This is a genomic window from Lactobacillus isalae (assembly GCF_947539375.1).
Classification (GTDB): domain Bacteria; phylum Bacillota; class Bacilli; order Lactobacillales; family Lactobacillaceae; genus Lactobacillus; species Lactobacillus isalae.
The window spans coordinates 1556739-2018111 of sequence record NZ_OX443569.1 but is presented as its reverse complement, the minus strand read 5'-3'; the positions used below and the strand labels follow the sequence as shown (position 1 = coordinate 2018111).

Genomic DNA, 461373 nt, shown 5'->3' with positions numbered 1-461373 from the left:
CAACTCCTATTAACATGACCTTCTTTCGACCCCAAATATCTGCTAACTTAGAAGCAGTAATAATAAATGCTGCCATTGCCAAAACATAAATTGTTGCTACCCAACTAGTATCCGTTAAACCTGTTTTTAGGTCTTTCATGATATCAGGCAGAGCGATATTAACAATGGTTGCATCTAGTGCTCCCATGAACATTGCAAGTATTAAACCAACAAAGCCAATAATTTTTCTTGTCTTTGACATTGTTTTTCCCTCCAGTTTTAACCATGTCATTTACAGTTAAAAATTATTGACACACGTGTGACATTAACTGTACTATCACCATACGAGGAAATTTTTCATTTGACAATAGATTCAGTGAAAACTTAAATTGTGTCTCACTTTAAATAGAAGTGTGTCAAAATTAGGAGTAATAGGCGATGAGAAATAGAATGTCCAAGCAAAATAAAGAAAAAATTTTAAAAAGCTTTTTTAAACTATTAGAGGAAAAACCATATTCTGAAATTACGATTGTGGATATTTCTATTGGTGCAAGTGTGTCACGAAAGACCTTTTATCGTTTATTTAAAAATAAAGAAAATTTATTAAATACATATATTGATCAGTTACTTAATGATTGGGTTACTTATGCTAATAAAGAGAATCCCCAAAATTATGAAGATCTGATCACTTTACTTTTTGAATTTTGGAAACGATACATTCCCCAATTAACTATTTTAGTTAATGCAAATCTATCGTCGGTAATTTTAAACAAATTCAATTCTATTTTTCCACAGTACTTCATGGATTTTCACAACCAGCATCCCTCTATTTCTTACCAAGGTAACGAATATAATTCAATCCAAATGAAATATATTGCTCTTTTAAGTGTCGGTAGTTTATGGAATGCATTTTCTACTTGGTTAATCAATCCTACTGAAATTTCACTATCTAATTTAGCTGCTTTGGCCAAGAATAATTTTTTGTACACAAAAAGCCCGCGAAATTAATCGCGAGCTTTTTCACTAGTCTATATTCTGTTGCAAACAAATTTTCGTTATAAGTATATCCGCAGAAAGTTTTATGAGCGGTGGCTGTTTTTCCTCCCGGAGGTGAGGCCTATGGTCCGACATCAAATGGAAAGGGTTCAGCCAGATGAGCGTATACGAGGCTATCTCGTTAATGCTGTTGTTTGGTACTTTTGTGTTAGCATTGCTAACATATATCGATAACCACAACAAAAAATAAAAAACGCCGCTCAATTCATAACTTTTGACCGAGTTATTGAGTAGGCGTTTGCCAAAACTATAATTTTGTCACCGCTCTTAAAGCGGGCTGCATGGGAGATCTTATGATCTCCTTTTTCTTTATCTAAATTATAGCATATTAATCAACAAAAGCTCGCAAATTAATTGCGAGCTTTTGTTGATTAATGACCTCGATGTTTTTTTCGACGTTTAATTTGTTTTTGTAAAAAGCGCTCTTTTTGCATTTCACGTTTTTTATCTTTATTCATCTTTTTTCTAGTTATTTTCGATTTCTCAAATTGCTTTTTTAAAGCTTGTTGAGCTTTAGTACCAATTCCACGTTCCCGAACTTCTTTATGCGCTAATCTTTGAGCTCTTTTGGGGTTAATATGATGCATTACTTCCTGATCTAGAGTTGATTTGCTAAATCGTAAGTCAGAATAATGCTCATTCACCAAGTTAATTATTTTTGGCATCGTTGGCAATGAAGTTCCCATATTAACTTGAGCCACTTTATACTGAGTACCATCGAATCGCTCAAAAATTGCTTTGTAGAATGGTTCATCAAAAATAATAGTTAATACACCTTTAATCACTATGTACCCTCCTAAAAATAAGAGGAAAGAGGGACATCCTAGGAGGGAAGGTTACTGATATGAATAAATCATACATTCGGACTACCAACCGAATTGTGTTTTTACTTTCCTTAGCGTGTATTATAACAAATTATTTATCTTTTGTTGTCATGATAACAGTGTTATTATAGACCTAAAAAGATAACTCTGTTATCAAGAAAGAAGATAAAATGACAACCGAAGAAAAAATTATAAATCAAACCATTCATCTAATCGACACTAATGGGTATCAAAACTTAAGTTTACGCAAACTTACAAAGGAACTGGGACTTACAACAGGTGCTTTTTATAGACATTTCAAAGATAAAAATGAACTATTTCAAAAAACAGTAATCCAATTATCTAAACGATTTATTGAGCAGATCCCATTAAATGAAGATTATTCATCTAAGCAACAGTTACTCATTATCGCTAAATATATTTGTCAGTCTATAACTATGCATCCCAACCAAATGGACTTCTTATTCTACCAATTGTCAGCACTAGATTTATATTCAAATGCTAATCAATATCCCTTTTTGCAGAAAGTAAAAGTTTTAATTACTAATCTTAATTCATCAACTACTCTTTCTGATCAAGATTTATTTATTCAAATCTGGTCCTTTATTCAAGGATATGCATTACTAATTAAAAATAAAATTACTCGCTATGACGCACAATTAGTGGAATACACTTTAGATCAACTTTTGAAAGGAAAAGATTAAAATGGATTTCTTAATCATCTATTGTCATCCTTATGAAAACAGTTTTAACCATGCAATTTTAGAATCAGTAAAATCAAATTTAGCACATAAGCATAAAAGCTTTAAAGTAATTGACTTGTATCAAGAACAATTTAATCCTATTTATGACAAAGAAGAATTACGTTTATTTCATACTGGTAAAACTCATGATCCTCTAGTAACAAAATACTTAAATTACTTAAGAGAAGCTTCCGCAATAATTTTTATTACTCCACTTTGGTGGAATAGTATCCCGGCAATGCTTAAAGGCTTTATTGATAAAGTTATGAAAGAAGGAAAAGGATTATCCCATACTGTAAGCAAAACTGGTATTCACGGCGAATTAACTAACATTAAACATACTTATGTCCTCACCACTTCAACTTCACCAACTTTTTATGTCAAACTCTTTTTGGGAAATGGTATTAAACGAATTTTTGTTAACAAAACTCTAAAGCAATTAGGGATGCAAGATCGACATTGGATTCATTTTGGTGGTGTCACAAATTCTACACAACACCAGAGAATAGCTTACTTAACTAAGATTAATCACTATAAGTTTTCCTCTCGCAACTATTAGTTGCCTACAATGCAATCAAAAAGTGGTTGTCTGCAACCGCGATTTTTAATAAATTGAAATCAATCAACAAGGAAAGGACAATCCATATGAGATTAGGTCAAAAAATCACGGAATTACGAAAAAAGAATAATCTTTCTCAAGAAGGCTTAGCTGAAAAAATGAATGTTAGTCGCCAAGCCGTTTCAAAATGGGAAAGCGATCAATCAATTCCCGATATCGAAAAAATCGTTAGCTTATCAGAATTATTTGGCGTCACCACAGATTATTTACTAAAAAGTGGTGCTCCATCTTTTGAAATTAAAACAGTAGATATTCCCGCAGAAGATAAATTACCTATTTTACCTGATGAATTAGTTCAAAAATATTTGTCTACTGCCAAAAAGAGTTCACAATTACGTGCTTTGGCAATAGCTCTTGCTATCTTCAGTCCAGCATGTATTAGTTTTTGCAGTGCTCTTTCAGGGTTCCTAATAGGTGCCAGTGATAAAATGCAATTAATCATTTCCCTTATTGGATTTGCTGCAACCATTGTAGTTCTTGCAATTGCATGTGGTCTTCTAGTTTATAGTTTTCTTATTATGCGTGAATTTAAGCAGTTAAATAAACAAAATTTTGACATTATGAAAGAGAAAGAGAGATTAAAGTCTACTATTCAATCATTTCACCATACTAATGATAAATATTTTGTTTTATCCTGCATCCTAGCAGTCTTAGGTATTATTGGACCAGTAATGAGTGGTCTCAGCAACTCTAATGGGACAGTGTCTCTTATTGCCTGGGGAATAACTTTCTCAATTTTCAGTGGCGCCACATATTTCTTTATATCTTATATAGCGCAACTTCGGTATCTTTCTCTTTTAATTAAATACAGAAAGCATCTGCCGTCTAACTTACACAAATTATTTGTTTACGGAAGCTGGATCTATATTTTTTGTATTTTAGGTATAGATTACATTGTTAGTAGATTTATTGAACCTAATTTTAGCGCTACGAATGTTTTTTATTTAGGAATTGTAATCTATTGTCTATTTACATATTTTTTCATTAAGGAAAAAGCAGAATAAGTTTAATAGTAAAAGCCCGCGAAATTAATCGCGAGCTTTTTCACTAGTCTATATTCTGTTGCAAACAAATTTTCGCTATAATTATATCTGCAGAAAGTTTTATGATCGGTGGCTGTTTTTCCTCCTGGAGGCGAGGCCTATGGTCCGACATCAATTGGAAAGGGTTCAGTCTAATGAGCGTATACGAAGCTATCTCGTTGATGCTGTTGTTTGGTACCTTTATGTTAGCTTTGCTGACGTATATCGATCATCACAACAAAAAACAAACAAAAACGCCGCTCAATTCATAACTTTGGCGAGTTTATTGAGTAGGCGCCTGTCAACTTTATAACTTTAGCCACCGCTCTTAAAGCGGGCTGCATGGGAGATCTTATGATCTCCTTTTTCTTTATCTAAATTATAGCATATTTATTAGTAATTTTGATTTTGACTTTTACTTTGCTCTACTTGGAACTGAAATAGTCGCACTGTCAATTATATGACCTTCCATTTCACGCAAAAAGTCGTTTAACCAATAACCTTCTTTTAGATCAAGTTTTGTATCTAATGCATACACGGTTAAGGTGTAATAGTGCGTCTTATCAGGAGGCATCGGACCTGTATAGCCCTCAACTGGGCCAGAATTTTCACTCAAAAACTTGCTAATATTACTATTATTTCCTTGGACAAAATCAAGGCTGCTATTCTTAGAATGACTAATATTAGCTGGAACATCTTGAACCGGAAGATTGGCAGCTAACCAGTGAATCCAAGTAAATCCACAGACTGGAACTGAATCAAAATCTCTAAAATACACAGCTAAAGTTTTTGCCTTATCAGACGCATCAGTAATAAAAATTGGGAAAGATCTACTAGGCTTCCCTTCAATTTTTTGATCTTCATTAGCAAATTTACTGTAGCAATCCGGAATGAATCCATTCATAGTTGGAATTTCTATTTTCATTGACGTATCCCCTAAAACTGAGTTTTTTAATTACTATTATTCTCATGCTACTCATATTTAAGTACAATTATTTCTCAATTGCCAGTAAAAAAGCCAACTATCGTGTAGGTCAGCCTAATATACTATAAATTATTTATACTATCTATTTTTTATTCATATTCATGGAAGCTATCGGTGATTCACGTAAGAATGTAAGTATACTTTGACGAACATCATATGGAGCCAGCCTATCGCTGTATTCAAGTAAAACCCTTACCATTCCAATGATACTATGAACAAATACCTGGATACTAATCATCATTCTCATTTCTTCTTTTTCGTTCATCTTTAACTCATCAATATGCTTCATCTGGCTCATACGCTTCATAATTTCCTCACAACCAGTGTGGAAAATCATATTATAAAAGTGCATATCACCATTATCAGATAGTAAAATCTGAATTTCTTTTTTATTTGCATAACAAAATTCAATAGTATTTTTTGTTGCATTTAAAATATTTTCTAACTGATCCTCGAAAGGAATGTCTAGATCAAGATCACCTAATGAATCACGGTCTTTTTCAACATTTTTTAGATATTCTGCAACAAAGCTATCTTCTGTATCTCTTAGTAAGTCATGTACGTCAGAATAATATTGATAAAACGTTCTAGTACTTACGCCAGCCTTATCAATAATATCTTTTATTTTTAACTCATAAACACTTTTATTTTCTAAACAGCTTAAAAGAGCAGCACTTAAATTATTCTTTGTATTCTGTACCCTAATATCGCTCAAACTAATTCCTCACTTCTCTTTCTTGAATATTTACTGTCTGTAACTTTTTATTTCTTAATTATTAAAAATATTATGTCAAAAGTAAAATAACTTTTTACTTTTAGTATAAAAAGTTTTTCTTTTTCAACTTAGTTAACATTCATTGTTTTTACTTTTTTCAATTTATATACTTTAGTTGCAAAACTAAGAAGAGGACTTGATATGCAATGATTAATCTACATAACAATAGTTATGAAATTAGTAAAAAAGACCAAAAACTACTTAAACAATTTGAAAAACAAGTACTAAGTTCTCAAATCTTATATCCTTTTCATCCGATTAGACATATCAATTGCGAATTTTTTCACTTTATTAAGGGTTCTGGAAAAGATCTATTACTGGATTTCGTTATGCAGCCACAAAAACGTAATTTGATTTTTTCTGAACTACTATTTATTAGCTACAAATACTTAACTAAAGTTAGATACGACATTGACGACTATTTCCTTAGAAAAAATTGGGCTAATCTGATTAATGTTTCATACACCAATGATATTATTACTGATATTTCATCTTTCCTAACTAAGATCGATGAAGCAAATAAGCTTGAATTTAATTAAACACTATAAAAAGCCTATTAAATCTGAAGTGCCATAGAAAAGTTAGCAGAACACAGAGTTAGGGAAGGAAATCGTCTTCTTCAAAGATTCAATCGACACAGTGAATGATATTCTGATAATCAAAGAATCAATACTTTTATATCAATACTAACTAAACTAATCGATTCTCTTTCATAAAAAGTCTAATATGAGTCATGAGGAAATAACGGTTAGCCCGTTAGCTAATTAAGACAGTAGTTAAGATTGGTTATAGAAAAAAGCTCCAACGTAAGTTGGGGCTTTTTTTGCTTGGTGTATTTTACACTAGGTTTGTAAACATATAGTGATTAACACAACTAAAAATAATTAAAATGCTATTCATTGTTTTTATTAATTTCTACCAGTCTAGCATTAGTCTTAAAAAAGCAAAAAAAGGCCCCTAGCTTGTAAACTAATGGTCACTGGCAAACAATTAATGCTTGTAAGAACTATCTTAATTATTCTCCCAGTCAGAAATCACAACTTTTCCAGTCATGTGACCACTTTCCACTAATTTATGAGCCTTGCGTAAATTTGTTGCATTCAAAGGTGTTAATGACTTAGTCATAGTGCATCTAAGTTTACCACTATCTAACATTTGCGCGATTTTGTCTAAAATATCATGCTGAGTAATCATATCATCTGTTTGATAATAGGATTTTGTATACATCCATTCCCATGAAAAGTGTGCTTTCTTTTTAGTTAACAATCTCAAATTAATTGGACGATAGTTTTCAGTAATTGAAACAATGTGTCCTTCAGGCTTAATTAATTCACACATTTCTTTCCAGTGACCATCTAAATCTTTTAATTCCAAAATATAATCAACATACTTGAAACCTAATTTTCTCACTTGTTTTACCAAATCTTCACGGTGATTTACTACATAATCAGCACCATGATCTTGTGTCCATTTGATACTGTCTGGGCGAGATGCAGTAGCAATAACTGTTAGCCCTGCTAAATGTGCTAGTTGAGTTGCAACAGACCCTACTCCTCCAGCACCATTAATAATTAAAATTGTTTTATGTTGATTATTCTCTTGATTCCAGGTTAAATCCATTTGTTCAAATAAGGCTTCGTACGCGGTAAGAGAGGTTAAAGGCATTGCGGCTGCTTCATTATCTTTTAAAGTTTCTGGAGCATGACCAACTATTCTTTCATCAACCAGTTGATACTCACTATCACTACCTGAGCGAATAAATGAACCTGCATAAAATACACGATCACCAGGTTTAAAAAGGCTAACATTAGATCCTACTTCTTCAACTACACCACATGCATCCCAGCCAATTACTTTTGGAGTCTTTAAAACTGAATGTCCTCCTTTTCTTACTCCAATATCTACTGGATTGACTGATACTGCATTTACTTTTACCAGCAAATCATGTCCCTTAGCAGTAGGCTTTTTCATTTCAAAGTCAATCAGGCTTTCAGGATCATCAATTTTCAAATGTTTTTTAAATCCAATTGCTTTCATTTTTATCTCCTTTTCTATTTGCTAATTAATTGTAAGTGGAATATAAATAAAAACAAGAAGTGAATTTTTTCTTACTAAGTAACAAATTCTTCCCTAGCTCGATCCAATATAAAGATTTAAAATGAATTATTATATCGAGGTGAGAGAATGCCACATCATATTTATAATTGTGCCGAAGGTTGTCCTGTTGAAAGCACACTTCAAATTATCTCAGGCAAATGGAAAAGCGTAATTATCTATCATTTAATCAAAGAAAAGAACTGTCGCTTCAATGAATTGCAGAAGTTGATGCCTAATTGTTCAAGACGAATGTTATCACTGCAATTAAAAGAATTAGAAAACGATCAAATTATTGCTAAAACGATCTTTCCAACCGTGCCGCCTAAAACCAGTTATCAATTAACATCATTAGGTAAAACTCTTACTCCATTAATTCTAGAAATGGAAAAATGGGGAAATAAGTATAATCAATTACATGAATAAAAGCCCTTAGTTTTTATACTAAAGGCTTCTTATTTTGGCATACTTTGGCAAACATGATACTTCTTCGAATCAAATATCATCTTCTCCAATTACTGCTATTACAAAGGTTTTACCATGCATCCCTATTTATATTTTTGGCATACAACCTTATCTTTTTTTATTATTTTTGAGCTGGTTTCATTCCTTTAAATGCTTTTAAATCAAGGTTTACCATTCAAATTACATTGTCCGCTTATTCCCATTCAATAGTGGAAGGTGGCTTACTGGTGATATCGTAAACTACGCGATTAATGTGATCACATTCATCAACAATTCTAGTAGAGATCTTGCTCAAAACATCCCATGGAATTTGAGCAAAGTCAGCAGTCATCCCATCAATTGAAGTTACAGCACGGATACCAATAGTGTAATCGTAAGTACGTCCATCCCCCATAACACCAACTGAACGGATACCAGGCAGTACTGTGAAGTATTGCCAAATATATTCTTGCAATCCAGCCTTTTTAACTTCATCACGTAAAACTGCGTCACTTTCACGCACAATCTTAAGTTTATCTTCAGTAACTTCACCCAATACACGAATGCCAAGACCTGGACCTGGAAATGGTTGACGCCATACTAAGTCATGTGGAATACCCAATTTTTCACCAAGAACGCGCACTTCATCCTTGAACAACTTACGTAAAGGCTCAATTAATTCAAAATGCATGTCTTCCGGAAGTCCACCAACGTTATGGTGTGACTTAATTGTTTGAGCAGTATTAGTCCCTGACTCAATAACATCAGTATATAAAGTACCTTGAGCTAAAAAATCAACATCTTTTAACTTCTTTGCCTCTTCATTGAAGACTTCAATAAATTCTTTACCGATAATCTTACGCTTTTGTTCAGGATCAGTTACTCCCTTGAGCTTATTCAAGAAACGTTCTTGGGCATTAACACGAATGATATTAACGCCAAGATCCTTATTCAAAGCCTTCATTACTTGATCGCCTTCGTCTTTACGAAGCATACCATGATCAACAAAAATAGCAGTTAATTGATCTCCAATTGCTTTGTGCAAAAGTGTTGCTGTAACACTTGAATCAACACCACCTGAAAGACCCAAGATAACTTTCTTATCGCCGACTTTTTCACGAATTTCGTCAACTTGCATGTCAATGAAATCATCCATAGTCCAGTTAGCTTTTGCGCCACAAACATTAAATGCAAAATTCTTCAAAATATCTAAACCATATTCTGAATTACGAACTTCGGCATGGAACTGAATTCCATAGAATTTCTTTTCATCGTTAGCAATTGCAGAAATTGGACAGTTCTTACTTTTAGCAGTTACAGTAAAGCCTTCTGGAGCCTTAGTTACTAAGTCACCGTGACTCATCCAAACGTATTGCTCTCTTGGTAAGCCGCTGAATAATACTGCATTAGGATCAGTTACTTCAATATCAGCACGGCCGTATTCTGAATTATCAGCCTTTTCAACCTTACCACCCAAGTCGTAACTCATTAGCTGCATTCCGTAACAAATACCTAAAATTGGAATACCAAGCTTAAAGATTTCAGGATCAACCTTTAACGCACCTTCGTCGTAAACACTGTTTGGACCACCTGAAAAGATGATTCCCTTAGGTGCCATTTTCTTAATCTTGTCAATGCTCAAGTCATGAGGCAAAAGTTCTGAATAAATACCAAAATCACGGATTCGACGAGTAATCAATTGGTTATATTGACTACCAAAATCAAGCACGATAATCTTGTCAAAATCATTTAGATTAGTCTTAGCCACAATTTTCTCCTTCTAAAAACAATTCATCCCTATTTACTAGAAACTTTACTAAGAAAAATTCAATTGGTCAATCATTAATTTTTCTTAGTAACTTCACAAGCAGCAAAATAGCACTTTGATAATTTGTTATATAAAATTAAAATAAAACTATACTATTCAGCTTTTATATACAAAAGAGGGTGATACTTATGTCTCAAAAAAACTACTTATCTCAATCTTCGGTTCAAGATTTCTTATCCGCTAGAAAACGCAGTTCTACGTTAATTGCTATTGGCGTCATGTTATGTATTTTCTCGCCAATTACTTTATTAATCTTAATCAGTCTAACAAGATTAGATATCTTAACTTCATCGATTAATTTTGCGACAGGAATTGGCGTAATTGTTTTAATACTTCTAGTTGCAGCAGCTGTGGCTCTCTTTATTGCGGGAAATCATTGGCTAAAAGTTCACGAAAATTTCGAGTATGAAGAATGTAATCTTTCTAAAGAAACAAAAGAGCAAGTTCTTAAGTCAAGTAAAGAATATGAAAATCAGCACCTAGTTCTAAAAATTATTGGCATTACTTTCTGTATTTTATCTGCCATTCCACTTATGACGGGATCTTTATTTATTGGGTCTCTTTCAAATAGCCGAATCGATGACCTAATGACTGGTCTTTCAACTGCTACGATTTTTCTTGTAGGAATTGGTGTCTTTTTCTTAGTCAAAACTAATATTGTTCGTGATAGTTTTAATATTATTTTGCAAATAGAAGACTATACTACTGAGAAAAAAGCCAATAAAAAAATAATTGAAAAATATGCCACTATTTTTTGGATGACTATTTCTTTTATCTATCTTACTTATAGTTTCATTAGCAAAAATTGGAGTCAAAGCTGGATTATTTGGCCACTTGCTGGAATTACATATGGAATTCTTGAAGCAATTCTTTCTTTAAAAAAGAAAAAAGCAGTTTCAGAATGATTTATCCATAAAAAGGCACTTGTGTTCGGAAAATGATTCTGCTACACTCTAAATATCAAAATATCTATATATCGTCGTAATAAGGTCGACAGTTTCTACCCGGAACCAATTAATTCTGGACTATAGGTAATCGATGTCATAAGTAGCACTGCAATAGACTTCTTTTACCCTAATTCACGGGTAGAAGAAGTCTTTTTTATGCAGGAGGAAAAAATTGAAATTACTTGAGGAACGGATTCGCAAAGATGGTGAAGTACTAGACGGTGACGTCTTAAAAATTAATTCTTTTCTTAATCATCAAGTCGATCCGGAACTTATGATGCAAGTAGGAGCAGAATTCAAACGTTTATTTGAAAGCGAAAAAATCACTAAAGTTCTTACCTGCGAAGCTTCAGGAATTGCACCTGGTATTATGGCAGCTTATCAATTAGGCGTTCCAATGGTTTTTGCAAGAAAGAAAAAGCCATCTACTCTCAATGATGCAGTTTACTGGGCTGACGTATTTTCTTATACCAAAAAGGTTAACAATAAAATTTGTGTTGAAAAGAAATTTTTAAGTAGTGATGACCATTTATTAATTATCGACGATTTCTTAGCACATGGTGAGGCTGTTAAGGGAATGCTTAATATTGCCAAACAAGCAGATGCATCTGTAGCAGGCGTCGGCGTGGTGGTAGCCAAAGAGTTCCAAGGTGGTAGCGACTGGGTTAAAGAACATGGTTATCGCCTTGAAGCTTTAGCTAGAATTGCTAACTTTGAAAATAATCAAGTACATTTTGTAGGAGAAAAATAAATGAAGCATATGCAAGTTAACCACAAAAAAGCAGCTTTATTAGGATTGCAGCATTTATTGGCGATGTATTCCGGAGCTATCGCTGTTCCTCTTTTAATTGGTACAGCATTAAAATTTAACTCCACACAAATGACTTACCTAGTTTCAATTGATATTTTTATGTGTGGTTTAGCCACTGCACTTCAACTCTTGCGTAATCGTTACTTTGGAATTGGCTTGCCAGTTGTCTTAGGATGTGCAATTCAAGCAGTCGCTCCACTTCAAATGATTGGTAAAAAATTTACTATCGGTACAATGTACGGTGCTATTATTGTAGCAGGTATTTTCGTATTTTTAGTTGCTGGTTATTTTTCAAAAATAAAGAAACTCTTTCCACCCGTTGTAACAGGAAGTTTAATCACAGTTATTGGTCTTTCCTTAATTCCAGTTTCTATTCAAAATCTCGGTGGAGGAAATTCTGCTGCTAAGAGCTTTGGTGATCCTAAAAATCTTTTAACTGGTTTTATAACTGTAGCAATTATTTTGGCATTACAGGTTTGGGGTAAGGGATTCATCAAATCAATTGCCGTTTTAGTTGGATTAATTGCAGGAACCTTAATTGCAAGTACGCTTGGGATGGTATCGCTAACCCCAGTTGCACAAGCTTCTTGGTTTCACTTACCACAACCATTTTATTTCGGTATGCCACAATTTGAGTGGTCATCTAGCCTAACCATGATTATCATTGCACTAGTTTCAATGGTTGAATCAACCGGTGTCTTCTTTGCTATCGGTGACTTGCTACACAAAGATATTTCAAGTGATGATCTTAAGAAAGGATACCGTGCTGAGGGTTTAGCTCAAATTCTCGGTGGTATCTTCAACACTTTCCCATATACTACTTTTTCTCAAAATGTTGGTTTGCTTGAATTATCAGGCATCACTACTAAACGACCTATTTACTGGGCATCTGGATTCTTAATGTTAATGGGTTTATTACCAAAATTTGGTGCTTTAGTAACTATTATTCCTGATTCTGTCTTGGGCGGTGCAATGCTAGTAATGTTCACTATGATCGCCGTCCAAGGAATGCGGATGCTCAAGCGAGTTGATTTCGATGATACTCGCAACATCTTAATCGTAGCTATTTCTATTGGTTTAGGATTAGGTGTTACCGTTTATCCGCAAGTTTTCCAATCTTTACCTGAAACTATTCAGTTATTCCTTGGAAATGGTATTGTTGTAGCTAGCTTAAGTGCTACTATCCTCAACCTCCTATTTAAAGGAAAATCTGGCTTAGAAGAGCAGCCTATCCCTGCTGCACCAGAAAAAATTGAGGTACAACACTAATTAAAATTTTTTCTTAAAACCACATAAAAAGGACTTGGAATTTTCCAAGTCCTTTTTACTTTATTCAAAAACTTTAAACATCAATTACAGATACTTCTGCACCTAATTGACGCAACTTTTGTTCAATTCTATCATAGCCACGCAAAATATTACCTGCATTTGAAATGATAGTCTCGCCATCAGCCATTAAACCAGCAAGCATTAAACATGCTCCTGCTCTGATTTCACCAGCACTGACGTGTGCTCCATGTAAATGATGAGTTGGATGAACTAAGATGATGTTATCTTCAACATGAATATTGGCACCCATCTTTTGAAGTTCAGGAATATGTCCTACTCGCTTAGGATAGATCTGATCAATTACTACACCTTCACCAGTCTTAGCTGTTAAAAGAAGCGGAGTAAGTGGTTGCTGCAAGTCAGTTGCAAAACCTGGATAGACGTCAGTTCTAACCTGAACCATCTTTAAGTCACCTGCTGGATACACATACAGTGAATCTTCATCAGAGTCAATTACTACACCCATTTCCTCTACTTTTGCCAAGTACGAATCAAGGTGTTCTTCAATGATATTGTGAATTCTAATTCCATCACCAATACATGCAGCTAAAGCCACGTAGGTTCCAGCTTCAATTCGATCAGGGATAATAGTGTGCGGAGTTTGAGCATTTAACTCCTCAACCCCCTCGATTCGAATTACATCAGTACCAGCACCACGAATAACGGCTCCCATATTATTTAAAAATGTCGCTAAATCAATAATTTCAGGCTCTTTAGCTGCATTTTCAATAATAGTTTGTCCCTTAGCCATCACGCTAGCCATAATTATGTTCATTGTTGCGCCGACAGACGGCATCTTTAAATGAATTTTTGCACCACGAAGCCCAGTCTTAGGAGCTGTGATAATAATTTGATCGTTCTCATTTTCAACAGTTGCGCCTAACGCTTCAAAACCCTTAATGTGTTGATCAATAGGACGAGGGCCAATATCATCGCCACCTGGAAAGCCCACTACAGCTTTACCAAAACGACCTAATAATGCACCCATAAAGTAATAAGAAGCTCTCAAGCTCTTAATCTTTCCTGCTGGAAGGGGACTACGCTTAATGTCATCTGGATTTATTTGTAAAGTAGTCTCATGAAAATCACACTTTACATCCATTTCACTAAGTAGATCCATCAAATTATCTACATCAGCAATCCGCGGAACCCCTTCTAGGGTAACAGGAGTCCGCGAAAGTATTGACGCTGGAATCAGTGCTACAGTGGAATTCTTCGCACCGCCAATCCATACGTCGCCCTTCAGGGGCTTTCCACCATGAATAATCATCTGTTTCATTGGGGAAACAATCCTTTTCTCTATTTGTAATACCCAAATGTATCACAAAATATATTAAATGAAAAACGTAAAAAAAACAAGAGAACCCGTATATTATGGCCCTCTTGTTACCGAAATTTAATTTTTGAAAAGCCTAATTAAAATGTTGTGCTGGAAGACCACTAGCTGCACCAATAAATGCCTTGAATAAACCTTCTGGTCTTTGTGGACGACTCAAAAATTCTGGGTGGTATTGAGCAGCAATAAAGAATTTCTTATCTGGGATTTCTATGATTTCTACTAGGTGGTTATCAGGTGAAACTCCACTAAATACCATACCAGCCTTTTCAAATGCATCACGATAGTCATTGTTGAATTCGTAACGGTGACGGTGTCTTTCTTGAATAACATCTTGATCATCGTAAGCAGCACGAGTCTTAGTACCCTTCTTTAATGTAGCTGGATACAAACCTAAACGAAGAGTTCCACCAATATTTTCTTCATCACGCTTATCAGCCATGATATCAATAATATTATCCCTAGTTTCTGGATCAGCTTCTGCACTATTTGCATCTTTTAATCCAAGTACATTTCTAGCAAATTCAACACTTGCCATTTGCATTCCCAAACAAATACCTAAGAATGGAATATCATGTTCACGAGCGTATTTAATTGAAGTAATCATTCCTTCAAGTCCACGTGTACCAAAACCACCAGGTACAATTAAACCATCTGAATCCTTCATAATGTCTGCAATGTTATCTTCAGTAATGTCTTCTGCTTGGACCTTATTAACTTTAATCTTGGTATCGTATAAGTAACCTGCGTGTTGCAAAGCATCAGTAACTGAAATATATGCATCTTCAAGTTCTACATACTTACCTACTAAAGTAATTGTAGTCTCATGCTTTAAGTTCTTTGCACGTTCATCAAGTTTCTTCCAAGCTTCCATATCTGCTTCTGGTTTTGGACTTTCTAAATGTAAGAAATCACAAACCTTTTGATCCATCCCTTGATCTTGGAAAGCAAGTGGTAAGTCAAAGAGTGAAGGAGCATCAATAGATTCAATAATTCTATCTACTGGGACATCAGTAAAAGTAGAAATTTTATTTTTTAGTTCTTGAGGTACTGGCTTTTCAGCTCTTAAAACAAGCATGTTAGGCTGAATACCAATACTCCTTAATTCAGCAACAGAGTGTTGAGTTGGTTTGGTCTTCATTTCGTGAGCTGCGTGAAGGTATGGTACTAAAGTACAGTGAATATACATTACATTTTCTTCACCAACTTCACGACGCATTTGACGAATGGCTTCCATAAATGGAGTTGATTCAATATCACCTACTGTACCACCAATTTCAGAAATAATTACATCTGAATCAGTAGTTAAGGCAGCACGCATAATCTTTTTCTTAATCATGTCAGTGATATGTGGAATCACTTGAACAGTTGCACCATGATAGTCACCACGACGTTCTTTATCAAGTACTTCTTGGTAAATTTTACCTGTAGTCACGTTAGAATACTTACTTGTTCTAACGTCAACAATTCTTTCGTAGTGTCCCAAATCAAGATCGGCTTCAGTACCATCATCAGTAACGTAAACTTCACCGTGTTGATATGGGTTCATTGTACCTGGATCAATGTTAATGTAAGGATCAAATTTTTGCATCGTAACCTTTAGACCACGATTCTTAAGTAAACGTCCTAAGCTTGAAGCTGAGATACCCTTACCTAATGATGAAACAACTCCACCAGTTACAAAAATATACTTTGTCATGCCGTGCTTCCTCTCTTTTCTTTTATTCTTCGTTAAAATCAAAAAAAGCTCCCAAATTCATGGGAGCTTAAATGCACATAGAGTGCCCATACAAAATACTAAAGGGAAATTCTCTTTCCGTCAAGTACTTTAATCATCATCGTCATCGAGATCATCTTGATGAAGTTCAGATAGTTGTCCTTCGATACCATCATCTAGTTCATTGTCATCAGCATCATCAAGATCATCATCTGAATAATCATCTTCATTATTATCGTCATCATCAACGTCCAAATCTTCATCTTCTGGATCATCTGAATCGTAGTCAATAATGTCATCATCGTCAGAATCACCAATAAATGCGTTAACTTTCTTGTGGTGCTTCTTACGTGGAACATCATCTTCATCTTCTGGATGGTTTACTTCTTCATCAACAGATTCATATGGGAACCAAGAACGCAATGCCCAAACATTATCACCCATTGAAATGAATTCACCATCAGTGTTCATATCAGTGTAAAATTGTGGCAAACGCTCACGAATTTCTTCGTCACTCTTACCCAGAAAATTCTGGACGGCGTTAACGATATCAGCAAAGGCCATTCGCTTGCCGCTATCTTGTAAAATTGCACGAGCAACTTCGATCATTGACAATTCGTCTTTATTTTGGCCTTTAAAATCATCTAACCCCACAGTGGCACGTCCTTTCACGTAATCAATTTATCTAAATTTGCTAAAGATCTATTATTTCAATCTTTATTGCATAGTTACCTACTAAGTATAGACCAGAAAAGAGATCATATTCAACTTTTAGTTGCATCTTTCCTGGAGAAATTTTTGAAAAATCTAATTTATTGGTCAAAGATACTAAATTCATCTGTTTACCAGCAGCCATAATTTTACATTTTTTCTTCTCTCCTGGCTCAAATTTCATTAGTGTATGATCGCCCTTGATGTCTCCGCGCTGCATTACTAACTCATTTTGTTTAACTAATAATTTTACTTCGACATCGCCTTCTTTATTTTTTTCATTATATTTTATACGCCAGCCACCAGCAATTTTTTCAATTGTTCCTAAGCCGTCACGTTCAAAAATTGCTGAATCATCTTCTTGATGAATTTCACTAGTAATTTTTATCTCAACTTCTTTATTCATCTTTTTCACCTTCATCCTTACTAAGATGGCCTTACAGTAGCATTATTGTTATAATCAAGTTAATTAAAAGTTAACAGATTATTTTATTATCCGAGAAAATAGTATAAGAAAAATGGAAAAATTTCAAAGCAAAAAGCTGGATCATGAAAAAGTATTGCGTGATCCTGTCCACAACTATATTCATGTAAAAGATAAAGTCATTTTAGATATCATTAATTCAAAAGAATTTCAGCGTTTACGCCGAATTAAACAGTTAGGGCCCGCTTCCTATGTTTTTCAAGGTGCAACTCATACTCGCTTTGAGCATAATCTAGGGGTATATGAATTAACACGCCGAATTTGCGATATTTTTGAAGAAAAATATGCAAGTAAAGAACCTGGAGACGGCTTGTGGGATCCTAATGAACGACTTTTAGCCGAATGTGCAGCCTTACTACATGATATTGGCCATGGTCCATACTCTCATACTTTTGAACACCTCTTCGGTACTAACCATGAAAAGATGGGGCAACAAATCATTACCGATAAGAATACTGAAGTTAATCAAGCTTTAAGACAGATCAGCCCTAACTTTCCAGAATTAGTAGCTAGTGTAATTGCAAAAACCTACTCTAATCCACAAGTGGTGAAATTAATTTCTAGTCAGGCAGATGCCGATAGAATGGATTACTTACTTCGTGACGCCTACTTTACTGGTGTAACCTATGGTAGTTTTGATTTGACTAGAATTTTAGAAGTAATACGCCCTTACCGCGATGGAATTTGCTTTACAGATAAGGGAATTCATGCCGTCGAAGACTATATTATTAGTCGCTACCAAATGTACCAACAAGTTTACTTTCACCGCGTTAATCGTTCAATGGAAGTTATCTTGCACCACTTACTTGAAAGAGCTCAGATCATATATGAAGAAGGTAAACTCCAAGTCACTCCTCAACTTGAAGCCTTTCTTAAAGGAAACTGGACACTTGACGATTATCTAAATTTGGACGATGGAGTTATGGAAACTAACTTTTTATTATGGACTAATTCTGGTGATCAAATTCTATCAGATCTTTCAAGGCGCTATTTATACCGTCATCCGCTTGAAAGCGTCAAAATTAACGAAGATACTAAGAGCTTACTACCAAAATTAAAGAATTTAATTAAACAAGCAGGTTTTGATCCTAACTACTACACTGCTACTAATTCTGCATTTGATGAGCCATATGATGCTTACAAGCCCACTGGTAAAAATGCTCATAGCCCTATCGAAATTATGCAGGCTGATGGTAGTTTAGTCGAACTATCCGAGTTAAGTCCTTTAGTTAAATCCTTAAATGGTACTCTTCAAGGAGATGAACGTTTCTTCTTTCCTAAAGTAATGGTTAAAGAAACTGATGAGCCACAAATCTTTGATCCTATTTATCAAGAATTTCAGAAGTATATTAGAAACAATACATTGCGCTACTTAAGACGTCCAAATAAAAAGAAATAACTATAAAAAAGTACATTGACTGTAAAAATCAATGTACTTTTTTATTTATGCCTTGACCGCAAAAGCCTCGTATGGTTTCAGAATAATATTCTTTAGACTACGTTGCTTTTCATAATTGCTAATCAAAACTTCTTTAAAATTATTATCTAAGTTAAATTTTTGTTTTTCACCAGATAGATTAGCAACAATAAGCCACTTTTCACTTCCTAATTTACGCCAAAATGCTAAAACACTATCACTAGTATTTTCAACCAGCTCAAAATCTCCATCAACCACAACAGAATTTTCATGTCTAAGCTTAATTAATTTTTGATAAGTATAGAAAATTGAATCAGGATCTGCTAACGCTGCTTCCACGTTAATCTTTTGATAGTTTGGATTAACTTTTAGCCAAGGTTTCCCGCTAGTAAATCCAGCATTAGCCTTATCTGACCACTGCATTGGCCGTCTTGCATTATCACGGCCTTTAACATTAATTGACTTAATTAGGTCATCTTTCTTATAACCTCGAGCCAGTCTTTCATGATACATATTAATACTTTCAATATCTTCGACCTCATCAATAGATTTAACAGGATAATTAGTCATCCCAATTTCTTCGCCATTATAGATATAAGGCGTTCCATGCATTAGGTGTAAAATTATTGCAAACATCTTGGCGCTTTGAACACGATACTCTCGGTCATTTCCCCAACGAGAAATTACACGAGGAATGTCGTGATTTTCCCAGAAAAGACTATTCCAAGCATGATTAAAATCAATTTCTGTCTGCCACTTAATTAAAACCTTTTTCAATTCTCCTAAATCAAGAGGTCTTAAATCCCACTTTTCTTTTCCTGGCTCTTGATCTAAACCCTGATTTTCAAACTGAAAGACCATCGATAACTCATGGCGTGCAGGATCAGAATATTCTTCGGCAATTTTTGGCGTTGCATTCCATGTCTCTCCTACTGTCATTAAATTCTTCCCAGCAAAAGTGTTTTCATTCATTTCTTTCAAATATGGATGAAGCATTGGTCCGTTTTCACGAATTTTTTGATCTGGATCTTTGCCGATTAGTTCAATGACATCCATTCTAAATCCGCCAATACCTTTAGCAATCCAGTAATTCATCATGTCATAGATCTTATTTCTTAATTCTGGATTCTTCCAGTTTAAGTCTGGTTGTTGATCCGCAAAAAAGTGCAAATAATACTGCCCAGTCTTTTCGTCAAATTTCCAAGCTGAACCTGAAAAAGCAGACTTTAAATCATTCGGTTCATGACCATCTACAGGATCGCGCCAAATATAAAAGTCACGGTAGGGATTATCTTTACTCTTTTTTGCTTCTACAAACCAGGGATGTTGATCCGATGTATGATTTACGACAAGGTCCATAATTATACGTATATGGTGTTTTTTAGCTTCTTTAATCAGATTATCCATATCCTCCATCGTTCCGTATTGTGGGTTTATTTTTTGATAATCTGAAATATCATAGCCATTGTCTACTCCAGGAGATAAGTAAACTGGAGATAGCCAAATTGCATCAATTCCTAATTTTTCTAAATATCCAAGTCTGGAAATAATTCCAGGAATATCTCCGATTCCATCCCCATTACTATCTTGAAATGACTTAGGATAAACCTGATAAACAACTGCTTTTTTCCACCATGGTGTCATAATTTTTCTCCTTCAAATAAAAAGTGTCCTGCACTTTGCAGAACACCTTTTTCACATAAACTTTAATTTGATTAACCCTTATCAGCACCTGCTGTAATTCCGTTAACATAGAACTTCTGCATTACAATGAACAAGATTGTAATTGGGATAGCGATTACCACACACCCGGCAATGAATTGAGTAAAGAATTGAGCCATCATACCTTTTGATGAGTGGACCATATTGTACAAACCATAGGCAACTGTGTAGGTCTTCGGATTTCCTGAGGTAGAGAGGATAATACCTGAGAAAATGAAGTCTACCCATGGAGCCATAAATGAGGTAAGTGCAGTATAAACAATCATTGGCTTGGAAAGTGGCAATCCAATATGAATGAAGACTTGCCATTTAGTTGCACCATCAATTTCAGCAGCTTCATCAATCGCACGTGGCATTGTGTCAAAGAATCCTTTAGCAATGTAGAAACCAAGTCCTGCACCACCAACATAAACTAAGATCAAACCACCGAGGTTTAACATGTTCAAGGCTTTCAAGATGTAGTACAAAGCAATCATCGACATGAAGCCTGGGAACATTCCTAATACTAAAGCAATTTGCAAGAATGGCTTACGGAAGCGGAAACGTAATCTTGATAATACGTAAGCAACCGCAATCGTAACAAAAGTTGATAATGTTGCTGAAATAACAGCTACAAATAATGTGTTTAATACCCAGTTAACAAATGGATATTGTGAGTTAGTAAAGATACCAATATAATTTTGCCAAGTAAACTTATCTGGCCAAATTGTAGATACGAATCCTGTATTGTTGTATGAAAAACTAGCTAGAATAATCCAGATAATTGGGAAGATCCATAAAACGGCCAAGATGGCTAATAGAACATATCTAAAGATTAATGCAATCTTTCTTTGATTATGATAAGACTTCATTTTTAGCCCTCCTTGTACGCATTAGTATGACGATATGCAATTAGTGAGAATGTTGCACTAATGATAAAGATCAAGATACCCAAGACAGCTGATGCATTGTAGCGTTGCTCTTGACCAAATGTTAAGTTATAGAGCCAAGTTACTAACAAGTCAGTAGAACCAGCGCCGTTGTAGTTATTGTTCATTGGCGCACCACCAGTTAACAAGTAGATAACATTGAAGTTGTTGATGTTACCAATAAATTGTTGAATCAAAGCTGGAGACATTACAAAGAGAATTTGTGGAAATGTAATGTGGTTAAAAATTTGTACTGGACTTGCACCGTCAATACGTGCAGCTTCAATTTGGTCTTGTGGTAAGTTTTGAATAATAGCGGTTGAAGTTAACATTGAAACTGGGATACCGATCCACATGTTAACCACAATAACTGTAATTCTTGCGACAAGTGGACTAGCCTGATTATCAATGAAGTGAATTGGGTGGCTAATCCATCCCCAGTTCATAAGTAATGTGTTCAATGGACCTTGGTAGTCAAGGAATTGTGCCATCATTAATAGAGAAACGAACTGTGGTACAGCATAAACAATTACAAAGATTGTTCTCCACAAGTTTTTGTGCTTGATTCCTTTCGATTCAATCAAAAGTGCAAGCAAAACTCCAAAGAAGAAAGTAGTAGCTGTAGCTGCCACTGCCCAAATCAAAGTCCAACCTAAAACTGGGAAGAAAGTACCAGCTAAGTCTCCACTTAACACGTTTCCAAAAGCTTGAAATCCTGTCCATGAGAAACCAATCGAGTGTTGACGATCATAGTTAGTGAAAGCCATCGAAATCATAAAGACAGTTGGCAAAACAGTAAATAAAATAATTAAAACAATTGGAATTGTCATCAAGGTTGCATGTAATCTTTGGTCAAACAAAGATGCAATCTCTTCACGGTTAGTTGGAATATGTTCATGTCTCTTTTCTAATAAGAAAGTATGCTTATTAGATTTTAGATTAATGATGTATAGGTAAATAAATCCAGCAACGATAAACAAAGCTAAAATACCAAATAATAAGATTAAAACTGAATTATCTGGTTGCTGAGTAACATATACTCCTTGAGCTTTATCGAATACAACTCGTTTTGTCTTTATTGCACCTAAATTACTTAAACCAGCAATTGAATGAATTCCACTTAAGAAGAACCAAATCAAAAATACGATTTCAGTAAATAAAAGTGAAAATCCTTTTAGCCATTGTCGATGCTTAATAGCATTTAAGCCCATGATGAAGAATGTTAATTTTGTTGCGGTATCTCCATCTTTCCATGTTTCCTTTAAGGTAACCGCAGGCGTAGCATGTTTTTTCTTAAACATAATTAATCAAACCTTTGCTTATGTGATTTATCAAGATTATTCTTTCTTAGAAATACTCTTTTGTAATTTAGCAAGCTTAGTCTTGTATTGTGATGGCTTAATCTTGCCGTCATATGCACCACTGATTAATGGAGCTGAGTCATTCCAGAAAATTGACATTTGTGGCAATTTTGGTTGAAGAACTGAGTAGCCTGGTTGTGCCATTTGAATTACGGCCTTAGCAACTGGGTCGTTCTTAACTTCTGCAGTATTTTGAGCTGCCTTGTTTACAGGAATTTCACCAGCATTCTTGTGAACAATTAATTGGTTTTCCTTGTTTGATAAGTATTTAGCCAAAATTGCGGCATTCTTAGCGTTAGAAGTATGTGAGTTAACTGCAAAACATTCAATACCTAAGAAAGCTTCCATTTGAGCAGTCTTACCACCAACTTCAATAGTTGGATATGGAGCAACACCTAAGTTCTTGCCTAAAATCTTCTTAATGTTTGCGGCATTCCATGGACCATCTAAGATAGCATTAGCGTTACCCTTCTTTAATTGGTTAAGCGCATTAGAAGTTTGCATAACACCTTTGTTGTTCTTTTGTTCTGCGTACCACTTCATTGCGTTTACACCATTTTGTGAGTCCATGGTTGAACCCTTAACGTCTTCTCCGCTGTCACCAAATAACTTAGTGCCTGCTGAGAACATTACTGGCCACATTACATAAGCATTAGTAAAGTCAGTTGCAACTACACCTTTAGAAGTCATGGTCTTCCAGGATTTAACATCTTCTGGTGAAAGCTTAGATTTGTCGTAGTAAACAGTTTGAGCTTGTTCTGCGTATGGATATGCATAAAGCTTGCCTTTCCATTCAACACCTTTGTAAGCTTCTGGAACTGAGTTCTTCTTAATTTCTTTAGTGTCAGATGGTGAAAGTGGGTTGATGTAACCTGAATCTGCCATTTGACCTAATTGGTCATTTGGGACACCAAATACATCGGCAGCCTTTGAAGGGTCCTTACCAACGTCAGTCTTAGCATTAGCAGAACCATTAGGGTTTTGAGTAACCTTAACTTTAATGTTAGGGTGTTCCTTTTCAAAATCCTTTACAACACCCTTGTACCAACTAACACGAGCTGTATCAACCCAAAGAGTTAATTGTTTATCTGAGTTCTTTGATTCGTTTGAGTTAGAGCTCTTTCCACAAGCAGTTAATGAGATAGCTGATAGAGCTACGACACTACCTAAAGCTAATTTTTTCCATAACTTCATGATATTTCCTCCTAGCCATGACTGGCTAAATACATTATTACAACCGTGAACCAAATTTCACACTCGTTGTAAGCTTAATTAAATATTTGCAGAAGCGTCCTCTCCTGCAAGTTAACGAATTGCATTCGTTGTATCCTTATCAAAGAAGTGAGCCTTGTTTACATCAAATCCCATTTCTACCTTGTCGCCTGGAGTATGGTAGTCACGAGCATTTACAATGGCTACAAATTCAGTACCATCAACTTTTTGATAAAGTTGAATAGTTGAACCAAGCAATTCTGAAACAACAACTGTTGATTTAACTGTTTGGTTAGGCCAAGTTTCAAGGAAGGCTTCCTCTGAGTGGATATCTTCAGGACGAATACCAAATACTAAGTCCTTATCTTCATATCCCTTTTCCTTAAGCATCTTTGCCTTACCTTCAGGAATTTCGATGTCTAAACCTTTGCCGTCGCTAATTCGATTTCCCTTAAAGTGAACATTAAAGAAGTTCATTTGAGGAGAACCAATAAAACCAGCAACAAACATATTTACAGGCTTGTTATAAACTTCTAGTGGCGTACCAATTTGTTGAACTTGACCAACAGACATAACAACTACTCGATCAGCTAAAGTCATGGCTTCAGTTTGATCGTGAGTAACATAAATTGTAGTAGTACCTAAATTTTGGTGTAATTTAGCAATTTCGGCACGCATTGTGACACGTAACTTTGCATCCAGGTTTGATAATGGTTCGTCCATCAAGAAGATTGGTGCATCACGCACAATTGCACGTCCTAAGGCAACACGCTGTCTTTGACCACCAGATAATTCAGATGGCTTTTTATCAAGGTATTCAGACAAACCTAAGATATCAGCGGCATGTTTAACCCGTTTATCGATTTCATCCTTCTTATAGTGACGAAGTTTCAAACCAAAGGCCATGTTGTCATAAATAGACATATGAGGGTATAAAGCATAGTTCTGGAATACCATGGCGATGTTTCTATCTTTAGGTGCCACATCGTTCATTACTTTATGGTCAATTTCTAAAGTACCCTTAGAAATATCTTCCAGACCAGCAACCATTCTTAAAGTAGTTGACTTACCACAACCAGATGGCCCAACAAAAACGATAAATTCCTTGTCTTTGATATGTAAATCAAAGTCATTTACTGAATATTTATCATTTCCTTCGTACTTTTTATAGATATGGTTTAAATCTACTTCAACCATTCTCTTTCCCTACTTCCCTCTTATTTTTTATTAAAAACTGATTCAATTTCTGAAAGTTTTAATTCTTTAGTAGTTGGAACAATATAATCAGCCTCTTTTAAGACTTCTTTATCTCCGATCCCTACTGCAAATTGCCCAGCACTCTTGATTGATTGGACTCCTGCTTGAGCATCTTCAAAGCTAATTACTTCATCCGCATTTAATCCAATCAACTTTTGTGCCTTTTCATAAATTTCTGGATCTGGCTTTCCACGATGAAGAGTCGCTGGATCAACAATGCCATCAAATTCATCCATAATTCCTAATTTAGTTAAAATCTTAGGTGCATTTTTTGAGGCAGAAGCAATAACCATTTTTAAGTTTTGTTTCTTTGCATCACTAAGCAACTGAGGAATACCTGGCAAAATATCTGCTGGCGTCATTTTTTCTACTTGTTCAACAAATTTAGTATTTTTTTCTGCTGCAAATTTTTCTTTTTCAGCTTCAGAATATTTATCCTCTTGACCGCCATATTTCAAAATTAGATTTAATGAATCCATTCTTGAAATACCCCTTAAGCTGTCAAGTTGTTCATCCGTTAAGCTAATTCCTAATTCATTGGCCAAATTATTCCAAGCAGTTAAGTGATAAACAGCTGAGTTAGTTAAAACACCATCTAAGTCAAAAATTAAGCCTTTAAGCATTCAGTTTCACCTTCTTTAAGCATGACTTTCTGATCGTTAACTAGAATTTCAAGATCTTTACCCTTGAGTAATGAAATCTTGGTTTCTTGATGATCTACATAAACTTCAATCAACCGACCACGGTAGTTAATTTTGAAACTATAGTGATTCCAATTATCTGGAATAAAAGTCTTAAATTTCAATTGATCGTGATCATAACGCATTCCTGCAAATCCTTGAACAATTGCAAGCCATGAACCACTCATTGATGTGATATGCAAACCATCAACTGTATCGTTGTTGTAATTATCTAAATCAAGTCGTGCAGTTCTTTCATAAAGCTCAACAGCCTTATCTTTCTTTCCCAATTCAGCAGCTAAAACTGAGTGAATTGAAGGAGATAATGAACTTTCGTGAACAGTTAAAGGTTCGTAGAAATCAAAATTCTTTTCTTTTTGTTCCTTAGTGTAATTTTCTGGGAAGAAATAAATTCCTTGCAATACATCAGCTTGCTTAATAAATGGTGATCTTAAAATCTTATCCCATGACCAGTGTTGATTAATTGGTCTTTGATCTTCGATTTCACTTACTGGACGAATCTCTTTATCAAGGAAATCATCTTGTTGTAAGAAAATACCTAAATCTTTATCTTCTGGAAGGTAAATCTTATCAACAATGTCTTGCCACTTCTCTTTTTCTTCTTCAGTGACATGAACTCTTTCTTGCGCTTGCTTAGTTGCAAGAGGCAAACGCTCTAAAGTATATTTCAAAAGCCATCTTGCCATGGTACTAGTGAACCAGTTATTGTTAACATTATTTTCATATTCATTCGGTCCGGTCACACCATGCATTACATATTTATTACGCCATTTAGACCAATGAACTCTAGCTGCCCAGAATCTTGCAGTTCCAACTAAGACATCCATGCCTTCGTTTTTAACATAGCTATCATCGCCTGTATATTCGGTATACATTGCAATTGCATGTGGAATATCAGCATTTCTGTGAATTTCTTCAAAAGTGATTTCCCATTCGTTGTGACATTCAATACCATTGAAAGTAACCATTGGGAACAATGCGCCTGGAAGGCCTTGCTCCTTAGCATTGTGATAAGCTCCTGGCAATTGATTATGACGATATTGAAGCAATGCCTTAGTTACGCTTGGCTTAGTAATCGCTAAATACATCGGAACGATAAATGCTTCTGTGTCCCAGTAAGTAGCACCTCCGTATTTTTCACCGGTAAAGCCTTTTGGACCGACATTTAATCTTTCATCTTCGCCGTAATAGGTCATAAACAATTGAATGATATTAAAGCGAATACCTTGCTGAGCAGCTGCGTCACCGTCAATTTCAACATCACTTGTTTCCCAGCGCGTTTTCCAAGTAGCCGTGTGATCAGCTAAATTCTCTTCAAAGCTCTTAGCTTGAAGCTTTTTCATTAAGTCTTCGGCAACACTGGCTTGATCTTTTTCTTCAACATCGCGACTTGTTATAACAATAACGTCTTTTTCAAGGTCATAGCTTTGACCCTCGTCTAATTCAACTGAAAGCTTTTCACTTAACTTAGCTTCGTCAGTTGTTACTTCGCCTTGAAGTGCTTCACCGTTATGGCGTAATGCTTGTTTAAGCAAAACAGTAAATTGAGGAACTTCGTATGGATTTGGCTTAGTTTTAACTTGAATAGTTCTTGCATCCTTGTCTTCACCAAGTGGAATCCAAAAACGTTCATCATAATTACTATCTTCATTCACAACTGTTCCATCTAAAGTTGAATCAAAGTCAATCTTTGCATGTCCTTCAAGTACGGTAGCTTTAACTTTAATTAAAGCTGCTTCTTTTTGAACAATATGAAGAAAACGTTCAAACTCAAACTTAACTTTGACATCTTTACCTTCATAAACAAAACTTCTTGACAGAAGACCTTGGTGCATATCAAGTGATAATTCAAAATCACTAAATTTTACTTTAGCTAGATCAATTTTTTCACCATTAACAGTAATTCCAATTCCGATAAAGCTTGGTGCATTTGGTGTTTTACCAAAATACTTTGGATATCCATTCTTCCACCAACCAACAACTGTCTTATCTGGGAACCAAACACCTGCTAAATAGGTTCCTTGAAGAGCGTCGCCAGAGTAGCCTTCCTCAAAGTTTCCTCTCATTCCCATATAATCATTACCAATTGCGGTAATACTTTCTTGTAATCTTTTATCTTCCTTAGAAAATTCATGCGTTGTTACTTTCCAAGGATCAACTTCAAAAATTCTCTTCATCATCATTCTCCATCACTTCTGTGAGGTTTTTTGTTTACAAGTCTATTATCTATTTACTGAAAGCGCTTCACAATGTTTGATTTCATGTTACCGGTATCAAAAAATTATAAGAAAAAAAGCAGCCTCTTATTGCTGCTCTTTCTTATCATAAATTTAAGGTTTTACTTCCATTAAAAAGCCATCTGGCGCCAAAACCCCGTTTTGATAATTTTGGCTAAGTGCTGCTTTTTTATCAATTTTTACATTATGGTCACTAGTATTATAGTAAGCGTTTACTGTTTCTTTTCCTGTTCGTTCAACTTTTAAGAGACCATTTTCTGTTACCGTTAACTTAATATTTCCTTTATTTAAGGTATCACGGTGATCCAGACGAAATTTTACTAGATCATGAACTCTCTTCCAAACAGGTCCACCAAGTTTACTCCAATCCATTGGCTTACGACAATCTGGATCATTATCTCCGTTCATCCCCATTTCTGTTCCATAGTAAATACATGGAATACCAGGTTGAACAAATTCATAGGCTACAGCCTGGAGCGCTAAGTCTTGATTGTCTTTTGCTAAAGTCAAAATTCTAGCTGTATCATGTGAGTCAAGCATATTCATCATGGCTTGATCTACTACATCTGGATACATCATTAATTGATCAGTTAAATGTTCACTTAACTCCTTTGCATTCAACTTATGCTTAAAGAAATGGTCTTCAATTTGAAGCGTATATGGATAATTCATCACGCCTGTAAATTGATCGCCTTGAAGCCATGGACGAGCTGAATGCCATATTTCTCCAACAATATAGAAATCTGGTTTTATTTTTACCAGTTCATCATGAAATCTCTTCCAGAAATGGTGGTCAACTTCATTTGCGACATCTAAGCGCCAAGCATCAATATCAAAATACTTTACCCAATAAGTTGCAATTTCTAATAAAAAGTCTTGAACCTCAGGGTTAGCAGTATTTAATTTTGGCATATGCTTTTCAAATGCAAATGTCTCATAAGGTGGGTTACCTTCTCCCTTGCTTGGATTTCGATACGGCTCAACTGGATATGAATTAATATGGAACCAATCTTTAAAGCGTGATTTTTCACCGTTTTTAACTACATCTTGCCACTGCATTGACTGATCGCCCAGATGGTTGAAAACAGCATCAAGCATTACCTTCATTCCGCGCTTATGTGCTTCATTAACCACCTTGGCAAACAAGTCTTTATCACCAAAGGCTGGATCAACTTGTAGATAATCAATTGTGTCATATTTATGATTAGAACTTGCCTTAAAAATTGGGCAGAAATATAGGCCAGTAACACCTAACTTTTGTAAATCATCTAAGTGGTCCAAGACCCCCTGTAAGTCCCCACCATAAAAATCTTCTCTACCTGGATGGTCGTCTGGATTCCAAGCTTTGGCGTTAGCTGGATCATTACTTTTATCGCCGTTAGCAAAGCGTTCTGGGAAGATTTGGTACCAAACTATATCTTTTAACCAAGCAGGTGTTTTAATTTTATCAATATCATGGAAATACGGAACTTTAAAGTACAAACCGTCTTCTTTAAGCTTTTCATCGCTAAAGTTCTCAATACTACGGTCACCAAAAATAACATGGCTTCCGTCTTCACCAATAACTTCAAAAGTATACTTAATTCGGTGATATGGAGCTGTTAAAGTTGCAGTCCAATAATCACTTACCTGGCCACTACCAGCCTTTTTCATTTCAAGAGCTGTCGCATCAACTGGTGGTAAATAGTTATCAATATAATGAACAATAACCTTTTTTACGTCTCCCTTAGCCGTATGAAGTCTAATCTTCACATGAGAATGATCAATAACAGAACAATCTTCACTTTCAGTTCTATGTTTTAAAGCTGCAAGTTGCATATTTTACTCTCCAATTTTTTCTAATACTACTCCAGCATATGGAGCTAATGTTAATTTTCCGTCCTTTAATTGATAATCGCCTGCTGCTAGTCTCTCTTGCTTAAAGTCAGCACTTACTTCAAGCTCAATCGGATTTTTACTTAAAGAAACAGCAACTAAGGCTTTTTTCCCTTCTAAATTACGCTCATAAACGTAGCTATCGTTTGAAGTTGGCAGTAAGTAATATCCTCCATCTTCAAACAAGGTTTCTTTCTTCAAACTGATCAATTTCTTATAAAAATTAAACATACTACTGCTGTCCGCTATTTCATCGGCAGCATTCGTCTTATCAATTTTCTTCCCTTTTAGCCAAGGCTCTCCATCCGTAAAACCGTTATTTTTCTCATTATCCCATGGCATTGGCCCTCTAGCGGGAAGTTTATGAGTTTTACTTGCCATCTCTAAAGCTTCTTGCTTAGTCTTTCCAGCTTTTTTCGCACTTTCAATAAATTTCTTGACTGTCTCATCTTCAAACTGAGCTACATCTTCAAATTCTAGATTTTTCATCCCCAGCTCTTCGCCATAATAAATAATTGGAATACCATTTTGTAAATACATTAGCATGGCTAAGCTTTTGGCTTGTGTATCATTTGTGGCAATTCTAGTAGCTATTCTAGCCATATCATGATTATTCCAATATAGGGTTGGCTTAGAAATTTGACTCAAAGTTTGTTGCCAGACCGTCTGATTTTGCTTAAATTTGACTAAGTCTAGAGGTTTTGGCTGGTATTGAGCTGAAAAACTAGGATCAACTTTACTTTGATCTTCTGTGAAGTATCTAAACGTGATCACACTGTCCATCAAGTGATTATCTTTATTTGTATAGTCAACTGCTAAATTAACATTTGCACTTGCGGCTTCTCCTAGCAGCAATGCATCAGGATAATCTTGTTTTATTTCTTCGCAGAATGGTCGCATCCATTTTTGAACCTGCGGTAAGTTAGCAAAAAATGGTTCTGCAATTACAGGCTCTTCATCTTTACTATTAACCGGGTAATTTTGTCTTAAATCAGCCTTAGCAATATGAATAAACGCATCTAACCTTAAACCATCAATTCCTTTTTCAAGCCAGAATTTTGCAATTTCACTCATTGCATGTCTAACTTCAGGGTTCTTCCAGTTCAAATCTGGCATTCTTTTATCAAAAAGATGGAAATAGAATTGGCCTGTCCCAGCAGGATCTTTTTCCCAGACACTTCCACCAAAAAAACTTCCCCAATTATTTGGTCTCTGATTATTTTTACCAGCAAAAATATAATAGTCACGATAAATACTATCGGGATTTTTAATTGCGTCTTGAAACCATGGATGCTGATCAGATGTATGATTTAAAACAAAATCCATGATTACATGAATTCCAGCTGCATGCATTTCTTTAATTAAATTATCCATATCTTCCATTGTTCCCATTTTTGGATCAATGGCAAAATAATTTGAAACATCATAGCCATTATCGACTTGTGGGGAGACAAAGATTGGATTTAGCCATACGGCATTGACACCTAATTCTTTTAAATACGGTATTCTTTTTCTAATACCATTTAGGTCACCAATACCATCACCGTTAGAATCCTGAAAAGACTTAGGATAAATTTGATAAATAATTGCTTGGTCATACCAATGTCTCATAATAAACTTCCTCCATAAGTCTTATTTTAAGCAATCTTTTTAAGCGCTTACACATTGTTTTGGATGTTACCGGTATCAAAAAAGGAAGCTAACATTAGCTTCCTAATTTCTGGTAGATTCACTTTTTATTAACTCTGGTTCAATAAGAACCTCTCCCTGTTGAGCGCCCCCCTGATTAATTTTCTGCAAGATCATGTCTGCTAGGAGTTCTCCTAATTTAAACAAATTTTGCTTGATTGTAGTTATCTTGGGATTAGACACTTGGTCTAAGAAAACGCCATCAAAGCCAATAATGCCAAAATCTCGTGAAATATTTCCATTTTTTCTTTGAATGGCTCGTACTACTCCAACTGCTATCCGGTCACTAGCGCAAATAAAACAAGTATTGGGTGCAAATTTTTTCCAATGGCTAATGATTAATTCCTCAGCCAAGCTACTATGATTTTGAATCCTAAATATTTTAGGAATCATATTGTGTTTCTGCAAAGTATTAATATATCCTGCTTCTCTTGAATATTCAAAAGGCTCCTTTTCATCAATACCAATAAAAACAATCGACTGATAATTTTTATCAAGAGCATACTGTGTCGCTATTTGCTCACCTAACTTATTATCGGTATCAATAAAATCATAGCCATAACGATTTTCACCAAATAAAACAAACGGCTTTTTCAACTGATCTAGCCATTTTGCATCATTGGCTCTTCCTCCAGTTATGATATACCCATCCCCGCCACTAACATCACTGTCTGTTGCAAGCTGCAATGTATAGTGTTTCTTACCTAGGCCTTTAGCAATTCCAAAAAGCAAATTCATATAGTAAGGTTCAGTAGTGTCAATATCTTCTAAAATTACTAGCTTAACTACATTTGTACGGTGGTGAGCTAGTGCACTAGCAATTGAATTAGGATGATAATTCAGCTGCTCCATCGCTTTTTCAACAATTTTTCTTAATTCAGGTGTAACCTGTTGTGGATGATTAATGACACGAGAGACTGTCATTTTAGATACGCTAGCTTTTTTTGCTACATCAGATAAAGTAGTCATCGTATTTTAGTTCCTTCTCTAAAAACTATATAGTTTAATACTAACCTAATCATTCTAAAAATGTAAACGCTTAGCAAGATTTTTAAATTAAAGATATAGCTTTTAATGGACAAAAAAGCGACACCTGTTGGTATCGCTTAGTAATTATTCAATTAATTATGTGATTGAAAACGAGTATTAAACAGTGGACTAACTGGCTTGTGCTCTTGAATCAATCTAATTGCTTCTCCCATTAAAGGCCCAACAGAAACAATCTCAGCTTTAGATAAGTCCTTTTCTTCAGGTTGATTAATTGAGTCCGTTAAAATTAACTTCTTAATTGGAGAATTGTTCAAACGCTCAATTGCAGGACCAGATAAAACAGCATGAGTTGCAGAAGCATAAACTTCAGTTGCACCAGCATCCATTAAGGCTTGAGAAGCTAAGGTAATGGTACCAGCGGTATCAATCATATCGTCGATAATAATTGCACGCTTGCCCTTTACGTCTCCAATAATGTTCATAACTTCGGCAACATTAGCCTTTGGACGACGCTTGTCAACAATAGCAATTGGAGTCTTAAGAAATTCTGCTAATTTTCTTGCTCTAGTTACACCACCATGGTCAGGTGAAACTACAACAGCATCCTTTTCTAAATCATGACTCAAGAAGTAGTCAGCAAGAAGTGGCGCACCCATCAAGTTATCAACTGGAATATCAAAAAAACCTTGAATTTGTGGGGCGTGTAAATCAAGCGAAAGAACTCGATCAGCACCAGCTTTTTGTAGCATATCAGCAACTAACTTAGCTGTAATTGGTTCACGAGCACGAGTCTTTCTATCTTGACGTGCATATCCGTAGTAAGGCATTACTAAGTTTACGCTTCGAGCTGAAGCACGCTTAACAGCATCAATCATGATCAACAATTCCATTAAATTATCATTTACTGGAGCTGAAGTTGATTGTACTAAGTAAACATCTTTACCACGAACTGATTCATCGATGTTAATTTGAATTTCGCCATCACTGAAACGTTTAACATCAGACTTACCAAGCTTAACTCCTACCTTGTCAGCAATTTTTTCTGCTAAAGGCTTATTAGAGTTGAGCGCAAAAATTTTAATTTCTTTGTCTAATTGAGACATAATTTCCTCCACCGAAAAATTACAATTCCATATTTAATAATAGCAAAAAAACGTCTCTTACGCTTGCAAATAGCAAAAAAAGAAGTTGTATTTAACAACTTCTTTTAATTTATTCCCACTCTTTATCTTTTGATAGCGGTAACTTATGCCAGTAATCTGCCTTATTTGTTTGTCTTCCTCTGGCAATTGCCATGTCATAGCGATCGACATCTTTAGTAATTGTTGAATCAGCTGCAACAAATGCATGATCGGCAATATTAACTGGAGCAATGATAGTAGCACCGGCACCAATAAATGAATGATCACCAACGTTAGTATGGAATTTCTTTACACCATCGTAGTTAGAGAAAATAGTACCGCAGCCAATATTAATATCTTTACCTAAAGTAGCATCCCCAACGTAAGTTAAGTGACCTACCTTAGTATCTTCACCAATTTCAGCCTTCTTAATTTCAACAAAGTTACCAATATGAGCGCCTTTTCTAATAATAGCCTTTGGACGAAGGTGAGAGTTAGGTCCAATATCAGTATTATCATCCATTTGGGCTTCTTGAAGAGTTGAAGAAGTAATAGTTACGTGATTTCCAATCTTAGAATCGATAATTCTTGAGCTATTTGTAATGTAGCAGTCACTGCCAATCTCAGTTTTGCCCTTAATAACAACGTTTCCTTCAATAACTGTATCGTTACCGATTTTAACATCACTATCAATATATGCTGTGTCTGGATCAATGAATGACACACCATTTCTCATGTGTTCTTCATTAATTCTTCTTTGCATAATTTTAGTAGCTTGGGCAAGTGCAATACGATCATTAACTCCTAAACTTTCACTGAAGTCAGGCATTTCATAAGCACCAACTTTTTGACCAGCCTTACGCATAATTTCTAAAACGTCAGTTAAGTAATATTCGCCTTGAGCGTTGTCATTGCCAACTTGCTTCAAAGCCTTGAATAATTCCTTATTATCGAAACAAAAGACACCAGTATTAATCTCATCTACTGCTAACTCTTCTGGTGTACCATCTTTTTGTTCAACGATTCTTAAAACATTACCATCTTCATCACGAATAATACGACCATAGCCAAATGGATTTGGAGCTTTCGCAGTTAAAACAGTTGCGCTGTTTCCACTTTCTTCATGCTTTTTAAATAAGTTGTTAAAAGTTTCAGCAGTAAATAAAGGAGTATCACCAGTAGCAACTAAAGTTGAACCATCTAAGTTTTCTAACAAAGCGCTAGCTGCCATAACGGCGTCTCCAGTACCTAATTGCTTTTCTTGAAAAGCAAATTCTGATTGACCCGCCAAAACATCTTTAACGCTAGCTGCACCATTTCCAACTACAGTAATAATTTTATCTGGATTAGTTCCTTTAGCCGCATCTACCACATGTTCTACCATAGTTTTACCGCAAACCTTGTGTAACACCTTGTAAAGTTGGGACTTCATGCGGGTACCTTTTCCAGCTGCTAAGATAACAACATACTTATTCATTAGTTTTATATCCCTTCAATTTTTATATTTAAACACCTATCAGTATATCATTTTGGAAAGCGATTGAAGTCTGTCTGCTCTAAGAAATTCCCTGGTCTTACTTTGATTAGCTTTTTAGTTCTATCAACTTCTGTAATCTTAATCAAAGATTGATAATCATCTACTACTTTTTGAGAAGCATACTTTGTTTCACAAAGAACGCACATTCCAGCAACTGTTCCTTTAAATTCTTTAACTAGCTCTTCCATCCCAGTTAAAGTTCCGCCGCCCTTCATGAAGTCATCCACAATTAATACATTGCTTCCTTCTGGGAGTAAGCGTTTAGCTAATTCCATTTTTTCAACTCGTTCACTTGAAGAAGCGACATAATTAACAGAGATCGTTGATCCTTCAGTAATCTTTGGTCTTCTTCTCACCATTACGAATGGGACGTTTAAAAAGCGACTAACTGCTTGGGCAATAGCTATTCCTTTAGTCTCAATTGTCATAACATAGTCAACATTGCTATAAGCATATTTAGTTGCAATCAATTGACCAATTTTTTGCAAGTCTTGTGGTGAACCCAAAATATCTGATAAGTAAACAAAGTTACCGGGTAAAATACGATCAGGATCTTCGATACGGTCTGCTAAATCATGAAGATAGTCAGTTGCTTCTTTTTTGCCTACAAATGGGATATATCTAACTCCTCCGGCAGCCCCTGCTACAGTTTCCAAAATTCCGTTTTGATCGTTAGCTAAAGTTTGACGTAAAATTGCTAAGTCTTCTGAAATTGAAGATTTAGCTGCACCATAGCGATCTGCAAAAAATGGTAATGCAATCAAAGTATGAGGGCGAGCTAAAAGATACTTAACCATATCAACTAATCTTTCTGAACGTTTCATGCTTTTACCTTCCTAAACACTAAATTAAATTTCTAAATTTAAATATACTCTACCTAAAGAAAAATCACTAGCATTTTACGTAAAATACTAGTGATTGTTCGTAATCTTATTCTATTGTTATTTACATTTCATCAAACTCAAGCTCAATGTTCTTGGTTAATAAATCCGTGTAACTGTAAGATACTCGTTCAAAGTTATTTTGATCTTGATCAAGATCAACAACAAATACTGCACGATAAGTCTTAGTTAACCTACCTTTACGGCGTGTTACTTTCTTTCTTCCTGCTTGAGCTACTACTACCAAGCTTTCACCCAAATGAGAATCCAAATTATGTTTAATTGCCATTAGTGTTGTTGGCACTGGACGTCACTCCTTTGCTTGGCCTTATTTTATCAAAAAATTAATATTTTTTCAAGTCTGCAATTTGTAAACGTTTTATGCCTGCTGATCTTTTAAAAGATGCGCTAACTCCACAAATTGATTTAGCGTTAATTCTTCCGGACGAACTCGTACATCAAGCCCTAAATCATTAATTACTTTTTCGCGTTCATCTTTATCTTTAATTAAAGACTTTAAGTTGTTAGCAAGTGTTTTACGTCGCTGAGCAAAACACATTTTTACGACATGATCAAAGAAAGAGTAGTCTTTAATATCTGGTTTTTCAGTAAGTGGCGTTAAAACAACAACTGCAGAATCTACCTTAGGACGTGGCATAAAAGAAGTACTTTTAACTTCTTCTGCCAGTTTTACATTCATTCTGCTTTGAACAGCAATAGTTAAAGGACCATATTCTTTAGTCTTAGGACTAGCTACTAAGCGCTCAGCAACTTCTTTTTGCATCATTAAAGTTAAGCTACTGAAATCTAAATCACTTTTAATTAAATTGAAAATGATCGGCGTTGTGATGTAGTAAGGCAAGTTAGCAACAATCTTAACTGACTTATTCAGATCAAGAAATCCATCATTATCTGCTGTAAAATCTGCTTTTAACACGTCTTTCATGACTAATTTGAATCGATCTTTTAATTCTTCGCCATCAATTTTTTGTGGTAATTCGTTTTTCAAAATTTCAGGCAAATCTTGATCAACTTCATAAGCTAAAACCTTGGCGCCCGCTAAAAGAAGCTGCTCAGTTAATGAACCAATTCCTGGTCCAATTTCAATAACTTGATCGCCTGGCTGAATTTCAGCGGCTTCAACAATTCCCTTAATTGCTGCTAAATCTACTAAAAAATTTTGTCCTAAATTCTTTTTCGCATGCATAAAGTAGCGATTAACAATCGCTTGAGTCCGCACTGGACTAGCAATCGGCATACTATTTGACATCTTTAACTGCCCTCTTTAATTCTTCATAAGTGATTCCAAACATTTTTAAACGTTTAAAGAATTGTTTACTATTTCCATAACCAATTCCAAGCTTAATTCCTACCTTTTCACGCAAGAGGCGAGCTTCTGGGCTAACAGCTAATCCTAAGTCATTATATTTTTCTTTGGTAATATCGCTTTTTATTGGTTGAATTTCATGCAAATCGCTTAAAGCGCGTACTAATGCTTCTTTTGAAGCATGTTCAACTCCGAGACTATTACCTCTTCTAGTTGGCTCTCCTTCTTTACGAGTGATAAATGCTTGTTTTGCACTTGGAGCTGCTTGGCTCACTAATCTTCTAATTCTTTCGCCATTGTAATCTGGATCAGTAAAAATAATTATCTCTCGTGTTTTTGAAAGTTTCTGTATTTCAGATAGAGTTTGTTCCGACACTTCTGAACCATTAGTTTCAATAGTTTCGATTCCTGGAAAAAACTGCTTTAGTCGCTTAGTATCGTCTCGGCCTTCAACAACTACTACAGCATTAAATTGCTTCTTATTGTTTGATTCCATATGCCCTCATCGTATTTTCAAACGTATGCTTTGCTACTTCTTCAACGGATGTGTCCCGTAATTTAGCGATTGCTTCTGCAACATAGCGTACATATCCAGTTTCATTTTGCTTTCCGCGATATGGTTTTGGAGTTAAATATGGCGCATCCGTTTCAATTAAAAATTTATCCCAAGGAACAACTTTGGCTGAAGCATGAACATCAACTGCTTTAGTAAAAGAAACAACGCCAGAAAATGACACCATCATCCCCAAGTCAAGAAACTTTTTAAGCCAATCCGGATCGCCATTAAAGTTATGAATTATTCCACCATATTCTCCAACTTTACTATCCTTTAAAACCTGATAAGTATCTTCAAAAGCATCTCGAGTATGAATGTTTACTGGCATTTTTAAACTATTAGCCAAATCAAGTTGCTTTGCAAAAACTTTTCTTTGAACGTCTCTTGGAGATTCATCCCAATAATAATCTAGTCCAATCTCTCCTAAAGCAACAGTTTTAGCTTTTTTTAACTGCTCGACAAGCTTATCTTCTGCTTTTTGATCATAGTCCTTAGCTACATCTGGACAATAGCCAACAATAGCATATAAGTTATCAAAGCGTTGACTTAGATCAACTGCGCGTTCATTAAATTCTGGATCTTGTCCAGCAACCGCACTTTTTACCACACCTAATTCTCTTGCCCGATCAAGGTAAATTTCTTCTTTTCCTCTAAACGGAACATCATTTAAGTGTGTATGCGAATCAAAAATTTCCATTAGCCTAGTTCAGCTCCAACTTCATGTTCATCGCCTACGATAGCTAATTTAACTTGACCATCTTTCTCACTTGATAGAAGCATTCCTTGGCTTTCATGGCCTAACATTTTACGTGGCTTCAAGTTAGTTACCGCTAACACCTTTTTATCTAAAAGTTCACTTGCATCTGGATAGAACTTACGAATGCCACTCAAAATTTGACGCTCATTTCCATCGCCAAAGTCTAGCTTAAACATCAAAAGCTTGCTTGAACCCTTTACTGGTTCTACTGATAAAATTTGACCAACTTGAATCTTAACCTTGTCAAAGTCATCAATGGTGATATGCTTTTCTTCTTTTTGCTGGCTTCTAGTCTTCTTCTTTGGCTTTGCCTTCTTCATTTCTTCCTTAATGTATTTAACTTCAACATCATTCTTAAGTCTTGGGAAGATTGGAGTTGGTTTTTCAGTTACCTTAACATTCCAGTCAAAACCACCAAATTCAAGTTTCTTTTGTTCCTCATTATTCCAGTCAAGACCAAGTTGTTCAAACATCTTAACTGGACTTTGAGTCATTACTGGCGCAATTAAAATAGCAACTAAACGAAGACTTTCAGCTAAATTAGACATTACTTTAGATAATTCTTCACTCTTGCTTTCTTTATTCAAAGTCCAAGGAGTTGTCTCATCAATATATTTATTTGCACGAGAAATAAGCTTCCAAACACTGTCTAAAGCTTGAGAGAAGTGGAGAGCATCCATTTGCTTTTGATATTCAGCAATTGTTTCTTGAGCTGTCTTAATTAAGTCTTGAGCAAATTCATCTTGTTCTGCTGCAACTGGTGCAACTTGACCATCTTGGTATTGGTTAATCATTGAAACAGTTCTATTTAGCAAGTTACCCAAGTCATTAGCTAAATCAAAGTTAACTCTTTCAACAAAGTCTTCAGGAGTAAAGATCCCATCTGAACCAAATGGAATTGCACGCATCAAGTAGTAACGAAGAGCGTCTAATCCATAACGTTTAACAATCATTTCTGGATAAACGGCATTACCTTTAGACTTAGACATTTTGCCGTCTTTCATTAAGACCCAGCCATGGCCAAAAATTTGCTTAGGAAGTGGCAAGTCAAGAGCCATCAACATAATCGGCCAGTAAATAGTGTGGAAACGAACAATTTCTTTACCTACTAAATGAACATCAGCTGGCCAATATTTCTTAAATAATGAATCATCGTCTGAATCATAACCTAAAGCTGTAATATAGTTAGAAAGTGCATCAATCCAAACATATACAACATGCTTAGGATCACTAGGTACAGGAATGCCCCAGTCAACTGTTGTACGCGTTACGGACAAGTCTTCTAAACCTGGCTTGATAAAGTTATTTACCATTTCTTTTTCACGAGAATGCGGCAAGATAAAGTCTGGATGATCTTTATAATATTGAAGCAAGCGATCAGCATACTTACTCATTCTAAAGAAGTATGATGGTTCCTTAACTAAACGTACCTCATGGCCTGAAGGAGCTTTTCCGCCAATAACATTACCATCATCATCTTTATATACTTCGGCAAGTTGTGATTCAGTAAAGTATTCTTCATCTTCAACTGAATACCAGCCAGTATATTCACCTAAGTAAATATCTCCTTGTTTTAACAATTTTTCAAAAATCTTTTGCACAGCCTTAACATGATCTTCGTCAGTTGTTCTAATGAAGCGATCATAAGAAACATCTAGCATCTTCCACAAATCTTTGTAAGAAGCTGCCATTTTATCTACAAATTCTTGTGGCTTAATACCTTGTGCTTCAGCTTTTTGTTCAATCTTCAAACCGTGTTCATCAGTACCTGTTAAAAAGAAGGTATCAAAACCGCGAGATTTTTTGTAGCGAGTCATTGTATCAGCAGCAATCGTAGTATAAGCATTACCGATAGTTAATTTTCCAGATGGATAGTAAATAGGTGTAGTAATATAGAAAGTTTTCTTTTCAGCCATCTTTATTCTTCCTCTCATAAGTCTTTTAACTGCTAGTATAACATAGCATGTCGCCATAATTTTGTGTACTAAAAAAGGAATTTCTTTTTCTAGAAATTCCTAGTTAGATTGATTTTGTTTCTTCATCATCAGATTGCTACTCGGATTGTGCAATGATCTTTTCAGTAAGTTACTTGTGATAGAAACTGGTACAGCATCAGAAGTTATTCCAACAACCACTGCTAAAGCAAAAGTTAAGGCATTAGCCCAATTACCGTGAACTGCTCCATTAATCACCAAAAACAAAGGAACAATAATTGCAGCTAAAGCAATAAAGACTCTAGTTAAATTTTTAGTATCAAAATTAAAGACATGCTTCTTTAATTCCATTTTAGAAATATTTTGAGCTAGTTTTCCAAAAACGGTTCTTTGTCCAGTTGCAAAAACAACGCCAACGCCAGAACCAGAAATAATTGTTGTACCAGCATACAAAATGTTTGAATAGTTTAAATAATTATTTGTCTCTCTTTGACTTAGAGAATTAATCTCACTCTTTTGAATAGGGCTACCCTCATTTGTAAAGAAAGTAGCTGAACAAGTAATGTTGTTACTCTTCAAAAGTCTCACATCAGCTGGAACTACTTCACCAGCTTGAAGCAAAATAATGTCTCCGTTAACTAAATCCTTAGTTGCTAATTCTTGTGGCATACAATCGCGCATAACTTTTGTAGTAGGAGATATACTATGAAGAAGATTTTGAATTGCTGTTCTAATCTTAATGTTTTGAACAAAACTTAAAATTCCTGAAATAACTAAAACTAAGATGATCAAAAGTGCAGTATTTAAACTATGTTGCTTGCTTATATTTAAGCCATAATTAATTAAAATAGATAAAACAGCCAAACACAAAAGCACAATTGTAAATGGAGTCATAAAGGCTTCGCATAAAAATTGTAACCTTGTGTTTTTTTGTTTACTTGCAATTTCATTAGGGCCATTTTTTTCTAAGCGTTGCCTCGCATCTTTACTTGGTAGGCCACTAATTGAGGTTTTTAATCGTTGCAGCGTTGCAAACTTATCTTCGCGTGCAATCCGGCGCACCAGCTTGGTGTCTGTAGTATGTCTTGTGCCGGAAGTGTTGATTTTTAACATTTTCAACATCCTTTCTTAAGAACCTAGCAAACAAACAAAAAAGGCCGATGCAAAAACTGCATCGGCTCAAATCCAAGCGATTTTTATACTCGTCGTTCAGTTTTAACACTACGTGACGTAAGGTTATTAAATATAACTAGCTGGCTGGGGAGGGCCTTATATCGACGATCCCTGTTTGACCCGTTGGCATCTCTGGATGTTGCTGGGCGACAGCATGTGTTCACGTAGGAGTCTCACCTAACAGTTTATTTGCTCTAAATATTTAATTTCTATTGATACTTTAACGGCTAACTAACAATTAGTCAAGTCCTATCTCGTTTTGCGAACGCTTTTAAAGAGGACTAACCCAAAACTAATTAAAGCAGCAATTACTAAGCCCCAAACCAAATTTATGCTTTGCGGATGGTCTATTTTTTGTAGCTCATCTTGCGTTAGCGAATTTTTATCATATGACAGCTTGTCTTTTTGCGCAACTAAAGTAGCACACGCATTAAAGACTAAGCGAATACCAGAATTAAAGGTTTCTGGCTTACTACTTCTCAATTTATTGCCTGCATAGCGAATAATATTGCTACATTTACTTTGGGACAAAACATTTTGATAGTTTTGACCAACAATAATTTGGACATTTTTCTTTTTGTCTTGCAATGCAGCTGCAATGATTATTTGATTTTTCAGAGGCCTAATTCGATTTAAATCGCTACTCTTTTTTAAACTTAGAAGACGAATTTCTGGTTTAGTTTTAGTTTCTTGATAACTCTTATTTTTTTGATTAACCAATTCTTTAGTTTGATTATCAAATAGGCCTTGTGGATCGCTAACAAATGAACTTGTACTAGCTGTTAACATTAATAAACTAGCCAACAATGAAAATACTGCAATAAACTTATTTTTCATTATCAGCCTTCTCTAATCTATCTGCTAAGCTCTGAACATATTTATGATCAAGCGTTACTTGTTCAATTGCTACGCCCTTTTCACGCAATAGTTTCAAGGCTAAAGGATTGTCATGATAATCGTAATAATAGTTTATCTTTTTAATACCAGCCTGTACTAAACACTTGCTGCAATTAAAGCAAGGAAAATAAGTAACGTAAATTTCAGTACCTTCAGTCGAAATACCATTTTTAGCACATTGAATTAGAGCATTCATTTCAGAATGAATTGTTCTAACGCAGTGTCCATCAACCATCAAGTGACCAACGTCATCGCAGTGAGGCTGGCCCGAAACGCTACCATTATAGCCAGTCGCAATCATGCGATCATCCTTAACTAAGACACTACCCACTAGGGCACGATCACAGGTAGAACGTTGTGCAATAACCAAGGCCTGCATCATAAAATATTGCTTCCACGGAATCCTGTCTCTTGTCATTATCCTTACCTTCTTTAAATTATTTATTCAATCTATCAAAATAATTTAAACCAATTGCTTCTCTAACTTCTTGTAAAGTTTGGTTGGCAACTTCATTAGCCTTCTTTGATCCTTCTAAGAGCATTTCGTAGACTGCATCTGGATCTTGGGCAAATTTTTCACGTCGTTCTCTAATTGGTCCAAGTTCTTCTTCAAGTACCTTGTTTAAGTAGCGTTTGATCTTAACGTCACCTAAGCCGCCCTTTTGGTATTGTGCCTTAAGTTCAGCAACCTTATCCTTGTCTGGTGCAAAGACATCAAGATAGGTAAATACAGTATTGCCTTCAACTTGACCCGGATCTTCTACGTGAATGTGATTTGGATCAGTATACATTGACATAACTTTCTTTTGAACTGTTTTTGCATCATCAGACAAATAGATCGCATTTCCTAATGACTTGGACATCTTCGCATTTCCATCTAAGCCGGGGAGTCTTCCTTGACCTTTTGGTGGGAAGTAGCCCTTTGGCTCAACTAAGATATCAGTGTCATAAACTCTATTAAAAGTACGGACGATTTCACGAGTTTGTTCAAGCATTGGTTCTTGGTCGTCCCCAACTGGAACTACAGTTGCCTTGAAAGCAGTGATATCTGCTGCTTGAGAAACTGGATAATTTAAAAATCCAACTGGAATTGAATCCTTAAAATTCTTCTGCTTAATTTCAGTCTTAACAGTTGGGTTTCTCTCTAGACGGGCAACTGTTACTAAATCCATGTAGTATGCAGTTAACTCAAAAAGAGCAGGAATTTGCGATTGAACATAAATAGTAGATTTTTCAGGATCTAGTCCAACAGCTAAGTAATCTAAAGCAACTTGAATCAAACTATTTTTAATTTTTTCAGGATCTCTTGCGTTATCAGTTAGCGCTTGAGTATCAGCAATCATAATATATGGTTCGTATTTACCTTCATTTTGCAACTTAACCCGGTTTTTTAAAGAACCGATATAGTGACCAATGTGAAGCTTACCAGTTGGTCTGTCCCCAGTTAATAAAATTTCTTTTGTCATAATTTTCTCCAATATTTGTTAATCTTTAACTTTACTTCCAATTCTAGCAAAAATCCTTATTTGTTTAAACTTACTTAAAAGTTGCTAAAATTAACTTACAAGAACAATCAATAATCATAACAGAAAGGAGAAATCAATTATGTGCAGTCACTATGAAATGCCTTCTCTTAAGGAGATAAAAACTTACTTAATTAGTGACTTGAAACTGCCATTAGTAGTTCCTAAAAATATTGAAGATAAATTTTCTAATGTTAGTCAAATTTATCCTAAATCTTCATCTCTAGTCATGCTGTATAGCGAAGATGAATTAAAACTGGTCGAAAAGAAATGGGGCTATCCAAGTCCTTTTCAAAAAAATCGCGTCATCTATAATGCACGCGTAGAAAGATTTTATGAAGAAAAACCATCAATGTGGGACGCATCCTTTGCTCGGCAGCGCTGCATTATTCTAGCCAATGAATTCTGGGAAAGCAGCAAGCAAACCTATCTAGCATCAAACAATAAAACTTATCATGAACATTCATCTTTTACAGCTAAAGATGAACCAATGGCCTTAATTGCCGGTATCTATCAAGGCGATGACTTTTCAATGGTAACAACTACTTCTAATAGCACTGTACTTCCTGTTCATGAACGGATGCCACTTGTTCTAAAGCCATCTGAATTGCGCCGCTGGCTATTTCAAAATTTCACTTCTCTGCTTGATCGCTCAGAATATAATTTAGATCGACACCAGTTGCCACATCGTTAGCAAAAATGATATAATCATTTTGCTTATGCGGGTATAGTTTAATGGTAAAATGTCAGCTTCCCAAGCTGAAGATGCGGGTTCGATTCACGCTATCCGCTTATAACTAAAAAAGGAGGAACTTTTTTGTTCCTCCTTTTTGTTATGCCAAGATAACCATAAAAATTCCATTTAAAATTGCTAGGTAAATCGGCATCATTATTCGCTGTGAATATAGATACGACCAAGCAAGAAGCATCCCGTAAAGACTGTTAATAATAAACAAGGTAAATGATGTTTGAAAATTGAGAATTCCGAAGAAAAAGCCTGAGCAAATTATCCCAACTATTCCGCTAGTCATATTTTGGGCTCTAAAACCATAATTAAAGAAAAAACCGGTAGTTAAATACACTTGCATTGCCGGTATCAATATTCCGATTGAAAAAATATAAAACCAAAATAAGAGATTGCACTCACCCTTTTGATAAATTACTTGAAAATTCATCAACGGAACTGTTCCCTTAGCCTGCAAATATGAAATGAAAATTCTTCCTAGAATCACTAAGATCGAAACTCCCACAATAAATCCGTAATCTGCTAAAAGTGGCATACTTGGCTTTTTTTCAAAAAAACGCTGTTCGCGATTAAATTGTCTGATATAGAAATATAAGGTAAAAAGCGCAAAGATCAGAAAGAAAAAGTATCCAATCTTATTTACTCGGTCACTCAATAATGTTAATTTCTTTACTCCAATTACTATTAAATAAAGAACCAAATAAACAGCATATCTAGTTAAATTTCCCTGCCTTGATGATGGCGTATTCATGGCTTCTTCCCCTTTATATCAATTGCATTTATTATAACAAAGCACTTAACGTTATTTATAGTTCATTAAAAATATATACTTATTGACAACGCTTTCATTTATAATTAGCATGAAAGTGAAGAAAAACAAGAGAGGAAACATTTATTATGAACTTAATTGCAATTGATATTGGCGGTACAACAATCAAGATCGCTACTTGGATAAACCAAAAACTAAAAATGGTCTTTACGATTGATACACCTGATAATTTAGATAATTTCTATGAAGAATTAACTGATGCTGTAAACGAAATCAAAGCAAAAAATAAGATTGATGGAGTTGCCATCTCATCTCCTGGGGCTGTTAATAAAAAGACTGGAGTAATCGAAGGCGCCAGTGCCCTTCCTTATATCCATAACTTTAAAATTGTACCTGAGTTAGAAAAGAAATTTGGCTTGCCAGTAAGTATTGAAAATGATGCAAATTGTGCCGCTCTAGCTGAACTTGTTGACGGATCTGCTAAAGGGTGCAGCAGCATGGCCTTCTTAGTTATTGGAACCGGAGTTGGCGGTAGTATCATCATTAATAACCAGATTTGGCACGGTGCTCATCTTTATGGCGGGGAATTTGGCTTTATGATTATTGATGGTCAACAACTTAGCGCCTTAGCCTCCCCAGTTTCAATGGCTAAACGTTACAATGAAAAAACTGGTAAAGATTTTGATGGTAAGACAGTATTTGAACTTGCTGACACTGACGACTTAGTTGCACAAGAAGAACGTGGCAAATTAATTCATGCTCTTGCTACCGCAATTTATAATATTCAACACAGCTTTGATCCAGAAAAAATTATCATTGGCGGCGGAATTTCTCAAAATCCAGAATTAGTTCCACTTCTTAGCGATGCCGTAGATAAGATACGAAATAATTTAGGAATTGCGACAATTAAACCTAATTTAGATATCTGCACATTAAAAAATGAAGCAAATTTGCGTGGAGCTGTTGCAGATTTTGAAAAAGAGCATTAAATTTTATATAGACACTTTTTTATTATTAAATAAATGTGTTTGAAAGCATCACAAAAAGGACTGAGAATACGCTCTCAGTCCTTTTTTGTTATCTAATTTAAGAAAAGTATATATTTTTAAATGAAAGTGCTTTACTTTTGCTGAAAATAAGTTTATATTTATATATGTAAAACATGAAAGCGATTGCAAAGAGGGAATATTATGAATAAGAAAAAAATGCCTAAAGACTTCTTCTGGGGCAATTCAGTTTCAAGTATGCAAACTGAAGGTGCCTGGAATGAAGATGGTAAAGGCTTATCAGTTTATGATGTACGACCTGCTACTGAAAACACAACAGATTGGCACACCGCAATTGATGAGTATCATCGCTACGAAGAAGATTTAGACCTAATGAAAGAAATGAATATGAATATGTATCGTATTCAAATTTCTTGGTCTCGAGTTTGTCCTGAAGGAGACGGGGAATTTAATCCCAAAGGAATTGAGTTTTATGACAAACTAGTTGACGCCATGCTTAAACGTGGTATTGAACCAATGATTTGTCTTTATCACTTCGACATGCCACTACATTTAGCTAAAGAATATAACGGCTTTATGTCAAGACATGTTGTCGATGCCTTTGTCAGATTTGGTAAAAAGATGATTGATCATTTTTCAGATCGTGTTAAATACTGGATTGTTTTTAATGAGCATAATCTCTACTTCCAAGATGAAGTATTTAATATTTCTGGCTATGAAAAAGGCGATAAATCTTTAGACGATATGTACACAATCTTTCACCATACAATGATTAGCCACATTCGTTTAGCTAATTATATTCATGAAAAATATGATGATGTAAAAATTGGCGGCATGCTAGCTTACCAACAAATTTATCCAGAAACTTCAAAGGCTACTGACGTTTGGGCTGCTAAGCAAGTTCAAGAATTTTTGAACTTTAATATTTATGATGCAGATACTGGACGTGGTTACTCGCCAGAAGTTATGCAGTATGCAAAAGATCATCATATTAACTGGGATATTACTGATGAAGACAAAGAAGAAATGAAAAAAGCAAAAGCTGACTTCCTAGCTTTCAGTTATTACTCTTCTTGGACTCTCTCCGCCGATAAAATTCCAAAAGATGCAGCACCTAACCGTTACATGAATTATGGCGGTGTTGAAAACAAATATCTCAAGACTAATGATTGGGGCTGGACGATTGATCCACTTGGTTTTAGAAACGCCATTACGACAATGTACAACCATTACAAGATCCCAGTTTTCCCAATTGAAAACGGAATCGGCTTAAAAGAAACTTGGGACGGTGAGCATATGATCGAAGATGATGAGAGAATTGCTTACCATGAAGAACATATCAAAGCAATGAAAGATGCAATGTTCTTAGATGGTGCCAAAGTTCTTGGCTACCTTGGCTGGGGATTAATTGACATTCCAAGTTCACACGCCGATATGGAAAAGCGTTATGGTGCTGTTTACGTTAACCGTTCAAATCACGATTTAAAAGATCTAAAGCGTATCCCAAAGAAATCATTTTATTGGTTCCAAAAAGTTTTAAAGAATAATGGAGACGAATTATAATGAATGATCAAAAACAATCGGGCTTTAGTGTGTTTGTTAACAAACATATCTTGCCCCCAGTAATGAAATTTGTTAACACAAAAGCAATTCAAGCCTTACAAAATGGTATGATTTATACTTTACCATTTATCCTTATCGGATCTATCTTCCTAATTTTAGGAAATATTCCTATTCCAGCTGTAGCTAATGCAATTAATGCTTCCGGTTGGGGGGCTTTCTTTAACCAAGCCTATACAACAACTTTTAACGTCATGGCTCTATGGGCATCAGTTGGTATTGCTTATATTTATGTCAAAAATGAAGGATACGAACCATTAGCACCAGGTTTAACTTCATGCGCTGCGTTCTTAATGCTTCAAACTTTAACTATTGATAGTCCATTGAAGAACGCTATGGCTAATGGTATTGATGGCGGAATGAGCGCTAAAGCTGTAACTGAAAATATTGATAAGTTACCACATGCTTTACAGACATTCCTAGAATCTCCAGTTGCAGGTGTATTTAACATTACTTGGCTAGGTGGAGACGGAATGATCGCCGCAATTATCATTGGGTTATTAGTTGGCTGGATTTATTCAGCAATTATGAGAAAAGGTTGGACTATTAAGTTACCTGAACAAGTCCCGGCAGCTGTTTCTAACCAATTTACTGCTATGATTCCCTCAGGAATTATTTTAATGGGCTCAATGCTTATTTACGCAGGCTTCAAATTAACTACTGGCTCAGACTTCTTGCAATGGACTTATAAAACTCTTCAAATTCCACTTCAAGGCATTTCTGACTCACTTGGTGGTGCCATTGCAATTGGATTCTTAGTACCATTCTTCTGGTTCTTTGGTGTTCACGGTGGTTTAATCGTTGGTTCTCTTGCTGGTCCTATGCTTCAAGCAAACTCATTTGATAACGCACAATTATTTAAGGCTGGTAAATTAACTATTGCTAATGGTGCACACGTTGTTACTAACGAATTCTACAACAACTTTATTAACTTAACTGGTTCAGGTATTACCATTGGTTTAATTATCTTTATCTTAATTGCTGCTAAATCAGCACAATTACGTTCAATTGGTAAAGTTGAATTAGTTCCTGGTATCTTTAACATTAACGAACCATTCCTATTTGGTTTACCTATTGTTATGAACCCATTCTTAGCAATTCCATTCTTCTTAACTCCAGTTGTAGTCGCAATTTCAACTTACTTTGTAATTAAAACCGGTATTGTTCCCCCTCTTAACGGTTTTGCTTGTCCATGGACAATGCCTGCTGTTATCTCAGGTTTCCTAATTGGTGGCTGGAAGATGGCAATTTGGCAAGCATGTACTTTGGTGATTTCAACTTTAATCTACTGGCCATTTGCTAAGAAGTATGACAACATCCTTGTTAAACGTGAAAATGCAGCTCTTAAGAAAGACGAAGCTGAAGGTAAATAATTTTTTCAGTTATTAATTAACACTTATCATTAAAATAGTGCTATAATGTAAATGCTTTCAATGATGAAAGTGCATACATTTAATTTATAGATCAACACTCAAACACTGAAAAACACTTAATTGTATTTACAAAGGAGATAATTATTATGGCAGACAAAACTATTATGCTTGCTTGTTCAGCAGGTATGTCAACTTCATTATTAGTATCAAAGATGCAAAACGCAGCTAAAGAAAAAGGTAAGGATTACAAAATCTTTGCTACTGCAGCATCAGGTATTCAAGATGAAATTGATAAGGAACACCCAGATGTATTGATGCTTGGACCTCAAGTTCAATACATGGAAGACAGTGTTAAGAAGATTACTGATGCAGCAGGCATCCCATTAGCAGTTATCAACATGCAAGACTACGGTATGATGAATGGTGAACATGTTCTTGAAACTGCTCAAGAATTAATGGGCGACAAATAGTCAAAATGAATGACGAAGTAAAAATTGTTAATGAATTCGATCGCGATGGACATCACTTTAAAATTGGAGTTAGTGCAGATGGGCAAGTTTCTATCTATGTAGATAATGAAACTAAAGCCCATCATGGCTATCATTTCCCAGGTGTGATTCAGGTTCCTAAGGGTCTTGAACTAGATGGAAAAATGATGTTGCAACTACCAATTGATTGCGATGCCGCAATTGATCAAGGAATTCAAGAATTAAAACAAAAATAATTTATGGGAGATGCTTGCTGACATAGTAAAATAAAATATTGTCAGGAGCATCTTTTATTTTAAAAATACTATCTAGGAGAATTAAATTATGGCACAAGAAAATAGCGATAACATGCAAGTTGTAATGGGAATTATTATGCAAGCAGGTAATGCAAAAGCTGCTGCTATGCAAGCAATTCAAGCTGCTAAAAAAGGCGATTTTGACAAGGCTGACGAATTTATTAAACAAGCAAATGAAGGCTTAGTAAATGCTCACAATGTTCAAACTGATATGCTAACTCAAGAAGCACAAGGTAACCACGTAAAAGTTGACCTTTACATGGTTCACGCTCAAGACCACTTAATGACAGCTATTACTTTTATTGATTTAGCTAAAGAAGTAGTAGCTGTTTACAAAAAAATGGCTGAAAAATAATGGCTGCGGAAGCAAAATACTTAAAAGTTGCTCGAATTCTACAAAAAAGAATTGAAGATGGAGTCTACAAAACTCAGGCTCCCCTTCCTGACCAAAAAACACTTGCAGACGAATTACACGTAAGCCGTTTGACTGTAAAAAAAGCCTTAGATGGACTACAAAGAAAAGGCCTTGTTTATAAAGAATCAGGGTTAGGTACTTTTGTATTAGGGCCAGTCCCAATTCAAGATAAATTTGATTCACCAGCTAATGCCTTTAGTGGCTTAGCTAACTTACTTGGATCAGATGAAGTTACCAGCGACATTATTGAGTTCAATGTTGAATTTCCTAATGAAGATGTTCAACATTACTTAAAATTAAAGTCTAGTGATCCTGTTTATAATATTCGTCGCTTAAGACGACTTGAAGGAAAGCCACTGATTCTAGAACATACCTTTATGCCTGTCAACTTAGTTCCTAACTTAAACGAAGTTATCTTACACAATTCAATCTATAATTATCTTCACCAAAACTTAAAACTTAAATTTGGCGTTGCATATCGTAAGATTAAGGCTACTAAGGCAGATGATTGGGATCAAAAATACCTTGATGCTAAAAAAGATGACCCAATTTTAGAGCTTGAACAAATCGTATGGTTAAACAATGGTCAACCAGTTGAATATTCAACCAGTCGCAATCGCTACGATGAACGAAATTACGTCGTTTTAGAAACAAACAGCTTTTAAGTAAAAGTTCTAGAGCAATTCTAGAACTTTTTTTATAAATTTAAACAGATAAAGAAAGGAAAAATAATGACTAAAACCTACTCAATGCCAAAGGATTTTTACTGGGGTGGCGCTAGTGCCGCTAACCAATATGAAGGCGGTTATGATGAAGGTGGCAAGGGATTAAACGCCATTGATGTCTTAACTAATGGCTCTGCTACTGAGCCAAGAAAAGTTACCTGGAAAATGCCAGATGGTAAAACTGGTACTACTGCTATGGCTTGGGGTAACGAGTTCAAATTACCTGAGGGCGCAAAGCCAGCTCTTTTAGATGATTACTACTACCCTAGTCATGAAGGAACAGATTTCTATCATCATTACAAAGAAGATATTAAATATATGGCCGACATGGGCTTTAATATGTTCCGTTTATCTCTAAATTGGTCACGCATTTTACCAAATGGAGACGATGAAGAACCGAATGAAGAAGGATTAGACTTCTACGATAAGGTTTTTGATGAATGTGCTAAGTATGGCATCGAACCACTTGTTACCCTTTCACACTATGAGACTCCTCTATCTTTAGTCAATCGTTTTGGTGGCTGGAAAGATAGGAAAATGATCGATATTTTCGTTCACTACGCAGATATCGTCATGAACCACTATAAAGGTAAGGTTAAGTACTGGCTTACTTTTAATGAAATTAATGCCATGGATATGGCTCCTTATATGGGTGGGGGCTTAATTGATGGAAGTGAGCAAAACCGTGCTCAAGGAGCTCACAATCAATTTGTAGCTAGCAGCAAGGTTGTTAAACTCGCTCATGAGATTGATAAAAACAACCAAGTTGGTCAAATGCTTGCCTACTCTGCTTACTATCCATATACATCAGACCCTGCAGATCAGCTTTTAGTCATGAAAGCTAAACAAGAAATGCTTTTCTATTCTGACGTTCAAACTGGTGGACGTTATCCTGAATATCGCTTAAAACAATATGAACGAGATGGCATTAAACTAGAAGATACTCCAGAAGACTACGAATTAATTAAAAAATATCCAGCAGATTTCTTAAGTTTTTCTTGCTACACATCTAATGTCTTAACAACTCATGAAGCTGATGCTAAAGCAAACGGTAATATGTCAGCAGGTGGCGTTAAAAATCCTTACCTTGACTATAACGCCTGGGGCTGGGCAACAGACCCTGATGTCTTAAGAATTGCCTTAAATGACCTTTGGGACAGATACCACAAGCCATTGTTTATTGTTGAAAACGGTCTTGGTTGGGGCGATGAATTGACTGAAGATTACAAGATTCACGATGATTATCGCATTAACTACCTTCGTGCTCAAATTAAATCAATGGAAGAAGCAGTTAACGAAGATGGGATTCCATTAATGGGCTACACAATGTGGTCAGCAATCGATCTAGTTTCAAACGGAACTGGTGAAATGAAGAAGCGCTACGGATTTGTTTATGTAGACCGCGATGATAAAGGTAATGGCTCACTTAAGAGATATCCTAAGGACTCATTTGACTGGTACAAGAAAGTCATTGCCTCCCATGGTAAAGATTTAGACTAAAAAGAAAATAGAACCTAGCACTTTCTAGGCTCTATTTTTTTACAAAACAACTATAGAAAGATGAATAAAATGATTACAATAACAGATCAAGCTAGTTTTAAAGCAAAGGACTTCTTTAATTATCTCGATATGCAACTTACTCAGGCCATTAAAAAGGCTCGTGGAAATGACTTACCTATTAAAATTGCTGCAGGAACCAGCTATCAGCAACGTAATGTAAAAGCAGACATTACTGAATATGAATTTGGTAAGAAATACGTCTCAGTTTTTAAATCTCCTAAACTAGACGTTAAGATTGCTTACTATTTAGAAGATAATGATCAAGGCTGCAAAATAACCTTTAACGAAGATGTTTTAAGCTATGACGAAAAGAGACATTCTAATATCGGCACTTGGTTTTACAATTGGCAATTAAAACAAGGTGCTAAAAAGCAACTAAAGCAAATGAAAAGAAATGTATTAGCTTACGCAAAATAAAAAATAGTCCTAGTCTCAACAATTGTAGTGACCCCCGAAATTCGGACACGGATTTCGGGGGTTTTACTATGTCTAAATTAACTAAAAAAGATAAATTGAATATTTATAAAGAATGGACGATTGAAAATAAAAGATCGACATATTTAAGTAAAAAGTATGGAATAGGATCAGTTAGTATTAAGTACTTAGTTTCACTCATTCATAGGCATGGAATAGATATATTAGATAAGCCCTATACTTATTATTCAGCCCAATTTAAGCTAGAAGCTATCAATCGGGTTTTAGTCAATCATGAGACTGCTTACTCTGTATCTTTAGAATTGGGCTTGAAAAGTCAAGGCATGCTTATTAATTGGATTCGCTCTTATAAAGAAAACGGGTATAATGTCGTTATTAAGAGGAAGGGACGACGAACCTGTGAACAAAGAACTAGAGAAATTGAAGAAAGAAAACGAAGAATTGCGTCGCCAGAATTTAAAGCTTACTGTCGAGAACGCATTTATAAAAAAATTGGATGCCTTGGTTCAAAAGAGAAAAAACCAACCAAAACAGAAATAGCACAAGCTGTTAGAGAATTAAGGCTAGAACTTGGGTTGGGTGTTAAAACTATCTTGTCGATTTTAAATGATCCGAATAATGCTTTACCTAGCTTATCCAGAAGCAATTATTACGATATTTTAAAGCGCGAAGATCAAGATGAGATAAAGCACCACGGTCTAATTAAACGAATTAAAGAAATATTCTTTGAACTTAAAGCTAGATACACTGCTCCAGGTTATCGAACAATAACTGATCACTTACATAGTGAAGGCTTTATAATCAATCGAAAAACAGTCTATCGTTTAATGCGTAAACTTAATTTGATTGGATATCGTATGAAACGTAGAAGACGCTACAACAGCTTTGAGGGTGAAATTGAAGGAAGAATTAAACCTAACTTAATTAAACGCAACTTCTTTGCCGTTAGGCCAAATATGAAATGGTACACAGATATTACTGAATTCAACTTAAGAGGACAAAAGCTTTATCTATCGCCTATTATCGATGGCTGTGGGAGAGATATTGTCGCTTATAATATCTCTCGTAGTCCCAACTTACAGCAGGTAATGACTATGCTTGATGATGCATTTAAAGCTAATGGTTCATTGAATGGATTAGTATTTCATTCAGATCGTGGCTGGCAATATCAACATAAGACTTATCAATATGAACTTGCAAGACGTGGCATTGAACAAAGCATGTCTAGGAAAGGCTGTTCTCCAGACGATGGGCTTATGGAAGGCTTCTTTGGCATACTTAAAAGAGAGATGTTTTATGGCAAAGAATCAAACTATGCCAATCTGAATGAATTGGAACAATCGATTAAAGATTATATTCATTTCTATAATTACGAAAGGACAAAGAGTAAACTAAAAGGACTGACTCCGATTCAATATCGAAATCAATCCTTAGTTGCATAATATTAATAAAGTGTCCAATTTTTGTGGGTCACTACAAATTGAGATTAGGGCTATTTTATTAAATAATATCGTCAGAACTTTGATCATAGAACCTAGAATTTTGATAATTATATACCAGCTTAGAACTATCAAACGCAGTTCCATTTGCTAGATAAAAAGTATCATAAACTTCTAAGCAGGGATCTCCCTCTTTTAATTCAAGATATTTTGCTTCATCAGCAGTCAATTTTCTAACACGCATATACTTGTCAGAAAATCGAATCTCTTTCTTTAATCCCTCTCTTATATAGTCAAAAATTGATCCTTCTGCAATTTCTTTACTCATGAAGGGAATTAGACTCTTACGATAATAAGACTCTTCTAAGACAAAAGGCTTCCCCTCTTGCCTGCGCAATCTTTTAATAAAGTAGCATACTTCATCAGAATGAAGATAGTCACTTAAAGGCTTGGGAGCTCTCTTTTCAGAAAACTCAATTACTTCTGTAGTGGGGTCTTTTAATACATGGGCAAAACCAGCATTATCAGTTAGTGACATATAGCCATCTCGTCCAGTAGGACGGACGAAAACTCCTGAACCTTGGACTTTATAAACAAGTCCGCGCTGAGTAAGTAATGTAATTGCCTGCAAAATAGTTGATTTTCCAACTTGATATTCTTTCATCAAATCAGTAATTGTTGGCAATTTATCACCATGATGAAGTTGCTTCTCAGTAATATAATTTTTTATTTTATCTGCAACTAATTCATATTTCTTCATTATTGTGTCCTTAAATAAAAAATCCTCATAGTTATATTTTAAACTACGAGGATTTTAAAAATCTATACTTTTAATTAAGCTTTTGTAGCACCTGCTTGTTCTTTCTTAAGCAATTCATTGTCGTAATGCTTAATGAATGGATACCAAATTAAGAATGCAATGACAACATTGACTAAGGCTAAAACAGCACCTTGCCAACTAGCAGTGGCCATCATACCACCAAGTCCTACAGGAATAGGCCATGGTTGTTGAACGATAATCTTAGGTACTAAATTAGTCGCAATTGCAGCGTAAGCAGTCATTGAACATACCATTGGAGCAGCTAAGAATGGAATAAATAATTTAATATTATAAACAATTGGCAAACCAAATAGTAAAGGTTCATTAATATTAAATATAGCAGGAACAGCTTCAAGTTTACCAAGTTCTCGTAATTGCTTAGATCTAGAAGCAAAGGCCATCCAAAGTGCCATACCCAAAGTAGCTCCAGAACCTCCCATAACTACGAATGCATTTGAGAATTCACCAGCAAATACGTAGTGAGCACCAGAAGCATTAGCAGCCATATTTGATAAAACGATTGCTTGGTAAAAACTTGAAATAATAGTAGCTCCGTGGATACCAAACCACCATAAGAAGTGAATTAGGAAGAAAATAATCAAAACTCCCCACCAAGTATTAGCAATGTTTGAAACAAATGAGAATGGAATAAATAATAATTGAAAAATATCTGTCCCAAGAATGATTAAAATGACATCAATTACAGCAATAACAATAGCAATAACAAAACCAGGAATTAAAGCAGTAAATGAGTTAGCAACACCTGATGGAACAGATGCTGGCATCTTAATACGCCAATTATGCTTAATACAGAAACGATAAATTTGAACAGTTAACCAAGCAATGATTAAGCCTGTAAAGATACCAGTCGCACCAACTCTAGTTAGTCCTGAGCCTGAAACTCCATAACCACTAGCAACAATATTATCCTTCTTTAAAATATTAACGAAGACAGTGTTGCCACCCTTCCATACTAATTGTGGAACGGTAATGAATAAACCCATTAAAGTTAAGAAAACAGCGTTTAATGGATCAAGCAATAAGTTTTCTTCTTTGCGATAAATATCTGCATAATTATAAGCAAATGATCCAGCAAAGTAAATTGCAATAATACCCATTGTGGCGTTGTAAATAACAGTATAAATATTGTTAAAACGTCCAAATGTATTATTGTAAAAATCTACAAATCCTTTAGCAGTAATAACCTGAGTCAAAACTGTTAGGACCAAAAACATTGATCCAATGATAGAAAAGGCAATAATGGAATAACCAGCACCCATAATTGCACGTACAAAACGTGAACCCGAGAACTTGCCTAGTATCTTCATCATTTTATCTTTAAATGATGGTTGCGCAGTGTCAGACATAGTACATCCCCCTCAATTTGTCCTACTGTCTATTACTTTCAAATGTCTTAATTGCTCGTGCATATTTGTCGCGGCCATTTTGAATGTTGCTAATTCTTCTTAAAATCAAAATAGAACCTAAAATTCCAACAACTAGAATCGTAAAAATTACATTTGCGACATCATTTGTAGCCATAAAAGGAAATAGAATCTTTCCAAATGGTAAATAGCAACCTATAGCAAAGATTACATTTGCACCTAGCTGCAGCTGATAATACAGTTTCGTAAACTTCAAGTCAGTATTTCTAACATTCCATTTGCTTACCTGCTCTACTGAAGCTACTAATAATAAAACAAACAATAATCCCGAAATTATCGAAGCAACAATATCTTTGTAGCAAACTGCAAAAACTAACCAAAATAGATTAGTGAATAAGAACGCCGCAGAAAAATAACGAATCATTAAATAGCGGCTAAAATTTATAGATCTCACACTCATATCATGTTTCTTTTGTTCTAAACTCTGATCTTTTTTAGTCATTATTGTATCTGCCCTTTCAATATTGTTCCTGAACAATTCAGACAACACCTGTATAATACTCTTTAATGAAACCGTTTGCAAGATTAATAACCATTTTCTTACTAAAAAATAAAATTCTATACTTTTAATCTTTACAATTGAGTTTTTAATTTGTAGAATGAACTTCGAAAACGCTTACTTTAGAAAGGACGTATTGAATATGACTGGATATACTATGCCTAAAGGCTTTTTATGGGGTGGAGCAGTTGCTGCTCACCAACTTGAAGGTGCTTGGAATGAAGACGGAAAAGGAATGTCAGTTGCCGACGTGATGACAGTAGGATCAGCTACTAAACCACGTGAAATTACTGATGGCGTACTTCCTGGTAAAAATTATCCTAACCATGATGCAATTGACTTTTACCACCACTATAAAGGCGATATCAAATTAATGGCTGAAATGGGCTTTAAGGCTTTCCGTACATCAATTGCTTGGACTAGAATTTTTCCTAAAGGTGATGAAAAAGAACCTAATGAAGCAGGACTCAAATTCTATGATGACTTATTTGACGAATGCCACAAGTATGGAATCGAACCTGTAATCACTCTTTCTCACTTCGAAATTCCATATCACTTAGTTAAAGAATATGGCGGCTTTACTAACCGTAAATTAATTGACTACTTCGTACGTTTTGCTCGCGTATGTTTCAAGCGCTACAAGAACAAGGTTAAGTACTGGATGACATTTAATGAAATCGATAATCAATCCAGCTTCAATAACGACTTTTTAATGGCTACTAACTCTGGTATTTTGTTCAAAAATGGCATGGGCGATAAGGAGAAAGAAGCAGCAATGTATCAAGCTGCTCACTATGAATTAGTTGCTTCTGCTTTAGCAGTTAAAGAAGGACACAAGATTAATCCAGACTTCCAAATTGGTTGTATGATTAACTACTCACCTGTTCGTCCTTTAACTCCATCTTCAGACGATGTCTTACTTGCTGACAAATTTGAACAAAGACGCGACTTTTTCTCTGACGTTCACGTTAATGGTGAATATCCAAACGCAGTTGAAGACTACATTGAAAGAAATGGCTACCGTCCAGACATTACCGAAGAAGATAAGATTGCCTTAAAAGAAGGTACTGTTGACTACGTAGGCTTTTCATACTATCAATCAACTACTGTTTCAAGTAAGAAAGTTAAGCCTGACGAATTAACCGACTTGCAAGAAGCCATTGTTGAAAATCCAACTCTAGAACGTAGTGATTGGGGCTGGGAAATTGATCCAGAAGGTTTAAGAATTTCTCTTAACCACTTAACTGACCGCTACCACAAGCCATTATTTATCGTTGAAAATGGTCTTGGTGCTTACGATAAGCGCGAAGCTGACGGTTCAGTTCATGATCCATACAGAATTGACTACCTAAGAAAACACATTGAACAAATGGAAAAGGCTGTTGTTTTAGACGGTGTTGACTTGATGGGTTATCTTCCTTGGGGTTGTATTGATTTAGTTTCAGCTGGAACTGGTCAAATGGACAAACGCTACGGCTTCATCTATGTTGACAAGAATGATAAGGGTGAAGGAACACTAGAACGTTCAAAGAAGGATTCATTTAACTGGTATAAGAAAGTTATCGAATCTAACGGTAAAGACTTAGATTAGTAATTTAAAATAGGATTTAGCAAGTATACTAAATCCTATTTTTTTCTTTCAAATTAGCAGTTAATATGTCAGAGTGCTAAATGTTTTACATTCTATCCTAACCTACTACAATAAACAGTGTAGAGAGCGTAATGGAAGGAAGTTTTATTATGGCAAACGAAATGATGAAAAATCATAATAACGATAATATGATGGATCAATTAAGCGATTGGTTTAGTTTTCCAAAAGACTTTTTTGACGACAGTTCAATTAAGAACATTATGCAATCTGACGTAGCAGAAACTGATAAAGACTACATCGTTAAAGTGGATATGCCCGGAATGGACAAAAAGGATATCAAGGTTTCATATAAAGATGGCATCTTGAATGTTTCAGGAAGTCGTGATTCATTTGACAACTTAGATGATAAGAACGGCAATCTTCTTCACCGCGAAAGAAGCGTCGGTCACATTCAAAGAAGCTATCGTATTCCTGACGTTGATTCAAAAGAAATTTCTGCTAAAGACGTCGATGGCGTTTTAACCATTACCTTGCCAAAACTAACTGAAGAAGATAAAGAAAATACAATTACAATTGAATAATATTTATTAATTACTAAAAAACATCCCGCACAAAAACGGGATGTTTTTTAGTCTACATCAATAATTTTCACATTATAACTTCCGGCAGGTGCTTCTACTTCTACTGTTGCACCGGCCTTTTGCTTCATTAGAGCTTGGCCCAAAGGTGAATCAAAAGAAATTTTTCCTTTAGCTAGATCTGCTTCCATTCTACCGACAATTCGATATTCTTCAGCTTCATCATCACCTTCAAAAAGTAATTTCACATTTGAACCCAAGTCTATTGTGCCAGTTTCATCTTTTTGAATAATCTCAGAATAACGTAATTGTTTATCTAAGTAACGCAAGCGACTCTGTAAATGTCCTAACTCCATTTTTGCAGTAGTATATTCAGAATTTTCCGATAAATCCCCCATACTGCGAGCTTCTTGCAAGATCTTAATTCTACGTGGTCGATCTTTCTTTAAGCGAGCTATCTCATCTTTAATTTCTTGATAGCCTTCTGGTGTCATCTTTTGATAATAAACCATTACTTAACCTTTTCATCATTTCCAGTAATAACATCTTGCTTGTATAAATCACCATTTTTTACTGAATAGTGGCCAACAATTGTTCCAGTTGATTTTTCAGCTAAAGAATATTGACCATTGCCGCCATCAATTAGAGTGAAGTTATCTGGACCATAACTGCTTGAGTAGCCATGTTCTTTAATAGTGTTAGAAACCATCTTGTTAAACATTGCATCTGAAGCATTATTAGCTGACGATGCATTTTGATTATTACTATTAGTTTGACTGTTAGATGATGCAGCTGAATTTGACGCATTATTTGAATTAGTTGATCCAGTTGAATCAGAAGAATTGTTAGAGTTAGTTGAATCGCTCTTATCAGTCTTTTCACTATTGCTGCTACTTGAACTGTCGCTGCTGCTCTTACTACTCTTCTTATCTGAACTAGTAGTATCTGTATCATCAGTATCTACATCATTCTTATCTTTTTTGCTTGTATGCTTTTTAGTTTTATGACTCTTCTTGTGACTTGTCTTACTGCTTTTTGCCTCGTTATTAGTATTAGATTGGTTGGCACTATTGCTGCAACCTACAGCAAGGAGCATTGTCATTAAAGTTATTCCTGATACAAAAATATTCTTTTTCATATTTAATTCCTCCGATATTGTTATAAACATTATACTTCATAACGTCTATTGAAATACTTATGAAAGTTACTTTCATTCACAAAATTAGTGTATTAAATCATTATTTGCTGTATAGTAAATATAATGAAAAATATTATAAAAAAATTAAAGGAGTGTAATCTATGTCTCACGAATTAACCCTACAAGAAATTGATCAATTCCGCAGCGACTTTGATAATTCACGTAACGAAGTTGTCTCCCGCGCTGCCATGCGTTCTGGTGTATTAGAGGCATCTTTTAACCCAGCAGTTACTAACCGCTTAAACGATGTCTTTTCTGTTGAAGTAGAAACTGATAATGTTACTAACCAAATGCAATCAGGCCGTTGCTGGTTATTTGCAACCTTAAACACTTTACGCCATGATTTTGGTAAAAAGTACAAAGCTAAGAACTTCACTTTATCCCAAGCATATAACTTCTTCTGGGATAAAATTGAGCGTGCAAATATCTTCTATGATGCCATTATCGATTCAGCCGACAAGCCTTTAGATGACCGTACTGTTAAGGCATATATGAACTTTGCAGGCTCAGATGGTGGTCAATGGGCAATGGCTGCTTCATTAGTTAAGAAATACGGCGTTGTCCCAACTAATGCTATGCCAGAAAGCTTTAACACTAACCACACTGCTGGCTTAGCTGATGCTTTAGCTCGTAAGGAAAGAAAAGATGCCTTGGTTTTACGTAAATTAGTTCAAGAAGGTAAAACTGAAGAAGTTGAAAAGAAGCGTAAAGAATTCTTAAGCGAAATTTACCGGATGACTGCAATTGCTGTTGGCGAACCACCTAAGACTTTTGACTTAGAATACCGCGACGACGATAAAAAATTGCACTTAGATAAGAACTTAACACCAGTTGAATTCTTCAATAAGTATTGGAATATTAACTTCGATGACTATGTTTGCTTGACTAATGCACCTGACCACGAATATGGCAAGCTTTACTCGCTTCCATTTGAAGATAACGTTAATGGTGGTCTTCCTATTACTTTCTTAAATGTTCCAATCGAATACTTAAAAGAAGCTGCAATCAAGCAATTGAAGGACAGCGAAAGTGTTTGGTTCGGTAACGATGTCTTAAAGGAAATGGACCGCAAGACTGGTTACTTAGATACTGAATTGTACAAGACTGACGAATTATTTGATGTTGATACTTACATGACTAAGGCTGAAAGATTGGCTACTGGCGAAGGTGAAGTTAGTCATGCAATGACCTTAGTTGGTGTCGACTTAGACAAGGGAGAAATCCGTAAGTGGAAAGTCGAAAACTCATGGAGTGAAAAGTCAGGCCGTAAGGGTTACTTCACAATGAGCGATAAATGGTTTGATGAGTTTGTTTATGAAGTAGTTGTTAGAAAAGAATTCTTAACCGACGATCAAAAGAAACTCGCAGAAAGCAAGCCTACTCCACTTCCAGCTTGGGACTCACTTGCTTAATAAAACATACTTATGCAAAAAGCATTGTGTCAAAAATTGATACAATGCTTTTTTACTACACGTTCCATTCATCCATAAATTCTTGAACGAATTCACGCATATATTCAGTTCTTCGATGTGCTTCTTTCTTAGCAGCGGGTGTATTCATCAATCCCTCTAAATCAAATAATTTTTCATAGAAGTGATTAATCGTTGTTTCAACATGATTACGATATTGGTCATGGCTTACTAACTTTTCAGGCTTAATCTCTGGATCATAGATCTTATTTCCATGCTTTCCACCATAAGTAAATGCTCGTGCAATTCCAATTGCACCTAAGCTTTCAATTCGGTCTGCGTCTTGCACATATTGTCCACTCAAGGGCAACTTATAGTGGTGTTCAATATTGGCGGAAAAAGACATGTGCTGAATCGTAAATAATATATCTTGTGCTTCTACCTCGGTAAATCCAACTTTAGGTAGTAACTCTTTAATTTCTGCAATTACCTTGCTTGGGTCCTCGCAAATTTTCTCATCAATTGTATCGTGTAAGTAACTACCGGTCTGAATAATAGCAACAATTCGACTATCCTCATGTGCATCAGGATAATCGCTTAAATACATTTTTGTAGCTAAATTAGCTACTCTTTGCCCATGATAGTAATCATGACCTGTTTTTTCACCTTTTAAATGATCTTTTGTAAATTGCTTAACTAATTCAATATCCATCTTTTTATCACCGCAATTAAGCCATTGAGTCCCAACAAGGAACTGGAGTAGCTTCACCTTCAGCAATCTTTACCAATTTTTCTGGTAAGTATTGCTTCTTGACTACAACCTTAAATAAGTATTCGTCAAACCACTTGTCATCCATAACAAAGTAGCCCTTTTCACCAACTTTAGTTCCCCAAGAATTTTCAACTTTCCATTGACGAGGCTTACCATCAACTACATCTACTCCAACAAAGGTCATCGCATGAGTAGAGCCACTAGCACCAGTTTCAAGACGCTCTTTCTTATTTAATTTAGTTTCAATATTAAAAATAGTATCTGTTTCATATAAGTCAGCAGCTAAAATACCCTTTTGACGGTCGCTTTGCTTGCCTACATCACAACCAAACCAGATCGTTTCACCATCTTTTAATTGCTTAATAGCAGCTTCCTTAAGATTTTCGATATTTGTATTTAAAAATCTAATTGGACTTCCGCCCTCAACATTATCCTCAAATGGAAATGCATAAAGCTTGTCATATTCATGGTCTGGCGCGTTAAAGAGAACAACATAATCATCCAAATCATCTTCAAAGTAATTGTGGAAAAAGTCTACGGGAGTAAGATTTTGATCTAACTTGTACTTTCCATCATCATCTTTAAATTCTAAATCAAACTTGTGCACAGGTTGTCCAAAAGCAATTACAGCCATACGGTAAACTTCACTTAAAAATTCTTGGCGTTTTTGCTCAATATCATCTTCTTTGCCTTCTTGAGCAAGTTTGCGTAAAACTAGTCCGTCTTCACGTAATTTCATGTTCAAGGCTTGATTAAATGCTGCTGTATTGTTGGCAGTAAAGCTCTCATCTTGTGCATAAGTTGGCACTAAACCATATTTTCTAATTAATGAAACAGCCATATGCCATTGCCCACCATCAGTATCTGGTGCTTGTAAGTAAAAGTGCACAGTTCGATCATCCACAGGTTTATCCGCAGTTTCTAAGATATGATTGAAGAAAATATTTGCTCTTTCAATTCGATCCCAGAAGAAGAGATAGCTTTGTGAAAAAGTAAAGTTCTTTGCGTGATATTGCTTAGCGAACTTGTGACGTAAAACATTCAATGCCGCAAATAACCAGCAACGTCCTGATTGCTTTTGATCAGTCACGTTATCAGTTGGAATTTCAATTGAGAAAGTCCGGTTTAAATCACGAATTCCTTCACTATTGAAACTTGCCTTTTGCACACCGTTATTCACAACAGCTAATTCGGCAATTTTATTTTGCTTGTTTTGTTGATAATCTTGTTGAAATTTTGCAATTTCATCTAGTGTAAGTTCATGTGCCATATTTGTTCTTCTTTCATAAATTACAGTGTTTTATTCCATTATAAAAAGGGACAGTCGTTTTGACCATCCCTTAATACATTGCTTATCAAAAAAGCTTCTGCTAGCCTAAGCTTATTCAATAACTAAGCCGTTTCCCAGATTTGAACTGGGGACCTCCTCCTTACCACGGCGGTGCTCTACCTCCTGAGCTAAAACGGCAAACACATTTAATCTACACCTAATTATAACAAAAAAGACGAGGAATGCTTTCTAGCCATCCCTCGTCTTCTTTTTTCACTAACTATTTAATTTTAACTAAGGTGTACTTTCTCTTACCTTTACGGATAATTACGTACTTACCATCAAAATCATTGTCAGGTTCAATAATGAAGTCAATATCATTTTGACGTTCACCATTTACGTAAATAGCACCGTTCTTAACATCTTCACGTGCTTGACGCTTAGATGGTTCAATCTTAGTTTCAACCAAAAATTCAACGATATTCTTAGCTTCGTGGGTTGCTTCAGCACTTGGAGCGTTCTTCAAAGCTTGTTCAATTTGAGGCACAGACAAGCTCTTAACGTTACCTGAGAATAGCGCTTCAGTAATCATTTGAGCTTCTTTTAAGCCTTCTTCGCCATGAACAAACTTGGTTACTTCTTCTGCTAATCTCTTTTGAGCTGCTCGCTTCCAAGGTTCTTTTTCAGTCTTTTCAGCCAAGTCCTCGATTTCTTCACGAGATAAGAAAGTAAAGTACTTAAGGTATTTCACAACATCACGATCGTCTTGGTTAATCCAGAATTGGTAGAATTCATAAGGACTAGTCTTTTCTGGATCAAGCCAAACAGCACCACCAGCAGACTTACCAAACTTAGTACCATCAGCCTTAAGCATCAATGGAATAGTTAAACCAAATGCTGGACGATCTTGACCTTCAAGCTTGTGAATCAAATCAATACCAGCAGTAATATTGCCCCATTGATCAGAACCACCAATTTGAAGTTGAACACCATTGTCTTTGTTTAAGTGATAGAAGTCAATTGCTTGTAAAATTTGGTAAGTAAATTCAGTGAATGAAATACCATTTTCCAAACGACTAGCAACAACATCCTTGTTAATCATGTTGTTAACTTGGAAAAACTTACCGTAGTCACGTAAGAAGTCAATCAAGTTAAGCTTACCAAGCCATTCCGCATTGTTTTTAATTTCAAAGTTTTCAGTACCGAATAACTTCTTCATTTGGGCAGTTAATTTTTCTTCATTGTGCTTAACTTGCTCAGCAGTTTGAAGAACACGTTCAGTCTTTCTACCTGATGGGTCACCAATGGAACCAGTACCTCCACCGATCAAAATTACTGGGTGATAGCCTGCCATTTGGAATCTCTTCATAATCATGAATGGAATTAAGTGTCCAATATGAAGAGAATCGCCTGTTGGGTCAGTTCCACAGTAGAGAGCTAAATCATCATGCTCTTCTAAGTACTTGCGTAAACCTTCTTCATCAGTTTCTTGGTTAATAGCACCGCGCCATTTTAAATCTTCTAAAATGTCAAATTTTGCCATAATTTTTTCTCCTAACAAAAAACGTCCCTAGACTTCTCTCGAAATCTAGGGACGACTAAATTACTTCATTAGCCGTGGTACCACCCACGTTCGCGCTTAATGCGCCTTAAGACTGTTGATAAGGAAACAACCCCATTATTGTAATTCGCAAGCTTAACCTGTCTAGCTCACACCAACCGCTAGTTCTCTGAACGCTGAATTAAACTGCTACTTCTTATTTACCTATGATAATAAGGGAGAATAGCCTTTTAGTCAACCGCTTATTTATAAAAGCCCTTGACGTCTAATGTGTATCCCTTCCCTGCTGACATATCATATTGAATCAATTGATAGTCTTTCAACAATGCTTTTTGTTTCTTAGTTAATTTCTTTTCAGAAACTTTCTTTCCATTCTGATCAATCAATTCAAAACCATCACTACTGCTATAATTAATCGTCATGGCAGGAAGATCTTTATAGATTCTAGTAAGTAATGCTTGGTAAGCAGTAACTTTAGAATTAGTTTGGTCTAAAGCCATCGGAATAAAGGAACTCGTTGCAACATACTTATCTGGAACAATCTTATTCTTAGCACCGTGCTCACGAGCGTACTTATTTGAATAAATAAAGTAAGTAGTAGAGTGCATTTTAATTGGATACTTAGATAAGAGCGATTGATCAATAATTGATGGGTAGTGATCGCCATAAAATACAAGCGTGATTGGTTTATTAATTTCATCGATTTCTTTAATAAACTTCTTCACTGCCTTGTCAGTATATTCTACTCCCTTAGTATATGCAGCAAAACTAGTTTTAACATTATCGTCTGCAAGAGAAGAGCCACTAACATTATCTTTATATTGGTTTTGTGAATAGTAATCGCCATAAGGCATATGGTTTTGCATTGAGATCAAATTAATAAATTGACCATTTTTTCTACTCTTAATTTGTCTTAATCCATTCTGATAAGCCGTCTCATCAGAAAGATACGGACTAGTTCCAAGCGACTTTTGATCATATATCTTATATTTAGAACCTAAGTAAGCAAATTTATTAAATCCAAACCGACGATAATTATCAATTCGACCATAATAAGTACCATTAAAAGGATGAATTGCACTACTATAAGGGAAATTCATCCCAATTGTTGGATAAAAATTATAACGTGAGGTTACCTGAGTATATGGAGTTAAGGCACTAGAAAAGTTACCCATATTAAATCCAGTTAGGGACTCATATTCCATGTTTCCAGTTCCGCCACCATATCCAGCACTAAGCATCTTGCCAGAAGTCGTTTGCGACATTAAGCTACGAATATACTTCATCGGATCCCTAACATTATTAGAAATTTTTACTCCTGGGAATTCTTTTGGATCTACAAAGCTTTCACTAAGATTAAAGACAATTGTTTGATCGGATAACTTGTTCTTTCTAGTCTTATTAATAGCAACAGCTTCTTTTTCATACTTTTTAGTAATTTGCTTGATGGCATGTTCAGAATAACCATCAACTTTTTCCATGATTGGCACTTTGATGAAATCTAAGAAAGTTAAGACAGCACCGTTATTAGCTGTACTATCCGGTGGATTTCTAAAGTCAGGATTATTATCAAAACCCTTTGAAACATAATAAATTGCTGAATTTTCATCATTAAACCACACCGGTGTAATCAGGATTAAAAGACTAACAATTAAAGCAAGCCAACTCTTTTTCTTTCTCTTTAAGTTATGTGGGTGCTTTAGCTCTAGATAAACAATAATTGCAATCAAAAGTGCAATTCCCACAAGAATGTAAATTAGAGTCTGTACACCAATCATTGGAATTAATGTCTTCCAATTGACTATCTCACTAATTTCATTTGGATAGACAGGCTCTTCTCTAAGATCCATCTTGATTCCATCCGCAATTGCGATTCCTAAAGCTAGAACAGTTGGAATACTTGCGGATACCCAAAATCTAGTAGTAATTACATAGAAAATCTCATAAATTGCAAATAAGAAAATTCCCGCTAAGACTAATGTTCCAAACTTACTGGTAAAGATAAAGACTAAAGCAGACCAGAAATCACTTGCATATTGAATGTCTCTAACAGTGTAGAAGCCAACAATACTTAAGAGCATAAAGAAAACAAATAAGAAAATTGATCTGCCATGTTTCTTTAAAAATCCCAATCCTGCTTCTAAAAGCTTAACAAGACCATCTAAATTGTTCTCATCAAACTTATTCAAAAATCTCTGAACACGCTTATTTGAAAGTAGAAATTTAACAAAAAGGAAATTAATAATGAAACTTGCAAGCAATAAAGAAAGAATCAACAAAACAGTAACTTTTTTACTTACAGGAGCAAGCAAAAGCTGCAATTTTTCCTTCCACAAAGTCATTCCATAGGAAGTAGTTCCAAAGATAATTGCTGGAATTAAGATTGAGAAAGATCTGTGCGAAACGCCAATCATCCACTTTTTAAATAATAATGCGCCTGTTACCACAAATAAAATCATTAACGGTGATGATGGAGCCATTAACAGACTAGTGTTCCAAGACATATTCATCTGAGAAAAGACAAAGCCTTGCGGCGTCTGCATTGGCATTAAAGCAATTGTTAAATAATAGACTGCTGGCAATAAAACGATAGTTGCCAGGGTTAAGCTGACTAATACCTTTTTAGATACCTTAATCTTAGAAATAAGCATTCCCCAAGCAAAAGGCAAAACTAAATAAAGACCAAAGATACTATAACTAGTTAAAAGCGAATTTCCAGCACTCAAGGCAAAAATAAGAATTGTGATAGTAGTTAGTAGTAACGCATTCTGCTTATCACTTAATTTTTCTTGTAATTTATAAATAAATGGCTGGAAGAAAAGTGAAATGATAATTCCACTAAATAAAGCCGATGTACTCGTCAAAACTGGGAAAAAGATTCCCCATAAATTCCAAGCAGAGAAAAATTGCGGTAGCGAAATGACAAATACTAAATAGAAGATAATAAGGGTAATAACACCTTCAAGCCAGTTCTTAACTGCTTCTTTAAAGCTATACTCCTTATTACCATAGCTCATCCCATACCAAACCATTACCACTAGTTGAATCAGACTAATTACCATGCCAATTCTTGTTTTAGTAGAGACGGCTGTTGGGTTATAGTTCCAAAAGCCTAAAGTTTGAATTAATACTCCTAGCAATAAACATAAAAGTAAAATCCACTGGAATACTTTTCTTAATGTTGTTTTCATTTGTATATCCCTAACTTTTTCTTAATTGTTACCAATACATCCACTCGTTTACCATGACCAGTAAAGAAGTCGACAATATCTTTTCTGAATTGAAAAATCATAATTAAAGTAGCAATTAAAAAGATCAATCCTTGTTCCCAACCAAAATTAACCCAGGTAAAAATACTAAAACCTAGCATATAAACTAACGGCGGAATTGTAAGGTTCTTCATAATGATTACTAAAAACAAGCCAATTAATAGTGCAATTAGTCCTGCTCTCCAATCAAAGAACACAATCCATAAAGCAGTTACAGCTACTCCCTTTCCACCTTTAAAGTGATTCCAAAATGGAAAAGAATGGCCTAAAACCACGCCAAGACCAGCAAAGGATAAATCCAAACGGTTGCCATGATAAATGAAGTAGACAATTAATAAGGCAACCAAAGTTTTGGCTAAATCGCCAATACAAGTAAGAATACCCCATTTCTTACCAAACACAGCTCCGATATTAGCTGTTCCAGGATTTCCTGAGCCATATTTAGTCGGATCTTTATGTAAAAATATTTTTGCGACAATCATAGCAAAAAGGATATTTCCAAGGAAATATCCTATTACTATTGAAATTAATTCATTCATTAATAAGCACGATCTCCGTTCCATAATTCATCCGTATAAGGATCATATATGTAGTATACCTGATTAGAATCGCCACTGCTCCAATCAAATTGAGAATTCATTGAATTTTGATAAGTCTCATTATTATCAATATCCATTGAATCTAAACCGAGATCGTTTCTTACAATATTTGAAGTTCTTTGCAATTCTCTATCAGACATTACTTGATATGAAGCATCTCCAATCATTGCTCCTACTCCATGCAAGTAATCACTAGACATGTTGCTAGTACATTTACGGTAGTTTTTACTAATTTTGACCATTGAATCAAAAGTTAAGTTAGTTCTCAAACTAGTTGAAACAGAACCTAAGATTGAATCTAAATTCTTTAGCGTGCTAAATGACATTGCATGTTCTAAAACAGACATAATTACTTCACGCTGACGCAATTGTCTACCATAGTCTCCGCGGGGATCGTCATAGCGCATTCGAGAGTAAGCCAAGGCTTGACTACCATTTAAGTGTACCTTTTTACCTTTGGTGAAGGTGTAGCCATCGTAAGTAAACGTTAATGGTGGAGTCACTGTAACGCCACCAACGCCGTCTACAATCTTTCTCATTCCGCCCATATTCATTGAAATATAGTATTTGATTGGCACATTAAGGACCTTACTTGTAGTCTTCATTGCCATTTTGGTACCGCCAATATTATAAGCAGCATTAATCTTATGAACGCTAAAGTTTTCGGTACCAATCATTCTGGCCATGGTATCACGTGGAATCGACATTAAAGAAAGTTTCTTTTTAGTTGGGTTAACGGTTACCAAAATCATCGTATCTGAGTTTCCGCGAACTTCTTTTCTACCAAAGGCTCCCGTATCTGTTCCTAACAAGAGAATATTGAATGGTTCTTTACCAGAAAAGCTATCTTGTTTTACAGCAGTTTTTGGGTCATATGTTTTATCAAAGGCATTTTTAGCTTTTAAATAAACAGATCCCGCATAGGCTCCAAGTCCTAAAACCAGCACTAAAACAACCGCAATAATAATACGGATTGGCTTTTTCTTATTATTTTTTTCTTTGTTCATCTCCACTCTTGAGAGAACAGGTTCTTTGGGCTTATTATCCATAACATTCTTTCTCAAACTTTCTTAAAACAAGGATATTATAGCAAAATTACACTCTGAAAACTTTATTATGCCAAATCTTAAACAATTAGTAAAAAAGAGGAAAACTTCACACAGCTTTCCTCTTTTCATATTTATTCTAAAGTAATTGTAGTTGAAAAATGTGAACTTTCATCTGGTGCTAAGAAGTTGTTGCCCTCTTTTTTCATCCAGTCAGTTAATTCATTGCTCTTAATATCCGGTAATCCAGCAAAAGGTTCCATACATAAGAATTTAGCTTCTGGATCCGTCATTGTCCACAAAGCAACATATGGAAAATCTTCTAAAGTTAAAGATATTTTATGCTCTGACTTTTCACTAGATAACTCAATTCCAGTTAATCCAGGATTGTTAATAATAATTAAGCCATCATCAAATTCGGAATATGATAAAGGCAGCATGCTCTTTTGTGCATTTGGTACTGGAATAACTTTGCCATTTCTGAATGGAATTGGATCGATTTGAAACTGAGTTAATTCAGTTACTTCTGGGCTTAAGCTTATTTCATAATCAGAAAAGTTTAACTCATCTCCAGCTATCGGCACATTAAAGCCTGGATGGAACCCAAGCCCAAAAGGCATTGTTTCTTGAGAATTATTTTTAACTAAAAATTCAACCTTTAATTGGTTAGCCTCTAAAGTATAAGTAACCATTAAGCTAAATTGAAATGGATAAACAGCTAAAGTTTCTTCATTTTCGGTTAAAGTTAAACTTACTCGATCGTCTCCCTTATCAACAACTGTCCAAGGATAGTCACGAGCGAAGCCATGTTGCTTCATTTCATATGTTTTCCCATTTAAAATATATTTATTGTCATTTGATCTTCCGATTGCCGGAAAAAGAATTGGAGCATGTCTTTCCCACTCGCTCCCATTCCAAAGGTAGTCGGCATTAGTAGTCTTATCAACTACGTGCGTAAGCTGAGCACCGACCTCATTAATTTCAACCTTTAACTGGTTGTTTTCAATTGCTAGCATCCATTGTCCTCCTAAACAATTTCGACCAATCCTATTTTAAAAATATCACGCCATACTCAATATGTCAACTGTAAGCGATAACATATAGTTTATTATTAGATTCTCAATTTCTTAATTTGTTATTTAATTCGAAGACGCTATATATATAGTTGAAACAGCTTTGTATTTAACTTGACTTTTAATTTTGTTCTAATACAATTAAAAGTGTTCTAATACTAAAAACAATTTAAGAATTAGGACAAGTTGATACAAAGAAGGCATCCCAATTGTGGGATGCCTTTTTTCATTATTAAAATAATGTAGTTAACATTGCACCGCCAATAATTAAAATAAGGCCTGCAATGGTAAAAATTAAACCGTTGCGAGTTTTCTTTTCGTGTAAGAAAATCAGACCACCTAAAGTAGAAATAACTACGCAAAGTTGAGAAATAACGAAAGCCATGTTAACTCCGTTATCTTGAACGGAAAGAATGTAAGCTAAAGCAGCAATTGCATAAAGAATACCTGCTCCACCACTTTGAACAGTAGATTTTTCTTTCCAAACGTGTAAATTCTTAGTAACAAGTGTATAGATAAACACAGCAACTAACATACCAAAGGTTTGACCAAAGAAGATTGAAATACTGCTTCCATGTAAAGCCTTTGGAATTGAACTTGAAGTAATGTAGCCAAGAGAAGTTAAGACAAGCAAAATAATCGTACTTACTTGGTTAGACTTATTACCCTCACTAGTTCCGCGGTCAGTTAATGAAGTTAATACAACACCAATGATCAAAACAAGAATTCCAATAAAACCGTAAAGCTTAGCTTGTGGGCTGGACCATTCGCCAAAGGCAAGTACACCAACAAGAGGTACACCAATTAACTGTAAACCAGTTGAAATTGGCATTGTTTCAGAAACACCAATCTTTTCATATGAAATGTACTGACCAACTTGACCGATTACCCAGCACGCACCACCTAATGCAGAAAGCAAAAACAGTGACCAACTCATTGCTGGATGCATAATTGCCATTACAATTGCACCAAAAATAAATGAAGCAGCAACAGTACCAACAATCTGATTATAAACTGTACTATTCTTTACGCTAGCAATAACAAGGGGCATAAGTCCCCAGCCAATTGCTGGTAAAAATAAATAAACATATTTCATAATTTTTGTATCTCTCCCTAAACTTTTAAACAATTTATTCTATCAGGGATTGATACTGTCTGGCAAGAGTCAATTATGAAATCCTTTTCTTTTTCATTAAAATACGATTGCTGCGCCAAACCAAAATCAACATGATTACTTCACCTATTAGTGGCAAAAAGATCAAGTTAAGTGAAGTTGCACTAGCAAAGATCATATGAAGCACAATTGCAGCTAAAATCATAATCCAAGATGTCCATCTTCTAAACCAAGGCTGCCAAATGCTTCCTGCTAAAACTAAGTAGTATACACAAAGTAAAAATCCTAAAATTAATAGCCAAGCTTGTCCTTGTACAGTGAAAATTTCAGCTCCCATTAAAGCAGCAAAACCACTAATATAGGCCAAATATGCTAAAACTAGCATCATAACTAATCTAATAATTAAAAGTTCGCTGTTTCTATTTTTCATTACTAGATTATTCTTGAAAATTACCATTCCAATCCAAGTTAACAAAAGCAGTGCAATAACTAGACCAATTGTAAATTTCATTGCCATTTGATTGGTCATAAAAAAGACAATAATTAGAATCAAGCCTAATTCATAATAGAAATTAAGAGCGAAAATACTACTCTTTAATTCCATTGGAAGCCAGAGCAAGACTACTGCAATAATAAAGAAAATTGCACATCTTCCCTTTAGCCCCTGATCAACTGCTGCATAATTAGGCACATAGACCACAATAGCATCTAAAATTCCTAAAATGGATAAAGCAATTTTTATCCATGTATTTTGACTAAATTTTTTCATTCTAAAATTCTCCCTCGTTAAAATTATCGCACTTTTCAAATTTATAATCTCAAAAAATTACTTACGAGAAAAAATTTTTTCTGTTAGTATGATCAGCGACGCTTTTTTAATTATATATTTAGGAGGAATTATTTTTGGAAGAAATACAATCACAAACACGTCCTGAATTAAAATCTTTAACTATTGTTGCACATCCCTGGATGGCAATGGCAGCTTTAATGATTGGAGCTTTTGTTGGGATGTTATCAGAAACATCGTTAAATATTGCTCTACCACAATTAATGATTGCTTTTAAGGTAGGAACAGGTACTATTCAGTGGCTAGTTACTGGCTATATGTTAATCATCGGCATTATCTTACCACTTTCAAGCTTACTTACTAAGTGGTTCACCACTCGTCAATTAGTTATCTTTGGTTTATTTGCTTTCTTAATCGGTTCAATTATTTCCGCAATTGCACCAAGCTTTGGAATTTTACTTTTAGGAAGAATGATTCAAGGTGTTGGAACCGGTATTGTTCTCCCACTAATGTTTACTGTAGCAATGCAAATTTTTCCACCTAACCGCTTAGGAGCTGCCATGGGTGTCTGTGCAATGGTTATTATGCTAGCACCCGCTATTGGTCCCACTGTCACAGGTTTAATCTTAGCTAAATTATCCTGGAATTGGATTTTTTGGATGTTTGTACCATTCCTAGCAGTTGCACTTATTTTCGCTTTTACTTCATTAAAAAATACTATCAAGATTACTAGACCACACGTTGATTACCCTTCCATTATTGAATCAGCCGTAGGCTTTGCTAGTTTAGTTGCTAGCGTCAGTCTTGCTTCTGACCTCGGTTTAACTTCACCAATTGTTATTGGGTTATTTATCTTAGCTATTGTCGTACTTGCATTTTATGTTCATCGTCAACTTAATTTAGAAAACCCAGTTTTAAATCTAAAAATCTTTTCAATTGCCCAATTTAGAACTGGCGCTTTATTAGTTATGATTGACTTTGGAATTATTTTATCTGCTATGTATTTATTGCCCCAATTTATTCAAAATGGACTTTCATTAGCAGTAGCCCTAACTGGAATCATTATGCTTCCTGGTGGACTTATTAATGCAATTACTTCTGCTTTAGCTGGTAGAATTTATGATAGCCAGGGTGCTAAAATACCAGCAGTTCTAGGCTTTGTTATTGCATTTATTGGTGCTTTAATGTTAGCATTTGCTACTCCATCTGCACCCGTTTGGTACATTATTTTAGCTCAAATAATTTTAATGATTGGTTGTCCTTTGGCAATGTCACCATCTCAAACTTACGCCTTAAATGCTATTCAAGGTCCAGCTTCTGCTGATGGATCGACTATCATGAACACTTTACAACAAATCGTTGGTGCCGTTGCCACTGCTATTGCAACTATTTTGTTAGCCATGGGACAAGGAATAAGTAAAGGCTCAAGTGCAGTTCGTTTTACTAATGGTGCTCACTACGGTTTCTACTTTACTTTAATCTTAATCGTTATTGGTCTTTTATTAAGCCTTACAATTAAAGAAGATAAAGAGAATTAATCACTATTTAAAAATTTTAATTATATAAAAATACCGAGATTCAATTATGAACCTCGGTATTTTTTAATTTATTTACTTCTTCTCTTTAATAATATAGATTGGTCGATTTTTTACTTGGATATATACTCGGCCGATATACTTACCTAAAATACCAATGCAGAGCAATTGTAAACCACCAAGCAAAAGAATTACGCATACCATCGAAGCCCAGCCAAAAATGCTAGAACCTGGATAGAGTATTCTGCGAATAATTACAACTATTAAACCAATAATTGATAAAACAAATGAACCTGTACCAATCCAAACAGCTAAATTTAGTGGAGCTTGTGAAAAGTCAGCAATTCCATCCATTGCGTATTTAAATAATTTCCACGTGTTCCAATCACTTTCACCAGCTACACGTTCAACATTATGGTAATCTAAGTACTTCGTCTTAAAGCCGACCCAAGAGAAGATCCCCTTTGAAAAACGATTATATTCGGGCATATCTAGAACTGCATCTACCATTTGACGAGTCATCATCCGGTAGTCACGAGCTCCAGGTACAATTTCAGTATCAGAAATCTTATTAACAACCTTATAGAACATATCACTTAAGAAAGACTTAAATTTAGCTTCCCCTGTACGATCAACACGGCGAGTTCCAATACAATCATACTCACCGGTTTTAATTAGATCATACATCTGAGGCAAGAACTTAGGTGGATCTTGCAAGTCAACATCCATTACAACTACATAGTCTCCAGTAGCAGCTTGAAGTCCAGCATAAAGAGCTGACTCCTTACCAAAGTTTCTTGAAAATGAAACAAAATGTACATGCTCTGGATCTTTGTTGCGTAATTCTTTAATTTCTTTAAGTGTATTATCTTTGGAACCATCATTAATAAACCAATATTCTGGCTCTAAATCAGGGATTGTATCCATTACTTTATTCACAGCTGGATAAAAAAGTGGTACAGATTCCTCTTCGTTATAACAAGGAACTATAATTGATAATTTTTTCATACTTTAACAGGCTTTCTTATTACTTTCTAACGTCTACTTTTGATTTAGTAGTTTTAATTTTTCTAAATGTAAGTAACTTATTAATTACAAATTGAATTAAGGTTGCGATAAATGTTGATACAGCCTTTACAATTAACTGATTGTAGCCTAGCTGAGTTACAAAGATAAAGAGACAAACTGTAGTGAACAAAGTTGTAATCTGTCCTACTAAGTAGTAAGAAACAAATCTTATTAATAACTTATCGTGAACCTTAAAATTAAGAAAACTATTCCAGAAAAAGTTATTGATCAACCCACAAGATGATGAAATAAAATTAGCTACTTCGACTTGCATCTTAAAATGGGTTAGGAGTGCGAAGATCCCGAAATCAACACCTAATCCTAACACCCCAATTAATACATAAATAATTAGCTGTCGCAAGTCTTCATTATGAAGTATTCTTTTAAAAATACCCACGGCTTCTTTTCCCTTCTTTAATCAATCATTACTTATTTTAAACTAATTCTTTTTAAAATACTTTCTTTTTGACAAATTATTAATAATTTAATACAATATACTTACTTTAAGTTAGCTCAAATTAGTCATGTTTTATTCTTAATTAACTTATATTTTATATTCTATATTCGAAAGGAAAGATATATGGCAAAAAAATCAAAAATTGTTAAAGCTGCTAAGCAGCGCAAATTAATCAAAAAATACTACGAATTAAAAGAAGCTGGTAACGTAGAAGCATTGGCAAAATTACCGCTTGATGCTCACCCAACTCACTACCACAATCGTGATCTACATGATGGTAGACCACATGGTTATATGCGTAAGTTTGGTATGTCACGTTTACGCTTCAAAGAACTAGCACATAAAGGACAACTTCCTGGCGTGCGCAAGGCTAGTTGGTAAAAATTATAAGACTAGCTCTTAGTTAAATCAAAACTTAAATATAATAGTCACACTTAAAAAGCCTCCCGTTTGGGAGGCTTTTTGCTTATTTTTTAATTCTGCTAACTTAACTTTTTTCTCAAAGCTTCTGTTAATACTTTAGAAAAATTCAAATGCTGTTTTTCAGCTTCTGTTGCTAGATTCAAAGGAACTGTTACATTTTTGCGAATTGTTTTTTCAAAATTAGAAGCTGCTTTTGACAAATCAGCTGATACCAAAGCAACAAAAGCTCCTTCACCATTAACTTTAATTTTTGAAGGATCAGTCATTTTTGGAAATTCTTTTTCATCAAATAAAACTGTCGCTAATGCATCAGAAGCCATATCAAAAGCATCTGCCAATCCATGTCCTTCTGTTACAGCACCTTTAACGTCGGGAAAACTGATAAAGTAAACATCTTTTGCAATTGGCTTAAAAATTGCTGGATAAGTTACGATTCTTTTTTTCATATCAATCTTTTCTCCAATCATTATCTATTTAAATTATCAGGCACCTCAAGACCTAGTTCCTTATAAAGTGCCTTAACTGTAAAAAATGATATTTCCCTATGGCGAGCTAAGGGTGCTTTCATCCCATTTGAGGGATTTACCACTCGGGCATGTCTATTATTTCTCTTACCTTCATCAATTATCATTCCCTTACTAAGTAGATCCTTGATGATGTCTCTTCGCTTAACCAATTTTTCTCTCCTTGCTAATAATTATACACACATGCGCATAAATTATAAATTTTTGCTACATATTTAATTACGCAAAAGAGTGAAAAATTTTTTATAACAAAAAACTCCGACTTTCGTCGGAGTTCTTTAATACTCAATAACTAAAAATTAGTCGTCAAGCTTTTCCTTGTTAACAACATCTAACTTGTCGTCAAATGTGTAAACAACTGGTTCACCAGTCTTCATTTCTAAGTCCATGATGTCATCATCAGAGATGTTTTCAATGTACTTAGTTAAAGCACGAAGTGAGTTACCGTGTGCAGCAATAATAACGTTCTTGCCGTCAAGTAAATCTGGAGCAATGTGATCTTCCCAGAATGGCATTACACGATCTAAAGTAACGTGTAAGTTTTCTGCCTTAGGAACGATGTGTGGATCCAAGTTTGCGTAACGACGGTCATGTGCTTGACTAAATTCGTTGTCATCATCAATAGCTGGTGGCAAAACATCGTATGAACGACGCCAAATGTGAACTTGTTCGTCACCGTATTTTTCAGCAGTAGCCTTCTTGTTTAAACCTTGAAGAGCACCGTAATGACGTTCGTTTAATCTCCAAGTCTTAGTTTCTGGAATCCAAAGTTGGTCACTTTCTTCAAGTGCGTAGTGCAAAGTCTTGATAGCACGAGTTAATAATGAAGTGTAAGCTTGATCAAATTCAAGACCGTGTTCCTTAATTAAACGACCAGCCTTCTTAGCTTCTTCAACACCTTTTTCTGAAAGGTTTACATCAACCCAACCAGTAAATTGGTTAGAAAGGTTCCATTCACTTTGACCGTGACGAATTAAAACTAATTTCGACATGAACTGTATCTCCTTTAAAATTCAATGTTTCACTAACTATTTTACACGCTTATGCAAAAATTTCATAGGAATTACGAAAAAAAGCTTTATTAATCCACAATTTTTTAATGTTAAAATAACAATAGATATATTAATTTGCATGGATTGGAAGTATTAACTATGGAAAATATCAACTTAGAAGGCGGCCATCTTTCGCTTGAACAATTAAACGCAATTTTCAGGACGATTCCGCAAGAAATGGATGTCTTAGATGAAAACGACTGCGTGGTTTGGTCATCAATGAATGAAAATCGACTCTTCAAACGCACTGAAAAAGATATTGGTAAAACTGTTTTTGAAGTGCATCCCGGCCACAGCCAAAAACATGTTAAAGAAGTTCTAAATCAAATGCATACAGGCACGCGCAAAAGCATCTCAATTATGATTATTAAAAATCAGCAACCAGTTAACATCTCTTTCTATAGTCTCCACAACGAAGATGGTAAATATATCGGCTGCATCGAAGTAACTCAACCAGTTAAAGATTTGCAAGTTAAAGGCAGCAAATTGCGTAATATCTTAAACGTCCTTAAAAAGCACTAAAGTTAGGCCTTTAGAATACTTTTTTTAAGCAAAAATAGAGTAAAATAAGAAATAAGATAAGATAGATACTTTTATTGGGGGAATATTTTTATGAAGAAAAAATTCAGTTTCCTGCTCTTACTAGGAGTAGTCTTGGTTTCTTTAACTACAGCGTGTTCGAAGAACAATAATAAGCAAAAGACTAATACCGAGCCTTCTGCAAGTTCTTTAATTAATGCAAAATTTAATTCTAGCTTGGCTAACGGACATTTCACTCAAACAATTAATTCTGATGAAATGAATCAAAAATCAAAATCAGAAGGTCTTTTTAAGGATAAGGGTGATATCACTAATCTTACTTATACTTTGACCCAAAAGAAAAAATCTCAAACTGAACAAATGTGGCTGACAAAAAAGGACATGTACTTACTCTTAGAGCAAAACAAGGGACACTGGATTAAGAATTCCATTAATGCCGATACTTTTGATCCCGATCAAGTAAAAGAAAGATTCGATCCAGCAACCTTTAAGAAAATCAACAAGGCCCTTGCTAAAAAAGCTACCGTTCAAAAGAAAAATGGTAACTATGAAATCAGCTTTGATGGTACTGATACTAACCTTTGGAATGCAGTCAATCCTTTAATCATCGATGCTATGAACACACCAGGTTCACAAAACATGCAAGTGGCTCGTCTAGTGAAATCAGCTCAAGTTCAAAACTTAAAGGTTACTTACTTAATTGATCCTACAAGTAGAAATGTTGAATCAATGACTTTTAAAGCTCAATATACTGCTGGTGGAAAATACAATTTCACTTGGAATCTAACTTATGACCAATTACGTCAACACAGTGACTTAGCTGTTCCTTCTGATATTCAAAAGAATGCAATCGATGCAGAAGAAATCAAGAAGGCTCAAGCTGAGCAAAATAATCAATAATTATTTTAGAAAGATAAACTGATGCAGAAAAATAAAGAAAAAAGCAAAAAAAATATTTTTTCTCACAATCAAGGCGGCAAAATTGCCGCTTTAATTTTAGCCATTATTGTTTTAGTACTTGTAATCTGGGGCGCTATAATTGCCTTTGGCAAGCCAAGCCCTAAAGCTGCTTTGACAGGAGCATCTGACACTAATGTCAAAACTGCTCGCGTTGATGTCAAAACTACTAACTCAAAAGGCAAAATGTATTCAAATTATGTCGTTGGGCCCAATAATACAATTCATATCTCAATGAAAAGCGTTCCAAAATCAGACACAAATTCTGAACTATGGTCTAACGATCAATACGTTTACCACCGTGATAACAAAGAAGAATGGAATTATATCAAGCAAAACGCAATTTTTAATGAAGTATATTCTGGCTATAAAAAGCTTTATACCGCTCATAACTTTAAACAGTTTTCTGATGAGGCATTTAAGCAATTAACACTTAAGTCTAATGGCCTGGGGGGCTATGTGATTTCTTATCATGGCAATAATAAAGCCGTCATTAAAAGTATGCAAAAAGCAACTTCTGTAGCTCCAACTAGCGATCCTCATTCAAGCAATGTTAAAAATATTGAGCTTCAGGTTAAAGTTAATCGCAAAAAAGAGTTAACTGAACTTTATTACAAGGTTACATACTATAGTAAAAAAGAAGGCACGCTATCTCTTCACCTTTATGACGTTAACCAAGTTAAGAAATTGAAGATTCCATCTTCAGTCACTAAAAATGCTAAAAAACTAAATATTAAGTCAAATTAAAGGAGAAAAAAATGAAACTGGGTATTATCGGTTCTGGAAAAATTGTCCATGACTTTCTAACAATTGCTGATCAAATTCCTGATCTTGAACTAGCAGCGCTAGCAACTACTAAGAGAAGTCATCAAGTTGGCTTAGATTTACAAAAAGAATATAAAATATCCAAATTGTACGACAATAATGAGGATATATTTAATGATCCAAACGTCGACACCATCTACGTAGCTGTTCCAAACAGCTTGCATTTTTCTATTTCAAAAGCTGCTCTTGAAGCTGGCAAAAATGTCATTTGTGAAAAACCATTTGTTGCAACTTCTGATGAAGCGCGTGAATTAAAAGAAATTGCCGATCAAAAGAAGCTAATCATTATTGAGGCTATCACCAACATTTACTTAGAAAACTTTAAGTTTATCGAAGCTAATTTAGATAAAATCGCCCCAATTCATGTCGTAAACCTCAATTACACACAATACTCTAGTCGTTATGATGCTTTTTTAGCAGGAGATATTCAACCTGCTTTTGATCCTAAAAAAGATGGCGGTGCTTTAATGGATCTGGGGATCTATAATTTGCACATTATCACTAAGCTATTTGGTAAACCTAATTCCGTGAAATATTTCCCAACCATTCAAAAAAATATCGACACTTCTGGTATCTTGCACCTCAGTTACCCTGATAAACAAGTAAGTTCTATAGCTGCTAAAGACAGTTTTTCACCTAATGTCAGTACCATTGAAGGTGAAAAAGGCACACTTATTATTTACGGGCATCCAAATGAAATGCCTAAAGTGGGGATGCAGCTACGTGGACAAGAACTTGAAGTCACTAACAATAATAAATATTCTCACCGCATGGTTGCTGAATTCATCGAATTTACTAAGATTATCGATCAACATAATTTTAAAGCAGCTGATCAAGCTTTTACTCATAGTTTAAATACACTGATTATTTTACAAGAGGCAAAGAATCAGCGTTAACAAAAAAGACAGGAATTATCCTGTCTTTTTCTTTTTTTCATATTTAATTTCTTCGGCCTAATTCTTCTCTAATTCTTTCAGCATCTTCGCCTTTAGCTGTAAAAATCAAATGGTCACCCACTTCAATAATCGTATTACCATGCGGTACCAGCCATTTACCATTTCTCCAAATTCGACTTACTGTCATCTGTTCAATAAAGTCGAAGTTCATTAATTTTTGACCAGCATATTTATGGTTTCTAACAGTTACTTCAAAGAGACCATTTTTAGTGTCAGTTAAAATTCTCAAAATTGATGGCGATTCAATCAAAGCTCGTAAAACGGAAGTTTGAACATTGAAGACATTATATATCTCAATCTTTTCATTAACTAAAGTCTTAATCGTTTCAGGCTTTGGCCGCTCTTGGCTAGCAATTACACGTTGAACGCCGTGATCTTTTGCCATCCGGGCGATCTTACGATTTAAGTCATCTTCAATGAATCCTGCTACTAAAATATCGCAGTCAAAGACACCAGCCTTTTCTAGACATCCTTCTTCAAGACTTGGAATTAATTTTAAGTTAGCTACCCTACTCTTGTAAGTATCATAATTATCTTTCTTATGAGTCACTAGCAATACATCATACCAATTGTCATGAAGTTCTTGCGCTACAGGCACAGTCATTACGTTAGTTCCCATCATAACGACTCTTTGCTTAATTTTATCTTCCTTACTTAACTTGAAGATCGAATTAAACAAAATTGGGCCTAAAATACATACCACAACAGCCGCTAAAATAAAGGCATCTGATTGCGTCTCAGTAATTGCATTAAGTTTACGCGCAACTTCTAATGTTGGAAGCACAATCGTAATCGTCGTCATAATCAAAAATGTTCCAGCAATACTGTTACGTTTATTGAAGTTACGAACATAAACTAAGAAGATTGGTAATTTTGCCAAAAGTAAGAATAATACTAAAACCGGAATTAACATTAAAGCATTCGGATTAGTAATTAACGACTTTAGGTCTAACTTAACACCAGTTGTAATGAAGAAAATTGGAATAAAGAAGCCATAACCAATCGAAGTCAACTTATCCATGGTTGCTTCACTAGGCTCAAGCAGTTTCATAACCATTCCTGCTAAAAAGGCGCCAAGGATATTTTCTGCACCCACTCGTTCAGCAACAGTTACTAATGTGAAAATCAAAAAGAAAGCTAGCCTAATATCTAATTGCGTAGTAGCTTTAGATATTTTATTAAACCATCCATAAGGTTGTTTAAACCGTCGTAATAAGATAATTGCTGCAATAAATAATAAAATAATCAGCCATAATCTGCCTGCATTACCACCATTAATTGAAGCATAGATTGTCAAAAGAAGTAGCGGAATTACTTCTCCTAAAACAGCAGTCAGCAAAATAGTCTGTCCAATTGGACGTGACAAGATTTCTTTTTCTTTCAATGTGGCAATAACTACTCCAAGAGCAACTGTCATAAAGATAATCATGGCCAGCATCGCGTCACTGAAGAGACCGATTAATTTTAATACTTCCGCTAAAACAAAGGCTGTAACCGTAATTGCTGCAAAAGAAAAGATTGCAATTCGCGCTGGATTAATATCGCTTTGCTTAGTATCAGGTAGGTCCTTTTTCTTGAATAAATCAAAATTAATTTCCATTCCTGATAAAAACATTAGTAAAATCACTCCTAGATTCGATAGAAGTGATACGCTGCTCGTAATCTTAATCGTGTCTAATAAGCTTTTTCCCAGAATTATTCCAGTTAAGATTTCAGCAACAGCGGTTGGAATAGCATTGATCCTAAACCGCGCCATAATAATTGGAATTACTAAGGCAGCTAAACTAACTATAAATATAGATAAGTCCACTTTTATTCCCCTTATAATAAAATTACTGTAATTATACTAAAAAAAGCATCAAAAAATAAGTCGGCCTTAGCAAGCCAACTTATTTTCTTTATTCTGCTTCTTCAAAGGTAATTCTTCTTGCAATGACCTGTTTTTGAAGGGCTGGTGTAGTTCTAAAGTCAGTAAGCCATTCACTTTGGGCAGTATCACTTCCCGCAGCAATCGCATCTGATAAGTTTCTAACTGGCATATAGCCTTTTAACATTCCAGCAAGGAAAGTTCCAAGAAGTGCATCTCCACTACCAGTGCTATTAACTTCTTCAATTTCAGGCGCATGTGCCATTAAAGCATCCATCATATTAACAATTGCAGCTCCGTTAGCGCCTAAAGACAACAATACATGTTGTGCACCTTTAACCACTAGGTTGTGGGCCATATTAATTAGTTCTTCTGTTGTTACTTCTTGATTATCTTTTTCAAACCAATGCTTTAATTCAGTTTCATTTGGTTTAATTAATAGTGGGTTCATTGGTAAGATATCGAGTACATTTTCATAAGGCACATCAACAACTAAACCTGCTGCTCGTTTATCAGCGACTCTGGCAAGATCAGTTAAATAGACTGGATCGATACCTTTAGCAAAACTACCAGCAATTACTAAGATATCGCCAGCTTTTAAAACTTTAAGATAATCTAACAATTTTTGCTGATTCTTAGCGGTAATTTTAATTCCACGTTTCTGCTCAATAAATTGATTTCCTATTTCTGCTTTATCAAGTTCTTCTGCAACCTGCTCTACATTTTTATGATTTACAATACCGGTTGCAATTGAATCAATACCTAATTTTTTTAGAATAAGTGAAATATTAATTCCTTTACCTACTACGCTTTCGCTAGGGTCTAAGGTTACTGTATAAATCAAAACTATATCCTCCATGCTTTTTTCATAGATTATTATAAGACAAAAAAGACATGATTCCTATTCGGATCATGTCTTTCATGTTTTTTAGTCTATTTAAGAACTATTATCAAATTATCTGTAAGTTCCCCATGCTTGGTTGTTCAAGCGACCAACTAAATAACCATATTGGCCATTTGCACGTGGTTGTCTTAACCATACATAGTTACCAGAACGGTAATATGCATCGTACTTAATTACAGTATTAATTGGTAAAGTTTCAATAATTGGGCTAGTAGTACTTGCTCCAGTTCTTAAGTTAATTGCACCACCGGTAATGAAAGTACCATTTTGCTTAGTCCAAGTAGCATTATTAGTAGTTACTTGCTTAGGAGTAGTTTGTTGAACAGGTTTATTAGCTACCGGAGTAGTAGCTTTAGCTGATTCTTCTTTAAATGTTCCCCATGCTTGACCATTGTTACGGCCTACTAAATAACCATATTGACCATTTGCACGTGGTTGTCTCAACCATGTGTATTGACCTTCTGTACGGTAAGCGTCATATTTAACTTCTGAGTTGGCTGGTAATTGTGTAATTACCTTACTGTTAGTACTTGCGCCAGTTCTTAAGTTAATTGCGCCACCCGTAATAAATACACCGTTTTGCTTAGTCCAGTCACTATTTACATTAGTGTTTGTACTTGGTCTTTGAGCTGGTTGGCTTGGCTTGGTAGTTGGTTGACTTGGCTTACTTGCTGCTGCAGAACCTTCCTTGAATGTTCCCCATGCTTGACCATTATTACGGCCTACTAGGTATCCATATTGACCATTTGCACGTGGTTGTCTTAACCATGTGTATTGGCCAATCGTATGGTAAGCGTCGTACTTAACTTCTGAGTTAGCTGGTAATTCTGTAATTACTTTACTGTTAGTGCTTGCGCCAGTTCTTAAGTTAATTGCGCCACCTGTGATAAATACACCATCTTGCTTAGTCCAGTCACTATTTACATTAGTATTTGTGCTTGGTTTTTGAGCTGGTTGACTTGGCTTGGTAGTTGGTTGAGCTGGCTTACTTGCTGTTGCGGAACCTTCTTTGAATGTTCCCCATGCTTGGCCATTGTTACGGCCTACTAAGTAGCCGTATTCGTTATTTGCACGTGGTTGTCTTAGCCATGTGTATTGGCCAATCGTACGGTAAGCGTCATATTTAACTTCTGAGTTAGCTGGTAATTCTGTAATTACTTTACTGTTAGTGCTTGCTCCAGTTCTTAAGTTAATTGCGCCACCTGTGATAAATACACCATTTTGCTTAGTCCAGTCACTATTTACATTAGTGTTTGTACTTGGTTTTTGAGCTGGTTGGCTTGGCTTGGTAGTTGGTTGAACTGGTTTATTATTGTTATTAGTACTTGGCTTAGCAGTATTATTAGTACTTGGAGTCGTCTTAAAAGTACCCCAATCTTGACCATTTGCACGTCCTACTAAGTAGCCATATTCGTTATTTGCACGTGGTTGTCTTAACCATGTGTAATTACCTTTAGTTGCATAAGCATCATACTTAACTTCACTGTTTGCTGGAAGTTGAGCAATGATATTACTATTAGTACTTGCACCAGTTCTTAAATTAATTGCACCACCTGTAGTGAAAGTACCATCTTGCTTAATCCAATTAGTTTCGGTTTCAACTGGTTTACTAGTGTTTGGTCTAGCAGGTGCTTGACTACTACTTTGACCGTTATTAGCATTTGAATTATTGGTATTAGCAGCGTTATTTGATGTGTTGTTATTAGTATTAGTCTTATTAGAAAGTGGAACCACATTAACATTTCCATCAACATTTTGACCACGCCAATTTTGTGTATATTGCCAAATAGCCACATTATCCATTGATGGGAAGTAGTTGAAGTCAGGATTATCTTCACGGCCATTAGTCTTATACTTAGCTACCCATAAGGCATTTGGATACTTTTCAGAAATCTTATTAGTATCAACCTTATTCTTTAATAACCATTCACTAGAATAAAGCATTGGGTTGTATCCACCATCATGAACAGTATCCATGAAGCTAGTAATTGCATTAGTATTAGCTGCAACACTGCCGTTAGTATTATTGTTAACGTCTTGCTCCCAATCAGTTGCTAAGTATGAACCTTGTGGTAAACCAGCTTGTTGTGCTGAATTAACTGCGTAGTTTCCTTCTTGAACTGCTCGATTGCTGTCTGAACCAAAATGAGTGTAGTGGTAACCCATAGTCATCATATTATTTTGTTCAGCACTCTGGATTTGACCTTGAGCATTAGGATTTTGATAATTTGTACCTTCAGATACTTTAACGACAGCAAATTGTGCCCCAGATTTTGCTTGTTGATTCAAGTTAGTACCTTGCCAACTTGAAACATCCACACCTGCAGAACGTGCAGGCACATTATCAGTTGCGGCTTGTGCTACTTGATGAGTTTTAGTAACACCCATCGGATCTACAATTGCTAAAGCTGTCATAGCACTAGCACAAGCTAATGCACTAATAAATTTCTTATTTGTTGAACGCATTAAAAAACTTTCTCCTCCAAAAAATTTTAATGAAACAATTTTTATTTTCTATAGATTAAAATTTAACGAACTAATACTGACTTGGCAGATACCCATTGGTTTCCACCAAGGTCATACCAAGTTTGACCTTGAACGTTAGCTACGCGGAAATATCTCCAGCTTGAGCCGTCTTTTAAGAATTTACCAGCAATTTGATCTTGACCTGGAACACGCCATACTGGAACACCATAATCTGGCTTAGAATTAATAGTCAATACACCTGATTTTGCAGTAATTTGTGCTTCTTGAGTAGTATATTTTGCCATAATCCATTTACCGTTGCTAATTTCATAATATAAGTTGCCATTGTAGTACTTAGAAGCAATAACAACAAACTCTGAGCCAGCTTCAACGTGTTGGTCTAACTTTTGACCACCTGGTGCTGATAAAACATCAACAGTCTTAGTAACTTTAATTAAAACAGTAGATGCTGCCTTAGGAGCAGTATTAGTGCTGATCCATTGAGTGCCATAATTGTTATTAGCTGCGGCAATAGTTACAGCATTTTGGTAACTTTGAACTGGTTTAACTGCAGCAAGTGGTTTCACAACAGTCTTTGCGCTAGTAGTAACTGGAGTCGTCTTAACTTCCTTAACTTCAACCTTCTTTGGTTTAACTACTGGAGCTTCAGTAGTCTTAGCAGCTTCTTTAGTTATAGCTACTGGGGCTGCCTTAACAACCGGAGTTGTTTCTTTCTTAACAGATTCAACTGGCTTAACTGTTGGAGTTTCAACTTTTTTAACAGTTTCAGTCTTCTTAGTTTCAGTAGCTTTAACTACTGGAGTAGCAGGTTTAACTTCTTTATTTTCAGTTTTAGCAGTTTCAGTCTTTACAGGAGTTGTCTTAGCTGGTTCAGCTTTAACAACTTCCTTCTTAACTTCTTCCTTCTTAGGTGCAACTGCTAATGAAGCAGCTAATTGTTTTACAGGTTGTGCTGCCTTAGTTTCAGTTTTAACGTTTAAAGTTGTTGTTTGGACTGGAGTTTTAACTTCAGCTGCCTTCTTTACTTCTACAGTTGCAGTTTTAACTGGTGCAGCAGAAGCTTGACTCTTAGCTTGTTGAGTTTGTGCTACTGGTGTCTTAACTGCTTGACTTGCTTGATTATTAGTAGTTGCAGCAGTATTTTGCTTATTACTATTATTAGTGTTAGTAGTTGCAGCATTAGCAGTAGTTGTATTAGTAGTAATTGGACTAAATGCAAGTGCATTAATCCAGCCAGTACCAATATATGCACGTTTAACGCCGTTGTTATAAGTAATGTACTTAGTAACATTTACGTTTTGACCAGTTCTTGCAGTACCAACTTGAGTACCAACGCTAGCATCAACTGGCGCACTCATAATTGGTGTAGTTTGTGCAACTGTACGGTTTTCGTTAACAACTTGAGTAACGGGATCGTACTTATCAAAGCCATTAGCTGCGATAACGCTGTTAAGTGTCTTTGCGTAGTTTGGATCAGTTGCGTATTTTCCTTGTAAACCATTTTGAGTTGCTTGAGCATAATTACTTGAATTTTCTACCCAAGTACCAGAGTAATAGTTACCCATTTGGTTACGTAATAAAGCACCATTGTCTTCAAATGATTCAGTATATGATGGATACTTTCTAAATCCAGCATTAGTAGTGTAATAACCACCGTTGCCGTATTCACCAGTGTTCATATTTACTGATTGGCCGTTGTAAGAACCCTTAATACCAAATAAATTGTTGTTAGGCTCTTGTGCTAAGCCTGATTGGCCCCAGCCTGATTCAACAGTTGCTTGAGCAAGCATAACTGAAGTATAAGTACCATACTTAGATGATGCAGTTGTAGCAGCTGGAATAGCTTTGTTTAAAAATTCTTGTTGATATGTTGCAGCTTGAACAGTACCTTCACCAGTTTTTAAAGGATTTTCTGGCTTAAGGTTGTTGGTAACTGATATACCGGCAGTTGTGATAAGTGCCGCGGTAGCAATACCAGTGAATGTTCGTTTTTTCATTGCTTAAACTCCCTCCAATTTACATACACCCTTTATTGTAGTGTGGCAACTTGTTAGATACAACCGAACAAACATTCTGAAATAAAAAAGTAACATAAATTACACACTTTCGTCCAAAAATAAAAAGAGTAATGCCGAAGCACTACCCTTTCAAGAGTTTATTTAATAACTTAATTAAGGTCCTTAGCTCGCAAAATATTGCTTTAATTCTTTTCACTATCATCAAACACAGAAGTAACTGTACGTTCAACATATTGAGCAGATAAAGGAGCCTGATATTGATCAACTTCTTCCTTTACAAAAAGATTAGCTTCACACATTTCATTCATAGCGGCTTTAACTTCTTCTTCAGTCAAGTTTTCTGCCGCATCAGGTAAGGATAAATTTACCTTTTTATTTTTAGCGTTCTTAAATGTAAGTCTTAAAGTTTTAGTAATAGTCATTTTATTTTCTCCTTAGTTAAAAATTTCCTATATAAGTAGTTTGTTAATGTTTTTGATTAAGCTTGAATGTCTGAGTATGAGATTAATCTTGCGTTTTTAACCCCATCATCTTTTTGCAACTTAGACAAAGCCTTGCCAACTTTCATTACGTCTTCAGCACTGGCTGCTTTCTTTACATTCTTTAAAATTCTATTTTTCTTGCCATTAGTATATTTTTCACCCGCAAAAGTAAATTGAACTGATTGATCTTTTAAAATAAATTCCATTTTTATACTCCTCGTAGTCAAATTAACAATTAAATAATTTTGTAAGTCTTCACCGGTGAATTGCCTTACACTATTACTAACGATTTATCTAAAAGATTTGTGCCAACTTTTCAGTAAATTTTTCATGAACGAAATTTGGTATAATTTAAGTAAGATAAATTCATTTTTATAGGAGGAAAAAATGATGAAACGATCAAAACTCGGAGTTGCCATTACGGCATTCTTCATTACCTTTTTAGCAGTTGGATGTTCAAACACATCATCAAATAATTCATCTAATAATAGTTCAGATAAGTACACTACCTACATGAACCAAGGAAAAGATGCTGCTTCTAGTCAAAAATACGAAACAGCTGAAGAAAAATTTGAAGATGCTCATGATGTTAAAGCTACTTCTGAATCAAAAGCTTACGCAGATCAAGCTGGCGATATGAAGGATGCTAAGGAAGAAATTAGAGAATATGAATTTAAAGATGCTTTAGGTGAGTTAGACAAGGCTGCTAACAAAACTAACGGCTACTCTGTAATGACTAAGCAAGCTTCTAAGCTCTATAAGACCATTGATAAGGTTCAAGATCATATCACTCATGACATTAATCCTTTATACAAGCAAGCCAAATTAAGCTACCGTGATAGCGACTATCAAGCAGCTGTTGAATCTTGCGATCAAATTCTAGATTTACCTTATATTAATGGTAAGTACTACAAGAAAGTAAAGAAGAACGTAAAACACTTACGCAAGGTTGCTAATGCTAAGTTAAATGGCGAAGACGTTAACGATGATATCGATACAGAGAACTTAGATGCTAATGACGACGATGAAGCAACTACTTCACACAAGCAATCTACTAGTTCAAAATCTAGCTCATCTAATAGTAGCAAGACTAATAGCAACACTACTTCTAACTCTAACCAAAACAGTTCAAATAGTACTAATACTCAAAATAGTAACGAGGCAAGCAAACAATCGTCTCACACAAATGCCTCAAGCAATAATGCAGCTAACAGCAACTCAAACACTAATTCTTCATCAAACTCAGACAATAGCGGTATGATGATTAATGGTCAAACAGTTACTGGCAGAGTAATTGCCCAAACTCGTAATCAATTAAGCTCAATCGGCGTTGATACTAGTTCTTGGTCTGATCAAGAAGTAGTTAACTTCATGAGATCAGCTGCTAACAACGGACACACTACAATCGATTCATACACTAAACAAGATGTAGAAAACTTTAAATAAACCTTACAAAATTTGCTTTTGATTGTAATTCAATGTAAGATTATATTGAATTTTTGTACAGCTAGACAGTAAAGGAGCTCTTAACTTTGACTGAAGACAAGAAGAACACCGAAGAAACTCAAGAAAAAGAAGAATTTGAAGTAGTTATGCCAGAAGCAAATCGTGTAGAAATGCCAGCTACTGAATTTAAAGAACAACCTGATTACTTAAAGACATTTGCTAACTTCTACATTTCAAAATTTGACGAAAGCGATCTTGAAATCATGGATGTTTACGATGGCAACCACGATGTAATCGAAATTAATACTTACTTAACTAACAACATGGCTTTCAGCCGTCAAAACTTAGTTAAGCACGTACTAAATATTCATGCGGAACGTTTTATGGATATGCTTAACAATATCCAAAAGCAAACTGGCGTAGATCCACAAAACATGAAAACTTACGAAGATTGGGAAAAATGGTACACTGATCGTCGTAACGAAATCAAGCAAACTCTTTCATAAAAAAATCACAATTTATTAGTTGCATATTGGGTTTCAAAGGAACAAAATAGTGCTAACGAAAATAAAAAGAATGTATTTTTACAATACATTCTTTTTATTTTATTTAAAAATATTATTTAATACTTTATTTTAGAGGAAAACTCAATATGAATAATCAATTGCGTAAAAAGGTTACCTTAGCGGGCCTTTTAGTTTCTATTGGAATTGTTTACGGCGATATTGGTACAAGTCCGCTTTACGTTATGAAAGCGATTGTAAATGAAAATGGTGGTATTGCACACGTTAACCGTGAATATATTGTCGGTTCAATTTCACTTATTCTTTGGACAATTACGCTTTTAACAACAGTTAAATATGTCCTAATTGCTCTTAAAGCCACTAATCACGGTGAAGGTGGTATTTTTTCACTTTATGCTTTAGTTAGAAAAAAAGCCAAGTGGCTAGTTATCCCAGCCTTAGTCGGAGGAGCTGCATTACTAGCTGATGGCACTTTAACACCAGCTGTTACTGTTACAACCGCTATCGAAGGTCTTAAAAATATGAAGTTTGGAAATGAAATCCCTGTTCCAAACCAAAATAGCGTTATTATGATAACTATCCTTATTTTGCTATTTTTATTCTCTATCCAGAGAATGGGAACTAGTATTATCGGAAAGACATTCGGCCCAATTATGTTAGTCTGGTTCACCTTCTTAGGAGTAACTGGAATCATGAATTTAAGTCATGACTGGTCGTTTCTCGAAGCACTTAATCCTATTTTAGCAGTTAAAATTTTATTTAGTCCAGCTAATAAAGTTGGCGTCCTAATTCTAGGAGCAGTATTCTTAGCTACTACTGGTGCAGAAGCACTTTATTCGGATGTTGGTCACGTAGGAAAAGGCAATATTATGGGCTCCTGGCCTTACGTCTTCATTTGTTTAGCTTTGAACTATCTTGGTCAAGGTGTTTGGATCTTAGAAAACCCTAACTATCATGCCGGTGCAACAGACTTCAATCCATTCTTTGAAGCTTTACCAAATCAATGGAAATTCTTTGCCATAATCTTAGCTACCCTAGCCGCAATTATTGCTTCGCAAGCTTTGATTACTGGATCATTTACTCTAGTTTCTGAAGCCAGCGGATTGAAATTTTTACCAAGAATGAAGATTATCTACCCTTCTACTGAACAAGGACAAATCTTCATCCCTTCAATTAATAAAATGCTCTGTGTAGCCACAATTGCAATTGTCTTCTTATTCAGAACTTCTGAGCATATGGAAGCAGCTTATGGTTTAGCAATTACAGTAACCATGCTTATGACTACAATCTTATTATTTGAGTACTTGTCACTTAGAAAAGTTAACTTAGGCTTACGCCTAATATTTTTACTTTTATTTGGCGCAATTGAAACCATGTTCTTAATTTCTAGCTTAGCTAAGTTCTTACATGGTGGTTACGTTACCGTAATTATTGCTGCATTTATCGGAGCAATTATGTATGTTTGGTACTTTGGTAATAAAGTCCGTGATAAGCGGGAAGCTGAAAACGCATATGTCCGTTTAGACGAATACACAACTATGCTAAGTAATTTAAGCCATGACGAAAGTGTGCCACTATATGCAACAAACTTAGTCTACATGGCAAAAGTTAAGTATAATAAATTCATCAAACGTGACATGCTATATTCAATTTTAGATAAGCGTCCAAAACGCGCGCATGCCTATTGGTTTGTTACTGTAAATGTAACTAATGAACCATTTACTGCTGAATATGCAGTTAATACTTATAACACCAAGAATGTAATTAACGTTCAACTCTATTTAGGTTTTAAGCAACAGCAAAAAGTGAATGTCTATTTACGTCAAATCGTCCATGATTTGATTAAAGATGGCACAATTGAATCACAACCACAGGAATATACTATAACTCCTGGTAGAGATGTTGGTGACTTCAAATTCGTAATTGTCAATGATGTAATTAGTCCTCAAACACAACTAAATACCTATGAAAAGTGGTTAGTTGAAAGTCGCGTCTGGCTTCAAAATTTATCTTCTAATCCTGCTGTTTGGTTTGGATTAGAGTACGCTGACACAGTGGTTGAACGTGTTCCATTAATTCTAGGTTCGCAAGATATTAAATCAATTCACAGAACTAAATTAAGATAAATATTTTCAATTATTCTCTTATAGATACTTGCAACTATTGCATAAATAGATGAAAATAGATATGTTTAAAAAAGAATGTCCCTTTTTGGCATTCTTTTTTACGTTATTTGAATATTTAGTCATTTTGGCTATTTATTGGGAGAATAAAAATGAATGAAAAAACACGGAAAAATATATCTGCTGCAGGCTTACTGATTGCCATCGGTATTGTCTACGGCGATATCGGAACTAGTCCGTTATACGTTATGAAGTCAATCGTTGCTGGAAACGGCGGTATTGCTCACGTAAATCGCGATTTTATTGTCGGTTCTATTTCTTTAGTACTATGGACAGTTACATTACTTACAACTCTGCAAACTGTTTTTATTGCGCTAAAAGCAACTAACCACGGTGAAGGTGGAATTTTTGCTCTCTACACATTAGTGCGTAAACGAGCAAAATGGTTAGTGTTACCGGCCTTAATCGGAGGAGCCGCCATCTTAGCTGATGGTACTTTAACTCCGGCTGTTACGGTTACAACAGCCATTGAAGGATTAAAGGGAATTGAATTTGGTCACGGCAATGTTCCAGTTTCTACGCAAGGAACCGTTATTGCAATTACCGTAGTAATTCTGCTGATTCTTTTTTCAATCCAGCGAATGGGAACAAGTATTATTGGTAAGGCCTTTGGTCCGATCATGTTTATCTGGTTTACCTTCTTAGGTGTGGTCGGATTAATGAACATGGTGGGCGACCTTTCCATCTTACAGGCTCTTAACCCATACTACGCAATCAAGCTCTTATTCAGCCCATATAATAAGGCAGGAATTTTTATTTTAGGATCAATCTTCCTTGCCACGACTGGTGCTGAAGCTTTGTATTCTGATGTAGGACACGTTGGTAAAGGTAATATTATTGGATCTTGGCCATATGTTTTTGTTTGTTTATCACTTAACTACTTTGGTCAAGGTGTGTGGATTTTAAATAATCCTAACTACAATGCTGGAAATGGTGATTTCAATCCATTCTTTGAAATCATCCCACAAAACATTCGTTTAGCTGCTATTGTCCTAGCAACTATCGCTGCTGTTATTGCTTCACAGGCTTTAATTACTGGTTCATTTACTCTAGTAGCTGAAGCAAGTGGATTAAAATTCTTACCAAGAATGAATATTATGTATCCTTCAACCAAGAAGGGACAAATTTATATTCCTTCTGTTAACAAGATGATCTGTGCCGCAACAATTGCAATTGTTTTGCTCTTCCAAACTTCCGCTCATATGGAAGCAGCTTATGGCTTGTCAATTACTATTTCAATGTTAATGACCACAATCTTGCTCTATGAATGGCTAGCAATGAAAGGAATTCACATAATTTGGAACTGGATTTTCTTAATTTTCTTCGGTTTCTTAGACATCATGTTCATGTTGGCTAGCTTAAGTAAATTCATGCATGGTGGTTATGTTTCATTAGTTATTGCTGGTTTCATCGGAATCATTATGTACGTTTGGTTCTATGGTAATAAGATCAGAGATAAGCGTGAATCACGTAATGCTTATGTAAGACTTGATGAATATGTCGATATGTTGACAAACCTAAGCCACGACGAAGATTATCCTACTTTTGCTACTAACTTAGTTTATATGGCTAAAGTTAAATACAATAAGTTTATTAAGCGTGAAATTCTTTATTCTATCTTGGATAAGCGTCCTAAACGTGCAAGGGCATACTGGTTTGTAACAGTTAATGTTACTAACGAACCATATACTGCTGAATATGCAGTTAATACCTATGGTACAAAGAACGTAATTAATGTTCAGCTCTTCCTAGGTTTCAAACAGCAAACTAGTGTAAACGTGTACTTGCGACAAATTGTTCATGATTTAATTGCAGATGGAACAATTGAATCTCAACCACAAGAATACACCACTACACCCGGTAGAGATGTTGGTGACTTCTCATTTGTTATCGTTAACGATGTAATTAGTCCTCAGACTCAATTACGTAGCTATGAAAAATTCTTAGTTGAGGCACGTGTATGGTTGCAAAACCTTTCATCCAACCCAGCTTCCTGGTTTGGCTTAGATTATGCGGATACCGTCATCGAACGTGTTCCCTTAATTCTAGGAAATCAAAGAAGACAACACATTACTCGAATCGCTCCAAAAAAATTTGAAGTTATAAAAAAGAAACTTCAAGCTGAAGGTGAACTTAAAGAGTAATAAATAACAGATACAAAAAGCATCCCGATTGGGATGCTTTTTGTGTTCAAATATAAAAACTTATAGAGGATTTTTTATCAACTAATTTAATTCTTTAATGATACCTTCCAAGGTCTTCTTAGCTTCTTCTTGAATTGGTTGAGTAGGATGTTCTTCATCATACTTGTTCAACCAATCTAAACGGTCTTGCATTCTCTTAGCTAAGGTCTTTTGGTATTCTGGATCATCTAAGTGAACTTCATAGCCTTCGATTGGTAAGTATGATACACCTTTGAAGTTACCAAATGGTTTCCAGTCACTGTCCTTAATGCTGCCATTAGCAAGATCTTCTACTAACTTCTTAGTTACTTCCTTTGGAATATCTTTACCCATAAAGGCATCAGTATTCAAGATGTAACAAGAAGCTCCACGCTTAGTGAACAATTCCTTGAAGTCTGAGTAGTCACCAGATACTGGGTAAGCACGGAATGGGTCTGCAAATGGTTCAATTACCAAGGTATTCATGTCAAAGCCTTTAGGTAAATTTTCAGCACTGGTTCTCTTAGTTGCTAAAGTAAGACCCATTGTTGTTGCTAAAACTGGATCATCAACCTTCAAAATTGGTGGTAGTGACCCATCTTTCATAATCCAGAACAAGGCAGTAATTGGTGCATCTTCGTAATCAACTCTATGTGGTGAAGTATAACGACTCTTAATTACACGACCATTGTTATTACGTAAGTCTTCAGTTACAATAACCTTCTTACCGTCTTCAGCTTGAGTAACTGCACAGTTCATAATAGTAGTGTAGTACTTAGTTTCGTGGTGACCTGCTGGATAGTCATGAGTCTTATCAAAGTATGAAGGCTCTAAGGCTACTGAAGAACCATCTTCACGAGAAATAATAAATGCATCATCGTGTAAAACAGTGATATCATATTTACCATCATACATTTCGTGAGTTAAAGTTGATTTTCCTGAACCAGATAAGCCGTAGAAGGCAAATACCTTATCATCCTTATCTTTGAAGTGGAATGACTTTTCACCGCCATGACAAGCAGTATAACCATTTCTGTGAGCCATAGCCCAAGCAAGAGTTAAAGTACCCTTCTTCAATTCACCGAAGTAGCGTAAGCCAAAGACAGCAGCACAGTTATGCGGTGCATCAAAGACACCAAAGCCCTTAGGATAATCATCATCTTGCGTATTTGGATCGAAGTAGAAGTAAATATCTCCTTCGTCATATAACTTAGAATTCTTATAAATCTTTTCTGCTTCTTCATCAAAGAAGTGGAAGTTCAAAATATATGAAAGTAAGTTAAAGGCTTGATCTTCCGGCATCATAATATGTGCCTTAACAGTGAAACTTGGATCTAATCCAACTAAAACTGTAGCCTTTAGGAACTTTTGATCGTGGCCCTTATAGATATCTTCACGTAAATTGCCTGCCAGTGCTTCTGGATCTTCTTTTGGATCGTCAACAAAGTGACGTGCACTTGCTGTTCTACCCAAAATTTTACCGTGGTTATAAACTAATTGCTTTGCACCTTGTGGCAAACCTAATTCCTTAGTATGTAAAATTGGTAGGTCAGTTTCGATAACACCAGATTGTTTTTTAGCTAAATTATAAGCTTCAGCAACGCTAGTTACTTCGTGTACATTGTTGCCATAAAAGGCAGATTCAATAGTAGAACGAACCCGACTAAATTTTTTGTTAGCTTTTCTTAACTCATCATGAGAATAACGTTCTTGTGTACTCAACTTATTTTTCCTCCTCTGAAACCATAGGAAAGCGGTTTCACTAATTACATTTAAATCATAACATAACAAACCAGCTATAGCCATGTAATAATCTAAAAATAAATTGATATTAATAGTAAGTAAAACCATACAAAGAAAAAGCAGTCTCCTGATCAAACCACCTGATCAGAAGACTGCTTTTGTATATGATTAAACAGCTTTTATTTAATTGTTTTTACTGTTGATGAATTTTTTCCATAAGTAAAATACAACCACACTAAGCCATGCCATCAATGAAATTGCGCTGACTACATAGAACCCAACCGGAACAATAAAGCGTAAGACGGCATGATTTAAGCCACGCTTTTGCTTAATAATCGGATTTCCAATTACATTTTTTGCACCAGTAAATTTTTTATGGTTCACGATTAATTCACTTTGCTTGTACAAAACAACAGGTAAGACAATATCTTTATTTTGGTTTCCTTTCCAAGAAAGGATAAGATCACCGTTTTTAGCAACTCTATGATTGAACTTTTGATATTGGTCAACCACATTTATCTTATAAAGATAAGCCGCATTTTGGTCAATCGACTTGTCTTTAGTTGGTAAATAATCAGGCAAATAATGCCATTTCAGCATCTTAAGCATCTGATCACTGTTTGCGGCTTTTGCTACTGTTTGAACTTGTGCATCTTTTCCGCAAGCAACCGTAAAGATGTGGTTAGTAATGATATTTGGCACAGCAGCTTCTAAAAGGAGAATTACTAGTAAGCTAATTCCAACTGTCCTTGGCTTAACTCCTTGCTTTAGTAAATGGTTAATAGTTAATGCCATCCCTAGCAAAATTAATGGATAAGCAATAACAGTTAATCTAAACGGAAACTGGAAATATGACTTTAGACTCGGAAAAATTCTTTGAACTAATCCCCAAGGAAAAACAAATGAAGAAAGTCCTAGTAAGACGGTGCCCCAAATAGTTACAAAGGTATTTAATTTGTCTTTTTTGTGGTGCATTACTACGTAGACGAACTGCGCAATAATTAGTAAAACAAAAATCGGCAAAATATAGGCAAATGCTGTTCCATACTCGTTATGCCAAAGCATATGTGGACGCAGACCTCCGCGCGAGAGATCAAACTCAGTATTTGCAGCTAAATGATTATTAGGCATTAAAACTAAAAAAGCTCCAATAACATTGGCGGACAATACTATTGTTCCAATAACTGCCTTAATAAAAGGTAGCCATACCTTTTTAGAATTATGGTTAATAATCAAGGAATAGATAAAGAAAGGAATTAATAAAAGAGCTGCCATTAAGGTACTTAAAACATGAACTTGCACTAGCAAACTCATTACTAACATTAACTGAATCCAGTTAATTGGCTGCTTTTTATCCTGAATCATGCGTACGCCGCACAAAACAACTAAAGGCATTAATGCCTGGCCCCAGCCATTAAAAGAACTGCGGTTAATAAAGGCCGGAATCATCCCGATATTAATGTAAATGATTCCCATTACTGTGGCTAATAACCTATTAATACCAACCTGCTTTAGGAGGTAATACATACTACCAGCGCCTAATAGCGAAATAACATAAGCTAAAATGACTTGGTAGTTAAACCAATTACCAGCAATGAGAACTAAAATCCCGTTAAAGTAGGCGAAAAGTGGCCCATAAATGGCATTAATAATTCTACCGCTCTGCTGAAAAGTAAAATTAGTTTGGAAAATACTAAAAATTCCAGTTTTTAGCTGCATTCCTGCATCATAAAAACGACTATAGTGAAATAAAGTGTCTGCTGTATCGTCACTAGCTAAGATAGTGTGCGTGATCAATTGGGGTGAGATAACAATTGTTGTGGCCAAAATAATTAATAAATATGGCCAGATAAATTGGCAAAACTTATTAGTTTTTATTTTTTCTAACATTTTTAACCTTTTCTAATTAAGAATATTGTCTTAGGTAATAAGAATACCAATTCATAATATTATTAACGAATTTTTTTTGCAAACCATGAAAAAAGAATCAAATAGCTTCGTGCCATTTGATTCTTAATAATCCTTATTTAATTCCTACCAAATTACAACACGTTTTTCTGGATCAAGCCACATGCCGTCTTCTGGTTTCACATCAAATGCCTTGTAAAATTCTTCTTGGCATTGTGATTGAACATTTGCTCTTTCCGGACCAGGAGCGTGAACGTCAACTGAAACTTGCGTCTTAATAGATTCTGGAAGTTGCTTGTTTGCCCAAACTCGAGCGAAGTTTTCAAAAACTTCCTTCATGTTACCATTTTCGCCTTTATTTGCTTCAACAGCTGCAGTTAAACCACCTTGGTCTGCAATATTTTCTGAAACAATTTGCTTACCATTCAAAGTAACTGGACCATATTCAATGCCATTAAACAAGTCAATTTCAGCTTGCGTACGCTTCTTGAATTCAGCAAAGTCTTCGTCAGTCCACCAGTTCTTCAAGTTACCAAATTCATCGAACTTAGCACCGTTGTTATCAAAGGCGTGAGAAATTTCGTGGGCAATAACTACACCAATACCACCGTAGTTTAAGCTACGTGATTGCTTTAAGTCGTAGAATGGCTTTTGCAAAATTGCAGCTGGGAAAGTAATATCATTTCTTTGTGGATCGTAACATGCATTTACCAAGTTACCTGGCATTAACCAAACAGTTCTGTCGACTGGTTCAGTCAATTTTTCAAGGTTATACTTAACTGATTCAACAGCAGCAGCACTTTCGTTTGAGTAAAGACTGCCGCCTTCTGATTCAGGAGTAACTTGAAGACGATCATAAATTTTTTCAATTTTTTCAGGATAACCAATCTTTAAAATTAAAGCACGTAACTTAACGATTGCTTTCTTCTTAGTGTCTTCAGATAGCCAATCATTTTCAGAGATACGCTTTTCATAAACATCGATCATCTTATGAATCATGTCTTCAACATCAGCCTTAGCTTCTGCACCAAAGTAAGTTTGACCGTAGTAGACACCAACTACTTCGCTAAACATACCATTAGCTAAACGGTAAGCTTGCTTAGTTCCAGAAGATAATTCGGGTTGACCTGATAAAGCTTGGCTAAATGGAAAAGCAGCTTCACGGAAATCTTGAGAAAGATATGCAGCTACGCCGTTAATGAACTTAACAACCATCCATCCCTTAATTTCGTCGAAATTATCTTCATTGATTAATTCTTCAACATGATCTAAGAATCTTGGTTCAGTTACGATAATTTTTTCAGGCTTTTGAGCAAATAAGTTACCTAAGAAATTATCAATCTTAAAGCTATCAAACTTAGCTTCAAATTCATCTATAGACACAGGGTTATACATTGCTGGATAATCTGCCCATTCTTCAGATGACTTAAGAACTTTAGAAAGCTTTTTATCAAACTTCAAAGCATCTTCTACATACTTCTTAGCTTCTGCTTCACTCACACCAGCCATCTTCAATAAGTTTTCAGATTGGTCTTGTAATACCTTCAATAAGTCTGCTGCTGCAGGGTTATCGTAAGTAGTTGTGTCGGGCAAGAATAAACCTGGTCCGCCAAAGTAAACAACATGAACTTTAGTATCCTTCATATCTGCGTCAACAGATACACTGATTGGCAAGTCAAAAGCATTCTTATAAAAATCTGCTGCTCTTAAATTTAAGTCTGCTAAGTTGCGTAAACTAGTAATTTCTTCAAGATCAGCCTTAATTGGCTTGGCTCCATCTTCATTTCTCTTGTCGAAGTTGTTAGCAATCTTATAAAGTTCAACTGCTTTGTTAAAATTAGGAACTTCTGGCAATTTCTTTTTACCAGCTGCAAAATCAGCAAAATCTTGCATTAAACTTTTTTCAATATTTAGATCAATGCCATCAAATGAGCTAATTCTCGAACGATCTGAGGGAATCTTTGCTTTTTCAATCCATTCAGAGTTCACTGCTAAGTAAAGATTATCTTGTGGTTTTGCGTTAAGATCTGGCTTAGTGATATCACCAGCACCGCCACGTACATTGAATAATGCCATTAATTAATTCCTCCTTGTAATTCATAAGTGGTTACATAAATGATATCATTATTAAAATTTTTAGTCTATTATTAAAAATTAGCTTTTACTTATTCTTCACTGGTCTTTTTATCCATGTTCCTAGATAATAGAGATAAGTATTAAATAACGGAGAAAATTATTATGAAAAGAATAAGTTTATTACTTCAAATATATGGCAAAAAAATATTTCAAGTAACCTTCATAATAGCTTCAACTACAGCCATCTTATACACTTCTTCCGATAATATCGTCTATGCTGAAGATGTAAATACTCATCCTGAAACTCAATCTTCCTCCACTCATGAACGTAGTGTACAAAAACTATATGCAAAAGTTTATGATCAAGATACTAATAAATATCTCGGAAGATTTTTATTAGCTACTCAAGTCGGATATACAGACAGTCCTCATCGTATGTTCGATGCCGATGGTATTACCCCTATTCATATTGATGGTTATGCATTTGTAGGTAATCCTTCAGCTATGATCCCAGTAAATTGGAACAATAAAAGTGGAGTAACAGAGATTAGATGGACGATGGTTAAAACTAATTCTGAAACCTATAAAAAATCTCAAGAGGCTATGGATAATATAAAAAATAATAAAGATAGCAATGAAACAGCTAATCCTAAACTTAATGAAGATGGCTTACAAGTAGACGATGAGGGGAACGTAAATCTTCATGATCTTTATCATGCTTATATGTCTTTTCTAGGACATCCCCTTCCTTCTGATAGAGCTGGGTATCATCCTAGTTCGCATGCTCTTTATTTATTTCAAAAATATCTAGGTTATGATCCTAATAAAACTAAAGAAGAAAACTATAAAAACTCAACTAACGCTACTTCATCTTCTAATATAGACATGCCTTCCAAATCTACGTCATCGGCTAAAAACTCAATTAATAACTCATCTTCTAAAAAGGCAACACACAGCAACACACAACATAAAAAACTCGACAAAAAAGATAAGAAAAAACCTAAACTCAATTCAAATTTAAAGTCAACTTTAATAGGAATGAGTTTAGGTTTAACAGGCTTACTAACTTTTTTAGTAATTAAACGTCTAAAACTTAAATAATTTTACTTATTCTTCATCAAACAACTTCTCAATCTCTTCTGGAGTCTTAGCTTGCTTCAATTTTTTAATAAAATCTTGATGGGTAAGCAGCTTAGCCGTATTAGATAAGTACTGCAAGTGAGTCTTACTGTCTTTGGCTGGAATTAAGAAAGAAATTACCGTATCAATCTTCTGCCCGTCCAAAGAATTCCATTCAATCGGATTCTTCAACTTCAAAACTAGCATCGCAGATTGGTTGATAGTATCAGACTGTGCATGTGGAATTGCAAAGCCATCAGTCATTCCGGTAGAATTTTCCTTTTCTCTAACTAAATACTTATCATAAACAGCTTGGCTACTAGTAGCTAGATCATTCTTTACTGCTAGATTAGCTAAATACTTCAAAGCAGCATCCTTATTTGGTACATCAACATTAATTTTAATATTTTGAGTATTCAAGATCTCTTTAGGTTTATAGGCAGTAGTTTCTTCTTCAACTACTGGCTTTTTAATATTCTCTTCTTCACCGAAGACATCAATATCTGGGCCATCTTCAAATTGTGGTTCTTTTTTAGTAAATCTGCCAGCGATCAAAGCAAGCAAAATTCCTGAAACAAGGGCACCAACTACAATCCACAATACCCACAAAAATGGCTTATTAACCAAAGGCAAAATAATAAAACCACCATGCGGTGCTGGAACTTGAATTCTAGAAACATAGGTTAAGGCTGCCGCAATTGCTGAACCAATCATAAATGCTGGAATATTCCATAATGGGTGCTTGGCCGCAAATGGAATAGCTCCTTCAGTAATATGAGTTGATCCTAATAAAAAGTTGACATAACCAGCAGTTCGCTCATTCTTAGAATATGCCTTTTTGTTTAATAATACTGCAAAACCAGTAGCTAGAGGTGGGGCAATACATGCAGCAGATACACCAGCCATGAAGTAATAGTTTCCTTGAGCAAGCAAGGCAGTACCAGTTACATAAGCAGCCTTATTAATTGGGCCACCAAAGTCGGAAGCACACATTACACCAATGATAATTCCTAACAGAATTGGACTTGAATTCTCAAATCCTTTTAGCCAAGACATCATTCCGGTATTAATAGCCTTAATTGGTCCGTTCAACCAGAACATAATTGCACCAGTAATGAAGACACCTAAAACTGGCAATAAGAAAATAGACTTCAAGCCTCTAAATTCCTTATCTGGCAACGGCTTCATTAATTTTTGAAGTAAAAGTACTACAATAGCAGCTAAATAACCACCAATGATCGCACCCAAGAATCCACCACCACCAACGCTAGTTATCATTCCAGCCGCAAAACCTACTACTAGGCCTGACCTCTTAGCCAATGCTTCGGCAATAAATGCACCTAAAACTGGAACCATCAATCCCATTGTTGTACTACCAATTGTGTTTAACATATAGGCAAATTGGTTATATTGACTACTCTTTGGATCTGCTGAATAAATTCCCCAGAAGAAAGAAATAGCAATCAATACCCCACCAGCCACAACAAATGGCAACATATGAGAAACACCATTCATTAATGAAGTGTAAATTTTGGTACCTAACTTTTCTGTACCAGCGCTACTTGCTTCTCTAGCGCTCTCAACTTTTTGCCCCGGCTTATAAATCGGTGTTTCTGAATTTAGAGATTCTCTAATCAAAGTTTCTGGTTCTTTAATTCCTTTTGCAACTGGAACAATTATTACTCTTTTTCCGGCAAATCTATCTGGATCAACATCAACGTCAGAAGCAATAACTACTCCCTTAGCATTTCTTATTTCTTCTGGTGTAAGTTCATGTTCAACACCGGTTTGACCATGAGTTTCAATCTTAATAGTATAGCCTAGCTTTTCCGCAGCTTTTTCTAAGGCTTCTTCAGCCATAAAAGTGTGTGCAACGCCTGTAGCACATCCGGTTGCTCCAACTAAATCATATTGAGTCATCTTTTTTCATCCCTTCTACTTAACCTCACTTACTTGAATTTCTTGTAAATACTTTTCTATTTCAAAATCTGTTAATCCAGACCGACTAGCCGTATCACTTCCAGCAGCTATTGCTAGTTTCAAAGCTTCTACATCACTTTTACCTTTTTCCTTTTCTCCAATAAAAGAGCCTAGCATTGTGTCACCCGCACCTGCTGTATTTAGTGCTTGTATTTTAGGTGCATTGCCAAAATAAGCATGATCTTTATTAATTAAAGCTGCACCTGCTTGACCTAGAGATACAAGAACGTTTTGACATCCACTAGCGATTAACTTGCGAGCCAATTCAATAATCTTTTTCTGATCTAATTTTTCATCTAAATCAAAAAAACTAGCTAACTCTTGGTCATTTGGTTTTAATAAATACGGATGATATTGAAGTGTATCAAGAACAACTTTAGAGCTTGAATCAATTACTAATTTCACTCGCTTATCCGCTGTAATCTTAGCGATTTCAACTAAGTAATCTGGTCGAATTCCTCTTGAAAAGCTGCCCGAAATAATCAAAGTATCGTCTGCTTTTAATGTACTTTTTAAATATTCCAGAAACTCTTTTTGAACTTCTTCACTAACCTCTGGTCCAGGATTTACCTCTTTATATTCCGCATTTTGATCTAAAACACGTGTGAACACATTAACTCTAGTAGGTTCTTTGACCTTAAGAAATTCAGTTTTAATACCTTTTTCTTCTAAACCAGAAGTAATATAATCGAGCGTAAATCCGCCACCAATTCCGGTCGCCATGTTTTTTATACCCATTTTTTTCAAAATAAATGATACATTTACACCTTTACCATTAGGTTGAAGCTCAAAGTTCTCAGTTCGATTTACAGTGTTTGGCTCTAATTTTTTAGTGATAATTACTAAATCAATTGCTGGATTGAGTGTTATTGTATAAATCATGAGCTTTTCTCCTTTTCTTACCGCTTACATTATTAGTATACTTAGATAAGACAGTAAGGTTTTTCTGAAGTGAAAGCGTTTTATTAAATAAGTGGTAAAATTTTACAGAAAGGCGCTCATATGCGAAATAATGATCTTAGTAATGCTGAACTACATTTATGGGAAATAGTTCAAAATAACCCACAAAAAATTGCAAAAATGTCGATAGTGAAATTAAGTCAGTTTGCTCATGTTTCTACAGCTACCATTGTAAGAACTATGCAGAAGATGGGCTATAGTGGTTACACTTCTTATCGTGAATCTTTAAAATTAAAAGATAGATCTAATAGTAACTTTGACGTTTTAAATGATGCCGATGACAAGATTAAAAGTGTGATTACTAAAAACGAAATTGAAATGAATAATACACTCCATAATCTTAGTTATAGCAATATTGAAGATAGTATTTCGATGACTAAGCAAGCAAAAGTAGTTTATATTTTTGCTCGCGGTTTATCTGAATCAATTGGTCAAGAAATTATGGTCAAACTTCAATTAACAGGTAAATATGTCGAATTTCATGCTGATCCTAATATAATCAAGACTGCCTCAAAAAGAATTAAGCAAGACGCTCTGGTTATTTTTATTAGCCTAAACGGTAATACACCCGAACTAGTTGATGCAGCAAGAAGCTTATCTCACCACGACGTTCCTACTATTACCTTTACTACTAATCCTAATGGTCAACTTGCTTCACTATCCACATTAACCTTCATGGGATATATGTCTAAGACAAACTATTTCCCTGATTATGAGGTACGATCTAGACTGCCATTACAGATCATGACCCGAATATTTTCAGATGCTTATTCAGTTAGAACAGGATTTGCTAGACAATAAAAAAGAGTTGATAATCTTCGTCTTAAAAACGTCGATTTATCAACTCTTTTTGTATAGCTATTTAGATTTTATAAACTAGTTATTCTTTTTCTTACGACTAATGCCCATTGCACTTGCAATGCCAACTGAAGCAATTGTTAAACCAGAAACAGCTGCAATTACTTCATTCTTAGCACCAGTTTGTGGCAATTGTTTAGTAGTGGATACATGACCATTCACAGCAACAACATGAGCTTTTTCAGCCTTAACCCAACGATTTGCGCCAACTTTGTAGTAAGTTGTGCCATTTACAGTCTTTTCATCCCAAACTTTAACTGCGGTATCAGAACCAGTTAAAACAACAGATGCAGCTACATTATCGTTATTATCAACAATTTTTACAGTAGATGATTTTGCTTCTGCCTTAGTCTTGTTGGACTTAGGTTCGTTCTTCATCTCTAGCTTTTCAGTCTCAGTGTCTTCTTCCTTCTTTGATCCAGATTCGTTAGAATTTGGAGTATTAGGCTCAGGTTTAACAGCTGGTTCATCAGTAACTTGAGTATTGTTTTCAGGTTTACTTGCTGGCTTTTCAGTATTTGTAGTTTCTGAACCTGGCTTAGTTGCTGGTTTAGCAGGTTTTTGATTATTATTTTCATGCTTAGAATCTGACTTACCAGCATTAGTGTTAGTCTTCTTGTTCAACTTATCTAACTTAGCCTTAGCGTCCGCTAATTTACTTTGTTCAGTAGCTAAAGCTAATTCTGCCTTCTTCAATTCCTTTTCTGCACTTGCAACTTGAGCATCTGACTTACCTTTCGCTTCTTCTAAAGAAGTTAAGATTAGTTGTTGTGCTTTTACATCTTTATCTGCTGTTAATACATCGTCATTTGCAGCAGTTAAAGCTGATTGTGCAGCTGCTAGGTTAGCTTTAGCATTTTCTAAATTAGATAAAGCTTGATCCAATGATTCTAGACTAGCTTGGGCAGCCTTAAGATCCTTGTTCTTAGCATCAACATTATTCTTTGCACTATCAATAGTTGATTGAGCTGACTTAACAGCAACAGTAGCGCCAGTTAAGACATTTTGTGCTTGCGTTAAAGCATCGGAAGCCTTGGCTTGAGCGACTTTTGCATCATCTAATGCTTTTGCCTTTATACCAACTTTAGCTTGGACATCTGCTAAATTCTTGTTTGCTTGATCTAGTTGCTTTTGTTCAAATTCAAGGTTTTCTTGCCCCTTTGCAAGAGCAGCTCGAGTATCAGCAATTGCATTGTTAATCTTAGTAGAACCATTATTTAATTCAGCTAAGTTAGCTTGCAAGCTCTTAACGTTGTTTTGTGCTGTTTGAACTGCATTTTGTGCAGCAATTAAGTTTTGATTTGCAGTTTCAACTTTTGATTTGAGATTGTTGATTTGGTCTTCTTGCTTAACATTTTGCAAGTATGAGTGAACTAAGTTTTTGTAACTACTGAAGTCCATACCGTTAATTGGGTCAAATTCAATTTCATCCATGCTATCGGCATTATCCATGAATGGTTCAATCTCATATTCATTTCCAGCTAGTCCAACATAATTGGCATCTGGCTTAATCATAGAAGTATAGTGCCCAATAGATACTGGTTTATTATTCCAAAAATCAACATTTTTTAACCATTCATCTTCCGTTAAGGGATGAGTACTCTCAAAGCTATATGGAGCTGCATCTGGATGGGTCTTAATATAGTTATCAATATCTTCTTTTTCATCCATCCAATTATCGATTGGATTGATGTCGCCAGCTGATATATCTTCTTCGTCTTCATAAAATGGGCCATATTTTTCTGTTAACAGAATGGGATGATTAAATTCATCAGAGTAATGTTGAAAATCAGAACTAAGCATGGCAATCGCAACAGCTGTCAAAGAAATTGACGGATGACTCAAACCATACTTATCACGGTATGTCATCCAATGCTCATAATACCCAAGAGCCTTTTCTATATTACTCAATGATGTAGAATCTTTTTCTTGACCTAACTTAACTGCCTTATTAACCCACTCTACAGTAATACCTTGGTAAGCATTTGGTTTACCAGTAACAATATCATATGCCGTTTGAGCATCTTCTCTTAAACTTTCAGAATTATCTTTATTATCTGCAATTGACTTAAAGAAACCAGCTGCACCACTTGCTTGATCTTTAGCAACTTGAGCCTGTAAATCCTTTAATTTCTTTTTTGCATCATCTAATGCTTGTTGCTTAGCAGTAACATTATTTTGTGCATCTGACACAGCCTTGTTTGCCTTTGCAATATTATTATTAACAGTTGCAATATTTTGATTATTTTGAGCTAAAGCAGCTTGATTTTTAGTTAAAACAGATTCATTGTTAGCATTTGTCTTCTTGATATCGTTTAATGCTTTTTGTACTTTTTCAACATTTTGCTTTGCTTCATCTAAACCGCTGTTCTTAACGTCAGCTTCAGCCTTAGCGACATTATTATCAGCAGTTTGTTTAGCAGACTTTTTATCATTAACTAAGTTTTGAGCATCAACTTGTTTTTGCCTAGCAGTTGCTAATTGAGCTTGTGCCTTACTTAAATCTGCATTTGCATCACTAACATTTTGTTTAGCAGTCTTTATTGCATCTTGTTGCGCAGCAATATTCTGCTGTACTTTTTGAATATTTTCTGGAGTTGCTTGCTTTGAAACTTCAGTTGCACTATTCAATTTTTCTTGTGCTTGTTTTGCAAGAGCTTGCTTGTCAGCAAGATTCTTCTGACTTTCATTTACTTTTGCTTCTTGAGCAGAATAAGCATTATCTGGTGCTTGTGCCTTTGCTTGTGCGTCATTCAACGCATTCTTCTTACTATCAACATTGGCTTGAGCAGTATTAACCGCATTTTGTGCTTGGCTAACAGCAGCTTGTGCCTTGTCCCTATCTGATTTTGCAACAGTAACAGTATCATTTTCGTTAGTTGTAGCAGCTTGAACTTTACCATTATTAGTGCTTGCCAAAATAGTAGCTGTTAATGCTGCAACAGCTAAACTTGTGTATTTTAATCCTTTCATTTTTTCTCCTCCAATTAACATTACTTCTTTATTCTAATGAGTTATGAATGGCTTTTCAAGTTTATAATTACAGCATTTCGTTATACAAAACCTGAATTATTTTTTCCTACAGAAAAAGCAAGGTTCAATTATAAACCTTGCTTTTTAAAGTTATTAAATTGAAATTAATCTTCAACTTCTAGCTTATCTTTCCATGATTTAGCACCCTTAAGTGCATCGTTCAAGTTCTCAATATTTTTCTTACCTTCAGTTGATAACCATTCTCTACCTTGCTTTTCACCTTCAGCAGCAAATGGCTCAATTGCTGGTTTCCAAGTTGCACGCCCGCAAAGAACACCGTTGAATGCAGCATCAGCATCTTCAGCCATCTTGATTTCAGCAATGAATTCTTCACTAGTTACACCAGCTGATAAGAAGATATATGGCAAATCAGTTATCTCGGATTGCTTCTTCAATAACTTCTTTGCTTCTTCTTGAGTGTAAACCACGTTGTTGTCGCCATTATAGCCTTCAACATATTTAACATTAAATGGAATCTCTACCTTAAGAACAGTTACATCATATTGAGGCTTAGAAAATTCTTGCATAGTCTTGAAAACTTTTTCAGGCTTTATCTTTGCATATTCCTCGCCTTTAGCATCATCGATGTTTCCATCATAAGTTAATAATTCAAGGAAAAATGGTAAACCGTTTGCTTTAGTTTCAGCTCCTACTCTTTCAACGAAAGCTTTCTTCTTGTCATTAATTTCATCGCTTTCGTCTGGATCGTAGTAAAGTAAGAATTTTACTGCGTCTGCACCATCTTTTTTAATTCTTAAAGCTGATTGATCAGCAATTAAATCACACATTCTACCTGGTTCAGTAGTATCATACCCCGTCTTTTCATAAGATAATAATAAACCACAGTTCTTATCTCTAACCTTAGTTGCAGGAAGACCATATTCCGGATCTGTCAAAATTGCAGAAGCGCATGGTGTTAATTCACTTGAAACAGCTTCTTTAAAATCTACAATTGTTGTTTCATCAGCAGACTTATTTGCTGCCTCAGCTAACATTCGTTTTAATGAACCTCTTTGATCAATAGCTAATGCACTAATTACTCCAGCTTCATTAGATAAATTATCCATATGTCTTGCAACTTCAGGTGAAATCTTTCTCATTGTGTATCTCCTTTTAATTAACCGCACATTTATATTATAAGATGGCGCTTTCATAAAAAGAAGATATCGCTTTCATTCTGTAAAGCTTTTCACTTTATAAGAAAAATCATGTAAAAGTTTACCTAAATATTTTCAACTTTCCTCTTAATCTCGTATGAAGGGGAACAATAATTGCTAGCATCATAAAAATCCCAACTGCAGCAACAATAAAGAAATTGATATAGCCAAACTTATCAATAACTAATCCCCCAAACAAAGGACCAAAGGCCCTTCCAACAGCTGACGTTGAAATTGTTAAGCCTTGATATTTACCTTTACTATCGACAGGCGACAAGTCATTTACATATGCAGGCATAGCCGGCATAGCAGTTGATTCACCAAGAGTTAAAGTAACCATTGAAAATACAAAGTGAGCATAGTCTTTTGCAAAAATTAAAGTTACAAAAGAAATAGCAAACATTGTGACTCCGAATACTACTTGGTGAAACAAATTCTTAAAAGTATTGGGAAAACGACTCAAAAATGCTTGGACGATCACAATAATGCTGGCATTAATCGTCCAAAGCAAACTATATAAATGAAAAGGAATACCTAAAGACACCATATAAACTGACAAGTTTGATTCCCAATTCATGTACATCAACCAAATTACGGCTAAAGTAGTAAAAAAGCCAATCGTTAACTTCAAATTAGCCCTAGGCATTGGGGTAGATTTATTCTTACTACCCTTATTTTGTTGAGCTTTTCGTTCCAAATGGAACTTAATAATTGGACGGTAGTTAATGATTGCATTAATACAGACGATCACAAAAAGACTAGCCGCAATTACAAATAAAACCGTCACTGAATAATCATAGATATAACCTACAATTAATGTTCCTAATACCACTCCGAGATTCTGTGCAAAATAAATTGTATTAAAGACATATCTACCCGGCTTTGACTTGATACTAGTTGCAATTGAATTAATTAAGGCACCATTCCAGCCACCTAGTAAACCAGTCAAAGTCATCCAAATCCAATAAATTGGCCAAGTATGATTAGCAGCCATGCCAAATAGCACTAAGGCATCTAAACCGGCACCAGCAATAATTAGATAGTATGGATTGAAATGATCATATGCCCAGCCAGCAATAAACGAGCCTAGCATATTTGCCAAACAATTAAATAAAAGTACTATTCCAATCATGGCCAAAGAAACATGAAGCCTTTTATTCAAATAAACCGAAGTTAATGGCCAAATAAAACTAGCCCCAATCCAGGTAAACAGCTCCCCTAAAAGCAGCCAATGTAACTTTATTTCATCATCCGGTTGAATATTTTCTTTACTATGCAACTTCCTCACCCTTTTCTTTTTCATTCTTACATCCAGTCTAGCAATTAATAAATTTTTTTGCACGAGAGTAAAAATACTCTGCCAAAAGGCCGAGTATTTTAATTATCTTTTTTCATTTTTCCAGCTTTTAATATCAGTAACATCCTGCGCAACCTCTAAACATCCCAAATATTTATTATTTTTTCTTACAGCAAAATACTGTAAATATAAGTAACGTCCCATGTGCCTTGGCCGAAACCAAAATTCATATTTATCTTTCTTACCCTGATGAAAATCATCAAAAATTTTCTTAACGCGAGGAACACTTTCAGGAAGATGGCAAGAATATACACTATTTCCAATTGCATTTTTAGAATGCGGAAAAATACTTGCTCCGCCACCAAAATACGCAACCTTATCATTTTCATCGACAAAAGTTATCGCAAATGGCAATAAGTCTAAAATTGCTGACAACTGTTCTAAATTTAAACTTCCTTCAGAAAAATTTAATACTAGATTACTTAGCTTATCTAAAGAAATTGGACCAGCAGCTTTTGCTTTTAACTTAGGTTTCCAGTTCATTGGTTTTTGAATTAAGGTATAGCCAATCTGTCCTTCTTCATCCTTGACATTGCCCCAATCTTCTTCGCTAGCTACTTCATCAATCATCGGAAGCATAATTTTTTCTTCTTTAAAAATCATTTCAAGAACTTCATTAGCCGCTTTTTTTATTACATTAGCTACTGTAGTCTGATTCACATCTTTTTGATTAACAAGCACATTAGCTTGACCAATTAATTTTCTTATTTTGTCATCAACGCCCCACATCACTTTAGGCGGTGCAGTAATGCCATACTTAGTCATAAGTGGAAACATAGAAGTTTCTTTACGAGCATAGTGATAATGAATTTTAGCAAGATCTTTTAGTTCCTGCTTTAACTTTGGTAAAACATCTGCGGCTCCATTTTCCCACTTAGCTAAATCAGGAAGCAAGGCATCATTAATTAATGACTTAATAACAATATTTTCTAATTTAAAAGTATGAACAGGATGACCTGGAGTTTCGAACTCTGGACTTTCTTTATTTTCTTTAATATTACCCTTAAAAACATCCGCATGAACATTACACAAGTACTGAATTTTTCTTGGATCAAGACCTTGCGCAATTAATTCTCTTTCAGCTGCCGTAATCTCAGCAACATCGACTTGATCAAAGGCAGCTTGAAACATCTTCTTAGCTTCTTCTAACTCTCCACCATTCTGAATAAAATTCAAAATCTTTAAAATTGCTTCTTGGCGTTTTTTATCTAAATTTTTCATTTATCAATCACCTTGTAGCCCTTATCCTCAAAAGCCTGCTTTATCTTCTTTAAATCAATCTTCATTGCTTGCGCTCCAAGAGGAATCGTCATCACACGCCCAACAGTTGATAACAACCCTGGAATTTTAATTCTAGTAAAACCACAATCATACATAATTTGGATAAAATCAGGATATTCTTCGGCTAATTTTTTAATTGGCACTGAGAAGTCAATAATCTTTTGCTTTTCTTCTGTATCTTCAATCTCTTTTTCTTGATCTAACGCCTGTTCATTATCAAGCATCCCTAATTGCTGTTTAGCTGCTGTCGTCATTCTTTCTGGACTCCAAACTGGATACCAAACTAGTTTCACATCACAAGTCTTAATTTCGGAAACCGACAAAACTGCTCTTTCAATTGCATTTTGCAAATATGTGGACAAGGGGCAGCCAACAATTGTCAAAGTCATCTTAACTGTGGCATGATCTCCCTCAATATCAAGCCCATAAATCAAGCCTAAATTAACTACATCAACTAATAATTCTGGGTCTTTTACACCCTGTAAGGCCGTCATAATTTTATCGACTAATTTTAAATTCTTTTCTTGCATCTTTTTCACCTAAAAAAATAAGAGAAACATTATCGTTTCCCTTATTCTATCAAACTTATCTAACCAGCTTATCCCAAATAACAACCTTATTAGCTTTCAGCGATTTCTGAACATCAATAATTCTCTGGTTGCTTGAACCACGGAACTGTAGGGTAAGGTCCTTTAAGTCATCCATAAATCGACCATCAACTAAAATATCAATTTTAGAAAGCATTTCTTTTTTATCGGGCGTTTCCTTTTGGAGCTCATCCCAAGTATAGCCTGACCAAGACCAGATATCTTTAGTATGACCAAACTCTTCGCGGACGCGATTGATTAGCTTTAAGCATACCCAAGTATTTAAAAATGGTTCTCCGCCTAATAAAGTTAAGCCTTGAACATAAGATTGTGACATATCTTCAATAATCTTATCTTCTAGTTCTTGCGTATAAGGACGGCCATAATTAAAATTCTGTGCTGCTAAATTGTAACAACCGGGGCAATCAAATAAGCATCCACTCACATATAAACTGCATCTAACTCCCTCGCCATCAACAAAATTAAATGGCTTATAATCAGCTATTTTATGTTTAGAATATTCTTCAGATTTCCATTCCTGTGGTTTTGGATTTTTTGGAAGACGGTGTTTTCTTTTCAATTCCTTTGCATGTTCAACTTGAGGTTTATATTGATTAGAATCAACAAAAATTGTGTCTCCTCCAACATTAACCTTAATCAAGTTACCTCGAACATCTGGACCTTCTTGATTATTTTTGTCTTTTTCTGGCATTAGTATTCGTCATTCTTTCTAACTTCATCCTTTGCCATCTTTTCTTCCATTCCTAAGTTCAAGTGCTTTACACGGTGAACAATTTCTTCGTGACGGCCGTGAACCATTGGACGCTTCAAAGGATTACCAAGATAACCACAAGTACGTTTTACACAATCACAAGTTTCTGGATCATGATTGCCACATTGTGGACATTCAAAACCTTTTGCAGTTGCTTTGAATTCACCTTTAAAACCACACTTGTAACATTGATCAATTGGAGTATTTGTTCCTAAATATCCTACCTTATCATAAGCCCAATCCCATACCGCTTCTAGTGCCTTAGGATTTTGCTTAAGGTTTGGATATTCACAATAATGAATAAATCCCCCAGCTGCATAAAATGGATACGGTGCTTCAAAAGCCAATTTCTCAAAAGGAGTTGGGTGCTTTCTAACATCATAGTGAAAAGAATTAGTGTAGTATTCCTTATCAGTAATATCTTTAACCTTACCAAACTTCTTAGTATCTAAACGACAAAATCTATCAGTTAAACTTTCACTTGGAGTTGAATAAACACTGTAGTGATAATGATTTGGATCTTCCTTTTCCCACTTAGCACAGTAGTCGTGAAGTTCTTTAACAATATTAATTGTAAATTGATGGGCTTCTTCGTTGTGTTCCCAATTTGGTCCATAAAACACAGTACCAACTTCATACAAGCCGATGTAGCCTAAAGATACCGTACAGCGCCCATTTTTGAATAAGTCATTTACACTGTCGCTAGCTTCAAGACGTTTACCAAAAGCACCATATTCATAAAGGATTGGAGCATTATCAGGAACTGCGTCAGTACAACGCTTAGCCTTAATTTGTAAAGCTTCATGAGCAGTTTGAACTTTTTCTCTAAAGATTTGCCAGAATAAATCTTTATCACCCTTTGATTCCATTGCAATTCTAGGCAAGTTTAAGGTAACAACACCTAAGTTCATTCGACCAGAATTTACCTCTTCACCAGTTTTTGGATCTTTCCAGCCTTGTAAGAATGAGCGACACCCCATTGGAGCCTTAAATGAACCAGTAATTTTCTTAATCATATCGTAGCTAACGATATCAGGATACATACGCTTAGTTGAACATTCTAAGGCTAATTCCTTAATATCGTAGTTTGGATCACCAGGATGTAAGTTAAGACCTTTCTTAAGAGTGAAAACCAATTTAGGGAAGATAGCTGTTCTTTTATCCTTTCCTAAACCTTCAATTCTAATCTTTAAAATAGCCTTTTGAATTTCACGTTCAATCCACGAAGTTCCTAAGCCAAAGCCCAAAGTGGTAAAGGGAGTTTGTCCTTGACTTGAAAAAAGAGTATTAATTTCATACTCAAGTGCCTGCATTGCATCGTAAATATCTTTCTTAGTTCTCTTGATGGCAAAAGCCTTGATCTTTTCTTCATCATCAAAGAATTCACTAGCTTCTTTAATATTCTTGTGGTAATTTTTTTCAGCATAAGGGGCTAAAACTTCATCAACTCTATCAGCTGAACAGCCACCGTATTGGCTAGAAGCTACATTAGCAATAATTTGCGACATTTGCGCAGTAGCAGTCTCAATTGAATGAGGTGATTCAATATTCGCATTTCCAATCGTAAAGCCATGACTTAGCATTTCTTTAAAGTCAATTAAGCAACAGTTGGTTAATGGACTAAGTGGAGTGTAATCTAAGTCATGCCAGTGAATATCGCCACGTAAGTGGGCCTTAGCAATATGTTCAGGCATCATTGTCAAGCCAATTGTCTTTCCAACAACACCTGCTGTTAAATCACGCTGAGTTGAGAAAACACGTGAATCTTTGTTAGCATTTTCGTTAACAATCGTTGGATCATGATGAACCAAACGATCTAGACGATTAGTAGTTTCGGTTTGCTTTTTAAAATTAGCCTCATCTTCTCTACGATAGTCAATATACGCATTAGCTTCATTATCAAATCCACGTTCTGTTAATGTTTGAACAAATGCATCTGCAATCTCACAAGTAGAAGTTTGTTTTTTACCGTTTAATTTTTTCAAAATAGCAGGTAAAATATCTGCTTCATGTTCCATAAGATGCAAGCTGTTTAAGACCATTTCAATTTTATAAAGGGCAAAAGGATAGATGCTACCGTCTCTTTTAACGGCTGTTTCTGGAAGGGGCATTTGATTAATTGATTTAATTTGAGCATCTTGTTGTAACATGGTCATTCTCTTCTTTCACTATATCTATGGTTATATTCTACCAAAATCTACAGGATATTGTAGGTATTGACATTTTTAATCATATATATTGTATTCAGCAAAATTCACGCCAGACACGAAAAAAAGGGATTTTGAACTTTTTCTATAATTAGTAAAGTAGCTAAGTATTAGTAAAACTAAAGCAAAAGTAATTAAGCAATTAAAAAGAACTGAATTTTCAGATTAAATAGCAGCAATCATTAAAATCACATAAACGACTTTTTAAACTTTTTGAGCACAAAAAAACACCTAAGTAGAATTTTTCTACTCAGGAGCTTTTCCTAATTAGATTTCATTTTCATGGTTTTCTTGTTGACCATCACGAAGAGCTTGTTTTTCTAACTTTTTAGCTTCTTCTTCAAAATATTGTCCCTTATTTACTTGATAGTACTTCTTGTATCTAGCATAGTAGTTGTGGAACATATAACGCATTAATAGCCAACGCTTCAAACTACGATCCTTATTGTAAAATACTGTAGTGCCGTAATGACCTTCATCAATCAACTTTTCAGCTAAACGCTTTGAACCATTATCATAAGCATATTCTTTAAAGATTTTCTTAGGAACACCAAGCCAAAGCATATAGTCAGCACCATCTTTATTGCCGTACACAGTTGACTTATCTTTCAAATTATCTTCTACATAATCATCTACATACCACTTAGCTAAATTATAGCCATTTAAAGTTACATAGAAGCTTGAACGGCCTTGGCGTAAGTTAATTTCAAAGAACTTATATTCCCCATCTCTTGGATCATACTTAATGTCAAAGTTAGCCATACCAGTATAGTTCAATTTTTCAAGAAATGATTGAACTGTATCATAGAGCTTTTGACTAAATGCTGGCAAAATTGCCATGTAGTTACCAATAGATTGTGGAGTAGGGTCTTCAAGAAGCGGATGACCTAAACACATCATCTTAACCTTGTGGTTTTTGTCAACATATGCATTAAGCACACGCATATTAGAGTCATCACCTGGGATAAAGTCTTGTAAGATTAAGTCTTCAGTATATCCATGAGTGTAGATTTTACCTACAATATCAACTAATTCAGCCTCATCGTGAATAGTAAATGCCTTTTTACGCCCCTCAAATTGGCAATTTAACCAAGAAACTGGATCTTCTGGCTTCAATTCCACTGGATAATCAAATGGTAAATTCAAGTAATTATCAGCCTTATAATCATCCATTGTCACAATTTTAGTATGTGGGTATGGAAGACCATACTTTTCAGCGATTTCGTAGAAACCTTCCTTAGAAATTAATTTCTCCAGCAAATCATAATCAATATAAGGAACTACGAAAGTATCCTTTAGTTCATCTTTATGCTTAGCAAGTAATTCCGCATATCCATCCCCACAAGCGATCAAAATAACTGGTTCTGGATGATTCTTATATTCTTCAATCTTTTGCTTCATCACGTTCATAAAGCCTGGATCTTCTTCGAAGCCTTCATGAACTTCTACGTCAACAATTTTAGAGTAACGCGTTGCCGCTAACTGACTGGCAGCCCAAGCTTGAACTTTAATTCCATAAGCTTCATTAAATGAACGTGCCATTCCGTAAACATTGATATCGCTACCTAGTAAAATAGGAGTAAATTTTGCTTGTACCATTTTGTAATCCGTACTTCTCTCTAACTTTAATTAAACAAGTCTTCCACTTTCGATCAATTCTGCAACTTCTGGTTGTACATGTTGATACTTCTTAACGGTTTCGTCGTAATCAACGAAGAACAACTTGTACCATACTAAGAAAGTGTAAATTGCCCAGATTTGACGACGAGCTGAACCATCGCCCTTGTAGTTATCATCAAGTAATTTAACAATCTTCTTTTGGTCAAAAATATCATTTACAAAGTCTTCAGTAAACAATTCTCTAACTTGCTTATAAAATCTTGGTTCCTTAAGCCATTGCTTAATTGGAGTTGGGAAACCAAGTTTTGGTCTTTGAGCCCATTCTTCTGGCAAGACTTTTTCGGATGCCTTACGAAGAGCGTATTTAGTATCATGACGGTTAACTAAATACTTAGTTGGAATTGAATTAGCAAGTTCTGCAATCTTCTTATCAAGATATGGCACACGTAATTCTAGTGAGTGGGCCATTGAGATCTTATCTGCCTTTTGCTCAATATCATTAAGCATAAAGTGGTGAAGATCAATATATTGCATTTGCTTAACTTCATCAATATTCTTAACTTTCTTGAAGTCTTCTTGGTAAATGCCGTTAACTGTCAAATCGTTCTTGTACTTATCACGCAAGATATTATTAGCATCTTTAGAAGTAAAGATAGTTGGATAATCCATGTCATAAATTACAGATTGACCAACATAAAATTCGCTTGGTTCTGCTAAATTAGTGTACATATGTACCTTACCTGGGAAGTTAGGCATCTTCTTAATCTTATGAGCTAAGCGAACACGACTCTTCTTAGGTAACTTCTTCAAGCCAGCAGTAAAGACCTTGATTACGTCGTTATGAGTATGCATTCCATAGTTCACGTAACCTGCAAATAACTCATCAGCACCTTCACCAGAAAGTGCAACAGTAACATGCTTTCTAGCTAACTTACACAAGTACCATAATGGAATGATTGATGGGTTAGCATCTGGTTCATCCATGTGATATTGCATTTCTGGGAAATCGCGCATTGCCTCATCGGCATCAACTTTATCAGCAAAGAACTTCCAGCCGTGTAAATCAGAAAGCGCCTTGGCCTTCGATGCTTCATTATAAGTAGAATCATCAAAAGAAACTGAGAAAACATCCTCAGGATCGAGTAAGCTAGTTAAGTAGGAAGAATCAATACCTTCAGACAAGAACGCCCCAACTGGAACATCAGCGTTTCTATATAAGTCAACGGTTTCTTTTAAATCTTCATTGATCTTATCTAAAGTTTCTTCAAAACTTAAACTATTTTCAACATACTTAGCATCCCAGTATTGGTGAGTCTTCATCTTACCATCTTTATATTCAAACCAGTGACCTGCTGGGAAGCGGTAAACGCCCTTAAAGAAAGTTTCCTTTAAGTCGTTGTACTGATTCATTAAGTATGGCTTAACTGCTTCAGTATTCAATTCTTTCTTAAAACCAGGATAGGCTAAGAAACTCTTTAATTCACTACCAACAATCAATTTTCCATTTTGATCTGAGTAGTACATTGGCTTAATTCCAAAGAAATCACGTGCACCATATAGAGTCTTGGTATTATCATCCCAAATTACAAAGGCAAACATACCGCGAACGCGCTTCAATAAGCCATCCATTCCCCATTCTTCATACCCGTGAAGTAAAACTTCAGTATCAGCTTTAGTTGTAAAAGTATGTCCAGCATCAATTAATTCTTTTCTTAATGGTTTAAAGTTGTAAATTTCACCATTAAAAATAATTGCTCTACTTTTATCTTCATTAAAAATAGGTTGACTTCCGCCACGAAGATCAATGATTGATAAACGTCTAAAACCTAAAGCAACTTGATCATTAGTATATTTTCCATCTGAAGATGGTCCACGGTGTTTGATCGTGTCCATCATTCCTTGAATAGCACAGTCCTTATCCTTTAATTCAGGATCGAAAAACGCACAAATTCCACACATAAGTAACTTTCACCTCAAAATAAACAGTAGTCTTATTATAAGCTATTTACATTGTAAAAACTAAATTCGATAAAATCTTCTCTTTGAAGCAGCTCCATAGCCAAAGACTTGAAGTAAATGTCTTTTAATATCGACGTTTACAATATAACCGGCTGCTTCATTAGCATGATCCATTTCTCTATTCCAGCGCTTATTATATTGCGTAGTAAGCGCATGATTCGGTCCCATGAGAGCCGAACAATTAAAAAATATATACTGAATACCGTTAATCCGATATTGGTCCTCAGTATGACGGTGTCCACATAAATATGCAACTATTTTTGCATTCTTTATCTTCGTAAAATCAAAGCTATTAGCTAGGGTAAATTCAGGAGGAACATCTCTAGAATTAAGGTATCCTTTTTCATGTTGATTAAAGGCAACCATCAATTCATGTAGCGAACGGCCATTGAATTTCAAGGCATTTGTTCCTTTGCGAGTAATGGGATTAGCATGACTCATAAAAATAATTGTTTTACCATTTGAATTTTCAAGAATTTCGATAATTTCTTGCATTTGATCTTCACGAATAGCTAAGGAAAGCTTTGTATCATACTTTTTCTTTCCCTGATCATCTAGCTCATAAGGCAGGTCAGACGTATTAACCGTAATAATTCTGACATCATCTTTATCAAAATATGCAACACCATGCTTACGTGTGATGTAATGTATTCCATCTTGCGCATACATGCTTGGCCACATAATATCTTCAAATTCATTTTCTGGGAAACTAGCTCTTAAATCATGGTGTTCATCAAATTTGTCATTTTCATCATGATTGCCTTTAATCACAGCAAAATTAGTTTTTTTAGACCTAAAGGTTCTAGACAAAGAAATCAACTCAGCTTCGCTAACTAGACCAGGATCTGATCCATCCATCCAATCACCTAGGTGAGCTTTTAGATCTAAAATATCCTTATCCTCGAGATAATTAAATTCCTTAACGTGTCTTAAACCGTTATGACCATAAAAATCAACACTGTCGGCATCTTTATAATGAGTATCAGTTAAAACTCCAATATTAATTGAGTTATAGCCTTTTCTACTATGCTTTTTTACATAGTCAACTAGTTGATCTAACTGATCTTCAACGATATAACGGCGCCCAGTTTGTTTATTAACAAATGCCGTATAACGGTTCAATCTCTTATCAAACTTTCTCACATAAGCTGGTGCTAGATCAGAAGCATCAACAGATCGTAAAGCTTGATGCAAAACATTATCCGTATCTTTATAAACAATGAGCTTATATTCTTCACCATGAGGCGTCCCTTCTGGTGCCCCAACGTTATACTCGCCAACAGTCATATATTTTTGCATCCCGTCGAACGGAATATTACTTTTCTTTCGCATCATCTTCCGGGTCATTCCGGAAAACTTATCAATCATACCCTTGGTTTTCTTGATAATTTTCATGATACTCTTCCCCACTCATCACACAAAAAAAGGCCTTTAATTGGCCTTGGGGTTAATTATTTGCCAAAGCAGCTGCGGCAAGACCCAATGATAAAACCGCATCTTTAGACAAAACCTTTTTTAAATCATCAGGAGCAATAGCTCTTACAGCACCAATAACCTTCAAGCTATATAAAAGCACATGTAAGTCAGTAGCACGATCATAGCTACCATCTTGCCATGGATCCTCATGATTGTAGGTTAAATTAATCTCATCTTGATCAACATATCCGTCTACGTGATTAGTCAAAATTCGATCATTTAATTCACGCAATGGTTGATCTAAGTGAAGTAGAGTCAATTTACCATCAGATTCACTGTTGTAGTACTCATCTTGAGTCATATCAAAGTAGTCTTCGATAGGCTTATCAAGAATTCCTAAACTATTAATTTCATTATAAATTCTCTTGGTATTCAGGTCTTGTTGACCGTTGATAATTTTTTCTTGTGATAAAGCAATATCATCAGCCAATGTCATGGTAGTTAAATTATCCATCATTGTCCTCCTTGAAATACAACTTCCATTATAACAAAAAAGTTCTTTTTTTCCTTTACTTATCAATATTATAGGTAGATATTACAAAAAAATTTAGAATTTGACAAAAATAAAAACGAGCAGATCAAAATTCTGCTCGTTAAGATAATTAACTAAACTAATTTCTTTCTAATCCAGCCAGAAATCCAGTCAATGATAACAACCATGACAATAATTCCAACCAAGATGACACCTACTCGGTTCCATTGACGATATTGCAAGGCAATAATTAATGGATAACCAATACCACCAGCACCAACTAAACCTAGAATAGATGCTGAACGAATTGAAACGTCGAAACGATACAAGGTATTAGAAATCAAAGCAGGCATCAAGTTAGGCATTGTAGCAAACATAATAATGTTAAACTTAGATCCACCAGCTGCAGTGACAGCTTCATTAGCACCTTCTTCAAGGTTTTCAATTGCTTCAGAGAACAATTTGGCAAGCATACCAACTGAGTGGAAACCTAAGGCTAAAACACCGGCTGCAGAACCAGGTCCAACAGCTTTAATAAACATCAGGGCCAAAACAATTTCTGGGAAAGAACGAATAACAGCCAAAACGATTTTTCCAGAACGAGAAGTGTACCACTTTTTATGACGAGTATTAGCTGCCCAAAAAGCAAAAGGTAATGAAATAATTGCAGAAATAAAAGTACCCAAGAAAGCGATACAGATAGTTTCCCATAATTGAGAAATTAAATCTTCTCCACTTCCGTTATATACGTAGGACCAATCTGGGTGAAAAATTCCGGCAACAATAGCTCCTGCAATTTGACCTGCACTTGCCTTTATTCCGCCAAAATCCATTCCTACAAATGACCAAATAATTAAAACAACAGTGACAATAGCGATTGTCCAGTGTTGAATCTTTTTCCTAGTGTCCACTGGTTTAGGAGGTAATTTTTTCATTGTAGTATCCATTATTTCATCAACGCCTCCCGAGATTTAGTAGAAATGTAGTCGATAATAACTACGACAACGATAATAACTAAGATAATCATACCGGTCTTGGCATAGTCAAAGACTTGAAGAGTTTGTTGTAAGTACAAACCAATACCGCCGGCACCAATATATCCAAGAACTGTTGAAGCTCTAACATTAATTTCAAATGCATATAAGACATAGGAAATAAAGTAAGTAATTATTTGTGGCATCACAGCAAAATGAATAATTTGTAGTTTATTTGCACCAACAGCTGTTAACGCTTCGATTGGACCTGGATCAATTGTTTCAATTGCTTCATAGAACAATTTAACAACCACACCAAATGTAAATACAGTTAAAGCTAAAACACCGGCAACTGGACCAATACCTACAACGGCAACAAAAATTGCACCTAAGAGTAAGTCTGGAATGGTTCTAATAATATTCATAATTATTCTTAGAATTCCAGTAACGGCCTTATTTTTAACAATATTTCTAGCGATTAAAAGAGAATAAACAAAAGCAATTGCTGATCCCATAACAGTTCCTAAAATTGCCATTTTAATTGTTTCAATTAAAAGTGGAACTGCTGTAGCTGCATATCCCCAATCAGGGTGACACATTTGAACAAAAATATCAGTAAATTGGCTAAAGTTATTAAACAAAACACTAATGTGTGTATTTGTTACATCTACTGAAAGAAAGAGACCTAAAATCATAATTACGACCCATACAAGGTTCATAATTTTGAATTTCTTTTTAGGCAACTCAGCTAAATGCTGTTCCTTAGATTTAGGCATCTTCTTCCCCTTTCTTGCCATTTCCACCATTGTAAATATCATCAAAGACAGCTTGAGAAGTTTCACTCATCTTACCATCGTAAACAATTTGACCTGCACGAACACCGATTACTCGATCTCCAAATTCCTTAGCAAGTTCTACGCTGTGAAGGTTGGCAACTACAGTCATACCATATTCTTCATTAAGCATCTTCAAGTCATGCATAACGCGACGTGAAGTTTGAGGATCAAGTGAAGCTGTTGGTTCATCAGCTAAAATGATTTTAGGATTTTGAGTAAGTACACGGGCAATCGCAACACGTTGTTGTTGTCCACCAGAAAGTTGGTCTGCACGTGTATAAACTTTATCTGCTAAATCAACACGTTGCAATGATTCATATGCCTTTTGCTTGTCTTCTTTAGTAAATAAATTAAAAGTTGTCTTCCAAGTTGGATAGTAACCTACTCGACCAGTTAAAACATTACGTAAAACACTTGAACGTTTAACTAAGTTAAAACTTTGGAAGATCATACCAATATCACGGCGAATTTCACGCAAATCTTTTCCTTTAGCAGACGTAATTGACTTACCATCAATTAAAATGTCTCCCTTAGAAATATCTTGCAAACGATTAATAGAACGAAGTAGTGTTGATTTACCCGCACCGGATAAACCTACAACTACCACGAATTCTCCTTTATTAATATTTAAATTAATATCTTTTAAACCAACTGTTCCGTTATTATAAATTTTACTAACGTCTTTAAGTTGAATCATTGGCTGATTAGTGGCTGCCATTTAACTAAAAAATCTCCTTAATATATATTGATTGGTTATATTGCATAAAAAGATAATTGTCCTTAAAGACAATTATCTTTTTTACTAACTAAGCTATATTTAATTGACTATTTCTTGTCCTTAGCAATAATCTTGTCATATTTACGAACAATATCGAAGTTGCTGTCCTTAGACTTAGTGTAGCCTTCGTGACTATAAATTGATTCGATAATCTTCTTACCTTCTTTAGATTTACCAACTTCAATAAATGCCTTTGCAAGTTTCTTTTGGAAGGACTTAGACATATCACTTCTAACAGCAATAGTATCGTTAGGGATTGGCTTAGTGAAGTAAATTGGGACAACTTGGTCCATAATCTTAGGATTGTCTTTTTTAACAGTGTTACGAGCATCTTCAAAAACAAATGCTGCGTCAGTATCACCATTTAATACATTCAAAACTGCTTGGTCTTGGCCAGTAACAGTAACTAACTTACAATCTTTTGGTACATCCAAACCTTTTTCTCCAAGTTCAGCAATTGGGAAAACATAACCTGCTGAAGAAGTTGGGTTTTGAACTGAAATACTCTTGCCTTTTAGATCCTTCCAAGATTTAATTTTAGAACCTTTTTTAACAAGAATTTCTGCTCTATAGTAATCAACTAATTTATTAGTTGCTTTACCACCAGGTTGCTTAACGCCATAACGTTGTGATTGAAGCAAAACGTCGGCAGCTCCTTGTTTATGAGCTAATACATAACCATCAGGTGGTAAGAAACCAACATCAACTTTTTTAGATTTCATAGCTTCAACAACTGTATTGTAATCAGTTGACATTGAAACATGAACTGGAATTCCAAGCTTTTTAGAAAGCATCTTTTCTAAAGGCTTAGCACGAGCTTCAAGCTTATTAGCAGCTTGACTAGGTACAAATTGGATAGTTAATGACTTAGGTGTGTAACCATCCTTTGAACTGTTTGACTTGTTAGAACAAGCAGTTGCAACAACAGCAAGTAAAATTGCAAAAAGGCCTACTAAGACTTTTTTGAACTTTTTCATCATTTCCTCCTAATGAAACACATTAAATGACAAATACAAAAAAAGACTCAACATGAAGAGCTGACAAAAACAGCTAATCACACCGAGTCATAAAAGTCGCTAAAAAATCAACGAAAGCGCCAACACCAATGAAGACTGATTCACCGAAGGAACCAGTCCAAGAACGAGCCACTGAATCTTGGTTACATTTTATAATGCTGTAATCGAAGTTCACCATTATCGTTCTTCCTTTCCCTAGTACTAACGTTCGTTCTTAAGTATCATACCAAAAATATTCGTACTTGGGTACTATTATTTTAATGTAAGCGCTAGTAAATTTTAATCAATTGAATTGGATCGAACCACTTTACAAAAAAATCACTCCATTAGTACTAATAGAGTGAATCTTTAAAATGTTCGTTTTTTAAAAACGTCTTTTCTTAGGCTTAGCAACCTTTTTATTTTCAAGATCTGTCTTAATAATTAAAACATCTGATAAAGCATGTTGGTTAACATAAGCAGTAACACTACCCATTAACATTCTTTCAACTGCATTCATACCGGTTGCACCCATAATAATTAAGTCATTGTGGTGGTCCTTAATGAAATCAACCGCAATGATTCTCTTAGGTGAGCCATAACGAATGTGGTAAGAAATATCAGTAAAATTAAAGTGTTCCTTAGCCCATTCCTTTAAACTTTTTAGATACTCTTCAGAATCCTGAGTCATTTGATAAATGGTATCTCCAGAAATCAAAGTATCTTGCATCTCTCCCATAAATTGACGAGTATCAATAACGTTTAATACATCAAGGTGAGCATTATTATCAAGAGCAATTTTTACTGCTTTATCAAATGCCCGCTCTGCTGTTTCAGAACCATCAACAGGAACTAAAATATTGTCATAATCTTCTACCATAAGTAATCATCTCCAAATGGAATTGCATCTTTACATTGTAATTTTACCATTAATTATAACAATTAATAAGTTTGTTTTCTTTTTATAGATCTGAGAAAACTAAAATATCTGAGAAAAAATATGGTAAAGTAATAATACTGTATTTAAATAACTATAGTGAGGAAAAATACTAATGAGCGAAAATTATGAGACGAAATTAATCGGCATCCAAAATGGTCGCAATTTCCGCGAACTTGGAGGCTATAAAACCGTATCAGGTCAAACTATCAAATACAACAAATTGCTTAGAACCGGTAATTTAGCTGATCTTTCTTCATCAGATTTGGAATTGTTGCAAAAGTATGGCGTGAAATATGACGTTGACTTTAGAACTGAAAAAGAAAAGACTGAGCATCCAGACCGTGTACCTGAAGGTGCAAAATATATCTTTGATCCAGTTTTTAGTGACGACTTAACTAACGCTTCAAAAGGAATCTTTGCTTTAGAAGAAAATGCCGAAAAAGATCCTGAATTTGGCTTCAAACACATGTTTTTCGCCTATGAAGATATGATTAATGGTCAAACTGCTCAAAAGGCATACCGTAAATTCTTCGAACTTTTACTTGCTAACGATCAAGAGAAAAGTGCACTTCTCTTCCACTGTACAGCTGGAAAAGATAGAACAGGATTTGGTGCTTTGTTAGTTTTATCAGCATTAGGTGTACCTTTTACTACTATCAAATATGACTACACACTAACAAACGTTACCACTAAGGACTTTGTTGATGGTATGCTTAAACAGGCTGCCGCTGATGGTTCTAGTAAGCGTGTCTTGCAGTCCATTAAAGATATTCAGTCAGTATATCCAGAATATTTAGACCACGCTATACATGTCCTAAACCAGCAATATGGTGGCATCAACGAATACCTTCGTTCTACTATGAAGCTCTCAAGCCGTGATATCATGGATCTCAGGAGAATCTATCTTAAGGATTGATATATTATGGATATTCCAAAGTATTTACAAATTGAAAATGAGTTAAAGAAAGAAATTATCTCTGGTAAATTTAAGTATGGAGATAAATTTTATAGTGAAGCTCAGCTAAAAGAAAAATTTAATGTTTCTTCTATTACTGTTATTAGATCTGTTAAAGAGTTAGTTAAGGCAGGATACTTAATCCGTCATCAAGGTAAAGGCACATTCATTTCTCGTTCAAGAAAGGATAAATTAGTCCGTCTTAGCGATAATGAAGTTTTCTCTGATAAACAAGAGGAAGATAGAGTTGAAGTTATAAAACTTCAAGAAGCTAATAAAGCCGAAATCCTTGAAAAACTTGGTCTGCCAAAATACGATACTTATTACTATATTGAACGTTTACGTTTAATCGGCGACACGCCTTTTATGGTACACCGTTCTTTCATCCCAGCTAAATTTATCAATAAGAATTTAGCTAAGGATCCTAATAATTATCATAGTATTTATGAAACGCTCCAAAAGGATAAGCAATTATACTTATTCGATGAGCCTTTTACAGAAACGGATACAATTGTAAAAGCTGATAGTGAAATTAGTCAGCAACTAAAAATCGCTAAAGATTATCCTGTTGTACGTCAAGTCAAAAAAACTATCTTATCTGCTACAGGAGAAGTAGTTGAATTAGTTATTGGCTATAAGCGCTGTGATTACTTTTCACTTTCATTCTCAAGTACTGATTATCCGGAAGTTTAACAATTTAATCTGGAGACAAAAAGAAGCTGCACCTGGCAGCTTCTTTTTTCTATTTTTCAGTTTCGAAATTATTTTCTAAGAAATCATAAATCTCTTCATTTGAATCAGAATTAAATAACTCATTTAAGTCATCAACTGAAGTTCCAGCAAGAAAGTCCATAATTTTTGCCAAAATGGTTGAATGCATATCTGGGTCATTATTCAAAATCAAAAATAGAAACTTTACTTTTAACTTTTCACTCGGATTGACCATATTGTTAAAAGTTGCAGAATTTCTAAGTGCAATCGGCACAATCAATTGCGTGCTTACGTAATTTCCCTCGGTATGAGGTACAGCAACATCAGGTAATTCTCTAGATAAAGGTCTCATAGAAATTCCAGTTGGATATTTATCTTCGCGTTCAATAATGTCGCCTAAAAAATCTTTTTTAACATAGCCTAAGTCATATAATTTTTGAGAAACGGTCTTAAAGATCTCATTTCGATCAGTTAAATCTGTTACAAAAACAGCTTCTGGATCGAAAAGACTTTTTTTAGTATTCGTAGTAGGTTCCGCCTTTCCAAAGCAAAAATTTCTAGTTTCATTATATAAAACCGATTTCAAAAACACAAAAGTGGGTGTTCCTTTTGTTCAAATTTTGTTAAAGTTAGTTAATGTAAAAATATTCCACCGATAAGAAAGAAAGGTTTTTCCATGACAAAACAAAAGACAGTTTACTTTGGTGCTGGTTGGTTCACTGAAACTCAAAATAAGGCATACAAAGACGCTATGAGTGCTTTAAATGCTAACCCAACTATTGATTTAGAAAATAGTTATGTTCCACTTCAAAATCAATACAAAGACATTCGTGTTGATGAACATCCTGAATATTTACACGACAAAGAATGGGCTCAAGCAACTTATAACGGTGACTTAGTTGGTATTAAAACTAGCGACATTATGCTTGGCGTTTATGTTCCTAAAGAAGAAGATGTTGGCTTAGGAATGGAACTAGGTTACGCTATGTCTCAAGGTAAATACGTTTTACTTGTAATTCCTGATGAATTATACGGTGAATCAATCAACTTGATGAGCTGGGGCGTTGCTGACAATGTAATCAAGATGAGTGAGTTAGCTACATTTGATTTTAACCGTCCAAGATACAACTTCTATGATGGTGCTGTATATTAATTAGATAAAAAAAGCTGGTAGAAATTAAAATCTACCAGCTTATTTATTTTTAATCTATATATGATATCTTTAAAAATTTGTTTTGACCTTAGTCATTAATACAGCTAATGGATTTAAATCAACACCAAAAGCTTCCAGATGATGGCGTATACCTTCTACTAGTGTTGTACCAGAACCCATCAAAGGATCGTATACATTCTGGATATCAGTGAATTTACTAACTGCATTTATAAATAAATTCAGTAATTTAGGAATCATAGTTGCTGGATAATCATGATATCTGTGAGTACTGTACTCCATATCCTCCCCAACAAAATCTAAATAATTTTCTTTGCTACTTATTGTTTTGTTTAAGTAATTTATGATCTGATCATCTCTGTTCATCATTTTTTACATACCTTTCGTTTGTTCATGAAACCTTTTCGTTAGATTGAAGTTTCATAATTTGTCTTTTCTTTTTTAATCGGTTTATCCTCTTTTAATTTCTTTTTTAGTCTTAATATTTCATTTTCATCCCAAAGAATTCTACCATTTTTTTCTTAATTACTGCTATAATTCCCTGCTTACGCCACAAATAAAGTGTTTGTCTTGTAACGCCTAACTGATTTTGTACCTGCTTTGTTGTTAACATCTATGCATCACTCCGATTTTAATATGGTATACTTTTAGTTCAATTTATCAACTTTTTTCAGTATACAAATGATGCATGGTTATAGAATTATTTAATACAGACCAAAAATTATTAGTCTATGAATACAAGGTCTCCGTTGTTCGCTACATTTCCAATATTCTAAATATTGATAAAAAATAAAAAGTGTACTAATTCCACTTATTATGGAAAAGTACACTTTCTACTAATAGTTTTGATTTTTACTCTTAGCTGAATATTCTTTTTTTCTCATCTATTCTAATCATGAAAATCAGGTAAAAATTCATCATAACCATCAAAGCCAGAAAAAGTAATGAAATGTGATGTTGCTACATTACTATTAGGGATTTTACTAATTGAGAACCCATACATAGCGCCTAAGCGTGTGGTAACCGGATTGGTTAAGCCTCTAGCATGATACATTTCTCTAGCAGCACCATTATAATATCCACCAAAAATCATTTGTTCGATATTATAATAAATATGTTCTTTAATACTCCCCATCGTTTCGTGATTTGTATCAACAGTATAAATATACCATCCACCCATATTTTCAACGTCATTGCCTACAGTTTTAGTAATCGAATCCAACCCGTGGTCTTTTCTCATAGCGTCTGTGATTGCAATCACATCATGATTACCTGTTGCATCTCTGTTATCTCTTACATAATTTTTAGCAATATCATCTGCAATTTTTTGGACTCTATTACTATATACAAAGGGGTTAAGCCCCATTTGTTTTCTAATATGATTAATTGTATTTAAAGTGAAATCTGTCAACTCTTTGGTTTGTTCAGAGGTAATGTTTGTTAAATCTACAATTCGTGCATCATTATTACTGTAATTATTTATTCTCATACCCTCTTCGGATACTTTTTTAGCTAAAGATGTAATTTTTCCTTTAGTATCGTCAAGACCATCTTTACCACCACTAGATTCTTCTACCATTTCACGGGTATATCCAGCAGGTAAAGTAATAATGCCGATATTATCTTTGTTGTCAGCAGGCTTAGTAGCAGGTTTGTTGTCAGCAGGCTTAGTAGCAGGCTTGCTTTCAGCAGGCTTAGTAGCAGGTTTGTTGTCAGCAGGCTTAGTAGCAGGTTTGTTGTCAGCAGGCTTAGTAGCAGATTTGTTGTCAGCAGGCTTAGTAGCAGGTTTGTTGTCAGCAGGCTTAGTAGCAGGTTTGTTGTCAGCAGGCTTAGTAGCAGGTTTGCTATCTACAGGCTTAGTAGCAGGTTTGTTGTCAACAGGCTTAGTAGCAGGTTTGTTGTCAGCAGGCTTAGTAGCAGGTTTGCTTTCTACAGGCTTAGTAGCAGGCTCGCTTTCTACAGGCTTAGTAGCAGGTTTGCTTTCTACAGGCTTAGTAGCAGGTTTGCTTTCTACAGGCTTAGTAGCAGGTTTGTTGTCAACAGGCTTAGTAGCAGGTTTGTTATCTACAGGCTTAGTAGCAGGTTTGTTATCTACAGGTTTAGTAGCAGGTTTGTTATCTACAGGCTTAGTAGCAGGCTTGTTTTCTACAGGCTTAGCAGCGCTTTCCTTGAAAGTACCCCATGCTACGCCATTGTTGCGGCCAACAATATAGCCGTAGCTGCCGTCTTCGCGAGGTTGTCTTAACCAAGTATATTGGCCAATCTTTTGATATGCATCGTACTTGATAGTAGAACCAGTAGGCATAGCTTCAATAATAGCACTGTTAGTATTAGGAGCAGTTCTCAAGTTAATTACGCCACCAGTAACAAAGTCAGCGCTTTCCTTGTGCCAATTGCTTTGTGATTGTACAGGCTTAGCAGTACTCTCCTTGAAAGTACCCCATGCTACGCCATTGTTGCGGCCAACGATATAGCCGTAGCTGCCGTCTTCACGAGGTTGTCTTAACCAAGTATATTGACCAATCTTTTGGTAAGCATCGTATTTAATAGTAGAGCCAGTAGGCATAGTTTCAATAATAGCACTGTTAGTGTTAGGAGCAGTTCTCAAGTTAATTACTCCGCCAGTAACAAAGTCAGCACTTTCTCTATGCCAATTGTTTTGTGATTGTACAGGCTTAGCAGCAGGCTTGCTTTCTACAGGCTTGGTAGCACTTTCTTTAAAGGTACCCCACGCCACACCGTTGTTGCGACCAACAATATAGCCGTAGCTGCCGTTTTCACGAGGTTGTCTTAACCAAGTATATTGGTCAATCTTTTGGTATGCATCGTATTTGATAGTAGAACCAGTAGGCATAGCTTCAATAATAGCACTGTTAGTATTAGGAGCAGTTCTCAAGTTAATTACTCCGCCAGTAACAAAGTCAGCACTTTCTTTATGCCAATTGTTTTGTGATTGTGCTTGAGTTTGTGTATTAGAATTTTGAACAGGTTGTGCATTTTGTACGTTTTGCTTTGCTTGTACTGATTGTTTTTGCTTAACATCTGTAGTATAGCTAGATGGTAACCAAGATTTATTCTGCATTTGGTACCAGTTATTATTATTGTGTTCTACTTGATGAGTAATATGCAATTGTTGATTATTTTGAACCGGAGTCGTAGAAATATTTTTATTAGTTTTTTGATTTAGATCAGGTGATTTCCGAGCTCCAAGTTGGACTTGTTTTTGTTGCAAGCCTTCGTTAGTCGATTTAGTTTCAATATTAGCTTCTGGAATTTGTCCTTTAGGTTGAGTTATTGTATCAGCTTTCGCTGTATTACTATATGTTGCTATTGCACCTGCTGCAAATAATGCAGACAATAACATCGCTGTTCTTCTTTTCATTCTTACATCCTCCAAATAAATAACAGTCGATACAACCCTAGTCTACCCCCCCCATTTTGAATTTTGTCAAGTGCTTTAATTTACCCAGTAATTACTACTTTTATATTCAAAATAAAATAACTCAAAAAAGGGATTACCCGCATAGCAATCCCTTTTGAATTATTTTTTACTCTAACATCATCTAATTATCATTCATCTTCATTATCACCACTAGTCATGTCTTCCCGATAATGAAGGTCATTAAACTTCTCTTTTGCATATTTTTCAGCATCAGCTCTACTTCTCCAGCCAATACCATCAACCCAGGCTTCAGCTCCACCACCTTCAACCAGAACTGTTTGACCATGTTCAGTTGCTAAATTGTAGTATTCACCGTCACCAGCACCTTGTAACCAAGCTCGGACATTGATTTTACGCTCACCATTTTCCGATAGGACAACTACTCTTGCCCAGTCTTTAGTTACATCATGATAAGAAGAATGACCCTGAACATATGACGTAAAATCAAAATCTTTTTTCATCTTATGGAGTTTTTGAGTAAAGTGTTCCCCGCTATCTTCACCACTAATAACATTCTTTTTAATTGTTACTTCGTTCACACTTCCATCTATATAATCTGCTACATACCAAGTACCAAGTAATTCACTTGGCATATTAAACAAGCCATCATCCCCTGGAATTGAAGATGATGTAGAGTCATTACTTTCTTTCGAAGTAGAATTGCTTTCACTTTCTTGCCCCTTACTTTGACCTCTCTGAGCAAGAAAATCATCTAAATTAATCTTTTTGCTAGACTTTTTAAAATTTTCAGTATTCCAATTGTCATCACCTGACAAATTTAATTCATTATTTTCAACTTTAGCCGTCAAGTCACTAGTTACATCGCTATCATTTAACTTAATTCGATAAGTAGTCGCGTCTATCTTTTTCCAAGTTAATTGATCATCAGTATCCGGGTTCTTAGGATCAACATAAACATATCTACCAGTATGGTCAGAATTAAGTACTAAAGCTGCCTTATCCTTATTATCTACGTAGCTTCCGACAATCGCATATGCTGTTTTTCCCTTATCCCGCTTTGATATCTTCACTTGACTAGTCTTATCTTTTCCTGTCATAGCTTGACTTTGACAAGCAGTCAAGGTAAAAGCAATTGTTCCTAGCATTAAACATCCAATTATTATTTTCTTCATTATCTATCCTCCCAATATAAATAAATCTTAATCCTTCTCCACAATTTCTTCAAAGTGAGAAGTTAGGTCTTTGTTAGCCGTTGCATGAACAATTGTATAATCACCATTTGTCGTCTGATCAACCAAAGCAACAGGCTCCCCATGATAAAAGCAAAATAGATACGTAATATGTTGCTCCGCACTCTTCCCATTATAGTTAAAGATAGCAACTACATTATATGTATCGTCCTCATCTTCCTCTTTATCTACTTGCGGATTCCACTTCAAATTAATACTGCTCATATCTTCAGGATCACGACTATCGCGGTCACCCGAGCTTAACTTAAAACGTCCTTGAGATAGCCAATTCGGATATTCTTGTCCGGCCGCAGTTGTCAAGCTGCCACTACCAGTATAGTGCTCATACGATTGATGCATTTTGTCGCCAAATTCATCCATGTAACTAATTAGTTCATCATTTTGAGTACTTGACCATAATTTATCTTCAGATGTAGTCTTCTTAGATTTTGTACTAGTTTTAGAATTCTGATCATTAGCTTTTTCATCCGACTTACCAGTAACAATCGATAGATTATCATTCCAAATATTTACATTTTTCTCCGTGTTTTCAGATTTAATTTCTGGATAGATCTGGTTTAAAACACTTCTATTACTGTAACTAGACTTATTTCCAACATAAGTTATCTCTTTGTTATCCTTAGAAACTAAATAGCCAACCTGATCATTTATAACATATAATCTACTTCCGTCAGTAGCACTGATCTCATAATCTCCAAAACGATATTTTGAATAACTTTCTATTGTTAAGTGACCGCTTCCTAAATCATCAGCTGCTTCTCCCCATTTTTTGCCATATTTTTTATCGGCATAAAGGATTGCCCAAGCAGCTAGTTGCTTACTTGGAATCTTTTTAATCTCAGCACTAGTTAATTTTCCATTACCACCAATCACAGTGCTATTAGTCGAATTTCGACCATGTTGATACAATCCCCAGCCACCAAAAATAAGGATAAATGCGGCGATAATTGATCCAATAATAATATTTCTTTTTTTGGATTTTAATCTATTGCTGTGAATTTCACTTCTTTTAGGCATCTCAGAATTGGAATATATAACTGACCTTCCACAATGTGGACAGAAACTATCCATAGGCTTAATTGGTTTCCCACAGTGGGGACAAAACTTATTCATCGCTTGACCTTTCTAACAGGATAAATTATAGCGTTGTCATTAAATTATTTATATTGTAACAAATCAATCAACAAAAAAAGCTAATAGAAATGAAATCTATCAGCTTTTATCACTATTGAATACTTATAAATCACTTGCACAATGCTCAGGATATAAATGTCCTAAGCATTTTTTATTATTTATACATAGCAACGAGTTTTTCTAACTCTTTATCAGAAATCAGTTTCAAATTTTTTACAAATTCCGTAGCTTGCTCTAATGTGTTGCCATTATTCAGTTGATTTTCGAGAATAATTTTGGCAGAATCGATTTTTCCTTGCTCTACGCCATGTCTCATTCCTTGCTCATATCCTGCTTTCCCAGCAGCCTGTTCACGTTCTAGCATTCTTGTTTCGTAAAGCATAATCTTTTCCCTCATTTCTGGATCTTCGTTGATTTCTTTGATTCTTTTTTGTGCGTAATCGAAATGCTTATTTAATCTAACTGGCTCATTATTCATTAGCTTAGCCAGGGCTTTTAAATCTTCACTTTGTCCCTCAGCTGAAACTTGTGAATTAATGATAATCTTTGTCACGCCATCCTGCAATTGTTTCGACCTATCTTGATCAGAGTAAGTATGGTACGACTCATAAAATTTATCATCTTTCTTAGGCTTAAAGTTACAGAGAAAAATAATAAAGGCGTCTTTCAAATTTCGATAAGTCTTACCCTTATTTAAAGTATAGCGTAAATCAATCCTTGAAAGATAGTAACGCATTCGTCTACCAATATCATCTTGGTCCGTTGTTTGCATCTCCACATTAAACACGCGTCCTTCATGGTCTGTAACTAAAAACATCAAGCCGAACTTCTTTAGCCGTGTTCTTGCGCTCAAGATTATTAATCTCAACTTGCTTATCTAGCCAGTCTATCTTTTTAATTTTTAAATCTGGAATAATGATTTCAAGCAAATACTTGCAAAAATCCTTGTTTTCCCTCACCATCCCAAAAACCTTATCTTCCGTGAATCCAAACCAAGGTTCAATCTTTTTAACCATATGAGTAAATCCTCCCTAAAGATATTTGAGGAGTAATCCCATATGTTTATTACGCAAAAATCTATAAATTTTTTTATTATAAAAAACGACCCACGTGTGGTTTTACCAACGCAAGTCGTTTTCAATATCTATATAAATAATCTATTTCTTCATGCTAGCAAGCATTTGATTAATATCTACAATTCCTGCTTTACCAGCATTAACAGCGTCTGAATCATTACCAATCATTTGACTATTGAGCCAGTCAATAACCATTGCTAAGTTCATCCCTGCAATTAAGTGAATACTTTGACCACCCATAATCAAGCGACTAACTGTGTTAGCGGGAGTTCCTCCCATTAAATCAGCAAACACTGTTAAGTCTTCCTCAGGAATGCCACTAATAGTATCTTGAAACTTCTTTTCAAAATCCTCTGGGCCCTCTTCTGGAAGTAAGCATACTACATGAATATGCTCTTGTGGACCCATAATTAATTCAGCACTCTTTTTAACTTCTTCAGCCATCTTACCATGGCTAATTAATACTAATTCTTTTGACATAATAATTTCCTTTTAATTTACTGCTAAATCTTAGCAAGAACGCCAACGCCGCCAAGAATAACTGAAAGAACTAAAACAATTAAAATAGCCTTAGTAGAAGTCATCTTCTTCTTTCCAAGTAACCAGTAAACAAAGCCAACGATCAAGGCAGGTAATAACTTAGGAATGATCATGTCTAAGTTGTTTTGGATATCCATAGTAACTTTACCAATTTGAGGTACCCAAGCGAACTTAACGTTAACCATTGTAGCAACTAAAGCACCAACCATGAATACACCAAGTACTGTAGCAGCATCAGTTAAAGCATTTAAACGATCTCTCATTTCAGTAACAAGAGTTACACCTTTGTCGTAGGCAAAGCGTAATTGCTTCCATCTGAAGAAACAGATAGCAATTTGAGCAGCAATCCAGATGAATACACCAACTGGGTTCCCTTGCGAAGCCATTGAAGCGGCCAAGGCACCGAAGATAGTTGGAATCAATGCAGCAAAGATTGAGTCACCAATTGCGGCAAATGGTCCCATCAAACCAACCTTCAAACCAGTAACAGTATCTTTACCTTCAACCCCTTCATTTTCCTCAATCGCTAAGTCAATACCAGTGATGATCGTGTTAAAGAAGTTAGAAGTGTTAAAGAACTGTACGTGTGTCTTCATCATTTCTTGTAATTCTGGAGTATTGTCGCCATAAATCTTACGTAGTTGTGGCAAAATCAAGAACAAATACCCAGTGTTCTGCATTCTTTCATAGTTCCAACCTAGTTGGAAACCAAATAAAGAACGTCTATTAATTTGATTAAAATCTTTGTCAGTTAATTTATAAGTTGGTTTAGAGTTCATCATCGGTGATTTCCCCCTCTGAAGCTACATTAGTTGATTGTTGCGTAGTAGCTGCGGCCTCTTTATTTCCGCTATTGCCACTGCCACCTTTACCACCAATTTCATCCTTGTAGTGTAAGATTGCAAATGCTAATCCAATCAAAGCCATTGCAAGCATTGGTAAGCCATTGAAAGTTGCAGTAAATGATTTGTTTGCTGCTTGAATGCCTGCACCTAAAGTTTGAATACTTGTGAATAATACTGAGAACAAAGTAGTAAATGTGAATCCCATAATTAGGTAAGCAATGTGTTTCTTAACTGGTAAGTAGCGAAGCAAAATAGCAAAACCAACTGCAGGAAGAACAGCACCAGCTACTGTTAAACCAGTACCTAACCACTTCAAGTTTCCATTTAATGAGTTAGCAATAGTTTGAACTAAGCCACGTCCAAATGCTAAGGCAATAAATACAGGGATTGCACGAGATAAAGCCCAAGGAATTGCACCATAGAGGAAGTTTCTTTCAATACCCTTGTAGTTATTTTCTTCAATCAAGTGATCAATTCTGTGTGCAAAGTAAGTGTTAGCAAATCTTGCCAGAACATCCAATTGAACCATAATTGCAGCTACTGGAACCGCAATTGAAGAAATAGCTACTTGTGGGCTCATTCCTTTAATACTTACAGAGAAAGCTGTTGCTAAAACTGTACCGGTAGTCGCATCAATCTTAGAAGCACCACCGAAAGTACCAACACCTAAAACTGTAAGTTGCATGGCACCACCAATAATTAAACCAGTCTTTAAGTCACCCATAATTAAACCAGCAATTAAGCCAGCACCAACTGGAGTGTTCAAAGATGAATAAATTTGCAATTCATCAAGAATTTCGTAACCAGCATATAGGGTAAGTAGTAATATTTGCCACCAAGCCATCGTTAGACCTCCTATTTAATCTTTTCATTCATCAACTTCATAAAGTCATGAGAATCATCACTTGGAGTTAACTGAGCTGTGATTTTCACGCCCTTATCTGCTATTTTCTTAAAGTCATCGACGTCCTTTTCTTCGACATTGATCTGCTTAGTTACTTGCTTAGTGGTATCAGTTTGAGACATAGTACCTACATTTAAAGTATCAAGCTTAAGACCTAAGTTAAGTAAATCTAAGAAGGCTGCTGGCTTTTTAGCGACAATAAATACTCGCTGATTGCCGTAACGATCGTGAATTAAATGATCTGCCGCAACCTGTGCTGGCAACACACTAAGACGAGTCGTAAGAGGTGTAGCCATTCTTAACCCACTTTTTTGGATGTCGCTTTTTGCTGCTTCTTCATCAACAACAATAATGCGATCAGCCTGAAGTTTTGGGGTCCAAAGATTAGCTACTTGACCATGGACTAACCGTCCATCAATTCTAGCTCCCACAATATTCATAGAGATTCCTCCATATTCTGTAAAATATCTTTGTAAACGCTTTCTACAGTTTCAATCTTAGTATATTAAGTTTTGCTAGTCAACTGGTTGCGACCACTTTTTAAAGATTTTCTAAAGTTCTTTTTAAAAGTATATTCTTTTAAGCCTTGTAACGTGATTCACCATTTAGATAAGTTTCACTGACAGTCATATCATGGTTCAAAACAACAAAGTCAGCTGGATGATCAGGTTTAATCACACCACACTTATCAAGTAAGTTACAGCTCTTAGCTGGCACATAACTAGCCATCATAACTGCATCTTCTGGTGTCGCAACGTTCCAGTCAACTACGTTCTTAACTGCATCCTTTAGTAGTAAGATACTACCAGCTAAGTTGTTAGTATCCTTTAAACGTGCCATTCCATCTTTAACGTAAACTGGTAATTCACCCAATACATAGTCACCATCAGGCATTAAACCAGCTTGCATACAGTCAGTGATCAAGGCGATATGTTCTGGTCCACGGGCATTTACTAAAGCACGAACAGCTGGCTCTTCCACGTGGTGACCATCACAAATTAATTCATCAGTTGTCAAACGAGAAGAAAATGCTGCTCCGATAATATTAGGTGAGTGTTGAGATAAACCATTCATCCCGTTAAAGGTATGAGTAAATACACTAGCACCTGCTTCTACACAGGCAATAGCATCTTCAAAATCTGAATCTGAGTGTCCTAAAGCTACTACTAAGCCCATCTTTACAGCTTCACGTACGAATTGACGAGCATTCTTTCTTTCAGGTGCCATTGAAATCTTAATAAGCATGTCATCTGAAGCTTTACGCCACTTCTTTAAAAGCATAATTGATGGATCAGTCATATACTTAGGATTTTCTGCACCACCATGCTTAGGAGTAAAGAATGGTCCTTCAAAGTGTAAACCTTGAATTTTAGCACCAGTTTCTTCACCCTTATGTTCAGCAAACTTTTCACAAGTCTCAGTCAATTCCTTATCACTTGCAGTGATTGTAGTTGGTAGCCAGCTAGTTACACCTGCTTGAAGTAAACCTTCTGAAATCTTATTAACACCTTCCCAGTCGCTCTTCATAGTATCTTCGTCAAGCAAACCGTGAATATGTGTATCAACATAACCAGGTGCAATCCATTGATCGCCATATTCCTTAATTAAGCCATGACTAGGCTTTTCATCTTCTCGATAATATAAACCAAAGTTTCCATCATCTTGAACTTCAAGATATCCACCTTTTTCGGTTCTATTTTCTAAAAAGAATTTTCCAGCATGAATGTAATATGCCATAATGTTAACTCCTTAAATTAATTTCTATTTTAAATTGAAAGTGTTTTCAGACTTTGAATATTATTTGACGAATTTGTGAATTGTTACTCCCTTAACAACACGGTTTACAGTTCCCGTTGGTGAAGGAGTATCTGGTGTATTGCCCACCTTAATTGAAGTGAGCAACGCAATCGTTTGGCCAAACATAATATCAGGCAAAGCTAAATATGCATCTGGTAGCTCTTTCCCATCAAAAGCAAAGAACTTTCCATCAAAATCCTGACCTTTCTTAAGTTGACCAACTCCCATTACTAAAGGAACAATTTGGTCAGCCTTAATTTCATCTAGAATATCTAAATCATATTTTCTGGTATAAGAATTGTTTGAAACAAAATCAAAAACGATTGTCTTTTTATCTAAGAAAGATTTAGGACCATGTCTCAACCCCATTGAAGTATCAAATAAGGCCGCAACTTTTCCAGCTGTTAATTCCAAAATCTTTAATCTTGCTTCTTCAGCTAAACCACCTAAAGCTCCACTACCAATATAGGTAATACGATCAAAATCAGTATCAACTAATTTTTGAATTTCTGCTTCACGATCAATTACACTTTCACCCATTTTGGCGATCTCATTAACAATTGTTTCTTTTTCTGCATCACTTCTAGTATCAAAAACTAACAAAGTAGCTAAGCTCATACATGAAAATGATCCTGTCATGGCGAAGCCTTGATCTAGTGACTTAGCAGGCATTAAAAGTACAAGTCCATTTGGATCGTCTTTTAAATCTTGAGCAAGATGTCCTTCAGGAGCACATGTAATAGCAATTTGATATAAGTTAGTAACTAATTGCTTAGCCAATTCAACTGTTGCAACTGATTCTGGCGAGTTACCACTACGAGCAAAAGAAACTAAAATTGTTGGTGTATTTTCTTCAAGATAATCTTCTGGCGTTGAAACAATCTTAGTTGTATCAATTGCTTCAAAATCATACTTAGTGCGATCCGCATGCTTTCTTAAATATGGCATCACAGTATTACCAACATATGCACTCGTTCCTGCACCAGTAAAAATAACTTTTACTTTATTAAATTTTCGATTAATTTTAGCTAAAAAATCATCAATTTCTTTTTTCTTTTCTTGGTAGATCTTAAAAGTTTCTTTCCATAAAGAAGGTTGCTGCTGAATTTCTCTAGTAGTAATGTCTGCGCCCATCTTTTTTAGCTCTGCGTCGCTTTTAGTAAACATTAGCCTATTCCTTTCAATAACTAAATTAAATGATTATATTGCCGTGACCGATAAATGAATCTATCTCCTCTAGCAAGAGAAATCGTAAATTCAATCGGCACATTTTTATCGTTGATTGCTCGTCTAAAAATTTTTAAGCTTGCATCCCCAGGTTTTACTCCTAAGATTTTGCTGTCTTTCTCACCTAAATTAACAGCCTGCACATCTTCAAAAGCAAGTACGCTTCGTTCATTGTATTTTTGCTTCATAACGGTATACAGGTTGTCCTTTAGATCAGACATTTTTAGATCGGGAAAAATATTTTCAGGTAAATAAGTTTCTCCATACATTAGTGGTACTCCATCAGCTAGACGTAACCTAACTAATTTGTATGCTTTTTCTCCAGCTTTCAAATTAAGCTGATTTGCGACAGCTGCTTCTGGGACGACAAGCTCTAATGTGCGGTTTTGTGTTGTTGGCTTGTGACCTGTTTCAGACATCTGTTCACTGAATGAATACATACTTCCTAAGTTGGTTTGATCTAGATAAATTGTAGAAACAAATGTACCTTTTCCGTGCAAACGATAAATAATGCCACGCTCTTCTAAGTCATTTAGAGCCAGACGAATGGTATTTCGACTGACGCCATATTCTTTTAGAAGTTGTCTTTCACTTGGCAATCGATCATTTGGTTTCATCTCAGACTTAATTTTATCCTCAAGATCTGAAATTACCTGCTGATAAAGTGGCTTTTTCATTTTCTAACCCCATCCCATCTTTAACTGGTTAGTACCACCTCTTACAGAATATTATGGAAAGCGCTTTATGTCAAATCTAAAAAAACACGAAACGCATTTTTTCGTTATAATATGAACTATACGTAAATGAAAAATTTTATTTAAAGAAGAAATTTAATTATGTCTGAAATTACTAATAATCAACAACCACAACATTTAAGTCGTTTAGTCCATGTAGCCAAAGGTACGCGCTACTATGACTTGCAATTCGCAGATGGAAAAAGAGCACGGCTATATATTATTGCCAAAGGAATATTTCGTTTAATCGTCGATCCTGCAGCAGAATTTAAGCCGTTAACACCATCTTTAACTATTGCCGCAAATAATTTTAGCTTGCGTCCATTTGAAGATTCACAACTTTTAGTAACTGATGAAACTTTTACCATCAAAAGTGGTCAATTTTCACTCCGCTTACAAAAAAATCCTGCTATCTTCAGTATTTTTGATGATCAGCTTCACCGCTATCGCATGATGCAAAGCAGTCCAATTGAATTAGGCGCAGACTATTCCCGTGAATTCTTACGTCAAAACAAAAATGAATTTTACTATGGGGGCGGAATGCAAAATGGCAGCTTTAGTCATAAGGGAAAAATCATCGAAATTAAAAACACTAATTTAACTGGTCCAGGAGCTGTTGCTTGTCCAGAAGGCTTTTTCTGGTCAAATGCTGGCTTTGCTGAATTAAGAAACACGTGGAAAGATGGAATCTATAATTTTAAGGGCGACAATGGTACTAGTGCTGTTATTACCCATCAAACTCCTATTTTTGATAACTTCTATCTTCTAGGAGATTCCCCATCAGAAATTCTGCGTCAATATTATAAAATCACTGGCTCACCTTTATTCCTACCTAAGTATGCACTCGGCTTAGGTTACTTAGGTAATTATCTTGATACTTGCTGGAGCGTTGCAAAAGCACAAGAAAGCAGTGCAATTAAGTTTGAAGATGGCAACACATATAAAATTGCACATTCTGATGATGAAATTATTGCTAAATCCTCTCTTAATGGAGAAGAACAATATCAATTTTCTGCTCGTGCCATGATTGAACGCTACCGCGCATATCATCTTCCACTCAGCTGGTTTGTCCCTAATTACAAGAGTAAGCAAAGCTTAAATGAAGATGAACTGAATAACTTGGTCGACTTTGCTAAAGATCAAAACGTAAAACTAGGTTTCTATGGAGCTTTGCCAACCAATGCTCCAGCTAATTTCTTAAAATTTAAAACTGAATCAGCTGACTTAGCTAACAGTAAGCTTATGCAAGATTTTGCTATTGCAAGTGAGCCTTTAGTTGACAAAAATAAAACCAACCGCCCTTGGGCAATGGCAAGTAACGGCTGGAGTGCTATTCAAACTCTTGCTACTACCGCAAATGAAGGCGTTGGCGGCGAATGGGAACAAATTGCTACTGAAATTGCTAGTTTCTTAAGCATGTCTCTTTCTGGTCAGCCAAATGTCGGAAGTGCCATTGATGGAAAAGAAGGCGGTGGCAATGCTCAAGTAAATGTTCGCGACTTGCAATGGAAAGTCTTTACGCCACTACTTTACTCAATCGATAATTACGGCAATATCCAAAAAACACCATTTGCATTTAATGCAAAAATGACCAGAATTACTCGTGCATATTTGAAGCTTAGAGAAAAAATTACCCCATATCTCTACACGCTTACCCGAGCTGCTCAAGATGGAATGCCAATTGTTAGACCGCTCTTTTTATCTTTCCCACACGAGCGAGTTAACTACACTAATCAAGTGAAGCATGAATTTATGCTTGGTAATAATCTGTTAATTGCGCCAATTACTAATGGGCGAGAAGATCCAAGCGGAGCTTCCTTAAAAGACAATCTTTATTTACCAGATCATCGCACAATGTGGATCGATCTCTTTACCGGTAAAAAGTTAATTGGTGGAAGAATTTACGATAAGTTGCATTACCCACTCTGGCACCTTCCTGTCTATGTTCGCGGAGGTGCGATTCTGCAAGAATCACTTAGAAGCGCCCTTGTTTACCCTCAAAATAAGAGTTCCGCCATTCTATATGAAGACGACAACCAGACTAATGACTATGAAAAGGGTCATGCAGCAACTACACAAATCACAAGTTCAGTTTCTGGCTCTAACCTTCATATTACGGTTTATCCAACTGAAGGTGACTATAATGGTCTTGAAGAAAAACAAGCTACTATCTTAACAATCATGGCTGATCGTTATCCTGGTAAAGTTTCACTCAAATTAAATGACCAATTTGTTCCATTACCTGAATATAACGACTTAGATAGTTTTGAAAAAGCTGAAGAAGGTATTTTTTATCAACAAGACTACATGCCATGCAAGGAATTCGGTCAATTCACTGGTCAATTACAACCAGCTCTAAAAGTGAAAATGCCTGCCGTTGATATCCACGACAACAAGTTTGAGCTGATGGTTGAAAACTTTAGCTATGGTAGTGAAGTAGAACAACATGCAATTATTGATTCTGCAATGGCTTCTCCAAGAAGTGCTGCTATTTTAACTGATCGTTTAACGTCAAAGAGCATTACAATTACTTGGACTAATCCAACTAATTTTGCTGGTAAGAATGTAATGGCTGATATTGAAGTAAACGGAATTGTTCATACTAATATTGATGGTGATACTTTTACGTTCCATGAACTTGAACCTAATACTCGCTACCGTTTCAGAATCAGAAATAAATTTGGTAATAAAGTATCTGACTGGTCCGAGTACTTCGGAACTCACACCAAACGAGATCAAATGGATTATGCAATTCCAAATGTAGTAGTTTCTAGCACGGCAGAAAGTGAAAAAGATTTACCAGTTGAAAACTTAACTGATCTTAAATTAGCTAGTGAATGGCTATCTAAAGATCAAATTAGTAAAGATAATCCACTAGATTTAACTTTCAACTTTAATCATATTTATAAACTCAGCCGCATGGTTTACGTACCTCGCTCACGCGACCGTATTGGTCATATTTTACGAGTTCAAGTCGCTATTTCTAAAGATGGCGAAAACTTCAGCGATTTCAGTAAAGAAATCAATTGGCCAAATGATGCTAAGAATAAGGTAATTGGGCTAAGAGATGTAGTGGCTAAAGCAATTAAGCTTAGAATTCTAGCCACTTCCGATAATCTAGCTTCTGGAAAAGAAATTCTCTTCTTTATGGCAAAAGAATAAAAACAAAAGGGATCGAAAAGATGTAAAAATAACTCTTTTCGATCCCTTTTAATTTGCAATTTTACGCTTTGTTTCACGTGAAACTAAGCATAAATTTCTCTATCTTTTAGCCATTCAAGACTGAGTTCAAACCAATGTGCAAGATGTGCATCAGCTTTACGCTCAGCTGTAGCTAATTCTGGAGTAGCAAGTGAAAAACCATGTCCGCCCTTATTAAATAAATGAGCTTCAAAATGAACTTTATTTCTTCTTAAAGCAGTAATATATTCAATCGTATTATCAATCAAGACAATTGGATCATCAACTGCCTGAAAGATAAAAGTTGGAGGTGTAGCAGGAGTTACACCTAAAGCAGTATCCAGTAAATCTTTTGCGCTCGGCATCTTTTCACTGGCATTAGGCGGTAATGGAAAGCCGATCTCTTTAATATTAATCAAAGGATATCCCAAAATTGTAGCATTTGGTGCAACTTTATCATGGTCAAAATGATATTCTTTTTGCCACTTTTCACTTTCTGCCATCACGTTCATTGAACTAACTACATGACCGCCAGCTGAAAAACCAATTGTCGTAATTTTGTTCTTATCAATTCCCAGTTTTTCGCTATTTTTCCTAAAATAAGAAATCGCAGTCAAACCTGACAAAGCCGCGTCAGGATAGATTCTGCCTGGATCAGTAGTAAGATTATATGAAACAACTGCTGCGTCAAAGCCACGAGCGGCATAAGCTATCGCAACTGGCTCTCCCTCTCTTAATGATAAGTGGTCAAAACTGCCTCCAGGAAAGATCACCATTAAAGGTCTCTTCTTTAACGATAGTTGCGGATTATCTTGTAAACCATAGTAAACAACTTTAAATTGGCGATTATTAAAATTAGTTAGCGTTAAATTCTCTACTTTCATCTTGCTAGGCCTCTATTATCTTCATTTTTTACTTTCATCACGTGTCAAAGTATGTGCCAAGAATATTGTAGTCAATGGGACTGTTAAAAGCACACCGATGAATGAGTACACAATAATTAAAAACTCATCTACAAAAAGTTTATCATTTAAAATCTCGAATAATGAATAATTCAGTCTCATATACCAAATAAATATTGGTAAGAAACTACCAAATAATCCAAATAAAATTGTATTCATCGCAGTTCCTAAAACATCTCCTCCAACCTCATTTCCGCTATTGATTAATTGTTTTTGGGAAATATTAGGATCATGCCGCTTTAATTCAAGCAGACCAGCGCTCATTGCAACACTTGCTTCTGCAATTGCTCCAAGCATTGAAAAAATCGCAACCAAAATAGCAATCTGAGGAAAACTAATTCCGACATTTAAAGACAAACCAATTAATTCCTCTCCTGCTTGATCTCCAAAGCCCTGAGTCTGAGCTAAATTTTCAAACAATATAATTATAAGCATTACAATTAAACTCACGCATAAGGCAGTTATAAAGGCATTCTTGGCCACAGTATAGTCGTGCGTTCCTAAATAAATAATTGTTAATAGTTTCAAAGGAATAAATATCAACCCAACTAAAACGATATTTACTCCCCAAGAAATTAATAAGGCAACTAGGATCAATAAACAAGCATTAATAACCACACTAAGATAACTTTTCATCCCCGTTTTTCCTCCAACAATCATCATCAAAATAAATAAGATCAATAAAAGAGCAGCTAAAGTCGTCATTATTTAGCCCCCTCTGCTTTTTTATTTCTTAAAAATACCGCACTAGAAAGCGTCGCAAAAATTACAGTTAATACAATTCCAATTGCAGAACTTAAACTTTGAATAACTCCTAAAGAAAGAGTGTATTTAAAAGTATAAACTAAGGTATTGTTATCTCTTAAATATAAGATTGTCATTGGGAGTGCTTCAGCCATAAAAATTAAGACTAGCACGTTTATTAAGGGTCCCATGATTTCTTGTCCTAAAGTTCGGCCACTAAGAAAAAGTTCTTTAAGCGTCAAATTAACCTTATGCTTTGCCAAGGCATACAGGCTTGAAACAATATCGGTTGCTTCATCCATAACCGCTCCTAAAACTCCTAAAATCGTTTGGGACAAAAATAAGGCACGCGGATCTTGCGTAGCATAATCAACTGCTTCATAGTCAATTCCACGCTCGTGAGTCAGTTTCATAACTAAATAGAAGATTCCAAAAGAAACAAAAACACCTAATAGTGTGGCAACCAAGGTTACAATCATTTTCTGATTAAATCCCTGTACAATAACCAATGAAACAAAGGTAAACAAAATTGCAGCAATACTATAAATTAAGAAAATCTTTGTTCCATTTTCTTTAACATCGCTTTTAATTACAAAATAAAAAATTATACTGTTTAAGATCATTGAGATTAATAACAAGCTTGCTTGTTTTCCCGTAACTAAAATAATTACGCAAATCGTTAAAAACATGCTTAAAACAACAACCCAATCACGTTTTGGCTCAACTAACTTGGGTTTACCTTTTACAAAGGAAACAATTACACGCTGATGTGGCCGATATTTTTGAGAAACGGCCTGAGAAGGAGAATAAGTATTAGTAACTAAAAATATTTTTCCTTTATATTTTCCCGATAGAATTTTCAAATGAAGATTTTGCTGACGCACTTCATCCTTATTTTCATAATTGTCTTTCGTCTTATCAACTAAGGTATCTTTTATTTGACCATCAGTAATAACAGCAATCGGTTTATCCGCAAAAGCAGTAGAAAAATAAGTAAATAAAGTCAATATTATTCCGACAGTTAAAACTAATAAACTAAGCCAAATTTTTGTCTTCTTTTTCACTTCTTCACCTTCCTAAATAATTTAACTGGTGAGTATGCTAATATAGTAGCATTAAAAGTTTTTATCAATTATTAAAAAATAGTAATTTATCTGAGGTAGATCTAAACATGGAACTTATGATTTCAACTTTTACCCTAGCAATTGCGGCTGCAATTAGTATCATTATTGCCCAAGCAATTGATAAGATATCAGTCAATTATGTGAGCATGATCATCGGAATCATTATTGGGCTTGTGCCATTTTTAAACCAGCAAATTGCTAGCTTTGATTCAGAAATTTTTATGGAATTGATCGTAGCCCCACTTTTATTTTTTGAGGGACAAAAAACTAGAATCCATAATATTGGTAGACGTATTAAAGAAATTGTTGGCTTAACCGTGATTATGGTTTTACTAGCTTTAATTGTTAGTGGCTTTAGCATTCATTTGCTTGCTGGAGTGAGCCTTCCGCTAGCATTTATTATTGGTAGTATCAGTACTCCAACTGATGCCACAGCAAGTGAAGCCGTAACTAATGGTTTAAAAATGCCTAGACGAGTAACAGCGGCATTAAAGGCAGAATCACTTTTTAACGACGCTTCCGGTATTATCTTACTTAATATGAGTTTGCTTTGGTTTGCTAATGGCTATATTAACTACGGTCAAACCATTCATGACTTCTTTATCTCTTCAATTGGAGGGGCCGTATTAGGTTTTGCTTTTGCCTGGGTAATCATTATTTTTCGCCAAACTCTTATTAGATCTAGATTTAATTCCTTAAATGCCCAAAATTTAATCTATATTCTTACGCCACTTGCACTTTATGCATTGGCTGAACATATACATGTTTCTGGAATCATCGCCGTTGTTGTTGCCGGACTACTTCATAACGCAGAATCTCAACAAAGTTTGTTACTCAATTCAAGGCAGATCCACATGGGTCAAGACCTAGAAAACCTAATTTCTGATGTTTTTAACAGTATGGTCTTTATTATCTTAGGTCTAATGATGGTAAGAATCTCCCGCAATAAACTCTTCAACGGTGACTTAGCTAAATGGATTTTTGTAGGAGTAATTATTTATCTAGCCAATTTATTAGTGCGTTACTTATACGGTCGCTTAATTATTCGCTATGACAGAAGAGAAAGTACCGTCTTTTCACTTGGCGGAATTCATGGAGCTGTAACGTTAGCCTTAGCTTTAACAATTAGCGCTAGTTTTTTAGGAACTAAAAGTTACAACCTTGTCATTATGTCTGAAGCCGTATTAATTATCCTAAGTATGATTGTTCCAACAATTGTCTTCCAGTTCATTCTTCCACATGAAGTTAGTGATGAAGAAGCACTTGTTGCCATGGATAAGATCCGCAATGAAATGGTAAAAAGAGCCTTAGTTGCTGTTCATAAGATGTACTTACCTCAGCGAGTAAAACGTTATGTCATTTACACTCTACTTAATCAGAAACGTGTTGTTAAAACGCGTGAATATATGTATGTCTTACTTAAAACAATTGATCAGCCTAACCTAACTAAAGCCGAACAATACTTGCAGCGACTTGCATTTTTTAGAGCTTTTGCAATTGAACGTGAATATTTAGAAATGATCGGTCAAAAGGAAAGCAAATATCGAACCTATATCTTAAGTCTTTATAACGACGTTTTGCTAGCTCAATCACTAATTATTGAACCTGATGAGGAATAAAAAATAGGATGCCTAGAATAAGGCATCCTATTTTTTTAATTGAAAAAGCGATCCCACCAATGGTGTTTTTTCTTAGGACGAATTTGCATCTGAGCTAAAGTACGATGAATATTTTCTTCCACTTTTTGCTTACGACGCTTCTCTTCGTTCTCTCTAGCTTTTCTTAAAATTTCTTCGTGAGCTTCTTGCTCACTTTTTTCTTCTTCAGTAATCTTGTCGGCAGCTTCCTGATTTTTACTAGTTTGAACTTCTTCTTTAGAATCTTTTGATTCTGGCTCAGCTAATTGGTGTGAACGATCAATTAATTTCTTGTTTTGAGCTTCAACGCGCGCTACCTGCTTTTGTAAGTCTTGAATTGCTTGATTCTGGCTTGCAATAGTATTTTGCAACATAGTTAAAAGTTTGACTACTTGATCGGCATCTACAGTAGCGGTATTAGTCGCTACTTCTTTTTGCACTTTAGTGGCTTTTTTTGCTTCTTCGGCTTTCTTGTCGCTTACTGCAAAAACTTGTCTAGCAGCTTCTTGCAAGGTCAAGTCAGACTTTTTAGATAAAGCTTTAAAAGCCTTGAGATCTTCAATATCCTTAGCAGAATATAGTCTAGACTTCTGCTTAGTTCTTTCATAGTAGTCTTTATTTCCAGTAACTTTTTCAACAATTAAAGAATACTTTCTTAATGTTGCTACGCTGATATGAAGTTCTTCAGCCGTTTTTGCCGGGGCCTCAAGTTCTTCAAAATTATGGTCGCTTGCCATCCTAAATTCTCCCTTTACTTAAACTAAGTTTAATCATGTTTATGTAACAAAGTCTTCTTGTGATCGTAGCGTTCCATTGCGTAGTCAATTAATTTAGTAATCAAGTCAGTATATGGAATTCCAACTTCTTCAAATAACTTAGGATACATACTAATGTTAGTGAAGCCTGGAAGAGCATTAACTTCTGTTAACACAACTTCATTATCTTCTTTACGAAGCATTGAATCGATTCGTGCCAACCCACTACATTCAGTTGCTTGGAACACTTTCAAGGCATTCTTTCTAACTTTTTCAACAATTTCTTCAGGAAGCTTTGCAGGAATTTCTAAAGTTGAAGTTGAATCATCGTCATACTTGTTTTCATAAGTATAGAATGAATCTTTAGCATTAATAATTTGACCAACACCAGCAACGATTGGCTTATCATTACCTAAAACAGCAGTTTCTACTTCAGTGCCGTGAACTGTTTCTTCAACTAAAACCTTGTCATCATATTTGAAGGCTTCAGCTAAAGCAATCTTGTATTCCTTTTCGTTAGTAACATGACTTACACCAACAGAAGAGCCTTGATTTGATGGCTTAACAAACAAGTCAGAGCCTAATTGACTAGCCACATATTCGTAATCTAACTTCTTGTTATCTGGATCGTTATATTCAAAACGCTTAACTGCAATCCACTTTGCAACAGGAACACCAGCACGTTGAGCAAGAATCTTAGTCATTTCCTTATCCATCGTTACAGCAGCTGCTAAAACGTCATCCCCAACAAAGGGCTTATCTAAAACTCTAAATAACCCTTGTAGACATCCATCTTCACCTAAGTTTCCGTGTACAATTGGGAAAAATACGTCAATTTCAGGACGGTCTTTTAATTCAACAATGTTAGAAATATTAGCTACTTTATGAGGATTAGCAACTTCCATCTTAGGATTATCTAACACTTTGCGTGAATCTGCGTCATCAGCTAAATAGCCGTCATTAGTGATCCACATTGGGTAAACATCAAATTTATTAGTATCAATTTCTTCATAAATGTTGTGGGCAGACATGATAGAAACTTCATATTCTGAAGAATTTCCACCGAAGATCAAACCTACCTTAATTTTGTCAGTCATATCTTTATCTCCTTTTTGTCCTCGAACCCTTATTATAAACAATCGTGACGCTATAATGCATTATTTTCGAAAAAAAGTCTAAAAAGAATGCATTTTTCTTATAATTAAGTTATATATATTACTATCATTCTAATATTTGGAGTCCAAAAAGGAGTAAATATGACTTTTACTAAAAAAGCAGCCATTTTTCTAGCAACTATTACGCTTAGCGCAACTTCTTGCACCGTTATAGCTACTAGTACTCAGGCTACAACATTTACCAAGGATGAAATTCAAGAAGTACATAATATTCAAAATCAATATTCAAAACTACCAAAAGAAACTTTTAGTTCTAATAATCTTTATGCTACTGCTCCACACTTGTCTGCACCTTTCTCTCCTGGTGCAGTTACAAACTCATACATTAACTCTCAGCTAGATTATATTAATTTCTATCGTAGTTTATTTGATTTACCAAGTATTTCTACAAACAAGACCGATAATGACAATGCTCAAATTACAGCTAGCGTTATGGCCGCAATTAAAGCTAATCCCTTTACTAATCAACATGGTTTACCTAGCGAAACAAGGCCAGCATATATTAGCGATACTTATTGGACAATTGCTAAAAATGTCTCTGCCAGTTCTAACCTAAACTTTAATGTCAGCAACCAATCTGCTGGCGATGTAATCACAGATTTATTAACTGATACTTATAACCTTGACGGTTCAGATACGGGTCACCGCGCCTGGCTTTTATCAAGTAGACTTACAACAACTGGTATTGGAGCAGCTTATGGTGAAAATAACTACCGCTATTCAGTTCAACAAGTTGCTTACCCAAGCGATGGCTATAAGGCTGCTGCTAAAGGAACCGTTGCTTACCCCAACAGCGGTGTTTTTCCAATTGAACTACTTCAAGGCAATAACATTGCTTGGTCGCTCTATTTATCTGACAAAACTATCTCTGCTACCCCAAAGATTACCGTTACTGATTTAGACACTGGTGAGACAAGTCAAGCCTCAAACGTTAATAATTTCAGCGGTAAAGGCTACGGTTATTTCAGTACGATTATTACCTACTTCCCAGGAGACATTAAGCTTGTTTCTGGACATGAATATAACGTAAATATCGACAACGTTTATCAATATAGTTTTAAACTTTTTAATCAAGTAGCCGCAAATCAGCCTACTTTAAAAACTTCAGAAGACAGCAATAAAATCAAAGAGAAGATCAAAAATTCAGGTAAAATATCATCATCCCAAAACATTAAAGACAATAATGACCAAACAACTCGTAAAATTTTAAAAGAAGTCGAAGATCCATCTTCTTCTACAACTATGAAGTCGGCCCTTTTGCTTCAAGGAGAGGAATTGCGTGATTCTTTAAATAAAAAGAGAAGAATGAATCCTGTAATTTTTGGCCGTTCATACCAAGACGGATATTCTTATTACAATTTAGGAAATGATCAGTGGTTCCACAATTTTTATATTTTCAATAATCCAGATCTTACTGCCGGTGTAGTAAATATTGACAATCATTCACTAGATACTCAAATCTATACTAGTCCTTATCTCCACCTGCAAAAATCTACTCCTAACCACGTTATCCCAGGAAAAAGCTATGCTTACGGACAAACGATTACCACTAACCATACGACCTGGTACTATCTTGGTAAAAAGCAGTGGATTAAGCAAAACAATTAATAAATTAATACTATATATCCAACCTTAAAATAACGAATTTATAATTTTAGAATATTATTTTGCACCAATTCAAACATATTATATTATTTAAGAATAATTAGGCTTTTCAACTTGATTTAAAACCTAATTACTGCAAGAATAAGTAGTGAGAAATGGTTGAGGACCCTTACAATAGCCACTATGGCTGTTGCATATTACAATTATTTTATACCCTAACTACTTTACACTTACTTGAATACAATTAAGATCATCCAATCCGGCGCCATTTCCCAGAAAAAGGTCTCAGTTAATAACTGAGACCTTTTTTGTATACATATAAAATTTTATTTTGCGCTTGTAATCTGCCAAGTAACGGTACTAATTACAAATAATACTACTCCGACAATTACTAGCTCTAAGAAAATACCACTCGCTATTTCTAAAAAGTAGCCAATATTTAAGAATAAGCCTTCAACATTAAAAATTGTTGGAATAAAGGCAAGCAACCCAAAGATGATAATCAAACAAATGGCAGCTCGCATTCCTCCAGCTGCAAACATGTGAATTAAACGTCTTGTTGAAACAATTTCTTGCAATCTCTTAATCTGCTGATAGGCTAAAATTCCTACAAAAATGATCACTAAGACATTTAAAATTAAAAATACCAGTTCAATATTTGCCGCTAACGTCGCATTCGCTAATCCAAAACTTGTAATAATTGCATAAATTCCACTGGCTTTATTTTTCCTTAACTTTTCTTGCACGGATTTAGCTTCCATTGAAGAATTATCATCTATTTTCGTTAATATGATTTTTCGAATTTGACCAGCTAAACTAGAATTTTCTGCTCTAAATAAATGAATCCCCAAGGTATAATCAATCATTGCATTCGCAATTGGCCTTGTCTGTTCAACAGTAAGAAGATTGTTAGTGCTGTTATTACTGCTTCTATCAGCACCAATTGCTGCAGCGAAATTATCAAATTTTTGATTGATGTAGCGTTCAGCTACAACACCATTACTTTCTTTTGCAATCTGGCTCTTCATAAAAATGGGATTCATAAAAGTTACTAAACTGAAAAACAAGACCACAATTGTAAAAATCGCAATTCCAAATGATCTTTTGTCACGTACAGTTTGAGCCTGATCAATTCTACGCAACTCACTGCGTGTGCGTATTGCCATTTCCTAGACCTTCCTTAAAATTAATTGTCAAACATCTCATTAATTGTCTGGGTTAAGGTACTTAGTTCATATTTTTGTAAAGCAGATTTTGCCTCATCAAGTGTTTTGCTTATCTTAGACTCATCAATTGATAGAAATGTTGACATAAAAGTTTTTACCATTATATCAGAAATTTGATCTGCATCTAAATCGAATTCGGTCCGTTTTATGTATAAACTACCGCCAGCTGTAACAATGAAGTTCAATCCAATCTGAACTTGTCGATCATTTCCCAGGTCATGCTTAACGCCCTCATTTGTAAGCCAGTCATCTAGGATCTGACTCCATCGATCCAGAGATTCATTATCGCTTAAAATACTCTTAACGACGCGCTCAACACCCTCATCTTGGATTCCTTGCTCTAAAATTAAATAAATAAAAATTTTCATTTTAGAGTAGGTATTTAAGTTTCCAAAATCGGTCGCATTTAAGCTCTTCAAAACCGCTGTCATAAAATTAGTAACAATCTCTGTAATTAACAAATTTTTATGTGGATAGTAAGATTGGAGCAATGATTTAGAAATGCTTGACTTATCCGCAATCATTTGTAGCGATACATTTTCCATACCTCTCTTTTTTAAAAGCATATATGTATTGCGTAATATTTCATGCCGTCTTACTAAATTTTTTTGTCGTGCCATATCTTTTTCCTCGTTATTATTATTCTATTCCTATACAGTATAGCGTTTTCATGGTATTAATTACAATTATTATACCAAGTCCCATTATTAATCACGAGCAATGATTAGTCTTTTTTCGACTTAATACTATATAAAAAGACTGATAGCTAAGCCTACCAGTCTTTTCATGATATTTAATTTTTTCTTTTCTCTAATAAAGTATAGCTAAATGCTAAAACTAGAATAAAAATGATTGAAATAATTAATGGCAATCTCGTAGCTGGAATTAGCGCCAAAATCACTAAAATTACTACGTAAAAAATAATTGTGATCCAGCTCGTTAAAGGAAATCCTGGCATTCTAAAACTACCAAGATTATTTTTATTTTCAGCACGGTATTTTAAGTGAGTCCACATAATGATGATCCATACCATAATGAAGTTGATCGTTGAAACACTAGAAATAATATCAAATACTCGAGCTGGCATGATATAGTTAAGAATTACTACAATAAATAAAATTAACGACGAGAAAGTCAAGGCATTATTAGGAACTGCTTTCTTACTTAACTTACCAAATCTCTTAGGTGCATTATTTCCACGTGAGAGTGCGTATAATGACCTACTCGTTGAAAAAATAGCACTATTGGTAGCAGACATAGCAGCTGTTAAAACCACAAAGTTTAAAATTCCAGCTGCTGCAGGAATCCCAATTGCTCCAAAGACCTGCACAAATGGACTAGTTGTAGTAACAATCTTGTTCCAAGGATAGACTGCCATAATAGCAATCATCGACCCTACGTAGAATAATCCAATTCTTACCGGCAAAGTATTAATTGCCTTGGGAATGTCCTTGTCTGGATTGGCTGTTTCACCTGCTGTTAAACCAACAATTTCAATTCCAACAAAGGCAAAGACTACCATCTGAAATGACTTTAAAAAGCCCCACGAGCCTGTTGGGAAAAATCCTCCATAATTCACCAGATTAGTAAGAGAAACTGTTCTAGAGTCAATTTTGGTATGCATAACTAAAAGAATTGCCCCAGTAATAATCAAAGCTAGGATAGCCAATACCTTAATCATTGAAAACCAGCTTTCAAGCTCGCCAAATAATCCAACGTTAACCATGTTAACAAGCATTAATAAGATGACAATTACTAGAGGACCAACCCATTGAGGTAAATCTTTAAACCAATATTTTAAATAAATTCCAGTTGCAGTTAAATCAGCCATCGCTAAACTAAGCCAGCATAGCCAATACGTCCATCCCGCAACAAATTCCATTCTATTTCCCAGGTACTTTTTTACTGATTCGATAAATGAATGTTGCTCAGGATCAGCTAAGATTAACTCTCCGAGCGCTCTCATCATGAAAAAGCTAATAATACCAACGATCAAATAAGACAAGATAATTGATGGACCAGCACTTTGAATAGCTGTACCAGATCCTAAAAACAATCCAGTACCAATAGCTCCACCAATTGCAATCATCGTTACATGACGGCTCTTAAGCGACCTTTTTAGTTTTAGCTTCTCCTTTTCATCCATTTTGTAATCCCCCTTAAAGACAAAAATACCCCTAGTACTTAACTTATACTAGAGGCATTTCTATTTTATGAAATTAAAGTTCTTGTATAGTCAATTAATTGGCTATTTTATTTGTTTGTATTATAACTTGCTTCACGAAATTGTCAAATCTGTTTTTTGAACTCGAGTCAAGATTTGGACATTATTGTGAATGATGTCTTTATTCTTAGTAAAGGTAATTATTGCAAATATTATCCAAATGAACACAAATATTAATACCTTTAAAACTTGCCCTATTTCACTATAAAAAATTCCTGCGTTGTTAGTGCCAAGAGGCGTAATTGAGAAAATTAAGAAATCATTCAAAGCATGTATAATCATTGGTATCCATATTTTTCCACTATAAAGAAAAAGTGTAGCCATAAAACATCCGAAGCCAAATGAGTTAATTACTTGTAATGTTGTTCCTAAGAGAGAGAATCGATGCTCTCTAGCAAACGCACTACCAATGTGTGGTAAGGCAAATAAAATTGAACTAACTACAATAGCATACGCAATTTGATTGTTTTTATTTTTAAAAATCATCAATAAGATCAAAATATTTATATATCGAACTGTTTCCTCGCCAATACCAGCATCAGTTGCATCAAAAAATATTCTCCATGATTCTCTAAAATAAATTGAATCAAATGGATTAATTAAAGAAAAATCCCATTTCCACAACAATTCTTGCAAATTTAACGCCATGTTACTAAATACTTCGCACAGAACTATATAAATAGTACATCCCATTACTAGCAGAAATACTATCACATTTTTTCTTTTACTAAAAAATTCAGTGTTCAAATTCAGCCTAAACTTATAACCCCACTTTTTAAGAAGAATGTATCCATATACTAAAGTCGTTAATCCATATACAATCCCTGATCTATTTAAACCTATTAATACGTGTGCTTGAGACAAGGTTCGTAAATAAAGGGGACTCCCAATGGCTGAAAGCATGTATGTTACCCATACTGATGCTATCAAACGAAAAATAGGTTTTTCTATCTTTCCATATTCAACCGAAACGACTGGAATTAATACAAACATTGTTCCAACAAAATATATCCAGAATAGGATTACTGTTAACTTAGGTAAATCCTTTATAAGTAAATCTATGAAACAACCAAATTGATCTACAAAAATCATAGGCAAAAATACAATATTTACTACTTGGGATATTTTTATAAATTTATTTATTAAAATAGATATGACCAATATACCTATATAAATCCAATCTTTGATTGTATGATAATTTATTAACATAACTATCGTAATCGCAATATTTAAATAAATTTGGATTTGTAATACTCTACTATGCTTCATATGATTCCACCATATTAAAAATTTAATGTCTGAAAAATATATCTACAATAAAAGCTTAGAAGTTAAAAATCCTACTAAATCTTGGTATTAACTATGATTTAATAGGATTTTTGTTTTTATTAATAAATATGTTTTTCTCAAACAATTTAAATATTTTAATGTACACCTTTACTATAAAGTTGACGTGGATCACGATATGTCCCTCCTGGAGTGTCCCACAGATAAGTAGTTCCACCTTTATCAGGATTTAAGAAGTAATTTCTGCGTCCATTATAGAAAAATTTTGACTCCAAAACGCTATTTAATTTTACTGATGCATTATTTTTTACGTTGAAAGTTACAGTATCAGTATCCACTTCTGCTGCAGATGCCGTATGTGAGGTCAAACTTAATGCACTTAATCCTAAAGCCACTACTCCAATAGTTGTTATAACTTTCTTTAATTTCATTTTTACTTTCTCCTTTTTTATTCTATAAATTCACATTCTTCTATATAGAACTTTTTTAAATACCGCTAAATTTAGCACATAAGTCTTAACTATATCAACCTTAGTAAAAAATTTAATTAAACTAGGCTAAATTATAGTAGTTTATGACATTCAATGAGATGACCATGGTGGGGTTGACCAAATGGTATATTCACCGCCTCCATATTCAGGTCCTGCAATTCTATTTTGCCAACTTCCTGATACTGATTTTGATTCTAATACTCTATTGGTACTTACTTTTACTGCTGACACGCTATGTGCCGTAAAACTTAAAGTACTTAATCCCATTGCCACTACTCCAATAGTTGTTATAACTTTTTTCATTTTTCTTCCTCCTTTACTGAATTAAAGTTTTTTTAAATTTTAAATAAATAATATTATAAAGTTAATACAAGTTCAAGCATTTTTTTATTTTTTAAATAAAAAAAACTAGAAATAGCTTATCAAACTAACTTCTAGCTTTTTAATAAATATTAAAATTTAATGGGAACTATCCTTAAATTTTGTTTTGTTCATCAAAGATTTAGTAGATTGACTTATCATTGTAAATATACTCAATACCTTTAAACATGCAACAGATAACCGCACCATTCTATCTAGATACTTCTTATACTTAATAGTATCAGTTACAAAAATTTGTTCTACTAGTAATTGATCAAACCAAAGTAAATTTTATATCTAACTAAGTATTTTTTCATTCCTTCTCTCGGTAAGAAGAATAATATTTTCTTTAATTATTTTTTTGTTAAGTATAAAAATTATAGCTGCTAAAAGTAGCCAACCAATTGTAACCACCATGGTGTACGAAATACGACTCAAAATTAGACTACCACTTATCCCTAATGGTGTGATAGAAGATACCAAACTATCATAAAAGATATGAAATAATATGACTACCCATAATTTTCCAGTATATAAAAATACAACAGCTAAATAACAACCAAAACCAAAGGCAAAAAATACTTGATATATTGCCTCTTCGAATGACAGTTGATATGGAGGTATAGAAAAAACATTAAAAATATGCGGAAGAGCAAAAAGTAAGCTACTGCACAAAATTGATAATTCAAGCCTAAATTTTTGCTTTTTTAAAATAGCAAAAATAAGTATTAAATTGATATATCTTTCGCTTTCTTCTACTAGACTTGCCTCAATAGCTGAAAAATATATCTCCCAACTATTCTTAAATCTTTCTGACAATGTTGGATTAATTAAAGAAAAATCCCAATTTTCAAAAATCGCTTTATAGTTAATTGCTATACTGCTAAATACAACAAAAAGACAAAACCAAATGCCTGTAATCATAGTTACAACTAAAATAATAATATTTCTATATTTTGAAAAATCTATCGGTAAATTAAAGCGAACCTCATATCCCCATCTTTTAATTACTAAATACATGTATATTAGTATAACTATTCCTTTAACCAAATCCGACCTATTTAATCCAACTATTACTCTTTCATAACTCAAATGATCTAACTCTGGCTGACCTGCTCCAAAAATACTAATACTTAACCAAAAGGTACAAATTAATCGATAAATTGGGCGCCGTATTGACCCATATAAGTTTTGTACAAGTGGAATTATTAATCCGATCATTCCAATAATGTATATAATATAAAAAATTATAATTAAATTGGAAAACTTTTTAATCATTAGATTTATAAAAAAAGTAAATTGACTAAAGAAAATAAATGGAAGAAAAACAATACCTAATACTTTATAAGTTAAGCTTTGTTTTCTTATTACGACAATCAAAAATAAGATACCTAAATGTATACCCCATAAAAAATTTAAATCTTTAGACAAAATAATTAAAGTAAAAAATATATTTATATAAATTAGTATTAATAAAATTTTATTTTTCATAATGTTCACATGTTAAAAATACCGCTAAACTAGATCTAGATTTTCTCTTCTAATTTAACGGCATTTACTTGATATAAAAATAAATTTTTAGAATTTTCAATATTTTTAATGAGGATATGGATATGGTGAAGTAGTCCACCCTTTACCTAAGTTGCTATAGCCTCCTCCACCTCCATATTCTGGACCTAAAATTGTATTTTGGCGATGATTATTAGGTACAAATTTTGCTTCTAAAACACTATTCCACTTTGCTGATGCAGACTTTGTTACACTGAGAGTTACACTATCAGTACCGACTTCTGCTGCAGATGCCCTATGTGAGGTTAAACTTAATGCACCTAATCCTAAGGCCACTACTCCAACAGCTGTTACAACTTTCTTTAATTTCATTTTTACTTTCCTCCTTTAATTTATTTAAAATATTTAATTTTTAATAAATTATATTGTAATATTAATATCATTTCAAGAAAAATGCGATTTTAAATATAAAAAAGGCTAAAAAATAGATTATAAACCTAGTCTCTAGCCTTTTAATGAATATTAAAATCAAATGTGAATTATCCTTGAATTCTGTTTTGCTCATCAAAGATTTGGTGGATTGATTTATCGTTGTAAATGTAATCAATACCCTTAGCAAGTAAACGTGCAACAGATAAACGAACCATTCTATCTGGGTACTTCTTATGCTTAATAGTATCAGTTACTACGATTTGTTCTACTGGCAATTCGTTCAATACATCGATTGCATTTTGAGAAAGTAGTGCGTGAGTTGCAGCAACATAAACTTTCTTAGCACCAGCAGCTAAAACTGATCTAGTTGAAGAGGCAATTCTAGAACCAGTATCAATCAAGTCATCAACGATAATGACTGTTTTGTCTTTAACGTCCCCAATCATATCATGAGCTTCTGCATCATAACGTGCACCGCGTTGATCAACAATTGCGATTGGTGCATCAAAGTATGAACCAAAAGTACGTGCAAGTTTTGCACCAGAATGGTCTGGAGAAACAACTACTACATCATCATTATCCTTGCTTGCAATACCGTTATCTAAGAAGTATTGAGCTAAGATTGGCATAGCGTGCAAGTGATCAACTGGAATATTGTAGAAACCTTGAATTTGTGATGCGTGTAGATCAACAGCAATCAAGTCGTCAATATCAGTCAATTGAAGCAAGTTAGCTAATAATTTAGCAGTGATTGGTTCACGTGAACGATTCTTAGTGTCTTGACGAGAATATGCCATGTAAGGAATTACTACGTTGACAGAGTGAGCAGACGCACGGTGTAAAGCATCTAACACAATCATCAGTTCCATGAAGTTTTCATTTACTGGATCTTGAATGGATTGAATTACGTAGACATCGCAACCTCTAACACTTTCTGTAATGTTAACTTGAATTTCTCCATCACTGAAGTGTTGAACAGCAGTCTCTAGTAATGGCTTATCTAAAGCAGCCGCAATTCTTTCTGCTAAGGCTTGGTTTCCACCAAGACCGATTAATTTCATTGGGTGCAACATTTCGTGCAATTCTTCTTTATTCATTAATTTGCCCTTCCTTGTAAAATTAACAGCTAGTCTTATTATAACGAAAAATTCCTATTTTGCTCTACTTTTCCACTATAGATTATAAATGATTCTTTTCTTCTGCTTTAATTTGATCTAAACGACCAACAACATAATTATAAAAATCTTCTACATCCTTAGGGTTAGTATTTTCGAAAGCTCTTAATACAATTGCTAATTCGTCTTTCCCCATTTGGTGCAAACTAGCAGTTTGATAAAGCATCGGATTATCACCTTTAGCTACTAGTTTTAAAAATCCGTTAATCAATAAATGTGCCTTTTTATACACAACAGCTTGCAGATCATGAATATCCAGCACTACTTCTCGCTTACCTAGAAATAATGGCGCTGTATGCTTAACAGAAATTTTATCGCCATCTACACTCATTTCGCCATTCATTCCCTGAACTACTATCTTTGTCATAATTTTAACCTTCTGCCTCTATATCAATTCCTACTGTATATATTAATTCTATCTAAATTAGTGGCAAAAAGAAAAAGAGAGCCTTTTAACTCTCTTTACAAAAATCTTTAATTAAGTCTAATAACTTTAAGCTATGAACAACATAACTGTAGTGTGTTTGACGCGGCATTAAAACTAAACGGCACTTAGGAAGCAATTGACTATACCAGCGAACATGTTCGACCTTTACCCAATCTTTTTCACCTACGACACATAAAGTAGGCGTTTTAATTCGCTTGAGCGTTTCAACAGGAATATGACTCTCTCTTAAAGCCACTTTACTGTCACGATCTCCCCTAAAAAATCCTCTAATTGTATTAGCGGCAATATGTTTTGCATTTACGCCATTCCCATTAACATAAGTACCCGCAACAATTACTTTAGAAACTAATTCCGGTGCCTGCGCAGCTAGAGAAAGCGCCACTAATCCTCCCGATCCAAAACCTAAAATATATGGCTTTTCAAGTTTAAGTGCGCTAATAAAGGCACGTAAATCTTCTACTTCAGTTTGGTAGTGTTCACTTGCTTCACCTTCACTTAAGCCATGTCCCCGCATATCAGGAACCACAACCGTGTAATATAAAGAAAGTGGAGCAACTAATTTATCGAATATTCCACCATCTTGGTGATGTCCATGTAACAAAATTAAGGGATGTCCTTTACCTAATTTCTGATAGTAAATTTCAACCCCATTAACTTTTACTTTCATACCGATTTCCTTATTAGTTGTAACTTTTTATAAATCTTGATGGTCAAAATCACTTAAAGATGCCTTCTTAGTGATTTTTTTACTTTCTTTTTGAGCCTCTCGCTCTGCCATCAAGCTTTTAATAATTTGGCGCCAAACACGATAATTTGCCCTGAAATTATCTGGTATTTTCTTAGGATTAAGATCATGAACCATACTATCTGCTCGTTGCCAATAATGATAGTACGGTGTTGAACTATAGTAGAAACCACTAGTTAAAGATACGTATTTAACATTAAAAATTTGATCTTCCATAAATGCCAAATCTTCTACAAAACGCAAATTATATTTCTTAATCACGCTAATTTTGTAGCCTTTGTTCCAGGTATAACCTTTGACCGGAGAGCCAAAAACGTTGGTCATCTTTAAGTAAGCTTCTCTTTTATCAATTAAGCCACCGCTTTGCTTATTGCCGACCGGATGACTTTCATGGCGTTTTTCAGAATCAATCCAAAAACCGCAAGAAACAATATCGACATCTGGATGCTCATCAAATGCTCTTACAAAGTATGCAGTATAACCTGAATCTACCCAGTCATCCCCATCGTGAAAAGTAAAATACGGAGTAGTTACATGAGCCATCCCAACATTTCTAGCATCAGAAAGCCCCCCATTTTTCTTATTAATAATGTCAAAATAAAGAAATCGATCCCGATATTTCTCAGCTACTTCGCGAGTCCTATCCTTTGATCCATCATTAACAATTAGTAATTTAAAATTTCTATCTTTTTGTTTTGCTAAAGCTTCTAGTGCCCGGCCCAAATATTTCTCCATATTATAGACTGGCATAATTACCGTTAACATTGGCTGGCGTAACACGGCGTCTGCCTCCTTTTGCTTATGATTATAGCATCTTAATACTTATTTACATAATTCAGTTAACTATTTAGGTTATAATATAGCCATCAAATGAGTGTATTTCATAAGGAGATATTTTTATTATGAAAAAGATATTAACTACACTTTTAGCTATTTTAACAAGTGGATTTTTAGGCTTAGCAGCCTTTAATACTTCTAAAACAGTCAAAGCAGATGATAATAACACTCCTGTTGTAACTTTAGGTACCTCGCTTACAGCTTCTCAAAAGCAAGGTACTATTGATACTTTGACACAACCATTGAATGGTGCTAATTATACCACCATCACCATTACTGGTGCGGATCTTGTTAAATACCTAAATCCTTCAGGCTATGACTTCACTAATAATTCTGGTGTCTGGTCTAGTGCAATGATCCAAAAGACTAGTTCTGGTAGTGGAATCAACGTTCATATTTTACCTTATAACGGTCACAATAACATTACAACTATTACTGCCAATCAATATAAAAACGCTGCTCTAACTGCCGGAATTTCTGATGCAGATATTTATGTAACTTCTGCCACTCCAATTGATGGATCCGGTGCCTTAGCTGGTGTTTATGCAGCTTATACTAAAAATGGTGATTCTTTAAATCAGAAACAAATTAATGCTGCACAAACCGAAATGAATACTTTAAGTAAAATCACTAGCCAAAATAAGAGTAAGGAAGGTTATTCTGACGCTCAATTAAACAATGCAGTTGCTGGCGCAAAAAAAGAAATGGCTAAGCAAGGTCAAAATATTTCCGATAGCCAAGTTAGAGATATTGTCAACAACCAAATTAATATTAACCACCTTGGCGACACTATTACTAACAACCAAAAAGAGCAAATTATCAATGTCCTAATTAAAGTTAAAAATTCTGGCGCTTTAAAAGATAAAAATTTCCAACAACAAGCTAGTCAATTGACTGATCAAATTCAATCTGGAGCTAAAAATATCTTTTCAAAGTTTAACACACCTGAGACTCGTAACTGGTTCCAAAAATTAATCGATTCAATCGTTAGCTGGTTTAGAAGCATTTTTGGCGGTATGATTATTTTGAATTAAATTAAAAAAGACGGCTAAAAAATAGCCGTCTCCGTCGTCGAAAACTAGTACCTGCGTGCGTTCTAGTCTTCCACTTATTATTATAGCAACTACTAAAAAAAGTGCATTAAAAAAGTCTGCAAAATTGCAGACTTTTTTGTTTATCAAGCGGATTTTATAATAATTATTCTGTTTCAGTTGAAGCAGTAGTTTCAGAGTCCTCATTAGGTTCTTCAAATTCAGATTCTTCATCTTCAACTACATCTTCATTAGCATTATTTTTATCTATAATCTTTTTGGTTACAGCTACAGCAGCACCTACTCCAGTGCAAATTGCTGCACCAATACCAACTACTTTAAAGAACTTTTTCATAATACCACCTCATTCAAATTGATTTATGCGCTTTCACTTTCAATTATAGTCATTCTTATAGATATTACGAATTTTTGAACTTCTACTTCATTTTATCCATGTAGCGATTTAACTCATGGTCAACAAAAATATTGCCTTCATTGTCCGCATGTCCCTTAGTCCAACTAAACGTACTATCAGAGAAATGAACTAATAAATTATCCAGCCTTTTCCACTCAGCTGCATTTATTAACGGACCGTTTGATCGTTTCCAGCCACGCTTTTTCCATCCTTCAATCCAATGTTTATTAATACCATTTAAAACATATTGCGAATCTAATACAAATAAAAGATGTTTACTATTAAATTTAAGTTCAATTAACTTTTCTAAAGCATTAATTAGGCCAAGTAATTCCATTTTATTATTTGTAGCGCCAAATTCTCCGCCAGATCCATAGGTACGGCCGTCTTCCCATTCAATTAAATAGGCCCAAGCTGCTCTATCAGTTTTATTAACATGACCACCCTTATGAACGCCAGTATTTCGTGACCCACCATCTGTATAAATGGTAGCAAAGTAGTCAGCTGGATTGTCCGAGCTAGCCTTTTTTTCTACTTTTTTATTCTTAGCTTTGACAGCATTATTAGTTGACCTGATCTTTTGGATAGCATTTATTAAAGAATCTTCCTTAACAATATCTGGTTGCGTTTCTTTGTTCCAATTAAGATATTCAGTTGCATCAGTGATTTTTTCAAAAGACTTGTACTCTGCGCCTGAAAAGCCATCAACTTGTTTTTTCGCATCTTCCCACGTCCGGTAAACACCTGGAGTACGTCCAGTTTTTACTGCATAGTATTTCATAAATGTTCCTTTCTTCTCTGTTCTATCCTATAAAATGTTAGAATAATTTTAACGCTAAAAAGAGAAGGAAGGGAGGAAATAGCATGTTTTTTATCCAGAAAAGGTATAGCGAAGAAGTTGAGAAAAATAATAAACATAAAAATAAAGAGCCTAGCATTGCTAGAATGACATTTTTAGGTTTAATGGCAACTTTTACACCCACTCGCTGGCTACTGAGAATGCACAAACGCAAAGTTGAAGATAACTCAACACTTGAAAAAATAGATCCAGAGAGTGAACAAATTCCAATTTTTTATGTGCACGGTTTTCGCGGTGGCGACTATACTACCAATAAAATGGTCCAAGCTGCCTGCAAGGCTAAAGGAACAGATAAATTTCTTAAAGCTACAATCGATCCTTTCGGCAATTTTATTTTAGAAGGAACTTGGACAGGCGATCAGCAACCAATTGTTCAATTAATTTTTAAAGATCGAATTGCTGGAGTCTATGCAAGTTCTTACTACCTACGCACTGCGCTTTCCTATTTAAGTAAAAGATATCATTTTAAAAAATATAGCGCAGTTGCCCATTCTTTAGGTGCACCTTCAGTAATCAAAGCCGAAATGAAAACAAGTCTAAGAAAAAACTTTCCTCACTTAGATCACTGTGCTTTAATTGCAGGTCCCTTTGATGGCGTAATGTATTTAGGAGACTTACCTAATGTTAACCGTCTTAATGAAAAGGGACGGCCGATTTTGATGAGCACTTCTTACCTGGGAATGTTGTTTAACCAAAGGCGCTTCAATCCAGATATTTCAGTTTTAAATATTTATGGAAATATCTTGGACGAAACAAATACAGACCGGTTTATTTCTGTTGTCTCTGCTAAGTCAATCCGCTATATTCTTGCTCCTGTCGCCCACACCTTCCAAGAAGTTGAAGTACGCGGAGATGCGGCTGAACACAGCATTTTGCATGACAACCCTTTTGTAATTAATATTATTAACAAATTTTTGAAGTTAACTGATTAATTTGATAAAGAGAGAAAACAATTATGTACTATCTGCCATTCTTTTATGACCCATATTTCTGGATGATTATCTTAGGCGTAGCAATTTCTGGCTGGGCCTCAATGAATGTTAATTCTACTTTCAATCGTTATGATCAAGTTCAAAACCAAGGAAATTATACTGGAAAAACAGCAGCACGCTATATTTTAGATCAAGCGGGTTTGTATGAAGTAGAAATTCGCGAAGTTGCAGGGAATTTAACTGATAACTATAACCCGACCAATAAAGTTCTAAGTCTTTCTCAATCTGTTTATAGCTCTGCTTCAATTGCTGCAGTAGGCGTTGCAGCCCACGAAGTAGGTCACGCTCTACAAGACGCTAGTGACTATGCACCAATGAGAGTTAGATCTGCACTAGTGCCCATTGTTTCTCTTGGCTCTAATCTATCAATGCCACTAATCCTTTTAGGACTAGTCTTAGGAATGAACCAAACTTTAATTAAAATCGGTATCTGGTGCTTTGCCCTAGTCCTTCTCTTTCAAGTAGTGACTCTACCAGTTGAGTTCAATGCTTCTCACCGCGCCTTAAGAATGCTAAATAATGGTGCTATTTTATCTCCACAAGAAATGCCAATGGCACGTAAAGTATTATTTGCGGCAGCTCTCACATATGTCGCAGCGGTTTTAACAAGCATGTTACAATTATTTAGACTTCTTCTTATTTTCGGAGGACATGACGACAACAATAACTAAGTAGCAGGGAGGGATATTTATTTTTTCTAATGAATTTTGGGCTCTTCTTTGGGCGGTCAATACGCTTTTAGCTTTCTATGTCGTATTCCACAGAAAACGATCAGTAGCTACTTCTTGGGCTTGGCTAATTATTTTACTTATCTTTCCTGTCCTCGGCTTTATTCTCTATGGTTTCATTGGTCGTGGTTTATCGCAAGAAAATCTTTTCGCGATTAATAATCAAAAACATATTGGCTTAAATAAAGTAAATAAGATGATTCCCCGCGTTCCTAAGGCAGCAGGACCAACGGATACTTCTAAAGAAGCCAAGATTTTAATTGATTATTTTAACTTCAAACATGATTCTCCTCTTTCTAAAAATAATAAAATTAGTTTTTACACTGACGGTGAAAAAAAATTTGAAGCTCTTTTTAAAGATATTGAAAACGCACAAGAAACAGTTAACGTTGAATATTATTCTTTTATGAATGATGATTTAGGCAACAGTTTTCTTAACTTATTAATCAAAAAAGCTCGTGAAGGTGTAAAGGTAAGATTGATTTATGATCCATGGGGTTCACCTGGGGCTTCAAAGGCTTGGTTTAAGCCTCTGACTGATTTAGGCGGCGAAGTCGCTGCTTTTATCACATCTCAAAATATGATTAAAAAGTATCGAATGAACTACCACCTTCATCGTAAAATCGTTGTTGTTGACGGAAGAATATCCTGGACTGGTGGCTTTAACGTTGGAGATCAATATGTTAGCAAAAGCAAAAAATTCGGCTACTGGCGCGATACACACCTAAGAATTGTCGGCTCTGCGTCTCTTTTACTTCAAGAGCGTTTTGTTATGGATTGGAATGCATCAATCACCGATAAAAGTGCAACAATCTCATTTAATGAAAAGCTTTTTCCAAAAATCGAAGAAAACAAGTTAACTGAAGATGATGTTGCTACGCAAATCGTTTCAGATGGCCCAGACACTTCAACTCCCTATTTACGAAACGGGATGATCAGAATGATGATGATGGCCAGAAAAACCTTATGGATTCAAACGCCTTATCTCGTTCCAGACGATCCAATGATTGCGACTTGGGTTATTGCAGCCCATTCTGGTGTTGATGTTCGCATTATGATTCCTTCAATGCCAGACCATCCCTTCATTTATCGTGCTACTCAGTGGTACGCAAATTATTTGTTACATGAAGGTATCAAAATTTACGTTTATAATAATGGATTTATCCATGCCAAAACTGTTATGGTTGACGATCGCTTTTCAGCAGTTGGTTCAATGAACCAAGACTTTCGTTCATACAGTTTAAATTTTGAAACGGATGCTGTTTTTTACGATAAAAATATTACCCGGGAATTAAATCATATTTTTGAAAAAGATTTATCTAAATGTACTGAGTTGACATTGGATATTACTGACAATTGGTCGCGCTACCTTCGATTCAAACAGGCTTTTTCTAGATTGCTATCACCAATTTTATAAAGAAAAAAGATAGGTACCCTACACTTTTCAGCGTAGTTAAAGCACCTATCTTTTTTTAGTTTTATTTACATCATTGATTGAACTTCGATTCCTACATTTGAACCCAAGTATTTTCTAATATTCGCAATCACATCGCCTACCTGCTGTGAAAACCGTAAGTAATAGGCTTGTCGATTATTAGTTTGAAAAATTGCCATTACAGTTGGCTTTTTAGGATTAGGAACTGCAATCAAAGTAACATGCGCAATGTCGCTATACTTCACCGTTCGCTTGAAATACCCACTTACAACTAATCTCTTCTTAGCTAAACCGCTGACCCCATCAATAATACTCATAAGTAAAAATGTTGCAATAAATACGTTCATTAATACTGTTGGATCAGTAAAGTAATCTAAATAAAAGCCAACTAAGAGAAAAATTAAGGCCCAAATAACTGAAGAACTTCTAAAACGAGCCTTGTAATCAATGTTTGCTTGCCAATACCAACTATAAAAAATATAGCCGATCAACAAAATATCAAAAGCAATATATAAAAGTGACATATTTTTCCTTCTAAATTATTTATTAATGTTTAAAACTCTTACCTCAATTATAACAAATACCACTTTTTCTCTCAGCATTCTATAATTGACTTAGTTGAAAATTAAATAGTATAGGAGGTTTTCATATGGATTTAGATAAACAAATTGCTGCCTTGCAGTCCAATCTTAATGATGCTCACCACGTTACCTATCTTACTGGAGCTGGTGTATCTACACCTTCTCACATTCCTGATTACCGTTCAAAAAACGGCATTTATAACGGCATATCTGAGAACCCAGAACAAATTTTAAGCGAAGATACCTTGTTTCACGAACCAACTAAATTTCATCATTTCATAATGGAAAATATGTATTTTCCAAAAGCCAAGCCTAACATTATTCACGAAAAAATTGCCGCTAGCTGCAATAAAAATGGTACTTTAATTACTCAAAATGTTGATGGTCTTGATAAAAAAGCTGGTAATAAGCATGTAATTGAGTTTCATGGTGATCTTTATAATATTTTTTGCACCAAATGTCATGAACAAATTTCTTATGAGGAATATAAAAAATCATTTATTCATGAAAAAGATAACGGACTTATTCGCCCTGGAATCGTTTTATATGGTGAGCCAATTAATGAAAATGTTCTAGTCGAATCAGTTGAAAACATTCAAAATAGCGATTTAGTTATTATTGCCGGAACTAGTTTTGTAGTATATCCTTTCGCCCAACTTCTTGCCTATCGTCAACCTGACGCCAAGGTGTGGATCGTTAACAACACTCCTGTACCTGCTCCTAAAGCAGTACCTACAATTATTGCTAATGCTGAAAAAGTATTTGACAAATTATATATATAGCCGATATTATCTTAACTAACATTTTATTTAATTCGTCAATAACTCTTTCTGTTATTTTTTGTTGTACAATATTAGATAGAGTTAATATATTAATCAAAAAGAAAGGTTAGGATTAAATGCCAATCGCTCAAGCAAAAGTTTTCTATTACGATTTTGTTGAAATCAAGCCATGGGTCTATGAACTAGTTATTAGCAACTTAGGATTGGCATTTGTTGGATTCAAGAATAGTAACATTGAAGCTTCTATTCTTGGATTTTATCCTAATCATATTCTTGTTCAAGATTCCAAAAAGCTTGCTCCTTACGTTCAACAATTAAAAGAATATTTTGCTGGCAAACGCCGTTCTTTTACAGTTCCAATCGATTATTCAAGCTTTGGAACTCCATTTCAGAATCAAGTTGTTAAAATGATCGAGAATATTCCTTATGGAACTACTATCTCTTACAACGATTTAGCCTCTGCTATCAACGGTTCTACTTCAGTTCGATCGGTTGCTCATGCAGTAGCCTTGAATCCTTCTTTAATTTTTATTCCAAGTCACCGTGTAATTTTAGCGCCAGATAAGGTAGGAAGTTATAGAATGGGAGAGAAAGAAAAACAACGTTTAATAAATCTTGAAGAAGGATATTTGAATGCAGTTGATTAAACTTTATCAGCCTTTTTTTGATGCCAATAATTGGGCACATGTTTTAACTAGTGGTCAAGATTGGATGATGATTCTAACCTTGATCTTAATGGAGTGTTTGCTCTCCGTTGATAACGCCGTTGTACTAGCGGCTCAAACGCAGGTTTTACCAACTAAAGATGAACAGAGAAAATCTCTAGTCTATGGACTTTGGGGTGCATATTTATTTCGCTTCATTGTAATTGGAATTGGGACCTACTTGATTAATTTCTGGGAAATCAAGCTCTTAGGTGGCCTATATCTACTTTATTTAGTCTATAAATATTTTTACGATATTCGTCATCCTAAGCAAGTTGCTCAAAAAGAGGCAGCAAAAAAAGCAGCCCATAAGAAAAAGAACTCCAAAAAGAGAAAGCATCATCTTTCCCTATTTTGGAGAACTGTTATTTCAATTGAATCAATGGATATTGTTTTTTCAATCGACTCTGTTTTAGCAGCTTTAGCCATGTCTAATAATCCAGTTGTTGTTTTAGTTGGTGGTATGATTGGGATCCTATGTATGCGAGGAGTAGCTGAGATTATTATTAAGCTAATGGAAATTATTCCAGAACTTCAAACTATGGCTTATGTCTTAATCTCAATTATTGCTATTAAGCTTCTTATTTCATTGCCACCACTAAACTTTAAACTGCCAGATGCGATATTTGCATGTATTGTTTTTGGTACAGTTATTTTGACAATCATTTTTCACTATGTACGGCAAAATGTACACGGCAAAAAGATGCCTTAATTTAATTGACTATCAATAAACTCTTTAAGTACAACCGCTTGGTTGTACTTTTTATTTTTAGCTCCATATAAGAAAAGAACATTTCCTTGTGCTAATTTTTCTTTTACGTTTTTAATAAAAGCTGGCGTAGCTGGATTAGATTTTAATTGCGCTATATACTTAGATTTGAATTCCGAATACTTTTCATCTTCATGATTAAACCATTTTCTTAATTCATTAGTTGGTCCAATTTCTTTATCCCATTCATCTAAGTGTGCCTTTACCTTACTCATCCCTCTAGGCCATAATCGATCTACTAAAATTCGATAGCCTGCTGGTTGTTCATGATCATATATTCTAATAGCTTTTATTTCATGCATAATAATTTCCCCTGTTTTCAATATTTGCTTTCACAAACGAGTGTACAACTTTTTTAGAAAGAAGGATCAATATGAACTATGAAAAATTTTTCACTAATCGATCCACTAGTGACATTAGCAAAGATTTACTAGGCAGAACTTTATCTTTTAATAACGGAACTGAGATTTTATCTGGCACAATTGTTGAAACAGAAGCTTATGTAGGCGTAAAAGATCGTACTGCTCATTCTTACGGCGGTAGACGCAGCCAAGCAAATGAAGGCCTATATCGATCTGGTGGCAGCTTATATATTTATTCGCAAAGACAATATTTTTTCTTTGATGTTGCTTGCCAAGAAGAAGGCGAGCCTCAAGGGGTTTTAATTCGGGCTATCGATCCACTAACTGGAATTGACACTATGATCAAGAACCGCAATGGAAAAACAGGACCGCTTTTAACAAATGGGCCCGGTAAAATGATGCAAGCCTTTGGCATTACTAGTAGAAAATGGGATTTAGCACGTTTAGCAGATTCTCCATTTGATATCGATATCAATCATAAACGCAACATAGCAGAAATAATTGCGCTTCCGAGAGTAGGTGTTAATCAGTCAGATCCCGAATGGGCTAAGAAAAAATTAAGATTCATAGTTGCTGGAAATCCTTATGTTTCGGACATTAAGAAAAAAGATGTCAAAAAAAATCATGGATTTATTTGACAAAACATTAAAAATCGTTTAATCTTTTCATCAGTTAAATAAATCCCCAATGCAATAGAGGTTGCGATAATCACGAAACTTACTTGAGTACGCGAATACAGTGACAGTAAGTTTTAGGATTACCGCCGAAATAAATTTTCTTTCGTGAAGTTAATTTGTTGGGATGTAAGAGAATATCTTACATACTGTCCTGGTCGTCCCCAGGGAGCGCTATATGATTTGGTTTAATTACTGATGATTTTCAAACCTCGTTGTTTTTGGTAAACAGCGAGGCTTTTTATTTACGCTTTTATTGTATTGGCTTTATTTGAAATAATTTTTGGAGGTATTTCAAAGTGAAGTCAAAAATAAGATGGTTTAGTGCTTTATTAGCCCTAATTTTAAGTTTAGTGATCGGTTTTAGTTTTAACTCTAATCAAACCGAAGCGGCTAAAAAAGAAGCACCCCTAAAAATCGGTATGGAAGCTAATTACCCACCATACAATTGGACTCAAACAACCGATGCAAACGGTGCTGTTCCAATTGACGGTTCTAAGCAATATGCAAATGGATATGATGTCCAAATTGCAAAAATCATCGGTAAGAAACTTCATCGTAAAGTTGTGGTTGAAAAAACCGAATGGGACGGTCTATTGCCTGCATTAACTTCTGGCAAGATCGACTTAATTATTGCTGGTATGTCTCCTACTGCTGAACGTAGAAAGGCAATCAATTTTTCTGAACCTTATAGAAAAGGAACATTTGTAGTTATTACAAATAAGGACAGTAAATTTGCTCAAGCAAAAGGCTTAAATGACTTTAAGAATGCAAAATTAACTGCTCAACAAGGTACTCTCCACTACGACCTAATCAAGCAACTACATGGCGCTAAGCGTGAACCTGCAATGAGAAGCTTTTCTGCAATGCGTCAAAGCTTACAATCAGGCACAATTGATGGTTATGTTGCAGAAGATATTGAATACCAAAGCTACAAGAGCGTTAACCCTAATATTGTTGCTGTTAACTTAAACAAGATGCAAGGTTTCCATATTCCATATGAAGACTCAATTACTTCAATTGGTGTTAAGAAAGGCAACACTGAATTACTAAATCAAGTTAATAACATTTTAAATGGTATTTCTAACAAGAAGCGTAATCAATTAATGGCTGACGCAGTTAAGGAACAGCCTCAAGCAGGTGGCAGCAAGAAAGAAAATTGGTTCATGTCAATTATGCATCGCTACGGTTCAATGATTCTTGGCGGTGTTGGAATGACTCTTCTCTTAGCCTTAGTTGGTACTATTGTTGGTTTCTTCATTGGTTTACTTGTTGGTATTGTTAGAACTATTCCAACTCCTAAGTCCACTGGTAAGAAGTGGGGCTTAAAGATCGTTGATTGGATCTTAGCAGTATATATTGAAGTATTCCGTGGAACTCCTATGATGGTTCAGGCTGCGGTTATCTACTACGGAATTGCTCAATTATGGCACCTCAACTTAAACCGTACTGTAGCTGCTTTAGTAATTGTTTCAATTAATACCGGAGCTTACCTAGCTGAAGTTATTCGTGGTGGTATTAACGCTACACCTAAGGGCCAATTCGAAGCAGCATCTGCTATTGGTATGACTCACTCACAACAAATGTGGCACATTATCTTACCTCAAGCTATCAGAAACTGTTTACCATCAATTACTAACGAATTTATTGTTAACATCAAGGATACGTCAGTATTAAGTATTATCTCTGTTTCAGAATTGTTCTTTGTTGGTACAACTGTTGCCAGCCAAACCTTCCAATTCTTCCAAACTTACTTCATTATTTCAATGATCTACTTAATCTTGACATTCTCAATCACGAGAATCTTTAACTTTATTGAAAAGAAGCTTGAAGGTCCAAAGAACTACAACTTAATGGCTAACCAATTACAAGTAGAAGATCCAAAGGAGACTGGATTTGAACATGAACAATAATAACGAAGAAAATATTTTACAAGTACAACATTTACAAAAGAAATACGGTGACCACACAGTATTAAAAGATATTTCTTTTAATATCAACAAGGGTGAAGTAATGACTATTATTGGTCCATCTGGTGGTGGTAAATCTACTATGCTTAGATGTATCAACCTTCTTGAGGAACCAAGCGATGGAAAGATTTTATTCCACGGTGAAAATATTCTTGATGCTCATTTCGACCGTAATACATTTCGTTCGAAAGTTGGTATGGTTTTCCAACAATTCAACTTATTTAACAATAAAAACGTGCTACAAAACTGCATGATTGGTCAAGAAATGGTTCTTGGTCGTTCTAAAGAAGAAGCTAAAAAAGTTGCAATTGAAAACTTGAAAAAAGTTGGTATGGATCCTTTCCTTACAGCAAAACCTCAACAATTATCTGGTGGTCAACAGCAACGTGTAGCAATTGCACGAGCAATTTCAATGGATCCAGAAGTATTACTCTTTGATGAACCTACTAGTGCTCTTGATCCTGAAATGGTTGGTGAAGTACTTAATACTATGCAACTTCTCGCCAAGACTGGTTTGACAATGGTAATTGTTACTCACGAAATGGGATTTGCTCGTGATGTCTCTGATCAAGTAGTATTTATGAGTGATGGGGTTATTACTGAACAAGGTACTCCACAACAAATTTTCAATGATCCTCAAGAAGAAAAAACTAAAAAGTTCTTACGTAACTTTAGAAGTAATGAACTTTAAGCAAAATAATATGTGCTTTTAGCGTATAAACTATTAAAAATCTGATTCTCAATGTTTATAACAAAGAGAATCAGATTTTTTGTTATTTATTTCTTTTTATTTTCAGCATTTTAGCAGAGTATAAATTATTGAAATTAAGCGTTTTAAGGCCCATACTATTCTTGAAAAAAGCAAAGTGCATCAATACATTAATTAATATTGATGTGTTATTAAAAGTAAAAGGAAGGAAAATACATCATGTTTGATTTCGTATTTTGGATTTTGGTAATTTGGTTTATCATAAACGTTATTTGGATGTGGTTTGTCTTAAAGAAGCAAACATATCAAAAAACTTTTGCATGGATTAATGTAGCGGCCATCATCATTGGTTTTTGGGTTTATTATGGGACCGGTGCTCACTCAGGTGCATTAGCTAACTGTTTCTTATGGTTAAATTGGCTTAATGTCGTATTAGCTTGCCTGCAATTTTACTTTGGTTACCGCAAGCTTAATAGTACTAATTAATCCCTTAAAAGTTTCAATATAGCTAAAAAAGCTACTATCTTACTTTATAAGTAAGTAGTAGCTTTTTGTGTTGCTTATATTTAAATACAATAATATAGCTTAGATAATTTCGCTGTTTTTCTGCTCTTTTTCTAATTTCCAACCTACATCAAAGTACGTTTTACGCTCATTACGTAAAGCATTATAGTCGCTTTGCAAACTATCAATAGCATCCTGCAATTTTTTATTTTGCTTACGGATTGCATTTAATTCAGGATCATTAACGACACCTTTTAAGTGAACTTTTCCGGCCAAATCTCGTTTTGCCTGTTGAAATTCTTCTTTTAGATTAGCTAGAGCATCTTCGTATTTAACCAATTTCTTATTTACCGTAGTTAATTGATTATTTAACTTTGTAAATAATTTATATGGCATATTAGACTTGATACGATTGCATTCGCTACATGACAAAATCAGATTATCAAAAGAGTTGTTATGTGATAAAGAAACTGGATCTTTATGGTCTACACTGGTTCCGCCTCTACCACAATACTGACAGCGATAATTGTACTTGTGACGAATTCTTTCACGATCAACAAAATCTACTTCATTCAATGAAAAATCTACTTCAATTCCCATATTTTTCATATTAACTGCAAAGTCAACATTACTATTAGGAATATAATCTATTTCCCCATTTTCGCTCTTGATAATTGCCTGATTAAATTCATCTCTTGGAAGTTGCTGCAGAGCTACTTCATTTCCATCATAATCTTGAATAAAAGCCTCATATTGCCGTCTATAGTCACTTTTTACAAGGTACTGATTTAAGGTTTCTGGATCAACCTTACCCGAATTTTTCTTTCCTACAAAGCCATAGAGCATTACCTGGGAAATATTTTCAATCACGGGATTTTCATAATCTTCTGCATCAAGATTACGCGTTAAGCAAATATCACAAATACTTGTTAATTTCGGATTCATTAATCCTTCTTGCTTAAAGTGAAGGCTATCAAGTCGCAAACCACAGGATGAACACTGTAATTTCAAACTATTCTTCCCCCATTAGTAAAATACTAAAAGCAATTCTTTGCATCTTATCTTTACCAGCAAAATCCCCTTTGAATAAGTCAGGTAAAATTTTCTTAATGAAATATTGTACACAAGTTAAGTCGTCAAACTTTTTAATTGTTTCAAGACTTTCTTTAAACATTTGCATGAAAACTGGATTTGGATTTCCTAATTCAATTTCACCATAAGCTTCATAGAGTAAATCTAGCTTGTCGCAAATCGATAGAATTTTACCTTCTAAGGTATCATCTTTACCTTCGGAGAGACGCTTAGTATAAATCTTTTGAAATTCCTTTGGAATCTCATCCTTAATAAATTTAGCTGTCATTGTTTCTTCAACGTCCCCAATCATCTTACGCAATTGCGGAGTTGCATACTTAACAGGCGTCTTAATATCCCCAATAAAGCGCTCTGTATAGTCATGGTTAAGGCTCTTTTCATAAAGTGCTTTCCAATTTATTTTTTGCTTACCGATAACCTCTTCAATATCTCCCATCATTTGAGCAAGTTCAGCTGTTCTAAAGCTATGGTCAGCTACAGAGTGGTGTTGATATTTAAAATAACCTGGTGCACGATCGATTGACTCTAAACTGTTAAAACCTTGAATATATGCATTTAATCCCATAAAAACTTACCCCTTCCAGAAATATAAAAATGTCTAAAATTTCTACTATCATAGCAAACCCACTCTACTCTTGCAAATCAAAAATAGAGAAAGATTTAACAACTTAATCTTTCTCTATTTTTCTAATCTAGTCAACTTTATTTACTTAGCCTTGTTACGAGCATTATCAAAGTTAGATCATAATAATTATTTTTTGATAAGTCCTTTGTAAGAAAAAACTGTTGAACTACAAGTAATTATTGATTTTATAGACAAAAAGAGAGACGTTAAACCAACGTCTCTCTTAGCTTTATCAGTAAATTTAATTACTTGTTTTCGTCTTTAGCAGCCTTGTTTAAGAAAGCAACTACTTCAGCAGCTCTCTTAACACGAGCTTTAGAGTTCTTCTTGTTCTTAGGTCTTAAATTTGGTGTAACACCAGTGTTGTAGTTTTCACCTTTACGCATAGATCTATACTTCCTCTCAAATAAAATTTTCGAAAATCTTTTATTATCATACCACGAAGAAGCACGTCACTTCAATACCTAGCAAATCTTTCCACCTAATTTTTTCATCTCATCTGCAGAAAGTTTTTCTCCTTTAAACTCAGAAATAGTAACTCCGCCGTCAATAACCCCTTCATTTGAGGATAAAGATAAGACAGCATTACGAGCATTAAGAACTAGTCCATTATCTAAGAATGCTAGTTCTTTATCAGATGTGTACAAATCTAGATCCATATTATTCTTAACCTTAACTGAGAATTCCGGATCTTTATTATCTAACACAACTAATTGAAAGTTTGCTCCGATTGTACAAGTACCGCCTAGCTTAGAATAACCATTAGATCCGTCATTTAAAGCAAGCAATATTGTTTGTCCTGGTTTCACTTTCTTTTCTAAGACTTCTTTTGCACCATCTTTAATTTTTAATTCAATATTCTTTGGATCAATCATATAAATTCCTCCCATAATTATTTTACTAACTTAAACATAGCAAGAATATAACTGTTTTTCCTAATAAAATGCTCAAATTATACACAATATAAGGTATTAATCCGAAAAAAGACGTTGCGAACTTGCTGTAAAGAGTTCAAAATAGTAGTGTTGATTTAATTTTAAGAGGGGACATTAATGACCGTCATCAAAAATATTGCTAAAGACCGTATTTTACAAATCACGGTTGTCATAACGATCATAAGCTTATTCTTCGCAAGGCCACGTATTGAGGATATTAACTTCCACACACTTTACTCAATTTTGGCAATGCTGACGATTATCCAAATCTTTTCATACCTTCATGTTTTAGACGTCTTAGCTTATAAACTAACTGCAAGTGCCAAAAGTACGAGAAGATTAACTGCAATCTTTACGCTCTTATCTATCGTATCAGGAATGTTTTTAACCAACGATATAACCGTTTTAACTCTTATACCGCTGTATTTAACAATTGCTAAGAGACACCAGTTACCTGAAATATTACCTGTCACATTAATTGGAATGGGTGCTAATATCGGGGCAGCCTTCACTCCATGGGGTAATCCCCATAATATTTTTGTTGTTAACCGTTATAATGTTTCACCGATTAAATTCTTTAGTTGGTCAATTCCATTATTATTAGTTAGTTTCTTAATTGTTATCTTATTCATCTTTTTCGTTAAAGATATACCAATTCCTACTGTTCCTTTAGAAGACATTAGAATCAGTGTTAGACCTGTTGTTATAACAGTAGCTGTCTCTATTTTCTTTTTCTTTGGGGTCTTCAATATTGTTCCGGCATATGTTCCTGCAATTATTGCAGTAATTCTTGCTCTTATTATTAATCCATCTATTATGTTACACGTGGATTATGCACTGCTTTTAACATTCACATGTTTCTTTATTTTTATCAGCGATATCCAGCAAATTCCATTTATCGTTGCACTAGTTTCAAAGACTATGTTCTCAGAACATTCTGTCTTCTTAACTTCTATCATTTCAAGTCAATTCATTTCCAATGTTCCATCAACTATCTTAATTGGTAAGTTTACCAACTATGCCGAAGCTCTATTTCTTGGCTCAAACATTGGAGGATTTGGATCAATCGTTGGTTCAATGGCCAATATGCTTGTTTTCAAGAGCTTTGTCGAAAATGGAACTGTTTCTAAAAGTAGATTCTTCTGGGTATTTTCAGCCCTAGAATTTACCGGTTTAATAATCTTAACTATCTTAGGCTGGATAGTTCTAGACTTTGTTCTCTAAATATCATAAGAAAGCGCAAAATTGCGCTTTTTTTGTATTCTAAATATTCTTTATTTGGTACAATATTCCTAACATTTTAAGCTTATATTTATGATAATAGAAAGGATTTATTCTATGACTCTAACATGGATTATTATTATCATTTTAATTTTACTTGTAGCCGTTTATATCGGAATTTATAATGGTTTACAAAAGGCCAAGGTACATGCAGATGAAGCATGGAGTCAAATTGACGTTCAATTAAAACGTCGTAATGACCTAATTCCTAACTTAGTCGAAACAGTTAAGGGATATGCTAAGCATGAAAGCGGCACTTTAGAAAAAGTAGTTGCCTTGAGAAATCAATTAGTAAATATCCCTACTTCTGATCACGAAGAAGCAATTAAGCTTTCTAATCAAATTACTGATTCTTTGAAGAGTATTTTTGCTTTAGCTGAAAACTATCCTGACTTAAAAGCAAACCAAAACTTCTTAGCACTTCAAGAAGAGCTTACGAATACTGAAAATAAAATTGCTTACTCACGCCAACTTTACAACTCAACAGTTGCTATGTTTAATGAGAAGCTATTAACTTTCCCATCTAACTTAGTTGCTAAGATTCATGGATTTAAGAAAATGGATTATCTTCAAACACCAACTGAAGAAAAATCTGTTCCTCAAGTTAAATTCTAGGTTTACTAATGCTCTATCAACAAATAGCACGCAATAAGCGTAAAACGGCAATTTTGCTTGTTATTTTCGTTATTATTCTAGCTCTTGTTGGTGGTGGGTTAGGATACTTAATTAATGGTGAGCCTATATCGGGGATTGTAATTGCTTTGATTGGAAGTTTGACCTATCTTTTTATCGTTCTCCAAAATCCAGGCAATTTAGTAATGAGCATGAATCATGGACGAGAAATTCATGAAGAAGATGATCCAGAATTATGGCATATTGTTGAAGATATGGCCTTAGCTGGACAAGTGCCGATGCCGAGAGTTTTTATCATTAATGATGAGAGCCCTAATGCCTTTGCGACAGGACGTGATCCCAAGCATAGTTTTGTCGCTGTCACTACTGGTTTAAGAAAAAGGCTTAATCGTAGTGAATTAGAAGGCGTTTTAGGACACGAAATTTCTCATATTAGAAATTATGATATTTTAGTGTCTACAATCGGCGTAGCCTTAGCTGCTGTAATTTCTTTCATTTCTAGTTTTGCTTCTAGGATCTGGTGGTGGGGCAGTTCAGATCGCGATGACGATGATTCTAGTCCATTAGAAGCAATTTTTAAGATAGTAGCAATTGTCTTTACCTTAATTTTAGGACCACTTGCTGCTGCGCTTGCTCAAATGGCACTCTCAAGAAACCGTGAATATTTGGCCGATGCCAGTTCAGTTGAACTTACTAGAAATCCACAAGGATTAATTTCAGCCTTAGAAAAGATTTCAAACAGCGAGCCAATGAAAGACCCAGACCCATCAAGTGCTGGTCTGTATATTGAAAATCCATTCCATAAGCGTGGGTGGAGTTCACTCTTTGACACTCATCCTCCTACAGCGGATCGAATTAAAAGATTAGAAAATATGTAACAAAAGGGATGCAATACTGCATCCCTTTTAGCATAGCTATTTTAAGTTAATATGCGCTTCTCTAAACAACCTCTTTCTCATTTCCGCTGGCGTCATGCCATAATAATGCTTAAATTTTTTATAGAAAAACGACTTGCTTGAGTACCCAATAGTTTCGATTATTTCTTTTAACGATACATTTGGCTTAGCGAGTAATCTTCTAGCCTCTCTCATACGCCGATCATCAACATGTTCAACAAAACTCTTACCAGTTTTTTCTTTTACCATTGTAGAGAAGTAATTTCGATTAAAGCCAAAATATTCAGCCGCTTCTGCTAGAGTGATGTCATTATAGTGTTGGTCAATGTATTGATCTAAGGTCTCATCCTTAAAGCTATTTTCTCTTCTTTCATTCAATTTAAAGTTCTGCTCACGTAAATTGCGCAAAATTACTACTTTAAGTAACTCTAATCCAATTGTGTTATTAAATGCCGCATGATTAATATCATCTTGCACTATCTCTCTGATACTTTGGCTACTCCACATCACTGAGGTAGTTGTAAATAAAAAGGCTTTATCCTGAGATAAATTCTTTAAAAATAGGGTACTTAGTTTCTCTTCAGTGGGAGTATCAATTGCTACGCTTTCTACTTGCTCTTGCCATGAGGAGTCACTACTTAGCTTAAATTTTACAATGACTGTACTCTTATCACTAAGCTTAATTGCATAATCACTATCTTTTTCAATTAATAAAATATTTCCACTTTTTAAAGAAAAAGACTGCTTCCCTACCTGTACTTCACATTTACCTGCAACGCAATATATTAATTGACTACTTCCGGACTGATATTCAATCAAGTCATAATGCATTCCCTCTAAATAAAGACGGTAAGACAAAAAATTCTGAGTTCGAAGCTCTATTTCATTAGCTTGATTATTTTGCATTAAACTTAATAAATAATTTTTTAATGTCGCTGTTGCCATCTTAATCAGTCCCCTTTGATTCTATTCTGTTTTAATTATAACCTTTTTATTATTTTTAATTGTTTTTTAGTCTTATTAAGCGTAAGCTTAGACTGTAAATACATCTGGGGTGCCTATCGGGCTGAGAATATACCCATTGAACCTGTTTGATTAATATCAGCGTAGGGAAAATGACTATTTTTAGACTTTTATTTAAGTCACCTCTTTGAGGTGGCTTTTTATTTTTGGAGGAAAAAATGAAAAAATTACATGTAAGAGATATTATCTTAATTGCCTTAATTGCTATTATTTTTGGTTTTATTTATTTAGCTAGTGACGGCCTCTATAATGCGCTAACAGCTTTGCTTACTCCAATTGGCTATGGGATGTTAGCTAATGACATTATGATGGGGATTTGGTGTATAGCAGGACCATTAACGGGCTTCCTTGTGCGCATCCCAGGCTCTGCCTTTTTAGGAGAATTCCTAGGCTCTTGCGTTGAATTGATTGCCGGAGAACAGTGGGGTGCTGTCAACCTGATTTCTGGTGCTGTTCAAGGTCTAGGTAGTGAATTAGGTTTTACCTTTACTAGCTACCATCGATATGATTGGTTTACTCTTTTCTTATCGGCAACAACTACAACCATTGTTACTTACATGTATGATTTCATAAAGAACGGCTACAGCTACTTCTCAACCTTTAATATGATTCTATATTTTTTAGTCCGTTGGCTCTCAATGATCTTATTTACTTGCGTTTTAGTTAAATTGATTGTAAATCTTCTGGAAAAAGCTCATGTTGTCCAAACAAATCAAAATTAATCATCTTTCTTTTCAATATCAGAATAGGTCAATCTTTAAAAACCTCAATTTAAATATTAATGAGGGAGAATTTGTCCTACTAACTGCTCCAACTGGTAGCGGTAAATCTACTCTCTTAAAAATTATCTCTGGTCTTGAACCAGAATTTAATGGCAAAATCACTGCTGGTTCTCTAAAGCAGCCCTTTATTAATTGGGGAATGGTCTTTCAAGATCCTAACCGTCAATTCACCATGACAACACCTAGAGAAGAGCTAATATTTGCTTTAGAAAATAAATTAGTTAACCGAACTACTGCCCTAAAACGTATAGATGAGGCAAGCAAGAAAACTAATATTTTACACCTATTAGACCGGCCTTTTCTTCATCTGTCAGGTGGCGAAAAGCAACGCGTTGCCTTGGCTGTTCTAATTGCCATGGAAAGTGACTTATTTTTACTAGACGAACCTTTCGCAAACTGTGATTCTCATAATCGGAACTTTCTACTAAATTGCTTATCATCTCTTCACAAAGAAGGAAAAACAATTTTAATCAGCGATCACAATTTTTCAGGTTATAAAAAACGTGCTACACAAGTTTTAGCTATTAAAAATGAAAATATACAGGAAGTTACGTTATCCGATCAAGCGGTGAAAGAAGCAGTCCCAGAGTTTTCTTTTCCTCCTAAAAAGACTAATGCAATCTATACCTTTCAATCCTTTGCATTATCTTTTCCGGAAAAAGATCTTATCTCTTCAGCTAATCTAAAAATATACCCTGGGAAAGGAACGCTACTAACCGGCGAAAACGGTAGCGGTAAAACATCCTTATTTAAAGCTCTGACTAAAGTTATTTCTTACCAAGGACAAATTCTCTTCAAAGATAAAGACATCAAAAAATGGCACCGTCGTCCATACTTAGAGCACGTAGGACAGATTTTTCAAAATCCGGATGACCAGTTTTTAAATGTCACAGTACAAGAAGAACTTGTTTTCAGCTTAAAGCACAACCAAAATCCATCTATTAATGAATCTAACCTCAAATCTCTTCTCGCTAAACTTAACCTAGAGAATTTAGACAAGCAAGTTGTCTATTCTTTATCTGGCGGACAAAAAAGGAAACTTCAAATTCTCGTCATGTTAATGGCTTTTCCTGAGGTTTTATTGCTAGACGAACCATTTAGTGGATTAGATCAAAAAAGCGTCTCAGACGTCATTTTTTTGCTAAAAAACTACTTTTTAGACGCTAACCATAGTTTGATTGTAATTAGCCACCAACTAGAGCAAGTTCAAAAATTATGTGACTATCACCTTATTTTGAAAGATCACCAACTTTTCTACACTAAATAAAAGGTAATCAAAATGAACCCTGGACTAAAACTATTTTTAATTTTAATTACTTCACTCGAAATTTCGCTTATTCCGAACTTAACTGCAAATATCATTATTATTGGTGTCTGCCTTATTTATCTACTAATCAAAAAAATCAATCTCAAAAAACTATTATTGCTTTTCCTAGTTCCTTTATTTGCAGCGGCAGTAGTTTTTATCACAATCTACTACTTTACTCCACAACGCAGTTTCTACCATGCTTGCATTCTATCTACACGAATTTACGCCTATGTATTTTTAGGATCTATTTTTACCGAAACTACAAGTTTTCTTTCTCTAGCTCGCTCACTAGAACAAAATTTTAAATTGCCCAGTAAATTCGCTTATGGAACTTTAGCTGCTTTCAACGTCATTCCTAAGATTCAAGCCGAGGTAAATCGAATTCGCTTAGTTGGCGATATGAGACATTATCACCTATCCTTTTATTCACCAATTCTATATTTTAAAGCCATTCTAGCTGCTATTTCTTGGTCAAACAGTCTAGCAGAAGGGATGATCTCTCATGGATATCGAGAAGATAAAGCAAGAAGCGTAATTGTAGCAATCCCTCTAACAAAAAAAGACTGGTTAATTTTCAGCAGCCTTCTTGTTCTGCTTCAACCAATCTTATTTTTAGTCAAATAATTATTTATGGTATGGACTACCACTATTAATCATAAAAGCACGGTAAATCTGTTCAATTAAAACTAAACGCATTAATTGATGCGGCATTGTAAACTTACCAAAACTGATCAAATCATCAGCCCGTTTATTTACTGCATCGCTTGTTCCTAAACTTCCACCAATGACAAAAGTAATGTCTGAATGGCCATAAGTAGTTAGACTTGATATTTCCTTAGCAAAGTCCTCGCTAGTTCGCTCTTTACCCTTAATTGCAGTTACATAAACATATTCTTTATCTTTTATTTTATCTAAAATTCTTTTACCCTCGATTTCTTTGACCTGCTTCATTTCAGCAGGACTTAGTTTTTCGGGGGCTTTTTCGTCTGGCACTTGAACTAATTTTACCTTTGCAAAACGTCCCATTCTTTTTACGTATTCTGCAATTCCATCTTTAAAGTATTTTTCTTTTAGTTTTCCTACACAGACAATTTTTATATTCATCGTACTTCCTTTACCTTTCATGTATCTAGATTTTCATTCTATCCCCTAATTGACATAGCGTCCACACCAGTTTTCCCCTATCTGTGGATTATCAAAAACTATATTTAGTGGTCTAGCTTATTCTCTATCAAGAAATTGTGGTTTATAAAAAAGTGGATAACTTTTTTTATAAATTTATTCCACATTTTTATAAACTTTACCAATTTTCCAAACTTTTACCTCTAACCCTTACATAATCAGCTTGAACGGCTGTTCAAGCTAAAAAAATAGAAAGTTTTATTTACACACAATTCACAAGTTTTCCACATTATTTATTTTTATTTCAGTCGACTTATACACAATCCACAGAGTTTTCCACATTTTCCCACAATCTTATGGATAACTCCTAGTTCTTGACAAATCAAAAATACGAACTTTATTGCGTTTCACATTTTAAATATTAAGAAAAAACTATGATTACCGCTTACAAAACGTATAATCATAGCTTTTTTGTCTCTATTTAATAATATTCGATTAACTTAAAGTAACTTTGACATCCTGTGATTTACCATCTCTAACCACTTGAAGTGTTACTGTATCGCCAACTTTATGTGTGTAAAGAGCTGTATGTAGTGAAACAACACTATCTACATCCTTACCATCAATCTTGGTAATTACATCATGAGCTTTAATACCAGCTTTATCTGCACTACCATTCTTAGTAACACTAGCTACATAAACACCAGACTTAACGCTATCCGGTAGACCAAGTTTCTTACGGCCATATTCAGTTAATTCATCAACAGATACAATTCTTACACCTAATTTTGGACGGGTAATTTTACCGTTCTTAACTAGTTGATTAATGATTGAAACAACTTCATCACTTGGAATTGCAAATCCCATACCTTCAACAGCTGTACCATCACTAGATGACGATAATTTCATTGAGTTAATACCAATTACTTGACCAGACATATTAACTAGTGGACCACCAGAGTTACCTGGGTTAATTGCTGCATCAGTCTGAATAACTGTAGCTTGGTTAGTAACTTGACCAGCTGAGTTAGTTACATCAACTGTTCTATTCTTAGCAGAAATAATACCTTGCGTTACACTAGTTGCATATTCGCTTCCAAGTGGAGAACCAACAGCAATTACTTGTTGACCTGGTTCTAAGTTCTTAGAAGAACCAAATTGAGCAGTTTGAGTAACATATTTTCCATCAATGGTTAAAACAGCCAAATCTGTCTCTGAATCTGTTCCGACCTTTTTAGCTGTTACTTTTTTACCATCACTCAAGATAACTTGGATCTCATCACTGCCTGAAACCACATGGTTATTGGTTACAATGTAGCCTTTACCATTAGATTTCATGTAAATAACGCCAGATCCTTCACTGTAAGTTTCCAAATCAGATTTAGAATTTTTCTTTGAAGAACTAGAACTATCAGAACCAAAAATTCCAAATGGATCACTACTTGAAGAGGAGCTTTGTCTTTTCAAGTTCACAACAGAAACAACTGAATTCTTGACTGTATTAAAGGCACTAGTCATTTGATTGCTATTTTTACCACTAGATTTCTCAACCTTAGCTGCTGGCGCAACAGTTGTTTGTGGCGCATTTTGACCGTTAATTTGGGATAAACCTGCATAAGCTACTCCACCGCCGAGTAAACCTGCAACTACTCCAACAATACCAGTTTTAATTAAAGCATTGTGCTTATTAGAGCGCTTAGTATTATTTTCTGCCATAAGAATTCTCCTTTTCTATTCATTACTAGCCTAATCACAAATTTTGAATTTTCTATGAATTCAAGTCAAATTATTTGCTAAAAAATTAGATTTCTGTAAGTGAGCCAGCTTGCAATGGATTTGTATCAATAATTTTAACATCTGCTGGTAAATTTGCATCCCCCGCAACTAATAAATCCTTTGCAGTTTCATGAGCTAAATACTGCGTATTATTATGTTGGCTGCGATGTGCTAAAAAAATATTTTTAGTTTTAGGAGAAACTACATCAAGCAAAGTATCAGCTGCTTGATCATTTGAAAGATGCCCTACATCAGACATAATACGATGTTTCAAAGACCAGGAATAAGGTCCATTCCTAAGCATCATATCATCATAGTTAAACTCCATTAAGTAACCATCTGCATCTTTAATCTCACCTTTAACAGCGCTAGAAACATATCCTGTATCAGTTAAGCAGGCAAATCTCTTACCTGCACTTGAAAAAACATAATATTGTGGTTCTGCAGCATCATGACTTGTCGCAAAACTTGTTACGTCTAAATCTCCAAAAGACTTGGTTACTCCAGATTCAAAAGTGTTTATTTGTTCAACAGGCAATTTGCCAATTTTATTGCTTTCAATTAGGTAATTCCAAGTACCAGAATTAGCAAAAGCTGAAATTTGGGGATAGCGCCTCATTAATACACCTAACCCACCAGAATGGTCTGTATGATCATGGCTAATAAAGACCATATCTATATCTTTAATGTCGACCCCTACTTGTGCAAGCAAATCCTTAGTTTTTTTACCAGATAAGCCTGCATCCATCAAAATTTTGTGCTGTCCAGTTTCAATTAAGGTAGAGTTACCTGTTGAACCACTTGATAAAACTGATACTTTCAAATTTGTCTACTCCTTTGAATCATCTGCAGCTATATTATTTTGAATAATTGTACCGGTAAACGCATTTACACGCTTCAGCGTAACTGTTTTTGAAGTATTGTTCTCGATTGCTGCTATCCAAGTAGGGATATAAATAGCGCTCCCCTTAACTGTTAATAGCCTTGTATAAACTTGCTTTAACCAAACAATTTTAGAATTATTTGGTAGTTCACTATAAGTGTATAAAGAATTTACAGCAGATTTGGAGCTAATTGTATTTTGTCTTTCACGTACTGGATTTAGGTCATTAACATAACGCTGTGAATACGAAACAATTTGATTATTCTTTACAATAATATGAAGTCTTGCTGTAGATGAAAAAACTTCGCCATACTTAGTTTTTTGATTAAAAACATAATCGCCATCTTCAGACAACTCTGGCAAATAAACATAATTTTTACCTTTGTATACATTTTGACTATCATTTTTAAAATTAATAACTTCTTTCACGGCCTCTTTAGAATTATTAGAAATCGTTATTGGTTTATTCAAATGAACTGAAATGCTATTTTCGCTTGTATTATTTTCTACCTGATTACTTACCTGATTAGCAGCTTTCTTTATCCAAGAATTATCAACTTTAGCCGCCAAATAGTAGCCGTCTCCTTGCTTATCATTAACTTTAGGGATAGTAATCTGATCAGCGCTTGTTTCGCTTTTAATATCTGTTTGAGTAGGAGTTGTGCCAGCAGATAAAAGGGTTGGTGTCTGCCAAAGTTCGATTCCTAAAAAGATATTGATTCCAATAAATACAATTAAAAAAATCCATTCTATTCTTTTAAAGTCCATCTACTAGCCCCTCCTTTCCAGCATTTTCTAGTTGATCACTAGTATTGAGCCACTCGTCTAAAGTCCTCCATTGCTTATTGATTTTCACATAGTAAGCGGGCTCTAAATCTACTAGTCTTTTATTTTTACTATCAGTAGACTTAGCGGTATATCCAATAATAATACGTTCAATCTCCTTACGATGATACCCTTTTTGATATAGCTGATCGATTGCCTCATTAGTTGGAATTAAGGTCTTTTTATCCCCATTAGTTGGAATTGGGATCTGTAAGTCTAAACTATTAAAGTTAATTGTCATTCCATTAGATGCAAATTTTACCTGTGCTCGCATCTTGTATTTGCCAGGCAAAAAGATGGGATATTCTTCAACATAATTTTGATAAATGACTGTATTATCATCTGCATCAAAGAATCTTAAATCCGGTTCCGTCAATCCAATTTTTCGCACAAAATATAAGCTATCGTTTAATTTTTTACTAATAGTCTTAGGTACTTTATCTTGCTGATAATCAATGTATTCATAATTGTGAGTATGCTTAGCAGCCATTAAACGTTCGTATACTCCGTTAGAGTACGTAATTGTATCGCCACTATTATGTTGACTAGGATTATTAGAACCTAACAAACGATAAACAAAATATGAATCCGATTCTTCATTAGTTAAATAACTATAAACAGGTAGACTAGGATTCTTATCATAAAATGGCAAATAATCATCATGAACTTTTTCAAGCGTAACGGGCATTTGGGTTTGAGCATTTTGAATATGGTCAACTAAGTTCTTAAATGATATATCGCTTAAACGAACTCTATAAACTGTATAATTTTCATCATTGCCTAAATAAATATACTGACTTGATTTTGTCGGAACAAAGAAACGATTGAATTCACGACTATCGTTTTTTCTTACATTAGTTAAAAACAACGAAATAGTTATCTGATCAGGATACGTTAATTGAACATAATCCGAATTCCTTAGCAGTTTTTCATATTTAGTTTGGCTAGACCATACTCTAATTGGCAAAAGCGGTCTTACTGATTGAGTCAACTTAGAAAATTCTAAAGGTAGATTATTCTTAGTATCATAAACTTGATACATCTGCTTATTTTTAAAATAAAAAGTTTGTGTAGGAAGATAAATATCTCTTAAGGAACGCTGTCCTAAGTCCTTTGTTTGAGTTTGATTAGATGTCTCCTCAATTCTAGAAAACCGAGCATCAGATCCCCAAATAATCGCTGATAGAGCAATTGATAATGCTACCATCACAATTAAGCTAACTCGTAATGCAACTCTAGAAAACTTATCTTTAAACCTCATCCCAATTTTCTCCTTCCTCGCTAATTGCTTCATATGGCAAAGAAATGTAGAAAGTTGAGCCGGCACCTTCAGCACTATCTGCCCAAATTCTGCCATGGTGTGCTTCTACTATTTCTTTAGAAATAGCTAGTCCTAACCCGGTTCCGCCTTGTTTACGTGAACGAGCCTTATCAACACGGTAAAATCTATCGAAAATCTTGCTTAAGTCTTTTCTCGGAATTCCTAATCCTTGATCTGAAATGCTCAAAATAACATGCTTTTGTGCTTGAAGTAGTCTAACAGTTATCACACCACCATCAGGTGAATATTTAATAGCATTGTTCATAATATTATCGATTACTTGCATCATCTTATCGGTATCAATTTCAACCCATAGAGCTTGATGGGGAAACTCACGCTTGATTGAATATTTCTTTTTATGCGTTTTATCTGTATCAGACTTGAGCATCATATCAAATCGATTCAAAACATGGTTAACAAAGTCATTTAGGTTAACCCATTCTAAATCCATCTTTGCTACGCCGCGATCCATTCTAGATAAACTGAGTAAGTCATTAATCATACGAATCATTCGTTCAGTTTCATCCTGAATAACATGCAAAAATTGCGGAGCAATATTTTGATCCTTCCATGCTCCATCGTTTAAGGCTTCTACATACGCTCTCAAACTAGTTAATGGCGTTCTAAGCTCATGAGAAACGTTAGAAACGAATTGCTGCTGTTCACGCTCATTCTTTTGCTGCTGAGTAATATCATGAAGCACACAAACTAAACCTGAAACGAAACCCGTTACACGTTGAATCAAGGAGAAGTTAGCATGTAAAATCATCTCATCTCGTGTATTATCATTAACACGAACAACCAATTCTTGCTGAGTACTTAATAAATCTTGAATCGTAACATCTTTTAGGCCTAATAAATTAGTAATTGGTTTTCCAATAACATCTTTTTCAGTCTTACCCAAGAAATCTAATGCTGTTTCATTAATAATCGTAATATTTCCATGACGATCAGTAGCAATAACCCCATCAGTCATATGCGTTAAAACATTATCTAATCGTCTTCGTTCACTATCAGAAATTTCCTGGGTTCTTTCAATTCTTACAGATAAAGTATTGAAGGCTTCAGCGAGTTGCCCTAATTCATCCTGAGCATAAACTCGAACATGTCCAGAATAATCTCCGTTTGCGACCCTCAAAGCTTGCTTGCGCATTTCCTCAATTGGTCGAGTTATTGCCCGGGAAATTACTAAGGCTACAATTGCTCCTAAAACTGCCGCAATTAATGACGCAATTAAGAAATATATGGAAACTTGTCGCAAATTATTAAATACGCCTTGCAGATTTGCGCGAACATAAATTGCACCAACTGGAGTATTCGTTCCATTAGCAGAAGTTAACGGTGATATTTGCACCATATAATTTCCATTATCATTGATTACCTTAGAAACCTGTTTACCATTTGAAAGCACATTCTTGATATCAGCATTACTTGTCCGCTGACCTATTCTATTCTGATCATTAACATTTGAAACGGCACGAATGACTCCTTTATTATCAACTACCATTAGTTGGCTAATATCGCCAAGGTTATAATTTGAAATAATCTGGCTTAATTGTTGATTAGCTTTTTTAGCATTCGCCCTACTTAATTGACTAGCAATCTGATTAGTAATAATATTTGGCACTTGAATTGACGACTCAAAATTTTGAATTGAGTTTTGCTCAAGTTGTCTAGTGAAAGAAGCTCCAACCACTTCAATGGTGGCCAATAATAACAACATAAAAATTATTGCGATTTTAAAATTAATAGAATTTAATACACTTTTTATTTTCTTCATTTGTCCTAATTGCAAAAAAAGCCACTATTACTAGTGACTGTGTTCCTTATTCATCTGATGGGTTCTTAACGTAATATCCTACTCCACGCCTTGTTACTAAAATAGTTGGTGAACTTGGATTATCTTCGATCTTTTCACGCAAACGTCTCACTGTAACGTCAACTGTTCTAACATCTCCAAAATAATCATAGCCCCAAACGGTTTGAAGTAAATGTTCCCTGGTCATCACTTGTCCCATGTGCTGAGCTAAATAATGAAGCAATTCAAATTCACGGTGCGTTAATTCAATCTTTTCACCATTTTTTTCGACCATATAAGCCTCAGGCATAATCACCAAATTACTAATTGTAATATTTTTATCTTCATCATCTTCAGTAGCTTTTTGAGTTAAATCACGTCTACGTAAATTTGCCTTTACTCTGGCAACTAGTTCTCTATTAGAAAAAGGCTTAGTAACATAATCATCGGCACCCATTTCAAGTCCTAACACTTTATCAATTTCAGTGTCTTTAGCAGTCACCATGATGATCGGCATATCATGAGTTTGACGCACTTCACGAGCAACTTCTAGACCATCTTTTTTCGGTAACATTAGGTCAAGAATCATTAAATCAGGATCATATTCATCAACTTTTTTAACAGCTTCTTCGCCATCGTAAGCAGTCTCGACATCAAAGCCTTCCTTAGTCAGGTTAAATTTAATAATATCAGAAATTGGTTTTTCATCGTCAACGACTAAAATCTTTTTTGGCATAAATGATGCCTCCTCAGTATTAATAACTATATTATACTGTTTTCCATATTTTTTTTAAACTTATGAAAAAAAAGCTTGCATTTTTATTTTTTTTTGGCATAATAGTATCTGTTGGTTATCCAATTGGGTGGTTAGCTCAGCTGGCAGAGCAACGGACTCTTAATCCGTGGGTCCAGGGTTCGATCCCCTGACCACCCATAGTTTTAAAGACATCGCTTAGGCGGTGTCTTTTTTTATTTTTAAACTTCTTGCAAATTTGAATTTTTTAAAAAAAGTTCTTGCATTTTTATTTTTTTTTGGCATAATAATATCTGTTGGTTATCCAATTGGGTGGTTAGCTCAGCTGGCAGAGCAACGGACTCTTAATCCGTGGGTCCAGGGTTCGATCCCCTGACCACCCATAATTTTAAAGACATCGCTTAGGCGGTGTCTTTTTTTGTTTTTAAACTTCTTTTATAATTAATATTATGAATACTAAACCTTCTAAACATGATGTCATCTATTATAATTCTCTAACTGATGATATTGTTCAAAGCAAACAGCAAGATTTTACCTTACCCGATAATTATCAAATTATTAAACATACACCGCTTAATTATCTAATGCGATTTTTAGCTACTGGATTTGCTTATCTTTTTACTTATTGCGGAATGCATGTCAAAGTAATAGGTAGAGATAAGTTATCAAAATATAAAAATCAAGGTTATTTCGTCTATGGCAACCACACCCAAATGGTTAACGACGTTTTCATGCCTCTAACCTTATTTGGCTGGAAAAATTACTATGCAATTGCTAATCAAGCAAATTGGGGAATTCCAATAATTGGAAAATTTCTTTTACCCTACGGAGGTCTGCCTGTGGGTAAAAACATTAAACAAGCCATTCACTTGCTCAAGGCTGTTAGAACTTTAACCAGTAAAAATGCTCATATCGTCATTTACCCCGAAGCTCATGTTTGGCCTTACTATACTGAGATTCGTCCTTTCCCAGAAACTAGTTTTAACTTTCCAGTGCAGGCAAATAAAGCTAGTTTCGTAATGTCAACAACTTATCAGAAAAGAAAATTTAGCAAACGCCCAAAAATTACTGTTTATATTGATGGTCCCTTTTTTCCTGATCCTTCCCTACCTAAAAAGCAGCAGCAAAAAAAGCTTCATGACCAAGTATTTCAGCAATTAAAAGACCGTTCAAAACTAAGCGACTACTCATATTACCAGTATCAACAGCGAAAAATTGGAGGATAAAATGAATATTATGTTTTGCGGCGACTCTCATGCCGAAGATGGTATTTTAATTACAACTCTATCTTTACTAAAAAATACTTCTACTCCCCTGCACTTTTATATCTTGACGATGCAAGCAGAAGGATATCAAGCCTTTAACGAGCAGGCTTTTAATCTAATAAAAAGGCTACTTAAAGAAAAGGATCCAAATAACACAGCTGAATTAATCGATTGTACTGAATTGTTTAAAAAAGAGCCGCCACGAGCAAATATGGAAACACGTTTTACGCCTTATGCTATGCTTCGTTTATTTGCTGATCAAATTCCACAAATTCCTGATCGAATTTTATATTTAGACGATGATATCATTGTCCGTAAAGATATTAGTGATTTTTATAATCAAGATTTAACAAATACAGAATTAGTTGGTGTACTTGATTTTTGGGGGCGCTTTTTCTTTCATAATCTCCATATGCACAAGACATTTGACTACTTAAACTCAGGCGTTTTGCTTCTTAATATGGATGAAATCAAGAAGACAAAATTATTTGTAAAGGTAAGAGAAAAAATGAGCGATAAGAAAATGCTCCTTCCAGATCAATCTGCCTTAAATAAGCTTGCTACTGAGAAGAAAATTGCTCCCCGTTGCTATAACGAACAATATCGTTTGCGTCCTGATACCAAGATTCAACACTTCACGACCAGCTTTCGTTTTAAGCCATATTTTCACACTTTAACTGTTAAACCATGGGATATTGAGCGCGTTCATAGTGTCTTGAAATTACATGAATATGATGATTTACTTAAGCAGTACACAGAACTGAGACCACAATTAAAGCGGTCTTAAAAAAGATTTTTATATATGGAGTTTTTACAATGACAATACCCGTTTTTTACACAATTAGCGATAACTACACACCCTATGCTGCCGTTTCAATTCAATCTTTAATTGACCATGCTGATCCAAATAAAGACTACACAATCACACTTTTGGTTCAAAATATTAGTGATGATCATAAAAAAAGTCTAGAAAATCTTTCAACTAAGAATATTCACGTTAATATTTTCCATATTGATGATGACATGGTAGCCCCAATTCATAACAGTGAAGAAAATTATCTACGAGCACAATTCTTCACAATGTCAATTTTTTATCGATTATTTATTCCTAACCTCTTTCCTCAATACGATAAGGCAGTCTATTTAGACGCTGATACGATTATTTGCACCGATATTGCTGAATTGTATAAGACTGATATTGGCGACAACATGTTTGCTAGCGTTCCTGATATGTCAATTAGATTTATCAAGCCACTTCAAGTTTACATCAAGGAATGTCAAGGTATTTTCCCACCAGAAAAATACATCAACAACGGTGTTATTCTCTTTAACATGAAGGCATTCAGAGATAAGAAGTTTGTTGATAAATTCTATTCTTTAATTGAAAAGTATCACTTCGATAATATCGATCCTGACCAGGCTTATATGAATGAGATTTGCGAAGACAAAATTTATCACTTACCACTTGAATGGGATGCAATGCCCAATGAACATATGGATGAAATTAAGAATCCTAAAATTGTTCACTATAACTTATTCTTCAAGCCATGGCATTTTGCTGATGTTCAATATGGTCAATACTTCTGGGATGTTGCTAAAAAGTCCCCTTACTATCAAGAACTAAAGGACCAACTAGCAAGTTTCACTGATGAAGATCGTAAAAAAGCACGTGCCGATCTTGATTGGATGATTAAAAAAGTTGATGAGATCAAAGACGAAGATGTAACTTGGGCAAAGGTTAAGAAAACTACATCAGTAAAAATATAAAGAGGCATTAAAATGACTATCCCAGTTTTTTATAGTATTAGCGATGATTTTACCAAATATGCGTCAGTTTCCCTTAATTCATTAGTTAAGAACGCTAATCCAGAAAACGACTATACTGTCATTTTCTTAAATCAAGGTTTATCAAAAAATCATCAAGAGCAGCTTGCAGCTTTTGGCAATGATTATGTACACGTCAAATTTTTCCATATTGATGAAAGCTTAGTAAAACCAATTCAAAATCGAAAAGAAAACTATCTTCGCGCCGATTTTTTCACGATGTCTATTTTTTATCGCCTATTTATTCCTGAACTTTTCCCGCAATATGACAAGGCAATCTACATTGATAGCGACACAGTCGTAGTCGATGATATCGCTAAGTTATACAACACTGACTTAGGCGATAACTTATTTGCTGCTTGCACCGACTCATCGATTCAATATGTAGATAAAATGGTGAAATATATCAAAGATGTTCTAGCTCTTGATCCTAAAAAATATATTAATTCTGGAATGCTAGTTCTAAATTCTAAGGCTTTCAGAAATGAACACTTTATTGATCACTTTATGAATTTACTAGAAAAATACCATTTTGATTGTATTGCTCCAGATCAAGACTATTTAAACGAAATTGGTGATGGCAGAATTTTACATCTTGATCCACGCTGGGATGCAATGCCTAATGAAAATACTGAACCCATTTCTAATCCAGGCTTAATCCACTATAATTTATTCTTTAAACCTTGGTACTTCAAAGATGTACAATATAAAGATTATTTCTGGAAATATGCTGAAACAACTCCATTTTATGAAGAACTAAAATCAGAGCTAGCTAATTATACTGACAAGCAGCGTACAGAAGATCGAGCTAAATTAAACCATATGCTTGAAAAAGAAGATCTCACAATAATTGATCCTAATAATTGGGCTCAGGTAAAAAATAAAGGCGAAAGGATTAAATTATGATCATTGGCGAAAATCGTGCACAAGTTATTGAAAATATTAAAACAGCCGTCAAAAAAGGTAAAATGCACGCTAAAGTTGAACTAGGTGATCCTATTTTAACTAAAAGTGAAAGAATAAAGCTGGTTAACGATTATTGGAAACAACAAAAAAAGATTAGTCATAAATTTAAAAATATTATTGCTCAAGGAATTGTTAATATTGATACCCTAATTTTAATGGCCCATACGCAAATCAAAAATAAAGAGCGCGCAAAGGGACCTAAATATGGTGCAATCGTTACTACCAATCACTTTAAGCAAACTGATAGTTTACCAATTAAAAAATTAGCTAACAAGTGTCATAAAAAACTCTACATTGTAATTGAAGATTCCAATTTAAAACTACCCGGCTTTTTTGGTTTTTTAATGAATAATATCAATGCTATTCCGATTGTTCAGAGTTATCAATATCTAGGACGTGAGTTTCCTAAACATTTGCAACACGTTTTCGATAAAAAAGGTTGGGTTTTAATCTATCCAGAACAAGAAATGTGGTATAACTACCGGAAACCTCGTCCTCTTCAAAAGGGTGCATATTATTATGCTGCAAAAGCTAAAGTACCAATAATTTCATGTTTTGTAGAGATTAAAGATCTTCCTGAAATGGAAAAAAATAGCTCTGAATTTCATAAAACTCGATATATTCTTCATGTATTGCCAACAATTTATCCCGTTGACCGTTTATCAGTTAATCAAAATGCCAAAAGAATGCGCGATATCGATTACATGCAAAAGAAAAAAGCTTATGAGAAAGCATATGGTAAAAAATTAACTGAGAACTTTGATTATGATGATATTGCAGGGTATATAAAAAAATAAATGTAATATAAAAACTTGAAGTTAATCTCCAAAGTTGAACATAAAGGTTCAATTTTGGGGATTTTTTGTATTACGTTTATTAAATAACGGTATAGGATATTATTTTTGATTTATTTTACTTTCTGATTCAAAATATAGGTGACTATAGAAAACGGCTATTATGTAAATAGTTATTATGTTTATTGGAAAGAAGATATATATATGGCCAATGATCTATCTATTAAAAAAAAGAAGGTAGTTAGCAAAGGCTATAAATACTTTATGGTATTTTTGTGTGTACTGACACAAGCTATTCCTTATGGTATGGCTCAGCTAATTCAACCTTTATTTGTACATCCAATCGTTAATACATTTCATTTCACTTTAGCATCCTATACTTTGATTTTTACTTTTGGTGCTATCGCTGGATCTGTAGTATCTCCATTTATTGGGAAAGCACTACAAAAAGTTAATTTCAAACTTATGTATATTATTGGTATTGCTATCTCTGCTATTGGATTTGTAATATTTGGAATTAGTACTAAATTACCTGGCTTTTACATTGCTGGTATTCTTTGCATGGTTGGCTCAACATTTTATTCTGGTCAAGGTGTTCCTTGGGTTATTAATCACTGGTTCCCAGTAAAGGGACGTGGAGTTGCCCTAGGATTAGCTTACTGTGGTTGCTCAATCGGTGATATTATTTTACAGCCATTAACTCAAGTAATTTTGCAACATTTCATTGCAGGAAATGCTAAGACAGGGCGTTTAACATCAATGGCACCTTTCTTTATTTTCGCTGTTGCACTTTTTGTAATTGGATTAATTCTTGCTGCATTCATTAGGGTTCCTAAGTCTGATGAAGTTTTAGCAACTGCCAAAGAGCTTAAAGAAAATAAAGATGAACTTGCTGAGCAACATGCTCATGAATTTCAAGGCTGGTCTGGAAAACAAGTATTAAAGATGAAGTGGTTCTGGGTCTTTAGTATTGGCTTTTTATTAATTGGTTTAGGATTAGCCTCCTCTAACGAAGACTATGCTGCATTCTTAGATACTAAATTATCTCTAACGCAAGTTGGCTTAATTGGTTCCGTACTTGGTGTTGCTGGTATTGTTGGTAATATTTCTGGTGGATATTTATTTGACAAATTTGGTACAGCAAAATCAATGACTTATGCTGGTATTTTAATCGTACTTTCTGTTTTACTAATGGTCTTTATTAGTGATCATCCATATGGTGCCTCAAGTAATCTCTATGCTGGAATTGGTTGGGCTATTTTAGGTGGTTTATCTATCTTTAGTTATATGTCTGGACCAGCTTTTATGGCAAAAAATTTATTTGGAGCAAAGGCTCAAGGAGTTAACTTAGGGTATATAAGTTTAGCTTATGCAATTGGATTCGCAATTGGTGCACCATTATTCGGTGTTATTAAAGATGCAACAAGCTTTTCTCTTGCATGGTGGTCTACAATTGGATTCGTTACAATTGGATTCATTTTACTAATATTTTCAGCTATTAAAATTAAGGAATTACAAAAAAGGTTGTAGAAGATAAACCAGAGATCTTTTTAGACAAGTAATTATTATCAATATTAAAAAATCCGACTGCTTTTCAAATTCTGATGATGAACAGTTAAAAAAGGATATTTATCAACAGGAAAAAGTATAGAGTCAAAAATATTCACAAAAAAATTCAGAGCTTAAAAACTCTGAATTTTTTGTTTAATCATCTTTTTCTGCCTTAATAACTTTCTTAGAAATAGCATCAATTTCTACTTCATGTTTACTTGAACCTGATTCAACAGTTACATCCCAAATGGCTTTGTCCTGATCCATTTTTAGGGTCCATTCTTTAGCAGTGCTATTCTTAACTTCTTTTTCTGCTATTTCACTTGCTTGATCACGAGAAATCACCTTATCTAAATCAAGTCCCTTTTGCAGACGTTCATCTAAGTCTAATTTTTCAGAACTAGATTTGATTTCTTTTCCACTTGTAGCGTTAATGGTCATTTCGTATTCTTTATCTTTATCAAATCCTGTAATTTCATAAAGATACTTATTACCGTCTAATTTTAAATCTATTTCTTTTAACTTTTTATCAGAATATTTTTTATCAAACTTATTTATGGCTTCAGTTTGACTAAGTTTAATCTGGCTTTTTCTTGTGGTGTTTTTTGTATTACTTGCCTTATCTTTAGTGGTTTTCTTTACACTTGACTGCTTAGTTTTACTGGTTGAATCATTATTGCTACACGCCACTACTGAAATTCCTAGTGTTCCCATGAAAGCTGCCGCTGCTAGCATTTTACTTATTTTTTTCTTCATGGCTTTTCTCCTTAAATTAATAAAACTATATTTAATATTAATTATATAGGATATATACCATGAAAGCGATTTATATGCTTAAAAATCCATGCTAGAACTTCAATATAGAAACTATTATATAGACTTTTTAGCTTTATTCTCCCTTAAAATTACCGTTTTCAACTTCACGAATAAAGTCAGCTAAGTGCTTATAGTAAACATCTGGATTATCAACCATATGATGATGTCCGCCATCAGGAGTAGTAACCAAACGAGAATTTGGAATTTCTTTTTGCATAATTTTAGCAGTCGAAATTGGCATTGTCTCGTTTTCACCAAAGGTAATTAATGTTGGTACCTTAATATTCTTAAGTTGATCTCTAAAATGCCAATCTTTAAGTTTACCTGTAATAACAAATTCGTTATCACCTTGAAATACATTATAAACAGCATTACCACCAAGATCTTTTAAATGATAAAGCTTTGATGGTTGTTTCCTATCAACAAAATTAATATTCAAAATTTGAACATCATCTTGATAACGTTGATTATCGTAATCATTGTTCTTTTCACATTCATGCATAAAGTCAATTTCTGTTTGGGGAAGAACCTCTTGCCTTCTTCTATTTACGGAATCAACATATTCATCAATTTCATCAACCATTGAAGAAATAATTGCGCCCTTTAAATGCTTACCGTATTTAACAGCATATTCTTGCACTAAAAGTCCGCCCCAACTTTGACCAATTAAATAAAAGTTATCTAAACCGAGTTTTTCACGAACTTCATCAACTTCATTTAAGAAATACTCATAAGTTAGATACTTTTTAGCAATTTTAGGATCAGTGTAGTCTGGTTGATCGGAATAAAGTGACCCCAATTGATCATACATGGTTACTTGAACACTAAGACCTTGCTTTTTCAATTGTTCTGCAGCATCTTCCCAGTATTCATGATTTCCACCAGGACCACCATGAAGCGCTAATAAGTGAATATCGCCCTCGCCTTGAGTATTAGTCCACAAGTGATACCCGTTGTCTAAAGTAATAATTTTAGTACCAGTTTTCATAAAATTCTCCTTTTTTATTTTTTATCTTATATTTTATCTCATTTTCTTTTTAATTCCGATATGAATTGCACCTGCACCTAAATTTAATTTTTTAACTTGTACATTTTCAAACCCATTTTCTTCAAGCATTTTCTTTAAATGCTTTGCCGAGACAAACTTCTCAGTTGTATGAGACAAGTATTGATAATCGGATACCTTAGCTCCCAAGATTTTTGCAAAACTAGGAAATAACTTAAAGTAGGTCTGCCATCCTAATTTAACAAGTGAATTAGTTGGTTGCGATGTTTCTAAAATTCCAACTTTGCCAGTCGGCTTTAACACTCGATAAATTTCTTTCAAAACTTGATTGGCGTCAGGAACATTACGTAAACCAAAACCAATTGTTACAATGTCAAAACTCTGATCTGGATAAGGCAGATGCATTGCATCTTCTTGCCTTAATTGTATTTCTTTTTGTAAATTTTGTTTTCGAACTTTTTGGTCAGCTAATTCAAGCATATCTTGATTAAAATCGAGACCAATTACATTTCCTGACGGCCCAACGTGTTTTGCTAGCGCAATCGTTATATCGCCTGTACCGCAACATAAATCTAGCGCAAAATCGCCTGGTGCTACCTTTAATTCCCTCAAAAATTTCTTGCGCCAACCATTCTGCGTACCTAAGCTAATTAAATTATTCATCTGATCATAATGTGGCGCTACCCGACTAAATAAATCATGTACATCTTTTTCGGGCACGCTGTTAGTTAAACTCATTTTTATCACCTGATTTAATTATCCCAACAAAAAAGCTATGATTCAAATGAACCATAGCTTAGTTACTATATTTTATTAACTTTACGGCGCCATAAATGAATTAGTACACTAATTACTAATCCTAATACTGTTGGTACAACCCAAGATAAACCAATATTAGATAGTGGCAAATAATTCAAGCGAAATTGACTCACTGCATTATAAAATGAGGTTCCAGCAATTGGTGCAGGTAAATGAGCAATTAGATCAAAAATGGCCGGCACTAGTGTTAAAACCATCGTTACTTTATATACTACTTTATCACCTTTAAATAATGGTGAAAATAGTGACAAAATAATCAAAACAATAGCTAAAGGATATAAAAACATTAGTACAGGAAGTGACCAACTAATAATCTTATCTAAACCCAAGTTTGCGGTCACAAAGGATCCAATACAAGAAATGGTTAGCCACCCTTTATAACTAAATTTAGAATAATGTGCAGAAAAATCTAATGCAAAGGCAGATAAAATACCTACAGCTGTAGTTAAACATGCTAAAAATACTAAAACCGCTAATAAAGCTTGACCAAAAATACCGGCATAGTAATTAACAATTTTAGATAATAAAATCCCTCCGTCGCTGGTTATCTTAAAGTGGCCTAGCGACATAGCGCCAACGGCAATTAAGAGAGTATAAATTACTCCAATTCCTATAACAGCCATTAACCCCGCTTTAGCAGTTATTTTAGCCACCTTTTTCTCATTATGATTAACTAATTCTTTAACCGCTGTAACAACCGTTACACCGAATGCTAATCCTGCTAAAGCATCCATTGTATTATAGCCTTCTAAGAATCCTTTAACTATTGTTCCATGCAAATATTCTTTACTTACAGGTACTGTACTCAGATTACCTAAAGGACGAGCAAAAGCAACAACAAATACTAAAAAAAGCAAAATTAAAAAGATAGGATTTAATATTTTACCCAAAGAAGAAAGAATATCACTTTCGTTGTAAGCAATCATAAATACAATTGCGAAAAAAATTGTCGTAAATACAATTAGTCCTATACTTTGAAATTGCTTAGGCAATAATGGAGCAATGCCGACAGTATACGAAACTGTAGCATTTCTCGGAGCCGCAAATAAGGGCCCCATAGTCAGTTGTATTAAAGTCATAAAAGAAAGAGCAAAAATCTTCCCTACAGGCAAACCAATTTGGTAAACACCATTACTACGCGTAATTGCAACCGCAAGAAGTGAAAGTAAGGGTAATACTACCCCCGTAATTGAAAATCCAATTGCTGCTGGTCCCCAATTTTTACCAGCAAGCTGGCCTAAATGAAGTGGGAAAATTAAGTTTCCTGCACCAAAAAACAGTGCAAAAATCATAGAAGCAACAATTAAATATTGCTTTTTACTTAATGTTTTTTCCTTCGCTTCTTTCAATTCGATTCCTCCAAAAAAATAATTATTTTTAGTATTTTAGCAAAAAAACGTTGTAAACTCTAGTGTTTACAACGTTTTAATCTATCAATACTATTTTTCTAATTCATCATTAGCACTATTAGCAGCAATTCTACCAAAAGTAAAGATATCGGCAAGTGAATTTCCGCCTAGACGGTTACCAGCGTGAATACCGCCTGCTACTTCTCCAGCAGCATACAAGCCCGAAATTTGCTTGCCATCTTTATCTAAAACATGCGCACCTGTATCAATCTTTAACCCACCCATTGTATGGTGAATAGCAGGTTTTCTCGGTGTAGCGTAAAATGGTGCGACTTCACACTTCAAGTTAAAGGCAGACTTCTCAAAATCAGGATCTTTTCCAGCATCGACATAGGAGTTATATTTCTTAATTGTCTTAACCAAAGTATCAGGATCCATATTAATTTGTTTAGCTAATTCTTCTAAACTATCTGCTCTAAATAATGTACCTGCTTTAACTTGAGCATCAATTGATTCTTGCGTGGTGTTATATGCAGTATCTTTAATCTTATCATCAGCAATCAAGTAGAATAAGCCACCGTTATCAATTGCGGCCTTAGTTAAAACATCGCGTTCTGCAAATTCATTTACGAAACGTTTTCCCTTTTGGTTAACCATAATGTAGTTTTCTGGTGGAGTTTGAAGACCTGTAAATAATTCACCAGTCTTAGGATCAGAGACGGGCATCATTTGGATAAAGCCCATTCCAACTAAATCTGCTCCAGCCTCTTTACCAAGACGAATTCCATCTCCAGTAATTGCTGGTGAGTTAGTGGTCGCAATATTATCATCAATATGCTTCCAGTAAGTATTATATTTTTGAACCATTTGAGTATTAGCACCAAATCCACCTGCAGTTAAAATCACTGCTTTAGCGTGCACTGTAATCCTACTACCATCAGGTTTCTTAGCGATAACGCCGCTAACTTTACCATTTTCAATAATTAAATGTTCAGCACGACTATCAGTTAAAATTGTGCCACCATGTTCTTTTACCCAATCGCCTAAAACATGAATAAAGGCATAGCCCATTGGCTCAACTGGCTTATGTCCTCTTCTCCACAAAGCACCAACTGGCATTGTTACTTGGCTACGATCAAAATCTACACCTAAATCTGTAAGCCAATGAACTGAATCTAATGCATTATCAACTAATTCTTTAACTAAGGCATAATTACCATGAATTTCATTGCCCTTTAAGTCTGTACGTTTACCACCCAAGTAAGTTTGAATTTCATGAAGCAATTTTGAATCAAATAAATAGTTAGCTCCAGAAGTAATATATTCTTTAATTTGCTTTTGCAAGTCTTTAAAGTCTGCTTGATATTCCGGATCAATATTTTCAATTGGAGTAGCCGCTAATTCTTCAAGAGTTTCTTTTTCACCAGCTAAGGCCTTAAATCGCTTTTGCCAATCAGGTTCTGCCGCATTCATTGGACCACCAGCACGACTGGTGTTTCCACCAATTTGTGGGAATTTTTCAAGTACAATAACTTTTTGATTACGTTGAATACTTCTAGCCGCTGCAGCTAAACCTGCCCCACCGGCACCTATAACTACAATATCAGTAGTATAGGCTTCATCTTTAGCCCTTTGTTCTTCAGGCTTTGCTCGCTTTTTCCATTCATCTGGATCTCCGCCAGCTTCACCAATTGCAGTAGCTACTCCGTCAATAACACCATGGCTAGAAATAGTTGCACCGCTAACAGTATCAACATTTAAAGTTTGATTTTTTACAATTTCTTCAGGCAATCGTTTAAATACTGCATCTGCTACACCCTTAGTTTCACCCTTAGCGTCCACCTTAATATCTTCGATTTTATCTTCAGAGAGGGTGACTTCCATAGGCATGAAACTTGCGCCATGTCCTTTAGCTCTAACTTCATACTTTCCTGATTTCATAATTTTAATACCCTTTCTTAAACCTATTACCCCTAAATTATAGGTTATTGAATTTAACAGCTTAAATATGTTTTTTGCAACTTTCTCATAACAATTTTGTTATAGCAAATTTATATAAAAAATAATCTCCAAACAAGTTAAATTCCTAAAATTTATTTTTATACTTTTTATCTAATAATCGGCTGCAAATTCTTAGCCTTAAACTCTTTAATTAAGTTTTTCAAAGCTTTAGATTTTGTTTTTTCCCCTCGAGTCGCAATAAAGAAAACAACATTAATTAGATCACGACTAATAGGAAACAGATTAATTGGCGTCTCGCTAATACATTTAATAATACTTGCTGTAGAAATTGTTAAGCCCATTCCATGAATTGCTAAACTAGTTGCCGTGATAATACTTTTAGATTCTAATACAACTTTGGGTTCTAAATGAAATCTCTGAAAAACACCATTTACTTGGTGACGAATAGCTGAACCAGGTATACTTAAAATAAATGGCTCTTGCAACAATTTTTTTAAGTCCAATTCATCAGGTGAAAGAATAAATTTATCTTCTTGGTAGTAGGGAGAAGCTGGAGAAATTACCACATAATATTTCTCCCCACCATTACTTACAATGTCTAAACTTGAATCAATTGCTTCTGGTGTCTGCCCAATATAGCAATCAATATTTCCACTTAGCAGATTCTTCTCATTCTCTCTAGGGAAATTTTCAATTAGCTGAATTTCTACTTGAGGATTTCTTTTTAAAAAATCAGGTAATATTTCCGGAAGTAAATATGTTCCCAGACTTTCCAAAATCCCAATTTTGATTATTTCTTTATTAGGATGAATATATTTAGCTAGTTTTTTATTCAATTGCTGCTTGTTATAAGAAACATTCTCTAAATATTGATAGTAAAGCAACCCGGCCTGAGTTAAAGAATATGGTTTTTTGTCACGATTAATAATCGGTGTTCCCAACCTGCTTTCAATTCTCTTTATTAATTGCGTCAAATATGGTTGCGATATATATAACTTTTTAGCCGCTTTCACAAAACTGTCTTCTTTAATTAAAATATCAATGAAATGTTGTATTTCTTCTGGATTATTCATTTTCTTATTCCTTAGGGTCATGAAAATTAATAAAACAAAAGAGCTATGGATACCTCAAATTTACCATAGCTCTTTTGCTTTACACTTCTTACTTGAATACACCTTAAATGTAATATTAGTAGTAACTTTTTACAAGTAAAAAGTTTATTTTATTAATATTTCTTAAACTTTTAATTATTCTACTTAAAACGGTGGTGGTAATGATATATCACTAATGGCAAAATCGTAACAATAACGCAAAGCCCGATCATCGTCCAAACATAAATTCCTCTTAAATAAGTTGGTGTTCCTTGTGCGGGAATAAATGAAATAAAGAAGGCAACCACAGTTATTACCAGGGCAATAATCGCAATTATGACTCCCAATACTGTATTTTTAGTCATGTAATAGCTACGTTTTAAGTTGCTGCGCTTTACTTTTAAAACGATATAAGAAATTAACATTAAAATATAAACCATTAAATATTGGGCCGTCGTTGCTGCTAAAGAAACATTAAAAGCAAAATCCGAGTTTTTTCCACTAGTAAAAGTAATAAAAATTGCCGAAGCCGTTACAATCAATGTCTGCAAAACGATCAATCTCATCGGCACATCTCGATTAGTAGATTTTGCAAAGAACTTAGGCATGTATCCTTCTTTAGCTGCTTCAAACATTCCCTGACTTGGACCAGCAAGCCAATTTCCTAGTTCTCCAATAATTCCTGCTGCTAGTAAAACACCAATGAATTTCTTAATAATATCACCAGGTAAGCCAATTGAATCTAAAATCTTTCCAAACGTATAGACAAAACCAGTTGAATTCTGAATTTGATCTTTTGGAACTGACATTCCAATTGCTGTACTACCAAGTAAGTCAAAAGAGATAGCAGTAATAGCTAAAGCCAGCATAACAGTAGAATATTTTTTAGGATTCTCCAAATACTTCGCATGCGGTGCCGAAGCTTCTCCACCACAAAATGCCAATACAAATGGCACAAATGCTACTAAAGTAGTTCCGTTTAGATTATGGGGAATAATATTATTCCAGCTTAAGTGCATATACAAAGGACGGCCTTGAATTAGATAAATAAAAAACGTAATAATAAGTAAAATTACTGGCAAAGCAATCCCTAAAGCAAATAACCACTCTGCAATATGACCTATTTTCTTAACTCCAACCATTTCAACGAGCGTAATTGACCAAATGATTACCATCATTAAGAAAAATCTAATACTGGGCGTTGTATTAAACCAAGGAGTATCAAAGGTAATCGACAAGGCACCAATAATTACATACATCATCGTATTCATGCCAACAGTGATATGAATCCACTGATAAAACATCGCCGTCCAGCCGGCGCGGTCTCCCAATGATCCTTTTACCCAAGTGAAAATTCCACCCTTATCCCAGCCATCAACTGACGCCATTTCTCCTGCCATTTGCGTAATTGGTACAAACCATATTAACCCAGCTAATAACAAATAAAAAACAGCAGTTGGACCAGTTTTTCCAAATGGAGCTAATTCATTAACTGAAATAACCATTGATGAAGTCATTGCAAACAACTTCAATGCTGTTAGTCGATTATACTTTTGATCTTCTTCTAATTTAGTCACAGACTCGCTCTTGTCAGACACAATTTTTCCTCCGAAAAAGTTTTTTCGAAAACTAATTATACACTTCTTCCTTAAAATTGGTCTAAAATCTTAAAAGAAAAAGCTAGATTTGCTTTTAAACAAATCTAGCCATTTTTATCCTATTTCATCCAAGGGAAAATATGCTTCAATACTTTATGATCTTGTACATTTTCTTGGTCTAAATTAATATCTTCTGTACTTCCTTCTATCTTAGAAGTTTTCTCTGATGTTTCTTCTTTAGAATCCACCTTATCTTTAGGCTCTGGGCTTGTTACTTTTTCTACCGCTACTGTAAATGTAGCAATCCTTCTTTGATCTTCATCAAAGTACTTAGTTGCACCTTTTGGATCAAAACCATTATAAACCACTTCATAGCCATCTTTTTTAAGCTTATTGATCTGGTTGCTAGTGCTGTATAAATCCGTAATCTTATCGCCAACATTGCCGCTTAAGACACTAGAAGATGCAATTTGAGTTGCATTATTACTTAGATCAACAAAAGTAACAATTGCCTTTCTTCTCTTGCCACTAACTGGCAAAGAAACAATATTAGAGACGTCATCTTTACTATCCACTGATTGAATCTTAGCCTTCAAATTCTTATTCGCTACTAATCCTTTTATTTCATCAAAAGTATAGTACGTAACTTTCGTATCACGGCTTGGATCTTTAACCACAATTGATGAGTCTTCAGCCAAATAATTCAATAATCGTGGTACCGGTTGTTCCATCAAAACTTTGGTTGCATCAGTTGGATCAGTTATATAAATTGGCTGGTCTGCATGCTCAATCTTTTCACCCTTAGTATTTACCGGTACAATCTGCCCATTTCTTTGATATTTTATTTCTATATCAATATTTTCTTGGCTGACATCGCATGCTTTAACTTGATATTGATCTGCATGATAGCCATCAACAACAGGCGTTACAACTGTGCTATATTGCTTTTTATCAACAGTCCAGTCAGTTGTATATTTCCCATTTTCAATCAGCTTACCATTATTATCATTTACTGTTAAAGATCTATTCCATCGTGCACCTTGAACTCGATCAACAGGAGTAGTATCTCCAGCTCCAACATAATGAATAGTCTCCTTAACTGAAATACTATAGTTGTGTGGTTTAACCGTTCGATATGGATGGTCGCTATCGACTTGAACGTAGCGCGGTTTTAGAATGTATTTAACTTTAATGTCTTTTACTGGATTTTTAATCAAAACAGCTTCTTGCGTTCTGCGGTATCCTTCTATTTCAGGTACCTCTTCTGTTGCTAATACTCTAGTTGGATCAGTTAAGTCATTAAGAAATGGAACTGGCTTAGCCTTAGAAATTTCTTTTCCATCTTCATCAACTGGAATAATTGCACCATTCTTTTGATAAGTAACTGTCGCAAAAAGGTCGCTTTGCGTTACATCATGCTTAGCAACTACACCGATATCAGCGGTAAATCCAGAAATAACTGGTGTATCTACAGCTTCAAAGTATTCTTTATCTGGTTTCCAGTCAGTTGTATACTTACCATCTTCAAGAATTTCCTTTGTCACCTCATCGTAGGTAATATTTCTATTCCATTGAACCGTTTGAATAGAATCTTTAGGATTCTTATCGCCAGCTCCTTCATAGCGAACTAGAGCTGTAGCAGTGCGACGGTATGAACCAGGGTTAACATCAAAATGAGAGTTATCCTTATTAATAGTTATAAATTTATGTTTCAAAATATACTTAACTTCAAGATTATTAGCTGGATCAACTTCAGTTAAATTAATGTCTTCTGGTTCATACTTTTCGTCTTCTAAGTTGTTTTCTGGCAAAGTTACTAAGGTTGGATCATTTTTATCTGAGACAAAACGTAGTTTAGGTAAACTATCAATTTTTTCTCCCTTTTCGTTAACAGGAACAACATAGCCATTCTTCACATATCTAATCTTTTCAGTGATGTTAGCAAGTCGTGCTTTTTCTTCAGGAACTTCTTTAATGCGGGTATGATACTCACTAACTGCTGGCACTGAAATTGCTGGATACGTCTCTTGCTCTGGCTTCCAGTCAGTTGTGTATTTTCCATCAGAAATAATTCGTTTTGTAGCTGCATCAACCGTAAGATTTCTATCCCAGCTTACTGCTTGCACTACTTCTGCTGGGGTCTTATCTCCAGCGCCTGCATAAGAAATAACTCGCTTGGTAGTCTTATGATATTCACTCTCATCAATACCTTCTAGAGAATTTTTCTTATTAACTAATACCTGCTTATGCTTCAAAGTAACAATAAAGGTCTGAACATAATCATCACTAGTATCAAAGAATTGAATATCGCCATTAGCATCAAAGCCATTACTTACAACTTCGTAGCCTTTTTCATTTAATTTTTTAAGTTGATCAATTGTGCTGTAATCAATTTTAGTATTTGGCTTACCGGTTAAAAGTTCTGATTCAACAATTTCTTCATTATTACTGTCAATATCCAGATATTTAACTTCTGCTTTTTGTTCTTTATTGGAAATATGTTCGTTAACCCTATAGGTAATAGTATATTCACGATTTGGTTCATCAGCAGTAACTGATTTTCCACCAACTAAAACTTTATCGGGAATATAGCCTAAAATACTTGGTGCAGCAACCACAGGGAATGATTGTTCAACTCTTTCCCATCCTTTACTTCCAATTTTTTTACCAGTTACACGATCATAAACTAAAATCCGATTAAAGGTAATCGTTGATACCTCATCTCTAGGTGTTCGACTACCAGCACCCACATAATGAATTGTTTGAGTACCCTTTACTTGAAGATCTTCTAACTTGCAACCATATTTCAAGTTATCAACAGTTACTTTTTCTCTTCCATGCTTAAATGTAACCATATAACTATCTTGGTCGCCGCTAAATACTGGAGGCTTTCCTTCACTATCAAACGTATTATTAACAAGTACGTACCCTTGATTGGTTAAGTTTTTAATTTCATCTGCTGTACTGTAATTAATTTGATCACCAATATTTCCAGTCAAACTTCCAGAAGTAGAAAGCTCGGTCAGATTATTATCTAAATCTGTATATTTCACAACCACTGTTGCGACTTTTTCACTTAGATTATCCATAATGTTACCTACCCTTTATTAAAGTGAATTATTCTCTATAATTGTATGTCTTATCTTATACACGATTTATTTACAAATATAATGTATTAAAAAAGAGCGCTGAGAATCAAGTCTCAACGCCCTTTTTATTAGCTAATTTGAAAAAAGATATTTAATTTTAAAAATTATTTATCATCTTTCTTGCGTCTCTTTGCTCCAATTAAGCTAGTCATACCGATTGCTGCTGCGGCAGCACCTAAAATAGTAGCTGCTTCATTATTATCAGCACCAGTTTGAGGTAAAACTTCTTTCTTATCAGCAGTCTTCTTCTCTACAGGTTTTTGTGGAGTTGGGACATTGACAGTTTGCTTAACTGGTTGTTCAGGTCTAGTTACCTTTTCTGCTGGAGTCTCTGGATCTTTAGCAGGGGTTTCTGGATCAGGAACAATTGGATCAGGCGTCTTAGCTTTTTCTTTTAGTTTCAAGGCAACAGTAAATTGTTGTGTAGTATTGTCATCATCATCGAAGTACTTAGTTACACCATCGCCATCAAATGCATTGTAAACAACCTCATAGCCTGCATCTTCTAATTGTTTAATTATTTCAGAAGATGAGTATAACTTATTAATATCTTCACCTGGACGACCACTCAAGATTCCAGAGGTCTTAATAATTTTTCCAGTATTAACATCAACAAAGTTAACTACAGCTTTTTGTGGAGTTGGAGTAGCTGGTACTTCATTATCCTTGTAAACAACTGGAGTATCCTTGGTTGGATCTGTTGGAGTTACTGAAGTCTTATCTGGAGTCTTACCAGTAATAGCTGGTACTGGTTCATTTGGAACGACCTTAGTTGGATCTGTTGGATCGTTAGTATAGCTTGGAGTTGGTGCATTTGGAATTGGGTTGCCATTTGGATCAACTGGAACGATCTTACCAATCTTGTGGTAGACAACAGTTACTTCTGCAAGAGGAGTATCTGGAGTTACAGTCTTACCACCAGCAGATTTAACTTCTGCAATATATCCTGGGATTACTGGTACATCAACGAGTGTAAATGTGTGACTTGATTCATCCGGCACACCATTAGTGATCTTAAATTCATGAGTCTGAGTGTTTGGATCTCTAAGTGGATTATTACCATTATCGCCATCTACAAAGTGAACAATTTGTTTACCTTCGACTGTTGTTACCTTATCAGGATCCTTAACAGGGTTATATGGTACCGGTGTATCCTTACCTGGTTCTTCTGGAGTTACTGTTGGTGTACTTGGAATCATGCCTGGAATTTCTGGTACTGGTTCATCTGGCACTACCTTAGTTGGATCCTTCGGATCGGTTGGGTAAGTTGGTGTTGGCACGTTTGGAATTGGGTTGCCACTTGGATCTGTTGGGATGATCTTACCATTTTGGCTGTAGTTTACAGTTACAGTCTTGTTCAAGTCATCTGGTGTTACAACTGATCCTCCAGCGTTACGCTTGTCTGCATGGTAACCATCAATTACCGGTGTATCCTTGTAGCCAAATGTGTGACTTGTTACATTCCATTCGCCTGAGTCGATGATCTTTCCAGTTACCTTATCAACTACCATCTTCTTAGTGAAATCGAATGTTTGTACATCGTCACTTGGTGTCTTGTCTCCTGCACCTTCGTAATGAATAGTTTGAGTTCCTGTTCTCTTTACACTATTCTCATCAGTGCCTTCTGGCCACTTAGGACCATCTGGATCGTTAGGGTTGATTGGTTCACCTGGCTTACCTGGTTGATCTGGCGTTACTGGTACTGTACCGTGCTTCAATACAACAACAAATCTTTGAGTTGTGTTGTCATCATTATCAAATGATGCATCTACTGGGAAACCATCGTTTACAAGTACGTAGCCCTTGTTTTCAAGATCAGCGATTGTTGACTTAGTACTGTAATCAATCTTATCGCCTGCCTTACCAGTCAAATTACCTGAGTTAGTAATTTCAGCGTTGCCATTATCGGCATCAACGTAGCTAACAATAGCTGCTTGATCCTTAGCTGGAACTACTGGGTTATATGGTACTGGCGTATCCTTACCTGGATCTTCCGGAGTTACTGTTGGTGTACTTGGAATCATGCCTGGAATGTCAGGAACTGGTTCATCTGGCACTACCTTAGTTGGATCCTTTGGATCAGTTGGGTAAGTTGGGGTTGGTACATCTGGAATTGGATTGCCACTTGGATCGGTTGGAATGATCTTACCGTTTTGGCTGTAGTTTACAGTTACAATCTTATTCAAGTCATCTGGAGTAACAACTGTTCCACCAGCGTTACGCTTGTCTGCATGATAACCATCAATTACCGGTGTATCCTTGTAGCCAAATGTGTGACTTGTTACATTCCATTCGCCTGAGTCGATGATCTTACCAGTTACCTTGTCAACCAACATCTTCTTAGTGAAGTCGAATGTTTGTACATCGTCACTTGGTGTCTTGTCCCCTGCACCTTCGTAGTGAATAGTTTGAGTTCCTGTTCTCTTTACACTATTCTCGTCAGTGCCTTCTGGCCACTTAGGACCATCTGGATCGTTAGGGTTGATTGGTTCACCTGGCTTACCTGGTTGATCTGGCGTTACTGGTACTGTACCGTGCTTCAATACAACAACAAATCTTTGAGTTGTGTTGTCATCATTATCAAATGATGCATCTACTGGGAAACCATCGTTTACAAGTACGTAGCCCTTGTTTTCAAGATCAGCGATTGTTGACTTAGTACTGTAATCAATCTTATCGCCTGCCTTACCAGTCAAATTACCTGAGTTAGTAATTTCAGCGTTGCCATTATCGGCATCAATATAGCTAACAATAGCTGCTTGATCCTTAGCTGGAATTACTGGGTTATATGGTACCGGTGTATCCTTACCTGGTTCTTCTGGAGTTACTGTTGGTGTACTTGGAATCATGCCTGGAATGTCAGGAACTGGTTCATCTGGCACTACCTTAGTTGGATCCTTTGGATCAGTTGGGTAAGTTGGAGTTGGCACGTTTGGAATTGGGTTGCCACTTGGGTCTGTTGGAATGATCTTGCCATTTGGTTTGTAAGTTACTACTACATCAATATCTTCTGGAGTTACTGCAGTAGCAGGAACTTCTCTCTTATCAGCATGGTAACCATCAACTACCGGTGTATTAACTTGATCATAAACAGTCTTTTCACCCTTAGCGATTGACCAATCAGTAGTGTATTGACCATTTTCAACAACGTTGCCAGTTACTGTATCAATAGTTAAAGTTCTGGTCCACTTAGAAGTTTGAACATTATCAACTGGAGTCTTATCTCCTGCACCTTCATAATGAACTCTTTCCTTAACAGTCTTTTCGTATTGACTTGGATCAATGCCTTCATGTGGATTATCTGGGTTAACTGGAGCTTGACCATGGATGAAGTCTACATAGAATACTTGATCCTTACTATCGTCATTATCAAATACGGCACCTGCTGGGAAGCCATCATTCTTAAGAACATAACCTTGGCTAATCAATTCCTTAATTTTATCAGCAGTTGAGTAGTTGATTTCAGAACCATTCTTACCAGTCAAGTTGCCAGATGTAGCTATTTGCTTATTAGCACCATTTTGTACATCACGATAGATAACTTGAGCAATTTGATCCTTAGCTGGAATTATTGGGTTATATGGTACTGGGGTATCCTTACCTGGTTCTTCTGGAGTTACTGTTGGTGTACTTGGAATCATGCCTGGAATGTCAGGAACTGGTTCATCTGGCACTACCTTAGTTGGGTCCTTTGGATCAGTTGGGTAAGTTGGAGTTGGTACATCTGGAATTGGATTGCCACTTGGGTCTGTTGGAATGATCTTACCATTTGGTTTGTAAGATACTACAACCTTCTTGTCTAAATCATCCGGAGTAACAACTGTTCCACCAGCGTTACGCTTGTCTGCATGATAACCATCAATTACCGGTGTATCCTTGTAGCCAAATGTGTGACTTGTTACGTTCCATTCACCTGAATCAAGAATCTTACCAGTTACCTTGTCAACCAACATCTTCTTAGTGAAGTCGAATGTTTGTACATCGTCACTTGGTGTCTTGTCCCCTGCACCTTCGTAGTGAATAGTTTGAGTTCCTGTTCTCTTTACACTATTCTCGTCAGTGCCTTCTGGCCACTTAGGACCATCTGGATCGTTAGGATTGATTGGTTCACCTGGCTTACCTGGTTGATCTGGTGTTACTGGTACTGTACCGTGCTTCAAGATAACTGTGAAGATTTGAGTTGTGTTGTCATCATTATCAAATGATGCATCTACTGGGAAACCATCATTTACAAGTACGTAGCCCTTGTTAATAAGATCAGTGATTGTTGACTTAGTTGAGTAATCAATCTTATCGCCTGCCTTACCAGTCAAGTTACCGGAGCTAGTGATAATTGCATTGTTGTCATCTGCGTCAATGTAGTTAACAACTGCTGCCTGATCCTTAGCTGGAATTACTGGGTTATATGGTACCGGTGTATCCTTACCTGGTTCTTCTGGAGTTACTGTTGGTGTACTTGGAATCATGCCTGGAATTTCTGGTACTGGTTCATCTGGCACTACCTTAGTTGGGTCCTTTGGATCAGTTGGATAAGTTGGGGTTGGTACATCTGGAATTGGATTGCCACTTGGGTCAGTAGGAATAATCTTACCGTTTGGTTTGTAAGTTACTACTACATCAATATCGTCTTGCGTTACTGCAGTAGCAGGAACTTCTCTCTTATCAGCATGGTAACCATCAACTACTGGTGTATTAACTTGATCGTAAACAGTCTTTTCACCCTTAGCAATTGACCAATCAGTGGTGTATTGACCATTTTCAATTACCTTACCAGTTACTGCATCAACAGTTACAGTTCTAGTCCACTTAGAAGTTTGAACATTATCAGCTGGAGTCTTATCTCCTGCACCTTCATAATGAACTCTTTCCTTAACGGACTTCTCTACTTCACTTGGATCCACACCATGCTTATCTGGAGTATCTGGGTTAACTGGAACTTGTTTATGGTGGAAAGTAACTTTAAATACTTGTTCATTGTCGTCATCGTTATCAAAAATTGGATTATTACTAAATCCATCTTCTGCAAGAACGTAATTTTGACTCAAGTATTTAGCAATTTCATCAGCAGTTGAGTAGCTAATTCTTTCGCCGGCCTTACCAGTCAATTCACCAGATTCAGACATTACCTTGTTGTTATCATCAAGATCAATGTATTGAACTTTAGCTCTTTGATCTTTAGCTGGAGCTGGCTTGTTAGCTAAAGTGATTACAACTGAACTATTATTACTGTTTTGAGTTACTGTTTCACCTGCAACAACACCAGTAGTTTGATCTACATTTGCAGTAGTATTGTTTTCTTTAATACCAATGATTTGGTACTTAGAAGTATCAATTGACTTAGTTGCATCAAAGTTTGCATTTTCTGGAGTCCAGTTAATTTGGCCCTTACCAGTGATCTTACCATTGTTATCAACAGTTACGTATTCACCAGTTACTAAGTCAAGGTAACCATTACCAGTAAACTTAACTTCTTGATGTACTGGAGCTTCTGCTTGGCTTCCGTCTGCGTAAACGTAAGTTACATCACGAGTTACAGTCTTAGTTAATTCTTCTGGAACATAGTTATCTGGATAAGTATGAGGATCATCTGGGTCAGATGGATTTACTGGTTCACCTGGCTTGCCTGGATTTTCAGGTGTTACAGGAGTAGTGGCATGTACTAAGTGTACTTCAAATGCGTTCTTACCATCAGTAAATACTTCTTCGCCATCCTTGAAGTTATTAGATACTAAGTTGTATCCCTTAGCTTCCCAGTTCTTGATGCTGTCAGCAGTAGTGTAGTTAATCTTTTGACCAACACTACCTGCAAAGTTTGCACTTTCAATAGTTTGACCAGTAGTGTCGTCGATATAAGTAATTGAGCCTTGTGCAGCTACTGGAACATCCGGATTCTTAGTCAAAGTAATTACAATATTTCCATTTTGACTATTTGGAGTTACTGTTTCAGCACCTACAGCACCTGTTTGACCATCAACATTAGCTGTTGAATTGTTTTGATTAATACCTGAAATGTAGTAACCAGTGTGATCGATTGCAGGAATTGCATTGAAGTCTTGACTATCGTGGTTCCAAGTAATCTTACCATTTTGGCTAGTAACGTTACCGTCTTTATCAACTGTTACTAAGTTACCAGTTACTAAGTCGATTGTCCCTTCACCAGTAAATGTTAATTCTTGCTTAACTGGTTCATGTGCTTGCGTACCATCTGCATACTTGTATTCAACTGTACGAGTAATTGTCTTTTGCAAGTCTGTCTTGCTCAAGTTTGGATTACTTGGAGTTGGTGTATTTGGATGATCTGGATCAACTGGCTTGTTTGGATCTGCTGGATTATCTGGAGTTACTGGACGAGTACCGTGTTTGAAGACAACTTTGTAAACTTGACCATTATTATCAGCAGTAAAGTCATCCCCTGCTTGACCAGTAAAGCCATCAGTTACAAGAATGTAACCCTTGTTTACTAAATCAGAAATTGAATCATTAGTAGTGTAATTGATCTTATCGCCAATATTACCGTTTACTTCATCAGACTTAATTACACTGTTGTCATCATCTTGATCAATATATTGAACTGTAAAGCCAGCCTTTACTGGATCTTTGGTGTAAGGAACTGGAGTATCCTTTGTTGGATCTTCTGGAGTTATTGGAGTTGGATCTACTGGCATGTAACCCGGAACATTTGGAACTGGTTGATCTGGTTTTACCTTAGTTGGATCGGTTGGATCATTTGGATAAATTGGTGTTGGAGCATCTGGAATAGGATTGCCACTTGGATCAACCGGAACAATCTTACCTACCTTGTCATAAACAACAGTATCTTCAAGATTTTGTTGAACTTTATTTTGACCTGCAACAACTGCACTTACAGCCACTCCATTGTTAGTAGTCTTTCTAGCAACATAGCCTTTAATTACTGGAACAGTAAAGTCGTTATACTTATTATCAGTATCGTTTAAAGTCCAATTAGTGTCATATTGACCGCCACTTATAACTTCATTAGTCACTTCATCAACAGTAACAGTACGAGTCCAAGTTGAAGTTTGTTGTTGATCACTACTTAAAGTATTGCCTGCATTGTCCTTGTAGTGAAGCGTAGAAGTATAAATTTGTTTAATCTGATCTGGATCAACACCATGTTTATCAGGGCTATCAGGACCAACTGGAATTTGGTTATGAATTAAGTGAACAACAAAAGTTTTTCCATCTTTTCCAAATTTACCAAAATCAACATCACTAAATGAGCTACCATCTAAAACAGTTGCATTACTATCATCTGGAGTACCGTTTGTTACGTTAACAAACTTGTAGCCTTGATCTTCTAATGATTTTACTGTACTTGCACCATCTTTAAAGTTAACATCATCGTTTTCTTTACCAGTTGCAGTTTGATCAGCAATGTCAGTAATGTATGACTTAGTTGTATCGTCGTAGAATTTAAGAGTATCTTTTACTTCTTTTGCTTTTTTATAAACAACTACAGTTTCATAGTTGTCAGGTAAAATTGCACTAATTCCATTTTGCTTATAGTTGTTTGATAACTCACCGTTTTGAACAAGTTCTTCTTTGTATTGTAATTTAGCAGTTACAGAAGTACCATTTGCTCCTTCAGTGATTCCAGGAACATTTGAAGATTCAATTGAAGCAGTATAACCATCCTTAACTGGAGAAACAACTTCAGCGTATGGATTAGTAACTACGTTACCTTGATCATCAGTATAAATCCAACCAGAATCTTCGCTTACGCCTTGTGCATTCTTAATGTACTCTAAGGTTTCATCAGCATTGTGTGATAAAGCATATTGTTGAATTTCTTCAATCTTATCATCAGTAATATCAAGAGTAAGTCTACGAGTTAAATTAAGATTTTGAGTTTTATCCTCAAATAATTGGTTACCATCTTCATCAACATACTTAATAGTATTATTGTGGCTACCAACTACTTCCATTTGAGTTCTATGTGGGAACCAAATTTGGTGACTAGCACGTTGAGTAGAAATACCATAGTATGGTGCATCCTTACCAGTTAATGGGGTACCGTCATAGTTATGAACTTGATTGGCTTTAATTCCACTAGTTAAGTCGTTACCCTTGATTGAAACATCAGGGTTTGCCTGGTTATTCCAAATATCTTTAGTTTGGAATCCATTCATTGGAATATTAACGCCATTAACGTTTAACCAAATTTGCTTAGAACCATCAGATTTAATTTTTTGATAAACAACATAATCAGTGCCATCTACACTAAATACACCTTTATTACTACTCATATAAATTAAGTTAGCAGTATATTGGTTTGATGTTGTATTGATCATATCACCACCAATTGGCATCCAACCAGTAGTTGGACCACCACTTGAGTAACGCTGTAAGTTAAGCATTAATGGATCATGAATATCAATTCTAGTGTTAGATGAACCTAATGGGAATGAAATTAATTCAGCATAAAAGTTGGTATTATCATCACGGATATCGACAATTGCACCAGTCTTAGAAGTAAATGCTGCATTAGTATTTGCATTTTGAGAATCTAATGTAATTACATCATCGTAATTATTATTATTACGACCTTCAAGAATCACACGGAAAGTGGCATATTCATCAATAGTAATATTTCCACCTTCATTAACTCCAATGTAGTTATATCCACTAAAGCTACCTGAATTGCCAGTTTTACCAACAGAGTGGAAATAAGTATTTGAATGCTTAGAAATTTCAATATTTGAGTTAGCAGCAAAGTCTAAAGCAACACCGCGACCTTTGTTTTCAAAGTGAACGTTTGAATTTTCACCAGAAATAAAGTTAGCATTATTACCTAAGATAATACCGTCACGACCAGTGAAATTGAAAGTTGATGAATCTCCAAGACGAACTAGAGTTGGTCCGTCATTTCTTGAACGAGCACCATATCCACCAAATGTATCGGCATCAGTGGTAGTAGGACGAGTAGCTCCCATAGCAATAGCTTGTCCTAAGCCGGTATTAAAGTTAACGTTTGACTTATAACCAGTAATAAAGTTACCGCTATTTTTGGCGAACACACCAGCTGTGTGATAACGCGTTGCAGTAGTTGAAGCATTAGTTAAGTTAACGTTTAAAGTAGCATTATCGCCAACATTAACAGTCCCACCATCAGTTAAGTTAATACCATCGTTAATCTCAGTACTATTAACTGTTAAAGATGCACCCTTTTCAAGGTTTACACTTCTACCAGCAATGTTTGAATTCTTAAAGTTATTTCTATTACCAGTATAATTTTGAGCGTTATATTGGTCCTGAGTTGGAACAGAAGAATTAATACTGTTCACATTAGAAGTAACATTACCCTTAATGTTTACAGTACCATTACCAGAAATAGAACCATTGATAGTAATGTCTTGAAGCGTTAAGTTACCGGAATTATTAAGAGATTTTTGTCCTAGGTTAAGAGCAGCTGCATCATTAATACCAACAATAGCAAAAGTATTGTTAATTGCTAAGTCAACGTTAGAAGCATCAATACTTCTATCAATGTTAACTCCGGCTACTCCACTATTAATTGCTTGTTGAAGCGCGTTTGCATTAGTTACAAGCTTATAATTATTGTTTTTAGCTTGAGTATCATTAGTAGCTGAACTTGCACGTGGAGTAACTGCTTGAAGTTTGCTTTCACTTAATGCGCTAGCTGAAAATAGCGTTGCATTTGAAGCATTAGTAGTATTTAAAGTTGCAGTATTTACAGAAGCTGTTTGGATAGTTGCATCATCTTCAGTAGTTTTAACTGCATTTTTGTTATCAGTAGTTGCCTGAGCAGTGTTAGTTTTTGCTTGAGTATCGGCTACTTTAGTTTCTGCTAATTTGTTATTTTCTTGTGCTGAAGCGATATTAGTTTGCTTTTCAGTATTGTTATCTTTTACTGTTTCAGTCTTAACTTCTTCATTTGTATTTGCAGTATTTGAAGACTTAGTTTCAGCTGTTTGATTATCTGCTTTATCTTCAGTAGTACCTGCTGACCAAGTTGCAGTTACTGGAGCTTCTACAAATGTTCCTTCATTTTTGGGCACACTAAAAGAAGCAACCTTGCTATCTTGACTCTCCATATTAGTATTTGAAGACTTAACAGCGTTATTTTGATCTTCTGAGACAACTTTATTATAAGTTTCTTGGTTATTTTGATCACTATTTTTTGTTGTCACATCAGTTGTATCTTTATCAGTAACTGCATCAGCATGTACAGTTTGAGCACTTTGCATACTCAAAATAGCTGTACCAACTAGCACAGAAGCTGCACCAACAGAGAATTTACGGATTGAAAAACGTTGTTGCTTATCATCCATTTTTCTTAAGCGTTCTTGGTAGTTATTCTTAGATAACATCTCTATTTTTCCCTCCATTTGTTTTCATATAATCACATATTTGAATCATACTATCTAAATGTTAGTGTTATTATAACAAATATTTTTTATTCCAAAAATAGGGATGAAAGTTATTTAATTTAGCATATTCTCTCTTCAGTTGCTTTTTATATGGGTTTTGGTTGCTTTCTTATGCAAAAAAATATGTATATTTTATGAATAATATTCGATTCTTATATATTTTTTTATGCATTAAATTGTTAGAAATATTAAATTGTTATTTTATCACCCTTTAAATTTAAATTTTAAGCATCTATACTCCCACTAATAAAAAAACGCTATTTCTATATAAGTACAGAAATAACGTCTTAATTTATTTTTTATATAACAAAAATTTAGACTAGATTTGTTATATAACTATTTAAGCCAAGAAAACATAGATTTTAGACCAGTATCTTTTTTACTTGATTTTATTTCTTTTTCATAAGTTTTTTCTAGTTTTTCTTCAACTTTATCATCGCTTTTTTTATTAAAATTTTTGTTTTCTTTTGGCTGTTCTGTTTTTAAATTTTCTCCCTTTTGCTCTACTTTTTGGCGTCTTGTCTTTAATTCGCTCCACTCATTAAAAGTATAATATTTAACTTTTGTATCTTTGTTAGCATCCCTAATCATAACTGATTCTTGCTCTGGAACATAATTCATTATTCTAGGTACTCCCTGGTTCTGCAGTACCTTTGTTGCATCATCTGGATCGGTTACATATAAGGGCTGTGCAACATCTGAGAGCAGATTTCCTTTAGAATCTACTGGAATAATTCGACCATTTATCTTGTAGCCTACCGTAAAATCAAGATCAGCTTTTTTCACTTCTTTTGCTTCTATTATATTCTTATCTGCATGGTAGCCATCAATTACTGGGGTCTTTATTGCAACATACTGTTTTTTATCAACTTTCCAGGCAGTTGTATATTTACCATTCTCTATTAATTCACTTGTATTTTCATCAACGGTTAACGTTCTAGTCCATCTTGCTGCTTGCAAGCGAGCAGTTGGCGTTTGACTACCAGCTCCTTGATATTTAATTGTCTCCTTAACTGGTACGCTATACATCGTTGGTTTAATTGGACGGTATGGATGCTCACTATTAACGGGTATATAGCGTGGCTTTAAGGTATAAGCTACTTTTGTATCAGTATATGGATCATTAACAGAAATCGTATCATGTTCTGGAGCATACCCCTGCACTTCTGGTACTTCTTCAGTAAATAGGACGCGAACCGGATCATATGGATCATTAACGTATGGAGAATGCATCGCATTTTTAATTTCATTACCATGCTCGTCAACCGGAATCATTTTTCCAAGGGGAGCATAAGTTACGGTTGCCATTAAGTCGGTTTCTGTAACTGGGTGTTCGCCGATCAAGCCAATATTGGCACAAAACCCCTTAACCACAGGGGTTGGCGTTGCTTCAAAGATATCTTTATCAGCTATCCATTCAGTCGTGTACATCCCATTATCAATAACTTGCTTACTTACTTCGTCATAAGTCACTGTTCTGGTCCAGCGCACTGTTTGATTCGCATCAGTTGGTGTCTCCTCACCTGCTCCTTGATAGTGAACACGTGCTGTTACAATTCTTCTGTAATATGCAGCACTAACTTCATTTCGAGGATTCTCTTCATTTACAGCTACATATTTGTGAACCATTAGATATGGCACTTCATAATCTTGACCGGGATCTTCAATTTTTACTTCTTTAATTGGCTTTAAGTCAATATTCTCTAGCTCTAATTTAGGAAAAACTGCCTTTGTTGGATCAATAGAATTAGTAATTAATTGTTTTTTAGGTATATCAGCAAACGCATTGTGATTTACATCAACTGGAACCAAGTAACCATTTGGATAGTATCTAACTTCTTCACTTACGTCTTTCTCTGATACTGGACGAGCTGCTACTTCTTTAGTTTTAGCATGGTAGCCTGAAACTACTGGCACAGAAACCGGGAGATAAGTTTCACTACTTTGCCAGTTACTAGTGAATTGACCTTGAATGATCTTTTTAGTTACTAAGTCAATTGTCAAACTCCGCTTTAAGATAGCTGTTTGAACTATGTCATCTAATTTCTTATCAGTTAGGCCTGAAAAACTGATCTTTCGCTGAACTTCTTTTTCATATAGACTTTGATCAATTTCTGAAAATGGATGATCAGAATTAACGGCTTGCTTTTTATGTCTTAAGACAACAATGAAGGTTTGAATGTAATCTTTGCTGTTTCCAAAAGTAGGCTTCTGTTCATCTTTTTTATCAAAACCGTTAGAAACAACTTCATAGCCTTTATTAATCAATTCTTTCAAAACTTCAGCCGTACTATAAGGTATCTCTTTTCCTGGTTTTCCCTTTAATTCGCCAGAACTAGCTAATTCTCGATTATCTTGATCAAGATCAATAAATTTTATTTCAGCTTTCTGCCTTCTAGCGTTTTTCTTATTAGGAAGATAAGTAACTACGTATTCATGTTTAGGCTTCTGAATTGTTGCAGCTTCTCCGCCAATTACTGCCTTGTCGGGAGTGTAGTCTAAGATAGCAGGCGTCGCAACTAAAGGCAAAAATTGCTTTTCGGGCTGCCAAGCACTGGTTGAAACTCTTTGTTTAGTAACTTTGTCATAGATAATTTTTCTATTAAAAGTAACCTCAAATATATTATCGAGAATTTCTTTTTCCGTACCTGTATAATGCACAACTTGTTTTCCTTTAATTTGAACATCCTTTAATTGACAACCGTAACTCAAATTATCGGCCGTTACTTCTTCTTGACCATGTTTAAAAGTGAGCTTGTATTCTTGCGCATCCTGATCAAAAAAATTCGCTTCGTTGTTTGGATCAAATGAATTATTAACTAATACATAACCCGCAGCTAACAATTTCTTAACTTCATCGCCTGTAGTATAGTCGATTCTTTCTCCTACTTTTCCTTGTAACTCTCCCGAGCTTGCAAGTTCAGCTGAATTATCATCTAAATCTATATATTTCACAACAACTGACATTACTTATTCCCTCATCTATCTTGATCAATTTTCAATAACATTTTGCTGCTTTACTTACTATACTTTTCCCTAATCATTATCATAAGGCACGCTATAGTGATACGCAAAAGGAAATTAAAGTTTTATAGTAGTAACCGTTTCACATGAAACATTTTCAAAATAAGTTATAAAAAAATTAGATTTTGTGTTTTTATTAACAAAGTCAAGTGTATAATAAGAAACGGTCATACTATTAATTTTGACGGAGGTTTAATTTATGACAAAGATTTTTGCTTACGCTATTCGTAAAGATGAAGAACCTTTCTTAAACGAATGGAAAGATGCACACAAGGATATTGAAGTTGAATACACTGACAAGCTTTTAACTCCTGAAACTGCTAAATTAGCTAAGGGTGCTGACGGTGTTGTTGTTTACCAACAATTAGACTACACTCCTGAAACTCTTCAAGCTTTAGCTGATGCTGGCGTAACTAAGATGTCATTACGTAACGTTGGTGTTGATAACATCGACATGGACAAAGCTAAAGAATTAGGCTTTGAAATCACTAACGTTCCTGTATACTCTCCTGACGCAATTGCTGAACATGCTGCAATCCAAGCTGCTCGCGTACTACGTCAAGATAAGCGTATGGATGAAAAGATGGCTAAGCGCGACTTACGCTGGGCACCTACTATTGGTCGTGAAGTTCGTGACCAAGTTGTTGGTGTTGTAGGTACTGGTCACATCGGTCAAGTATTCATGAAGATTATGGAAGGCTTTGGCGCAAAAGTTATTGCTTACGATATCTTCAAAAACCCAGAACTTGAAAAGAAGGGTTACTACGTTGACTCACTTGATGACTTATACAAGCAAGCTGATGTAATTTCACTTCACGTACCAGATGTTCCAGCAAATGTTCACATGATCAATGATGACTCAATCGCTAAGATGAAAGATGGCGTTGTAATCGTAAACTGCTCACGTGGTCCACTTGTTGACACTGATGCTGTTATCCGTGGTTTAGACTCAGGTAAGATCTTTGGCTTCGTGATGGACACTTACGAAGGTGAAGTTGGCGTATTTAACAAGGATTGGGAAGGTAAAGAATTCCCAGATGCTCGTTTAGCTGACTTAATCGATCGTCCAAATGTTTTAGTAACTCCACATACTGCTTTCTACACTACCCACGCAGTACGTAACATGGTTGTTAAGGCATTTGACAACAACTTGAAGTTAATCAACGGTGAAAAGCCTGACTCACCAGTTGCTTTAGACAAGAACAAGTTCTAAAGATTATATTATTGATAATTAAAAAGATCTTGAGATTTTTCTCAAGGTCTTTTTTCTACCAAAGGATTCTTATTATGAAACTACTTCTTACTGGCGATAGTATTATTGCTCGCTCCGAGAATCATACAATTCCAGAACTGAATTTTCAGCTGCAAAAAATGCTGGCTTGCGACATTCAAAATACTGCAATTTCAGGAATTAATTCTGGCGGCCTTGCTCTTTCTCTACCTAACTTAGTCTTTAATCAACCTAAATGTGACTACTTAATTATCCTAGTCGGCACCAACGACTTAGCCACTCATAAACAAGTAAGCTTTCATCAATTTGAAAACAACTTAGAATTGATTGCTTCAAGTATTATTTGGCTTTATTATCCAGAAAAAGTTATCTTTATCACGCCACCAGCAGTTGATGAAAATAAACAAAGAGTTAGAAACAATAGCCTAGTCATAGAATACGGTAATATTGTTAAAAAAGTAGCTAGAGAATATAGATTTTCAGTTATTGATCTAGCAAGTAAAATGCTAGAAGAAAAAAACTTTCCCCAAATCTTTAATGGTAAAAAGAATGACGGACTTCACTTTGGAGTTAATGGTTATAAATTACTAGCTAATCTAATTGTTCAAAAATTGAATCAAATTTCTAATTGACTTCTGGCTCAGATTCGAGTAAAGTTTAGCTAATTTAATATTAAAACGTTGCTTCTATAGAAAGGACTTTACAATGAGTTTGTGGGAAACAAAATTTGCCAAAAAAGGATTAACTTTTGATGATGTACTTTTAATTCCAGCTGAAAGTCACGTGCTGCCTAATGAAGTTAAACTTGATACAAAATTAGCGCCTAACCTTCAGCTTCACATTCCACTTATTTCTGCTGGAATGGATACTGTTACCGAAGGAAATATGGCAATCGCTATGGCAGAAAATGGTGGTCTAGGAGTTATTCATAAGAACCTTTCAATCGAAGCCCAGGTTGAAGAAGTTAAAAAGGCTAAAACTAAAGCCGTTGATCCTAAATTACCTCATCCTGCAGTTGATGATCAAGGTCGCCTTTTAGCTGCTGCTGCTGTTGGCGTTACAAGTGATACTTTTGAACGCGCTGAAGCTTTGCTTGAAGCAGGTGCTGACGCAATTGTTATCGATACTGCACACGGTCACTCTGCTGGTGTTCTACGTAAGATCAAGGAAATTCGTGATCACTTTCCCAAGGCTACTCTAATTGCAGGAAATGTTGCTACTGGCGAAGGAACTGCTGCCTTATTTGACGCTGGTGTTGACGTTGTTAAGGTCGGAATCGGACCTGGTTCAATTTGTACTACTCGCATTGTTGCCGGTGTTGGTGTTCCACAAATTACAGCTATTTATGACGCTGCTAGCGTTGCTCAAAAATACGGCAAGAAGATCATTGCTGATGGTGGTATTAAATACTCTGGTGACGTTGTAAAAGCCTTAGCTGCTGGTGGAAATGCTGTAATGCTCGGTTCAATGTTCTCAGGAACTACTGAGGCTCCCGGAACTATTTTTACTAATGAAGGTAAACAATTTAAGTCTTACCGCGGTATGGGTTCAGTTGGTGCTATGTCTCAACAACATGGCTCTTCTGACCGTTACTTCCAAGGCGGAGTTAACGAAGCAAACAAGTTAGTTCCTGAAGGTGTTGAAGCTTTAGTTCCTTATAAAGGTGATGTTTCAAATATTATCTACCAAATTGACGGTGGTTTACGTGCTGGTATGGGCTACGTTGGTGCTGGTACAATTGAAGAGTTAATTGAAAATAGTCAATTTGTTCAAATTACTAACGCAGGTCTTCGCGAATCTCACCCACATGATGTTCAAATGGCTAAGGAAGCTCCTAACTATGGTGGAAGCGACTTGTAAAAACTGAATTTATAATACAAAGGCACCTATTGGTGCCTTTTTTGTCTATCTCAAAATTTCTTCAATCTTATCAGCTAAAGCTGGATAAATTGGCAATACATTTCGATGCCATTCATTTTTCCTGATTCTTAGTCCAATAATTGGAACAAAATAATTCACGTCATTAACTGCACTTGTGCTGATTTCGCTAACTCCAACAATATAATTAGCTTTATCATAAACTACCGTTAGCAGTCCTTTTTCTCTTTGACCAGCATATAAACTACTCTGCCTTAATTCATATTCAACAAGTTCAAAATTATCTTTATCCTCAGAAACACTATCAGGGTTAATTCCAGCTTGAGCCAGTTGCGGAAAGGCGAATACACCGGTTCCGATTGCAGGATAGTTGATTGGCTGACTTAACCCTTTTTCAAGAGAATTGAACAGATAACGCGCTTGAAACTCTGCTACTGTAGTTAGATTAGGTACATCCTGGCTTGTAACATCGCCAATTGCATAAATATTCTTAATGTTTGTCTGCAAATGCCGATCCACATCAATTCCCTTAGTTGAATAGTCAATCTGTGCAGCAGATAAGTCGAGCTTTTCAATATTCGGCGTACGCCCACTAGCATTTACAACGTAATCAGTTACAAGCGGACTGCCTTGATTTAACTCAACAACATATTTATCACTTAATTGAGTAATATGCATAGCTTCCGTATCAAATCTAAACTGAATTCCTCGCTGCGTCATTCTAGTAACTAATTCAGCGCTATACTTTTGATAAAAATGTCTTAATACATGTTTCCCTCTAACCAAAATTGTTACCTGACTACCCGCAGCAGCTAAAAAAGTAGCTAACTCCATCGCTACATACCCTGCGCCAATAAAGGTAATGTGTTCTGGAATTTTATTTAAAGATAATACATCTGAACTATCATGCAAAAACTTAGCTCCAGGAATTGATAGCTCATGTGGGCGTCTCCCAGTCGCAATAACTATTTTATTTCCCTGGAAATGTTGGCGATTTACTTCAATTGTTTGTCGATCAACGAAATGCGCACTCCCATTGACCACATCACAGATCTTGCCAATAATTTTTCTCGTCTCATTTGGCCAACTAGCAAAACGTTTCTTCTTTTCTTTCATTAATTGTGACCAGTTCATCGTCGCGGACTGTTCAATGCCATGCCCTTCTAATTGCTTGCTAAGAAGCGCAGCTTGAGCAGCACCATCCAAGTAGATTTTTGGTTCACAACCAACATTGGGACAAGTTCCACCGAATAAGCCACTTTCAATAGCCAAAATTGATTTATGTTGTGTAGCTAATAGCTTAATTAATTGATATGCTGCAGGACCTGTTCCTAAAATTATATAATCATATTTTTTCATAAGATTGCCTCATATCTTTCTTTCATTTTCAGTTTATCAAAAGAATATATGAAACCGCTATTATTAGCACTTGAATTTTTTATAAAAAATAACAAAAAACTGATTTTTTTGCGTAATTAATATTGTATTGTGAATAGCCAAAGAAAAAACTCCATTCATATCTCGTATTTTTCATATATTCTCATTTGGAACCTACTATCCTATTTACAATACGCAAAAAGCAGCTTTACAGCTGCTTTTATTTTTTGCTTTCAATTTTTAAAATTTTAGGTTTTTTCTTTTTAACTGACTTTACACCTAAAATATCTAACAAGAAGGTAAAGATCGGTACTCCTACGATCAATCCCCATGTTCCAAGGAAATGTTCCCCTGCAAGTAAAACAACAAAGGTATAAAAGATTGGTAGTTCGGTCTTACTCGACATAAACTTGGGATTCAAAATATAGGCTTCGATAGCGTGAATTATCATAATTATAATGAAGATATAAATCACATATCTAATTCCACCAACAGAATATGCGACTAAACTTAACGGAATCAAGGAAATAATTACACCGGCAACCGGGATCAAACTTAGAATGAAGACCATTAATCCCAGAGCAATAATTTGTGGCATCCTCATAATAATTAGGCAAATCATTGTCATTGCTGTATTACATAATGCAATGAAGAACTGAGCTTCTAAAACTACACCAAAAGTATTAACAAACTTATTGCCAAAATAGGCAATATCTTTAAATAGCCAAGATAAATGGCGACTATTCAAAAAAGTATGGGAGAATTCATTCATCGACCCAAGTTCGATCGTATAGAAGAAGCTCATAATTAGTGACATGAAAAAAGCAATTGTTAAAGTTCCAAAGTTAGTTAAGGCATGAACCAGAATTGTCACACCATGCTTTGCCTGAGTTGTAATTTCACTATCGCTAATATAATGATTCATATATCGCGTTAGCCAGTCCATATTGTCAGATTGATAAAACTTCATCAAAGAATGACTCATTTTAATAATTTGTTTAATCAAAATTGGCACATAAATAGTAATAGCAAAGTATATAACTGCAATCACTAAGAGATAAGCGAGAACTACAATTACTTGCGCAGGGATATGCGGAAATTTTCTTTGCGTAAACCGAATTAAATGCACAATCAAATATGTGAAAATAAACGTCAATAAAATTGTATTCATCATCGACCGTGCCACATATAACACCAAAATAATCAAGCAAAGCGTCACCAGACGGTGAACTATCGTATTTTCTTTAAATTTTTCCCAAGCTTGTCCCATTGAATCCATATACCTCTCCATTTTTCCCTTTATTATACAACTTCTTATTACTCGCTCGACTATGCAACAAACTTTTAATTAACCATAAGAATGTTATAATGACTTTATACAGTAAATGAAAGCGGTATCTAAAAATGAAGAAGTTATGGTGGGGAGCAAATATATATTGGATAATTCTACTAATCTATGGGGGAATTAAGCTCTTTACTTACAATTTTGACACATCTGAATTAGGTGAAACAACAAGTTATGCATTAATTATTATGGTGCTTATTTCTGCCAGCGTATTAATTATTGAATTTCAGGTTGTCTGGGGCATGTGGCTCCATAACTTTGATAAGAGCAATCAACATGAAAATAAGGTCTAAAAAAGAAGATGCATTCAAACATCTTCTTTTTACTTATTCAAATTTACTGAAGCCATAAAAAATTAATAATATCTCTTTCAACCTGCTTATTGTAAGTCAGCTGTCCGTGTTCCGCATTTTTACCGACGATGGTAACTACTCGATAAGTCTTAGCCATTGGCGCCACTAAGTACGCTAACGAAAGTGAAGACGCATTTTTTACAATTCCGTCTGAATTTCCGCCAATATTTCCAATAATGTTTAAGACATCGGTTTGCTTAGCCGGATATAGAGTTCTTAACTTCATCATCTCACGATAAGTAGCATTGGTCTTATTTGGCTTTCCTTGCCCATCCACATGTAAATTCGATGGCTGACGAATTGCGATTGGCAATTGCTTAAAATCAAGTCCATCAAAATGACCAGCAATTGCAACTTGCTTATTTAACTTTGGCATTTTAGAATTATGCGCAGTCTGTAGTAAGTAATACATAATCGAAATATTTCCCAGGGAATGTCCAACCATATTTACCTTTTTTATACCATATTCATTTTGCAAGGTCTGCACAACATTTCTGGCATAACGACCATGCTCTTTAAAATCAAGCTGGACGTTATTGCGATAATTAACTTCTACAATTGGATTTACTGCATTCTTAGGAATAGTTCCGATTAATTTTACTTTTCCATTTGCGTCTACATCAGCTCTAATTACTGAATTGGTTACACCTGCGTTTTGTGCCGCCTTTACCATATTCTCTTCGCCATGATAATTACTTAATCCACCATGAAAAAATAAGGTAGGCGTCACATTTAAGTTACTTTTTGGTGTTTGCCTCTTTTCAACATAATACTTAGGTGCTGCATCTGCCTTATTAGGCTTATTTTGAAAAGTACAGCCTGTTAATAACATCGCCAATATTGTAAGCAAGAAGACTAACTTAACTTTCACTCTATTTTCACTTCCTCCATTTTCGCAAACTAAAATTTATCAAATAATTATTATGAATTTTTATAATTTATCCTAAACTATGTTTAATTTCTTAACTAAAAAGCAAATTGTAAATTGATTGTCTTAAAGGATGATTAAGAACTAAATTCATGCCCACTGCACTCTTTTGCTTAAGTCCAATTTTTTCTTCTTTGACAGAATCTTTTTGAATATCAGCTGTCCCTAAATAGTAAAAGTCTTTTCCGGATGCATCACTTCGCTTAACAAATAAATGCAATTTCATTTCCTTACTTTGTAATAAGCGCTGCACTTCATCTGATTCTAAATGACGTGGTGTACGGGTATACCAACGTAGACTATGCCCATTTTCTAAAGTATTTTGGTAGCGAGCATTACGCTTCTTCTTAGAATCTTTTTGATACGTGATAAAAATTGGCGTCTCTTTTTCTCCTACACGATAGCCATACATTGGAGCTGACACATCCTTAGGCCAATTTAACAAGCGACAAACATCTTTACGATCATATTGTTTATAGAGGGTAAATTGAGACTGTGAGTTATACTCTTTTGACAATTCTAATCCTGTTTTCAGCACATCTTTAAACAAGATTTTAAATTGCTGATTATCAGTTAATGCTTGTTGCAATGGATGCGACAAACGATACTTTTCCTCTACTTTTTCAATTAAGGGATAACTTCCATACTGCTCTTTCTTAGTAGTTTTACCCTGCTTAACATCAAAAAATTCAAGTGACAGAATTTTTTCAACTGAAGCAAGTACATCTTCATTAACGTAACAATCCTTGCTCTTAAGTAGGTCAATGAAATCAGTTTTGGTAAGATCTTTATCTAAGCAGCTTTCTAGCAACAATAATTCATGCGGTCTTTTTCCAAATAGCAATTCCTTTGTCACAAATGAGAGAACAGCATTTTGATAATTACTTAAGTTTATGTTTTCTCCCATTTTCTTTAAAAAATCACCATAATTAGCCAAGGCGTGATTTTTAGCAAAAACAGTTGGTGCAGTTGTACCATATTGATAAAAGTCATATAAGAGTGGCACTTTACCAATTTTTTCTTTCAAATCTTCATACGACTTTCTGAGTTCGCGCATACTATCTAGTTTTATCTTTTCAAGCGAAGCTAAAATTCTTTGAGAAGCAATTTCAGTAAAGTTAATCGTCGAAACATCAATTACTTGTGGTAATTTACTTTCTCGAACTGCCTGATCTTTGTCTCTGCTTTTATCACCATTTAAAGCAATTGGAATTAGATAATTATTTTTATAATTTCCCAGGAAATCAATAACTGTCACATAATCCTTACCTGGAAATTTACGCAGACCACGACCCAGTTGCTGAATAAAAACAATACTTGATTGGGTATTTCTTAACATCACAATTTGATTTAGAGAGGGAATATCAATTCCTTCATTAAAAAGATCAACGGTAAAAATATACTCTATCTCACCATTCTCTAACTGCTGCGTCACGTCAGCACGCCTTTTTTGACTGTCTTCATTAGTAAGAGCACAAGACGGATGCCCAGCTTGACTAAATAATTGTGCTAACTCTCGAGCTTCTTCTTGCCGACTGCAAAAAATAAGTCCTTTTGCTTGTTCCCCGCAATACCCGTAATAAGCAAGCTGCTTAAGCACATACTCTACTCTCTTTTCAGCAACTAAGTCTTTTAGTTTACTAGTTTCAGTTATGATCTGATCGCCCACAGTATAATCCTCAACACCAACATAATGAAATGGTGCGAGCATTTGTTCATTTAAAGCATCCTTTAGTCTAATCTCGTAAGCTAAGTGATAATCAAATATTTCATATATATTTTGTTTATCCATTCGCTCTGGCGTTGCTGTCATTCCTAATAAAAATTTCGGTGCAAAATGATTTAGAATCTTTTTATAAGTTGGAGCTGCAACCCTATGGGCTTCATCAATCAGAATATAATCAAATTCTTTCGGATCTAATTGTCCTAACATTTGCTCCTGACTTACAGTTTGAACAGTTCCAAAAAGATACTTTTTATTAAAATCATGCTTACTGCCAGTCAATAAGCCATAGTCATTCTTATCACCACCAATTACTCGGTAGAAACTAGCTAACGCCTTTTTAGCTATTTGTTCCCGGTGAACTAAATACAGAAACTTTTTCGGCTTGTATTTTTTCACTGCAAAAGCACCTAAATATGTTTTTCCAGTCCCTGTCGCTGAGACAACTAAGGCACGTTTTGCATTTTCTTTCACTAAAGTACTTAAATTCTTTAAAGCAGCTTCTTGCATTTGATTAGGCAATATTTTCTTTGCTTTGTTTAATGGAAAATGCGCATTTTTCTTAATTGGTTGCCAAACTTGTTCATATTCATTAATCCAAGATTCAGTAAGCTCATGACTGTGAGTTAAAGTAGCTTTAATTTGATCATTAACTTCTTCAACCAATTGTCCATTTTCATGAGAAGTTATCTTTAATCCCCACTCGCAATTTTTTAATAAAGCACTTCTAGTAAAATTTGCACTTCCAATTAGAATTGTTTGATAGTCATCATGCTTAAAAAGATAGCCCTTTGCGTGAAAACCAGCTTCTTCACTTAAATGAACTTTCAGGTTAGGAATCTTCATTAATTCTCTGAAAACTTTAGGGCTATTAAATCCTAAATAAGTTCCCGTAATTAAAGTACCGCTAATTCCTTTTTTAGCTAGTTCAGACATTACTACTTTAAATGGAACAAGCATATTTTCTGAGATAAAAGCGACTGCCCAGGTAAAAGAAGTACATGACATTAATTCTTGCCGCAAAGTAAACCAAATTTTATCTTGCTCATCATTACTTACTAATTGGGGACTGATAAACTCATTTCCCTTATTTTCATTTTTGTCATACAAGCCATTTAAAATTGCTTCTTTTAAAACGTTATCCACAGCCTTCACTTCCGATCTAAACTAAAAAAGAAGATCATTTGGATCTCCTTTACTTATCCACAAGTGGATAATTATAAATCAATTTCTAACATAATTGGGCAATGATCTTTTCGCTCTCCAGTATCGAGCATTTCTGACTTAGTTACCTGATCCGCAATCCTATCCGATACGATATAGTAATCAATTCTCCAGCCTGAATTATTCGCCTTGCTAGTTCTTACTCTTTGAGCCCACCAAGAATAGACACCTTCGACATTTCCATGAACTTTTCTGAATGTATCAGTAAAACCAAGTTTGAGCAGCTTATCAAAATCTTGTCGTTCTTCATCAGTAAAGCCAGCGTTATGATGATTATTTTCAGGGTGCTTCAAATCAATAGGTGTATGAGCAACGTTATAGTCGCCACTAGCAATTACAGGCTTACTTTGATCTAGTTTTTGTAAATATTCTGTATACTTTTCATCCCAAACCTGACGATCCTCTAATCGCTTCAACTCATTACCAGAGTTCGGTGTATAAACTTGAGTAACATAATAGTTGTCAAATTCTAAAGTTAAAATCCGTCCTTCATAGTCCATTGGTTCTGGTGCTCCAATGACTGGCTTAGTTACTTCAGGAGTCAAAGAATTTTTGTACAAAAACATAGTTCCTGCATAACCCTTTCTTGCTGGCTCTTCCGATGAACGCCAAACATAGTCATACTCAGGAAACATTTCAGCTAAAATCTCTTGGTGCTTCTTGGTAGGACCAGTAGAGCGTAATTTAGTTTCTTGAATAGCAATAATATCAGGATCTTTTTCTTTAATTGTATCTAAAACGCCACGTGTTAGCTTAGCACGAGCTGAATCACTAGTTAAAGCAGCATTAAGCGAATCAATATTCCATGAAATTAAACGCATTATTATCTCTTTTCTTACCTAGATTTTTATATCACATCTATTATACTATGAAAAACCATAGAAAAGAGCAGCCCGATAAGACTGCTCTTTTGAGAGAGATTATTAAATTGTGTTGAATATGATTTATTCGCTAGCCTTAGGACCAAATAACATTGTCATAATCCATGATACTAAGATAACTAAAATAATAGCTCCTAGTAATGATGGAACAATTGCCATTCCCGCTACTTGCGGACCCCAGGCACCCAGCAAAGCCTCGCCTAGAGATGAGCCTACTAGCCCAGCAATAATATTTGCAATCCAGTTCATTGAACCGCCTTTATGAGTAATGGCTCCTGCAATCAACCCGATTACGCCTCCGACAATCAAAACCCAAATCCAGTGAAGCATGGGGATCGCCTCCTATTTCTAATTTAGTAGTAAATTATTCTAAGTCTTCTTTTACTTCAGTCGCCTTAGATTTTACTTTTCCTTTAGCTTGTTGAGCTTTTCCTTCTACCTCACGAGCTTTATCACCAGTGATTTTTCCTTCTACTTCTTTAAGCTTTCCTGCTACTTTATCCTTAATTCCATGTTTATCTTTCATCATAATTAGGTTCCTTTCCTAAAAATACATAAAAGATTGTTTTTAGCTAGCTATTTCAATCCTTATGACTGATTAACCTAATCATATCAAGCCATAGTTGATAAATATATTCTGAAGTCTTCAAACGCTTAAGCTTAAGGCTTCCTTAATAACTTGTTATATACAGTATACAAATACATTAATTTAGCTTATAAAAAATCCCTAATATCTTGAGAGAATCGATTCCCAAGTGTTGCGTCATTAGTTAAACATTAATTTTATAAGCTATTTATTTACTACAACAGCGGATTTAACTTCCTCTTTGTTTACTTTAGTCTTAACACTCAATTTAACTGCGACAAACAAAATAATAATTTCAACTGCTAAGAGTGCAAATAAGGCATATCTAACATCCCCTAAGCCTGAAATAGTAGTTAATACTGTAGTCATTACTGGTGAAGTCGCCATGACAATTGTATTAAGTAAGCCTACACTTGAAGCTAAAATCTTACGATCAATTGTCGTAACTAACCATTGTTGCATTTTAAGTGAAGCAGTACTTATTACTAAAGCTAATAAGAAGTAAAATGGCATAATTGCAAAAATGTTAGCGAACATTGCAGCAACTGTAGTGGCTACACTTAAAACATTGGCAGCAATAACCATAAAGAAAACAGATTGCTTTTTAAATAATTGTGGTCCAAAAGTACTACCTAAGATTGCACCAACACTTACCACCAAACCAATTACTGCAAGAGTAAAGCTGTAAGTAGAAATAATCATTGTTGAGCGATTACCCGCCATAATAATTGGTAATAATGAACCCATAGAAGTTAATGCACCGTTAAGAAGTGCAATTACTAAAACTACTGATAACAAGCCTGAGGCCTTCTTGATTTGAGTATATGAGGTCTTCATTGTCGCAAAGAATTTTTGCTCGTTTACTTCTTGTGATTCAAGTGGCTTATCATCTTTCTTATGACGAAGGCCTACACTAGCATATAACAAGCCAGCTGCTAAGAAAGTAAATGCATTAACGAAAGCTAAGCTTGAGTAAGACAAGAAAAGCAAGAGACCTGATCCAACAAACTGAGCTACAGTAGTAATAACTTGACTAATACCGTTGGTAAAGCCTTCTGCTTGTGCAAATTCATCTTCTCCAACTAAATCAACAATTAATGGAGCACTTAAACCTCCGGCATAAGTACCAGCCATATCAGAAATAAAGTTAATAATTACTACTGCAATTACTAAGCCCCATTGAGATACATTAGTAACAAACAATATCCCAACTAAGCTATAGAGGGTAAATCTAACTAGAGACATTAAGAAGATGTTCTTAAACTTTTTTCTTGTTCTATCAGCTAAGTAGCCACCAAAGATATCAAATAATCTTGGCAGTGATTCAGAGATTGCAATTAATGATAAGGCAAGAGAATAATTTTGTAATTTACTTGCATAAGTCATAAACGCTAAATAAAAAAGAATGTCACCAGCACTAGATAAGAAACTAGCAACTGAAAATCTTCTGTAATCTTTGTTCTTCAAGAATACGTTCATATAATTTAATCCTCTCCAAATAATTTAATATTGATTTAATGTTACCAGAGAATTAAAATTATTTTTAAAATAGTCGTATTTGAATATTAAAGAGGTATTAGATAATGACAATTGGTGAATTACTAAAAGAATATCGAATTAGTCAAGGTAAAAATCAAAAAGAATTTACAAACAATGGTTTAATTACGAGTCAGTCTTATTATTCTAAAGTAGAAAAAAATATTCATCACATTACCGCAAATAGTTTAATTGACTTACTTCATTACAATACTATCCCTTTATGGGAGTTTTTTAGTAGATTACATTCAACTGACGATCTCCGCCATCAACAAATAAAAGATTTTAATAATATGCTGTCTGAAGCCTACTACGAAAATAATATTGATAAAATGAAGAATCTTAAGCCTCTCGTAAACGAAAGTAATCTTTCAAATAAAGAAAAACAAGAACAGCTTCTATTAATAGACGGCTGGATAGAAATAATGAAAGATCCTTCCGAAAAACCTAACTTAAAATTAAGAGATAAAATAAAAGATAAAATATTTAGTATTCCTAATTTTAATGAAAATAAAGTAACTTTATTCTGTAATTTCATGTACTTCTATGATTTAGAAAGTAATAAAATAATTGCTAAAAAAATAATTAGCCAATACATTGATTCTTCTAATATTAAAATGCAAATTTCCTTACTTGCTATAATAGTGAATATCTTAGCTTTTTCTTTAAGTAATAATAAAGAAAACGATACTGGTTATTTTCTTGAAAAAGGAGAAAGAATAAAAATTAAACCTGAACTAGTATTTTATAAATCGGCTTTCTATTTCTTCAAAAATATCCTTCTTTATCATCAAACTAAAAATAATGAATATTACACCAAAAGTAACCAAATAAAAGATTTCTTAATCAGTATTGGCATGATTCAATACGGAAAAATTCTGGAAGACCTTCTCATTAAATATAAATAACACCTAAATAGTCATATGTGAATATTAAATTCAAATACGACTATTTTAATTTTATTTTTATAAAGGTCTCTATACTAATAGCATAAACTTAAGTAATGCAAATTGGAGGAATAAATATGACACACTTAGGTGGAATAATTGTGTAATTAGGTTAAACTGATGAAAAAATATAAAAAAACAAATATAGGGGATACAATCTCTAATACTAGATATTTATGGATACCTAATAAATACTGTAAAGATCCAGTAAAAGATGTACTAGCCTTATTTAAAAGTTTTATCCAGAAGGAGAACAAATGAAATGAGTTTATTACACTATATAATCTATTATTAAAGGACTGTAGTGTTAAGAAAAGGAGTGTTATAAGCAATATGAGAAAACTATTCCCACACACAATCGAGCCTTTTAAGTAAATTCGATAGGGAGAAGATATTAATAATAAGTATATGCCATAGACAAACAACCATTTATTTATACGGTTAACGCAATTAATGCAGTATTAAGGAGAAAATTAATATGAATCTTCACCATATCGGTCCTGCTCCATTTATTGGAACGTGATAAAAAAGAAAATTCAAATTACAATCTATTACTAATTTCTACAAAAAGTACCTAACTTTGATAACTATCTATTAACTATCAAAGTCAGGTGCTTTTTCTTATTATTTTCATCAACTGATATATAAATATTAATACTAGAAACATAATAGAAATATGAATTATGAGTATTGAGTATTTAATCTTATTTTTATTAGAAAGCCAAACAATCTATAGAGTCTTAAGTCTTAGGCAAACAAAGAAAATTCAAATCACCTTAACTTTATTTTTATTAAAGAAAGTTTATCAAATATGAGTACTATATACACTCAAAGAAAGTTAAATTAAAGATATTAAAAAATCCCTAGTTGATTAGTCATCAACTAAGGAATAAAAATTTTATATCTCTTATACTTACTTGAGAATGCCTCACCTTAAATAAAATTTTCTTTTTTACTTAAAATTTCTTGACTTCAATTATCTCATCAAACATTTTTAGATTTTCTTTAGACTCACTATGGTTCACCACGATAACTGTTTTATTTGGATCTTTTAATAACATCTGCTCTAACTCCATTGATATCTTTTTTTCTACACCAGTCGTTCCTTCATCCATTAAAAATATTTCAAAATTTCGTAAAACAGCTCGAGCTAGGGCTAGTCTTTGCAATTGCCCTCCAGACAAGCTACTTCCTCCTTTTTCAATATAAGTATCCAAGAATTCACTACTACTTTCTAAATGCACCTGATCTAATACTCTCTGTAAATCTCTATCACAATAATGATCAGTTAGATTAAGATTAGTCCGTACTGTTCCCTTAATCACTTGCGGGTGTTGATCTAAATAAAAAATATCTTTATGCAGTTGCTCCTGTGAATATTCGTTTAAATTATGTCCTTTAAGCAGTATCTTTCCTTTGTAAGATGGATAAAATCCTGCTAACAGCTTTAAAATAGTACTTTTTCCGCACCCACTGTCGCCATCAAGAAGATAATTTCTATTTTTTTTAAACTTATATGAAAAGTTACATAAGATATCATTTTTAGTACGAGGATAATGAAAAGTTACATTCTTAATTTCCAAAAATGGAGTCTGTGGTATCAATTTATTTTTCTTTTCATCCTTCGGATTGTCATCAATAAACTTTTTAAATTTATCAAAAATGGGTTCTGTACTCTTGATATAGCTTAAATAATTCGGCATATTACCTACACTATTAAAAATATTGCTGGTCAAATTACTAATTGAAAAAATAGCTCCGATCGTAATAATGCCTCTATAAGCTAAAATTCCTGCTAACCCAGTTAAGCTAATTTGAGAAATCACATTACTAATAAAACCTAAAGCTGCAATTCCACCGTATACTTTTGCTTGAGCAACATAGGCGTTTTTTAATTTTTTAGATTCATTATTTATATCGTGTCTCATAAGAGAGAGGCTATTAAAAGAAAACAACATATTAAAATTTCCAAGTAAGTCGGATGCTACTTGTACAAAATTTTCATTTTCTTTAGTTAAAGCTTGAGAAGTTTGGGTTAAACGATTGTTCAGTAATCGAGGAAGATATAAAGTAACCATGGCTAAAATTAATGCAACAAATACAATCCAAACGCTATATGTCCAAAGCGTAATCAGAGACAAACCTATCAAGGCTATTGCTTCAATAATGGTGTATAGATATGTTAATCCTTTATCAACAATCTGCTGTGTATCATTATTCATCCACGAAACAAAACGGCTATTATCTGAATTATTATACTTTTCATAACTTTCGTTTGAAATTGCTTCTAAAATATTAGCGCGAATTTTATTGGCTATCTCTTGCTCAAATTTAGTTTCAGAAATTGAAAGAGCGTACCGGATAATAATAATAAGACCCCAAACTAGAATCCAAACTACGATTTGCTGATAAAAAATCGTAAGTTTATGTTTGATAATTGCATTAATTACATTTGAAATAATTACTGCACCATATACATCCAATCCAGCTACTAGAGTAAGTAAAAACGTAAGAAAGATAAATTGCGATTTAAATTCTAAGATGTATCTTTTCATTATTTCATCTCTCCAATACTGTTTCTATCAAAAGATCTGAAAAACTAGTATCTGCTAAATTTTCTAACCATGCCCAGTCCCCATTTACATTAACTTCTAAAAAATACCATGTTTTGTCCTGAATGATAAAATCTACAGTACCAAAAGATATATTAGCCAGTTTAAAAAAATTAATAATATTATTCTCTATATCACTTGGAATAATTATTTTTTTAACACGTAATTTTTGTAGATTTGGATGCCAGTCTTTACCAAAATAATTCTGATAATAATATGCAATCATTTTTTCACCAAATACAGTTACTCTGACTTCTTTAGAAGTGGAATTTAAATAATTAGGTTGATAAATTGCCGGAACTTGAGAAACATTTTCTTGCTGTTTACTATTCAAATGTATGAAATTTTTAGTATTAAATTCTACTAAATTATTGCGGTCTGTAAAGAACATGTGATGATAGATAGCTTTCACAATATTTTCACTATTTCTTTGTGTAAAAGTATCAATTTCTTCATAATTATTACTTATAAGTGTAGGAATAATTTTTAATCCTACTTTACGAGCCAGTTTTAGTTGATAAGGCTTTGTTAAAAAAACATCGGAATATGAAGGCATAAAAACTTTATTTTTATATAACATTGGAATTGAAGAAAAAAGAGACATCCACTCTTGTTCTCTATATTCATTCTCATAGGTGTTTACTGCATTATTAGTACAGTAGACAGAAAAATGTCTGAACCAAATATAGTCGTAATTATCTAGGTCATAATTTATTTTTGAACGTTTATCTTGTAAAACAACAGTTGGAGCTTCTTGAGTATAGTTGATACTAAAAGAAAAATATCCCTGAGCAATTTCTTCACTATTTATACGATCATAATCAATATTTCGCGATAAAAAATATACTCCCATTTCGTCCATTTCCGTATCCAATTGAGTTGAAAATATTATAATTTTCTTTTTAGTCTTCAAGTGATAATTAGTTCCATATTTACTCAAAATTGCATGCTTAAAATCTTTATCAATTTCTTTATGAGTATATTCTCTTCTCCTTAAATTATGCTCTAATAGAAATGGTGTCATTGTATAATTCTCCTAATTTCAATTGATAATAAAAATGCTTGAACTATTTATCCAAGCATTTAAATTCTATAAATATTATTTTCCTACATCGAATTTATCATTTTTATCAAGTCGATCTGAGACTGGATCATAAATATATGTTAATGTCATTCCTTTTGAATCAGATAAGTCTTTTTTTCCTTGCAAAGCTTGATCTGCTAATTCTTTTACATTCACTTTTTCTACCATTTTTTTCTCCTTTAAAATATTATTCTCTTAACTTATTCTATTAAATCTTATGCCATTCAATTCTTGGAAACATTAGTGTTCTCCTAGGTCTAATAAATACTAAAAATAATCATTTATTAAGTTCAAACTATTACCAACAACGTCCTTTACCAAAGATAATGACTCTATGCATGTCTTTCATCTCCCAGTATTTAAATAAGTCATAGTATGCGTTATTTAAACCATTCTCTACTTTTATTACATTAATTATTTATAAGGGGTTATCCATGGTGGTAAAAATAATAAATACATATCTTATTCCTTTCTATTTTTAAACTTTATGGTCATTATTATGATTTAAAAATACTAAAATCTATAAAAAAGTCGTATTTGAATTTTATTTTCAAATACGACTTAAATTTATTTCATTAATCTTTTCTTTCGGCATACAATAAACCTATCAACATCTGCACGAAAGAAGTCATAATTATGAAACCCGCTAAAGATTTTCTTAGACATCCCTTTACTACCCGAGTGCCACAGATTTTAATTCAGAGCATCATTATTGGATTAATTATAGGAATGATAGTCAGTATTTTTCGATTTGTTATCGATAAAAGCATGCATTTTTTATACTTTCTCTATCCCTACATGGCATCCCATCCCCAATGGATCGGTCTATATACAATTTTTACTTTTTTTATTTGTATCCTTGTGAGCAAAATTATTAAACCATATTTACTAGACCTATCGGGATCAGGTATTCCTCAGGTAGAAGCAACATTAATGGGAGAACACGAAGTTAAATGGTTTCCCGTTTTATGGCGAAAATTCGTAGGTGGTCTCTTAGTAAGCTCAATGGGACTTTTTCTTGGTCGCGAAGGTCCATGTATCCAAATGGGTGCTTTAGTAGGTCAAGGTTTTGCAGAAAATATTTTTGAATGCAGTGAAGAAGATAGACGTTTGCTTCAATGCGCGGGAATTGCGGCCGGCCTTAGTGCCGCCGTCTCAGCTCCACTTGCAGGTGTTTTTTTCCTTGTTGAAGTTATTACCCATTCTTTTAACCCTAAAGAATGCATCAGCGCTTTAGGGGCCGCTGCTTCAGCTGATTTAGTTACTATTATATTTTTTGGAACGCGTCCCTGTCTTTATCTTCCCATTGCTAAAAAATTGCCCGTTCACTCCTACTGGTCATTAATTACTATCGGAATTGTAGCTGGTCTAATGGCATATGGATATCAACGTTCTCTTTTAAATACTAAATGGCTTTTTAGCAAGCTAAAAATTATTCCCATACAATATCACAGTATTGTCCCACTTCTATTAATTATTCCTATTGGACTTGCCTTTCCTCATGTTTTGGGTGGATCACATTACTTGATCGATTCACTCTTTCACAATCCTTTAATTATCCAAGAAGAAAAACTAGGGCAACTTTCCTGGATTCTAATTCCAGTTGTCTTCTTTCTACTAAGATTAATCTTTTCTATGATTTCTTATTGTAGTTCTATTCCTGGTGGTACTTTTATGCCGATTTTAGTTTTAGGGGCTTTAATGGGGACGATTTTTGCGACTATCTTTATTCACTTAGGCCTAATTCCTACTGACAACTATACTAATATTATTGTTGTCTCTATGGCAGCTTATCTCGGCGCAATTTTGCGAGCCCCATTTACTGCAATTATTTTGCTGACAGAAATGATTGGAACCGTAGAACAAGTTCTTCCAATGATTATGAGTGTCTTTATTGCCTATCTAATTCTAGCCCTCTTAGGTGGAGAACCAATCTACACTGTCTTACGTAAGCAAATGGGATTCAAATAGTTACTTTAACTATATTTTTATTAACACCAAAAAAGGAAGTTCAAAATAGAACTTCCTTTTTACTTATGAATTATATTTATGAATTGCAATAGCTAGAGTATCGTCTACTTAATTAATAAAAATATAATTTCTAACAATCTTAATCGTGACTTCTACTAGAGCTATTTCACACCATTAATATAGCACGTTTTCGTAAATAATGAAAGCGTTTCACTTTAAAAGTATTTAGCTTAATCTACCATAATCGTGCAGCAATCTATCCTAAATATGGATACTGAACATGACTTGGTACCTCATCCCAAACAACTGTATGACCTGCGCCATGGGAACAGAAGACAGAGTTAGGAGTATTGTTAATGTCAGATAATGGATCATAATCCATTTCTTGAATAATAGCAGCACTATCTTTGCATTCTCGATAGCCCAAGAATAAACATTCTAGCTGTCCGCTACCATGAGTGTAGTTTCTAACTTCAGTAGCATAATCCTGCATCTGCGCTACCGGTGCTTGGCCGCTAATCGTAGTAACACTCCCACTACTTTCTCCAAGTTCAAATTTTCCACCCATTCTCTCAATATCATTAATTGCTCGGCCAACTTGATCCTGATTAATTCTTAAAGTGAATTGGTACCAAGGTTCAAGTAAATAAACTTGTTTTTTAGCTTTTAACTCCATTAATCCTTGCCGCACTGCACGATAAGTTGCCTCACGAAAATCTCCGCCAACTGTATGAACATTGCTTCCCCGGCCTCCAACTAGAGTAATTTCAAGATCTGTAATAGGTGAACCAGTCAAAACGCCTAAGTGTTCCTTATTAGATAAACTTTCCATCACTTGATCTTGCCATTTTTTAGGCAAAACTTCTAAACTACACTTATTTTTGAAAACTAAGCCACTTCCCTTCTTGCCCGGAGTGAGTAACAAGTGAACTTCTGCATAGTGTCTTAAAGGTTCAAAGTGTCCAACCCCTTCAACTGAAGACTTAATACTTTCTTGGTAAAGAATCTTGCCCTGAGTAAATTCAACTTCTAAATTAAAACGATCGAGTAATAGTTGCTGGAGAATCTCTAATTGAATCTTACCCAAAACATCAATACTTGTCTCTTCTGTTTGCTTGTTCCACTTAACATGGAGTTGAGGGTTCTCATCTTCAAGCTGGCTTAGTGCCTGCAAGCAAGCATTTGTGTTAGTGGAGTCGACTTTTACTGCATAAGTTAGAACCGGCTGAACGGTAAAATTAGTCTGATCATTTTCAAAGCCTAATCCTTGTCCAGGATATGTACTTTTCAAGCCACTGACAGCAACAATTTCGCTAGCTTCTGCCTGCGAAATAACTTGATACTTAGTGCCGTTATAGCAACGAATTTCATTCACCTTTTCATCAGGAAACATTTCGGTCTTGGCTTTTAAACTACTACCAGTAATTTTTACCCAAGTTAATCGTTCGCCCTTTTCATCATAAGAAATCTTGAAAATCCTAGCTCCAAAGTCATTTGTATACTTTCTTTCATCAGTCCATTTATCTAAGCCCGCTAGAAATTCATCTATTCCAATTAATTTTAAAGCTGCTCCAAAATATACTGGGAAAATTTTTCTTTGATTAATTAATTTTTTGACTGCACTATCTTCTATTTTTCCAAGTTCTAGATATTGATCCAAAGTAGTTTCATCTGCAGTAGCAACTTTTTCATAAAAATATGCATCTTGATTGTCAAACTCAATAAAATTGTCATCCAGCTCATTAAGTTGCTTAAGAATATTTTCCTTATCAGCTTTCAAGGTATCCATTTTATTGACAAAGACAAAAACTGGAATTTGATGCTTTTTTAGTAAGCTCCAAAGAGTTCGTGTATATCCAGTTACTCCTTCACTAGCTGATACAACTAAGATGGCATAATCTAAAACACTTAACGTCTCTTCCATTTCTTGAGCGAAATCAATATGGCCCGGCGTATCTAAAATTTGTAATTCACTATTACCGGTTTGAATACGCGCAATATGGGAAAAAATCGTAATTCCGCGTTTCCTTTCTAAATCATCACTATCTAAATAGGCAGTTCCTTTATCAACTGCACCTAATTTCCTCAATGTGCCACTTTTGTAGAGCATCCCTTCTGACAAGGTAGTTTTTCCCGCATCTACATGGGCTAAAATTCCTGTTGTTAGTTTTTTCATTTTCCTAGTTTTCTAAATGTAATCGTAGTAAATTTGTGGTAATTTCTTTTTATTATAGCTTATTAATGTAATTGAAATTATTATCATCCTATAGCATGATAGAATAAATGCTAAATAAAATTATTATTAAAAAGTTAAATTTGAGGTACACAGAATGACAATTGGTGAAGCATTGCTAAATCTCAGAAAGCAACTAGGATTAAATCAAACAGAAATGGCTGCAAATGTAGTCTCAACCTCTTTTTATTCAAAAGTTGAAAGAAATATTCATGATATTGGAACTAACGATCTCCTTCAAATTCTTAATAAACATCAAATAAATGCTACCTATTTTTTTGAAAATCTAAATGATAAAGAAAATATCTCAGAAGATATTATGGATAGAATATCTGTAGCTTTTGAGCAAAAAAGCAGAGATAAATTATTAAAAATAAAACAGGAGGTAGATTCACGTCCTAATAATCGACAAACTGAATATTATAAATTGCAATTGCAGCTTACTTTAGAGGTCTATCTTCCTAAAGCTAAAGAAATTCCAATTGAATTAAAAAATAAACTGAAACAATACATTCTCGTCAACAATAATTGGAATATTCATTCCCTTCAAATTTTTAGAGAAACAATGCGTATCTACGATATAGAGGAATTGAATTTTTTAGTAGGTACTATCTTAACGAAGTATTCTAATCCAAATATTCTACAAAGTTCTTTGCAAGAATGCATTGGCGCAATCTGTATTAATTACCTAGATAATTCCTACGAGAAAAACTCCACCAAGTTAATCCAAGAGGTATTAGCATATATCTCAACCATTAATAGCAAAGGGCCCGTCCTATTTATAAAGTTACTTGGAAAATATTATGCGTCCGTTTTTCAAAAGGATCCTGCTATTTGTCAGGAAATAACTAACGTTTTAAAGCTTGCAGGATATAGTGACTTAATAGCTGTTCTACCTAAAATATAAAAATAATTAATAGTTAAGAGATGATATTTAAATGAATAAAAATATTGGAAAAAGACTATTCGAAGAACGTACTCGATTACACTTAACGCAACGTCAGTTCACAAAAAATGTAATTTCCCCCTCCCAATATTCTAGAGTAGAACATGGAGAGCAAGATTTAAGAGCTACCGATTTTCTTAAATTAATTTCTCTTAATGATCTAGACATAAATATTTTTTTACAAGACTTCAAAAAAGAAAAAAAATCAAATGAGGAAGTAATGCAGATACTGGCACAAATATTCTATGATAGAGATTTAGACTGTGCAAAAGAAATGCAAAATTTTCTATATAAACACAATTATGATAGTTCGCTATTGATTAGATCAGAATTAATTACTTTAGTACTTGAGAATAAGGATATTATGCAGAACAAAAGTTTAGAAAAAAGATTTACAGAAGAAATTAATAAAAACGATGATTGGATAAAAGATAAATATTTTCTCCAATTATTCGGAAGTTCTATGGTAATTTTTGATATCAATAGATTGAAATTCTATATGGATAAAATCATAAAGGAATATAGCCCTAAAATACGAACACTCTCTTTTGAGGAACAACGGAGAATTGCTGGAATTTGTATAAATTATTTAAACCGCTGCTATTCAAAAAACAATTTAGCATTAGTTAATGAATCTATTATACTTCTTGGAAGTTTAGCTCAAAATCCAGACTTATTAATGTATAAATTATTGGGTAAATATTTTAAATATCTATTTACTGGTGACAACATTAAAAAGAACAATATTCTGGACGTACTGAATGATGCTGGATATTCAAAATTTATCCTTAATTTAGAAAAATAAAAATAGTTGCAGATTTACAATTTTTAAATCATTTTTAATATTAGAGGTTATAATCTAATTTATAAATTGAGAAAAGGAGACGAAAAATCATGGTTATTATTGTATTACCTGTTTTGCCTCATGATTTCAATAAATAATTTTATTAAAAGGAGTTAAAAATCATGAAAAATCTTAAAGTTAATCAAGTAAGAAATTTAAGACGTTTACCAAAAGCAGCGGTTGCTAACAATGGCCCACGTTTATGTGGCTACACTTGTAGTAAAACTTGTTAGTATAGAAAAAATCCTAAAAGCATAAAGCTTTTAGGATTTTTATTTATAAACATTAGTTGGACCCAGAAAACTTATTTTTATGTGAGACACTATTATGATTAAAACTAACGAATTCTTTCCTTTTATCCAATGTCAAAATAGTACTGATAATTTTACTGATTTTTTAAGCAATTTTGAAAATTCTTTGTACAACATTAGTTTCGATAGAATGTGGAAACACTATCAGCTAAGGAATTTGGAATTACCTCAATCCGGGTGGAAAGGACATATTGCCGCTTTACCTGAGGATATTGAAGAAATTTTTAAACTCACCTATTCTGTACTAACTGCTCATCAATGTACTTTCAAAGTAGCAAGCTCTAGAAAGGTTTATGAAGCCTTATCTGATCCACACGCATCAGTCACAGAGGCAAATAAATTTATGACATTTTATCCCAGCAATAATACTGAATTTCGAAAAGTAGTAAAAGAGTTAAATGATAAGCTAGCAGAATATTCTGCCCCAACAATTTTTACAGATTATCAGCTACCTAAACATAGTCCAGTACAGTTTAGGTATGGTGCTTTTACTGAACTAAAAAAATGGGATTCGATAAATAAATGTTTTATTGATCTAATGGAATTACCAAATGGAAATATTATTGAAGATGATAGAACTTTGAGTTTCAATATTCCAGAGGGAATTTCTTTACCCTTTATACAAAAAGACTCATCTTGGGTTGAAGAACTAGACGTAGAAGTAGAAAACCCAAATTTAAAAAAATATGTGTTTTTAAGTACCCTCAGTCAGAAAAACAAAGGAGATGTATATTTAGCTAAAAATGATCATAAAAAAGTTATTGTAAAGACTGCTAATCCTTATATAAGAAATAGAATAAACAGTTCAGATGCTCAAAAATTATTATTAAATGAAGCAAAATTTTTAAAAAAGTTGGAATATACTGGCGTTGTCCCTAAATTATTAAATCATTTTAAAGTTGATAATGTTGCATTCAATGTAACATCATACATTGATGGAATTTCATTAGATGATACTTCTCTTATAGGACAAAAAAAATCTGAAGTAATTTATGCACTTTGTAAAACTGTATACACTTTACACAAAAATAATGTAATCATTGGTGACTTAACCAATAGTAATTTTATTTTTAGTAAGGGGACTTGTTATCTAGTTGATTTGGAATATTTATCCTTTACTAATAAAAAAATTAAAAGGGAAGGTTATACACCATACTATATTCCCATAGATAATAAAGAAAAATTTTTATCCCAAAAAGAAGATATTTTTTCTCTAGCGGTTACTATTTTGGCAATTTTGCTGGGTAATTTACCAAAATATAATTCTAAAAATATAGATGATGCAATAAAAATATTAAATTCAGAAATATATGCTGGAATACACCTAAACAAAAAAAATTCTAAGCTTTTCTTTCTTGCTTATGATTTACTAAATTTATCTAGTAGTAAAAATAAATATAGTCCATCTCAGCTTAAAAAAATTATAGATAAAAAGAATTATAAATCGAAAATAATCCCTTTTAGTGACCAATATCAAATTAATACATTAACCCATAACTTAGAAAGATTGAAAAATACAGTTAAAGTTTATGATGAGATAGGTTTACATAAAAAGTGGTGGAAATCTGGCGAATTTGGTGAGCAAATGAGTCCCCTTTCCTTACAGCATGGGATCATTGGTGTAGATTGTGCTTTAGGAGAAAAATCTTTTAAAAATTTAACAGATTTACCTCAAATATTAGCTAACAATCACAACTTTAAGTATTCTGAAAGTTATTTATTTGGAAGTGCAAGTCTTTTATGGAAATTTGGCTATGAATATCAAAATAAACAAATTACCTATATTGAATTCAAAGATTCAATAAACACCATTGTAAAAACATGGTCTACAGATGAATCAAATAATGATTTTGCACTTGGAACAGCCGGAAAATTATATTCATTAATCTTTATTTTATTACTAGATCCAACTTTATATGATGTAAGAAAGAAGGCTAAAAAATTATATAGTAATCTAAAATCTGGAATAAATAAAAAACATATCAGTTTCTCTACAACTTTTGATAGATTGAATTTTGCTCATGGTCTTTCTGGAACTACATATGTTCTATTAGTTTCTGCCCTCTACTTTAAAGATGCGAAAGGAATAAAGTTAGCTACCAATAACCTATCCTTTATTGATAGTTTCATACTGAAAGAGTTTGATGACAAAACAATTACAAATTATATGTATTTTTCATGGTGTGAGGGCCTTAGCGGTATCGGGAGCGCATTAATTAGATCACAAAATTTACTAAAAAATAAGATTCATTACAAATCTTTAAATAAGATTTCGTTCATTCTACAAAAAAATAGTCTAAGAGTAGATGGAAGCTGGTGTCATGGGAGGAGCAGTATAATTAACTTTTTCTCAGATATGTATGTAAGAAAAAATCATATAGAATATTTTAATAGTATAAAATACTTATCACTTTACGAATTTTGTACCGCAATCGAATTGGAGACTAATATTTTAGCCTTCATTGACGAAACTGGTTTTTTACATTCTTTAGATTTTGGAGTGGGACAGGTAGGTATCTTAAAAACAATTAGTGATGCGTTACAAAAAAGGGACAGACTGTTCTTTTTAACTAATAAACAGGAAAAAAGCCTCAGTGATGAATATATTACAGATTGATTTCTTAAAGCATTAAAGGCCTAATTATGACACATCATAGTTAGGCCTTTTTATCTTATTCATCTCTTTTATATCTTAATGATCCTATCAAATTTCTGTTCGTTTTCATCATGTAGCTGATGGCTAACAAAAATAACTGTAATATCTGGCTGACTCAAAAAGATATTTTCAACATTCAGAGCACTTTTCTTATCTAAATTGCTTGTACTTTCATCTAATAAAAATAGTTTTCTATTTCGTAGTAGACCACGAGCTAAAGCTAATCTCTGCTTCTGTCCTCCAGACATTTTTGTACCATCTTCGCCAACTTTTGTATTTAATCCTGCTGGTAACTCTTTAACATAATCAAGCAAATCAGCTTTTCTTAAGGCATCGAATATTTCTTGATCGCTAAAGTGCTCCCCTAACTCTAAGTTATAACGAATTGTCCCGTTAAATAAATATGGAATCTGATCCACATAAATCAAGGTTTCTCTAATGGCATCATAACTGAGAGTTTTTTCATCTTGATTATTAATTTTAACTGACCCCTGATAATTTTTTATTTGACCTGAAATTATTTTTAAAAGTGTACTTTTACCACTACCAGAATCGCCATCAAGAGCAATCTTTTGATTTTTACTTATATGTAAATTTAATGATTGCTTAAAAACTGGTTTATCTCCAAAAGAAATTTGTAGATTCTCAACATCTAAACATTGAAAATCATTATTTTCAAGTGTTCTACCAATTTGTTTAGGCTTACTTTTATCATCAAGATGATATTTTTCAAAAATTGGTGTCAATGCAGTCATTTCTGCCCACATTGGTGCAATCGCAGCTAACGAATTAAAAACATTGTAGGACAAATTTCCCGAAGATCCGATTACACCAATTGAGATACTTTTTTGGAGAGCTAGAAAACCAGTCCAAGCTTCAATACCAGTTTGTCCTAAAATATTTGAAAAACCAGCAATATTATTAGCTACTGCTTGATATTTCGCTTGTCGTACTTTCTTACCAATTAAGGTCATCGTGGCACCAGTAATTCTATTTTCAAGTTGTCTCTCAACGCCAAAAATAGAATATGTTGCAAAACCCCTCAAGCCATCATTAATAGTACTAAGTAAATTTTCATTAGCTTGAGTAGTTGATAAACTCGCACTAGCTAATCTATCATGAACAATTTGTGGTAAAAAAACTGTTAAAAATGAGACTAGTAAAATTAAAGGTATAAATGTCCAAGAAAATTGTAGTAAGGCAATAATTGAAAATAATGGGTCGGTAATAATTTGAATGGATTGTAAAATATTATAAAAGCCATTATTTTCGATTGTATTCATATCATTAGTTAACCAGGAAGCATATACTCCTGTATCTTTTTCCTGGTATTTCATAATTGGCTTATTAGCAATTTGATGAACAATATCCCTTCTTAAATTCAAGCATAAAAATTCAATTGTTTTAGCTGTTTGAATTTGAAGCAAAATTAGAAAAATAGATAGGATTGCAAACACTCCAATATCAATCATTACCCAATTAAAAAAGTTATGCATCTGTAATTTGATTAAAGAATTTAGAATATTTACATTGATTAGTGCATGAGTAACACGCAAAGCAGAAGTAATAATTGTTAGGATAATTACAATCCCAACCTTTAATGGTTCTTTTTTTAAATATCTCAATAAGTATTTCATTTTCTTCACCTCTATCATCATTTTTAGATAAAGAGGCTGAAATGTTCTTGGTTTATCGTATTTGAACACAACTTTCGTTAACGAAAATCACTCTAAACATTCTTAATAAAAACTTATCTATCCTTTCTCCTTAATTCGTAATATGATTAATATCAAAATATAATTGATTTTTATAAGAAGGTTCGAAATATGTTTTCACTTTTATTAGCCTTATTAATTATTTGGCTGTTCTGGAAACTAGGAATTGGCATTTTGAAGATCGTCGGTTTCTTAATCGTGATCGGACTGCTATTTGCCTTCGTTTCTTATCTAGTATTGCCCCTTCTGGCTTTAGTTGCCTTAGGCGGCTTATTAGGACTAGTATTTTCACATTAACCAAGAGCGGCCTTATGGCTGCTCTTTTTTGTACCTATAGCATTTTCTTTGACTTTACTATCTATAGTATTTTAGACTGAAAGAAAATAGCTTAATATATTTAATTCGAGGTAATCTATATGCCAATAAAAATTATCACAGATTCAACTGCTAATATAACAGCTGACCAAATTAATGGAATTGATCACGTTACAGTTCCTTTATCGCTTCACGTTGATGGCAAGCTTTGGATGGATACGCCTGATATTGATTTAGATAAGTTTCTTTATACTCTAAAGCATACTAAAAATAAATCAACTTCTGCCTGTCCAAACGTAAATGACTGGCTTAAGGCCTTTGAAGGTAGTGATGAAATCTTCGTAATCACTTTAACTAGTGCACTTTCTGGTAGCTACAATTCAGCTACACAAGCCGCAAAGATATATCATGAAAAGAATCCAAAAGCTAAGATCCTAGTCTTTGATTCTCGCTCAGCTGGCCCCCAATTAAGATTACTAGCTGAAAAGATTGCAAGTCTAACAAACGCAGGTAATTCTTTTGAAGAAATTGTTAAGGCAACAGAAGAATATCAACACCATATTGACTTAATGTTTGCTTTACAAGATTTAACTAATCTAGGTAACAATGGACGGATTACTCCAGCTGTCGCTAAAATTGCTGGTTTGTTAAAGCTTTTCGTTATCGGAACTGCCAACAATAAAGGCGAATTTGAACTTTTGGGTAAGGCACGAGGAGCTAAGAAAGCTAGAAGAAAGTTATTAGAGGATATGGTTGAAGCCGGCTACCGTGGTGGCCGTGTTCAAATTGATCACGTTCAAAATGAAGGGTCTGCCCTAAGCATGAAAGAAATCATCTTAGATAACTTCCCAGATGCTAAAGTAACTATCGGTGAATGTGCTGCTCTCTGCAGCTTTTATGCTGAAGAGGGCGGATTAATGATTGGTTTTGAAAAAGAATAGTATGTAACACAAAAGGAGCGCATGAAGCGCTCCTTTTAATATACTTTTTGAAAATCATTCTGCATTATTTTTATAAATTCAGGATATGTTTCCACCTCAAACAAGGGATGAAGGCCAATAGTATCCTTTCGATGCCTGTGATTATACCAGATACTATCAAATCCATATTTTTCAGCACCCAGAATATCTGACTGCAATCCATCCCCAAAGAATAGGGTTTCATTCGGACCAATTTCGGTTCTACTAAAGAAATAATCAAAAGCATGTGGATTTGGTTTAGAATAATGCGCTTCCTCAGACGTTACAATCAGATCAAAATAGTCCTTAATTCCTGCTAACTCTAGTCGATGACGCTGCATAAACTTTTCACCGTTACTTAATACCGTTAACTTATATCCTTGTTTCTTAGCAAACTTAAGCGTATCTTCCACACCAGGTAATAACTGATGTGCTTCGCCAAAGTAAGAGCGGTATTCATTCATCCATTCATTTCCATCTACATCTAAATTAAAATGCTCTTTAATGAAATCATGAAACGTCATCTCACTTAACTCATCATACGTAATCTCACCTAGTTCAAGCCTGCGCCAAAGCCCTTGATTATAAGTATGATATTGTTTCTGTAAATCAGAAGAAATAGGCAACTTGTGCGATTTAAATAATGCATGCAAGGATGAGTCTTCCGTAGCAGCAAAGTCAATCAAAGTATCGTCAACATCAAAAATTAATTGTTTATATTTCAAGTAGCAACCCTTCTTCTATTTAAATTGGTAATTTTGATTATAGCAGAAGATAGTAGAATTTAGTTTTTCAAATTACTTAAAGATTAGTGGTAAAATTATAATTGAATAAAAGTTAATATATTGTTAGAGGAAGAGTAATACTATGACACGTGCACAAATGAAACAAGCTGCTAAAGACCAGCTACGTGGCAATTGGGGTTGGGCTATTTGCCTAACTATCTTTGCTTGGCTAGTCAACGCAGTTATTATGGACCTCAATCGCTGGATCTGGACTGGAAAAGATTTTACTTACACGATTCTGCGTTTTAACAAAGAAAATTTAATTCAAGGATATAAACCCGGATATAATCTTTCAGAATTTATTGTTAGCTTAATTACAGGATTGATTTTATGGGGAGTTGCCTACACAATCTTAGATTTCGTTGAAACAGGCAAGATGGAGACTTGGTACTCTGGTATTTTTAGCGCTTATAGCAATGGCCGTTTTAAAAACAGTTTGTTTACTCTGTTTATGACTAACTTATTTGTTAGTTTATGGACCATTTTATTCATTATTCCTGGTTTCATTAAGGGCTACTCCTATGCAATGACACCATATATTTTGAAAGACAAGTTTTCAGCTGGCCAAACTGATATTGGAGCAACTGAAGCTATTACCGAAAGTCGTCAGTTAATGAATGGTCACAAGATGGACTTGTTTGTTCTAGACTTAAGTTTCATCGGTTGGGGCTTACTTGGCTTAATTACTTTGGGAATTGGATTTATTTGGATTACTCCTTACTACCGTCAAACTAAAGCTAACTTTTATCGTTCATTAGTTGCTAATAATTAAATATCACATAAAAATAACCGCTATAGCGCCTGAGCGTTGTGTAGTGACCCCCGAAATTCGGACACGGATTTCGGGGGTTTTACTATGTCTAAATTAACTAAAAAAGATAAATTGAATATTTATAAAGAATGGACGATTGAAAATAAAAGATCGACATATTTAAGTAAAAAGTATGGAATAGGATCAGTTAGTATTAAGTACTTAGTTTCACTCATTCATAGGCATGGAATAGATATATTAGATAAGCCCTATACTTATTATTCAGCCCAATTTAAGCTAGAAGCTATCAATCGGGTTTTAGTCAATCATGAGACTGCTTACTCTGTATCTTTAGAATTGGGCTTGAAAAGTCAAGGCATGCTTATTAATTGGATTCGCTCTTATAAAGAAAACGGGTATAATGTCGTTATTAAGAGGAAGGGACGACGAACCTGTGAACAAAGAACTAGAGAAATTGAAGAAAGAAAACGAAGAATTGCGTCGCCAGAATTTAAAGCTTACTGTCGAGAACGCATTTATAAAAAAATTGGATGCCTTGGTTCAAAAGAGAAAAAACCAACCAAAACAGAAATAGCACAAGCTGTTAGAGAATTAAGGCTAGAACTTGGGTTGGGTGTTAAAACTATCTTGTCGATTTTAAATGATCCGAATAATGCTTTACCTAGCTTATCCAGAAGCAATTATTACGATATTTTAAAGCGCGAAGATCAAGATGAGATAAAGCACCACGGTCTAATTAAACGAATTAAAGAAATATTCTTTGAACTTAAAGCTAGATACACTGCTCCAGGTTATCGAACAATAACTGATCACTTACATAGTGAAGGCTTTATAATCAATCGAAAAACAGTCTATCGTTTAATGCGTAAACTTAATTTGATTGGATATCGTATGAAACGTAGAAGACGCTACAACAGCTTTGAGGGTGAAATTGAAGGAAGAATTAAACCTAACTTAATTAAACGCAACTTCTTTGCCGTTAGGCCAAATATGAAATGGTACACAGATATTACTGAATTCAACTTAAGAGGACAAAAGCTTTATCTATCGCCTATTATCGATGGCTGTGGGAGAGATATTGTCGCTTATAATATCTCTCGTAGTCCCAACTTACAGCAGGTAATGACTATGCTTGATGATGCATTTAAAGCTAATGGTTCATTGAATGGATTAGTATTTCATTCAGATCGTGGCTGGCAATATCAACATAAGACTTATCAATATGAACTTGCAAGACGTGGCATTGAACAAAGCATGTCTAGGAAAGGCTGTTCTCCAGACGATGGGCTTATGGAAGGCTTCTTTGGCATACTTAAAAGAGAGATGTTTTATGGCAAAGAATCAAACTATGCCAATCTGAATGAATTGGAACAATCGATTAAAGATTATATTCATTTCTATAATTACGAAAGGACAAAGAGTAAACTAAAAGGACTGACTCCGATTCAATATCGAAATCAATCCTTAGTTGCATAATATTAATAAAGTGTCCAATTTTTGTGGGTCACTACATTGTAGCGGTTATTTTTTATTCATCAACTAAAGTAATTCTTTCTTTGTGGTGTTCTGGGTGAACAATCTCATTTACAACTAAGCGTGCCATCGTACCAGAAGTTACTTTAGATTCATTGTTATTGTTATATAGCAATGTATCGTTTCCTAGCATGTAACCAGCTGCTTCTGGACCTGCTTCAAATGTTAAGGCTGGTGAAATTCCGAGCCAATCTACATCTTCAACTTGCTTTAAGTAGTTCAACTCATTCAATTGCTCTTTTGGCGTATTAATCCAGTTTTCAGAGCCAGTTAATTTCTTAATATCTTCAACTACTAAATGGTTGTCAATACCAGTTCTAAGACTGCCAGCACCTAGAATGAATATTACTCTAATATCTTTATTCTTAGCTAGACCGCATAACTTAGTAGCAAGTTTTACCTGGTCTCTTGCCTTTTCTGGAATAGTTCCAAAAGCGTCAACAATCACATTAAAGTTTTGAAGTAAGCTGTCATCCATTGTTAGGACATCGCCAATTAAAAGCTTAGCATCCTTGCCTAAGACTCTTTTAGCCTTATCTTCATCTCTAACAATACCAGTTACTTCTAAGTCCTTATTTTGACTAGCTAACTTATAAATTGCACTTCCTGCCATGCCAGAAGCTCCAATAATACCTACTTTCATTATAATTTCTCCTCTCTGTGTTTTATCTGTTACCTTAGCTTAGCATGAAAAAAGATAAGTAGGATAATATTTGGTTTTAAAAAGCAAAATAAATAAAATAGAACTTATAATTACCATATAAAATCTTGGAGAGTACAGATGATTATTGGAAAAAATCGGCGACAAGTTATTTTAAATATCAAAAAAAGCGTCAAAGAGAAAAATTTTAATGCAAAGGTTGAGCCAAATGATCCAATTTTAAGTAAAAAAGATCGCTTGAACTTAGTTAACAACTTTTGGACTAAGCACGATAAATTATTTTCTAGAATAATTAATTTAATTGCCCGGGGAATCCTCAACATTGGAACTCCCTGCTTAACTTTCAACACCCAAATTAATATTCCTACTTCGCTTAATAATCTTTCTTCAGCTATTATTACTTGTAACCACTACAATCAGTTCGATTGTTTACCGCTCAAACGTCTAGCAATGAAATACCATAAGAGATTGTACTTTGTTATTGAGGATACTAACCTCAAACTTCCTAACTGGCTTGGTTTCCTAATGAGAAATATCGACAGCATTCCTGTTACTCCTAGCATAGAGTATTTAGGTCGAGACCTACCAAGGCACCTAAAACAAATTTTGACTCAAAATAACTGGATTGTCATTTATCCAGAGCAAGAGTTATGGCAGAATTATCGCAAGCCTCGTCCCTTACAAAAAGGCGCCTATTACTATGCGGCAAAAATGAACGTACCTATTATTTCTTGCTTTGTCGAAATTAGAGACACAAAGAAGCGAGAAAAATTGCATCCTGAATTCAATAAAACACGCTGGATTCTTCATGTTTTGCCAACTATTTATCCTAATCCCCAACTCTCAGCTAGCGAAAATGCACAAAAAATGCGAAAAATTGACTATCGCCAAAAAGTACAAGCTTACGAAAAAGCCTATCATAAAAAATTGGACTACAAATTTACAGACTGGGATATTGCTGGCTATAACAAAAAATAGTTTTTCCGCCCTAGAACAACAGAAAAACTATTTTTAATTAAAAGTAATCATAGAATGAAACTTCGCCCTTAACAAAATCATTGTCAACTCGACGATTTTCTTTAATAAAACCTAATTGAACTGCCTGTTTCAAAGTCAAATGGCCTAAAAGTACCTTGGTCCAGTTAGTTAGAGAAGCGGTATAGTCTGGCGATGTTTTTACTTTTTTTACCTTATTTTGGTCAATCATCCAGACACCGTTATTTTCATCAATAATATCATCGTCAGTGATTTCAATAGCTAATTGGTTTTTATTTACTACAGGTACAGCCTCTAAGACCTGCTTCACATTGATTATTCTAGTCATCATATAAGGCAGCGTATTTATCGTAAGTCCTTCTTGCTCTGGGAAAAATTCTCCTAATAGGCTTTCTTCAGGCATTTTCACATAATATTTCAAGTCGCTTGAACTGTGGCTTGCAATAATACTTAATAGAGCTTGAGCTGCTTGCGGAGTTTGATAATACATTTCTTCTACTTGAAAGTTACGCTCAACAATCCGATAAAACATATACCCTTGTGCTTGTTTATTTTGATCAAAATAAACGCAAATCGATCTACCAGGATAATAAGTATCTAACCTATCCCACCACCAATCTGCACGATCAACTGTATTTCTTTGATCATCTTGATTGAGTTTAGCCTGATAAAGCTTAATTACCGCATCTTTTAAGTTTGAGTCGCTCCACTTTCCACGCATCACTTTTCCTTCTTTGACAGGCTTAAAGAAGCGTAAGTAGGCAGGATCAATTTGATACATTTTTTCATAAATAGCATTTTCATAGCCATAACGACGATAAAAAATTTCTGAAAATGGTGCTAGGTTCGAAATTGCATAATTTTGACCATGTAATTCTAAAATAATCTCCTTCATCAGGCGGTTAATATCGCCTTGACCACGGTTTTCGGGATAGGAAGCAACATAGCCGACGCCTCCCATTTTAACTTTTTTAGCAAAAATTCTACTCTTAAATTCATTTACCATAATATAGCTAGCAAGATGATCATCTTTATATTCACCAAATCCCATACTGTGGTTATAACGACTTAAAAAATTAACATCTTCCCGTATATCATTATTTTTTAAAAAAGCATATTCAACTAATGGCACTATTTGATCTAAGGTTTCTTTATCTTTATTTAATTTCATCTGCTTTTACCTTTTCTAACACTTCGCAATATATTTCTATATCTTATTATACTAAGATAAAAGAGCAAACAAAAAAGTCCTAACCATCAGGCTAGGACTTTTAATTTGTGCTGACTAAAGGATTCGAACCTTCGACCTCATCATTACTAATGACGTGCTCTGCCAACTGAGCTAAGTCAGCATTTCTCACAACGTCTATTAGTATAGCAGATGTTAGTAGTGAAAGTAAAGCACTTTTTTCTTTAATCTTCGTCTTTTACTACTTTTATTCTATGAACTGCAATTAGTGACATAAAGATACCGAAGAAAACACCCGAAATCAAGTATGTGGGAAGCATTATCCATGTCCACGAACCATCGCTATAACTAGTTAAGAATTCTAAAATTAACATCAGTATGCCAAAGATTGCACCTGATATCATTCCTCTTACCCATGCAGCTTTTTTAGCCTCAGGTACTTCATCTTTCTCTACCTCATTATCTGTTAATTGAGCCTTTCTAGATTGCCACATTATATATGAGCTAACTACCATTAGCATTACAACAAAGCTACCAGAAAGGAAAAGATATGCCACATCAGCTTTATACATTGAAAACAAAACCATCGAAATTAAGAACGCTACATCCATACTTAAGAAAAATATAAAGAATGCACGATTACCAATTTGATTCATAACCTGTCGTTTTTGTTCATCAAGTGGACCAGAAATTCCGTACCAAAACTTCATGTACTTCTCAAACTTAGTTTCCTTTGCTTCCATCTTTAGCATCTCCATCCCAAAATAAGGTATTTAAATCTGTATTTAACTCATGCGCTAGCTTTAAACATAAATCTAATGAAGGATTATATTTATTATTTTCAATTAAATTTATTGTTTGCCTAGCAACATCTATTTTTTTAGCTAAAGCCATCTGTGATAGGCTCTTTCGCTTTCGATATTCTTTAACTCTGTTCACGGTAATTCTTTCTTTTATCTCAACAAGTCATATATATGTGACTTTTTATACTTTAAGTATAATATAATTTTTAAAATTGTCAATTATATATGACATATTTTACTAACAAAAAAGTCCCAACCGCTTGGTTAGGACTTTTACATGTGCTGACTAAAGGATTCGAACCTTCGACCTCATCATTACTAGTGACGTGCTCTGCCAACTGAGCTAAGTCAGCATATCCATATGACAGTTAATTATTTAACCATATTATCTGTTTCTACACAAGAGTTTTTTTACTTTTTACTTAAATGAATATTCGACTAAATCTGGGCTACAATAAAACCGTATCTGTTAAATAGAAAGGTTTTATTATGGTAAGTTTAACATCACTTTCAACTGAATTAGATTGGTTACTAAGAATTTTAGTTGCTGCTCTTTGCGGAACAGCAATTGGCTATGAACGTGCAACTCAAAGAAAAAGCGCAGGTATTAGAACTCACATGGTTGTTGCTGTAGCTTCTGCTCTATTTATGCTAGTTTCAAAATATGGTTTCTTTGACCTATTATCACTCCATGATGTTTCACTCGACCCATCAAGAATTGCAGCTCAGATTGTAACTGGAATTTCCTTTATTGGTGCTGGTACAATATTAGTTCGCCGAGAACAAATCTCTGGCTTAACTACAGCTGCTGGCGTCTGGGCGACAGCTGCAATTGGTATGGCAGTTGGTGCTGGAATGTATGTCATTGGGATTGTCAGCACAGTCTTTTTGTTCATCATTCAAATTATTTTTCACGATGATACATTCATTAACTTTATTATTCTTCATGTTCGCTTTAATGTTCAAATTGAAGCCAATAATCATCCAGATATTCTTAATGAACTGAAAAAAGAACTATCCTTAAACGAAGTTGAACAAATTTCTATCAAAATTATTGATGTAACTTCTGAACATATCGTTGTTAATGTAGATGGCGTCATCAAGAATAGAAAAGATGAAAATGACATCATCCTAGCTTTAGAAAAAGATCAAAATATTCGCCGAATCAACTCAACTCACGGAGCTAAATAAAATAATAGAAACCGTTTTCAAAATATGCTAAGATATATGTGTAACTTAATATAATAAGTTACGCACTTTTTTTGAATATTAATTGCATAGAATATTGAGGATTTTTATTATGAGCTATACTTATACCTTACGTTATGTCTTCGATCCACGTACTAATACACCTGACAAAGATAAAAAGCTCTTAGATTTTGTCCAAACATCTAAAATCGATGACGTGGCTTTCATTATTAACGGCGAAGAATTAAACCATAGTCATTTAACTAAAGAAGAAACACAAGTCTGGCTTGATGCTATTATCCCCCTACAAAAGCAATTAGCTGAGCTTGATGTTACTACAAGCCTAAATCCCTGGACAACTATTATGCACTCTGATCGCGGCTTTAGTGTTAACCCAAAAATTGGTTTTAATACCTTTGTCGACATTAACGGCAAGCAAGCTAGAGATATGGCTTGCCCAGCAGATCCAACCTGGCGTAAGTATCTAGCTGATAGATACGCTCAATACGCCTCTATTCACCCACGTCGGCTATGGGTAGAAGATGATTTTCGTCACTATAATCATACTCCGCTAAAGTTAATGTGTTTTTGCGACTACCATATGAAGCTATATCAAGAAAAACTAGGTAAAGCAGAAAGCCGCGAAGAATTCGTCAAAAATATGCTTAAGCCTGGTGAACCTACGATTGAACGGAAAATATATCTTGATCAAGCTCGCAAAGAAATGATCGAAAACGAACACTTGATTGAGCAAGCAGTTCATAAAGTTAGTCCAGATACTGACTTAGGTCAAATGACTTCATTTCCTGATTGGCACGCTATTGAAGGTAGAGATTGGGCTAGTTTATTTGATGCGCAAGCAGGTCCTGGTCATCCACGCGTAGCGCGTCCACACTTACCGGCCTATAACGAAGTTGCACCTTTAATTTATGGACGCAAATTTGAAGAATATAGTCGTACAACTGCGGCATTTTTAGGACCTCGAGCTGAACTTTATCCAGAGTTAGAAAACTCAATGTGGACGCCGCAAGTAAAATCTAATACCTTTATTGCCTTTCAAATCATTACCACGGCCCTTCTTGGGGCCAAAGGTATTATGCTTAATATCTTTGACATGATGGGTAATGGTGTAAACGAAGATTGGGGTTATGGCAAGATGTTAGCTGATATTAAGCCATTTGCTTCTGAATTAACTAATCATCGCCTTAACATGAAACAATTAAGAGGTATTAAAGTTTTAGTCGATCAAGACTCTGCCTATACTGCACAAACAACTGTAGGAAAAGAGCCAGAAGAGTTGCTACCACATGAAAAGAACTGGGCTAGTTTATTAGCAAGTTTTGGTTTTGCGACAACTATTCTTCCTGTTCAAAATAATCTTAAAATCGGAAATCAAACTATAGCTATTGCTGGTCAGTTATTACGTAACCTTTCAAATGATCAAATCACTAATCTAATCACTAAAAACACCGTTCTGCTTGACGGTGAAAGTATCCAAGTTTTATTAGACAGAAACTTAGGTCACTTGCTTCATATTCAAAGCGCTAAATGGCATCCATGTAAGAGTGGCTATCAGTCCTTCGAACAAGCTGATGGTATTACTGTTCAAGGTGTTAAGAATCCACGCATTACCATGCTCCAACATACAGGCAACTATCTACAACTAGACTATCAAGCAGATAGTAATGTTAAAATTTGGAGTTCAGCCTATAATTCGATCGATCAAAAACTCGGAAACTTTATGGCTGTTATTGATGATCACATAATTGTATTACCAATGGACCAAGATCCAAAACACGGTTGGGAATCACAATTTTCATCTTATAAACAAGGATTAATGCAACAAATTCTTGCTAGCGTTGAGCCAATTGATTACTTAGTTAATATGCCTCACGTTAAGTTAAACATTCAAGAAAATGGTAAAGTTGTCTGGCTAGCTAATTTTAACTTAGATGGCTATTCAGAAATTAAGTGGCATCTAGGACACGATCTTCCATCCAATACAGCTACCTTGATTAGAAAGCATAAAAATAGCATTGAGAAGGAAACAGTTAGAATTGAAGTAAAAGATAAAATTGCTACAATTCAAACTTCCCTCTCTCCTCTTGAAACTATTCAACTAATATTCTAACTAAAAGAAGAGCATCAGCTCTTCTTTTTTGGGTTGTTTCTACACGCAAGCGTCCCCTTTTATCTTTATCCTAAAAAGCATTAAAATGAAAGTACTATATCCGTTAACGAAAGGACTTTTATCTTGGGTAAAATACTTGATTATGTTCGCTGGCGGGGTGACCTAACACTAGATCGAGAACCATTTAATAGCTTAGACGCTGGTCTATTTGCTGCATTTGCTTATCTTCCTTTTGATCAAAGTGTTAAAGGTCATACGCTTGAGGCAGCTACAAAACGTTTAATAGAAAAGAAAACACTAATTCACTCAGATAAATTAGAAGCAGAATTAGTCAACTTAAGTGATCGCTATAAGAAGATGCGCTTTTTAGACTGGTCGCACCTTTCTCAAAAAAAACCACCAGTACAGTTCACAGCAATGACAATTGAATTGGATCCAGAGACTATTCTTGTAGCCTATCGCGGAACTGATGGCTCGATGGTTGGCTTGAATGAAGACGTAGATATGAGTTACCAACCAGAAATTTTTGGACAGAATGTGGCAGCCGATTATCTAGACAAAATTGCAGAAACTTATCCTGATAAAAAAATCTATACTACTGGTCATTCAAAAGGTGGAAATTTTGCGGCTTACGCACTTTATGCGGCTGCCCCTAGTCTTCAAGATAGAATTATTAGAGCATATAGCTTTGATGGCCCTGGTTTTATGAAGGAAATGTATAAGCAGGTGGAATTTCAGCGCGTAATTCCAAAAATGATGACTTATGTTCCTGAAGGATCGATCTTCGGGATGATGCTTGACCATCCAGAGCGAGTTATCGTAGTCAAAAGTAGAATGAAACACTTAATGAAACAGCACAATCCCTTACACTGGGAAGTAGCACGAAATAGCTTTGTGATGGCACGTGGCTTAAGCAATGCAAGCAGAATTATTAGAAGTACGTTCATCTCATGGAATACAAAGATTCCACGTGAAAAACGCGAAGCATTTTGGCTAGCCTTCTTTACTGCTTTAGAATCGCAAAAAATTACAGATGCTAGTCAACTAACAACTAATAAAATACGTGGTGCAATCCAATTTAGCCATGCTTACCTTTCTCTTGACCCAGACGTACGTTTAATTGCTAACGAGATAATTTCTGATATTACAGCAACCGCTCGTCAGTATATCAATCTTCCCTTCATTAGCCACAGTGAACACTTGAAACCACTAGGCAATGACTCGAGTAAAGGACCAATTGTTGACGATTCATATGATGGTAGCTAGTTACATGTTTCATGTGAAACAAAGCAAAAAGACAACTTCAATTTGAAGCTGTCTTTTTAATTTAGAAATTAATGTTAATTATTTATTCTTTAAAGCTTCTTTAGCTAATTCAAAATCACCTAAAGTTGCAGAACCATTATCTGCAACTGCTGGACGAACAATTAGCTCATCAACGTCAGGTGTTGCTACATAGTTATTGTTGAATTCTCTAAAGAATCCACGCACTTGCACTAAATCTTGATCATTTAAAACTGATCCACCAACAACCATTACATCTGGGCGCATGGTCATGTATGCATTAAATAATAATTGTGCTACATAGTAGGATACATAAGTAAATACTTTGTGATCTCTAGGTAATTTTTCACCAGGAATACCGGTTCTTCCTTCTAGTGAAGGTCCAGCTGCCATTCCTTCAACACACTTATTACCGTGGAATGGACATTTTCCAGTGTAATCATCACCCGGATAAGGAGTTACGAGCATATGTCCCATTTCTGGGTGATTGTTTAATCCAATAAACTTACCAGCTTGAACTGCACCAGCACCAATTCCTGTTCCAATTGTTACATAGAAGTAAGTCTTTGAATCATCTTTACCACGTGCAATATATTCACCATAACAAGAAGCGTTAACATCAGTCGTCATTACTACTGGAATGCCAAGTTCTTTTTCAAAAGTACCCTTAACATTTGTTCCTGACCAACCACGTTTAGGTGTATCCAAGATGTAACCAAATGTTCTGGAATTTGGATTGATATCAATTGGTCCAAAGGTCCCGATTCCTAAAGCAGCTACTGGATGCTCTTTAAAAAATTCAACGCTTTTTGCTAAAGTTTCCTTCGCGTCGGTTGTCGGAATTCGTTTCTTTGCAACAATTTCGCCACTTTCTGTATCTTGAACTGCCAAGATAAACTTTGTTCCACCAGCTTCAATACTACCTACATATTTATTTTCTACCATTCAACTTACACCTTCTCATTTAATTAGTTTTTTAAAAAGATAGACTTTTAACTCTTATAGTATAGCTAATTAATGAAACGCTTACAAATTATTTTCTTAAGCTTCATTATGAGTATAGTCAAGATTTGAAAAACGGTTATATGGTTTTGAGAACATCAGTTTAACTGTTCCACGCGTACCAGAACGGTTTTTCTCAATGATTACTTCTACTTCACCATTATCTTCTTCAGCTTCCACTTCGCCTTCGTCATCTTCTTCTCGTTCATCACGGTAATAATCATCACGATAAAGAAAGGCAACAATATCGGCATCCTGCTCAATTGATCCAGATTCACGAATATCAGACAAAACAGGCCGCTTGTCTTGTCGCTGCTCAACTGAACGAGATAACTGCGACAGAGCAATAACTGGAATATGCAATTCTTTGGCTAATTTTTTCAATTGTCGTGAAATTGCCGAAACTTCTTGCTGACGTGATTCACTCCGTGGTCCTTCAATTAGCTGCAGGTAGTCAATTACGATTAAACCTAAATTTCCTTTTTCTTTAGCTAACCTACGTGCCTTAGCTCGAATTTCACTCATTTTAATTCCGGGGGTGTCATCAATATAGATACTTGTATTATCTAGTGATCCAGCTGCAACAACTAATTTACGCCATTCTTCATCAGTTAATTGACCGGTTCTAAGGTGCTGTGAGTCAATTAACCCTTCTGAAGCTAGCATTCTTTGAACTAACTGTTCAGCTCCCATTTCTAGTGAAAACATTGCAACAGTCTTGTCAGTCTTTAGACCAACAAATTGAGCCACGTTTAAGGCAAAAGCCGTCTTACCAACACCAGGACGAGCAGCTAGAATAATCAATTCATCATCATGGAATCCAGTCGTCATCTTATCTAATTCAGAAAATCCCGATGGAAGTCCTGTAACTGTATTCCCATCATCTGGAATAGAGTTAATTTCCTCCATAGTCGTGTTTAATACATCATGAATAGACTTAAACCCACCACTTGCATTATTCTGTGAGACGCCCATTATTTGACTTTCAGCGTCATCTAAAATATCTGTTACATCATCAGAACCTTCAATAGCATTCTGAATGATTCTTTGACTAGTAGAAATTAAGTTTCTAAGAATAGCTTTGCGCTTTACAATTTTAGCGTAATAAGTAACGTGAGCTGCTGTTGGAGTTGCCATAGACAGTTCTGTAACATATGAAATTCCGCCAATATCATCTACCTGATTATTTTTCTTTAACTCATCTTGTAGAGTAACCGGGTCAATTACTTCCTCACGATCCGAAATATTAAGCATTGCTTGAAAAACGATTCTATTTGCATGTTCATAAAAATCGTCAGGTTGCAATACATCAGAAGCATCAATAATTGCTTCTGGATCTAAAAAAACGGCCCCTAGGACCGCCTTTTCTGCTTCACTATCATGGGGAATTTGTTGAGAAACAACATTATCCATTATTAGTCTTGCTCCGTAATGTGAACGCGAATTACTGCTTCTACGCCTTTAAATAACTTAACAGGGACATTTGTGTATCCTAAGGATTTAATTGGCTCTGGAAGCTCTAATTTACGCTTATCGACCTTAATACCGTATTGCTTTTCAAGTCCTTCAACAATTTTCTTACCTGAAATGGAACCAAATAAACGTGAATCAGTACCAGCTTTAGACTTAAAGTTCACAATTGTCTTGTCATCTTCAAGTTTCTTTTTAATATCTTCAGCTGCTGCTTTTTCTGCTTCATAGGCATCTTTTTCGGCCTTTTGAACGCGCTTCAAGGTATTTAAGTTAGAGCTAGTAGCTTCTTTAGCATAGCCATTTTTAATTAAAAAGTTTTGAGCATAGCCATCAGGTACATTCTTAACTTCTCCGCGCTTACCTTTACCCTTCATGTCTTTAATAAAAATAACTTTCATGAATTTCACTCCTATTCATTTTCTTCAAGATATTCATTAATTGCAGCAAGCAACTTATCCTTAGCTTCTTCAACTGTTACGCCTTTAATCTGCGTTGCAGCATTAGATAAGTGGCCACCACCGCCTAATTTTTCCATAATTACTTGAACATTCACGTTTCCCATTGAACGCGCTGAGATACCAATTGCGTCTTTTGTTCGTCTAGTAAGTGCGAAACTAGCATCTACATGTTCAAGCGATAAGGCAGTATCTGCGGCTTGAGCAGTAATAATGGGATCATAGATCTTATTATCTTCTCCCATTAATAGAGCCATATCTGGTTCAATCATGTCAATCGTAGAAACTAAATGACTTCTTTGCAAGTAATTATCAATATTTTCTTTCAAAAGTTCAGATACAACTTGAGTATCCGCTCCAATTGACCGTAAATAACTTGCTGCGTCAAAAGTTCTAGTTCCTGTCCTGAGCGAGAATTCCTTAGAGTCAACTGTAATTCCTGCTAGCATAGCTGATGCTTCTAAATCAGTCAAGACTCCCTCTCCTCCTTGTGGCTGATACTCAATCATTTCAGTTACAAGCTCACAAGTTGAAGATGCGTATGGCTCAATGTACACAAGCATTGGGTTTTCAGGAAATTCTTCGCCGCGACGGTGGTGATCAATAATGATCAAGCGATTCTTCAAACGATCATAAAGTTCAGGATCATAAGTAATGCTGTATTTAGAGTGATCGGTTAAAACTAAAAGTGATTCATCAGTTGCTGCTTCAAGAGCATCTTTAGGAGAAATAAATACATCTTTATCAATGCCAGCAGCCTGCATTTTAGCAATTAAACGTCCTACATCATAGTTAACATGGTCAACATCCAAAACAACACTAGCCTTCACACCATGAATTCTAGCGATTTTAACAATTCCAATTGCTGAACCAATCGCATCCAAATCAGGATTTCGGTGTCCTTGAACAAAGACGTGATCAACGCCTTTAAATAATTCTACCAAAGCCTGCGATACCATTCGAGCTCTTACCCGCGTACGCTTTTCCATTGGATTAGACTTTCCACCGTAAAAGCGAGCTTCATGACCTGATTGTTTTACAACAACTTGATCACCTCCACGTCCTAAAGCTAAATCTAAATTGGATTGAGCTTGGTCTGCAATTTCATTTAAGCTTTCAGACCCAAACGCAATTCCAATTGATAAAGTTAACGGCATATTCTTACGGCTTGATTCAGTTCTAACCTTATCTAAGATAGAAAACTTATCATCTTCCATCTTAGCCAAGTCATGCATGTGCGTTAATAAAATAAAGTGGTCTTCATCAATTCGTTTAAGGTATGAATTAAATTGACCAGCATAATTGCTGAGAGCATTCTGGACGTATGAACTCATATTTGTTAAGTTCTGGTCACTCATTGATTGACTTAATTCATCATAATTATCGATAAATATTAAGCCAATTGCTAATCTCTCTTGCTTATATTTTTCCTCAATATTTGCATAGCGCGTAATATCAAGTAAATAAACAACGCCTAAATCATCTTGGACAACCATTTCAAATTTTCGGTCGCCCCATTTAATAATTTTATTTTGATTACTATCAGACTTAATAGCGTCGTCAACATATTTAGCTAGTTCTTTATCTACTGAGGAGATAGAAGAGCCAATAATGTCTTTCCCATGTAGATACATTTGCAAATAAGGATTGATCCATTGAATCTGTCGATCCTTATCATAAAGCATAATCCCAAGTGGCATCTTAATCATAGCCTCTTGTTCTCCACGCTTTATGCGGTATGAAAGATTAGCAGCATAATTATTCGTATTTCCAGCCAGAACATAAATTCCATATATTACGAAAATAACTGTCAAGATAAACAACAGCACCATTGCCAGCCCAAAAAGCGGACTGATTAGCATCCCAATAATAGCTCCCAATAAGGATAAAACTAAGACAATGATTAATGATGCTGTTAAACGTGTATCTTTAACAAATTCAGGCAATTCTAATTTGCGTAAAAAGCCTTTCATTGAAATTCCTTCCTGTTTATAGCATTAATATCATGAAAAATAATATACTGCATCAGTGTATATTATACATCAAAAAATGCTTGCTTATCATCTAAGCTAAGCAAGCATTAAAGCATATTATGTCGACGTAAATACCAAAGCAGTATTGCCATTACAATAATCGAACCTACAGTTATTATTACCCAATCGAATGGATTATGAAAAATCGGCAAATCAACGTTCATCCCAAAGAATCCAGTTACAATAGTTGGAATCGTTAGTAAAAGAGACCACACCGTCAAAAACTGCATCGTATTGTTCAAGTTATTATTCAAAATATTATTTGAAGTTTTAGATATTTCCTCAGTCACTTCGCTATAAATCTTAATCATTTGCGAGGACTGCTGAACTTCAATGATGATATCATCACACATTTCTTCTTCAGAAGCATTCATATGAAGACCAGATTTTTTGTTTTTCAAGCTCTCAAGCATCATTAGATTAGTTCTAATTGAACTAGATAAATAAACCAAACTTTTTTCAACTTGAGACAATTCTTGCAAGTCTTTATTATGAATTCTTTCACTTAAGTTATTATCCAAAACTAGGCGTTGACTATTTAGCTGGCTTAATGCTCTTTGGAAATACTTCGTAACCGCAAAAAGAATAGCAAAGATTAATTCTTTTTCACTATGAATATGTTCGTCTGGCTTCTGTCTAAATTCCTCAATCATATAAGTTGTATCAGGAGAATGTACGGTAAAAAGTGTATGATCGACCATTAAAAACTTAATTGGCAAAGTTGTAAAATGGTCCGCATCAGCCGTTGGCCAAACAGGAACATCGTAAACTAGCAAATCACTGTTGGTAATATAGTCATGATCAAAGTGGGGACGTTCATGAAGGTCGGTGATATAAGAGATAATTTCTGAAGTTAGATCAAAATCATCCTTCAACAATCTAATATCATGATCGTCACAGTTATAAATATCGTACCATTTGTAGTCAAACTCAATGTTTCCGGCTAGTTTTTGCTTAATAATCATGACAATCCCTCCGTTTACTTCTTTTATGATACCGCAAAAAATAAAATAAAAAGAGTAGCATATGCTACTCTTTTTATTATTTTTGATCTGTTATTAGTCTTCTGCGACAAATGGCAATAAGCCCATAACGCGAGCTCTCTTAATAGCAACAGTCAACTTACGTTGATTCTTTGCGCTAGTGCCAGTGACACGACGTGGTAAGATCTTACCTCTTTCAGAGATAAAACGTTTCAACAAATCAACATCCTTGTAGTCGATGTAGTCAATGTGGTTAGCTGCAATAAAGTCAACCTTACGACGACGACGGCCACCTCTTCTTTGTTGAGCCATATCAAAGATCCTTTCTAATTAAAATTAAAATGGGAGATCATCATCTGAGATATCGATGGTGCTACCTGAATCTGCAAATGGATCTTGCGGTTTATTGCTTTCTCCACCAGCAGGAGCATTATTAGTGCTTGGAGCACTAGATCCACCAAAGTTATTAGTACTTGGGGCATTTCCTCCTTGTGGAGCAAAATTACCACCATTGGTCTGACGATTCTCACGATCTCGACGTGATTCTAGTAAAGAGAAGTTATCCACGATGACTTCAGTCACGTAAACTCTCTTACCATCTTTATCATCGTACGTTCTAGTTTGAATCCGGCCTTGAATACCAACTAACGAACCCTTTGAAGTAAAGTTAGCAAAGTTCTCTGCAGCTTTACGCCAAATTACACAGCTGACGAAATCAGCACCACGTTCACCTTGACTATTGGTGTATTGACGGTCAACAGCTAGAGTAAACGTAGCAACTGAGATTCCACTCCCGGTTGTACGTAAATCAGGATCACGTGTTAAACGGCCAACAAGTACAACATTATTAATCATACTTTTGTCCCCTTCCTAATTCACGAAAACAAATTACTTGTCTAATTTTACAGTCATTGAACGTAAAACTTGGTTATCAATACGAGAAAGACGACCAAATTCATCAACTGGTTCAGAGTTTTCTGCAACGAAAGTCATAATGTGATAAGTACCTTCACGGTATTTTTCAATTTCGTATGCGAAACGTCTCTTACCCCAATCTTTAGATTCAAGTTCTTCAGCACCGTTGTCAGTAACAACTTTATCGAAACGATCGATCAATGCTTTCTTTGAATCTTCGTCAATATCAGGCTTGATGATGTAAGTAACTTCGTACTTAGTTTTTGCCATAATAATTGCACCTCCTCTTGGACTAAATGGTTCTTGTTAAAATCAAGAACAAGGAGTAATGAATAATATTACTCACAATGCTTGATTTTATCACAGAAACAAAAAATTACCAAATGTTTTTTCACGTGATCCTGAGTTTCAGTACTCAATTATTATTACGCAAAAAATTTGGTAATTTTTTTTTATTAATTTTCTTCTACTGGTTCTTCGTCTTCTTCACTAGCTTTAGGTACTGCAGTAATACTTGCAACTTGAGAGTCATCATCAACCTTGATTAAACGTACACCTAGAGTAGCTCTTCCTGTTTGAGAAACATCATCAACGTCAAACCGAATCATAACACCAGCACTAGTGATTAACATGATATCTTCATCACCATTAACTACCGTTACACCTGCCAAAGGCCCGTTCTTTTCAGTAATATTAGCTGTCTTAATACCTTTACCGCCACGACCTTTAACTGGATATTCAGAAGCTGCTGTACGTTTTCCGTATCCCTTTTCAGAAATTACTAATACTTCTGAACCAGGTTCCAAAATATCAGATCCAACTACGTAATCGTTGTCTCTTAAATTAATTCCGCGCACACCTGCTGCAGTTCTCCCCATTGAACGAACGTCTTTTTCGTTGAAGGTTACTGCATAGCCTAAGTGTGTACCAATAAGAATATTTTGTTTACCATCAGTAGTTAAAACGTTATTTAGCTCATCCCCATCACGAAGAGTTAAAGCAATTAAACCACTACGACGGATGTTTTGGAATTCACTAACTTTTGTTCTCTTAACAGTTCCCATCTTAGTAACAAAGAATAGATAATTATCATCTGCTCCTTCAGGAACGTTAATTACAGCTTGGATCTTTTCACCCTTATCAAGTTCAAGCAAGTTAACAATTGGCAATCCCTTAGCATTTCTACCAAATTCTGGAATTTCATATGCCTTCTTTGAGTAAACTTTACCTAAATTAGTAAAGAAGAGTAAAAAGTCATGGGTACTTGAGAAGATCAAATGATTAATAAAGTCATCATCTTGAACTCCCATTCCCTTTATTCCGCGTCCACCACGATTTTGAACCTTAAACTCATCAGCTGGCATACGTTTAATATAACCATTGTGAGTTAGAGTTAAAAGCACATCTTTTTGTTCAATTAAATCTTCATCTTCAATTGAAACTGCTTCGCCTTCCGCAATTTTAGTTCGTCTGTCGTCACCAAAACGCTTTTGAATATCAAGCAACTCATTGTAGATAATTTCATCAATTCGTTCTGGCTTAGCAAGAATATCCTTGTAATCTGCAATTTTTGCCTGTAAATCTTGGTATTCAGCTTCAATCTTGTCACGCTCTAAGCCTGTTAAACGAACTAGACGCATGTCTAAAATTGCTTGAGATTGACGATCATCTAAACCGAAGTTTTGAATTAATTGCGCCTTAGCAATATCACTGTTTTGTGAACCACGAATAATTTTAATGATTTCGTCAATATGATCTAACGCAATTCTTAATCCAGCTAAAATATGCGCTCTAGCTTCAGCCTTCTTTAATTCAAACTTAGTTCTGCGAGTAATAACATCTTCCTGATGGTGAAGATAATATTCAAGCATTTGCTTCAAGGTTAAGAAGTGTGGAGCTCCATTAACAATGGCAACCATATTCATACCAAAGTTAGCCTGCATTTGGGTTTCTTTAAATAAATTATTCAAAACCACACTTGCGCTTGCATCCCGGCGAATATCGATCGTAATTCTCATACCAGTCTGGTCTGATTCATCACGAACTCCAGTAATACCATCAATTGTCTTTTCACGAGCTAAATCCGCAATTTTCTTAACTAGTTCAGCCTTGTTTACTAAGTAAGGCAATTCGCTAACTACGATTCGTTCACGTCCGCTTTTTTCTGTTTCAATGTTGGTCTTAGCACGGACTACGATATTACCTTTACCTGTTTCATATGCGCGGTAAATACCACCGCGTCCCATTACAATACCACCAGTTGGAAAATCAGGACCAGGAATGACTTTCATTAAGTCCTTCGTAGTAACATCTGGATTATCCATTAACATATGAATACCGCGAATTACTTCTGCCAAATTATGTGGCGGAATATTGGTTGTCATACCAACCGCGATACCACTAGCACCATTTACCAGCAAGTTAGGAATTCTTGCAGGTAAAACAACTGGTTCATTTTCGGTATCATCGTAGTTACGTTGCCAGTCAATCGTCTCTTTATTGATATCACGAAGCATTTCAACAGCAATTTTGCTCATTTTTGCCTCGGTATAACGCATTGCGGCTGGTTCATCCCCATCGACGGAACCAAAGTTTCCGTGTCCATCAACTAACATGTAACGATATGAGAAATCTTGAGCCATGTGAGCCATTGCTAAGTAAATTGAGGAGTCACCGTGTGGGTGGAACTTACCCATAACTTCCCCAACAATTCTGGCACTCTTTTTGTACTGCTTGTCTGGTGTAACACCTAATTCATGCATTCCGTAAAGAATACGACGTTGTACAGGCTTTAGACCATCTCGAACATCAGGTAAGGCACGAGCCACAATAACTGACATAGCGTAGTCTAAGAAAGAACTACGCATTGTATGGGTCAAATCAACATTACGTATTCTATGATCTTGAGGTTGATTTTCGTTAGCCATCTAAAGCCTCCTAAGCATCTAAATTCTCAACGTATTTAGCGTTCTTTTCAATAAATTCTCGTCTTGGACCTACTTCATTTCCCATCAAGAGATCAAAGATCTTATCTGCATCTTCTGCATATTCAGGGCTTACTCTGTCTAAACGACGGTTCTCTGGGTTCATAGTAGTTTCCCATAACTGCTCTGGGTCCATTTCTCCCAATCCCTTATAGCGTTGAACAACTGGCTTAGGACTTGGTTGAAGCGTACCAAGATAATCATGTAACTCTTCGTCTGTATCTAAGTACTTCTCTACCTTACCTTGACGAACTTGGTATAGAGGTGGACGAGCGATATAAACATAGCCTTTTTCAATCATTGGACGCATGTAATTGTAAAAGAGCGTCAAAAGCAAAGTTCTAATGTGAGCACCATCGACATCGGCATCTGTCATGATAATTAACTTGTGGTATCTTGCCTTTGAAACATCAAAGTCAGCACCAAAACCAGTACCCAGAGCTGTGAAAAGTGATCTAATTTCTTGATTGGCAAGGATTCGATCCATTGAGGCCTTTTCAACGTTTAAAATCTTACCTCTAATTGGCAAAATAGCCTGAGTTAAACGTGAACGTCCTTGTTTTGCGGATCCACCAGCTGAGTTACCTTCCACAATAAATAATTCTGAAATACTTGGATCATTACTAGTATTATCAGCTAATTTTCCTGGTAAGTTAGCAATTTCAAGTCCTGACTTCTTACGAGTAACTTCACGAGCACGCTTAGCTGCAGTTCTTGCTCTTTCAGCAAGTTGCCCCTTTTCAACGATCTTACGACCTACAGAAGGATTTTCCATTAAGAAACGGCTAAAGGTTTCTGAAAATGCACGATCTACTGCAGTTCTCGCATCTGAATTTCCAAGTTTAGTTTTAGTTTGACCTTCAAACTGAGGGTTAGGGTGCTTAACAGATACAACAGCAGTAATACCTTCACGAATATCTTCACCAGATAAGTTATCATCCTTATCTTTTAAGATTTTAGCCTTATGAGCGTAATCATTAACTACACGGGTTAAAGCAGTCTTAAAACCAGCCTCATGCATCCCGCCTTCATAAGTATGAATGTTGTTGGCAAAAGTCATTAACGTTGTCTTATAACCGTTGGTGTACTGCAATGCAACTTCAACATCAATTCCTTCGTAGTTACCTTCAACATAAATAGGCTCATCAAACAATACTTCTTGTCCCTTATTCAAAAAGGCAACGTATTCTTTGATACCACCTTCAAAGTGGTAAACATCAGTTTCAGCACTCTCTTTACGCTTGTCGGTAAACGTTAACTTTAAGCCCTTATTTAAGAAAGCAAGTTCACGAATTCGATTCTTTAAAATCTTATCGTCAAAGGTTGTAGTTTCAGTAAAAATATCTGGATCAGGATAAAAATGAACAATGGTTCCATGTTCTTCAAGCGGAACAGTTCCAATTTGTTTCATTTCGCCTACTACACGACCATGGTCAAAGGAAATTCCATACTTCTTACCATCTCTCATAACAGTAACATCTAATTTAGTTGAGAGGGCGTTTACTACAGAAGCACCAACACCGTGAAGACCACCAGATACCTTATATCCGCCACCGCCGAATTTACCACCAGCATGCAAAACAGTAAATACAGTTTCTAAAGCTGGACGACCTGTTTTAGCTTGAATATCAACTGGGATACCACGTCCATCATCTTGAACTGTAACACTACCGTCTTCATTGACAGTAACTTCAATCTTAGTCGCAAAACCTGCTAATCGTTCGTCAATACTATTATCAATAATTTCCCAAACAAGGTGGTGTAAGCCTTGGCTACTAGTTGAGCCAATATACATACCTGGGCGTTTTCTAACTGCTTCAAGTCCACCTAGAACTTGAATTTGACTTGCGTTGTAAGTATCAGCACGTTTTTCAAAGTCTTTAGCTTTATTTAATGCTGCCTTGCTCTTATCTTCTGCCATTTAACTCTCCTTTGCACTGATCGTTCCAGCAGAAATGTGATAAACCTTAGGTTCCTTCACGATTTCCCAAGAAATACCTTCTAAATCTGTTGTCGTTATAAATGTTTGCGTCTTGCCATGAATATAGTTCAATAACCTACTCTGCCTTTTATGATCTAGTTCGCTCATTACATCATCTAAAAGTAGAATCGGATATTCTTGCGTCAATTCATGAACTAACTGAATTTCAGCCAATTTAACGCTTAAAGAAATCGTCCTTTGTTGTCCTTGAGATGCAAAATCATGGGCATTTTTATCGTTTATTAGAAAATCTAAGTCATCTCGGTGAGGACCGCTTAGAGTTGTTCCCTTTCGAATTTCATTAGGACGATTCTTTTTATAACTAGTAATAACTTTTTGATAAATGGTCTCTACATCATCATCTGGTTCAATTTCTTTAACTGATGGGCGATAAAAAATCTGCAATTTTTCAGCTTGACCACTAATCTCACTATGAGCAGTTTGAGCATATGAATTAAGTTTTTTGATGTATTTAATTCTCCTGGAGATGATCTCTGCTGCAATTCCTGCCAGCTGATCAGACAATACATCCAAAAAAATTTGATCATTTGTCTTTTTGATGCTCAATTGCTTTAAATAATTATTTCGCTGTTGCAGTACCTGCCGATACTGACTTGAAAAATATAGATATTCTGAATTAATTTGCCCAAACTCTAGGTCCATAAATCTTCGTCTAACAGACGGCGCTCCTTTAACTAAAGCTAAGTCTTCTGGAGAAAATAAAATTGCATTCATTTGTCCAACATAAGCTGAAAGTTTTTTCTGCTCTAATCTATTTACCCATGCTTTTTTACCATTGGGCGTTAGACGTAATTTTAGTTCTACCTCTAATTGGCTTTTGTGAACTTTCCCTTGCAAGCCAGCAAACTTACTACCGAAGCGGATTAGTTCCTTATCGCTATTAGTTCTATGCGACCGAGTTAAGGCTAAAAAATAAATTGCCTCAAGTAAATTAGTTTTTCCTTGGGCATTTGGACCAATAAAAATATTTACATGAGGATCAAAATTTATTTTTAATTCTTCAAAATTTCTAAAGTCTTTTAGTTCAAAGTTTGCAAGATACATTGGCTACTCTGAAACAAATTCATATTCTTCACCAGCTAAATCTAATACATCTCCTGGATGCAATTTCTTTCCGCGACGATCTTCAAGTTCGCCATTTAATTTAACTGGATTATCTTTTAAATACCACTTAGCTTGACCACCAGAAGATATTACGCTTTCTTCTTTTAAAAATTGGGCGAGCGTAATATATTCTCCCTTAATTGTGAATTTTTTGATAATATCACCCCATTTACCTTGTCATACCTAGTTATTATACCGTTTTTTTATGTGAAATTCAATTTTATGGCGCATTATAGCCTTTTTTAAGCCATTTTACCCTAATTTAATATGGCTATACTTAACCAGATAAAAATTCGCTTAATCAGCCTAAATTTAGCTTTTAAGTATAACAAGAAAAAAAGAGCTACTGAGTAGCTCTTTTTCAGAAAACTAAAATGTTCTAACTGGAGTAATCAATTGGGTAAAGTTGACGTCTTGTTTTGCCGGTACAACTGTAAATGGTCTTAGCGGTTGCGTGAAGTTCATGATAATAGAATCTGTAATTGAAGCACGTAAAGCTTCTCTTAGGTAATCAGGGTTGAAGGAAATTGTTAGCCCCTCACCCTCAAGATTCTTAAAACCAATTTCTTCTTCCACATTACCAATTTCTGGAGAATCACCTTGAAGTTTAACTAATTGATTTTGAACATCCAAGGTCATCTTTACTACATTATTACGACTTTCATGAGTAAGAAGACTTGCACGCTCTAGGGAACGAGCCAAAACTGGCAATTCAAATTCAACAGAAGTAGTAGATTCTGTTGGAATCAAACGATCAGTATCTGGATATTGGCCATCAAGCAAGCGAGAGTAGAAGGCAATATTTCCAACTTCAAATAAAACTTGGTTTTCACCTGGATTTACTGTAATTTCGGGATCACTTTCACCAATAATTCTAGCTAATTCTACTAAGCTTTTTCCTGGAATAATTAAATCTGTACTTGTTTGTGGTCCGTTTTCTAGAGAAATTTGACGTTGAGATAGACGGTGGCTATCTGTCGCAACGGCTTTAATTGATGAACTATTGAAAATAAAGTTAACACCGGTTAAAGTTGGCCGACTTTCTTGAGTAGCAACAGCAAAAACTGTTTCGTTAATAATTTCTCTAAACGTTTTGCCAGAAATCTTAAATGAAGCATCAGTAGAAATTTCTGGTAAATGTGGATAGTTATTAGCGTCTAATCCGTTAATCATAAATTCGGTATTTTCAGAAACGATTTTTGTTTGAAAACTTTCTTTTACTTCAAATGAAAAATCTTTACCTGGTAATTTTTTAACGATTTCGCTAAAGAAGCGAGCAGGTAACACAATTGAACCAGTAGATTGAACAACTAAGTCGTCATTTACAGGAATTTGAATCTCAATAGAAATATCAGTATCACTACCTGTTAAGGTAAGCATTTCATCGGTAAGGGTTAACTTAATACCACTTAATATTGGAATAGTAGCACGTGAAGAAATTGCACGCATTGCATTATTTAGGTTTTCGAGGAATAAATTACGATTAATTGTAAACTGCATCGTTTACCTCCTGTGAAGTTATATGTACTTTGTTTTGTTTATTTAATTATATATTTAAATACTTAGAAGTAGTAGTAGGGCCAGTGGAATCTGTGGGAAACTTAGCAAACACCTGAATAAAACGGACTTTTGCATGTTTAATAAATGTGGACAAAAGTAAAAGTTATCCACATGTTATTAACTTTTAGTGTTCAAGCATTGCTTTTAAATCATACACAGCTGCTTTAATTTCTGCATCAGTTTTTAGGGCGCGAGAAATCTTATCGCAAGCATGCATTACGGTAGTATGATCTTTGCCACCAAATTCCTGTCCGATTTTAGGCAAACTTGAATCTGTCAATTCACGTGATAGATACATTGCTATTTGACGTGGAACTACGATTTGTTTTACACGTTTTTTTCCTTTTAATTCTGTAGTTGAAGTTTGGAAGTAATTTGCAACAACTTCTTGAATTTTAGAAATTTGAAGTCCCCTATTTTTTTGGACCAGTTTTAAGTCTGCTAGAGCTTCTTTGGCTAGATCAACATTAATATCTTCTCGTTCAATTGTTGCGTGTGCTTGAACTTTAACTAAAGCTCCTTCAAGTTCTCGAATGTTGGTATCAACTTGAGAGGCAATGTAATCAAGAGTACTGTCATCAATTGCTAAGCCATCTGTTTCAGCTTTTTTACGTAAGATTGCGATTCTAGTTTCTAGATCAGGCGGCGTAATTTCAACTTGCAAACCCCATGCAAATCGCGAAACTAAACGCTCTGATAATTCAGGAATTTCAGTTGGCAGACGATCACTAGTCATAACGATTTGTTTTTGATCATTATAAAGAGTCTCAAAAGTATGGAAGAATTCTTCTTGAATCCCCTCTTTTTTTGAGAAAAATTGAATATCATCTACCAATAAAAGATCACAGTTCCGATATTTGTTACGAAATTCAGCCTGAGTTTTGTTTTTTATTGAATTAATAAAGTCATTTACGAAAGTTTCACTTTGGATATAAACCACTTTTGCATGAGGTTTCTCGGCAAGCATTTGATGACCAATTGCTTGCATTAAGTGGGTTTTACCTAAACCAACGCCCCCAAAAATAAATAAGGGATTATAAAAACTTCCGGGATTATCAGCAACGGCCAAGGCTGCTCCAGCTGCCAGTTTATTTCCTTCACCTTGAACAAATGTGTCAAAAGTATACTTGCTATTTAATTGAAGGTCTTGTGCAAACTCGTCCCGACGATCTTCTAAAATCTCCTGGTTTGTTTTGACTCTCGGCTTGGGTGTAACTAAGCGTTCAGGCCCCTCTTTACCTGCAACTTCAAATTTAGGTTGTATTTCCATATCTGCGTAAGCATAAGCTTCTTGAATTAGCTGAGAAGCTAAGTTCTTTTCCCAATATCCCTTTGCAACTGGAGATTCAACGGCGATTATCATTTCTTTTGTCTTTTTATTAAAGGAAATAGGTTTAGTATTTTTAAACCAAGCATTATAGGCAACTGTGCTGTAGCTTTTTTTCATCTCAGCATTGAAAAATTGCCAAAATTTATCTAGATCAAACAAAAAAATTCCTCCAAATACTGTATTATCCACAGAATAAGTCAAAATAAGTTTAGCATGAATTAAAAAAGTTTTCCACAAGGAGTAAAAAGAACTAACATATTCACAGCTATGTGGAAAATAAAAAATAAAAATCCACTGAGCTGTGAAATAAAATTTCATATTAAAGTTATCCACAAATACTTGTGGGCTTATTTCTTGCTCTAGATTAGCATTTTTTAGGTGTGCAAAACTATTATGCACAGGTTGTTTATTATATTCTAAACAGGCTGTGAATTGTGCATAACTTTGAGAATTATTTTGTTGATAAAATCTAAATAAAAATTTTTATAAAAGATATCCACAAAATAAAAATTGAAAAATACTAGAAAAACTACTTTTCTTTTTAGGAAAATTTTGATAAGGACTTGGTTTTTTAGCGTAAATATGCTATTCTATCTTAGAAATTGTGCTTATTAAGCATTGAAAAACGGAGGTGCAACATTAATGTCAACTAAGAGAACTTACCAACCTAAGAAGCGTCACCGTTCACGCGTTCATGGTTTTATGAAGCGTATGGCTACAGCAAACGGCCGTAAGGTTTTAGCAAGACGCCGTAAAAAGGGTAGAAAAGTCTTATCTGCTTAAGCCACTGAAGCTCAGTGGTTTTTTTAATTTAAGTAAGGATGAACCAGATTGAGAAAAAGCTACCGTGTAAAAACTGAGAGAGACTTCCAAAAAGTTTTTAAAGAAGGACAGTCAATGGCTAATAGAGGCTTTGTTGTCTATACTTTGCTCAAAGAAAACCAAAAGCATTTTCGCGTTGGAATTTCTGTTGGGAAAAAGGTAGGTCATACTGCGGTAGCACGCAATCGCCTTAAAAGGTTCATTCGTGCTACACTGACAGAGCTTAAACCAGAGATAAGGTCTGATTTAGACTTTTTAGTAATAGCTCGGCCTTACGCACGTGATTTTGATATGGGACGAACCAAGAAAAATCTTATTCATGTCTTAAAGCTAGCTAAAGTCTTATCAAACGAAGAGACGGAAATTGAGGAAAAGTAGAGTGAGAAATCATTTGTCTAAGAAAAATTGGAAACTGATTCTATTAGGTCTAGGGATGCTTACCTTAGCTTTAGTAGTTACAGGCTGTGCATCAACTAATGGATCGAGTGTTGCTCCTATTTCTCATACTAGTGGCAATTGGTGGGATCGGTATATTGTTTACTATATTTCCCAATTTATTCTTTGGATTGCAAGTTTAGTTCATGATTCCTATGGTTGGGCAATCATTATCTTTACTATTATAGTAAGAATAATATTATTACCATTGAATGCCATTTCTATTAGAAGCATGGCTAAGCAACAAAAAGTGCAACCACAGATGGATGCATTGCGTAAAAAGTATCCTGGTAAGGACGTTGAGTCACGCCAAAAGCTGCAAGAGGAAACTAGCAAGCTGTATAAAGAAGCTGGTATTAATCCATATACTGGATGTTTACCAATGCTAATTCAGTTACCAGTTATGTATGCCTTGTATCAAGCAATTTGGCGGACTCCACAGTTGCAGAATGGTCGGTTTTTGTGGATGGATTTGGGACGTCCCGATCCATATTACATCATGCCTATCTTGGCAGCTGTATTTACTTTTATGAGTACATATATCAGTCAGATGTCAACGCCTCAATCCTCACAAAATGGAATGACTAAAGGAATGACATACTTGATGCCTCTTATTATTGGGGTGTCAGCAATTGGTATCCAATCTGCGATTTCCCTTTACTGGGTGATTTCAAACTTATTCCAAGTAGTTCAAACCTTTATTTTGCAAAATCCATTCAAGTATCAACGTGAATTGGAAGAACAAAAGAAGGAAGAACGTGAACGTCAGCGCAAAGTTCGTCGCGCATACAAACGTTTAGGACGTAAACAACAAAAATAAATTATCTTTAAATTAAGATAAAGTAGTCAAAGTGCTTTATCCATCATTATTTTTTGTAGTGGTGGAGTGGGCACTTTTTTTATTTAGATATTTATGTAGGTGAAAAAATGGCACAAGTATTAACGCAATTTGATACAATCGCTGCAATTTCTACTCCTATTGGCGAAGGAGGAATTTCGATTGTTCGTCTATCTGGTGAAGATGCGGTAGCGATTGTGAACAAGCTTTTTAAGGGAGCGGACTTAACTAAAGTTCCTACGCATACTATTCATTACGGGCATATTGTTGATCCTAAAACTAATGAAGTTGTCGATGAAACAATGGTAAGTGTATTACGTGCGCCCAAAACATTTACTCGAGAAGATATGGTAGAAATAAATTGCCATGGGGGAATGATTGTAACTAATGATATCTTACAGCTCCTTTTGGCGAATGGAGCTAGAATGGCTGATCCAGGTGAATTCACTAAGCGTGCGTTTATGAATGGACGAATTGATTTGACCCAGGCAGAATCAGTAATGGATATCGTTCGAGCAAAGACTGATAAATCTCGTCAGGTTGCAATGACTCAATTAGCTGGTGGTTTATTAGGCAAAATCCAAAAAATGCGCCAGGAGCTTTTAGACACAATGGCTCATGAAGAAGTTAATATTGATTATCCTGAATATGATATGGATGATTTAACTTCTCAAGAAATGAAGAAAAAGGCACAAGAAGTTTCTAAGCAAATTGACCAATTACTAAAAACTGCTCAAGAGGGAAAAATTATTCGTAACGGTCTAGCTACTGCAATTGTCGGAAGACCAAATGTTGGGAAATCTTCGCTTCTAAATTACTTAACTCAAGATGACAAGGCAATCGTAACTGACATTGCGGGAACGACTAGAGATACACTTGAAGAATACGTTTCTGTCAAAGGCGTGCCGCTAAAATTGATTGATACAGCCGGTATTCACCATACAGAAGATAAGGTCGAAAAGATTGGTGTTGAGCGTTCTAAGAAGGCTATTGCCGAAGCTGACTTAGTGCTTTTGCTTCTTGATGCAAGTCAAGATCTGACTGATGAAGATAAGAAACTACTGGATTTAACGGCTAATAAAAAGCGGATCATTATTTTGAACAAGCAAGATTTAGGTACAAAAATTTCCCAGGAAATGATCGAAGAAATCACTGATAATCCAATTATTGCAACTTCAATTTTGAAGCAAAAGAATATGAATGCACTTGAAAATGCAATTGAAAAATTATTCTTCAGTGGAATAGAAAATTCACAAAACCAAATCTTGGTAACTAATCAAAGACAAGCCGGCCTTTTAGCTAAAGCTAAACAATCTCTAGAAGATGTAGTTAGTGGAATTGATGATGCTATGCCTTTAGACTTAGTTCAAATTGATTTAAAAAATGCTTGGGATACTTTAGGTGAAATCACTGGTGAAAGTGCACCTGACGAATTAATTACGCAATTATTTAGTCAATTCTGTCTTGGAAAGTAGGATAAAAATGAAAACTTATGAATCAAATGAATACGATGTAATAGTCGTTGGAGCTGGTCATGCGGGAGTAGAGGCTGCCTTGGCATCTGCTCGTATGGGAGAAAAAACGCTTCTTTTAACTATTAATTTGGACATGGTTGCTTTCATGCCATGTAATCCATCTGTTGGAGGTCCTGCAAAGGGTACCGTTGTTCGGGAAATTGATGCTCTTGGCGGACAAATGGGTAAAAATATTGATGCCACTTACATTCAAATGAGAATGCTTAATACAGGAAAGGGTCCAGCTGTTAGAGCATTGCGCGCACAGGCAGATAAGTGGCAATATCATGAACATATGAAAGATACCATTGAAAATGAGCCTAATTTAACTTTGCGACAAGCTGTTGCAGATGAATTGATCGTTGAAGATGGAGTATGTAAAGGATTAATCACTAATACTGGTGCAAAATATTATGCTAAAAGTGTAGTTTTGACTACTGGAACCGCTGCGAGAGGAAAGATTATTATTGGTGAATTGACTTACTCTTCTGGCCCTAATAATTCTTTACCATCTATTAAGTTGCCTGAAAATCTTGAAAAATTAGGCTTTAAGCTGCGTCGTTTTAAAACGGGAACTCCTCCTCGTGTTGATGGAAATACAGTTGACTATTCAAAGACTCAAGAAGAGCCTGGAGATAAGGAACCAAGACACTTCTCTTACACTAGTAAAGATAGCGATTATTTGGAAGATCAGATGTCTTGTTACATGACCTATACGAATACAATAACTCATGATATTATTCGCGCCAATCTTGATCGGGCACCAATGTTTTCGGGAGTTATTAAAGGTGTAGGTCCACGTTATTGTCCTTCAATTGAAGATAAAGTAGTACGTTTTGCCGATAAAGATCGTCACCAAATCTTTTTAGAACCAGAAGGCCGTAATACTAAGGAAATATACGTAGGGGACTTTTCTACTTCAATGCCTGAAGAAGTGCAATTAAAGATGCTTCATAGTGTGGCTGGATTAGAGAAGGCTGAATTAATGCGTCCTGGATACGCAATTGAATACGATGTAATTGAGCCTTGGCAATTAAAACACACTTTAGAGACTAAGAATATTAAGCATTTATTTACCGCTGGACAGATGAACGGAACTTCAGGATATGAGGAAGCAGCTGGACAAGGTTTAATTGCAGGAATCAATGCGGCTTTAAGTGCTCAAAATAAGCCCGGCTTTACTTTGCAAAGAGATGAAGCATATATTGGTGTCTTGATTGACGACTTGGTAACTAAGGGAACTAATGAGCCTTATCGCTTATTAACAAGTAGAGCAGAATATCGTCTTCTTCTTCGTCATGATAATGCAGATTTGCGTTTAACTGAGAAGGGGCATAAGTTAGGCTTGATTTCAGACGAACGCTATGCTGAATTTGAAGCTAAAAAGCAAGCTATTTCCCGGGCAATGAAAGCTATTGAAAATGTTACCATTCATCCGACTGATGAAGTACAAGAATATTTAGCTAGCGTTAAGCAGGATCGTTTAAATGCAGGAGTTAGCGGTGCGGCTTTCTTGAAGCGTCCACGTGTAACCTTTGATGCAGTTGAAAGGCTAAGTGGTCAAACTCTAGCTACTGATCGTTATGTCAAAGAACAAGTTGAAATTGCATTGAAATATGAAGGATATATTAAAAAGGAAAAGACTTTGGTTGACCGCTTGCACCGTCTTGAATCAAAGAAGATTCCAGTAGATATTGACTACAATGCAATCCCAAGTTTAGCTACTGAAGCACGTCAAAAATTTGAAAAGATTCGTCCTGAATCTATTGCTCAAGCTGAAAGAATTTCTGGAGTAAATCCAGCTGATTTGGCAATTTTAACTGCCTATATTCAACAAGGTCGAATTGCTAAAATAAAAAAATAAATAATTAAGTAATTAAAGCAAAAAAACGAAAAAAGTTTTTTTGCTTTTTTTTATTGAGTATGATCACTTAATCACACCTCGAAATTGTGATTTAACGATAAGGTAGATAAAAAGATAAATAGTTTGTGAAATAATTATTTTTGATAATGCTCCAAATCTTGATCTATCAACTATGGCAAACGCTTTCAATTAGTTAATAAATGTGCTTTAATCAAGGTGTAAGAAAAATCATTAAGGAGATGCTTATCGACTATGACAAAAATTAGTGGCTCAGATGCAATGTTCCAAGTCTTATATGACTGGGGTATTGATCATATATATGGTTTTCCAGGTGGTTCATTCGACTCAACAATGAATGCAATTCATAACTGGAGAGATAAGATAAAATTTATTGAAGTAAGACATGAAGAAGCTGGTGCTTTAGCAGCTTCTGCTGAATATAAAATTAGCGGTAAGGTAGGAGTGTGCTTTGGTTCTGCTGGCCCAGGTGCTGTTCACTTGATGAATGGACTTTATGATGCAAAATACGATAAGACTCCAATGGTTGCAATTGTCGCTAATGTTCCAACAAGTCGTCAAGATATCGACTTCTTCCAAGCCTTTGATGAAAAGCCATGGTTTGATCCTGTTGCTGTTTGGAATCACCAAGCAAAAACGGCTGAATCTATTCCGGTTTTGATGGATGAAGCAATTCGCCAAGCTTATCAAAAAAAGGGCCCAGCAGTTTTAATTTTGCCTAAAGACTTTGGGTGGGATAAGATTGAAGATAACTTCCGTAATAATGCTGCGGCACATAAAGTTGTACCTAACTTCCCTGCACCTCGTAAGGAACAAATTGATAAGGCACTTGAATTGATTAATAATGCCGAAAATCCAATTGTTTACTTTGGTCATGGTGCTGAAGATGCTAGTGAAGAATTAAAGGAATTTTCTGATAAATTTAAGATGCCATTAGTTTCATCAGTACTAGGAAAGGGAATTGTTGAAGATGAATTTCCAGCATATATGGGTTCAATTGGTCGTGTTGGTGCTAAGCCAAGTAACGATATTCAAACTCATGCTGATTTAGTTGTTTGGGTTGGTAATAATTCTCCATTCTCAGTCTTCTTCTTCAATCCTAAGGCAAAGGTAATTCAAATTGATATTAATTCTGAGAGATTGGGCAAGCGCCATGCTGTGACTGTTCCAATGTTAGCAGATTCTAAGAAGACTTTACGGGCTTTAATTGATACTGGTGAAAGTCGTCCAGAATCACCATTGTACAAGGCTGCTTTGGCTGATCGTGAAAATTGGGAAGCTTGGCTTGAAAGCTTCAATGATTCTGATGAAATTCCAATGAGAGTTGAACCAATCTTTGACGTAATTAATAAAAAAGCTGCTAATGATGCAGTATTTGCTGTAGATGTTGGTAATGTAAATATTAACTTTGACCGTTTAATGCACTTACATGGTGATCAAAAGTGGACTACTTCAGGTCTATACGCAACCATGGGTTATGGTGCTCCAGCTTCCTTAGCTGCAGCAACAGTTTATCCAAATCGTGAAGTATGGAACTTAGCCGGAGATGGTGGTTTTGCCATGATGAACCAAGAGCTTTTGACTCAAGCACGCTACAACATGCATGTTATTAACGTGGTATTCACCAATGAAACTCTAGGCTACATTGAAGCTGAACAAGTTGATGAATCACACCAACCACTATCAGGTGTAAAATTACCAGATAATGATTGGGCAATGAGTGCAGAAGGTATGAATGTAAAAGGTTTTACTGTTCGTACTAAGAGAGAATTCGAAGATGCAGTAGCTGCTGCTCAACAAATGGAAGGCCCAGTTTTAATCGATTGCAAGATCACTCATGATATGCCATATTCAACTGAATTGAATACATTAGATGATCCAGCATTCGTTGCTAAGTATGATGCACAAGCTTTGAAACCATTTAGTTACTTTGCAGGTAAGTATGGTGTTGAAGCTGATGCTGCATCGGGTGCTTCTGAACATACTGAAGCAGAACCAGTTGAAGCAAAAGAAGATGCTTCGTCCGGTGCATCACGTCATTAATTTCCTAGGAAATAATTAAGTAAAGAGTTCACATAGTTGAACTCTTTATTTTTTTAATAAAAAGTAAGCAAAATTGTGCGAAATTCTTAATAAAAAAGTATACTAGTAGATGAATGAATTTTATTAAATATGTGGAGGCAAAAATATGCAACAATTTGGGGTTATTGGCTTGTCCGTTATGGGTAAAAACCTTGCCTTAAACGTTAAGAATCATGGCTACTCTGTCTCTGGATTTTCAATTGATAAGCCAGAGGTCGATGCTTTAGCAAAATATGAAGATAAAGATTTAAAGCCGACTTATACTTGGGAAGAATTTGTTAATTCATTAGAAAAACCACGTAAGATCTTAATTCAAATTATGGCTGGTAAACCAGTTGATGAGACTTTACAAAAATTATTGCCTCTTTTAGACAAGGGCGATATTTTAATTGATGGTGGTAACTCTAACTTCCACGATACTAACCGTCGCTACAAGGAAATGGAAAAGCACGGTATTCACTTTATCGGAATGGGTGTTTCTGGTGGTGAAGAAGGTGCCTTAAATGGTCCTGCTTTAATGCCAGGCGGTGATGAAAAAGCTTATGAAGAAGTATCACCAATTCTTGAAGCAATGGCTGCTAAGACTCCTACTGGTCAACCATGTGTTGGCTACATTGGACCGGCTGGTAGTGGTCACTATGTAAAGATGGTGCATAACGGTATTGAATATGGTATTATGCAGATTATTTCTGAAGTATACGATATCTTACGTACTGTTGGTCACTATTCTAATGATGAAATGAGTGAAATCTTCAAGAGCTGGGACAAGGGCGCACTTCAAGCTTACTTAATTGAAATCACATCAAAGGTATTGAAACAAAAAGATAATTTAACTGATGACCACATTATTGATCACATTTTAAATGAAGCTTCTTACAAGGGTACTGGTAACTGGATGCTTGAAGACGCAATTCGTCTTGGTGCCCCAATTACTGTTATTGCTGAAGCTGTTCTTGCACGTTTCATGTCAAAAGCAACTTTAAGAGATGATCCTGAACCAAAGATTGATCCAGAAAAGGCTCCAAAAGACTTGGTTGATCAACTTGCAAAAGCTTTATACTTAGCAATGGCTGTTTCATATGGCCAAGGATTTGAACAATTAACTATGGCCGCAAAAGCTTATAACTGGCGCTTGCACTACTCAACTATTGCTCAAAACTGGGAAGCCGGCTGTATTATTCGTTCTCAAATGCTTCATGATATCAAGTTTGCCTACAATGCTGACAAAGATTTACCAAACTTATTCAAGGCACCGTTTTTTGATAAAGTAAAGAAAGAAAGTATTGGTTCTTTGAGAGAAGTTGTTAAGATTGCGGCTGATGCTGGTGTACCAACTCCAACTCTTAGTGCAGCTTTGAACTACTTGGAATCAATCTTTAACCCACACTTACCTCAAAATATGATTCAAGGTCAACGTGATTACTTTGGTGCACATACTTATCAAAGAAACGACCGTCCAGGTACTTTCCATACTGAATGGTATGAAGAAAAATAATAGTGTTTCACATGAAACTGAAAAAGCCACTACTGTTGTAGTGGCTTTTTGCGTTAAAATAGAACAGTATCTAAAAAAATAGGACGTAGGTAAGAATGAGAAAAGAAGAAAAAAGCAATCTTAAGCTAATGCTGCAAGCACTGATTGTTGGATTAATTGCTGGTGCAGTAGTTGGCTTGTTTAGGTTCGGGATTGAAAAGACTTCGGCTTTTTGGTTAGACCTGTTTAAAAAAGCGCATAATAATCCCCTATGGTTTATTGCAATTGTTGCTGGATTAGCAGCTGTTGGAATTATAGCTGGATATTTTGTAAAGCAGTATCCTCATGTGGGTGGATCTGGTATACCGGAAGTTAAGCTGCAGCTTCAAGGGAAACTGCAACTTAAATGGTGGCAAATTCTCTGGAGAAAGCTAATTGGCGGTATTTTAGTAATTGGTACTGGCCTATTTCTAGGACCAGAAGGACCATCGCTTCAATTAGGTTCTTCTATTGGTCAGGGAGTCGGAGAAAAATTAAAGCAAAACAAGTATAATCAACGTGTCTTGCTTGCTACAGGAGCAGCTAGTGGATTATCAGCTGCCTTTGGTGCACCTTTGAGTGGAGCTTTATTTGTTCTAGAAGAAATTTTTCATAATTTTTCTCCTCGCGTCTGGATGAATGCCTTAGTGGGAGCAATTGCAGCTAACTTTATGGTATCGAACTTTTTTGGTTTGCATCATGCTTTGGGGATGCCGTATGATCACTCATTTCCAATCTATTTATATTGGCATCTGGTAATTTTAGGAATTATCTTGGGATTATTAGGTCATTTATATAAAAAAGGCCTGTTTGGCTTAAAGAAGGTCTATTTAAAAATTACCTGGCTTCCTAGATGTTTGCATGGATTAATTCCTTTGGCTATTTTGATTCCAATTATGTATTACTGGCCCTTAATCACAGGACCTGGTAACCGTCTAATTTTGACTTTACCAAAAATGATTACTCAAAGTGGGTGGGCTTTAGTTGGAATTCTAGCCTTTTACTATGTGATGAGAATCGCATTTTCGATTGTTTCTTATGATTCAGGATTACCTAGTGGTATTTTCTTACCAATTTTGACTATGGGAGCTTTGATTGGGGCTACTTATGGCACTTTGATGGTACAACTGGGGCTAATGCCAGCACGTTTGGTGATTAACTTGGTGGTCTTTTCAATGGCAGGCTATTTTGCGGCAATTATTCGGGCACCTTTTACGGCGATTATATTAATTACTGAAATGGTTGGCTCCTTACTTCACCTGATGCCGTTAGCAGTTGTTGCTTTTATTGCCTTGTTAATTGATCAGATCTTAGGTGGAAAGCCAATCTACGATAGCTTGGCAGCAGCAATGATGCCTGAGACGCATTTACAGCCAATTTCTGGTGAAGAGGATGAATTGGATATTCCAGTTTATGAAAATAGTAAATTAGTGGATCAAGAAATTAAAAATATTCAATGGCCAGATAATGTTTTAGTAAGAACCATTAGAAGGGGCAGTCAAGAAATAATTCCGCATGGTGATACAGTAATTGTAGCGGGAGACTTGCTGATTCTTGGGGTTGACCATAATCGACGGCCAGAAGCCTATGATGCAATGAGAGAATTGCAAGGTGTAGAACTTGATGGATAAGAAAAAAGGGAAGAGTGGATCTTCCCTTTTTAATTTGACTATTTTTTTAACTTTTTCCAGGCTTTTTTAGAACCACGATCTAAATCTTTCTTTAACTTATAATCTTGCCAGTTTTGAACAAATAAGAGATCAAGATTATAATCAGCAGGATAAAGTTCTTCAGCTTTTCGAACTAACCTTGCTCCCTTGATTGGCACAGTTTCGAATGTTTTATTAACAAAAATGGTAATTTGATTTGCACGATCGGAGTTTTGATAAAATAGGACCTCTTGCTTGTACTTAGGTACTTTAATACGGTCACCCTTTTTAAAAGAAATAGTAGATTTAGTTTTTTTCTGCTCTATTTTGAATTTGATATTGCTTTGCTTTAATGGAAATTTACCAGTATTTAAGAAATCATTAGCTGCTACTAAAACGTTTTGTGGCATACCGCTTTTTTCTGCTATCCAAAGCGCGCGACTAGCTCCAATTTGATTTAAAAGTAGGCTATATGTTGGCTTTAATGTATCAAGATCAAAATCCATAGCAGCAGTAATAAAAGCGGGATGCTTACTAGAGTAGTCCTTGATGGCACTATAGTGGGTAGTAGCCAAAATCAGACAGCCTTTTAGTTGCAACATTTGCAGGATTGCAATTGCTAAAGCTGCCCCTTCATTTGGGTCTGTCCCACTACCTAATTCGTCTAATAAAATCAAACTATTTTTTGTTGCATGTTTTACAATATAAGACATTTTTTTCATTTCAGCTGAAAATGTAGAAAGTGAATTATCTAGGTCTTGATGATCACCAATTGAAGTGTAAATTTCAGCCATTATTGGAATTGAGCAGGGGGATGTACTTGGCAGAAACAAACCAAATTCAGTCATCGCAATTGCTAATCCGACTGTTTTAAGAGTAATAGTTTTTCCTCCAGCATTAGGACCAGTGATTATTAAACCACGCTTGTTTGAATCTAAATTAAGTGAAAGAGGAACGGGAGCAGATAAAAGTGGGTGTCTCATTTCTTGCAATTTCAGCTGATTCTGTTCGTTTAAAGTTGGTCGTTTGCCATTAATACTTTGAGAATACTTAGCTCGAGCTAAGATACAATCAAGTTCAATGATGGTATTAAGATTGGCTTCAAATTGAGAAAGCTCTTCATAGACTTTCGCAGATAAATTGCCCAAAATTTGAGTTTCAATTAGGTAAATTTGGTTTTCGATTGCTGCTTTTTCTTGAGCTAAGCGAGCTATTTTTGTCGGTTCTATGAAGACCGTATTTCCATTATTTGATTGATCAATAATATTTCCACCAAAAGTGTGCTTGAAACTTGCTTTGACAGGAAGGGTGTAGTGATTATCTTTTTGAATGATTTGATAATCTTGCAGCATAGTCTGGTGTTTTTTACTTTGTAAATATTGCTGAAGGTTATCATGAATATTTGTACTTAATTTGCTGCTTCTTTGTCTTAATCTAGCGAGATCTTTATCTGCATTGTTTGAAACTTGTCCCCGTTCGATAGCTACATAAATGTCATTTTCTAGTTTATCTAGAATAGTTAAAGTATCACAGTAACTTGCGATAATTGGCGCATTATTTCTTTGCTTATCAAAAAAGCGTACTAATAAGCGTGTAACTCTAATGAAATCTGCTACTTGTTCTAATTCTGCTGGATTTAGGATGAAACCTTTTTTGACCTTGTTCAAAATTGGAGTAAAGGCATCTGAATTAATAAATGGAATATGTAAACCATGGTCTAAAATCCAGAGAATTTCTGTAGTTTCATTTAACAGAGCATTTACTTTAACCAGCTTAGTTGCAAGTGATTGAGTTAAAAGTGCATCTTTTGCTTCAGGTGAAACAGCGTAGTGAGCTACAAGCTTACGGATACGTGAAAATTCAATTTCGTCAATATTATTCAATTTTATTTTTTCTCCTTAAGAAAATAGATTTTAAACTTGTTTTTCTCAAGGGAAAGTAAGTTAGTCCCTTGAGACTAAAATACAATTAGCATCATATAGCAATATGTCCTTTTCTAAATTATTGATTTTAATGATATAACACTTTTAAGAAAAAAGCATTATAAATTAGGATAAATAAAAACTCTCAAATATGAATTTGAGAGTAAATCTAAAATTAACAATTCTTTTGACCGACAATTCCTTCTTTTGCTCGTTCTGCGAGAAAGCTTGCTTTAGCCATCTTTACAGCGCCCGTTAAAATGCCAGAATCATTGCGAAGACGTAAGGTAGTGTCGTGGATGTCTAAAATTAAGTTATCTCCTAAAAAGGCTAAGTCATAGTCAGAAGTATAAATTGCAAAGTTAGCGTTATTTTCAATTTTTACTGAATAGCGTGGATCGTGCTTCATTGTGTCTAGTGAAATCAACGAATAATCCATTCCAATGTTACAAGAGCCACCTTCAATGGAATAATCACCGCCACCACCGTCAACAATTAAAAGTATTTCATGTTTATCATAGCCACGATTTTTAAGAAAGTTAATCGCGTCTTGACTAATTGTCATTTTAACCATAATAATCCCTCCAATTCCTTCTAATTTTAATTTTAGGATAAAGAATTGGGGAATCAATTATTTTGTTTAAATTTTGGTGAGGTTTCAGGAGCCCAGATTAGGCAGATGATAAATGATATAAATAGTACTACTGCGCATGTAATCATGGCTAAGCTCGACCCACCTAGGTTGGTTAAAATTGGTAGTAAAAATGTACCAGCAGCTGCACCAAAACGGCTGATCGTAATACAAGTTCCGACGCCAGTTCCGCGAACTTTAATATCAAATAATTCAGTAGGGTAAGGATAATCTAGTACTAAACCAGAAGATAAAATAATTGCGAAAATACAGAAAATAAATAATTGAAGATTACTGTTGATATTTTTATCAATGGCTAGAAAGCCGATTAGAATACTAGAAAGCAAAAAGTTACTAATTAAAAATGCACGACGACTAATCTTATTAAAAATCAAGATTCCGAAAAGCACGCCAATGAACATACCGCCATTGTAGATGATACCGGAAACTTTTTGATCAGTGACATGCATACTTTCTAACAGAATTGGAAGAAAGATGCTAATACCAAAGAATGCAAAAGCTTGGCAGGCATAAAAAAGACCACCGACTAGAGTTCGACGCAAATATTTCCCGGAAAATAATATTGTCCAAGAAACTTCTTTGACTGGTTTTGCCTTTTTGAGTTTCTTAGGAATACCCCATTTGCGACCCATGTGTTTTCTGATAACTTTATTAGCTTTTTTAACTTTACCGCGACTTGCAAGCCAGCTGGGTGAAGCAGGCAGAGGGAAAATAGATCTGAAAAAAGCAGCAATAAATGCTGGAATTGCTCCAGTTGCTAAGATGATTTGCCAAGTATAAGAACCAAATCCAGTAACAAAAGATCCAGTTACATAGGATGCAATAAAACCCAATGTCCAGTAGATTAATAATTGACTTTGTCTTTTGCTGTCTTCGCCTTTAGGAAGCCACTCCGTTAAGAGTGCATTTCCGACTGTGTAATCGACCGCAATCATTAGCCCAATCAGGATTCTGATAATAAAAAGAATAGGCAGGTTATTTGTGAGCAATTGCGTTAGAGATAAAATACCTAAAATATACATATTGAGCATCAATAATTTTCGTCTACCGATCTTGTCGGATAGACGTCCAATTAAAATGCTTCCTGCTAGTCCAATTAAAGATCCAGCACCGATCAAACCAGTCCATAGATCACTGATATTGAGGTATTTACTAGCGTTTGAAAGTGCAGTACCCGAAATACCTAAAGCAAAGCCGCAAGCTATCTGTCCTAAAACTACGGCAACGAATACCCGTAGGTGAATAGGCATTAAGGGAGCCTTTTTATAATTTTTTACCTCTTTGACATTTTTTGTATTAGATTGTTTTTCGTTTTGCATAATATGAGCTAAATCATTTAGATTAGCTCTAAAAAAAACCTCCTTGAAAAATTAAAGTATATATTTCACCCTAACAAAAATTTTTAATTGATGCAAAAACGGTCAGCGAAAATCACTGGCCGTTTTTGGGTATGTTAGTTAATATTAGTCCTTTTTATAGAAAGTCTCTTCTACTGCATGAGTGATTGCAATTTTATCATGAGCGTAAGACAAGCCACCTTGAATGTAAAGACGGTAAGGTGCACGAAGGGGACCATCTGAAGATAATTCAATTGTCGATCCTTCAGTAAAACTACCAGAAGCCATAACGACATCATCTTCATAACCATCTTGGTGGTATGGAATAGGATCAACAAATGAGTTCATTGGTGAATAATGTTGAATTGCAGCACAGAATTTAACCATTGGATCTGGTTCGCCGAAAGTTACTGTTTGAACGATATCGGTTCTTGGATCATTCCACTTAGGAGCAACTTTCATACCCATCTCTTCGCAAAGAGCGGCAGTATAAATCATACCTTTTAGAGCTTCACCAGTAGTGTGGGCTGCCATAAAGAAGCCTTGGTACATATCTCTTAAGTAACCCCAAGTAGCGCCTTCGCCTTTACCAGCGCCAGGTACGTTAAGACGAGAACCAGCACCTTCGATAAGATCCTTTTTACCAACTAAGAAAGCACCAGCTTTAACGATACCAGCACCGGCATTCTTAAATAAAGATCCTGCCATCATATCAGCACCGTAGAAAGTTGGTTCTTCGGTTTCAGAAAATTCACCATAGCAGTTATCAACGAAAATCTTTACATCAGGACGAACTTCTTTGATGAATTTAAGCATCTTCTTGATTTTTTCCATGGTAAAGCTTGCACGTACGGCGTAACCAAGAGAGCGTTGAATCGTTACGACTTTGATCTTAGGATCTTGCAAGTCTTTTCTAGCTTGGTCATAGTCTACTTCGCCATTATCAAGTAAATCGGTATGCTTAAAGTCAATACCCCATTCTTTCATGTTACCTGGTTTGTTACCAGCTAAACCAATAACTTCTTGAATTGTGTCGTATGGCATACCCGTTAAGTAGTAGAGGGTATCACCAGGACGAAGCATACTGAAAAGTCCAACAGCAATTGCATGAGTTGCTGAAGAAAATTGTGGACGTACTAATGCGTCATCAGTCTTAAAGTAGTCCGCATACATTGCTTCAAGCTTATCGCGGCCTACATCATCATAGCCGTAACCAGTTGAAGGGACTAAGTCTTCTTCTCCTACGCGGTGCTTTCTAAACAAGTCTAAAACGCGTTGTTGATTATAAAATACTTGCTCGTCAATTTCTTCTAGACGAGACTCGATCATTTTATCAACTTTATCGACTTTTTCTTTTAATTCTGTTGGTAAGTTTTCTTTCCAAGATAAAACCATTACTTAATTCTCCTTTAATACTTCTGCTTGTACTATTATTTTACCATCTGATTTTTGATCCCAGTAGACTCCTTGAATTTCAGGAACAAAGCCAGGAAAACGCTCGATTGCTCCTACCAAAACCTCAAAGTACTTTTGGTCAATAGAACTCCATTTTTCTCCAGGAGCAACAATAAAGACTCCTGGTGGGTAAGGAAGAGCACCTTCGGCCGCAATTCTTCCTTGAACATCATCCAAGTTAACTAGCTCGCTTTCATTTTTCATAAATAGATAGTCAGCGTGTTCAGGAGTCATTGGATAGTTTTGCATATTTGGTTTAGCAAATAGTTCTTGTTGCAGGGTGAACGTTTTATTTCCCCGGTAATAATTATGCATTTCTTGGCAAAGCTGCTTTAAAGTATATCCTTTGTAGCGATCACCGTATACTTTGGCTAATTTAGGCAATACTTTTTCTAAGGGAGCATCTTCGTCATAGTATTGTTCAAACTCTAAGAATGCGTTAAGAAGCGTATCTAATTCAGCTTTGGTATCACCAGGTGTAAGCAGGAAGAGAAGGGAATACAAGTCATCTTTTGCACGAATGATGCGTTTTTCCATTAAGAATTCAGCTACTACTGGACCAGGAATTCCTACATCTTCATATTTTGAGTTTTTAACATCAATACCAGGTGTGACTACAGTAATCTTTAATGGGTCAATAATTGCCTGACCTGTGGCAATTTTACTGAAGCCGTGCCAAAGATTATTGGGTTCTAAGTTCCAGTATTTTTCATTTGTTGCTAATTCGTCAGTACTAATATTTTCAAAATTATCAATTACTAATGGTCTAAATAATTTTGATTTTCTAATTAGTTCTTTACGCCATTCAATTCCTAAACGCAAAATTTTGTCCCACCATTTTTTATTGCCTTTGCCGCTTGTTAAGTATGAATTAACGGTTAAGGAAGCATAGAGGGGATATGAATAACTGGAAGTTACGAATTTAAGATAAGCGTGGTTAAAGTGCTTGTGATCGACATAACGCTTTTGACCTTTTAGATGCGCATCTTTCTTTAAAATCTGAGAAGCTTGTCCCATACCGGCTTGTTGCTTATGAAGCGATTGCGTTACTAAAATTCCTGGATCTTCTGGTCCAAATTCTAAGTTGAGGGGAGATAAATGATTCATAATTGGTATGAATTGTTCAAATCCGCCCCAAGCACAGTCAAAAAGAATATAATCACAAAGTTTGCCGATTTTATCAATCATCCATTTTGCGTCGTAAAAAAGTCCGTCATAAGTTTCTGATTGGATAATGGCTAATCTAAATGGACGTTTGGCCTTAGCCTTTTCAGGATCAACTTTAGCGACTTCTGCTCTAATTTTTTCTTCACTTAAAAAGTTGGGATCCATTTCTCCGATTAAGCCAAGAGCATTTCGGTCAGTTGGAATATATACCGGTTTAGCTCCGCTCATAACCAAGGCGCTGTTATAGAGTGACTTGTGGTTATTACGGTCAAAAAGAACAAGATCGTCTTTTGTAAGAAGTGCACTAGCACAAATTGAGTTAGCACTAGTGGTTCCGTTAGTACAAAAGTAAACTTTATCAGCGTGATATGTTTTGGCGGCTTTTTGTTCAGCAGTTAAGGGAGTACCTTCGTGCGTCATAGTATCGCCTAGTTCAGGTACAGTGTCACTAGTATCTGCGAACATCAGGTTCTTGCCAAAGAAGCGATTGAAAACAACGCCAGCAGGATGTTTTTCATAATATAAGCCGTTGTGGTGACCAGGAGTAGTAAAGCTTACTGGATGATCTTGTGCAAAGTTGACTAGGTCAGTTAAAAAGCCTGGGACCATTTCTTTAGTATAGTTATTTGCAGCGTTAATTATTTCTTCTTTTTCATCGTTAGAAATTGTTTCATGTGAAACTTTAATAATAGGAATTCCAAGGCCAGAAGTTTTTTGTAAATCTTGAGCAGCTTTAAGACTATCTTGGTCAGCCTCTGTTACTACTATTGCGGCAAGTTCACTAGCTTGAGGAGTATCGTTCAAATTAGTAGTTTGCCATGAATTAAAATCATTATTTTTAAGCTCATTGCTTAATGCAATTTTTAGAAAATTCATTTAATCACCTTGTTTTCCTACTGTATTTTCTAAAATAGACTTGCAAAATTTTTATAAATCTTTATAATTTTGTGCGAACGTTTTTGTACGCAATTTATTTGCAAGAATACTACGGCATAAATTATAGCGATTTATAGAGGATTTCTACAAGTGAATTTGAATACTTTAATGATAGTTTTGAAGCCTCCAAATTTAAGACTTTGGATTTAGATAAATATTTTGATTTTGGGGGAAATTAAAAATTGGATAAACCAGATGTCTTAAGTGATTTAGAACCGAATAAAAAACATTATATGAGTTGGCCAGTTATTGCGCTGATTGACTTCGTAACGATTATTAGTTTTGAAAATATCTTCTATCCATTTCAAAACCAAGGTCTTTCAGTTGTAATTTCTTGGATCTTTCTTTTATTTACTTATGTTATTCCTTACGCATTGATTAGTAGTCAGATGAGTTTGACTTTTGATAATCAGGATGGTGGACTTGCTTCTTGGGTAAGAAGAAGTACAAATGATACTTTGGGTTATTGGACCTCTTGGATGTATTGGGTGCAGAGTGTGCCATATATCGTCGATGTATCAAACTCAGTTATTGTTTCATTTAGTTGGATGATCTTTGGAAACAACAGTTTAGACAAGAAAATGTCAACTTTCTGGTTCGGAATTTTAACTTTTGTGATCATCCTGATCTTCATTTTGTTAGAAAACAAACTTCGTAATTCACTAGAAATTCTTTCTTTAATTGGTGGGGGAGCAATGTTTATTATGTCTATGCTCTTTGTTTTACTTGCTGCATGGTCAGTAATGCATGGACACCATATTGCGACTCAACCTTTTAATTGGGGAGCTTTTAAGCCTTCATTTAGCTTGAATTATTTCTCAACTACTGGTCTTTTGATCTTTGCTATGTCAGGTGCTGAACTTGCTGCACCTTATGTACAACAAATGAAGAATCCGAAGAGAGACTTTCCTAAGGCAATGTGGATGCTTGCCATTATGACTGGATTCTTAACAATCTTTGGAACATTAGCTTTAGCAATGTTCTTTAACGCTCATCATATTCCACATGATTTCAAGATGAACGGCCCTTACTATGCCTTCCAATTGCTTGGTGAAAGTTTAGGTGTAGGTAAGCTGTTGATGTATATCTTTGCTGTTGTACAAGCAATCTTTATGATGGCTCAACTTGCCGTATTACTAGATGCTTCAAGTCGTGTTTTTGCTGGAGATGTTGGCTCTAAGTTCATGCCTAAGTGGCTTACTGAAAAGAAGAGCAAGAGTGGTCGTCCAGTTCACTCTTATACGTTTACTGTCGGACTTAGTTTATTCTTGCTATTATTAACTGGAACTTTACCTAACATTAATACCATTTATAATTGGCTTTTGAATGTTAATGGAATTATTTCACCATATAAGACTTGTTGGGTATTCTTTGCCTTTGTTGCAATGAGAATTCACCAAGATAAGTATCATTCTGATTATGTATTTATTAAGAATAAAGCTGGTGCGTTAACTGTTGGTGGTTGGTGTCTACTATTTACTTTTGTCTGTGCTACGTTAGGATTTATTCCTCAAAACGTCGCAGTAGGTACTAAGGCATTTACTCATCAATTATGGATGAACATTATTACTGTCGTTGTATTATTTGGTTTAGGTTTCGTTTTACCATGGCTGCGTAAACTTGAACAAAAGCGTGAAGAAGAAATGACAGTCGAAGAATAATTAAAAAAATCAGAAATTGAAAAATCCTATTAAATCTTGGTATTAATAAACCTTGATTTAATAGGATTTTTATTTTGATTAAAAGTTTAAAATCATCAAAAAATAGACTTTTTTCAGATATCTCTTTATATTTTTAGGCTAATTTATTTAGTAATAAAATTATTATTCTTTCTTTTCTCACCTCCAAGTAATCCTAAAAGTAGGCCTAATCCTACGACGGCTAATCCAATTAATTGACCTTGATTTTCTTTTCTTCCAGTTTGTGGAAGTGATGACTTCTTTTGTGAAGCGGCAGGTCTAGAGACTATATTTTTGTCAGTCTTTTCAACATTATGAGTTTTAATGGGGTTGAATAAAACTGAAGAATCTAAATTATTATTTTGAGTAGTAGTTTTTGTTGGAGCATGTTTAGGCGTAGCAAGAATAGTAGACTTATTTGGAACCATTGTATCTGGAATATATTTAACAGGAACGTTTTCTCCTGGTTTACCAGGAACAGAATCTACAGGCTCACCCGGCTTACCAGATTCTGGATGATAACCGGGAACGTCAGGAACTTGACCAGGAGTAGTTTCACTAGGGTTATCAGGATTGGTTGGGAATTGTGGTTGTGGAGCATCAGGGATTGGTTTACCATCTGGACCTACTGGAATGATATGACCATTTGGAGTGTAAGTAACAGTAATTACAGCATTAGGATTTTCCTTAGTTACTGTTGCTCCACCGGCGGTAGTTTCAGTTGTAGTGTAACCCTTAATAACAGGAGTATTGATCTTGCCAAATGTGTGATCTCCAGTTAAGTTAGTAGCTTTTTGAACATTAGGACTTTCGATTTCCTTGCCCGTAGTTCCATCAACAAACTTAATAGTTTGAGAACCAGTGTAAGTTTCAGGAGTTGGAGTGTCTGGAACATATTTCACAGGAACATTCTCACCAGGTTTACCCGGAACAGGATTTACTGGTTCGCCAGGTTTACCAGATTCTGGGTGGTAACCAGGAACATCAGGAACTTGACTAGGAGTAGTTTCACTAGGGTTATCAGGATTGGTTGGGAATTGTGGTTGTGGAGCATCAGGGATTGGTTTACCATCTGGACCTACTGGAATGATGTGACCATTTGGAGTATATGTCACAGTAATTACAGCATTAGGATTTTCCTTCGTTACTGTTGCTCCACCGGCGGTAGTTTCAGTTGTAGTGTAACCCTTAATAACAGGAGTATTGATCTTGCCAAATGTGTGATCTCCAGTTAAGTTAGTAGCTTTTTGAACATTAGGACTTTCGATTTCCTTGCCCGTAGTTCCATCAACAAACTTAATAGTTTGAGAACCAGTGTAAGTTTCAGGAGTTGGAGTGTCTGGAACATATTTCACAGGAACATTCTCACCAGGTTTACCCGGAACAGGATCTACAGGATCGCCAGGTTTACCATTTTCAGGGTGATATCCTGGTACTACTGGAACTTCACTTGGTGTTGTTCCTGTTGGGGTATCCGGGTTAGTAGGGAACTGAGGCTGTGGAGCATTCGGAATTGGTTGATCATCGGGACCAACAGGAATTACATGACCATTTGGTGCATACGTTACCACAATTGTCTTATTCAAGTCATCCGGAGTAATTGTAGCCCCACCAGCGACAGTCTTATCTGCATGATAGCCCGCTACTACTGGAGTATCAACGTTACCAAATGTATGACTAGAAACATTCCAACCAGTTTCACTAACAATTTGACCAGTTACCTTATCAACCGTAGCGCTCTTAGTGAAAGTGAAATGTTGAATATTATCAGCTGGTGTCTTATTACCAGCACCTTCATAATGAATTGTTTGAGAACCAGTTGCTTCTAAAGCATTCTTAGCAGTTCCGTCTGGCCACTTTGGACCGTCTGGATCATTAGGATTAATAGGTTGGCCCGGATTTCCTGGATTGTCTGGCGTTACAGGAACAAGTTGATGTTCAACATCAATAACAATATTTTGAGCACCTTTACTAATAGTAGTTGGAACTATTACATCTGGATTAAGAACTTTATAACCTTTGTTTTCAAGATCTGTAATTACAGTCTTCTTATCATACGTGAATCCAGTACCTACATCTTGCTCCCCACTGCTCTTACCATATTGAGGTAAGTTCACGTTGTCTGTGACATCGTGAACTGTAACAGTGATTGAACCTTGTTCGATTGGAACATAGATTACTTTTGTATCTGTACCGGGAGCAGTTGGTGTTACTGTTGAGACTTCCGGTGTATATCCTGGGATATTTGGAACTGGTTCATTTGGCTCTACTGCACTAGGATTAGTAGGACTATTAGTATATTGCGGAGTAGGTGCGTTTGAAATTGGAGTACCATCAGGTGTTACAGGAATTATATGACCTAATGGATCATATTTAAGTTCAATATTACTTGTTTGTTCTACATATGGATTAGGAAAGACATAGGATCCATTATCAATATTTAATTGTGTAGGGCCATCTTTAGACATTGTGGAAGGATAGACAATACCCTTTAAATTATTTGGATCATATTTTTGTACATTATTGATATAAACATCAACTTGCATAACACCGTTAGAATTTATTTGATGCCATACTTCTTTTATTAGTTGTCCACTTTGAGAAACCCATTCATTAGTGTAAGTTCCACCATTTTTATATTGAGAAATAACACCGTGATCTCTTTCTTTATTAACTAAGTAATAGCCTTTTATAATTTTTTCAGCTGCAGGATCAACTTGATATATTTGTCCTGTTAATCCATTTGACTCAATGGTTGGCGTATTTGGCATAGGTTGTCCAGTTTGAGCATCAACGTAAGTGATAGTTTGGGTAACATTGGTTGGTGTCGTATCTCCCCAGGCATTTGAAACATTTGAGGATGAAAATGGATTAGGATCACTTGAGTTAATTATAGAATCATACTTACCATAACCAAATGTAAATGCTAAGCCGAAATTATTATTATTTTCATTAACGCTAATACCATTTGGGCCGAAATTATAGATTACTAAATTTGAAGATGGATATGGACCGACTCCAGTATAGTTTACGTATTGGTCTACATTAATTGCATCGTTAGCATATACTTCTGAATAATTATTATTAGTGATGTAATAATTTAGTTTATTTCCAGGATTATTTCTATCGGTAGTAAGAGTAATAAGCATATTTAAAGGTGTATAAGCATTATTAGTCAATTGTCCGTTAGTTAAAGTAAATTGGTCAAATATGTATTGAGTTGTAGGCACGATACCATGGGTATCAGGATAATTAGGTGCGTCACTAATAGTTGTATCTGTGTTAAGAGTATCAGCTTTTTCAGTATTTTCCCTATCATTAACACTAGGGTCATTTATTGTGGAAGCACTATTTTCTTGATTATTTGAGCTTTCTTGAGTATTAGGTTGAGATTGACTTATAGCATTGTTTTTGGTTAATAGAGTTTGATTTTTTGAGCTACTCTCTATGTCTGGAGTGGCTTGCTTAACAGCTGAGATTGTATTAGAGCTAACTGGTTTAAGTTCACTGGTTGTAGCTTTATGCTCCAATTTAGCTGTATTAGTATCGATTGTCTGATTAGCAGATTGTAAGTGATTATTTGAAGACGGATTAGAAGTGTCACTATTACTTCTGGCAACTACTTTTGAACTGTCTTTAGTAGATACTACAGTGCTATCTTTTTCAGCCAAAGTATCCGCATGAGCAACTTGTGTGGATTGGACACCAAAAATAAATGAGCCAATTAACACAGAGACTGCTCCTATAGAAAATTTTCTAATTGAAAATCTATCTTGTCGATCCTCCATTTTACGGAGACGTTCTTTAAAATTATTTTTTGACAACATATTATTCTCCTTTTTAACATCCACTGATTTTGACTACCAGCTTTATTATAGGAGGAGGGTATCCCAACTTTAAATAAAACCACTCATAAAATGAAAAGGATTGCAAAAAATAGGATGAACAGCAAATTGGAGCAAAAATTAAGAAAATAAAAAATCAGCTCATATCGTTAAGATAGAACTGATTTTTTATTTGAGGAAAACTAATTATCACTATAAAAATAAATTACATTAGTTAGTTCCGGCAATTTTTGCTTTATTCAAAAGTAATGAGCTACCGACAACAGAAACGGATGAAAAGGCCATAGCTAAACCTGCTAGTTCAGGACTTAGTGTAAAGCCTAAACCAACGAATAATCCAGCAGCAATTGGAATGCCAATTGTGTTATAGATAAGCGCCCAGAAAAGGTTTAACTTGATACGGTTGAAGGTCTTCTTTGAGATATCTAGGGCACGCACTACACCGCGTAAATCATTTTGAACTAAGACAATACCACCAGAATCAATTGCAATATCAGTACCAGAGCCCATGGCAATTCCAACATCAGCTGTTGAAAGAGCAGGAGCGTCATTGATACCATCCCCAACAAAGGCTACCTTGTCGCCATGTTGTTGAAGTTCTTGAATATGCTCAGCTTTTTCGTTTGGTAAAACACCAGCAATAACTTGATCAATCCCAACTTCATTAGCAATTGCTTGAGCAACTTTTTCATTATCACCTGTAAGCATTACTGTCTTTAATCCACGTTTCTTAAGTTCGCTGATAGCTTCTTTAGAGCTTGGCTTAGGAACATCTTGAATAGCAATTAAGCCAATAATTTCACCATTTAAGCCGACATAAACAACTGTTTTAGCTTCTTCTTGTAATTTTGTAGCTTGCTGATTCATTTCCTGGGAAATATTGACATCAGCTAATAAACGATTACTTCCAACAAAAGCTGTTTGATCATGGTAATTAGCCTTAACGCCTTTACCTTCGATTGCTTCAAAGTCGCTAACTTTTTCGATTTGCAATTTTTCAGAATCTGCTTTTTTAACAATCGCCGTAGCAAGTGGATGCTCAGACGATTCCTCAAGACTTGCAGCAATAGTTAAAACTTGTTTTTCGTCACCGACAATATCAGTAACTTCAGGTTTACCAACAGTGATAGTACCTGTTTTATCAAAGACAACAGTATTCAAGTCACTAACTTCTTGAAGAACTTCACCGTTCTTAATCAAAACTCCCATTTTAGCGCTACGAGCAGTACCAACCATTAAAGCAGTTGGAGTAGCAAGTCCTAAAGCACATGGGCAGGCAATGACTATAACGCTAACGGCAAATAACATGGCTTCTACAGCAGTCGCACCTAAAAATGAGTACCAGATAATGAAAGTTAAAATAGCAATAATCATTACGGCTGGAACAAAGATATTAGATATCTTATCTGTCAAATTTTGAATTGGAGCATGACTAGTTTGAGCTTTTTTAACCAAGTCAACAATTTGAGCGAGCATTGTATCAGAGCCAACTTTAGTGGCTTTGAAAGTGATTGTACCGTTACTATTAATAGTTGAACCTACAACTGTGTCGCCAACTTTTTTAACAACTGGCATACTTTCACCAGTAACCATTGATTCATCAAGCGTTGTAACACCTTCTAAGATTTCGCCATCGACTGGAATCTTTTCACCTGGCTTAACGCGAATAATATCGCCAACTTTAACTTGATCAAGTGGAACTTTAACGAACTTACCATCTCTTTGAACTTCAGCATCTTTTGCTTGCAAGCCCATCAATTTACCTAGAGCGTTTGATGCGTTATCGTGCATCTTTTCTTCCATAGCATCGCCAAGTAGGACAAAGACAGTAACAAAGGCTGCACTTTCAAAATAAACCGGGCGATTAGTAATCATTGCAAAGATACTGTAAAAGTAAGCAACTGCTGTACCTGTAGCAACTAAGGTATTCATATTAGCGCTATGCTTTTTAAAAGCAGCAATTGCACTTTTCCAATAAGGAAGAGCAGAAATTGCCATAATGATTGTAGTTGTAATAAGTGCAATCCAGTTATATCCTGGCATCATCCAATGAAAGGGCATTGCAAACATTTGAATAAGCATTGGGATGGATAGAATGAAAGATATCCAGAATCTTTTGATGTTTGATAACTTCATTATTTAACAACAACCTTCCCATGAAACATGTCCATTCCGCAACTCCACTTATATGTAGTAGGCTTGTCGGTAGGGATATTTACGATGACTTCTTTTTTGCCATCAAGTTTGTCATCTATATTCAAGTCTTTGAAAACTATTTCGTTCATGCAGCCCATATTATCAGAAGGAATAAATTTTAATTGGGCTGGTTTACCTTGCTTAAAAGTAATGGTATCTGGTTTATAACCATGATTTTCTGCGTTGACAACAACTTTTTTGGTTTGATTTTTTGAAAAAATACTCATTTTAATAGATCCTTTCTTTATTTAACGATGACTTTTCCGTGGAACATATCCATTCCGCAAGCAAAGTTATAAGTTCCGGCCTTATCTGTCGGAATATTGACAGTAGTAATTTTTTGCTTAGTTAGGTCTTTATTAACTCCTAGTTGTTCAAAGACAACGTGGGATAAACAGGCGGTTGAATCCCGCATATCAAAGTTAACCTGGGCTGGAACTCCTTTTTTGAGAATTACAGTTGAAGGAGAATATCCACCATTTACAACAATTGTTGCAGTTTGTTCATCATTGACAATAGTTCCAGTTCCTGCAGCTTCTTTGTGTTTACCGAAGAACCACCAGACAATAAAGCCGATTAGAATGATGCCAATGATTAATGTGATAATTTGACTAATGTTCATTTTTATTTCCTCCTAGCAGATAGTAGATCCCGATTTTAAGCAATTGCAGGGAACCATATCAGGTGCTGTTTTTTCTTTTTGACTAATTTCTTCTTGCATCTTCATTAAATCACCTTTAGAAATAGGAGAGTCCTCTAGAAGCTTTAGGATTACTTCGCCCTTATGCATATTGCACATTCTGTTTAATAAGGCTTTGGCTTCGTTGTACATCATATCTGTTTGACTAACAGTAGCAGTATAGGTGTAACGACGTCCTTCATGCTTAGCTGTTAACCAACCTTTTTGAACGAGGCGTCTAATTAATGTCTTGATAGTTGAATCAGACCAATCTTTTTTAGCTTGGAGCTCTTTTAGAATTTGATTCGTATGAGTTTCACCTAGTGTCCAGACAATGCGCATTACTTCCCACTCACTGTCTGAAATAGAAGATAATTTTTTTTCGTTCATTATTACTCTCCTTTCGTTTACATTTGTAATCATATATCTCAACGTTTACACTTGTCAACAATAAAATCTTCTTGGTTTATATAAAAATATAATTAGAATATTGTTAAAATAAATATTTCATAGTAAAATCTAAACAAATAATAAGAGGTGAGTAGGATGGATGATAAAAGATGGATTGAATTAGCCAAAAGGAAAAAACAGGATAAGTATTTTGGAATTATCAGCTTACTGATTGTAGTTATGATGGTCTTTTTTACTGTAAAAAACATCGGCTGGCTACTCACTTTTATTGTGGTGGCGGTTATTCTTTATTTCTGGATTGATGTTGAACAGATGCTAGAAGATAGCAAGGTAATTAGGCGCACGCAAAAGAGTATCTTTGTTGTTCTTGGGGCAGCTTATGAACTTATGAGTATTATTTTTGCTTTTACTAATTTAGATTTTTTATTGGTAGCATTTGGAATTATCAGTGCTGGATATTTAGGATTTAAAACTAATGCAGTCTTGCGTAAAGACCTGAAGAACGAAAACTTAAAGTTTGCCGATAGCATGATAGCAACTTTTTTAGGAATAATAGTTGCGTCATTAGTAGTTGCATTAGCTCCACGAGATATTCTTTGGCTGTTTCTGTTAATTTTTGCTTCGGCGTATAACTTACTTCACTTGATTGTCAGAATTAAGATTGAGCACGATGGAACGAATCGAAAATTATAGGATCGGATAGGGATGATTGGATGCGTCCAGATTTAATTGTTAAGAATAGAAAATTAAACCGTCTTATTGGTGTGATTGGAGTAATTCTGAGCGTTGTCATTCTGCTTTTAGCTTTTAGAAATTTAGGCTGGCTGTATCGACTAGTAGGTTTATGCGCGATTACTTATTATCTTGTTGATATAGAACAAGGTTTAGAAGAAAGCCATGCGGTTACCAGATCGGTCCGGATTATACTGATGATCATCGGCGTCTTGTATATAGGATTAAGCATGGTATGTGTTTTTGTGAATGTTGACGTGCTATTAAGACTATTTGGACTAGCTGGTGCAGGATATTTAGGCTTTAAGTCGTATCAATTAGTGAGAGTCGGAATATTTAATAAGAAATTGAAGCTAGCTGATAGTCTAGTTGCAATATTTTTAGGTGTTTTTCCAGCTATTTTGTTAATTATTTATGCATTTTGGTACTTTTGGCTGATTTTACTAGCATTTACCTTGCTGTATAACTTAGTTCATTTGATTGTTAGAATTAAAATTGAACGCGGTCCAACGAATCGTGAATTATAAAAGAAAAAGGTAGCATCTCCGATTGCTTAGTCGAGATGCTACCTTTTTATGTGTAATTAGTCTAGTAACGTTACTGGAAAAATATACTCTGGCTCAAAGTGCTTACTTGGATGATAAATTTTTTTAATCAAAATCTCGCACATCAATTTTGCAATATCTTCAATTGGTTGCTTAACCGTAATTAATTCTGGAAAGAAACTATGAATGAAGTCTGTTCCATCAAAACCGGTAATTAAAGGATGATAGTTCATTTCATCAGTATGTTGCTTGACTAATAAGGCGGTAACGTCATCGGTGCAACAAATTGCATCAAATTTTGGTAAGTCGATAATTTGTGCAATTTGGATTTTTTTAACCATCATTGAACTCTCGAAATCAATATATGTTGTTTTTACATTAACCTTATAGTGATTAAATACCGAAAGCATCCCTTTAAGGCGGTCATTAAGAGGGTATAAGTCCGCGCGATTTCCCGATAGAATTAGGATATTTTTTTTGCCAAGACTTAAAACTTTTTGTGCAATTTTATAGCCGCCATCTAAGTTATTACACTTAAGGACCGTAACTTTGTCTAAATGACGATCAAATGAAACTATAGGTAAGTGTTCATTGGCGTCTTTATCTGAAATGGGTAAGTTCGAAGAAGTTATAATACCTGAGATTTTTCCCTTTTTTAAGGCATCTAAATAAGGAAGTAATGTATGTGTGGAATCATTGTCTATTTTTAGTAAACTTAAGTAATTTTCTTTAGACAGATTTTTTTCAATTTCTTGATAAAATTTTGCGTAGAGTGGGTTAGTTATGGAAGGGAGGATAACCTCAACCACCTTATTTTGCGTATGATTGACTAGATGATGTTGGGGTAAGTGATAGCCAGTACTTTTAATAGCTGCTTCTACTAATTTTCTAGTTTCTGGAGCAACGTAGCCATTTTGATTAATAACGCGTGAAACTGTAGCAATAGATACTTGAGCTTTTTTGGCGACATCAGTAATTGATACTTTCATTTTTACCTCTCACCTGAAAATTTACATATCAAAATACACTTATATTATAGGCTTTATAAAAGTAATAATGTAAAAAAATGAAAACAACTACAAATAGATAGATAATCGGTATTCTATAAGTGTAACAAATGTAAGCGCTTAATAATAAAAAGATAAGGGAATAAAAGATTGAAATTGCAAAATAAAACAATGCTAATTACATATGCGGATAGCCTGGGAAATAATCTAAATGATCTATCAGAGATACTAGATAAGTATTTTGAAGGCGCCATTGGAGGAGTACATGTCTTGCCTATTTTTCCTTCGACAGGAGATAGGGGATTCTCACCAACTAGGTATGATGAAATAGATCCCAAGTTTGGCACATGGAAGGACTTTGAAAAGCTTGGCAAAAAGTATTATTTAATGCTTGATTTTATGATTAATCATATTTCTAAGCATTCTGAATATTATAAGGATTTTCAAGAGAATGGTGAAAATAGTAAATATAAAGACTTATTTTTAGATTGGAATAAGTTCTGGCCAGAAGGGAGACCTACTAAGGCAGATATTGATCAGATTTATAAAAGAAAAGACAAGGCTCCGTACCAAGAAATTACGTTTGCGGATGGAAGCAAATCAAAATTATGGAATACTTTTGGGGATGAGCAAATTGACTTAGACGTCAGAACAAAAGCAACGCAGGAGTTCATCAAAAATTCAGTACGAACTTTGGCTAAGCACCAAGCAAGTTTAATTAGACTAGATGCTTTTGCGTACGCGATTAAAAAATTAGATGCTAATGATTTCTTTGTAGAACCTGAAATTTGGGAGTTGCTAGATCAGGTAAAAGATGATCTTAAAGGAACAGACGCTAAGATTTTACCTGAAATTCATGAGCATTATACGATGCCAATGAAGGTAGCAAAGCATGGATATTATATTTATGATTTTGCTTTGCCGATGGTTTTACTTTATTCACTCTATAGCGGAAAGTCGGACCGTTTGGCCAGCTGGCTTAGAAAATGTCCAATGAAGCAATTTACTACTTTAGATACTCATGATGGTATTGGAGTAGTAGATGCCAAAGATGTTTTGACTGATGACGAATTAGAGTATACGACTAACGAACTGTATAAGGTGGGAGCTAATGTAAGCCGAAAATATTCTAGTGCTGAGTATCACAATTTGGATATTTATCAAATTAATACGACATATTACTCGGCCCTGGGAAATGATGATAAGAAATACTTCTTAGCTCGCTTACTTCAAGTCTTTGCACCAGGAATACCACAAATATACTATGTAGGATTATTGGCTGGAAAGAATGACTTAAAGTTACTTGAGGAGACTAAAGAAGGCCGAAATATTAACAGGCATTATTATTCTAAAGAAGAAATTGCAAAGGAAGTTAATAGGCCAGTTGTTCAGTCGCTGATTAAACTACTTAAGTTTAGAAATGAGGAAGCAGCCTTTGACTTAGACGGAACAATTAATGTTGAGACACCGAGTGAAAATGAGATTGTAATTCAAAGAAGTAATAAGAACCAGTCTCATGTAGCCCAAGCTACAGTTAACTTAAAGGATTTAAGCTACAAGGTTAAGGTTAATGGTCAAGAAGTTAGGTTTTGATGAAATGTAAGTAGTTGAAAAGAGGAAAGAGTATGGCAAAGATGGATTATCCTAAAGATGCGGAAACTATTGTTCATGCTTTAGGAGGAAAAGGCAATATTAAACGTGTCTTTCATTGTATGACCCGAGTTAGAGTTTATGTAAAAAAGAAAAATTTAGTTGACGAACAAACTATCCAAAATCTACCTGAGGTAACCGGAACTAATTGGAATAACGATCAATTTCAAATTATTTGTGGTACATATGTTGGTGGGATATACGATGAATTAGTAAATTTGGGTGTTCCAAATGATGATACGGATACTAGTCAAAATGTTACTGATAAAAACGAAGGTATAGTATCTAAAATTGTGGATGCCATTGCGGGCTGTATGACACCTATTATTCCTGCCTTAACTGCAGCAGGTATGATTAAAGTTGTTCTAGCTCTATGTACAACTTTTAAGTGGGTTTCACAAACTAGTAGTACGTATCAAGTTATTAACTTTGCTGCAGATGCAATGTATTACTTCTTACCATTCTTTATTGCGGCCAGTGCAGCAAAAGTATTTAGAGTTAATCAATCCTTAGCATTATTAATTGCAGGTGTATTTTTACATCCTAATTTTGTAAAGATGGTTTTAGCTAAGGCACCAATTTTATTCTTTGGAATACCGGTTTTTAAATATGATTATTCATATTCGGTAATTCCTATCATTTTGATGGTCTGGATTATGTCATACATTACCAAATTTGCCAAGAAAGTTTCGCCCGATATAATTAGACTTATTTTAGAACCTACATTAATAATTATAATCAGTGTACCTTTAGCATTATTAATTGTAGGACCAATTGGTGGTATTTTAGGTACTTGGTTAGCAGAAGCAATAAAATTCTTATCTACTCATCTTGGATTCGTTATTGTTGGATTACTAGCAGCAGCATTTCCATATATTGTGATGACGGGGATGCACCATGCTCTTACACCAATAGGGTTAAATGCTGTGGCTACCGGTGGCGATACCTTAATCTTTGTTTCTCAAGTATGTTCAAATGTTGCACAGGGTGGTGCCGCTTTAGCGGTAGCAGTTAAATCAAGACAAAAAGATATGAAACAACTAGGAAGCGCTACGGGTATTTCAGCTTTAATGGGAATAACTGAGCCTGCACTTTATGGTGTAACACTTAAATTAAAGCGTCCCTTAGTTGCTGCAACAATTGCTGCTGGAATTGGCGGTTTAGTTGGTGGACTTCTTCAAGTAACTTTGTACATCCCTCAAAATTGTTTGCTGGCATTACCCGCTTTTGTAGGTGGTCATAAGCCAATGTTAAATTTCGCATTTGGTGTAATTATGATCTTAGTATCATTTATCTTATCCTTCATTCTAACCTTAGTTATGGGATTTGAAGGAGACAGCAAACATAAAGTAGCTCTAGCCGAAAATGTAACCCAAGTGAATGAAAGTTCACAATCAGATGTTGAGCAAGTAGTGGTTCATACTCCTACTACTGTGTATGCTCCAATTTCTGGAAAGGTATTATCATTAAGTGAAGTTCCCGATAAAACTTTTGCTGATAAAACAATGGGTGATGGGATTGCTATTAATCCTGTCGAAGGAAAAGTATATGCACCAGATGATGGTAAAATTGTTTCAATTATGAGTACAAAGCATGGTGTAATGTTACAAACTAAAGACGGAGTACAATTACTCATTCATATTGGTATGGATACAGTTAATCTAAAAGGAAAATATTTCACAGCTCATGTTAAAACTGGAGATAGCGTAAAGAAAGGTGACTTGTTAGTTGAATTTGATCAGAAAGCAATTGAAAAGGAAGGCTATAATTTAATTACTCCAATTATTATTTTAAACAGTAAAGACTATCAAGAAATTAAACCAACTTCAAAGGTAAATATTGTAGTTGGAGATAAATTATTAAGCCTAGAATGAAAACAAAACGTCAGTAGCATCCCCCCCTGCTACTGACGTTTTTTCTAAATCAAAATACCATTACAATGATCAACTTCATGCTGAATTACTTCAGCGACAAAATCAGAGAATTCTTGTTGACGAGTTTCAAAGTTTTCATTTTGATATTTCACTGTGATTTTCTTATATCTTTCAGTTGGACGCTCTCCTTCTAAAGAAAGACATCCCTCATAAGCTAGATATTTATCAGATTTAAAAACAATAATTGGATTGAGCATCACAATTGGAAGCGGACCAACAAATAAGGCGATAATTCGTTTTTGTATACCAATCATATTTGCAGCAAGTCCAGCGGCTTTGCCATTATTGGCGAGTAAGGTCTCCTTTAAGTCATTGGCTGCCGTTAAGTCTTGTTTGGTAGCAGGCATAGATTTGAATTTTAAAGAAATTTCATCATGAATGATAGGTTTAACTGACATTATTTAAAAACTCCTCAGTTAGCTAGTTTGTTGCACTGTAAATATACCTAACATTATGGAATAAATAATGCTGTAAAGCTAGTAAATTATTTCCGAGGTAATAAAAAAATGAGATCGCATGCGATCTCATTTTTTATTTATCCCATATTTGTAATAAGGAAGAAGATAACGAATATTACAAATAAAATGTACATCATTGGCGATACTTCTTTGTAGCGCTTAGAAGCGATCATTGTAATTGGGTAAGCAATCATTCCTAAGGCTAAACCATCAGAGATGGAGTATGTTAATGGCATACCAACAACAACTAAGAATGATGGAAAAGCGATTTCAAAGTTATCCCAGTGAATGTATTTAAGATTTCCTGCCATCAATACCCCAACGATAATTAAAGCTGGAGCAGTTACAGTGGTTGGAATTACTGCTAGCAGTGGACTAAAAATCATTGAGATTAAGAACAAAATACCAACGAAAATTGCAGTTAAACCAGTTCTACCACCCATTGCGATACCAGCACTTGATTCAACAGATGTACCGAGTGGCGCAGTACCAAGAACGGAACCTTCAACCATAGCAAGTGAATCGGACAAGAATGCTTTACCGATGCGTGGAATCTTACCATTCTTATCAACCATCCCAGCTTGTTGCGTCATTCCAATTAAAGTACCAGCAGTATCAAAGAAAGTAACTAATAAGAATGTCAAAACAACCATAAATAGTTGCGGTGTATTAATGTCCTTTAAATGAAAGACTGCTTGACCAAAAGTTGGTGCAATACTTGGCGCACCAGAAACGATACCATGTGGCATTGGAATTTGACCAATTACCATTCCGAAGATAGCAGTTACTATCATCCCGATGAAAATTGAACCAGGAACTTTAGCAGCCATTAAAATGACAGTTAGAATTAAACCAAATAAGGTAATCCAAACAGCTGGATTATTGAATGAGCCTAAACCAACTAGAGAAGATTTATTATCAACGATTAATTTACCGTTTTGTAAACCGATAAAAGCAATGAATAGACCAATACCTGCTGAGATTGCATACTTTAGGTCTTGAGGAATAGCGTCGACAACTTTTTCACGTAATTTTAAAACGGTAATTAAAATGAATAAAATTGAAGCAACTAACACACTAGCTAAGGCAGTTTGCCAGTTGATGTGCATTCCAATGACTACGTTATATGAGAAAAAGGCAGCACTACCAAGAGTTGGTGCTAAAGCAATTGGGTAGTTGGCAATAAATCCCATTAAGAAACAACCAATTGCAGTTGCGATTGCAGTAACAGTGAAGGCGGCTCCTTTATTAATACCAGCTGCACTTAAAATATTAGGGTTAACAAAAAGGATGTATGATAATGAGACAAACGTGGTAAGAGCAGCGATTAATTCGCGTTTGACATTAGTATGTGCATCCTCTAAATGAAAGACTTTATCTAAAAATTGCATCATTTCTCCAACATAAAATAAAAATGAAAAAAGGACACAGTTTACCCAAAAAGCCATGGGTAAAAGATGTCCTTTAAAGCAAATTTATGACGTCTGATACCTATAGTCCTGAATTTATGGCTCAGGGTAGATACTGTCGACCTTATTTCGACGATATATAGATAACTTGATTGTTAAGTATTCTAGCAGAAATTTATCGTATACGCAAATCGAATTAAGAATTGGAGAAAAATAAAAAGGGTACTAAACCCTTTTTGCTAATTTATTTAAATCGTTTATTTCACATTCAGAACTACGAAGTAAATGACGAAGACAAAGAATAAAATCCACATCATTGGTGTGATTTCTTTGAATCTCTTAGCAGCCAGCATTGATACTGGGTAAATAATTAAGCCCCAGCCAAGACCGTCTGAAATTGAATAGGTAAGAGGCATACCGAGTGCGATTAAGAAACAAGGAATTGCAATTTCAAGATCAGTCCAGTGAACGTGTGCTAAGTTTTCAGCCATTAATACTCCAACAATAATTAAAGCAGGCGCGGTTACTTGAGTGGTAAAGACACTTAGGATTGGACTGAAGATGGTTGAGATTAAGAAGAAAATACCAACCCAGACAGCAGTTAAACCAGTTCTACCGCCAACTGCGATACCAGCACTTGATTCAACAAAGGCACCAACTGGTGAAGTACCAAGAACGGAACCAACTAACATACCCGAGGAGTCAGCTGCTAAAGCTTCACCGGCACGTGGCATTTTGTTGTCTTTCATTAAGCCGGCTTGTTGAACAAGTCCGATCAAAGTACCAGTAGTATCAAAGAAAGTGACAAGCAAGAAAGTGAAGACAACGATCCACATTTGTACAGTATTAATGTCGCTAATATGGAAAACAGCTTGACCAAAAATTGGTGAAAGACTTGGAACGCCTGAGATGAATGCTTTTGGCATTGGAATTTGACCAATAGCAATTCCAAAGACAGCAGCTACGATCATCCCGATAAAAATTGCCCCAGGAACCTTAGCAATCATTAAAAAAATAGTCACAACTAAACCAAAGATTGTGATCCAAACAAGTGGATTGTTCAAAGCACCAACAGTAACTAAGGTAGAATCACTTTTACTAATTAACTTACCGCCTTGAAGACCGATAAAGGCAATAAATAAACCAATACCAGCTGAGATCGCATATTTAATGTCGCTAGGGATGGCATCGATAATCATCTCACGTACTTTAAATACAGTTAATAAGATAAAAAGAATCGAAGCAACAAAAACAGCAGCCAAGGCGGTCTCCCATTTAACATGCATTCCCAGGCAGACCGTATACGTAAAGAATGCGTTAAGTCCTAAGGTTGGTGCAGAAGCAATAGGGTAATTGGCAACTAGTCCCATTACAATACACGTGAAAGCAGCAGATAAAGCAGTTGCGGTAAATAGCGCTCCCTTATTCATGCCACTTGCTCCTAAAACGGATGGGTTAACAAAAAGAATATAAGACATACTTACAAAAGTAGTTAACCCAGCTAAAAACTCTGTTTTAAATGAAGTGTGATTTTCATTTAAATGGAAAAAATTACCAATTGAATTCATGTAGCCCTCCAGATATGGCAATGTTCGGATTTTAAAGAAAAATAGAATTTTAAATAACCAAATTAGTTTATTAGTCATTTAAAAGCGAATCTTCAACTAAAATTATATCTAAATTATTAACTATTTCAAGAATAAAAACTACAATTATTCGATTAAATTACTAAAACTAGCATTAATAATCGAAAAAAGGCTAAATTCTTTGCGGAATCCGAACATTATGGCCTGGGAAATATAATGTTTTATAATTTAAATATTGACTTTAACCTTGCGTTAATTGATATCTTGAAGCTAGGAGGTGAAAGTAATGCAAGAAAAATATTCAATTGGTGAAGTAGCTGCGATGCTAGAAGTAAGTACACGTACTCTAAGATTCTATGATGAAAAAGGACTTGTTAAACCAGCATATACGGAAGAGAACGGCTATCGTTTTTATGAAAAAGAACAGATAAGGCAGATAGAATTAATTTTGTTTCTAAAAGATCTTGGCTTTTCGTTGAAACAAATAAAAATGCTCATTCAAGATCAGCGTGGAAAGCAATCGCTTGAGTTGCTTTTAAAGCAGCAGTATCAAGAAAACAAACAAAAAATTAAAAAATTGACTGCAAAGCAAAAACAGATAGAACATTTACAAAAAATAGGTGTTTTATCTGCCGCATTAACTAATTTTTCTGACATTACAAGCATTATGAGAAAAGAAAACAAAATGACTACAGTAAGACGAAAAATATTAATTTTTCTAATTATGTTAATAATAATTGAATTGATAGGTATTAGCTTAATGTATGCATTACGATTAAGTCCGATTATAGTTATAGTGATAGCTGTATTAGGAGCTGTATTTTTTTCAAAATACTATTACGACCGTGTTGAATATGTATGTCCTAATTGCGGGAATATCTTTATTCCGTCATTTTTAGCCTTTAATTTAGCTCCACATACACCTAAGTTTAGAAAATTAACTTGTCCAAAATGTGGAAAGAAATCGTATTGCTTAGAAATTAGCAGAGAATAAAGAATTATAAACAATATTTCTCATTGCGATATGATATAATTAGACATGAAAAAAGGAGATCCGAAGATCTCCTTGTACAGCCCGCTTTAAGAGCGGTGGCTAGATGATTATAGAAACATTGAAAACGGCGCTCTATAACTCGCCAAAGTTATAAGTAGAGCGGCGTTTTTATTTTTTGTGGTGGTCGATGTAAGTTAGCAGGGCTAACAAAAACGTACCAAACAAAAGCATCAAAGAGATACTTTCGTAAACCGACATGGTTGAACCCTTTCTGCAGTATATTGACCATAGGCCCCACCTCCGAGAGAAAAAACAACCGCCGCTCATAAAACTTGCTGTGAAAATAATTATAGCGAAAGCTTGTTTGTAAAATAAGATTGCACGAGATTTGGTCAAAAATGGCTGTGATTGGTCACAGATAATTTATATCAATTTTGAAGATGAACGTTTAATTGATATGAAATTGAGCGATCTAAATTTAATTATTTCAGTAGCCAATGAACTTTCTAATGAAAAGTCATATTTTTTTTGATGAAATTCAAAATATTGATGCGTCCTACTTAAAAATAGTGGGTTGCCTGAAAGCATAAATCAAATTGTACCACGTGACTATTTAAATAATATTTACCAAAATATCTTTTTAGGAGATATGGTAACTCATAACAAAGTAAGAAATGTAGAATCGCTACGTTTGTTGATATCTAAAATTGCTGAAACAGTTATGCACGAGGTTTCATATAATAGATTAGTTAAAAGTGTTAGACAAACTGGTAATTCAATAAGTGTGCCGGTTGCTATTAATTACGTAGATTACGCTAAAGAAGCATATTTATTATTTGATATAAAGAATTTTGCCAGCAAATTTTCAGAACGAGAAAGTATACCCAAATTCTATTTTTTAGATAATGGACTGTTAAACCTATTTTTATTTAAAAAAGAAGCTGCGTTGTTAGAAAATATTGTAGCTTTAACTTTATATAATCAATATGGGAAAGACTTATATTATTTGCATTCAATTAAAAATAAAATTGATTTAGATTTTTATTTACCAAATGAAAGGACAGCAATTCAAGTGGCCTGGGAATTAGATGATTTTTCAAGAGAACGAGAAGTTAATGCGCTACTTACTTTGGCTGAAAAAGATAAAAATATTAGCGAATATAAGATAATTACCTATGAACAAGAAGAAATAATTGAAGAAAATAATGTAAAAATTAAGATAATACCGTTATATAAATTTTTACTCGAACATAGTAGAAAGCAATAAAAAATACCGATTATCAAAATGGATGATAATCGGTATTTTTGTTTAGTAAATTTTATCTTACTTAAAGTTTAAAACCCACAAGAAGATGATAAATACTACAAACAGTACCCACATCATTGGGCTAACTTCTTTACCACGTTTTGCAGAAACCATACAAATTGGGTAAGTAATCATTCCTAATGCCAAACCGTCAGAAATTGAGTAGGTAAGTGGCATACCTAGTAGAATTAAGAAGGCAGGAACAGCAATTTCTAACTTATTCCAGTGAATATGCGCAGTGTTTTGTGCCATTAAAACTCCAACAATAATTAAGGCAGGAGCAGTTACTTGAGTAGTGAAGACGCCAAGCAATGGACTAAAGATCATTGAGATTAAGAAGAAAATGGCAACAAAGACAGCAGTTAAACCAGAACGTCCACCAACTGCAATACCAGCACTTGATTCAACAAAGGCACCAACTGGTGAAGTACCGAAGATTGAACCAAACATCATAGCAGTAGAATCAGCTGCCAAGGCTTTACCAACACGTGGCATTTTATTGTTTTTCATGAAGCCAGCTTGTTGAGCAAGACCGATTAAAGTACCAGCAGTATCAAAGAACGTAACAAGTAAGAAAGTTAAAACAACCACCCACATTTGAAGTGAGTTAATATCTTTAATATGGAAAATTGCTTGACCAAAAGTTGGTGCAAGGCTTGGTGCTAAAGAAATAAACTTATGAGGTACAGCGATTTGACCAGTGCAGATTCCAAAAATGGATGCAGCAATCATTCCGATAAAAATTGCGCCTGGAACACCTAAGATCATTAAGATTACAGTAACGATTAAACCGAAAATTGTAATCCAAACAAGTGGATTATGAAGTGAACCTAAACCCACTAAAGTTGACTTATTAGCAACGATTAAGCCACCATTTTGTAAACCTAAGAAAGCAATAAATAAACCAATACCTGATGAAATTGCAAATTTTAAGTCTGAAGGGATTGAATCAATGATCTTTTCTCTTAATTTAAATAAGGTAATTAAAATAAAGATGATTGATGCAACGAAAACACTGGCTAAAGCAGTTTGCCAAGATACCTTCATGCCAATACATACAGTATAGGCGAAGAAAGCGTTGATTCCTAAAGCAGGTGCTTCACCAATTGGATAGTTAGCTACAATACCCATGATTGCTGTACCAAGAGCAGCAGCTAAAGCAGTGGCAGTGAATACAGCTCCTGTATTCATTCCGCTAGCGCCAAGAACGCTTGGGTTAACGAAAAGGATATAAGACATACTGATAAAAGTGGTTAGACCAGCGATAAATTCAGTTCTAACATTAGTTCCTAACTTTTCTAAATGAAAGTAGTTTTTAATAAAATTCATTTTATCCTCCAGGCATAATGTTCGTTTTTTAGCTTTAAATAAGCAACTTTTACAGTGTATCATTCTGATAAATAAATGTAAACACGAATTTTATCTGGGGAAAGCGCTATAAAGGCACTATAGAGTGTTGAGTTGATACTTAGTGAATCATTTCATAATAGCTTTTATTTAATAAATTGATGAAATAGGCCTAAAATCAAGATGTATAGAAACATACTTAATGATTGGAGGAAATAGCGATGACAACATACTATAAGGGGTTCCCGCAAAGTACCAGAGAAGAAAAATTACATATGGTTAACTTGAACGAATTAGAGAATGAAGCAAAATATGTAATACCAGAAGCAGCGTATTATTACATAGCTAGTGGTGCTGAAAATGAATGGACGTGGCGTAACAATACCCAGGCTTTCAACCATTTTCAAATAGTACCTCGTGCTTTAACTGGAATGCAAGATCCAGAACTTAATACTGAATTTTTAGGAATGAAGTTAAAAACACCAGTCATGATTTGTCCAATTGCATGTCATGGTATTGCTAACGCAGAAGCAGAAATTGATACTGCTAAAGGTGCAAAGGCCGCTGGCGCTTTATTTGGGATGAGTACATATGCAAATAAGAGTGTTCAAGATGTACAAAGCGCAGTTGGTGATTCGCCTCGGTTTATGCAATTGTATTTGAGCAAGAACTGGGACTTTAATAAGATGGTAATTGAAGAGTCTATTAAGGCAGGTTTTACTGGTTTCTTCTTAACAGTAGATGCCTTAGTTAGTGGCTATCGTGAAGCAAACTTACGGACTAACTTTACTTATCCTGTTCCACTTGCATTCTTTAATGAATGGAATGGTGGAAAGGGCGAAGGACAAAGCGTTGCCCAAATGTATGCGGCATCTGCTCAAAATATTGGCCCAGATGATATTCGTAAGATTAAGGAAATTGCTGATGTCCCTGTAATTGTTAAAGGTGTTGAATGTGCTGAAGATGCAATGCTTGCAATTGGCGCAGGTGCAGACGGAATCGTAGTTTCTAACCACGGAGGTCGTGAAGTTGATGGTGCTCCTGCTACAATTGATGTTTTGCCTGAAATCGCCAAGGCTGTAAAGAGCTGCAACCACCGCGTTCCAATTATTCTTGATGGTGGCGTTCGTCGCGGGTCACATGTCTTTAAAGCATTAGCATTAGGTGCTGATTTAGTTGGTATTGGTCGTCCATTCTTATACGGTTTAGCACTTGGTGGTGCTCAAGGTGTTCAATCAGTTATTGAGCAATTGAATAAGGAATTATTAATCGATATGCAATTGACTGGTTGCAAGACAATTGAAGATATTAAACATGCTAAAATCGATCATCTTGATTACACTGCTGATTGGGGAATTTCTTCAACGAGCAAGAGCGTTATGAAACCATATCCTGTTACTAAGGAAAATCAATTAACAGGTGAAGCTGCAGACGCAGTAAGTGGTGCTTCAAGACATTAATTTAATAAAATAAAAATGTATGCAAAAACTGCGATCCAATACGGACCGCAGTTTTTGCATATAAAAAAGGAGTGATAGTGTGACCACCCCAGAAGCCGTCTTTTCGGCAAGTAATTAGACTGCCATTGTTGTGCGTTTACTCAACACATTTACTTTAATTGCTACTGGTTTAGTATTGTATCAAGTTTCACGTCTCTTTGATTCATGAGATTAAGCGCTAGTCTCAAGTGAGCGAGAATAACTCTGAGAGTTACTTTGTAGTGGCTTTTTTATTTAACTAAATTTGGCTTCCAATCTTCGTCAAGTTTGCCCATTTCTTTGAGCTTGGCAACAATTTGATTTAAGACCTCTTGACGATCTTCTTCACTAGCCATGAAGTCTAATTTATCACCATCAATAGTCATCTTTGGTGAGTAGTCATACTTCTCATACCAAGGCTTGTAATAGCGAAGTAGACGCTTGTAGTAATCTTCTAAGGTTGGGTCATAACTTAATTGTTCGTAGTTGCGACCACGCTTTTGGATACGTTTAAGCATTGTATCGTACGATACATCGATATGGACAAGAAGGTCTGGGTTCTTCTTAGGCATCCGATCTAATTCGCTCATCATATTATGTAAGAGTTCATAATAAGTATCTACTTCTTCTTTAGTAGCACGGCCAATGTCGGCATTCATTTGGAAGAAAAGTGCATCTTCGTAGATAGAACGGTCAAGTACGTTATTATCATCAGTTAATGCTGACTTAATACTTTGAAAGCGAGTATTTAAGAAATAAACTTGCAATAAAAATGCGTACTTCTTTGGGTTTTCGTAAAATAATGGCAAAACAGGATTGTCATCTACGCTTTCGTAAAAGGGATCAGTACCCAAATACTTAGATAAAATACCTGTTAGACTGGATTTTCCGGCTCCAATGGGCCCACTTAATACAATAACTGTCATCACGTTCCTTCTATTCGTTAACTAGTTCAAATTACCTAGATCAGCAAGCTTTTGATCGATTGTACTGATAACTTCTTTTCGTGCATCTTCATCAGCGACAAAGTCATATTTATCGCCGTCAATCATCATCTTAGGGGATGCATTATATTTTTCATACCAAGGCTCGTAATAAGACAAAAGACGAGCATAGTAGTCTTTTAAGCCTGGATCAGTTGATAATTGTTCGAATGTACGACCGCGCTTTTGAATTCGATGAAGCATCGTATCAAGAGATACATGAATATAAATAAGAAGATCTGGCTTCTTGCTAGGGTTGCCAGGAGCTTGTTCCATCATATTCTCAAGTAAACTATCATAAATTTTGAATTCAGTAGGGTCGGCAATACCACTATCAACATTCATTTTGAAAAATAATGCATCTTCATAAATTGAACGATCAGACACACTGTTATGATCGCGAATAGCTTGGTTAATTTGAGCCAAACGGTGATTTAGAAGATAGGTATTTAAGAGAAAAGTGTAGTGTGCCATATCTTTATAATAAAGTGGCAAAATTGGATTATTATCTACACCTTCATAAAATGCTTGAGTGCCTAGATGCTCTGCAAGCAGACTGGTTAAACTGGATTTTCCGGCTCCAATAGGCCCGCTCAATACAATAACTGTCATCACGTTCTTTCTACAATATATAGTTTGCTTTAATAGTGTAATTCAATATCTGGTAGGTAAGCAAGCTCTTTTTAAAAAATGAATTATGACTAGTTGTCAAGCGAACACGTAAAAAAAGCGCAAAAAGAAAAAGCAAACTAATCGAAAAAACGATTAATTCGCCAAAGTAAACGGTCTTATTAAATGAGGATTAATTTCTGTATTTTGGATCAAGTTTTGCTGCGGCTACTTCGTCGCAAATAATTGTAACATCTGGGTGATCTTGCAAAATAGATGCAGGAACTTCTTCAGTAACCGGGCCTTCGACTAATGCTTTAACTGCGTCTTGCTTTGATTCACCAAAAGCAAGTAAAACAATCTTCTTGCTGTTCATAATTGAACGAATTCCCATACAAATAGCTTGACGAGGAACTTCGTCTTCATTATCAAAGAAGCGAGAGTTTGCTTTTATGGTGCTCTCAGTTAATTGAACTTTATGAGTTAAGCTGCCAAATGGAGTCCCTGGTTCGTTAAAAGCAATGTGTCCATTTCTACCGATACCTAAGATTTGGATATCAATTGGATTTTCAGCAATAATGTCGTTATAACGATCAACTTCTTCGTCAATATCCTTTGCCATTCCGTCTGGAATATATGAGTGCTTGAAAGGCTTCTTATCAAATAAGTGTTTTTGCATGAAGTAGTGGTAGCTTTGATCGTTGTCTGGATTTAAGCCATAGTATTCGTCTAAGTTAATACTTGTCATATCAGAGAAGTCTAAGTCGCTGTCGCACATATCGTCATACATTGGAATTGGGGAAGAGCCAGTTGCTAATCCTAAAACTTTGTCGCCATCTTCCATTCCCTTTTTAATAATTTCAAATGCCTTAGTGCCGCCTTCAATATTATCTTTAGTTACGATGATTTTCATAATTATGTATACCTCCTCATTCATTGGTCTAGTCCATTATAAAATATAAAATTGGTCTAGTCAACTTAAACCGCTAACATTTTTTTATTTATTTTTTCTGCGGTAAAATTTAAGTGAGGTGAGAAGAGATGGAGAAGAGTTTTCAAGATAGTAACTTATCAGGTTTAGGCATGGGAACTTGGGGAATTGGCGAAGACGCTTCTAAGAAAAAAGATGAAATAACTGCACTTCGCTATGGTTTAGATAATGGAATTAAAGTAATTGATACTGCAGAAATGTATGGTGAAGGAAAGAGTGAGAAATTAGTTGGTGAAGCTATTAAGGATTATGATCGCAGCCAACTCTTTTTGATCTCAAAGTTTTATCCTTATCATGCTTCTCCGGAATTAGAACGACAAAGCTTAGAAAAAAGCTTAAAGCGATTAGGAACTGATTATTTAGACTTATATTTGCTCCACTGGCGCGGAGATAAGCGCTTATCTGAGACAGTACGCGGGTTAAAAGAATTGCAAAATGAAGGATTAATTCGTCATTGGGGTGTATCTAACTTCGATGTGGCTGATCTAGAAGAATTATTTAGCGTTCCAGGTGGCGAAGATTGTTTTGCTAATGAAGATTTATACAATCTTTCTGAACGTGGTGTAGAGTATGACGTTCTGCCTTGGCAAGAAAAGCATGGCGTTAGTTTTATTGGATATTCACCGTTTAACTCGGGTAAAGGGGATTCAATTAGAATTACTAATAATCTTAAGATAGTGGCTCGCGCACATCACGCAACGCCCCATCAAATTATGTTGGCTTGGACCTTAAGACATGGTAATGTTCTTTCAATTCCTAAGGCAGCCACAGTTAAACATATGAAGGAAAATATTGCTGCTCAAGATATTAAATTAACATCAGACGAAATAAAATTGATTGATAATGATTTTCCGCAGCCGACTGAAAAAATGCCGCTTGCTACGATATAAGATAAGAATTAAGACACTTCACAAAAATATAGAATAGGTTATAGTATATTTGATACGAAGAAACTATTTTTAAAAACAACTCAAAAAGCTCTACCTGCGCAAAGGTAGAGCTTTTATGTTTATTACAAATAAATAGGGGGATAAAACAATGATTTATTTATATGCAGTATATGCAAAGTAAGCTGCTTGAATAAGAGCTAAAACAGCAATGCCTAATCGAATGACTTTAACGGGAATATGACGCATGATTCGAGGACCGAAATAGCTTCCGATTAAAGCTCCAATAGCCAATGGAATAGCTGAACTCCAATAAATTTTTGCAGTAAACATATAAATGATCAAAGCGACTAAGTTTGAAAGAGCACCGATAATGTTTTTCATAGCGTTAACAGTTAAAAAGTTATCATCACTGATAGCATTCAAGATAACGAGCATCAAAACACCACTTGCTGCTCCAAAATATCCTGCATAGATACCAGTAATCACTAGGCAAAGTAAAGATATAATCTGAAGAAGCCGATTATTGTCATCCTTTTCTAGATGAATATCTCCACTAAATAAAATCATTAAGCCAGAAAAAGCAATACAAAATGGAACAATTTTTTCGAATATTTTCCCGGGAAATTGTATTAAAAGTATACATCCTAAAGCTGATCCAACAATTGTAAAGATTGAATAGAAACTTACCTCTTTCCAATGCCCTTTTAATTCTTTAAGTGAAGATGCTGTTGAACCAACTCCAGTCCAAATTAAAGCAGCATCATTGGTCGTATTAGCGTATACGGGTGGAATTCCAACGGATAAAAGTATTGGGTAAGTTGCTAGAGAAGCCATGCTAGCAATGGTTGATAGCAAACCTCCTAAGATCCCACCCAAAATTAAATAAATGAATAAGAAAAAAGGACTCATAAATTCACCTCTCCTTGTAGGTGTAAACATTACAATGGTAGGTATTATAAGCCCCTTACGTTTAGTTAGCAAGTGGTAGTCGTTTTGAAGAGAGATATCATCAAGATTATCAAATGAGCATTTTTAATAAATGTAATAATATTTTATTTTTATATAAAACTATAGCTTGAATATATTTGATTTATTAAGGATAAATTATTGACATTGATACTAATAGGATCTAATATTTTAGGTGTAGAAAGCGATTACATTAATAGATATAAAAAATTAATGTGTATCTAAATGAAACATTTTTACATTTATATAAGGAGATTCATCATGTCAAAGGATAAATATCAAATTCTAAGCGATGAAATCTACCAAGAAATTGGTGGAATAGGTAATGTTGAATCATTAATCCATTGTATGACAAGACTCAGAATTAAAATTAGAGATATGTCGAAAGTAAATATGGAGAAATTGAAAAAGATAAATGGTGTATTGGGGGTAGTTGAAGCAGATACACTGGAAATTGTCTTAGGACCAGGTGTTAATACTAAAGTTGCAACTATAATGAATAATGAAGCTGGCGTAAAAGAAGGAGAAACTTTTCCCGAAACGAGTTCATATCAATCTAATAAGAGTGAAGTTGAGAAGAAAGCTGCTGAAGTTCATGCAGCTCACAAAGCTTCATTAAAGAAGACCTGGTGGCGTGCAGCTCTTCAACATATTTCGGCAATTTTTGTACCATTAATACCCGCATTTGTAGGTGCCGGATTAATTTCTGGTGTTGCGGGAATTTTGAGAAACTTGTTAACTGCTAAAGTATTGCCAATGTCTTGGAATCTTGGCGTAACAGTTTTAGCAATGATTTCTAGCGCATTATTTGCCTATTTGAATATTTATGTGGGTATTAATACAGCAAAAGAATTTGGGGCTACTCCAGGCCTAGGGGGTATCATCGGTGGTATTGTTTACTTACCTGGGATTGTTGCTCCAGTAACCATTCCTAATATTTTTGATGGAAAACCTCTAGCTGCTGGTCAAGGTGGTATTATCGGTGTCTTATTAGGTGTTTGGTTATTATCTTATGTTGAAAAATTCTTCCATAAGCATATCGCTGACTCGGTAGATATTATTTTTACACCGTTTTTGACAATACTAATAATGGGATTGTTTACAATTTTTGTAATTATGCCTTTAGCGGGATGGTTCTCTAATTCTCTTGTAGGTGGAATTAATTGGGTATTAAAGGTTGGTGGACCAATCTCAGGATTTATTTTAGGATTATTCTTCCTTCCTATGGTAATGCTAGGGTTACACCAAATATTAACTCCTATCCATCTAGAAATGATTCAAAAACTTGGATTTACACCTCTTCTTCCTATCTTAGCGATGGCCGGAGGTGGTCAAGTAGGAGCTGCGATTGCTTTATGGGTAAAGTGTCGGAAAAATAAACAATTAGTTAATATGATTAAAGGTGCCTTACCAGTTGGCATCTTAGGTGTCGGAGAACCATTAATTTATGGTGTTACATTGCCATTAGGTCGGCCATTTATTACTGCTTGTGTTGGTGGTGGTATTGGTGGTGCTGTGGTTGCTGCTTTCGGTCAAGTTGGATCAATAGCTATTGGACCTTCAGGCGTAGCACTGATTCCATTAATTGCTCATAATATGTGGTGGGCTTATGTACTAGGTTTATTGGCTTCTTATATTGGTGGTTTTATAGCTACTTACTTCTGGGGCGTTCCTAAAGAAGCTATGCTTCCTGCAGATGAGGCTGATGCTGAAGTTAAAGAACGAAGAGAAGCTGAAGAGAAAGCATATAATTTGAATATGACTGCTTCAGATGAAAATGGGAGAAAAGACAGCTCTAAATTAACAACACAAGAAATTGTTGCTCCAGTAGATGGACAAATTGAAGAATTAGATGAAGTTGAAGACCAAGTATTTTCACAAAAAATGCTTGGAGAAGGATTTGCTATTATTCCAAAAGATGGGAAAATTGTTGCTCCTGTTGATGGGAAGGTAGTTAGTGTAATGTCTACAAAACATGCCTTAACTTTAAAATCTACTAAAGGAAATTTAGAAATTTTATTGCATATGGGTTTAGATACTGTAGAGCTAAAAGGACGTCCTTTTGATATCAAAGTGAAAGAAAATGACATAGTAAAAGCTGGACAACCTATTGCACAAATGGATATAGAAAAAATAAAAGAAGCTGGAAAGGATCCAATAGTAATTATGACTATTACCAACATGGATGATGTTTCTAGTTTTAAGCTGATTACAACAGGTGAAGTTAAGGCAGATGTGCCGGTATTAAAGATAACTAGTAAGTGAGGATAAAAATGGATATTAAAGATTTAACAACAGAACAGCGAAATCCAAATTCTCTACATATTGATAGCGCTACTCCTCTTGAAATAGTCAAAATAATAAACCAAGAAGATAAAAAAATTGCAGATGCAGTTGGCACTCAAGATAAGAAAATTGCCAAAGCCATTGAATATGCATCAAAAAGATATAGGGAAGGAGGAAGATTAATTTATGTAGGGGCAGGAACCAGCGGACGATTAGGGGTCTTAGATGCCGTTGAACTAGTCCCTACCTATAGAATCAATCCTGAAAGAGCCGTTGGATTAATTGCTGGGGGCCAAAGTGCTATGTTCCAAGCTGTAGAAGGTGCAGAGGATGATCCAAAACTAGGAGAAAAAGATTTAAAAGATCTTAAATTAAACGAAAAAGATATTGTAATTGGTCTTGCAGCTAGTGGACGTACACCTTATGTAATAGGCTGTTTGAAATATGCCAATCAGATAAAGGCTCTTACTATTTCTATAGCGTGTGTAAAAAAATCAGAAATTGGGAAATATGCTGATATAGCAATTGAAGCGATAGTAGGTCCGGAAGTAATAACAGGCTCAACAAGAATGAAGGCTGGTACAGCTCAGAAAATGATTCTGAACATGATATCTACTGGCGTTATGATTAAACAAGGTAAAGTCTATGAGAACGTAATGGTAGATGTTATGCCAACAAATTCTAAGCTAGTAGATCGAGCATGTAGAATTATAGAAGTTGCGACTGGTGTTTCAGAATCGGTAGCCAGCGATGCATTAAAAAAATCAGATATGAATGTTGCAGTTGCAATTACTATGTTGAAAACAGATGTTGATAAAGAAAAGGCAATGGATATTTTGAAACAATATAACGGTAATATTAGTTCTGTAGTCAATAATTATTAAAGAATGAGGTCAAAAAGTAATATACTTTTTGACCTTCTTTTGGAAAGAGTGAATAAATGTTAGGCTTTTCTGTATATTTAAATAAAAATATTGATGATGAAACACGAGAATATATTAGAAAAATGAAGAACAATGGTTTTGAAGGGATCTTTACGTCGATTCATATTCCAGAAGAAGATATAAGTAGCTATAAACAAAATCTACAAGAATTAGGTAAAGTAGCAAAAGAGCATAATCTTAATGTAATGGTTGATATTGATCAAAGTAGTTTAAAAAAATTAAAAATATCAATGAATACAATTCCGGACTTAAAGAAATCTGGTATAACTGGTTTGCGAATAGATGATAAGTTACCCATTGAAAGAATTGCTGAGATTTCTAACCTAATAGAAATTGGGATAAACGCTAGCACCTTTAATGAAAATGAATTGAAAAAATTACTTTCTTTAAATATAAAACAAGAAAATGTGCAAGCGTGGTTTAATTTTTATCCTGCTCCCGACACAGGAATTAGTCAGAAATTTTTAGAGCAACAGGTTCATATGTTTAAAAAATATGGTTTTACTACTCAAGCATTTTTTGCAGGAGACGAAAATTTAAGAGGTCCCCTATATGAAGGACTTCCAACGCTTGAAAGGCAAAGGTATTATAGTCCACTAGCTAGTATTTTAGAATTGCAAAATATGGGAGTAGATTTAATTTATGTGGGCGATGGAGGAGTTAGTAAAGAATGTTTAAAACAGATAGAGATTTATAGAAACAAAAAACAAATATTACTCCATACAAAAAAATACGAAAATGGAGATAAAGATGTATATGATTATTTACTCGGAAAACATAATCAACGGCCTGATCCAGCAGAATATGTAGTAAGATGTGAAGATTCGCGCCTACATCACGTACCTGTAATTAAGAAAAATAATTCTCGTAAAAGATACATTGGGGACATTACAATTAATAATGGGAAGTATCAAAGATATATGGGAGAAATTCAAATACTTAAGGTAAATTTACCAGCGAATGAAAAAGTAAACGTAGTAGGAAAAATAATTGAAAAAGATATACCTTTAATTAATTTGATAAAACCTAACCAAGAATTTATCTTACTTCGTACTATAAAGGAGTAAAAATGGCAGATATTTTAAATATCATTCATTCTAAGAAGGCTCAGATGCCAAAAAAAGAACAATTTTTAGCGGAATACATAAGTAGTAACATTAAAACAGTTATAAAGTCTTCTATTCAAAAATTATCTAAAGATACTGGTATTAGCACAGCAACGATCGTTAGATTCTGTCAAGAAGTTGGGGTTGATGGATTTAGTGAACTAAAATTAGAGCTGGCTTCACTGCAGTCGCCCAAAGAACCTGCTGAATACGATGAAATAGATATTGGAGAAGACGTCTCATCCATAAAGGATAAAATGGCCACAAGGTTTAAATCAGTAATTGACATAACAAAAAGTGGAGTAGATGAAAAAACAATTTTCAAGCTAGTAGGGGAAATTAATAAGTCTTCAAGGATTTTAGCATATGGCGTTGGAGCGTCAGGTCTTGTAGCTAATGATATATATCAAAAATTTCTCCGTTTGGGCAAAGCCATTACCTATACTACTGATTTTCATATTGCAGCAACAGAGATTGGAAATTTTGCTCCTAATGATATCTTAATTTTGATTAGTAATCAGGGAATGACGACTGAAATTGGTGATCTTTTAGAAGTGGGAAAATCAGTTGGTATAAAAACTGTGTTACTAACTGCTCAACCTAGAACTGCAATTGCTAAAAAGGCAGATATTATATTACTTACACAAGATATTGGGGAACCTAAAATTAGGTCCGGTGCTACCACATCAATGATAAGTCAACTCTTTGTAGTAGATGTCCTAGTGTTTGCTTATATTTCACGGTATTCAGATAAGGTTTTTGAAAACTTAAAGCGTTCTAATAAAACAACTTTAATTCATAAAAATAATAAGAGAAGTAAATAATGTAAAAAGTCATAGCCAATATTTTAGATACTATCTGTGACAATTAAAAAAAGAGAGGTAAATAACTACCTCTCTTTTTTTAATTTATTAATCTTTCTCAACTTTAATTTTACCATCAATAATTTTCTGTTTAGCTTTCTGAACTTTGATCCAGGTATGATATGGCAAATTTCCTTGAACTAAAGAAATACCATTGTTTTTGAGCCCATAACTCAGATTTTTGCCACCAGGAAACTTCCCCTTGGCAGTTTGATCAGCAAGTTTTTCTACTGCAAGGTCAGCGCTCTTAATAACTGAAGTAAGGGTAAAATTGGAAGGCTGATCACCTTTTGCTTGGTAATCTCCAAGTTTAGTTTGATCTTCATCTGAACCAATTACCCACACTTTTTGTTTTACAGGTTGTGCTTGATTAACTTCTTTAGCAGCTTTGAAGACTCCTTGACCACTTTTACCAGCAACTTGAAAAATCACATCAGCTTTTTTAGCATACATTTCCTGGGCAATATCATGTGCTTTGTTAGCATCTGAAAAGTTACCTACAGTCTGGGTTAATACTTTAATATGCTTGTGAAGTTTATGACTGGTGGCTGTAACTCCTTGAATGAATCCGACTTTGAATGCATTCATTTCTTTACTATCTTGACCTAAGACAAGACCAACTGTGTGATTTTTAGTAGTGTATGCAGCTGAAACGCCCGCAAGATAAGCTCCTTCTTGGTTCTTAAAGGAGATACTAGCTAAGTTTTTAAGCTTAGGAGCGTGAGTATCAATAACAACGAAGTTCTTTTTTGGATTAGCTTTAGCAGCTTTAACAATATTAGGCTTAATTGTGTAGCCCACACCAATGATTGTTGAGAAGTCTTTATCTAGTGCTTCATTAATACTTGCTTGGTAATCTTTAGGGTCTTTAGGAATGAAATAATTGTAGCCCTTATTTCCTTCTATAAGACCATTTTTTGTGCCGTAATTTTTTAAGCCTTGCCATGCAGATTGATTTAAGGAATTATCTTTAATTCCATTGGTATCTGAAATTAAGGCAATGTGATTATCTGTTTTTTTGCTTGTTTGTTCTTCATGAGTGGGTTTACTGCAAGCACTTAAGCTTAAGAAAATAGTACTTGCTACTAATAATAGAGAAATTTTTTTATTTAGTTTCATTTAAAAACCTCGGTTAAAAATCTATTCTAATTTTAAACGAGAAAAAGGCCATCCTACAAGTCAAAGTAGGGTGGCCTTTAAAAATATTAAACTTATTTTTGAGCTTTCTTAGCTTCAGCTTCGTATTCACGAACAATGTTGAAGTTAGAGTCTTTAGAATCTACATAACCGTAATGTTGATAAATGTTTTCAAGAATCTTCTTACCTTTCTTAGTCTTGGCAATATCCTTGAATGCCTTGGCAAGCTTCTTCTTAAATGACTTAGACATACCGCTTCTAACAGATACCGTATCATTTGGAATGTATTTAGTGTAGTAAATTGGAACAACATCTTTCATTACAGCTGGTGCATCTTTAGCAGCAAGTGGACGAGCATCTGAGAAGATAAAGGCAGCATCAGTATCTCCGTTATAAACTGATAAAACAGCTTGATCGTGTCCCTTAACTTGAACTAACTTACAATCCTTTGGTACGTTTAAGCCCTTCTTGTGAAGTTCGGCAATTGGAAGAACGTAACCAGAAGTAGAGGTTGGGTCTTGAACGGCAATTGTTTTGCCCTTAAGATCCTTCCAAGACTTAATCTTAGAACCTTTTTTAACAACGATCATTGAACGGTAGCTGTCCATTAATTACCGCTTGGTTCGTCATAGCCGTAACGTTGTGCTTGTAGTAAAACATCCGCTACGCCACGTTTATGAGCTAAGACATAAGCATCGGGTGGCAAGAAACCAACATCAACTTTCTTAGATGCCATTGCTTCAACTAAAGCAGAGTTATCAGTTGAAACAGTTACGTGAACAGGCATGTGCAATTGCTTTTCAAGTAAACCTTGTAATGGTTTAGCCTTAGCTTCAAGTTTAGAAGCTTGAACACTAGGAACGAATTGAACGTTTAACTCTTTAGGAGTATAACCATCGCTTGATTTAGAAGCAGATTTACTGTTCGAGCAAGCTGCAGTTGTTGCAGCAAGTAAAACCATAGCGGCGCCAATCAAAAATTTCTTTATCTTCATTTTTTCCTCCAGAACTACTTAATGAAGTTGACGATTTAAAGATAGCAGACTATTAATGGTAATTCAAGGCTAAATATGAATAATTATAAATATATTACTGCTAAATGTACGTATTAATACGTATTTTTTATATACAAAAGCTATATAAAATGCGTGTTTGATGCCTAGCTTAAAATATAAAAAATTTTAAACTAAAAAATGCAATTTTTGTACTACAACATCTTGTGTATGTTTTTTAGTTTGATACAATAAATGGTGCTTCAATTTTTTAATCACTGGAGGATTTTGATGAATTTATATAAAAAGATTGCTTTAGGTTTAGCTGCGGGGTTGGCATTACTTGCTACTGGATGTTCTAAAGGAAATAAAGAAAATAGTTCAGCCAAAAATATTCCAACTAAAATTACAAAGAAGACTACAGTCACCTTTTGGCATGGAATGAATGGTGGTCAACGTGCAGAATTAGAGAAATTAACTGCAGAATTTGAAAAGAAAAACCCTAATATTAAAATCAAGCTTGAAAATCAAGGCTCTTACATTGATTTACAAGCTAAGGTAAATTCAACATTACAATCACCAAATAATTTACCAACAATTACGCAAGCATATCCTGGTTGGCTCTATAATGCTGCTAAGAGTAATATGTTGGTTGATCTTTCCCCATACATTAATAACAGTAAGCTTGGTTGGGGAAGTAGTGCTAAGTCAAATATTAGAACTGAATTATTAGATGGAGCTAAAATTCAAGGAAAACAATATGGTATTCCATTTAATAAGTCTATTGAGGTTTTAACTTATAATAAATCCATGTTTGAAAAATATGGTATTAAAAAAGTTCCTACAACTATGAAGGAATTAGCCCAAGTTTCAGAGACTATTTATAAGAAGAGTAACCATCAAGTTGTTGGTGCAGGTTTTGATTCTTTAGCTAATTACTATACTTTGGGTATGAAAAATGAAGGAATTAATTTAACGGATAAAGTTAACTTTACTGGCAAAGATTCCAAGAAAGTTATTGATTACTACGCTCAAGGTATGAAGAAGGGCTACTTCACAACTGCTGGCTCAGCACACTATTTATCAGGTCCATTTGCTAATGAAAAGGTAGCAATGTATATTGGAACATCAGCAGGTGAAGGCTACGTTAAAAAAGCAGTTGGTGACAAGTTTACTTACGATGTAGCTGCACGCCCTGGTAAATACACTATGCAGCAAGGTACTGATATTTACATGTTTAATAAAGCAACAGCAATGCAAAGAACCGCCGCATTTAAATATATGCAATTTTTGACTTCTAAATCCACTCAACTTAAATGGGCAAATGCAACTGGCTACATTCCAGTTAATAATTCTGTTGTGAAATCCAAAGAATACAAGGAAAATACCAAAACTAAGCTCCCAGCTAAGTTAGAAGGTGCTATGAAACACTTGTACAGTATTCCAGTAGCTAAGAATTCAAATGCTGCCTACAGTCAATTAGATCCAATTATGGCTAAGATTTTGTATGCAGCTAAGAATGGTCAAAATGTTGATAATCAAATTAAAGCTGGTAAAGCAAAATTTGATGCAGCATGGAAGCAATAAAAATAATTTGAAATAAAAAAGGTCGAAACTTCGTACTAAGATGAAGTTTTGACCTTTTTAATTATCTAATTCTAAGATTTAAAATCAAACCGATAAAGAACCCAACGGCTTCAGTAATAAACAATACTTGCGTATTTTGAACAACTTTAGGAAATGATTTCGGCTTTGTTTGAATCTTCCAAAGAAAGCGCATGTTCTTATAGATGGTTGGAATACAAATTAAAATTAAAGCTACACTCCAAGGAAGCACACCAATCCAAATTGCCCAACCAGTTAGGAAAAATCCTAGTAAATAGTTAAACACAAATAAATATAAGCCGCCTTTGATTCCAATGTATGAAACTAAAGTATGGCGTCCATTTGCAATATCTGCGTCATGATCACATAAATTGTTACCAAGCATTAAAGTAAAGTTACAAATCTCCGGTATTCCAGCCGCTAGAATAATTGGCCAAATAAAGTTCCAATTAAAAGAGACCTTAGAACAAACATTAATATAAACCATTACCAAGAAAATACCAAAACCCATTGCAAAACAAGCTGCAATTTCGCCAAAGGGTCCAGCAGAAATTGTATGTGAACCCGTTGAATAGGAAATAGCAATAGCGTAACAAATAATTCCAATAATCCAAATATAGATATTAGTTTGAAATCCAATCAGAACAGCGCAAACAGCTGAAATGATGAATAGTATCCAAACAAAAGCTAAAACGTGTTTAGGATTAAGATGATACTTACCAATCGGATTCTTCTTATGGTCGCCAGTTTTGGCAGCTTTTTCACGTTTATAATCCCAATAGCCATCATTTACATTCATAAAAACTTGTAAAACAATGGTAGCAATACACATTTCAATTGTGGGGAAAATTCTAAACAATTGAAAATTATATTCGGTATACATCATTCCTAATAAGACCGGAATAATGGAATTAAACAGCGTACGTGGTTCAACTAATTCATAGTAGCCTTGCTTAGCTTCAGCAGACATAGTAAACTTCTTTCTATTTTTAGATTAGTCCTTGATCCATTAAATAAAGTTGGTGGAAGTGTTCATTGTGTTTAAAGAGCTCATGCGGATCTCCTTGCATTGTGACTTTTCCATCTTTAAAGAAGAGAACTTCGTTCATATATTTTACACCTTGTAAGTGGTGGGTTACCCAAACGACTGTCTTATTTTTTAAGACATCAAATACTAAATTCAAGAGCTTTTGTTCTGTGAGTGGATCTAAACCAACTGTCGGCTCATCTAAGAGGACAATTGGCGTATCTTGTAAAAGTACACGTGCTAGTGCTAAACGCTCTTTCTGACCGCCAGAAAAGCGTGCTCCAGCTTCGGCTACTTCGGTATCTAATTTCTTAGGTAATGAGTTAACAAAATCGGCTAGTTGTACTTTTTCTAAAATTTGCATCATTTGATCAGCATTAGCGTTTGGATTAGCCATTTTTAAATTTTCATAAATCGTCGTGTTGAATAAAAACGGCTCTTGATTTAGGACAGAGAATAATTTTGAGCGTTCTTTTTGAAGTTCAAGAACATTAAAATTATCCAGTGTTACGGTTCCCTGGTTAGGTTTTAAATCACCCAAGATTAATTGCAAGATAGTGCTTTTACCAGCACCTGATGGACCGATTAAAGCAGCTTTTTGTCCTCTTTTTAAGGTAAGAGAAAAGTTTTGAATAATTGGATAATCTTCTTTGGGATAAGTAAATGAAATATCCGAAACTCTTAAGGTATCCGCAAGAGCAGGATCAAGATGTTTTTGAGCAGGGAGAGTATTTTCTGGTACTTTTAATTCATTTAAGTGCTTTACGGAATCACTATATGTATGCCATTCTTCGATGCCTTGGCCAACTGGAATAAAGGCATCTGATAAGGGAAAGAGTGCTAAGACGACTGCTCCAACATAGTTGGCTGCTTCTTGATTGTAAGTAAGAGTTTGGTTGGTGAAATAAAGAAGTGCAACTGCCATCAAGCCAAAGATAAATTCAAGACCGAAGTCTCTTGCCCAATCGAACTTTCCAGACTTTTTTTCATGCTGACCTAAAGATTTTAGAGTTCCTTTAGTTTGATTGAAAAAAGCATCCCGTCTTCCCGAAATCTTCCAGTCACCAGCTCCCAAAACTTGATCGGTAAATTCGGTGTAAAGCTGCGCTTTTTCTTCTTTTTCCTTAGTGCGGACAGCAGCCTGCTTTAAAAGAGAAAAGAAGGGAACTAATACTAATTCTGCAACTAGTAAAATTGCGATTACGCCGGCTAAAGACCAGGAGAACAGGCCGAGTAAAATCACTACAATAAAGCCAACTAAGTAACTTAAAATTGCAGGAAAAATAGTTCTCAAGTAAAGATTCTGCAAATGACCGATATCATCTGTTAGAAGCGATAAAATGCTTCCTGTTTGAAAGCTGGATCCAACAGCTGAGGTGTTTTTTTCAGCAATATAAAACAATCTTCGTCTCAAAGAACTAGTAACACGTAAAATCCAGTTATGAGATACTAAACGCTCTAAATATCTAAATAAAGGCCGGCCGATACCAACAGCTCGCATTAAAACGATTGGTACATAAATCATCAAAATGTTTTCAGGACGAGTAGCGGCCTTGTCGATGGTATAGCCTGCATAAAACATCAAAGCTCCACCGCAAAAGAACATTACAACGCCGAGAAAAATTGCTAAGAGAAAGTTCCATTTATATTGTGCTAAGTATGGTTTGATCCAGTGATCATTTTTCCAAGAAAATTTTTTATTCATCATAATAGGTCTTCTTTCAGTGGCTGAGTTAGTTTCTTAAAGGCAGTTCCATTTTTAGCTAAATCAGCAGGTGTGCCTTGTTCAACAATTTCCCCATTTTCAATCACTAGACACCAGTCCATGTCATTCAACCAGTGCAAGCGGTGAGTTGTGAAAAATACTAAATGGTTTTCCATTAATTTCTTCATGGGCTGCTTTAATTCGTATTCAGTTTCAATATCCAGGTGAGCAGTTGGTTCATCAAAGAATAGAATCTTTCGCTCTTTTGCCAAAAATGCACGTGCCAAAGCAATTCGCTGTTTTTGACCACCAGAAATACCACGTCCGTTTTCACCAATTCTAGTATTTAAACCATCTTTTAGACTGGCAACAAAGTTGTCTAAGTCCATTGCCTTTAAGGCGGCATCAATTTCTTCTTGGCTAGCATTAGGGTTATAGAAAGTTAGATTGTTTTTAATACTAGTTGCAAACATGAATGGATCTTGTGGAATATAAGTAATCTGATTTTGCCAATTCTTTTGATTAAGTTGAGTAAGATTTTGCCCATTAATAATAAAATTATCGTCTTTAAGGTGTGGGGTAAGAAAACCGGCAAGAATTCGCATTAGAGTTGTCTTACCAGCTCCTGTGGGACCAATGATACCGACTTTTTGAAAACCAGTAAGTTTTAGGTTGATATTGCGTAATTCATCGGCTAGATGAGTGCTGACTGCTTTAGTCGACTTCTCTTTTTTTACAACGCCGCTCATTTTAGCGTTTTTATTAACAGTAAACTTGCTTTGATCAACATGAGCGTAGTTAAAAGAAAGATTATTAGCTATGAAAGCACTATCTTTGTTCCACGTGAAACTAGATAATTGATCTTCTTGCGGAGTAGTAGGAAAAGCTAAAATATCAAAAATTTGGCCAAGGGCGTTTTTACCGTTTAACGTTGCATGGAAGTCATTACCAAAATCACGAATTGGTAAAAAATATTCTGGTGACAAAATTAAAATGACTAGTGAAGGATAAAGAATTAAATTGCCATTAATTAAGCCAATTCCAAGAAACATGGCAATCATTGCAATTGATAATGTCGTAAAGAAATCAAGCGTAAATGTTGATAGGATTGCTACTCTTAGTACACCCATTGTCTTTTTACGATAATTTTCACTATTTTTATAGACAATATTTCCATATCTTTTGGCAAGGCCTAGTACTTTCAAGGTACTTAAACCACGTAAAGCATCAACAAAATGATTTTGCAATTTGACATAGCCAGCATATTGCTTACTTGCCTTGCTTTGAGCAGCTGTTCCAAGAATTATCATAAATAGGATTAGCAAGGGAAATACTAATAGTAGAATCCAGCCTGACAGAGCATTTAGGGTGAAAATATAAATCAAAATAACCCAAGGAACGATAGCAAGAGCAATTAGTTTTGGAAAAATTAAAGATAAATAATTAGAAATTTCATCCATTCCGTCTAGCAGGGTAGAAACCAAATTTCCGGTTCCAATTCTGGACACAAGAGCAATTCCGCCGTCATAGGTTTTATTAAGTAATTGCTGACGTAAAAGTGCGGTTGTTTGATTTGCATAACGGTTCATATACCATTTTTGAAACCAATTAATACCCTGTCTTAATAAGTAAAAAATCAAAAAAAGTAGTACATCTTGTGCGATATCAGTAAAAGGTTGACGCTTCCAAGAGCCAACAATTGCATGGGCAAGGAAAATACCTTGTCCTAAAATAGCAAATGCTTGCAAGAACATTAGTCCTGCAAGCATTGCGAGCATGATTTTGGCTTTTGGTAATTTGAAAAGTCGTTTATCAATCATTTTTATTCCTGTTCTAGATTAGGCATTTTGGTTTACCTTAATCCGGTGTCTAAAGACTACGTATGACCAGATGATGTAAGCTAATGCAATTGGCAAGAGGATAAGAGCTACAATCGTCATTACCTCAAGTGTCAATTTGGAGTTAGCAGCAGTCTTAATTAATAGTGAGTGAGCTGGATCAGTAGCGATTAATACACGTGGGAATAGTCCGTTGAATAACAATCCAACAACAGCAACTAAAGTTAATCCGCTTGTTACAAAGGCTGCTACTTGCTTATTTTTAATTAAGGCAATATCAGACCAAGCAGTTAAGGCAACAATGATTAAGGTAATAATTGTTGAAGAAATTGGTCTTAACTTAAAGAAATCAGTTTGGAAGAAGATTAGTAAAGCAAAGGCGATTTCACCTAAGTATGCTACAAGATAAAGCTTTTCGTTTAAACTAGCAGCACGTTCGCTTAATTCTGGATCATCAATTCTCAATCTTAAGAAGTTAATTCCATGAATTAAGCAAAGAAGTACGCCGGCAACTCCAGCTACAACTGATAGTGGATTAACAATGTTCCAGAAACTTAAGCTCATGTTTCCTTGCGCATCAATTGGAACACCTTGAATTAAGCTTCCAAACATCATAGTTAAGAAAAATGGTGCTAATAAGCTTCCCCAGAATAGAGTTCCAGTCCAAATTCTAAAGCCATGTTCAGTTTCTGCATGGGCAGAGAATTCGAATGATACCCCTCTGATAATTAAGGCAAATAAGGTAAAGAAGAGCAGAATATAATATCCACTAAATAGACTTGCATACCAGTCAGAAAATGAAGCAAACATGGCACCCCCAGCTGTGATTAGCCATACTTCGTTTCCATCCCAGTGAGGTCCAATTGTTTCCATCATGAGATGCTTTTCTTGATCATTTCTTGCTAAAAATTTAGTTGCCATACCTACACCGTAGTCAAAACCTTCAGTGAAGTAGAAGATCATGAAAAGTAGTCCAATTAATAAGAACCAAAGCAACTGTAAAAAATCAATTCCGTCGATCATTAGTATGCACCCCTTTCAAGTGCACCAGCTACACCCATGTCAAGTTGACGCTTGCAGTAGTAAATCATTACTGCGCCAAGAGTTGAGAAGATTAGGAAGTACATAATATTTGTGAACCAAAGCTCGCCGGTTGTTGTACTTGCAGAGATTGAATCTGCGATTGTGAATAGTCCATAAACAGTCCATGGGAAGCGCCCAAGTTCTGTAATGAACCAACCACAAGTATTAGCAACAAATGGAAGGAAAGTAGAGATACCAAGAATCCATAAGAACCAACGCTTATTTTCAATTGTATTCTTCTTTGGACGAGTCCAAATTAATCCTAAGATTGCAAGTAGTGCAAATAAGGCAGCAAATCCAGCCATAATTCTGAAACTATAGAACAAAGTCTTAACAGGAACATAATAGCTCATATCTTTGCCAAACTTTTTATCATATTTTTCATGCAATTCTTTATTAATTTGGTTCATACCCTTAATGGAACCACTAGTCTTATGGTAGGTAAGAATAGTTAATACATCAGGGATAGAGATTGCACCTTCATTTTTGTGTTCTTTAGTGTTTAGGTTGGCAACGATATCCCACGGAGCATGGTCGCTAGTAGTATCGTAAACACCTTCAGTTGCAGCAAACTTCATTGGTTGTTCATGAATTTCTACTTGAGTTTGGTAGTCCCCAGCACCAATTTCGGCAATTGATGCAAATAAGGCAACCCATAAAGCAATTCTCATTGACTTCTTGTGGAAGATGACATCGCGTTTTTTTAGCAAGCCAAAAGCAGCCATACCGATTACTACAAAAGAAGCAGTAATGATCGCACCGATTACTACGTGTGGGAAACTAGCCCAAAGTTGTTCGTTTGCAATTAAAGCCCAGAAACTAGCCATTTGTGCTTTGCCATTTTTAATAACATAGCCAACAGGATGTTGCATAAAGGCATTAGCCGTTAAAATCCAAATTGCACTTAACGTAGAACCAATAAATGAAATCCAAACTAAAGCGCAGTGAAGACCTGGCTTAAACTTATTCCAGGTAAACATCCATAAGCCAATAAAGGTAGATTCCATAAAGAAGGCAAGTAAAGCCTCAATAGCTAATGGAGCACCAAAAATATCTCCCATGAAACGAGAATAGTCAGACCAATTCATTCCGAATTGGAATTCCTGAATAATACCTGTAACTACCCCTACAGCAAAGCTCAATAAATAGATTTTCCCCCAGAATTGAGCCATCTTTTTATATACTTCGTCCTTTTTAACGACGTAGAGTGTTTCCATGATTGATACAATGAATCCCATCCCGATAGAGAAGGGAACAAAGAAGAAGTGGAATACTGTAGTCATTGCGAATTGGAAGCGGGCAAGATCTAACATTGTTACACCCGATAACATTTTCATTCACCTATTTCTATATCCACATATATAACATCTGTTACCTTAAGCATATACTTTCTTATTATCGTTTTCAATAATATATAAGAATAAGTCTATAATTTTTTTCTTAGTTAAAATAGAGATAAAAAATAAGGACCTCAATATGAAGTCCTTATTTAAAAAATCATTATTCACTTCTCAATGCAATTGCTGCATCTTTCTTAGCTGCCATTCGAGCTGGAATGTGTCCGCCAATCATGGTTAAGATAGTACTAATAATCACTAAGATTAAAGCTTGCATTGGATCAAGCTGGGCAACGTTGCTCATATTGGTAATTGCATATAAGACGGCATTAATTGGAAATGTACATAGATAAGCAATGAAAATACCTAAGATCCCAGAAAATAGTCCCAAAATAAATGTTTCTGCATCAAAGACACGGGTAATGTCGCGTTTTCTAGCTCCAAGAGCCTTTAACACACCGATTTCTTTAGTACGTTCTAAGACAGAAGTGTAGGTTAGAATACCAATCATAATCATAGAAGTTACTAATGAAATTCCAGCAAAAGCAACTAAAACATCAGTGATACCGTCAAGTAAGCCACCAGTTAATTTAGTTACTGTACCTGACATATCGGTATAAATAATCTGGTTCCTTTTCGCTTTTCCTTTATTATATTTGTCTAAGTAATCAAGTACTTTATCTTTTGACTTAAAGGAATTTGGATAAATAAGAATACCAGTAGGGATGCTTGAGCCACCTAGAGAAGCAATGAATTGCTCCTTTTGATTTTTGTTCATTGGCTGATTAGTCATGACGTTAGTTGAGCTATTCTTTTGAGCTTTAACAATATTTGAATTTTCATTTTGTTTAATGATGTCTTGCGTCAAACCATCGCTATAAGCAATTCCGTTATCTAAAAGAGCCATTTGACTATTATTTTTACCGCGAATGACAGCTGTTAATTTTAAGGTTAAGTTGCTTGAATCGTACATTGACTTAGAAGCTTTTTGCGGAACAAAGTTTCCAGTCGGTAGTTCTTGGTAGTAATCATTATTACTAATTACTTTAAAAGTACGACCAACAAGCTTATTAAGATCTAACTTTTGACCGTCTTTAATGGAAATACCTAAATTCTTAAGTGCGTTGATATTAGCTTGATTTTTATTATTTAAAACAAGAACGACATCGTTATTTGATTTAGGCCAAGATCCAGCAAGAATTTGGTAATTATCTTTTAAAAATGTTCCTTGTTTTGAGTCAAGTGTTTTTGGAAAGACGCTGGTATTAATGCCAACACTGTTCATTCCTTGGAGCTGTGCACTAGCAATAGCTGAACCGGAATTATTAACATTAGAAAACTCTACATGTTTAATTTTTCCATTATCATTAGTTAAAAGATTAAGTTGGGTGCCACGGATGAAGGAAATGTTGTTAGCATAATCAGGATCAATCTTTTTGACATAATTAATGTAAGACTGGCTGATTTTATTTTCGTGCGTATTCTTTTCATTGTCAGGTTTAGACGCAACTAAATAGCCCTTATTTTTGACGTTTTTATCTGATTCATTTCGACTTGTGGCAGCGTCCATATCGGTTGCTGTTTGTGAAATAGAAATCGGAAATTTGGCTAGTGTTTTACTTTGGGTATCGTTAATTTGCTTTTGAAAACCATGTGACAAGGCTAAGACAATTGCAATTCCAATGATTCCGATACTTGAAGCAAAAGCCGTTAAAAAGGTCCTGCCTTTTTTAGTCATAATGTTGGTAAAGCTTAATTTTAGTGCATTCCAGTAAGACATCTTGGTCTTTTTGAGTTTAAAGGTGTCTTCTACCTCCTTTTTTGGTTCAAAAGGATTTGAATCACTAAGGATTTTACCATCTTGAAAATGAACAATCCGACTAGCATATTCTTCAGCTAATTCTGGATTGTGGGTTACCATGATGACTAACTTATCATGACTTAATTCTTTGATTAGCTTCATGATACTTTCGCTAGTTTTCGTATCCAAAGCACCGGTTGGCTCATCACACAAAAGAATATCAGGATCATTAGCTATTGCCCGGGCAATAGCGACACGTTGCATCTGTCCACCAGATAATTGGTTAGGACGTTTTTTTAAATGATCGCCAAGGCCAACTCGTTTTAAAGCAGCGATTGCTTTTTCATGGCGCTCATTACTGCTTACGCCAGAAAGAGTCATACCTAATTCTACGTTTTCAATAATTGATAAGTGGGAAATTAGGTTATAACTTTGGAAGATAAAGCCGACAGAATTATTACGATACGCATCCCAGTCAGTTTGAGAAAAGTTTTTGGTAGATTTACCGTTAATGATAATATCACCGGAATCGTAATGATCTAAGCCACCAATTACGTTTAAAAGCGTCGTTTTACCTGATCCACTTGGTCCTAAAATAGCGACGAATTCGTTATTTCGAAAATTGATTGTGACATCGTCGAGTGCATGTGTGACAGTATCACCAACATGATATGTCTTTTTTAGATGTAAGAGTTGTAGCATATTTTTTTCCTCTCTAAGCAATTAAGTATCTTGTCCATCCTAAAAGGGCAAAAACTGCTTGGATTATAAATAAAATTGCGATTAAACCAATAATAGCAAAGTGGCGTTTCTTATGCATGATAAACACCCCAGCAAATTCACGGATTGTAGCATTTGGTAAGAAATAAAATCTTGTAGTAGAACCAACGCCGTTAGCTTTTAAGTGGGCCATTTTGGCATATAGACCAGCTCTAAAGAGGTGGTAATTATTGGTAAAGAACTTAGCTTTGAAATTGTCGCTACCATAATCTTTAGTGGCGACTTCTTTAGAGTAGACCATATTTTGATAAGTATTAGTTGATTTATCTTCAAGCAAAATTAGGTCTGGATCATAGCCACGTTTAACTGCATAATCCTTCATTGCTTCTGCTTCTGATAAATCTTCATCTTTTCCTTGACCGCCAGACATGATTAATTTAGGACGCTTATGGCCTTTATCGTATTGTTTATTAGAAAAGGCAATTGCACGATCAATTCTTGAGCCAAGAAGTCGCGAAACTTTTTTACCATTAATAAGGCCTGCTCCTAAAACAATCAAGTAATCTTGTTTGTAGTGGCGGGGCACAATTTGGTATAAGACCAGATTGAGTAAGAAATTGTACATTACAAATAGTAAATAAAAAGCAATTAAAGCTGCGCCAGCAACTAAAGAATGAAGCCAGCCTGGTAGCTTATGAAAGACGCCTAAACGATATAGCGTCCATAATCCTACTAAGAATAATCCAATAATGAGAGTTAAAAGGTTTGGAAGCGAGTGACTTTCATATTTCCAGACAAAATAAGCATTCCAAAGAAAGAAGATCCATGAGAATGTAACAAGGAAAAAGATCCCAAACATGATTAATAAGGCCAAGAATGCAAATGATGAGGTCAAAACAGCGTTATGCTGCGAAATGATTAAGATAGCAGCCCAAGCTAAAAAGGTAAGCCCGAATGCTGTAAAGATTAATCCGTTAATCAACCGACGCGGTTCAATTAACCAAGAAAATAAAAATAGTAATAAAAACGTAAACATCAATAAAGTAGTGATTGTTACTCTATGATGCATGGTAAAATTAAGAAATTGATGTAAAGATTGCATGAGTTGTGATTGCATGATTAAATGTCCTTATGTCTTTTTGATAAATAATTATAAAGAAAAAAAGTAGGTAATTTCAATTAGGGGAAGTGTTCGAATGAAGACTTTTTTACGCTTTTTAGGTAATTTAGCAGTAATGATTATTGCCTTTGTGTTTTATACAGTTTTGCAATTAGGATATGCACAAAAAAAGGTGAACTTATTATTTGCAATTATTCTAGCCGTTTTAACGGTAGCGGCGATTTACTGGATGTATTGGATTTATAAAAGAGAGCTTAAGCAGGAAAATGATTGGTTCTTTAATGCTAAACCACACTGGGATGTGAAGAGAATTATTATCGCAGTAGCTGCCTTTTTTGCTCTGGTAATTTTTCAAGTAGCTTATATTAGATTGATTGGCGGAAACACTGTTTCTCAGAACCAAGCAGAACTTGACGAGGTTAGAAAAGTAGCATCGCCGATGTTTAATATTTTGCTTGTTGTAGTAGCTCCAATTTGTGAAGAGTTCATTTTTAGAGCGCTGTTCTTTAATACTTTCTTCCCAGCAGATAATAACCTTAATAAGTGGGTTGGCATTGTAGCAAGTGGTTTTGTTTTTGCTTATGGTCACGATCCAATGTTTAGTAAATTTATTTATCTCTACTGGGTAATGGGAATGATCCTTGCATGGACATATGTGGAAACAAAGGATATTAGATATTCGGTCTTAACGCATATGCTAAATAATATCCTATCAATTTTATAGTAAAAGAAAAGGAGCACTAATGCTCCTTTTTATTATGTCTTAATTGTTCTAAGACAACTTCTGCAATTTCATTATTAGTCCACATCCAAGCAATATGGCCTAGCGCTTCTGAGACATGTTCTTCTAGCGGTTGGTCTTTAGGAGAAGGAACAGTCTTCATTAATGGCATGATTACTAAGTGAAAAGCAATCCAAACTGCTAAGCCAAATGGAACGCCTTGGTCAACAGTTAGCCACTTAACTTTCTTTTCGAGCAAGGCAGCATAGGCTGTTGCAAAGGAAATAGAAAATCCAAAGTGAACTAGATAGCTTACCCATGGTAATTTTTCACCAGAATAAGTGTAAGTTGCGTGAGTTAATTTAGCGGGTACACCCATTTGTTCAAGTAATTTTTGTGGTGGATTGGTTTTATTTCTCTCTGGTGTTCTTGGAGGGAGAATATTTTCCCAGCCTAACTTAACTAATCCAGAAATAACACCAGCAGCGGTACCTGCAATTAATACATTTTTCCAACTAAATTTTGACATTATCTTCACGTCCTTTTGTAGGTGCTTTGTCCTTATTGTAACAAATTCAGTCCTTAGGGGATGCTTTGATGTATCAGGAAGAAAAATAATGGCTAATAATTAGGGCTATATTTCTTGGGTAATAAATAACAGAGTGCTTTAATAAACTTGAGAGGTAATTTGTTTCGGAGGCATTAATGATGAAAAAGATAATATCAATTGGCTTAATTGGTTTGTTAAGCTGTACGATGATAACGGCATGTAGTAATACACAAAGTAATAATTCTAGTTCGTCAACAGAAAAGACAACAACAGTTAAAAAGAACAGCAAAATTACGGCAAATAATCTGACTACTAAAAAGCAAACCGCAATTACAATTGCTTACGCTGGTGAAAAGTATCCTAATATTTGGAAGAAAACTTTTAAACAAGCTCAAAATAATACTGTTACAGTCAAACTTCACAACCGAAAAGATTATTCATATATGCAAAATGGTAGCGATGTCGCATATGAAATTGCTACAGCTGATGGAGATAAATATTTCTATTACACCAAGAATGACCCAACAATTTTCTTTTATCACAAGGATAAGGAAATCGGGTCTGCTGACGTTAAAATGATGGTTAAGTATTTGAATAAACATAATGATGGCGACAAGGTTAATAAGATTATTAAGAATGTAAAAATTGTCGACGAACGTAAGAACGCGAGTAAAAACTAGTAAGGTTGCTGGTGATAAGGGACTGTATAGTGTTCCAGTGAAACTGCAAGGTAAATGGTATAGCATGGATAAAAATCGCCGTACTAAGAGTGAAAGTAATAATCAGTTAACAGAAATCGAATTTGGCAAACATACACTTAAAACTGATGATAGTAGCTATGAAATTCATGTGCCAGATAAAGAATATTTTGAAAAACATCAACAATTTTCTGATCAATATTTAAATGATACACATACTTGGGTTAAGGCTTTTAATGGTACTGAACAATTAAAAGGAGTCAATTATATTACGCTATTTGGTTGGACAGTTAATAGTGGCTATGGAACTTCTTATGGTTACACAATTTTAGATGGGCAACCAGTTGTGATCTTGGCTAATGGAGAAGGTAAATGGACTAACCAAGTTTATTGGAAGACACCCGAATTAGCTAAAAAGCACAAGGATCAGAATTTTGATAAACTAGTTGCGGAAGCTGAAAATAATTAAAAATGAGGTGAGAGGCATGCCTGAAAAACCATATTATGAACAAGAATATCATGCACCAAAAAGTGATATTCCTGATCCATCAATTGGTGAGATTTTTAAGGGATTATTTATTTATCCTTTTACATGGAATGTACGTAGCACGCGTAAAGCTTTTTGGATTGCGTTTGCTTTTCAATTTTTATTAACGTTTTTGATTGGGATTATTTCGATGGCTGTTTTTATTCCAAGCGGTATTTTGGCGGTATCTAGGAATGATGTAAATTGGGTTCTTACACATATCGGTTTTGGCGTTTGGCTGATTGAACTAATTTTATTCATTTTATTAGTTTGGATAAAATTAGGACTTTTGGGTTATGCAGTAAGAAGATTACACGATATTAACTATAGTGGTTGGTGGCTATGGCTAGTCTTTATTCCATTTGGTTGGATTATTGTAGTAGTATTCATGTTATTACCGACAGTTGAAGAGCCAGTAAGATGGGGAAGCTATTTATTTACCCATTAAATGAATAAAAAATATATATTTAGAAATACGAAGGGAAGCTTACCTTCGTATTTTTTTACTATATTTTGTATAATATTTTTATAGTATTTTTTTATTTTTTATTTAAGGAATAGATAGTATGGAATATTTAAAGCTGTTAGGCATATTAATAATTGTAGTCGGCTTTGTCCTAAAATGGGATACGACCGCAGTTGTAGTTATTGCAGCAATTGTAACAGGACTATTCTCAGGGATGGACTTTGTTAAGTTGCTAGAAGTAATTGGAAAAAGTTTTGTAGACAATCGAATGGTAAGTTTATTTTTCTTAACTTTACCGATGATTGGACTAGTTGAATCTCACGGATTAAGAGATTATGCGGTTAATGCAATTAAAAAACTGAAAAAATTAACTGCGGGAAAGATTTTAAATATTTACCTTTTAATTCGTGAATTAGCAGGTGTATTTGGAATATCTCTTCAGGGACAAGTTCAATTTGTTCGTCCACTAATTTCTCCAATGGTAATTGCTGCTGCTGAAGACCAAGATAAGAAGAAGTTAACTGAGTCAGAAATTGACTTGATTAAGGGCCGGAGTGCAGCAGTTGATAACTTCGGTAACTTCTTTGCTCAAAACTTATTTGTAGCTTCTGGTGGAGTACTTTTGATTTCTTCCACAATGAAATCACTTGGTTATAAAGTTGACCCAGTTGGTATTGTAATTAATACGATTCCAATTGCGATTATCACATTTGTTTTGGTTTTTGCTTATAATCTTTACTTTGACCGTCAAATGAAGAAATGGGAGGGGCAATAAAATGCAAAATACGATTAATTTTTTACTTGCCATTCTTTATGCTTTGATTGGTTTATGTATGGCAGTTGCTGGGATTGAAACATTAAGAGATAAGACAAACAAGGTAAGAATTGGAACCGCCGTTTTTTGGTTCTTTTTAGCAATTATTTTTGCCTTTGGAGATTGGATTCCAGCAGTTGTATCGGGTGCAATGGTTTTAGTAATTGGAATTTTAGCCTTATTTAAACAAATTCAGGTTGGTAACTTGCCTAAGTTAGATCCTAAAACTGCACAAGAAGGGGCTAAGCGTTTAGGTGCAAAAGTATTTTTACCAAGTATTGTATTGGCATTGACTTCTATTTTAATTGCTCAGTTCACTCCACTTGGTGGTCAAGTCGGAATTGGTATCGGTGCAGTTGTTTCACTCGTCTTGGCTATTTTCTTAACTAAGGCGCCGGCTAAGCAAGTCTTTAAAGATTCTCAGCGGATGGTACGTAGCGTTGGTGCGCCAGGTGTCTTGCCTCAACTATTAGCTATGCTTGGAGTAGTCTTTACTACTTGCGGTGTTGGTAAGTTAACCGCTGATATGATTAGTCATGTTTTTCCAGCAGGAAACCACTTCTTAGGAGTAGCGTTATACTGTATTGCAATGGCACTCTTTACTTATATCATGGGTAACGCTTTTGCGGCCTTTGCTGTAATTACAGCTGCAATTGGAATTCCGTTTGTAATTGCTCAAGGTGCTAATCCAGTAGTTGTTGCGGCAATTGGAATGACGTCTGGATATTGTGGTACCTTAGTAACACCAATGGCAGCTAACTTTAATACATTACCGGTTGCACTTTTAGAAATGAAAGATCAGATGGGCGTTATTAAGCAACAAGCTCCAATCGCAGTTATCTTATTGATTGTTCAAATTGGTTTAATGTACTTTTTAGCATTTTAGTCTTGAAAGGATAAGATTATGAAGATTCTAGTAACAGGTTTTGATCCCTTTGGCGGAGATAAAATTAATCCAGCAATTGAAGCAGTTAAAAGACTGCCTGATGAAATTAATGGTGCAGAAATTGTTAAGTTAGAAATTCCAACTGTCTTCAATAAGTCAGCTGAAGTTGTCAAAGAAGCAATTGAAAACGAAAATCCTGATTATGTCTTAAATGTTGGTCAGGCTGGTGGTCGTTTTGGTTTAACTCCAGAGCGAGTAGCAATTAACATCAATGATGGGCGTATTCCAGACAATGAGGGCTACCAACCACTTGGTGAACCAATTCATGAAGATGGCGAAACTGCCTACTTTACACAATTGCCAATTAAGGCAGAAGCAAAAGCAATTAGGGATGCAGGTTTGCCAGCTAGCGTTTCAAATACTGCCGGCACTTATGTATGTAATCATATTATGTATCAAGTTCAGTATATGAGAGATAAGGAATTTTCTAATATTAAGGCAGGATTTATTCATATTCCTTTCTTACCTGAACAAGTTGTAAATCGTCCTAATACACCATCAATGGCCCTTGATGATATTGTTAAAGGGTTAACTGCAGCTCTTGGCGCAATTGTTGAACGTGATGGCAAAGGTGATATTAAAGCAGTTGAAGGAGCAACTCACTAGAATACAGGTGATTCTATGTTTTGGATCTTTTTAAGTTTAGCTATTGTCGGCTTTATTTTGTGCCTACTAGTTAGGCAGCACATTATTAAATATGGCTTTTCGTTTGCTTATTGCTTAATTGGCATCATTGTTTCTAGTTTTGTTTGTTTAATGCAATTTGGTAATCATGATGCAAATTTTGATTGGTATGGTTATCTAGTAATTGTGTTTATAGTTGAAACTTGGTATTTATACCATTTCTATTTATTAAGATCGTGAAAAAAGGAGGTTTTTAGGACCTCCTTTTTTCATGTGTTTTTTTAACTTGTTTGAATATATCAAGATAGATTTCTGCTTGAACGGGACAATCTATTTGCACTAATGTTGCAATAAGTTTAAGGATTGGCTGCTCATTTTTATCCTCAACGTAGTTAGCAATTTTTTCTAAATACTTAAAGGTTAAAGTGAAAAACATCATGTAGTGAGGAAGTTCAATTTTATTGATCTCTTTAAGTAATGAGCGTGTATGTTGAAGATCATTGCTTAAAATCATTTTAATTATGGAGTCTCCTAAAACGCCGAGCATACCTTCTAAGTCATAACTTGTATCTGCAGACTTAATGCGATCAGAATCTTTAAGAATTAATCTTGCGATTCCATATACTTGTTTTGAATTTAAAAGAAAAATTGAATTACCAAAAAGGGCAAGATAGTATTCCGTCCAGATAGTTACTTTTGAAAAAATATTAGCTAATTTAATTTGATCAATTTCTGGAAGATAATTTTTATTATCTAGGATGACTAATTGATTAAATAAAGAAACTGTTGCTAAAAGATCAAAAGGATTTTTCGATTTATGGTATTTGTCTAACTGTTTTTTAGCAATTCGCTTAGTAAGTGAAACATCATCTTTGTCTATTGCGTTTATTACCTCAGTGTCAGTTTCTGGTCGTGGTGAAAACTTAGACCAGCCCATAAATTCGTGACTAGTAATGTGAATTCTATTTAGTAGTTTCATTGCTGTACTAAATTCAACCTCGACCTGATCGTTTTCCCAGCGTGATAATTTGGATTCGGAACAGATTCCACTGCAAGCTTCTTTTTGCGTAATACCTTGTTCTAAGCGTAATTCTTTGAATTCATGACCATACATTTTTTCATTCTCCAAAAATTAACTTGCAGATCTGCAAGAGATTTATTTTTAAGTATAATCTCATCATATACTCTTATCAACAAGTTTAGATTGATGAGGGGATGAAGAAAATGCTGTTTAAGTATTCAAATAAATTTAAATTCGTATTGATGATTATCTTTGGCTTAATCGCTAGTTTTCAAAATATTATTATGGCTAATATTGTTCAAACTCTAACTAATATTGCTACTAATAAGAATTGGAATAAAATTGCACAATTTTTATTAGTTATTGTTAGTGCCTTAATTATTACTTTGATAGCTAGTTTAGTCTTTAACCGGTTAAGAATAGATACGATTAGAGAAACAAATATATATCTTAGAACGCATATTTTTAGCGGGATGTTAGAAGAATCAAAAGATAAAAACAATGATAGTTTAGGATTTTTAACTAATGATTTTAAGCTTCTTGAAACTAATCGTTTTGACGCTCAAATTGAAATTATTATGCAGATTTTCTCATTAGTATTAGCACTAGGCTATGCTTTAGCAGTTAATTGGCTACTTACATTACTATTCCTAGTTGGATCTTTTATTCCAATGGTTGTTTCTAATGTTTTTCAAAAGCCGATTCAAGAATCTTCTGAAAAGTGGACTAGTGCTAATAGTAAGTATGTTAATCAGACTAAAAACTTCTTAGCAGGTGTTGAAACGCTACATTTGTATGATGGTCAAAATCAGGCGGTTGCTAAAAATAAAAAAACAATTTCTAAGCTAGAACAAGCATTGAGTAATATGAATCTCTTAAACCTTGATACGAACTCATGGATTAATTTTGTTGGGAATATTGTTACGTTTCTGATGCCATTTCTATTTGGAATTTATTTAGTTGTAAAAGGACAAACAAGCTTAGGAGCTTTATTTGCAATTGTGCAATTAGCTAATTCATTTGTAAATCCAATTTTATTCATCTTAGATGATAGAAGCAAATTGTCTACTACTAAGAAGATTGTTGAGAAGGTTAATGACTTTTTAGATAAAGAAAAAGATGCAGAAAATAGAAAAGTTATAAGTTTACAGGATCTACAAGTAGAAGATTTGATCTTAAAGAGAGATGGTAAGCAATTAGCTACTGGGATTGACTTAAACATCAAGTCAAGTAAGAAAATTGCTGTCATTGGACCATCTGGAGCAGGAAAGTCGACTTTATTGCAGTTCTTACTATATGGAAAATATGGAAAAGCAGAGGCGATTAGATTAAATGATAAAAGAGTAAAAGCTGGTACATTTCCAGACTTATTCTCATATGCAAGCCAAGCACCGGTTATTTTTGCAGATAGCTTATTGTTTAATTTAACCTTAGGAAAAGATATTTCCCGGGAGAAGGTAGAAGAAGTTTGCAATAAATTGGACTTAAGTGGACTAATTAAAGAAAAAGGCTTTGATTATCAATTAGGGGATGCAGCTGATAAATTATCTGGTGGTCAGTTAGCAAGAATTGAATTAGCGCGAGCAATTTTGGTGGAAAGACCGGTTCTATTACTTGATGAAATTAATGCTTCTCTTGATAAGAAAACTTCTGATATAATTCATAAATATTTACTAGTTTCAAATTTAACTTTTGTTGAAGTAATTCACCATTATGAAGAAAGTGAATTGAAGCAATATGACGAAATACTTGATTTAAAGGACTATATTTAGATGAATTGGAAGAAAACATTATTTAGTATTGGCATTATTGTAATTATATTAGTTGGAGGATGGATTATGCTTAATATAGCTAATCAAAAAGTTGTTAATCAGGATTATTCACTTCCTAAATTTACTAAAGTAGATATAGATATTCCAACGGGAGATGTAGCTTTAAAAGCAGGAAATAAATATCATGTTAGTTACTCTGGACTAGAAAAAATTGCTCCTGAAGTTAAGGTTGAAGATAACAAATTAAAAATTGGTTTTAAGAATCAAGTTACCCACATTCGTTTATTCAATTTTAAGCAATTAAATTCTAAAATCGTCGTTGAAATGCCGAAAAAACAATTAGAAAGTTTAAATGTTGATAATTCAAATGGTAATTTTAGTGCTGATTATTTAGCAGTGAAAACAGGCGATATTGATTTATCAAACGGCAGTATCGATATTAAAGATTTGAAGACTAAAGATGGAATTAGTTTTGATACTTCAAGAGGAAATATTAGAATTGAGAGCAGTAATGCGAGTGGTTATGATTTAGATACTTCTCTTGGGAAAATTACAATTAGTGGTAAAAAGCAAGGTGATTCTTTTGAAAAGAATAGTGACTCTAGGAATGTTTTAGAAGCAGACACTTCTTTGGGTAGTATTTCAGTAAATTAGAATATGAAAAAACGAATTAGCTACAATCAAGGCTAATTCGTTTTTGTTAGTCATTTTTTAGTTCACGTTTTATATAGTGATTCAAGATAAACGGTGAAAGAACAGTAGTAATAATGATTACCAAGATTAAACTTGAATAGATATCTTCAGGGAAGAGATGGTGCGTAATCCCAATTTGAGCGACAATTAAAGCTACTTCACCACGTGACACCATGCCGGCACCAACAATATTTCCTTCATTTTTAGTAAAACCAAATAATTCGCTTGAATATTTACCAGCCCAGAATTTAGATACTACAGCTAAAATGGTCATCACGATAATGAACCAGATATCTTTAACAAAGCTTGCAAATGTCATTGATAAACCAATGTTTACAAAAAACACTGGAATAAAAATTGAATATCCAATTGCACTGACTGAGGATTGAACTTCTTTATATTGAGGTGTTTGTCTTATTGCAAGTCCACCAAAGAAGGCACCAACAACTGCACTTAAACCGACAAAGTCTGCAGCCCAAGCCATTGATAAAGCTAACACAAGTGAGCCAATGACAACAGCATAGTCAACTTCAACTTTTTCAGCTAGCTTCATGAAATATGGAGCAACAAATTTAAAGACAGCCCAAACAGCGACAAAGTAAACTATCTCAATTAATAAATTAATAAAGAAATTGTTAGTCAGCCCACTCTTGCCACCCTCATGACTAAAGGTAGTGAATAAACTTAAAACAATAACGGCTAAAATATCATCGACTACAGCTGCTCCTAAAATGGCTGTACCAGCACGTGTGTGAATTTGATTAGCTTCTTGTAGAACTACAACTGAGATTGAAACGCTTGTCGCTGCAAATACAATTCCAATGAATAATGCTTCTAGGAAATTCATTCCAAATAAGTAGCTAGCAATTCCCATGAAAAATACAGGCAATACTACACCGATACCAGCAACTGTGAAACTTAATTTGAAGTATTTTTTTAATAAATCCAAATCACTTTCAAGCCCCGCTAGGAACATTAACAAAATTACTCCGAACTCTGAAAAAAGTGAAATAATTTCATTTGGTTTAACTAGCCCTAAAATGGCTGGACCTAATAAGATCCCTGATAACAATTGACCGATAACTGCTGGCATATTAAGACGGGAAAATAATTGTCCTAACAGCGTAGTGGCCAGCAGAATTAATATTAATTCTCCTAAAAAGTGCATATTTTTCAGCTTTCTATAACTTTGTGGCAAAATAAAAAACTTTCAAGCGCTTATTGACCCAAATAAGCAAATCTTGAAAGTTTTAAATAAACCCCAACCACTAATGAACATATTTAACTAAATTTAAGTTTAGCTAAAAATATTGTTGGTTGCAAACTAGTTTTTTATTTTTCAATTCCCGTTTGTTTAGGATTGGTTGGCTTAGTCTTAGCAAGAAGAGCAAGTAAGATAGTAATTAAGTCAACAACTTCTTGCAAGATTGCACCCCAGAAGGCTGGGATAATGCCAGTAAAGGCAATTAATTCAATTAAGATAACGATACAAATTGCAGTGATGATGTCGACATGGGCTACTTTCATAGTATGTTTAGAAATTGCAACAGCATCATTAACTTTAGAAATGTCATTAACCATAATAACGGCATCGGCACTTTCGCTAGCAGCGGTTGCTCCTTTAGCACCCATAGCAATACCAACATCAGCGGCCATTAAACTAGGTGCATCGTTAACACCATCCCCAACCATTGCAACTGGTCTTAGGTCAGGCTTAACGTCTCTAATAGCTTGAATCTTTTGGGCAGGAAGTAAATCAGCATGTACTTCGCTTTCTCTAATTCCAGCTTCTTTAGCAACTTTATCAGCTACAGATCTACGGTCACCAGTTAACATCATGATTTGCTTAACACCTTGACGGCGAAGACGGGCAATTGTTTCTGGCGTATTCTTTCTAATTTGATCTTGGAAAGTAATGTATCCAGCAAATTTATTGTCGATTGAAACAAAGACAGCCGTTGAATTAACAGTAATTTTTTCTTGATCGGGATCAACATAAGAAAGTTTACCAACTTTAACTAACTTACCATCAACGTTGCCGCTAACACCCTTAGCAGTAGCTTCTTTCAAGTTGGTAACTGGTTTAATTAAGTTTTTATCGGTGCTTTTTACTAATGAAGTGGCAATAACGTGACTGGATTGTTGTTCAACACTAGCAGCTAAGCTTTGTAGTTCTTCTTTTGAAATTGAGCTGCCTTTAGCTAAAATAACTTGGTCAATAACCAATTGGTTCTCAGTTAACGTACCGGTTTTATCAAAAGCAAAAGTTAAAGTTCGAGATAGCTTCTCAAGTGTAGTACCAGACTTAACGATAATGTGGCTACGTGACATTGAACTCATACCAGATACCATTGCAACTGGAGCAGCGATTAACAATGGACAAGGAGATGCAACAACCATAACTTGTGCAAAACGCAAGAAGTGCCCTTGCCAACCTAGTGCTGGATTAGTTACAGCGGAAGTGATCATAGCTGCAATACCAATAATTAAAGAAATAATGGTGAATGGTACAGCGTAACGGTCAGCCATCTTAACGAACTTAGCTGGTTTTGCTTCTGAAGACTTAACCAAGGCCACGATTGACTGATATTCAGAATCTTTAGCAGCTTTAGTAACTTTCATTTCTACGGCTGCATCCCCATTAATTGATCCTGACATTAAATCATCGCCGACTTTTTTATCTACTGGAACTGACTCACCAGTTAAAGACGATTGGTCAAAGCTAGAATTACCTTTAATGATTTCTCCATCTACTGGAACTTGGCTACCTGGCTTAATTAACACAATATCGCCAATTTTTAAGTCGTCAACCTTAACTTCTTCAATCTTGCCGTTAACTAACTTATCAGCGATTCTTGGTGAATTTTTCAATAAGGAACGTAATTCCTTGTCAGCTTGACTAGTAGCGTAATCTTCAAGTGAATCACCACCAGTAAGCATGATTAAGATCATCCAAGCTGCCCAGTAGTCTCCAACAACCATGGTTGAAACAACGGCAATAATTGCTAGGATATCTACACCCCAGCGCCCTGATTCAAGCGTATGAATCATTTCGCGTAGCATTGTGATTGCCATAAAAATTCCAAAGATATCAATTAAAATACCTGAAACGGGCCATGTACCAATTTTAGGCGCTCCGCAAAGAAAGTCTAAAATTGCTGCAATAACACCAATTCCAAGAATTGTAAAAAATTTCCATTGGTGTCTCATTAGCTTTCCCTCCAACTAATTTAACAATAATACTAAAACACTATTACTATACCACTTAATAGATTAAATTTTAGAAATTTGATTTTCTTTCTGAGGTCTGTCTTTTTCAGTAATATCATATTTTTCATCAATTGAATGGGTAACGTAATTAAAAGCCTTAATCCATTCTCTTCTCGTAAGCAATCCTTGAAAAATATTATTGTCATTTACAACTGGAATAAAAGTATTATCAACTAAAAGATGCAACTGTGTTTCAAGATTAGTATGTGCAAAGTTGATTGCTTCAAAGTTTGTCTGCATTACATCTTTAACTTTTAAGTCTGATAGTGGTTCGATAATGATATTATCAGGCGTTAACATCTTATCAGTGATCATCGATAAGCTAATTAAGCCGACCACTTTTTGATTCTTATCTAAAACTGGAATTTTTGAGTATTTCATTTTAGTAAGAATTAAAAATGCATGGTAGAGCGGATTTTCATCTTCTACAAATGCAATTCTAGAGGCAGGAATAATAAATGAACCTGCTTTTTCTTCAATCAAGGATTGAATTGATGGTGAGAACATAATAATCCTTCCTATACTAAATAGTGAATTCGTTAAATTATATTACTTTTTACTTCTATTATAAGAAAGTATCGTAAATAAACCCACAAAAAAATCCGCGCTGGGAAAGACGCGGATTTCAAAATATATAAGTATAGGATCAGTCACAGACTGATAAATGTATTCAATCTACTTGGAGGAGTAAGAATGAAAATAAAAAGTTGGATGTTAATGCTAATAGCGATGGGGTTTTGTTTCCCCGTTGCTATGGTTTATATATTAGACTGAAAATGTGAACAAATTGTGACGTTTTTTATTAAAAAAGTTAAATTTACTTAAGAAGTTGAAATGAATTTATAAACTTACGTCCCCAAGATTATTTCCTCGCTCATTTGGGAAACGTAGTTTTTCCCAGAGTTTCTATTCCCTAGCGGTAAAAGTAATATTGGAGCTGACCGGTTCCTTAATAATCCTCAATATAAGAAAACGACCTATGCTGGGAAGTGCACAGGTCGTTTCAAAGATAGATAATCAGCTCGAAGCTGATCTTGTTATTATTCAATCTACTTGGAGGAGTAAGAATGAAAATAAAAAGTTGGATGTTAATGCTAATAGCAATGAATTATTACTAATCCACTACTACAATTTATATATTATAGTACAAAATCGAAAGAAATATAAGATGTATGCCTATTTTTAATTTTCGGTAGTTGAAAGATGATTCAGGTATAATATCGAATTGAGAAAATTATTTATTAGGTAGGGAAAGCTAATGAAGAAATTTTTTAAGATTTTATTTAAACTCATCTTAATTCTGGCTATTATTGCTGGCGCTAGTTACGGCGGCTACTATGGATACCAGCAATATCAAAAACGAGAGCAGGCAAAAGCGTCTTTTACGTCTAGACCAGATGTAGAAAAGGCAAAGGATGGCACAAGCATTAGTCCTGGTCACCATAATCTGGCTTATTTTAAGAAGTTGCTAAATGAAAAATACCCTGATGTTTATGACGCAGCTTATGAAACACCTCGTGCGAGCAAAATAGGTAGTAGTGTTGTGATTCCTGGGCAGGTTGTAACGCCAAGCTATGATTTTAATAAAAAGAAAATCACAGATGCAGACTCAATGACTCCGCAAGGACTAACTGTAGCAGGGAAGTATTTACTGATTACTGCCTATGATTCAACTCATAATCATCGCTCAGTTATTTACTGCTTGGACAAAAAAACAGGTAAATATTTAAAGACTATTCAAGTTTCAGGGGCACCTCACTTAGGCGGTATTGCCTATGATCCAATTGCTAAAAATATTTGGGTAACAGGGAGTCAAGATGATTCCTCGGCCCTAATGTCCTTTTCATTAAAGAAACTAGCGAAATATAGTTATAATAAGAAAAAGCAACCGATTCAATATGATAATGTAATTACTTTGCCAACAATTGAACGAGCATCTTGTGTAACTTATTATGACAATCAACTATTTGTTGGTTTCTTTAATACTGATGGTCAAGGACAAATAGCAAGTTATCCAATTGCTCGTTCAGGCAGCTTTAAAGGGACAATCACTAGTGACCAAATTAAGGCAGTAACAGGACAAGTTTCTTGGGCGTTAGGATCAGGAAGTGCATCAATGGACCGGCAGATTCAGGGAATAGCTTTTTATCAAAACTGGATCATCTTGAGTCAGTCCTATGGAAGCAAGGATTCTAAGTTGTACTTTTTCCCAATTTCTGCTTTGAATTACTTAGATGAAAGCAATGCGGAAAAAGTTGTTATTATGCCACCATACTTAGAACAAATTTATGTTCAAAATGGGCAACTGCTGATGTTATTTGAATCAGGATCAAAAGCTTATGCACGCGATCAAATAATGATTGTTGATCGGATTTTATCGGCAAATATTAATGCCTTATTAGGGGGTTAAAAATGGTTAAAAAGATATCTTTTTGGGTACGCTTAGCAGGATGGAGCGGCTTGATTTCTGGTAGCAGCGTATTAATGCTATATCAGTTTTCCCACAGTAGCTTATTTTTAATAAACTTAATTACAATTGTTTTATTTTCAGCCTATGCTTTAGCAACAGCTAATGATAAAAAGTGGGAAAATCCAAATTGGCTGTTGAAAGTAATTTTATTAGTTTTAGTATTTGTTTCAATTTTGCCAACTATTTTCTTAGGAATTGGGTATTTTATTGAAAGAAAACGTAATCAACAATAGCGAACTATCCATAACTAGGGCTATTTTTGGTATAATTACTTCTGTTCATGCTATTTTCCTAAGAAATAGTAAAAACGTTAACCTATTTTATAACAATGTTGTAAAATTTAGAAAAAAGATTACGAGGTGTAAGCATGGCAGAAAATAAAGATAAGCAGAACGATACAAAGAAAAAGGAGATTGGCTTGTTTATTGCTAAAACTCTCTTTTACTTTGCAGTGCTTGTGGTGCTAGTTTACTTGTACTCATATAGTGGCATTGGAGCTGCAAAATTTATTTATAAAGATTTCTAGAACTGAAAGGGTCGCATTAAATGATTAAAGATGTAATCAAGACAATCGATCAAATTGCTACTAAAGATCCAAATCGGATCGCTTATGATTATCTTGGCGAAACTAATACCTATGGAGACCTAAAAGCTCGATCAGATGCATACGCAGCTAAGATCAGCGAATTAGATCTTCCTGAAAAAGCCCCAGTAATGATCTGGGGTGGTCAAACCTTTGAAATGATTGCTAGTTTTATTGGTGCTGTGAAAGCTGGACATGCTTATATTCCAATCGCTAGTTATTCTAATAGTGAACGTTTGTTAATGATTCAGGAAGTTTCTGAAGCTCCTTTGGTAATTGCTATTGATAAACTTCCTATTGAAATGGACAATATAAAGGTTTTAACTCCTGAAGAGGTTTCTGATGATCATGCAGAAATTGATCAGAGTAAGTTCGTGAGTGGGGATGATAATTTCTATATTATCTTTACTTCAGGTACTACTGGTAAACCTAAGGGTGTTCAAATTAGCCATGATAATTTGCTTAGCTTCGTAAATTGGGAATTAAATGACTTTTCACTTCCAGAACAACCTAGTTTCTTAGCCCAAGCTCCATATTCTTTTGATTTATCTGTGATGAGCTTATATCCTGCTTTAGCAGCAGGCGGTAAGTTGGTGGTATTACCTCATGATGTAACTGAGAACTTAGGCCAATTGTTTAAGACACTGCCGCAATTGAAGTTTAATGTCTGGGTTTCAACACCGTCATTTGTAGAAATGATCTTTTTAGATCCTACTTTTGATGCTAAGCATCATCCAGAATTAACTCATTTTCTATTCTGCGGCGAGGAATTAAGTCATAAGACAGCAAAAATGTTAAAGATGAAATTCCCAGATAGCCACATTTTTAACACCTATGGTCCTACTGAAACAACTGTTGCTGTTACGCAAGTAGAAATTACTGATGAAATCTTAAATAAATACGATCGTTTGCCGATTGGTGTTTCTAAAGAAGACACTAAGATTTCAATTGATACTTCAAAGGGTGAAGAAGATAACCAAGGTGAAGTTATTATTGAAGGACCAAGTGTTTCAAAGGGTTACTTAAATAATCCAGAAAAAACCGAGGCTGCTTTCTTTAAAGATAGTGACCATCAAAGTTATCGTACAGGAGACCTAGGATTTTTAGATGGCGATATGCTATTTTATCGCGGAAGAATTGATTTCCAAGTTAAGTTCAATGGTTACCGTATTGAGCTAGAAGAAATCAACTTCTACCTCGCTAAGAATCCATTAGTGCGTTACGGCGTTGTGGCACCTAAATACAATAAGGATCACAAGGTTCAACAGTTGGTTGCTGTAGTTGAATTAGCTGATGGAGTACGTGAAAAGTATAGCGATGCTGAATTGACTAAGAAACTACGCGAATCTTTAAGTCAAGATATTATGCCATACATGCTTCCTCAACGTTTTATCTACCGTGATGAAATGCCAATCTCACAAAACGGCAAGGTAGATATTAAACAGGTTATTAAGGAGGTAAATAACGCGTGATCAACATTCAACCATATAGTAATCCGCGTTACTTTGTTATTCTTTTTATTGCGCTCCTGCCATTAATTATTGGCTTATATCATGGTCGGCGCTTTAAAACATACGAAGCTTTCGTTTCGTTACTATTTTTATTTTTAATGTTTGATGGTAAGAATTGGATACAAGGGGTTCAGTTAATTGGATATATCATCTTCCAATTTTTGGTTACCTTTGCTTATCAAAAATACGTCAATTCGGGAAAGAATAAGACCTCTGTCTTTTGCTTAGCAGTTATCTTAGCAATTCTGCCGTTAGCAGCAGTCAAGATTGCACCATTAGTGCCAAATAAGACTGCTGACTTAATTGGATTTTTCGGAATTTCATATTTAACTTTTAAAACAGTTCAAGTTATTATGGAACTTCGCGATAAAACTATTAAAAAAGTTGATCCAATTACTTACGCAAGATTTTTACTTTTCTTCCCAACTCTTTCCTCTGGCCCTATTGATCGATACAGAAGATTTAAGGAAGACTATGATAAGGCTCCAGAAAGAGATAAGTATATTGAAAACTTAAAGTTTGGTACTAGATATATTTTCCAAGGATTTTTATACAAATTTATTATTGGATATGTATTTGGTACTTTGTGGTTACCGCAATTAGCCAAAGATGCTTTGTTTTATGGTCAAGCGAATGGTGGCTTACGTTTATCATGGGCTCTTCTTGGCTACATGTATTGCTACAGTATGTATTTATTCTTTGATTTTGCGGGGTATTCTTTATTTGCTGTAGGAACCTCATACTTCATGGGAATTAAGACACCTATGAACTTCAATAAACCATTTATTTCTCAAAATATTAAAGAGTTCTGGAATAGATGGCATATGACTTTGTCATTCTGGTTCCGTGATTTTATCTTTATGCGTTTTACTTTCTTTGCAATGAAACATAAATTGGTGAAGAATAGAATCAGATTATCGCAAATATCATATTTTGTAGATTTCTTAATTATGGGTTTCTGGCACGGGTTAACGTGGTACTATATCGTATATGGTATTTTCCATGCCACAGCAATTATCATTAATGACATTTGGTTAAGATTTAAGCGTAAGCACCGTAAACAGATTCCGCATAATAAGTTTACAAAGTGGTTCGCGATTTTCTTAACATTTAATGTTGTTTGTTTCAGTTTCCTAATTTTCTCAGGTTTCTTGAGTACATTATGGTTTGGCTGGAAGTAATTTATTAGTTTTGATTTGAAAGGATTTTCTTAATTATGGATACAAAACAAGCTGTTTTAGATATTTTAAACGAATTAACTGGTGAAGATTTAAGTGATCAAATGGATGAAAACATTTTTGAAAATGGTTTGTTAGATTCCATGGCAACTGTTCAAATGTTACTTGAATTACAAGATAAGTGTGGTGTTACTGCACCAGTTTCAGAATTTCACCGTGAAGATTGGGACACTCCAAACAAAATCATTGCAAAGGTAGAAAGCTTAAGAAATGAGTAATAAACGCAAACTGTGGCAGATTTTCGGCCCGGTTCTTTGTGCTTTCATTTTGCTAATTATCTTATTCTTGATTCCATGGCAAAATGGCGAAAAGTCAGATAATGCCTTATTTAAAGCTTCAGTTTCACAATCCCAGACAGTTTTTAAGGGACAATCGATTAAACAAGCTGCATTTGAAAAAAATTATGTTCCATTTTATGGTTCTAGTGAATTATCAAGAATGGATGCATTACACCCAAGTGTCTTAGCTTATAAATATAAGAGAAATTATCGACCTTTCTTACTAGGGGGACCGGGAAGTCAATCATTAACCCACTTTTTCACTATGCAAGAAACAGTAAATCAACTTTCTAACAAAAAGGCTGTATTTATTATTTCACCACAGTGGTTTACAAAGCAGGGACAAAACCCAGCCGCTTTCGGTATGTACTTCTCTCAGCTTCAAGCTGTTGATTGGATTTTAGACGCTAAAGACAGTGTGGCTACTCGCTATGCTGCAAGACGCCTATTAGACATGCCAGCTGGTACAGCAAGTGAAACAACGAAGTATGCCTTAATGACATTAGCTTCAGGTCAGAAATTATCTAAGTATCAGACTCTATATTTGAAAGCTAGACGCAGAGCGTTGGCTAACGAAGATAACTTCTTCTCTTCTTTAGGGATGACTAATAATATTCCAAAGATTCAAAAAGAAGCAGGTAAACTACCAGGTACTTATGCATATGATAACTTGCGTCAATTTGCTAATGAACAAGGTCAGCAAGGTACTACCAACAACAAATTTGGTATTTCCAATGGTTTCTTTGATAAGAAGTTAAACAACAAGCACTTAAAGAAGTTAAAGAATTCGCAAAAAGACTTTGACTATACTAAGTCGCCAGAATATGCTGACTTTGAATTAGTATTAAATGAATTAGCGCATGAACATGTAAATGTTTTATTCATTATTCCACCGGTTAATGAAAAGTGGGCTAAGTATACAGGCCTATCGCAAACAATGTATCAAGAGTGCGTTGCTAAGATTACCAAGCAGCTTACATCTCAAGGCTTTAATAATATTGCTGATCTATCAAAAGATGGTGGAAAGAAATTCTTCATGGAAGACACGATTCACCTTGGCTGGAATGGTTGGCTAAAAGTAGATCAATACGTTAAGCCATTTATGGAAGAAAAGAACCATCCAGTTAACTATAAGTTAAACAGCTATTACTTTACTAAAGCTTGGGGTAATAAGTCTGATGTAAAAATGCCAAGTACTAAAAGTACGGCTGCAACAGAAATAAAAAAAAACTAGCACAAGCCGGTATTACCGGTAATGTCTTAGCAATTAAGAATAATAAAGTAGTTCTTAATGAATCAACTGGCTATGCCAATATCAGTAAAAAGGTTCGAAATACGTCAAAGACAGCTTTCTTTATTAATTCTGTTAATAAAGTTTTTACCGGTACTTTAGTCTTAAAGCAAATTGAGCGTAAAAAACTCAGTCTTAACGATAAGTTATCAAAGTTTTATCCTGAAGTTCCACATGCTAATCAAATTACGATTGGACAGCTTTTAACAATGGAAGCTGGCTTACGTGGAAAGAATGAGTCAAGTTATGGAACTCCTGTCTTTAAAAATAATCAAGCAGGAATTAATTATGATATTAAACATAATGTGATTTTTGATAAACAACATTATAATCAGCGAGTTTATTCGTCGATTAATTACATTTTGCTATCGGGTATTTTAGAAAAGGTAACGCATCGTTCTTATGAAAGGCTTGTTAGGGATACTTATATCAAAAAATTAGGACTTTCTGCGACAGAATTTTATTGGGATATACCTAAGAATAAAAAAATTCATGTAGCAACGTCTTACACAAAGAACTCTCAGGGATACCTGGTTCCGCACTCGATTTCGGTAGATAAGGTGCACGGGGACTTAGGGGCTGGAAGTTTAGTAATGTCTAGTAAGGATCTTTATCGGGCTACTAGCGCTATTTTAAACGGTGAAATAATCAAGCCTTCTTCAGTAGCAACTGCGTATGCTCCTGCCGATCCTGCTAAATATAATGCTGGCTTTTATAATTTTCCTGATTTTCATTCTTCAAATGGGTCAGGAGATGGATATACGACCTATTATCGTATTTCAAACGATACAAGAGACGCATTAGTTGTTCAGTCTAATTATCCGGTTAAGGATTATTTTAAGGTGAGACAGCTCTGTAATGCGCTCATGGAAGATTTAATAAAATCAGATTCATAGAGATGGAAAACATACTTTCCATCTCTTTTTTGCTCTTTAAGCATTCTTAAAACCGGTTGTCTAAGAATGCTGGCTGTGCTAAGATTTACCTGTACCGTTGTAATGAAGTGCGTTTTCTACGGTAGCGAAAACGTTGCTTTTTATTTGGTCAGAATAGCGGTACCTAACACTGTGTGAGCCTGATTCCGATGTTGGTGGAATTAGGCTTTTTTTATAAAAATAGAAAAAATAAAAGATCGCTATTTAGCGATCTTTTTCTTGTTATAAGCATTAATTAGTGCAAATAGTAGGACTGAAATTAAAACTAAGATTGTACAAAAAATAAATAAGATCAAATATGAAAAATTATCAATTACTAAGGCTCCGATTAATGGTCCAAGAGCTCGTCCCGCAGAAGTAACGGACTGAACAATTCCTTGATATTTTCCCTTGTCCTTGTTGCTAGCACGGTCGTTAACAAATGTTGAAACAGCAGGAAAAGCAAGAATTTCTCCACATGTAAGTACGGCCATTGCTATAACAAAGTTGAAATAATGGGTTGCACCAATTAGTAATAAAAATGCTAAACCAAAGAGACTAAAACCAATATATAAACGTCCATGTAAGTGTTGGGTTAGCCAATCATCAAAGTAGGTTAGTAGTGGTTGAATCAAGACGATTAAGATGGCATTTAATGTCCAAAGTAGACTGTATAAACGAACACTCATATGTAAACTCAACATATAGGATGAAATATTTGAGTTCCATTGTTCATATGCAATCCATGCTGCTAATACGCAGATCAAGATAGAAAAGATAGCCTTTTTTGCTCCATAAGGAATTTTTTCTTCATGGACAGAATTAGCAGCTTTTTTATCTTTAGAAGCATGAGCTTGATTTAGACCACGATATTCAAGAAAAATTACGATACTCAAGAAAGCAAACATGATAAAGGCAAGCAAGAAAATATAGGTAATTCCGAAAGGTAAGATGAAGCCAACCATTAGTGATCCAAATACTAGGCCTAGATTTTGTGTAAAGTATAAAACATTAAACACATAGGAAGCGTTTCGGCTTCTAATAAGAGTAGCAATTGAATTTAGCCCCGTAACTACAATTCCGTTACCTAATCCTAGAGTGATTAGTAAGATAGGATAAGCAGGCCAGCCATGAAATAGGACAAGCAAAAAAGTAGAAAAAGTAGAAATGCTTACACCAGTTAAAAGAGTTTGGTAGGGGTGCCATTTATCAAACCAAAAACCACCTAAGGCATTCCCAACCATTGTAAAAGCTGAATTAATGAATAAAACAATTCCCGCTACTGTTAGTGTTTCATGAAGATAATTATGAATGTAAATAGTAGTCAGGGGCCAAATGAAGCTGACTCCAGTGTTAATTATTAATGAACCAGCAAATAGCCAAATTAACTTAATTGGATCTAATGCATGTTTTTTGAGCATGTTTTTCCTCCTTTAAATTAAAATTTATCGTAGAAAAATAAGCTGACATTTGTCAGCTTATTTTTAATACAGCTATCTTCATTTTGATCGAAAATAGTAATTTAGGCAATCCTTTAAGCGTCTCCGTTCATCCAGCTACTATTGAAGTTACGTAGAACTTCATCAGCTGGAAAGGCATCTTTACCAGTATGTTTGACTGCTTCATGAACCTGCTTTTGACTTAAATGGTCGCAGATATAATATTTAATTGCTTCGTTAATTACTACATCCCATTCTTTTTCAGAATGATCTAAATAGTAGCTTAACAGACGATCAGTTTCATCATTAATAGAAAAACTTCGTTTAGCCATGATTTTTCTCCCTTATTATCTTCTTTCTCATTATAGCATTTTCTTTCTTTAACCAGGGACTATGGAAACTTTGCTAGACTTAAATTGTTTTTATTTTTTTAAAATCATAGGTTTCTTTTGTTTTTTAATTTAAACTAGAGAATAGATTATTAAAGCTGAGGACTATGAAATATGGAAAGAATAATTTTTAATACTGTTGTTCGACTGCGAAGATTAGCATTTTTTAGGGTGGCTGATCGTACTTTGATGATGTTAATGCCACTAGCAGTTGTTGGAAGTATTTTTCAATTTTTGTGGCAGAGCGTTTTTTCACCGACAAGTTTAATATCAAATATTTTTTACTTTGATAAGTGGCTACCAGACCAGATCTTTAATGCTGCATGGTATTCTTGCCAAGGTGTCACTAGCGTGATATTTGGGACGTTTGGTATTTTTACAGCTTATTTTTCAGCCCAATACACGGCTAGACTATACCAGAAAGATGCCCAGATGGCTGGTGTTTCAGGAATGCTAGCCTTACTTTTGTGTGCATATCGTTTTAGGGATGTTAGAGACTTTCAATTGTCATTTAACTGGCGATTTTTAAATATTAATAGTTTCTTGTTTGCCCTTTTAATTGGCTTTGGGACAGGCTTGATTTTTAGATTTCTGGGTGTTGAATATCACCATCAACATGCAGAAAGTGCACAAAGTATTAAAAAGAGAGCTTTTAATTCATTTCGTCCTATGCTTGCAACGTGGGTAATTGGATTAATAATTGGTATTGTATCTAGTTTAGTTCATGTGCGAGTTGTTGCCAGTAACTTTTATCAATTTTTCCAAAACCAGGGCCAAAACAACTTAAATTTAGGTGTGTTTATTCCTCTGCTCCTTTTAGCCCTTCTTTTAAATTGGCTGGGAGTTGGTCAACCATTAGCTTCGCTAACTGCGGGAAGTGATAGTGCAACTAACGTAGCTAATATGAATTACGCTTTAACTCATGGCTCAAGTTGGAATGTACCTAATCCTTATGTTGGTAACTCCTTATATCAATCGTATGGGAAGTTTGGTGGTAGTGGCTTAACGCTAGTCTTATTGATAGGTGTTTTGATTTTTATTAAGAAAAATAGCATTGCTCGAGTAGCACGTTGGAGTTTTATACCTACTCTATTTGGCTCAAATCAGGGAGCCTTCATTGGAATTCCGATTATGCTGAATCCATTATTTCTGTTTCCATATGTAGTTTTACCTGTCATTAACATGCTTTTAGCAGCAAGTATGATTGCAATCCATTTAGTTCCGGCTTCAGCTTATAATGTGTTATCAGGTACGCCTGGTCCACTAGTTGCCTTTATTGCTACTAACGGAACTTGGCAGGCTTTAGTCTTTTCGATGCTGTTATTTGCTTTTGATATTTTACTTTATTTGCCAATTGTGAAAATGGCGAAAGATGTTCAAGATGAAATTGATTTGCTAAATGATGAGGAAGCAGGTTATGAATATGTTAAGTAAAAAAATAATCTCGAAAAATCGCCTGCTTTTGCTAGGTACTTTTATATTTTTAATTATTTTAGCTATACCTACTTTCTTTTGGATTAAAAATGCTAACCGTGATTTGGCTGAAAGAAGAAAATCACAAATGTCGCCTGTAATTATGATTCCGGGCTCTAGTGCAACGACAGAGCGATTCAATGAATTAGTTAGTTTACTGAATAAAGATACTTATAAGAAGCATAGTTTATTGAAAATTCAAGTAAAGAAAGATGGAGCCCTAAAATATAGCGGTAAAATTAATCGTAACGATAATGAGCCTTTTATTGTAGTCGGTTTTGAAAATAATCATGATGGCTATGCCAATATTAAAAAGCAAGCTGGTTGGTTTGATGAAGCTTTTGCTCAAATTAGTCAACAATATAAATTTAATAATTTTAAGGCATTTGGGCACTCAAATGGTGGCTTAATTTGGACGTACTGGTTAGAAAATTACTATGCAGATTATAGTGATGAAATAGAAATAAAGAAGCTAATGACTTTAGGTACACCGTATAATTTTAATGAGAGCAATATTGGCCACAAGACTGAAATGCTGACTGATTTTATTAAAAATCGAAAGAAAATACCTGATAATTTAGATGTATATTCAATTTCTGGTGGGGAAAATTATGAATCTGATGGCCTAGTACCAGAAAGTAGTGTGGCGGCCGGGAAGTATATTTTTCAAAATCAGGTAAAACATTATACAACAATGACAGTCACTGGTGCTGATGCACAACATTCATCGTTACCTCAAAATAAGCAAGTAGTGCAACTAATTGAACAATATCTGCTTGCAAATAATAATGGAGATAAGGCACCAAGAAGTGGGCAAAAACCAAAAGAGGGACGTAAAAAGCAAAATAAAAAGTTAAATAATTAAAAATTGGAAAAATAATAAAAATAAATAATTTATAGATAAATCTGACATATCAATTCACAAACAATTTAGGCGTAATATGCTTTAAATAGTATATTGCGCTTATTTTGTTCACAAATTAAAATATTCTGTGGAAAAAATATGATATAATATTTGGATTTCTGTGGATAACCTGCTATAATAAAAGCTGTGAGTAGTTAGCACTTAAAACTAATGAGTGCTAAAATTTTGAAGAATATGAGGAGTGTGTAAAGCATGGCATACTTTGACAATGGAAACTACAATTTTGATGATTTGTTTAATGAATTAAATAGAGACTTTTTCAATGATGGAAGAATGTCTAATGGTCAACAACCAATGAGATTTAGCGCTGGTCAAGCACCTCAACAAGGAGCTCAAAACGGCCAACAACAAAAAGAAAAGCCAATTGGTGTTGATTTAACTGAACAAGCTAAGAATGGTAAGTACGATCCAGTTATTGGTCGTACTGCAGTTATTGACCAAGTTATTGAAATTTTAAGTAGACGTAAGAAGAATAACCCAGTTTTAACTGGACCTGCTGGTGTTGGTAAAACTTCAGTAGTTGAAGGATTGGCACAAAGAATTGTTGATGGGGATGTTCCAGAAAAATTAAAGAACGCTCATATTATTGAGTTAAACATCAATGAATTGGTTGCAGGTACTTCTCTTCGTGGTAGTTTTGAAGAAAAATTAAAGAAGATTATTGATAAAGCTAAAGGTGATAAGAACGTTATCCTCTTTATCGATGAATTACATAATATTGTTGGTGCAGGTTCTACTGACTCAGAAAACAATTCTGGGGATGCTGCTAACATCTTAAAGCCAGCTTTAGCAAGTGGCGAAATTCGTGTAATTGGTGCAACAACAACTAGTGAATACCAACAAATCGAAAAGGATCCTGCTTTAGCTAGAAGATTCCAACCAGTTCAAGTTCCAGAACCAACTATCAAGGATGCTATTCAAATTTTGAAGGGCTTAGCTCCAAGATATGAAAAGTATCACAATGTTAAATATGATCCAGAAGCACTAAAACTTGCTGCTGAACTTTCAAACCGTTACATCAATGATCGTCATTTACCAGATAAGGCAATTGACTTAATGGATGAAGCTGGTGCTAAGAAGTCTTTGGGTATGGATCAAAAGGATGAAACTTCAATTAAGAATAAGATTCATGCCTTAGAAGGTAAAAAAGCAGAAGCAGCTAAGAATGAAAAGTATGACGAAGCTGCTAAGCTTAAGAAAGAAATTGAAGACCTTAAGAAGGACCTTAAGACTGCTGGTAAAGCAAGTGAACTTAAAGTTACACCAGAAGATATGTACGCTTTAATTCAAACTAAGACTGGTATCCCAATGAGCGAAATTAATGCAAATGAAGCTCAAAAGAACGCTAACTTAGCTGCTGATTTAAAGAAGGTTGTTATTGACCAAGATAAGGCAATTGATATCATCACTGACGCAATTGCTCGTAAGCAAGTATTTAAGGACTCTAACCGCCCAACTGGTTCATTCTTACTTACTGGTCCTACCGGTGTTGGTAAGACTGAATTGGCTAAACAATTAGCAATTAAGTTGTTTGGTAAGGCTGATGCTTTAGTACGTTTGGATATGTCAGAATACCAAGACCAAATGGCTGTTAACAAGTTGATTGGTTCAGCACCAGGTTATGTTGGTTATGGTGAAGGTGGACAATTAACTGAAAAGATTCGTCACCAACCATATTCATTGATTTTGCTTGATGAAATTGAAAAAGCAAATCCACAAGTCTTCAACGCTTTACTTCAAATTATGGATGATGGTCGTTTGACTGATGCACAAGGTAGAACAATTTCCTTCAAGGATACTATCATTATCATGACTTCAAACGCTGGATACTCTGATAAGTTACTTAAGGGTGACGATCAAGATGCTTTACGTAAGGCACTTGAAGTTTACTTCAGACCAGAATTTTTGAACCGTCTGGATGCAATTGTGCCATTCAACTCATTGACTAGTGAAGATATGCTTAAGATCTTAGACCTCTACTTAGCTAAGATGGAAAAATCTCTTGCTAAGAGAAACATCAAACTTCATGTTACTGCTGATGCTAAGAAGTACTTGGCTAAGAAGGGATATGACAAGGAATTTGGTGCTCGTCCATTAAGAAGAGTTGTTGAACAAGATCTTGAAACTCCAGCTGCTAAGTTGATTGTTTCTAAGCCAGATACTAAGGAAGTTAAATTCACTATTGATGATAAGCACTTGTACTTAAATGGTGAGATTTTAGAAGATGTTTTGTTCGATAAAGAAACTCGTGAACAAGAAAAGAAAGACATCAAGGAAGCTGAAAAGGCTGATAAGAAAGAAGAAAAATAGTTAACTCTATTTTTAAGAAAGACCGCGAATAATTTCGCGGTCTTTTTTTAATTAATTTTAATTATAGGGTAGAAATCCCCACAAAATCAGGTATAATAATTAAAAATAAATTAAGGAGAGTTAGGATGAAAAACTTCTTTAAGAAAGTTCCAGTAAAAACTTTTTTAAAAGCTGATTCACGGTTGACTAGACACTTGAATGCACGTGATTTAGTTGCACTGGGAATTGGAGCAGTTATCGGAACTGGAATTTTTATTTTACCTGGTCATGAAGCAGCTCAACATGCCGGACCTGCGGTTGCGATTTCTTTTTTATTAGCAGCCATAGTTTCTGGTATGGTGGGGATGGCATATGCTGAATTTTCTTCTGCTATGCCAGTAGCTGGTTCTGCGTATTCATTTGGTTCCGTAATTTACGGAGAAGTCGTAGGCTGGATAATTGGCTGGGGACTGTTATTAGAATACTTTTTAGCAGTTTCTGCTGAAGCTACTGGTTTTGCATCATATTTTAATAATAATATTTTGGCTCCAATTGGGATTCATTTGCCTAAAGCTCTTGAAGCTGGTCCAATGGAAGGCGGCGTAATCAACTTTTCTGCAGTTTTAATTGTTTTAATTGTTGCTTTAATTTTATATCAAGGAGCTAATCTTTCTAAACGTGTAGAAAATATTGCTGTAATCATAAAAGTAGCAATTATTATTTTGTTTATTGTAATTGGACTTTTTTACATTAAGACTGAGAACTATATTCCTTTTTATCCTAAAAAGTTCCAAACTCCACCGTTAGGAATTGGAGGAATTTCTACAGCTGCTGCAACAGTGTTTTTTGCATTTATTGGCTTTGATGCTTTAGCCGCTAACAGTGCTGAGACTAAAGATCCTGAAAAAAATGTTGTTAAAGGAATTATGGGAACAGTAATTATTGCTGTGTTACTATATGTTAGTTTTTCCTTAGTCTTAACCGGAATGGTAAACTACAAGCAGTTAAATGTAGACGATCCAGCTGCGTATGCCTTGAAAGTTGTAGGATTGACTGCTTGGAATAAATTGATTACAGTAGGAGCTTTGGTAGGTATCTTTACTGCGATGATTACTATGCTTTTAGGTGGATCGAGATTACTATATGCTTTAGGAAGAGATGGATTGCTGCCTGATTCGATGGGAAGCGTGCATGCTAAGAAAATGATTCCGGATCATGCAGTAATTGTTTCTACAATAGTAGCTGCTGTTTTTGCAGGATTGGTTCCTTTGATGGAATTGGCATCCTTAATCAATGCGGGAACTTTAATTGCGTTTGCTTTGATTTCTTTTGGAATTATTCCACTTCGTCATAGAAAAGATATAGTGAATGATGGGTTTAAAATGCCACTTTATCCTGTATTACCTGTGGTAGCTGGATTATTGAGTGTATACTTTATTTGGATGTTACCGAAAACTACTAAGATTATGGTTGGAATTTGGCTAATAGTGGGAATAATTGTGTATGCAACATATGGAATAAAACATTCTAAATTACAAAATTAACAAAAAGGCTTCGATTGTGAAGCCTTTTTTAGCACTCTAAAAAATAATGCTAAATTTTAGCAGAAAAGGGTTGACGAAAAGGAAAAAAGTCTGTAAAGTAATACATGCTGTTTGAGGCAAGAGCAAAAAGAGCCAATAAAAAGGTTAAAAAAGATCTTGTCAAAGCAGGGAAAAGATGATAATATTATAAAGCTGTCATTTGAGAGAGATGAGAAAGATTAAAAAGTTCTTGTCAAAGATCAAAAGACATGATATAATATAAAAGTTGTCACATGACAACGGTAGTACCTTGAAAACTGAACAAAGTTTCGCTGAAAGTGTGCGGGATAAATAAAAATCCCAAACAAAAGCGAAGTCAATTCGCAAGCAATAAATTTGAGATAACTCAAAGAAAGTTTTAGAGCTAAACGATAAAAAGCTCATTTTCAAAAAGGAAAATGAGAGTTTGATCCTGGCTCAGGACGAACGCTGGCGGCGTGCCTAATACATGCAAGTCGAGCGAGCTTGCCTAGATGATTTTAGTGCTTGCACTAAATGAAACTAGATACAAGCGAGCGGCGGACGGGTGAGTAACACGTGGGTAACCTGCCCAAGAGACTGGGATAACACCTGGAAACAGATGCTAATACCGGATAACAACACTAGACGCATGTCTAGAGTTTGAAAGATGGTTCTGCTATCACTCTTGGATGGACCTGCGGTGCATTAGCTAGTTGGTAAGGTAACGGCTTACCAAGGCAATGATGCATAGCCGAGTTGAGAGACTGATCGGCCACATTGGGACTGAGACACGGCCCAAACTCCTACGGGAGGCAGCAGTAGGGAATCTTCCACAATGGACGCAAGTCTGATGGAGCAACGCCGCGTGAGTGAAGAAGGGTTTCGGCTCGTAAAGCTCTGTTGGTAGTGAAGAAAGATAGAGGTAGTAACTGGCCTTTATTTGACGGTAATTACTTAGAAAGTCACGGCTAACTACGTGCCAGCAGCCGCGGTAATACGTAGGTGGCAAGCGTTGTCCGGATTTATTGGGCGTAAAGCGAGTGCAGGCGGTTCAATAAGTCTGATGTGAAAGCCTTCGGCTCAACCGGAGAATTGCATCAGAAACTGTTGAACTTGAGTGCAGAAGAGGAGAGTGGAACTCCATGTGTAGCGGTGGAATGCGTAGATATATGGAAGAACACCAGTGGCGAAGGCGGCTCTCTGGTCTGCAACTGACGCTGAGGCTCGAAAGCATGGGTAGCGAACAGGATTAGATACCCTGGTAGTCCATGCCGTAAACGATGAGTGCTAAGTGTTGGGAGGTTTCCGCCTCTCAGTGCTGCAGCTAACGCATTAAGCACTCCGCCTGGGGAGTACGACCGCAAGGTTGAAACTCAAAGGAATTGACGGGGGCCCGCACAAGCGGTGGAGCATGTGGTTTAATTCGAAGCAACGCGAAGAACCTTACCAGGTCTTGACATCCAGTGCAAACCTAAGAGATTAGGTGTTCCCTTCGGGGACGCTGAGACAGGTGGTGCATGGCTGTCGTCAGCTCGTGTCGTGAGATGTTGGGTTAAGTCCCGCAACGAGCGCAACCCTTGTCATTAGTTGCCATCATTAAGTTGGGCACTCTAATGAGACTGCCGGTGACAAACCGGAGGAAGGTGGGGATGACGTCAAGTCATCATGCCCCTTATGACCTGGGCTACACACGTGCTACAATGGACGGTACAACGAGAAGCGAACCTGCGAAGGCAAGCGGATCTCTTAAAGCCGTTCTCAGTTCGGACTGTAGGCTGCAACTCGCCTACACGAAGCTGGAATCGCTAGTAATCGCGGATCAGCACGCCGCGGTGAATACGTTCCCGGGCCTTGTACACACCGCCCGTCACACCATGAGAGTCTGTAACACCCAAAGCCGGTGGGATAACCTTTATAGGAGTCAGCCGTCTAAGGTAGGACAGATGATTAGGGTGAAGTCGTAACAAGGTAGCCGTAGGAGAACCTGCGGCTGGATCACCTCCTTTCTAAGGAAGGCGAAAGATGATGGAGAGTGCGAGAGCACTAAAGAGAAGTCATCGAGAAAGCCAAGCGGAAGCACACTGAGAAACTTTGTTTAGTTTTGAGGGTATTACCTCAAACAACTTGAATAACAAGCCAAGCACAATCGGGCCTATAGCTCAGCTGGTTAGAGCGCACGCCTGATAAGCGTGAGGTCGATGGTTCAAGTCCATTTAGGCCCATTCAAAGCTAAAAGCTTTGATAAAAGGCAATGATGGGGGCTTAGCTCAGATGGGAGAGCGCCTGCTTTGCACGCAGGAGGTCATCGGTTCGATCCCGTTAGCCTCCATTGAGACATAAAGTCTCAAGGGTTAGTACATTGAAAACTGAATATAATCGAAAGCAAAAAAACCGAGACAATCGAAAAGAACAGATTGAAGAGCGACCGAGAAGAGAGAGAAACTCAACTTGAAAATAGGTCAAGTAGAAAAGGGCGCATGGTGAATGCCTAGGCACTAGAAGCCGATGAAGGACGTGACGAACCACGAAAGGCTTCGGGGAGCAGTAAGTAAGCAATGATCCGGAGATATCCGAATGGGGGAACCCAATACCGCGAGGTATTATCATTAGCTGTTAAGGTTAATGAAGGAAGACGCAGTGAACTGAAACATCTAAGTAGCTGCAGGAAGAGAAAGAAAAATCGATTTCCCAAGTAGCGGCGAGCGAACAGGAAAGAGCCCAAACCAGCTGGCTTGCCAGTTGGGGTTGTAGGACTGCGATGTAGTACTTGAAGCGATAGCAGAATTATCTGGAAAGATAAGCCAGAGAGGGTGAGAGCCCCGTAAGCGAAATTGCGGAGAGACTTAGCAGGATCCTGAGTAGGTCGGGACACGAGGAATCCCGATTGAAACCGCGAGGACCATCTCGCAAGGCTAAATACTAACTAGTGACCGATAGTGAACCAGTACCGTGAGGGAAAGGTGAAAAGAACCCCGGAAGGGGAGTGAAAGAGAACCTGAAACCGTGTGCCTACAAGTAGTCAAAGCACATTAAAGTGTAATGGCGTGCCTTTTGTAGAATGAACCGGCGAGTTACGTTATGGTGCAAGGTTAAGTCAGAAAAGACGGAGCCGGAGCGAAAGCGAGTCTGAATAGGGCGAAAGAGTATCATGACGTAGACCCGAAACCAAGTGACCTACCCATGACCAGGTTGAAGGCGTGGTAAAACACGCTGGAGGACCGAACCCACGTGAGTTAAAAATCGCGGGGATGAGTTGTGGGTAGCGGTGAAATTCCAAACGAACTTGGAGATAGCTGGTTCTCTCCGAAATAGCTTTAGGGCTAGCCTCGTGTGAATGATAATGGAGGTAGAGCGCTGTTTGGACTAGGGGCCCGTCAGGGGTTACTGAATCCAGATAAACTCCGAATGCCAGATATCAATGCACGGGAGTCAGACTGCGAGTGATAAGATCCGTAGTCGAAAGGGAAACAGCCCAGATCACCAGTTAAGGTCCCCAAATCTATGCTAAGTGGAAAAGGATGTGGAGTTGCGTAGACAACTAGGATGTTGGCTTAGAAGCAGCCACCATTTAAAGAGTGCGTAATAGCTCACTAGTCGAGTGACGCTGCGCCGAAAATGTACCGGGGCTAAGCATAGTACCGAAACTGTGGATGCATATATTATATGCGTGGTAGGAGAGCGTTCTAAGTGCGGCGAAGTTAGATCGAGAGGACTAATGGAGCGCTTAGAAGTGAGAATGCCGGTATGAGTAGCGAAAGATAGGTGAGAATCCTATCCGCCGAAAGACTAAGGTTTCCTGGGGCAGGCTCGTCCGCCCAGGGTAAGTCGGGACCTAAGGTAAGGCCGAGAGGCGTAGCCGATGGACAACAGGTAGAGATTCCTGTACTGAAATTGTTCGATATGAGCAAAGGAGGGACGCAGGAGGCTAATGACGCATGTTGCTGGAAATACATGTGCAAGCAGTAAGAAAAAAGATGAGTCAAATGCTTGTCTTTAGATTTCAAGCTGTGACGCGGAGCGAAATAAAAGTAGCGAAGGTCATGATGTCACACTGCCAAGAAAAGCTTCTAGCCAGAGCAATTTTACCCGTACCGCAAACCGACACAGGTAGTCGAGTGGAGAACACTCAGGTGAGCGAGAGAACTCTCGTTAAGGAACTCGGCAAAATGACCCCGTAACTTCGGGAGAAGGGGTGCTGATAGTAAAATATCAGCCGCAGTGAATAGGCCCAAACAACTGTTTATCAAAAACACAGGTATCTGCAAAATCGTAAGATGACGTATAGGTGCTGACACCTGCCCGGTGCTGGAAGGTTAAGAGGAGAGCTTAGCGTAAGCGAAGGTTTGAATTGAAGCCCCAGTAAACGGCGGCCGTAACTATAACGGTCCTAAGGTAGCGAAATTCCTTGTCGGGTAAGTTCCGACCTGCACGAAAGGTGTAATGATTTGGGCACTGTCTCAACGAGAGACTCGGTGAAATTATAATACCCGTGAAGATGCGGGTTACCCGCGACAGGACGGAAAGACCCCATGGAGCTTTACTGTAGCTTGATATTGAGTATTTGTTAAACATGTACAGGATAGGTAGGAGCCAGAGAAAGTAGGACGCTAGTCTTACCGGAGGCAATGTTGGGATACTACCCTTGTTTGATGGATCCTCTAACTCGCAGAGCTGAGCGTTCTGGAGGACAGTGTCAGGTGGGCAGTTTGACTGGGGCGGTCGCCTCCTAAAATGTAACGGAGGCGCCCAAAGGTTCCCTCAGAATGGTTGGAAATCATTCGCAGAGTGTAAAGGTATAAGGGAGCTTGACTGCGAGAGGTACACCTCGAGCAGGGACGAAAGTCGGGCTTAGTGATCTGGTGGTACTGCATGGAAAGGCCATCACTCAACGGATAAAAGCTACCCTGGGGATAACAGGCTTATCTCCCCCAAGAGTTCACATCGACGGGGAGGTTTGGCACCTCGATGTCGGCTCGTCGCATCCTGGGGCTGAAGTCGGTCCCAAGGGTTGGGCTGTTCGCCCATTAAAGCGGCACGCGAGCTGGGTTCAGAACGTCGTGAGACAGTTCGGTCCCTATCCGTCGTGGGCGTAGGAAATTTGAGAGGAGCTGTCCTTAGTACGAGAGGACCGGGATGGACATACCGCTGGTGTACCAGTTGTCTTGCCAAAGGCATCGCTGGGTAGCTATGTATGGAAGGGATAAGCGCTGAAAGCATCTAAGTGCGAAGCCCCCCTCAAGATGAGATTTCCGATGCGCAAGCAGTAAGACACCTTAAAGACGATGAGGTAGATAGGCTAGGAGTGGAAGCATAGTGATATGTGGAGCGGACTAGTACTAATCAGTCGAGCACTTGACCAAAGCTCAAAGGTTTTTAAAGCAAGAGATTATATTCAGTTTTGAGTGTAAAAGCTCAGAAAGAGTACGGTGGCGATGGCAAGAAGGATACACCTGTTCCCATGCCGAACACAGAAGTTAAGCTTCTTAACGCCGAGAGTAGTTGGTGGGAAACTGCCTGCGAGGGTAGGCAGTCGCCGTGCTCTTTTTTAATATTCCGGCTTAGCTCAGTTGGTAGAGCACCTGACTGTTAATCAGGTTGTCGTCAGTTCGAGTCTGACAGCCGGAGCCAATGGAGTCGATATGGCTCCTATTTTTATCAAGAAATTGATAAAAATACCTTGTCAAAGCAGGGAAAAGATGATAATATTATAAAGCTGTCATTTGAGAGAGATGAGAAAGATTAAAAAGTTCTTGTCAAAGATCAAAAGACATGATATAATATAAAAGTTGTCACATGACAACGGTAGTACCTTGAAAACTGAACAAAGTTTCGCTGAAAGTGTGCGGGATAAATAAAAATCCCAAACAAAAGCGAAGTCAATTCGCAAGCAATAAATTTGAGATAACTCAAAGAAAGTTTTAGAGCTAAACGATAAAAAGCTCATTTTCAAAAAGGAAAATGAGAGTTTGATCCTGGCTCAGGACGAACGCTGGCGGCGTGCCTAATACATGCAAGTCGAGCGAGCTTGCCTAGATGATTTTAGTGCTTGCACTAAATGAAACTAGATACAAGCGAGCGGCGGACGGGTGAGTAACACGTGGGTAACCTGCCCAAGAGACTGGGATAACACCTGGAAACAGATGCTAATACCGGATAACAACACTAGACGCATGTCTAGAGTTTGAAAGATGGTTCTGCTATCACTCTTGGATGGACCTGCGGTGCATTAGCTAGTTGGTAAGGTAACGGCTTACCAAGGCAATGATGCATAGCCGAGTTGAGAGACTGATCGGCCACATTGGGACTGAGACACGGCCCAAACTCCTACGGGAGGCAGCAGTAGGGAATCTTCCACAATGGACGCAAGTCTGATGGAGCAACGCCGCGTGAGTGAAGAAGGGTTTCGGCTCGTAAAGCTCTGTTGGTAGTGAAGAAAGATAGAGGTAGTAACTGGCCTTTATTTGACGGTAATTACTTAGAAAGTCACGGCTAACTACGTGCCAGCAGCCGCGGTAATACGTAGGTGGCAAGCGTTGTCCGGATTTATTGGGCGTAAAGCGAGTGCAGGCGGTTCAATAAGTCTGATGTGAAAGCCTTCGGCTCAACCGGAGAATTGCATCAGAAACTGTTGAACTTGAGTGCAGAAGAGGAGAGTGGAACTCCATGTGTAGCGGTGGAATGCGTAGATATATGGAAGAACACCAGTGGCGAAGGCGGCTCTCTGGTCTGCAACTGACGCTGAGGCTCGAAAGCATGGGTAGCGAACAGGATTAGATACCCTGGTAGTCCATGCCGTAAACGATGAGTGCTAAGTGTTGGGAGGTTTCCGCCTCTCAGTGCTGCAGCTAACGCATTAAGCACTCCGCCTGGGGAGTACGACCGCAAGGTTGAAACTCAAAGGAATTGACGGGGGCCCGCACAAGCGGTGGAGCATGTGGTTTAATTCGAAGCAACGCGAAGAACCTTACCAGGTCTTGACATCCAGTGCAAACCTAAGAGATTAGGTGTTCCCTTCGGGGACGCTGAGACAGGTGGTGCATGGCTGTCGTCAGCTCGTGTCGTGAGATGTTGGGTTAAGTCCCGCAACGAGCGCAACCCTTGTCATTAGTTGCCATCATTAAGTTGGGCACTCTAATGAGACTGCCGGTGACAAACCGGAGGAAGGTGGGGATGACGTCAAGTCATCATGCCCCTTATGACCTGGGCTACACACGTGCTACAATGGACGGTACAACGAGAAGCGAACCTGCGAAGGCAAGCGGATCTCTTAAAGCCGTTCTCAGTTCGGACTGTAGGCTGCAACTCGCCTACACGAAGCTGGAATCGCTAGTAATCGCGGATCAGCACGCCGCGGTGAATACGTTCCCGGGCCTTGTACACACCGCCCGTCACACCATGAGAGTCTGTAACACCCAAAGCCGGTGGGATAACCTTTATAGGAGTCAGCCGTCTAAGGTAGGACAGATGATTAGGGTGAAGTCGTAACAAGGTAGCCGTAGGAGAACCTGCGGCTGGATCACCTCCTTTCTAAGGAAGGCGAAAGATGATGGAGAGTGCGAGAGCACTAAAGAGAAGTCATCGAGAAAGCCAAGCGGAAGCACACTGAGAAACTTTGTTTAGTTTTGAGGGTATTACCTCAAACAACTTGAATAACAAGCCAAGCACAATCGGGCCTATAGCTCAGCTGGTTAGAGCGCACGCCTGATAAGCGTGAGGTCGATGGTTCAAGTCCATTTAGGCCCATTCAAAGCTAAAAGCTTTGATAAAAGGCAATGATGGGGGCTTAGCTCAGATGGGAGAGCGCCTGCTTTGCACGCAGGAGGTCATCGGTTCGATCCCGTTAGCCTCCATTGAGACATAAAGTCTCAAGGGTTAGTACATTGAAAACTGAATATAATCGAAAGCAAAAAAACCGAGACAATCGAAAAGAACAGATTGAAGAGCGACCGAGAAGAGAGAGAAACTCAACTTGAAAATAGGTCAAGTAGAAAAGGGCGCATGGTGAATGCCTAGGCACTAGAAGCCGATGAAGGACGTGACGAACCACGAAAGGCTTCGGGGAGCAGTAAGTAAGCAATGATCCGGAGATATCCGAATGGGGGAACCCAATACCGCGAGGTATTATCATTAGCTGTTAAGGTTAATGAAGGAAGACGCAGTGAACTGAAACATCTAAGTAGCTGCAGGAAGAGAAAGAAAAATCGATTTCCCAAGTAGCGGCGAGCGAACAGGAAAGAGCCCAAACCAGCTGGCTTGCCAGTTGGGGTTGTAGGACTGCGATGTAGTACTTGAAGCGATAGCAGAATTATCTGGAAAGATAAGCCAGAGAGGGTGAGAGCCCCGTAAGCGAAATTGCGGAGAGACTTAGCAGGATCCTGAGTAGGTCGGGACACGAGGAATCCCGATTGAAACCGCGAGGACCATCTCGCAAGGCTAAATACTAACTAGTGACCGATAGTGAACCAGTACCGTGAGGGAAAGGTGAAAAGAACCCCGGAAGGGGAGTGAAAGAGAACCTGAAACCGTGTGCCTACAAGTAGTCAAAGCACATTAAAGTGTAATGGCGTGCCTTTTGTAGAATGAACCGGCGAGTTACGTTATGGTGCAAGGTTAAGTCAGAAAAGACGGAGCCGGAGCGAAAGCGAGTCTGAATAGGGCGAAAGAGTATCATGACGTAGACCCGAAACCAAGTGACCTACCCATGACCAGGTTGAAGGCGTGGTAAAACACGCTGGAGGACCGAACCCACGTGAGTTAAAAATCGCGGGGATGAGTTGTGGGTAGCGGTGAAATTCCAAACGAACTTGGAGATAGCTGGTTCTCTCCGAAATAGCTTTAGGGCTAGCCTCGTGTGAATGATAATGGAGGTAGAGCGCTGTTTGGACTAGGGGCCCGTCAGGGGTTACTGAATCCAGATAAACTCCGAATGCCAGATATCAATGCACGGGAGTCAGACTGCGAGTGATAAGATCCGTAGTCGAAAGGGAAACAGCCCAGATCACCAGTTAAGGTCCCCAAATCTATGCTAAGTGGAAAAGGATGTGGAGTTGCGTAGACAACTAGGATGTTGGCTTAGAAGCAGCCACCATTTAAAGAGTGCGTAATAGCTCACTAGTCGAGTGACGCTGCGCCGAAAATGTACCGGGGCTAAGCATAGTACCGAAACTGTGGATGCATATATTATATGCGTGGTAGGAGAGCGTTCTAAGTGCGGCGAAGTTAGATCGAGAGGACTAATGGAGCGCTTAGAAGTGAGAATGCCGGTATGAGTAGCGAAAGATAGGTGAGAATCCTATCCGCCGAAAGACTAAGGTTTCCTGGGGCAGGCTCGTCCGCCCAGGGTAAGTCGGGACCTAAGGTAAGGCCGAGAGGCGTAGCCGATGGACAACAGGTAGAGATTCCTGTACTGAAATTGTTCGATATGAGCAAAGGAGGGACGCAGGAGGCTAATGACGCATGTTGCTGGAAATACATGTGCAAGCAGTAAGAAAAAAGATGAGTCAAATGCTTGTCTTTAGATTTCAAGCTGTGACGCGGAGCGAAATAAAAGTAGCGAAGGTCATGATGTCACACTGCCAAGAAAAGCTTCTAGCCAGAGCAATTTTACCCGTACCGCAAACCGACACAGGTAGTCGAGTGGAGAACACTCAGGTGAGCGAGAGAACTCTCGTTAAGGAACTCGGCAAAATGACCCCGTAACTTCGGGAGAAGGGGTGCTGATAGTAAAATATCAGCCGCAGTGAATAGGCCCAAACAACTGTTTATCAAAAACACAGGTATCTGCAAAATCGTAAGATGACGTATAGGTGCTGACACCTGCCCGGTGCTGGAAGGTTAAGAGGAGAGCTTAGCGTAAGCGAAGGTTTGAATTGAAGCCCCAGTAAACGGCGGCCGTAACTATAACGGTCCTAAGGTAGCGAAATTCCTTGTCGGGTAAGTTCCGACCTGCACGAAAGGTGTAATGATTTGGGCACTGTCTCAACGAGAGACTCGGTGAAATTATAATACCCGTGAAGATGCGGGTTACCCGCGACAGGACGGAAAGACCCCATGGAGCTTTACTGTAGCTTGATATTGAGTATTTGTTAAACATGTACAGGATAGGTAGGAGCCAGAGAAAGTAGGACGCTAGTCTTACCGGAGGCAATGTTGGGATACTACCCTTGTTTGATGGATCCTCTAACTCGCAGAGCTGAGCGTTCTGGAGGACAGTGTCAGGTGGGCAGTTTGACTGGGGCGGTCGCCTCCTAAAATGTAACGGAGGCGCCCAAAGGTTCCCTCAGAATGGTTGGAAATCATTCGCAGAGTGTAAAGGTATAAGGGAGCTTGACTGCGAGAGGTACACCTCGAGCAGGGACGAAAGTCGGGCTTAGTGATCTGGTGGTACTGCATGGAAAGGCCATCACTCAACGGATAAAAGCTACCCTGGGGATAACAGGCTTATCTCCCCCAAGAGTTCACATCGACGGGGAGGTTTGGCACCTCGATGTCGGCTCGTCGCATCCTGGGGCTGAAGTCGGTCCCAAGGGTTGGGCTGTTCGCCCATTAAAGCGGCACGCGAGCTGGGTTCAGAACGTCGTGAGACAGTTCGGTCCCTATCCGTCGTGGGCGTAGGAAATTTGAGAGGAGCTGTCCTTAGTACGAGAGGACCGGGATGGACATACCGCTGGTGTACCAGTTGTCTTGCCAAAGGCATCGCTGGGTAGCTATGTATGGAAGGGATAAGCGCTGAAAGCATCTAAGTGCGAAGCCCCCCTCAAGATGAGATTTCCGATGCGCAAGCAGTAAGACACCTTAAAGACGATGAGGTAGATAGGCTAGGAGTGGAAGCATAGTGATATGTGGAGCGGACTAGTACTAATCAGTCGAGCACTTGACCAAAGCTCAAAGGTTTTTAAAGCAAGAGATTATATTCAGTTTTGAGTGTAAAAGCTCAGAAAGAGTACGGTGGCGATGGCAAGAAGGATACACCTGTTCCCATGCCGAACACAGAAGTTAAGCTTCTTAACGCCGAGAGTAGTTGGTGGGAAACTGCCTGCGAGGGTAGGCAGTCGCCGTGCTCTTTTTTAATATTCCGGCTTAGCTCAGTTGGTAGAGCACCTGACTGTTAATCAGGTTGTCGTCAGTTCGAGTCTGACAGCCGGAGCCAATGGAGTCGATATGGCTCCTATTTTTATCAAGAAATTGATAAAAATACCTTGTCAAAGCAGGGAAAAGATGATAATATTATAAAGCTGTCATTTGAGAGAGATGAGAAAGATTAAAAAGTTCTTGTCAAAGATCAAAAGACATGATATAATATAAAAGTTGTCACATGACAACGGTAGTACCTTGAAAACTGAACAAAGTTTCGCTGAAAGTGTGCGGGATAAATAAAAATCCCAAACAAAAGCGAAGTCAATTCGCAAGCAATAAATTTGAGATAACTCAAAGAAAGTTTTAGAGCTAAACGATAAAAAGCTCATTTTCAAAAAGGAAAATGAGAGTTTGATCCTGGCTCAGGACGAACGCTGGCGGCGTGCCTAATACATGCAAGTCGAGCGAGCTTGCCTAGATGATTTTAGTGCTTGCACTAAATGAAACTAGATACAAGCGAGCGGCGGACGGGTGAGTAACACGTGGGTAACCTGCCCAAGAGACTGGGATAACACCTGGAAACAGATGCTAATACCGGATAACAACACTAGACGCATGTCTAGAGTTTGAAAGATGGTTCTGCTATCACTCTTGGATGGACCTGCGGTGCATTAGCTAGTTGGTAAGGTAACGGCTTACCAAGGCAATGATGCATAGCCGAGTTGAGAGACTGATCGGCCACATTGGGACTGAGACACGGCCCAAACTCCTACGGGAGGCAGCAGTAGGGAATCTTCCACAATGGACGCAAGTCTGATGGAGCAACGCCGCGTGAGTGAAGAAGGGTTTCGGCTCGTAAAGCTCTGTTGGTAGTGAAGAAAGATAGAGGTAGTAACTGGCCTTTATTTGACGGTAATTACTTAGAAAGTCACGGCTAACTACGTGCCAGCAGCCGCGGTAATACGTAGGTGGCAAGCGTTGTCCGGATTTATTGGGCGTAAAGCGAGTGCAGGCGGTTCAATAAGTCTGATGTGAAAGCCTTCGGCTCAACCGGAGAATTGCATCAGAAACTGTTGAACTTGAGTGCAGAAGAGGAGAGTGGAACTCCATGTGTAGCGGTGGAATGCGTAGATATATGGAAGAACACCAGTGGCGAAGGCGGCTCTCTGGTCTGCAACTGACGCTGAGGCTCGAAAGCATGGGTAGCGAACAGGATTAGATACCCTGGTAGTCCATGCCGTAAACGATGAGTGCTAAGTGTTGGGAGGTTTCCGCCTCTCAGTGCTGCAGCTAACGCATTAAGCACTCCGCCTGGGGAGTACGACCGCAAGGTTGAAACTCAAAGGAATTGACGGGGGCCCGCACAAGCGGTGGAGCATGTGGTTTAATTCGAAGCAACGCGAAGAACCTTACCAGGTCTTGACATCCAGTGCAAACCTAAGAGATTAGGTGTTCCCTTCGGGGACGCTGAGACAGGTGGTGCATGGCTGTCGTCAGCTCGTGTCGTGAGATGTTGGGTTAAGTCCCGCAACGAGCGCAACCCTTGTCATTAGTTGCCATCATTAAGTTGGGCACTCTAATGAGACTGCCGGTGACAAACCGGAGGAAGGTGGGGATGACGTCAAGTCATCATGCCCCTTATGACCTGGGCTACACACGTGCTACAATGGACGGTACAACGAGAAGCGAACCTGCGAAGGCAAGCGGATCTCTTAAAGCCGTTCTCAGTTCGGACTGTAGGCTGCAACTCGCCTACACGAAGCTGGAATCGCTAGTAATCGCGGATCAGCACGCCGCGGTGAATACGTTCCCGGGCCTTGTACACACCGCCCGTCACACCATGAGAGTCTGTAACACCCAAAGCCGGTGGGATAACCTTTATAGGAGTCAGCCGTCTAAGGTAGGACAGATGATTAGGGTGAAGTCGTAACAAGGTAGCCGTAGGAGAACCTGCGGCTGGATCACCTCCTTTCTAAGGAAGGCGAAAGATGATGGAGAGTGCGAGAGCACTAAAGAGAAGTCATCGAGAAAGCCAAGCGGAAGCACACTGAGAAACTTTGTTTAGTTTTGAGGGTATTACCTCAAACAACTTGAATAACAAGCCAAGCACAATCGGGCCTATAGCTCAGCTGGTTAGAGCGCACGCCTGATAAGCGTGAGGTCGATGGTTCAAGTCCATTTAGGCCCATTCAAAGCTAAAAGCTTTGATAAAAGGCAATGATGGGGGCTTAGCTCAGATGGGAGAGCGCCTGCTTTGCACGCAGGAGGTCATCGGTTCGATCCCGTTAGCCTCCATTGAGACATAAAGTCTCAAGGGTTAGTACATTGAAAACTGAATATAATCGAAAGCAAAAAAACCGAGACAATCGAAAAGAACAGATTGAAGAGCGACCGAGAAGAGAGAGAAACTCAACTTGAAAATAGGTCAAGTAGAAAAGGGCGCATGGTGAATGCCTAGGCACTAGAAGCCGATGAAGGACGTGACGAACCACGAAAGGCTTCGGGGAGCAGTAAGTAAGCAATGATCCGGAGATATCCGAATGGGGGAACCCAATACCGCGAGGTATTATCATTAGCTGTTAAGGTTAATGAAGGAAGACGCAGTGAACTGAAACATCTAAGTAGCTGCAGGAAGAGAAAGAAAAATCGATTTCCCAAGTAGCGGCGAGCGAACAGGAAAGAGCCCAAACCAGCTGGCTTGCCAGTTGGGGTTGTAGGACTGCGATGTAGTACTTGAAGCGATAGCAGAATTATCTGGAAAGATAAGCCAGAGAGGGTGAGAGCCCCGTAAGCGAAATTGCGGAGAGACTTAGCAGGATCCTGAGTAGGTCGGGACACGAGGAATCCCGATTGAAACCGCGAGGACCATCTCGCAAGGCTAAATACTAACTAGTGACCGATAGTGAACCAGTACCGTGAGGGAAAGGTGAAAAGAACCCCGGAAGGGGAGTGAAAGAGAACCTGAAACCGTGTGCCTACAAGTAGTCAAAGCACATTAAAGTGTAATGGCGTGCCTTTTGTAGAATGAACCGGCGAGTTACGTTATGGTGCAAGGTTAAGTCAGAAAAGACGGAGCCGGAGCGAAAGCGAGTCTGAATAGGGCGAAAGAGTATCATGACGTAGACCCGAAACCAAGTGACCTACCCATGACCAGGTTGAAGGCGTGGTAAAACACGCTGGAGGACCGAACCCACGTGAGTTAAAAATCGCGGGGATGAGTTGTGGGTAGCGGTGAAATTCCAAACGAACTTGGAGATAGCTGGTTCTCTCCGAAATAGCTTTAGGGCTAGCCTCGTGTGAATGATAATGGAGGTAGAGCGCTGTTTGGACTAGGGGCCCGTCAGGGGTTACTGAATCCAGATAAACTCCGAATGCCAGATATCAATGCACGGGAGTCAGACTGCGAGTGATAAGATCCGTAGTCGAAAGGGAAACAGCCCAGATCACCAGTTAAGGTCCCCAAATCTATGCTAAGTGGAAAAGGATGTGGAGTTGCGTAGACAACTAGGATGTTGGCTTAGAAGCAGCCACCATTTAAAGAGTGCGTAATAGCTCACTAGTCGAGTGACGCTGCGCCGAAAATGTACCGGGGCTAAGCATAGTACCGAAACTGTGGATGCATATATTATATGCGTGGTAGGAGAGCGTTCTAAGTGCGGCGAAGTTAGATCGAGAGGACTAATGGAGCGCTTAGAAGTGAGAATGCCGGTATGAGTAGCGAAAGATAGGTGAGAATCCTATCCGCCGAAAGACTAAGGTTTCCTGGGGCAGGCTCGTCCGCCCAGGGTAAGTCGGGACCTAAGGTAAGGCCGAGAGGCGTAGCCGATGGACAACAGGTAGAGATTCCTGTACTGAAATTGTTCGATATGAGCAAAGGAGGGACGCAGGAGGCTAATGACGCATGTTGCTGGAAATACATGTGCAAGCAGTAAGAAAAAAGATGAGTCAAATGCTTGTCTTTAGATTTCAAGCTGTGACGCGGAGCGAAATAAAAGTAGCGAAGGTCATGATGTCACACTGCCAAGAAAAGCTTCTAGCCAGAGCAATTTTACCCGTACCGCAAACCGACACAGGTAGTCGAGTGGAGAACACTCAGGTGAGCGAGAGAACTCTCGTTAAGGAACTCGGCAAAATGACCCCGTAACTTCGGGAGAAGGGGTGCTGATAGTAAAATATCAGCCGCAGTGAATAGGCCCAAACAACTGTTTATCAAAAACACAGGTATCTGCAAAATCGTAAGATGACGTATAGGTGCTGACACCTGCCCGGTGCTGGAAGGTTAAGAGGAGAGCTTAGCGTAAGCGAAGGTTTGAATTGAAGCCCCAGTAAACGGCGGCCGTAACTATAACGGTCCTAAGGTAGCGAAATTCCTTGTCGGGTAAGTTCCGACCTGCACGAAAGGTGTAATGATTTGGGCACTGTCTCAACGAGAGACTCGGTGAAATTATAATACCCGTGAAGATGCGGGTTACCCGCGACAGGACGGAAAGACCCCATGGAGCTTTACTGTAGCTTGATATTGAGTATTTGTTAAACATGTACAGGATAGGTAGGAGCCAGAGAAAGTAGGACGCTAGTCTTACCGGAGGCAATGTTGGGATACTACCCTTGTTTGATGGATCCTCTAACTCGCAGAGCTGAGCGTTCTGGAGGACAGTGTCAGGTGGGCAGTTTGACTGGGGCGGTCGCCTCCTAAAATGTAACGGAGGCGCCCAAAGGTTCCCTCAGAATGGTTGGAAATCATTCGCAGAGTGTAAAGGTATAAGGGAGCTTGACTGCGAGAGGTACACCTCGAGCAGGGACGAAAGTCGGGCTTAGTGATCTGGTGGTACTGCATGGAAAGGCCATCACTCAACGGATAAAAGCTACCCTGGGGATAACAGGCTTATCTCCCCCAAGAGTTCACATCGACGGGGAGGTTTGGCACCTCGATGTCGGCTCGTCGCATCCTGGGGCTGAAGTCGGTCCCAAGGGTTGGGCTGTTCGCCCATTAAAGCGGCACGCGAGCTGGGTTCAGAACGTCGTGAGACAGTTCGGTCCCTATCCGTCGTGGGCGTAGGAAATTTGAGAGGAGCTGTCCTTAGTACGAGAGGACCGGGATGGACATACCGCTGGTGTACCAGTTGTCTTGCCAAAGGCATCGCTGGGTAGCTATGTATGGAAGGGATAAGCGCTGAAAGCATCTAAGTGCGAAGCCCCCCTCAAGATGAGATTTCCGATGCGCAAGCAGTAAGACACCTTAAAGACGATGAGGTAGATAGGCTAGGAGTGGAAGCATAGTGATATGTGGAGCGGACTAGTACTAATCAGTCGAGCACTTGACCAAAGCTCAAAGGTTTTTAAAGCAAGAGATTATATTCAGTTTTGAGTGTAAAAGCTCAGAAAGAGTACGGTGGCGATGGCAAGAAGGATACACCTGTTCCCATGCCGAACACAGAAGTTAAGCTTCTTAACGCCGAGAGTAGTTGGTGGGAAACTGCCTGCGAGGGTAGGCAGTCGCCGTGCTCTTTTTTAATATTCCGGCTTAGCTCAGTTGGTAGAGCACCTGACTGTTAATCAGGTTGTCGTCAGTTCGAGTCTGACAGCCGGAGCCAATGGAGTCGATATGGCTCCTATTTTTATCAAGAAATTGATAAAAATACCTTGTCAAAGCAGGGAAAAGATGATAATATTATAAAGCTGTCATTTGAGAGAGATGAGAAAGATTAAATAGATATTAATTTTTTTGATTTTTTTTGCATTATGCAAGCATTTTCAGTAAAAAAATGGTATGATATTAAAAGTAAACGTATACATTTATTCTGCTATAAAGTATTCGTGAAGATATTTTGATTAAGGGGGAAATCAAATGGTAGGAATTGTCCTAGCTAGTCACGGTGGCTTTGCTGATGGAATCTTTCAATCTGCTGAAATGATTTTTGGTAAGCAAGAAAACCTTGCTCACGTAATTTTAAAGCCAGATGAAGGTCCTGATGACATTAGAGCTAAGATGGAAAAGGCGGTTGCTTCTTTTGATGATCAAGACCAAGTCTTGTTTTTGATCGATCTATGGGGAGGTACACCATTCAATCAAGCAAATAATCTTGTTAAAGAGCATGAAGATACTTGGGCTATTGTTTCTGGTATGAACTTACCTATGGTTATTGAAGCTTTAGGTCAAAGAATGGGAAGCGACAATGCCCACGATATCGCTAAGGCTATTGTTAAACCTGGTCGTGACGGAATAAAGACACAACCAGAATCTCTCATGCCTAAAGAAGAGACTAAAGCAGCTTCAAGCGCTAGTGCACAACCACAAGGTGCTATTCCTGAAGGTACTGTCATTGGTGATGGTCACATTAAATATGTTTTAGCTAGAATTGATTCACGTCTTCTTCATGGACAAGTTGCAACTGGTTGGACTAAGGCAATGAATCCAAACCGGATTATTGTTGTTTCAGATAATGTTGCTAAAGATAAAATTCGTAAGACAATGATCAAGGAAGCAGCTCCAGCTGGTGTGCCTGCAAACGTTGTCCCAATCGATAAGATGCTCGAAGTAGTAAAAGATCCACGCTTTGGAAATACTAAGGCATTAATTTTATTTGAAAATCCAGAAGATGCTCTTAAAGCTATCGAAGGTGGAATGGACATCAAAGAATTGAATGTCGGTTCCATGGCTTATAGTGATGGTAAAGTAAATGTCAATACTGTTTTGGCAATGGATCAAAAAGATATTGATACATATAAGAAATTAAGAGACTTAGGCGTTAAATTTGATGTCCGTAAAGTTCCTTCTGATGGTAAACAAAACATGGATGAACTTTTGGATAAGGCTCAAAAATTAGTTGATGAAAAGAAATAATTAATAGGGGGATTTTGATAAATGAATGCTATTCAGATGATTCTGGTAGTGATCGTTGCCTTCTTTGCAGGTATGGGAGGAATTCTTGACGAATTTCAATTCCACCAACCTCTAGTGGCATGTACTTTAATTGGTTTAGTTACTGGTAACTTAACTATTGGTATTATTCTTGGCGGTTCACTACAAATGATTGCTTTAGGTTGGGCTAATATTGGTGCTGCAGTTGCTCCAGATGCAGCTTTAGCATCTGTTGCTTCAACTATTATTTTGGTTCAAGGTGGACAAGGACAAAAAGGTATTGGTACCGCTATAGGTATTGCTATTCCATTAGCTGTTGCTGGTTTGTTCTTAACCATGTTAGTTCGTACTATCTCTGTTGCTATTGTGCACATTATGGATAGAAAAGCTGAAGAAGCTAACTGGAGAGCCATTGATCGTTGGCAAATGATTGCTGTTGCTTTGCAAGGTTTAAGAATTGCGATCCCAGCAGCCTTATTACTTGCTATTCCAGCATCAGTAGTTCGTGCTGGTTTAAACGCGATGCCAGCTTGGTTGAATGAAGGTATGACCATCGGTGGTGGTATGGTTGTTGCTGTTGGTTATGCAATGGTTATTAACATGATGGCTAGTCGTGAAGTATGGCCATTCTTCATTATTGGTTTCTGTTTAGCAGCCGTTAAGGAATTAACTTTAATCGCTCTTGGTGGTATTGGTATTTCACTTGCTATTATGTACCTTGCTCTTGAAGGTTCTAAGGGTGGAAACAACAATAACTCTAATTCCGGTTCAGGTGACCCATTAGGCGATATCCTGGATGATTATTAAAATTTGAGCGAGAGGAGGCTAATTATAAATGACTGAAACTGCACAAAAGAAATTAACTTTAAGTAAATCAGATCGTATTAAGGTTTGGTGGCGTTCTACTTTCATCCAAGGTTCATGGAACTATGAAAGAATGCAAAACGGTGGTTGGGCATACAGTTTGATCCCAGCTTTAAGAAAATTATATCCGGAAAAGAAAAATTTATCTCTTGCATTAAAGAGACACTTGGAATTCTTTAACACTCACCCTTATTTAGCATCACCTATTATTGGTGTTACTCTTGCTTTGGAAGAGGATAAGGCTAATGGTGCTGAAGTTGATAACACTGCTATTCAAGGTGTTAAGGTTGGTATGATGGGACCTTTGGCCGGTGTTGGTGACCCTGTATTCTGGTACACTGTTCGTCCTATTATTGGATCATTGGGTGCTTCACTTGCTTTGAGTGGTAACATCTTAGGACCTATTTTATTCTTTGTATTATGGAACGTTATTCGTATGGCATTCTTATGGTACACTCAAGAAATGGGTTACAAGGCTGGTACTAAGATTACTGAAGATGCTTCAGGTGGTTTATTACAAAAGATTACCCGTGGTGCTTCAATGATGGGTATGTTTGTTATCGGTGCCTTAATTGAGCGTTGGGTAACAATTAACTTCAAGCCGGTTGTTTCAAGTGTTCCACTTCAAAAGGGTGCATACATTGATTGGAATACTCTTCCAAAAGGAGCCGAGGGTATTCACAAGGCTTTAAGTGAGTACAATTTAGGTAACGGTATGGCCTTAGATAGAATTAAGGAAACAACGTTGCAACAAAACTTGGATAGTTTGATTCCTGGTCTTGCCGCAGTCCTATTAACTTTCTTATGTATGTGGTTATTAAAGAAGAAAGTTTCACCAATCGTTATCATTATTGGTATCTTCGTTGTTGGTATTGTAGGTCACGTAATCGGCTTACTATAAACAATAATTAGTAAGAGACGGTCTGATTTAGACCGTTTTTCTTATATATGAAAAGGTTTTTTATATGGTTCAATCACTAAATACAAAATCAGAATATGTAGATGCTGGGACTTGGTTTAGAGGAATTCCTACATATGGAAAAATTCTAGTTGGAGATAAAGGCTTTGAATTTTACAGCGACAACAATCCAAATGATTATGTACAAATTCCTTGGGATGAAGTAACCATTGTAGTGGCAGATGTATATTTTGGTGGAAAGTATATTCCACGTTTCAAAATTTGTACTAAAAAAAATGGTAGTTTTATCTTTGCTGCAAGACATGTAAAGCCAACGTTGCGTGCTATTCGAAAACACGTACCAGCAGATAATATGAGAAAAGCTCTTACAATTTGGCAAAAGATTAAACGCAATTTCAAACGAAATTAATAAGGAGACTTAATTATAGGACTAAGCTCCTTATTTTTTGTTAAAAAGCTCTTGGAATTAATGCCTACCTGTATTAAAATAACATTAATCAATTTTTTGATATTTAAAACTAGCTCTCAATTGACTGCTAGTTTTTTTTATAGGAGTGGCATTAAGTAATGGAAAATAAGAAATCAATGCCTAAGTTAAAACGTTCTATGACCGCTGGTCAAATGGAAATGATATCTTTAGGTGGAGCAATTGGTGTTGGATTGTTCATGGGATCCACCTCTACTATAAAATGGACGGGTCCCTCTGTTTTATTAGCATATATGTTTGTTGGCTTGATTTTGTATATTGTAATGCGAGCATTGGGTGAAATGCTATATGTAAATCCAGGTACCGGCTCATTTGCGGACTATGCAACGGAATATGTTCACCCACTAGCTGGATACCTAGCAGAGTGGGCTAATGTGTTTGAATATATAGTTGTTGGAATGTCTGAGGTAGTGGCAGCAACAGAATATCTAAAATTCTGGTGGCCACAGGTTAATACATTTTGGTCAGGAATAATTATTATTTTATTTTTGGTTTTAGCAAATTTGGCAAGTGCTAAAGCATATGCTTCCCTTGAATTCTGGTTTGCGATGATCAAAGTTGTAACTATTATTTTAATGATCATTTTAGGTTTCATTGTAATCTTCTTTGGCGTAGGTAATGGAGGAAAACCGACTGGTTTCAGTAACCTATGGTCGCATGGTGGTTTCTTTACTGGTGGAGTAAAAGGTTTCTTTTTCTCAATGTCAATTATCGTTGGCTCTTATGAAGGAATAGAATTACTGGGTATTTCAGCTGGAGAAGTTGCTAATCCTAAAAAAGCCATTGTTAAAAGTGTTAAATCGGTTTTATGGCGTATATTGATTTTCTATGTTGGAGCAATTTTTGTTATTGTTACGATTTATCCTTGGAACGAATTAAGTAATATAGGTTCTCCATTTGTAACTACCTTTGCTAAAGTAGGGATTACAGCCGCAGCAAGTATTATTAATTTTGTTGTTTTAACAGCTGCTTTATCGGGCGCAAACTCAGGTATTTATTCATCAAGTCGAATGCTATTTAAATTGGCTCATGATGGGGATGCACCAAAAACATTCGGTCATATTTCTAAACGAATAGTGCCTAACCATGCAATTTTAGGTATTTCCGGGGGAATATTAATTGGATTTATTGTAAATATGATTGCAGCTACGATTAATAAATCTACTCAAGATTTATTTGTTATCGTGTTTTCATCCTCAGTATTGCCGGGAATGATTCCGTGGTTTGTAATTTTACTTGCTGAGTTAAAATTTAGACGCAATAATCAAGATTTACTGGTCGATCATCCATTTAAATTACCTTTATATCCTATTTCTAATTATTTTGCTTTTTTGATGCTAATTGTTATTGTAGTCTTTATGCTTATTAATCCAGAAACTAGAATTTCTGTATTGGTTGGGGCAGCAGTATTAGTTATAGCTACAATAGTTTATCTAATTAGACATAAGAAGGATGGTGTCAATGATGGAAAATAAGCAAAATCATCCTCCTAAGTTAAAACGCTCGATGACGGCTGGCCAAATGGAAATGATATCACTTGGTGGGGCAATTGGTGTTGGACTATTCATGGGATCCACATCGACGATTAAATGGACAGGTCCGTCTGTTTTATTAGCGTATATGTTTGTTGGCCTAATTTTATATATCGTAATGCGAGCATTAGGCGAAATGCTTTATGTTAGTCCGGGTACAGGCTCGTTTGCGGATTATGCAACAGAATATATTTCACCATTAGCTGGATATTTGGCGGAATGGGCTAATGTCTTTCAATATATTGTAGTTGGAATTTCAGAAGTTGTAGCTGCAACAGAATATTTGAAATTTTGGTGGCCAGAAGTTAGTGTTTTTTGGTCAGGAATAATAATTATTGCTTTCTTGTTACTAGCAAACTTGGCAAGCGCCAAAGCATATGGAGCTTTGGAATTCTGGTTTGCGATGATTAAAGTAGTAACAATTGTGTTAATGATTATTTTAGGATTATTAGTGATCTTACTTGGAGTAGGAAACCATGGAAAGCCAGTTGGTTTTAGTAATCTATGGTCGCATGGTGGCTTTTTCACTGGTGGAGTAAAAGGTTTCTTCTTTTCAATGGCAATTATTGCTGGTTCTTATGAAGGTATAGAGTTAATCGGTATTTCAGCTGGAGAGGTTGCTAATCCACAAGAAGCAATTGTAAAGAGCGTAAAATCAGTTTTATGGAGAATCTTAATTTTTTACGTTGGAGCAATTTTGGTTATTGTTACAATTTATCCATGGAATCAGTTAAGTAATATTGGCTCGCCATTTGTAGAAACTTTTACTAAAGTTGGAATTACAGCAGCTGCTGGAATTATTAACTTTGTCGTTTTAACGGCTGCTTTATCAGGTGCCAACTCGGGAATTTATTCATCAAGTCGAATGCTGTTTAAGCTTGCACATGAGGGAGAGGCACCAAAGACTTTTGGTAAATTGTCAAAACATATTGTTCCAGATCGTGCTATTATTGGAATTACTGCTGGTATTTTTATTGGATTTATTTTGAACTTAATAGTTTCAACTATGAATAAATCAATGGGAGAATTATTTGTTATTGTTTATAGTTCCTCCGTTTTACCAGGAATGGTAGCTTGGTTTGTAATTCTAATTGCTGAATTAAAATTCAGAAGAAATAATGCACACTTAATGGAAAATCATCCATTTAAGTTACCTTTTTATCCATATTCAAATTACTTTGCTTTTGCAATGCTGCTAGTAATTGTGATTTTTATGTTTATTAATCCTGAAACAAGAGTATCGGTGGCTGTTGGGGCCGGCGTATTATTACTTGCAACTATTGTTTATTTGATTAAGCATCGAAGTAAGAAATAAGATTTTAGATCATCCTTAAAAGGGATGGTCTTTTTTTGTAGGACATAATATTAGCTTATAATGAGAAAAAAGTGCTAATTTTAACTTGTAGTATTTACGCATTAAAATATATAATTTATAATTATACCTAACTGATAAAAAGTAAGTTGAAGGAGCGATTAATATGAAACCAATTATTGGTATTTCTGGTTCTGTAATTGTTGATGATAGTGGTATTTTTCCAGGATATCGTCGTAGTTACGTTAACGAAGACTATGTTGATTCTGTAATACAAAATGGTGGAATTCCTTATATTATTCCTTTCAATGAAAATGAAGAAGTAGTAAAAGAACAGCTTTTAAATGTCCAAGGATTAATTTTATCTGGTGGTCACGATGTAGATCCGCATAACTATGGCGAAGAGCCTGAGCAAAAATTAGGTGATATCTGGCCTGAAAGAGATCAATTCGATATGCGATTGCTAAAATTAGCCGAAGAAAATGGAATTCCGGTTCTAGGTATCTGTCGCGGTGCACAAATAATTAATGTTTATCATGGTGGAACTTTATATCAAGACCTTAGCTATAGAAAAGAAAAAACACTAAAGCATAACCAAGACCAAACACCGACTTTGCTGAGTCATACTGTTGAAACAGTAGCTGGAACAAAAATTGCGGAATTGTTGGGCAAAGAAAAGTTACAAACAAATTCTTTCCACCATCAATTGATTAAGGATGTAGCATCAGGCTTTAAGGTTTCAGCTCGTTGTGTAGATGGAGTAGTGGAAGCAATTGAAAATGATGATGCATCAGTGATTGCAGTTCAGTGGCATCCTGAAATGCTTCATAGGGTTGTTTCATATCAAAATAACTTATTTAAGTATATTATTGATAATGCAAAGAAAAAGTAGGGAGAAGTTATTAATAGATGAATGAAAATGAAACAAGCAAATTAGGTTTTTGGTCTATTGTTCTGTTAGCTATTAATTCGATTATCGGATCTGGGATCTTTTTAACACCGGGGAGTGTTGTACAGCAGGCGGGATCAAAAGCATTGATTGTATACTTTATAGCTGCAATTTTTGCTTCTATTTTAGCTATTTCTTTTGCAGCAGCAGCAAAGTATGTGACTAAGTCTGGAGCAGCTTATGCTTATTCTAAGGCTGCTTTTGGAAATAATGTTGGTTTCTATATGGGAATTTTGCGTTACTTTTCTGCAAGCGTAGCCTGGGGTGTAATGGCAGTTGGAGTTATTAAGTCTACTATTTCTATTTTTGGTGGTAATCCAAATAAGACGATGAGTGTAACAATTGGATTTTTAATTTTAATGGCCGTTATTACAATCATTAATTTATTTGGTCAAAAAGTAGTTAAGTATGTTATGAATCTAGCTACAATTGGTAAATTAGCAGCTTTAGTATTAATTATTGTTGCAGGTGTAGTCTTATTAATTATGACTGGTGCATCAAGTAATCTAAACCAAGTAGATCAAATTACTCAAAACGGTCAAAAAATCGTTCCAACTCTGACTACTACTGGATTTGTAATGGCAATTGTATCAGCATTTTATGCTTTTACTGGATTTGAGTCGGTTGCTTCAGGTTCTGATGATATGAAAAATCCAGCTAAAAACTTACCACGTGCTATTCCTTTAGCAATCATAGTAATTGCGGTAATCTATATTGGTGTTGTAGCCGTAGCAATGGTGCTTGATCCTAAGGCGTTAATGACGACTAAACAGGTTGTGGCGATTGCTGCTATCTTTAAAAATGAAATTTTAAGAGATGTCATTTTGGTAGGTGCCTTGGTTTCAATGTTTGGTATTAACGTTGCTTCTAGCTTTAATGCTCCAAGAATTTTGGAAGCTATGGCACGTGAAAATCAATTTTCAAAGAGTTTAACTAAGAGAACTAAGAATAATTTCCCAATCAGAACTTTCTTTATTTCAGTGTTACTCGCAATTTTAATTCCAATGGCATTTGAATACAACATGGTTAACTTAATTACATTGAGTGCTATGGTGCGTTTCTTAGGCTTTATTGTAGTTCCATTGGCAGTTATCCAGTTCTATCGTGGAAAAACTGCAGAGCCGGTATTAGACGCTCAAAAGAACGTTTGGACAGATGTTGTTGTTCCAATTCTTTCAATTATTTTGGTTATCTTCTTGTTAGTAGAATATAACTGGAAAGCGCAATTTGGTGTCGTTAATGCACAAGGACAAGTAACAGGCATTAATTGGTATGCAATTGCAATGATGATTTTTGGCTTTATCGTTTTGCCATTAATTATGTTCATTGTTTCAAGAAAAGAGCGTAAATCTAAATAAGTAATTGAAAAAGACTGTCCAAGTCAATTGACTTAGACAGTCTTTTTTATAATATTTGCATACCAGCTGCTTCACATTCTTCAATCATTTTTGGAGGCCAGATACTAGCTTGAACTTCACCGATATGAGCTTTTCCTAGTAAAAGCATACATAATCGAGATTGTCCAATTCCTCCACCAATTGTATATGGAAGCTCGCCATTTAAGAGCATTTTATGAAAAGGAAGAGCGGATCTTTCTTCCGCGTGAGCCTTTTTAAGTTGCTCTTTAAGTGAGTCTTCACTAACACGAATTCCCATTGAAGAAATTTCAATTTTGCGCTTTAATGGCTCATACCAAAATAATAGGTCACCGTTTAATTGCCAATCGTCGTAGTCAGGTGCACGACCATCATGTGGTATACTGCTACGCTTTAACTTATCACCAATTTTCATTAAAAATACTGCTTTTTTCTCTTTAGCAATTTTATCCTCACGTTCATCTGGCGTTAAGTCAGGCCAGCGATCTTCGAGTTCTTGAGTAGTAATGAACGTAATCTCGCTAGGTAAACGATAAGTAGAGCTAGGGTAGCGGGCTGCAACTTCTTTTTCCGTCTCTTTGATTGCTTTGAAAATTTGCTTAACAGTATCTTTTAAGGTATCAATATTACGCTCATCTTTGGAAATAATTTTTTCCCAATCCCACTGGTCTACGTAAATCGAGTGGAAATTATCTAAATCTTCATCACGTCTAATCGCGTTCATGTTGGTATACAGGCCTTCATGCATCCCGAAACCATAACGCTTAAGTGCAAGCCGCTTCCACTTCGCTAGCGAATGAACGACTTCGATCGTATCGTCAGGCATAGCTTTCATGTCAAAAGAAACAGGACGTTCAATCCCATTTAGGTTATCATTTAGCCCAGTGGATTTTTCAACGAACATTGGTGCAGACATTCTTTGAACATTTAATTTTTCAGCAATTTTATCTTGGAAAGTTTCTCTAATAAAAACAATTGCGGCTTCAGTATCACGAATAGTTAAACTTGGATGGTAATCCTTAGGTAATATTAATGTCATAGCTATGTACTCCTTAGAAAAAAGATTTAAGAGTAAAGAAAAAGCCCTTCACTCCTGATATTCTCAGGACGAAAGGCTTTTTTCCGCGGTACCACCTAAATTGTCTAAAATAGACCAGCTTATTAGAGCACAATCATGCTCCTCGGCTTGATAACGTACCGATGACGGCTTAGCTTACTGTAATTTAGGCTAGCAGCATGGCGGAAAAGTGTTATTCGATAATCCAGGGTCTACTAGCTTCTCACTAACGCTAGTTCACTGAAAGAATAAAATTATCTACTCGTCTCTTCATTGCTTTTTAATTTTTATATTAATTATATTTAAATAGATTTGCATTGAAAAAGCAAGGGGAAAAAGATAATTTTTTTGCAGTATGTTATGATGAATCTTGCATAAGATTAGGAAAGTTGGAAATTTATGACTAAAAAAAGATTATGGACATGCTTAGCAGCATTGGCCTGTGTTTTTTGGGGAATATCAGGTTTATTTGCCAAAGGATTATTTAATATCAGTGTCAATATAACGCCAATTTGGATTTCACAAGTACGAATGGTAGTAAGTGGAATTCTGCTTTTGATTTTTGCCCAAGTAACTGGAAAGAAGCCATTAAAGACAATGACTGATAAAAAAGATGCACTTACCGTCATTGCCTATGGGCTACTAGGACTATTGCCCGTACAATATTGTTACTTTATCGTTGTTCAACAGGCAAATGCTTCAATTGCGACCGTTTTACAGTTTATTGGGCCATTCTTTGTCTTGTTTTATATGGTAGTATTTGAACACCAAGTATTACGAGCAGTAGATGTTATTGCGGCTATCGTTGCGTTTTTAGGTGTTTTCTTTTTGGCTACACATGGTCACTTTAATCAATTATCATTGACTCCTTCAGTTCTATTTTGGGGTCTCCTTTCTGCCGTTGGAGTTGCTACTAACACTTTGATTCCACGTAGATTACTCGATCATACTTCAAGCTTGGTAGTTACAGGATGGGGATTATTATTTTCAGGAATTGCTTTGACCATTGCACATCCTGTTTGGCCGAAAATTCCAAACAATATTAATGTATTTTGGCTCATGGCAGGAGTGATTGTAATTGGAACCTTAATTCCTTTCCAATGGATGATGGGATCACTTCGCTATATTAAACCGTCAACTGCAAGTTTATTAGATGCATTTGAACCAGTCTCAGCTACAATTGGGTCAGTAATTGTATTTGGGCTAGTTATGGCGCCAATTGATTGGATCGGTTCAATTATGATTATTTGTGCTGTTTTAGCTCTTAATTGGGAACCTAAGCATCATAAGTAATAAGTAAAAATAAAAAGCTTAGTTACTTTGTAAATTGATAGTAACTAAGCTTTTTTGATGATTAATTATTTTTTTTACTAATTTTGCTATGCTTATAACCATAAACGCAGTAAATAAATAGTCCAAATAGGAACCAAATACCAGCAAAAATGTAGGTTTTAACTGATAAGAAGCACATCATTCCGATACATGCAAGTCCGGAAAGAATGGGAATTACTGGATAGAAGGGAACTTTAAAATCTCCCTCAGGAATGTCTTTTCTTCTACGTAATAAGATGACCCCGAAAGATACGAATGTAAATGCAAGCAAGGTTCCAATTGAAACTAAGCTAGTAAGCTCTTCTAGTGAAAATAAACCGCCCATTAAAGCAATGACGATAGTTACAATCCAAAGAGCATTTTCAGGAAGTCCATGTTTATCAATTTTTCCTAAGAAGTTTGGCAGTAGTCCGTCACGCCCGATTGAGTAGATTAAACGTGAACTTGAATAGATCATGGTAAGCATCATTGTACTCATTCCCACAATCGCACCAATTGATAGTAAGTCAGCTACCCAACCTTGGTTAACTAGTTTTAGTGCATAAGCAACGGGATTTGCTACGTCTAATTGTTTGTAGTTTACCATTCCAGTTAAAACGACCGACACACCCATATAAAGAAGGGCAGCCACAATTAAAGTTCCGATAATCCCAATTGGCATATTTCGTTTAGGATTTTTCACTTCGGCAGCTGAAGAGGAAACAACATCAAAACCTAAAAAGGCAAAGAAGACGGTTGTAGCACCTCTTAACACGCCAGTAGTTCCATATGGTGTGAATGGTTGGTAGTTCTTTGGTTTAATGAAAAATAAGCCAACACCAATGAAAATAAATATGATAGCAATTTTAATCAAAACAGCCGCATTGTTGAATTTCATGGATGCTTTCATTCCGCGTGAAAGTAAAATTCCAATTAATAAAACGCTAATAACCGCCCATAAATTTAGGTACGTACCATTTAAGGGATCAAATGGGCCTTCAAAATGATGTGGTATATGTAAGCCGAAACTATGGAGCAGGGAATTAAAATAAGAAGCCCAGCCAGCTGAAACAGCCGCAACCGATAGCATATATTCTAGAATTAATGCCCAGCCTAAAATCCAGCCAATTACTTCTCCGTAAAGAATATTTCCATAAGAGTAGGCTGAACCGGCAACGGGAATACTAGATGAAAGCTCTGCATAACACATACTTGCTAGCGTACAGACTAAGGCGGCAATTAGAAATGAAAGAGTTACTCCAGGACCAGCTTCCTTAGCTGCTACTGTTCCAGGCAGGATGAAAATTCCCGTTCCGATAACTGCACCAATACCAATAGTTAATAAGTCAAAAGCCCCAAGCGTTTTGGCAAAGTGCTTATCAGTACCCAAATAGCGCTTGAGGCTTTCTTTTCTAAACGGATTCAACTTCATTAGCAGTACGCTCCTTGTGACGTTCTAAAATCATCTTAACAATCGCATTTGCTACATTTGTGTTTCGAAGCAAAGGTCCATGAGAATATGAACCAATAAAGTTCTTATAACGTAAGCCTTCAACCTTATCTTGAGGATTGTTGCCATATCCTTCAATCATTTCACCAAAGGGATGAAGCATGTCGGTGTTATCAAAGTAGGTTTGTCCTGAGTGATTTTCAAAAGCTTTAACTTCTCCCCACTCAGTCATATAGCGAGTGTCGCCAATCATACGCTTATCAGCTTTGAAAATGGTGTGAAGAGGTAAGATACCTAATCCTTTAATAGTAATTCCAGAATTAGTCTTGTAATAGTCTCCCATTAATTGATAACCACCACAGATACAAAGCATTGGATTACCAGCTTTGATATAGTTTTCAATGGTTTCTTTATGACGTGGCAGATCTTTAGCTACAACAGTTTGTTCAAAGTCTTGACCACCGCCAAAGAATAAAAAGTCGTAGTCGTTAGCATCGAAATCATCATCTAATGAAATATTATCAACTTTAGTTTGATAGCCTTGCTTATCAAATAAGTAACGAATTACTTTAACATCGCCTGAATCGCCGTAAGTATTCATTAAGTCTTCATATAAGTATGCAATTTTTATTGTTTTATCTGCCATAATTATCATCCTTATTTAAATTGTATGTTCAAAGTATAACTTAAAATTGTTTTAAATCCTAATTAACAAAAATTATTAGTCAATTTCTTCTTGAGCAGCCAGGTGGTTAATGGGACCGTATTTTGACCCTACATTAATTGGATGTGAAATTGCCGCATAGGTAAAATCTTTGGCAATTTTAACCGCAGTCTTAACATCGCTACCTTTTGCAAGTTCAGCTGCAATCACTGCTGATAAAGTGTCTCCGGTACCGTTAACGCGATCAGTTTTAAAGTAAGGCTTAGTTAACCATTCTTCTGAGCCATCTTCTAACAGTAAATAATCTTTGACCTCAGTTTGCTTATCATTATGATGACTGCCTTTGATTAAAACATTTTTAGCACCCATTTTTTGTAACATTTTAGCACCTTGCTTGATTTCAGACTCATTTTTTAACTCAAGTCCGGTTAGCTTTTGCGCTTCAAAGAAGTTTGGCGTAATAATTGTGGCAAGAGGCACTAGTTCATCTAGAAATGCTTGATATGCGTCATCTGCTAAAAGCGTAGCACCGTGTTTAGTAATGATAACAGGATCAAGCACAATGTTTTGCATTTGATAGTGTTTTAAATTTTTTGCTACTACATCAATAATTTCTTTATTAGCAAGCATCCCAGTCTTAACGGCTTTTATCTTAAAATCATCATTTAAGACGTCGAACTGCTTTTGAATGAAATCTAATGGCATTAATTGTTGTGCAAAGATTCCCTGTGAATTTCCAGCAACAGCGGCAGTTAATAATCCCATTCCATAAACACCACGTGCATAAAAAGCATGTAAGTCAGCAGGCATTCCAGCACTACCGTCACTATCATGACCAGCAATTGTTAAGGCCTCTATGTGTTCATCTGACATCTGTGCAATCCTCCTTAAAGATTATGTACTTGTAAATTATTACTATTAATTATAGAGAAGAAACTAACAAAGTGAAAGTGTTCTGTATTTGTGCGAAGGGATTAGTGATGATATTGTTTAATCCAATCACGAAAGCTTAATTACCCAAGAAAATAAGCTAAAATATATAATGATAGATAATAAGATAGGGATGAAAAGTATGGAACATAATCGCTTAATTACTTTTGACGGTACTGTAAATTTTCGTGATATCGGTGGCTATGAAAATGATGAAGGCAAACACGTTAAGTGGGGAAAGATCTATCGATCTGATTCCTTGAGCAGTTTAACTGAGCGTGATGAAGAAAAATTAGAGCGGATGAAGGTTACCGTAGATTGCGATTTAAGAACAAGCAATGAACAAATAATGGCTCCAGATCGGAAGTGGAAGGGCGTTGAAGTACTAGATTGTCATGTCTATGCAGAGGACAGTAGCGGTAACTTCGTTAATGACAGTCATAAATTGTATCGTTTCTTACATCATATTCCTAAGGTTGATAGTTATTTGGGTGAAATCTACCAAAATGTGATTTTAAGTCCTGCTAGTCAAAAAGCCTTTGCTCGTGTGTTCGCGTCATTACTTACTTTGCCTGAAAATGAAGCCTTGGTATATCATTGTAGCGCTGGAAAAGATAGAACAGGGATGACAACAGCTTTAATTTTAAAGGGACTTGGTGTTGATGAACATACAATTGCAAGAGACTATTTATTAACAAATGAGTTGTATAGTTTTGGCCTTAAAAAGCAACTCCCAAGTAATTCTGAGATGATTAAAATGGTTAATCGGATGAACGTCACTGAAGGTGAGGGAACAGCTATTAAAGGAATTACACAGACAATTGACGCTGGTTATGGCGGCTTTGAAAATTACTTTACAAAAGAACTAGGGTTTTCAAAGCAAGATTTGAAAGATTTTAGAAAATTGTATTTAGAATAGAAAAATTCAGACACTTAATCGAAAAAGTGTCTGAATTTTTTAGTTTCCGCTAGATTCACGTTTAAGTAATTCTACTGGCAAATAGTATGTATAATTGTCTAATTTCTCAGTAGGATTGTCGATTCGCTTCTCTAAAAGCTTAACAAGTAATTGTGCAATTGAGGGAATAGGTTGCACAATTGTAGACAAACGTGGTTCAAAATCACGCACTACTTTACTACCATCGAATCCAATAATCTTTAAATCTTCAGGTATTTTAATTCCTAGATCATGGCTAATGTTCAGGATAAGAAGAGCTGTTAGATCATCAGAGGCCACGATGCCATCTACTTTGTGATTTTCTAGTAAGTCCTTTATTGCCATTTCTTTTAATGCGAGGGTTTCATTAAAGATTACTGGGTGAACATGTTCGGTTAATTGTAGTTCTTTGATTGTTTCTTTATAGCCAAGCAATCTTTTTTGAGTAGGGTGACCGTCTAGGGTTGGATTTCCTACAAAATAAATATGGCGAGCACCATGATTATAAAGTTCTTGCGTAGCTAAGCTGCCACCTTTGAAATTATCAGCACTAACAATTGGAATATTATCTGATAGTTTACGATCAAATGAAACAATTGGTAAGCCAGTTTTTTGATATTCTTCAATTCCTAAATTATGAGCACCAGCAATGATACCGTCTACTTGATTAGCCATTAGCATCTGTAAGTAAGTTCGTTCTTTTTCTTTGTCGTTGCTAGCGTTACAGAGAATTGTTTTATAGCCATGGTTAAATAGTTGGTCTTCAATTTTAAAAACTAACTCTCCAAAAAATGGGTTAGATACGTCTGGGAAAATTAAGCCAATCAGTTTAGTCTTTTTTCCCTGCAAAGAACGAGCAACAGAATTTGGCTGATAATTCAGCTCTTTCATTGCCTCGTGAACTTTTTTTCGTGTTTTTTGGCTAATATAGCCGTAATTATTAATTACTCGTGAGACGGTAGTAACAGAACAGCCGGCTTTTGCGGCTACATCGGTTAATTTGACCATTGTCATCTTCCTATAATATAGAATTCATGCTCCATAATCGTCCTGTGTACTTGGTATCTTTGTCAAAGGCAATTTTTTGATTTGAACTTGGTACAAAGAAGCGTAAAGTTGCGACATGGCGACCATCATTGATGAAAATTTCGCATAATGAGCCATCTACGAAAATATCTAAATCTAAATCTTGATTGTCATTAAGTTCAATCGTTCTAGTTGCACCGTAATCTGGATTAACAGCTGGACCGCTTGAAGCACGATCAATTATTAACTTAGCATCTTGAGCGGTATTAAAGTCAACTACTAAACTTGCAGATAAATCTTTATCAGCAGCAAGGTGTAATTTCCCGGCTTGGCCAGCAGATAAATGAAGTTTTAATTCGTATTGTTTACCAGCTTTTTGGCTAATTACTTTTTCATCATTGAGCTGTTTTTCATTATGACGTAAATTTTTGATTGCGTCTACTGGATGTTGATATAACGCACCATTTTTAATTTCCAAACGCTTAACTTGACTGTAGCAATTAGCCCAATTTTCTTCATCAGTTGGATAAGTGCTATCAGGTAATCCGACCCACGAAATTGCGTAGGCATTTCCATCTGGAGCATTAAATGCTTGTGTTGCATATACGTCAAAACCATCATCTAAGTTAGCTGGATGGCTTTGAAGTGGGATGAATTTAGCCTTGCTTAAGTTGATATCTTTACCAATCCAATACATATTTGGATAAATATTTTGATAGTCTGTAACTGACTTGTCTAAGCCTTGGGGACAGAAAATCAAAACAGGATAGTTATTAATGAAAACTAGGTTAGGGCATTCAATCATATAGCCCATTTCATCCTTACCTAAATCTAAATAACCATTTTCATGCCAAGTTTTAAGGTCGTCTGATTCATAAATATCAATATGACCGCTCTTAGTTTTAGCATCTTGGGCCCCAAGTAAAACATAATATTTTCCATCATGCTCAAATAATTGTGGATCACGGAAGTGTTCACTAACATGATTTGGAGGCAATATTGCGGCGTCCTTAGGCTTAGTAATATGATTATCTTTATCCATTTCCGCAATTACTTGATAAGGAATTCTAGTCCAATCTGCATCCCGGTGATTACCTGTATACATTAATAGGAGCTTTCCGTTATGTTCCATTGCAGAACCAGAATATGCTCCAGCATTATCTAAGTCGCTGTCGGGATCAATTGCTGGTCCTAAGTAATGCCAGTGAACTAGATCAGGAGAGGCATAGTGAATCCATGATTTAACTCCATGAACTGGTCCGAAAGGATATGATTGACAGAATAAATGGTATTCACCATTATAGTAAGAAAAACCATTAGGGTCATTAATTAATCCAGAAAGTGGATGAATATGATAGTGCATTTGATATGGGGAAGTTGCAGCTTGAGCTTGAAGATTTAATAAAGTCTGTGCATCCCAATCTTTATATTTACGATAACGTTGTTTTCTTGTCCATTCCATAACTTATTCACCTCATTGAATATGTAAACGCATTCTTATATAGAGAATAGTAACTAAAAAAGATATGTATGTCAAACGAATAGCAGTATTTTAAAGGCTAACGCATTTTATAAGAATGAAAAAACCAGCAAAATAATAATATTTTTTGTGATAAGCGCTTGACATAAAATCAGAATGCGCTATCATAATACATGTAAAATATTTAAAAACGCTTACACATTTTTGAGGAGGAGACAGACATGGATCACAAAAAAGTTGCTGAGACAGTTATTGAAGCTGTTGGTCGCGACAACTTAGTAGCCGCTGCTCACTGTGCTACGCGTCTACGTTTAGTCTTAAAAGACGATAGTAAAGTAAATATGAAAATGCTTGATAGCGATCCAGATATCAAGGGTACTTTCAAAACTAATGGTCAATTTCAAATTATTATTGGACCTGGCGATGTTAACAACGTCTACGATGAATTAATTAAAATGACAGGTCTATCAGAACTTTCAACTGATGATTTAAAGAACGTGGCTCAAAAGGATCAAAAGTTTAACCCAGTAATGGCTTTTATTAAACTTTTGTCTGACATTTTCGTTCCTATTATTCCAGCCTTAGTTGCTGGTGGTTTGTTAATGGCCTTGAACAACTTCTTAACTTCTCCAGGTTTGTTTGGAGCCAAATCAGTTGTTCAAATGGCGCCTAACGTAAAAGGCTTATCTGAAATTATTCAAGTAATGTCAGCTGCTCCATTTATTTTCATGCCTATCTTGGTTGGTATGTCAGCTGCTAAACGTTTCGGAGCTAACCAATTTTTAGGTGCAACTATTGGTATGATTATGACTACTCCCGCTTTAGGCGGAGCAGGTAAGTTCTGGGATATTTTTGGTTTACATGTATCTCAAACTAACTACCAATATCAAGTTATTCCAGTTTTAGTTGCTGTTTGGCTTTTGGCATTCTTAGAAAAGAGATTCCACAAGTGGCTACCATCTGCAGTTGACTTCACATTCACACCACTTCTTTCAATTATGATTACTGGTTTCTTGACTTTCACAATTATTGGACCAGTCTTTAAAGGTGTGTCAGATGCAATTACTGCTGCCATTGTTTGGTTATACAACACAACGGGTGCCTTTGGTATGGGTATCTTTGGTTTATCTTACTCAGCTATTGTTACTACTGGTCTTCACCAAAGTTTCCCAGCAGTTGAAACTCAACTTTTAGCTGAATATGCACGTGGTCGTGGATCCGGTGACTTTATCTTTGTTACCGCATGTATGGCTAACGTTGCCCAAGGTGCTGCTACATTTGCTATTTACTTCTTAACTAAGAATGAAAAGGTAAAAGGCTTAGCAAGTTCATCTGGTGTTTCTGCATTACTTGGAATTACCGAACCAGCATTGTTTGGTGTTAACTTGAAGTACAAGTTTCCATTCTTCTGTGCTTTAATTGGTGCAGGTGTTGGTGCTGCTTTTGCAGGATTAATGCATGTTACTGCTGCTGCTCTTGGTTCAGCTGGTTTCCTTGGATTCTTGTCAATGGTTCCAAAGAGCATTCCAATGTGGGCACTCTCGGTAGCAATTAGTTTTATTGTTGCTTTTGGGTTAACTTTTATATACGGTAAGCGTCACTTTAAAGAAGACGTAGTTGAAGAATCTGGTACTGTTGAATCAGCTGGTGATCAAGTAGCACAACAAGAAAAAGCTGATCAAATTATCAAAGAAGATAAAGAATTACATGATGAAGTAATTGCTGCTCCTGTTTCAGGTAAGGCAGAAAGCTTAAAGGATGTTAAAGATCCAGTCTTTTCAACTGAAGCAATGGGTAAAGGTGCTGCAATGGTACCAAGTGAAGGTACTATCTACTCCCCAGTAACTGGTGAAATTACAGTTGCTTATGAAACTAAGCATGCTTATGGAATTAAATCTGATGAGGGTGCAGAAGTTTTAATTCATATTGGTATTGATACTGTTAACATGAAGGGTGAAGGTTTTACTACTGATGTAAAACAAGGCCAACATGTTGAAAAAGGTGAAAAGTTAGGAACGGTTGATTTAGATGCTGTTAAGAAAGCAGGATACGACACAACTGTTATGACTGTTATTACTAACACAGCTAGCTATGCAAATGTTCAACGTATTGATGGCGTAGACAAGAAACATGGCGACGATCTAATTGCAGTTACTAAGAGATAATTATTGATAAGTAAATCAAAATAAGCTCATTTCCTACTTTGGGGATGAGCTTATTTTTTCGTTTGAGATAAAATATAAGTATGAAAGAAAGGGTGAGGGTTAGTGAATGATATTCAAGTGATTCAAGCAGATATAACCAAATTAAACGTGGATGCAATCGTTAATGCAGCCAATCGCACGCTTTTAGGTGGCGGTGGAGTTGATGGGGCAATTCACCGTGCAGCTGGTCCAGAGTTATTAGTAGAGTGCCGAACACTTCATGGTTGTGAAACTGGTGAAGCAAAAATTACTAAGGGGTATAACTTGCCTGCTAAATATGTTATCCACACAGTTGGCCCTGTGTATAATCCTAATTTTGCTCAACAAGATGCTGAATTATTGGCATCTTGTTACAAAAATAGTCTTAATTTAGCTAAGGAATATGACTTACATTCAATTGCTTTTTCCTGTATTTCAACTGGTGTTTATGGTTATCCAAAAGTAGATGCCGCAAAAATTGCGGTTGAAACTACAAGAAACTGGTTTAAACAACAAAAATTTAATATTAAGGTCTATTTTTGTGTATTTGATTCAGAAAATAAAGCCATATATAATAAACTAACGTCTAACTAAAGTGAGGAGTTTTAGATGAGTTTAAAATATGCAAGAAGAAGTCAGGTGATCTGGTTTACTATCTTAGCTGCGATAAAGGCCTGTAATATTTTATTTGTAGCTTATATGATTAAAATTATGCTAAATGTCGCATCATCACATTCAAAAGATGTGATGCACTTAGTACGTTTAGCAGCTTTGACTGCGTTAGGACAGCTTTGTTTTATGATGAGTAATTTTGTCTATGAACAAGTAAAAATGGGCATAATTCGTGATGTTAACATGGTCTTTAAGCAAGCTAATTTACAGTATTTAGTTGATCAAGGTGATCCTGATATTAAAAATGGCTTGTCGCTTATGACTAACGATCTAAAGCAAATTGAAACTAATCGAATTACGGCGCAACTCGATATGATTTATCAAGGCTTAACTTTTGTTGGATCATTAGCTTTTGCCTTGTATAATTCATGGCAAATGACGATTATTTTTGTAGTTGCGATGGCTGCTCCGGCAATTGTACAAATTTTTACAAGTAGAATTATCACTAAAAAGTCTAAGATTTGGGCTAAAACGAATGCTAACTATACGCAAAATGTTTCGGATTCTTTAAATGGCGCTCAATCGGCTAAACTATATAATGTTAAAGATAATATTGTAGTGAGAGCGACTCATTCAGCTCAAAATATGGAAAATGCCTTGCGTAATATGAACTTAACGCAGGCTTGGGCGTTAGAGTTGATTTACTCAGCTGCCGAATTATTCTGCTTTATTATTCCATGTACGATTGGTGGCATAATGATGATGCAAGGAAGTTTGAGCGTGGGTACGCTATTTATGATGGTTGACCTAGCAATGAACTTCATTACACCAGTTGTAACCCTCTTTAATGAGTTCAATCAGGTTAAGTCTACTGTACCAATGTGGAAAAAGACACAAAAAGCCCTTAATTATGAAGCAATTGAAAATTCAGAAAAACCAGAGAAGTTTCAAGGATTGGATGTTGTAAATCTTGCTTACCAAACTAAATCTGATAAGCACACAATTTTTACCGATGTTAATTTGCAGGTGAAACCTGGCGAAAAGATTTTGCTCATGGCTCCAAGTGGTTGGGGAAAGACTACTTTGCTTCGACTAATGCTAGGATTAAAGCATCCAGTAAAGGGAAAAATTTTAATCAATGGAGAAAATGTAACTGGAGATTGGGCTAAAGCTCATAACTACTTCTCATATGTTAACCAGAAACCCTTTATGTTTGATGATACCTTGCGCTTTAACATTACTTTAGGCAGAAAAGTTAGCGATGAAAAATTAAAGCAGGTTATTCATTTAGCAGGATTAGATGAATTGGTGAAAAAAGAAGGTCTAGATCATAAAGTTGGTGAAGCTGGAAATGGCTTGTCAGGTGGTCAAATTCAACGAATTGAAATTGCACGGGCACTCTTGTCTGGCAGACCAATTTTATTAGCAGATGAAGCTACTAGTGCCTTAGATCCTAATCTATCTCTTGCAATCCATGAAACGTTATTGAAAAATCCTCATGTGGCAGTAATTGAAGTTGCCCATAAGATTTCGCCTGAAGAAAAGGCAATGTTTAATAAGATTGTTCATTTGAATTTATGCGAAGGTAAAAAGGATAATAGATAAAATAAGAGCTAGTGAGAATAATTTTTTCTCTCTAGCTCTTATTTTATTATTTCAACTTATCAAAAAAGTTGGTAAAGATCTTCTCTTGCTTTGGATCATTTAGTAATTTATCTGGACGCCATTGAATTCCGAGCATTGTTTGATCAGTTGACTCAATGGCTTCAATGATTCCATCTGGTGCAGTTGCTACAATATTAAAGTTATTGGCAATTGTCTTAATTGCTTGGTGGTGATTGCTGTTTACGTAAGGATGAGTACCGGTTGCTTTAGCAAGCTCACTTTCTTCGGTTACATTTACGTGATGGCTTTCTAATGACAAGTCATTAGGTTGAATATGTTGAATACCAGCGCCTGAATTTTGAGCATAAATATCTTGAAAAAGAGTTCCGTTGAAGGCTACATTTAGCATTTGCATTCCGCGCCCAATCCCTAAAATCGGTAAGTTAGAATCATGAGTATTTTTAATTAAATTTAGCTCAAATTGGTCTCGATGTGGATCAGTTTCTTTTAGTCCAGGAAGTGGTTCTTCGTTATAGAAAATTGGTGTAATATCAGGACCATCACTAAGGATCAAAGCATCAAAATTAACATTTGGTAAGGGCATTGTCTTTAAACTTACTGGAGCAAAGACAAGAGGAAGATATCCCAATTTTACAACAGTATCAATAATGCTACGATCAACGACTAATTGATTATTTTTGATGCTTGCGGTAATACCAATAGTTTTCATTATAATTACTCCTTTAACAAGTTAGGCATTTTGACGACGAGAGGAGAGTAGCATGATTAAGTAATTAATCAAAAGTGTAAATCCCGTTGCTGCAAATACCCATTCATAAGTAAACATACCAGAAATAGTTGAACCTAGTAAAGACCCTAAAACTGCACCAACTGCTTGGAAAGATTGGTTATATGAAAAAACTCTTCCGAATGCTTCTGGTGGGACATTCAAAGTTAGAATTGTTTGAGCAGCAGGAAGTAAGCCAGCACTAACAATACCTAAAAGAAAACGCCAAAAGGCTAGTGACCAAGCGTTTGGAATAAAAGTCATAGGGATGAACAAAATTGTAGCAATAAGCAGTCCCCAACGCAAAACTTTATCAGCTCCAATATGATCCATTAAGTGTCCAATATGAGAAGCCGAAAGCATAGTTCCAAGACCAGGTGTTGCTGCAACAATACCAGCGATTAAGGCAATATTATTACTATGGGGTATTAAAGATTTTACGTATAAAGAAACAATAGGATCAATTGACATGGTTGATGATTGAACAATCATAGTAGTTATAAACATAATGACGATTAATTTAACGTTAGGTAACTCATGCATTATTTTGCTCATTGGTTTTATCTTTTCACGAGAAACTGGAGTAAAGTCTTCTTTTACTAATAACCAAGTTCCTAGAAAAGTTAAAAACATTAGTCCACCAGTAATAAAGAAAGGAATCCGGTAACCTAAGGCGCTAGATAGGGCACCACCAATTAATGGTCCCACTAAGTTGCCAGCAGTTCCAGCGGTCATCATTTGGCTCATTACCCATCCGCTACGCTGGTGAGGCGTTTCACTAGCCATTAAAGCAGTTGCGTTATTAATATAGCCTGAAAACAGGCCCTGTAAAAACCGCATGCAGATAATAAAAAGGGCACTTTGAGCTAAACCAGTAATAAAGATAGTTAAACTCATAACGCCGGCAGCACGCATGCACATTAGTTTTCTACCTTTGCGGTCAGCTAGATTTCCCCAGTAAGGAGAAATAATGGCCTGGGCAATAAAAGTCATGGCAAAGGCTAATCCAGAATAAAGGTTTAATTGTAATTTATTATAGTGACCTAGTTCCGCCATAAATAAAGAGATAAAAGGCATTGTCATTGAATAACCGAGTCCAGTAATAAAACAGCCTAGCCAAAGTATATAAAATGTTTTATGCCAGCTATTTGGCAAAGTAGAAGAGTGTGATTTACTCACATAGTCATCCCAATCCAAAATATGTCTTATTTTTTCAATAATCTATTTTAGCATAGTGTTTTTTAAATCAATTTTCATGATCTCTTTAAGTTGTTTAATTTTCTAAAAAAAGTAATGCGCGTAATGGTGGAACGTGCTAATATTGATTAGCAAAATAAGTTAAAGGTTGAGTGTAATGAGCAAGATGCAAGACTCTAAAGATAAGAAAAATCAAAACGTTTTAACTAGGGAAGAATATCGACAACGTTTAGCAAGCCACGGCAAAGTAAATGTTTGGGATTTATTTTTAAATCGTCCCTATGTTTCAGTAACTTTAATTGTGCTTGCAATTATCTTTATTATGACTAAGTGGTGGCTTGGGCTGGTAATTCTAATTGTTATTGCAATTGTTAGTGCTTTTATCATTGTTAAAAGTAAGAATCCTGGCCGCACTTTTAGCTTAGAATTTAAATTAGGTGGAAATAAGACACTTCATTTGCTTAAAGCATTGCAGCTAGGAGCATCAATGATCATGTTTTTATCTACTTATATGAGACAAGTCGTAACTATTAATTTTCAAACTACTGGTTCGCAAGATATGCTAAAAATGCTGCAAGGTGCAGCTGCTAGCACAAATAATGTCTACGCTGCGCAGGGAGCAAATGTAGTTGGCTTGCTGGATAATTTATTGGGAGGTAGCCTATGGGGAACGTATCGCTACGCTGCAAACAGTGGTCAGTTTATGAATGACCCTGCTGGTAAATGGATCATGATTTGGACTTTTCTTTTAATGGTTGCACCAGCTATTTGTGTGTTAGCTCAGTTCTTTAGAGAGCCTTATTCACGCCGGGCAATGTTAGTTGGATCTGGTATTTCAACAGTTTTATTTGTTTTAACTCCAACTCTTATTCATCAATGGGCTAACCAATTTGCGATTAATCACCAAATTAATCCAGCTCAAATTGGTCAGATGTTCAGTGTTGGCTACATGGCTTACTTTGGTATGGGATGTAGTATTATGGTATTTGTAATTGCGATCATTCGGAGTATTAAAAGAGATAAATTTTAATGAATGAAAATAAAATTGCTACTATAATTTAAGTAGCAATTTTTTATTTGGAGAAAAAAGATGAGTTTTGATAAAAAACAAGTATCAGTAAAGAATGAAGCTTTCTCAACTCTAGTTAATACTGGAAGAAGTGAAGCTGATGTACTAAAACAAGCCCAAGAAATAAAAAAGCTCCAACCTGAAATGATGGAGTGGAGAATAGATTATTTTGAAGATGTGGTTTTAATGAATCGGCTGCTTGAAGTAGCTAATAAAGTTAAGAGCATTATGACTGACATTCCAGTTTTAGTTACTTTTCGTAGTCAAAAGCTTGGCGGTGAAACTGAATTGGATAGTGAAGATGCATATCTAAATTTAGTAAAAATTGCTATTGATTTTAAACTGGGTGATGCAATTGATATTGAACGCGATCATGTTTCTGATCGAGTAGCGGGTTTAATTCAAGACGCTAAAGCCAAAGGTTTAGGTGTTGTACTTTCTTGAGTAAACAAAAACTCTTTCGGAAAAGTGACCGAAAGAGTAAAGTTAAGGAAAGCTACAAAATGTTATATGAAAGCGCTTCAACCGCCTTCACTGATTATTATAGTAGACTATGGTCTGAAGTGCAAATGTTTTTTAGGATGGAGAGATGAAATTGAATAACGATCCACTTATATTTGAATTTGCAATAGCTAAAGATAAACCATCCAGTTTTAATGACAAGAAGGATAATACTTGTCCTTTTTGCGATGTAGAACACTTGACTGATATCTATCAGACTAATGGACCAATGATTTGGCTAGCTAATCGTTTTCCAACTCTAAAGGATACTAAGCAGACCGTACTGATTGAATCTGACAAGCACGACGGAGATGTAAGCAACTATTCAAAGGAATATAATCGTGAATTGATGAAATTTGCTTTGAAGTGTTTCAATAAAATGGAACAAAGCAGTGAATTTAAGTCAGTACTTTGGTATAAAAACTTTGGGCCTAAGTCTAATGGTTCTTTATCACACCCTCATATGCAGATTGTAGGTTTAAATAAAGAAGATGGCTATAAATATATTCATCAAAATAATTTTACTGGAATTACTGTCTTTAAAACAAATAATATAGAAGTTAATTTTGCGACTCATCCTGTTCAGGGCTTTCAAGAGATAAATATTAATTTGCTAGAAAATAGTGGTGTAAACTCTTGGGCAGATTGGATTCAATATGGAGTACGTTATACTTTAGAGAAAATGTATGGCGGTCGCTGTGATTCCTATAATTTATTTTTCTATCCAAATCAAAGCGAAATTTGCTGCAAGATTATTCCACGCTTTTATGCACCACCTTATTTTGTAGGTTATAAATTATCTGAATGTAATGATGACGATACTTTAAGAAAAGAAGCTAAAAGATTATTAAACTTTGTGCAAGAATCTTGAAATAATATTTCAGCACCTTAAAATGTTGTATTAGAAATAGAGGTACATTATGGATTTATCGACTAAGGTTTTAAACAACTATCCTAATTTTAAGGGCGCATCTAAAAAGATTGCCGATTATTTGCTTGCACATCCTAAAACTTTTTTGCAAGAAGATGCACAAGGTTTAGGCAAAATTACTAAAACTAGTGCTGCTTCGATGATTCGCTTTTGTCAGCAACTCGGTTTTAAGGGGTTAAAAGATTTTCAAATTCAACTTGCTCAAGATACCCCGCAAGAAAATGAGAATACAATTGATCCAATTGTGGGAAATCATGATAATCCGCATATTGTCTTACAAAAACTTTTATCAAGCATTGAAAAAAATACTGAACAGACAGCTCATTTGATTGATGGAATGGCATTGAATCAAGCAATTAACTTTTTGAAAAATGCAGATCGAATCTATTTAGCTGGTGTAGGAGCTTCAGGTCTACCTGCTCAAGATCTTTACTATAAGTTTATCCGTAGCGATAAAAATGTGATTTTTAATCAAGATGTTCATATTGCTTTGGAACGAATATATTATTCTCGCTCAACAGATGTTTTAGTAATCTTTTCTTATAGTGGTTTAACACAGGAAATCTTATTAATGGCTCAGCAAGCTCGTAAAAATAATACTCCAATTATTGCAGTTACTCGCTCTCGTCAATCTCCTTTAGTTGAATTGAGTGATGTGGTTTTGGGCGTATCAACCGATGAAAAACTGCTTAGAGTCGGTGCGATTAACTCACTCTTTTCTGAAATGCTCGTTTCAAGCGTATTGTTTTTAGCAACAATTAATCAAGATTTGCCTAAATTAGAAGAACGGTTTAGGAATACTGAATTAATAACCAATCAATTAAAAAATTAACCCCATCTTGATCCGCAATAATAAAAAGTTTTAAAATATTTTTATAAATAAAAATACTGACATAATATATAAGATAATGTAAGTTAAGTTTTGTCTAATCTATAAGGGAAGGCGATTACTTTATGTTAAAGGATGGAATTACTGAAATTATCCAAAAGTATGATATTGATGCAAGTGTAATTGTTAAACATGGCGATCAGATAATGTATCAGCATCAAGCTGAGAAAATTTTTCCAGCAGGAAGTTTGATTGATCTGGCGATTGCAGCGTATATTGAAGATCAGTGGAAAAAGAATCCAGACATTGTTAATGAAAAAATGGAAGTTACTGATCTTTCTCGAGTACGGGGTGCCGGAATTATTGGTGATTTGCGTCGCACTAATTGGAGCGTTCGAGACTTAGTCTATTTAACTAGTGCACTTTCAGATAATGTAGCAACTAACTTATTAATTGAAAGGTTTGATGTTTATGAAATTGATGAGTGGCTAAAGGAGAACTATCCCGGTTTGCGATTGGGTAGAGAGCTAATGCGCTACTCAGCTACTGGTCAAGATAATGAATGTACAGCTATAAGCATTGATAAACTTATAACGCACTTAATGACTACAAAAAATCTATTTTGTGCTTTAGTTCGTAAAGGCTTGAGTAATCATACTATTCCTACAGACTTAACTTTTTATGGAGATAATATCGTTACCTATAATAAACTAGGAAGAGATCGACAAGCTTGTCATGAAGTTTGTGTCTTTATGACAAAAGAAGCGCCAGTATTTTGTACTGTATTAAGTAGTTATAAGGGGAGAAATATAGAAGATAGGTTGTTTTTCCAAGAATTAAGTAAATTGATTTTTTCTCATGTAAAAACAGCTGAGATTAAAAAATAGGAATCCGAAATAAATAGGATTCCTTTTTCTATGGGCAAAATTGTAAAATGTTAATAAAAAAAGCAATAACGGGGGTTAATTTTTGAAGGACATTTTTCGAGAAATAAATCACTACTCTAAGAATTTTAGACAGCATCTGTTAGAATATATAGCCTTACTAGTTGGAATAGATATTTTTACTCAGATGTTAGTAATTCCAGTGTTCAGATATATAACAACAGGAATTTTAAAGGCTAGCGCAATTCCATTTATTTCCTATCAAAATATTATTACTATTATTACAACTCATACTCTTGTATTCTTAAGTTTACTTATTGAACTAGTTGCTTTACTTGTGGTGATTTATGGTGTCTTTGCCCTGATCCTATTAGGAATTAGAGAGATTTCTCAAGGAAAGTTTGTATTTAAATTTTTGTTAAAAGAACTATTTCAGGCCTATAAATCAGTCCGAGTTAGTTCTGTATTTTTATTAACACTATATTTTTTATTAGTAGTTCCTTTTGCGGATACTGTTTACCGAACTCCTTTACTAGCAAAAGTTCAAATACCTGAGTTTATCTTGGATTTCTTGATGCGAAACGTTTGGTTAGCTAGTGGGGTAATAATCTTTTACATTATTGCTTTTATCTTGGGGATTCGCTTAATTTTGACCCTCCCTATAATGATCTACCAAGGAGAAAAAACTCTGCCTGCAATGAAAAAAAGCTGGAGATTAACTAGTCATAAATCTTGGTGGACACTTTTAAGTCGTTTATTAGTACTAGGAATTAGTGCCGGGTTAATCTTATTTGCTTTTTATCTATTGGTGTATTTCTGCCAATTGGGATTTGATCACCTGTCAAATGCTCTCAGCTTGAGTCTTGCTACATTTAATTTACTATTAGTTCAAATAATCAGTGAGTTTGTTGCGCTTTGGACTAGTGTAGCTTCTATATTGATTATTGTTCAGCCATTGGAAAATTTTCAACCTCAAACACAAGTAAAGTTTGCGAGAAGAAAGACAGTTAAAATAGTAGACCTATGTTTAATAACTATTTTTCTTTTAACCGCTGGCGTTAACAATGCTCTTTATTTGAAAGGTGCTGATATGCAGCGACCTCTCACTATTTCGCATCGCGGAGTTAGTGATAAAAATGGTGTCCAAAACACTATTCCCGCTTTGAAGAAAACTGCTAAACTTCATCCTGATTATGTCGAAATAGATCTGCATGAAACAAAGGATAACCAATTTGTGGTTATGCATGATGAAAATCTAAAGAAACTAGCTGGTATCAGTAAAACGCCAAAAGATTTAACTTTAAAGCAACTAACTAAAATTACGCTTCATGAAGATGGGCATCATGCCAAAATCGCTAGCTTTGACCAATATTTAAGGGTTGCTGCCAAGCTAAAGCAAAAATTATTAATTGAAGTTAAAACAACGCCTAATGATTCGCCTAAAATGCTGGAAAGATTTAATAAAAAATATAGTAAATTAATTCTTAAACGCGAGTATCAGGTTCAATCACTAGATTACCGCGTTATTGAAGGCCTGCATCAGATTAATCCTAAACTGTTTGTCTTATATATTCAGCCCTATAATTTTACTTATCCCCAGAGTCTTGCAGATGGATATTCTATGGAATATTCAACTTTAAATAATGATTTTATATGGCAAGCGCAGCTTCAAAACAAACCTGTTTATGCTTGGACTGTAAATGAATCAAATATCATGATGAAGATGATGTATGAGAATGTTAATGGGATTATTACGGATCAATTAGCTGAATTAAATGAGACTATTAAAGATTTTGAAGATAATCGCAGTAATGCAAATAAGTTATTGAATTATATTTTGATATTGCCTGATGAAGAATAATGAAGGTAATTAAAGCATCCTTATATTGGGATGCTTTTTTTGTTTAAAAGAAAGTGCTTATAATTGATTAAGAAAGCGCTTTATGATAATATAGGTATATACCAATTCTTTAAATAATAAATTAAAACTATTAATAAAAGGGGGATTAGAAAAATGAGTAATAGATCGAATGCTGTCAATGCTTGGGTGAATAAAAATGTAATGCCCATTGCAGCAAAAATTGGCGCCTTTAAGCCGCTAATTGCAATTCGTGATGGTATTGCAATGGCGATGCCACTAATTATTGCAGGTTCATTATTTATGGTTATTAATAGTTTCCCGGTTAAGGCTTGGACTTATTTCTTAACTGAGACTGCTGTGCATGGTGTAAGCTTGTCGCAGATTTTAATTAAAGTAAGTAATGGGTCTTTTGGGATCATGGGTCTAATTGCGGCTTTTGGAATTGCGTGGAGCTATGCTAACCAATATAAAACTGATGGTGTTTCTGCTGGGATTATCTCAGCTTCGGTATTCTTCATTGTAACGCCAAGCATTATGAGTGGCGATAAAGTGCCTGCTGAAGGTTTTCCGTATGTTTATCTTGGCAGTCGTGGTTTATTCGTTGCAATTTTCTTAGGCTTGCTCAGTGCTTGGATTTTCCAATGGTTTATTAATCATAATATCCAAATTAAGATGCCTGATACGGTTCCACCGGCAGTAGCTAAGAGTTTCTCAGCCTTAATTCCAGGTGCTGTATGTATTTTCCTAGCTGGTTGTATTTACTGGCTATTTTCATGGGCACATTGGGGTAACTTACATGATGTAATTATGAATATCTTAGCTAAGCCATTAGGCTTACTTGGAAATACCTTGCCTGGAACATTAGCATCAATTATTCTAGTGAGTCTGTTTTGGTTTGTAGGTATTCACGGAGGAAATGTAGTAAATACCGCAATGTCTCCAATTTGGTTAATGCAAACCGAGTTTTAAGTCAATCTGGAAAATTGGATCTGGCACATGGTGGTAATATTATTACTCAACCTTTCATTGATAACTTTGTTTACATGGGTGGTGCTGGTGCGACTATAGGTTTAGTTTTATGTATAGGTTATTTAGTCTGGAGAAAACGTGCAAGTAGGCAAAATGAAGTTTTAGCTCCATTAACTATTATCCCGGGTATTTTTAATATTAATGAGCCAACAATGTTTGGGTTGCCCGTTGTTTTAAATTTAACTTTGATTATTCCATTTATTATTGCACCAATGTTTAATGCAATTATTACATACATAGCAATGCAATTAGGATGGGTACCATTATGTACTGGAACCGTTATTCCATGGACGATGCCACCAATCATTTCCGGATTTTTGGCAACTAATAGTATCGCAGGTTCAATTTTGCAACTATTTAATATTGTTGTTGATATTTTGATTTACTTACCGTTTGTGGCAGCTTTGAATAATCGTCAAGTTGTTGAAGAAAATAAGAAGGACTAAAAACATGGTTACAAGAATTATAAGTGCGAATGCTAGTGAAATACTAAAGATGAATGGTGCAGAATTAAAGCAAAGCATTAAGGCTAGCGAAGGTAGAACAGTTTTAAGCGAAAATGTGGTTATTGAGCCCGCAATTGATGGATTAACAACTTCAGAAATTGCTGCAGCTTTTGGAGCGGACTTAATTTTATTGAATCTTTTTGATACTTTAAAGCCAAAAGTAAGTGGATTAGAAGTGGATAATGCAGAAGGCACTGTTAAAAAACTTCAAAAATTAACAGGTCGTCCGATTGGTGTCAATTTAGAGCCGGTTGATGATCGTGCAGAAATGGAATCAACCAAATTACATATTTCTTCAGGCCGTACTGCAACAGTTGAATCAATGAAAGCTGCTGAAAAATTAGGTTTTAACTTTGTTTGCTTTACTGGAAATCCAGGTACAGGCGTGACTAATAAAATGATTGCTAAGGCTGTAAAAACAGCTAAGGAAAACTTTTCAGGATTAATTATTGCAGGAAAAATGCATGGAGCTGGTGTAGACGAACCAGTGGCTAGTGAAGAATCAGTTAAGGCATTTCTAGATGCTGGAGCAGATGTGATTTTGGTTCCAGCTGTTGGAACGGTTCCAGGCTTTACTAGCGAAGAATTAATCAAGATTGTAAAAATCGTTCATACGCATGGAGGATTGGTGATGAGTACAATTGGTACTAGCCAAGAAAGTTCAGGTGCTCAAACCGTTCATGATATTGCCTTGCAAAACAAAATTTGCGGTGTTGATATTCAACATATTGGAGACGCAGGCTGGGGCGTAGTTCCGCCAACAGATACTATTTTTGAATTAAGTAAGACAATTAGAGGAATGAATCATACAATTTCTCGTATGGCTCGCTCAATTAATCGATAAATAAAAAAGAAGATATCTAGGTGAAATTTCCTTGATATCTTCTTTGCTTTTAATATTCAGTTTTGCCCAAATCATCTTCAGGACGGTGAAGTTGAAGGCGTAAACCGTAAACAGAGAAATCTTCATTGTCTGTTTGGCGATCTAACTTAAGCTCCAAATGATCACCATCTTGCCTAAATTCTACTTCGTTTCTAGTATCAATCCAGACTGCTTCTTCAACATGAGGAACATGTTTTAATTCAATACTTTCTTCAAGTGGAATATGAATGAAAATGTAGCGTTGATACTTAGCAATGGCATTGTAGAAAATATGAACGTTATCTTCGTCCGCTTTGATTTCATGGTCAGCGCGACTTTCATAGTAGGCATGACCAAATCGATCAATCCATTTTTGTAAGGTCTTCATTGCTGGATCTGATTCTGGCTTAATTGATCCATCTTGATTTAATTCAACTTCAAAATAGATATTCATATTATCTAATCTAGCAGCAATTAGTTTTGCTAAGACGTCAGGAGAGATTAATTTTTCAGCTGGACGTTTTTGACAAAACTTAATTGCGTATTTTTGACAAGCAGTTTGTAAGGCAGCTGCTTGCGAGTCATCGCCGTCTTTAATACTTACGCCTCTAAACCCGTAGTCTCTTGCATGACGCACAAGAGCATCTGCATCAATTGTGCCCTTAGGAGCGACTTGATATTGCAAAACAAGTCCAATATTTAAATCTTCTTTTTCACACATTTTATTATTCGCTTTCTATGTCATTTTCAAGATTGATTATAAGTGGAAAATAAATATTAAGCAAAGCAAAATGGTTTCACGTATAATTGAAGTGATTATAGAAGGGACGAAAAAATGGTTATTTTTAATATTATTTTATACGTTACAATTGGCTTTATTGTATATTTTGGCTATCAAACTGTACTTCATTATCATAAACATGAAAATGTTAATTTCTTACGTGGATTAATAATTAGTACGATTATTTTAGCGGTTTTAGTTTCCTTACAAATTTATTGGGCATTACCAAATATTGTTGGTCTTTTTTTATGGCTATTTATAATGTTCTTATTTGTTAGTGTAGCTACTAGTGCCAGATATATTGTAGCTAATCCGCAAGATAAGAAAAAAAGAAAAGTGGAGTTAATAGCATCGGCAGCTTTAGCAGTTGTTAGCCTGATTATTTTATTTGTTGTGGTTGCCAATGTCAGATAAACAAATGAAAATAATTATCGCCCCTGCTAAAAAAATGAAGGTTGATCAAGATACTTTTTTAGTGAGATCAGAGCCAGTTTTTTTAGATAAAACTCAAGAGTTGTTAGACTTTTTGAAGACTAGAGACTTTGACCAATTAAAAGGCTTGTGGAAAGCAAATGATAATATTGTTCGTGCAAATCAAAATAATCTTTTAACAAGTAAACTTGATCGAAATTTAACGCCGGCTATTTTAGCGTTTTCTGGAATTCAGTATCAATATTTAGCTGGAGATATCCTACCGCAAGAAGGGCTAAACTATCTTCAAGATCATTTGCGGATTTTGTCTGGTTTTTATGGCATTTTGAGACCATTTGATGGAATAATTCCATATCGTTTAGAATTAAAAACTCAAATGACTGGCTTTAAAGATTATAGTCTTTATCATTTTTGGGAAGATTTGCCATACCAAAATTTATTTACTAACACAGAAACTGTGATAAATTTAGCTTCTTTAGAATATTCACGCCTGATTTCACCATATTTAAAAGATGGCCAGAAGCTAATTACAATTAAATTCCTTGAAAATAAAAATGGAAAATGGCGCCAGATTGCTACACATGCCAAAATAGCTCGTGGAGAAATGGTTAGATTTGCAGCTAAAGAGCAGATTAATAAACCAGAAGATTTGAAAAGCTTCTCTGATTTTGGCTATGCTTTTTCAGAAGAAGATTCTACAGAAGAAGACTATGTCTTTAAGAAATTGTAATTGATTGCGATAAAAAAAGAGAGATCAGTAGATCTCTCTTTTTTGCTGATAATAAATTAAAAAGCGTTATTATCTTGTAAGAATTCTGCAGTTAACTCAGCTGCAGTTTTTTGATAGTCATTGCTAAAGCGATGATCTGCACCCTCAACTAAATGCAGAGTACTATTTTCATATACTTGATCGTATTTCTTTGAGGCATCAGGAGAGACAACTGTATCATTTGTACCGTGTATTAAGCAGACTGGCTTAGTGAAGTGCGCTGATACTTCATAAATAGGTAATTGTTGCGCAACACGTAAGTAAAATCCACCTAATGTTAAATCCTTAAAAGGAAGACGGTCAGGAATATGGTCCGGGTTATATGTTACGCCTTGCGTACTTCCTTTGAGAGCATCAGTTTTTAGTGTAGCAGCTGGAGCCAGAAGGACTACTTTTTTAATAATGTCAGGGTAAAGTCCAGCAAGCATTGAAGCAATTACGCCACCTTGTGAATGACCTACTAAGTAAATATTGCGTACGTGAGGATCAGTTTTAACATAATTTAAAATAGCATTTGCATCTTCGATTTCATTTAAAACAGTCATGTTCTCAAATTTCCCATCAGAATCACCATGTCCGTTAAAGTCGAAACGAACGCTAGCAATGTTTTCATCACGTAGATCACTCGCAATTTCTTTTAGGAGGAGTGTGTTGCGGTTAGCAGTGAAACCGTGGAAGATAATTGCCATATCGTAGATTTCACCAAAGGGTTCTTCACGCGTTCCGACTAAGTTAAGTCCATCACGCTCAATTGTAATTGTTGCCATATTAATGCCTACTTTCTTTTTGTCTGACTTTATTATAGTCTGACATGTGAGATAATTTAGTAGCTTAATGAATTTTTAGTATAATATTTTCTTGGATAAAGAATAAAGGATTGTGATGATATGGATCTGTTATTAGTAAGACATGGAGTTAGTGAACACAATACTTCAGATGTGATCTCCGGCGGTACTAGTAACCCTAACTTAAGCCAAGCAGGCGTTAAACAAGTAGAAGAAGTAAGTAAATTAATTGATAACAGTAAACTTGATCAAGTATATGCTAGTCCGTTAATTAGAGCTAAAAGAACGGCACAGATTTTAACTGATTTTCAAAAAGATATTATTACTGATGATAGACTTAGAGAAATGAACTTTGGCTCATGGGATGGTCAGCATGCGGAAGAATTGAAAGTAAAATATCCAGATGCTTTTGATGATTTGGGAACAATTAATAGTAAGTATGCGGATTATGCGAAAAATGGTGAGACTTTTAGTCAAGTAGCTGATCGAGTAGAAGAATTTCTATCAGAAATTCAGCCGAAGGCAAACGACAAGACAATTATGATTGTGTGTCACGGATTTGTAATTAGGAGTTTAATAGCTCGATGGTTTAAACTAAAAATTGAAGATGTAATGACAGTCAGAAATGTTAGTTTTACAGAACTTCATTTTGAGAAGAATGATATTGAGCGGCCAAGATTGATGACTTTTAATCGGACGGAGCCTTTATATTATGGAATTAAGAGGTAATCAAGTTTATGAGAGTAGTAATTTTACGTCATGGAACTACTGAACTAAACAAGCAAGGTATGATTCAAGGATCAAGCGTTAACCCTGATTTAAGTAAAGAAGGACGTGAATATGCGGAAAAAGCGGCTAAGAATTTTGATCCTAGTCAATTTGATGCAATATATGCAAGTCCTTTAAAAAGAGCACAAGAAACTGCACGAATTTTTGTAGGAGATAAAACTCCAATTCAAACTGATAAGCGAATTGAAGAATTAAATTATGGTTCTTGGGATGGAAAATCTTCTGCGGAATATCGTGCTAAATATCCAGACGCTTTTAATAAAAAAGGATTAATTAACGACAATATCTATAAATACGCTTCAGACGTTGAAAAGCGCGAAGATTTTAGAAAGAGAATTGCTGCATTCTTTGATGATTTATATCAAAAGCATGCTGATGACACAGTTTTAGTAGTTTGTCATGGTGTGGTAAGTAGAATGATTTGCGCTCACTTTTTAACTAATGGTGATATTAAGTACTTTGATCAAATGCAAAATTGTGGTTTGGCAGAATTAGATATTAATAAAGATTATGGTACTTTAGTTTACTATAATCGTGTTTTAGCCTAGTAATGAAACTCATGCAAATTTAGCATGAGTTTTTTTAGTTATAAAAGTTGACACGGTGTCACTTTAAGAATAAACTTAAAACAAGTTAAATGACACGATGTCACATGAGGAAATGATATGGTTAGTGAGACGTTTATAAATCTTTCGGATGAAAAGAAACAAAAAATTGAAAAAGCACTCTTAAAAGAGTTCAGCACTTATCCGTTAGCTAAAGCTCAAGTAGCAAGAATTGTAAAGGATGCAGAAATTGCGCGAGGTGCATTTTATAAATATTTTGGAGATTTAAAAGATGCTTATAGCTATCTATACGGTCTAGCGATGAAAGAAGTTCATATGGGGCCTCCATCAAGACTAAGGGAATTTGATCCAGAAGCTTTTTATAAAATGACCGTTGATTTTATTAACCAGACCGAGAACAGTGTTTACTTGGATCTGGTTAAGATGCATATTAGTCAGAATCAGGCTTTTATTGGTGAAAATAAAAAGAAAAAATTAGCCTTTTTAAATTTAAATTCTAAAGTTTGGGCTGCAATGGTTCTGACTCATGAAGCTATTGATTTAGCTTTATTTGATAAAAAGAATAAAGACAAAATTTTAAAAAGATATCATGAAAGTTTGTGTTTATTAGAAGGAAAGTAGGAAAAAATGTTTTTAGCTCTAAAAGAAATAAAATACGAGAAGTTGCGATATGGATTAATTACACTAATGATTTTTTTAATTGCATATTTGATCTTCATGCTGTCGTCATTATCGGTAGGTTTAGCTTCAGAAAATACGCAAGCAGTTAATAGTTGGCAGACGCAATCTGTTGTTTTAAATGATAATTCTAATGTGAATTTAAATCAGTCTTTATTAACTAAAACAGAATTAAAGGATTTTAAAAAGACAGATAATGACAGTTATATTGGAATAGTTCCAATTGTAGTAAAAGAAAAGAAGCATCAAACAGTTTCCGCTCAATTTATTGGTCTAAATAAAAGTGAATATATTTATAAAAATTTAGAAGTCGTATCGGGACGCAAGGCTAAACATGATAATGAAATAGCAGTAGATCAAATTCTTTGGAATCGGGGATATCGTCTTGGCGATGAAGTTACTTTAAACGGTAGCGACAAAAAATATAAAATCGTTGGTTTCTTAAAAAATGCCAAAATTAATATTGCTCCAATTGCTTATGGTACGATGGCTACTTGGAAGAAATTACGTCCTATGGCTCCTAATGTTGTTGCATCAGGAATTATCTCCAAGAAAAACTTAGACTTCAAGACTAAGAATGTTAAATCATATAATAAACAAACTTTTGTTAATAAGCTTCCTGGTTATACAGCACAAAATTCCACCTTTGAATTAATGATTGGCTTTCTATTTGTAATTTCATTAATTATTATTGCAGTATTTTTATATATTTTAACCATTCAAAAGATGCCAAATTATGCAGTCTTAAGAGCACAAGGAATACCAAGCAAGACTCTAATTGGTGCAACGCTTAGTCAATCACTTATCTTAGTGATTTTAGGTACGGCGTTAGCATATATTTTGATGTTGGGTACGGTTAGTGTAATGCCAGCTACAGTACCAATTGATTTTGCACCGTGGATTATGATTTCAACATTTGTTGGAATGATCTTAATGGGGATAATTGGTGGGTTAATTCCGATTAGGTCGATTCTTAAAGTGGATCCTTCAAAGGCTGTTTAGGAGGAAAATTTATATGTCAGTAATTGAATTAAAAAATGTAAGTAAATCCTATGGTCAAGGAAGTGCTAAAGTTGATGCCCTTAAGGATGTTAACTTTGAGGCTCAAAAAGGAGAGGTAGTTCTAATAGAAGGTCCTTCTGGTGCTGGTAAGAGTACATTTTTAACTATCGCCGGTGCTTTGCAAAAGCCAACTTCTGGTGAGGTTTTTATTGGAAAAGAAAATGTAACTAATTATTCTCCTAAGCAAGCGGATGCCTTAAGATTAGATAAAATTGGCTTTGTACTTCAAGCTTATAATTTGGTTCCATACTTAACAGTTCGTGAACAATTCATCTTAGTAGATAAAGTTAAAAAAAGCGGCAATCTGAGTAAAGATGCACTTGATGGCCTATTAAATGAATTAGGAATTATGCAGCTGGTAAATAAATATCCTAAAGAATTATCTGGTGGTCAGCAGCAAAGAGTTGCCATTGCAAGAGCTTTATATGCGGATCCAGCAATTATTTTGGCAGATGAGCCAACTGCTTCCTTAGACAGTGAAAAAGTTGAAGAAGTAGGGAAACTATTTAAATCTTTAGCTAAGCAAAAAGAAAAAGCAATTATCTTAGTTACTCATGACTTAAGGCTTAATAAGTATTCTGATAAAATCTATGAAATGTTAGATGGACATTTGAGTTTGAAAAAAGGATAAAATTCATCTTGAACTATATCCAAGAAAGCGGTAACATAACATGTGAAAAGTGAATGTAGTGAGATTGTAGCAACTTTTTGCACAAAACCCACTTAACCCTGTTGATAAAGGGCTAAGTGGGCTTTTTTTGTTGCTTTAAGGAGGCAAGATGAAGATAACTAGAATTTTAAACAATAGCGCTGTGATTAGTGAAAACCAAGATCATGAAGAAATTATAGCTCTTGGTAAAGGTATTGCTTATGGTAAAAAAGTTGGAGATGAGTTTGATAAGCAGAAGATATATAAAATTTTTACGCCATTGTCTGATAGTCAAAGAAAGTTATTACTAGAGACAATTCATGAAACAGATCCTATTTTCTTTCAAATTTCACAGAAAATTGTGGATAGGTTGAAACATGAAGAGAATATCGAATTAGCTGATAGTGTATATATTACTTTGACAGATCACCTTGCTACAAGTGTAGAAAGAGCGAAAAAGGGTTTGTATTTAAGTAATAAATTTATTTGGGAAGTTAAAAATTACTATCCAAAAGAATACAAATATGGTTTATGGGCTTTAAAGTTGTTAGATATGCAATTTGATTTGAATTTTCCAGAAGATGAAGCAGGTTTTATTGCGGTACATATCATTAGTGGAGAGCTTGGAAATGATATCAGTGACTTTAGTAAATCTGTTGATTTTATAAAGTCAATTACTAAGATTGTTAGATACTATTTTCATATTGATATTGATTATCAATCCTTAAATTATAATCGTTTTGCAGTTCATTTGAAGTTCTTCTGGAAAGCAATGATGTATAAAAAAGATCAATCAAGCTTTGGAGACTTAAGTAGAGAAATTTTAAACGTAATAAAAAATAGTGATATTGAAGCTTATAAATGTGCTTTAAAGATAAAAGAGTATATTTCGGAAAAATACAATTATGAATTAAACAATGAAGAAATCATGTATTTAGCTATACATATTAACAAGATCGTACACGGAGAAGAAAAATGAGTTATGAAAAGATGAACAAACAAATCATAGCCGCTGTTGGTGGAGAAGATAATATTCAATCAGTTGTCCACTGTGCAACAAGACTACGATTTGTTTTAAAAGACGAAAGTAAAGCGGATGATGCAGCCGCCGCAAGAATTCCGGGCGTTCTGCAAGTTGTAAAAAAGGCTGGACAATATCAATTAGTTATTGGAAGCACTGTAGAAGATGTTTACAATGATTTGGTTAAAATGATTAATATTGAAAATGACGATAGTTATAAGTCTACGCCTAAAGAAAAGAAAAATATTTTCGATACTGTAATCAGTGTTATTACAGGGTCCATTGCACCAGCTATTCCATTACTTGCTGGTGCTGGTATGGGTAAAGTTTTACTTCTGATTTTAACGATTAGTGGCCTACTTTCAGATAAAAGTCAGACGTATCAAATTTTGAATTTGATTTTTGATACTGGATATTTCTTTATGCCAGCCTTTATTGGATTCTCTGCCGCTAAAGTATTCAATACTGATCAATATTTAGGTGCTTTTATGGGCTTAGTAACTGAGCATCCAATTTGGACAGCAATGGTTGCAGCTAAAAAGCCAGTGGACTTCTTAGGGATGCCGGTGCAGTTGATCAAGTACTCTTCTACTTTAATTACTGCGATTATCTCTGTTTGGATTATGTCTTACATTTATAAGTATGTTAAGAAATATACTCCTAACATGGTTAAGATTTTTATGGTGCCAATGTTAACAATGTTAATTACGGCTCCACTAATCTTCCTAGTAATTGGACCAATTTCTAACATGATTTCAGAAGGAATTGGATTTATTTCTATGTGGCTATTCCATAATGCTGGTATTGTAGCTATTCCGATCTTAGCAGCTGCATATCCATGGCTTGTTTCAATTGGTATTCACAAAGCCTTAAGTCCAATTAGTATACAATTAGTCGCTACTCAAGGATTCGATCCAATTATCCGTGTAGTTGCGCTATGTTCGAATATGTCTCAAGCAGCTGCTTCGTTGGCTGTAGGTATGAAGAGTAAAAATAAAGAATTAAAGAGCTTAGCATTGTCATCAAGTGCGACTGCTTATTTAGGCGGAATTACTGAGCCAGCATTGTTTGGTGTTAACTTGCCATTAAAGAAACCTATGTATGGTGCAATGATTGGTGGTGCAATTGCTGGTGTTGTTGCAAGTTTTATGAAGATTAAAGCCTTTATTTACGTAACTCCTGCATTTTTAAGTTTGCCAATGTGGGTTTCTAAAACTGAAAACTTTGTTATTCAAGCTATTATTGTAATTATTGTTGCTAGTGTAGCTACATTTATAGCTACGTGGGTAATCGGATTTGATGATCCTGTGGACGAAAAGTCAGAAAAAAATAAGCAAAAAGAAAAATTTGAACAAACTCATGAAAAGCATGATTTAAAGAGCCCTGTAAAAGGAACGGTTGAACCACTTAGTGAGGTTAATGACGAAACTTTTGCTAGTGGAGTAATGGGTAAAGGAATTGCAATCGTTCCTAGTGAAGGTAAAATATACGCACCTGATGATGGAGTAGTTACAGCTACTTTTGATACCGGACATGCAATTGGACTACATTTAGATAATGATGCAGATGTTTTAATTCATATTGGGATTGACACTGTTCAAATGAATGGTGATGGATTTAAGCAATTAGTAAAAAAGGGTGACCATGTAAAAGCTGGACAAGAATTAGTTGCTTTTGATATTGATAAAATTAAAAAAGCTGGCTATGATCCAACAGTTATGATGATTGTGTTGAACAGTAAAGATTTCTTAGAAGTATTGCCAGTTGTGACTAAAAAGGATGAGAAAAAAGATGTTACAACGAGTAGCAATGTCATTGTATTAGCTTAGGAGAAAATAGTATGAAATATTATCATGTCCCTCAAGACTTTAGGTGGGGCGTTGCGACAGCAGCTAATCAAGTAGAGGGTGCTTGGAATGAAAATGGTAAAGGACTTTCAATTGCTGATTGTGAACGTTATGATCCTAAAAAAGCTAAGGCAGGTTATAAAGTCGCAAATGATATAACCAGTTATGAGATTAAAAAAGCTATTAAAGACAAGAAAAGCGATGGCTGGGGAAAGAGACACGGGGTCGATTTTTATCATACATACCCCGAAGATATAAAAAAACTGGCTGCTACTGGAATTAACACCTTTAGAACTTCAATCGCATGGAGTAGAATTTTTCCAAATGGTGATGATAACGAACCTAATGAAAAAGGTCTAAAATTTTATGACAAGTTATTTGATGAGCTACATAAATATAATATTGAGCCAATTATTACGCTGTCACATTATGAAATGCCATTAAATTTAGTTTTAAATTATGATGCTTGGTATGATCCAAAAGTCAGAGATTATTTTATGAGATTTGCAAAAACGGTTGTAGATCATTTTCATAAAAAAGTGAAATATTGGATTCCTATTAACGAAATTGATAGTATTTTACGTCATCCTTTTTCTTCAGCTGGGTTAGTTAAAGATAGATTTCCAAATAAAAGTTTTGAAGAAGTTATATACCAAGCAATGCATAATCAATTCGTTGCAGCTGCATTAATTACAAAATATATTCATGAGAACTATACTGATCTGGTGGTTGGCTCGATGATTACTAGCACGATGGTTTATCCTTACAATAGCGATCCTCGAAATAGCCTAAAAAGTGTACAAGTAATGCGAGAAAGCTATAATTTTAGCGATATTCAAATTCGTGGTAACTATCCGTTAAACTTATTATCTAAGCTCAAAAAACTTAACGTGAAGATAACAGAAAAAGAACTAAAAGTAATTAGAGATAATACGGCAGATTTTGTGGCATTTTCCTATTATTCTTCTATTTGTACTGCTTTTGATACTACTGGCTTAAAAATTACGAAAGCAAATAGAACTGAGGGAGTTTATAATAAATATTTACCGACTAGTGATTGGGGTTGGCAGATTGATCCAGTGGGATTAAGAATTATATTAATCAATTTATATGATCGCTATCAAAAACCTTTATTCATTGTAGAAAATGGATTAGGTGCAAAAGATAGTTTGACTGAAAGTGGAAAGGTTCATGATGATTATCGAATTGATTATTTGCGTAAGCATATTAGACAGATGCTAATTTCTTTAGAAAATGATGGGATAAAATTGATGGGATATTGTATGTGGGGAATGACGGATATGATTTCAGCATCAACTACCCAAATGTCCAAGCGATATGGCTTGATTTATGTTGATTTGGATGATTTAGGAAAGGGAAGCTATCAACGGTACTTAAAGGACTCCTACTTTTGGTATCAAAAGTTGCTATCTTTTGGAGATAAAATTCCTAAAAATTATTTAGATAAATAAAAAATACGCAGACACTTTATTTGTGCCTGCGTATTTTTTTTGAATCTATTACAGATTAGGATCGATTTTAAATCTCAAAGGGGAATCTGCTGTTTGAGCAGTGATAAGTTTAGCAATTAATTTTTGGTAATTCTTAACAGCCACATCAGCGAGTTTTTTATTAGCTTCGTTTACTAGATTTAGCTTTTTAGTATTATCTTTTTCTTGCGCTAACTTCTTATCATATTCAATCCGTAACTTATTTAGAGCAAGGTTAGTTGCCTTTTGTGTATTAACTAAATCAGTCGCATATTTACTCCAATTGCGATCAACTAAGACACTTGCGGTCTTAAATACCCAGTAAGCAGAATTGCTAGTATATTCTTCCTTACCATATTTAAACATTGTAGGGACTTTAGAGCCTTGTGGATAAAAAGGAATATAAACGCTTTGTGCAGCAATTCCCATTGCTAACCAATGAATCATATCATTATCTCTAAGTTGTAATAAGTGAGATTCTTGGGTAGTAGCTACAGCAATTGGGCGATAAGCAGGTTGTCCTTCGTTTTTGGTATTAGTTAAGTCATATTTAGTACCGTTAAAGTGATCGCTTAAAACGCGTTGTGCTTCTTGGATTGATACAGGATGATCTGGCTTTCTAATAAATGGTAGGTCAAAGCTTTCTGGATCTTGGTTTATTGATGGGGTTAATAGTTTTTGCCCACTCCAAACACGTGGTGTATTGTAAGTTAAATCAGAATCATCATGTGTACCAAAAATTAGTCTAAAATTAAATGGTTTATTATTGGGCCAAAGATTATTTTGATAAACAAAATCTTGAATACCAGGAGAGGTAATGAAATTATGTTTATCATTAAAATCAACTACTTGAATTGCTAGTTGATTAGCTACAACTGCGTAAGAATCGTCCGGGATGCGTTGTGCAACATAATGATGACCAGAACCTATTTCCATGTACCAAGCTTCATTTTTATCCGCAAATAAAATTCCGTCTGCTTCTGCCGCACCATGTTCTTGCACGATTTCACCTAAACGCTCTACACCTTCTCGAGCAGATTTAATGTATGGCAGAACGACTGATATCATTGCTTCTTCTAAGATGCCTTTTTCTTCATCAAAGGGATCAGCAGCCATAACGCGGTCATTAGCATAGGCACTTTCTGTAGCACTCATTGCTACATGATATTCATTGATTCCGTCTTCTTCGAATACTCCGTATTTATCCGTCCATTCAGGAGTTGATGAGTAAGAAAAACGCTCGTTAGGTAACGTTATTTGAAATTTATTATCTTTTGACTTAAAAAGGTTATTTTTATTTATTTGATGTGGATTAAAAGCAAGATGCTTAGGCCATGCAGTTTTGGCATCTTCGTTTCGACCAATAATTACGCTACCGTCAACGGTAGCTTTTTTACCGATTAAAATTGATGTACATGACGAACGTCCAACAGTTGATGACATAGTTTTCACACTTTCTATTGATGATATAATATAATCTATATTGTATAACGTATAAAATTTAAAAATAAGTGAGGGCACTAACATGGCAGAATTACCAGAAGATAAAAAAATTATTCTTACCACTGATTACAAAGATAATACCATTAATATGGAGTTTTCTGACAATTTAGTTGATAATCGTGAAAAAGGCTATATTCTTTCAGCAGCTTTTTTAGCATTTGCAGCAAATGAAGGATTAGACAAACAACAAGTTATTGAAATGATTAATTCTCATTATGATCAATTCACTGGAGATGATGATTCGAGTTTATTTAAAAGATTATAGAATTTGATATAAATTTCTCCACTTTTTCATATTTTTGTTATAATATAAACACGAAGAAAATAACAGATGTTAGGCAATTCTGTTATTTTTAGATGATCTCGATAGTGTTGATGTTGATATATTGAATTAAGTGAGGTAATTAAAGTGGCTAGAAAAAAGGAAATAGATAAGCAGAGAATTCTCGACGCTGCTTATAAATTAGCAGTTCGTGGCGGAATTGAAAGTTTAACTGCAAGAAACATTGCAAAGGCAGTTAACTGCTCTACTCAACCAATTTATCTTGAATTTGAAAATATGCAAGATTTACGTAATCAAGTTTTAGCAAGAATTTCTGATGAATTGAAGTCTAACACTCTTCAACAGAACTTCACAGGTGAACCATTGATTGACTTAGATCTTTCATACTTGTACTTTGCCAAGGAACATGTTGATTTGTTTAGAGCAATGTTTGTAGATGGCAAATTTGGCAACCAAATGATTGTTGATACTTTAATGGGTCTTGGAATTGAAAAATTCAAGCAACAATTTGATGCAGAACAATTTTCTGATGAAAGACTCAATCATATTGTGATTGCCAACTGGGTTGCTGCTACTGGATTAGCAACACTTCTAATTAACAAGATGGCAAACTTTACACAAGCTCAAATGGTTAGCGTTTTGAAGGCACAAATCCATGATGCTATGTTAAATGACCGTCTTACTAATGTTGAAGAAAATCCATTATTTGCTGCAGATGCTGACGCTTCTCTTGAAGAACGTCTAGGCTAATTAATGAATTAATTAAGCACCGCTTTCAACTGAAAGTGGTGTTTTTTTGTTAAAATTAAAATATAACTTTTAAAATTGTGAAATTAAAACGTATAATTTAAGAGAAAGATTATTAACAGAAAGGTGACGTAGATAATGAAGCTCTTTGCAATTGTGGGTAGCAATGCAGATCATTCTTATAATCGAGACCTGCTAAATTTTATTAAAAAGCATTTTACTGGTAGATATGATATTGAATTAGGAGAAGTTAGAGATCTTCCCATGTTTAAAGAAGGAGTTGAAGAGCCTGCTGAAGTAGCTAGTTTTGCTAAAAAAGTTGCTGAAGCTGACGCTGTGCTAATCTCTACTCCAGAGCAACAACACTCTGTTCCTTCGTCTTTAAAGAGTGCATTAGAATGGCTTTCATCAGCTGAGCACCCATTTAAAGATAAGCCAGTAGTTATTGTGGGAACTTCAGTTTTACCACAAGGGTCTGCTCGTGGACAAAGTCATTTAAAGATGGTTCTTTCATCTCCAGGATTCAGCGCTAAAGTATTTAATGGTGATGAATTTATGATGGGAACCGCTCCAAAACAATTTGATGAAGATGGTAATTTACCAGATGGAACTGTTAAGTTTTTGGAACACTTCTTCGATGAATTCGATAGTTTCTATTCAGAAGTAGGTAAGTAGGGAGATAAGACATGAAGTTATTAGCAATTGTTGGTACAAATGCAGATTTTTCATATAACCGTTTTTTAGAGCAATTTATGGCTAAGCGTTATCAAGATCAAGCCGAAATTGAAGTATATGAAATTGCTGACCTACCCCGCTTTAAGAAAGAAGCACAACCAGACAGTAAGGTTGAAGAATTTAAGAATAAAATTCGTGAAGCAGACGGTGTGATTTTTGCTACACCAGAATATGACCACGGAATTCCTTCTTCTTTGAAGAGTGCGATGGAATGGACTGGTAGTCATGCTCAAGGAAATGCAGATGTAATGAAAATGAAGCCAGCAATGGTTTTAGGTGCATCTTATGGTATTCAAGGAGCTTCACGTGCTCAAGAAGAAATGCGTGAAATTTTACTTTCACCTGATCAAAGTGCAAATGTTTTACCAGGAAATGAAGTGTTAATTGGTCATGCTGCAGATAAATTTGATAAGAATACTGGAGATTTATTAGACCAGGAAACTATTCATGCAATTGATTTAGCATTTAATAATTTTGTTAAATTTGTTGAACAAGCTCAAAAATAAGTAGAATCTTATTTTCAGATAGTGAAAAAGAACTAGGTAGAATTTTCTATCTAGCTTTTTTTGTCATTAAAGTTTATTATTTTAATGAAAGAAAGCATTTTCACAAAGCTTAGAAAAGAGAGATTGAGATGCTCGGTTTTTCAGTTTATTTGGATAAAGATTTAACAGCAGATGATCATAATTATTTGCTAGGAATGAGAAATGCTGGGTTTAACGAAGTATTTACTTCGCTAACCGGCCTAAGAGAAGAAGCGGATGTAATTTTAAAAAGACTGTCTCAGCTAACTGCTTGGTGTAAAGATCTTGAATTAAAGGTAATGGCTGATGTATCGCAGGATGATTTGCATCGCTTAGGATATGATTTAGATGATGTAGAAAAGTTAAAGACGCTTAATGTTACTGGATTAAGAATCAATGACAAAGTCTTAATGCGTTTTGTATCTAAGCTGTCTAAAGCAATGTGGGTATCTTTAAATGCAATTTATTTAGAACCAGAAGATATTACTCATTTGAAAGAAGAAGCAGCTAATTTTGATCATATTAGGGCTTTATTTGATTTTTATTCTCAGCCAGAAACTGGGATGGATGAAAAATGGTTTGAAAAGAAAAATCAGTGGCTGCGTAATTGTAAATTAGAAACAGCTGCCTTTATATCTGGTGATGGGGTTAAAAGAGGACCATTTTTTGCTGGAGAAACTACCCTTGAGTCTCAACGAGGAGTTTATCCATTGGCAGCTGCCCTTAACTTGAAAGATCTTGCTTGTAGCAACGTTATCGTGGGCGATCGTTTAACTAGCGAAACAATTAAGTCTTTTGCGCGTTACAATAAGGAACATGCGATTACACTTCATGTAGATGAAAAAAATTCTCTACTTAAGGAAAATAAATGGCATAATTATTTGTATCTCGCTCAAGATATCGTTAGACTGCATGGTGAAGGAGAGCTTCCAAAATTTGAAGCTCAAGATTTACCCTTAGACCGGCCAGCGGGAACTATTAGTATTAATAGTAATGGTTTTAATAGCAATGAAATTCATATTGCTAAGCATAACTTACCTGCTGATAAGGGAGTAAGAGTTATTGGAAGAGTATGCGTTAATGAATGCAGTTTACTTTCACATATTGAGCCGGGACAGAAGGTCGTTTTTAAAAATTTAGAAAAGTAGGGATTACAAAATGATTAGGCCAAACATTTTACCATTAGAACATGTGCCTAATGCACGTGATTTAGGAGGATATGTAGGTGCTGATGGCCGAAAGATAAAAATGCATCGCCTTCTTAGAACTGGCAAGTTATACCAAATGACTAAGAAAGATGAGACATTTTTACTTAATTATGGCTTAACTAAAATTGTTGATTTACGGTCACCTAAAGAAATTAAAATTGCTCCAGATATTGTACCAGCTGGAGTTGAGCATATTGATAATCCAATTCACGGTAATCAAAATGCGGAGACGGATCAAAAGATAGCACAATTAAAGAAGACATATACCAAGGACCAATATGCTGGTTTTAAGACGATGTGTCATCAATACCATGCTTCTGTAAGCCAGGAATACTCTCAAAAAGCCTTTAAAAGTTTACTTAATATTTTTGCTAACACAAAAGATGGTGCGATAATTTTTCACTGCTCTGAAGGAAAAGATCGTACGGGATTAGCTGCTTTTTTAATCTTGTATATTTTAGGCGTTGATGTGGAAACTATCAGACAAGATTATCTATTTTCTAACCTAATGCTGGGTAAATATCAGGCTATGATGAACCAAAAGATAGTTGATGAGGGCGGTAGTGCAGTTTTACGTGCTAATGTTAGAAGCTTGGCAAGTGTTGCAAATGAATACTTAGATACAGCGCTTTTATTAATTGATGAAAAATATAATGGCCTAGATAATTACATTAGAGACGTCTTGAAAGTTGATGATGAATTGATTCAAAGCCTAAGAGAGCTATACTTAGAACCAAAGAAGGCATCTAAATGATAGAAAATTATGCTTCAACTCCAATTGCAAAGGTTGGCCGCGGATTAGGAACTGTTATCACTTTGCAAGTTTATGGTGATCAAAATGAAAAGATTTTAAATCAAAGTTTTGATTTAATTGCGGGTTATGAAGATCGACTAACTGTGAATCGCGATCATTCTGAGGTAATGGATGTTAATCATGCTGCTGGACTTCATCCTGTTCAAGTTTCCGCAAGCACATATAATTTAATTAAATTAGCAGTTTATGAAAGTAAGCAAAATTTTGGCTTTAACGCTTTAATTGGGCCAGTTGTAAAATTGTGGCACATTGGTTTTAAAGGGGCGCACGTTCCAACTGATGCAGAAATTAAAGAAAAAATGAGTTTAACTGATCCCGATGATGTAGTTTTAGATGATGCTAATCAGACTGTTTTCTTAACTAAAAAGGGAATGGAACTTGATTTAGGAGGAATTGCTAAAGGATACATTGCGGATAGAATTAGAGACTTATGGCGTGCTTACGATGTACGAGCTGGGATTATTAATTTAGGTGGTAATGTTTTATTTGTAAATAGTTCTCCAAAAAGAGCAAGCGGCGACTGGATTTTAGGAGTGCAAGATCCTAAAAAGAAACGCGGAGACAATTTAACGACTGCAACTGTTCATGAATGTTCTGCTGTAACTAGTGGTACATATGAGCGTTTTTTAGAGATTAATGGTAAAAAATACCACCACATAATTGATCCTAAGACTGGTTATCCAGTTAAAACTCATGTGGCAGGAGTTACTTTATTTACTCGCGATTCGGTTCAAGCAGAAATTGAATGTAAAAGATTATTTTTCGCTGGCGGTCCAATTCCAGGTTGGAAGAATGATAAAGCTGGACGCTACGGTGCAATCTTTGTATATGATGATGATTCAATCGAAAGAGTTGGCGTATAAAAAAAGATTCGGAATTTTCCGAATCTTTTTTCTTTGAAATATTAACCTACAGTTCGACTGATACCAAATATCGTCTTAAAGACTCCATTAGACAAACCTGGAGTATTATAAATAATCACTCGTAGAATTGGTGAGTCGACTGTTTGTTGGATAAACCAAGGATTTTGAAATGCTTGGCACATTGATAAAGCAACATAGACTAAAAAGTATGCAGCAATGAAAGAAACCATTGCGCCCAAAACGTTGTCTAATAAGTTGCTGATTCCTTTTTTAGTACGATCTCGTTTTGGAAGCCAGCCCTTGCATATTTTTAGAATCATCTTTCCAATGAACCAAATTACAAAAAAGGCTAGGAAACGATAACCAATCAGCTCAAGACTGATATTGCCAGTTGTTGGAACAAGGTTGCCTGAAAATTGTTGGTAGAACCAATTTCCCAGACTATTTTGACCTAAGATTGCGGCAGCAAACACAATTGCTCCAAAAATCATATTAATAACACGTTGAGCAAATCCCAGCTGATAGCCCTTATATGTTTGATAGCCGAGATAAAGAATCACAATAAGCGTAACAATCATGAATTTAACTCCTTTTGCTAATCATTATAGCTTATAGATTTTAATTTAAATACATATTTTTTTAGACTTAGTTGTTTTTTGACGATTCTTAAAAAATACTACATAATTAAATACGTTAGTTTATGATGATGATAGTATTGTTAACCGACTTTAATTGCGGTAAATTAGGAGTGTGAAACTAGGTTTCACGGGTGAAAAATGAATCCAGAAATTTTTGCAAAAGAACTCGCAAAATATGGCTTTAAACTTAGCGATAAGCAAAAAGAACAATTTGCGACATACTATAACAAATTAATTGAGTTTAATAAAAAGGTCAATCTTACTAGAATTACTGATAAAAATGAGGTCTACTTAAAGCATTTCTTTGATAGCATTACGCCTCTTTTAGAATTTCCAGACTTATTTAAGGGCGAAAAGACGTTATGCGATGTTGGAGCAGGAGCAGGCTTTCCGTCTTTACCAATTAAAATCTTATGCCCAGATTTAAGTATCACAATTGTTGATTCTTTAGGTAAACGATTAAAATTTTTAGATGAACTTGTGAACGACTTGAGTTTAGATAAAGTTACTTTGGTTCATAGTCGAGCAGAAGATGCGGGGCAAAATAAGGATTTACGTGAAAAGTTTGATCTGGTTACTGGACGTGCAGTAGCGAGAATGAGCGTATTAAGCGAATATTGTCTGCCATTAGCCAAAATTAACGGTTATTTAGTTGCTCTAAAAGGTCCTAAGGCACAAGATGAATTAACTGAAGCTAAACATGCAATTGAAGTATTAGGCGGTAGTGTTGAAGAAGTGAAAGAATTAACTCTTCCTGATACTGATGACGACCGGACTTTGATTGTTATTAAAAAGATAAAAGCTACGCCAAAGAAATATCCACGTCAAGCTGGTACACCGAATAAAAAACCACTTTAAATTTAATTGGAGGATTTAATTATGGCATTTTCATTATTTGGCAATCGTCAAAAAAAGATTCCTGAAAGTAAACAAGTTCAAGAAATTGAATTAGATAAAATTATCCCTAATCGCTATCAACCACGTCATACTTTTAGTGATGAATCAATTGAAGAATTAGCTACTACTTTGAAAGAACAAGGACTACTTCAGCCAATTATTTTACGTAAGCCAGCTGATGGTCCTGAAGGCGAGTATGAAATTATTGCAGGTGAACGTCGTTTCCGCGCAGCTCAATCATTAAAGTGGGCAAAGATTCCAGCTATTGTTGAAGATATGGACGATGAAAAGGCTGCATCTTTAGCGTTAGTTGAAAACTTGCAGCGTGAAAACTTAAATCCTATTGACGAAGCACAAGCTTATGTTCAATTGATGAAAGTTAATAATTTAACTCAAACTGAATTAGCAGATCAAATGGGAAAGACCCAATCATATATTGCTAATAAGATTAGATTGCTCAAATTAACGCCTAAAGTACAAGGCTTCTTAATTGATAAAAAGATTTCTCAACGTCATGGTCGTGCTTTGTTAGCGTTAAACGAAGAAGATCAAGATACTGCCGTTAGTGAAATTATCAAAAATGGCTTAACAGTAAAAGAAACTGAAGAGATGGTAAAAGATCTCGATGGCTACTTTGAAGCACAAAAACAGGCTCAAGAAGAAAAACTTGAAGAAAATAAGCCTGAAAAAGAGAAGAAGCCTAAGAAAAAAGTTCAAGTTCGAACAGCTAATGACTTTAAAGTGCAAATTAATACCATTAAGAAAGCAATTAAAATGGCAAAAGATTCAGGGATGACCGTGAAATATAAAGAGGATAAAAAGGGAGATTCCTATAAGATTACTATTGAGTTGCTTAAAAAGTAAGCAAAGGGGTAAATATGGTTCAAATTATTTCGGTTGCTAACCAAAAAGGCGGCGTTGGTAAAACAACGACGACAATTAATTTAGGTGCCAGCATTGCAAATCATGGCTATAAGGTTTTAATTGTTGATATTGATCCTCAAGGAAATGCGACTTCTGGTTTAGGTATTGAAAAATCTACTGTAGATAAAGACATCTATAATGTTTTGATTGATGAGATTCCTTTATCTGAAACTATTCATCATACTGAGACTAAAAATCTGGATGCAGTTCCTGCTACTATACAATTAGCTGGAGCTGAAATGGAGCTAACGTCAATGATGGCTCGTGAAACTAGATTGAAACAGGGGATTGATGAAATTAGTCATGAATATGACTTTATATTGATAGATTGTCCACCTTCATTAGGGCAACTCTCTATTAATGCTTTTACAGCTTCAGATTCTATCTTAATTCCGGTTCAAAGCGAATACTATGCTATGGAAGGATTGAGTCAGTTATTAAATACAATCCGATTAGTTCAAAAACACTTTAATAAAAATTTGGGTGTAGAAGGCGTTTTATTAACAATGTTAGACGCAAGAACCAACTTAGGAGCAGAAGTTGTTAAGGAAGTACAATCTTACTTCAATAAAAAAGTTTATAAGACCATTATTCCGCGGATTACTAAGTTGGCTGAAGCTCCAAGTTACGGTAAGCCAATTACGGAATATGCTCCGAAATCTCGTGGCTCACAAGTGTATGATTCCTTAGCAAAAGAGGTGTTGAAAGCTCATGGTAAGAAACTCTAAAGAACCCAAAAAACGTGGTCTTGGTCGAGGATTAGAAGCCCTATTTGATGAAAGTCCACAAGTCCAAGAAACTGAAGAGATTACAGAAATTCCGTTAGATGAAATTAGACCTAATCCTTATCAGCCGAGAAAAACATTTGATAATAAGAGTTTGAAAGAGCTATCTGAATCAATTAAAGAAAATGGAGTCTTTCAACCAATTATTATCCGTAAATCGGTTAACGGATATGAAATTATTGCAGGCGAGCGTCGTTTTCGGGCATCTAAATTAGCTAAGAAAAAGACTATTCCAGCAATTATTCGTAAATTTGATGAAGCTCAGATGATGGAAGTTGCAGTTCTAGAAAACTTGCAACGTGAGGATCTAACACCATTAGAAGAAGCTCAAGCTTATGAGATGCTTCAAAAAAACTTAGGTTTAACACAAGCAGAAGTTTCAAAAAGATTAGGAAAGTCTCGTCCATATATTGCTAATTACCTTCGCTTGCTTACTTTGCCGCAAAAGACTAAGCGTCTTCTTCAAAGAGGCGAGCTTTCAATGGGACAAGCAAGAACTTTACTTGGATTAAAAGATAAAGATGGAATTGATGACTTAGCTAAAAAAGTGGTAAAGAACGGTATTACTGTTCGTCAATTAGAATCATTAGTAGCTAAGTTGAATGAAAAAGAAAAGAAACCAAAGAAGAAAGCTATTAAAAAATCTGCTTTTATTCGAGCTAGCGAATCCCAATTAACTGATAAATTTGGAACTAGCGTAAACATCACAGAAAGCAAAAAGGGAAATGGTCATTTGGCGATTGACTTTGCTTCAACTGATGAATTAAATCGAATTTTAGATTTACTAGGGATTAATTTAGATAAATAATTAATAGGAGTGATTTTTCATGTATCATTTGGGCGATGTAGTGCAGATGAAGAAACCACATGCATGTGGTGAAAATAAGTGGGAAATCTTGCGAATGGGTGCAGACATTCGCATTAAGTGCTTAGGGTGCGGTCATTTAATTATGATGCCTCGAGCAGAATTCAATAAAAAATTAAAAAAAGTGCTGCATGCAGCAAATGATCCTGTTAACTTAAAAGAAGAACATTACGTTCCAAAGGAAAATATTGCTGTACCGCACTTTGAATAAAACAAATTAAGAGGAGAAAAAATAATGTCATTAACTGCAGGTATTGTCGGATTGCCAAATGTTGGTAAATCTACTTTGTTCAACGCGATTACTAAGGCTGGTGCTGAAATGGCAAACTATCCATTTGCTACTATCGAACCAAATGTGGGGATGGTTGAAGTTCCGGACTCACGCCTTGCTCGCATTCAAGAATTAATTCCAGCTAAGAAGATTGTTCATACAACTTTTGAATTTACTGATATTGCTGGCTTGGTAAAGGGAGCTTCCAAGGGGGAAGGTCTTGGAAATAAATTCCTTGAAAATATTCGTCAAACTGATGCAATTGTTCACGTAGTAAGAGCTTTTGATGATGACAATATTACTTCAGTTACTGGCAAGGTGGATCCAGAAGAAGATATCAACACTATTAATCTTGAATTGGCAATTGCCGACTTAGATGCAGTTAACCGTAGAATTGGAAAAGTTCAAAAAGTTGCTCAACAAGGCGATAAGGAAGCTAAGGCTGAAATGGCTGTTTTGAACAAGTTAAAGCCAGTTCTTGAAGAAGGTAAGGCTGCTCGTTCAATTGACTTTAATGAAGATGAACAAAAGATTGTTAAAGGACTATTTCTACTTACTTCTAAGCCAGTTATTTATGTTGCTAATATTGCTGAAAGCTCAATGGCTGATCCAGAAAGTGACAAGTACTACCAAATCGTTAAAAAGCATGCTGAAAGTGAAAACGCAGAAGCTTTGGGAATTAGTGCTGCTACTGAAGAAGAAATTGCTTCAATGGATGAAGATGAAAGAAAAGAATTCCTTGAAATGGAAGGCGTTGAAGAATCTGGTCTTGATCGCTTAATTAAGGCAGCTTACCACATCTTAGGACTTCGTACATTCTTTACTGCTGGTGGTCCTGAAACTCGTGCTTGGACTTTCCATGAAGGTATGAAGGCACCACAAGTTGCAGGTGTTATTCACTCTGACTTTGAACGTGGATTCATTCGAGCAGAAGTTGTTTCATTTGATGATTTAAATGAACTTGAAACCATGCAAAAAGTTAAGGAAGCTGGAAAACTTCGTCTTGAAGGAAAAGATTATGTAGTTCAAGACGGCGATATTATCGAATTTAGATTTAATGTTTAGGAGTTTTTTGAATGGATCCAAAAGATCAAAATAAAAGTGAGAATACTGAAGCTACTAAAAACTCAACAGTAGGTAATACAAAACAAGAAAAGTTAAAAAAGGCGCATGAACAAAATTCTCGTGAAGAAGAAATCAAAAAAATGCCGCCAAAAGAATTACGAAAGAAATTAAGTAATAAGAATCAAGATTACGTCTTTCGTTTAGAAAAATTTTTGATAGAAGATCAAAATTACACCATGGATCAAGTAGAACCTGCAATTGATCAAATTTTGCCAGAAATTATTGTTGCGCAGCGTAAGGGAATTCCTGCATCTAACTTGTACCAAAAAGCTCCAAGAGAAAAAGCAATTGAAATTGCTAATCCTAAAAAAGAAGCACCAAAAAGCAAGTTTTGGATGCATGCAGTAGATAATGGATTACTTTACTTTGCAATTTTTGCAGGATTCTTTGGCTTAGTACAATTATTTAGCCAAAATCCAAAGCAATCAGGCGTACAACAACAATTAGGTATTTTTACAATGATTGTTGTTACTGTTTTGTTTGGTATTCTAATGGCTTACTACAGCGACTTAATGACTAGAGATAAAGAACATCGCCCATCTGTCTGGAAAATGATTTTAATTGGGGCTATTCTAGTAGTTATAATGATGGTAGTAATCAATCTTACTGCACTTCCTGCTTTTAGAGTGATTAACCCAGTCCTTAACCCTTGGGTTTACATTGTGTTAGCTGTTATTGCATTCTTTGGACGGAGATGGTTCCGTCAAAAGTATCACGTAGTTGATCCGTTACAAGTTAGACGTGAAAATGATATTGCAGCACGTAGAAGAAATCGCAGAAGTTAAAAGCGTGACTATTTATTTAAAGTAGTCTACAGTATAAATAAAGATAACAAATAGTTGATTTGTTAGAGAGTAATAGACGGCGCGAGGCGTCTATTTATTTTTATCTTTTTTAAGTAAAGAACGGGGGTTTTATATGGTTAATGTGTTGCGTAAGTCAATCAGGCAATATAAAAAATTGTCACTGACTTCCCCAGTCCTAGTTGCAGGTGAAGCTTTAATTGAAATGCTGATCCCGTACTTGGTTGGTATTTTAATTGATAAAGGAATCATGAAAGGAAATATGGGTTACATCAATAAGTGGGGCTTAATTCTTTTTGTGTTAACTCTAGTTTCTCTAGCCTTGGGTGCAAGTGCCAGCTATGTTTCTGCTCATGCGGCGGCTGGTTTTGCAGCTAATTTAAGAAAAGATATGTTTTACCATATTCAGGACTTTTCTTTTAGCAATATTGATAAGTTTTCTAGTGCTAGTTTAGTAACGCGTCTTACTACTGACGTGACTAATGTGCAAAATGCTTATCAGATGCTTATTAGAATTGCTGTGCGTGCACCGTTAATGTTAATTTTTTCAATTATCATGTCAATTATCATTAGTCCAAGATTATCTTTAATCTTTGTGGTAATTGCGCCGATTTTTGTTTTGATTTTGGCATTAATTATTAAAAGTGCATATCCTTATTTCCCACGTATCTTTAAGGGATATGATGTAATGAACCAAGATGTTCGTGAAAATATTCGTGGAATCCGTGAAGTAAAGACTTATGTTCAAGAAGAAGCTCAAATTGAAAAATTTGAGAAATCTTCAGGTTTTATTTATAAGCTTTTCTCAACAGCGCAAAAGATTATGTCGCTTAATGCGTTAGTTGTAATGGCAGTTCTTAATATTTCAACTTTAGCAATTTGCTGGTTTGGTGCTAAAGAAATTGTTGGTGGAAGTTTGCAGACTGGTCAATTAGTTTCAATGTTTTCATATTCAAACTCAGTTTTATTTAGTTTAAACATTTTAGCGATGATTACTACGCAATTAGTTATTTCTGAAGCTAGTGGTAAGCGTATTGCGGCCGTTTTAACTGAAAAGCCAGCAATTGAAAACCCACGTAAACCGCTTGAAGATGTAACTAATGGTGATATTGTCTTTGATCATGTTAACTTCAAGTACTCACCAGATGAAAAGCACTATGCTTTAGAAGATATTAATTTACATATTACGCCTGGTGAAACGATTGGTATTATTGGTGAAACTGGTTCATCTAAGTCGACTTTAGTTTCAATGATTCCGCGGCTTTATGATGTGACTTCTGGTGCTGTTCGAGTTGCTGGACATAATGTTAAATCCTATGACTTAAAGGCACTACGTGATAAAGTTGCCATGGTTTTGCAAAAGAATGTTTTGTTTAGTGGAACTGTTGAAGAAAACCTAAAATGGGGAAACGAAAATGCTACTCATGAAGAAGTAGTAGCTGCTGCTAAAGTTGCTCACGCAGATGACTTTATTCGCGAAATGCCAGATGGTTATAACACTATGATTGAGCAAGGCGGAAATAATGTCTCTGGTGGTCAAAAGCAGAGAATTACTATTGCTCGTGCACTTTTGAAGAATCCTGAAATTTTAATTTTAGATGATTCAACTTCTGCCGTTGATACAACAACTGAACGTGAAATCCGTGAATCTTTGGCAAACGATATGCCAACTACGACTAAGATTATTATTTCGCAAAGAGTTGTTTCAATTAAGGACGCTGATCGAATTATTGTTATGAATCATGGTAAGATTCAAGCAATTGGAACGCATGATGAATTGATGAAGACTAATGAGCTTTACCATTCAATCGCTAAGTTCCAAGAAGAAAACAATGCAGGAAAGTAGGTGAGAGAACTTTATGGATCAAGCAAAACAACAAACCAAAGGAAATCGTCTTAAAGTTTTAGGACGTCTGCTAAAAGTAGTCTTAACTACTAGTCCTTGGATGCTAATTGTTTCAGTAATTGCAATTGTTTTGGCAGCTGGCTCTGCCGTAATTGGATCTTTATTTATTGAAAGATTAATTGATACCTATGTAACGCCCTTACTACATGAAAAGGTTCCTAACTATGGTCCTTTGCTAAATGCAATTTTAGTAATGTTTGGAATTTATGCAATTGGGTTTATTTCAAACTATCTTTTCAGTATGTTAATGGGTGTTTTAGCCCAGAAAGTTCAATTCCGTGTTCGTAACGAAACCTTTACCCACATGGAATCTCTACCAATTGCTTATTTTGATCAAAACAATTATGGGGATATCATGAGTCGTTATACTAATGATATCGATACCTTAATGCAAATGATCTCGCAGTCATTGCCCCAGTTCTTAAATTCAGCATTAAGTTTGATTTTCGTTATTGTGGCGATGTTTAGTTTGAGTTGGCAGCTAACCTTGTTTTCGTTCATTATCTTTGGCTTGTCATTTGGAATTGTTAGATTTTTAACGGTTAAGTCTAGCTACTACTTTAAACTTCAGCAGAATAAGTTAGGACAAATCAATGGCTATGACGAAGAAATGCTTAATGGTTTAAAGGTCATTAAGGTCTTCTCACATGAGCCTGAAGCTGAAGAAGGTTTTGATAAGTTTAACGAAGAATTACGTGGAGCTTCAGGCAAGGCCAATACTTATGCAACGATTCTTTTCCCAATTATGGGTAATATGGGGAATTTGTTGTATGTATTGATTGCTTTTATTGGCGGAGCTGCCGCAATTAATGGTTGGGCACCGTTAACTTTAGGTGCAATTGCGTCTTTCTTACAATTATCGCGTCAATTTAGTATGCCAATTGCTCAGATTTCACAACAATTGAACTCAATTGTTTTAGCTTTAGCTGGTGCACAAAGAATTTTTGAACTGGAAGATGAACCATCTGAAGTTGATAATGGCGATGTTATTATGTCACCTAACCAAGAAGTTAAAAACAGCTGGTATTGGGATGTTCCAGAAAAGAATGGTGACATTAAAAAAGTTCCAATTAAGGGTCATATTGTCTTTGACCATGTTAACTTTTCATATGTTCCTGAACATCAAATTTTGTATGACATTAACATTAATGCAAAACCCGGTATGAAAGTTGCCTTGGTTGGTGAAACTGGTGCTGGTAAGACCACTATTTCAAATATGCTTAATCGCTTCTATGAGATTCAATCTGGAAAGATTACTTATGATGGTGTCCCAATTTCTCAAATTAGAAAAAATGATTTGAGACATTCACTATCAATTGTTTTACAAGAAACGCACCTCTTCACTGGCACAATTATGGACAATATTCGTTTTGGTAAGCCAAATGCTAGTGATGATGAAGTTTACCAAGCTGCTCGCCTAGCTCATGCGGATGAATTTATTCATGAACTTGATGATGGATATGAAACTATAATTGATGGTGACGGCGGAGACTTGTCACAAGGGCAAATGCAATTATTAAGTATCGCTCGAGCAATGATTGCAGATGAACCGGTAATGATCTTAGACGAAGCAACTTCAAGTATTGATACTAGAACTGAACGAATGGTTCAAGCCGGAATGGATAACTTACTTGCTGGTAGAACTAGTTTCGTTATTGCACACCGTTTATCAACCATTGTTAATTCAGACCTTATTTTGGTTCTTGATCACGGTCATATTATTGAACGTGGTACTCATGAAGAACTCTTAAAGCAAAAGGGTTACTATTACGAACTCTATACTGGTAAAAAAGAATTAGATTAATACAAAAATGAACTCTAGATGTTTTTTCTAGGGTTCATTTTTTATAATTCTTTAAAAACGTGGTTTAATTTAGGTAATTAAAAGGAAAACGGGTAAAATATTAATAATAGATTTTAAGTGTAGTAAATAGATAAGGAGAAATCCTCATGAAGATCTTAGTTGTTGATGATGATAAAGAAATCGTTGAATTATTAAGCATATATTTAAAAAATGAAGGCTATGAACCAATCGCTGCTTATAGCGGTAAAGAGGCCTTAACCAAACTTTCTACTAATCCAGAAATTGCATTGATGATTCTTGATATCATGATGCCGCAAATGTCAGGGATTGAAGTTATCAAAGAAGTTAGAAAAGATTCTGAAATCCCAATCTTAGTTGTTTCTGCTAAAACTAGTGATATGGATAAGATTCAAGGCTTAATTACTGGGGCAGATGACTATGTAGTTAAACCATTTAATCCATTAGAAGTAATGGCTCGTGTAAGATCATTACTCCGTCGCAGTCAAAAAGAAGTTAAAGACGATAAACCTGATGTATTAGAAGTGGGACCTTTGGTAATTAATAAGGACTCACATGAAGTTAAGACTTTAACTGGTAAGGTTATTCAACTAACAGCTTTAGAATTTGGAATACTATACATGCTTGCTAGTCATCCTAACCGCGTCTTTAGTGCTGATGAAATTTTTGAAAGAGTATGGCAACAAGAATCAGTTGTTTCTGCTAAAACAGTTATGGTTCACGTTTTTCACTTGCGGGATAAAATTCAAAAGGCAACTGACGGTGAAGAAGTTATTCAGACAGTTTGGGGAGTAGGCTATAAAGTAGAGGCTTAATAAGGATGAAAAAGCAGAAAGTAATCCTAACCACAAAAGAAAAAAGTGAATTATTTGGTGAGGGTGTTATAACCGTCATCTTGCTTTTGCTCTTGAACCTTTCAATTATTATCCTGATTAATCTTGCAGTTTTAAATGATCCAAGATTAGAAAATGGAATTTTCTTTTTGAAGAAGACAATTACCTTTGCTAACGGTATGCATCTTTGGTCCTGGCAGCGATTATTTATTAGTTTTATGCTTATTGGGGATGTCTTAATTGTCTACTGGCGTCTAATTAGAAGATATCGTCAAATGCAGTTGCGTCATGTTATTGAGGAGCTACACTATATTGCCGACGGTCATTTTGATCATCGAATTCCGTTTGTAGTAAAGACAGATTTACAGAAGGTAATCGATTCAATCAATGCCTTAGTTGATAGTACAGTAGCTTCAATGGAAGAAGAGCGCCAAATTGAGCAGTCAAAAGATGATCTAATCACTAACGTTTCGCATGATATTAGGACGCCGCTAACTTCAATTATTGGCTATCTTGGTTTATTGAAGAGTAGTGAATTAAACGAAGATCAGGCTAAGTATATAAAGATTGCCTATGACAAAGCTCTTCAAATGAAGGCCCTTGCGGAAGACTTGTTTGAATATACTACCTTGCGTTCTTCAACAAACAATAAACTTGTTTTAGCACCGCTACATGTTAATTCGATGCTTGAACAAGTTGCGGCAGGTTTTGAATTAGAAGCTGAAAAGAAAAATATTACCTTTAACGTAGTTACAAGACCAAGAGATTTAGTCATTGACGCGGACGCCAAGATGATTGTACGTATGTTGAATAATCTGATTTCTAATGCATTAAAGTACGGTCATGGCGCTACCGAGATTAACTTAATTGCAAATAAGGTTAATAATGAATTTGTAGAGCTTCGAGTTGAAAATAATGGGGAACAAATTCCTAAGAAATCTCTACAAAAGATCTTCGACAGATTCTATCGTGTAGAAAGTTCAAGAAATTTAAAAACTGGCGGTACTGGTTTAGGCCTAGCCATTACTAAAAGTATTGTTGACTTACATGGTGGGACAATAAAATGTCAATCAACGGCAGAATTGACTAGTTTTATTATTCAACTACCACTCAATAGCCCCAAAGCAAAATGATGGTGTGCTATAATTTAGGCTGAATTGATTAAAAAATTGGGGAGAAAAAATGAGCGATTCTAGCATTTCTTTAAACACTTGCATCTTAATTTTGAAGGAACACCACTTGCTTAAATCAAGTGCAGTTCAAGATGCAGTTCCAACTAAAATGGATTATATTTCATATGATTCACGTGATATAAAAACAAATACCTTATTTTTCTGTAAGGGTAAAGGATTTAGACCTACTTACTTATCAATGGCTAAAGATAGTGGGGCTACTTGTTATGTGGCAGAACAACCATATCCAGAAGGTAAAGGAATGCATGCTTTAGTTGTTAGAGATGTAACTAAAGCAATGGCTCTTTTATCAGCTGCATTTTACAGATTTCCACAAGATGACTTATATGTTGTAGCTTTCACTGGGACTAAGGGGAAGACCACTTCTGCATACTTCTTAAAAGGTATGCTTGACCAAATTAATGGTGGTCGTACAGCCTTATTTTCATCTGTAGATGATATTGTCGGACCAAAGCCAGAAGATAAATTTAAGGCTAGTTTAACTACTCCTGAAAGTTTGGACTTGTTCAGAGATATGAGAACGGCTGTTGATAACGGCATGACTCACTTAGTAATGGAAGTTTCAAGTCAAGCTTACAAGAAGAATCGTGTCTTTGGTTTAACTTATGACTTAGGTTTCTTCTTAAACATTACCCCAGACCATATTGGCCCAAACGAACACCCTAACTTTGCAGATTACTTACACTGTAAGTTGCAACTAATGGTTAACTCACGTAAATGTATTATTAATGCTATGTCTGATCATTTCGATGATATTTATGCAGCAGCAACAACAACTACTAATCCAGATAGTATTTACTTGTTTGCTAGAAATGATTTTGAAAACCCTAACTTGAAGCAACCAATTGATTTCCGTTTTCAATCAGTTGAAACAGACATGAAGGAAACAGAATTTAAGTTATTCTGTGCTTCTGAGAAGGCTAAGAAATTACCAATTGCTGGAGACTACACTCTTCAAATGATTGGTGACTTTAATGAAATGAATGGTACAGCTGCAATTATTGGTGCAGGTCTTGCTGGTGAAAATTACGAAGAATGTGCTAAGGGTATTCGTCATGTGACTATTCCTGGACGTATGGAAGCTATGCCATCAAAGAATCATGGTACTGTAATTGTTGACTATGCACACAATAAAGCTTCAATGATGGCTTTAATGAGCTTCATGCAACGTGAATTTAATAATCCAAAGATTATTGTTGTTGTGGGAGCTCCTGGAGATAAGGGTGTGTCTCGTCGACCAGGATTTAGTGAGAGCTTAACTGCGTATGCAGATAAGGCTTTCTTAACTACTGATGATCCTGGTTTTGAAGATCCAATGGATATTGCACAAGAAATTGACGCAGGAATTGACCATGAAAAGGTTGACGTTACGATTGAATTAGATCGTGAAAAAGCTATTCATGATGCAATTGCAATGTCTGGCAAAGATGATATTGTTTTGATTTGCGGTAAGGGAGCAGATCCATACCAAAAGATTCGCGGAGTGGATACACCATATCCAACAGATATTAAAGTAGCTGAAAGCGTAATTAATGAATTAGAAAAAGACAACGAGGAATAGGTATGAAACACTTTTTCTCAATTATTGGTGGTATGGGAACGATTGCAACTGAGAGTTACGTTCGTTTGATTAATCACCGAGTTAAAATTGCTAAAGATCAAGACTACCTAAACTATATTTTAGTAAATGATGCTCAAATTCCTGATCGAACTGCTTATATTATGGACCATAGCAAGCCAAACTTTTTCTATGACTTAAAGGATGACATATTAAGTCAATCAAAGCTTAATCCTGATTTTTTTGTTATGCCCTGTAATACAGCACATTATTTTTATGATGATTTAGTAGCTTTGACTGATGTACCATTTCTTCATATGATGCGGATTGCTGTGCACAAGTTTGTGGATGATTTTCCAAAGGAAGAAAAAATTGGCTTAATTGCAACAGAAGGTTCTATTTACGACCATTTATATGTGGATGAATTAGAACGTGTTGGTAAAAAAGCCGAGCTAGGTGGTCCAGAAATTCAACCAATGGTGAATGAGCTTATTTATCGTGATATTAAAGAAAAGGGCGTTGTTGACCATGACTTGTATCACAAGATCTTGAAGACAATGCATGATAAGTATGGTTGTAATGTGATTTTACTTGGCTGCACTGAATTATCCTTGGCTCAAGAAAAGGCGCCAGATCACCCTTATAACGTGATTGATCCACAATCAATCATTGCAGATGTATCAATTGAACTTGCTTTAAAGATTCGTAATGGGATGGATCCTAAAGAAGCAACTGCAAAATATATGTATAAATAAATTAAAGCCCCTCAGTTTTAGACAGCTGAGAGGCTTTTTTGGTATAAAAAGGGATAATGAGAAAAAAGATTGATATAATTAAGCCTAACTTTAATAAATTTGATTTAGAAAGAAACGGCTATGTTACAAGTAGAAAATTTAAATAAAAGCTTTGGAACCAAGCAAGTTTTATTTGATATAAATTTCAAAGCAGATGATGGAAAAATACTAGGCTTGATCGGTAAAAATGGCTCAGGTAAAACCACGCTTTTTCATAGTATCTTGAAGTTTGTAAAATATCAGGGAAAGATTACTATTGATGGTCATCCTTTTTCAAGTGTTGATTATAATTCTGTGGGCTATTTACCAGAAGAACGCAGTTTAATGCCTAAATTGACCGTTTTGGAGCAGGTTAACTTTTTAGCCAGTTTAAAAGGGATGAAAAAAGATGACGTAAAGCGTGATTTGCAGGTTTGGATGCAAAAATTAGAGGTTAAGGGAAAGATTACCGATAAGATAAAGAGTTTGTCTAAGGGTAATCAGCAGAAAATTCAGTTAATTGCGACGCTCATTCATCAACCTAATTTAATTATTTTGGACGAGCCTTTTAGTGGATTAGACCCTGTTAATGTTGAAATAATCAAAGGCATAATTTTACAAGAGAAGAAACGAGGAGCAACAATTCTATTCTCTGATCATGATATGTCGAATGTTGAAGAATTATGTGATGATGTAGTAATGATCAATAATGGTCATATTGTTTTGAATGGTGCTGTAAATGATGTTCGCAATAATTTTGGTTTAACTAGACTATTTATTCGAACTAATTTAAATCTAAGTGATGTTGAAAAATTGCCGGGCGTAGAAAAGGCTGTTTTGCAAAATAATGGTATCTACAAGCTTTGGCTACTAGAAGATAGCTATGGGCGCGAAATCTTCAACACTTTATCTCATGGAGAATACTTACAAACTTTTGACCAAGAACCACCAACTTTAGATGAAATTTTTAAAATGAAAGCCGGTGAGAATAATGAATAAGACTTGGCTAGTAGCTAAAGAGACTTATCGCAGAGAAGTGAAGAATTGGTCATTTCTGTTAATGATTTTTGCACCTTTTCTGGTGTTAGTTATTTCATTCTTTTTTGGAATGAGTTCATCTTCTGCTTTTGACACCAATACAAAGGTAGGAATTGTAAGTCAAAATCAAAATTTGACTCAATCTTTAAAGAAAACTGAAGATTTTGATGTATATAAAAGTAAAGCAAAAGTAGAAAAAGCATACCAAGCTGGAGATATTAATGGATACGTAGTTGTCAATAACAATAATAAAAATTTGACCGCAACATATTACGGAACAGAAAAATTAGACAATGATGTTAAAGCTGAGTTGATGCGTAATTTAAATGTTTACCAGCAGGCACTTAATTTAAAGAATGCTAAACTTAGTCAGAAACAACTGCATTCTCTTTCTCAAAAAGTTAAATTTACTGAAAAGACTAGTAGTAAAAAGTTAGGCGCTAGTGATGAAAAAAATTTAAAGACGGCAACTTTTTGGATTCTAATTTTTGTTTTATATTTTCTGGTTCAGACTTATAGCACAATCATGGCGCAAGATATTGCCAGTGAAAAAGGTACAAAAATCATGGAGATGATTTTTTCAAGCATGCCAGGAGGCAGTTATTTTGATGGTAAAGTCTTAGGAATCTTTATGGAAATTCTGACCCAACTATTGATTTATGCCTTGATGTTTTCTGGATTTTACTATTTAGCACCTCATATTGATGGTGTAAAGGAGACGTTTACCCAAATAAAGCCAGCTGTTGACCAAGTATTGGGACAAATAATATCTTGGGGATTAGTATTCGTTATTTTGGGTTTAATCTTATACATAGTCTATGCAGCAGTTTGCGGTGCCATTGTGACTAAAGCAGAAGATGCTAATAAAGCGGTGCAACCCTTGGTTTATTTAACCTTGCTTGGCTTATTCAGTAGTATGAGTTTATCCAATAATCCTGATGGGATTTTTGCGATGATTATGTCTTACGTACCGTTTTTGTCTTCATTCTTGATGCCACTTCGGTTGATTAAAGGAAATGCAAGCAGCTTAGAAGCGACAATCTCGATGATCATCCTTGCCGTTTTCTTACTTGGATCAATCTGGTGGATCAGAAAAATTTATCCAAGCTTGATTTTGCAGACTGACGATAATGGTATGTGGAAAAATATGAAGCGTGCCTTACAAGGAATCAAAGAATAGAAATATAAATTGAATTAACTACTCAGCAGGTAAAAGTTGAGTAGTTTTTTTGTGATAAAATTGAAAGCGAATACAATAAAAAGAGGCTTGCGATATGAGTGACAATAATCTTGAAACATATACTATCAATCAAAATCAGATAAAAATAAGTTTTACTAATTCGGTCTTGAATTTAACGGTCTTAACTTCTGAAATAGTTCGTATTTTTCAAAATCGGGGCGAGCATACAAAGTCTTATGCAATTGAAGGAAATAAAGCTAAAGAAACAAATTTTGAAGTTACGA

At 35.4% G+C, this 461373-nt stretch carries 396 protein-coding genes, 15 tRNA genes, 9 rRNA genes, 3 pseudogenes, 5 riboswitches and 2 other annotated features (2 of these 430 running past the window's edge); of the genes and pseudogenes, 202 read left to right on the top strand and 221 right to left on the bottom strand.

The window, feature by feature from the left end; genetic code table 11:
* Positions 1 to 241, bottom strand: partial view of a DHA2 family efflux MFS transporter permease subunit gene (locus QM512_RS09715; RefSeq protein WP_282805470.1) — the start only. The gene continues 1538 nt to the left of window position 1, outside the view; only the first 241 of its 1779 coding nucleotides appear in the window; the start codon lies at positions 239 to 241; its stop codon lies off the left edge, out of view.
* A 176-nt stretch (positions 242 to 417) separates the two neighbouring features.
* Between QM512_RS09715 and QM512_RS09710 the strand changes: the two genes are divergently transcribed.
* Both QM512_RS09710 and QM512_RS09705 read left to right on the top strand, forming a co-directional pair.
* Positions 418 to 987, top strand: a complete 570-nt coding sequence (locus QM512_RS09710; RefSeq protein ID WP_282805469.1) for a TetR/AcrR family transcriptional regulator — start codon at positions 418 to 420, stop codon at positions 985 to 987.
* Between the two features lie 145 nt (positions 988 to 1132).
* Positions 1133 to 1225, top strand: coding sequence for a putative holin-like toxin (locus QM512_RS09705; protein WP_080558334.1), 93 nt, complete (start codon positions 1133 to 1135; stop codon positions 1223 to 1225).
* A gap of 181 nt (positions 1226 to 1406) precedes the next feature.
* Here the strand turns inward: QM512_RS09705 and QM512_RS09700 are convergent, their stop codons facing one another.
* Positions 1407 to 1820, bottom strand: coding sequence for a YjdF family protein (locus QM512_RS09700; protein WP_282805468.1), 414 nt, complete (start codon positions 1818 to 1820; stop codon positions 1407 to 1409).
* Positions 1821 to 2029: 209 nt separating this feature from the next.
* On the opposite strand from QM512_RS09700, the gene QM512_RS09695 reads away from it, so the two are divergent.
* From QM512_RS09695 to QM512_RS10225, 4 genes are all read left to right on the top strand, one after another.
* Positions 2030 to 2563 carry a TetR/AcrR family transcriptional regulator gene (locus QM512_RS09695; protein WP_282805467.1) on the top strand — a complete coding sequence of 178 codons (534 nt, stop codon included), beginning with the start codon at positions 2030 to 2032 and terminating at the stop codon, positions 2561 to 2563.
* Between the two features lies 1 nt (position 2564).
* A complete protein-coding gene (locus tag QM512_RS09690; RefSeq protein WP_282805466.1) occupies positions 2565 to 3161 on the top strand; it encodes an NAD(P)H-dependent oxidoreductase in 597 nt (198 codons plus the stop codon).
* An 86-nt stretch (positions 3162 to 3247) separates the two neighbouring features.
* On the top strand, positions 3248 to 4225 hold the full coding sequence (locus tag QM512_RS09685) for a helix-turn-helix domain-containing protein (protein ID WP_282805465.1): 978 nt from the start codon (positions 3248 to 3250) through the stop codon (positions 4223 to 4225).
* Between the two features lie 101 nt (positions 4226 to 4326).
* Positions 4327 to 4515, top strand: a complete 189-nt coding sequence (locus QM512_RS10225) for a putative holin-like toxin (protein ID WP_317133738.1) — start codon at positions 4327 to 4329, stop codon at positions 4513 to 4515.
* A gap of 143 nt (positions 4516 to 4658) precedes the next feature.
* Here QM512_RS10225 and QM512_RS09675 read toward each other — a convergent pair whose 3' ends face one another.
* Both QM512_RS09675 and QM512_RS09670 read right to left on the bottom strand, forming a co-directional pair.
* The gene (locus tag QM512_RS09675) at positions 4659 to 5168 is read right to left on the bottom strand and encodes a YbhB/YbcL family Raf kinase inhibitor-like protein (RefSeq protein WP_282805463.1); all 510 of its coding nucleotides are present in this window, start codon (positions 5166 to 5168) and stop codon (positions 4659 to 4661) included.
* Between the two features lie 142 nt (positions 5169 to 5310).
* A complete protein-coding gene (locus QM512_RS09670; RefSeq protein WP_282805462.1) occupies positions 5311 to 5943 on the bottom strand; it encodes a TetR/AcrR family transcriptional regulator in 633 nt (210 codons plus the stop codon).
* Between the two features lie 206 nt (positions 5944 to 6149).
* Between QM512_RS09670 and QM512_RS09665 the strand changes: the two genes are divergently transcribed.
* Complete coding sequence (locus QM512_RS09665; protein ID WP_282805461.1) at positions 6150 to 6542, top strand: hypothetical protein; 393 nt, start codon at positions 6150 to 6152, stop codon at positions 6540 to 6542.
* A gap of 472 nt (positions 6543 to 7014) precedes the next feature.
* Here the strand turns inward: QM512_RS09665 and QM512_RS09660 are convergent, their stop codons facing one another.
* A complete protein-coding gene (locus QM512_RS09660) occupies positions 7015 to 8040 on the bottom strand; it encodes a zinc-binding alcohol dehydrogenase family protein (protein ID WP_282805460.1) in 1026 nt (341 codons plus the stop codon).
* A 147-nt stretch (positions 8041 to 8187) separates the two neighbouring features.
* On the opposite strand from QM512_RS09660, the gene QM512_RS09655 reads away from it, so the two are divergent.
* Positions 8188 to 8523, top strand: a complete 336-nt coding sequence (locus tag QM512_RS09655; RefSeq protein WP_023599169.1) for a winged helix-turn-helix transcriptional regulator — start codon at positions 8188 to 8190, stop codon at positions 8521 to 8523.
* 232 nt (positions 8524 to 8755) lie between these two features.
* On the opposite strand, the gene guaA is transcribed toward QM512_RS09655, so the two are convergent.
* Complete coding sequence (gene guaA, locus QM512_RS09650) at positions 8756 to 10309, bottom strand: glutamine-hydrolyzing GMP synthase (protein WP_282805459.1); 1554 nt, start codon at positions 10307 to 10309, stop codon at positions 8756 to 8758.
* A 188-nt stretch (positions 10310 to 10497) separates the two neighbouring features.
* On the opposite strand from guaA, the gene QM512_RS09645 reads away from it, so the two are divergent.
* The 3 genes from QM512_RS09645 (at position 10498) to QM512_RS09635 (ending at position 13396) form a co-directional block, all read left to right on the top strand.
* Positions 10498 to 11274, top strand: a complete 777-nt coding sequence (locus tag QM512_RS09645) for a beta-carotene 15,15'-monooxygenase (protein ID WP_282805458.1) — start codon at positions 10498 to 10500, stop codon at positions 11272 to 11274.
* A 44-nt stretch (positions 11275 to 11318) separates the two neighbouring features.
* Positions 11319 to 11417: riboswitch (purine riboswitch) on the top strand.
* A 71-nt stretch (positions 11418 to 11488) separates the two neighbouring features.
* Entirely contained in the window at positions 11489 to 12067 is a 579-nt protein-coding gene (locus QM512_RS09640) for a xanthine phosphoribosyltransferase (protein WP_282805457.1), read from the top strand.
* Positions 12068 to 13396 carry a nucleobase:cation symporter-2 family protein gene (locus QM512_RS09635; protein ID WP_282805456.1) on the top strand — a complete coding sequence of 443 codons (1329 nt, stop codon included), beginning with the start codon at positions 12068 to 12070 and terminating at the stop codon, positions 13394 to 13396.
* A gap of 73 nt (positions 13397 to 13469) precedes the next feature.
* On the opposite strand, the gene QM512_RS09630 is transcribed toward QM512_RS09635, so the two are convergent.
* The 4 genes from QM512_RS09630 to QM512_RS09615 all read right to left on the bottom strand — a co-directional run bounded on the left by QM512_RS09630 (position 13470) and on the right by QM512_RS09615 (position 17626).
* The gene (locus QM512_RS09630) at positions 13470 to 14735 is read right to left on the bottom strand and encodes a UDP-N-acetylglucosamine 1-carboxyvinyltransferase (RefSeq protein ID WP_282805455.1); all 1266 of its coding nucleotides are present in this window, start codon (positions 14733 to 14735) and stop codon (positions 13470 to 13472) included.
* A gap of 133 nt (positions 14736 to 14868) precedes the next feature.
* Entirely contained in the window at positions 14869 to 16491 is a 1623-nt protein-coding gene (locus tag QM512_RS09625; RefSeq protein ID WP_282805454.1) for a CTP synthase, read from the bottom strand.
* Positions 16492 to 16620: 129 nt separating this feature from the next.
* Positions 16621 to 17163 (bottom strand): DNA-directed RNA polymerase subunit delta, encoded by a 543-nt coding sequence (gene rpoE, locus QM512_RS09620; protein ID WP_003655719.1) that lies wholly within the window; start codon positions 17161 to 17163, stop codon positions 16621 to 16623.
* Between the two features lie 40 nt (positions 17164 to 17203).
* Positions 17204 to 17626: a DUF1934 domain-containing protein gene (locus QM512_RS09615; RefSeq protein WP_282805453.1), complete on the bottom strand. Its 423-nt coding sequence runs from the start codon at positions 17624 to 17626 to the stop codon at positions 17204 to 17206.
* Between the two features lie 112 nt (positions 17627 to 17738).
* Between QM512_RS09615 and QM512_RS09610 the strand changes: the two genes are divergently transcribed.
* A complete protein-coding gene (locus QM512_RS09610; protein WP_282805452.1) occupies positions 17739 to 19103 on the top strand; it encodes an HD domain-containing protein in 1365 nt (454 codons plus the stop codon).
* Positions 19104 to 19148: 45 nt separating this feature from the next.
* On the opposite strand, the gene QM512_RS09605 is transcribed toward QM512_RS09610, so the two are convergent.
* From QM512_RS09605 to trpS, 22 genes are all read right to left on the bottom strand, one after another.
* On the bottom strand, positions 19149 to 20765 hold the full coding sequence (locus QM512_RS09605; RefSeq protein WP_282805451.1) for a glycoside hydrolase family 13 protein: 1617 nt from the start codon (positions 20763 to 20765) through the stop codon (positions 19149 to 19151).
* A 71-nt stretch (positions 20766 to 20836) separates the two neighbouring features.
* The gene (locus tag QM512_RS09600; RefSeq protein WP_003649522.1) at positions 20837 to 21694 is read right to left on the bottom strand and encodes a sugar ABC transporter permease; all 858 of its coding nucleotides are present in this window, start codon (positions 21692 to 21694) and stop codon (positions 20837 to 20839) included.
* 2 nt (positions 21695 to 21696) lie between these two features.
* Positions 21697 to 23052, bottom strand: a complete 1356-nt coding sequence (locus QM512_RS09595) for a carbohydrate ABC transporter permease (protein WP_282805450.1) — start codon at positions 23050 to 23052, stop codon at positions 21697 to 21699.
* Positions 23053 to 23088: 36 nt separating this feature from the next.
* Entirely contained in the window at positions 23089 to 24306 is a 1218-nt protein-coding gene (locus tag QM512_RS09590) for an extracellular solute-binding protein (RefSeq protein WP_282805449.1), read from the bottom strand.
* A 111-nt stretch (positions 24307 to 24417) separates the two neighbouring features.
* Positions 24418 to 25521 carry an ABC transporter ATP-binding protein gene (locus tag QM512_RS09585; RefSeq protein ID WP_282805448.1) on the bottom strand — a complete coding sequence of 368 codons (1104 nt, stop codon included), beginning with the start codon at positions 25519 to 25521 and terminating at the stop codon, positions 24418 to 24420.
* A 20-nt stretch (positions 25522 to 25541) separates the two neighbouring features.
* Positions 25542 to 26204, bottom strand: coding sequence for a beta-phosphoglucomutase (gene pgmB, locus QM512_RS09580; protein ID WP_282805447.1), 663 nt, complete (start codon positions 26202 to 26204; stop codon positions 25542 to 25544).
* Positions 26189 to 28459: a glycoside hydrolase family 65 protein gene (locus QM512_RS09575; protein ID WP_282806471.1), complete on the bottom strand. Its 2271-nt coding sequence runs from the start codon at positions 28457 to 28459 to the stop codon at positions 26189 to 26191. The genes pgmB and QM512_RS09575 overlap by 16 nt, the downstream gene beginning before the upstream one ends.
* A 153-nt stretch (positions 28460 to 28612) precedes the next feature.
* The gene (locus tag QM512_RS09570; RefSeq protein WP_282805446.1) at positions 28613 to 30337 is read right to left on the bottom strand and encodes a glycoside hydrolase family 13 protein; all 1725 of its coding nucleotides are present in this window, start codon (positions 30335 to 30337) and stop codon (positions 28613 to 28615) included.
* 3 nt (positions 30338 to 30340) lie between these two features.
* The gene (locus QM512_RS09565; protein ID WP_282805445.1) at positions 30341 to 32005 is read right to left on the bottom strand and encodes a glycoside hydrolase family 13 protein; all 1665 of its coding nucleotides are present in this window, start codon (positions 32003 to 32005) and stop codon (positions 30341 to 30343) included.
* Positions 32006 to 32107: 102 nt separating this feature from the next.
* Positions 32108 to 33052: a LacI family DNA-binding transcriptional regulator gene (locus QM512_RS09560; RefSeq protein WP_282805444.1), complete on the bottom strand. Its 945-nt coding sequence runs from the start codon at positions 33050 to 33052 to the stop codon at positions 32108 to 32110.
* A 152-nt stretch (positions 33053 to 33204) separates the two neighbouring features.
* On the bottom strand, positions 33205 to 34176 hold the full coding sequence (locus QM512_RS09555) for a ribose-phosphate diphosphokinase (protein ID WP_282805443.1): 972 nt from the start codon (positions 34174 to 34176) through the stop codon (positions 33205 to 33207).
* Positions 34177 to 34285: 109 nt separating this feature from the next.
* A complete protein-coding gene (glmU, locus tag QM512_RS09550) occupies positions 34286 to 35671 on the bottom strand; it encodes a bifunctional UDP-N-acetylglucosamine diphosphorylase/glucosamine-1-phosphate N-acetyltransferase GlmU (protein WP_282805442.1) in 1386 nt (461 codons plus the stop codon).
* 47 nt (positions 35672 to 35718) lie between these two features.
* On the bottom strand, positions 35719 to 36555 hold the full coding sequence (gene purR / locus QM512_RS09545) for a pur operon repressor (RefSeq protein ID WP_282805441.1): 837 nt from the start codon (positions 36553 to 36555) through the stop codon (positions 35719 to 35721).
* A 121-nt stretch (positions 36556 to 36676) separates the two neighbouring features.
* Complete coding sequence (locus tag QM512_RS09540) at positions 36677 to 36916, bottom strand: Veg family protein (protein ID WP_003647898.1); 240 nt, start codon at positions 36914 to 36916, stop codon at positions 36677 to 36679.
* A 75-nt stretch (positions 36917 to 36991) separates the two neighbouring features.
* Positions 36992 to 37882: a 16S rRNA (adenine(1518)-N(6)/adenine(1519)-N(6))-dimethyltransferase RsmA gene (gene rsmA / locus QM512_RS09535; RefSeq protein WP_282805440.1), complete on the bottom strand. Its 891-nt coding sequence runs from the start codon at positions 37880 to 37882 to the stop codon at positions 36992 to 36994.
* On the bottom strand, positions 37872 to 38435 hold the full coding sequence (rnmV, locus tag QM512_RS09530) for a ribonuclease M5 (RefSeq protein ID WP_282805439.1): 564 nt from the start codon (positions 38433 to 38435) through the stop codon (positions 37872 to 37874). The genes rsmA and rnmV overlap by 11 nt, the downstream gene beginning before the upstream one ends.
* Positions 38419 to 39192 carry a TatD family hydrolase gene (locus QM512_RS09525; RefSeq protein WP_282805438.1) on the bottom strand — a complete coding sequence of 258 codons (774 nt, stop codon included), beginning with the start codon at positions 39190 to 39192 and terminating at the stop codon, positions 38419 to 38421. Before QM512_RS09525 ends, rnmV begins: the two co-directional genes overlap by 17 nt.
* The gene (gene metG / locus QM512_RS09520; RefSeq protein ID WP_282805437.1) at positions 39192 to 41168 is read right to left on the bottom strand and encodes a methionine--tRNA ligase; all 1977 of its coding nucleotides are present in this window, start codon (positions 41166 to 41168) and stop codon (positions 39192 to 39194) included. Before metG ends, QM512_RS09525 begins: the two co-directional genes overlap by 1 nt.
* Positions 41169 to 41267: 99 nt before the next feature.
* Positions 41268 to 42299 (bottom strand): P-type ATPase, encoded by a 1032-nt coding sequence (locus QM512_RS09515; RefSeq protein WP_282805436.1) that lies wholly within the window; start codon positions 42297 to 42299, stop codon positions 41268 to 41270.
* Between the two features lie 80 nt (positions 42300 to 42379).
* Positions 42380 to 42551, bottom strand: a riboswitch (M-box (ykoK) riboswitch).
* A gap of 57 nt (positions 42552 to 42608) precedes the next feature.
* Complete coding sequence (locus tag QM512_RS09510) at positions 42609 to 43196, bottom strand: TPM domain-containing protein (protein WP_282805435.1); 588 nt, start codon at positions 43194 to 43196, stop codon at positions 42609 to 42611.
* Positions 43186 to 43674 carry a deoxycytidylate deaminase gene (locus QM512_RS09505; RefSeq protein WP_003649538.1) on the bottom strand — a complete coding sequence of 163 codons (489 nt, stop codon included), beginning with the start codon at positions 43672 to 43674 and terminating at the stop codon, positions 43186 to 43188. Before QM512_RS09505 ends, QM512_RS09510 begins: the two co-directional genes overlap by 11 nt.
* 19 nt (positions 43675 to 43693) lie before the next feature.
* On the bottom strand, positions 43694 to 44722 hold the full coding sequence (gene trpS, locus QM512_RS09500; protein ID WP_282805434.1) for a tryptophan--tRNA ligase: 1029 nt from the start codon (positions 44720 to 44722) through the stop codon (positions 43694 to 43696).
* Between the two features lie 139 nt (positions 44723 to 44861).
* On the opposite strand from trpS, the gene QM512_RS09495 reads away from it, so the two are divergent.
* Both QM512_RS09495 and QM512_RS09490 read left to right on the top strand, forming a co-directional pair.
* Positions 44862 to 45473, top strand: a complete 612-nt coding sequence (locus QM512_RS09495) for an SOS response-associated peptidase family protein (RefSeq protein ID WP_282805433.1) — start codon at positions 44862 to 44864, stop codon at positions 45471 to 45473.
* Between the two features lie 27 nt (positions 45474 to 45500).
* Positions 45501 to 45571: transfer RNA gene (locus tag QM512_RS09490), tRNA-Gly, on the top strand.
* A 41-nt stretch (positions 45572 to 45612) separates the two neighbouring features.
* Here QM512_RS09490 and QM512_RS09485 read toward each other — a convergent pair.
* Positions 45613 to 46275: a CPBP family intramembrane glutamic endopeptidase gene (locus QM512_RS09485; protein ID WP_282805432.1), complete on the bottom strand. Its 663-nt coding sequence runs from the start codon at positions 46273 to 46275 to the stop codon at positions 45613 to 45615.
* A 146-nt stretch (positions 46276 to 46421) separates the two neighbouring features.
* Here QM512_RS09485 and QM512_RS09480 point away from each other — a divergent pair, with 146 nt between their 5' ends.
* The 10 genes from QM512_RS09480 to QM512_RS09435 all read left to right on the top strand — a co-directional run bounded on the left by QM512_RS09480 (position 46422) and on the right by QM512_RS09435 (position 55654).
* On the top strand, positions 46422 to 47282 hold the full coding sequence (locus QM512_RS09480; RefSeq protein WP_282805431.1) for an ROK family protein: 861 nt from the start codon (positions 46422 to 46424) through the stop codon (positions 47280 to 47282).
* A 201-nt stretch (positions 47283 to 47483) separates the two neighbouring features.
* Positions 47484 to 48863, top strand: a complete 1380-nt coding sequence (locus QM512_RS09475) for a glycoside hydrolase family 1 protein (RefSeq protein WP_282805430.1) — start codon at positions 47484 to 47486, stop codon at positions 48861 to 48863.
* Complete coding sequence (locus tag QM512_RS09470) at positions 48863 to 50293, top strand: PTS sugar transporter subunit IIC (protein ID WP_282805429.1); 1431 nt, start codon at positions 48863 to 48865, stop codon at positions 50291 to 50293. The genes QM512_RS09475 and QM512_RS09470 overlap by 1 nt, the downstream gene beginning before the upstream one ends.
* A gap of 146 nt (positions 50294 to 50439) precedes the next feature.
* Positions 50440 to 50763, top strand: a complete 324-nt coding sequence (locus QM512_RS09465) for a PTS sugar transporter subunit IIB (RefSeq protein ID WP_282805428.1) — start codon at positions 50440 to 50442, stop codon at positions 50761 to 50763.
* 5 nt (positions 50764 to 50768) lie between these two features.
* A complete protein-coding gene (locus tag QM512_RS09460) occupies positions 50769 to 51017 on the top strand; it encodes a hypothetical protein (RefSeq protein ID WP_210145117.1) in 249 nt (82 codons plus the stop codon).
* A gap of 88 nt (positions 51018 to 51105) precedes the next feature.
* Positions 51106 to 51432: a PTS lactose/cellobiose transporter subunit IIA gene (locus QM512_RS09455; protein ID WP_003647909.1), complete on the top strand. Its 327-nt coding sequence runs from the start codon at positions 51106 to 51108 to the stop codon at positions 51430 to 51432.
* Positions 51432 to 52157, top strand: coding sequence for a GntR family transcriptional regulator (locus QM512_RS09450; RefSeq protein WP_282805427.1), 726 nt, complete (start codon positions 51432 to 51434; stop codon positions 52155 to 52157). Before QM512_RS09455 ends, QM512_RS09450 begins: the two co-directional genes overlap by 1 nt.
* A 66-nt stretch (positions 52158 to 52223) precedes the next feature.
* On the top strand, positions 52224 to 53717 hold the full coding sequence (locus QM512_RS09445) for a glycoside hydrolase family 1 protein (protein WP_282805426.1): 1494 nt from the start codon (positions 52224 to 52226) through the stop codon (positions 53715 to 53717).
* A 69-nt stretch (positions 53718 to 53786) separates the two neighbouring features.
* Entirely contained in the window at positions 53787 to 54194 is a 408-nt protein-coding gene (locus tag QM512_RS09440; RefSeq protein WP_282805425.1) for a DUF3284 domain-containing protein, read from the top strand.
* Between the two features lie 68 nt (positions 54195 to 54262).
* Positions 54263 to 55654, top strand: coding sequence for an IS3 family transposase (locus QM512_RS09435; protein WP_282804951.1), 1392 nt, complete (start codon positions 54263 to 54265; stop codon positions 55652 to 55654).
* A 58-nt stretch (positions 55655 to 55712) separates the two neighbouring features.
* Here the strand turns inward: QM512_RS09435 and QM512_RS09430 are convergent, their stop codons facing one another.
* The 3 genes from QM512_RS09430 to QM512_RS09420 form a co-directional block, all read right to left on the bottom strand.
* Positions 55713 to 56411 carry a GntR family transcriptional regulator gene (locus tag QM512_RS09430; protein ID WP_282805424.1) on the bottom strand — a complete coding sequence of 233 codons (699 nt, stop codon included), beginning with the start codon at positions 56409 to 56411 and terminating at the stop codon, positions 55713 to 55715.
* A 74-nt stretch (positions 56412 to 56485) separates the two neighbouring features.
* The gene (celB, locus tag QM512_RS09425) at positions 56486 to 57838 is read right to left on the bottom strand and encodes a PTS cellobiose transporter subunit IIC (RefSeq protein WP_282805423.1); all 1353 of its coding nucleotides are present in this window, start codon (positions 57836 to 57838) and stop codon (positions 56486 to 56488) included.
* 22 nt (positions 57839 to 57860) lie between these two features.
* On the bottom strand, positions 57861 to 58358 hold the full coding sequence (locus tag QM512_RS09420; protein ID WP_282805422.1) for a PTS cellobiose transporter subunit IIA: 498 nt from the start codon (positions 58356 to 58358) through the stop codon (positions 57861 to 57863).
* Between the two features lie 199 nt (positions 58359 to 58557).
* Here QM512_RS09420 and QM512_RS09415 point away from each other — a divergent pair, with 199 nt between their 5' ends.
* Together QM512_RS09415 and QM512_RS09410 are read left to right on the top strand one after the other, a co-directional pair.
* Complete coding sequence (locus tag QM512_RS09415) at positions 58558 to 60006, top strand: 6-phospho-beta-glucosidase (protein WP_282805421.1); 1449 nt, start codon at positions 58558 to 58560, stop codon at positions 60004 to 60006.
* A gap of 149 nt (positions 60007 to 60155) precedes the next feature.
* On the top strand, positions 60156 to 60587 hold the full coding sequence (locus QM512_RS09410; protein ID WP_282805420.1) for an Hsp20/alpha crystallin family protein: 432 nt from the start codon (positions 60156 to 60158) through the stop codon (positions 60585 to 60587).
* Positions 60588 to 60634: 47 nt separating this feature from the next.
* Here QM512_RS09410 and greA read toward each other — a convergent pair whose 3' ends face one another.
* Both greA and QM512_RS09400 read right to left on the bottom strand, forming a co-directional pair.
* On the bottom strand, positions 60635 to 61096 hold the full coding sequence (gene greA / locus QM512_RS09405; RefSeq protein WP_282805419.1) for a transcription elongation factor GreA: 462 nt from the start codon (positions 61094 to 61096) through the stop codon (positions 60635 to 60637).
* Complete coding sequence (locus QM512_RS09400) at positions 61096 to 61722, bottom strand: hypothetical protein (protein ID WP_282805418.1); 627 nt, start codon at positions 61720 to 61722, stop codon at positions 61096 to 61098. The genes greA and QM512_RS09400 overlap by 1 nt, the downstream gene beginning before the upstream one ends.
* Before the next feature lie 161 nt (positions 61723 to 61883).
* On the opposite strand from QM512_RS09400, the gene QM512_RS09395 reads away from it, so the two are divergent.
* A complete protein-coding gene (locus QM512_RS09395; protein ID WP_282805417.1) occupies positions 61884 to 63194 on the top strand; it encodes a C1 family peptidase in 1311 nt (436 codons plus the stop codon).
* A gap of 55 nt (positions 63195 to 63249) precedes the next feature.
* On the opposite strand, the gene QM512_RS09390 is transcribed toward QM512_RS09395, so the two are convergent.
* From QM512_RS09390 to QM512_RS09345, 10 genes are all read right to left on the bottom strand, one after another.
* Positions 63250 to 63903: an HD domain-containing protein gene (locus QM512_RS09390; RefSeq protein WP_282805416.1), complete on the bottom strand. Its 654-nt coding sequence runs from the start codon at positions 63901 to 63903 to the stop codon at positions 63250 to 63252.
* A 16-nt stretch (positions 63904 to 63919) separates the two neighbouring features.
* Positions 63920 to 65233: a C1 family peptidase gene (locus QM512_RS09385; RefSeq protein WP_282805415.1), complete on the bottom strand. Its 1314-nt coding sequence runs from the start codon at positions 65231 to 65233 to the stop codon at positions 63920 to 63922.
* A gap of 125 nt (positions 65234 to 65358) precedes the next feature.
* A tRNA-Thr gene (locus QM512_RS09380) sits at positions 65359 to 65431 on the bottom strand.
* Positions 65432 to 65513: 82 nt separating this feature from the next.
* Positions 65514 to 66776 carry a tyrosine--tRNA ligase gene (gene tyrS, locus QM512_RS09375; protein WP_282805414.1) on the bottom strand — a complete coding sequence of 421 codons (1263 nt, stop codon included), beginning with the start codon at positions 66774 to 66776 and terminating at the stop codon, positions 65514 to 65516.
* Positions 66777 to 67036: 260 nt separating this feature from the next.
* A complete protein-coding gene (locus QM512_RS09370; RefSeq protein WP_282805413.1) occupies positions 67037 to 69985 on the bottom strand; it encodes an LTA synthase family protein in 2949 nt (982 codons plus the stop codon).
* Positions 69982 to 70602 carry a glycerol-3-phosphate acyltransferase gene (locus QM512_RS09365; protein WP_282805412.1) on the bottom strand — a complete coding sequence of 207 codons (621 nt, stop codon included), beginning with the start codon at positions 70600 to 70602 and terminating at the stop codon, positions 69982 to 69984. The genes QM512_RS09370 and QM512_RS09365 overlap by 4 nt, the downstream gene beginning before the upstream one ends.
* The gene (locus QM512_RS09360) at positions 70602 to 71711 is read right to left on the bottom strand and encodes an LCP family glycopolymer transferase (protein WP_282805411.1); all 1110 of its coding nucleotides are present in this window, start codon (positions 71709 to 71711) and stop codon (positions 70602 to 70604) included. The genes QM512_RS09365 and QM512_RS09360 overlap by 1 nt, the downstream gene beginning before the upstream one ends.
* A gap of 131 nt (positions 71712 to 71842) precedes the next feature.
* Positions 71843 to 72724: an aldose 1-epimerase family protein gene (locus QM512_RS09355; protein WP_282805410.1), complete on the bottom strand. Its 882-nt coding sequence runs from the start codon at positions 72722 to 72724 to the stop codon at positions 71843 to 71845.
* Positions 72725 to 73013: 289 nt separating this feature from the next.
* Complete coding sequence (locus QM512_RS09350) at positions 73014 to 73877, bottom strand: GRP family sugar transporter (RefSeq protein WP_282805409.1); 864 nt, start codon at positions 73875 to 73877, stop codon at positions 73014 to 73016.
* Positions 73878 to 73950: 73 nt separating this feature from the next.
* Complete coding sequence (locus tag QM512_RS09345; protein ID WP_282805408.1) at positions 73951 to 74664, bottom strand: hypothetical protein; 714 nt, start codon at positions 74662 to 74664, stop codon at positions 73951 to 73953.
* 200 nt (positions 74665 to 74864) lie between these two features.
* Here QM512_RS09345 and QM512_RS09340 point away from each other — a divergent pair, with 200 nt between their 5' ends.
* On the top strand, positions 74865 to 76220 hold the full coding sequence (locus QM512_RS09340; protein WP_282806470.1) for a DHA2 family efflux MFS transporter permease subunit: 1356 nt from the start codon (positions 74865 to 74867) through the stop codon (positions 76218 to 76220).
* Positions 76221 to 76292: 72 nt separating this feature from the next.
* On the opposite strand, the gene QM512_RS09335 is transcribed toward QM512_RS09340, so the two are convergent.
* Both QM512_RS09335 and QM512_RS09330 read right to left on the bottom strand, forming a co-directional pair.
* Entirely contained in the window at positions 76293 to 77225 is a 933-nt protein-coding gene (locus tag QM512_RS09335; protein WP_282805407.1) for a glycosyltransferase family 2 protein, read from the bottom strand.
* 19 nt (positions 77226 to 77244) lie between these two features.
* On the bottom strand, positions 77245 to 77682 hold the full coding sequence (locus QM512_RS09330; protein WP_282805406.1) for a GtrA family protein: 438 nt from the start codon (positions 77680 to 77682) through the stop codon (positions 77245 to 77247).
* 183 nt (positions 77683 to 77865) lie between these two features.
* Here QM512_RS09330 and rpsN point away from each other — a divergent pair, with 183 nt between their 5' ends.
* Complete coding sequence (rpsN, locus tag QM512_RS09325; RefSeq protein WP_282805405.1) at positions 77866 to 78123, top strand: 30S ribosomal protein S14; 258 nt, start codon at positions 77866 to 77868, stop codon at positions 78121 to 78123.
* 101 nt (positions 78124 to 78224) lie between these two features.
* Here the strand turns inward: rpsN and QM512_RS09320 are convergent, their stop codons facing one another.
* From QM512_RS09320 to QM512_RS09310, 3 genes are all read right to left on the bottom strand, one after another.
* Positions 78225 to 78611 carry a type II toxin-antitoxin system HicB family antitoxin gene (locus QM512_RS09320; RefSeq protein ID WP_282805404.1) on the bottom strand — a complete coding sequence of 129 codons (387 nt, stop codon included), beginning with the start codon at positions 78609 to 78611 and terminating at the stop codon, positions 78225 to 78227.
* A 20-nt stretch (positions 78612 to 78631) separates the two neighbouring features.
* The gene (locus QM512_RS09315; protein WP_020806602.1) at positions 78632 to 78841 is read right to left on the bottom strand and encodes a hypothetical protein; all 210 of its coding nucleotides are present in this window, start codon (positions 78839 to 78841) and stop codon (positions 78632 to 78634) included.
* Positions 78842 to 78988: 147 nt separating this feature from the next.
* Entirely contained in the window at positions 78989 to 79681 is a 693-nt protein-coding gene (locus tag QM512_RS09310; RefSeq protein ID WP_057718117.1) for a 2,3-diphosphoglycerate-dependent phosphoglycerate mutase, read from the bottom strand.
* A 159-nt stretch (positions 79682 to 79840) separates the two neighbouring features.
* Between QM512_RS09310 and QM512_RS09305 the strand changes: the two genes are divergently transcribed.
* The 4 genes from QM512_RS09305 (at position 79841) to QM512_RS09290 (ending at position 82959) form a co-directional block, all read left to right on the top strand.
* Positions 79841 to 80263, top strand: a complete 423-nt coding sequence (locus QM512_RS09305) for a PAS domain-containing protein (RefSeq protein WP_282805403.1) — start codon at positions 79841 to 79843, stop codon at positions 80261 to 80263.
* Between the two features lie 90 nt (positions 80264 to 80353).
* A complete protein-coding gene (locus QM512_RS09300) occupies positions 80354 to 81181 on the top strand; it encodes a DUF6612 family protein (RefSeq protein WP_282805402.1) in 828 nt (275 codons plus the stop codon).
* A 21-nt stretch (positions 81182 to 81202) separates the two neighbouring features.
* The gene (locus QM512_RS09295) at positions 81203 to 81985 is read left to right on the top strand and encodes a hypothetical protein (RefSeq protein ID WP_282805401.1); all 783 of its coding nucleotides are present in this window, start codon (positions 81203 to 81205) and stop codon (positions 81983 to 81985) included.
* 11 nt (positions 81986 to 81996) lie between these two features.
* The gene (locus tag QM512_RS09290) at positions 81997 to 82959 is read left to right on the top strand and encodes a Gfo/Idh/MocA family protein (protein WP_282805400.1); all 963 of its coding nucleotides are present in this window, start codon (positions 81997 to 81999) and stop codon (positions 82957 to 82959) included.
* Positions 82960 to 83002: 43 nt separating this feature from the next.
* Here the strand turns inward: QM512_RS09290 and QM512_RS09285 are convergent, their stop codons facing one another.
* The 6 genes from QM512_RS09285 to QM512_RS09260 all read right to left on the bottom strand — a co-directional run bounded on the left by QM512_RS09285 (position 83003) and on the right by QM512_RS09260 (position 90983).
* The gene (locus QM512_RS09285; protein WP_282805399.1) at positions 83003 to 84829 is read right to left on the bottom strand and encodes a monovalent cation:proton antiporter family protein; all 1827 of its coding nucleotides are present in this window, start codon (positions 84827 to 84829) and stop codon (positions 83003 to 83005) included.
* 88 nt (positions 84830 to 84917) lie between these two features.
* Positions 84918 to 85745 carry a PfkB family carbohydrate kinase gene (locus QM512_RS09280; RefSeq protein WP_282805398.1) on the bottom strand — a complete coding sequence of 276 codons (828 nt, stop codon included), beginning with the start codon at positions 85743 to 85745 and terminating at the stop codon, positions 84918 to 84920.
* A 96-nt stretch (positions 85746 to 85841) separates the two neighbouring features.
* The gene (locus QM512_RS09275; protein ID WP_282805397.1) at positions 85842 to 88256 is read right to left on the bottom strand and encodes a GH25 family lysozyme; all 2415 of its coding nucleotides are present in this window, start codon (positions 88254 to 88256) and stop codon (positions 85842 to 85844) included.
* Between the two features lie 62 nt (positions 88257 to 88318).
* Complete coding sequence (locus QM512_RS09270) at positions 88319 to 90274, bottom strand: glucosaminidase domain-containing protein (protein WP_282805396.1); 1956 nt, start codon at positions 90272 to 90274, stop codon at positions 88319 to 88321.
* Between the two features lie 203 nt (positions 90275 to 90477).
* Entirely contained in the window at positions 90478 to 90717 is a 240-nt protein-coding gene (locus QM512_RS09265) for a DUF2922 domain-containing protein (RefSeq protein ID WP_282805395.1), read from the bottom strand.
* Between the two features lie 56 nt (positions 90718 to 90773).
* The gene (locus QM512_RS09260) at positions 90774 to 90983 is read right to left on the bottom strand and encodes a DUF1659 domain-containing protein (RefSeq protein WP_282805394.1); all 210 of its coding nucleotides are present in this window, start codon (positions 90981 to 90983) and stop codon (positions 90774 to 90776) included.
* Between the two features lie 184 nt (positions 90984 to 91167).
* Between QM512_RS09260 and QM512_RS09255 the strand changes: the two genes are divergently transcribed.
* The 4 genes from QM512_RS09255 to QM512_RS09240 all read left to right on the top strand — a co-directional run bounded on the left by QM512_RS09255 (position 91168) and on the right by QM512_RS09240 (position 97074).
* Positions 91168 to 92223 carry a hypothetical protein gene (locus tag QM512_RS09255; RefSeq protein WP_282806469.1) on the top strand — a complete coding sequence of 352 codons (1056 nt, stop codon included), beginning with the start codon at positions 91168 to 91170 and terminating at the stop codon, positions 92221 to 92223.
* Between the two features lie 86 nt (positions 92224 to 92309).
* Complete coding sequence (locus QM512_RS09250; protein ID WP_282805393.1) at positions 92310 to 92729, top strand: hypothetical protein; 420 nt, start codon at positions 92310 to 92312, stop codon at positions 92727 to 92729.
* A gap of 146 nt (positions 92730 to 92875) precedes the next feature.
* Positions 92876 to 94873, top strand: coding sequence for a KUP/HAK/KT family potassium transporter (locus QM512_RS09245; RefSeq protein ID WP_282805392.1), 1998 nt, complete (start codon positions 92876 to 92878; stop codon positions 94871 to 94873).
* 149 nt (positions 94874 to 95022) lie between these two features.
* Complete coding sequence (locus QM512_RS09240) at positions 95023 to 97074, top strand: KUP/HAK/KT family potassium transporter (RefSeq protein WP_282805391.1); 2052 nt, start codon at positions 95023 to 95025, stop codon at positions 97072 to 97074.
* Positions 97075 to 97155: 81 nt separating this feature from the next.
* Here QM512_RS09240 and QM512_RS09235 read toward each other — a convergent pair whose 3' ends face one another.
* From QM512_RS09235 to QM512_RS09225, 3 genes are all read right to left on the bottom strand, one after another.
* Positions 97156 to 98814: a phosphoenolpyruvate carboxykinase (ATP) gene (locus QM512_RS09235; protein ID WP_282805390.1), complete on the bottom strand. Its 1659-nt coding sequence runs from the start codon at positions 98812 to 98814 to the stop codon at positions 97156 to 97158.
* A 204-nt stretch (positions 98815 to 99018) separates the two neighbouring features.
* Entirely contained in the window at positions 99019 to 100725 is a 1707-nt protein-coding gene (locus tag QM512_RS09230; RefSeq protein WP_282805389.1) for a cell division protein, read from the bottom strand.
* Positions 100726 to 100869: 144 nt separating this feature from the next.
* Positions 100870 to 102819 carry a M13 family metallopeptidase gene (locus QM512_RS09225; RefSeq protein WP_282805388.1) on the bottom strand — a complete coding sequence of 650 codons (1950 nt, stop codon included), beginning with the start codon at positions 102817 to 102819 and terminating at the stop codon, positions 100870 to 100872.
* Between the two features lie 162 nt (positions 102820 to 102981).
* Here QM512_RS09225 and QM512_RS09220 point away from each other — a divergent pair, with 162 nt between their 5' ends.
* Complete coding sequence (locus tag QM512_RS09220; protein WP_282805387.1) at positions 102982 to 103920, top strand: hypothetical protein; 939 nt, start codon at positions 102982 to 102984, stop codon at positions 103918 to 103920.
* Positions 103921 to 103926: 6 nt separating this feature from the next.
* On the opposite strand, the gene QM512_RS09215 is transcribed toward QM512_RS09220, so the two are convergent.
* Together QM512_RS09215 and pfkB are read right to left on the bottom strand one after the other, a co-directional pair.
* A complete protein-coding gene (locus QM512_RS09215) occupies positions 103927 to 105858 on the bottom strand; it encodes a fructose-specific PTS transporter subunit EIIC (protein WP_282805386.1) in 1932 nt (643 codons plus the stop codon).
* A gap of 15 nt (positions 105859 to 105873) precedes the next feature.
* A complete protein-coding gene (pfkB, locus tag QM512_RS09210; protein ID WP_282805385.1) occupies positions 105874 to 106800 on the bottom strand; it encodes a 1-phosphofructokinase in 927 nt (308 codons plus the stop codon).
* A 120-nt stretch (positions 106801 to 106920) separates the two neighbouring features.
* On the opposite strand from pfkB, the gene QM512_RS09205 reads away from it, so the two are divergent.
* The gene (locus QM512_RS09205; RefSeq protein ID WP_282805384.1) at positions 106921 to 107679 is read left to right on the top strand and encodes a MurR/RpiR family transcriptional regulator; all 759 of its coding nucleotides are present in this window, start codon (positions 106921 to 106923) and stop codon (positions 107677 to 107679) included.
* A gap of 75 nt (positions 107680 to 107754) precedes the next feature.
* On the opposite strand, the gene QM512_RS09200 is transcribed toward QM512_RS09205, so the two are convergent.
* From QM512_RS09200 to QM512_RS09125, 16 genes are all read right to left on the bottom strand, one after another.
* The gene (locus tag QM512_RS09200) at positions 107755 to 110709 is read right to left on the bottom strand and encodes an LPXTG cell wall anchor domain-containing protein (RefSeq protein ID WP_282805383.1); all 2955 of its coding nucleotides are present in this window, start codon (positions 110707 to 110709) and stop codon (positions 107755 to 107757) included.
* Between the two features lie 164 nt (positions 110710 to 110873).
* A complete protein-coding gene (locus QM512_RS09195) occupies positions 110874 to 111869 on the bottom strand; it encodes a tagatose 1,6-diphosphate aldolase (RefSeq protein WP_282805382.1) in 996 nt (331 codons plus the stop codon).
* A gap of 118 nt (positions 111870 to 111987) precedes the next feature.
* Complete coding sequence (locus QM512_RS09190; RefSeq protein WP_282805381.1) at positions 111988 to 113229, bottom strand: MDR family MFS transporter; 1242 nt, start codon at positions 113227 to 113229, stop codon at positions 111988 to 111990.
* A gap of 78 nt (positions 113230 to 113307) precedes the next feature.
* A complete protein-coding gene (locus QM512_RS09185) occupies positions 113308 to 114504 on the bottom strand; it encodes a DUF438 domain-containing protein (protein WP_282805380.1) in 1197 nt (398 codons plus the stop codon).
* Positions 114501 to 115094 (bottom strand): iron-sulfur cluster assembly protein, encoded by a 594-nt coding sequence (locus QM512_RS09180; RefSeq protein WP_282805379.1) that lies wholly within the window; start codon positions 115092 to 115094, stop codon positions 114501 to 114503. The genes QM512_RS09185 and QM512_RS09180 overlap by 4 nt, the downstream gene beginning before the upstream one ends.
* A gap of 55 nt (positions 115095 to 115149) precedes the next feature.
* On the bottom strand, positions 115150 to 115863 hold the full coding sequence (gene nrdG / locus QM512_RS09175; RefSeq protein WP_282805378.1) for an anaerobic ribonucleoside-triphosphate reductase activating protein: 714 nt from the start codon (positions 115861 to 115863) through the stop codon (positions 115150 to 115152).
* Positions 115863 to 118073, bottom strand: coding sequence for an anaerobic ribonucleoside-triphosphate reductase (gene nrdD / locus QM512_RS09170; protein ID WP_282805377.1), 2211 nt, complete (start codon positions 118071 to 118073; stop codon positions 115863 to 115865). The genes nrdG and nrdD overlap by 1 nt, the downstream gene beginning before the upstream one ends.
* Before the next feature lie 324 nt (positions 118074 to 118397).
* Complete coding sequence (locus QM512_RS09165) at positions 118398 to 119729, bottom strand: carboxylate--amine ligase (protein ID WP_282805376.1); 1332 nt, start codon at positions 119727 to 119729, stop codon at positions 118398 to 118400.
* A gap of 30 nt (positions 119730 to 119759) precedes the next feature.
* On the bottom strand, positions 119760 to 121709 hold the full coding sequence (asnB, locus tag QM512_RS09160) for an asparagine synthase (glutamine-hydrolyzing) (protein WP_003647951.1): 1950 nt from the start codon (positions 121707 to 121709) through the stop codon (positions 119760 to 119762).
* A 60-nt stretch (positions 121710 to 121769) separates the two neighbouring features.
* Positions 121770 to 123164 (bottom strand): metallophosphoesterase family protein, encoded by a 1395-nt coding sequence (locus QM512_RS09155; RefSeq protein WP_282805375.1) that lies wholly within the window; start codon positions 123162 to 123164, stop codon positions 121770 to 121772.
* A 52-nt stretch (positions 123165 to 123216) separates the two neighbouring features.
* Positions 123217 to 123699 (bottom strand): hypothetical protein, encoded by a 483-nt coding sequence (locus QM512_RS09150; RefSeq protein WP_282805374.1) that lies wholly within the window; start codon positions 123697 to 123699, stop codon positions 123217 to 123219.
* Between the two features lie 152 nt (positions 123700 to 123851).
* Complete coding sequence (gene phnE, locus QM512_RS09145; protein ID WP_282805373.1) at positions 123852 to 124664, bottom strand: phosphonate ABC transporter, permease protein PhnE; 813 nt, start codon at positions 124662 to 124664, stop codon at positions 123852 to 123854.
* On the bottom strand, positions 124664 to 125467 hold the full coding sequence (gene phnE / locus QM512_RS09140) for a phosphonate ABC transporter, permease protein PhnE (protein WP_282805372.1): 804 nt from the start codon (positions 125465 to 125467) through the stop codon (positions 124664 to 124666). Before phnE (QM512_RS09140) ends, phnE (QM512_RS09145) begins: the two co-directional genes overlap by 1 nt.
* Positions 125460 to 126245, bottom strand: a complete 786-nt coding sequence (gene phnC, locus QM512_RS09135; RefSeq protein WP_282805371.1) for a phosphonate ABC transporter ATP-binding protein — start codon at positions 126243 to 126245, stop codon at positions 125460 to 125462. The genes phnE (QM512_RS09140) and phnC overlap by 8 nt, the downstream gene beginning before the upstream one ends.
* Positions 126246 to 126352: 107 nt before the next feature.
* Complete coding sequence (locus QM512_RS09130) at positions 126353 to 127282, bottom strand: phosphate/phosphite/phosphonate ABC transporter substrate-binding protein (RefSeq protein ID WP_282805370.1); 930 nt, start codon at positions 127280 to 127282, stop codon at positions 126353 to 126355.
* A 403-nt stretch (positions 127283 to 127685) separates the two neighbouring features.
* Complete coding sequence (locus QM512_RS09125) at positions 127686 to 128180, bottom strand: universal stress protein (RefSeq protein WP_282805369.1); 495 nt, start codon at positions 128178 to 128180, stop codon at positions 127686 to 127688.
* Positions 128181 to 128352: 172 nt separating this feature from the next.
* Between QM512_RS09125 and QM512_RS09120 the strand changes: the two genes are divergently transcribed.
* Together QM512_RS09120 and QM512_RS09115 are read left to right on the top strand one after the other, a co-directional pair.
* The gene (locus QM512_RS09120; protein WP_282805368.1) at positions 128353 to 129156 is read left to right on the top strand and encodes a tyrosine-protein phosphatase; all 804 of its coding nucleotides are present in this window, start codon (positions 128353 to 128355) and stop codon (positions 129154 to 129156) included.
* A 6-nt stretch (positions 129157 to 129162) separates the two neighbouring features.
* Entirely contained in the window at positions 129163 to 129888 is a 726-nt protein-coding gene (locus QM512_RS09115; RefSeq protein WP_282805367.1) for a GntR family transcriptional regulator, read from the top strand.
* Positions 129889 to 129937: 49 nt separating this feature from the next.
* Here QM512_RS09115 and QM512_RS09110 read toward each other — a convergent pair whose 3' ends face one another.
* Positions 129938 to 130498, bottom strand: a complete 561-nt coding sequence (locus QM512_RS09110; protein WP_282805366.1) for a PTS sugar transporter subunit IIA — start codon at positions 130496 to 130498, stop codon at positions 129938 to 129940.
* 84 nt (positions 130499 to 130582) lie between these two features.
* Between QM512_RS09110 and QM512_RS09105 the strand changes: the two genes are divergently transcribed.
* Positions 130583 to 131059, top strand: coding sequence for a nucleoside 2-deoxyribosyltransferase (locus tag QM512_RS09105; RefSeq protein WP_003649616.1), 477 nt, complete (start codon positions 130583 to 130585; stop codon positions 131057 to 131059).
* Between the two features lie 69 nt (positions 131060 to 131128).
* Here QM512_RS09105 and QM512_RS09100 read toward each other — a convergent pair whose 3' ends face one another.
* From QM512_RS09100 to QM512_RS09035, 14 genes are all read right to left on the bottom strand, one after another.
* Positions 131129 to 131446 (bottom strand): TRM11 family methyltransferase, encoded by a 318-nt coding sequence (locus tag QM512_RS09100; protein ID WP_282805365.1) that lies wholly within the window; start codon positions 131444 to 131446, stop codon positions 131129 to 131131.
* A 109-nt stretch (positions 131447 to 131555) separates the two neighbouring features.
* The gene (locus QM512_RS09095; RefSeq protein ID WP_094502988.1) at positions 131556 to 131690 is read right to left on the bottom strand and encodes a helix-turn-helix domain-containing protein; all 135 of its coding nucleotides are present in this window, start codon (positions 131688 to 131690) and stop codon (positions 131556 to 131558) included.
* A 276-nt stretch (positions 131691 to 131966) separates the two neighbouring features.
* The gene (locus QM512_RS09090; RefSeq protein ID WP_282805364.1) at positions 131967 to 134459 is read right to left on the bottom strand and encodes an SEC10/PgrA surface exclusion domain-containing protein; all 2493 of its coding nucleotides are present in this window, start codon (positions 134457 to 134459) and stop codon (positions 131967 to 131969) included.
* A 188-nt stretch (positions 134460 to 134647) separates the two neighbouring features.
* The gene (locus tag QM512_RS09085; protein ID WP_053106942.1) at positions 134648 to 135652 is read right to left on the bottom strand and encodes a lipocalin/fatty acid-binding family protein; all 1005 of its coding nucleotides are present in this window, start codon (positions 135650 to 135652) and stop codon (positions 134648 to 134650) included.
* A 27-nt stretch (positions 135653 to 135679) separates the two neighbouring features.
* Positions 135680 to 136843: a DUF4767 domain-containing protein gene (locus QM512_RS09080; protein ID WP_282805363.1), complete on the bottom strand. Its 1164-nt coding sequence runs from the start codon at positions 136841 to 136843 to the stop codon at positions 135680 to 135682.
* Between the two features lie 175 nt (positions 136844 to 137018).
* Positions 137019 to 137636, bottom strand: a complete 618-nt coding sequence (locus QM512_RS09075) for an Rpn family recombination-promoting nuclease/putative transposase (RefSeq protein ID WP_317133748.1) — start codon at positions 137634 to 137636, stop codon at positions 137019 to 137021.
* Positions 137637 to 137658: 22 nt separating this feature from the next.
* Positions 137659 to 137880: a hypothetical protein gene (locus tag QM512_RS09070; RefSeq protein ID WP_282805361.1), complete on the bottom strand. Its 222-nt coding sequence runs from the start codon at positions 137878 to 137880 to the stop codon at positions 137659 to 137661.
* Between the two features lie 141 nt (positions 137881 to 138021).
* A complete protein-coding gene (locus QM512_RS09065; protein WP_282805360.1) occupies positions 138022 to 138420 on the bottom strand; it encodes a PTS sugar transporter subunit IIA in 399 nt (132 codons plus the stop codon).
* Positions 138421 to 138443: 23 nt separating this feature from the next.
* On the bottom strand, positions 138444 to 139262 hold the full coding sequence (locus tag QM512_RS09060) for a PTS system mannose/fructose/sorbose family transporter subunit IID (RefSeq protein WP_282805359.1): 819 nt from the start codon (positions 139260 to 139262) through the stop codon (positions 138444 to 138446).
* Complete coding sequence (locus tag QM512_RS09055; protein WP_282805358.1) at positions 139249 to 140169, bottom strand: PTS mannose/fructose/sorbose/N-acetylgalactosamine transporter subunit IIC; 921 nt, start codon at positions 140167 to 140169, stop codon at positions 139249 to 139251. Before QM512_RS09055 ends, QM512_RS09060 begins: the two co-directional genes overlap by 14 nt.
* 11 nt (positions 140170 to 140180) lie before the next feature.
* Complete coding sequence (locus QM512_RS09050; RefSeq protein ID WP_282805357.1) at positions 140181 to 140669, bottom strand: PTS system mannose/fructose/N-acetylgalactosamine-transporter subunit IIB; 489 nt, start codon at positions 140667 to 140669, stop codon at positions 140181 to 140183.
* 139 nt (positions 140670 to 140808) lie between these two features.
* Positions 140809 to 141966, bottom strand: a complete 1158-nt coding sequence (nagA, locus tag QM512_RS09045; protein ID WP_282805356.1) for an N-acetylglucosamine-6-phosphate deacetylase — start codon at positions 141964 to 141966, stop codon at positions 140809 to 140811.
* 60 nt (positions 141967 to 142026) lie between these two features.
* Positions 142027 to 143193, bottom strand: a complete 1167-nt coding sequence (locus tag QM512_RS09040; protein ID WP_282805355.1) for an SIS domain-containing protein — start codon at positions 143191 to 143193, stop codon at positions 142027 to 142029.
* 20 nt (positions 143194 to 143213) lie between these two features.
* Positions 143214 to 143930 carry a GntR family transcriptional regulator gene (locus tag QM512_RS09035; RefSeq protein ID WP_282805354.1) on the bottom strand — a complete coding sequence of 239 codons (717 nt, stop codon included), beginning with the start codon at positions 143928 to 143930 and terminating at the stop codon, positions 143214 to 143216.
* A 159-nt stretch (positions 143931 to 144089) separates the two neighbouring features.
* Here QM512_RS09035 and QM512_RS09030 point away from each other — a divergent pair, with 159 nt between their 5' ends.
* Positions 144090 to 147149 (top strand): DUF5110 domain-containing protein, encoded by a 3060-nt coding sequence (locus QM512_RS09030; protein ID WP_282805353.1) that lies wholly within the window; start codon positions 144090 to 144092, stop codon positions 147147 to 147149.
* Positions 147150 to 147232: 83 nt separating this feature from the next.
* Here the strand turns inward: QM512_RS09030 and QM512_RS09025 are convergent, their stop codons facing one another.
* The 3 genes from QM512_RS09025 to QM512_RS09015 are packed head-to-tail and all read right to left on the bottom strand — an operon-like array spanning position 147233 to position 149937.
* Complete coding sequence (locus QM512_RS09025) at positions 147233 to 148051, bottom strand: alpha/beta hydrolase (RefSeq protein WP_282805352.1); 819 nt, start codon at positions 148049 to 148051, stop codon at positions 147233 to 147235.
* 21 nt (positions 148052 to 148072) lie between these two features.
* Complete coding sequence (locus QM512_RS09020) at positions 148073 to 148834, bottom strand: YibE/F family protein (RefSeq protein ID WP_282805351.1); 762 nt, start codon at positions 148832 to 148834, stop codon at positions 148073 to 148075.
* Positions 148834 to 149937 (bottom strand): YibE/F family protein, encoded by a 1104-nt coding sequence (locus tag QM512_RS09015; protein ID WP_282805350.1) that lies wholly within the window; start codon positions 149935 to 149937, stop codon positions 148834 to 148836. Before QM512_RS09015 ends, QM512_RS09020 begins: the two co-directional genes overlap by 1 nt.
* 107 nt (positions 149938 to 150044) lie before the next feature.
* Between QM512_RS09015 and QM512_RS09010 the strand changes: the two genes are divergently transcribed.
* Positions 150045 to 151616 (top strand): cation:proton antiporter, encoded by a 1572-nt coding sequence (locus tag QM512_RS09010; RefSeq protein WP_282805349.1) that lies wholly within the window; start codon positions 150045 to 150047, stop codon positions 151614 to 151616.
* Between the two features lie 35 nt (positions 151617 to 151651).
* Here the strand turns inward: QM512_RS09010 and QM512_RS09005 are convergent, their stop codons facing one another.
* Both QM512_RS09005 and QM512_RS09000 read right to left on the bottom strand, forming a co-directional pair.
* Positions 151652 to 152371 (bottom strand): transcriptional regulator, encoded by a 720-nt coding sequence (locus QM512_RS09005; protein WP_282805348.1) that lies wholly within the window; start codon positions 152369 to 152371, stop codon positions 151652 to 151654.
* Positions 152372 to 152400: 29 nt separating this feature from the next.
* The gene (locus tag QM512_RS09000; RefSeq protein WP_282805347.1) at positions 152401 to 153486 is read right to left on the bottom strand and encodes a D-alanine--D-alanine ligase family protein; all 1086 of its coding nucleotides are present in this window, start codon (positions 153484 to 153486) and stop codon (positions 152401 to 152403) included.
* Positions 153487 to 153645: 159 nt separating this feature from the next.
* Here QM512_RS09000 and QM512_RS08995 point away from each other — a divergent pair, with 159 nt between their 5' ends.
* Positions 153646 to 155172 carry a CAP domain-containing protein gene (locus QM512_RS08995; protein WP_282805346.1) on the top strand — a complete coding sequence of 509 codons (1527 nt, stop codon included), beginning with the start codon at positions 153646 to 153648 and terminating at the stop codon, positions 155170 to 155172.
* Between the two features lie 323 nt (positions 155173 to 155495).
* Here QM512_RS08995 and QM512_RS08990 read toward each other — a convergent pair whose 3' ends face one another.
* The 13 genes and pseudogenes from QM512_RS08990 to QM512_RS08930 all read right to left on the bottom strand — a co-directional run bounded on the left by QM512_RS08990 (position 155496) and on the right by QM512_RS08930 (position 165846).
* Positions 155496 to 156335: a hypothetical protein gene (locus tag QM512_RS08990; RefSeq protein WP_282805345.1), complete on the bottom strand. Its 840-nt coding sequence runs from the start codon at positions 156333 to 156335 to the stop codon at positions 155496 to 155498.
* A 20-nt stretch (positions 156336 to 156355) separates the two neighbouring features.
* Positions 156356 to 157015 carry a TetR/AcrR family transcriptional regulator gene (locus tag QM512_RS08985; RefSeq protein WP_282805344.1) on the bottom strand — a complete coding sequence of 220 codons (660 nt, stop codon included), beginning with the start codon at positions 157013 to 157015 and terminating at the stop codon, positions 156356 to 156358.
* A 173-nt stretch (positions 157016 to 157188) separates the two neighbouring features.
* Positions 157189 to 158541, bottom strand: coding sequence for an amino acid permease (locus tag QM512_RS08980; RefSeq protein ID WP_282805343.1), 1353 nt, complete (start codon positions 158539 to 158541; stop codon positions 157189 to 157191).
* 132 nt (positions 158542 to 158673) lie between these two features.
* Positions 158674 to 159888 carry a CPBP family intramembrane glutamic endopeptidase gene (locus QM512_RS08975; protein WP_282805342.1) on the bottom strand — a complete coding sequence of 405 codons (1215 nt, stop codon included), beginning with the start codon at positions 159886 to 159888 and terminating at the stop codon, positions 158674 to 158676.
* 155 nt (positions 159889 to 160043) lie between these two features.
* The gene (locus tag QM512_RS08970; RefSeq protein WP_282805341.1) at positions 160044 to 160337 is read right to left on the bottom strand and encodes a hypothetical protein; all 294 of its coding nucleotides are present in this window, start codon (positions 160335 to 160337) and stop codon (positions 160044 to 160046) included.
* A gap of 150 nt (positions 160338 to 160487) precedes the next feature.
* On the bottom strand, positions 160488 to 160700 hold the full coding sequence (locus QM512_RS08965; protein ID WP_282805340.1) for a 5'-nucleotidase: 213 nt from the start codon (positions 160698 to 160700) through the stop codon (positions 160488 to 160490).
* A gap of 199 nt (positions 160701 to 160899) precedes the next feature.
* A pseudogene (locus QM512_RS08960) lies at positions 160900 to 161033 on the bottom strand (ribose-phosphate pyrophosphokinase); the annotation flags it as partial.
* A gap of 21 nt (positions 161034 to 161054) precedes the next feature.
* Positions 161055 to 162248, bottom strand: a complete 1194-nt coding sequence (locus tag QM512_RS08955) for a CPBP family intramembrane glutamic endopeptidase (protein ID WP_282805339.1) — start codon at positions 162246 to 162248, stop codon at positions 161055 to 161057.
* Between the two features lie 105 nt (positions 162249 to 162353).
* Entirely contained in the window at positions 162354 to 162638 is a 285-nt protein-coding gene (locus tag QM512_RS08950) for a hypothetical protein (RefSeq protein WP_282805338.1), read from the bottom strand.
* A 167-nt stretch (positions 162639 to 162805) separates the two neighbouring features.
* Positions 162806 to 163795 (bottom strand): ribose-phosphate diphosphokinase, encoded by a 990-nt coding sequence (locus tag QM512_RS08945; RefSeq protein WP_282805337.1) that lies wholly within the window; start codon positions 163793 to 163795, stop codon positions 162806 to 162808.
* 82 nt (positions 163796 to 163877) lie between these two features.
* On the bottom strand, positions 163878 to 164240 hold the full coding sequence (locus QM512_RS08940) for a hypothetical protein (protein WP_282805336.1): 363 nt from the start codon (positions 164238 to 164240) through the stop codon (positions 163878 to 163880).
* Between the two features lie 85 nt (positions 164241 to 164325).
* A complete protein-coding gene (locus QM512_RS08935) occupies positions 164326 to 164988 on the bottom strand; it encodes an alpha/beta fold hydrolase (protein WP_282805335.1) in 663 nt (220 codons plus the stop codon).
* Between the two features lie 27 nt (positions 164989 to 165015).
* Entirely contained in the window at positions 165016 to 165846 is an 831-nt protein-coding gene (locus QM512_RS08930; RefSeq protein ID WP_282805334.1) for a glycosyltransferase family 2 protein, read from the bottom strand.
* A 122-nt stretch (positions 165847 to 165968) separates the two neighbouring features.
* Here QM512_RS08930 and QM512_RS08925 point away from each other — a divergent pair, with 122 nt between their 5' ends.
* Positions 165969 to 166937 carry a DUF1002 domain-containing protein gene (locus tag QM512_RS08925; RefSeq protein ID WP_282805333.1) on the top strand — a complete coding sequence of 323 codons (969 nt, stop codon included), beginning with the start codon at positions 165969 to 165971 and terminating at the stop codon, positions 166935 to 166937.
* A 163-nt stretch (positions 166938 to 167100) separates the two neighbouring features.
* Here QM512_RS08925 and QM512_RS08920 read toward each other — a convergent pair whose 3' ends face one another.
* Positions 167101 to 167289 (bottom strand): hypothetical protein, encoded by a 189-nt coding sequence (locus QM512_RS08920; protein WP_282805332.1) that lies wholly within the window; start codon positions 167287 to 167289, stop codon positions 167101 to 167103.
* A gap of 82 nt (positions 167290 to 167371) precedes the next feature.
* Positions 167372 to 168130 carry a ribonuclease H family protein gene (locus QM512_RS08915; RefSeq protein ID WP_282805331.1) on the bottom strand — a complete coding sequence of 253 codons (759 nt, stop codon included), beginning with the start codon at positions 168128 to 168130 and terminating at the stop codon, positions 167372 to 167374.
* An 83-nt stretch (positions 168131 to 168213) separates the two neighbouring features.
* Here QM512_RS08915 and QM512_RS08910 point away from each other — a divergent pair, with 83 nt between their 5' ends.
* The 3 genes from QM512_RS08910 to cls are packed head-to-tail and all read left to right on the top strand — an operon-like array spanning position 168214 to position 171345.
* Positions 168214 to 169140: an alpha/beta hydrolase gene (locus QM512_RS08910; protein ID WP_282805330.1), complete on the top strand. Its 927-nt coding sequence runs from the start codon at positions 168214 to 168216 to the stop codon at positions 169138 to 169140.
* Positions 169141 to 169163: 23 nt separating this feature from the next.
* Positions 169164 to 169871: a zinc metallopeptidase gene (locus tag QM512_RS08905; RefSeq protein ID WP_282805329.1), complete on the top strand. Its 708-nt coding sequence runs from the start codon at positions 169164 to 169166 to the stop codon at positions 169869 to 169871.
* A gap of 19 nt (positions 169872 to 169890) precedes the next feature.
* Positions 169891 to 171345 carry a cardiolipin synthase gene (gene cls, locus QM512_RS08900; protein ID WP_282806468.1) on the top strand — a complete coding sequence of 485 codons (1455 nt, stop codon included), beginning with the start codon at positions 169891 to 169893 and terminating at the stop codon, positions 171343 to 171345.
* 65 nt (positions 171346 to 171410) lie between these two features.
* On the opposite strand, the gene QM512_RS08895 is transcribed toward cls, so the two are convergent.
* Entirely contained in the window at positions 171411 to 171887 is a 477-nt protein-coding gene (locus tag QM512_RS08895) for a hypothetical protein (RefSeq protein ID WP_282805328.1), read from the bottom strand.
* A 125-nt stretch (positions 171888 to 172012) separates the two neighbouring features.
* Between QM512_RS08895 and QM512_RS08890 the strand changes: the two genes are divergently transcribed.
* The 3 genes from QM512_RS08890 to QM512_RS08880 all read left to right on the top strand — a co-directional run bounded on the left by QM512_RS08890 (position 172013) and on the right by QM512_RS08880 (position 174142).
* Positions 172013 to 172726: an NAD-dependent protein deacylase gene (locus tag QM512_RS08890; protein ID WP_282805327.1), complete on the top strand. Its 714-nt coding sequence runs from the start codon at positions 172013 to 172015 to the stop codon at positions 172724 to 172726.
* A gap of 116 nt (positions 172727 to 172842) precedes the next feature.
* The gene (locus QM512_RS08885) at positions 172843 to 173373 is read left to right on the top strand and encodes a methylated-DNA--[protein]-cysteine S-methyltransferase (protein WP_282805326.1); all 531 of its coding nucleotides are present in this window, start codon (positions 172843 to 172845) and stop codon (positions 173371 to 173373) included.
* Positions 173360 to 174142 carry a TerC family protein gene (locus QM512_RS08880; protein ID WP_282805325.1) on the top strand — a complete coding sequence of 261 codons (783 nt, stop codon included), beginning with the start codon at positions 173360 to 173362 and terminating at the stop codon, positions 174140 to 174142. Before QM512_RS08885 ends, QM512_RS08880 begins: the two co-directional genes overlap by 14 nt.
* On the opposite strand, the gene QM512_RS08875 is transcribed toward QM512_RS08880, so the two are convergent.
* Positions 174139 to 174501, bottom strand: a complete 363-nt coding sequence (locus tag QM512_RS08875; RefSeq protein WP_282805324.1) for a DUF488 domain-containing protein — start codon at positions 174499 to 174501, stop codon at positions 174139 to 174141. The genes QM512_RS08880 and QM512_RS08875 overlap by 4 nt on opposite strands.
* A 71-nt stretch (positions 174502 to 174572) precedes the next feature.
* Between QM512_RS08875 and QM512_RS08870 the strand changes: the two genes are divergently transcribed.
* From QM512_RS08870 to QM512_RS08855, 4 genes are all read left to right on the top strand, one after another.
* On the top strand, positions 174573 to 175199 hold the full coding sequence (locus tag QM512_RS08870) for a DNA-3-methyladenine glycosylase (RefSeq protein WP_282805323.1): 627 nt from the start codon (positions 174573 to 174575) through the stop codon (positions 175197 to 175199).
* Positions 175200 to 175246: 47 nt separating this feature from the next.
* Positions 175247 to 175420: riboswitch (Lysine riboswitch) on the top strand.
* Between the two features lie 114 nt (positions 175421 to 175534).
* Positions 175535 to 177148, top strand: a complete 1614-nt coding sequence (locus QM512_RS08865; protein ID WP_282805322.1) for an ABC transporter substrate-binding protein/permease — start codon at positions 175535 to 175537, stop codon at positions 177146 to 177148.
* Positions 177138 to 177896 carry an amino acid ABC transporter ATP-binding protein gene (locus QM512_RS08860; RefSeq protein ID WP_282805321.1) on the top strand — a complete coding sequence of 253 codons (759 nt, stop codon included), beginning with the start codon at positions 177138 to 177140 and terminating at the stop codon, positions 177894 to 177896. The genes QM512_RS08865 and QM512_RS08860 overlap by 11 nt, the downstream gene beginning before the upstream one ends.
* Before the next feature lie 237 nt (positions 177897 to 178133).
* A complete protein-coding gene (locus QM512_RS08855) occupies positions 178134 to 178400 on the top strand; it encodes a hypothetical protein (RefSeq protein WP_282805320.1) in 267 nt (88 codons plus the stop codon).
* A gap of 99 nt (positions 178401 to 178499) precedes the next feature.
* Here the strand turns inward: QM512_RS08855 and QM512_RS08850 are convergent, their stop codons facing one another.
* From QM512_RS08850 to QM512_RS08835, 4 genes are all read right to left on the bottom strand, one after another.
* Complete coding sequence (locus QM512_RS08850; RefSeq protein WP_282805319.1) at positions 178500 to 179429, bottom strand: HNH endonuclease; 930 nt, start codon at positions 179427 to 179429, stop codon at positions 178500 to 178502.
* Position 179430: 1 nt separating this feature from the next.
* Positions 179431 to 180075 carry a YfbR-like 5'-deoxynucleotidase gene (locus QM512_RS08845; RefSeq protein WP_282805318.1) on the bottom strand — a complete coding sequence of 215 codons (645 nt, stop codon included), beginning with the start codon at positions 180073 to 180075 and terminating at the stop codon, positions 179431 to 179433.
* Positions 180076 to 180380: 305 nt separating this feature from the next.
* On the bottom strand, positions 180381 to 180521 hold the full coding sequence (locus QM512_RS08840) for a hypothetical protein (protein WP_003649666.1): 141 nt from the start codon (positions 180519 to 180521) through the stop codon (positions 180381 to 180383).
* A 78-nt stretch (positions 180522 to 180599) separates the two neighbouring features.
* Positions 180600 to 181010: an iron-sulfur cluster biosynthesis family protein gene (locus QM512_RS08835; RefSeq protein WP_282805317.1), complete on the bottom strand. Its 411-nt coding sequence runs from the start codon at positions 181008 to 181010 to the stop codon at positions 180600 to 180602.
* 177 nt (positions 181011 to 181187) lie between these two features.
* On the opposite strand from QM512_RS08835, the gene QM512_RS08830 reads away from it, so the two are divergent.
* The 3 genes from QM512_RS08830 (at position 181188) to htpX (ending at position 183862) form a co-directional block, all read left to right on the top strand.
* Positions 181188 to 182294, top strand: coding sequence for an SLC13 family permease (locus tag QM512_RS08830; protein WP_282805316.1), 1107 nt, complete (start codon positions 181188 to 181190; stop codon positions 182292 to 182294).
* Positions 182295 to 182408: 114 nt separating this feature from the next.
* Positions 182409 to 182966: a LemA family protein gene (locus tag QM512_RS08825; RefSeq protein ID WP_282805315.1), complete on the top strand. Its 558-nt coding sequence runs from the start codon at positions 182409 to 182411 to the stop codon at positions 182964 to 182966.
* A gap of 8 nt (positions 182967 to 182974) precedes the next feature.
* Positions 182975 to 183862 carry a zinc metalloprotease HtpX gene (gene htpX / locus QM512_RS08820; protein WP_282805314.1) on the top strand — a complete coding sequence of 296 codons (888 nt, stop codon included), beginning with the start codon at positions 182975 to 182977 and terminating at the stop codon, positions 183860 to 183862.
* Positions 183863 to 183898: 36 nt separating this feature from the next.
* Here htpX and QM512_RS08815 read toward each other — a convergent pair whose 3' ends face one another.
* The gene (locus QM512_RS08815; RefSeq protein ID WP_282805313.1) at positions 183899 to 184825 is read right to left on the bottom strand and encodes an AraC family transcriptional regulator; all 927 of its coding nucleotides are present in this window, start codon (positions 184823 to 184825) and stop codon (positions 183899 to 183901) included.
* Between the two features lie 95 nt (positions 184826 to 184920).
* A riboswitch (TPP riboswitch) is annotated at positions 184921 to 185011 on the top strand.
* Between the two features lie 50 nt (positions 185012 to 185061).
* On the opposite strand from QM512_RS08815, the gene QM512_RS08810 reads away from it, so the two are divergent.
* Genes QM512_RS08810 through QM512_RS08800 form a run of 3 tightly spaced genes read left to right on the top strand, consistent with a single transcriptional unit; the run spans position 185062 to position 187618 of the window.
* A complete protein-coding gene (locus QM512_RS08810; protein WP_282805312.1) occupies positions 185062 to 185625 on the top strand; it encodes an ECF transporter S component in 564 nt (187 codons plus the stop codon).
* Entirely contained in the window at positions 185600 to 186952 is a 1353-nt protein-coding gene (locus QM512_RS08805) for an ATP-binding cassette domain-containing protein (protein WP_282805311.1), read from the top strand. The genes QM512_RS08810 and QM512_RS08805 overlap by 26 nt, the downstream gene beginning before the upstream one ends.
* Before the next feature lie 12 nt (positions 186953 to 186964).
* Positions 186965 to 187618, top strand: coding sequence for an energy-coupling factor transporter transmembrane component T family protein (locus QM512_RS08800; RefSeq protein ID WP_282805310.1), 654 nt, complete (start codon positions 186965 to 186967; stop codon positions 187616 to 187618).
* On the opposite strand, the gene rlmH is transcribed toward QM512_RS08800, so the two are convergent.
* The 7 genes from rlmH to yycF form a co-directional block, all read right to left on the bottom strand.
* Positions 187619 to 188098 (bottom strand): 23S rRNA (pseudouridine(1915)-N(3))-methyltransferase RlmH, encoded by a 480-nt coding sequence (gene rlmH, locus QM512_RS08795; RefSeq protein WP_282805309.1) that lies wholly within the window; start codon positions 188096 to 188098, stop codon positions 187619 to 187621.
* 513 nt (positions 188099 to 188611) lie between these two features.
* Entirely contained in the window at positions 188612 to 189832 is a 1221-nt protein-coding gene (locus QM512_RS08790; RefSeq protein ID WP_282805308.1) for a S1C family serine protease, read from the bottom strand.
* Positions 189833 to 189917: 85 nt separating this feature from the next.
* Complete coding sequence (locus QM512_RS08785; RefSeq protein WP_282805307.1) at positions 189918 to 190715, bottom strand: MBL fold metallo-hydrolase; 798 nt, start codon at positions 190713 to 190715, stop codon at positions 189918 to 189920.
* A 6-nt stretch (positions 190716 to 190721) separates the two neighbouring features.
* Positions 190722 to 191543, bottom strand: a complete 822-nt coding sequence (locus QM512_RS08780) for a two-component system regulatory protein YycI (protein ID WP_282805306.1) — start codon at positions 191541 to 191543, stop codon at positions 190722 to 190724.
* Positions 191533 to 192861 carry a YycH family regulatory protein gene (locus QM512_RS08775; protein ID WP_282805305.1) on the bottom strand — a complete coding sequence of 443 codons (1329 nt, stop codon included), beginning with the start codon at positions 192859 to 192861 and terminating at the stop codon, positions 191533 to 191535. The genes QM512_RS08780 and QM512_RS08775 overlap by 11 nt, the downstream gene beginning before the upstream one ends.
* Positions 192851 to 194701: a cell wall metabolism sensor histidine kinase WalK gene (walK, locus tag QM512_RS08770; RefSeq protein WP_282806467.1), complete on the bottom strand. Its 1851-nt coding sequence runs from the start codon at positions 194699 to 194701 to the stop codon at positions 192851 to 192853. Before walK ends, QM512_RS08775 begins: the two co-directional genes overlap by 11 nt.
* A 46-nt stretch (positions 194702 to 194747) precedes the next feature.
* Positions 194748 to 195455 (bottom strand): response regulator YycF, encoded by a 708-nt coding sequence (gene yycF, locus QM512_RS08765; protein ID WP_282805304.1) that lies wholly within the window; start codon positions 195453 to 195455, stop codon positions 194748 to 194750.
* A gap of 125 nt (positions 195456 to 195580) precedes the next feature.
* On the opposite strand from yycF, the gene QM512_RS08760 reads away from it, so the two are divergent.
* From QM512_RS08760 to QM512_RS08725, 8 genes are all read left to right on the top strand, one after another.
* Positions 195581 to 195653: transfer RNA gene (locus tag QM512_RS08760), tRNA-Lys, on the top strand.
* Between the two features lie 130 nt (positions 195654 to 195783).
* Positions 195784 to 195856, top strand: a tRNA-Lys gene (locus QM512_RS08755).
* A gap of 66 nt (positions 195857 to 195922) precedes the next feature.
* Entirely contained in the window at positions 195923 to 196699 is a 777-nt protein-coding gene (locus tag QM512_RS08750) for a 1-acyl-sn-glycerol-3-phosphate acyltransferase (protein WP_282805303.1), read from the top strand.
* Position 196700: 1 nt separating this feature from the next.
* Positions 196701 to 197525, top strand: a complete 825-nt coding sequence (locus QM512_RS08745) for a glycosyltransferase family 8 protein (protein ID WP_282805302.1) — start codon at positions 196701 to 196703, stop codon at positions 197523 to 197525.
* A 29-nt stretch (positions 197526 to 197554) separates the two neighbouring features.
* Positions 197555 to 198505, top strand: a complete 951-nt coding sequence (locus tag QM512_RS08740; RefSeq protein ID WP_282805301.1) for a glycosyltransferase family 8 protein — start codon at positions 197555 to 197557, stop codon at positions 198503 to 198505.
* 12 nt (positions 198506 to 198517) lie between these two features.
* On the top strand, positions 198518 to 199468 hold the full coding sequence (locus tag QM512_RS08735) for a glycosyltransferase family 8 protein (RefSeq protein WP_282805300.1): 951 nt from the start codon (positions 198518 to 198520) through the stop codon (positions 199466 to 199468).
* Positions 199465 to 200325 carry a lysophospholipid acyltransferase family protein gene (locus QM512_RS08730; RefSeq protein WP_282805299.1) on the top strand — a complete coding sequence of 287 codons (861 nt, stop codon included), beginning with the start codon at positions 199465 to 199467 and terminating at the stop codon, positions 200323 to 200325. The genes QM512_RS08735 and QM512_RS08730 overlap by 4 nt, the downstream gene beginning before the upstream one ends.
* A gap of 201 nt (positions 200326 to 200526) precedes the next feature.
* Positions 200527 to 201852 (top strand): conjugated bile salt MFS transporter, encoded by a 1326-nt coding sequence (locus tag QM512_RS08725; RefSeq protein WP_282805298.1) that lies wholly within the window; start codon positions 200527 to 200529, stop codon positions 201850 to 201852.
* 174 nt (positions 201853 to 202026) lie between these two features.
* Here the strand turns inward: QM512_RS08725 and QM512_RS08720 are convergent, their stop codons facing one another.
* From QM512_RS08720 to QM512_RS08675, 10 genes are all read right to left on the bottom strand, one after another.
* The gene (locus QM512_RS08720; protein WP_282805297.1) at positions 202027 to 202629 is read right to left on the bottom strand and encodes a PepSY domain-containing protein; all 603 of its coding nucleotides are present in this window, start codon (positions 202627 to 202629) and stop codon (positions 202027 to 202029) included.
* A gap of 133 nt (positions 202630 to 202762) precedes the next feature.
* A complete protein-coding gene (locus QM512_RS08715) occupies positions 202763 to 203677 on the bottom strand; it encodes a prolyl aminopeptidase (RefSeq protein ID WP_282805296.1) in 915 nt (304 codons plus the stop codon).
* A 33-nt stretch (positions 203678 to 203710) separates the two neighbouring features.
* Positions 203711 to 204433, bottom strand: a complete 723-nt coding sequence (gene ubiE / locus QM512_RS08710; protein WP_282805295.1) for a bifunctional demethylmenaquinone methyltransferase/2-methoxy-6-polyprenyl-1,4-benzoquinol methylase UbiE — start codon at positions 204431 to 204433, stop codon at positions 203711 to 203713.
* A gap of 65 nt (positions 204434 to 204498) precedes the next feature.
* Positions 204499 to 205863, bottom strand: coding sequence for a branched-chain amino acid transport system II carrier protein (gene brnQ / locus QM512_RS08705; protein WP_282805294.1), 1365 nt, complete (start codon positions 205861 to 205863; stop codon positions 204499 to 204501).
* A 90-nt stretch (positions 205864 to 205953) separates the two neighbouring features.
* On the bottom strand, positions 205954 to 207804 hold the full coding sequence (locus tag QM512_RS08700; protein WP_282805293.1) for a flavocytochrome c: 1851 nt from the start codon (positions 207802 to 207804) through the stop codon (positions 205954 to 205956).
* A 167-nt stretch (positions 207805 to 207971) separates the two neighbouring features.
* Positions 207972 to 208898 (bottom strand): LysR family transcriptional regulator, encoded by a 927-nt coding sequence (locus QM512_RS08695; protein ID WP_282805292.1) that lies wholly within the window; start codon positions 208896 to 208898, stop codon positions 207972 to 207974.
* Between the two features lie 179 nt (positions 208899 to 209077).
* Entirely contained in the window at positions 209078 to 210514 is a 1437-nt protein-coding gene (locus QM512_RS08690; protein WP_282805291.1) for an APC family permease, read from the bottom strand.
* A gap of 119 nt (positions 210515 to 210633) precedes the next feature.
* Positions 210634 to 213603, bottom strand: coding sequence for a mucin-binding protein (locus tag QM512_RS08685; RefSeq protein ID WP_282805290.1), 2970 nt, complete (start codon positions 213601 to 213603; stop codon positions 210634 to 210636).
* Between the two features lie 164 nt (positions 213604 to 213767).
* Positions 213768 to 224015 carry a mucin-binding protein gene (locus QM512_RS08680; RefSeq protein ID WP_282805289.1) on the bottom strand — a complete coding sequence of 3416 codons (10248 nt, stop codon included), beginning with the start codon at positions 224013 to 224015 and terminating at the stop codon, positions 213768 to 213770.
* Between the two features lie 396 nt (positions 224016 to 224411).
* Positions 224412 to 227042, bottom strand: coding sequence for a mucin-binding protein (locus QM512_RS08675; RefSeq protein ID WP_282805288.1), 2631 nt, complete (start codon positions 227040 to 227042; stop codon positions 224412 to 224414).
* 256 nt (positions 227043 to 227298) lie between these two features.
* Here QM512_RS08675 and QM512_RS08670 point away from each other — a divergent pair, with 256 nt between their 5' ends.
* From QM512_RS08670 to guaB, 3 genes are all read left to right on the top strand, one after another.
* The gene (locus QM512_RS08670; protein WP_257587553.1) at positions 227299 to 228312 is read left to right on the top strand and encodes a D-2-hydroxyacid dehydrogenase; all 1014 of its coding nucleotides are present in this window, start codon (positions 227299 to 227301) and stop codon (positions 228310 to 228312) included.
* Between the two features lie 74 nt (positions 228313 to 228386).
* Positions 228387 to 228962, top strand: coding sequence for an SGNH/GDSL hydrolase family protein (locus tag QM512_RS08665; protein ID WP_282805287.1), 576 nt, complete (start codon positions 228387 to 228389; stop codon positions 228960 to 228962).
* A 73-nt stretch (positions 228963 to 229035) separates the two neighbouring features.
* A complete protein-coding gene (guaB, locus tag QM512_RS08660; protein WP_282805286.1) occupies positions 229036 to 230190 on the top strand; it encodes an IMP dehydrogenase in 1155 nt (384 codons plus the stop codon).
* 45 nt (positions 230191 to 230235) lie between these two features.
* On the opposite strand, the gene QM512_RS08655 is transcribed toward guaB, so the two are convergent.
* Together QM512_RS08655 and QM512_RS08650 are read right to left on the bottom strand one after the other, a co-directional pair.
* The gene (locus tag QM512_RS08655; protein ID WP_282805285.1) at positions 230236 to 231567 is read right to left on the bottom strand and encodes a dihydrolipoyl dehydrogenase family protein; all 1332 of its coding nucleotides are present in this window, start codon (positions 231565 to 231567) and stop codon (positions 230236 to 230238) included.
* Positions 231568 to 231805: 238 nt separating this feature from the next.
* Positions 231806 to 232855, bottom strand: a complete 1050-nt coding sequence (locus QM512_RS08650) for an AI-2E family transporter (protein WP_282806466.1) — start codon at positions 232853 to 232855, stop codon at positions 231806 to 231808.
* Between the two features lie 134 nt (positions 232856 to 232989).
* Here QM512_RS08650 and QM512_RS08645 point away from each other — a divergent pair, with 134 nt between their 5' ends.
* The gene (locus tag QM512_RS08645) at positions 232990 to 233223 is read left to right on the top strand and encodes a DUF3923 family protein (protein ID WP_282805284.1); all 234 of its coding nucleotides are present in this window, start codon (positions 232990 to 232992) and stop codon (positions 233221 to 233223) included.
* A 43-nt stretch (positions 233224 to 233266) separates the two neighbouring features.
* On the opposite strand, the gene QM512_RS08640 is transcribed toward QM512_RS08645, so the two are convergent.
* The 6 genes from QM512_RS08640 to QM512_RS08615 all read right to left on the bottom strand — a co-directional run bounded on the left by QM512_RS08640 (position 233267) and on the right by QM512_RS08615 (position 240104).
* A complete protein-coding gene (locus QM512_RS08640; protein WP_282805283.1) occupies positions 233267 to 234154 on the bottom strand; it encodes an alpha/beta hydrolase in 888 nt (295 codons plus the stop codon).
* A gap of 91 nt (positions 234155 to 234245) precedes the next feature.
* Positions 234246 to 237080, bottom strand: coding sequence for a DUF3427 domain-containing protein (locus tag QM512_RS08635; protein WP_282805282.1), 2835 nt, complete (start codon positions 237078 to 237080; stop codon positions 234246 to 234248).
* Between the two features lie 71 nt (positions 237081 to 237151).
* Positions 237152 to 237979 (bottom strand): exodeoxyribonuclease III, encoded by an 828-nt coding sequence (locus QM512_RS08630; RefSeq protein ID WP_282805281.1) that lies wholly within the window; start codon positions 237977 to 237979, stop codon positions 237152 to 237154.
* Positions 237980 to 238102: 123 nt separating this feature from the next.
* On the bottom strand, positions 238103 to 238369 hold the full coding sequence (locus QM512_RS08625; protein WP_057718177.1) for a GlsB/YeaQ/YmgE family stress response membrane protein: 267 nt from the start codon (positions 238367 to 238369) through the stop codon (positions 238103 to 238105).
* Positions 238370 to 238403: 34 nt separating this feature from the next.
* Positions 238404 to 238565, bottom strand: coding sequence for a CsbD family protein (locus QM512_RS08620; protein WP_172972192.1), 162 nt, complete (start codon positions 238563 to 238565; stop codon positions 238404 to 238406).
* 264 nt (positions 238566 to 238829) lie between these two features.
* On the bottom strand, positions 238830 to 240104 hold the full coding sequence (locus QM512_RS08615; protein ID WP_282805280.1) for an MFS transporter: 1275 nt from the start codon (positions 240102 to 240104) through the stop codon (positions 238830 to 238832).
* A gap of 104 nt (positions 240105 to 240208) precedes the next feature.
* Here QM512_RS08615 and QM512_RS08610 point away from each other — a divergent pair, with 104 nt between their 5' ends.
* Positions 240209 to 241069, top strand: coding sequence for a helix-turn-helix domain-containing protein (locus QM512_RS08610; protein WP_282805279.1), 861 nt, complete (start codon positions 240209 to 240211; stop codon positions 241067 to 241069).
* A 995-nt stretch (positions 241070 to 242064) separates the two neighbouring features.
* Here QM512_RS08610 and QM512_RS08605 read toward each other — a convergent pair.
* The 3 genes from QM512_RS08605 to QM512_RS08595 all read right to left on the bottom strand — a co-directional run bounded on the left by QM512_RS08605 (position 242065) and on the right by QM512_RS08595 (position 244972).
* On the bottom strand, positions 242065 to 243663 hold the full coding sequence (locus QM512_RS08605; RefSeq protein ID WP_282805278.1) for an ATP-binding cassette domain-containing protein: 1599 nt from the start codon (positions 243661 to 243663) through the stop codon (positions 242065 to 242067).
* A 4-nt stretch (positions 243664 to 243667) separates the two neighbouring features.
* Positions 243668 to 244744, bottom strand: coding sequence for a hypothetical protein (locus QM512_RS08600; protein ID WP_282805277.1), 1077 nt, complete (start codon positions 244742 to 244744; stop codon positions 243668 to 243670).
* 75 nt (positions 244745 to 244819) lie between these two features.
* Positions 244820 to 244972, bottom strand: a complete 153-nt coding sequence (locus QM512_RS08595) for a hypothetical protein (protein ID WP_260317039.1) — start codon at positions 244970 to 244972, stop codon at positions 244820 to 244822.
* 468 nt (positions 244973 to 245440) lie between these two features.
* Between QM512_RS08595 and QM512_RS08590 the strand changes: the two genes are divergently transcribed.
* Entirely contained in the window at positions 245441 to 246775 is a 1335-nt protein-coding gene (locus QM512_RS08590; RefSeq protein ID WP_282805276.1) for a ClC family H(+)/Cl(-) exchange transporter, read from the top strand.
* A 256-nt stretch (positions 246776 to 247031) separates the two neighbouring features.
* Here QM512_RS08590 and QM512_RS08585 read toward each other — a convergent pair whose 3' ends face one another.
* Positions 247032 to 248951 carry a GTP-binding protein gene (locus QM512_RS08585; RefSeq protein WP_282805275.1) on the bottom strand — a complete coding sequence of 640 codons (1920 nt, stop codon included), beginning with the start codon at positions 248949 to 248951 and terminating at the stop codon, positions 247032 to 247034.
* Between the two features lie 154 nt (positions 248952 to 249105).
* Here QM512_RS08585 and QM512_RS08580 point away from each other — a divergent pair, with 154 nt between their 5' ends.
* From QM512_RS08580 to QM512_RS08570, 3 genes are all read left to right on the top strand, one after another.
* Complete coding sequence (locus QM512_RS08580) at positions 249106 to 249915, top strand: helix-turn-helix domain-containing protein (RefSeq protein WP_282805274.1); 810 nt, start codon at positions 249106 to 249108, stop codon at positions 249913 to 249915.
* A 31-nt stretch (positions 249916 to 249946) separates the two neighbouring features.
* Positions 249947 to 250759, top strand: coding sequence for a helix-turn-helix domain-containing protein (locus QM512_RS08575; RefSeq protein WP_282805273.1), 813 nt, complete (start codon positions 249947 to 249949; stop codon positions 250757 to 250759).
* A gap of 366 nt (positions 250760 to 251125) precedes the next feature.
* The gene (locus QM512_RS08570; protein WP_282805272.1) at positions 251126 to 253726 is read left to right on the top strand and encodes a lipopolysaccharide core heptose(II) kinase RfaY; all 2601 of its coding nucleotides are present in this window, start codon (positions 251126 to 251128) and stop codon (positions 253724 to 253726) included.
* Between the two features lie 68 nt (positions 253727 to 253794).
* On the opposite strand, the gene QM512_RS08565 is transcribed toward QM512_RS08570, so the two are convergent.
* Complete coding sequence (locus tag QM512_RS08565; RefSeq protein WP_282805271.1) at positions 253795 to 255402, bottom strand: ABC transporter ATP-binding protein; 1608 nt, start codon at positions 255400 to 255402, stop codon at positions 253795 to 253797.
* A gap of 189 nt (positions 255403 to 255591) precedes the next feature.
* Between QM512_RS08565 and QM512_RS08560 the strand changes: the two genes are divergently transcribed.
* On the top strand, positions 255592 to 255777 hold the full coding sequence (locus QM512_RS08560; RefSeq protein ID WP_004896308.1) for a hypothetical protein: 186 nt from the start codon (positions 255592 to 255594) through the stop codon (positions 255775 to 255777).
* A gap of 119 nt (positions 255778 to 255896) precedes the next feature.
* The gene (locus QM512_RS08555; RefSeq protein ID WP_282805270.1) at positions 255897 to 256736 is read left to right on the top strand and encodes a DegV family protein; all 840 of its coding nucleotides are present in this window, start codon (positions 255897 to 255899) and stop codon (positions 256734 to 256736) included.
* A gap of 35 nt (positions 256737 to 256771) precedes the next feature.
* Here QM512_RS08555 and QM512_RS08550 read toward each other — a convergent pair whose 3' ends face one another.
* A complete protein-coding gene (locus tag QM512_RS08550) occupies positions 256772 to 257479 on the bottom strand; it encodes a YjjG family noncanonical pyrimidine nucleotidase (protein ID WP_282805269.1) in 708 nt (235 codons plus the stop codon).
* 142 nt (positions 257480 to 257621) lie between these two features.
* On the opposite strand from QM512_RS08550, the gene QM512_RS08545 reads away from it, so the two are divergent.
* Together QM512_RS08545 and QM512_RS08540 are read left to right on the top strand one after the other, a co-directional pair.
* Positions 257622 to 258311, top strand: coding sequence for a DUF975 family protein (locus QM512_RS08545; RefSeq protein ID WP_094517134.1), 690 nt, complete (start codon positions 257622 to 257624; stop codon positions 258309 to 258311).
* 84 nt (positions 258312 to 258395) lie between these two features.
* Positions 258396 to 259787, top strand: a complete 1392-nt coding sequence (locus QM512_RS08540) for an IS3 family transposase (RefSeq protein ID WP_282804951.1) — start codon at positions 258396 to 258398, stop codon at positions 259785 to 259787.
* A 52-nt stretch (positions 259788 to 259839) separates the two neighbouring features.
* On the opposite strand, the gene QM512_RS08535 is transcribed toward QM512_RS08540, so the two are convergent.
* Positions 259840 to 260487 carry an NAD(P)-dependent oxidoreductase gene (locus QM512_RS08535; protein ID WP_282805268.1) on the bottom strand — a complete coding sequence of 216 codons (648 nt, stop codon included), beginning with the start codon at positions 260485 to 260487 and terminating at the stop codon, positions 259840 to 259842.
* A 138-nt stretch (positions 260488 to 260625) separates the two neighbouring features.
* Here QM512_RS08535 and QM512_RS08530 point away from each other — a divergent pair, with 138 nt between their 5' ends.
* Positions 260626 to 261483, top strand: a complete 858-nt coding sequence (locus QM512_RS08530) for a 1-acyl-sn-glycerol-3-phosphate acyltransferase (protein ID WP_282805267.1) — start codon at positions 260626 to 260628, stop codon at positions 261481 to 261483.
* Between the two features lie 37 nt (positions 261484 to 261520).
* Here QM512_RS08530 and QM512_RS08525 read toward each other — a convergent pair whose 3' ends face one another.
* From QM512_RS08525 to QM512_RS08505, 5 genes are all read right to left on the bottom strand, one after another.
* A complete protein-coding gene (locus QM512_RS08525; RefSeq protein WP_282805266.1) occupies positions 261521 to 262672 on the bottom strand; it encodes a GNAT family N-acetyltransferase in 1152 nt (383 codons plus the stop codon).
* Between the two features lie 108 nt (positions 262673 to 262780).
* Positions 262781 to 262853: transfer RNA gene (locus QM512_RS08520), tRNA-Thr, on the bottom strand.
* Between the two features lie 61 nt (positions 262854 to 262914).
* Complete coding sequence (locus QM512_RS08515; RefSeq protein ID WP_282805265.1) at positions 262915 to 263433, bottom strand: DUF3278 domain-containing protein; 519 nt, start codon at positions 263431 to 263433, stop codon at positions 262915 to 262917.
* The gene (locus QM512_RS08510) at positions 263414 to 263629 is read right to left on the bottom strand and encodes a helix-turn-helix transcriptional regulator (protein WP_282805264.1); all 216 of its coding nucleotides are present in this window, start codon (positions 263627 to 263629) and stop codon (positions 263414 to 263416) included. The genes QM512_RS08515 and QM512_RS08510 overlap by 20 nt, the downstream gene beginning before the upstream one ends.
* Before the next feature lie 144 nt (positions 263630 to 263773).
* A tRNA-Thr gene (locus QM512_RS08505) sits at positions 263774 to 263846 on the bottom strand.
* A gap of 136 nt (positions 263847 to 263982) precedes the next feature.
* Here QM512_RS08505 and QM512_RS08500 point away from each other — a divergent pair.
* The 3 genes from QM512_RS08500 (at position 263983) to QM512_RS08490 (ending at position 268078) form a co-directional block, all read left to right on the top strand.
* Positions 263983 to 264684 carry an MgtC/SapB family protein gene (locus QM512_RS08500; protein WP_282805263.1) on the top strand — a complete coding sequence of 234 codons (702 nt, stop codon included), beginning with the start codon at positions 263983 to 263985 and terminating at the stop codon, positions 264682 to 264684.
* A gap of 109 nt (positions 264685 to 264793) precedes the next feature.
* On the top strand, positions 264794 to 266812 hold the full coding sequence (locus QM512_RS08495) for a hypothetical protein (RefSeq protein ID WP_282805262.1): 2019 nt from the start codon (positions 264794 to 264796) through the stop codon (positions 266810 to 266812).
* A gap of 123 nt (positions 266813 to 266935) precedes the next feature.
* A complete protein-coding gene (locus QM512_RS08490) occupies positions 266936 to 268078 on the top strand; it encodes an Mbeg1-like protein (RefSeq protein WP_282805261.1) in 1143 nt (380 codons plus the stop codon).
* A 78-nt stretch (positions 268079 to 268156) separates the two neighbouring features.
* Here the strand turns inward: QM512_RS08490 and QM512_RS08485 are convergent, their stop codons facing one another.
* From QM512_RS08485 to dnaA, 14 genes are all read right to left on the bottom strand, one after another.
* Positions 268157 to 269041, bottom strand: a complete 885-nt coding sequence (locus tag QM512_RS08485) for an ROK family protein (RefSeq protein WP_282805260.1) — start codon at positions 269039 to 269041, stop codon at positions 268157 to 268159.
* A 96-nt stretch (positions 269042 to 269137) separates the two neighbouring features.
* Positions 269138 to 270511 (bottom strand): replicative DNA helicase, encoded by a 1374-nt coding sequence (gene dnaB, locus QM512_RS08480; RefSeq protein ID WP_282805259.1) that lies wholly within the window; start codon positions 270509 to 270511, stop codon positions 269138 to 269140.
* 2 nt (positions 270512 to 270513) lie between these two features.
* Positions 270514 to 270969 carry a 50S ribosomal protein L9 gene (rplI, locus tag QM512_RS08475; RefSeq protein WP_039155375.1) on the bottom strand — a complete coding sequence of 152 codons (456 nt, stop codon included), beginning with the start codon at positions 270967 to 270969 and terminating at the stop codon, positions 270514 to 270516.
* 11 nt (positions 270970 to 270980) lie between these two features.
* Complete coding sequence (locus tag QM512_RS08470; RefSeq protein ID WP_282805258.1) at positions 270981 to 272999, bottom strand: DHH family phosphoesterase; 2019 nt, start codon at positions 272997 to 272999, stop codon at positions 270981 to 270983.
* A 107-nt stretch (positions 273000 to 273106) separates the two neighbouring features.
* Positions 273107 to 274024: a magnesium transporter CorA family protein gene (locus QM512_RS08465; RefSeq protein WP_282805257.1), complete on the bottom strand. Its 918-nt coding sequence runs from the start codon at positions 274022 to 274024 to the stop codon at positions 273107 to 273109.
* A gap of 93 nt (positions 274025 to 274117) precedes the next feature.
* A complete protein-coding gene (gene rpsR, locus QM512_RS08460; RefSeq protein ID WP_003649728.1) occupies positions 274118 to 274354 on the bottom strand; it encodes a 30S ribosomal protein S18 in 237 nt (78 codons plus the stop codon).
* A 24-nt stretch (positions 274355 to 274378) separates the two neighbouring features.
* Positions 274379 to 274897: a single-stranded DNA-binding protein gene (ssb, locus tag QM512_RS08455; protein WP_003648134.1), complete on the bottom strand. Its 519-nt coding sequence runs from the start codon at positions 274895 to 274897 to the stop codon at positions 274379 to 274381.
* 33 nt (positions 274898 to 274930) lie between these two features.
* Positions 274931 to 275227 (bottom strand): 30S ribosomal protein S6, encoded by a 297-nt coding sequence (gene rpsF / locus QM512_RS08450; protein WP_003648136.1) that lies wholly within the window; start codon positions 275225 to 275227, stop codon positions 274931 to 274933.
* 185 nt (positions 275228 to 275412) lie between these two features.
* The gene (gyrA, locus tag QM512_RS08445) at positions 275413 to 277884 is read right to left on the bottom strand and encodes a DNA gyrase subunit A (RefSeq protein WP_282805256.1); all 2472 of its coding nucleotides are present in this window, start codon (positions 277882 to 277884) and stop codon (positions 275413 to 275415) included.
* A gap of 10 nt (positions 277885 to 277894) precedes the next feature.
* On the bottom strand, positions 277895 to 279862 hold the full coding sequence (gyrB, locus tag QM512_RS08440; protein WP_282805255.1) for a DNA topoisomerase (ATP-hydrolyzing) subunit B: 1968 nt from the start codon (positions 279860 to 279862) through the stop codon (positions 277895 to 277897).
* On the bottom strand, positions 279863 to 280987 hold the full coding sequence (gene recF, locus QM512_RS08435) for a DNA replication/repair protein RecF (RefSeq protein ID WP_282805254.1): 1125 nt from the start codon (positions 280985 to 280987) through the stop codon (positions 279863 to 279865).
* Positions 280988 to 280990: 3 nt separating this feature from the next.
* Positions 280991 to 281206 (bottom strand): S4 domain-containing protein YaaA, encoded by a 216-nt coding sequence (gene yaaA, locus QM512_RS08430; protein WP_282806465.1) that lies wholly within the window; start codon positions 281204 to 281206, stop codon positions 280991 to 280993.
* A gap of 210 nt (positions 281207 to 281416) precedes the next feature.
* A complete protein-coding gene (dnaN, locus tag QM512_RS08425) occupies positions 281417 to 282547 on the bottom strand; it encodes a DNA polymerase III subunit beta (RefSeq protein ID WP_282805253.1) in 1131 nt (376 codons plus the stop codon).
* A 184-nt stretch (positions 282548 to 282731) separates the two neighbouring features.
* Complete coding sequence (gene dnaA, locus QM512_RS08420) at positions 282732 to 284096, bottom strand: chromosomal replication initiator protein DnaA (protein ID WP_282805252.1); 1365 nt, start codon at positions 284094 to 284096, stop codon at positions 282732 to 282734.
* A gap of 483 nt (positions 284097 to 284579) precedes the next feature.
* Between dnaA and rpmH the strand changes: the two genes are divergently transcribed.
* The 8 genes from rpmH to QM512_RS08380 all read left to right on the top strand — a co-directional run bounded on the left by rpmH (position 284580) and on the right by QM512_RS08380 (position 294654).
* Positions 284580 to 284720 carry a 50S ribosomal protein L34 gene (gene rpmH / locus QM512_RS08415; RefSeq protein WP_003648141.1) on the top strand — a complete coding sequence of 47 codons (141 nt, stop codon included), beginning with the start codon at positions 284580 to 284582 and terminating at the stop codon, positions 284718 to 284720.
* Between the two features lie 48 nt (positions 284721 to 284768).
* The gene (rnpA, locus tag QM512_RS08410) at positions 284769 to 285137 is read left to right on the top strand and encodes a ribonuclease P protein component (RefSeq protein WP_282805251.1); all 369 of its coding nucleotides are present in this window, start codon (positions 284769 to 284771) and stop codon (positions 285135 to 285137) included.
* Between the two features lies 1 nt (position 285138).
* Positions 285139 to 286014 carry a YidC/Oxa1 family membrane protein insertase gene (locus tag QM512_RS08405; protein ID WP_282805250.1) on the top strand — a complete coding sequence of 292 codons (876 nt, stop codon included), beginning with the start codon at positions 285139 to 285141 and terminating at the stop codon, positions 286012 to 286014.
* A 107-nt stretch (positions 286015 to 286121) separates the two neighbouring features.
* Positions 286122 to 287507 (top strand): tRNA uridine-5-carboxymethylaminomethyl(34) synthesis GTPase MnmE, encoded by a 1386-nt coding sequence (gene mnmE / locus QM512_RS08400; RefSeq protein WP_282805249.1) that lies wholly within the window; start codon positions 286122 to 286124, stop codon positions 287505 to 287507.
* A gap of 7 nt (positions 287508 to 287514) precedes the next feature.
* The gene (gene mnmG / locus QM512_RS08395; protein WP_282805248.1) at positions 287515 to 289410 is read left to right on the top strand and encodes a tRNA uridine-5-carboxymethylaminomethyl(34) synthesis enzyme MnmG; all 1896 of its coding nucleotides are present in this window, start codon (positions 287515 to 287517) and stop codon (positions 289408 to 289410) included.
* A gap of 252 nt (positions 289411 to 289662) precedes the next feature.
* Complete coding sequence (gene spxB, locus QM512_RS08390) at positions 289663 to 291471, top strand: pyruvate oxidase (protein ID WP_282805247.1); 1809 nt, start codon at positions 289663 to 289665, stop codon at positions 291469 to 291471.
* Positions 291472 to 291616: 145 nt separating this feature from the next.
* Positions 291617 to 293005, top strand: coding sequence for an NADP-dependent phosphogluconate dehydrogenase (gene gndA, locus QM512_RS08385; protein WP_282805246.1), 1389 nt, complete (start codon positions 291617 to 291619; stop codon positions 293003 to 293005).
* A gap of 95 nt (positions 293006 to 293100) precedes the next feature.
* Positions 293101 to 294654: a ClC family H(+)/Cl(-) exchange transporter gene (locus QM512_RS08380; protein WP_282805245.1), complete on the top strand. Its 1554-nt coding sequence runs from the start codon at positions 293101 to 293103 to the stop codon at positions 294652 to 294654.
* 38 nt (positions 294655 to 294692) lie between these two features.
* Here the strand turns inward: QM512_RS08380 and QM512_RS08375 are convergent, their stop codons facing one another.
* From QM512_RS08375 to QM512_RS08355, 5 genes are all read right to left on the bottom strand, one after another.
* Entirely contained in the window at positions 294693 to 296555 is a 1863-nt protein-coding gene (locus QM512_RS08375) for an endonuclease MutS2 (RefSeq protein ID WP_282805244.1), read from the bottom strand.
* Positions 296556 to 296769: 214 nt separating this feature from the next.
* On the bottom strand, positions 296770 to 297168 hold the full coding sequence (locus QM512_RS08370; protein ID WP_282805243.1) for an iron-sulfur cluster biosynthesis family protein: 399 nt from the start codon (positions 297166 to 297168) through the stop codon (positions 296770 to 296772).
* A 53-nt stretch (positions 297169 to 297221) separates the two neighbouring features.
* Complete coding sequence (locus tag QM512_RS08365; RefSeq protein ID WP_282805242.1) at positions 297222 to 298565, bottom strand: MFS transporter; 1344 nt, start codon at positions 298563 to 298565, stop codon at positions 297222 to 297224.
* Positions 298566 to 298709: 144 nt separating this feature from the next.
* Positions 298710 to 299978 carry a methionine gamma-lyase family protein gene (locus QM512_RS08360; protein WP_282805241.1) on the bottom strand — a complete coding sequence of 423 codons (1269 nt, stop codon included), beginning with the start codon at positions 299976 to 299978 and terminating at the stop codon, positions 298710 to 298712.
* Between the two features lie 3 nt (positions 299979 to 299981).
* Positions 299982 to 302081: a putative ornithine decarboxylase gene (locus QM512_RS08355; RefSeq protein WP_282805240.1), complete on the bottom strand. Its 2100-nt coding sequence runs from the start codon at positions 302079 to 302081 to the stop codon at positions 299982 to 299984.
* Positions 302082 to 302323: 242 nt separating this feature from the next.
* Between QM512_RS08355 and QM512_RS08350 the strand changes: the two genes are divergently transcribed.
* Positions 302324 to 303802: an APC family permease gene (locus QM512_RS08350; protein WP_282805239.1), complete on the top strand. Its 1479-nt coding sequence runs from the start codon at positions 302324 to 302326 to the stop codon at positions 303800 to 303802.
* Positions 303803 to 303945: 143 nt separating this feature from the next.
* On the opposite strand, the gene QM512_RS08345 is transcribed toward QM512_RS08350, so the two are convergent.
* From QM512_RS08345 to QM512_RS08325, 5 genes are all read right to left on the bottom strand, one after another.
* Positions 303946 to 307647, bottom strand: coding sequence for a mucin-binding protein (locus tag QM512_RS08345; protein ID WP_282805238.1), 3702 nt, complete (start codon positions 307645 to 307647; stop codon positions 303946 to 303948).
* 228 nt (positions 307648 to 307875) lie between these two features.
* Positions 307876 to 309801: a copper-translocating P-type ATPase gene (locus tag QM512_RS08340; protein WP_282805237.1), complete on the bottom strand. Its 1926-nt coding sequence runs from the start codon at positions 309799 to 309801 to the stop codon at positions 307876 to 307878.
* A complete protein-coding gene (locus QM512_RS08335) occupies positions 309801 to 310088 on the bottom strand; it encodes a cupredoxin domain-containing protein (protein WP_282805236.1) in 288 nt (95 codons plus the stop codon). The genes QM512_RS08340 and QM512_RS08335 overlap by 1 nt, the downstream gene beginning before the upstream one ends.
* 17 nt (positions 310089 to 310105) lie before the next feature.
* Positions 310106 to 310483, bottom strand: a complete 378-nt coding sequence (locus QM512_RS08330; protein WP_282805235.1) for a cupredoxin domain-containing protein — start codon at positions 310481 to 310483, stop codon at positions 310106 to 310108.
* Positions 310484 to 310495: 12 nt separating this feature from the next.
* Positions 310496 to 310930 carry a CopY/TcrY family copper transport repressor gene (locus QM512_RS08325; protein WP_282805234.1) on the bottom strand — a complete coding sequence of 145 codons (435 nt, stop codon included), beginning with the start codon at positions 310928 to 310930 and terminating at the stop codon, positions 310496 to 310498.
* Positions 310931 to 311086: 156 nt separating this feature from the next.
* Here QM512_RS08325 and QM512_RS08320 point away from each other — a divergent pair, with 156 nt between their 5' ends.
* Both QM512_RS08320 and QM512_RS08315 read left to right on the top strand, forming a co-directional pair.
* Positions 311087 to 311644 (top strand): beta-carotene 15,15'-monooxygenase, encoded by a 558-nt coding sequence (locus tag QM512_RS08320; protein ID WP_282805233.1) that lies wholly within the window; start codon positions 311087 to 311089, stop codon positions 311642 to 311644.
* Positions 311645 to 311664: 20 nt separating this feature from the next.
* Positions 311665 to 312210 (top strand): hypothetical protein, encoded by a 546-nt coding sequence (locus tag QM512_RS08315; RefSeq protein ID WP_282805232.1) that lies wholly within the window; start codon positions 311665 to 311667, stop codon positions 312208 to 312210.
* 56 nt (positions 312211 to 312266) lie between these two features.
* On the opposite strand, the gene QM512_RS08310 is transcribed toward QM512_RS08315, so the two are convergent.
* On the bottom strand, positions 312267 to 313217 hold the full coding sequence (locus QM512_RS08310) for a LacI family DNA-binding transcriptional regulator (protein ID WP_282805231.1): 951 nt from the start codon (positions 313215 to 313217) through the stop codon (positions 312267 to 312269).
* A gap of 168 nt (positions 313218 to 313385) precedes the next feature.
* On the opposite strand from QM512_RS08310, the gene gtfA reads away from it, so the two are divergent.
* Together gtfA and QM512_RS08300 are read left to right on the top strand one after the other, a co-directional pair.
* Positions 313386 to 314828 (top strand): sucrose phosphorylase, encoded by a 1443-nt coding sequence (gene gtfA / locus QM512_RS08305; RefSeq protein ID WP_282805230.1) that lies wholly within the window; start codon positions 313386 to 313388, stop codon positions 314826 to 314828.
* Positions 314829 to 314860: 32 nt separating this feature from the next.
* Positions 314861 to 316759, top strand: a complete 1899-nt coding sequence (locus tag QM512_RS08300; protein WP_282805229.1) for a beta-glucoside-specific PTS transporter subunit IIABC — start codon at positions 314861 to 314863, stop codon at positions 316757 to 316759.
* 44 nt (positions 316760 to 316803) lie between these two features.
* Here the strand turns inward: QM512_RS08300 and QM512_RS08295 are convergent, their stop codons facing one another.
* The 3 genes from QM512_RS08295 to QM512_RS08285 form a co-directional block, all read right to left on the bottom strand.
* Positions 316804 to 317217 carry a peptide deformylase gene (locus QM512_RS08295; RefSeq protein ID WP_282805228.1) on the bottom strand — a complete coding sequence of 138 codons (414 nt, stop codon included), beginning with the start codon at positions 317215 to 317217 and terminating at the stop codon, positions 316804 to 316806.
* Between the two features lie 137 nt (positions 317218 to 317354).
* Positions 317355 to 318668: an NCS2 family permease gene (locus QM512_RS08290; protein WP_035430138.1), complete on the bottom strand. Its 1314-nt coding sequence runs from the start codon at positions 318666 to 318668 to the stop codon at positions 317355 to 317357.
* A gap of 83 nt (positions 318669 to 318751) precedes the next feature.
* A riboswitch (purine riboswitch) is annotated at positions 318752 to 318849 on the bottom strand.
* A 94-nt stretch (positions 318850 to 318943) separates the two neighbouring features.
* Positions 318944 to 320254: an NCS2 family permease gene (locus tag QM512_RS08285; protein ID WP_282805227.1), complete on the bottom strand. Its 1311-nt coding sequence runs from the start codon at positions 320252 to 320254 to the stop codon at positions 318944 to 318946.
* 304 nt (positions 320255 to 320558) lie between these two features.
* On the opposite strand from QM512_RS08285, the gene QM512_RS08280 reads away from it, so the two are divergent.
* On the top strand, positions 320559 to 321266 hold the full coding sequence (locus QM512_RS08280; RefSeq protein WP_282805226.1) for a MerR family transcriptional regulator: 708 nt from the start codon (positions 320559 to 320561) through the stop codon (positions 321264 to 321266).
* Between the two features lie 168 nt (positions 321267 to 321434).
* On the opposite strand, the gene QM512_RS08275 is transcribed toward QM512_RS08280, so the two are convergent.
* A complete protein-coding gene (locus QM512_RS08275) occupies positions 321435 to 321497 on the bottom strand; it encodes a putative holin-like toxin (protein WP_229036319.1) in 63 nt (20 codons plus the stop codon).
* Between the two features lie 343 nt (positions 321498 to 321840).
* On the opposite strand from QM512_RS08275, the gene QM512_RS08270 reads away from it, so the two are divergent.
* Positions 321841 to 322533, top strand: a complete 693-nt coding sequence (locus tag QM512_RS08270) for a DUF4143 domain-containing protein (RefSeq protein WP_282805225.1) — start codon at positions 321841 to 321843, stop codon at positions 322531 to 322533.
* Positions 322534 to 322590: 57 nt separating this feature from the next.
* Here QM512_RS08270 and QM512_RS08265 read toward each other — a convergent pair whose 3' ends face one another.
* Complete coding sequence (locus tag QM512_RS08265) at positions 322591 to 323901, bottom strand: NCS2 family permease (protein WP_282805224.1); 1311 nt, start codon at positions 323899 to 323901, stop codon at positions 322591 to 322593.
* A 239-nt stretch (positions 323902 to 324140) separates the two neighbouring features.
* Here QM512_RS08265 and QM512_RS08260 point away from each other — a divergent pair, with 239 nt between their 5' ends.
* Positions 324141 to 325379 carry an alpha-hydroxy-acid oxidizing protein gene (locus QM512_RS08260; protein ID WP_282805223.1) on the top strand — a complete coding sequence of 413 codons (1239 nt, stop codon included), beginning with the start codon at positions 324141 to 324143 and terminating at the stop codon, positions 325377 to 325379.
* Positions 325380 to 325648: 269 nt separating this feature from the next.
* Here QM512_RS08260 and QM512_RS08255 read toward each other — a convergent pair whose 3' ends face one another.
* The 3 genes from QM512_RS08255 to QM512_RS08245 all read right to left on the bottom strand — a co-directional run bounded on the left by QM512_RS08255 (position 325649) and on the right by QM512_RS08245 (position 327902).
* A complete protein-coding gene (locus QM512_RS08255; protein WP_282805222.1) occupies positions 325649 to 326323 on the bottom strand; it encodes a deoxynucleoside kinase in 675 nt (224 codons plus the stop codon).
* Between the two features lie 21 nt (positions 326324 to 326344).
* Entirely contained in the window at positions 326345 to 326995 is a 651-nt protein-coding gene (locus QM512_RS08250) for a deoxynucleoside kinase (RefSeq protein ID WP_282805221.1), read from the bottom strand.
* A gap of 187 nt (positions 326996 to 327182) precedes the next feature.
* Positions 327183 to 327902 (bottom strand): glucosamine-6-phosphate deaminase, encoded by a 720-nt coding sequence (locus QM512_RS08245; protein WP_282805220.1) that lies wholly within the window; start codon positions 327900 to 327902, stop codon positions 327183 to 327185.
* Between the two features lie 128 nt (positions 327903 to 328030).
* On the opposite strand from QM512_RS08245, the gene QM512_RS08240 reads away from it, so the two are divergent.
* The gene (locus QM512_RS08240; RefSeq protein ID WP_282805219.1) at positions 328031 to 328870 is read left to right on the top strand and encodes an aldo/keto reductase; all 840 of its coding nucleotides are present in this window, start codon (positions 328031 to 328033) and stop codon (positions 328868 to 328870) included.
* A gap of 153 nt (positions 328871 to 329023) precedes the next feature.
* On the opposite strand, the gene QM512_RS08235 is transcribed toward QM512_RS08240, so the two are convergent.
* Positions 329024 to 329779, bottom strand: a complete 756-nt coding sequence (locus tag QM512_RS08235; protein WP_282805218.1) for a sulfite exporter TauE/SafE family protein — start codon at positions 329777 to 329779, stop codon at positions 329024 to 329026.
* Between the two features lie 318 nt (positions 329780 to 330097).
* On the opposite strand from QM512_RS08235, the gene QM512_RS08230 reads away from it, so the two are divergent.
* The 4 genes from QM512_RS08230 to QM512_RS08215 are packed head-to-tail and all read left to right on the top strand — an operon-like array spanning position 330098 to position 334996.
* Entirely contained in the window at positions 330098 to 332101 is a 2004-nt protein-coding gene (locus tag QM512_RS08230; protein ID WP_282805217.1) for a glucose PTS transporter subunit IIA, read from the top strand.
* An 8-nt stretch (positions 332102 to 332109) separates the two neighbouring features.
* On the top strand, positions 332110 to 333006 hold the full coding sequence (gene murQ, locus QM512_RS08225; protein ID WP_282805216.1) for an N-acetylmuramic acid 6-phosphate etherase: 897 nt from the start codon (positions 332110 to 332112) through the stop codon (positions 333004 to 333006).
* A gap of 56 nt (positions 333007 to 333062) precedes the next feature.
* A complete protein-coding gene (locus QM512_RS08220) occupies positions 333063 to 334133 on the top strand; it encodes a MupG family TIM beta-alpha barrel fold protein (RefSeq protein WP_282805215.1) in 1071 nt (356 codons plus the stop codon).
* Positions 334134 to 334135: 2 nt separating this feature from the next.
* Complete coding sequence (locus QM512_RS08215) at positions 334136 to 334996, top strand: MurR/RpiR family transcriptional regulator (RefSeq protein ID WP_282805214.1); 861 nt, start codon at positions 334136 to 334138, stop codon at positions 334994 to 334996.
* An 87-nt stretch (positions 334997 to 335083) separates the two neighbouring features.
* Here QM512_RS08215 and QM512_RS08210 read toward each other — a convergent pair whose 3' ends face one another.
* Together QM512_RS08210 and phnD are read right to left on the bottom strand one after the other, a co-directional pair.
* The gene (locus QM512_RS08210) at positions 335084 to 336154 is read right to left on the bottom strand and encodes a BMP family lipoprotein (RefSeq protein WP_282805213.1); all 1071 of its coding nucleotides are present in this window, start codon (positions 336152 to 336154) and stop codon (positions 335084 to 335086) included.
* Positions 336155 to 336246: 92 nt separating this feature from the next.
* Positions 336247 to 337166: pseudogene (gene phnD / locus QM512_RS08205) on the bottom strand (phosphate/phosphite/phosphonate ABC transporter substrate-binding protein).
* Between the two features lie 288 nt (positions 337167 to 337454).
* Between phnD and QM512_RS08200 the strand changes: the two are divergent.
* On the top strand, positions 337455 to 338750 hold the full coding sequence (locus tag QM512_RS08200) for an extracellular solute-binding protein (RefSeq protein WP_282805212.1): 1296 nt from the start codon (positions 337455 to 337457) through the stop codon (positions 338748 to 338750).
* A 61-nt stretch (positions 338751 to 338811) separates the two neighbouring features.
* Here QM512_RS08200 and QM512_RS08195 read toward each other — a convergent pair whose 3' ends face one another.
* The 7 genes from QM512_RS08195 to QM512_RS08165 all read right to left on the bottom strand — a co-directional run bounded on the left by QM512_RS08195 (position 338812) and on the right by QM512_RS08165 (position 349396).
* Entirely contained in the window at positions 338812 to 339738 is a 927-nt protein-coding gene (locus QM512_RS08195) for a prenyltransferase (RefSeq protein WP_282805211.1), read from the bottom strand.
* A gap of 19 nt (positions 339739 to 339757) precedes the next feature.
* A complete protein-coding gene (gene cydC / locus QM512_RS08190; RefSeq protein WP_282805210.1) occupies positions 339758 to 341503 on the bottom strand; it encodes a thiol reductant ABC exporter subunit CydC in 1746 nt (581 codons plus the stop codon).
* On the bottom strand, positions 341500 to 343320 hold the full coding sequence (gene cydD, locus QM512_RS08185; protein ID WP_282805209.1) for a thiol reductant ABC exporter subunit CydD: 1821 nt from the start codon (positions 343318 to 343320) through the stop codon (positions 341500 to 341502). Before cydD ends, cydC begins: the two co-directional genes overlap by 4 nt.
* Positions 343321 to 343338: 18 nt before the next feature.
* Positions 343339 to 344361, bottom strand: a complete 1023-nt coding sequence (cydB, locus tag QM512_RS08180; RefSeq protein ID WP_282805208.1) for a cytochrome d ubiquinol oxidase subunit II — start codon at positions 344359 to 344361, stop codon at positions 343339 to 343341.
* Positions 344361 to 345752 (bottom strand): cytochrome ubiquinol oxidase subunit I, encoded by a 1392-nt coding sequence (locus tag QM512_RS08175; protein WP_282806464.1) that lies wholly within the window; start codon positions 345750 to 345752, stop codon positions 344361 to 344363. The genes cydB and QM512_RS08175 overlap by 1 nt, the downstream gene beginning before the upstream one ends.
* Before the next feature lie 169 nt (positions 345753 to 345921).
* Positions 345922 to 348261, bottom strand: a complete 2340-nt coding sequence (locus QM512_RS08170; RefSeq protein WP_282805207.1) for an ABC transporter ATP-binding protein/permease — start codon at positions 348259 to 348261, stop codon at positions 345922 to 345924.
* 13 nt (positions 348262 to 348274) lie between these two features.
* Complete coding sequence (locus QM512_RS08165) at positions 348275 to 349396, bottom strand: YdcF family protein (protein WP_282805206.1); 1122 nt, start codon at positions 349394 to 349396, stop codon at positions 348275 to 348277.
* A gap of 79 nt (positions 349397 to 349475) precedes the next feature.
* On the opposite strand from QM512_RS08165, the gene QM512_RS08160 reads away from it, so the two are divergent.
* Entirely contained in the window at positions 349476 to 350123 is a 648-nt protein-coding gene (locus tag QM512_RS08160) for a CPBP family intramembrane glutamic endopeptidase (RefSeq protein ID WP_282805205.1), read from the top strand.
* Between the two features lie 16 nt (positions 350124 to 350139).
* Here the strand turns inward: QM512_RS08160 and QM512_RS08155 are convergent, their stop codons facing one another.
* A complete protein-coding gene (locus QM512_RS08155; RefSeq protein ID WP_003650632.1) occupies positions 350140 to 350649 on the bottom strand; it encodes a DUF1440 domain-containing protein in 510 nt (169 codons plus the stop codon).
* A gap of 176 nt (positions 350650 to 350825) precedes the next feature.
* Between QM512_RS08155 and QM512_RS08150 the strand changes: the two genes are divergently transcribed.
* The 6 genes from QM512_RS08150 to pcp all read left to right on the top strand — a co-directional run bounded on the left by QM512_RS08150 (position 350826) and on the right by pcp (position 354726).
* The gene (locus QM512_RS08150) at positions 350826 to 351350 is read left to right on the top strand and encodes a hypothetical protein (protein WP_282805204.1); all 525 of its coding nucleotides are present in this window, start codon (positions 350826 to 350828) and stop codon (positions 351348 to 351350) included.
* Complete coding sequence (locus QM512_RS08145) at positions 351316 to 351837, top strand: hypothetical protein (RefSeq protein ID WP_282805203.1); 522 nt, start codon at positions 351316 to 351318, stop codon at positions 351835 to 351837. Before QM512_RS08150 ends, QM512_RS08145 begins: the two co-directional genes overlap by 35 nt.
* 16 nt (positions 351838 to 351853) lie before the next feature.
* Positions 351854 to 352342 carry a DUF805 domain-containing protein gene (locus QM512_RS08140; RefSeq protein WP_282805202.1) on the top strand — a complete coding sequence of 163 codons (489 nt, stop codon included), beginning with the start codon at positions 351854 to 351856 and terminating at the stop codon, positions 352340 to 352342.
* 118 nt (positions 352343 to 352460) lie between these two features.
* Positions 352461 to 353135, top strand: a complete 675-nt coding sequence (locus tag QM512_RS08135) for a DUF969 domain-containing protein (RefSeq protein ID WP_282805201.1) — start codon at positions 352461 to 352463, stop codon at positions 353133 to 353135.
* 1 nt (position 353136) lies between these two features.
* Positions 353137 to 354060 carry a DUF979 domain-containing protein gene (locus QM512_RS08130; RefSeq protein ID WP_282805200.1) on the top strand — a complete coding sequence of 308 codons (924 nt, stop codon included), beginning with the start codon at positions 353137 to 353139 and terminating at the stop codon, positions 354058 to 354060.
* An 18-nt stretch (positions 354061 to 354078) separates the two neighbouring features.
* Positions 354079 to 354726 carry a pyroglutamyl-peptidase I gene (gene pcp, locus QM512_RS08125; RefSeq protein WP_282805199.1) on the top strand — a complete coding sequence of 216 codons (648 nt, stop codon included), beginning with the start codon at positions 354079 to 354081 and terminating at the stop codon, positions 354724 to 354726.
* A gap of 271 nt (positions 354727 to 354997) precedes the next feature.
* Here the strand turns inward: pcp and QM512_RS08120 are convergent, their stop codons facing one another.
* The gene (locus QM512_RS08120) at positions 354998 to 355858 is read right to left on the bottom strand and encodes an Rgg/GadR/MutR family transcriptional regulator (protein ID WP_282805198.1); all 861 of its coding nucleotides are present in this window, start codon (positions 355856 to 355858) and stop codon (positions 354998 to 355000) included.
* Between the two features lie 101 nt (positions 355859 to 355959).
* Between QM512_RS08120 and QM512_RS08115 the strand changes: the two genes are divergently transcribed.
* Both QM512_RS08115 and QM512_RS08110 read left to right on the top strand, forming a co-directional pair.
* Entirely contained in the window at positions 355960 to 357537 is a 1578-nt protein-coding gene (locus tag QM512_RS08115; protein WP_282805197.1) for an ATP-binding cassette domain-containing protein, read from the top strand.
* A gap of 66 nt (positions 357538 to 357603) precedes the next feature.
* Entirely contained in the window at positions 357604 to 358191 is a 588-nt protein-coding gene (locus tag QM512_RS08110; protein ID WP_282805196.1) for a DUF4097 family beta strand repeat-containing protein, read from the top strand.
* 46 nt (positions 358192 to 358237) lie between these two features.
* On the opposite strand, the gene QM512_RS08105 is transcribed toward QM512_RS08110, so the two are convergent.
* From QM512_RS08105 to cbpB, 3 genes are all read right to left on the bottom strand, one after another.
* The gene (locus QM512_RS08105; protein ID WP_282806463.1) at positions 358238 to 359398 is read right to left on the bottom strand and encodes a cation:proton antiporter; all 1161 of its coding nucleotides are present in this window, start codon (positions 359396 to 359398) and stop codon (positions 358238 to 358240) included.
* A 48-nt stretch (positions 359399 to 359446) separates the two neighbouring features.
* Positions 359447 to 359497 (bottom strand) — a sequence feature (sodium ion sensor (DUF1646 type); this cis-regulatory element may regulate processes involved in with the transportation of sodium ions).
* Between the two features lie 65 nt (positions 359498 to 359562).
* Complete coding sequence (locus QM512_RS08100; RefSeq protein ID WP_282805195.1) at positions 359563 to 361440, bottom strand: heavy metal translocating P-type ATPase; 1878 nt, start codon at positions 361438 to 361440, stop codon at positions 359563 to 359565.
* Between the two features lie 63 nt (positions 361441 to 361503).
* Entirely contained in the window at positions 361504 to 362007 is a 504-nt protein-coding gene (cbpB, locus tag QM512_RS08095) for a cyclic-di-AMP-binding protein CbpB (protein ID WP_282805194.1), read from the bottom strand.
* 751 nt (positions 362008 to 362758) lie between these two features.
* Between cbpB and QM512_RS08090 the strand changes: the two genes are divergently transcribed.
* From QM512_RS08090 to QM512_RS08055, 8 genes are all read left to right on the top strand, one after another.
* Positions 362759 to 363910, top strand: coding sequence for a YncE family protein (locus QM512_RS08090; protein WP_282805193.1), 1152 nt, complete (start codon positions 362759 to 362761; stop codon positions 363908 to 363910).
* Positions 363911 to 363912: 2 nt separating this feature from the next.
* Positions 363913 to 364203 (top strand): hypothetical protein, encoded by a 291-nt coding sequence (locus tag QM512_RS08085; RefSeq protein ID WP_282805192.1) that lies wholly within the window; start codon positions 363913 to 363915, stop codon positions 364201 to 364203.
* 134 nt (positions 364204 to 364337) lie between these two features.
* Positions 364338 to 364496, top strand: a complete 159-nt coding sequence (locus QM512_RS08080) for a teichoic acid D-Ala incorporation-associated protein DltX (protein WP_282805191.1) — start codon at positions 364338 to 364340, stop codon at positions 364494 to 364496.
* A 20-nt stretch (positions 364497 to 364516) separates the two neighbouring features.
* Positions 364517 to 366025, top strand: coding sequence for a D-alanine--poly(phosphoribitol) ligase subunit DltA (dltA, locus tag QM512_RS08075; RefSeq protein ID WP_282805190.1), 1509 nt, complete (start codon positions 364517 to 364519; stop codon positions 366023 to 366025).
* Entirely contained in the window at positions 366022 to 367245 is a 1224-nt protein-coding gene (dltB, locus tag QM512_RS08070) for a D-alanyl-lipoteichoic acid biosynthesis protein DltB (protein ID WP_282805189.1), read from the top strand. Before dltA ends, dltB begins: the two co-directional genes overlap by 4 nt.
* Positions 367246 to 367280: 35 nt before the next feature.
* Positions 367281 to 367520, top strand: a complete 240-nt coding sequence (gene dltC, locus QM512_RS08065) for a D-alanine--poly(phosphoribitol) ligase subunit DltC (protein WP_003648200.1) — start codon at positions 367281 to 367283, stop codon at positions 367518 to 367520.
* Entirely contained in the window at positions 367513 to 368814 is a 1302-nt protein-coding gene (gene dltD, locus QM512_RS08060; protein WP_282805188.1) for a D-alanyl-lipoteichoic acid biosynthesis protein DltD, read from the top strand. Before dltC ends, dltD begins: the two co-directional genes overlap by 8 nt.
* Before the next feature lie 11 nt (positions 368815 to 368825).
* Positions 368826 to 369767 (top strand): serine hydrolase domain-containing protein, encoded by a 942-nt coding sequence (locus QM512_RS08055; protein WP_317133747.1) that lies wholly within the window; start codon positions 368826 to 368828, stop codon positions 369765 to 369767.
* Positions 369768 to 370006: 239 nt separating this feature from the next.
* On the opposite strand, the gene QM512_RS08050 is transcribed toward QM512_RS08055, so the two are convergent.
* On the bottom strand, positions 370007 to 371206 hold the full coding sequence (locus QM512_RS08050) for an MDR family MFS transporter (RefSeq protein ID WP_282805187.1): 1200 nt from the start codon (positions 371204 to 371206) through the stop codon (positions 370007 to 370009).
* Positions 371207 to 371319: 113 nt separating this feature from the next.
* On the bottom strand, positions 371320 to 371556 hold the full coding sequence (locus QM512_RS08045; protein ID WP_282805186.1) for a hypothetical protein: 237 nt from the start codon (positions 371554 to 371556) through the stop codon (positions 371320 to 371322).
* A 171-nt stretch (positions 371557 to 371727) separates the two neighbouring features.
* On the opposite strand from QM512_RS08045, the gene QM512_RS08040 reads away from it, so the two are divergent.
* From QM512_RS08040 to QM512_RS07895, 30 genes are all read left to right on the top strand, one after another.
* Entirely contained in the window at positions 371728 to 373047 is a 1320-nt protein-coding gene (locus QM512_RS08040; RefSeq protein WP_282805185.1) for a PTS transporter subunit EIIC, read from the top strand.
* Positions 373037 to 373951, top strand: coding sequence for an alpha/beta hydrolase (locus tag QM512_RS08035; protein WP_282806461.1), 915 nt, complete (start codon positions 373037 to 373039; stop codon positions 373949 to 373951). The genes QM512_RS08040 and QM512_RS08035 overlap by 11 nt, the downstream gene beginning before the upstream one ends.
* Positions 373952 to 374203: 252 nt before the next feature.
* Positions 374204 to 376321, top strand: coding sequence for an ATP-dependent Clp protease ATP-binding subunit (locus tag QM512_RS08030; protein ID WP_282805184.1), 2118 nt, complete (start codon positions 374204 to 374206; stop codon positions 376319 to 376321).
* A 125-nt stretch (positions 376322 to 376446) separates the two neighbouring features.
* Positions 376447 to 377844 carry an APC family permease gene (locus QM512_RS08025; protein WP_282805183.1) on the top strand — a complete coding sequence of 466 codons (1398 nt, stop codon included), beginning with the start codon at positions 376447 to 376449 and terminating at the stop codon, positions 377842 to 377844.
* A gap of 433 nt (positions 377845 to 378277) precedes the next feature.
* Positions 378278 to 379850 (top strand): 16S ribosomal RNA (locus tag QM512_RS08020).
* Positions 379851 to 379992: 142 nt separating this feature from the next.
* Positions 379993 to 380066 (top strand) — tRNA-Ile (locus tag QM512_RS08015).
* 34 nt (positions 380067 to 380100) lie between these two features.
* Positions 380101 to 380173: transfer RNA gene (locus QM512_RS08010), tRNA-Ala, on the top strand.
* 128 nt (positions 380174 to 380301) lie between these two features.
* Positions 380302 to 383204: ribosomal RNA gene (locus QM512_RS08005) — 23S ribosomal RNA — on the top strand.
* A 62-nt stretch (positions 383205 to 383266) separates the two neighbouring features.
* Positions 383267 to 383383, top strand: a 5S ribosomal RNA gene (gene rrf, locus QM512_RS08000).
* A gap of 13 nt (positions 383384 to 383396) precedes the next feature.
* A tRNA-Asn gene (locus QM512_RS07995) sits at positions 383397 to 383472 on the top strand.
* A 326-nt stretch (positions 383473 to 383798) separates the two neighbouring features.
* Positions 383799 to 385371, top strand: a 16S ribosomal RNA gene (locus tag QM512_RS07990).
* A 142-nt stretch (positions 385372 to 385513) separates the two neighbouring features.
* Positions 385514 to 385587: transfer RNA gene (locus tag QM512_RS07985), tRNA-Ile, on the top strand.
* Between the two features lie 34 nt (positions 385588 to 385621).
* Positions 385622 to 385694: transfer RNA gene (locus QM512_RS07980), tRNA-Ala, on the top strand.
* A 128-nt stretch (positions 385695 to 385822) separates the two neighbouring features.
* Positions 385823 to 388725, top strand: a 23S ribosomal RNA gene (locus QM512_RS07975).
* A 62-nt stretch (positions 388726 to 388787) separates the two neighbouring features.
* Positions 388788 to 388904: ribosomal RNA gene (gene rrf, locus QM512_RS07970) — 5S ribosomal RNA — on the top strand.
* A 13-nt stretch (positions 388905 to 388917) separates the two neighbouring features.
* Positions 388918 to 388993: transfer RNA gene (locus tag QM512_RS07965), tRNA-Asn, on the top strand.
* A gap of 326 nt (positions 388994 to 389319) precedes the next feature.
* Positions 389320 to 390892, top strand: a 16S ribosomal RNA gene (locus QM512_RS07960).
* Between the two features lie 142 nt (positions 390893 to 391034).
* Positions 391035 to 391108: transfer RNA gene (locus QM512_RS07955), tRNA-Ile, on the top strand.
* Positions 391109 to 391142: 34 nt separating this feature from the next.
* Positions 391143 to 391215: transfer RNA gene (locus QM512_RS07950), tRNA-Ala, on the top strand.
* 128 nt (positions 391216 to 391343) lie between these two features.
* A 23S ribosomal RNA gene (locus QM512_RS07945) occupies positions 391344 to 394246 on the top strand.
* Between the two features lie 62 nt (positions 394247 to 394308).
* Positions 394309 to 394425 (top strand): 5S ribosomal RNA (gene rrf / locus QM512_RS07940).
* Together the 16S, 23S and 5S rRNA genes with 9 tRNA genes alongside form the textbook arrangement of a ribosomal RNA operon.
* Positions 394426 to 394438: 13 nt before the next feature.
* Positions 394439 to 394514: transfer RNA gene (locus tag QM512_RS07935), tRNA-Asn, on the top strand.
* A 254-nt stretch (positions 394515 to 394768) separates the two neighbouring features.
* Positions 394769 to 395764, top strand: a complete 996-nt coding sequence (locus QM512_RS07930) for a PTS sugar transporter subunit IIB (RefSeq protein ID WP_282805182.1) — start codon at positions 394769 to 394771, stop codon at positions 395762 to 395764.
* 21 nt (positions 395765 to 395785) lie between these two features.
* Positions 395786 to 396589 (top strand): PTS mannose/fructose/sorbose transporter subunit IIC, encoded by an 804-nt coding sequence (locus tag QM512_RS07925; protein WP_004898109.1) that lies wholly within the window; start codon positions 395786 to 395788, stop codon positions 396587 to 396589.
* Between the two features lie 28 nt (positions 396590 to 396617).
* Positions 396618 to 397547 carry a PTS system mannose/fructose/sorbose family transporter subunit IID gene (locus QM512_RS07920; protein ID WP_282805181.1) on the top strand — a complete coding sequence of 310 codons (930 nt, stop codon included), beginning with the start codon at positions 396618 to 396620 and terminating at the stop codon, positions 397545 to 397547.
* A gap of 64 nt (positions 397548 to 397611) precedes the next feature.
* Positions 397612 to 397974, top strand: coding sequence for a DUF956 family protein (locus QM512_RS07915; protein ID WP_282805180.1), 363 nt, complete (start codon positions 397612 to 397614; stop codon positions 397972 to 397974).
* Between the two features lie 158 nt (positions 397975 to 398132).
* Positions 398133 to 399527, top strand: a complete 1395-nt coding sequence (locus QM512_RS07910) for an amino acid permease (RefSeq protein ID WP_282805179.1) — start codon at positions 398133 to 398135, stop codon at positions 399525 to 399527.
* Positions 399517 to 400899, top strand: a complete 1383-nt coding sequence (locus QM512_RS07905) for an amino acid permease (protein ID WP_282806460.1) — start codon at positions 399517 to 399519, stop codon at positions 400897 to 400899. The genes QM512_RS07910 and QM512_RS07905 overlap by 11 nt, the downstream gene beginning before the upstream one ends.
* Before the next feature lie 163 nt (positions 400900 to 401062).
* The gene (locus QM512_RS07900) at positions 401063 to 401788 is read left to right on the top strand and encodes a gamma-glutamyl-gamma-aminobutyrate hydrolase family protein (protein WP_282805178.1); all 726 of its coding nucleotides are present in this window, start codon (positions 401063 to 401065) and stop codon (positions 401786 to 401788) included.
* Positions 401789 to 401805: 17 nt separating this feature from the next.
* Positions 401806 to 403203 (top strand): APC family permease, encoded by a 1398-nt coding sequence (locus tag QM512_RS07895; RefSeq protein WP_282805177.1) that lies wholly within the window; start codon positions 401806 to 401808, stop codon positions 403201 to 403203.
* A 46-nt stretch (positions 403204 to 403249) separates the two neighbouring features.
* On the opposite strand, the gene asnA is transcribed toward QM512_RS07895, so the two are convergent.
* Positions 403250 to 404260 carry an aspartate--ammonia ligase gene (asnA, locus tag QM512_RS07890; protein WP_282805176.1) on the bottom strand — a complete coding sequence of 337 codons (1011 nt, stop codon included), beginning with the start codon at positions 404258 to 404260 and terminating at the stop codon, positions 403250 to 403252.
* Positions 404261 to 404321: 61 nt separating this feature from the next.
* Positions 404322 to 404561: a binding site (T-box leader), on the bottom strand.
* 116 nt (positions 404562 to 404677) lie between these two features.
* Here asnA and QM512_RS07885 point away from each other — a divergent pair.
* Positions 404678 to 405571, top strand: a complete 894-nt coding sequence (locus tag QM512_RS07885) for a DMT family transporter (RefSeq protein WP_282805175.1) — start codon at positions 404678 to 404680, stop codon at positions 405569 to 405571.
* Between the two features lie 61 nt (positions 405572 to 405632).
* Here the strand turns inward: QM512_RS07885 and QM512_RS07880 are convergent, their stop codons facing one another.
* From QM512_RS07880 to thiD, 3 genes are all read right to left on the bottom strand, one after another.
* The gene (locus tag QM512_RS07880; protein WP_282805174.1) at positions 405633 to 407021 is read right to left on the bottom strand and encodes an APC family permease; all 1389 of its coding nucleotides are present in this window, start codon (positions 407019 to 407021) and stop codon (positions 405633 to 405635) included.
* On the bottom strand, positions 407002 to 407685 hold the full coding sequence (locus tag QM512_RS07875; protein WP_282805173.1) for a type 1 glutamine amidotransferase: 684 nt from the start codon (positions 407683 to 407685) through the stop codon (positions 407002 to 407004). The genes QM512_RS07880 and QM512_RS07875 overlap by 20 nt, the downstream gene beginning before the upstream one ends.
* A gap of 75 nt (positions 407686 to 407760) precedes the next feature.
* A complete protein-coding gene (gene thiD, locus QM512_RS07870) occupies positions 407761 to 408576 on the bottom strand; it encodes a bifunctional hydroxymethylpyrimidine kinase/phosphomethylpyrimidine kinase (protein WP_282805172.1) in 816 nt (271 codons plus the stop codon).
* A gap of 199 nt (positions 408577 to 408775) precedes the next feature.
* Between thiD and QM512_RS07865 the strand changes: the two genes are divergently transcribed.
* Entirely contained in the window at positions 408776 to 409552 is a 777-nt protein-coding gene (locus QM512_RS07865; RefSeq protein WP_282805171.1) for a tyrosine-protein phosphatase, read from the top strand.
* A gap of 39 nt (positions 409553 to 409591) precedes the next feature.
* Here QM512_RS07865 and QM512_RS07860 read toward each other — a convergent pair whose 3' ends face one another.
* Both QM512_RS07860 and QM512_RS07855 read right to left on the bottom strand, forming a co-directional pair.
* Positions 409592 to 410578 (bottom strand): LacI family DNA-binding transcriptional regulator, encoded by a 987-nt coding sequence (locus QM512_RS07860; protein WP_282805170.1) that lies wholly within the window; start codon positions 410576 to 410578, stop codon positions 409592 to 409594.
* Between the two features lie 10 nt (positions 410579 to 410588).
* Positions 410589 to 412058 carry a sucrose-6-phosphate hydrolase gene (locus QM512_RS07855; RefSeq protein ID WP_282805169.1) on the bottom strand — a complete coding sequence of 490 codons (1470 nt, stop codon included), beginning with the start codon at positions 412056 to 412058 and terminating at the stop codon, positions 410589 to 410591.
* A 239-nt stretch (positions 412059 to 412297) separates the two neighbouring features.
* On the opposite strand from QM512_RS07855, the gene QM512_RS07850 reads away from it, so the two are divergent.
* From QM512_RS07850 to QM512_RS07840, 3 genes are all read left to right on the top strand, one after another.
* The gene (locus QM512_RS07850) at positions 412298 to 414241 is read left to right on the top strand and encodes a sucrose-specific PTS transporter subunit IIBC (protein WP_282805168.1); all 1944 of its coding nucleotides are present in this window, start codon (positions 412298 to 412300) and stop codon (positions 414239 to 414241) included.
* 102 nt (positions 414242 to 414343) lie between these two features.
* Positions 414344 to 414853 carry an O-acetyl-ADP-ribose deacetylase gene (locus tag QM512_RS07845; protein ID WP_282805167.1) on the top strand — a complete coding sequence of 170 codons (510 nt, stop codon included), beginning with the start codon at positions 414344 to 414346 and terminating at the stop codon, positions 414851 to 414853.
* Between the two features lie 15 nt (positions 414854 to 414868).
* Positions 414869 to 416476 carry an ABC transporter ATP-binding protein gene (locus tag QM512_RS07840; RefSeq protein ID WP_282805166.1) on the top strand — a complete coding sequence of 536 codons (1608 nt, stop codon included), beginning with the start codon at positions 414869 to 414871 and terminating at the stop codon, positions 416474 to 416476.
* Between the two features lie 46 nt (positions 416477 to 416522).
* Here the strand turns inward: QM512_RS07840 and QM512_RS07835 are convergent, their stop codons facing one another.
* Both QM512_RS07835 and QM512_RS07830 read right to left on the bottom strand, forming a co-directional pair.
* Complete coding sequence (locus QM512_RS07835; RefSeq protein WP_282805165.1) at positions 416523 to 417206, bottom strand: gamma-glutamyl-gamma-aminobutyrate hydrolase family protein; 684 nt, start codon at positions 417204 to 417206, stop codon at positions 416523 to 416525.
* A 21-nt stretch (positions 417207 to 417227) separates the two neighbouring features.
* The gene (locus tag QM512_RS07830) at positions 417228 to 418442 is read right to left on the bottom strand and encodes an MFS transporter (protein WP_282805164.1); all 1215 of its coding nucleotides are present in this window, start codon (positions 418440 to 418442) and stop codon (positions 417228 to 417230) included.
* Between the two features lie 175 nt (positions 418443 to 418617).
* Between QM512_RS07830 and QM512_RS07825 the strand changes: the two genes are divergently transcribed.
* From QM512_RS07825 to QM512_RS07790, 8 genes and pseudogenes are all read left to right on the top strand, one after another.
* Positions 418618 to 419490 (top strand): cytochrome C5, encoded by an 873-nt coding sequence (locus tag QM512_RS07825; RefSeq protein ID WP_282805163.1) that lies wholly within the window; start codon positions 418618 to 418620, stop codon positions 419488 to 419490.
* A gap of 60 nt (positions 419491 to 419550) precedes the next feature.
* Positions 419551 to 419973, top strand: coding sequence for a type I 3-dehydroquinate dehydratase (locus tag QM512_RS07820; protein WP_282805162.1), 423 nt, complete (start codon positions 419551 to 419553; stop codon positions 419971 to 419973).
* A gap of 151 nt (positions 419974 to 420124) precedes the next feature.
* Entirely contained in the window at positions 420125 to 420901 is a 777-nt protein-coding gene (locus QM512_RS07815; protein WP_282806459.1) for a DUF4931 domain-containing protein, read from the top strand.
* Positions 420902 to 420950: 49 nt separating this feature from the next.
* The gene (locus QM512_RS07810) at positions 420951 to 421793 is read left to right on the top strand and encodes a MurR/RpiR family transcriptional regulator (protein WP_282805161.1); all 843 of its coding nucleotides are present in this window, start codon (positions 420951 to 420953) and stop codon (positions 421791 to 421793) included.
* A 122-nt stretch (positions 421794 to 421915) separates the two neighbouring features.
* Positions 421916 to 422677, top strand: coding sequence for a serine hydrolase (locus tag QM512_RS07805; protein ID WP_282805160.1), 762 nt, complete (start codon positions 421916 to 421918; stop codon positions 422675 to 422677).
* Between the two features lie 82 nt (positions 422678 to 422759).
* Entirely contained in the window at positions 422760 to 424535 is a 1776-nt protein-coding gene (locus tag QM512_RS07800) for a glycerophosphodiester phosphodiesterase (RefSeq protein WP_282805159.1), read from the top strand.
* Positions 424536 to 424688: 153 nt separating this feature from the next.
* Positions 424689 to 426010 (top strand): annotated as a pseudogene (locus tag QM512_RS07795) (PTS sugar transporter subunit IIC).
* A 4-nt stretch (positions 426011 to 426014) separates the two neighbouring features.
* Entirely contained in the window at positions 426015 to 426914 is a 900-nt protein-coding gene (locus tag QM512_RS07790; protein WP_282805158.1) for a DUF7916 family protein, read from the top strand.
* Between the two features lie 49 nt (positions 426915 to 426963).
* On the opposite strand, the gene QM512_RS07785 is transcribed toward QM512_RS07790, so the two are convergent.
* The gene (locus tag QM512_RS07785) at positions 426964 to 427653 is read right to left on the bottom strand and encodes a hypothetical protein (protein WP_282805157.1); all 690 of its coding nucleotides are present in this window, start codon (positions 427651 to 427653) and stop codon (positions 426964 to 426966) included.
* Between the two features lie 114 nt (positions 427654 to 427767).
* Here QM512_RS07785 and QM512_RS07780 point away from each other — a divergent pair, with 114 nt between their 5' ends.
* Together QM512_RS07780 and yaaA (QM512_RS07775) are read left to right on the top strand one after the other, a co-directional pair.
* On the top strand, positions 427768 to 428127 hold the full coding sequence (locus tag QM512_RS07780; protein WP_282805156.1) for a hypothetical protein: 360 nt from the start codon (positions 427768 to 427770) through the stop codon (positions 428125 to 428127).
* Positions 428117 to 428875: a peroxide stress protein YaaA gene (gene yaaA, locus QM512_RS07775; RefSeq protein WP_282805155.1), complete on the top strand. Its 759-nt coding sequence runs from the start codon at positions 428117 to 428119 to the stop codon at positions 428873 to 428875. Before QM512_RS07780 ends, yaaA (QM512_RS07775) begins: the two co-directional genes overlap by 11 nt.
* A 56-nt stretch (positions 428876 to 428931) precedes the next feature.
* Here yaaA (QM512_RS07775) and QM512_RS07770 read toward each other — a convergent pair whose 3' ends face one another.
* Complete coding sequence (locus QM512_RS07770; RefSeq protein WP_282805154.1) at positions 428932 to 429681, bottom strand: alpha/beta hydrolase; 750 nt, start codon at positions 429679 to 429681, stop codon at positions 428932 to 428934.
* Between the two features lie 120 nt (positions 429682 to 429801).
* On the opposite strand from QM512_RS07770, the gene QM512_RS07765 reads away from it, so the two are divergent.
* The 8 genes from QM512_RS07765 (at position 429802) to QM512_RS07730 (ending at position 437783) form a co-directional block, all read left to right on the top strand.
* The gene (locus QM512_RS07765) at positions 429802 to 430428 is read left to right on the top strand and encodes a histidine phosphatase family protein (RefSeq protein WP_282805153.1); all 627 of its coding nucleotides are present in this window, start codon (positions 429802 to 429804) and stop codon (positions 430426 to 430428) included.
* An 8-nt stretch (positions 430429 to 430436) separates the two neighbouring features.
* Entirely contained in the window at positions 430437 to 431036 is a 600-nt protein-coding gene (locus QM512_RS07760; RefSeq protein ID WP_282805152.1) for a histidine phosphatase family protein, read from the top strand.
* A 117-nt stretch (positions 431037 to 431153) separates the two neighbouring features.
* Positions 431154 to 431675 (top strand): TetR/AcrR family transcriptional regulator, encoded by a 522-nt coding sequence (locus QM512_RS07755; RefSeq protein ID WP_282805151.1) that lies wholly within the window; start codon positions 431154 to 431156, stop codon positions 431673 to 431675.
* A gap of 6 nt (positions 431676 to 431681) precedes the next feature.
* Positions 431682 to 432734 (top strand): ABC transporter permease, encoded by a 1053-nt coding sequence (locus QM512_RS07750; RefSeq protein WP_282805150.1) that lies wholly within the window; start codon positions 431682 to 431684, stop codon positions 432732 to 432734.
* Between the two features lie 13 nt (positions 432735 to 432747).
* Positions 432748 to 433425 (top strand): ABC transporter ATP-binding protein, encoded by a 678-nt coding sequence (locus QM512_RS07745; RefSeq protein WP_282805149.1) that lies wholly within the window; start codon positions 432748 to 432750, stop codon positions 433423 to 433425.
* Between the two features lie 148 nt (positions 433426 to 433573).
* Positions 433574 to 434422 (top strand): PRD domain-containing protein, encoded by an 849-nt coding sequence (locus QM512_RS07740; RefSeq protein WP_282805148.1) that lies wholly within the window; start codon positions 433574 to 433576, stop codon positions 434420 to 434422.
* The gene (locus QM512_RS07735) at positions 434419 to 436293 is read left to right on the top strand and encodes a PTS beta-glucoside transporter subunit IIBCA (protein ID WP_282805147.1); all 1875 of its coding nucleotides are present in this window, start codon (positions 434419 to 434421) and stop codon (positions 436291 to 436293) included. Before QM512_RS07740 ends, QM512_RS07735 begins: the two co-directional genes overlap by 4 nt.
* A gap of 11 nt (positions 436294 to 436304) precedes the next feature.
* On the top strand, positions 436305 to 437783 hold the full coding sequence (locus tag QM512_RS07730) for a glycoside hydrolase family 1 protein (protein WP_282805146.1): 1479 nt from the start codon (positions 436305 to 436307) through the stop codon (positions 437781 to 437783).
* A 48-nt stretch (positions 437784 to 437831) separates the two neighbouring features.
* Here the strand turns inward: QM512_RS07730 and QM512_RS07725 are convergent, their stop codons facing one another.
* Positions 437832 to 439244: a C69 family dipeptidase gene (locus QM512_RS07725; RefSeq protein ID WP_282805145.1), complete on the bottom strand. Its 1413-nt coding sequence runs from the start codon at positions 439242 to 439244 to the stop codon at positions 437832 to 437834.
* Positions 439245 to 439326: 82 nt separating this feature from the next.
* Between QM512_RS07725 and QM512_RS07720 the strand changes: the two genes are divergently transcribed.
* The 7 genes from QM512_RS07720 to QM512_RS07690 all read left to right on the top strand — a co-directional run bounded on the left by QM512_RS07720 (position 439327) and on the right by QM512_RS07690 (position 444478).
* Entirely contained in the window at positions 439327 to 439569 is a 243-nt protein-coding gene (locus QM512_RS07720) for a hypothetical protein (RefSeq protein WP_004898039.1), read from the top strand.
* A 144-nt stretch (positions 439570 to 439713) separates the two neighbouring features.
* Complete coding sequence (locus tag QM512_RS07715; protein WP_282805144.1) at positions 439714 to 440337, top strand: TetR/AcrR family transcriptional regulator; 624 nt, start codon at positions 439714 to 439716, stop codon at positions 440335 to 440337.
* 135 nt (positions 440338 to 440472) lie between these two features.
* The gene (locus tag QM512_RS07710) at positions 440473 to 441009 is read left to right on the top strand and encodes an NADPH-dependent FMN reductase (protein ID WP_282805143.1); all 537 of its coding nucleotides are present in this window, start codon (positions 440473 to 440475) and stop codon (positions 441007 to 441009) included.
* Positions 441010 to 441020: 11 nt separating this feature from the next.
* A complete protein-coding gene (nfr2, locus tag QM512_RS07705; protein WP_282805142.1) occupies positions 441021 to 441575 on the top strand; it encodes an NADH-dependent flavin reductase subunit 2 in 555 nt (184 codons plus the stop codon).
* 128 nt (positions 441576 to 441703) lie between these two features.
* Entirely contained in the window at positions 441704 to 442741 is a 1038-nt protein-coding gene (locus QM512_RS07700; RefSeq protein ID WP_282805141.1) for a MupG family TIM beta-alpha barrel fold protein, read from the top strand.
* A gap of 10 nt (positions 442742 to 442751) precedes the next feature.
* The gene (locus QM512_RS07695) at positions 442752 to 443555 is read left to right on the top strand and encodes a tyrosine-protein phosphatase (RefSeq protein WP_282805140.1); all 804 of its coding nucleotides are present in this window, start codon (positions 442752 to 442754) and stop codon (positions 443553 to 443555) included.
* Entirely contained in the window at positions 443552 to 444478 is a 927-nt protein-coding gene (locus QM512_RS07690) for an FAD:protein FMN transferase (RefSeq protein ID WP_282805139.1), read from the top strand. Before QM512_RS07695 ends, QM512_RS07690 begins: the two co-directional genes overlap by 4 nt.
* Before the next feature lie 41 nt (positions 444479 to 444519).
* Here the strand turns inward: QM512_RS07690 and QM512_RS07685 are convergent, their stop codons facing one another.
* Entirely contained in the window at positions 444520 to 445056 is a 537-nt protein-coding gene (locus QM512_RS07685; protein ID WP_282805138.1) for a CvpA family protein, read from the bottom strand.
* A 198-nt stretch (positions 445057 to 445254) separates the two neighbouring features.
* Between QM512_RS07685 and rsmG the strand changes: the two genes are divergently transcribed.
* The 16 genes from rsmG to QM512_RS07605 all read left to right on the top strand — a co-directional run.
* Entirely contained in the window at positions 445255 to 445974 is a 720-nt protein-coding gene (gene rsmG, locus QM512_RS07680) for a 16S rRNA (guanine(527)-N(7))-methyltransferase RsmG (RefSeq protein ID WP_282805137.1), read from the top strand.
* Between the two features lie 21 nt (positions 445975 to 445995).
* Positions 445996 to 446877, top strand: coding sequence for a nucleoid occlusion protein (gene noc, locus QM512_RS07675; protein WP_282805136.1), 882 nt, complete (start codon positions 445996 to 445998; stop codon positions 446875 to 446877).
* A gap of 14 nt (positions 446878 to 446891) precedes the next feature.
* Positions 446892 to 447665, top strand: coding sequence for a ParA family protein (locus QM512_RS07670; RefSeq protein ID WP_053107361.1), 774 nt, complete (start codon positions 446892 to 446894; stop codon positions 447663 to 447665).
* Entirely contained in the window at positions 447649 to 448530 is an 882-nt protein-coding gene (locus QM512_RS07665) for a ParB/RepB/Spo0J family partition protein (protein ID WP_113532471.1), read from the top strand. Before QM512_RS07670 ends, QM512_RS07665 begins: the two co-directional genes overlap by 17 nt.
* 19 nt (positions 448531 to 448549) lie before the next feature.
* Positions 448550 to 448798, top strand: coding sequence for a DUF951 domain-containing protein (locus QM512_RS07660; RefSeq protein WP_057718652.1), 249 nt, complete (start codon positions 448550 to 448552; stop codon positions 448796 to 448798).
* A gap of 24 nt (positions 448799 to 448822) precedes the next feature.
* A complete protein-coding gene (gene ychF / locus QM512_RS07655) occupies positions 448823 to 449923 on the top strand; it encodes a redox-regulated ATPase YchF (protein ID WP_282805135.1) in 1101 nt (366 codons plus the stop codon).
* Between the two features lie 11 nt (positions 449924 to 449934).
* Complete coding sequence (locus QM512_RS07650) at positions 449935 to 450768, top strand: DUF1129 domain-containing protein (protein ID WP_282805134.1); 834 nt, start codon at positions 449935 to 449937, stop codon at positions 450766 to 450768.
* 133 nt (positions 450769 to 450901) lie between these two features.
* Positions 450902 to 452632, top strand: a complete 1731-nt coding sequence (locus QM512_RS07645) for an ABC transporter ATP-binding protein (protein WP_282805133.1) — start codon at positions 450902 to 450904, stop codon at positions 452630 to 452632.
* 13 nt (positions 452633 to 452645) lie between these two features.
* Positions 452646 to 454496 carry an ABC transporter ATP-binding protein gene (locus tag QM512_RS07640; RefSeq protein WP_282805132.1) on the top strand — a complete coding sequence of 617 codons (1851 nt, stop codon included), beginning with the start codon at positions 452646 to 452648 and terminating at the stop codon, positions 454494 to 454496.
* A 146-nt stretch (positions 454497 to 454642) separates the two neighbouring features.
* Positions 454643 to 455329: a response regulator transcription factor gene (locus QM512_RS07635; protein ID WP_144770508.1), complete on the top strand. Its 687-nt coding sequence runs from the start codon at positions 454643 to 454645 to the stop codon at positions 455327 to 455329.
* A gap of 5 nt (positions 455330 to 455334) precedes the next feature.
* Positions 455335 to 456480, top strand: a complete 1146-nt coding sequence (locus tag QM512_RS07630) for a sensor histidine kinase (protein ID WP_282805131.1) — start codon at positions 455335 to 455337, stop codon at positions 456478 to 456480.
* A 49-nt stretch (positions 456481 to 456529) separates the two neighbouring features.
* Entirely contained in the window at positions 456530 to 458101 is a 1572-nt protein-coding gene (locus QM512_RS07625) for a UDP-N-acetylmuramoyl-L-alanyl-D-glutamate--2,6-diaminopimelate ligase (protein WP_282805130.1), read from the top strand.
* 2 nt (positions 458102 to 458103) lie between these two features.
* Complete coding sequence (locus QM512_RS07620) at positions 458104 to 458853, top strand: aspartate/glutamate racemase family protein (protein WP_282805129.1); 750 nt, start codon at positions 458104 to 458106, stop codon at positions 458851 to 458853.
* Positions 458854 to 458973: 120 nt separating this feature from the next.
* Positions 458974 to 459870 (top strand): ABC transporter ATP-binding protein, encoded by an 897-nt coding sequence (locus QM512_RS07615; RefSeq protein WP_282805128.1) that lies wholly within the window; start codon positions 458974 to 458976, stop codon positions 459868 to 459870.
* Entirely contained in the window at positions 459863 to 461089 is a 1227-nt protein-coding gene (locus tag QM512_RS07610; protein ID WP_282805127.1) for an ABC transporter permease, read from the top strand. The genes QM512_RS07615 and QM512_RS07610 overlap by 8 nt, the downstream gene beginning before the upstream one ends.
* A 94-nt stretch (positions 461090 to 461183) precedes the next feature.
* Positions 461184 to 461373, top strand: the start of a protein-coding gene (locus QM512_RS07605) for a glycoside hydrolase family 31 protein (RefSeq protein ID WP_282805126.1). The gene runs 2111 nt beyond the window's last position; only the first 190 of its 2301 coding nucleotides appear in the window; it begins with the start codon at positions 461184 to 461186; its stop codon lies beyond the right edge, outside the window.

What these genes read in the sequence shown, in the direction of transcription:
- QM512_RS09710 (WP_282805469.1), top strand. Translation starts at nt 418, where the DNA reads ATGAGAAATAGAATGTCCAAGCAAAATAAAGAAAAAATTTTAAAAAGC.
- QM512_RS09705 (WP_080558334.1), top strand. Translation starts at nt 1,133, where the DNA reads ATGAGCGTATACGAGGCTATCTCGTTAATGCTGTTGTTTGGTACTTTT.
- QM512_RS09695 (WP_282805467.1), top strand. Translation starts at nt 2,030, where the DNA reads ATGACAACCGAAGAAAAAATTATAAATCAAACCATTCATCTAATCGAC.
- QM512_RS09690 (WP_282805466.1), top strand. Translation starts at nt 2,565, where the DNA reads ATGGATTTCTTAATCATCTATTGTCATCCTTATGAAAACAGTTTTAAC.
- QM512_RS09685 (WP_282805465.1), top strand. Translation starts at nt 3,248, where the DNA reads ATGAGATTAGGTCAAAAAATCACGGAATTACGAAAAAAGAATAATCTT.
- QM512_RS10225 (WP_317133738.1), top strand. Translation starts at nt 4,327, where the DNA reads ATGATCGGTGGCTGTTTTTCCTCCTGGAGGCGAGGCCTATGGTCCGAC.
- QM512_RS09675 (WP_282805463.1), bottom strand. Translation starts at nt 5,168, where the DNA reads ATGAAAATAGAAATTCCAACTATGAATGGATTCATTCCGGATTGCTAC.
- QM512_RS09665 (WP_282805461.1), top strand. Translation starts at nt 6,150, where the DNA reads ATGATTAATCTACATAACAATAGTTATGAAATTAGTAAAAAAGACCAA.
- QM512_RS09660 (WP_282805460.1), bottom strand. Translation starts at nt 8,040, where the DNA reads ATGAAAGCAATTGGATTTAAAAAACATTTGAAAATTGATGATCCTGAA.
- QM512_RS09655 (WP_023599169.1), top strand. Translation starts at nt 8,188, where the DNA reads ATGCCACATCATATTTATAATTGTGCCGAAGGTTGTCCTGTTGAAAGC.
- QM512_RS09645 (WP_282805458.1), top strand. Translation starts at nt 10,498, where the DNA reads ATGTCTCAAAAAAACTACTTATCTCAATCTTCGGTTCAAGATTTCTTA.
- QM512_RS09635 (WP_282805456.1), top strand. Translation starts at nt 12,068, where the DNA reads ATGAAGCATATGCAAGTTAACCACAAAAAAGCAGCTTTATTAGGATTG.
- QM512_RS09630 (WP_282805455.1), bottom strand. Translation starts at nt 14,735, where the DNA reads ATGAAACAGATGATTATTCATGGTGGAAAGCCCCTGAAGGGCGACGTA.
- QM512_RS09625 (WP_282805454.1), bottom strand. Translation starts at nt 16,491, where the DNA reads ATGACAAAGTATATTTTTGTAACTGGTGGAGTTGTTTCATCATTAGGT.
- QM512_RS09615 (WP_282805453.1), bottom strand. Translation starts at nt 17,626, where the DNA reads ATGAATAAAGAAGTTGAGATAAAAATTACTAGTGAAATTCATCAAGAA.
- QM512_RS09610 (WP_282805452.1), top strand. Translation starts at nt 17,739, where the DNA reads ATGGAAAAATTTCAAAGCAAAAAGCTGGATCATGAAAAAGTATTGCGT.
- QM512_RS09605 (WP_282805451.1), bottom strand. Translation starts at nt 20,765, where the DNA reads ATGACACCATGGTGGAAAAAAGCAGTTGTTTATCAGGTTTATCCTAAG.
- QM512_RS09600 (WP_003649522.1), bottom strand. Translation starts at nt 21,694, where the DNA reads ATGAAGTCTTATCATAATCAAAGAAAGATTGCATTAATCTTTAGATAT.
- QM512_RS09595 (WP_282805450.1), bottom strand. Translation starts at nt 23,052, where the DNA reads ATGTTTAAGAAAAAACATGCTACGCCTGCGGTTACCTTAAAGGAAACA.
- QM512_RS09590 (WP_282805449.1), bottom strand. Translation starts at nt 24,306, where the DNA reads ATGAAGTTATGGAAAAAATTAGCTTTAGGTAGTGTCGTAGCTCTATCA.
- QM512_RS09585 (WP_282805448.1), bottom strand. Translation starts at nt 25,521, where the DNA reads ATGGTTGAAGTAGATTTAAACCATATCTATAAAAAGTACGAAGGAAAT.
- pgmB (WP_282805447.1), bottom strand. Translation starts at nt 26,204, where the DNA reads ATGCTTAAAGGCTTAATTTTTGACTTAGATGGTGTTTTAACTAACTCA.
- QM512_RS09575 (WP_282806471.1), bottom strand. Translation starts at nt 28,459, where the DNA reads ATGAAGAGAATTTTTGAAGTTGATCCTTGGAAAGTAACAACGCATGAA.
- QM512_RS09570 (WP_282805446.1), bottom strand. Translation starts at nt 30,337, where the DNA reads ATGCAACTTGCAGCTTTAAAACATAGAACTGAAAGTGAAGATTGTTCT.
- QM512_RS09565 (WP_282805445.1), bottom strand. Translation starts at nt 32,005, where the DNA reads ATGAGACATTGGTATGACCAAGCAATTATTTATCAAATTTATCCTAAG.
- QM512_RS09560 (WP_282805444.1), bottom strand. Translation starts at nt 33,052, where the DNA reads ATGACTACTTTATCTGATGTAGCAAAAAAAGCTAGCGTATCTAAAATG.
- QM512_RS09555 (WP_282805443.1), bottom strand. Translation starts at nt 34,176, where the DNA reads ATGTCTCAATTAGACAAAGAAATTAAAATTTTTGCGCTCAACTCTAAT.
- glmU (WP_282805442.1), bottom strand. Translation starts at nt 35,671, where the DNA reads ATGAATAAGTATGTTGTTATCTTAGCAGCTGGAAAAGGTACCCGCATG.
- purR (WP_282805441.1), bottom strand. Translation starts at nt 36,555, where the DNA reads ATGAAACGTTCAGAAAGATTAGTTGATATGGTTAAGTATCTTTTAGCT.
- rsmA (WP_282805440.1), bottom strand. Translation starts at nt 37,882, where the DNA reads ATGTCAAATAGTATGCCGATTGCTAGTCCAGTGCGGACTCAAGCGATT.
- rnmV (WP_282805439.1), bottom strand. Translation starts at nt 38,435, where the DNA reads ATGGAATCAAACAATAAGAAGCAATTTAATGCTGTAGTAGTTGTTGAA.
- QM512_RS09525 (WP_282805438.1), bottom strand. Translation starts at nt 39,192, where the DNA reads ATGGAAATTTTTGATTCGCATACACACTTAAATGATGTTCCGTTTAGA.
- metG (WP_282805437.1), bottom strand. Translation starts at nt 41,168, where the DNA reads ATGGCTGAAAAGAAAACTTTCTATATTACTACACCTATTTACTATCCA.
- QM512_RS09515 (WP_282805436.1), bottom strand. Translation starts at nt 42,299, where the DNA reads ATGTTAAAAATCAACACTTCCGGCACAAGACATACTACAGACACCAAG.
- QM512_RS09510 (WP_282805435.1), bottom strand. Translation starts at nt 43,196, where the DNA reads ATGAAAAATAAGTTTATTGCAGTATTTTCATTGTTGGCTAGTTTATTA.
- QM512_RS09505 (WP_003649538.1), bottom strand. Translation starts at nt 43,674, where the DNA reads ATGACAAGAGACAGGATTCCGTGGAAGCAATATTTTATGATGCAGGCC.
- trpS (WP_282805434.1), bottom strand. Translation starts at nt 44,722, where the DNA reads ATGACAAAAGAAATTTTATTAACTGGGGACAGACCAACTGGTAAGCTT.
- QM512_RS09495 (WP_282805433.1), top strand. Translation starts at nt 44,862, where the DNA reads ATGTGCAGTCACTATGAAATGCCTTCTCTTAAGGAGATAAAAACTTAC.
- QM512_RS09485 (WP_282805432.1), bottom strand. Translation starts at nt 46,275, where the DNA reads ATGAATACGCCATCATCAAGGCAGGGAAATTTAACTAGATATGCTGTT.
- QM512_RS09480 (WP_282805431.1), top strand. Translation starts at nt 46,422, where the DNA reads ATGAACTTAATTGCAATTGATATTGGCGGTACAACAATCAAGATCGCT.
- QM512_RS09475 (WP_282805430.1), top strand. Translation starts at nt 47,484, where the DNA reads ATGAATAAGAAAAAAATGCCTAAAGACTTCTTCTGGGGCAATTCAGTT.
- QM512_RS09470 (WP_282805429.1), top strand. Translation starts at nt 48,863, where the DNA reads ATGAATGATCAAAAACAATCGGGCTTTAGTGTGTTTGTTAACAAACAT.
- QM512_RS09465 (WP_282805428.1), top strand. Translation starts at nt 50,440, where the DNA reads ATGGCAGACAAAACTATTATGCTTGCTTGTTCAGCAGGTATGTCAACT.
- QM512_RS09460 (WP_210145117.1), top strand. Translation starts at nt 50,769, where the DNA reads ATGAATGACGAAGTAAAAATTGTTAATGAATTCGATCGCGATGGACAT.
- QM512_RS09455 (WP_003647909.1), top strand. Translation starts at nt 51,106, where the DNA reads ATGGCACAAGAAAATAGCGATAACATGCAAGTTGTAATGGGAATTATT.
- QM512_RS09450 (WP_282805427.1), top strand. Translation starts at nt 51,432, where the DNA reads ATGGCTGCGGAAGCAAAATACTTAAAAGTTGCTCGAATTCTACAAAAA.
- QM512_RS09445 (WP_282805426.1), top strand. Translation starts at nt 52,224, where the DNA reads ATGACTAAAACCTACTCAATGCCAAAGGATTTTTACTGGGGTGGCGCT.
- QM512_RS09440 (WP_282805425.1), top strand. Translation starts at nt 53,787, where the DNA reads ATGATTACAATAACAGATCAAGCTAGTTTTAAAGCAAAGGACTTCTTT.
- QM512_RS09435 (WP_282804951.1), top strand. Translation starts at nt 54,263, where the DNA reads ATGTCTAAATTAACTAAAAAAGATAAATTGAATATTTATAAAGAATGG.
- QM512_RS09430 (WP_282805424.1), bottom strand. Translation starts at nt 56,411, where the DNA reads ATGAAGAAATATGAATTAGTTGCAGATAAAATAAAAAATTATATTACT.
- celB (WP_282805423.1), bottom strand. Translation starts at nt 57,838, where the DNA reads ATGTCTGACACTGCGCAACCATCATTTAAAGATAAAATGATGAAGATA.
- QM512_RS09420 (WP_282805422.1), bottom strand. Translation starts at nt 58,358, where the DNA reads ATGACTAAAAAAGATCAGAGTTTAGAACAAAAGAAACATGATATGAGT.
- QM512_RS09415 (WP_282805421.1), top strand. Translation starts at nt 58,558, where the DNA reads ATGACTGGATATACTATGCCTAAAGGCTTTTTATGGGGTGGAGCAGTT.
- QM512_RS09410 (WP_282805420.1), top strand. Translation starts at nt 60,156, where the DNA reads ATGGCAAACGAAATGATGAAAAATCATAATAACGATAATATGATGGAT.
- greA (WP_282805419.1), bottom strand. Translation starts at nt 61,096, where the DNA reads ATGGTTTATTATCAAAAGATGACACCAGAAGGCTATCAAGAAATTAAA.
- QM512_RS09400 (WP_282805418.1), bottom strand. Translation starts at nt 61,722, where the DNA reads ATGAAAAAGAATATTTTTGTATCAGGAATAACTTTAATGACAATGCTC.
- QM512_RS09395 (WP_282805417.1), top strand. Translation starts at nt 61,884, where the DNA reads ATGTCTCACGAATTAACCCTACAAGAAATTGATCAATTCCGCAGCGAC.
- QM512_RS09390 (WP_282805416.1), bottom strand. Translation starts at nt 63,903, where the DNA reads ATGGATATTGAATTAGTTAAGCAATTTACAAAAGATCATTTAAAAGGT.
- QM512_RS09385 (WP_282805415.1), bottom strand. Translation starts at nt 65,233, where the DNA reads ATGGCACATGAACTTACACTAGATGAAATTGCAAAATTTCAACAAGAT.
- tyrS (WP_282805414.1), bottom strand. Translation starts at nt 66,776, where the DNA reads ATGGCAAAATTTGACATTTTAGAAGATTTAAAATGGCGCGGTGCTATT.
- QM512_RS09370 (WP_282805413.1), bottom strand. Translation starts at nt 69,985, where the DNA reads ATGAAAACAACATTAAGAAAAGTATTCCAGTGGATTTTACTTTTATGT.
- QM512_RS09365 (WP_282805412.1), bottom strand. Translation starts at nt 70,602, where the DNA reads ATGAATGAATTAATTTCAATAGTAATAGGATATTTCCTTGGAAATATC.
- QM512_RS09360 (WP_282805411.1), bottom strand. Translation starts at nt 71,711, where the DNA reads ATGGATAATAAGCCCAAAGAACCTGTTCTCTCAAGAGTGGAGATGAAC.
- QM512_RS09355 (WP_282805410.1), bottom strand. Translation starts at nt 72,724, where the DNA reads ATGCTAGCAATTGAAAACAACCAGTTAAAGGTTGAAATTAATGAGGTC.
- QM512_RS09350 (WP_282805409.1), bottom strand. Translation starts at nt 73,877, where the DNA reads ATGAAATATGTTTATTTATTTTTACCAGCAATTGGCTGGGGACTTATG.
- QM512_RS09345 (WP_282805408.1), bottom strand. Translation starts at nt 74,664, where the DNA reads ATGAAAAAATTTAGTCAAAATACATGGATAAAAATTGCTTTATCCATT.
- QM512_RS09340 (WP_282806470.1), top strand. Translation starts at nt 74,865, where the DNA reads ATGGCAATGGCAGCTTTAATGATTGGAGCTTTTGTTGGGATGTTATCA.
- QM512_RS09335 (WP_282805407.1), bottom strand. Translation starts at nt 77,225, where the DNA reads ATGAAAAAATTATCAATTATAGTTCCTTGTTATAACGAAGAGGAATCT.
- rpsN (WP_282805405.1), top strand. Translation starts at nt 77,866, where the DNA reads ATGGCAAAAAAATCAAAAATTGTTAAAGCTGCTAAGCAGCGCAAATTA.
- QM512_RS09320 (WP_282805404.1), bottom strand. Translation starts at nt 78,611, where the DNA reads ATGAAAAAAAGAATCGTAACTTATCCAGCAATTTTTAAGCCAATTGCA.
- QM512_RS09310 (WP_057718117.1), bottom strand. Translation starts at nt 79,681, where the DNA reads ATGTCGAAATTAGTTTTAATTCGTCACGGTCAAAGTGAATGGAACCTT.
- QM512_RS09305 (WP_282805403.1), top strand. Translation starts at nt 79,841, where the DNA reads ATGGAAAATATCAACTTAGAAGGCGGCCATCTTTCGCTTGAACAATTA.
- QM512_RS09300 (WP_282805402.1), top strand. Translation starts at nt 80,354, where the DNA reads ATGAAGAAAAAATTCAGTTTCCTGCTCTTACTAGGAGTAGTCTTGGTT.
- QM512_RS09295 (WP_282805401.1), top strand. Translation starts at nt 81,203, where the DNA reads ATGCAGAAAAATAAAGAAAAAAGCAAAAAAAATATTTTTTCTCACAAT.
- QM512_RS09290 (WP_282805400.1), top strand. Translation starts at nt 81,997, where the DNA reads ATGAAACTGGGTATTATCGGTTCTGGAAAAATTGTCCATGACTTTCTA.
- QM512_RS09280 (WP_282805398.1), bottom strand. Translation starts at nt 85,745, where the DNA reads ATGGAGGATATAGTTTTGATTTATACAGTAACCTTAGACCCTAGCGAA.
- QM512_RS09275 (WP_282805397.1), bottom strand. Translation starts at nt 88,256, where the DNA reads ATGCGTTCAACAAATAAGAAATTTATTAGTGCATTAGCTTGTGCTAGT.
- QM512_RS09270 (WP_282805396.1), bottom strand. Translation starts at nt 90,274, where the DNA reads ATGAAAAAACGAACATTCACTGGTATTGCTACCGCGGCACTTATCACA.
- QM512_RS09265 (WP_282805395.1), bottom strand. Translation starts at nt 90,717, where the DNA reads ATGACTATTACTAAAACTTTAAGACTTACATTTAAGAACGCTAAAAAT.
- QM512_RS09260 (WP_282805394.1), bottom strand. Translation starts at nt 90,983, where the DNA reads ATGGAATTTATTTTAAAAGATCAATCAGTTCAATTTACTTTTGCGGGT.
- QM512_RS09255 (WP_282806469.1), top strand. Translation starts at nt 91,168, where the DNA reads ATGAAACGATCAAAACTCGGAGTTGCCATTACGGCATTCTTCATTACC.
- QM512_RS09245 (WP_282805392.1), top strand. Translation starts at nt 92,876, where the DNA reads ATGAATAATCAATTGCGTAAAAAGGTTACCTTAGCGGGCCTTTTAGTT.
- QM512_RS09240 (WP_282805391.1), top strand. Translation starts at nt 95,023, where the DNA reads ATGAATGAAAAAACACGGAAAAATATATCTGCTGCAGGCTTACTGATT.
- QM512_RS09230 (WP_282805389.1), bottom strand. Translation starts at nt 100,725, where the DNA reads ATGTTAGAAAAAATAAAAACTAATAAGTTTTGCCAATTTATCTGGCCA.
- QM512_RS09225 (WP_282805388.1), bottom strand. Translation starts at nt 102,819, where the DNA reads ATGGCATTATTCAATGTACGTGGCGGTGCTGGTGATATCACTAAGCCA.
- QM512_RS09220 (WP_282805387.1), top strand. Translation starts at nt 102,982, where the DNA reads ATGAAAAGAATAAGTTTATTACTTCAAATATATGGCAAAAAAATATTT.
- QM512_RS09215 (WP_282805386.1), bottom strand. Translation starts at nt 105,858, where the DNA reads ATGACTCAATATGATTTAGTTGGAGCAACCGGATGTGCTACAGGCGTT.
- pfkB (WP_282805385.1), bottom strand. Translation starts at nt 106,800, where the DNA reads ATGATTTATACAATAACACTCAATCCAGCAATTGATTTAGTAATTATC.
- QM512_RS09205 (WP_282805384.1), top strand. Translation starts at nt 106,921, where the DNA reads ATGCGAAATAATGATCTTAGTAATGCTGAACTACATTTATGGGAAATA.
- QM512_RS09200 (WP_282805383.1), bottom strand. Translation starts at nt 110,709, where the DNA reads ATGAAAGGATTAAAATACACAAGTTTAGCTGTTGCAGCATTAACAGCT.
- QM512_RS09195 (WP_282805382.1), bottom strand. Translation starts at nt 111,869, where the DNA reads ATGAGAAAGATTTCACCTGAAGTTGCAAGACATATGGATAATTTATCT.
- QM512_RS09190 (WP_282805381.1), bottom strand. Translation starts at nt 113,229, where the DNA reads ATGAAAAAGAAAAGGGTGAGGAAGTTGCATAGTAAAGAAAATATTCAA.
- QM512_RS09185 (WP_282805380.1), bottom strand. Translation starts at nt 114,504, where the DNA reads ATGAAAAATTTAGATAAAAAACGCCAAGAAGCAATTTTAAAGATTTTG.
- QM512_RS09180 (WP_282805379.1), bottom strand. Translation starts at nt 115,094, where the DNA reads ATGCAAGAAAAGAATTTAAAATTAGTCGATAAAATTATGACGGCCTTA.
- nrdG (WP_282805378.1), bottom strand. Translation starts at nt 115,863, where the DNA reads ATGCCAGAAAAAGACAAAAATAATCAAGAAGGTCCAGATGTTCGAGGT.
- nrdD (WP_282805377.1), bottom strand. Translation starts at nt 118,073, where the DNA reads ATGTTACAACAAGATGCTCAAATTAAATCAATTAATCAAATGCCCCTT.
- QM512_RS09165 (WP_282805376.1), bottom strand. Translation starts at nt 119,729, where the DNA reads ATGGTACAAGCAAAATTTACTCCTATTTTACTAGGTAGCGATATCAAT.
- asnB (WP_003647951.1), bottom strand. Translation starts at nt 121,709, where the DNA reads ATGTGTGGAATTTGTGCGTTTTTCGATCCTGAATTAAAGGATAAGGAC.
- QM512_RS09155 (WP_282805375.1), bottom strand. Translation starts at nt 123,164, where the DNA reads ATGAAAATTATCAAGAAAACCAAGGGTATGATTGATAAGTTTTCCGGA.
- QM512_RS09150 (WP_282805374.1), bottom strand. Translation starts at nt 123,699, where the DNA reads ATGGATAATTTAACTACCATGACATTGGCTGATGATATTGCTTTATCA.
- phnE (WP_282805373.1), bottom strand. Translation starts at nt 124,664, where the DNA reads ATGGATACTACAATGAAAAAATTACCTCCTAAACCAGTGGACACTAGG.
- phnE (WP_282805372.1), bottom strand. Translation starts at nt 125,467, where the DNA reads ATGCCTAAATCTAAGGAACAGCATTTAGCTGAGTTGCCTAAAAAGAAA.
- phnC (WP_282805371.1), bottom strand. Translation starts at nt 126,245, where the DNA reads ATGGCAGCCACTAATCAGCCAATGATTCAACTTAAAGACGTTAGTAAA.
- QM512_RS09130 (WP_282805370.1), bottom strand. Translation starts at nt 127,282, where the DNA reads ATGAAAAAGTTCAAAAAAGTCTTAGTAGGCCTTTTTGCAATTTTACTT.
- QM512_RS09125 (WP_282805369.1), bottom strand. Translation starts at nt 128,180, where the DNA reads ATGGTAGAAGATTATGACAATATTTTAGTTCCTGTTGATGGTTCTGAA.
- QM512_RS09120 (WP_282805368.1), top strand. Translation starts at nt 128,353, where the DNA reads ATGAGCGAAAATTATGAGACGAAATTAATCGGCATCCAAAATGGTCGC.
- QM512_RS09115 (WP_282805367.1), top strand. Translation starts at nt 129,163, where the DNA reads ATGGATATTCCAAAGTATTTACAAATTGAAAATGAGTTAAAGAAAGAA.
- QM512_RS09105 (WP_003649616.1), top strand. Translation starts at nt 130,583, where the DNA reads ATGACAAAACAAAAGACAGTTTACTTTGGTGCTGGTTGGTTCACTGAA.
- QM512_RS09100 (WP_282805365.1), bottom strand. Translation starts at nt 131,446, where the DNA reads ATGATGAACAGAGATGATCAGATCATAAATTACTTAAACAAAACAATA.
- QM512_RS09095 (WP_094502988.1), bottom strand. Translation starts at nt 131,690, where the DNA reads ATGTTAACAACAAAGCAGGTACAAAATCAGTTAGGCGTTACAAGACAA.
- QM512_RS09090 (WP_282805364.1), bottom strand. Translation starts at nt 134,459, where the DNA reads ATGAAAAGAAGAACAGCGATGTTATTGTCTGCATTATTTGCAGCAGGT.
- QM512_RS09085 (WP_053106942.1), bottom strand. Translation starts at nt 135,652, where the DNA reads ATGAAGAAAATAATAATTGGATGTTTAATGCTAGGAACAATTGCTTTT.
- QM512_RS09080 (WP_282805363.1), bottom strand. Translation starts at nt 136,843, where the DNA reads ATGAATAAGTTTTGTCCCCACTGTGGGAAACCAATTAAGCCTATGGAT.
- QM512_RS09075 (WP_317133748.1), bottom strand. Translation starts at nt 137,636, where the DNA reads ATGCAAACAACGGACCAAGATGATATTGGTAGACGAATGCGTTACTAT.
- QM512_RS09070 (WP_282805361.1), bottom strand. Translation starts at nt 137,880, where the DNA reads ATGGTTAAAAAGATTGAACCTTGGTTTGGATTCACGGAAGATAAGGTT.
- QM512_RS09065 (WP_282805360.1), bottom strand. Translation starts at nt 138,420, where the DNA reads ATGTCAAAAGAATTAGTATTAATTAGCCATGGTAAGATGGCTGAAGAA.
- QM512_RS09060 (WP_282805359.1), bottom strand. Translation starts at nt 139,262, where the DNA reads ATGATGAACTCTAAACCAACTTATAAATTAACTGACAAAGATTTTAAT.
- QM512_RS09055 (WP_282805358.1), bottom strand. Translation starts at nt 140,169, where the DNA reads ATGGCTTGGTGGCAAATATTACTACTTACCCTATATGCTGGTTACGAA.
- QM512_RS09050 (WP_282805357.1), bottom strand. Translation starts at nt 140,669, where the DNA reads ATGAATATTGTGGGAGCTAGAATTGATGGACGGTTAGTCCATGGTCAA.
- nagA (WP_282805356.1), bottom strand. Translation starts at nt 141,966, where the DNA reads ATGGCATATTACATTCATGCTGGAAAATTCTTTTTAGAAAATAGAACC.
- QM512_RS09040 (WP_282805355.1), bottom strand. Translation starts at nt 143,193, where the DNA reads ATGTTTACTAAAAGCGACGCAGAGCTAAAAAAGATGGGCGCAGACATT.
- QM512_RS09035 (WP_282805354.1), bottom strand. Translation starts at nt 143,930, where the DNA reads ATGAAAAAGCCACTTTATCAGCAGGTAATTTCAGATCTTGAGGATAAA.
- QM512_RS09030 (WP_282805353.1), top strand. Translation starts at nt 144,090, where the DNA reads ATGTCTGAAATTACTAATAATCAACAACCACAACATTTAAGTCGTTTA.
- QM512_RS09025 (WP_282805352.1), bottom strand. Translation starts at nt 148,051, where the DNA reads ATGAAAGTAGAGAATTTAACGCTAACTAATTTTAATAATCGCCAATTT.
- QM512_RS09020 (WP_282805351.1), bottom strand. Translation starts at nt 148,834, where the DNA reads ATGACGACTTTAGCTGCTCTTTTATTGATCTTATTTATTTTGATGATG.
- QM512_RS09010 (WP_282805349.1), top strand. Translation starts at nt 150,045, where the DNA reads ATGGAACTTATGATTTCAACTTTTACCCTAGCAATTGCGGCTGCAATT.
- QM512_RS09005 (WP_282805348.1), bottom strand. Translation starts at nt 152,371, where the DNA reads ATGGCAAGCGACCATAATTTTGAAGAACTTGAGGCCCCGGCAAAAACG.
- QM512_RS09000 (WP_282805347.1), bottom strand. Translation starts at nt 153,486, where the DNA reads ATGACTGACAAAATTAAGGTAGGTTTGATCTTCGGTGGAAATTCTTCA.
- QM512_RS08995 (WP_282805346.1), top strand. Translation starts at nt 153,646, where the DNA reads ATGACTTTTACTAAAAAAGCAGCCATTTTTCTAGCAACTATTACGCTT.
- QM512_RS08990 (WP_282805345.1), bottom strand. Translation starts at nt 156,335, where the DNA reads ATGGCAATACGCACACGCAGTGAGTTGCGTAGAATTGATCAGGCTCAA.
- QM512_RS08985 (WP_282805344.1), bottom strand. Translation starts at nt 157,015, where the DNA reads ATGGCACGACAAAAAAATTTAGTAAGACGGCATGAAATATTACGCAAT.
- QM512_RS08980 (WP_282805343.1), bottom strand. Translation starts at nt 158,541, where the DNA reads ATGGATGAAAAGGAGAAGCTAAAACTAAAAAGGTCGCTTAAGAGCCGT.
- QM512_RS08975 (WP_282805342.1), bottom strand. Translation starts at nt 159,888, where the DNA reads ATGAAGCATAGTAGAGTATTACAAATCCAAATTTATTTAAATATTGCG.
- QM512_RS08970 (WP_282805341.1), bottom strand. Translation starts at nt 160,337, where the DNA reads ATGAAATTAAAGAAAGTTATAACAACTATTGGAGTAGTGGCTTTAGGA.
- QM512_RS08965 (WP_282805340.1), bottom strand. Translation starts at nt 160,700, where the DNA reads ATGAAAAAAGTTATAACAACTATTGGAGTAGTGGCAATGGGATTAAGT.
- QM512_RS08955 (WP_282805339.1), bottom strand. Translation starts at nt 162,248, where the DNA reads ATGAAAAATAAAATTTTATTAATACTAATTTATATAAATATATTTTTT.
- QM512_RS08950 (WP_282805338.1), bottom strand. Translation starts at nt 162,638, where the DNA reads ATGAAATTAAAGAAAGTTGTAACAGCTGTTGGAGTAGTGGCCTTAGGA.
- QM512_RS08945 (WP_282805337.1), bottom strand. Translation starts at nt 163,795, where the DNA reads ATGAATAAAGAAGAATTGCACGAAATGTTGCACCCAATGAAATTAATC.
- QM512_RS08940 (WP_282805336.1), bottom strand. Translation starts at nt 164,240, where the DNA reads ATGACAAAGATAGTAGTTCAGGGAATGAATGGCGAAATGAGTGTAGAT.
- QM512_RS08935 (WP_282805335.1), bottom strand. Translation starts at nt 164,988, where the DNA reads ATGAAAGTAAAAGTTAATGGGGTTGAAATTTACTATCAGAAATTAGGT.
- QM512_RS08925 (WP_282805333.1), top strand. Translation starts at nt 165,969, where the DNA reads ATGAAAAAGATATTAACTACACTTTTAGCTATTTTAACAAGTGGATTT.
- QM512_RS08920 (WP_282805332.1), bottom strand. Translation starts at nt 167,289, where the DNA reads ATGAAAAAGTTCTTTAAAGTAGTTGGTATTGGTGCAGCAATTTGCACT.
- QM512_RS08915 (WP_282805331.1), bottom strand. Translation starts at nt 168,130, where the DNA reads ATGAAATACTATGCAGTAAAAACTGGACGTACTCCAGGTGTTTACCGG.
- QM512_RS08910 (WP_282805330.1), top strand. Translation starts at nt 168,214, where the DNA reads ATGTTTTTTATCCAGAAAAGGTATAGCGAAGAAGTTGAGAAAAATAAT.
- QM512_RS08905 (WP_282805329.1), top strand. Translation starts at nt 169,164, where the DNA reads ATGTACTATCTGCCATTCTTTTATGACCCATATTTCTGGATGATTATC.
- QM512_RS08895 (WP_282805328.1), bottom strand. Translation starts at nt 171,887, where the DNA reads ATGTCACTTTTATATATTGCTTTTGATATTTTGTTGATCGGCTATATT.
- QM512_RS08890 (WP_282805327.1), top strand. Translation starts at nt 172,013, where the DNA reads ATGGATTTAGATAAACAAATTGCTGCCTTGCAGTCCAATCTTAATGAT.
- QM512_RS08885 (WP_282805326.1), top strand. Translation starts at nt 172,843, where the DNA reads ATGCCAATCGCTCAAGCAAAAGTTTTCTATTACGATTTTGTTGAAATC.
- QM512_RS08880 (WP_282805325.1), top strand. Translation starts at nt 173,360, where the DNA reads ATGCAGTTGATTAAACTTTATCAGCCTTTTTTTGATGCCAATAATTGG.
- QM512_RS08875 (WP_282805324.1), bottom strand. Translation starts at nt 174,501, where the DNA reads ATGCATGAAATAAAAGCTATTAGAATATATGATCATGAACAACCAGCA.
- QM512_RS08870 (WP_282805323.1), top strand. Translation starts at nt 174,573, where the DNA reads ATGAACTATGAAAAATTTTTCACTAATCGATCCACTAGTGACATTAGC.
- QM512_RS08860 (WP_282805321.1), top strand. Translation starts at nt 177,138, where the DNA reads ATGAACAATAATAACGAAGAAAATATTTTACAAGTACAACATTTACAA.
- QM512_RS08855 (WP_282805320.1), top strand. Translation starts at nt 178,134, where the DNA reads ATGTTTGATTTCGTATTTTGGATTTTGGTAATTTGGTTTATCATAAAC.
- QM512_RS08845 (WP_282805318.1), bottom strand. Translation starts at nt 180,075, where the DNA reads ATGGGATTAAATGCATATATTCAAGGTTTTAACAGTTTAGAGTCAATC.
- QM512_RS08840 (WP_003649666.1), bottom strand. Translation starts at nt 180,521, where the DNA reads ATGCGTAAAGGTGAAAACTACAACACTGGTGTTACACCAAATTTAAGA.
- QM512_RS08835 (WP_282805317.1), bottom strand. Translation starts at nt 181,010, where the DNA reads ATGATTGATCCAAAGAATATTGAATTAAAAATTAAAGATGGTGCAAAA.
- QM512_RS08830 (WP_282805316.1), top strand. Translation starts at nt 181,188, where the DNA reads ATGACCGTCATCAAAAATATTGCTAAAGACCGTATTTTACAAATCACG.
- QM512_RS08825 (WP_282805315.1), top strand. Translation starts at nt 182,409, where the DNA reads ATGACTCTAACATGGATTATTATTATCATTTTAATTTTACTTGTAGCC.
- htpX (WP_282805314.1), top strand. Translation starts at nt 182,975, where the DNA reads ATGCTCTATCAACAAATAGCACGCAATAAGCGTAAAACGGCAATTTTG.
- QM512_RS08815 (WP_282805313.1), bottom strand. Translation starts at nt 184,825, where the DNA reads ATGGCAACAGCGACATTAAAAAATTATTTATTAAGTTTAATGCAAAAT.
- QM512_RS08810 (WP_282805312.1), top strand. Translation starts at nt 185,062, where the DNA reads ATGAAAAAATTACATGTAAGAGATATTATCTTAATTGCCTTAATTGCT.
- QM512_RS08805 (WP_282805311.1), top strand. Translation starts at nt 185,600, where the DNA reads ATGTTGTCCAAACAAATCAAAATTAATCATCTTTCTTTTCAATATCAG.
- QM512_RS08800 (WP_282805310.1), top strand. Translation starts at nt 186,965, where the DNA reads ATGAACCCTGGACTAAAACTATTTTTAATTTTAATTACTTCACTCGAA.
- rlmH (WP_282805309.1), bottom strand. Translation starts at nt 188,098, where the DNA reads ATGAATATAAAAATTGTCTGTGTAGGAAAACTAAAAGAAAAATACTTT.
- QM512_RS08790 (WP_282805308.1), bottom strand. Translation starts at nt 189,832, where the DNA reads ATGGCAGAAAATAATACTAAGCGCTCTAATAAGCACAATGCTTTAATT.
- QM512_RS08780 (WP_282805306.1), bottom strand. Translation starts at nt 191,543, where the DNA reads ATGGACTTTAAAAGAATAGAATGGATTTTTTTAATTGTATTTATTGGA.
- QM512_RS08775 (WP_282805305.1), bottom strand. Translation starts at nt 192,861, where the DNA reads ATGAGGTTTAAAGATAAGTTTTCTAGAGTTGCATTACGAGTTAGCTTA.
- walK (WP_282806467.1), bottom strand. Translation starts at nt 194,701, where the DNA reads ATGAAGAAAATAAAAAGTGTATTAAATTCTATTAATTTTAAAATCGCA.
- yycF (WP_282805304.1), bottom strand. Translation starts at nt 195,455, where the DNA reads ATGCCAAAAAAGATTTTAGTCGTTGACGATGAAAAACCAATTTCTGAT.
- QM512_RS08750 (WP_282805303.1), top strand. Translation starts at nt 195,923, where the DNA reads ATGAATACTAAACCTTCTAAACATGATGTCATCTATTATAATTCTCTA.
- QM512_RS08745 (WP_282805302.1), top strand. Translation starts at nt 196,701, where the DNA reads ATGAATATTATGTTTTGCGGCGACTCTCATGCCGAAGATGGTATTTTA.
- QM512_RS08740 (WP_282805301.1), top strand. Translation starts at nt 197,555, where the DNA reads ATGACAATACCCGTTTTTTACACAATTAGCGATAACTACACACCCTAT.
- QM512_RS08735 (WP_282805300.1), top strand. Translation starts at nt 198,518, where the DNA reads ATGACTATCCCAGTTTTTTATAGTATTAGCGATGATTTTACCAAATAT.
- QM512_RS08730 (WP_282805299.1), top strand. Translation starts at nt 199,465, where the DNA reads ATGATCATTGGCGAAAATCGTGCACAAGTTATTGAAAATATTAAAACA.
- QM512_RS08725 (WP_282805298.1), top strand. Translation starts at nt 200,527, where the DNA reads ATGGCCAATGATCTATCTATTAAAAAAAAGAAGGTAGTTAGCAAAGGC.
- QM512_RS08720 (WP_282805297.1), bottom strand. Translation starts at nt 202,629, where the DNA reads ATGAAGAAAAAAATAAGTAAAATGCTAGCAGCGGCAGCTTTCATGGGA.
- QM512_RS08715 (WP_282805296.1), bottom strand. Translation starts at nt 203,677, where the DNA reads ATGAAAACTGGTACTAAAATTATTACTTTAGACAACGGGTATCACTTG.
- ubiE (WP_282805295.1), bottom strand. Translation starts at nt 204,433, where the DNA reads ATGAGTTTAACTAACAGCGTGCCCGAAAAAGATGTACATGATTTATTT.
- QM512_RS08700 (WP_282805293.1), bottom strand. Translation starts at nt 207,804, where the DNA reads ATGAAATCAGGAAAGTATGAAGTTAGAGCTAAAGGACATGGCGCAAGT.
- QM512_RS08695 (WP_282805292.1), bottom strand. Translation starts at nt 208,898, where the DNA reads ATGAATAATCCAGAAGAAATACAACATTTCATTGATATTTTAATTAAA.
- QM512_RS08685 (WP_282805290.1), bottom strand. Translation starts at nt 213,603, where the DNA reads ATGGATAATCTAAGTGAAAAAGTCGCAACAGTGGTTGTGAAATATACA.
- QM512_RS08680 (WP_282805289.1), bottom strand. Translation starts at nt 224,015, where the DNA reads ATGTTATCTAAGAATAACTACCAAGAACGCTTAAGAAAAATGGATGAT.
- QM512_RS08675 (WP_282805288.1), bottom strand. Translation starts at nt 227,042, where the DNA reads ATGTCAGTTGTTGTGAAATATATAGATTTAGATGATAATTCAGCTGAA.
- QM512_RS08670 (WP_257587553.1), top strand. Translation starts at nt 227,299, where the DNA reads ATGACAAAGATTTTTGCTTACGCTATTCGTAAAGATGAAGAACCTTTC.
- QM512_RS08665 (WP_282805287.1), top strand. Translation starts at nt 228,387, where the DNA reads ATGAAACTACTTCTTACTGGCGATAGTATTATTGCTCGCTCCGAGAAT.
- guaB (WP_282805286.1), top strand. Translation starts at nt 229,036, where the DNA reads ATGAGTTTGTGGGAAACAAAATTTGCCAAAAAAGGATTAACTTTTGAT.
- QM512_RS08655 (WP_282805285.1), bottom strand. Translation starts at nt 231,567, where the DNA reads ATGAAAAAATATGATTATATAATTTTAGGAACAGGTCCTGCAGCATAT.
- QM512_RS08650 (WP_282806466.1), bottom strand. Translation starts at nt 232,855, where the DNA reads ATGGGACAAGCTTGGGAAAAATTTAAAGAAAATACGATAGTTCACCGT.
- QM512_RS08645 (WP_282805284.1), top strand. Translation starts at nt 232,990, where the DNA reads ATGAAGAAGTTATGGTGGGGAGCAAATATATATTGGATAATTCTACTA.
- QM512_RS08630 (WP_282805281.1), bottom strand. Translation starts at nt 237,979, where the DNA reads ATGCGTTTAATTTCATGGAATATTGATTCGCTTAATGCTGCTTTAACT.
- QM512_RS08625 (WP_057718177.1), bottom strand. Translation starts at nt 238,369, where the DNA reads ATGCTTCACTGGATTTGGGTTTTGATTGTCGGAGGCGTAATCGGGTTG.
- QM512_RS08620 (WP_172972192.1), bottom strand. Translation starts at nt 238,565, where the DNA reads ATGAAAGATAAACATGGAATTAAGGATAAAGTAGCAGGAAAGCTTAAA.
- QM512_RS08615 (WP_282805280.1), bottom strand. Translation starts at nt 240,104, where the DNA reads ATGAACGTATTCTTGAAGAACAAAGATTACAGAAGATTTTCAGTTGCT.
- QM512_RS08610 (WP_282805279.1), top strand. Translation starts at nt 240,209, where the DNA reads ATGACAATTGGTGAATTACTAAAAGAATATCGAATTAGTCAAGGTAAA.
- QM512_RS08605 (WP_282805278.1), bottom strand. Translation starts at nt 243,663, where the DNA reads ATGAAAAGATACATCTTAGAATTTAAATCGCAATTTATCTTTCTTACG.
- QM512_RS08600 (WP_282805277.1), bottom strand. Translation starts at nt 244,744, where the DNA reads ATGACACCATTTCTATTAGAGCATAATTTAAGGAGAAGAGAATATACT.
- QM512_RS08595 (WP_260317039.1), bottom strand. Translation starts at nt 244,972, where the DNA reads ATGGTAGAAAAAGTGAATGTAAAAGAATTAGCAGATCAAGCTTTGCAA.
- QM512_RS08590 (WP_282805276.1), top strand. Translation starts at nt 245,441, where the DNA reads ATGAAACCCGCTAAAGATTTTCTTAGACATCCCTTTACTACCCGAGTG.
- QM512_RS08585 (WP_282805275.1), bottom strand. Translation starts at nt 248,951, where the DNA reads ATGAAAAAACTAACAACAGGAATTTTAGCCCATGTAGATGCGGGAAAA.
- QM512_RS08580 (WP_282805274.1), top strand. Translation starts at nt 249,106, where the DNA reads ATGACAATTGGTGAAGCATTGCTAAATCTCAGAAAGCAACTAGGATTA.
- QM512_RS08575 (WP_282805273.1), top strand. Translation starts at nt 249,947, where the DNA reads ATGAATAAAAATATTGGAAAAAGACTATTCGAAGAACGTACTCGATTA.
- QM512_RS08570 (WP_282805272.1), top strand. Translation starts at nt 251,126, where the DNA reads ATGATTAAAACTAACGAATTCTTTCCTTTTATCCAATGTCAAAATAGT.
- QM512_RS08565 (WP_282805271.1), bottom strand. Translation starts at nt 255,402, where the DNA reads ATGAAATACTTATTGAGATATTTAAAAAAAGAACCATTAAAGGTTGGG.
- QM512_RS08560 (WP_004896308.1), top strand. Translation starts at nt 255,592, where the DNA reads ATGTTTTCACTTTTATTAGCCTTATTAATTATTTGGCTGTTCTGGAAA.
- QM512_RS08555 (WP_282805270.1), top strand. Translation starts at nt 255,897, where the DNA reads ATGCCAATAAAAATTATCACAGATTCAACTGCTAATATAACAGCTGAC.
- QM512_RS08545 (WP_094517134.1), top strand. Translation starts at nt 257,622, where the DNA reads ATGACACGTGCACAAATGAAACAAGCTGCTAAAGACCAGCTACGTGGC.
- QM512_RS08540 (WP_282804951.1), top strand. Translation starts at nt 258,396, where the DNA reads ATGTCTAAATTAACTAAAAAAGATAAATTGAATATTTATAAAGAATGG.
- QM512_RS08535 (WP_282805268.1), bottom strand. Translation starts at nt 260,487, where the DNA reads ATGAAAGTAGGTATTATTGGAGCTTCTGGCATGGCAGGAAGTGCAATT.
- QM512_RS08530 (WP_282805267.1), top strand. Translation starts at nt 260,626, where the DNA reads ATGATTATTGGAAAAAATCGGCGACAAGTTATTTTAAATATCAAAAAA.
- QM512_RS08525 (WP_282805266.1), bottom strand. Translation starts at nt 262,672, where the DNA reads ATGAAATTAAATAAAGATAAAGAAACCTTAGATCAAATAGTGCCATTA.
- QM512_RS08515 (WP_282805265.1), bottom strand. Translation starts at nt 263,433, where the DNA reads ATGGAAGCAAAGGAAACTAAGTTTGAGAAGTACATGAAGTTTTGGTAC.
- QM512_RS08500 (WP_282805263.1), top strand. Translation starts at nt 263,983, where the DNA reads ATGGTAAGTTTAACATCACTTTCAACTGAATTAGATTGGTTACTAAGA.
- QM512_RS08495 (WP_282805262.1), top strand. Translation starts at nt 264,794, where the DNA reads ATGAGCTATACTTATACCTTACGTTATGTCTTCGATCCACGTACTAAT.
- QM512_RS08485 (WP_282805260.1), bottom strand. Translation starts at nt 269,041, where the DNA reads ATGGTAGAAAATAAATATGTAGGTAGTATTGAAGCTGGTGGAACAAAG.
- dnaB (WP_282805259.1), bottom strand. Translation starts at nt 270,511, where the DNA reads ATGGATAATGTTGTTTCTCAACAAATTCCCCATGATAGTGAAGCAGAA.
- rplI (WP_039155375.1), bottom strand. Translation starts at nt 270,969, where the DNA reads ATGAAAGTTATTTTTATTAAAGACATGAAGGGTAAAGGTAAGCGCGGA.
- QM512_RS08470 (WP_282805258.1), bottom strand. Translation starts at nt 272,999, where the DNA reads ATGAAAGGCTTTTTACGCAAATTAGAATTGCCTGAATTTGTTAAAGAT.
- QM512_RS08465 (WP_282805257.1), bottom strand. Translation starts at nt 274,024, where the DNA reads ATGATTATTAAGCAAAAACTAGCCGGAAACATTGAGTTTGACTACAAA.
- rpsR (WP_003649728.1), bottom strand. Translation starts at nt 274,354, where the DNA reads ATGGCTCAACAAAGAAGAGGTGGCCGTCGTCGTCGTAAGGTTGACTTT.
- ssb (WP_003648134.1), bottom strand. Translation starts at nt 274,897, where the DNA reads ATGATTAATAATGTTGTACTTGTTGGCCGTTTAACACGTGATCCTGAT.
- rpsF (WP_003648136.1), bottom strand. Translation starts at nt 275,227, where the DNA reads ATGGCAAAAACTAAGTACGAAGTTACTTACATCATCAAGCCTGATATT.
- gyrA (WP_282805256.1), bottom strand. Translation starts at nt 277,884, where the DNA reads ATGGCTAACGAAAATCAACCTCAAGATCATAGAATACGTAATGTTGAT.
- gyrB (WP_282805255.1), bottom strand. Translation starts at nt 279,862, where the DNA reads ATGGCAGAAGATAAGAGCAAGGCAGCATTAAATAAAGCTAAAGACTTT.
- recF (WP_282805254.1), bottom strand. Translation starts at nt 280,987, where the DNA reads ATGTATCTTGCAAACTTTGAACTAAAAGACTTTAGAAATTTTGAAGAA.
- dnaN (WP_282805253.1), bottom strand. Translation starts at nt 282,547, where the DNA reads ATGCAGTTTACAATTAATCGTAATTTATTCCTCGAAAACCTAAATAAT.
- rpmH (WP_003648141.1), top strand. Translation starts at nt 284,580, where the DNA reads ATGTCAACTAAGAGAACTTACCAACCTAAGAAGCGTCACCGTTCACGC.
- mnmE (WP_282805249.1), top strand. Translation starts at nt 286,122, where the DNA reads ATGGCACAAGTATTAACGCAATTTGATACAATCGCTGCAATTTCTACT.
- mnmG (WP_282805248.1), top strand. Translation starts at nt 287,515, where the DNA reads ATGAAAACTTATGAATCAAATGAATACGATGTAATAGTCGTTGGAGCT.
- spxB (WP_282805247.1), top strand. Translation starts at nt 289,663, where the DNA reads ATGACAAAAATTAGTGGCTCAGATGCAATGTTCCAAGTCTTATATGAC.
- gndA (WP_282805246.1), top strand. Translation starts at nt 291,617, where the DNA reads ATGCAACAATTTGGGGTTATTGGCTTGTCCGTTATGGGTAAAAACCTT.
- QM512_RS08380 (WP_282805245.1), top strand. Translation starts at nt 293,101, where the DNA reads ATGAGAAAAGAAGAAAAAAGCAATCTTAAGCTAATGCTGCAAGCACTG.
- QM512_RS08370 (WP_282805243.1), bottom strand. Translation starts at nt 297,168, where the DNA reads ATGGTTAAAATGACAATTAGTCAAGACGCGATTAACTTTCTTAAAAAT.
- QM512_RS08365 (WP_282805242.1), bottom strand. Translation starts at nt 298,565, where the DNA reads ATGCAAAACGAAAAACAATCTAATACAAAAAATGTCAAAGAGGTAAAA.
- QM512_RS08360 (WP_282805241.1), bottom strand. Translation starts at nt 299,978, where the DNA reads ATGGTTTTATCTTGGAAAGAAAACTTACCAACAGAATTAAAAGAAAAA.
- QM512_RS08355 (WP_282805240.1), bottom strand. Translation starts at nt 302,081, where the DNA reads ATGAATTTTCTAAAAATTGCATTAAGCAATGAGCTTAAAAATAATGAT.
- QM512_RS08345 (WP_282805238.1), bottom strand. Translation starts at nt 307,647, where the DNA reads ATGTTGTCAAAAAATAATTTTAAAGAACGTCTCCGTAAAATGGAGGAT.
- QM512_RS08340 (WP_282805237.1), bottom strand. Translation starts at nt 309,801, where the DNA reads ATGAAGTTATCAAACATCAAAAGATTCTGGATATCTTTCATTCTATCC.
- QM512_RS08335 (WP_282805236.1), bottom strand. Translation starts at nt 310,088, where the DNA reads ATGAGTATTTTTTCAAAAAATCAAACCAAAAAAGTTGTTGTCAACGCA.
- QM512_RS08330 (WP_282805235.1), bottom strand. Translation starts at nt 310,483, where the DNA reads ATGAACATTAGTCAAATTATCACATTAATCATTGGCATCATTCTAATC.
- QM512_RS08325 (WP_282805234.1), bottom strand. Translation starts at nt 310,930, where the DNA reads ATGAACGAAAAAAAATTATCTTCTATTTCAGACAGTGAGTGGGAAGTA.
- QM512_RS08320 (WP_282805233.1), top strand. Translation starts at nt 311,087, where the DNA reads ATGGATGATAAAAGATGGATTGAATTAGCCAAAAGGAAAAAACAGGAT.
- QM512_RS08315 (WP_282805232.1), top strand. Translation starts at nt 311,665, where the DNA reads ATGCGTCCAGATTTAATTGTTAAGAATAGAAAATTAAACCGTCTTATT.
- QM512_RS08310 (WP_282805231.1), bottom strand. Translation starts at nt 313,217, where the DNA reads ATGAAAGTATCAATTACTGATGTCGCCAAAAAAGCTCAAGTATCTATT.
- QM512_RS08300 (WP_282805229.1), top strand. Translation starts at nt 314,861, where the DNA reads ATGGCAAAGATGGATTATCCTAAAGATGCGGAAACTATTGTTCATGCT.
- QM512_RS08295 (WP_282805228.1), bottom strand. Translation starts at nt 317,217, where the DNA reads ATGTCAGTTAAACCTATCATTCATGATGAAATTTCTTTAAAATTCAAA.
- QM512_RS08290 (WP_035430138.1), bottom strand. Translation starts at nt 318,668, where the DNA reads ATGCAATTTTTAGATAAAGTCTTTCATTTAGAGGATGCACATACTAAT.
- QM512_RS08285 (WP_282805227.1), bottom strand. Translation starts at nt 320,254, where the DNA reads ATGAATTCAATTGGTAATTTTTTCCATTTAAATGAAAATCACACTTCA.
- QM512_RS08280 (WP_282805226.1), top strand. Translation starts at nt 320,559, where the DNA reads ATGCAAGAAAAATATTCAATTGGTGAAGTAGCTGCGATGCTAGAAGTA.
- QM512_RS08265 (WP_282805224.1), bottom strand. Translation starts at nt 323,901, where the DNA reads ATGAATTTTATTAAAAACTACTTTCATTTAGAAAAGTTAGGAACTAAT.
- QM512_RS08260 (WP_282805223.1), top strand. Translation starts at nt 324,141, where the DNA reads ATGACAACATACTATAAGGGGTTCCCGCAAAGTACCAGAGAAGAAAAA.
- QM512_RS08255 (WP_282805222.1), bottom strand. Translation starts at nt 326,323, where the DNA reads ATGACAGTTATTGTATTAAGTGGGCCCATTGGAGCCGGAAAATCCAGT.
- QM512_RS08245 (WP_282805220.1), bottom strand. Translation starts at nt 327,902, where the DNA reads ATGAAAATCATCGTAACTAAAGATAATATTGAAGGCGGCACTAAGGCA.
- QM512_RS08240 (WP_282805219.1), top strand. Translation starts at nt 328,031, where the DNA reads ATGGAGAAGAGTTTTCAAGATAGTAACTTATCAGGTTTAGGCATGGGA.
- QM512_RS08235 (WP_282805218.1), bottom strand. Translation starts at nt 329,779, where the DNA reads ATGAGTCCTTTTTTCTTATTCATTTATTTAATTTTGGGTGGGATCTTA.
- QM512_RS08230 (WP_282805217.1), top strand. Translation starts at nt 330,098, where the DNA reads ATGTCAAAGGATAAATATCAAATTCTAAGCGATGAAATCTACCAAGAA.
- murQ (WP_282805216.1), top strand. Translation starts at nt 332,110, where the DNA reads ATGGATATTAAAGATTTAACAACAGAACAGCGAAATCCAAATTCTCTA.
- QM512_RS08220 (WP_282805215.1), top strand. Translation starts at nt 333,063, where the DNA reads ATGTTAGGCTTTTCTGTATATTTAAATAAAAATATTGATGATGAAACA.
- QM512_RS08215 (WP_282805214.1), top strand. Translation starts at nt 334,136, where the DNA reads ATGGCAGATATTTTAAATATCATTCATTCTAAGAAGGCTCAGATGCCA.
- QM512_RS08210 (WP_282805213.1), bottom strand. Translation starts at nt 336,154, where the DNA reads ATGAAACTAAATAAAAAAATTTCTCTATTATTAGTAGCAAGTACTATT.
- QM512_RS08200 (WP_282805212.1), top strand. Translation starts at nt 337,455, where the DNA reads ATGAATTTATATAAAAAGATTGCTTTAGGTTTAGCTGCGGGGTTGGCA.
- QM512_RS08195 (WP_282805211.1), bottom strand. Translation starts at nt 339,738, where the DNA reads ATGTCTGCTGAAGCTAAGCAAGGCTACTATGAATTAGTTGAACCACGT.
- cydC (WP_282805210.1), bottom strand. Translation starts at nt 341,503, where the DNA reads ATGATGAATAAAAAATTTTCTTGGAAAAATGATCACTGGATCAAACCA.
- cydD (WP_282805209.1), bottom strand. Translation starts at nt 343,320, where the DNA reads ATGATTGATAAACGACTTTTCAAATTACCAAAAGCCAAAATCATGCTC.
- cydB (WP_282805208.1), bottom strand. Translation starts at nt 344,361, where the DNA reads ATGATCGACGGAATTGATTTTTTACAGTTGCTTTGGTTCTTATTAATT.
- QM512_RS08175 (WP_282806464.1), bottom strand. Translation starts at nt 345,752, where the DNA reads ATGTTATCGGGTGTAACAATGTTAGATCTTGCCCGCTTCCAATTCGCA.
- QM512_RS08170 (WP_282805207.1), bottom strand. Translation starts at nt 348,261, where the DNA reads ATGCTACAACTCTTACATCTAAAAAAGACATATCATGTTGGTGATACT.
- QM512_RS08165 (WP_282805206.1), bottom strand. Translation starts at nt 349,396, where the DNA reads ATGCAATCACAACTCATGCAATCTTTACATCAATTTCTTAATTTTACC.
- QM512_RS08160 (WP_282805205.1), top strand. Translation starts at nt 349,476, where the DNA reads ATGAAGACTTTTTTACGCTTTTTAGGTAATTTAGCAGTAATGATTATT.
- QM512_RS08155 (WP_003650632.1), bottom strand. Translation starts at nt 350,649, where the DNA reads ATGTCAAAATTTAGTTGGAAAAATGTATTAATTGCAGGTACCGCTGCT.
- QM512_RS08150 (WP_282805204.1), top strand. Translation starts at nt 350,826, where the DNA reads ATGATGAAAAAGATAATATCAATTGGCTTAATTGGTTTGTTAAGCTGT.
- QM512_RS08140 (WP_282805202.1), top strand. Translation starts at nt 351,854, where the DNA reads ATGCCTGAAAAACCATATTATGAACAAGAATATCATGCACCAAAAAGT.
- QM512_RS08135 (WP_282805201.1), top strand. Translation starts at nt 352,461, where the DNA reads ATGGAATATTTAAAGCTGTTAGGCATATTAATAATTGTAGTCGGCTTT.
- QM512_RS08130 (WP_282805200.1), top strand. Translation starts at nt 353,137, where the DNA reads ATGCAAAATACGATTAATTTTTTACTTGCCATTCTTTATGCTTTGATT.
- pcp (WP_282805199.1), top strand. Translation starts at nt 354,079, where the DNA reads ATGAAGATTCTAGTAACAGGTTTTGATCCCTTTGGCGGAGATAAAATT.
- QM512_RS08120 (WP_282805198.1), bottom strand. Translation starts at nt 355,858, where the DNA reads ATGTATGGTCATGAATTCAAAGAATTACGCTTAGAACAAGGTATTACG.
- QM512_RS08115 (WP_282805197.1), top strand. Translation starts at nt 355,960, where the DNA reads ATGAAGAAAATGCTGTTTAAGTATTCAAATAAATTTAAATTCGTATTG.
- QM512_RS08110 (WP_282805196.1), top strand. Translation starts at nt 357,604, where the DNA reads ATGCTTAATATAGCTAATCAAAAAGTTGTTAATCAGGATTATTCACTT.
- QM512_RS08105 (WP_282806463.1), bottom strand. Translation starts at nt 359,398, where the DNA reads ATGCACTTTTTAGGAGAATTAATATTAATTCTGCTGGCCACTACGCTG.
- QM512_RS08100 (WP_282805195.1), bottom strand. Translation starts at nt 361,440, where the DNA reads ATGAGACACCAATGGAAATTTTTTACAATTCTTGGAATTGGTGTTATT.
- cbpB (WP_282805194.1), bottom strand. Translation starts at nt 362,007, where the DNA reads ATGTTCTCACCATCAATTCAATCCTTGATTGAAGAAAAAGCAGGTTCA.
- QM512_RS08090 (WP_282805193.1), top strand. Translation starts at nt 362,759, where the DNA reads ATGAAGAAATTTTTTAAGATTTTATTTAAACTCATCTTAATTCTGGCT.
- QM512_RS08085 (WP_282805192.1), top strand. Translation starts at nt 363,913, where the DNA reads ATGGTTAAAAAGATATCTTTTTGGGTACGCTTAGCAGGATGGAGCGGC.
- QM512_RS08080 (WP_282805191.1), top strand. Translation starts at nt 364,338, where the DNA reads ATGGCAGAAAATAAAGATAAGCAGAACGATACAAAGAAAAAGGAGATT.
- dltA (WP_282805190.1), top strand. Translation starts at nt 364,517, where the DNA reads ATGATTAAAGATGTAATCAAGACAATCGATCAAATTGCTACTAAAGAT.
- dltC (WP_003648200.1), top strand. Translation starts at nt 367,281, where the DNA reads ATGGATACAAAACAAGCTGTTTTAGATATTTTAAACGAATTAACTGGT.
- dltD (WP_282805188.1), top strand. Translation starts at nt 367,513, where the DNA reads ATGAGTAATAAACGCAAACTGTGGCAGATTTTCGGCCCGGTTCTTTGT.
- QM512_RS08050 (WP_282805187.1), bottom strand. Translation starts at nt 371,206, where the DNA reads ATGCTCAAAAAACATGCATTAGATCCAATTAAGTTAATTTGGCTATTT.
- QM512_RS08045 (WP_282805186.1), bottom strand. Translation starts at nt 371,556, where the DNA reads ATGGCTAAACGAAGTTTTTCTATTAATGATGAAACTGATCGTCTGTTA.
- QM512_RS08040 (WP_282805185.1), top strand. Translation starts at nt 371,728, where the DNA reads ATGGAAAGAATAATTTTTAATACTGTTGTTCGACTGCGAAGATTAGCA.
- QM512_RS08035 (WP_282806461.1), top strand. Translation starts at nt 373,037, where the DNA reads ATGTTAAGTAAAAAAATAATCTCGAAAAATCGCCTGCTTTTGCTAGGT.
- QM512_RS08030 (WP_282805184.1), top strand. Translation starts at nt 374,204, where the DNA reads ATGGCATACTTTGACAATGGAAACTACAATTTTGATGATTTGTTTAAT.
- QM512_RS08025 (WP_282805183.1), top strand. Translation starts at nt 376,447, where the DNA reads ATGAAAAACTTCTTTAAGAAAGTTCCAGTAAAAACTTTTTTAAAAGCT.
- QM512_RS07930 (WP_282805182.1), top strand. Translation starts at nt 394,769, where the DNA reads ATGGTAGGAATTGTCCTAGCTAGTCACGGTGGCTTTGCTGATGGAATC.
- QM512_RS07925 (WP_004898109.1), top strand. Translation starts at nt 395,786, where the DNA reads ATGAATGCTATTCAGATGATTCTGGTAGTGATCGTTGCCTTCTTTGCA.
- QM512_RS07920 (WP_282805181.1), top strand. Translation starts at nt 396,618, where the DNA reads ATGACTGAAACTGCACAAAAGAAATTAACTTTAAGTAAATCAGATCGT.
- QM512_RS07915 (WP_282805180.1), top strand. Translation starts at nt 397,612, where the DNA reads ATGGTTCAATCACTAAATACAAAATCAGAATATGTAGATGCTGGGACT.
- QM512_RS07910 (WP_282805179.1), top strand. Translation starts at nt 398,133, where the DNA reads ATGGAAAATAAGAAATCAATGCCTAAGTTAAAACGTTCTATGACCGCT.
- QM512_RS07905 (WP_282806460.1), top strand. Translation starts at nt 399,517, where the DNA reads ATGGAAAATAAGCAAAATCATCCTCCTAAGTTAAAACGCTCGATGACG.
- QM512_RS07900 (WP_282805178.1), top strand. Translation starts at nt 401,063, where the DNA reads ATGAAACCAATTATTGGTATTTCTGGTTCTGTAATTGTTGATGATAGT.
- QM512_RS07895 (WP_282805177.1), top strand. Translation starts at nt 401,806, where the DNA reads ATGAATGAAAATGAAACAAGCAAATTAGGTTTTTGGTCTATTGTTCTG.
- asnA (WP_282805176.1), bottom strand. Translation starts at nt 404,260, where the DNA reads ATGACATTAATATTACCTAAGGATTACCATCCAAGTTTAACTATTCGT.
- QM512_RS07885 (WP_282805175.1), top strand. Translation starts at nt 404,678, where the DNA reads ATGACTAAAAAAAGATTATGGACATGCTTAGCAGCATTGGCCTGTGTT.
- QM512_RS07880 (WP_282805174.1), bottom strand. Translation starts at nt 407,021, where the DNA reads ATGAAGTTGAATCCGTTTAGAAAAGAAAGCCTCAAGCGCTATTTGGGT.
- QM512_RS07875 (WP_282805173.1), bottom strand. Translation starts at nt 407,685, where the DNA reads ATGGCAGATAAAACAATAAAAATTGCATACTTATATGAAGACTTAATG.
- thiD (WP_282805172.1), bottom strand. Translation starts at nt 408,576, where the DNA reads ATGTCAGATGAACACATAGAGGCCTTAACAATTGCTGGTCATGATAGT.
- QM512_RS07865 (WP_282805171.1), top strand. Translation starts at nt 408,776, where the DNA reads ATGGAACATAATCGCTTAATTACTTTTGACGGTACTGTAAATTTTCGT.
- QM512_RS07860 (WP_282805170.1), bottom strand. Translation starts at nt 410,578, where the DNA reads ATGGTCAAATTAACCGATGTAGCCGCAAAAGCCGGCTGTTCTGTTACT.
- QM512_RS07855 (WP_282805169.1), bottom strand. Translation starts at nt 412,058, where the DNA reads ATGGAATGGACAAGAAAACAACGTTATCGTAAATATAAAGATTGGGAT.
- QM512_RS07850 (WP_282805168.1), top strand. Translation starts at nt 412,298, where the DNA reads ATGGATCACAAAAAAGTTGCTGAGACAGTTATTGAAGCTGTTGGTCGC.
- QM512_RS07840 (WP_282805166.1), top strand. Translation starts at nt 414,869, where the DNA reads ATGAGTTTAAAATATGCAAGAAGAAGTCAGGTGATCTGGTTTACTATC.
- QM512_RS07835 (WP_282805165.1), bottom strand. Translation starts at nt 417,206, where the DNA reads ATGAAAACTATTGGTATTACCGCAAGCATCAAAAATAATCAATTAGTC.
- QM512_RS07825 (WP_282805163.1), top strand. Translation starts at nt 418,618, where the DNA reads ATGAGCAAGATGCAAGACTCTAAAGATAAGAAAAATCAAAACGTTTTA.
- QM512_RS07820 (WP_282805162.1), top strand. Translation starts at nt 419,551, where the DNA reads ATGAGTTTTGATAAAAAACAAGTATCAGTAAAGAATGAAGCTTTCTCA.
- QM512_RS07810 (WP_282805161.1), top strand. Translation starts at nt 420,951, where the DNA reads ATGGATTTATCGACTAAGGTTTTAAACAACTATCCTAATTTTAAGGGC.
- QM512_RS07805 (WP_282805160.1), top strand. Translation starts at nt 421,916, where the DNA reads ATGTTAAAGGATGGAATTACTGAAATTATCCAAAAGTATGATATTGAT.
- QM512_RS07790 (WP_282805158.1), top strand. Translation starts at nt 426,015, where the DNA reads ATGGTTACAAGAATTATAAGTGCGAATGCTAGTGAAATACTAAAGATG.
- QM512_RS07785 (WP_282805157.1), bottom strand. Translation starts at nt 427,653, where the DNA reads ATGTGTGAAAAAGAAGATTTAAATATTGGACTTGTTTTGCAATATCAA.
- QM512_RS07780 (WP_282805156.1), top strand. Translation starts at nt 427,768, where the DNA reads ATGGTTATTTTTAATATTATTTTATACGTTACAATTGGCTTTATTGTA.
- yaaA (WP_282805155.1), top strand. Translation starts at nt 428,117, where the DNA reads ATGTCAGATAAACAAATGAAAATAATTATCGCCCCTGCTAAAAAAATG.
- QM512_RS07770 (WP_282805154.1), bottom strand. Translation starts at nt 429,681, where the DNA reads ATGGCAACAATTACAATTGAGCGTGATGGACTTAACTTAGTCGGAACG.
- QM512_RS07765 (WP_282805153.1), top strand. Translation starts at nt 429,802, where the DNA reads ATGGATCTGTTATTAGTAAGACATGGAGTTAGTGAACACAATACTTCA.
- QM512_RS07760 (WP_282805152.1), top strand. Translation starts at nt 430,437, where the DNA reads ATGAGAGTAGTAATTTTACGTCATGGAACTACTGAACTAAACAAGCAA.
- QM512_RS07755 (WP_282805151.1), top strand. Translation starts at nt 431,154, where the DNA reads ATGGTTAGTGAGACGTTTATAAATCTTTCGGATGAAAAGAAACAAAAA.
- QM512_RS07750 (WP_282805150.1), top strand. Translation starts at nt 431,682, where the DNA reads ATGTTTTTAGCTCTAAAAGAAATAAAATACGAGAAGTTGCGATATGGA.
- QM512_RS07745 (WP_282805149.1), top strand. Translation starts at nt 432,748, where the DNA reads ATGTCAGTAATTGAATTAAAAAATGTAAGTAAATCCTATGGTCAAGGA.
- QM512_RS07740 (WP_282805148.1), top strand. Translation starts at nt 433,574, where the DNA reads ATGAAGATAACTAGAATTTTAAACAATAGCGCTGTGATTAGTGAAAAC.
- QM512_RS07735 (WP_282805147.1), top strand. Translation starts at nt 434,419, where the DNA reads ATGAGTTATGAAAAGATGAACAAACAAATCATAGCCGCTGTTGGTGGA.
- QM512_RS07730 (WP_282805146.1), top strand. Translation starts at nt 436,305, where the DNA reads ATGAAATATTATCATGTCCCTCAAGACTTTAGGTGGGGCGTTGCGACA.
- QM512_RS07725 (WP_282805145.1), bottom strand. Translation starts at nt 439,244, where the DNA reads ATGTCATCAACTGTTGGACGTTCGTCATGTACATCAATTTTAATCGGT.
- QM512_RS07720 (WP_004898039.1), top strand. Translation starts at nt 439,327, where the DNA reads ATGGCAGAATTACCAGAAGATAAAAAAATTATTCTTACCACTGATTAC.
- QM512_RS07710 (WP_282805143.1), top strand. Translation starts at nt 440,473, where the DNA reads ATGAAGCTCTTTGCAATTGTGGGTAGCAATGCAGATCATTCTTATAAT.
- nfr2 (WP_282805142.1), top strand. Translation starts at nt 441,021, where the DNA reads ATGAAGTTATTAGCAATTGTTGGTACAAATGCAGATTTTTCATATAAC.
- QM512_RS07700 (WP_282805141.1), top strand. Translation starts at nt 441,704, where the DNA reads ATGCTCGGTTTTTCAGTTTATTTGGATAAAGATTTAACAGCAGATGAT.
- QM512_RS07695 (WP_282805140.1), top strand. Translation starts at nt 442,752, where the DNA reads ATGATTAGGCCAAACATTTTACCATTAGAACATGTGCCTAATGCACGT.
- QM512_RS07690 (WP_282805139.1), top strand. Translation starts at nt 443,552, where the DNA reads ATGATAGAAAATTATGCTTCAACTCCAATTGCAAAGGTTGGCCGCGGA.
- QM512_RS07685 (WP_282805138.1), bottom strand. Translation starts at nt 445,056, where the DNA reads ATGATTGTTACGCTTATTGTGATTCTTTATCTCGGCTATCAAACATAT.
- rsmG (WP_282805137.1), top strand. Translation starts at nt 445,255, where the DNA reads ATGAATCCAGAAATTTTTGCAAAAGAACTCGCAAAATATGGCTTTAAA.
- noc (WP_282805136.1), top strand. Translation starts at nt 445,996, where the DNA reads ATGGCATTTTCATTATTTGGCAATCGTCAAAAAAAGATTCCTGAAAGT.
- QM512_RS07670 (WP_053107361.1), top strand. Translation starts at nt 446,892, where the DNA reads ATGGTTCAAATTATTTCGGTTGCTAACCAAAAAGGCGGCGTTGGTAAA.
- QM512_RS07665 (WP_113532471.1), top strand. Translation starts at nt 447,649, where the DNA reads ATGGTAAGAAACTCTAAAGAACCCAAAAAACGTGGTCTTGGTCGAGGA.
- QM512_RS07660 (WP_057718652.1), top strand. Translation starts at nt 448,550, where the DNA reads ATGTATCATTTGGGCGATGTAGTGCAGATGAAGAAACCACATGCATGT.
- ychF (WP_282805135.1), top strand. Translation starts at nt 448,823, where the DNA reads ATGTCATTAACTGCAGGTATTGTCGGATTGCCAAATGTTGGTAAATCT.
- QM512_RS07650 (WP_282805134.1), top strand. Translation starts at nt 449,935, where the DNA reads ATGGATCCAAAAGATCAAAATAAAAGTGAGAATACTGAAGCTACTAAA.
- QM512_RS07645 (WP_282805133.1), top strand. Translation starts at nt 450,902, where the DNA reads ATGGTTAATGTGTTGCGTAAGTCAATCAGGCAATATAAAAAATTGTCA.
- QM512_RS07640 (WP_282805132.1), top strand. Translation starts at nt 452,646, where the DNA reads ATGGATCAAGCAAAACAACAAACCAAAGGAAATCGTCTTAAAGTTTTA.
- QM512_RS07635 (WP_144770508.1), top strand. Translation starts at nt 454,643, where the DNA reads ATGAAGATCTTAGTTGTTGATGATGATAAAGAAATCGTTGAATTATTA.
- QM512_RS07630 (WP_282805131.1), top strand. Translation starts at nt 455,335, where the DNA reads ATGAAAAAGCAGAAAGTAATCCTAACCACAAAAGAAAAAAGTGAATTA.
- QM512_RS07625 (WP_282805130.1), top strand. Translation starts at nt 456,530, where the DNA reads ATGAGCGATTCTAGCATTTCTTTAAACACTTGCATCTTAATTTTGAAG.
- QM512_RS07620 (WP_282805129.1), top strand. Translation starts at nt 458,104, where the DNA reads ATGAAACACTTTTTCTCAATTATTGGTGGTATGGGAACGATTGCAACT.
- QM512_RS07615 (WP_282805128.1), top strand. Translation starts at nt 458,974, where the DNA reads ATGTTACAAGTAGAAAATTTAAATAAAAGCTTTGGAACCAAGCAAGTT.
- QM512_RS07610 (WP_282805127.1), top strand. Translation starts at nt 459,863, where the DNA reads ATGAATAAGACTTGGCTAGTAGCTAAAGAGACTTATCGCAGAGAAGTG.